Genomic DNA, 448,006 nt, shown 5'->3' with positions numbered 1-448,006 from the left:
GACATCGGCTATGTCAGCGCGGTCGGGGCGGGGGCTATCTCGTTCCTGTCGCCATGCGTGCTGCCGCTGGTGCCGCCCTATCTCTGTTACATGGCCGGCGTGTCGGTCGATGATTTTCGCGGCAATGCGGGCGCAACCGCCAAGGAGGGCGCGCGCGGCGCGCTGCTTTATTCGTCGATCGCCTTCGTGCTCGGTTTTTCCACGGTGTTCGTGGCACTTGGCGCAGGTGCCTCGACCATAGGCCGGCTGCTGCGCGTCTGGCAGGAGCCGCTGGCGATGGGCGCCGGCGTGCTGATCATCCTGATGGGCCTGAATTTCCTCGGCATCCTGCGTATCCCGCTTCTGTCGCGGGAGGCGCGCTTCCAGTCGCAGGGAAAGCCCGCAAGCGCGGTCGCCGCCTATGTCATGGGGCTGGCCTTCGCCTTCGGCTGGACGCCCTGCATCGGCCCGGTGCTCGGCCCGATCCTGACGCTGGCCGGTGGTCGCGAGACGGTGGGCGAGGGCGCGCTGTTGCTCGCCGCCTATTCGCTCGGCCTTGGCATCCCGTTCCTGATCGCGGCGCTGTTCTCCGGCGCCTTCATGCGCTTCCTCGGCAGATTTCGTGTCCATCTCGGCCGCGTCGAGAAGGCGATCGGCGCCCTGCTGGTCGTTGCTGGGGTATTTTTCCTGACCGGTGGTGTGCAGACCGTGTCTTACTGGCTGCTGGAGAATTTTCCGGTGTTGGGACGACTGGGGTAGCTTGATTCTGGTCTTACCAGTGATAGTCGCGATATTACTCCCGCTGTCCCATAGGACCGAATACGAACAGGGACCCTAGTCCGCCGATCAAGGCACATATGGGGATAACAATAAAAGACTTTTCTAGAAACCCTGAAACGTCTGATTCTACTGTTAAAATACTGGTCAGAATAATACCTGGTACACCGCCAATGATTGCCCCTATGAAGAAGACAATCAAGGCGTTGAAAATCTGGTACAAGGTTATCATTCACTATTTTTTGCAAAACTGAGATTCTCAACAGCAGTACCGACAGAGTATTTATTTTGAATGAAGTGATATGCGACCGTCGCACTTCGCTCCAACCGGGACCGCGGCCTCACCGGAATTTAACCGCATTGGTGCAGCATGCCGCCGCTGCTATCGTGTCTTGATTCCCAACCCTTTGATATGGTTGTCCTTCCATGAGCCAGAGATCCTGCCTGTCCGTCATCCTCGCCGCCGGCGAAGGCACGCGCATGAAGAGCGCGCTGCCGAAGGTGCTGCATCAGATCGCCGGTTTGCCGATGGTTGCCCATGTGGTGAAGGCGGCCGAAGCCGCCGGTGCCAGCGGGCAGGCGCTGGTGATCGGGCATGGCGCCGACGAAATGCGCAAGGCGGCGGCGAAGTTCGCGCCGAAGGCCGAGACCTTCGTGCAGGAGAAGCGCTTGGGCACCGCGCATGCCGTTCTCGCTGCTCGCGGAGCGATATCAAGGGGTTACGACGATGTGCTTGTGATGTTCGGCGATACGCCGCTGATCGATGTGGACGCGCTGACCGTGGCGCGGCTGAAACTGGCCGAAGGTGCCGCTGTCGTGGTCATCGGCTTCCGTCCGCCCAGCCCCGTTGGTTATGGCCGGTTGATCGAAAAGGGCGGCAAGCTGATTGCCATCCGCGAAGAGAAGGATTGTTCCGAGGCGGAGAAAAAGATCGGCTTCTGCAATGCGGGTATGATGGCGGTGGCAGGCGTGCACGCGCTGAAGCTGCTCGACGCGGTCGGAAACAAGAATGCCAAGGGCGAGTATTATCTGACCGATATCGTCGAGATCGCCGGCGCGCAGGGCCTCGATGTCGTTGCCACCGAAGCCAGCTTTGAAAGCGCGCTCGGCATCAACAACCGGGCCGAACTGGCACAAGCCGAGGGCATCTGGCAGGCACGTCGCCGCCAAGAGGCAATGCTGTCGGGCGTGACCCTGATTGCTCCGGAAACTGTCTACTTCTCGCACGATACCGAGATCGGCGCGGATACGGTCGTCGAACCCAATGTCTGGTTCGGGCCTGGCGTCAAGATTGCGTCGGGCGCTAAAATCCATGCTTTCAGCCACATTGAGGGCGCCACCGTCGCCTCCAATTGCGATGTCGGTCCCTTTGCGCGGCTGCGACCAGGTGCCGATCTCAGGACCAAGGCCAAGGTCGGCAATTTCTGCGAGGTCAAGCAGGCCGTCATCGAGGAGGGCGCCAAGGTCAACCATCTGACCTATATCGGCGACGCGCGTGTCGGGGCGGGTGCCAACATCGGCGCTGGCACCATCACCTGCAATTATGACGGCTATTCGAAATTCTTCACCGACATCGGCGAGGGCGCCTTCGTCGGCTCGAACTCATCGCTGGTGGCCCCGGTCACCATCGGCAAGGGCGGCTATATCGCCTCGGGAAGCGTGATCACCGAAAGCGTGCCCGACGACGCGCTGGCCTTCGGCCGCGCCCGCCAGAAGACGATCCCCGGCAAGGCCAAGGAATTGCGCGAGCGCTTTGCCTCGGCGGCAGCGGCGAAGAAAAGCAAAACCTAGCCTCGAAAAACCGAACGGCCGCGGTAACCGGATTGCAAGAGCGGCCTGTCATGGTGCATGCGTGCGCAAGCGTCCGTTACAGCGGGCGAAATGCAATGTGACTTTCACGGCGGGCCGGCCATCCCTAAATAGCGCTGGTTTTCCATGGGGAATCGGGGGCTGTCCGGATGTGCGGTATCGTTGGAATCGTCGGCCACTCGCAGGTTGCGCCGCTCATCGTCGATGCGCTGAAGCGGTTGGAATATCGCGGTTATGACTCGGCCGGCGTTGCCACCATCGAAAAGGGTGAGCTTGGCCGCCGCCGTGCCGAGGGCAAGCTGGTCAATCTCGAACGCCGGCTCAAGGACGAGCCGCTCGAGGGCACGATCGGCATCGGCCATACGCGCTGGGCGACCCATGGCGTTCCCAACGAGACCAATGCGCACCCGCATTTTTCCGACGGCGTCGCCATCGTCCACAACGGCATCATCGAGAACTTCGCCGAACTGCGCGATGAGCTGATCCGCGACGGCTATTCATTCTCCTCGCAGACCGACACCGAGGTCGTGGCGCATCTGGTGGCGCGGGAACTCGCCAGGGGGCTGAAGCCGGTCGAGGCCGCGCACAAGGCGCTGAAGCGGCTGGAAGGCGCCTTCGCGCTGGCCATCATGTTCAAGGGCGACGAAGACCTGATCGTCGGCGCCCGCAACGGCCCGCCGTTGGCCGTCGGCCATGGCGATGGCGAGATGTTTTTGGGCTCGGACGCCATCGCGCTCGCCCCGTTCACCAATTCGATCACCTATCTCGAGGACGGCGACTGGGCGGTGGTGCGCCGCGACAGCGTCGCCATCTTCGACATCGACGGTAAAAAGGTCGACCGCAGGCGCCAGCAATCGCTGTCGACCAGCTTCATGGTCGACAAGGGCAACCGCCGCCATTTCATGGAGAAGGAAATCCACGAGCAGCCGGAGGTCATCTCGCACACGCTGGCGCATTACGTCGATTTCGTCTCCGGCGTCTCCAAGCCGCTCGACCTGCCGTTCAATTTCGCTGACATCAACCGATTGGCAATTTCCGCCTGCGGCACCGCCTATCTCGCCGGGCTGATCGGCAAATACTGGTTCGAGCGCTATGCGCGGCTGCCGGTCGATATCGATGTCGCCTCGGAATTCCGCTACCGCGAGATGCCGCTGTCGGCCAATGATGCCGCCTTCTTCATCTCGCAGTCGGGCGAGACCGCCGACACGCTGGCCTCGCTGCGCTATTGCCGCAAGGCAGGCATGAAGATCGGCGCCGTCGTCAATGTGCGGGAATCGACCATGGCGCGCGAATCCGACGTCGTTCTGCCGACGCTGGCCGGCCCGGAAATCGGCGTCGCCTCGACCAAGGCGTTTACTTGCCAGCTTTCGGTGCTGGCATCGCTTGCCGTGCGTGCCGGCGTGGCACGCGGCACGATTTCGCCTGAGGAAGAGAGGGCGCTGGTGCGCGCCTTGTCGGAAGCACCGCGCTACGCCAACCAGGTGCTCAAGCTCGAAGAGCAGATCGAACGCATCGCGCGCGAAATCTCGCGCTACAAGGATGTGCTCTATCTCGGCCGCGACACCAATTTCCCGCTGGCCATGGAAGGGGCGCTGAAGCTCAAGGAAATCTCCTACATCCACGCCGAAGGCTATGCGGCGGGCGAATTGAAGCACGGTCCGATCGCGCTGATCGACGAGAACATGCCGGTCATCGTCATTGCGCCGCATGACCGCATCTTCGAAAAGACCGTGTCGAACATGCAGGAAGTGGCGGCGCGCGGCGGCAAGATCATCCTGATTACCGACGCCAAGGGCGCGGCACAGGTGAGCGTGAAGACGATGGAGACGATCATCCTGCCCGACGTGCCGGAAATCATCTCGCCGATCATCTACGCCCTGCCGATCCAGATGCTGGCCTACTTCGCCGCCGTGTTCATGGGCACCGATGTCGACCAGCCGCGCAATCTGGCGAAATCGGTGACGGTGGAATAGCGCCCCTTTAAACGACCACCTTTAAAAACTTCGCAGTTCCAAACCGGCTTGGGCTTCACTAATGTTGCGGCGCAACCCGCGCCCCGGTGAACCATGTCAGACGCTCCCAAGACCTCCGGCATGACCCGGCTGAGGAACTATTTCCTCACGGGCTTCATCGTCTGTGCGCCGCTGGCGATCACCGCCTATATCGCCTGGTCGTTCATCGGCTGGGTCGATTCCTGGGTCAAACCCTATATTCCGGCACGCTACAACCCCGACACCTATCTGCCGTTCCCGGTTCCCGGTTTCGGGCTGATCGTCGCGCTTATTCTGATTACCTTGATCGGTTTTCTCACCGCCAACATTGTCGGCCGCGCCATCGTCGGCTTTGGCGAGCGTCTGCTTGGCCGCATGCCGCTGGTGCGCGGCATCTATGGCTCGCTGAAGCAGATTTTCGAGACCGTGCTGTCGAACAAGGGTGACATGTTCCGCCAGGTCGGGCTGGTCGAATATCCACGCAAGGGTGTGTGGTCGCTGGTGTTTGTCGCCAGCGAAAAGGAAACCGAGATCAATCAGAAGCTCGACCAGGAAGGCGATCCGCTGATCGCGGTGTTCATGCCGTGCACACCCAACCCGACGACCGGATTCCTGATGTATGTTCTGAAGTCGGATATCGTGCCGCTCGACATGACGATCGAGGACGGCGCCAAGCTGATCGTCTCGGCCGGGTTGGTGGCCCCCGAGGTGAAGACGAAATTGGTGACGCTGAACGGCGAGCCGATCAACGGAACCCTGGCCAATCCGCCGCTAGGGTCTCATCCGGCGCGCAAGAGCCGCACGGCCTCGTCGCGGCCGAACAAGTAGAGCAGGAGGCGCAGCGCTTCGCCGCGATCCGACTGCAGTTCGGGGTCACGCGACAGGATCAGCCTGGCGTCATCTCGGGCAGCCTCGAGCAGATCGGCATGCGCCTCGATGCGCGCCACCTGGAAGCCCGGCGTGCCGGACTGGCGCGTACCCAGCAATTCGCCTTCGCCGCGCAGCTTCAGATCTTCCTCGGCGATCAGGAAGCCGTCTTCGGTCTCGCGCATTACCGATAGCCGGCGCTTTGCCGTTTCGCCAAGCGGGTCCTTGTAGAGCAGCACGCAGGACGAGGGTTTGTCGCCGCGCCCGACCCGGCCGCGCAACTGGTGCAACTGCGCAAGCCCAAATCGCTCGGCATGCTCGATGACCATGATCGTGGCGTCGGGCACGTCGACGCCGACCTCGATGACGGTGGTGGCGATCAGGATGCGGGTTTCGCCAGCCTTGAAGGCGCGCATCGCTTCGTCCTTCTCGGCGCCTTTCATGCGGCCGTGGACGAGACCGATACGCTCGCCGAACAACGGCTTCAGCGAGGCGAAGCGATCCTCGGCCGACATCAGTTTTATCTCCTCGGATTCCTCGACCAGCGGGCAAATCCAGTAGATTTTTTGGCCATCGGCGACGGCATCGAGCATGCGGCCGACCAGTTCGTCGAGCCGTTCCAGCGGCAGGGTGACGGTGCGGATCGGCTGCCGGCCGGCTGGTTTTTCCGTCAGCTTCGACACATCCATGTCGCCGAAAGCGGTCAGCACCAGCGTGCGCGGGATGGGGGTAGCGGTCATCACCAGCATGTCGGGCGCATCGCCCTTGGCGGTGATGGCAAGCCGCTGATGGACGCCGAAGCGATGCTGCTCGTCGATGACGGCCAGGACCAGATCGTGGAAGCTGACCGTGTCCTGAAACAGCGCATGGGTGCCGACGACGATGTCGATCTCGCCGCTGGCCAGGCCCGCCAGCGTCTCCGCTCGCTCGCGGCCCTTTTCGCGGCCGGTCAGGATGGCGATGCGCAAGCCGACCTTGGCGGCAAGCGGGATGATCGTCGCCAGATGCTGGCGCGCCAGGATTTCGGTCGGCGCCATCAGCGCCGCCTGGCCGCCGGCCTCGACGGCGCGTGCCATGGCCAAGAGAGCCACGACCGTCTTGCCCGAACCGACATCGCCTTGCAGCAGCCGCAGCATGCGTTCTGGATCGGCAAGATCGGCGTTGATTTCGGCCAGCGCGAATTCCTGCGAGGGGGTAAGCGAATAGGGAAGGGCAGAACGCAGTTTCTCGACGATGCGGCCGTCGCCGACGAGAGGGCGGCCTGACAGGCGTCGCACCTTTGCGCGCACCAGGGCCAGAGAGACCTGGCCGGCGAGCAGTTCATCATAGGCGAGGCGACGCCAGGCAGCCCCTTCGACCGCGACATCGATCGGGTCGGCGGGGTAATGGATGCGGGTCAGCGCATCGCCGAAGGACGCAAAGCTCTGGCGGCGCATGAAGGCACCGTCCTGCCATTCCGGCAATTCCGGCAGGCGGCCGAGCGCCTGGCCGATCGCTCGGCGCAAAACCTTGGCCGAAAGCCCCGCGGTCAGGGGATAGACCGGCTCGACCAGCGGCAGGCTCTCGGCTTCACCAGCCAGTGCGATATGATCGGGGTGGACCATGGTCGGGCGGCCGTTGAACCATTCCATGCGGCCGGACACCACGACATGCTCGCCCACCGGCATTGCCTTTTCGAGATAGGCGGCGTGGGCATGGAAGAAGGTCAGGCCGATTTCGCCGGTATCGTCATGGGCGTAGACCCGGTAAGGCACCGATTTGTTGCCGCGCGGCGGTGGCTGGTGGCGGTCTATGCGCAGCTCGAGCGTGACGATGGCGCCTTCGGCGGAACCCGCGATGCCGGGCCGGTTGCGGCGATCGATGACGGTGTGCGGCAGCACGAACAGGAGGTCGCCCGCGCGCGCGGCACGGTCGCCGAGGTCGGCCGCCACGACCTTCTCGATCAGCGCGCCGACCTTCGGCCCGACGCCGGCAAGCGAGGTGATCGGGACGAACAGGGGGTCGAGGATGGAAGGACGCATGATGTCAGCTTATGTCGCGACGGCGGCAGCGCAAGGCTGACACCGCCCACTATCCACGCTATATGCGCCGCTTGAAGCGAGGATGCGGCACAATGACCGGAACGAAACGATCAAGCGAGGGGCTGGACGCTCACCGCCGCAAGCTGTTGTTCCGCTCCTGGCATCGCGGCATGCGCGAGATGGACTTGATCCTCGGCACGTTCGCGGACGCCGAGATCGGCACCTTGACCGCCGAGGAAATCGACCAATATGAGAAGCTTCTCGATATTAACGATACGGAATTCCTGCCGCTGATCACGGGCGAGCGCCCGGTGCCGGCAGAAATCGACTGTGCCGTCCTGCAAAAAATCCTGGCGTCCCGCCGGACCATGACTTTCTGAACACATGACTTTCTGAACACAGGCAATCCAGGAAAAGTGCGAAGCGGTTTTCCCACCGGAATTGCGACAACCAAGACCGTGATTTGATGGCTCTCATCCCCACCATTGGCTTGCCGAAGGGCCGTCCCGGCCAGTTCATCGTCGACGGCGTCGCCGACGGCTACGAAGCTTTCGCGCTGGTACAGACGGCGCTCGAGATCGCACCCGACAAGCCGGTGCTGTTCGTGGCCCGCGACGGCCAGCGCCTGCCTGCCATCATCGAGGCGCTGTCCTTCGTGGCGCCGGGCCTGCCGGTGCTGGAACTGCCGGCCTGGGACTGCCTGCCATACGACCGTGTGTCGCCCGGTTCCGATGCCGCCGCCAAGCGCCTCGATGCGCTGACCGCCATGATCGCGCTGGCGAAGAAACCGCATCGTGCCGTCGTTCTCACAACCGCCAATGCGCTGCTGCAGCGTATTCCGCCGGCGGAGCTTGTCGAGGCACAGACCTTCCACGCCCGGCCCGGCAACCAGATCGACATGAATGCGCTGATCGCGCGGCTGGAGACGTCGGGGTTCGAGCGCGTGCCGACCGTGCGCGGTATCGGCGAATTCGCGGTGCGCGGCGGCATTCTCGACCTGTTCGCTCCGGGCTGGACGGAAGCGCTGCGGCTTGATTTCTTCGGCGACACGCTGGAATCGATCCGCGTCTTCGATGCCGCCACGCAACGCACCACCGGCCAGCGCAAGTCGATGGCGCTGCAGGCGATGAGCGAGGTGGCGCTGACGCCCGAAACCATCAGCCGCTTCCGCCGCGCCTATATCGAGGCCTTTGGCGCACCATCGCGTGACGACGGGCTCTACGCGGCGGTCAGCGAAGGCCGGCGCTTCGCCGGCATGGAGCATTGGCTGCCGTTCTTCTACGAGCGGCTGGAAACCGTGTTTGATTACCTGCCGGACGCACCCGTGGTTTTCGACCATCTGGCGCATGAGGCACTGGCCGAACGCCATACGCTGATCCTCGACCATTACGAGGCACGCAAGAAGCAGGCTGACGGGGCGCTCAAGGATGCGGTGCCCTACAAGCCGGTTGCGCCGGACCTGCTCTATCTCTCGCCGGACAATCTCAAGGCTTCGCTTGGCGAGCGCGAGGACATCGACTTCACCGTGTTCGATGCGCCCGACGTAGGGGGCAAGAAAGTCTTCCACGCCGGCTCGCGCCATGGTCGCAGCTTCGTCGAGGAGCGCGCCGACCCGAACGTCAACGTCTTCGATGTCGTCGTCCGGCACATAGCCGACGAGCGCGCGGCGCGCCGCCGCGTCGTCATCGCCGGCTGGACCGAAGGCTCACTCGACCGGCTTGGCCAGATCCTGGCGGAGCATCATCTCGGCAATCTCAAGCAGGTCGAGACGCTTGCCGAGGCCGAACAGCTCGAGCCGGGGCAGGCGGCATTGGCGGTCTTGCCGCTCGAATCCGGCTTCGAGACCGACAAGCTGGTCGTTGTCGCCGAACAGGACATTCTGGGCGACCGGCTGATCCGGCGCTCGAAGCGCAAGAAGCGCGCATCCGATTTCATCGCCGAGGCCTCGGCTCTGTCGGCCGGCGATATCGTCGTCCACGCCGACCACGGCATTGGCCGCTTCATCGGCCTGCGCACCATCGAAGCGGTCGGCGCGCCGCATGACTGCCTGGAAATCCACTATGCCGGCGACGACCGGCTGTTCCTGCCGGTGGAAAACATCGAGCTTTTGTCGCGCTACGGCTCCGATACGGCCGAGGCGACGCTGGACAAGCTCGGCGGCGGCGCCTGGCAGTCGCGCAAGGCCAAGCTGAAGCGGCGCCTGCTCGACATGGCCGGACAGCTGATCCGCATCGCCGCCGAGCGGCAGATGCGCGCCGCCCCGGCGCTGGTGCCGGCCGAAGGCCTCTATGACGAGTTTGCCGCCCGTTTCCCCTACGAGGAAACCGACGACCAGCAGACGGCCATCGATTCGGTGCGCGACGACCTCGGCGCCGGCAAGCCGATGGACCGGCTGATCTGCGGCGACGTCGGCTTCGGCAAGACCGAAGTGGCGCTGCGCGCCGCCTTCATCGCGGCGATGGAAGGGTTTCAGGTCGCAGTGGTGGTGCCCACGACGCTGTTGTCGCGCCAGCACTTCAAGACGTTCTCGCAGCGTTTCTCAGGGCTTCCCATCCGTGTCGCCCAGGCCTCGCGGCTGGTCGGCGCCAAGGACCTGGCCGAGACCAAGAAGGGCATTGCCGAAGGACAGGTCGATATCGTCATCGGTACCCATGCGCTGCTGGGCTCCGCGATCTCGTTCAAGAATCTCGGCCTGCTGATCATCGACGAGGAGCAGCATTTCGGCGTCAAGCACAAGGAACGGCTGAAGGACCTGAAGACCGATGTCCATGTGCTGACGCTGTCGGCGACGCCGATCCCGCGCACGCTGCAACTGGCGCTGACCGGGGTGCGCGAACTGTCGCTGATCGCCACGCCGCCGGTCGACCGCATGGCGGTGCGCACCTTCATCTCGCCCTTCGACCCGCTGGTCATCCGCGAGACGCTGCTGCGCGAGCGCTATCGCGGCGGCCATTCCTTCTATGTGGTTCCGCGCATCAGCGATCTCGCCGAAATCCATGATTTCCTGAAGGAATCTGTTCCGGAACTGAAGGTCGCCGTGGCCCATGGCCAGATGCCGCCGGGCGAACTCGACGACATTATGAACGCCTTCTATGACGGTCAGTACGATGTGCTTTTGTCGACCACCATCGTCGAATCCGGTCTCGACATCCCGACCGCCAACACGTTGATCATCCACCGCGCCGACATGTTCGGCCTGTCGCAGCTCTATCAGCTGCGCGGCCGCGTCGGCCGCTCCAAGGTGCGCGCCTATGCGCTGTTCACGCTGCCAGCCAACCGCAAGCTGACCGATACCGCCGAACGCCGGCTCAAGGTGCTGCAATCGCTCGACACGCTGGGCGCCGGCTTCCAGCTCGCCAGCCATGACCTCGATATCAGGGGCGCCGGCAATCTGCTCGGCGAAGAACAGTCCGGCCACATCAAGGAGGTCGGCTTCGAGCTCTACCAGCAGATGCTGGAGGAGGCCGTGGCCGAGGTGAAGGATTCCGGCGAGGTTCAGGATGGCGGCTGGTCGCCACAGATCGCTGTCGGCACGGCGGTGATGATCCCTGAAGGCTACGTGCCGGACCTGCAGCTCAGGCTGACGCTCTACCGCCGTCTCGGCGATCTCGAAAACACCGAGGAGATCGACGCTTTCGGCGCCGAGCTGATCGACCGCTTCGGTCCGCTGCCGGAGGAGGTGAAGCATCTCCTGAAGATCGTCTTCATCAAGGCGCTCTGCCGCAAGGCCAATGTCGAAAAGCTCGATGCCGGGCCGAAGGGTATCGTCATCCACTTCCGCAGGCGCGAATTTCCCAACCCGGTCGGGCTGGTCAAGTACATCGGCGAACAGGGCTCGCTGGCCAAGATCCGGCCGGACCATAGCGTGGTCTTCATCCGCGACTGGCCCACGGCCGAGAAGCGGCTGGCGGGTTCGGCGGTGGTGATGACGCAATTGGCTCGGCTGGTCGCCTAGTCGCCGGGAGCATTCGCCAGGGCTGAAATTCCGGTCTAGAATAGGAAATCGGCTTCGTGTATGGAGCCGCAACCCCATAGAGGGACAGGAAATGGCGGGCGAGAGTGTTCGCCGGAAAGAGCGTTGGGTGCAGCGATGACGAAATGGTCGCCGAATTCGTGGAGAGCAAAGCCGATCAAGCAGGTTCCCGCCTATCCGGACCTTGCCGCGCTGAAGAACACGGAAGCCCAGCTTGCCACCTTTCCGCCGCTGGTCTTTGCCGGCGAGGCGCGCAAGCTGAAGAAGCAGTTGGCGAGCGTCGCGGCCGGTGAGGCCTTCCTGCTCCAGGGCGGCGATTGCGCCGAGAGTTTCGCCGAACACGGTGCCGACAACATCCGCGACTTCTTCCGCGTCTTCCTGCAGATGTCGGTCGTGCTGACCTTCGCTGGCGCGCAGCCGGTGGTGAAGGTCGGCCGCGTCGCCGGCCAGTTCGCCAAGCCGCGCTCGTCCGACAACGAGACCAAGGGCGAGGTGACGCTGCCGAGCTACCGCGGCGATATCATCAACGGCATCGACTTCGATCAGAAGTCGCGCATACCCGATCCCGCCCGCCAGGAAATGGCCTACCGCCAGTCGGCGGCGACGCTCAACCTTCTGCGCGCCTTTGCCCAGGGCGGCTATGCCAGCCTGGAGAACGTGCATCGCTGGATGCTCGGCTTCGTATCCGACAGTCCGCAGGGCGAGAAATACGAATCTCTCGCCAACCGCATCACCGAGACGATGGACTTCATGAAGGCCGTCGGCATCACCTCGGAAACCAACTATGCACTGCGCGAGACCGACTTCTACACCAGCCACGAAGCGCTGCTGCTCGGCTACGAGGAGGCGCTGACTCGCGTCGATTCGACCTCCGGCGATTGGTACGCCACGTCGGGCCACATGATCTGGATCGGCGATCGCACGCGCCAGCCCGACCATGCGCATGTCGAATATTGCCGCGGCATCAAGAACCCGCTCGGCTTGAAATGCGGTCCGTCGCTGACGCCGGATGGCCTTTTGGAACTGATCGATCTGCTGAACCCCGAAAACGAGCCCGGACGGCTGACGCTGATCGCCCGCTTCGGTTCGGACAAGGTTGCCGACCATCTGCCGAAGCTGGTGCGCGCGGTGCAGAAGGAAGGCCGCAGCGTGGTCTGGTCGTCGGATCCGATGCATGGCAACACGATCGAGGCGGCCGGCTACAAGACGCGGCCCTTCGATCGCATCCTGAAGGAGGTGCAGACCTTCTTCGAGGTGCACCGTGCCGAGGGCACGCATCCGGGTGGCATCCATGTCGAGATGACCGGCAAGAACGTCACCGAATGCACCGGTGGCGCGCGCGCCATCACGGCCGAGGAGTTGCAGGACCGCTACCACACCCATTGCGATCCGCGCCTCAACGCCGACCAGGCGATCGAGCTGGCCTTCCTTGTCTCGGATCTGTTGAAGAAGAGCCACCCGGTGCAGCACAGGCAGGCCGCGAACGGCTGATCCTGGCAATTGGACCGATAAAGCAAAGGCGCCTGGGAAACCCGGCGCCTTTTCCATTTTCGGCTTTTTGTGTGTGCCTCCGACCGTGCTGGCGCGACCGGCAAAAAGCGCAGGCTTCAGTCTTTCTTGTAGAGAAGCCAGCTCTTGCCGGCGCGTCCCATTGTCGAATGCCTGGTGACGCGGTTGCGACCGCTGACCTTGGAGCGGTAGAGCGCCCGATCCGCCTTGGTGTAGAGGTCTTCAGGCCCTTCGGCTTCTGATGCCATGCAGATACCCATCGATACCGTCACGGTGCCGTAGTTCATGCCGGTCTGGCTGCTGGTGAACGGCGTCTGCTCGATCAGGGCACGAATGCGTTCGGCGATGTCGTAGGTGGCGTCCTCGCTGGCGCCCTCGATGATCAGCGCGAACTCCTCGCCGCCGGTGCGGGCGACGAACATGTCGCCGCGAATGCTGGTCTGGAAAATCTCGGCGATGATCTGGATGATCTTGTCGCCGACAGGATGGCCATAGCGGTCGTTAATGTCCTTGAATCGATCGATGTCGACAAGGATCAGGGCATTGAACAGGATACCCTTGTTGCTGTTGTAGATTCGGGTGATTTCCTTGTCGAAGGCGCGGCGGTTCCAGATCTGGGTCAACGGATCCGTATCCGCCAGCCGCTTGTATTCCTCGAGCTTCGACTTGACGCTCTCCAGTTCGGCCGTCTTGTCGTTGAGCATCGAAGCGACCTGCCGGCCGTGATCGATCGTCGAATTGGTGGCAACGGCCATAGCGCTGGCTATCTTCTGCAGAAGATCCTGGGAGAGAAGGCTACGGTTGCTCAGGCCGCTGGACGTCTCATCGAGAATCCGGCCGTATTTCTCGATGTGGCTGCGCTCGCTGCGCAGCAGCGACGCCACTTCCTCGAGTTCCCTGGCGATGACGTCCCTGGCATGCTCGACGATGCCGGGACCATGATTGTGGGCAAAGAAGGCGCGGCCGATCTGATCCAGCTCATCCTGCGTCGGCCGGTTGCTCAGCGATACGACGGCAAGACTGAGCTCGCGGTTGGTGCCGCTCAAGGCTTCGTAGAATATCTCGTAGTTGCGCGGCAGGCCCAGCACGCCGAGCTGGCGCATGGTCGCGACGACGGTGCTAGCAATGTCAGTGCTTCGTTCGGTCTGGGCTGCTGCCGGCTGCATGGTCTGTTCGCTTCCCCTCGGATGCCGCAACGGAATTTGTGAATTCCGCGTGCCACCGCTGGGGAATGCTATTCGGTAGTCCAGAACACTCTGCGAAGAGGCGCGTCCCCACACGCGACCTTCGTTTGGCACAGCATAAATTCAGTAGCGCTAAAGTTTCCTTAATTCGCAGAACTGCCGCCGGCTTTGTCTACGCCTGGCTGTAAAGGCGCCCAACCCAGGCATCATCACCGCGCATCAAGGCCCGCTTTGTCCGGCCCCCGACCGGGTTCATGCATCACGCCGCTGAAAGTGAAACTGAATTCCGTATTTGCTACGCCAGTACATGTCGCTTTTGTTTGCGTGTGGCGGCCGCAAATCGGGAATCCTGACGAGGTGGCAGGTGGGTTCTTCAAGGGGCGCCGAATGAGTGACGATCACCAGGGATCATGTCTGTGCGGAGCGGTCCGCTTCCGGACAAGGGGGGCGCTGCGTGGCGTTGTCTACTGCCATTGTTTGCAATGCCGTAAACAGAGCGGGCATTTCTATGCCGCGACCAATGTCGCCGATACCGACATCGCGATCGAGGGTGCGGAAAGCATCACCTGGTACGAAGCGTCCGGCTTCGCCAGGCGCGGCTTCTGCAAGGCATGCGGATCAGTGCTGTTCTGGAAGGCAATGGATCAGGACTATATTTCGGTCTTGGCGGGATCGTTCGACAAGCCAACGGCGCTCAAGGGTGAATGTCATATCTTCGTCGGCGACAAGGGCGACTATTATTCGATAGACGATGGGCTGCCGCAGTTTGAAAAGTCTACGCCATCCATACCGGTGGCCGAATGAAATTTGGACGATCCGCCTTATTCCATTGATCGGGGCATTGCTTTATCCCGGGCCGGTGATTCCGAGAGGGGCCTGGGCATGCAGCGGCTGATCGACGCTTTTTTCAATTCGGTGCGGGCGTTTCGCAAGCTGACCGCGAGCGAGAAGGCCTTTCAGCAGGAGCTTATGCTGCTGGTGCTGGCCCTGCCGGCCGGATGGTTCATCTCGATCTCCTGGCGTGGCTACGCCTTGCTGATCGGCGCGGTGCTGCTGATGATCATGGTCGAGGTGCTGAATACCGGCATCGAGGCGGCCTGCGACGCGTTCAGCCGGGAGTTCAATGTCGACATCCAGCTGGCCAAGGACTGCGGCTCGCTCGCGGTGCTGATTTCGGTAGTCATTGTCGCCGGCGTCTGGGGCATCGCCATCATCGAGCGGATCACCGGCTTCCCCATCTGATCTCCTCGCGAGACGGCGTCATTGCTCCCGGCCGCGCTCCCGCTTGGCGAGGTGGCGACCGACAAGCCAGGCCAGTACAGCCACGGCAAGGGCGATGCCAAGCCCGACGAACAGCCGCTCGTGGCGCATCAGCGCCTGGCCAATCAATTGTTCGGCTCCCAATCCGAAGACATAGCCGATCGTGCTGAACAGCATCGCCCAGATCACCGATGAGATGGCGTTGAGGATGACGAAACGCGGCGCGGCTATGGTCGAAAGGCCGGCCGCGACGCCGCCGACCAGACGCATGCCGTAGACATAGCGGTTCGACAGCACGAAGATGTTGGGATGGGTGTTGAGCAGACGGTAGGCGCGGCGAAAGCCGGGCCGCCGGCGCAACCTGACGACATGGCGGTTGTCGGCGAAACTCCTGCCGAGGATGAAGAAGAAGGTGTCGCCGACAAAGGCCCCGAGCGCTGCCGCGACAAAGGCATGCCACAGCACGAAAACATGCTGGTGAGCGAAGAAGCCTCCCAGGATGGCGGCACTTTCGCCTTCAGCCACGCAGCCGAGAAAAACCGCCAACAGCCCGTATTGTTCGATGAAGTGATGAATCGCCTCGGTCATGACGCCAACTGCTGTGACAGTCTTTCATCGATCCGCCTGACCACTTCCGCCAGCCGCGCGATCTCGTCGCGCATGCCGATGATCTGGCTGTGGCGCAGTTCGTCCAGTTTCTCATGCAGCGCCATGATCTCGATCTCGGCCTTCAGATTGACCTCGTAGTCGTGAGCGGCATCGATGCGGTCGCGCTCGGTCTGGCGGTTCTGCGCCATCATGATCACCGGCGCCTGCAAGGCGGCGACCATCGACAGGACGAGGTTGAGGAAGATGAAGGGGTAGGGGTCGAACGCATCGCGCGACAACAGCCAGACATTGCCTGTTGTCCACAGGAACAGGAAAACGAGAAAGCCGACGATGAACGACCAGGAGCCGCCGATGCGGGCAATCGTATCGGCGAGGCGGTCACCAAAGGTCTGGTGGAAGGCGACGGCCTTGTTGGTGTCCCGGGTGATGGTGGTGCGCTCGATGGTGCTTTGCAGCACCCGGTTCTCCAGGGCACTGAGACCATCCGGCTTTCGCTTCAGCCAGCGGTTCGCCAGATCGTCGATCGTCTTGTTCATGGCCATCTCCAAGGGCTTTGCTGCGCTAGAGGTAGAGGCTGCCGGCCCGGGCGGGAAGTGCTAGATTGAGGCGAACCGAGAGGGACCGATGGCCGACTTCAAGAAAATTCGCGCTCGCGCGGCAAACCGCAAGGGCAGCGAGGCGGAACTGGCCTCCCTGTTGGGGCCGCTGCCCGACAATGCGGCGGTGGCCGACATCACCGACGACCGTATCCTCTCGACGATGGCCGAGCGCGTCTTTGCCGCCGGTTTCGTCTGGCGCGTCATCGAGCAGAAATGGCCTGGCTTCGAGGAGGCGTTCCTGCGCTTCGAGCCCAAGCGGCTGTTGTTCCAGCCCGACGATTTCTGGCACGATCTGGCTTCCGACCAGCGCATCGTGCGCAACCCGCAAAAGATCAAATCCGTTCGCGACAATGCCGCCTTCGTCGAGCAAGTCTCGAAAGAACATCACGGTTTCGGCCAGTTCCTCGCCGACTGGCCCGCCGACGACCAGGTTGGGCTGATGGCCTATCTCGGCAAGCATGGCAGCCGGCTCGGCGGCAACACCGGCCAGTATTTCCTGCGCTGGCTGGGCTGGGACGCTTTCGTCATCTCGGCCGACATGGCCGCCGCCTTGCGCGACGCCGGCCTCGACATCGCTGAAAATCCGACCTCGAAGAGGGATCTGGACAAGATCCAGCTCCAGATCAACCGCTGGGTGGCGGATACTGGCCTGCCGCGCCGGCATATTTCGCGCATCCTGGCGATGTCCATCGGTGAAAACCATTCGCCGCAATCGCTGCGCGAGTATATGGGCGACGATTAACGGTCTGAATTGGTCCAAGCGAACGCCATTGCGGGTCGGATTTCGCCGCGCTAAGTCAGCAGGCATGACCAAGAAGCTCGACATTCTGCGTATCGCCATCGCCCAGCTCAACCCGACTGTTGGCGATGTCGCCGGCAACCTCGCCAAGGCGCGCGAGGCGAGGGCGGATGCCGCCCGCCAGGGCGCCGATCTCGTGCTCTACACAGAGCTTTTTCTCGCCGGTTATCCGCCGGAGGATCTGGTGCTCAAGCCGGCCTTCCTCAAGGCATGCGAGCGGGCGGCACAGGATTTTGCCGTCGATACCGCCGATGGCGGTCCGGGCGTCATCATCGGCACGCCGCTGAAGCGCAAGAGCGGCACGCATAATTCCATCGTCTTCTGCGATGGCGGCAAGATCATCGCCGAGCGCTACAAGCTCGATCTGCCGAATTATGGCGAGTTCGATGAAAAGCGCGTCTTCCAGGCCGGGCCCGAGATCCAGGGACCGGTCAATTTTCGCGGGGTGCGCATCGGCATACCGATCTGCGAGGACATCTGGGGCGAGGTCGGCATCTGCGAGACGCTGGCCGAAAGTGGGGCGGAAATCCTGCTGGTGCCGAACGGCTCACCCTATTACCGCGCCAAGATCGACGTTCGCCACCAGGTCGTCATCAGGCAAGTGATCGAATCCGGCCTGCCGATCATCTATGCCAACCAGCTCGGCGGCCAGGACGAGCTGATCTTCGACGGCGCTTCCTTCGCCATTGGCGCCGACAAGACGCTCGCCTTCCAGATGAGCCAGTTCGAGGACTCGGTCGACGTCACCACCTGGAAGCGGACCGACAATGGCTGGGTCTGCTCCGAAGGCCCGATGTCGAAAATTCCGGAACGGGAGGAGGCGGACTACCGCGCCTGCATGCTGGGCCTGCGTGACTACGTCAACAAGAACGGCTTCAAGAATGTCGTGCTCGGCCTCTCCGGCGGCATCGATTCGGCGATCTGCGCGGCGCTTGCGGTGGACGCGCTGGGCGAGGAACGGCTGCGCGCCGTCATGATGCCCTACCGCTACACCTCGAAGGATTCGCTCAAGGACGCCGAGGACTGCGCCCGCGCGCTCGGCTGCCGCTACGACATCGTGCCGATCTTCGAGCCCGTCGAAGGGTTTTTGCATGCGCTGACGCAACTCTTCGAGGGCACGAAGGAAGGGATCACCGAGGAGAACCTGCAGAGCCGCGCACGCGGCACTATCCTGATGGCGATCTCCAACAAGTTCGGCTCGATGGTCGTCACGACAGGCAACAAGAGCGAGATGTCGGTTGGCTACGCCACACTCTACGGCGACATGAATGGCGGCTTCAATCCGATAAAAGACCTCTACAAGATGCAGGTCTACGCGCTGTCGCGCTGGCGCAACAGCCATGTGCCGCCGGGCGCGCTCGGGCCTTCGGGCGAGGTGATCCCGAAGAGCATCATCGACAAGGCGCCGTCGGCGGAATTGCGTGAGAACCAGACCGACCAGGATTCTTTGCCGCCCTATCCGGTGCTGGACGATATTCTGGAATGCCTGGTCGAAAACGAGATGGGCGTCGACGACATCGTGGCGCGCGGCCATGACCGGGCGACGGTGACGCGCATCGAACATCTGCTTTACATCGCAGAATACAAGCGCCGTCAGGCGGCTCCCGGCGTGAAGATCACCAGGAAGAATTTTGGCCGCGACCGCCGCTATCCCATCACCAACCGTTTCAGGGACCGCGGCTAGCGAGCCTTTGCTTTTGAGAGCCTTGGGGGGCTTGCATGTTTATCAGCTATTTCAAGGGAACGCCTGAATACCACATCGTCTGCTTCAAGAACGGGCAGATCCGGCAGCAGGGACGCGGCATCAGCTTCTGGTACGGCACGTTTGGCACCACCATCGCCACGGTGCCGGTGACCTCGCTCGACAATCCGTTCATCTTCACCGAAACCACGGCTGATTTTCAGGATCTGGCGATCCAGGGCTCCGTCAGCTACCGCATCGTCGATCCGGTCAAGGCGGCGGAAGGCTTCGACTTCAGCGCCAAGCTCGGCCGATCCGACGTTGCCGGCGACGGCCGCGAGAAGATCGCCGAGCGCCTGGTGCTGGCTATCCAGAGCCGCGCACGGGCCGTTGTTTCGAGCATGACGCTCGAACAGGCGCTGGCCGAGGTGACCAAGCTCGGCGGCAATCTTGCCGATCTGCTGCGCAACGATCCGATCGCCTCGACCGCGGGCCTGTCGATCGAGGAGGTCCATATTACGTCGGTCCAGCCGACGCCGGAAATCCGCAAGGCCCTGCAGACCGAATATCGCGAGGCGCTGCAGCGCCAGGCCGACGAAGCGATCTATGCGCGCCGGGCGCATGCGGTGGAAAAAGAACGCGAGATCAAGCAGAGCGAACTGGCAACCGAGATCGAACTGGCCGAACGCAACAAGCTGCTGGTCGACACGGAAGCCCGTAACAAGCTGACATTGGCCGAGGCCGCCGCCAAGGCGCAGCAGCTCGAACTGACCGTCTATTCGTCGGCACCCGCCAATGTGCTGACGGCCATGGCGTTCAAGGCGTGGGCGGAAAAGGGCGGCTCGGTCGGCAATCTGTCGATCACGCCTGATATGTTGACCAGCGCGCTGAGCCAACTCGCCGCGCCGGCGAAGACCGACAAGTGACCTAGAAAGTGGCCGGCGACCAGGGCGATAGACCGATCGACCGGGTGATCGTCGTCACCCGCAAGACCGAGCTCGAGGAACTGACCGCGCGTTTCAACACGCAAGGCCAGGCCCGCTTCTATCTCAGGCAAGCGGGTATGAATTTCGACCCGGTCAAATCAGCGCACGATATCTATCATCGCGCGCTCGACCGGGTGATGGGTTCGCTTCCGCCAGGTCTGAAACAATTGCGGCTCGACCGCGAACTGGTGCCGCAATTCGAATTCGGCTCGGACGTGGTGATCGCGCTCGGCCAGGATGGGCTGGTCTCCAACACCGCGAAATACCTGCCGCACCAGCCGCTGATCGGCATCAATCCAAATCCCGCGCTTTTCGACGGCGTTCTCTTGCCGTGGAACGCCGACGATACCGAAAAGATCCTCGACCTCACGATGTCCGGCAAGGCGCGGCGCCAGGCGGTGGTGATGGCCGAGGCGCGCTCCAATGACGGAAGGCGGCTGATTGCCTTCAACGATCTCTTCGTCGGCGCCAGCACCCATGTCTCGGCACGCTACGAACTGACCTATGGTGGCCGGACCGAGCGGCAATCATCAAGCGGCATCATCATTTCGACCGGCGCTGGTTCCACCGGCTGGCTGCGCTCGGTCATGGCGGGGGCGGCCGGTCTGGCCGCGGCCTATGGCGACACATCGGTGCCGACATTGCCGCCGCGGGGCTACGACCGAGAAGGCGAGCAGTTGTTCTTCTCGGTGCGCGAGCCGTTTCCGAGCAACACGACAGGCGTGTCCCTCGTCCATGGCGTGATCACCCGCGACCGGCCGCTGGTCGTGTCTTCGCGGCAGAGCAAGGGTGGCGTCATTTTCAGCGACGGGATGGAGGTCGATTTCGTCGAGTTCAATTCCGGCACCGACGTGACCATCGCGATCGCCGATCAGAAGGCCTATCTGGTGGTGCCGTGAGAACCGCTCAAGCAACGGCCTCCGAAACCAATGCCATTCGAAGGTGAAGCATGCCCGACTGTGAAATCGACTTCGACCTGTCACGCATCGATTTCCGCACCACCTCCGACCTGTTGATGGCGAGCTACTGGGGGGTAGGACGCAGCGATGACTTTCACCGCCGAGCCTTTGCCAACTCGTTCTGCGCCGCCGCTTACATTGCTGGCAAACAGGTCGGTTTCGGCAGGGCAATCACCGACCGCACGGTATTCGGCTATCTCGCCGACATCATCATCTGGCCCGAACATCGCGGGCAAGGCATCGGTTCGCGGCTGGTGCGGGCACTCATCGAGCATCCTGAACTCAGCACCGTCTCGCATTGGAGCCTGTCGACCAGCGACGCGCATGGGGTCTATGAAAAGCTCGGCTTCAAGGCATCGACGGATGGTCGATACATGCGTCTCGATCGTGCGCCGCCTGCCGGGTAACACCATGGGACGACGATAGGCATCGGTTGCACTGTTGCAAAATCGCCTCATCGGCTGGGCCAGAAGCGCTTTTGGCCATGGCTTGGCTTGGCTGGCGATCGAAGCATCCCTATAACGGCCTCTCCGCGATTCCCTTCAGGGAGGACCGAATGCCAGGATTTGACATCGTTATGCGAGGCCGCGAAGCCTAGGTCTGTGCCGGTGTTCCGAAGTATCGGAACCACACCGGACGCAGAAAAGGCATTTGCCGCTGCCGGTCACCGCCCACGGGCGGGCCACCGACCATAGCCGAACCTCCGCATTCACGGGCACTTTGCCCAGGCGCGGTTTTCAATTTTCGACTTTACTGGGATCGGGCTCGTTCGCGCCCGAATGACATCATGGCTCGTTTCAAGATCGATTTGCGCGCGAGCGCCTTTCGCAGCGTTCTTGGTTTCACGCTAACCCATTGGCGGCGCCAGCCCTGGCGGCTTTCGCTGATCATGGGTGGTTTCCTGCTGTCTACGCTGGCCGACGTCCTGACACCGCTCTATTCCGGCCGGCTGGTCGATGCAGTCGCCAGCAGCGCCGGCGCGGACGCCATTGCCTGGAATGCCGCGATGACGGCATTCTCGATTCTGATGGCGCTGGCGCTTACCGGCGTGGTGCTGCGCAACCTTGCCTTCATGGGAATCGTCGAGCTGACGCTGAAGATGATGGCCGACATCGCCGCGGACGCCTTCCACCGCGTCCAGCGCTTCTCAACCGACTGGCACGCCAACTCGTTTGCCGGCTCGACCGTGCGCAAGGTGACGCGCGGCATGTGGGCGCTCGACCTGCTCAACGACACCATCCTGATCGCGCTGCTGCCGTCGCTGGTCATGCTCGTCGGCTCGACGCTGCTGCTCGGCTGGTTCTGGCCGCTGATGGGCGCGGTCGTCGCGGCCGGTTCGGTGCTGTTCATCACCGTGACGGCGATGCTGTCGCTCGGCTACGTCGCACCCGCGGCAAGGCTCGCCAACACCTGGGACACGCGCCTCGGCGGCTCGCTGGCCGACGCGGTGAGCTGCAACGCCGTGGTCAAGGGCTTCGGCGCCGAGGAGCGCGAGGAACGCCGCCTCGCCAGGGTGGTCGCCAAATGGCGTGCGCGCACACGGCGCACCTGGGTGCGCGGCACCATCAACGGTACCACGCAAGGGGCGCTGCTGCTGGTCATGCGGGCCGCGGTGATCGGCCTGGCACTGATGCTGTGGTCGTGGGGGCAGGCGAGCGCCGGCGATGTCGCCTTCGTGCTGACCTCGTTCTTCGTGCTGCAAGGCTATTTGCGCGATATCGGCACGCATATCCGCAATTTGCAGCGTTCGATCAACGACATGGAGGAACTGGTCGATTTCCAGTCGGAATCGCTCGGCATCGAAGATCGGCCCGGTGCTGGTCCGATCGCCATCACGCAGGGCCACATCGCCTTCGACAACGTCACCTTCCACTACGGCAATCACCGGTCGCCGCTCTACCGCGACTTTTCGGTCGACATCGCGCCGGGGGAACGTGTCGGGCTTGTCGGTCACTCGGGTTCGGGCAAGACGACCTTCGTCAAGCTCATCCAACGGCTCTATGACGTGAACGCCGGAAAGATCATGATCGACGGTCAGGATATCTCGCGGGTGGCGCAGGCGTCGCTGCGCGGCCAGATCGCCATCGTCCAGCAGGAACCGATCCTGTTCCACCGCTCGCTGGCCGAAAACATCGCCTATGCCAGGCCAAGCGCGACACAGGAGGAGATCGAGCATGCCGCCAGGTTGGCGAGCGCGCACGACTTCATCACCAACCTGCCGAAGGGCTATAGCACGCTGGTCGGCGAACGTGGCGTGAAACTGTCGGGTGGCGAGCGCCAGCGCGTGGCGATCGCCCGCGCTTTCCTGGCCGATGCGCGCATCCTGATCCTGGACGAGGCGACCTCGAGCCTCGATTCGGAATCGGAGGTGCTGATCCAGCAGGCGATGGAACGGCTGATGGTCGGCCGAACGACGCTTGTCATCGCTCACCGGCTCTCCACGGTGCGGGCGCTCGACAGGCTGCTGGTCTTCGATCGCGGCAGAATCGTCGAGGAGGGCTCGCATGACGAGTTGATCCGGCTGAAGGGCGGCATCTACCGCCGCCTGTTCGAGCGCCAGGCGCTCGAGCTGACCAAGGGCCTCGTCAACTGACCTGGATGGCCTCCGGCTTGGCCCGGAGGCCATCCATCGCGCTCCCAGCGGCCAGGATGGCGCAAGGCACGTGATCGCAGGCCCGGCTCTATACTGGCCCAGCAAATCCGCCAGTGAACTCTTCTCCAGATCGCGTCTGTTTACGTTACCGACCGAGATTCGTTGTTTCTACTTTTGGTTGCTGTATACCTCTGAAGGGCAACCTAAGCGGTCTCACGATGCATCTTCTTTCCGAAAACACCGGTGTGGGAAGGGTGGCTGCGCCATCGGTGCTGGACTCCCAGCACGGCTCGGTCCGGCCGCTCGTCGCCGAAGATCTCGAGCGCGTTGCCACGCTCTTCCTGACGAAGTTTCGCCGGCGTCGGCATCAATTGCGCGATCTGGCGATCGCGGAGACGGCCGAATATATGAGAAGGATCTATCTTGACCCCGCCAGCCAGCCCGGTGCGAGCAGCGCTCTTGTCCAGATCAACCCGCAGGGCGATCTGGGGGGATTCCTCGGCGTCCTGAAAGCCGGTTACGAACTCAACGGAACGGCATTGAAAGCGGCGATCATCGGCCCGTTCATGGCCGACCCAGGCGCCGATCATGGCTCGGCGGGACCTCAATTGCTGCGTGCCCTGCATCAAGGCGAGTTCGATCTGCAACTGACGGATTCGGCCAACCGGGTATCCCTGGCCTTCGCGCGTCCAATGAAATACCAGCTCCTGCCGGTCCATTGTCTGGGGTGGACCTATATTTTCCAGCCGGCCGCGATGGCCGCCGCCGCGCTGCACCGTAAATGGCCCCGCCTGCCTCGTTTAGCCCTCGATCCCTGCGCGAGAGCATTCGACGCTTTCACGAAACGAAGGTTCGGGCCGCCCGTCCAGCCCTCATCGTCGCATCGGGTCCATGCGAAGCCGATCACCGCGGCCCAGTTTGCCGAGCGGCTGCCGGCCCTCCTGTCCGACTACGCTCTTCGGCCGACCTGGACGGACGGCGAGCTGCCGCGACTGCTCGCGCTGGCGGCCGAGAAGCGGGCCGACGGTCCACTTCATTTCGGCGGGACTTATGACGAGACGGGCAGAATGCTCGGCTGCTATGCCTTCTACGGCCAGGCCGGCGACATGGCGAACCTGTTGCAGATCCAGGCTGCCGGACCACACTGGGGCGCGACGCTGGATAGCCTTGTCGCGGCGGCGCGGGACATGGGCTGCGCGGGCCTCACCGGACAGACCCAGAGCAGGTTCATGCCTCATCTCTTCGGCTACAGGAATGTCTTCTTCCGCTATGCCGGCGGGACGATGGTCCGCTCGCGAATCGCCGAGGTCACGCAAGCGGTCCGCTCCGGCGACATAGCCATCGGTGGATTGATGGGCGACCGCTGGACCCGCCTCAGCTCCGACGATTTCGGCCGCTGATCGCCTTCAGCGGTTTTTCGTCGGCTCCCCGGCAGGCTTGCCTCAGTCTTTTCATTCCAGCCGCCATGTTCTATGTCTGCGGCACGGTGCGGGGGCGCATCTTGTCAATCACAAAGGCATCCGGTACGCCCCGCTCATGACAGTTACCGTTCGTTTCGCCCCGTCACCGACCGGCCGCATCCATATCGGCAATGCGCGCACCGCTCTGTTCAACTGGTTGTTTGCCCTGAACAACAAGGGCCGTTTCATCCAGCGCTTCGACGACACCGATATTGCCCGTTCGAAGCAGGAGTTCGCCGACGCCATCCTTTACGACCTGCACTGGCTGGGCATTTTCCCCGATGCCACGGAATATCAGTCGCGGCGCTTCGAAATCTATGACGCTGCGGTCGAGCGGCTGAAGGCGGCGGGGGTTCTCTATGCCTGCTACGAAACGCCGGAAGAACTCGATCTCAGGCGAAAAGTGCGCCGCACGCGGGGCCTGCCGCCGGTCTATGGCCGCGAGGCATTGGCGCTGACGGCAGATCAGGTGGCCGAATATCAGGCCGACGGGCGCCGGCCCCACTGGCGCTTCCTGTTGCCCAATTTCTCCGGCGATCCGCTGCAGCCGGAGCGCACCGAGATCCACTGGAACGATCTGGTGCGGGGCGAGGAGACGGTGGATCTGGCTTCGCTGTCCGATCCGGTGCTGGTGCGCGAGGACGGCACCTATCTCTATACGCTGCCCTCCGTCGTCGACGACATCGAGATGGGCGTCAGCCATGTCATCCGCGGCGACGACCACGTCACCAACACCGGTGTGCAGATCGCCTTGTTCAAGGCGCTTGGCGCCGAGCCGCCCGTCTTCGGCCACCACAATCTCCTGACCACGGTCTCGGGCGAGGGGCTGTCGAAGCGCACCGGCGCGCTCTCCATCGAGAGCCTGCGCGAAGACGGCATCGAGCCGATGGCCGTCGCTTCGCTGGCCGTGCTGGTGGGCACATCGGAGAATGTCGCGGCCGCGCATGATTTGACCGAACTCGCCGGCCATTTCGACCCAGCCGCGACCTCGAAATCGTCGTCCAAGTTCGATCCGGCCGAACTGTTCGTGCTGAACCGGGTACTGCTGCATCACATGCCGTTTGATGAGGCTCGGGACCGGCTGATGGTGCTGGGCATTTCCGGTGAACAGGCCGAACCGTTCTGGCTGGCGGTGCGCGGCAATCTCGACCGGCTGGCCGATGCGGTTGCCTGGTGGCGTGTCCTGCGCGAGGGACCGCGGGAGAAGCCCGAATTTTCCGACGACGACCGCGATTTTCTGCACCAGGCGCTGGATCTCCTGCCCGAGGAGCCGTGGAACGGGACGGTCTGGAAGGATTGGACCGGCAAGGTCAGGGAAGCGACCGGCCGCAAGGGCAAGTCGCTGTTCATGCCGCTCAGGCTTGCCCTTACCGGACTGCCTTCGGGGCCGGAGCTTGCAGATCTATTGCCGCTGATGGGTCGGGAAGGAACGTTGGCCCGACGACCCTGATCTTGCGCTGTTCGGGAGGCACGGCCGAAACGGGCGATGTCACCGGCTTGGCCGAAAGGCGCTTGATGGCTTCACGGTCGAGCCCGCCTTCCATATTGGCCAGGGTCTCGGGATCGGCGCCCGGATCGGGCTTCGTGGCCGGCACCGGAACAAACGGCGGCGCATCCGGTTCGGGCTGTGCCTGTTGCTGGCTTGGCGGGTTGCCGCCAATGATCTGGAAATTCTGCGCGGCATTGCAGCCGCAAGCGGGCGGTCGCGACATGTTGGGCTGTTTGTAGAGATAGGCGGTCGGCAATTCGCCGTAGGGCCTGCCGGTGACCGAGGACGTCATCGAAGCCGAATCGTCGTCCATGCCGCGCGAGTAGAAGACCTGCATCTCCGTGCCGGGGCATGCCGATTCGCAATTCTTCTGGTCGCGCTCGAAATCGCCGGCCGAGGCGGCGTTCGACATGGGGAAGAAATAGCCGTCGCAAGTGCGCACGCAACTGGTGTGGAATTCGCCGCCGCCGCCGGCAACGTCCGGAATGCCGGGCTGATTCAGGATGCGGCTGACATCGCCTTCCTCGCCCGAATCGTCACGCTGATCCAACGCATCGATCCGCCGGTTGTCGCCGCCGAAAAGCTGGTCGAACAGGTTCGCATTGCCCCCATCTTCCCGATCGGCGTCTTCACGGCTGGCTTCCCCCATGGGCGCACGGCGGGGAGCCACGGCATCGTCACGGCAGTCATTGGCGTCGAGCGCCGCCAGGATGCGGCCCCGGTCGCGGCGTGAACCGCCGTCGGCGAGCTGGGCACGCTTGGCCTGCAGGCTGTCGAGATTGGCGTTCATGCGATCGATGGTGGCGTTCAGCCCGGCGCACTGGTTGATGTTGCGCGAAAACAGCGAGAACCCGCAGCCGGCGCTGTTCGCCTGGCCGCGAGCCTTGGAGATCTGTTGGCGCTGCCTTTCGATCGCGGCGTCGTATTTGCGGACCAGTGCCGGGCCACCCCCGCCGCCGCGCGAGGCCGCGGCGAGATCGGCCTCCAGTTGATGGCAGACCCGCGAAGCGGCTTGCGGCTCATTGACCGCCGCGCCGGACAGCAGCAGGCCAAGCAGAACGGCGGCATGCGCCTGCTTCAAACCTCCGCTTGCCATCCGCCTCGATCCCGCTTGCCTGTGGTCGCCAAGGCTACCCCGTTCGCGGTTAATCGTCCATTTCGGAAAGTCGCCTTGTTGCCGGCTGAAAAGCGGCAACCATTCGATGCCCATCAGGCGATGGGCCCGGCCAGCCGTCAGAACTTGTAGTTCATGCCGATCCTGACGGTACTGAACGCGTTGTCGAAAACGGTGTTGGAGTTAGGCGCGTAGTTTATCGTCTGGTCCCGCAGGTCGACATATCGATATTCGGCATTCGCCGACCAATGATCGGTGATTGCCTGCTCCAGCCCCGCGCCAATGGTCCAGCCAACCTTGGTGCTCTTTTCGGAAAAGCTGTTGGCTGGCCCATCGAGATACTGGTTCTCAACGCTTCCGAAAGCGAGGCCGCCGGTCCCGTAGATGAGGGTGCGGTCGAACGCATAGCCCGCCCTGGCGCGGATCGTTCCGAACCAATCCACCTTGGTGTCGTAGACATCGGCCCCGCCGACATTGACCTCGTCGGAATGGCCCTTGATATCGGCACCCGAAATATCGGCCTCGATTCCCACAACGGCGGCGTTGACCTGGTAATTGTAGCCGATCTGGACACCGCCCAGGAAACCGTCGGTGTCGTAATCCTGCGAACCCCGGATCGTCGGCGTGTTTGGCAGATTGTAGGTGGCATCGGTGCTGCCAAAACCATAGCCGAGATGCCCGCCGACATAGACGCCCGACCAGTCGTGCACGGCCGGCTCCGACCCGATGGCGTCGGCGGCGAACGCCTTTGCGCCAATCACAGTCAGCATTGCCGCAGCGAGCAACAGGGCTCTCATGACATTCTCACGGCCTGGTAAGACGGCGGTGACCATATCAAATTAACCGGTTCCGAGAAATCCGCATTCGTTCAATGTCGGATTTCTCGGTTAAGCGTTGTTGGTCCGCAACACTCGATCCGGCCAACCTGGCCCGCCGCGCGTCGGCAAGACGGCCGAATCTATCCGTGTCGTGGGAGCCGGTTCAGTCCAGATTGGCGATCGCCTGTGCCTTGTGCGCGGCCTCGACCACGGCCAGCGCGGTCATGTTGACGACGCCCCGCGAGGTCACCGAGGGCGTCAATATGTGCGCCGGCTTGTCGGTGCCGAGAAGGATGGGTCCGACATGCAGCGCATCCATCATGGCCCGCAGCGCCGTCAGCGTGATGTTGGCCGAATCGAGGTTCGGGAACACAAGAAGGTTGGCTTCACCCTTCAGGCGCGAATGCGGATAGACGCGTTGGCGCAGATGCTCCGACAAGGCCGAATCGGCGTGCATTTCGCCATCGCACTGCAGCTCTGGCGCGATACGCGCCAGGATGGCAGCGGCCTGCCGCATCTTCAGCGCGCTCGGCGAATCGCGCGAGCCGAAATCCGAATGCGACAACAGTGCCGCCTTCGGCTCGATGCCGAAGCGCTGGATTTCCTCGGCCGCCAGCACGGTCATCTCGGCGATTTCCTCGGCTGTCGGGTCGACGGAGACGTGGGTGTCGGTGAGGAAGATGATGCCGCGCTGCGAGATCAGCATGGACAGGGTCGACAGGTCGCGATCCTTGATGCCGGTGCGCGGCCCAATGATCAGCGTCACATTGCGCAGATGCCGCTCGAAACGGCCTTCGAGGCCGCAGACCATGGCGTCGGCATCGCCGCGCTTCAGGGCAAGTGCGGCGATCACCGTATTGTCGGTGCGCACCATGGTGCGTGCCGCCTCCGTCGTCACGCCGCGCCGTCCGGCAAGTTCGATCAGGAGGTCGACATAGTGGCGGTAGCGCGGATCGTCCTCCGGGTTGATCAGGCCGAAATCGACGCCTGGCTTGATGCGCAGGCCGTAGCGCTTGAGCCTGACCTCGATGACATGCGGGCGGCCGATCAGGATCGGCTCGGCGATGCCTTCCTCCAGCACCACCTGGGCTGCTCGCAACACGCGTTCGTCCTCGCCGTCGGCGTAGATGACGCGCTTGGCGCTGGAAGCCTTGGCGGACGAGAACACCGGCTTCATCACCAGGCCGGAGCGGAAGACGAAGCGGTTGAGCTTGTCGATATAGGCGGCGAAATCGGTGATTGGCCGTGTAGCGACACCAGTGTCGCAGGCTGCCTTGGCGACGGCCGGCGCGATGCGCAGGATGAGCCTGGGATCGAAGGGCGAGGGGATCAGGAATTCGGGTCCGAAGACCGGCGTCTCGGCCGAATAGGCGCGTGCGGCGACGTCCGAAGGCTCTTCGCGGGCAAGGGCGGCGATCGCCCGCACCGCCGCCATCTTCATCTCCTCGTTGATGGCGCTGGCGCCGCAGTCGAGCGCACCCCTGAAAATGTAGGGGAAGCAAAGCACGTTGTTGACCTGATTGGGAAAATCGGAGCGGCCGGTGCAAATCATCGCATCGGGACGCGCCGCGCGCGCCACTTCCGGCATGATCTCCGGATTGGGATTGGCCAGCGCCAGGATCAGCGGCTTCGGCGCCATGTGCTGCAGCAGTTCCGGCTTCAGCACGCCGGCGGCGGAGAGGCCCAGGAAAACATCGGCGCCCGGGATGACGTCGGCCAGCGTGCGCGCCTCGGTGTCCTTCACATAAGGGTCTTTCCAGCGGTCCATCTCGTCGACACGGCCCTTGTAGGCAACGCCGAAACGGTCGGTGACCCAGATGTTCTCGACGCGCACACCGAGCGAAACGAGCAGATTGAGGCAGGCAAGGGCCGCGGCACCCGCGCCGGAGGTGACCACCTTGATCTCCGAAATGGTCTTGCCGGCGAATTCCAGTCCGTTGAGCACGGCGGCGGCGACGATGATGGCGGTGCCGTGCTGGTCGTCATGGAACACCGGTATGCTCATGCGAGCCTTGAGGCGCTCCTCGACTTCAAAACATTCCGGCGCCTTGATGTCCTCGAGGTTGATGCCCCCGAAGGTCGGTTCCAGTGCGGCAACGGTCTCGACCATGCGCTCGATTTCCGGCGCGTCGATCTCGATGTCGAAGACGTCGATGCCGGCGAATTTCTTAAACAGGACCGCCTTGCCCTCCATCACCGGCTTGGACGCCAGCGGCCCGATATTGCCGAGGCCGAGCACGGCCGATCCGTTGGAGACGACACCGACCAGGTTGGCGCGCGCCGTGTAGTCGGCGGCTGTCGCCGGATTGTCGCGGATCTCGAGGCAAGGAGCGGCGACGCCGGGCGAATAGGCGAGCGCCAAGTCGCGCTGGTTGCCGAGGGGCTTGGTCGCCTGGATCTCGAGCTTTCCCGGTGTCGGGTGCTTGTGGAAATAGAGGGCGGCTTCGTCGAGGTCCGAACGTGACGTTTTCTTGTTCTCGCCTTCCATGCGGCCGCTCCTCGAAACCTGCTTCGGCAGTCCTTTTAGCATGAGGCCAAGGTTTTTCACGACGCTAATTGACGCGCCGGCAGCTTTAAATGCCGGCGCGTCAAAATCCGTATTTGTCAGATGGTTACGGCCGTTTCATGCCAGGCCGGGTTGCGTGCCGGGCGAGCGCGCCGATCAAAATGCGCTGACGTAGAGACCGCCATCGACGGGTATGTTCTGCCCGGTCAGATAGCCGGCATGAACAGAGCACAGGAAGGCGCAGATCTGGCCGAATTCCTCCGGCGTGCCGAGCCGTTTGGCCGGCACATCGGCACTGATGCGGGTCTTGCGCGCCGCGGCGGCGGCGGGATCCTCCGATGTTCCGGCCTCATGCGGGCCGCGCAGCCGGTCGGTGTCGAGCTTGCCGGGCAGCAGGCTGTTGATGGTGACGTTGCGCTCGATCACCGTGCGCGCCACGCCGGCAAGGAACGACGTCAGGCCGGCGCGCGCGCCTGATGACAGGTCAAGGCCGGGAATGGGGACATAGACCGACAGCGAGGTGATGTTGACGATGCGCCCGAAGCCGCGCGCCGCCATGCCGTCGATGACCGCCTGCACCAGCTCGATCGGCGTCACCATGTTCTGGGTGACGCCTTCGAGGATTTTTCCGCGGTCGAGCTCGCGGAAATCGCGCAAGGGCGGACCGCCATTGTTGTTGACCAGGATGTCCGGCTCGGGGCAGGCGGCGAGCAACGCCTTCTGCACCTCGGGTTTGGAGACATCGCCAACCACCTCTTTGACCGTCACGCCATGGCGTTGGCGAATTTCAGCCGCGGTCTTGGCAACGAGTTCGGCGTTGCGGCCATTGACGACGATGTCGCAGCCGGCCTCGGCCAGCGCCATGGCGCAGCCTTTTCCAAGGCCCTTGCTCGAAGCGCAGACAATGGCCTGCTTTCCCCTGATGCCGAGATCCATGACGATTTCTCCTTTGATTTGCCCGGCAGGCTAGCGCCACCGCTGGACCAATCGCAACCGTCATACGGTTGTTGCATGAATCGGGGCATAGCCTGCTCGAAAGCAAGGGTGAAATCGCGATGTCAGGCCAAGAGCCCCGCACTTTCCGCAGCATGTTCATTTCCGACGTCCATTTGGGCTCGAAGGCGGCCAAGGCCGATTTCCTGATCGATTTCCTGCGCTACCACGATGCCGACATCATCTATCTGGTCGGCGATATCGTCGACGGCTGGCGCCTGAGGCGCAGTTGGCACTGGCCGCAAAGCCACAATGACGTCGTGCAGAAATTGCTGCGCAAGGCCCGCAAGGGCGCCTCGATCACCTATATCGCCGGCAATCACGACGAATTCGCCCGCCAGTTCCAGGGCGTGCATTTCGGCGGCATCGTCGTTGCCGACCGCGCAATCCACGAAACCGCGGATGGAAGGCGGCTGCTGGTCATCCATGGCGACCAGTTCGACACCGTCGTCCACAACCAGCGTTGGCTCGCTTATCTCGGCGACCATGCCTATGACGCGGCCATGCAGGTCAACCGGGTGATCACACGGCTGCGCCAGCTGCTCGGCCTGCCTTACTGGTCGTTTTCGTCCTGGGCCAAGGTCAAGGTCAAGAAGGCGGTGAACTTCATCGGCTCGTTCCAGACCGTGCTCAGCGAGGAAGCGCGCCGTTCGCATGTCGACGGCGTGATCTGCGGGCACATCCACCATGCCGCCATCGAAAGCTATGGCGACGTGCAATACATCAACACCGGCGACTGGGTGGAGAGCTGCACGGCCGTGGTCGAACATTTCGACGGCCGCATGGAAATCCTGACCTGGGCGCATGTCCTGCCCGAGGCGACTGACGAGCCCTTCATTCCGATGCTCATCGAGGACAGGCCAATGCTGATCGAGAACAGGGTGCAAGCCGCCTGAGGCGCAAGCCGGCCCGCGCTTTCTGGTGTTGATCGACTGGTCCAGCCGGTTTCGCCCGGTTTTTCCTCATGTTAAGGATCGGCTCGCGCTGCTCGCCGGTCGTTGAGCGCAGGGTCATTGGATCGATTCATGCCGCTGCCGCCGCTTTCGCCCGAACAACTCGTGAAGCCGAGCCGTTTTGAGCTGCGCATGAGCCTGATCTTCGGCACGTTGTTCATATCGCTTGGCACCCATTTGCCCTATTTCCCGCTCTGGCTGCAGGCCAAGGGGTTTCACGCCGAGCAGATCGCCGTCATCCTGGCGGCGCCGATGTTCCTGCGTGTGATGACGACGCCGCTGCTGACGACACTCGCCGATCGGGCCAGGGACCGCGCCGATGTCTATGTCGTGCTCGTGGCGGCCTCGCTGCTGATCTCCGCGGGGTATTTTCTGACACCGACCTACTCGACGGTGCTGGCGGTGTCCTTGCTGCTCACCATCGTCTGGACGCCGCATTCGCCGATCGCCGATTCGCTGGCGCTCTCGGGCGTGCGCCGCTTCGGGTCCAATTATGCCAGCATGCGCAAATGGGGGTCGATCTGCTATCTCCTGGCCAATGTCGCGGGCGGCTTCATCCTGGCGGCCACTGGTCCCGGCGCCGTTCCGGTGATCATATTCCTTGCCCTTGGCGTGGCACTCGTCGCAGGGCTGATGGCGCCGCGCCTGGGGCGGCCGCGCAAGGCCTCGCCGCTGTCGGCGGCGGAAATCCAGCATGCGGCGCCGGGCCTGTTCAACACCTATTTCCTCTACTTCACGCTTGGCGTCGGCATCATCACCGCCAGCCACGCCTTCCTTTACGGTTTCGTCTCGATCTATTGGAAATCGATCGGCATCAGCGATTCCGTCGTCGGCCTGCTATGGGCATGGGGCGTGGTGTCCGAGGTCTGCATGTTCCTGTTTTTCAACCGTATATTCGCCTCCGTCTCCGTCGTCCGGGTGATGCTGATCGCCGGCATCGGCTCGATCGTGCGGTGGATCGCCTTTCCGCTGGTGTGGCCGCTCGGCCTTGGCGTCGGCGGTTTCTTCGCGGTGCAATCGCTGCATTCGGTGTCTGTCGCGATGGTGCTGATCGGCCTGCAGAAGATGATCGCCGAGACCGTTTCCGAAGAGCGCACGGGTGCAGCGCAAGGCATCGCCTATTTCTTCAACGGCTTCTTCATGGCCGCCGTCACGCTTGCCTCCGGTCCGCTCTATGACCGTCTCGGCGTCGACGGATTCCTGGCGATGATCCCGATCGCGATCATTGGCCTTGTGCTGATCGGGTTTGCCGCGCGCTCAGCCCCACAACGCCCGGTCCGGGGGTGAGACGAGCGATCCCTGGTAAACGAGACCCGGCACACGATCCCGGGCAAGCAGCAGCGGGCCGTCGAGGTCGACGAAATCGGCGTCCTGGGCCAGCAGGATCGCTGGCGCCATTGCTAGCGAGGTGCCGACCATGCAGCCGACCATGACGCCAAAACCCAGTTCACGAGCGCGGTCGCGCAGGATGAGCGCCGCCGTCAACCCGCCGGACTTGTCGAGCTTGATGTTGACGGCGTCGTAGAGGCCGACAAGGGTTTCGAGATTTTTTGCCTCGTGCACGCTTTCGTCGGCACAGATCGGCACCGGGTGCGCGATCCTGCGCAGGATTTCGTCGCGGCCGGCGGGCAGGGGCTGTTCGATGAGCGCAATGCCAAGCTCCGCGGCAAAAGCGAGATTGGCCTCGATGTTTTCGTCGGTCCAACCCTCATTGGCATCGAGAATGATACGGCTTCGAGGCGCAGCTTCCGTCACCGCCCGAATCCTCGCAATGTCGTTGTCGCCGCCGATCTTGACCTTTAGCAGCGGCCGGCCGGCGTTGGCGCGGGCCTGCGCCGCCATCGCCTCGGGTTCGCCGAGCGACAGCGTGTAGGCCGTTTCGAGCTGATGCAACGGGGCCGGCCAGATTGCCTCAGCCACCGGATTGCCGCTGATCTTGGCTTCGAGGTCCCAAAGGGCACAGTCGATGGCGTTACGAGCGGCCCCGGCAGGCATGGCATCGAGCAGGGTGGTCCGGTCCATCCCGCCTGCGATCCGGTCGCTCATCGCCTCTATCGCGTCGCGCACCCCGTCCATGGTCTCGCCATAACGCTTGTAGGGCACGCATTCGCCGCGCCCGACATGGCCGTTTTCGCTGATCGTGCATGTAATCACTTCGGCTTCGGTTTTGGAGCCGCGCGAAATGGTAAAGATGCCGGCAATCGGAAAACGCTCGGCCTCGACCGAAATGACACGCGCCATATTTTTCTGCTCCGGCTGTGCGAGAAGGGTTGTCGGCAAATCGACAAGGTCGGACCCATCAGGCTAAACAGGACGCCATGTTGACCATCGGTAAACGCGACGCAAGCGGCACGACCGGCTCGGGAACTGACCACGACCCGCGCGTGGCGGTCGGCGAGGAGGGCGACGTGCTGGGCTGCGCGTTCTCCGGAGTCTGGACGACGCGGACCGTGGCGCTGATTGACGCCGACATGCGCAAAATCGAGAAACGAAGCGGTTTCAAAACCTTGGCGCTCGATCTTTCGAAAATCGAGAAGATCGACACCGCCGGCGCCTGGCTGATCGATCGGCTGGTCAGCGTTTTCGAGAAGAAGGATGTCGAGGTACGGCTGCAAGGCCAAAGCGAGATCGCTTCGATCCTGCTCGACGCGGTCAGCGAGGCCGTCCGGCGCGAGCCCGAATCCGGGCCCAAGCGGCCGCCCAACATCGTTATCCGCACGCTGGAGGCGGTCGGCAGGCGCGTCTACGAGATGCGTGACGATTTCCTGGCTTCCATGAACATATTGGGCGCCACGATCCGTGGCGCGCAGATGAAGCTCGGCCGCGGCCATGCCGTCAATCCCGCGGCGATCTTCAACCAGATCGATCGCATGGGCGTGGGAGCCATCCCCGTGGTGGTGCTGATGTCGGCCATTGTCGGCGCCATCGTTGCCCAGCAAGGCGCCTACCAGCTCAGCTATTTCGGCGCCGATATCTTCGTGGTCGACCTGGTCGGCGTGCTGATCCTGCGCGAGCTCGGCGTGCTGATGACGGCAATCATGATCGCCGGCCGCTCCGGCAGCGCGATCACCGCCGAGATCGGCTCGATGAAGATGCGCGAGGAGGTTGACGCGCTCAAGGTCATCGGTCTCAATCCGATCGGCGTCCTGGTCTTTCCGCGCCTGGTGGCGCTGGTGATCGCCTTGCCGTGCCTGACGATCATCGCCAATTTCGCGGCGCTCGGCGGCGGCATCGTCGCGGCCTGGCTCTACTCCGACATCCCGCCGGCAGCGTTCCTCGACAGGTTGCGCGTCGCCATCGATCTCAGCACCATTTTCGCCGGGCTGATCAAGGCGCCGTTCATGGCGATGATCATCGGCACGATTGCGTCCGTCGAGGGCATGAAGGTCGGCGGCAGCGCCGAATCGCTCGGCCAGCACGTGACCGCCTCGGTGGTGAAGTCGATCTTCGTCGTCATCATCCTGGATGGGCTTTTCGCCATGTTCTACGCAGCGATCGAGTTCTGATGGGATGACCAAGGACAACGGGGTCAAGGCGGAGCATGAGGACGAAGGCGAAATCGTGCTTTCGGTGCGCGACGTCACCGTCGCGATCGAGGACAAGCTGATCCTCGACAAGCTGTCGCTCGACATCAAACGTGGCGAGATACTGGGTTTCGTCGGTGCCTCGGGCGCCGGCAAGTCGGTGCTGTTGCGCACCATTCTGGGGTTGATGCCCAAGCAGTCGGGAACGATCAAGCTGTTCGACGTCGACGTCGACAAGGCCAGCGATCTCGATCGGTTGCGGATCGACATGCGTCTTGGCGTGTTGTTCCAGCACGGCGCGCTGTTTTCGGCGCTGACCGTCATGGAGAACGTGCAGGTGCCGATGCGCGAATATCTCGACTTGCCGAGGAAGCTGATGGACGAACTGGCGCTGCTCAAGATCGAGCTGGTGGGACTGCCGCCGGACGCGGCGCAGAAATTCCCCTCCGAGCTCTCCGGCGGCATGATCAAGCGCGCCGCGCTTGCCAGGGCGCTGGCGCTTGATCCCGACATCGTCTTTCTCGACGAGCCGACGTCCGGCCTCGATCCGATCAGCGCGGCCGAGTTTGACGAGCTCGTCGTCAAGCTGCGCGACACCATGGATCTGACCGTTTACATGGTGACCCACGACCTCGATACGCTGTTTACCGCCTGCGACCACGTGGCGGTGCTGGGCAAGAAGAAGGTATTGGTCGAAGGCACCATCGACGACATGCTGAAGAGCGAGGAGCCGTGGGTGAAATCCTATTTCCGCGGAAAACGCGCCCGCCAACTTGATCTTGCGGCGCGTGCATAGCCATAAGTGAAGCAATGGAAACCAGAGCCAACTACGTCATTGTCGGCATTTTCACGTTGGCTGCGATCCTCGCGGCCTTCGGCTTCGTCTATTGGACGGCCGCGATAGGCGACAAGGGCGAGACGACGCTGCTGCGGGTGCGTATTCCAGGCTCGGCTTCGGGTCTCGGCCGCGGCAGCTTCGTGCTGTTCAACGGCGTCAAGGTCGGCGACGTCAAGCGTGTCTATATCGACGTCGACAATCCGACCGTCGCCATCGCCGACACCGAGATCGACCGTTTGACGCCGATCACCAAGTCGACCCAGGCCGATATCGGCCTGGCCGGCCTGACCGGGCAGGCCAATATCGAGCTCAAGGGCGCCGATCCCAAGGAAGTGAAGCTGCTCGACCAGGCCGAGAAGGAAGGCAAGGTCGCAGAGATCGTCGCCAACCCTTCGGCCGTGACCAATCTCCTGCAGACGGCGCAGAACATCTTCACACGCGCCGACAAGGTGCTTACGGAGCTGGAAGGCTTCACCAAGGATGTTCGCGGGCCGCTGACGCAGACCGTGCAGAACGTGCAGACGTTTTCCGATGCGCTGGCCAAGAATTCCGAGGGCATCGACAAATTCCTGTCCGCCGTCAGTGCGCTGTCGGATGAGCTGAAAGGCGTCTCAGGCAAGCTCGACGGCACGTTGAAGGCAGCGGAGGGCCTGCTCAATGCCGTCGACAAGGACAAGATCAAGAGCATCGTTGCCAATGTCGATGCGGTGACGGGGAACCTCAAGGAAACCTCGCAGCAACTGGATGGCGTGATCAAGAACGTCGATACGGCGGTGGGCTCGGTCAACGATTTCGCCAAGCAGACGCAAGGCACACTCGCCAAGGTCGACGGCGTGCTCGACGGCATCGACCCGGCGCAGGTGCGCGAAGCGCTCGCCAACATCAAGAAGGCCAGCGACAGCGCCGACAAGGCGGCCGCCGACATAGCGGAGGTGACCGGCAAGATCGCCAATCGCGCCGACGACATCGACCAGACAATCAAGGACGCCAGGCAGTTGGCGCAGCGGCTCAACGACGCCTCGGTGCGGGTCGACGGCATCCTCGCCAAGGTCGACAAGCTGCTCGGCTCCGGCCAGGCCGACGGCGTGATGGCCGATGCCCGGGCTACGCTGAAATCCTTCAAGCAGGTCGCCGATACGCTGAATGCCCGCCTTGGCGTCATCACCGACAATCTGGCGCGCTTCTCCGGCCAGGGGCTGCAGAATGTCGAGGCGCTGGTGCAGGACAGCCGCCGCTCGATCAACCGCATAGAGGAGGCGGTGACGGATCTCAGCCGCAATCCGCAGCGTATTCTTTCGGGTGGCGACGGCGAGGTTCGGCAATTCGACGGCAGGGCGCGGCGTTGACTTCCGCGCCGGCCCGCCGCAAGAACAGTGCTCGCGAATGTGGGTTGATCTTTAAGATCACGACGGGGATCACGCGTGACGTTGAGTAGGCTTGGAACGAGCGGGTTGAAAACGGCTGCGGCGCTGCTTGTCCTGGCGGTTGCCGGCTGCGCGGCACTCGGTGGCAAGCCGGCTCCCCTCGACACGTTCGAACTGTCGGCGCCATCGATCGACGCACATGGCCATAGCCGCAAGCAAATCTTGATCGCCCAGCCTTCGGCGCTGAAGGCATTGGACAGCCAGAACATCGTCATCAAACCATCCGACCGCTCGATCCAGTATCTGAAGGGCGCGCAGTGGGCCGACCGGCTGCCGCTGATCGTGCAGGCGCGGCTGGCCGAGACGTTCCAGCGCTCGGGCAGCTTCGCCGGCGTCGGCAAGCCGGGCGAGGGGCTGGCGATCGATTATCAGGTGATCGTCGAGGTCCGGTCCTTCGAGGTGCGCGTCAATGGCGGCGAACACGCCGAGGTCGACCTGTTCGTGCGCTTGCTGAACGATCGCAACGGCGAAGTGAAGGCTTCGAAGAGCTTCACCGCATCCGCGCCGGTCTCGGGCAGCGGCAACCCGGCCTATGTCGGCGCCCTCGACGCGGCCTTCGGCGATGCGGCCAAACAGATCGTCCGCTGGACCGATTCACAGATCTGAAGCGGTCAGGCGCCGGATTCCCTGAGATCTTCAACCTACTTGCGGTCGAAGACATCCGGCCGCAGCATTCCAGCCCTCATCAGATGCTGCAGCGTATAGGTTAGGGAGAGCGCATCATCCAGTGCGTCATGCCCCTGCAATGGCGGGTGTTCGACGCCGTAGTAATCCGCAAGCTTGTTGCTCGGCGTCCTTGCCAGATCCTCGATCGGCATGCCTGCCGCGATCAGCAGCTTGACGGCGTTGTCGAACCGCGTTGCCGGGATGGAAGGCTCGATGCTCGCGACATAGCAACTGATGGCGACCATGTTCAGTTCGTCCTTGCCCCAGGACCACAGCCGCGCCCCTTCGGAAAACCGATCGACGTCGGCAAGGGCCTCTTCCAGTGCGACGCCCTCGGCTTCGATGATTTCTTCGGTGATGCCGGTCAGTCCGGTGAAGAACGGATCGAGCGCGTACCGCTCGCCAAACCGGTCGATCGGCACGACATAGGCCTTGTGCGTGCCCAGGATGGGGAAGTCGCCTTCGAGGCCGAGCCTTGTCGCGCCGATCTGCGCGATGACCGGATCGGGATCATGGGCCGCGCACCAGAACCTGCGTTGCGAGCCCTCGAGGCAGAGAAACTCGCAGTCGAAAATGATTGCCGTTTTCACAACTCAGGATCCGGTTTCCAGAAAACGAGATAAACGCGGAAGCGTCTTCCGGCTGGTGACGCCGGTCCTTGCAAGGCAAAGGCGGGAGACAAATCCCCCGCCTTTTTCATTCTGGCTTGTCGACCGCTTAGTGCAAGCGGCCGCTGGCGTGGGCCAACATGGTGTAAACCTTGCCGGTGTCCGACGTGAGATAGGTCTGCGCCATGATGTTGTCGCGATCGTTGCGCGAGACATCCTTGAGCAGCTTCTCGAAATCGTCGCAGTAGCGGTCGACGGCGGCGCGGAATTCGGCCTCCGCCTGGTACTTGCGGCGGATTTCGTCGAACGTCTGCTGGCCCTTCAGCGTATAGAGCCGGCGCGTGAACACGTCACGCTCGCCACGCCGGTAGCGGTTCCACAGCTCGATCGAGGCATCGTGGTCGATGGCCCGCGCGATATCGACGGAGAGCGAGTTCAGCGATTCCACGACATGCAGCGGCGAACGCTGGGCAGGGGCCGCCCGCGGTGCTTCGGCCGGTGCCGAGGGGGCTGCCGGCCTGAGGTCGGCATCGTTCGACGCGGCGGTCAGCAGGTCACGCACCCAGCCGCCCTGCGGCGTACGGGCACTGGCGTCAGGACGCGGGCGCGGCGCCTGCTCGGCCGGACGCTCAAGGTCGAGCGTGCCACGCAACGCGGTGCCACCCAGAGGCGTCTGAGGCGTGCGAAGCTCCGGCTGCGGTGCTGACGGCGCGCGACGCTGCGGCTCGGCGGGACGTGCCGCCGGGGCCTGCGGCGCCGGGCGCAAGGCGCGCGGTTCCGAAGAGTCGCCGCGCCCGGACTTGGCAACGATATCCGAAAGCTCCTTCAAGGCGTTGATCTGCTCGGAAACGGCGCGCCGGATGGCCGAGGTCGATTCCTTGGCCTCTTCCGGCATCTCGATGACGCCCTTCTTGAGTTCGGCGCGGGTGAGGTCGAGTTCGCTCTTGATCGAGCCGGCGGTGCGCCGCATCTCCTCGGTCGCGTCGGCGAAGCGCTTGGTCGCGGAATCGACGACATCGGTGATGGCGTTGCGGATCTTGTCGGCCGACTCCATCGTCTTGCCCTCGGCGTTCTGCAGCGTCTGGCCGACGAGATTTTCGAACGAGCGCATGACCCTTTCGAGATCTTCCGACTTCTTGACCAGTCCGACGGCGAGATCCTCGAGCGACGACTGCCTTTCCAGCGTGTGTTCGAGGTTGCTCTGGGCCGAACTCAAGAGATCCGAGGCGCTGGCCAGCAAGCGGCTGTGCTCGTCGAACTTGGTGGCGATGGAGGCCACTTCGCGCAAGGTCGACGACGACAGTTCCGTCAGCCTCGTGGTGTTCGAATCGACCAGGCGCGCCGAGCTGGCAAAGGTCTGCGCCGCCTTTTCGGTGGTCGCCGCGAAGCTTTGCGTGCTGCCGGTCAGGCGTTCGTCGACCTGGCCTAGATTGACCGCGGCCTGCTCGATCAACTGACCGAGCTGCGAGCTGGAGTTGGTCATGCGACCGATGAGATCGGCGACGCTATCGGACAGCGACGAACGTGCGCCTTCGACAGCCGACAAGGTTTCGGCGGTGCGGCTGGCGAGCGCGTTGACCAGGGCCGCGTTCTCGCTGCGCAGCTTCTCGGTCGCGCGCTCGGTGACCTCTTCCATGCTCTTTTGCAGTTCCGAGCCGCCCTGGGCGAAACGCTCGACCAAGGGCCGCGCGGTTTCATCGAGGATTTTCGACATTTCGGCCGACCGCGCCGCGAGCATGGTGTTGAGCTCGCGGGTGTTGGCGCCGATCGTCTTGGCGGCGTCGTTGGTGCTCTGGCCGATATGCTGGCCGACCGCGGTGAAGGTCTCCGCGATCACATTGGCGCGCGATACGAGTTGCGCCTCGGCGGTCGACACCTGCTCGTTGAGCTTCTGTCCCATCGTCTCGGCCGTGTAGGCGAGCCGGTTTTCGACGCCGGCGATCTGCTCTTCGACCCGGGCGGCCGCGGCCGCCGCGCTCGACGCGAGACGCTCGTCGGCGCCGGCAAGCGCCTGCTCGATTTCGCGGGCGTGCACGGCCAGTTCCTGACCGGTCTGGCGGGCGCGATCGGCGACCCTCTGCTCGGTGTTGGCGAAGGCGCCGACAATGGTCTGCGCGTGCTCGCCGATCGTCGTGGTGCTGTCGGCGATGCGCGAAACCAGGCGCTGGTCGGCGTCGTCGAAGATGCGGGCGATTTCGGAGGCCCGGCTGGACAGCGCGTCCGAACCTTCGGCGATGCGCGACACCAAATGCTGGTCGGCGGCGTCGAAAATGCGGCCAAGGTCCGACGCGCGGGCGGCGAGCGCCTCGGCGGATTCGCCGATGCGCATGCCGAGCCGCTGGTCGGCGCTTTCGAAGTTGCGCAGGATGTCGCCGGCGCGGGCGGCCAACGACTGCGCCGTCTCCACGGCGCGGGCGACCAGCTTCTGGTCGGCCGCGTCGAAGGTGCCGGCGATCTCGCTTGCACGGGCGGCCAGCTGATCCGCGGTCTCCTGAGCGCGGGCGGCCAGTTGATCGGTGGTCGCTTGCGCGCGGGCGGCGAGCTTCTGGTCGGCCATGTCGAATGTGCCGGCGATCTCGCCGGCGCGGGCAGCCAGTTGATCGGCGGTTTCATGGGCACGGGCCAGCAGCGAGCTGGAGGTGTCGTCGGCGCGGGCGAGCAGGGCATTCGAGGTATCTTCCGCACGGGCGTGGAGCCGACGATCGGCTTCCTCGAATGTGCGGGCGATGTCTTCGGCCCGAGCCAGCAGGGCGGCGGACGTCTGTTCTGCGCGCTCGGCGATCTTGCGATCGGCGTCGCTGAAGGCCGCACCGGCCTGCTCGTGGAGCGTGCTGGTGACTTCCAGGACCTTTTCGCGCAAGGCGCCGGCGACGAAGACCGCGCTCTTCTCGAGCACCGAGCGGACATTGTCGACACCGGTCGACAGCGCGCGCTCCATGGTGCCGGCGCGTTCCTCGATGATGCCGGTCTGGCGGCTGAACGCCTGCTCGATCTTGTCGACATCGGCAGCGATCGCTGCGGAAATGTCCGTGCTCCTGGCCGCGATCTGGTCGATGTGGCCAGACAGCGAGCGATCGACCTCCTTGCGGCTCTCGGCGAGCTTGCCGAGGTCATCTTCCAGCGCCCGGCTGAGCATATTGCGGCCTTCGGACAACTTGCCGACATGTCCGGCGATGATGTCGTCGATATCGCCACGGCTTTCAGTCAACCTCTGCAGGTCGGCTTCGAGAGCGCGCTTGAGGATGTCGCGGCCCTCGGCGAGCTTCTCGACCTGGCCGGCGACCAGCCCGTCGATGCTGGAGCGGCTTTCGGCCAGCTTGGCGAGATCGGCCTCCAGCGCACGCTTGAGGACATCGCGGCCTTCGGCGAGCTTCTCGACCTGGCCGGCGACCAGACCGTCGATGCTGGAGCGGCTTTCCGCCAGCTTGGCAAGATCGTCTTCGAGAGCCTTCGACAAGGTCGAACGCTCCTGCACGAGCCGTTCCGCGTGATTGTTGACGTGGCCGCTAACGGTCAGCAGGTCGGCCTCGAGGGCTCTCGACAAGGTCGAACGATCCTGGGCAAGCCGCTCGGTGTGGCTGTTGACATGGCTGCCGACAGTTTCGAGGTCGGCCTCAAGCGCCTTCGACAGTGTCGAACGCTCCTGGGCGAGCCGGTCCGAGTGGCTGTTGACAAGGCTGTTGACGGTTTCGAGATCGGCCTCCAGCGCGCGGGCGAACTGGGCCCGGTCGTCGACCAGTTTCTGCGACTGATCGGCAACGGTGTTTCTGACCGTGTTGAGGTCGGATTCCAAGGCGCGGCGTAGAATGTCGCGCCCTTCGGCAAGCTTCTCGACCTGACCGGCGACCAGTCCGTCGATGCCCGAGCGGCTTTCCGCCAACTTGGCGAGATCGTCCTCCAGCGCCTTCGACAATGTCGAGCGATCCTGAACCAGCCTGTTCATGTGATCGGCGATGACGCTGTTCACATTCTGCAGGTCGGCTTCCAGAACGCGCGAGAGCTGCCCGCGATCCTCGGCCAGCTTCTCCGACTGGCTCGATATGACGCTCTTGATCGTTTTGAGGTCGGATTCCAGCGCACGCTTGAGAATGTCGCGGCCTTCAGCGAGCTTCTCGACCTGGCCGGCGACCAGCCCGTCAATGCTGGAGCGGCTTTCAGCCAGTTTGGCGAGGTCGGCCTCCAGCGTCTGCGATAGCAGGCCGCGATCCTCCGCCAGGCGCCCCGAATGGCTGTCGATCAGGCCGCGTATGCCCGACAGGTCGCTTTCGAGCGAACGGCCGAGCTCGGTACGGTCTTCGGCCAGTTTCGCCGAATGCGCCTCGATCATGCTCTTTATACCGGCAATGTCGTTTTCCAGCGCCTTGGCGAGCACCGCGCGGCCCTCGGCGATTTTCTCGACCTGGCCCGCGACAAGGCCGTCTATGTCGGCGCGGCTGTCGGACAATTTGCCGAGATCGGCCTCCAAAGCGCGCGACAGGATGTTGCGGCCTTCAGCCAGTTTTCCGACGTGTCCGGCGACCATTTCATCAATGATCGTACGAGCTTGCACCAATTTACCAGAGTCTTCGTTGAGGGCCAGTGAGAGCCGGTTGCGGCCTTCTTCCAGCCTTTCGAGGTGGCTGCCGAGCGACGCATCGATGGCGGCGCGCGATTCGTTGACCTTGCGAAGGTCTTCTTCGAGCGCACGCGCTATGAGGCTGCGGCCTTCGGCCAGCTTCTGCACCTGGTTGGTCACCGCGGCATCGATGCCGGCGCGCCCTTCAGCGAATTTCGCAAGGTCCGCCTGCATGGCGGCCGCCATGCGCTCGCGGCTCTCGGAGAGCTTGCGGCTGTGGTTCTCGACGGCTTCCTCGATGCCGACGCGGGCATCGGCGAGCCGCTGGATGTCGCTGTCGAAGGACCGCGACACGACATGGCGGGCCGCCTCCATGCGGCCGGCGAAATCGCTGGCGCGTGCTTCGAGCATGGAAGAGGTCGAGGTGACGATGTCGGCCATGTCGGCGCCGATCTGGGTCTTGCCCTGATCGATCATCGCGGCCAGCGTGTCCTTGCTCTCGGCGAAGGTGTGGGCGATTTCGCGCGCACGCTCGACCAGCGTTTCGTTGATCTGGCGGGCGCGGGCTTCGAGCGCGGCATTGAGTTTCTGCGTGCCCGTATCCAGCGCTTCGGCGCGGGTCTGGAACTCGCTGATCAGCGCCTGGCCGCGTTCGGCCAAAGTGCGCTCGATGCCATTGAGGCTGGCCTCGAACTCGGAATTGAGGGTGCGCGCGGCGCCGCCGAGCAGTGACACCATGCCGGTGGTGCGGTCGTCGAGCAGGTCGGTCAACGAGCGGGTCAGGCCGTCCGTGGTGTCGGTCAGCTTGGCGATACGGGTGTCGAGCAGGCTGGCGAAAGCCTCGCCGGAGGTCGAAAGCCGGTCGGTGATGGTGTCGAGCCGGCCTTCCACCGAATCGAAGATCGACATCGAGCTTTCGTTGATGCGGTCGATCAGCGTATCGCCGGAATTGGTGATCGTCATCGACAGTTTGGTCGACGCATTGAGGATGCTGTCGCGGATGATGTCGCTCGCCGCGCCGATTTCATCGCGCAACGTCTCGTGGGCGCCGGAGATCGAGGCGCGGACGCGCTCGGCATGGGTGACCACGGCTTCGCGTTCGCTGCCCAGTCCGTCGACCAGCGACCGAATCCGGGTTTCGTTTTCCGAATAGGAGCGCTCGATCTGGTTGACCTCGCTGTGGACCAGCGTTTCCAGCTCCACGGCACGGGCAAGCGTGCGTTCGATGCCTTCGCCCATGGCGGCCACCTCGCGGCGGACGGCCTGGCCGATCATCATGACGCGATCCTGGGCCATGTTTTCCGGCTCGGTCAGGCGGAAGGCCACTTCCGTCATCGACTGCGCGGCGATGCGCATGTCCTGGGCGCGGCGAATCATCGCCGCGAAGGCCCAGAACAGGATGACCGGCACGATTGCCGCGACGGCGAGGCCGATCAGTTCGGGGCGGGCAAAGAACTGGTCCAGCGTGCGGATGCGCCAGATGCTCGGGCCAAAAAGCAGGTTGGCCAATCCGCCAGCGCCCGCGATCCAGGCGAGCGAGACAAAGGCGATGACCCAGTAGATGGTGTTGGAGGCGCGCCTGTTCAGGCTGTGCAGGAGGGTCTTGTAATCTTTCTGGCGATCGTCGTTGGCTGGCGCGAAGCTCGTCGGCTGGCCACCACCATTGCGCGTCTCCACGGGGCGAAGTTCGGCCGGCTTGGCCTTTGGCGCAGGCTTCGCGGCCTGGGTCTGATTGACAACGGGCGCCGGCGCGACGGGCGTCGACTGCTGATTGCGTCCCTCGCGTGCCAGTTCGTCTGCCGCCTGCGATATCTGCGCTTCCAGATCTTCCATCGAAGCCGCGATATCGAGGTCGCCGCTGTCGGTATCGCTGCTCAGGTCGAGATCGAGCGCTTTTTCGAGCTCCCTGGCTACGTCGCTGTCGAGAGTTCTGGTCGTCGTTGGTTTCTTCGCCATGCCTTCGCTACCCTGTACTAGCTGCCGCGGGGGCTTATAATTCTGTTTGTCTTACCCCCGCGCAGGAGGCTGAAAATGGACCCTCGTATCGTAATGACACAGGGGGGTAAAGAAAACATGCATTCCGCGGGATACGTAAAACTTTAAATATAAGGTTAACGGAACTGTGATTTGGGGGCCGTTTTCGCAACATTTTTCCGGGCCATTCATTAACCCGTTGTCCACTGGATTCGCCTAGCTTTTGGCGGCCGAGAGAAAATGGAGTTCGAGTTCATGCGTGGCGAAAGCGGCATTGCCTTCTCAATGCCCGGGGGCGACGTATCGGGAACCAGGCAGTCCCGGCCGGTCGATTTGGCACACCTTGCCCGCCAGACGATGGGCGATCGCGCCCTCGAGCAAGAGGTGCTGGCGCTGTTTGTACAGCAGGCATTGTCGGTGCGCGACAAAATTGTCGACGCCGACATCAAGGACCGGCTTCTGCTGGCTCACGGTTTGAAGGGATCGGCCCGCGGTGTTGGCGCCTTTGCCATCGCCGATTGCGCCACAGACATCGAGCGCCGGCCGGAGGACGTCCAGACCCTCAAGCGGCTTGGCCGGCTGATCGACGAAGTGCGCGACTTCATCGCCGCCATCAATCGCTGAACCGGGTTTGCGACAAAAACGTCACCGAGCGCCGCTTTCGCGCGGCAGTTGACATGTTTGCCGGAGTGATTATCTCCGGCGAAACTCCCCTTCGTCGGGGCGAAATTCTTTTCGTCCCGGGTGAAACTCCCTTCAGGTGACAAATGACCAAGCTGACCTTCATCGCCCATGACGGCACACAGTTCGACGTGGACGCCGACAACGGCTCGACGGTCATGGAAAACGCCATCCGCAACGCCGTACCGGGTATCGAGGCTGAATGCGGCGGCGCCTGCGCCTGCGCGACCTGCCATGTCTATGTCGACGAGGCATGGACGGCCGAAGTCGGCGAACCCGAGGCGATGGAAGAAGACATGCTGGACTTCGCCTACGACGTCCAGCCGAACTCGCGCCTGTCCTGCCAGATCAAGGTGCGCGACGCGCTCGACGGCCTGGTCGTGCGGGTGCCCGAACGTCAGGGCTGAATCAGCTCGGTGATTTTTCCCGCTGACGCTTGGCAGCGGGGCAATGCTCATGCAGTCTCGCCTGGTCTTTCGCAGCGAGGCGCATCATGACCGGCATCATCACCACAGACGTCCTCATTATCGGGGCAGGGCCGGTCGGCCTGTTCGCCGTATTCGAGCTTGGCCTGCTGGACCTGAAGTGCCACCTGATCGACATTCTCGACAAGCCCGGCGGCCAATGCGCGGAGCTCTATCCGGAAAAGCCGATCTACGACATTCCCGGCTGGCCCTCGATCTCGGCGCAAGGGCTCGTCGACAAGCTGCTCGAACAGGTTGCGCCGTTCAATCCCGACTTCACCTACAACCGCATGGTCTCCAGCCTCGAAAAGCTGGAGGACGGCGGCTTTCGCGTGACCACGGACGAGAACGAGGTGTTCGAGGCCAAGGTGGTGGTGATCGCCGCCGGCGGCGGCTCTTTCCAGCCGAAGCGCCCGCCAATTCCCGGCATCGAGGCCTATGAAGGCACGAGCGTGTTCTATTCCGTTCGGCGGATGGAGGATTTTCGCGACCATGACCTGGTTATCGTCGGCGGCGGCGACTCGGCGCTGGACTGGACGCTGAACCTGCAGCCGGTGGCGAAGAGCGTGACGCTCGTTCACCGGCGGCCCGAGTTTCGCGCGGCGCCCGACAGCGTCAACAAGATGTACGCCATGCAGGAGATGAAGCAGCTGGAATTTCGGGTCGGTCAGGTGACCGGGCTCACCGGGGCCGATGGCCAGCTGGCATCGGCCACCATCAAGGGTGGCCCCGATGGCGACGTCGAGGTGCCTTGTACCCGCATGCTGCCGTTTTTCGGCTTGACCATGAAGCTCGGCCCGATCGCGGAATGGGGGCTCAATCTGCATGAGAACCTGATCCCGGTCGACACCGAGAAGTTCCAGACCTCGGTGCCAGGCATCTTCGCGGTGGGCGACATCAACTGGTACCCGGGCAAGCTGAAGCTGATCCTGTCGGGTTTCCACGAGGTGGCGCTGATGGCGCAGGCCGCCAAGCGCGTCATCAGCCCCGGCGAACGCATCGTGTTCCAGTATACGACTTCGTCCACCAGCCTGCAGAAGAAGCTCGGCGTCTCCGGCTAATCACTCCGCTAGGATAGGGGCCGTATCGTCGACATGGCCGCGAAGTTCTTTCTCGGGCATTAGTGTCAGCGTGACGAGGCCCAGTCCCAGAGTGCCGGCCGCGACCAGGAAGATCATCACGAAGGGTTGGGCCGATACGGCATGTCCAGCCGCCTGAATACCTTCGCCCGCCAGCGGCAGCCCAAAGCCCAGAGCGACGGCACCGAGCATCGCGACCCCCAACGCACTGCCCAGCGAACGCAGAAAGGTTAGCACCCCCGTCGCCACGCCAAGATGCATGCGGTCGACGGCGTTCTGCACGGACACGGTGGTCACCGGAAATGTCGTCCCGGTTCCGAGGCCAATGCAGATGGTCAGGACTTCGACGACAAGCAGCGATGCATGGCCGGCGACAAAGGCCAGCAGGCCCATGCACAGGATGGCGAAGATGACGCCAACCATGGCGATGCGCTTGTAATGGGTGAAGCGCGGTATCAGCCGGCCGCTGGAAGCGGCGCCGCCCACGGTTCCAAGCAGAAGCCCAAGCATTGCTATGCCCGACTGGCTGGCCGTCAGGCCAAGTATCGATTGCAGATAGACCGGCAGATAGACGGCAAGGCCGACGCTGGAGGCCTGGAGCAGGAACATCGACAGGGTGCCGGCCAGGACGATCGGGTTGCCCAGTACCTCGAGCGAAATGAGCGGTTCAGCCGCCCGCATCAGCCGCAGGGCAAAAGCGCCCCAGAAAAGCGCGGAGCAGGCCAGGACGCCAATGACTTCCGGCGACATCCAGAGGTAGGCGCTGCCACCCCAGTTCAACGCCAGCAGCAACAGCGCCGTGGCCACGATGAGCAGCAACGCGCCAAGACCATCTATGCTGTGGTTCTTGGCCGCGATCGGCAGCTTCTTGAGCGGCTTGTTGATGATCGCCATTGCAACAAAGCCCAGCGGAATATTGATCCAGAAGATGAGTGACCAGTGCAGATGTTCGGCGAAGGTGCCGCCCAGCAGCGGCCCGGCGACGCTGGCGACGGCCCACGTGCCGGAAAACCACGCCGCGTAGCGCGCCCGCTCGCGCGGCGGAACAAGGTCTCCGACCACCGTCTGCGTCAGCGCGAAAAGGCCGCCGCCACCGGCCCCCTGGATCGCGCGCCCCAGGATAAGGACGAACATGTTGGGGGCCATTGCGCTGACCAGCGACCCGGCAAGAAAGATGAGAATTGCCGCATAGACGGTCGGCCGGCGCCCATAGACGTCGGAAATCTTGCCGTAGAGCGGCGCCACGGCGGTCGCGGTCAAGAGGTAGCCGGTGACGATCCAGGGCAGGTAGTCGGCATGGCCGAGCGAGCGCCCGATTGTCGGCATCGCGGGCGCGACGATGGTCTGGTCGAGGGCTGCCAGCAGCATCGACAGGAGGACGCCGCCAATGATGGCGTTCTTTTCGCTTTCGCTCAGCGGCGTGGCTGCAACCGCCATGGTCTGCTTGTCGACAGCCTGGTCCATAATCGTTTGTCCGTGTGCTTGCGCGCCGTGCGGTTAGTCACCGGTTGGGCTTGTCTGGTGCTACCGCCGCGCGATCGGCCTTGGTGCTCGTGTCGAAGGTTGTGCCCTGCCAACCCGTGATATGTCGTCCGATATAGGCCGATTTGGACCGTCGTCCGAAATTTTTCGAATCTGGTCCTATGCTTCGGTCCGTTTGGCCTGCGCCGGTCCCGTTGCTCACACCCGAGGTTCACGCCGGCGGCGGTAACTGGCCGCTTTCGATGCGCTGCATACGGTAGCGCAGCAGCCGCAGGATGCGGCTTTCGAAATTGACGCCTTCGACGCGGTCGAACCGCACCTGGTCCTGATCATGCCTGGCAAGCTCTGCCGCCGTGATCTCGGCGGCCTTGGCCTTGGCGGCGTCGCAATCCTTGCGCGGATAGGTTGCCTTCAGTGCGTCTTCCAGCGCGCGGGCGTGGTTCTTGGCGATTTCGACGTGACGGTCCTCGTGGCGCTTGATGTCGGCGGACAATGTATCCCAGAACAGCCGCACGTCGGCGTCGGCTCTGCGCGGGCGGCGCCATTCGGGAAGGATCACCTTGACCTTGACCGTCACGACCGCGTCGGCGATCCGGCAGGAGCCGGGCTGGCTGGCGTAGCTGATGCGTGTCGTGAAGGCCATCTGGGTGGCGCCAGGGTGGCGCGACCCCGTGCTTTTGACCTGCGGCCCATGTTTGGCGAGTTGTTTTTCGATGTCCTCCAGCGTTCTGCCGCCAATTGGGAAATAGCTGTAGGTCTTCACCAGATTGGCCGCATCCGCCGGAACGGCGGCGACGGTAAGCAGCAATGCGCAGAGCAGGGATCGTTTCATCGTGTTGCCTCTTCGGTCACCTTGCTTTACGGCCTTTGCCGGCGCAACGGAACTGATCCGATGTGCATCACACATCGTTGATGACCCCATGGTAGATGAGCAATGACGGCGAGGCGATGGCGGCTGGCGCACGGGCGTCATCTCGAGCTTGGCGGCAAGGCCGTGGTCGTCGGCATCCTCAATGTCACGCCCGACAGTTTTTCCGACGGCGGCCTGTTTGATGCACCCCAGACGGCGCTGGCCCAGGCGCGCCGCATGATCGGCGAAGGCGCCGCGGTCGTCGATGTCGGGGGAGAATCGACCCGGCCGGGCGCCGCCGCGATCTCGGCCAGCGAGGAGCAGGCCCGTATTCTGCCGGTGATCGAAGCGCTGGCGCGGGCCGGCGACGTGCTGATTTCGGTCGACACCTATCGTGCGGACACCGCGCGGCTCGCCGTCAAGGCCGGTGCGCATATCGTCAACGATGTCTGGGGCGTGCAGCGCGAGCCGGACATCGCGCGGGTGGCGGCCGAGACCGGTGCCGGATTGATCATCATGCATACGGGCAGGGGGCGCCAAAAATTGTCCGACGTGATTTCGGACCAGGTCGTGTTCCTGGAAAAATCGCTCGAAATCGCCCGACGTCATGGCGTCGCCGACGACCAAATCGTGCTCGACCCCGGATTCGGATTCGCCAAGGAGACAGCGGAGGAAAATCTCGATCTGATGGCGCGGTTTCGCGAACTTTCGGCGCTCGGCTTCCCGCTGATGGCGGGTACTTCGCGAAAACGCTTCATCGGCACGGTCACCGGCCGCGACCCGGCCGACAGAGGGGCGGGCACGGCGGCGACAAGCGTCATCCTGCGGCTTGAGGGCGCCGACCTGTTTCGCGTCCACGATGTCGCAATCAACGTGGACGCGCTGGCGGTGGCGGATGCTATGCTGGCGCGACAAACCGTCGGATCGGAACGCTGAGCCATGTATGTCATCCGCATGAAGAATTGCGCCTTCTTTGCCCGGCACGGCGTGCTGGATGAGGAAGAAGCGCTGGGGCAGCGCTTCTATGTCGATGCCTCGCTCACCGTCGAGCCCGGGCGCGCGCTCGTTGACGACGCCATCGGGGAAACCGTCAATTACGGCGTTGCCTTCACCGTCATCGAGGAGATCATCACCGGACACAGGCGCTTCCTGATCGAGGCCTTGGCCCTTGAAGTCGCAAAGGCTCTCACCGGGCGCTTTCCCCAGATCAGGAAAGCCGAGATTACCGTTCGCAAGCCGAATGCGCCGGTGCCCGGCGTGCTCGATTACGTCGAGGTGACCGTTGTCTGGCCCGAGTAACACCGTCTATCTGAGCCTCGGCGGCAATCTCGGCGATCCGGCGACGTCGATGGGGGCCGCGTTGCGCCTGCTCGACGCCGATCCCGATACCGACGTGGCCACCGTTTCCTCGCTCTACCGGACGCCGCCCTGGGGCAAGCTCGACCAGCCGGATTTCCTCAACGCGGCCGCCGGACTGTCGACGCGGCTGGCGCCGCGGGCATTGCTCGACCTTTGCCTCGATGCCGAGCGGAAGCTCAAACGCGTGCGCGAGGAGCGGTGGGGGCCGCGCCTGATCGACATCGACATCCTGGTGTTCGGCGACCGCATCATCCATGAAACGGGCTTGGAAGTGCCGCACCCGCGCATGCTGGAGCGCGCCTTCGTGCTGGCGCCGCTGGCCGAGATCGCGCCGGATCTTGCCATCGCCGGCAGAAGCGTGGTCGATCGGCTGGGCTCGGTCGACGCGGCCGGCATCGAGCGACTGCCATCCGGCCGCGACTGGTGGCTGCGGTAGGGCCGAGCCGGTTACAGCATCCGCCCCAGCACATCATCCCTGCGGAAAAGATGATGCCAAAGGGCAGCCAGCACATGGAGGCCAAGGATCGCATACAGGCAATAGGCGCCAAACTCATGGATTTGGGCGGCGACCCTCTCCAGCGGCTTGTCGAGCGGCAGGACGTCAGGCCATTGGAACAGTCCGAACCATGGCAGATCGTGACCGCCTGCCGCGGAGGTGATGTAGCCGGCGAGCGGCACCAGGATCATCAGCGCGTAAAGCAGGACATGCGTGCGGCGAGCGCCATAGTGAATCAAGGTGCCAAGCGGTTGCCGGTTTGCGGGTTCACCGAAAGAAAGCCTGAGCGGCAGGCGGATCGCGATCAAGACAAGCGCTGTCATGCCGAGCGACTTGTGCACGTCGAGCAATGCGCGGCGCAGCGCCGTGCCCTGCTCAAGATACGAGCAGTAAAGGCCGATGACGAGCGCTGAAATGATGATGGCGGCCATCAGCCAGTGCAGGATGCGCTGAGACAGCCGGTAGCGCGGGGTTGGCGTATCCGAGGTGACCCCGGCAACAGTGGACATGGGATTCTCCGGTCGCCCTGGCGGCGATGAGCTTGGCGATCGACCGGAATATGGTTGATTTGAGGGCTCGTCCGTTCACCTCTTCGCGAGGTGACTGGCCCTCGATTGCAGTCCGCTGCAATGGCGACGCACGCTGCAGCGGAAAGCGTCAGCCCGCGAAACCACCTTCGTCCAGGAATGCCTTTTCCTCCGCCGTCGTTTCGCGTCCGAGCATCCTGTTGCGGTGCGGAAAGCGGCCGAAGCGCTGGATGATGTCGCGGTGCTCCAGCGCGTATTTCAGATTGAACTCGGCCCTGGCGGTGTGAAGTTCGACCGACCGCTCCTGGTCGGCAAGGTTTTCCGAATGTTCGAACGGCAAATAGAGGAACACGCGGACCGCCGGTTCCAGCAGCATATCGTGGCCGGCGTCGACCGCTTTTTCAGCGAAATGCTTTGCCAGCGGGTCGGTCGCACACATGTGTCCGGTACCGCGAAAGCAGTTGCGCGGAAACTGGTCGAGCAGGATCATCAGCGCCAGTGAGCCCTCTGCATGATCCGACCAGTCGTCGCACTCACGCCGCGCGGCGGCGTAGTGCAGGTCGAGGAAGCGGTTGCGGAAATCGGCATCGAAAGCGTCGTTCTTCTCGAACCATGCGTCCTCGCCGGCATCGCGCCAGAATTTGGTGACCGACAGGGCCCTGCCGTCCAGTTCCATGCATGGTCTCCTGTTCAATCGGTGGTTTCGGATTTATGAAGGACGCTGGCCGTTTCCTCGTTGAGCGCCTGGCCGGGACGGCGCGGCGTCGACAGCGGGGTCGGGATCGGCGTACCGATATTACCCCTCAGGAAGCGTTGGCCGGCGCGGATGCCCTCGGCGAGCTGGGTTTCGAACCGGTCGGTGTCGCGGCGCCTGACATCCTCGATCGTCTCGGCGACGTCTTCAGGATCGACGCCGAGCGATTCCAGGGCCGAGCCGCCGAAAACCAAAGCCGATTCGAAAGTTTCGCGCAGTTGATAGTCGACGCCGGCGCGAATGAGCTGCAGGGCCGTGCCGCGGTCGAAGGCACGCGCCAGGACCGTAAGCAAGGGAAACTCGGCCTTGACGAGCTCAGCGATGCGAACGGCGACATCGGCCTTGTCGACGCAGATCAGCACGGCCCGCGCCCGGCCGGCGCCGGCGGCATGAAGGATGTCCAGCCTTGTGCCGTCGCCATAATAGACCTTGAAGCCGAAATCGGCCGCCGCCTGGATCATCTCGACATCGTTGTCGATGATCGAGACGTCGATGCCGCGCAAGAGCAGCGGCTGGCTGGCGATCTGGCCGAAACGGCCGAAGCCGATGATCAGCACGCTGCCGGTCAGGCCGTCGGCGACATCGACGCCGTCCAGCGATTGCTCGTCGCGCGGCGTGACATAGCGCAAGGCAATGATTGCCAGTGGGGTGAGCACCATGGAGATGATGACGATCGCCGTCAGCGTCGCGTTCGCCTGGCCGTCGATGATGCCGACGGCCGCTGCCGCCGAATAAAGCACGAAGGCGAACTCACCGCCTTGCGCCATGAAGACCGCGCGTTCCAGCGCCTCGCGGTGGCCTGATTTCAGGACGCGGGCGACGATGTAGATGCCGATGGCCTTCATCACCATATAGGCGACGACATAGACGGCGATCAGCTTCCAGTTCGCGGCCACGACATGCAGGTCGAGCGACATGCCGACGGCGAGGAAGAACAGACCGAGCAGGATGCCGCGAAACGGCTCGATGTCGGCTTCGAGCTGATGGCGGAAGGTCGATTCCGAGAGCAGCACGCCGGCCAGGAACGCACCCATCGCCATCGAGAGACCGCTGAGCTGCATGGCGAGCGCCGAGCCGAGCACGACGAGCAGAGCCGCGGCCGTCATCACCTCGCGCGCACGGGCATCCGCCAGGATGCGGAAGAAGGGGTTGAGCAGGTAGCGTCCCGCCACCACCAGTCCGACGATCGCGGCGAGGCCGATGCCGACCTCGGTCAAGCGCTCCGACAGACTGGTGTCGGCGCCGCCGGGCGCCAGGAAGGCGATCAGGGCCAGCAGCGGCACGATGGCCAGGTCTTCCAGCAGCAGGATGGAAACGATGCGCTGGCCTTTGGGCGAGGCCATTTCGCCGCGCTCCTCCAGAAGCTGCATGACGATGGCCGTCGAGGTCAGCACGAAACCGGCGCCGGCGACGAAGGATTGCGCGATCGGAAAGCCTCCGGCCATGCCGACAACGGTCAAGAGCACCGCGCAGACCCCGACTTGAAGCGCGCCCAGCCCAAAGATCTCGCGGCGCAGGCCCCAGAGCCGCGACGGCTGCATTTCCAGGCCGATGATGAACAGGAACATGACGACGCCAAGCTCGGCGACATGCAGGATGGCTCCCGATTCGGAAAAGACGCCGATGCCGAACGGGCCGATCACAACGCCGGCGGCGAGATAGCCGAGAATCGAGCCGAGGCCCATGCGCTTGAAGATCGGCACGGCCACCACGCCCGCCGCCAGCAGCGCCACCACCTGAATGAGATCGCTCCCCGATGCCTCTGCCGCCATGCGCTGTCCCTTCTCGTTCAGCACTCCTTGCATGCAGTGGGAGCGGGAGGCAAGGGCGGGAGGCCTGCCAGGAAGGGTAGGGTGCCGTTGGCGCGACTCCCTGGATGGAACAACGGTCCGCGCTTGTCTGCCGGACGTTCGGCATCTATATCAGCTATATGCTTGACCGTTCGTCCCAGCCGTCTTCGCCGTCCCATATCCCGATGGATGCGCTCAGTGAAGTCCTGCAAGACTTTCGCTTGAGTGGTGTCAACTATGGCCGCTGCGAGCTCCGACACCCGTGGAGCATAGAATTTCCGCAACAACCGCTGCTTCGGTTTCACTTTGTCGGCCAGGGTCCATGCTGGATTCATACCGAAGCGCAGGGATGGCAGGAGTTGCGCGACGGCGATCTGGTGCTGCTGCCGCAAGGCATCGGCCATCGGCTGGCGAGTGCGCCCGATGTCGTCGGCTCCTCCCTCGAGGGTTGCCAGGTGACCAAGTTGGGGGGCAACGTCTGCGAAGTGATAAGGCAGGGAACGGGCGCGACAAGCACGCTCTTCTGCGGCTCGATGAGCCTGGGTTCCTGTGCGCTTAATCCATTGATCACGTTGATGCCGCCTATCATCAAGGGTTGCGATGTGGCCGGCAACGACCCGGTCGTCGGTCCTTTGCTGACGGCTATGACGGTGGAGGCCGCGCAACCGCAGATGGGCAGCGCCACGATTCTGTCGCGTATGGCGGACCTGCTGACAGCCCGGCTCATCCGCTGTTGGGTCAATTGCAACGGCGCCTCGACCACCGGTTGGCTCGCGGCCATCCGCGACCCCCATATCGGCCGCGCTCTGGCAGCCATGCATCGAGACCCCGGCCACGCCTGGACGCCTCGCCGGTGTGGCAGGCCAATCGCGATCGATTTTCGCCGAGCGTTTCAGCGCTGTATTGGGCGAGGGTGCCGCACGCTATCTCGCCCGCCTGCGCATGCAGCTTGCCCGCGAGTTGTTGGGGCAAAACGGCTTGTCGGTCGCCGAAGTCGCTACCCGTTTGGGCTATGATTCCGAGGCATCCTTCGCTCGCGCGTTCAAACGCATCACCAATGTCTCGCCGGGCATTGTGCGCCGCACAATTCCCGGACGAATAGATATGAATTTCGGATTTTGAGACACATATCATCCGACGGGACTCGTCTATGAAGATCTCCAACCTTTGGAGATCCTTCCCGTGACTGACACAACATTACAGCTTGAAGACGCCGCGATCGGCCTTGATGCCGATGCTCCAGCCGCATGGAGCGCAGCCACCTGGTTCGCGGTCCTTTCACTGGCGGCCACCAGCTTTGCCCTGGTGTCCGCCGAATTCCTGCCGGCAGGTCTATTGACGCCAATGGCCCGCGATCTCGGCATCAGCGAGGGAACGGCCGGTCAGGTCGTCACCGCCACCGCTTCCGTCGGCGCCGTGACGGCCATGTTGAGCAATGTTCTCATCGGCCGATTGAACCGCAAGACGGTGCTGGTCGGTCTCATGGCCTTGGCGATCGGCTCCAATATTCTTGCGGCGCTGGCGCCCAACTTCTGGCTGTTGTTGTTGGGCCGGGCCGGACTGGGGATCGCGCTCAGCGCTTTCTGGGCACTTTCGGTTGCCGTGGTTGCGAGACTGGTTGGCGCCAATGCGACAGGCCGGGGCATGGCTATCGTCACCCTCGGCGTCTCGCTCGCCACCATTGCCGCGCCGTCGATGGGGGCGTTGATCAGCGACTGGCTGGGATGGCGCAGCGCCATGGCCATGACTGCGGGGCTGGCCGTGTTGGCCATGCTGGCGCAATTGCTCAGCCTGCCGACCTTGCCCGCGACAGCTAGCAACAGTCTCGCGGACGTATTTCGGCTGACACAGCGGCGCGGCATTCAAATCGGCATGCTGGCTATTGTCCTGCTGATGACGGGGCATTTTGCTGGCTCTGTCTATGTGCGCCCCTTCCTCGAACACGTGACGCTGCTTGCGACAGGTCCTATTGCCTTGGCCCTGCTCGGGTTTGGCATCGCCGCCGTGATCGGCAACGTTGCCGGCGGCCGCATGGCCGACGCCAATATTCACATGGCTCTCGTGGTCACCGCCGCCTTGATGGCGGTTGCGGCGCTGGCATTGGTGCTTTGGGGCGTGCACATCGGCGTTGCCTTCGGGTTCGTCACGCTTTGGGGCTTCGCCTTCGGCATGGGGCCGGTGGTGCTGCCAACCAATCTGTCGCGTGCGGCACCTGACGCGCTGGAAGCAGCGGGCAGCCTGATGGTCGTCTCTTTCCAGGTGGCGATCACGATCGGCGCGGTTGTCGGTGGCTATGTCGTGGACACCTATGGCGCCACGGCGCCCTTGACCCTTACAGCCGTCCTTGCCGCATCGACAGCCGTGCTTGCGTTGCTGCAGCCTCGCGGCTGAACTTTGCCCCCAGTCGACATAGGCGGCCCGAAATCCGGGCCGCCGCATTGTTGCAGGCGCATTACACAAGTTTACGCCATGCAACGCGTTGCGTCCTGCCACAATCGAAGGCTAAGGACGCTCGGCTTCGGCCATTGGAGGGTGGGCGACGATCAAGTCGCGCCCTTTTGAGGAGATGACTGACATGAAGAAGTTTTTGCTCGTTGCCGTCGGGCTGGCGGTGCTTGCCGGTTCGGCCTGTTCAAAGGCGCCGGAATGCACGACCGAGATTGCGACCAAGAAGGCGCAGGACATGGCCGCAGCGCTGCAGGAAGCGATCACCAAGGACCCGTCCAAGGCGGCTGACCTGACGGCCAAGGTCCAGGCGGTGACGACCAAGTATCAGGGTTCCACGACCTTGGCCGACGCCTGCAAGGCGTATGACGAGGTGACCGCGGCGATCAAGGGCTGACGCCCGGTTCGTCCGTTTCGAAAAGGAGGCGGTGGCGATGGGCCGTCGCCTCTTTCGTTTTAGGGGGTCGGGTAGGGCGCGATACGCGCTCAGTTCGGCGCGATGGAGCCGACTTCGACGGCGTCGACCCGCTTCAGGCTCATGCCGATGACCGGCACCAGCTGGTCCTGCACGCGCACGGCGACCGTCACCGTCATCGAATTGTCGTCGGGAATGCGGGCCTGCATGACGCCGCGCAACTGGTTGCGGTTGATGGTGAAGACCACCTTGCGGGCGTCGACGACATTGCCGCCGATGATATCCAGGCCCGCCCCGGCCGAGCCGCCCATGAAAGAGCCCTTGTAGTCGCGGCCCTTGCGCTCGATCCTGGCCGACATCGGCTGGGTGAACACGCCGACCCGGCAGCCGCCGTCAAGCGTCATGCCCATCTTGCCGTCGGGCGTGGAGCCGGTGAAGCTGCAGTTGAATTTCGTGCCCTTGTACTTGCCGGCGACGATTTCTCCGGGGCCGACCCACTTGCCTTCGGCTGACTGGAAAAACTGCTTGTCGGGCTCTCCGGCGCTGGCCCCCGAGGTAAGACCGGCGACTGCAGTGATCGCCGCGGCCAAGGGCAGGATGCTGGACAGAATTACGCTTTTCATCGACGACACCGGCAACAACGAGGCTGTTTGAGACCGGTTTGACCATGAAGAAGATTGGTTAATGCTTCGTCACCTCGGGCCTCGAAAGCGCAATCCGGCAATGCCGCGAAAGAGATGCGCGTCATTTGCCTGGCTCGTCCGTTTCGGCGCCTTTCCTTGTCGCGAACGATGTCAGCGCGGCGAGGAAATCGCCCAGTCCCGGGCGCCTGGCGGCGCTGAAGGGCAGAGGGCGCGCCGTCTCCATGGCCGCGATGCCGATGCGCGCCGTCATCATGCCGTTGACGACGCCCTCGCCGAGCTTGGCCGAGAGGCGAGCCGCCAAGCCGTGACCGACGATCTGCTGGACAAAACTGTCGCCGACGGCGATCGAGCCGGTGACCGCCAGATGCGCCAGCACGCTGCGTGCCAGGCGGAAGAAACCCAGCGTTCCGGGCCGTCCGCCATAGAGTTCCGACAGGCGGCGGATGAGGCGCCCCGCCTCGAAGACGACATAGGCGACATCGACGAGCGCGCGCGGGCTGACCGCCGTCACCAGCGAGACGCGCTTGGCGGCCTCGAGAATCATCACCTTGGCCCTGGCATCGAGGGGGCCGAGAATCTCGGCTTCCGCCAGGCGCACCAGATTGGCGCCGTCGATGATCTCGCCACGCAGTTCAGCCAGCGCGCGCCGGCCGGCCGCTGTCTCCGGTTTGGCCGCGACAAAGGCCGACAGCTCATCGACCACCGCGCGTGCCGCCTTCGGATCGTCGCGAGCGATGGCGTCGAGGGCGCGCTTCTGCAGCTTTTCGACCTCCGCAAGGCGGGCAATGGCCAGGAATTCGCGAATCAGGATCACCAGAAGCGCCAGCAGAGCAATCGCCGTCATGCCGGCGGCGAGCCAGCCCAGCCATTGCGCGCGGGCAAAGAGATCGCGTATCAACTGGTCGGTCCACAGGCCGACAGCCAGCGAAACCAGCACGCCGAACGCGCCGAAGAAGATGCTGCCGAGAACAGAGCGTTTTCTGGGGGCGACCGACGGCGGCGGCTCGGCGGCAACAATGTCGGTTTCGTCGAAGACGTCGACCTCCGCCGGGATGACCAGCGCCACATCGGCCTTCATCGGGCGGGGCTTGCGCGCCGGTTCGGCCTGGCGTGGTTGGGGCGCGTTTTGTTTCAGCGCGGCTTCCGGCTCGATACGGAATGCCGCCGGTTTGCGGGGCGCGGTCATGCCAGATGATCTCCGATCAGGAACTGCAAGGCGCGGTCGAGCCTGATATGAGGCAGCGACAGCGTGACGCCTTCGGCCGTGCGTTCGAGTTTCGGCGGACGAAACCGGACGAAGCGGATTGCCGGGTCGGTGGAGTCCCGCCTGTGATCCGGTCCCGAAAGGTCGAACACAGCATCAATGTTTTCCGGTAAGTCTCCAGGAAATATGGCTGTTTCCGTCGTTCCGTCGAAGGTCTCGCCATTGATTTTCTCGCCGGCGATCGGCGTGCCGATGATGACAGGCAATGTCTCCCGGCCTTGTTTGACCGTGCCTTCGCGGGTGGCGCGCACCGCCGCCATGGCGACCACGTCGACATCGGCGCCAGTGAAATTCGCCCGCGCCACCGCCCGGTCGGCCAGGCGTCGCACGATCGCCTGCAACCGGTCATGGCTTTCGTGATGCAGATGATCGGCCTTCGTCGCGGCGACCAGGATGCGGTCGATACGCCGGGAGAAAAGGTCGGTGAGGAAGCTGCCCCGGCCGGGACGGAAACAACCGAGGATCTCGGTGACGGCGCGTTCCAGGTCGGCCATGGCGCCGGGTCCGGCGTTCAGCGCCTGCATGGCGTCGATGAGCACGATCTGGCGGTCCAGCCGCGTGATATGCTCGCGGAAGAACGGTTTGACGACATGCGTCTTGTAGGCCTCGTAGCGCCGTTCCATCATGGCGTGCAACGAACCGTTGCGCGCCCGCCCGTCGCCGAGGCCGGCCAGCGGCGCGAAGGTCAGCGCGGGTGAGCCTTCGAGGTCGCCGGGCATCAGGAAGCGGCCGGGCGGCAGGGTCGAAAGCGCCCGCTCGTCGAGCTTGCAGGCCTTGAGATAGGCGGCGAAGCTTTCAGCCAGCCGGCGTGCCGTCATTTCGTCGGCGTCGGCATTCGGATCGATTTCCGCCGAGATCGCCCGCCAGGCCCGCGACAGGTCCTCGCGCACCGGCAGCGTGGCCATTTCCAGGGCCTCGCGCGAAAAATCGGCGAAGGATTTGCCGAGCAGCGGCAGGTCGAGCAGCCATTCGCCGGGATAATCGACGATGTCGACCGACAGTTTGCCCGACGAGAACATGCGGTTCCAGCCGGAGGCCGATTCATATTCGATCGTCAGCCGCAGTTCTGAAATGGCGCGGGTCGAGTCCGGCCAGACGCGATCGTTGACCAAAGCGGCGATGTGGTCCTCGTACTGAAAACGCGGCACGGCGTCGTCAGGCTGCTGTTCGAGGAAGGCACGCGCGATACGCCCGGATTTCTGCGCCTCGAACAGCGGCAGGCGTCCGCCGTGGATCAGATTGTGGACGAAAGCCGAGATGAAGACGGTCTTGCCGGCACGGGAAAGACCCGTGACCCCCAAACGCAGCGATGGAGAAAAAAGCCCGGTGGCGCGTCCCGACAACGTGTCGAGGGCAATTCTTGCCTCGTCGGTGAGGGTGGTCAGCGATGATGCCAAAATATGATCTCTCGGACTTGCATCCGCCCGATATAGGCGCTGAAACCCGGCTTTGAAATGGCGCTGGGGACCGGCATCACAGATCGGCCGGTGTCAGGAACGCTTCGAGATAGCCCGCGCCCTGGGTCGCTTTCGCCAGATCGCCGGGAAAACGGACAACCGCCAGGCCCGAGGTCGGAAAGCCATGATTGAGCATTGTGCGTTCCGTCTCGCCACCATCGCCCGAAACCGCCATGGCGAGATCCTCCGTCATCGGGTTGTGGCCTATGACCAGCAAGGAACCGGGTCCGCCATGCTCCTGGATGAGGCGGAGATAGCCGGCCGCGTCCTCGCTGTAGAGCGAGTCGAAAAACAGCACCTTGCCTGTATCGGTCTGGCCGGCCAGTCCCTCAAGCGTTTCCCGGGCGCGTCTGGCATTGGAGCACAGCGTCAGGTCCGGCACATAGGAGCGGGATCGCATCGCACTCCCCAGCTTTTCGGCGTCGGCGTGGCCGGATGCATCGAGTGGACGATCGAAATCACGCATGCCCGGCAAGGCCCACCCGGCCTTGGCGTGTCGCAACAGATACAGCCTGCTCACCCAACCTCCAATGATGCTCGAAAGCTGAAGTCCTGCCGCGATTAGCCACGAGAAAGCCGCAGGCACAATGGCGCGCGTGTGTCAGCGCGGCGAATCACCTGCAGGGGGAACGGCGTGGATCGTCGTACTTTCGCCATCAAAACAGATTTATCCGGCTCCGGAGAAGGCCGGAGACACACTTTAACAATTGCGTGAGTCGGTGGCTGATTGCGCTTGTGCAGGCGTCTGGTGGCGAATATATAGGCGCCAAATTTGGGGCTGTTTGGGTGAGTCGAATGAACGACATCGTTACCGCCGATTACGTACCCTCCGAAGACGAGCCGTTCATGAACGAACGGCAGAAATCCTACTTCCGCCTGAAGCTCGTCACCTGGAAAAATGACATCTTGCGCGAAGCGCGCGAAACCCTCGAAATCCTGCAGCAGGAAAACGCCAACCATCCCGATCTCGCCGACCGCGCCTCTTCGGAAACCGACCGCGCCATCGAGCTCAGGGCCCGCGACCGTCAGCGGAAACTCATCTCGAAGATCGATTCGGCGCTGCAGCGCATCGATGAAGGCACTTACGGCTATTGCGAAGAGACGGGTGAGCCGATCGCGTTGAAGCGGCTCGACGCGCGCCCGATCGCCACCTTGTCGATCGAAGCGCAGGAGCGGCATGAGCGTCGTGAAAAAGTCTATCGCGACGACTGACGGGGCGCCTTCGCATTGATTCCCAAATGGCCGGTTCTCCGGCCATTTTTGTTTGCTGCTCGCCGCGCACTGCAACAGGCCAAGGCACGCTTGAACGTCGACCGGCTCAATTCACTGGCAGCCGCCGGCCCAAATCATCTCTTCTGGCTTGAAAGTTCGCCCAACAGCCTGGTCATTTCGTCATCGAGCGACGGCGGCGCCTTGGCTGCCGGTTTGCCGACCGGGCCGCCTGAGCGGGGCTGGTCGAGCGAAACCTCGAGTTCCTTCATCAGCGTGTCGTCGATGCTGTCTTGCCTCGGCGGCGGCGGAGGCGTGTGCTTGACCACGTTGGCGTTGGCGGAGCCATAGGCAGGCAGCGGCGTGACATTGGTCGACTGATAGGTTTGCACGGGCGGTTTCGGTGCGGGCGCCGGGGCCGGTGGCGGCGCTGCCGGACGCGGGCGGGCAGGCGCTGCCATGGGCGCCGCCTGCGGAGGCGGTGCTTGTCTGGGGGGCACGGGAGCGGGCTGCGGCGGCCGCGGTTTCGCGGCCGGCGCCGCTGTGGCGGCGACAGGCTGCGGGCCGCCATCTCCGGTCAACGCCGGACGGCGCGGCGCGGCGAGGCGGATGTCGCGTTCGACAACGACGTCGGTCGGGCCGCCGATCAGAAGCAGATGTTCGATGTCGTCGCGTCGCACCAGCACCAGCCGGCGATGGCTGTCGACGGCGGTGGCGTCCATGACGGCGAGCCGCGTCTTGCGGTTGCGGCCACCGGCGACAAACGTGCCGAAGGTCAGGTTGCGCACGAGCCTGATGATGACGAGAACGATGACCAGCAGGATCAGCGCCGCGAAGGTCCACAGGAGTGCCGCCGCATAACCGGGGCCCGCCACGCTATCCAGCCACTGCATTGGTTTCCCCTGATCGTTTTGGAAAGTGACGCGACACTAGACCGTTGCGACTGGCTACCGCAAGTTGCCTTTCACGCATCGTGAACAGCTTGAAACACTGGGAAGGCCGGCCAACATGATTTTTATCCGACATTTGCGGCCCGGGCCTTTTCCGGACTAGGAGAATGTGATTCAACCGGCTAAAGCGCGTCGCGCTGAAACGGATTCATGCGACGCGCTTCAGGTTCTTGTTTTTCATGCATGTCGTTTTCCCAAAACCGCAGTCACTTTTGGGCGATATGCATTAGGGGCGGGTGTCGGAACCTCGGATTTCACGAGCAGGGGGCATATGGCCAAGGAAGCGCGCGGCGATTTCTATCCGGTACCGATCGTCGACCAGAATACGCGACCGGGCGCGGTCACCCGCCTCATCATCTTCATCGTCGTCCTGACGGGCGCGGCAATCGCCTTCGGCCTTTTCCGCGAGCGCCTCGGCGATCCCTTCCTGCTCGGCATGCTCGGCGTGCTGGCGATGATCGGTGTCGGCTTCCTGTTCGCGACCGCGATCGGCTTCGTGCAGATAACGCCGCGCTCGACGGGCGACGAACTGTCCAAGGCTTTCGTCGATTCGATGGGCCAAGGCCTGCTGGTGACCGACACCAAGGGCCGCGTCGTCTACGCCAACCGCGCCTATGCCGATATGACGGGGGCCTCTTCGGCCGCCGACCTGAAGACGGTCGAAGGGTTGCTCTCGGATGTCCCCGAAGCCTCTGTGACCATTTACCGGCTGGCATCCGGCTTGCGTGACGGGCAGCCGGGCGACGGCGAGTTCCGGCTCGCGCAATCGATCCGGCCCGGCGCCGAACCGGGTGCCCGCTGGTACCGGGCGCGCGCCCGCGCGTTCAGCGTTCCGGGCCAGCGCTTGCCGATGCTGGCCTGGCAGCTGGCCGACATTTCGCAGGAACGGGCCGAGCAGGAACGTTTCTTCCTCGATCTGCAGAAAGCCATCGATCACCTCGACCACGCACCGGCCGGTTTCTTCTCGGCCGACCAGGATGGCCGCGTCACCTACATCAACGCCACGCTGGCCGGATGGCTGGGCATCGATCTTGCCAGCTTCACGCCGGGCGCCGTCACCTTGCCCGATATCGTTGCCGGCGACGGCATGGCGCTGGTGCGCTCGGTCAAGGCGGACCCCGGCACGACGCGCAATGCGGTCGTCGATCTCGACCTGACGACGATGACCGGCGAGGCACTGCCGGTGCGCTTCATGCATCGCGTTTCGGCGAGCCGGGAGGGCGTCAGCGGGCCAACCCGCACTATCGTGCTCAACCGCACGCAAGGCGAGGATGCCTCGGCCGATCTGCGCGCTTCGGAAGTGCGCTTCACCCGTTTCTTCAATTCGACACCGATGGCGATCGCCGGTGTCGATGCCAGCGGGCGCATCCTGCGCACCAACGCGCCTTTCCTGTCGCTGTTTTCCTCGGTCGTCGACCGCGATGCCGTCGATCGCCGCGTGCGGCTCGACACGGTGATCCACGACCGCGACCGGCCGGCCTTTGCCGCCGCGTTCGAGAAAGCCCGGCAGCGGCAGGCTGACATCGATCCGATCGACACCGTGCTGCCCGGCAATGAAGAGCGGCACATCCGCTTCTACGTCAACGCCGTCGCCGACGGCACCGGCGGCGAAGGGGCCGAGGAATCGGCCATCGTCTACGCCGTCGAGACGACCGAACAAAAGGCGCTCGAAGGGCAGATGGCGCAAAGCCAGAAGATGCAGGCCGTCGGCCAGCTCGCCGGTGGCATCGCGCACGACTTCAACAATGTGCTCACCGCCATCATCATGGCGTCCGATCTGCTGTTGACCAACCACCGGCCGTCGGATCCGTCCTTCCCCGACATCATGAACATCAAGCAGAACGCCAATCGCGCGGCCTCGCTGGTCAGGCAGTTGCTGGCCTTCTCGCGCAAGCAGACGCTGCGGCCGGAGGTGCTCAACCTCACCGACGTGCTCGCCGATCTCAGGATGCTGCTTGCCCGGCTGGTCGGCAACGACATCAAGCTCAAGATCGACCATGGCCGCGACCTGTGGCCGGTCAAGGTCGATATCGGCCAGTTCGAGCAAGTGGTGGTCAACCTGGCGGTCAACGCGCGCGACGCGATGCCGGCCGGTGGCGATCTTACCGTGCGCACCCGCAACGTGACCACCGAGGAGTGCAAGACCTTCCCCTACCGCGAACTCACGGCGGCCGATTATGTCGTGGTCGAGGTTGAGGATACCGGCTCGGGCATAGCGCCCGACGTGCTGAAGAAGATCTTCGAGCCGTTCTTCACCACCAAGGAGGTCGGCAAGGGCACGGGCCTTGGCCTGTCCATGGTCTACGGCATCATCAAGCAGACCGGCGGCTTCATTTTCTGTGATTCCGAAGTCGGCAAGGGATCGACCTTCCGCATCTTCCTGCCGCGCCACATCGCGGAAGCGAAAAAGGCGGCCGAGCCCGGCGAGGCGCCGGCCGCGGCGCCGGCCAAGCCGGCCGACAACACCAAGGACCTCTCCGGATCGGCGACGGTGCTGCTGGTCGAGGACGAGGATGCCGTGCGCATGGGCGGCATGCGGGCACTAACCTCGCGCGGCTACACCGTGCATGAGGCGTCCTCCGGCGTCGAGGCGCTGGAAGTGTTCGAGGCGTTGGGCGGCAAGGTCGACATCGTCGTTTCCGACGTGGTGATGCCGGAAATGGATGGGCCGACGCTGCTTGGCGAGTTGCGCAAACGCCAGCCGGACATCAAGTTCGTCTTCGTCTCCGGCTATGCCGAGGATGCATTCGCCAGGAACCTGCCGGCGGACGCGCAATTCGGCTTCCTGCCAAAGCCGTTCTCGCTCAAGCAACTCGCCACGATCGTCAAGGATGTGCTTGAATCCTAGGTATTTCCAGCACCGCGCCCCTTGCACAACGCCGTAACAACGCCATGATTATTGACAATACGGCAGGCCGGCTTGGGGGAGCAGCTGTTGACGCCACACATAGAGGCAGCCAAGGGCGACTACGCCGACACGATTTTGTTGCCGGGCGATCCGCAGCGCGCGGAATGGATGGCGCGGACATTCCTGGACGGGCCACGCTGCGTCAATCGTCGACGCGGCACTCTCGGCTTTACCGGCGCGTTTCGCGGCAGGCCTGTCAGCATCCAGGCGACGGGTATCGGCGTTTCATCGTTCCTGATCTACGCGCATGAATTGCTTGATTATTATGGCGCCCGAACACTGATCCGAACTGGGACCTGCGGTGGCCTGAGCGCTGAAACAAGGCTGCGCAGCCTTGTGATCTCGCAATCGGCACGGCCTGAAAATACCGAGAACGGCCGGGTCTTTGGCCTTTACGAAGCTGACGCCGGCCCGGATCCGGCGCTGCTCGCTTGCGCATTGGCCAAGGCAGCCGAGCTCGGCATCGACCACCACGCCGGCCTGACAGCCTGCACCGACATATTTTACCACCCTGACGCGCGTGCCCGCTATGCCGACGCGAGGGCGCTCGGAGCGCTGGCCGTAGACATGGAAACCAGCGCGCTCTATCGCATCTCGGCGCATTTTGGCGCGAGGGCATTGTCGCTGCTGACCGTCGTCGACAATCTGGTGACCGGCGAGCAGACCGACTATTCCGAACGCCAGGAGCTTTTCACCGATATGAGCCGTCTGGCATTCGAAATCGCCGCGCAAGGGCGCTAGGCCGCCTCCCGCTTCAGCACCTCCTCCATGGATGGCCTGTGGCCACGCAGATAGAGTGCGCAGGTGGTGCGCAGCATCGACGCGAAGTTCGGAATCTCGCCGTTGATCTCGATCGCTTCGTCGTAGAGTTTCGAGATGAATTTCGGCGTCGTCAGGTTCTGGCTTTCGGCGATTTCGTCAAGCAAGGCCCAGAACGTCGCCTCGAGCTGGATGCTGGTCGAATGTCCGTCGATGCGGATCGACCGGTTGATTTGGCGATAGCCTTCCGGATCCTGTGCGGCAAAGACTCTGCACATCGTTACCTCCCATTTTTGTTGGTCTTGGGCGCCGACGGGGCGGTCGGTGCCTTTTGAACACTGCCTGCGATTTCATCTTCGACCGGACGGTCGAGAACGGCAATCAGACTTTCGTCCTTACGAGCCGACATAGCCGTTTTTGCTATCTCATGCGTGGTAATTGGCTGCCACCACCTTTCTTCACCAGCGCGCATAATCACCTTCGAAGCACGAAGCTGCGGAGTTCGATTTGGCGAAGGCAATCCACACCATGATCCGGGTTCTCGACGAAGCCCGGTCCATCGATTTCTACACCAGGGCATTCGGCCTGGAGGTCGCCCAACGGCTGGATTTCGAAACGTTCACGCTGGTCTACCTCGGCAATGCCGATGCACCTTTCGAGGTGGAATTGACCGTCAACAAGGGGCGTGCGGAGCCCTATGCGCTGGGCGATGGCTACGGCCATCTGGCGGTCTCGGTCGCCGATCTCGACAGCGAGCACGACCGGCTCGGTGCGCTCGGCCTCGACCCGAAGAAGATCGTCGAGTTCAACCGCGACGGTTCGCTGATCGCCCGCTTCTTCTTCATCGAGGATCCCGACGGCTACAAGATCGAGGTCCTGCAGCGCGGAGGGCGCTTCCAATAGGGAACAACCGGCCGCGCGGACCGGCGCGGCGCCAGCAACGGCACTCTTTCGAGTGCGAACAGCAAGCAGGGAGGAAAATATGGTCACGATCTACGAGAGGAAGCCAGGGCTTTCACGGCGCGAGCTTCTCAAACGCGGCGGCGCGGGTGCGTTGCTTGTCATTTCGGGCAGCGCGATCATCAGCCCGCAGCACGCCTGGGGGCTGGAAACCTCGTCTCTGAAGCCCGAGACGATGGCGACGCTGATCCAGGTGGCGCGCGACATCTATCCGCATGACCAGGTGCCGGACAAATATTATGCCATCGCTGTCAAGGGTCATGACGAGACAGCCGCCAAGGATCCCGCCCACAAGGAACTGATCGAGAAGGGCATTGCCGATCTCGACAAGAAGGCCGGCGAGGGCGGCTATCGCGGGCTCGGCTGGGAAGAGCAGCGTGTGGCGCTGCTCACCGAGATAGAGAAGACGCCCTTCTTCCAGGCGGTGCGCGGCGGCCTGGTCGTCAGCCTCTACAACCAGAAAGAGGTGTGGCCGATCTTCGGTTACGAGGGCGAGTCCTACTCCAAGGGCGGCTACATCGCGCGCGGCTTCAGCGACATCGAGTGGCTCTGAGCTGCTTGGTCGAACCGCATCCAATTGATTTCATGGGAGGAAACCATGGCAGCAGCATTTGATCTGAAAAACGACGGCGTGGTCGTCATCATCGGCTCCGGCGCCGGCGGCGGTACGCTCGGCAACGAACTGGCGCAGAAGGGCATCGACGTCGTCATCCTCGAGGCCGGCGCCCGCCACGAATATGAGGACTTCATCAACGACGAGTGGGATTCCTTCGCCCAACTCGCCTGGACGGACAAGCGCACCACATCCGGCGACTGGCGCGTGGCCAAGGATTTTCCCAATCTGCCGGCCTGGATCGTCAAGTCGGTTGGCGGCTCGACCACGCACTGGGCGGGCGCATCGCTGCGCTTCCAGGAGCATGAGTTCAAGACGTTGTCGACCTACGGCAAACTGGAAGGCGCCAATCTTCTGGATTGGCCGATCACGCTTGCCGAAATGGAGCCCTATTACGCCAAGGCGGAAGCCAAGATGGGCGTCACCGGCACCAATGACTGGCCGAGGCTGCCGGGCAACAACAATTTCAAGGTGCTGAAGGCCGGCGCCGACAAGCTCGGCTACAAGGAATGCCATACCGGCAACATGGCCATCAACTCGGTGGAACGCGACGACCGCAATTCCTGCCAGCAGACGGGCTTCTGCTTCCAGGGGTGCAAATGGGGCGCCAAATGGTCGACGCTCTATACCGAAATCCCGAAGGGCGAGGCGACAGGCCATCTCGAAGTGCGGCCGAACGCCATGGCGATCAAGATCAACCACGACGCCAGCGGAAAGGTCACCGGCGTCGTTTATGCCGACAAGGACGGCAAGCTGCAGGAGCAGAAGGCCCGGATCGTGGCGGTCGCCGGCAATTCGATCGAGAGCCCGCGGCTGCTGCTCAATTCGCAATCGGCAAAATTTCCGCACGGGCTTGCCAATTCGTCGGGGCAGGTGGGCAAGAACTACATGCGCCACACGACGGGATCGGTCTATGCGATCTTCGACAAGCCGGTGCACATGTATCGCGGCACCACCATGGCCGGCATCATTCGCGACGAGGCGCGCCATGATCCATCGCGCGGCTTCGTCGGCGGCTACGAGTTCGAGACGCTGTCGCTTGGCCTGCCGTTCATGGCTGCCTTCCTGGACCCCGGCGGCTGGGGGCGTTCCTTCACCACGGCACTCGACCATTACGACCACATGGCCGGCCTGTGGATCGTCGGCGAGGACATGCCGCGCGAGGAGAATCGCATCACGTTGCATGCCGACGAGAAGGACGAGCACGGCATGCCGATCGCCGACGTGCATTTCGACGATCATCCCAACGACACGGCGATGCGCAATCACGCCTACAAGCAGGCCTCGGCGCTCTACGACGCGGTCGGCGCCACGCGCACCTTCCCGACCCCGCCCTATCCCTCGACCCACAATCTCGGCACCAACCGGATGAGCGAGAAGGCGGCCGACGGCGTCGTCAACAAGCATGGCCAGGCGCATGACATCAAGAACCTGTTCGTGTCGGACGGCAGCCAGTTCACGACCGGTGCGGCTGAAAACCCGACATTGACCATCGTGTCGCTGGCGATCCGCCAGGCCGAATACATCGCCGCGCAGATGTCGGCCAAGACCATTTGACCTCCCGACTGCCTGCTGGCGCGGGACCCGAGAGGGTTCCGCGCCTTTTTTGTGAGTCTACGGCTTCATGCGCCGACCGGCTGGCCATCCTTGCGGCGGATGGCGACGACCGACGGTCGAGGCGGTTGGCCATCCCTGAAATCGGGCCATAGCGACTGCGCCTTGTCGAGCGTTTCGGCATCCTCGGACGGATGCTGAACCGAAAGGAACAGCGTCGTGCCATCCGGCGTGAAGCACGGTCCGGTTGCTTCGGCGCCGTGCGGGCAGGTGAAGAGCAGTTTCGGCAGGCCACGCGCGGCACCTTCCGTATCGACGCCATAGACGCCGTCCGGCAGGCCAAAGTCATTGGCGCCGTCGGTCGCTACCCAGAGGCGGCCGGCCGGGTCGAAAGTGATGTTGTCGGGGCAGACGAACCAGCCATTGTCCGAGGTGTCGGGATGGAAGGTGGCGCCGACCTTGGCATCGCTGGGGTTGCCGCACAGCACGAACAGGTCCCAGGCGTATTTGTCCGCGGTGTGGTCGGCATCGGCGCCGCGGCCGCCCGGAGGGATCAGTTCGACGATGTGGCCCCAGAGGTTTTCCGGCCGCGTGTTGGCCGGATTGACCTTGGATTCGTCGCGCTTCTTGTTCTTGGTCATGACGGCGTAGACGCGGCCGGTGACCGGATTGGTCTCGATGTCCTCCGGCCGGTCCATCGGGGTCGCGCCGAGCGCGTCGGCCGCAAGGCGTGTCTTCAGCAGCACCTCGGCCTGGTCGGCAAAGCCGTTTTCGGCGGTGAGCTTGCCCTGGCCATGAACCAGCGGCAGCCAGGTCATCGAACCATCGGCGTCATAGCGGGCGACCGAGAGCACGCCGTCGTCCAGCAGATCCTTGGCCGAAGCCGGGTTCGCCTTATCGTAGGCCCCGGCCGAGACGAAGCGGTACATGTATTCGAAATAGTCGTCGTCGCCCATATAGACGACGATCCGGCCGTCCTTGTTGAGGACGACCGTAGACGCCTCATGCGACATGCGGCCGAGCGCCGTGCGCTTCACCGGCTTGGACTGGGGATCATAGGGGTCGATCTCGACCACCCAGTCGAAGCGGTTGGGCTCGTTCGGCTCCTTGTCGATGTTGAAGCGGTCATGGAAGCGGCCACGGCCGTAAATGTCGGAACCGTCAAAGCCATAGCGGTCGAGAATGTCCGAGGTCGGCGCTTTTTTCGGGTCACCGCCAAACAGGTCGGAAACGCCTTCCTCGCAGGTCAGCACGGTGCCCCAAGGCGTAAAGCCGCCGCTGCAATTGTAACTCGTGCCGAGCACCTTTGTGCCAGTCGCATCAGCGGCGGTCTTGAGCAGCGCATGGCCGGCCACCGGCCCGGAGACGGTCATTTCCGTGTTGGCGGTGATACGGCGGTTGAGCGGGCTGTCCTCGACGGTTTGCCACTTGCCATCCTTGAGAATGACTTCGACGATCGAGTGGCCCATCGCCGCGAGGCCGAGATCGACCTGTTCCTTGCTCATCATTTTGCCGGCGCCGTCCTCGGTCATGCCGGGAAACATCACGTTCGGCGAAATGTACTCGTTGTTGACGCAAAGCAGGCCGTGGTCGGAATTCACCGAGCCTTTGGGCAGCGGCATGAAAGCGATGTAGTCGCAATTATAGCCGAAACGCTTCTCCTGCTCGTCGGCCGCGATCGCATTGCCGTCGAAATCCGGCAGGCCGGCGGCGAGCGGATCGCCCCAGCGCGCAACGATGGTTGTTTCATAGCCATCGGCGGCGGCGTGGGTCTTGTCGTAGACGCGCTTGAGTTCGGGGAAGCCGAGTGTGGAAAGAGCAGCGGCCGCATGTGTTTCGTCGGCAAATAGCGAGCCGACAAAGCTACCGCCGGCGATCAATGCGCCGGATGCAAGGCTGCCTTTCAGGAGCGCGCGGCGCGAAACGCGCTCGGCGATGACGTCGCGAATGACGGGGGAGGATGAAGACGGGGAATTGGCCATGGTGTCTGCCTCTCGAGGTGGATGTGACGGCGCACCGCTGCCTATCCAGCTTCGGCAACATCCAGATGACATGAGAGGAGGCGGGCAGGGGTTGCCGACCGCATGGAGGCGGCTGCCTTGCCGGGCAAGGGCTTACTGATTGTCTCCCCTGGTGCAGGTCGAGGCGGTGAAGGCGCCATCGGGCTGCTTCATGATAATGTCGAAGGAGGGCGGGCTTTGGCCGTCCAGCGTTGCCTGGGTCATGGAGAGCGAGTTGCCGCCGGCGGTGTAGCCACCGAGCGGGCCCAGCCACGAAATCACGCCATTTGCGTCCATCTGATAATTGTAGCCCTGCCGGGCCGTGCCGAAGGTGACCGGGCCGGTATAGACATTTCCCTTGATGGTGATGTCGCCGAGGTTGAGGAAAATGCCGAGCAGGTAGACTTCGCAGTGATAGGTGCCATCGGGCATCTTGCCGTCGCTGAAGTCGGCCCGTGCGGATCCGGTTGCGGCCGCCAGAAACAATATGCCGATGACTATGCGTGAAATGCCTGATGTCATGACTTCGCTCGGTTAAGCAGCGAGCTTGCCCCATTTTTGCGCGGTGCCGCAACATGCGTCGACTGCGAAGGGTGTGTTGAGATCAAAATCTAGGCATTTGGAAAAATTGGGCAAAAATTAGGCGTTTGCCTTTTGCGCTGCGTAAATTTCCCTCAATCAATTGTTAACCAGCTCTCTTTGTCAGATTCAATCTGATATTATAAATACCTGATAATGTTTGATTATTTCCCTGTATACGGCATGCCCGAAGCGGTTGGCATGGGGGTTGCATTGCATTGTTGCGGCGCAATCAACCAGCTTGGGAGTCTTCCGATGAGGGGTAATTTCTCGACAATACCAAAAATGGTCTCGGCGAGCGTGGTCGCCGCCGGTCTGATGATGGCCGCTCCGGCCAAGGCCGCCGACGACACGATCAAGGTCGGCATTCTGCATTCGCTGTCGGGCACGATGGCGATTTCGGAGACGACGCTGAAGGATGCCATGCTGATGCTCATCGACGAGCAGAACGCCAAGGGCGGCCTGCTCGGCAAGAAGCTCGAAGCTGTCGTCGTCGATCCGGCTTCCAACTGGCCGCTGTTCGCCGAAAAGGCGCGCGAACTGATCTCCAAGGACAAGGTCGCCGCGGTGTTCGGCTGCTGGACCTCGGTGTCGCGCAAATCGGTACTGCCGGTGTTCTCGGAACTCGACAACATCCTGTTCTATCCCGTCCAGTACGAGGGCGAGGAGAGCGAGCGCAACGTGTTCTACACGGGTGCGGCTCCGAATCAGCAGGCCATTCCGGCCGTTGATTATCTGATGAGCGAGGATGGCGGCTCGGTGAAACGCTGGGTGCTCGAAGGCACCGACTACGTCTATCCGCGCACCACCAACAAGATTCTCGAGGCCTATCTGAAGTCGAAGGGGGTCGCGGCCGAGGACATTATGGTCAACTACACGCCGTTCGGCTTCTCCGACTGGCAGACTGAAGTCTCGGCGATCAAGAAATTCGGCTCGGCCGGCAAGAAGACCGCCGTCGTCTCGACCGTCAATGGCGATGCCAATGTGCCCTTCTACAAGGAACTCGGCAACCAGGGCATCAAGGCCGAGGACATTCCGGTCATGGCCTTCTCGGTCGGCGAGGAAGAACTGGCCGGTCTCGACACCGCGCCGCTGGTCGGCCATCTCGCCGCCTGGAACTATTTCGAGAGCGTCGATACGCCCGAAAACAAGAAGTTCATCGCCGACTGGCACAAGTTCATCAAGAACGACAAGCGCACCACCAACGACCCGATGGAAGCCCACTATATCGGCTTCAACATGTGGGTGAAGGCGGTCGAGAAGGCCGGCACCACCGATCCGGACAAGGTCATCGACGCCATGATCGGCGTCTCGGTGCCGAATCTGACCGGCGGCTATTCGACGATGATGCCGAACCATCACATCACCAAGCCGGTGCTGATCGGTGAAATCCAGGCCGACGGGCAGTTCGAGACGGTGTCGCGCACGCCCGGCCTGGTGATGGGCGACGAGTGGTCCGACTATCTGCCGGACTCCAAGGATTTGATCTCCGATTGGCGCGCGCCTCTGTCCTGCGGCAACTTCAACGTTGCCACCGGCAAGTGCGGCGGCAAGGGGACGAACTGATCCTCCCAGGTCTGTCGGTCTGGACCGTCAGGTCCATGACCAAGACCGCGCGCGTCCGGACGGTTTCCTCCACTGTCCGGACGCCCACTTCACTCCTCAGGGGTCACTGAAAGCAGATGAACGTGTTGCATGCGATTGGGCTGACGCTGCTGTTCCTGCTGACGACGTTGTCGCCATCGGGCGCCGCGGAGTCCGATCTGCGCGCCATCATCGCCAAATTCGCGACGGCCAAGGGTTTTTCGGAGACAGGAGCTGTCGTCCACGAACTGACGGCCGCCGGCGATCCGACCGTCGAACGCCCGCTTTCAGCACTTGCCGACGGCAACCTCTATGTCCGCAAGGCCGATTCCCTGGTGTTCATCGGCAAGGAAACCGGCGAAAGCGTCCAGCTTTTCGACCCGCTGAGCGGCGACGCCTCTGGTGAGGCGGCCAAGGACGACATTACCAAGATCAAGGTCAACAACACGCTGCGCCGCGTCATCCGCGATGCGCTGGGCACGTTGACGCTTGGCGCCAAGGATCCGGCCGTGCGCATCGCCGCCGCCGATACCATGTTCAAGACGCCCGATGCCGCGAATATTGGACCGCTCGAAACCGCGATTGCCGGTGAAACGGTGGCCAGCGTCAAGGCTCTGCTCGAACAGGCTCGTGCGGCCTCGGTGCTTGTTTCCGACAGGCCGGAGGCCGACAAACTCGCCGCGGTCGCACTGATCGGGGCGCGCGGCGATCGCGATGCGGTTTCGCTGCTCACCTCGGTCGAAGCCAGCGCGTCAGGCGCGGTCAAGGACGCGGCGACGGCCGCGATCGCCGATATCAGTTCGACGCTGGCCTTGTGGGATGCCGGCCAGAACATCTGGTACGGAATTTCGCTGGGCTCGGTGCTGCTGTTGGCGGCGATCGGGCTTGCCATCACCTTCGGCGTCATGGGCGTCATCAACATGGCGCATGGCGAGATGGTGATGCTCGGCGCCTATACGACCTTCGTCGTCCAGCAGGTGATCAGGACATCCTTTCCCGGCCTGTTCGACTGGTCGCTGGTCATAGCCTTGCCGCTTGCCTTCCTGGTCGCGGCATTCGTCGGCCTCGCCATCGAGCGCGGCGTCATCCGCTTCCTCTATGGGCGGCCGCTGGAAACGCTGCTGGCGACCTGGGGCGTCTCGCTGATCCTGCAGCAGGCCGTGCGCTCGATCTTCGGACCGACCAACCAGGAGGTCGGCAATCCCTCCTGGATGTCCGGCTCCTTCGACGTCGGGCAACTGGCGATCACCTGGAACCGGCTCTGGATCCTGGTCTTCGCACTCACGGTGTTCGGCGTGCTGCTCTACGTGATGAAGCGCACGTCCTGGGGTCTGCAGATGCGCGCCGTCACCGCCAACCGGCGCATGGCGGCCTCGATGGGCATCAGGACGCCATGGGTCGACGCGCTGACCTTCGCGCTGGGATCGGGCATTGCCGGCATTGCCGGCGTCGCGCTCAGCCAGATCGACAATGTCTCGCCCAATCTCGGCCGCGGCTACATCATCGACAGCTTCATGGTCGTCGTCTTCGGCGGTGTCGGCAACCTCTGGGGTACGCTGGTCGGCGCCTTTTCGCTCGGCATCGTCAACAAGGTTCTCGAACCGTACGCCGGCGCCGTGCTCGGCAAGATCGTCGTGCTGGTGCTGATCATCCTGTTCATCCAGAAGCGCCCGCGCGGCCTGTTCGCGCTCAAGGGCAGGGCGGTGGAAGCATGATCACAGGACATTTCTTTGCCGCCGGTGCCGACCGCCGCATCGCCATCACCATCTTCATCCTGCTGGCGGTGGCCCTCATCGTGCCGCTGCTCAACCTGGCTGTTTCGCCGACCAGCGCCTTCTATATCCCGTCCTACATCGTGGCGCTGACCGGCAAATATCTCTGCTACGCGCTGCTGGCGCTCTCGCTCGACCTGGTCTGGGGCTATTGCGGCATTCTTTCGCTCGGCCACGGCGCCTTCTTCGCGCTCGGCGGTTACGCGATGGGCATGTATCTGATGCGCCAGATTGGCTCGCGCGGCGTCTACGGCAATCCGGTCCTGCCCGATTTCATGGTGTTCCTGAACTACAAGGAATTGCCGTGGTTCTGGACCGGGTTCGACCATTTCTGGTTCGCGGCAATCATGGTGCTGGCGGTGCCCGGCCTGCTTGCCTTCGTCTTCGGCTGGTTCGCCTTCCGCAGCCGCGTCACCGGTGTCTATCTGTCGATCATCACCCAGGCGATGACCTATGCGCTGCTGCTTGCCTTCTTCCGCAACGACATGGGTTTCGGCGGCAACAATGGCCTCACCGATTTCAAGGATATTCTGGGCTTCAACGTGCAGGCCGACGCGACCCGTTCCGCGCTGTTCGCCGCTAGCGCGGTGATGCTGGCGCTCGCGGTTTTCGTCACCTGGGCAATCGTCGGCTCCAAATACGGCAAGCTCTTGATGGCCGTGCGCGACGCCGAGAGCCGCACACGCTTCCTCGGCTGGCGGGCGGAGAATGTAAAACTGTTCGCCTTCACGGTTTCGGCGATCATGGCCGGCATTGCCGGCGCGCTCTACGTGCCGCAGGTCGGCATCATCAATCCCGGCGAGTTCGAACCGTCCAATTCGATCGAGGTCGTGATCTGGGCTGCTGTCGGCGGGCGCGGCACCATTGTCGGGCCGATCGTTGGGGCGCTGCTCGTCAATGCCGGCAAATCCTGGTTCACAGGCGTGCTGCCTGAATTCTGGCTGTTTGCGCTCGGCGGCCTTTTCGTCGCCGTCACCTTGCTCCTGCCGAAGGGCATCATCGGCATGTGGGACGGCTGGCGCGGCAATGCGAGGGCGTTGCGCGCGGCGTCCCTGGCCGAAGAGGCCGGCACCGAGGTTCGGGTCGCGTCCGCGACCTCGAAGCCCGCTCGCTCGCCGGCGAGAAATCCGGGCGAATGGTCATGGTCCGACCCTGAACCGCAGGCGGCGGAGTAAGCGGCCATGAGCAAATCCAACACCATCCTCTATCTCGATGGCGTCTCGGTGTCCTTCGACGGCTTTCGCGCCATCAACAATCTGTCGCTGGTGCTCGACAAGGGCGAGATGCGCGCCATCATCGGCCCCAACGGCGCCGGCAAAACGACGATGATGGACATCGTCACCGGAAAGACCCGGCCCGACGAGGGCGAAGTGTTCTTCGACGGCCAGGTCGACCTCACCAGGCATGACGAAGCCGAGATCGCCATGATGGGCATCGGCCGCAAATTCCAGAAGCCGACCGTCTTCGAAAGCCACACGATCGAAGAAAATTTGCTGCTGGCGCTGAAGGGACCGCGTTCGATCTTCCCGGCGCTGGTTCATCGCCGCTCGGCCGCCGAGGCGCGGCAGATCGATGATATCCTTGGCATCATCCGCTTGGGCGACAAGCGCAGTCAACTCGCCGCCAATCTCAGCCACGGCCAGAAGCAATGGCTCGAGATCGGCATGCTCTTGGCGCAGGATCCGAAGCTGCTCCTGGTGGACGAGCCGGTCGCCGGCATGACCGACGCCGAGACCGAGGAAACCGCACGTCTGCTCAAGGATATCGCGCGCGACCATTCGGTCATCGTCGTCGAGCACGACATGCATTTCGTGCGCGAACTCGGCGTCAAGGTCACCTGCCTGCATGAGGGTTCGGTTCTGTCCGAAGGCACGCTCGATTTTGTTTCGGCCGACGAGCGCGTCGTCGAAGTCTATCTGGGGAGATGAGCATGCACTGGCGGGTTCAATTCCATCGCTTCGATCTGTCTTTCCTGAAGGTCTGGAGAAGGCGCTGAGAATGCTCGAAGTTTCCGATGCCACGCTGCATTACGGCGCCGCCCAGGCGCTGCGCGGCGTGTCGCTGAAGGCGGGCGCCGGCAAGATCACCTGCGTGCTCGGCCGCAACGGCGTCGGCAAGACAAGTTTGATGAGATCGATCGTCGGCCACCATCGGCTGACGAGCGGAAGCGTTGCCTTCGAGGGGAAGGCGCTCGACCGGAGCGCGGCGTATGACCGCGCCCGGTCGGGCATCGCATTCGTGCCGCAGGGCAGGGAGATCTTTCCGCTGCTCAGCGTGCAGGAAAATCTCGAATCCGGCTTCGCCCCCTTGAAACGCGCCGACCGCAACGTGCCGGCGCACGTCTTCGAACTGTTTCCGGTGCTGAAGCAGATGCTTGGCCGCCGTGGCGGCGATCTTTCCGGCGGCCAGCAACAGCAGCTCGCCATTGGCAGGGCGCTGGTGATGCGGCCGAAGCTGCTGGTGCTCGACGAGCCGACGGAAGGCATCCAGCCCTCCGTCATCAAGGATATCGGCCGCGCCATCCGCTATCTGCGCGATCAGGCCGGTATCGCGGTGCTGTTGGTCGAACAGTATCTCGATTTCTGCCGCGAGCTTGCCGACGAGGTCAACATCATGGACCGCGGCCAGATCGTGCATACCGGTCCGGCGGAAGATTTAGACCGGGCTGATGTTCGCAAATTCCTCACGGTCTAGAATCGGCACCGGATTTCGGTTGAAGATCCGAAGTCCTTGGCAAGTCCAATATTTCTCCGATCTGGTCATCCGTATCCCTGGCACACGCAATATCTGATGCTAGTCTTGTCTTGGCTTTGTGAGTCGGCCGCTTCCGTATCAGTCTGGTTATCACGGATCGAGGCGCGGCGAAGGCTCTGCAAGTTCCACGCAAGCAAGGCTTCCTAGCTTCCCGGTGTGATTGTCGTTCAAACGCGTTTGAGCACACAGGCTAAGGGACAGCCATGGAACGTTTCGTCGAGGACTACCAGAAGCGGCGGCTTACCGAGCGTGTCGACATCATCGCCGCCATCAACATCCTGAGGTCACAGGGCTGCGACTATGACGATCTGATCGAGGAGATCACCAAGGTCTTCTACGTCGACCTCGATGCCTTCAATGAGATCGTGATGGCGGCCTAAGGGCTGCTTCGCCTAACTCGACAATCACCGACCGGCACTGATACGCGCCGTCAGCTCGCGCGCCGGAAGGGAGAGGCGGTGACGCGGTTGCGGCCGCCGCGCTTGGCATCGTAGAGCGCCTTGTCGGCGGCGCTGAGCACCTTGTCGAAGCTGAGCCCTTCCTTGCTGCCAAACGCAAAACCGGCACTGACCGTGCAACTCAGCGAGCCGGCTTCGGTTTCTATCAGCCGCGTTGCGAAAGCGGCGCGGATGCGCTCCGCCGATTCCTCGACCGTTTCCGGCAGGGTGCGCTTCAACACCAGTGCGAATTCCTCGCCGCCCATGCGCGCGGCGACGTCGGTCTGGCGAAGATTGCCGGCGAGTTCACTGGCGAACACCTTCAGCACCGCGTCACCCGCGGCGTGTCCGAATTCGTCGTTGATGGCTTTGAAGTTGTCGAGGTCGAAGACCACCACCGCGGTAAAGGCGCCGACCGGGACATGGCCATGCATGTCGAACAGAGCGCGCCGGTTGAGCAGGCCGGTCAGGGGATCCGTCAGGGCGTTCCGATGGTGGTGCCGCGCCAGGCGCCCCTGGTTGAGGGCAAGCGAGAGCGCGCCAATACCGGTCATGCTGGCGATCACCACGATGAGGCTGAGCTCCTCGGCCCAGTTGCTTGGTGCGTGTCCCAGGATCAGTTTGCCGTCCCAGGCGAGAACCATGGCGCAGAGCGCGAAGGATGTGGCCGTGGCCGAATAGAGCGCGGTGATGCCGGTCGTCAAAGCGGGCGCTTCATCGCGGCCCCTCCAGTATTCGAACGCCGTGGCGAACAGGAGCAAGGCGGCGAACATGTTCTCGAACATGAAGCCGATGCCATCATAGCCCAAAGCCATGGGAGGCAGCGCTACCACCAGGGAAACGCAACCCCACAGCGCCCGCGGCAGCGGAGAGCCCCCGGTGCGGAACTGATAGGCAGCCCCCAGCATGGCCGAAAAGCCGATCAGCAGGAACGCCGAGGTGGCGACGCCGAGCAGGCGTCCGGGCATGTCGATATAGGCGTCGTAGATAAAAATGTCGCCGACCACGAACACCAAGCTGATTGCCCAGGTCAGGAGGAATTTTTCCGAGCGGGCGGTCAGCCACATGCCGAACAATGTCAGACCGAGGCACGCGGCGGAGAACCCGACAGCCAGCAGAAGTGAAGTGTAGTCGAGCGACATGCCCCTCTTTCCCTGCCGGCGGCGGCTCAAGCCCTGCGGTTTGGCGTCCCCGTATTCATGCGGCAAGGAAGTGTCGATAAGGTTACGATCATGGCGAAGATGCCCTGGAATGGGCACTCCGCTACGCGCAAAACGCATAGGCGAGGGACTTATAGTGTGTAGCTTGAAGCCGGCTGATGCTTTTTCAGTCGGCCACGCGCTTCATCAGCGCCATCGCCCCGAAAGGCGCGCGCACCTTGCCCTCGGTGATGAAGTAGACGAACACGTCGCGCGGCTTGACCGGCGCATCCGTCGCCGGATCGGCGCGCCGCAGATCGGCCGGCTGCTTACCTTCCGCCCAGGTTTTTGCGCGGGCCGCCCATTCGTCGAGGCCCTTCGGCGTGTAGCAATCGGGATTGTCGTCGCTGCCGGTCTGCAGCCGCGCATAGACGAAATCGCCGGTGATGTCGGCGATATCTGGATATTTGGCGTGGTCGGCATAGACGATCGCCGCCTTGTATTTGCGCGCGAGCGCTGCGAATTCCGGCACGATGAAGCTGTCGTTGCGCACTTCGAGCGCGTGGCGCAGCGCGACGCCGTCCTGCTTTTCCGGCAGCAGTTTCAAAAACGCCTCGAAATCGTCAGGGTCGAATTTCTTGGTCGGCGCGAACTGCCACAGGATTGGTCCCAGCTTTTCACCGAGCGCGGCCACGCCGGAACCGAGGAAACGCATCATCGATTCACCGGCCTCGCCCAGCACGCGCCGATTGGTGACGAAGCGGTTGCCCTTCAGCGAATAGACGAAACCGTCCGGCGCCTCGTTTGCCCATTTGACGAAGGTCGGCTCCTTGAAGCTCGAATAATAGGTGCCGTTGACCTCGATGCTCGGCACTTGCCGGCTGGCGTAGTTCAGTTGCTTCGCCTTCGACAACTTGTCCGGATAGAAGGACGTGTCCCAGGGCTCGAAGGTCCAGCCGCCCATGCCGGCGCGGATTGTTCCCGATTTGCTCATCGTCGTCCTCCCAGATTTCTAAAGCGATCAGGCCGCTGTGGGCCTGTCGACGGGTTTGGCCATGTCGACCAGTATCCACCCTGGCCGATAGGGATTGGGTCGGCGACCCGTTTCGTGAAAACCATAGGCGAGATAGAGCGCGATGTTCCGTTCCATCTTGGCGTTGGTGTAGAGCCGCACCTCCGGCAGATCCCACAGGCGCGCCTGTTCATCCGCGTGATCGAGCAGCGCGATGCCGAGTTTTTTGCCCTGAAAAGCAGGGGAGACGGCGACGCTGAAGATCATGGCGTGGTCAGGATGGCGTTCCAGTGTGATCAGCCCGGCAAGTACGCCGCCGCTCTCCAGCAGCCAGACCTCGCCCTGGGCAATGCGCGGCGCGTAGTCCTCGGTAACCGGGATCGGTGGTGCGTCGAGTATGGCACTATAAGGCGCATAGGCCGCTTGCGTCAGCGCGACGATCGCGGCGAGATCCTCGAGGTGGGCCAGCCTCACGCCAAAGCGGCTCTGGACCGTGATGAGACCATCCTTGCCCATCACTCCGCCGCTTCGCGCTTGCCTCCGGGGCGCCGCTCCAGAAGTTCCTTGAGGAACTGGCCAGTGTAACTGCGCTTTTCCCGCACGATGGCTTCCGGCGTGCCGGAGGCCACAAGTTCGCCACCGCCGTCACCGCCCTCGGGGCCGAGGTCAAGCACCCAGTCGGCGGTTTTGATCACCTCGAGATTGTGCTCGATGACGACCACCGTGTTGCCCTGGTCTACCAGTTCATGCAGCACTTCCAACAGTTTGGCGACGTCGTGGAAATGCAGGCCGGTGGTCGGCTCGTCGAGGATGTAGAGCGTCTTGCCGGTGGCCTTGCGCGACAGTTCCTTGGCCAGCTTGATGCGCTGCGCCTCGCCGCCCGACAGCGTCGTCGCCTGCTGGCCGATATGGATGTAGCCGAGGCCGACCTGCTTCAGCGTCTCGAGCTTGTCGCGCACGCCGGGCACGGCGGCGAAGAAATCGACGCCTTCCTCGACCGTCATGTCCAAAACGTCGGCGATCGACTTGCCTTTGAAGAGGACGTCGAGCGTCTCGCGGTTGTAGCGCTTGCCGTGGCAGACGTCGCAGGTGACGTAGACGTCGGGCAAAAAGTGCATCTCGATCTTGATGACGCCGTCGCCCTGGCAGGCCTCGCAGCGGCCGCCCTTGACGTTGAAGGAGAAGCGCCCGGGCTGATAGCCGCGCGCCTTGGCTTCCGGCAGGCCCGCGAACCAGTCGCGGATCGGCGTGAAGGCGCCGGTGTAGGTGGCGGGGTTCGACCGCGGGGTCCGTCCAATGGGCGACTGGTCGATGTCGATGACCTTGTCGAGGAATTCGAGCCCTTCGATGCGGTCATGCTCGGCCGGATGCTCGCGCGAACCCATGATGCGGCGCGACGCCGCCTTGAACAGCGTCTCGATCAGGAAGGTCGACTTGCCGCCGCCCGACACGCCGGTGACGGCGGTGAAGGTGCCGAGCGGGATTTCGGCGGTGACGTTCTTGAGATTATTGCCGCGCGCGCCGACGATCTTCAGCCGCCGGTTCTTCTTGGCCTCACGTCGAATGGCTGGCGTCGCCACCTCCAACGCACCCGACAGGTATTTGCCGGTGATCGAATTGGGATTGGCCATCACCTGCTGCGGCGTGCCCTGGGCGATGATTTCGCCGCCATGAATGCCGGCGGCCGGACCCATGTCGACGACATAGTCGGCATGCAGGATGGCGTCCTCGTCATGCTCGACGACGATCACCGTGTTGCCGATGTCGCGCAGGTGCTTCAGCGTATCCAGCAGCCGCGTGTTGTCGCGCTGGTGCAGGCCGATCGACGGCTCGTCCAGCACGTAGAGCACACCGGTCAGGCCCGAGCCGATCTGCGAGGCCAGCCGGATGCGCTGGCTCTCGCCGCCCGACAACGTGCCGGAATTGCGCGACAGCGTGAGATAATCGAGCCCGACATCGTTGAGGAAACGCAGCCGCTCGCGGATTTCCTTCAAGACGCGGACAGCGATCTCGTTCTGCTTGTCGTTGAGCTGCGCCGGCAGGTCGGTGAACCACTTGTCGGCGTTGCGGATCGACTGTTCGGTGACTTCGCCGATGTGCTTGCCGGCGATCTTCACCGCCAGCGCTTCTGGCTTCAGCCGGTAGCCCTTGCAGACCGGGCAGGGCGTTGCCGACATGAAGCGCTCGATTTCCTCGCGCATCCAGGCGGATTCGGTCTCCTTCCAGCGCCGTTCGAGATTGGGGATGACGCCCTCGAAGGTCTTCGTCGTCTTGTAGGAGCGCAGGCCATCATCATACTGGAAGGTGATTTCACGTTCGCCGGTACCGCGCAGGATCGCTTCCTGGGCCTGCGCGGAAAGATCCTTGAACTTGTCGCCGAGCTTGAAGTTGTAGGCTTTTCCTAATGCTTCGAGCGTCTGCGAGTAATAGGGCGAGGTCGATTTCGCCCACGGGCTGACGGCACCGTCGCGTAGCGACACGTTCTCGTCGGGCACGACGAGATTGGGGTCGATGGCGCGCTGGCTGCCGAGACCGTCGCAGGTCGGACAGGCGCCGAACGGGTTGTTGAAGGAGAACAGCCTGGGCTCGATCTCGGGAATTGTAAAGCCGGACACCGGGCAAGCAAATTTTTCCGAGAACAGGATGCGCTCATGCGTCTCGTTCTTGGATTTGTTGACCGAATCCTCGCCGGTCTGGCTGGCATCGAGCGGCTTGTCGGCGAACTCGGCCACCGCCAGCCCCTCTGCGAGCTTCAGCGCCGTCTCGATGGAATCGGCAAGCCTCGCGGCAAGATCGCCGCGCACGACGATGCGGTCGACGACGACATCGATGTCGTGCTTGTATTTTTTGTCCAGCGCCGGAACGTCGCCGATTTCATAGAAAACGCCGTCGACCTTGACGCGCTGGAACCCCTTTTTCTGCAGCTCCAGCAGTTCCTTGCGGTACTCGCCCTTGCGGCCGCGCACGATCGGCGCCAGCAGGAACAGGCGTGTGCCTTCCTCGACCGCCAGCACGCGGTCGACCATCTGGCTGACCGTCTGGCTCTCGATCGGCAGGCCGGTGGCCGGCGAATAGGGCACGCCGACGCGCGCGAACAGAAGCCGCATATAGTCGTAGATCTCGGTGACGGTGCCGACCGTCGAGCGCGGGTTCTTCGACGTCGTCTTCTGTTCGATGGAGATGGCCGGCGACAGACCGTCGATCTGGTCGACGTCCGGCTTCTGCATCATTTCGAGGAATTGCCGGGCATAGGCCGAGAGGCTCTCGACGTAGCGGCGCTGGCCTTCGGCATAGATGGTGTCGAAGGCGAGCGACGATTTGCCGGACCCCGACAGCCCGGTCATGACGATCAGGCTGTCACGCGGCAAATCGAGATCGACATTCTTCAGATTGTGTTCGCGCGCCCCGCGAATGGAAAGGTATTTATGGTCGGCCATGTCAGGTCGCCGCCTCAGATCTGGAATTTGTGGGATCGGCGGGTTTCCCCGGCCATCCCCTATGTAGGTATTTTTGCCGCCACGTCGAGAGACGCCACAATTCTCGACAGAAGTCGTTTAACCGCCTTTCACGCGAAGGGGCAAGCGGAAAGAACAAAGGCCGAACACGCTCCTGACAAAGCTGTGCGGAAACTGACCCTGACGTAACCTCCCGGCGATCACATTTTTCCGTAACCGGCTATTGATGGTTGACGCGGCCGGCTCACGGGAGCAGTCTCCTCAGGTCAGTGAAGCCGGCCGTCTATCGATGGCCTCGCCGCCCCAAGGCGGCCTGCGAGACGCCGCAGGCATTTGCGATTTGCGCTTCGCGACGGCAATGTCGCAACGGACAAAAGGAGCGGAGCATGACGCCACCGGACAGTCCCCCAGGGCTCCACGTCTCGTTGGAGCCGCGGCAGGCATAAGTGCCAGGGTATAGCGTTTGCGCCACCCGACAAACCGTGACCTGCCATATCCCCCAAAATCAGAGACGTTAGTCGGATCGTCGGCTGAATGCCGCGAAGCATCCGAATTCCAACGCCGGCAGTACACTCCCGGCAAAAATGGATTTGAGATCCAGAAAAGCCCCGTCCGTTTGCCCCAGGCACGGCGGGGCTGTTCTTTTGTGCGGGCTCGATTTGGCAGGCCTGTGCTTTTGCCTATCTGGGCGGCTTGATCCCGCCAACGCCGACATCGACGGTGATGCTGCCGGAAATCCTGACATCGGTATTGCCGATCTTGAACTGGCCGTTGCCGCTGCTGGGGAACGCGTCGTCGGGTTCGGGCACCGGGGCCGGCTTGGCGATGCGATAGTCGCCGGTCACGCCGGGCAGGGCACCCTTTTGCACAGACGACGAGGCGTCGTCGGCAAGCGCCGGGCTGGAGGCAAGGCCGACGATGGCAAGCGCCATGGCGGCGGTGACACGGCGGGATGTCCTTGATCGATGAGTATCGGTCATCTCCCTGTTATAGGGACCTGCCGCCACCGGAACCAGACCGGTATCGTCAAATCTTCGACAGCGACAGGAATTCGACTTGGCCTTCACGCCACCTGGGCTTCACGCCGCCTTTTTGCGGGTATCGAAGACATGGTCGACAATGCCCCATGCCTGAGCCTCGCGCGCTGTCATGAAATGGTCGCGGTCAAGCGTGCGTTCGACCTCCTCGTAGGTGCGGCCACAATGCTGGGCGTAGAGTTCGGTCATGTGGCGTTTGGTCTGGCTGATCCGCTCGGCATGGCGCTGGATGTCGGAAGCCTGGCCCTGGAAGCCGCCCAGCGGCTGATGCAGCAGGATGGTGGCGTTGGGCAGCGCGATGCGGCGCCCCGGCGTGCCCGCCATAAGCAGGAACGATCCCATCGAGGCCGCGAATCCCATGCACACGGTCGACACCGGGCAACTTATATACTGCATCGTGTCGTAGATGGCGAAGCCGCTGGTCACCACGCCGCCAGGCGAGTTGATGTAGAGCGAGATTTCCTTGTCGGGATTGTCCGATTCCAGCGACAAGAGTTGCGCGCAGACCAGCGCCGAGACGTCGTCGTTGATCTCGCCATTGATGAAGACGATGCGCTCGCGCAGCAGCCGCGAGAAAATGTCGAAGGCGCGTTCGCCGCGGCTCGATTGCTCGATCACCATCGGCACCAGACTGGCAACACCGCTCATTTTTCTTCTCCGATTTCCCGTGTTCAGGCCGCGCGCAGCAGAAGATGCTGCGTGTTGTTGGCGACGATGGGCTTTCCGGCTCCGCGCAGCGAAAGCCGGCAGCCGGCGCTCGCCATGGCAACCGCCGGCATCGCCTTGCGGGCAAAGCCGTCATGGACGATGCGCAGATGCGTGCCACCGGAAACGGTGCGGGCAAGCGTGAAGGTGACGATGCTGTCGAGCGGATCACGCCGCGCGGCGTCCCTCGACTGCTCCCGCCAGGAATAGCGCAGCAGGCGCTCGGGCTCGGCGTCGAGGATCTCGCATTCGATCGCCGCGTCGGATCCGGCGAAGGCAAAGCGGCTGCCGGCTTCAGGCCTGATATCATTGGGCATCATCCAGGCGGCGAGCAGTTCCGGCACGGTCAACGCCCGCCACACCTTTTCAGGCGGCTCGGCAAGGTCATATTCGAATTCGAGCGCATCTGCCGCGACTTCGCTTTGGTCGTTCATTGATCCATGTCCTTCAAGACCGTCTTCAGCTTTTCGATGCGTTCCGGCCAGAACGTCCGGTAGCGTTCAATCCAGGAGAGCAGTGGGGCAAGCCCCCGCGGATCGGCGCGGTAATAGGCGTTGCGCCCGGCCCGGCGCTCGACCACGAGGCCGGCAGCGCGCAGCACCGCCAGATGCTGCGACACGGCCGGCTGCGACACCGTCAGGCCGTTGCGCAGTTCCGACACGCTCATCTCGCTGGTCGCGAGGCGCTCGAAGACGGCGCGGCGCGTCGGGTCGGCCAGGGCGCGGAAAATTTCTGCTTCGATCATGACAAAAGCATAAGTCGATACTTATCGATTTGGCAAGCGCTGTTTTGAAACCCATATCAAGGCCTTGGCCATTGCTGCCATTCCTTGACAATCAGCAGCGGTCCATATAGGAACGAAAAGGGAACAAAAACCTTGTGGGAAAAGCCAGCCTTGGCAGGCGGCTGACTTCGGTAACCTGTAAGGTGCTGCGACGAAAATTTGTTTCGGATGAGCGCGGAGAAATATCATGGCGGGTAGCGTCAACAAGGTCATTCTGGTCGGCAATCTCGGCGCCGACCCTGAAATCCGCCGCCTGAATTCGGGCGAGCCGGTCGTCAATATCCGCATCGCCACGTCGGAAAGCTGGCGCGACAAAAATTCCGGCGAGCGCAAGGAAAAGACCGAGTGGCACAACGTGGTCATCTTCAATGAGGGCATCGCCAAGGTGGCGGAGCAGTATCTGAAGAAGGGCATGAAGGTCTATGTCGAGGGCCAGTTGCAGACCCGCAAATGGCAGGACCAGACCGGCGCCGACAAATACACGACGGAAGTCGTGCTGCAGAAATTCCGTGGCGAGCTGCAGATGCTCGACGCGCGCGGCCAGGGTGAGGGCGGCCAGGTCGGGAGCTATTCCGGCGGTGGCAACAGCCGTGGGTCGGATTTCGGCCAGTCGAGCCCGAACGAAGGGTTCAACCGTGGTGGTGGCGGTGGCGGTGCTCCCCGGGGCGGCGGTGGCGGCGGTTCGTCGCGCGAACTGGACGACGAAATTCCGTTCTGATCGGAAGCCGTACCAAACGGCTAACGCTTGTGCTTGATGTGCCCCGAAGGTCCGGCATGGACTTTCGGGGTTTTGCGTTGTTGATTTGGGATCGAAGGACTGAAAGGGCATGGCGATGAAGGCTCGGGTAAAATGGGTCGAGGAGCGCACCTTCGTCGGCGAGTCCGGTAGCGGCCACAAGCTCGTGCTGGGCACGGCGTCCAGCCCGGAAGGCAAGACGCCGGGACCGAGCCCGATGGAGCTGGTGCTGATCGGCACGGGCGGCTGCTCGGCTTATGATGTTGTTCATATCCTGGAAAAAGGCCGCGAGGCGGTCGAGGACTGCGTGGTCGAACTCGACGCCGACCGGGCCGAAATCGACCCGAAAGTGTTCACCCGGATCCACATGCATTTCATCGTCAAGGGCCGCGCGCTGTCGCACGACAAGGTCAAGCGCGCGATCGACCTCTCGATCGACAAATACTGCTCTGCCAGCGCCATGATGGCCAAGACGGCCGTGCTTACGCATGATTTCGAGATCGTCGATACGACGGCGAAGTAGGGCAATAGGCAATAGGGATACGGATCAACCAGCCATCAGCGCCTTGATGCCATCGGCCACGAACTGCACCGCCAGCGCCGCCAGGATGACGCCGAGCAGGCGGGTCAGGATCGAGCGGCCGGTCTGGCCGAGGATGCGGTCGATGCGTTCCGACAGCACGAACACCAGATAGGTGATCACGAGGCAGACGAAGATGATGCCGACCAGCGCCGCCTGGGCGGCAAAGCCTTCAAAATGTCCCGACAGCAGCACGGTCGCCGAAATCGCACCGGGGCCGGCGATCAGCGGGATCGCCAGCGGGAAGGCGGCGATGTTGTGGATCATGTCCTTGGTGATGGCGACGTCGCCGATCTTCTCCTTGCGGTCCTGGCGGCGCTCGAACACCATCTCGAAGGCGATGAAGAACAAGAGAAAGCCGCCGGCGACGCGGAAGGCGGGCAGGGTGATGCCGAACACCGACAGTATCGAAGCGCCGGCCACCGCGAACAGCGCCATCACCAGGAAGCCGATGACCGAGGCGCGCACCGACACCTGCTGGCGCTCCTCCCGGTTCATGCCGCGTGTCACGGCCAGGAACAGCGGCGCCAGCCCGGGCGGATCGATGGTCACGAGAATCGTGACGAAGGCGTTGAACAGGCTGTCGAAACTCGGCATCGCTGACCCCTCCCGCCGGGCTTTGCTCGTATTAGACCGGCTCAGCGTTTTCGTGGAAACGCGGACCCGCTCTATCTCCTTGTTTTGACGCAATTCCGGGCGGAAAACCGTTTCACACTTTTCCTGGAGTTGCTTGGGGACATTGGTAAAGCAAAGCCCGGCCGTTGGGAACTGTCAGCGGTGTGAATGCCTGCTTCCCTTTTAATGCTGGCGGGACAGCGCCCCTCTCGGTCCTGCCGGATAGAGGGGGGCGCGAAGGATCGCCATCGATTATTTCGAGCGACTTTTCGAAGACTCATCGAGCTTCATTTTCGCGCTGCGCCAGGAACTCGACTTCGAGGTGCCAGTCCGCGCCGTCCTGCGAGCGCTCGCCGAGCCATCGGAAGGAATTTTCAGTGATGCGCGAAAAGCTCCAGCGCACCGAGGCGCCGGTGCCGTCGGCGCCGACCTGCACGATGGTGTCGCCTTCGGCGCGGCCGAGCTGGCGGCTGAAATACTGGTTGCGCGGGTCGCTCCAGAAGATGTGCCAGGCGTCCGTGCCGGGGTCGTAGACCCTGAGCGTCGTGCCGTAAAAGGTCCATTTGCCCAGCGACGGCGAGGGGCCGGCGTCACGCGCGGGCAGGATCCAGACATCCTGGATGGCGCGGCCCTCCAATACCCAGCCGAAATGCACCTCGCCTCGGCCAGTCAGCACCGTGCCGTCTTCGAGATGACGCGCCGCGTCAAACGTCCAGGCGCCGACGAAGCGGCCGTAAAGGTCCAGTTTTTCAGCGAGCCCTTCGATCGGTCCGGGACTGTGCAAGGCTTCGGCAAATGAGGATTGGTCGAACATGGCTGCGGCCTCTTCTTGTCAGGAGACCGCGAGGAATAGGCCCTGGCAGGGTTCTGGGCTTGGGAAAAATTGCTATATTTCGGCCATGACGGCGACCGCGAATACGCTTGCATCGGGACCTGGCTGGCACGTGGCGGATGTGATCTGCACGGCCAGCGCCGGCGATCGACCGGTCGAGGAAGAGCATCGGGATTTCTGCGTCGCGGCCGTCACCAGCGGCACGTTCCGCTACCGCGCCCGGCAAGGCACGGCAATGCTGGCGCCTGGCAGTCTCCTGCTCGGCAATTCCGGGACATGCTATGAGTGCGGGCACGAGCATGGCAGCGGCGACCGTTGCCTCTCTTTCCATTTCGGGCCTGCCTATATGGACCAGATCGTGGCCGATGTACCGGGCGCCAGGACACTCACTTTCGCGGCGCCACGCCTGCCGCCGTCGCCGGCCTTGGCGCCGTTGCTGGCCGAGGCGGAAGCCGCGCGCGAGATTTGCGACGCGGATGCGTTCGAGGAACTCGGCCTGCGCATCGCGGGGGTCGCCGTGTCCATGGTGTCCGGCGTCACCGAGGTCAGGCGAGGCCCGAGCCGCCGCGATCAGCAACGGGTTGCTGATGCGGTACGGCGGATCGAACTGGGCGCCGAGGCTGCTATCTCGCTTTCAGCCCTGGCGGACGGTACCGCGACCAGCCCCTATCATTTCCTGCGCGCCTTCCGGCAGGTCGTCGGCATGACGCCCTATCAATACCTGCTCAGGACCCGGTTGCACCGCGCGGCGGTGCGCTTGCGCATGTCGAACGATGCCATCTCGGCAATTGCTTTCGAGGCCGGTTTCAACGATCTGTCGACCTTCAACCGCCGGTTTCGGCGGGTCATGGGCGAGACACCGGGCCGGTATCGTGCCAGGCGCGCGGGCTACAGCTGAAAAGTTGCCCCGCCGGCATCAGTCCATGGTCGGACCACACCAGCCGGGCAGATAGTCCGCGTCCTTGCCCTTGGCCAGCACGAGCGCATCCTTCATCGCCTTGTCGAAATTTTTCGCCACCGCAGCCTTGTCGATGCGCCGGCGCAAAAAATCCGCCCACAGGAATTCGCTGAACGGGGTGGTGTCCTTGGCGTAGCCGCCCAGCCGGCGCAGTTCGCCAGCCATGCTCCGGTAGGGGTCGTCGACGAGGCCGCCGATGGTCTTCGGCAGGGCCGCATAGTCGCGTCGTTGACCATTCTCATCGAATGGGTGCATCCAGCCGCGGTTGTCGAGCATGAAAAGGAACGCGTCCTTGTCCAGCGCCGACAGGTCCATGATCACCGTCACGAGCACATTCTCGATACCTTCCTCGAGCAAAGCGCGGGCAAGATGATGGTGATCGGTGACGTAGTTGCGATTTTTGGGACCCAACACGACCGGGATCATGTGCTTGCCCAGAAAGGCGCCTGTCTTGGCGGCGCTCTGCGAGCGGATCAACTGGCGTTTGATCTCCACCTCGCGCATGCCGACGGTAATCTGCGTCGGCCGCAGTTCCTTGACCGGAACCGGGGTCACCAGCGGCTCTCTCAGTACGATCATGACGCACTCTCCTGGTTTTCCGGCGGGCCGGAATGCAGAGCCCTGATGGCGGCATCGACACTGTGAAAGATCCGCTGCGGGCCGACGAGATCGATGATGCCGAACCGCGCAAGGGCTGCCTGGGCACGCACCGATTCCATCCGAGCAATGGCGAATATTGCGCCCGCATTGCGGCAATGGGTGATGGTTTCGATCAAAGCCTGGGCGGCGGTGTAGTCGATCTCGACAATGTTACTGGCCTCCAGCACGACGAGTTTCACATCGCCCTGGCCGGCGTCGACCAGATCACAAAAGCCGCGCTTGAAACGGTCGGCATTGACGAAGGACAGCGGCGCCTGGAACGCGGCGACCAGCACGCCGGGAAGTTGTTCGCCACCGCTCGGCTTGGCCGGCGGCCACCAGACCGAGGTTCCCGGCACTTGTTCCAGTTCGATCGGCAGCGTGCGGGTCGCGCTCCAGATCCCATGCAGCAGCGACAGGCCGATGCCTATAGCCACGCCGGTTTCAATCGGCAGCGCGACGATGGCCGCCATGGTGATCAGGATCAACGCGAATTCGACCGGCGCCTGCCGGTAGACGCTGGCGAAAACCTTCCAGCGCAGAATGTGCTGGGCGACGAACATCAGAACCCCGGCAAGGGCGGCCTGCGGAACATCGGCGAGCAGACCGCCGCCAAAGGCACCCAGCGCCAGAACGATGGCCGCGGCGATGAGGCCGGAGAGTTGCGAGCGGCCGCCCGACTGGGAGACGATCGCCGTGCGCGGCGGGCTGGCGTTGACCGCGAAGGCGCCGAACAGGCTGGACGCGATGCTGCCGGCGCCGACACCGACGAAATCCCTGTTAACGTCAGGCGCGTCGCCCCGCGGGGCGAAGGAACGGGAGGTGGCGGCCGTCTGCACCATGACGACGATGGCGATCAGCAAGGCCAATGGAACCAGCGCCTGCACGTCGTCGAGACCGGCCAGCGGCGAGCCTGCCCGCGGCAGGCCGTTGGGCAAGGCGCCAAGCACCTCGACGCCACGATCCTTGAGGCCGAAGACGGCGACCGCTGTCGTGGCAAGCACCATGCCGATCAGCGCGCCCGGGATGCGGGCGCTGATGCGCTCGGAAAACAACACGATCGCGAATACCCCAAGGCCGAGCGTCAGGCTCCAGGGGTTGGTCAGATGGAGGCTGCCGGCGATCTCGCCGATGCGCCGCACGGTTTCGCCGCTTTCGGCGGGCAGGCCGAGCAGCCCGGGCAGTTGCGAAACGATGATGTGGACGGCGATGCCGGCCAGAAAGCCCGTGGTGACCGGCACGGAGAGCAGGTCGGCAATCCAGCCAAGGCGAAAGACACCGCTCAGCATCACGATCAGCCCGACCATCAGCGCCAGGGTGGCAGCCAGCGCCAGATAATGCGGTGAGCCTGATGATGCGAGCAGGGCCAGGCTGCCGGCGAACAGAGGCGTGATGGTTGAATCCGCGCCGGCCGAAAGGTGGCGGTTGGCGCCGAACAGGGCAAACGCCACGGAACCGGCGACAAAGGCGAAGAAGCCGATCTCGGGCGCAAAGCCACCGAGCCTGGCCGTTGCCATCTGCTCGGGAATGGCGATGGCGGCCAATGTTATACCCGCGATCAGATCGCCATTGAGATCCCGCGGCGTCCAGCCAACCAGCGCCCGCAAAGGCAGCCACGAGCTCCAGTTGATCGCGCTCGCGGCTTTTGTTCGGGGAAGTTGGTCCATTGCCGGCTTTTGCCTTGGTGGCGGCGAAAAGCATCGTGGCCATATCGTCGCAATCAGTGGTATCCTTTTGAAATTACCACTAAAAAGGACACTGGAAAAGTGCCGCGGACATTGGAGTTTCGCCCTTGCTTCCTATATAAGCGGTCAGTGATTCCTGAATAGATTGTGATCCGATTTGACCGACCAAAAAACACCGCGCGGCGCCGACGGCGGACCCACCGGCATCGAGCCGATCTCCATCATCGAGGAGATGCAGCGTTCCTATCTCGATTACGCCATGAGCGTGATCGTCAGCCGTGCGCTGCCCGACGTGCGCGACGGCCTGAAGCCGGTGCACCGCCGCATTCTCTACGCCGCCCATGAGAGCGGCTACCATTGGAACCGCAAATATGTGAAGTCGGCACGTCCTGTCGCCGACGTGATGGGTAAATACCATCCGCATGGCGATGCCTCGATCTATGACGCCTTGGTGCGCATGGCGCAGGACTGGTCGCTGCGCGTGCCGCTGATCGACGGGCAAGGCAATTTCGGTTCCATCGATGGCGATCCGCCGGCGGCGATGCGCTACACCGAATCGCGCCTGACCAAGGTCGCGCACGAGCTGTTGGAGGATATCGACAAGGACACCGTCGATTTCCAGGACACCTATGATGCTTCGGACACCGAGCCGAAGGTTCTGCCGGCGCGCTTTCCCAATCTGCTGGTCAACGGCTCGGGCGGCATCGCGGTCGGCATGGCCACCAACATCCCGCCGCACAATCTCGGTGAAGTCTGCAACGCCGCCATCGCCGTCATCGACAATCCAGCGATCGACTTGCCGGCGCTGATGGAGATCATTCCGGGTCCCGATTTCCCGACCGGCGGCATCGTGCTTGGCCGTTCCGGCATCTACAGCGCCTATTCGACCGGGCGCGGCTCCGTCGTCATGCGCGGCAAGGTCAATATCGAACAGCGCGGCAACGACCGCGAATCGATCATCATCACCGAGGTTCCCTACCAGGTGAACAAGGCCTCGATGATCGAGAAGATGGCCGAACTGGTGCGCGACAAGCGTATCGAGGGCATTTCCGACATCCGCGACGAAAGCGATCGCCAGGGCTACCGGGTCGTGGTTGAGCTGAAGCGCGACGCCGTCGCCGACGTGGTCCTCAACCAGCTTTACCGTTTCACGCCGCTGCAGACATCCTTTGGCGCCAATATGGTGGCGCTCAATGGCGGCAAGCCGGAGTTGCTGACGCTCACAGACATGCTGAAGGCGTTCGTCACCTTCCGCGAAGAAGTGATCAGCCGGCGGACAAAGTTCCTGCTGCGCAAGGCGCGCGACCGCGCCCATGTTCTGGTTGGCCTCGCCATCGCCGTCGCCAATATCGACGAGGTGATCAAGCTCATCCGCACCGCGCCGGATCCGCAGACGGCGCGCGAGCAGTTGATGGAGCGGCGCTGGCCCTCCGGCGATGTCGAATCGCTGATCCTGCTGATCGACGATCCGCGCCATCGCATCAATGAGGACGGCACCTACAATCTGTCCGAGGAACAGGCGCGCGCCATCCTCGAACTGCGCCTGCAGCGCCTGACCGCGCTTGGCCGCGACGAAATCGCCGATGAGTTGAACACGATCGGCGACGAGATCAAGGACTACCTCGACATCCTGTCGTCCCGCGCCCGAATCCAGCAGATCGTCAAGGACGAGCTCGCCGCCGTGCGCGACGAGTTCGGCACGCCACGCCGCACCGAGCTCACCGACGGTGGCGCGGACATGGAAGACGAGGACCTGATCCAGCGCGAGGACATGGTCGTGACGGTGAGCCATTCCGGCTACATCAAGCGCGTGCCGCTGTCGCTCTACCGGGCGCAGCGACGTGGCGGCAAGGGCCGCTCCGGCATGTCGACCAAGGAAGAGGATTTCGTCACAAGGCTGTTCGTCGCCAACACGCATACGCCGGTGCTGTTCTTCTCCTCGCGCGGCATCGTCTACAAGGAAAAGGTCTGGCGCCTGCCGATCGGCAACCCGCAGTCGCGAGGTAAGGCGCTGATCAACATGCTGCCGCTGGAGCAGGGCGAGCGCATCACCACCATCATGCCGCTGCCCGAGGACGAGACCAGCTGGGGCGATCTCGACGTGATGTTCGCCACGACGCGCGGCACCGTGCGCCGCAACAAACTGTCCGACTTCGTCCAGGTCAATCGCAACGGCAAGATCGCCATGAAGCTGGAGGAGGAGGGCGACGAGATTCTCGGCGTCGAGACCTGTACCGACAATGACGACGTGCTTTTGACGGCGAATTCGGGTCAGTGCATTCGCTTCTCCGTCGGCGACGTGCGCGTCTTCCAGAGCCGCAATTCGGTTGGCGTTCGCGGCATCACCATGGCTGAAACCGACCGCATCATCTCCATGTCGGTGATCGAGCATGTCAATGCTTCACCGGCGGAACGCGCCGCTTACCTCAAGCGGGCGGCGTCGGAGCGGCGGCTTGCCGCCGAGACGGCCGGAGAGGAAGAAGAGATCGCGCTCACCAATGAAGAGGTCGGCGAGGAGACGGAGCTTTCCGACGAGCGCTACGAATTCCTCAAGGCGCATGAACAGTATGTGCTGACGGTGACCGAATATGGCTACGGCAAGCGCTCTTCGTCCTACGATTTCCGGCTGACCGGACGCGGCGGCAAGGGCATTCGTGCCACCGACGTCTCGAAGACGGCCGAGATCGGCCGTCTGGTGGCGACCTTCCCGGTCGGCAATGACGATCAGATCATGCTGGTGTCGGACGGCGGCACCGTCATCCGGGTGCCTGTCAACGGCATCCGTTTCGCCAGCCGCGCCACCAAGGGCGTGACCATCTTCAACACGGCTGAAGGTGAAAAGGTGGTTTCGGTCGAGCGGATTTCGGAGCCGCAATCGGACGAGGAAGTGGAAGAGGCCGTCGAGAGTGGCACTGAATCCGATCCGACGACTGATGCCGGCCCGGATAGCGCCGAATAATCTTGGCCCAGACATAGCAACGCCGGCCTGATGGCCGGCGCGGCAGCAATGCGAGATTGACTTAGTAGTGGCGATACGGCTTGCGCGGGCCGAAGCCTTCGAAGCGCTTGGTGGTTGCCTTGACGCGGATGCGCTGTGCCTCCTGATGCAGCCCGAATACTGTGGCGATCAGCATGGCGACGGTCATTGCGGTGGCGAGCATGTAGATCAGCATATGCGTGTTCTCCTGCGCCTTACAACGGATAGATGGGATTTTGGTTTCATCTTATTAAGGTGCAACCTAGTGAACGCTGCGTGAAGGCTTCGTGATCAGCGTGTTCATCTGTCGTTCATGTGCCGGAAAAGGTTCACGGCCCGTGCGCCAATCGGATTTGCCTTTGTGAGAGAGGCTCGCTAGAAGCTGCGCCATGACCGAACGCATCGCCCTCTATGCCGGCTCTTTCGACCCGCTGACCAATGGCCATCTCGATGTGCTGAAGGCGTCACTGGCGGTTGCCGATATCGTTTATGCCGCGATCGGCATTCATCCGGGCAAGAAGCCGCTGTTTTCCTTCGAGGAACGGGTGAGGCTGATTGAAACCGCGACCAAGGCGGAATTTGGCAGCGATGGCGCCCGCATCAAGGTTGTCGCCTTCGATGGATTGGTTATCGACGCCGCCAGGAGAGAGGGGGCCTCGATCATGATCCGCGGCCTGCGCGACGGGACCGACCTCGACTACGAGATGCAGATGGCTGGCATGAACGAGACCATGGCGCCGGAGTTGCAGACCGTTTTTCTGCCCGCCAGCCCGTCGGTGCGCACCATTACCGCCACACTTGTGCGCCAGATAGCCTCGATGGGTGGCGACATCCGCCCCTTCGTGCCGGCTGCCGTTGCCGGCGCGCTCACCGCCAAATTCGCGAAATAGAAATTCCGGAGACCTTCCATGCAGCTGAAGAAGCTTGCCTCGTTCCTCGTCGTGCTTGCCGGTCTCGTGACCGCATCGGTCTCGGCCTATGCCGCCGACCCGGAAAACACCATGATCATCACGCTGAAGGGCGGCGACGTCACCATTGCGTTGCGCCCTGATCTGGCACCCAAGCATGTCGCGCAGATCAAGAAGCTCGTGCGTGATCATGCCTATGACAATGTCGCTTTCCACCGCGTCATCGGCGGCTTCATGGCGCAGACCGGCGACGTCAAGTTCGGCAACATGGAGAAGGGATTTAACGCCCAGGCCGTCGGCACCGGCGGCTCGGACCTGCCTGATCTGCCGGCCGAATTCTCGCAGACCGAGCACTACAAGCGCGGCGTGGTCGGCATGGCCCGTTCGCAGGATCCGAACTCCGCCAATTCGCAGTTCTTCATCATGTTCGCACCGGCACCGCCGCTCGATGGCCAGTACACCATCGTCGGCAATGTCGTCAGCGGCATGGACCTGGTGGACAAGATCAAGAAGGGCGACGAGGCGGACAATGGCACGGTCACCGATCCCGACCGGATGATCAAGGTGCGCATCGCCGCCGACAAATAGTTCCATTTTACAAAAGGATATCTGACATGGCTGAGATCAAGGACCGCGAGAACGCGCTCATCATGGAAACGACCAAGGGCAAGGTCGTCATCGAACTGTTTCCCGATTTGGCCCCCGGCCATGTCGCCCGTATCAAGGAACTGGCGCGCGAAGGCGCCTATGACGGCGTGGTCTTCCACCGCGTCATCGAGGGCTTCATGGCGCAGACCGGCGACGTCAAGTTCGGCAATTCGAGCAAGCCCTCCTTCGCGCCGTCGCGCGCGGGCATGGGCGGCTCGGAAAAGCCCGACCTGAAGGCTGAATTCTCCAACGCCAATCACGGCCGCGGAACCTGCTCGATGGCCCGTTCGCAGAACCCGAACTCGGCCAACTCGCAGTTCTTCATCTGCTTCGACGATGCCGCGTTCCTCAACCGCCAGTACACGGTCTGGGGCCAGGTCATCGAAGGCATGGACAATGTCGACAAGATCAAGCGCGGCGAGCCGGTGCAGGATCCCGACAAGATCGTGTCGCTGAAGGTCGCGGCGGACGTCAAGTAAGGCGAAACGACAATGATGGGCGTCGTCTGGTCCCTTCTCGGCATCCTGTCCGGCGCCTTCATTGCCATTCAGGCGCCGATCAACTCGCAGCTGGCGCGCGGCCTGGGTCTCCCGGTCGCGGCGGCCGCGTTTTCGTTCCTGTCGGGTGCGATCGTGCTTGGCATCATCTCGGTCACCGTGGTGAAGCTGCAAGGCATCTCGCTCGACTGGAAGGCCCCGGCGCCATGGCTGTTCGTCGCCGGCGGCATGCTCGGCGGCTTTTATGTCACGCTCTCCACCATCCTGACGCCGCGCATCGGCGCCGCCGCGCTGATGGCATTCCTGGTGGCTGGTCAGTTGCTCGCCGGCGTGCTCATCGACCGCGTCGGCTTCCTTGGAGTCGCGGTGCGTGAAATCTCGCTCGGCCGCATCGCCGGGGCAGTGCTGCTCTTGGCCGGAGCGCTGCTCGTCCGGTTGTTTTGAGCCCCGATGCGCGTCGACCTCTTCGACTTCGACCTGCCGGAGGAGCGCATCGCGCTTCGCCCGGCGGAACCGCGCGACAGCGCCAGGATGCTGGTGGTCAAGCCGGGCGAAGGGCTGGAAGGCCGGACCGTCGGCGACCTGCCATCCTTGCTCCGTGCCGGCGACGTGCTGGTCTTCAACGACACCAAGGTCATCCCCGCACAGCTCAAGGGCATCAGGCGGCGTGGCGGGGCAGAGGCGCAGGTCGAGGCCACGCTGCACATGCGCGTGGCGCCGGATCGATGGCTGGCGTTCATGCGGCCGGGCAAGCGTATTGCCGCCGGCGACCTCATCCATTTCGGCCATGATGGCAATTCCTGTTTCCTCGGCCAGCTCGACGCGACTGTGATCGAGAAGGGCGAGGGCGGCGAAGCGTTGCTTGGCTTCGACCTAGCGGGGCCTTTCCTCGATGAGGCGCTGCACGCCGTCGGCCACATCCCGCTGCCGCCCTATATCGCCTCGAAGCGCGATGACGACGAGCGCGATCGCGCCGATTACCAGACCATCTATGCCCGGGAGGAAGGTGCGGTAGCAGCACCCACCGCCGGCCTGCATTTCACGCCGGAGCTTTTCGCGGCGCTCGACGCCAAGGGGATCGAGCGCCATTTCGTCACGCTGCATGTCGGCGCCGGTACGTTCCTGCCGGTGAAGGCGGACGATACATCAGACCACAAGATGCACGCCGAGATCGGCTCGGTCAGCGCAGCGACAGCCAGGGCGCTCAACGCGGCCAAGGCGAGGGGCGGGCGTATCATTGCCGTCGGTACGACGTCGTTGCGCCTGCTGGAGAGCGCGGCGCGTGAGGACGGCAAGCTCGCTGCCTGGTCCGGCCCCACCGATATCTTCATCACGCCCGGCTACCGTTTTCGCACCGCCGACATGCTGATGACCAATTTCCATCTGCCGCGCTCGACATTGTTCATGCTGGTCTCGGCCTTCAGCGGCCTCGACACGATGCGAGCGGCCTATGCGCACGCCATCGAGAGCGGCTACAGGTTCTATTCCTATGGAGACGCCAGTCTTCTGTTCAGGGAGGAGAACGATGGACGATGATCTGCAAACCCTCGATCGCGAAAGCCTTGTCGCGGAAGTGAAAAAGCTGCGCGCCGGCATCCGCGCCCACCGCGATACTTCGGGCCATGATCTTTGCTGGCATCACCCCGACCTGTGGGACCTGCTGCCTGAAAAGACCGAGCCGGCGATCGCCGTGCCGCCCTGGCCAAAATTTATGCGCGGCTGCATCCAATACCGCCAGTCGCTCGACAGGCAGGCGCCGGATGCCCCGGTCCACGACAAGGAATTCAATGGCTGAGACGTTCACCTTCAAGGTTCTGGCGACCGACGGAAGGGCGCGGCGTGGCCTGATTGACATGCCGCGCGGCGAAATCCGCACGCCGGCCTTCATGCCGGTCGGCACCGGCGGCACGGTCAAGGCCATGTATATGGACCAGGTGCGCGGCGTCGGCGCCGACATCATCCTGGGCAACACCTATCACCTGATGTTGCGCCCCGGCGCCGAGCGCGTGGCGCGGCTTGGCGGGCTGCACGAATTCGCCCGCTGGCCGCACCCGATCCTGACCGACAGCGGCGGTTTCCAGGTGATGTCGCTGTCGAAGCTGAGGAAGCTGACGGAAAAGGGCGTCACCTTCCGCTCGCATATCGACGGCGCCGCCTATGAGATGTCGCCGGAACGGTCGATCGAGATCCAGGGATTGCTCGATTCCGACATCCAGATGCAGCTCGACGAATGCACGGCGCTGCCGGCCGAATTGAAAGAGATCGAGCGCGCCATGGAACTGTCGCTGCGCTGGGCCGAGCGCTGCAAGACGGCGTTCGGCGACCAGCCGGGCAAGGCGATGTTCGGTATCGTGCAGGGCGGTGACAATGCAACACTCAGGGTGCGTTCGGCGCAGGCACTGGGCGCGATGAACCTCAAGGGCTATGCGGTTGGCGGCCTGGCTGTCGGCGAACCGCAAGCCGTGATGCTCGACATGCTCGACATCACCTGTCCCGAACTGCCCGCGGACAAGCCGCGCTATCTCATGGGCGTCGGCACGCCGGACGATATCTTGAAATCAGTGGCGCGCGGCATCGACATGTTCGACTGCGTGATGCCGACGCGGGCTGGCCGGCACGGCCTTGCCTATACCAGGCGCGGCAAGGTCAATCTGCGCAACGCCCGGCATGCCGACGATCCGCGCCCGCTCGACGAAGAAAGTGATTGCCCCGCCGCGCGCGCCTATTCGCGCGCCTATCTACACCATCTCGTGCGTTCGCAGGAGGCGCTGGGCGCGATGCTGCTGACCTGGAACAATCTGTCCTATTATCAGAAGTTGATGCAGGACATCCGGGCCGCGATCGAAGCCGGCGCCTTCGAGGCGCGTGGAGCCGAGATCACCGAGGGCTGGGCCAGGGGCGATATCCCGGCGCTGTAACGCCCCGGTGCCGTAGCCGTTCAGGTGCTGAGCGAGTTCGATGCCCGCAAGCTGCAGCCGGTGATCTGGAATGTGCCGTCAGGCTGCTGCTGCAGCGTATAGACCGCCTCATAATCCTTGCCGTCGGGACCGACGATCAGCACCTGCTGGACGATCGAACCGGGACCAGTCTGCTCGACCTTGCCGAAAGCGTAGGACTGCGGCTTGCGCACAGGCGGGTAGCCATTGGTCACCATGTTCATGAAGGCATCGACGGTCGGGAAGACCTGCTTCACGTTCGGAGCGGCGAAGCTGTAGGCCTTGGCGCCGTCATTGGCGATGAGCGCCTTCAATTGACCGTCGATGACGGCCTGGCCAGCCTGGACCTCGGCATCTCCGGCAAATGCCGGGGAAGCCAGCATGAGCGAAACGAACGCGAATGCGAAAATGCCGCGGCGCATGGCCTGTCTCCGCCGTCCCTCGAACCGCCTCCAGAAGTTTTCAGGAGACATCCTAACATACGCGCGAGGGCGCTTCACGGTTTCAGCGGCCGCCGATATTCGTACTCGTCCCGCCGGATTCCTTATGCTTAAGCCTCCTTTAAGATGGGGCGCTCATCGTACATTCGGGGAAGGAGCGTGCAATGGGACACATGATTTTCACGCATCCGGTTGGTAGACGCCTGTTGCTGAAAGGTGCCGCCAGTCTTGTCGCCCTGGCGCCGCTGCCGGCCTGGGCGAGGGCGGCACCGACTGTCACCGAGGTGGCCTTCGATCCGGCGATCCCGGCACTGGGCAATCCCGAGGGCGATGTGACCATCGCCGAATTCGTCGATTATCAATGCCCTATCTGCAAGCTGGTCTTTGTCGAGCTGAAGAAGCTGATGGCCGAGGATGGCGGCATCCGGCTGGTGATGAAGGACTGGCCGATCTTTGGCGATGTCTCGCGCGACGCCGCAAGGATGGCTTTGTCGGCCGGCGACCGCTATGCAGCCGCGGTGGATGCGCTGATGGCCAATGAGCGTGGGCTTTCCGAGCGTCGGACCGACGATATTCTCGGATCTGTCGGCGTCGAGGTTGCAAAGGCGCGCACCGGTCTCGCCGGCCACCAGCCGCGGATCGATGCCTTGCTGTCGCGCAACGACGCCCAGGCCGCGGCGTTCAGGCTGCAGGGTACGCCGGCATTGGTGATCGGTGGCAGGCTGTTCAAGCGCGGCATGCCGGTTGCGGAGCTGCGCGAGGCCGTGGCCAGGGCTCGCGCCGGCTAAGTGCGGATTCCAACGCTTGAAAGCCCGCCTCCAGTCTGCCAGAAGGGCCGCTTGGACCTGGAAGTTTAGCGGGACGAAGCCATGAAGGCGTTTTTCGTGCAGATCAAATGCGAGCTGGGCAAATCCTATGAGGTTGCCAGCGCGCTTGCCGACGCCGAGATCGCCTCGGAAATCTACTCCACCGCCGGCAATTACGATCTGCTCGCCAAATTCTATGTCGACGATGAGGAAGACGTCGGCCATTTCGTCAATGAGAAGGTGCAGATTCTCCCCGGCATCAAGGACACGTTCACCGTCGTCACCTTCCGCGCCTTCTAGCAGCTCGAGGCGCTTGCCCGGGCACGAGGCAAAGGCTGATCAAGCGCTTGTTGCGGCTGCCTTAATTTTAGGCAGCCGCAACATACTGATCGTCCGCTTACCCCAAATCATCGATTGCGCTTGATTTTCTCGGGCGACGCCAGTGAAATGGCGTCACAGGGGAGTATGCGATTGGCAGCGTTCGATGAAATGCTTCCGGAGGTATCCGGACTGAGAAGACCGTATTCGGCTTACGATCGCTGGCTGAAGGAGCAGGATCCAGCCAGGCTTACCGAGAAGATGCAGGACGCCGAACGCGTCTTCCGCAAGACCGGCATCACCTTCGCCGTCTATGGCGAGCAGGAAGCCTCCGAACGGCTGATCCCATTCGATATCGTCCCACGCATCATTTCAGGCAATGAGTGGCGCAGGCTGACGCAAGGCATCGAGCAGCGCGTGCAGGCTCTGAACGCCTTCCTCGACGACATCTACCATCGCCAGGAAATCCTGCGCGCCGGCCGCGTCCCCCGGGACCTGATCGCCAAAAACGAGGCTTTCCTGCCGGAGATGATCGGCGTGCGGCCGCCGGCCGGCGTCTACACGCACATCATCGGCGTCGATATCGTGCGCATCAGCGAGGACGAATTCTACGTTCTGGAAGACAATGCGCGCACCCCGTCCGGTGTCTCCTACATGCTGGAGAACCGCGAAACGATGATGCAGCTCTTTCCCGAGCTGTTCCAGAAGATCAAGGTGCGGCCGGTGGAGAACTACCCGCAGCTGCTGCGCCAGTCGCTGGCGGCGGTTCGCCCGCAGAGCACGAAGGGCGCGCCGACCATCGCCGTGCTGACACCCGGCAGCTTCAATTCCGCCTATTTCGAACACGCTTTCCTGGCCGACCAGATGGGTGTGCAACTGGTGGAGGGCCAGGATCTGCGGGTCGTCGACGGCCATGTCGCGATGCGCACCACCGAAGGCTACAAGCAGATCGACGTGCTTTACCGCCGCGTCGATGATTCCTTCCTCGACCCACTGACCTTTCGGCCGGATTCGGCGCTTGGCATACCCGGCATCATGGATATCTACCGCGCCGGCAACATCACCATCGCCAACGCGCCGGGAACCGGCATTGCCGACGACAAGGCGATCTATTCCTACATGCCCGAGATCGTCGAATTCTATACCGGCCGCAAGGCAATCCTCGGCAACATCCCGACCTGGCGCTGTTCGGAGCCGGACAGCCTGAAATACGTGCTCGAACACATCCACGAACTGGTGATCAAGGAAGTCCATGGCTCGGGCGGCTACGGCATGCTGGTCGGGCCGGCGGCGACCAAGAAGGAATGCCAGGATTTTGCCAAGAAGCTGCAGGCCAAACCGTCTAATTACATCGCCCAGCCGACGCTTGCCCTCTCAACCTGCCCGATCCTGACTGAAAAGGGCCTGGCGCCGCGTCACGTCGACTTGCGGCCTTATGTTCTGGTTTCCGACCGCATCCAGATCGTACCTGGTGGGCTGACGCGCGTCGCGCTCAAGGAAGGCTCGCTGGTCGTCAATTCCTCGCAAGGCGGCGGCACCAAGGATACCTGGGTGCTGGATGATTGAGATGAGTGCGTAGGGACTAGTCAGTCGTGAGGCAAAGAGGGACGAAATGCCATATTCTATTGAGATTCAAGCGCTTGCGATTTCCTACTCACTATTCCCTGCTCACTAGCCCGAAAGGCCTGACATGCTTCTAGGCCGCACCGCCAACGGGCTCTACTGGATGAACCGCTACATCGAGCGGGCGGAAAACATGGCGCGGCTGGTCGATGCCGGCCTGCGGATGGCGCTGACCCGCACCCAAAGCGCGTCGGAGGAATGGAATTCGGTCCTGCTGAGTGCCGGCTCCGATGCCGCCTTCACCCAGAAATACCAGGACTACACCGCCTCCAATGTCTCCGATTTCCTGTTGCGCGACACCTCGAACCCGTCGAGCACGATGTCGTCGATCGAGACGGCCCGCAACAATGCCCGCATGGTGCGCACCGCGCTGACACGCGAAACGTGGGAAAGCATCAATGAAGCATGGATGGCGTTGAAGCGGATGCTGGCGAGGCCGATCGACGAGCGCGACCTGCCAAGCGTGCTCGACGCCATCAAGCGCGAGACGGCGCTGATCCGTGGCTCGTTCTACGGCACCATGCTGCGCAACGAGATCTTCGATTTCTCGCAGCTCGGCACCTATGTCGAGCGCGCAGACAACACGGCGCGTATCCTCGACGTGAAATACTATGTGCTTTTGCCGTCGATCTCCTGGGTCGGCTCCAGCCTTGATAATTACCAGTGGGAATCGATCCTGCGCTCGGTGTCGGCGCATCGCTCCTATCGCTGGGTCTACGATGCCGACTACAAGCCGACCAACATTGCCGACTACCTGATCCTCAACGTCCGCATGCCACGATCGCTGACCTTCTGCTATCGCTTCCTGGCGGAACATCTGAAATTTCTCTCCGATGACTATGGCGAGCGCCATGCCTGCCACGCGACGGCGGAGAAAACGCAGGCGATGCTGAGGGCGGGGTCGATCAAGGACATATTCGACGCCGGCCTGCATGAGTTCCTGGCCGGGTTCATTCGCGATAACACAAGGCTCGGCGACGAGATCGCGCTGGACTACAGGTTTTATTGAGCATGATTGAACGTGGACACCGGTTTTCGCTAGAGATCATGCACGCGAACGGAAGATAGCCATGCGGCTGAAAATCACCCACCGGACCGAATACCGCTACGACGCGCCGGTGCAATATCTGCTCCAGCGGCTTCGTCTGCTGCCCGTGAGCGGGCCGACGCAGACCGTGCTGTCCTGGGCGCTAAAGGTCGAAGGCGCGCGCGAGGAGGTGCGATTTACCGACCACTACGGCAACGATACCAGGCTGTTGAGCGTCGAGGGTGACCACGACTTCATTACGGTCGAGGCGTCGGGCGAGGTGGTGACGCGCGATACGTCGGGTGTTTGCGGGCCGCATCAGGGCTTCGCACCACTCTGGTTGTTCGCGCAGGAGACCGCCTTGACCACCATAGGCGACGGCATCCGTGCCCTTGCCGAGGCGGTCGGCAAGGGCACCGACCTTGAAAGACTGCATCGGCTGATGGCCGCCATCGGCGAGCGCGTCGCCTACACGCCAGGAACCACCAATGCGACGACGTCGGCCGAGCAAGCCTTGGTGCTGAAAACCGGGGTTTGCCAGGACCATAGCCACGTCTTTGCCGCCGCGGCGCGTGCGATGGGGTTTCCGGCCCGCTATGTCAGCGGCTATTTGATGATGGATGCGGCTGTCGAGCAGGCGGCAAGTCACGCCTGGGCCGAAGCGCATGTTCCGGGCCTCGGCTGGGTTGCCTTCGATCCCGCCAACGGTATTTCTCCCGACGAACGCTATGTGAAGGTGGCCACCGGCCGCGACTATCGCGACGCTTCGCCGGTGTCGGGAATTCGACTGGGACAGGCGGAAGAACTGCTTGCGGTCACGGTCACGGTAGAGCAGTAATCCCCCAGGGATTACCGTTTCAAGAGATTCCATGACCTATTGCGTCGGCCTCAAGATCGATCGCGGGCTCGTGTTCATGTCGGACACGCGCACGAATGCCGGCATGGATTCGATCTCGACCTTCAAGAAGATGCATGTCTGGGAGCAGCCGGGCGAGCGCGTCATCGTGCTGATGTCGGCCGGCAATCTGGCGACGACGCAAGCGGTGGTCAGCCTGCTCGACGAGCGCACCAAGGCGGTGACAGACCGTCACGAGAAGCTGCTCGAAACGCCGTCCATGTACCAGACGGTGCGGCTGGTCGGCGACACGGTGAAAGAGGTGATCGAGCAATCGTCGCCGGCCGGCGAAAAGGCTGATTCCTATTTCAACGCCTCCTTCATCCTGGGCGGGCAGATCAAGGGCAGCCCGCCGCGCCTGTTCATGATCTACCCCGAAGGCAATTTCATCGAATCGACCGACGACACGCCGTTCTTCCAGATCGGTGAGACCAAATATGGCAAGCCGATCATCATCCGCGCCTATGAGCGCACGATGAGCCTGGCCGAGACGGTGAAGCTGCTTCTGGTGTCGTTCGATTCCACGTTGAAATCCAACCTGTCGGTTGGCCTGCCTCTCGACCTGCTCTTCCTGGAGCAGGATGCCTTCAAGGTTGGGCTGAAGAAGCGGATCGGGCAGGACGATCCTTATTACCGCACGATCTCCGACGGATGGTCGAATGCGCTGAAGACGGCCTTCGCCAGCCTGCCAGATTTCCCTGGCTAGGAGGCCGCGGAGTCCGCGGCTCTTTTTAAAAGCCGGGCGATGGGTGCTGGCGTGGCGATCATGCGGGGAGGGCAGGATGAACAACGACGATTTCCGGCAATGGTCGCATCGCGCCGCCGAGTGGGGCGCCGACTACCGCAACAATCTGCGTGAGCGGCCGGTGCGGCCACGGGTCGAGCCGGGCGACATTTTCAGGAGCATTGAAGCGTCGCCACCCGAAGACCCGGAACCGATGGACAGGATCTTCGCCGACTTCGAAGCCAAGATCGTACCGGGCATGACCCATTGGCAGCATCCGCGCTTCTTCGCCTACTTTCCAGCCAACGCGGCGCCGGTCTCGGTGGTGGCGGAGTATCTGGTGTCGGCGATGGCCGCGCAATGCATGCTCTGGCAGACATCGCCGGCCGCAACCGAGCTCGAAACCCGCACCGTGGACTGGATGCGCCAGGCGCTGGGCCTGCCGGAAGGCTTTTCCGGCGTCATCCAGGATTCGGCCTCTTCGGCGACGCTCAATGCGGTGCTGACCATGCGCGAGCGGGGGCTGGACTGGCAGGGCAACAAAAAGGGACTGGCCGGGCAGGAGCGGTTGCGCGTCTATTGCTCGGATCAGGTGCACACTTCGATCGATCGGGCGATCTGGGTGTCAGGCATAGGCGAGGACAATCTCGTGCGCATTCCGGTCGCCGGCCGTTTTCGCGCCATGGATACGGCGGCTCTCGAAGCGGCCATCATCGCCGACCGGAAAGCCGGCATGCTGCCCGCGGGCATCGTCGCCAGCGTCGGCGGCACCAGCACCGGCGGCACGGACGATATCGCAGCGGTCGCGACGGTCGCGGGGCGGCACGGGCTCTACCTGCATGTGGATGCCGCCTGGGCCGGGTCGGCGATGATCTGCCCGGAGTTTCGCCATTTCTGGGCCGGCGCCGAGCTGGCGGATTCCATCGTCTTCAACCCCCACAAATGGCTGGGCGCGCAATTCGACTGCTCGATACAGTTCATTCGCCAGCCCGAGGACCTCGTTCGCACGCTGGCCATAAAGCCCGAATTCCTCAAGACACATGGCCGCGACGGCATCATCAATTACTCCGAATGGTCGGTGCCGCTCGGCCGACGCTTCCGCGCCCTGAAACTTTGGTTCCTGCTGCGTGCCCACGGGCTGGAGAATCTGCGCGCCATGATCCGCAACCATGTCGCCTGGAGCGAAGGCCTCTCCGCGCGCCTCGCCCGCGAGCCGGATTTCGAGATCGTCACCGAGCCGATGCTGTCGCTGTTTTCATTCCGCCATGCCGCTCCCACCGGCACCGAGCCCGACAGTCACAATCTTCGCCTGGTCAATGCCATCAACGATGACGGCCGCATCTACCTGACGCAGACCAGTGTGAATGGCCGCGTCGCCATCCGCTTCCAGGTCGGCCAGTTCGAGGCAACCGCCGCCGATGTCGATTCGGCTTTTGCCGTCATCACCGAAATCGCGCGTAGCCTGACCTGAACCGGGCTTGTGGAGTTGTGCCGGAGTTTGCCTTTGCAATCATGTGATTTCCATTAGCCGGCTTATACCCTTTCATCGTTTTCGTTTTCAGTTATAATCAAGAAAAACGAAAAGGGGAGGTTGTGAAATGTATCTGTCGCCGCGCCATGCCGAAATCATCCAGATGGCCAAGGACAATGGCCGTGTGCTGGTCGACGATCTGGCGACCCATTTCAACGTGACGCCGCAGACCATTCGCAAGGATCTCAACGATCTCTGCGACCAGCGCCTGCTTTCGCGCATCCACGGCGGCGCTTTGTTCCCGTCCGGCATCGAGAACATGGAGTATGAGGCAAGGCGCAAGATCGCGGCCGACGAGAAGGAAGCGATCGGCCGCGCGGCGGCCAGGCTTATCCCCGACAACGCCTCGCTGTTCATCAACATCGGCACCACGACGGAAGCCGTCAGCAAGGCATTGCTCGACCACAACGGTCTGATGGTCATCACCAATAACATCAATGTTGCCAATAGGATGCGCATATATCCGTCGATCGAGGTGGTGATCGCGGGCGGGGTTGTGCGTGGTTCCGACGGCGGCGTCGTCGGCGAGGCGGCGGTCGATTTCATCAGGCAGTTCAAGGTCGATTATGCTGTCATCGGCGCCTCGGCTATCGATCATGATGGCGCGTTGCTCGATTTCGATTTTCGCGAGGTGAAGGTGGCGCAAGCGATCATCGCCAATGCAAGGCATGTCATCCTGGTGTCCGACCAGACCAAATTCGAGCGTACGGCGCCGGTGCGGATCGGCCATCTGTCCCAGGTAAACACCTTCATCACCGACCGCTGCGACATTGCCTCGGTGCGCAGGATCTGCCAGGAGGCCGAGGTTCAACTGATCGAGACGTCGCTCGGCTAAGCGCTTTCACGGCTGTTTCACGGGCTTGTGATATTTCGTTTGACATTCGTTATGAGTTCGAAATAATTCCGCCACGGTTTCGCAAAAGACAAAAATGGTGCAATGCGAAATCGTGGAGGAACTGGTGGACGCATCTTCAATCCGTGACATCTTCGTCATAGGCGGTGGCATCAACGGCTGTGGCATTGCCCGGGATGCCGTTGGGCGCGGGTTTTCGGTCTTTCTGGCCGAGATGAACGATCTCGCCAGCGGAACTTCATCCGGCTCGACCAAGCTCATTCATGGCGGCCTGCGCTATCTCGAATTCTACGAATTCCGTCTGGTGCGCGAAGCGCTGATGGAGCGCGAGGTGCTTTGGAAGAACGCGCCGCACATCATCTGGCCGATGCGTTTCGTGCTGCCCTACGCCAAGGGCCTGCGCCCGGCCTGGCTGATCCGGCTTGGCCTGTTTCTCTACGATCACATTGGCGGGCGCAAATTGCTGCCGGCGACCAGGACGCTCGACATGACGAGCGATCCGGCCGGCAAGCCTTTGAAACCTTTGTTCAAAAAGGCTTTCGAATATTCCGACGGCTGGGTCAACGACGCGCGTCTGGTGGCGCTCAACGCACGTGATGCCGCCGATCGCGGCGCAACGATCCGCACCCGTACCAAGGTGGTCGGCGCGCGCCGCGAAAACGGCCTTTGGACAATCAGGGTCGAAGACCTGCGGACCGGCGAGACCGAAGAGGTCAAGGCGCGGCTGCTGGTCAACGCGGCGGGGCCCTGGGTCGATCACGTGCTGTCCGGCGTCGTCGGGCTGAACGACGTGCACAATGTACGCCTGGTGCAGGGCAGCCACATCGTCATCGCCAAGAAGTTCGACGATCCGCGCGCCTATTTCTTCCAGAACAGGGATGGCCGCATCATCTTCGCCATTCCCTACGAGGACGAGTTCACGCTGATTGGCACCACAGATCAGGATTATCCCGGCGATCCGCATGATGTGAAGATCAGCGACACCGAGATCGACTATCTCTGCGCCGCGGCCAGCGAGTATTTCGCGGTTCCCGTCAAGCGCTCGGACATCGTCTGGACCTATTCGGCCGTGCGCCCGCTCTACGATGACGGCGCCTCCAAGGCGCAGGAGGCGACCCGCGACTATGTGCTGAAGGCCGATGGCGGCGAAGGCGCCGCGCCGATGGTGAACGCTTTCGGCGGCAAGATCACCACCTATCGCCGGCTTTCGGAATCGATGCTTGAGAAGATCGAGGGTTTTCTTGGCAAGCGCGGCAAGCCGTGGACATCGAACGCACCGCTGCCTGGCGGCGATTTTCCGGCCACCGGTTTCGACGCGCAGGTGGCGAAGCTCAAGGGTTTCTATCCCTTCCTCGACCAGCGCCTCGCCCGTCGCCTGACCCGGCTTTACGGGACGCGCGCCCAGGTGCTGCTCGGCCTTGCCAAGTCGATTGCCGACCTCGGCCGCAATTTCGGTGGCGATCTTTACGAGGCCGAGGTGCGCTATCTCGTTGAAAACGAGTGGGCTGTCACGGCGGAAGATGTGCTGTGGCGCCGGACCAAGCGCGGCCTGCATCTTGCGCGTGAGCAGGTTGCCGCCCTGGATGAATTCATGCGCGGCATCAGCCGGCGGCACGTCGCGGCCGCCGAATGAAGAGGGTCTCGAGCTGATGCGGAAGGCCTGGGAGGAGGCGTCATGCTGGAACTGAGAAACGTCACCAAGGCGGTCGGCGCGGCCGAGCACATCCGCGACGTGTCGCTGACGCTCCAGCATGGATCGCTCAACGTCCTGCTGGGGCCGACCCTGTCGGGCAAGACCAGCCTGATGCGGCTGATGGCCGGCCTCGACGTGCCCACCTCCGGTTCGGTCTGGTTCGACGGCCAGAACGTTACCGGGACGCCGGTGCAGAAGCGCAAGATCGCCATGGTCTACCAGCAGTTCATCAATTATCCGGCGATGACAGTCTATGAGAACATCGCCTCGCCATTGCGCGTGGCCGGCGTCGAACAGGCCAAGATCGACAGCCAGGTGCGCGAAGCGGCGGCACTTCTCAAGCTGACGCCCTATCTCGACCGCACGCCGCTCAGCCTGTCGGGCGGCCAGCAGCAGCGCACGGCGCTGGCGCGCGCCATCGTCAAGAATGCCAGCCTGGTGCTGCTCGACGAGCCGCTGGCCAATCTCGACTACAAATTGCGCGAGGAATTGCGGGCCGAACTGCCGAGGATCTTCGCCGCCGCGGGCACCATCTTCGTCTACGCCACCACCGAACCGCACGAAGCGTTGCTGCTCGGCGGCAACACGGCGACGCTGTCGGAAGGCCGGATCACCCAGTTCGGCCCGACCATCGATGTCTTCCGCAGGCCGGTCGATCTGGTTACGGCCAGGACCTTCGCCGATCCGCCGCTCAACACCATCGTGCTGGCCAAGAAGGGCCCGGACTTCCTGCTCGAGGGGGGCGTCAAGCTGCCGGTGCCCGTGGAACTCGCCGGCATAGCCGATACGAACTACACGATCGGCTTCCAACCGCATCACCTCTCGCTCGAGCGGCCCAATGCCTTGGCCGTGCCGGTGCGAGCCAAGGTCACCATCACCGAAATCACCGGGTCGGAAAGTTTCATCCATCTCGATTTCGCCGATGCGCGCTGGGTCATGCTGACCCATGGCATCCGCGATTTCGAAACCGACGCGGTGGTCGAGGTGTTCATCGATCCGCGTCACATCATGGTCTTCGACGAGCACGGCCGGGCCATGACCGCGCCGAAGCTGGCGGCTTGAGGAGGGCGATATGGCACGCATCGACGTCAACCATGTCAGGCATTCCTACCTGCCGAACCCGCAAAAGGATGCCGATTTCGCGCTGCGCGAAGTGCACCACATTTTCGAGGATGGCGGCGCCTATGCGCTGCTGGGGCCGTCCGGCTGCGGCAAGACAACGCTGCTCAACATCATTTCAGGCCTGCTCCATCCCTCGCATGGCCAGCTGCTGTTCAACGGCAGGGACGTGACCAATTTGTCGACGCAGGAGCGCAACATCGCGCAGGTGTTCCAGTTCCCGGTCATCTACGACACCATGACCGTTTACGACAATCTGGCCTTCCCGCTGCGCAATCGCGGCGTGCCGGAAGCCGACGTCGACCGCAAGGTGCGCGAGACGCTGGAGATGATCGATCTGGCATCGTGGGCCAAGAAGAAGGCGAGGGGCCTGACCGCCGACCAGAAACAGAAGATTTCGCTTGGTCGCGGGCTGGTGCGTTCCGACGTCAACGCCATCCTGTTCGACGAACCGCTGACGGTCATCGACCCGCATATGAAATGGGTGCTGCGTTCGCAATTGAAACAGCTTCATCGCCGCTTCGGCTACACCATGGTCTATGTCACGCACGACCAGACCGAGGCACTGACCTTCGCCGACCAGGTGGTGGTCATGTATGATGGCGGCATCGTCCAGATCGGCACGCCGGCGGAACTGTTCGAGCGGCCGCGCCACACCTTCGTCGGCTATTTCATCGGCTCGCCCGGCATGAATGTCATGCCGGTGGCGATCGACGGCAAAACCGCGACGCTCGGCTCACAGCGGATCGAGCTGCCGGGCGCGCCCAAGGCGGGCAGTGGCGCGATCGAGCTTGGCATCCGGCCGGAATATGTGCGGCTCGGCCGCGACGGCATGGCCGTTTCGATCAGCAAGGTCGAGGATGTCGGCCGACACAAGGTGGTGCGTGCCAAGTTGGAGGGCCGCGACATCGCGGCGGTCATCGGCGAGGACGAGACAGTGCCTGCCGAACCGAAGGTGCGGTTCGATCCGGCCGGCATCAACATCTATGCCGATTCCTGGCTAGTTGACATGGGGCGTGTCGAGATGGGGGTGGCATAGATGGACAAGACCTGGAACAACAAGGCTTGGTTCCTGGTGCTGCCGGTGCTGGTGCTGGTGGCCTTCACCGCCGTCATCCCGCTGATGACGGTCGTCAACTATTCGGTTCAGGACACGTTCGGCAACAACGTCTTCTTCTGGGCGGGCACCGAGTGGTTCGAGGAACTGCTTTCATCCAGCCGCTTCTGGGAAGCGATGGTTCGCAACCTGGTCTTTTCCTTCATCATCCTGGCGATAGAGGTGCCGCTCGGCATCTTCATCGCGCTCAACATGCCGAAAAAGGGCTGGGGCGTACCGGTCTGCCTGGTGTTGATGTCGCTGCCGCTGCTGATCCCGTGGAACGTCGTCGGCACCATCTGGCAGGTGTTCGGGCGCAACGACATCGGCCTGCTCGGCTACTACGTCAACGCGCTCGGCATCGACTACAATTACGTGCAGGATCCGTTCGACGCCTGGGTCACGATCATCGTCATGGATGTCTGGCACTGGACCAGCCTGGTCGTGCTGCTCTGCTATGCCGGCCTGGTCTCGATCCCAGACGCCTTCTACCAGGCGGCCAAGATCGACGGCGCCTCGCGCTGGGCTGTCTTTCGCTACATCCAGCTGCCGAAGATGCAGCGTGTGCTTTTGATCGCCGTGCTGCTGCGCTTCATGGATAGCTTCATGATCTACACCGAACCTTTCGTCGTTACGGGTGGCGGTCCGGGCAATTCGACGACGTTCCTGTCGATCGACCTCGTCAAGACGGCGCTCGGCCAGTTCGACCTTGGTCCGGCGGCGGCAATGTCGCTGGTCTACTTCCTCATCATCCTGTTGTTGTCGTGGGTGTTCTACACCGTGATGACCAACTACGACGCGGAGCGTTGAGATGGCAGGCGCCAATGAACGCACCGAACGCAACGCGATGAACGGCACGGCCGCTTCCGAAGGGCTCGCCAGTTCGCTGTCGCAGAGCGAACTCGACAGGCGCATGCGCCGCCGCGGCGAGGAATCGCGCTGGTGGTGGATCGTGCCGACGCTCTACATCATCGTGCTTTTGCTGCCGATCTACTGGCTCATCAACATGAGCTTCAAGACCAATGCCGAGATCGTCAACTCGCTGACGCTCTACCCGCATGCGCCGACAATCGCCAACTACGTCACTATCTTCACGCAGAAGGCCTGGTATTCCGGCTACGTCAACTCGATCACCTATGTCGTGATGAACATGGTGATTTCGGTCACCGTGGCGCTGCCGGCGGCTTATGCCTTCTCGCGCTACCGCTTCCTTGGCGACAAGCATCTGTTCTTCTGGCTGCTGACCAACCGCATGGCGCCGCCGGCGGTGTTCGCCCTGCCGTTCTTCCAGCTCTATTCGGCCTTCGGCCTGATCGACACGCACATCGCGGTGGCGCTGGCGCACTGCCTGTTCAACGTGCCGCTGGCGGTGTGGATTCTCGAAGGTTTCATGTCGGGCGTGCCGAAGGAAATCGACGAAACCGCCTATATCGACGGTTATTCGTTCCCGCGCTTCTTCATCAAGATATTCATGCCGCTGATCGCCAGCGGCATCGGTGTCGCCTGCTTCTTCTGTTTCATGTTCTCGTGGGTCGAGCTCTTGATCGCGCGCACGTTGACCACGACCGACGCCAAGCCGATCGCGGCAACGATGACCCGCACCGTGTCGGCCTCGGGCATGGATTGGGGGCTGCTCGCCGCCGCCGGCGTGCTGACGCTGATCCCGGGTGCGCTCGTGATCTGGTTCGTCAGAAACTACATCGCCAAGGGCTTCGCCCTGGGGAGGGTATGATCCATGGACCTCGATTTCTCCTGGATGGCGTGGACCTGGCCGACGGCGGCGTTCTTCAGCGTCATCGCGCTGCTTTTGCTCGGCATGGGTGTCTGGGAATACGCTTCGCCCGGCGGTCATCCGCGTATCGGCGTGCTGCGCTTCGAGACGACGCGCGGCGACCGCCTCTTCGTTTCGCTGCTTGGCAGCGCCTTTATCCATCTCGCTTGGCTGGGTCTGGTTGGGCCCAGCCTGTGGTGGGCTCTCGCTCTCTCCGTGGTCTACGCCATTGGCGTGTTCCGCTACGTATAGAGGGGGAAACTGATGGGGCGGCCGCGTATCGGCGGACGCTCCAGATCGCACTTGAAACCTTTTTAGAAACTTGGAGGAGACACAATGCGACGGCAATTTTTAACGTCAACGACTGCCCTTGTCCTTTTGCTCGGCGCGGGCCACGCCTATGCCGGAATGGATGAAGCAAAGACCTTTCTCGACAAGGAGATAGGCGATCTGTCGACGCTCTCGCGCGCCGACCAGGAAAAGGAAATGCAGTGGTTCATCGACGCCGCCAAGCCGTTCGCCGGCATGGAGATCAAGGTTGTCTCGGAAACGCTGACGACACACCAGTATGAATCGCAGGTGCTGGCGCCGGCGTTTGCCGCCATCACCGGCATCAAGGTCACGCATGACGTCATCCAGGAAGGCGACGTCGTCGAGAAGATCCAGACCCAAATGCAGACCGGTCAGAACCTCTATGACGGCTGGGTCAACGACAGCGATCTGATCGGCACCCACTGGCGCTACCAGCAGGTGCGCAACCTGACCGACTGGATGGCTGGTGAAGGCAAGGACGTCACCAATCCGGGCCTCGACCTGGCAGACTTCGTCGGCTCCTCCTTCACCACGGCGCCGGACAAGAAGCTCTATCAGCTCCCCGACCAGCAGTTCGCCAACCTCTACTGGTTCCGTTACGACTGGTTCAACGACGAGAAGAACAAGGCCGACTTCAAGGCAAAGTACGGTTACGACCTCGGCGTGCCGGTCAACTGGTCGGCCTATGAGGATATCGCCGAGTTCTTCACCGGCCGCGACGTCGACGGCAAGAAAGTCTATGGCCACATGGACTACGGCAAGAAGGACCCGTCGCTGGGCTGGCGGTTCACCGACGCGTGGCTGTCGATGGCCGGCAATGGCGACAAGGGCCTGCCCAACGGGCTGCCGGTCGACGAATGGGGCATCAAGGTCAACGAGAAATCGCAGCCGGTCGGCTCCTGCACGGCGCGCGGCGGCGACACCAACGGCCCGGCCGCGGTCTATTCGATCCAGAAATACCTGGACTGGCTGAAGGCCTACGCGCCGCAGGAAGCGCAGGGCATGACCTTCTCCGAATCGGGCCCGGTTCCGGCGCAGGGCAACATCGCCCAGCAGATCTTCTGGTACACCGCCTTCACCGCCGACATGGTGAAGCCTGGCCTGCCGGTCATGAACGACGATGGCACGCCGAAGTGGCGCATGGCCCCATCGCCGCATGGCGTCTACTGGAAGGACGGCATGAAGCTCGGCTACCAGGACGTCGGGTCGTGGACGCTGATGAAGTCGACGCCCGAAGACCGGGCGAAGGCGGCCTGGCTCTATGCCCAGTTCGTGACATCGAAGACCGTGGACGTGAAGAAGAGCCATGTCGGCCTGACCTTCATCCGCGACTCCACGATCCACGACAAGAGCTTCACCGAACGCGCACCGAAGCTCGGCGGCCTGATCGAGTTCTATCGTTCGCCAGCCCGTGTGCAGTGGTCGCCGACCGGCACCAACGTGCCTGACTATCCGAAGCTGGCACAACTCTGGTGGCAGGCGATCGGCGATGCGTCGTCGGGCGCCAAGAGCGCGCAGGAAGCGATGGACTCGCTCTGCGCCGAGCAGGAAAAGGTCATGGGCCGCATCGAGAAGTCCGGCGTCCAGGGTGACATCGGGCCGAAGCTCGCCGAGGAACATGATCTCGCTTACTGGAATGCCGACGCGGTCAAGGCCGGCAATCTCGCGCCTCAGCTGAAGATCGAGAACGAGAAGGAAAAGCCGCAGACCATCAACTATGACGAGCTGGTCAAGAGCTGGCAGAAGTAAGACGGTCTATGCGGGCGTTCGCGCCCGTGTGAAACAGGGGAGACGGCGCGTTGCCGTCTCCCTTCTTTGTATCAAGGCGGAGGACGTTGGGATGAGCGGTTTTGTGCTGGCCATCGACCAGGGAACGACATCGACCCGGGCGATCCTGTTCGACAAGGACATGACAGTCGCCGGCAGCGGGCAGAAGGAATTCACCCAGCACTATCCGGCCTCCGGCTGGGTCGAGCACGACCCGGAAGAGATCTGGGCAAGCGTCGTGACGACGGTGAAGGCCGCACTGAAAAAGGCCGGCTGTACGGCTGCCGATGTCGTGGCCATCGGCATCACCAACCAGCGCGAGACCGTCGTCATCTGGGATAGGGCGACGGGCAAACCGATTCACAACGCGATTGTCTGGCAGGATCGGCGCACCGCGCCGCTTTGCCAGAAGCTCAAGAAACAAGGGCTGGAAAAGAAATTCACGCGCAAGACCGGCCTGCTGCTCGATCCCTATTTTTCGGGCACCAAGATCGCCTGGATGCTGGACAAGGTGAAAGGCGCAAGGAAGCGGGCCGAGAAGGGCGAATTGCTGGCCGGCACCATCGACAGTTTTCTGATCTGGCGGCTGACCGGCGGCAAGGTGCACGCCACCGATGCCACCAACGCGTCCCGCACGCTCGTCTACAACATCGCCGAGAATGCTTGGGACGACGAACTGCTTTCCATCCTGCGCATTCCAGCCGCGATGTTGCCCGAGGTCAAGGATTGCGCCGATGAATATGGAATCACAGAGAAAAGCCTCTTTGGCGCCGAGATCAGAATCCTCGGCGTCGCCGGCGACCAGCATGCCGCAACCATCGGGCAGGCCTGCTTCGAGCCGGGTATGATGAAATCCACCTACGGCACAGGCTGTTTTGCGCTGCTCAACACCGGCAGCGATCTGGTGCGCTCGAAGAACCGGCTGCTGACGACCATCGCCTATCGGTTGAACGGCAAGACCACCTACGCGCTGGAAGGCTCGATCTTCATTGCCGGGGCCGCCGTGCAATGGCTGCGCGATGGCATCAAGGTGATCGGCAAGGCCGAACAGAGCGGCAGGCTGGCGGCGGAGGCCGATCCGACCCAGAATGTCTATCTGGTGCCGGCTTTTGTCGGGCTCGGCGCGCCGCATTGGGACGCCGGGGCGAGGGGCGCGATCTTCGGGTTGACCCGCAATTCCGGCCCGGCGGAGTTCGCCCGCGCCGCTCTGGAATCTGTCGCATATCAGACCCGCGACCTGCTGGATGCGATGCGCAAGGACTGGAAGGGCGCCTCCGCCAAGACCGTGCTCAGGGTCGATGGCGGCATGGTGGCGTCGGACTGGACCATGCAGAGACTGGCCGACATTCTCGACGCGCCGGTCGATCGGCCGACCATACTGGAGACGACCGCTCTGGGAGCGGCCTGGCTCGCCGGTTCGAGAGCCGGCGTGTGGCCGAAGGCGCGAGAATTCGCAAAAAGCTGGGCGCTGGAGCGGCGCTTTCAGCCGGAGATGGACGCTTCCAGCCGTGCGGCGAAACTGTCGGGCTGGCGCGATGCCGTGCGCAGGACACTGAGCACCTAAAAAAGCCCGCGCCATTTTGGCGCGGGCCTTCTACTCACAAGCATACGCTACTCATACGCCACTCACACTATCCGCGGATCAGTACGGCGAGCGGCACTCCTGGCGCGGCCCATTGTACGGCTGGAAGGTGTTGTCCGATGCCCGGTAGCTCTTGTAGCGGTCGTAGCACCACTGGACGTGCGAGTTGCCTTCATAGACACGATTGCTCTCGCTGTTGACGATCGCACCGGTGATCAATGCGCCAGTCGCGAAAGCGGCAAGCGGGAACCAGTAATCGCCATGGCGGCGGTAACCGCGACGGTATTCACGATAGCCGCGATGGCCGTTCCAATAACTTCCACCATCATAGTTTCGCGCAAAGTTACGATTGCGGTTGAAGTTGCGGTTGCTGAAGTTTCGATTGCCGTGGCGGTTGTTCATCCAGGGCTTGTAGTCGACGTTCTGTGCATCGCTAGAAGCTGATGACGTCCGCGGCACAAACATCTGGGCTGCTTCCGCCGGCATGGCGGCCGCCGCGGCAAAAGATATTGATAGCGTGGTCGCCAGTATACCCGTTGCGAGCTTGTTCATGGTCTTCTCCTTCGAAAGGGTGATTGACGTCCCTTGTGGCGAGGTAACGAGCGATCTTACCGATGGTTCCTCATGAACCGCCAAGTTGCTGATTTGTAATGTTTCTCGGTTGGGTCGGCAGCCCATCGAAAAGTTCTGCCGGCTGCTCGGGGGATTTGGAGCCTTCGGGGCGTCTTATCAGGCGAAGTGACCATGCTTGAAACAGCTGGCCTTTTGACGCTCTTTTCCGGTTGACCGGTCGCGGCACTCTCCCTATGTTCCGCGCAATTTCGAGGGCGGCCTTTTCGAGCCCGCGGGAGCGCGTAGCTCAGCCGGTAGAGCAACTGACTTTTAATCAGTAGGTCATGGGTTCGAATCCCATCGCGCTCACCATCGTCAAATGTCTTGCCAGCGGTTTTGATTTGTCCGTGTATCTTGTCGCACTCAACGACTGTTCAGATGCTTCATGACAGGTGCACGTCCAAAACGGCGGCTTTCTTGGCGATCAGCCCTTCCAGATCCGCGTCGGATCGCTTCGTGCCCGTCCGTTCGCGCAGCAACGAGATCACGGCGCTCATCGAAAGCCGCGCCGTGCGATCGCTCAGGATGGCGTCCACCGCGCCGGCAACATCGGGGGTCTCGGTCGGTGCTCGCATAATCGGTTCCTTTCTGTTCAGGTCGGCCTCGGCGCCGTTGGCCGGTCCCCTTACGCCGCGGTCGAAGATGACGGCCAAGCCGTTCTTCACAGCGAGGGAGGCGACCATGTCGTCGAGGTCGTGATCGGAAAGCGCTGGCTCAGAAGGATCAGGTTTCAGGGTTCTGCGGATCACTCGGGCAGCCTGGTCCGTGGACACAAAGCCGAAATGCCGTTTTCTGGCCTCGACATATTGCTCGATGATCATACTCAGACGCCGGGCTGCGATATCCCTGGGTTCCTGCATCTGGGCCTCCTTCGACCGCCGTAAGCGCAAGGTCGGCGGCAACAACAGGAAATAGGGCGGCTGCATCGAGCCAAACAGGGGACGGATCGATCATTCGCCGCACCTTCCAATGATTCCGGAACGATCCCGGCCCTGATGCATTTTGGCTCTATGACCAGCTTATTGAGGGACGCCGGGACATGAAGATCGCCCATGTCGCGCCGCTGTACGAATCGGTGCCGCCAAGACTGTACGGGGGTACCGAGCGCATCATCTCATACCTTACCGAAGCGCTCGTCGACCTCGGCCACGAGGTGACCTTGTTCGCCAGCGGCGATACGAAGACCTCGGCCAAGCTCGTGCCGTGCCGCGAAAGGGCGCTTCGTCTCGATCCCCGCCCGCTGAAGTCGGAGATCGCGGCGCATCTGTCCATGCTCGACGAGGTGAGGAAACGCGCCGACGACTTCGACGTCGTTCATTTCCATCTCAGCCATTTCCTGCATTTCCCGTTTTTCCGCGATATGCCGCAACGCACGGTGACGACCCCGCATGGCAGGTTGGATTACGTGGATCTCGCGCAGGCCTATGACCGGTTTCCGCGGTTCCCCATGATTTCCATATCCCGCAGCCAGCGGGCGCGGTTCGCGTCCGCCAATTGGCTGGCGACAATCCATCACGGGTTGCCGCTTGGGCTTTATGAGCCCGATTTCGAAGCGGGCTCGGACGGCACCTACCTTGCGTTTCTCGGCCGAATGTCGCGCGACAAGCGGCCGGATCGGGCGATCGAGATCGCCCGCCGCACCGGCCTGAAACTGAAGCTCGCCGCCAAGGTCGGCGATGGCGACCGCGCGTATTTCGAGGAAGTCGTGCAGCCGCTGATCGATGGCGACCGGGTCGAATATGTTGGCGAGATCGGCGAGGACCAGAAGGCCAGGTTCTTGGGCAATGCGGCCGCCTTGCTGTTCCCCATCGATTGGCCCGAACCCTTCGGGCTTGCGGTGATCGAGGCCATGGCCTGCGGAACCCCGGTCATGGCCTGGAGTTGCGGCGCCATGCCCGAGATCATCGATCACGGGGCCACCGGCTTTGTCGTCGAGACCATCGAGGATGCCGTCGCCTCGATGCCTGCTCTCCTGCAACTCGACAGGCGACGAATAAGAACGGCCTTCGAAAGGCGGTTTTCGGCCGACAGAATGGCCAGGGATTATGTCGCGGCTTATTCGCGGCTGAACGATGGTCTCGAAGAAAGCAGAGCTTCGTAGACCTTCACCCGTTCGGAAACCAACACGGGACAATCTTCTTGACCATAACCCAACTCGACGAGCGCAAGCTCGATCCTGCAATCGCACTGGCTTCACTCGACGAAACCGCGCCCCGGGAGCCGCATCGGCTTTACGCCCTCAAGCACGGTGACTGCTTTGCCGTCGCCGATGCCTATGGCGACATACGCGGTGCCGGCGACGGCTTCTTCCGTGACGACACGCGGATGCTCTCCGAATTTCGCCTGACCGTCGGCGGACGGTCGCTGTCATTGCTTGGCGCATCGCTTAGCCAGGACAACGTCCTGTTCACGAGCAATCTGACCAACCTGCCGATCGAGAGCGCCGCTGGCCGACAGATTCCGCAAGGTGCCCTTCATATCGAGCGGGTCAGACTGCTGTGGCAGGAAAGACTGTATGAACGCATAACGCTCTCCAACTACAGCCGAGAGCATTCGACCATTCTTTTGTCACTGCGCTTCGGTGTCGATTTCCGCGACATGTTCGAGGTTCGGGGTTCGACTCGTCCCAAGCGGGGAACTGCCCACACGGCCGAGATCGATCGGAACTCGGTCGTGCTGCGCTATGAAGGCCTGGACAAGGTGGTGCGCACGTCCGCGATATCGTTTTCGCAGACCCCCGATCAATTGACCTCCGAGCGGGCGGATTTCTTCATCGCGATCACCAAGCGTAGCAGCCAGACGCTTTACGTGGAAGTGGGCGGCGAGACGACAGACCGGCCCGAAAGCGGCCGGTTCCGGGCCGCCGCCGCCCGCGCCCGTTTCGGCATGCGCGCCAAGCGCCGGCATGGCGCGACGCTGCACAGCTCGGGCCGCGTTTTCAATGATTGGATGGAACGCGCCCGCGCGGACGTGGCGTTGCTCACGACGGAATTGGCGACCGGCCCTTACCCCTATGCCGGCATTCCATGGTTTTCCACCGCCTTCGGCCGGGACGGGGTGATTTCCGCCTTGCAGATGCTTTGGCTCAATCCAGGCCTGGCCCGCGGCGTGCTTGCGTTTCTGGCGCAGCACCAGGCGACCGAGACCTCTCTCTTCAGCGATTCCGAACCCGGCAAGATCATGCACGAGACGCGCAAGGGCGAGATGGCGGCGCTCAGCGAACTGCCGTTCGGCCGCTACTATGGCGGTGTCGACACGACGCCGCTCTACATCCATCTCGCCTGCGCCTATGCCGAACGCACGGGAGACACGGCTTTCATCGACAGCCTTTGGCCATCGCTGTGCGCGGCGGCCGAGTGGATCGAAACAGCGAGCCGTTCCACAGGGTTCCTCACCTACCAGCGCGCCGCGGAATCAGGGCTTGCCAACCAGGGGTGGAAGGACAGTTTCGATTCCGTCTTCCATGCCGACGGCCGCATTCCAAAAGGACCGATCGCGCTGGTCGAGGTCCAGGGCTACGTCTTCGCGGCGTTCCAGGGATTGGCAAAGCTTGCGCGGTTGCGCGGCGAAGAGGAGCGGGCGCAGGATTGGGAAATGCGCGCGGATGCCATTCGCCAACACGTCGAACGCCACTTCTGGATCGAAGACCTCGGCTATTATGCATTGGCGATCGATGGCGATGGCCAGCCCTGCAAGGTGCGCACGTCCAATGCCGGTCACCTGCTCTATGTCGGCCTTCCCAGTTCGGATCGCGCACGCATGGTCGCCGACCAGTTGCTGTCGGCTTCGTTCCATTCCGGCTGGGGACTGAGAACGCTGGCCGACGACGCGATCTTCTTCAATCCGATGTCCTATCATAACGGGTCGATCTGGCCGCACGACACCGCGATCTGCGCGGCCGGACTGGCACGATACGGGATCCGCGACAGCGTGGTGCGGTTGATGAGCGGAACCTTCGAATCCGCGGTTCACTTCAACATGCGGCTGCCCGAACTGTTCTGTGGTTTCACGCGCGCGGCCGGCGAAGCGCCGATCGCCTATCCGGTGGCCTGCCTGCCGCAGGCCTGGTCCGCGGGCTCCGCCTTCATGCTCATGCAGGCCTGCCTGGGCCTCCAGATCGACGGCCGGACCAACGAAATTCACGTGACCCAGCCGCGCTTGCCGATCGGTATCGACAACCTCGTCCTTCGCCATCTCTCGGTAGGAGATGTGGCGGTGGATCTGACGTTTCAACGCGTGGGAGATCGTGTCGGCGCCTTCCTCGCCGATGCGCATGAGGGTCTGGTCCCTCTGGTGGTCAGGAGCTGAAAAATCGGAACCATCAGGGGTCCGGAACGTTGGATTGCCATGCCAAGGATGCTGGAGTTCCTGTCGGTGGATTTGCCGCATCGCATTGAAAGGTAATCAATTCGAAATGCCCGACAACAGTTCGTATCTGGTCGTCCCTTCGGCTGCAACGTGGCTCTTCATCATCGCAATTGTCGGTACCTTGTGCATCGCCCTGACGCTGGCGGTTTCGCGGGCGAATCGGGCCAGAAACGCGAAGCGCACTCGCCTCGAAGCAGGGCTCGCCCGCAGTCCGCTGCCGGAATTCGAAAAGAATGGGCAATCCGCTACCGCCGCGCTCGTCCAATGGTCGCCGGAAACCTTGCGTCACATTCTGGCGAAGGAACTTCCGGACGCGCAGGTGATCGTGGTCTCGAACCGTGAACCCTATATCCACAACCGCAACGGCGACGAAATCCAGCTGGTCGTGCCCGCCAGCGGCTTGGTCTCGGCCCTGGAGCCGATTACGCGCGCCTGTGCCGGCACATGGATCGCCTATGGGGGCGGCTCGGCCGATGCACTTGTCGTCGATGAAAATGACCGCGTCGAGGTGCCGCCGGAAAATCCTTCCTATACGTTGCGCCGCGTCTGGCTGAGCGAGGAAGAACTGCAGGGCTATTATCTGGGCTTTGCCAATGAAGGGCTCTGGCCGCTGTGCCACATTGCCTTCACCCGCCCGACCTTCCGCGCTTCGGACTGGGAGGCCTATGAGGCGGTCAATCGCAAATTCGCCGAGACGGTTGTCGCCGAGGCCCGCAACGAACGGCCGATCGTTCTGGTCCAGGACTATCATTTCGCGTTGTTGCCGCGGATGATCCGGGAGCGCCTGCCGGAAGCGATCATCATCACCTTCTGGCACATTCCATGGCCGAACTCCGAGGTCTTCAGCATCTGCCCATGGCGCGAGAAGATTCTCGAAGGGCTGCTTGGCAGTTCAATCGTCGGCTTCCACACCCAGTTTCATTGCAACAACTTCATCGACAGCGTCGACCGCTTCCTGGAGAGCAGGATCGAGCGCGAGGATTCCGCCATCTCCTATGGCGGCCAGATCAGCCTGGTTCATGCCTATCCGATTTCGATCGAATGGGACCCGGCGCGACAGGCCAAGCTGCCCGATGTGGCGCAATGCCGCCGGCTTGTTCGTGAGAAATTCGGGCTGGCGGATGATGTCAGGCTGTGCGTCGGCGTCGAACGTCTCGACTACACCAAGGGCATCCTCGATCGCTTTACCGCACTCGATGAGCTGCTGACGCTCCATCCGGAATGGATTGGCAAGGTCGCCTTCCTGCAGATCGCGGCCCCCAGCCGCGGAAGCTTGCCCGCATATCAACAGCTGCACGAGGAATGTCTGCGCCAAGCCGAGGACCTCAACCGGCGCTATGGCCGTGACGGCTACACTCCCGTCCTCATGGTGACGGAGCATCATTCGCAGGATCAGGTCTACGAAATCTACCGGGCGGCCGACGTGTGCATGGTCACAAGCCTGCATGACGGCATGAACCTGGTGGCCAAGGAGTTTGTCGCGGCGCGCGATGACGAACAAGGTGTCCTCCTGCTGAGCATGTTCGCCGGCGCCTCGAAGGAATTGCTGGAGGCGCTGATCGTCAACCCCTACGACGCCACGATGATGGGAGACGCCTTGTTGCAGGCTTTGACGATGTCGGCGGATGAGCAGCGGCAGCGCATGCAACGGATGCGTGAGATCGTTCGCGAGAACAATGTCTATCGGTGGGCAGGCAGCATGCTTCTCGATGCCGCGCGCTTGCGCAAACGCGTTGCGGTCGATCGCGCCGTCGGCGCGGCCCCGACGTCATCAGGCAATGTGATATCGCTGCTTGATCGCAGACGCGTGGCGGCGCTGTGATGTCGTCCTTGCCAAAACTGTCCGCGCCTGAAGTCCCCAGAGGGCCGTGGTGCCTTTTCCTGGATATTGACGGCACGCTTCTGGAACATGCCGCGCATCCCGACGCGGTGGTTGTCAGCGATGAGCTGCGTACGCTGTTGGCGGGGCTCGAATTGCAATTGGACGGAGCCCTGGCGTTCATCACGGGACGGTCGATCGCCGCGGTCGACCATCTCTTCCAGCCCCTAAGATTGCGCGCCGCCGGGCTCTATGGGCTTGAGCACAGGCTCACGCGTGACGGTCCGGTGGAGGCGGCTGGCGAGCCGGCCGACATTGCCGCGCTTGCCGAGGAAGTCGAAGCGGAACTGGCCAGCGCGGACGTCTATATCGAGCGCAAGGGTCCGATCCTGGCAATCCACACACGCGCGGCGCCGCACTTGTTGCAGCGCGCGACGCAACTGGTCGAACAGGCGCTGGAGAGGTTGCCCGTGGGATATCGGGTGCTGGCGGGTAATGCCGGCGTTGAATTGATGCCGCTGGAGGCAGCGAAGGGCGCGGCAATCAGGCGCTTTTTGGATCTGCCGGCTTTCGAGGGGAAGCGGCCAGTGTTTCTGGGCGACGACACGTCCGACGAGAACGGGTTCGAGGCCGTCAATGAGATGGACGGCATTTCGATTCGCATCAAACCGCGCGGGCCGACAGCAGCGCGATACACGCTTGCCGGCGTGGACGAGGCCTTGGCCTGGCTGGGTGCGGTAAGCCTCGCTCAGGTCCGCTGAGGCGGCTCAGCCTTCCCCGAAAACAAGAGAAACATTGCCGCCGGCGTGACGCTCGAGGCGGCCGGCGAGATCAAGTTCCAGGAGCACCATGAAGACTTGGGCGGGGTGCAGACCGGTGTGGCGAATGATTTCATCGACTGGCACGGGTGTCGGCCCCAGTGTCTCGATCACCTTGGCGCGGTCGCTCTCGCCCGGTGGCGGGGTGGCTGAAAAGTCAGGCGGATCTTCAAACGGCGGCACCTCGGGCGCGCGCATTCCGGTCAGCGGCGCGATCGCCCGGGAAATGTCTGAAGCTTCCGTCACCAGCGTGGCGCCGTCCTTGAGCAGGCCATTGGTTCCGGCGGCGCGCGGATCGAGCGGGGAACCGGGTACCGCGAAGACCAGCCGGCCCATCTCGCCGGCAAGCCTGGCGCTGATCAGCGAACCTGAGCGCTGCGCTGCTTCAATCACGACCAATCCAAGCGCAGCACCGGCGACAAGGCGGTTGCGGCGCGGAAAATCCTGGGCGCGCGGCTGCCAGCCGAACGGCATTTCCGACAGGATGGCGCCGCGCTCGGCAATGTCATCGCACAGGCCGGCATTTTCGGGCGGGTAGGGCAGGTCGAGCCCGCCGGCGAGCACTCCGACCGTACCGGTCGAGAGGCTGCCCTGATGCGCCGCCGTATCGATGCCACGTGCCAGGCCGGAGATGATGCCGTAGCCGTCCCTTCCGAGATCGGCGGCCAGCATGCGCGCCATCTTGATGCCGGCAAGCGACGCGTTGCGCGCGCCGACGATCGCGACCCCAGGCAACCGGAACACCGCGGCATTGCCCTTGATCGCCAGCAGCGGCGGCGGATTGTCCATGCTGCGCAGCAACGGCGGATAGTCTGCCTCGCCAATGCCGACAAAGCGTGCACCGATCCGTCGTGCGGCTTCCATCTCGGCCTCGGCTTCGGCAATGGAAGGGATGCGCACGATCCGGTTGGCGCCGCCGGAGATCATCAGTTCCGGCAGCATTTCCAATGCGACTTCCGCCGAACCGAAGCGGTTGATCAAGTCGCGAAAGGAGGCCGGGCCGACATTCGGAGTACGGATCAGCCGTAGCCAGCTCAGCCGCTGGCGATCGCTGAGACGCGGCCCTGCGGCCGGTTCGCTCACCCCTTGGCTCCGATTTTGCCCTCGGTGCCGGCAAGCAGCCGCGAGATGTTGGCTCTATGCTTGATGAAAACAATGATGCTCATGACCACGAACAGGGCGGCAATCTGGGGTGTGCTCATGAAATAGAGGACGATCGGGACGACGACGGCCGCGGCCAGCGCCGCCAGCGAGGAGAAGCGGAACAAGAAAGCCATCACCAGCCAGACGACGGCGAAGATCAGTGCCACCTGCCAGGCGAGGCCGATCAGCACACCGAGATAGGTGGCGACGCCCTTGCCGCCTTTGAAGCCCAGCCAGACAGGGAAGAGGTGACCGAGAAAGGCGCCAAGGCCGGCCCAGACCGCCGTCTCGGGCGCGAAATGGCCGGCGATCAAAACGGCAGCGGTGCCTTTCAGCGCGTCGAGCAGCAAGGTCGCGGCGGCAAGCCCCTTGTTGCCGGTGCGCAGCACGTTGGTGGCGCCGATATTGCCGGAACCGATCTTGCGCACGTCGCCGAGGCCGGCGGCGCGGGTGAGCAGCAGGCCGAACGGAATTGAGCCCAGCAGATAGCCGAAAACCAGTGCCAGGATCAGGCCGTAAGTCATTGGTTCCCCCGCATTTCCCCCAACCATACCCCACGTGACATGGCCCTGCCGGTTCAGGCTGCAAACACTGTGCGGCCCGCCACCAGCGTTTGCAAGACCTTGCCTTGCAGCCGCGCCCCTTCGAAACAGGTGTTCTTCGAGCGCGAACGAATGCCGCTTTCACTGACGATCCAGGGTTCGTCCAGATCGACAAGCGCAAGGTCCGCAATGGCACCCGGCTTCAGCGTGCCGCCTGGCAATCCAAAAAGCCTCGCCGGCGCGGTGGACAAGGTTTCGATCAGCCTGAGCAACGGCACATCGCCATTGTGGTAGAGGCGCAAGGCCGCGCCCAGCAGGGTTTCGAGGCCGATGGCTCCTGCTGCCGCGTCGGCGAAGGGCAGGCGTTTGGTGTCGACATCCTGCGGATCATGCGAGGAGACGATGATGTCGACCGTTCCGTCCTTCACCGCCTCGATGACAGCCAGCCGGTCTTCCTCGGCCCGCAGCGGCGGCGTCAGGCGAAAGAAGGTGCGATACTCGCCGACGTCGTTTTCGTTGAGCGACAGATTGTGGATCGAGACGCCCGACGTCACCGCCGCGCCATCGGCCTTCGCCCGCGCCATGGCGCTTGCGGCCATCGCCGTCGAGATCTTCGCCGCATGGTATGAACCGCGCGTCAGCCGCGCCAGCGCAAGGTCCCGCTCGAGCGGGATGGATTCGGCTTCACGCGGAATGCCGGAAAGGCCGAGCCAGCTGGCGTACAGGCCTTCATTCATGACGCCGGACGAGCCGAGGTCGGCATCCTGCGTTTCGTGGACGATGGTGGCGCCGAAGTCGCGGGCATAGGTCAGCGCGCGGCGCATCACCAGTGCGCTCGATATGGTGTGCCGGCCATCGGTGAAGGCGACGGCGCCTGCCTCGCGCAGCAGGCCGAACTCCGTCATCTCGCGGCCGTGGAGGCCCTTGGTGATGGCGGCGGCCGGAAAGATGTTGACGACGGCCGTATCCTTGGCGGTGCGCAGCACGAATTCGACCAGCGCCACATTGTCGATCACCGGGTCGGTGTCGGGCATCATGACGATCGACGTCACCCCGCCGGCGGCCGCGGCGATGCTTGCCGAAGCGATGGTTTCGCGATGCTCGCCGCCCGGTTCGCCGATGAAGACGCGGCCGTCGATCAAACCCGGGATAATCGCCTTGCCGGCACAGTCGATTGCCGTGGCGCCGTCGGGGACGCCCTGGTTCAGCGCCGCCTTGCCCGCGGCAACGATTTTCTTGCCATCGACGATGACGGAGCCCACTTCGTCGATCCCGCGCGAAGGGTCGACGATGCGGGCACGTTCAAAGACCGTGATGCTCATGCGCCGCGGCCCTCTTGATTACGGCCCTCTTGATTACGACGCGGATCGAGCAGCGCTTCCATCACCGCCATGCGCACGGCGACGCCCATCTCCACCTGTTCCTGGATGACGCTTTGCGGGCCGTCGGCGATTTCGGAGGCGATCTCGACCCCCCGGTTCATCGGGCCAGGATGCATGACCAGAGCATCGTCCTTGGCCGCCTTGAGCTTTTCGGCATCGAGGCCGAAATAGCGGAAATATTCGCGCACCGACGGCACGAACGCGCCTTCCATGCGCTCGCGCTGCAAGCGCAACATCATCACCACATCCGCGTCCTTGAGGCCTTCCGCCATCGATCGGCAAACGATCACGCCCATCCTGTCGATGCCCGACGGCAGCAGCGTCGAGGGCGCCACCACCCGCACCTGTGCGCCAAGCGCGTTGAGCAGCATGATGTTGGAGCGCGCCACGCGCGAATGCAGGATATCGCCGCAGATCGCCACGATCAGCTTCGACAGCGGACCCTTGGCGCGGCGAATGGTGAGCGCGTCGAGCAGCGCCTGTGTCGGGTGTTCATGGGCGCCGTCGCCGGCATTGACCACAGAGCAACCGACCTTCTGCGCCAGAAGGGCCGCGGCGCCCGCCGACTGGTGGCGGATGATCAATATGTCGGGCCGCATGGCGTTCAGTGTCATCGCGGTGTCGATGAGCGTTTCGCCCTTCTTCACCGAAGAACTCGCCACCGACATGTTCATGACATCGGCGCCAAGCCGCTTTCCGGCCAGCTCGAACGAGGACTGCGTGCGGGTCGAGGCTTCGTAGAAGAGGTTGATCTGGGTTCGGCCGCGCAGGGTCGAGGTCTTTTTCTCGGATTGCCGCGAGATCGCGACGGCCCGATCCGCCCTGTCGAGCAGCAGCTCGATGTCGGCGGGCGAAAGATCGCTGATGCCCAGAAGATGGCGGTGAGGATAGAGTGGCAGGGACGAAGCGTCGGTCATCTCAAGGGGCTGCTATAGGGTGCGGATTTCGCGCCCGCAAGCGCCTGCCTTGGATTGGGGCCGTTCTCCTCAATTTTTTCGTGTAGATAGCCGATTAAACCGGCCGGTATTTTCATCGCGCGCGCGGCAACGCTTGGCTATATCTAGCCGATGGCCTTGGATTCGTGGCTTTCGGACGATAAGGGCCTTTCTACCGATAGAGGATTGGGCGTGACCGACGACGTAACGAACCAGCCGCCGCCGCTGACGGGCGGCAACGCCTGGCGAGGCGATCCGTTGCTGATCCAGCTTGCCGAGCGCTTTTCGGATCCGGTGCGCAAGGATCTCGACGGGCTCGGCCGTTTCGTGCTCACGCAGGAAGCGCAGGAACTGGCGCGCCTGGCCAATGTCGAGACGCCGAAACTCAGGACGCATGATCGCCAGGGACGGCGCATCGACCTGGTCGAATTCCATCCTGCCTACCACGCCTTGATGCGCCGCTCGGTGGCCAACGGGCTGCACTCCTCGGTCTGGGAAAATGGCGACGCCGAGATCGGCCGCCGCCATCAGGTGCGGGCCGCCCGTTTCTACCTGACGGCGGAACTCGAGACCGGGCACCTGTGCCCCATCACCATGACCAGCGCCTCGCTGGCAGCGCTGATGGCCAGCCCAAAGCTGTTTCGTGAATGGGCGCCGCGGGTGACGACGCGCAAATACGACCAGAGCCAGAAGCCGCCGGTCGAGAAGACCGGGCTGACGCTCGGCATGGGCATGACCGAGAAACAGGGCGGCACCGATGTGCGCGCCAATGTGACCAGGGCGGAACGTGTCGGCAACGGCTTCTACCGCCTGACGGGACACAAATGGTTCATGTCGGCGCCGATGTCGGATGCCTTCCTGGTGCTGGCGCAGGCGCCGGAGGGGCTGTCCTGCTTCCTGGTGCCACGTGTGCTCGGCGACGGGTCGGGCAATGGCTTTCGCTTCCAGCGGCTGAAGGACAAGCTCGGCAACCGCTCCAACGCGTCTTCCGAGGTGGAATTCGTCAACGCCATCGGCGAGATGGTCGGCGAGCCCGGCGCCGGCGTGAAGACGATCATGGACATGGTGACGCTGACGCGCCTCGACTGCGCGGTGGCGTCCTCGGCGATCATGCGGGCGGGGCTGGCCGAGGCGATCCATCATGCCCGCCATCGCCAGGTGTTCGGCTCGACCCTGATCGAACAGCCTTTGATGCAGCGCGTGCTGGCCGACATGGCGCTCGATGTCGCCGCTGCGACCGCCCTGTCATTCCGACTGGCCCGTTCCTTCGACGAGGCGGCGAGCGATCGCGGCGAGGCGGCATTCGCCCGCGCCATGACGCCGGTCGTCAAATACTGGGTCTGCAAGATCGCGCCGCCGCTGCTCTACGAGGCGATGGAGTGCCTCGGCGGCAATGGCTATGTCGAGGAAGCGCCGCTCGCCCGCTACTACCGCGAGGCGCCCGTCAACGCGATCTGGGAAGGATCGGGCAATGTGATGGCGCTCGATGTGCTGCGCGTGCTTGGCCGCGCGCCGGGCCTCTTCGAAGAAGTGCTGGCCGGCATCGACCGTGACCTTGGCGCCGGCGGGCGCGGCACGATTGGCGTTTTGAAGGCGGCCATGCAGGTGGCTTCGACGGACGAGGGCTCGGCTCGGCTGCTGACGGAACAACTGGCGCTGTCGGCCGCGGCCGCCGAGTTGCGCCGGCTGGGGGCAGGGCGAATTGCCGATGCCTTCGTGGAGACGCGGCTCGCCGGCCAATGGCGCAACACCTACGGCATGATTGATGCCCGTCACGACGCCCGCATGATCATCGATACGCTCTACCCACCGGTGAACTGACCGCGACGCCATTCATTTTCGAGGCACGTCGATGGAGTCTTCACCGGCCGGGTCGTCGCCGTTAACCTTAACAAATGGTTTCGATTGCGACGGCGAAGCGCAAAGCCCACTGTCATTCCTGGCGAAACAGGAATCACGATGCGACACGTATTGACCTCCTTTCTGTCGGCGCACTGGGCGATCGTTTTCGCCTTGCTGGCGCTCATCTGCATCGACGGAAACCGAGGTGTGGCGGCGGCGCTTGGCTTACTCGGAGTGACCGCCGAGGGCGCGCGGGCCGTCAATCTGGAGAACATTGTCGTGGTCGCTCCGCTGGCGACCGCATTGCTGGTCGTGGCGGTGCTGTTCTTCTGGGCCTTTGTCGATTCGCTGATCAGCGACGCGTCCAGCCCGGGCGCCGACAGCGTCGTTCGCATCGCCTTTATCTCTGCTTCGGGCTTAATGTCGGTGATCCTGATCGGCGGCGCGGCACAGGGTATCAACGGCCTGTTCATGGTGGTGGCCGTGCAATTGGCCGCACTTCTGGCCTCCTATGTCGCGATGCTCGCCGAACGGCGTTCGGTAGCCGCGTTGGATGAGGACGATTTCCACGCAACGGCGCACAACATGGCAAAAGCCGCGGCGCATAACTCACTGCTATCCCTGATATCGGGCCGTGCCGGGCCGGCCAGGAAGGGAGGCCGCTGATGCGCTACATCTTCGCATTGTGGGCGGCGCCGATGGCGCTGTTCTGGGGCTGGTTCTACCTGTCGCTCAACGACATGAATTTCGGCTATGTGATGCTGACGCGCCAACTGCACGACTTCGTGTTCCAGCTCTACGGGCAGATGCTCGGCATCGATCCCGCCATCATCCCGGGCATGGTGGCGAAGGCCTGCGTCTTCGACGGCCTGCTGCTGATGGCGATATGGGCGTTTCGCAGGCGCCGCGAGATCTTCGGCTGGGTCAGGCGGCGCTGGACGGGTCCGATTCCGTTCGAGCGGCTGCATCGAGCGACTGAAGCCGGTCCAAAACTCCCTGCAGAATAAAGGCGGCCGCCGCCGAATCGATCTTGCCGGCGCGTTTGGCGCGCGAGAAATCCATCTCGATCAGCGTCCGTTCGGCCGCGACGGTCGATAGCCGCTCATCCCAGAACACGAAGGGCAGGTCGCTTAGCTGCGCCATGTTGCGCACGAAGGCGCGCGATTTCTGTGCGCGCGGACCTTCCGACCCATCCATGTTGATCGGCAATCCGATCGCCACCGCACCGACATTCTCCTTCTTCAGCAACGCCAAAAGGACGGCGGCGTCGAGCGAGAATTTCCTCCGCATGATGACCGGACGCGGATGAGCGAAGGAGAAACCCCGGTCGGAAACCGCGACGCCGATCGTCTTGTCGCCGAGATCGAGCCCCGCCAGGGTCGTGCCGTTGGCGAGCCGTGCCGGTAGTTGCTCAATCGTGATGACAGCCAACGGATTTCCTTCATCTTTTCGGCGGCACGCATCTTTCCGCATGCGTGGCCGACACTATACCCTTTGATCTCGATACCCTTTGATCTCAGGGCTATCGGCGTTCTATCCTGCGGCAAGGCAAAAATCGAGGAAATGCATTCATGAAACTGACCTGGTACGGCCACTCGGCCTTCCGCATCGAAACCGGTGACGCGAAGGTCCTCATTGACCCCTATCTGATTGGCAACCCGTCCTGGACAGGCGGATGGGAAGGACCGGCCGAAGGGATCACGCATGTCCTGCTGACCCATGGACACAGCGATCATATCAGCGGAGCCGTCGAAGTGCTTGGCAAGAGCGGCGCGCAACTGGTCGCCAATTTCGAGATCTGCATGTACCTGGTCGGCAAGGGCATCAGCGGCGATAAGATCAATCCCGGCAACATCGGCGGCACCGTCGATTGCGGCGGCTTCACCACCACCTTCGTCCAGGCGCTGCACTCCTCCTCGTTTGGCGAAGACGGCGGCAAGAACGTCTATCTCGGCAATCCCGGTGGGCTGGTTCTGCATTTCCCGGAAGACAGGACGCTCTACCACATGGGCGATACCGACATCTTTTCCGACATGGCGCTGATCAACGAATTGCACGAGCCGAAGATCGGCATCGTGCCGATCGGCGACCGCTTCACCATGGGCGGCGCCGTGGCGGCCCTTGCCTGCCGCCGCTTCTTCAAGTTCGACACGGTCATCCCTTGCCATTTCGGCACGTTTCCGATGATCGATCCGACGCCGGAGAAGTTCGAAGCCGGCATGGAAGGGTCCGGCGTCAAGGTGGCCTTGCCGCGGATCGGTCAGACGATTACCATCTAGAAACGGTCAAAGCGGAACAAATCCATGGCGTTGGGGCGATCTCTTTGCGTATCGATGTTTGTCGCGGCGTCGCCCGCGCTTGCCGCCGATGACTTCATCGAAGGCGTCTATCTCCAGTCGGAGGAACTTTGCGCGCAAGCCAAGAAGGATACGCTGCAGACGCTGATCGATGCCGGCAACATCGTTCTTTCGAAGAATGGCCTGCAGGGCGTGGAATACAATTGCGAGTTCCTGCAGATCAGCAAGGCGACACGCTCGCCAAGCTGGGCGGTGACGGCTATCTGCCAGGAGCCAGGCTATGTCTTTCCCGATGTCCTGTCGGTGACGCAGATGAACCCGACGCAGGTCGATCTCGTGTCGGTCCGGCCCATCGACGATGAAAGCGAGGCGAGCGGCAACAGCGGCAGCTATTATCTGTGCGAGGGCATTGCCCCGCCGTGAAGCTGTTTGCCCGATTGTCGGCCGGCGCATGTTGCGCGCCGCGCGCCGCGCCGCTATAGCCCGGACTGGTTTTCCCGAGGCAAGTCCATGTCCGTTGATGTCAAGACAGTGAAGCGCGTCGCGCATCTCGCCCGCATCGCCGTGAGCGAGGAGGATGCCGAACGCATGACCGGCGAGTTGAACGCCATACTGGGCTTCGTCGAGCAGCTGAACGAGGTCGATGTTTCCGGCGTCGAGCCGATGACGTCGGTGACGCCGATGGAGATGAAGAAGCGCGGCGATGTCGTCACCGACGGCAACAAGGCGGCCGACATCGTCGCCAACGCGCCGGCGACCGACGAGAATTTCTTCCTCGTGCCGAAGGTCGTGGAGTAAGGCGCCGATGGCAATCGAGATCGCCGTCGAAACACCGCTGCAGGACGACGTGCGCGGCCTGGTCAAGGAACTCAACGAGACCTTGCTGGAATTGACGCCGGCGGAGCACTGCTATCATCTTACGGTCGAGCAGATGGCGGGCCAGGACACCACCGTTTTCATCGCCCGCGATGAGGGCATCGCCATCGGCTGCGGGGCGCTGAAGCGCCATGGCGACGCCGTTGGCGAGGTCAAGCGCATGTACACGCGGCCTTCGCATCGTGGCCGCAAGATCGGCGCCAGGATCGTCGAGCTGGTCGAGGCGCTGGCGAGGCGGGAAGGGCTGAAGCGGCTGGTGCTGGAGACCGGCGATCGCCATCCTGCCGCCTGGGCCGTCTATGAACGTGCCGGGTTCTCGCGCTGCGGGCCGGTGCTGGATTATCCCGATTCCGAGTGGTCGGTGTTTTACGAAAAGAGCCTTTGATGAGCGACCTGACCCGACTGACGATTTCGCAGGCCCGCGCCAAGCTGCGCGCCAAGGAAATCACCGCGACCGAGCTGACGGAAAGCTACCTCTCGGCTATCGACCGCGCCAATCCGGCGCTCAATGCCTATGTCGCGGTAACCGGCGATAAGGCGCGCGACATGGCCAAGGCATCAGACACCAGGCTGGCCAAGGGCGAGGGCGGCGCGCTGGAAGGCATTCCGCTCGGGATCAAGGACCTGTTCGGCACCGAGGGCGTCCATACTCAGGCCTGCAGCCACGTGCTCGACGGCTTCAAGCCGCGCTATGAATCGACCGTCACATCAAATCTGTGGGCTGACGGCGCTGTCATGTTGGGCAAGCTCAACATGGACGAATTCGCCATGGGCTCGTCCAACGAGACATCCTATTACGGTCCGGTCATCAACCCTTGGCGGCGTTCGCGCCTCGATACGGTGGTGATGCCGACGACGCATCAGGGTGACGGCGGCTTCGTATCGGCTGGCGGCACGAAAACCCAGCGCAGCCTGGACAATGCGCAGCTGGTGCCGGGCGGCTCGTCCGGCGGTTCGGCGACCGCCGTCTCGGCTTTCCTGTGCGCCGGCGCGACGGCGACCGACACAGGCGGCTCGATCCGCCAGCCGGCCGCCTTCACCGGTACCGTCGGCATCAAGCCGACCTATGGCCGCTGCTCGCGCTGGGGCATCGTCGCCTTCGCTTCGTCGCTCGACCAGGCCGGCCCGATTGCGCGTGACGTGCGCGACGCAGCCATCCTGCTCAAGTCGATGGCTTCGGTCGACCCGAAGGACACCACGTCCGTCGACCGGCCGGTGCCGGACTACGAGGCCGCGATCGGCAAGCCGATCAAGGGCATGAAGGTCGGCATTCCCAAGGAGTATCGGGTCGACGGCATGCCTGAAGAGATCGAGGCCCTGTGGCAGAAGGGCATTGCCTGGCTCAGGGATGCGGGCGCCGAGATCGTCGACATCTCCCTGCCGCACACCAAATACGCGCTGCCGGCCTATTACATCGTCGCGCCCGCGGAAGCGTCTTCCAACCTCGCACGCTATGACGGCGTCCGCTATGGTCTGCGCGTGCCGGGCAAGGACATCGTCGAGATGTACGAGAAGACCCGCGCCGCCGGCTTCGGCCGCGAGGTCAAGCGCCGCATCATGATCGGCACCTATGTGCTGTCGGCCGGCTACTATGACGCCTACTATCTGCAGGCGCAGAAGGTGCGCAACCTGATCAAGCGCGACTTCGAAAACGTCTTTGCCGCCGGCGTCGACGTCATCCTGACCCCGGCGACACCGTCGGCCGCCTTCGGCATCGCCGACGAGGACATGGCCGCCGATCCGGTCAAGATGTACCTCAACGACATTTTCACGGTGACCGTGAACATGGCTGGCCTGCCGGGCATCGCGGTGCCCGCCGGCCTCGATCCCAAAGGATTGCCGCTCGGCCTGCAGCTGATCGGCAGGCCGTTCGAGGAAGAGACATTGTTCCAGACCGCCGCCGTCATCGAGCAGGCGGCCGGCACATTCCAGCCGGAGAAATGGTGGTAAGGATTTCGCCCGTCTCGAGGGAGGAGCGATGTTCTACTATCTTTCCAAGGTCTTCTGGTTCTTCATCCAGCCGCTTAACCTGACGATCTTCCTGCTTTTGGCGGGGCTGATCGCCGGGGTGACCGGCCGGCGGCGGCTTGCCGTCACCGGAAGTGCGCTGGCGTTTCTGATCCTTGCGTTGTCGGCCTGGACGTCGCTCGGCGCCATGATGCTCAATCCGCTGGAGGAACGCTTCCCCAAGCCGCCTCTGCCGGCGAAAGTCGACGGCATCGTCGTGCTCGGCGGCGGCTTCGAGGGCGCCATCAACCTCGCGCGTGGCGGCTATGAATTGAGCAGCGGCGGCGATCGCATGGTCGAGACGGCGATCCTTGCCCGGCGCTTCCCGCAGGCCAAAGTGGTCGTGTCGGGCGGAAACGGTTCGCTTTTCCTCGATGGCGAGGGCGACGCCGACACCGCGCCGCGCCTGCTTGGCGCGCTGGGTGTTTCGGCCGATCGCCTCGTTCTCGAGGATAAATCCCGCAACACCTACGAGAATGCGGTCTTCAGCCGCGGACTTGTCGAACCCAAGCCGGGCGAGACCTGGCTGCTGGTGACGTCGGCCTTCCACATGCCTCGCGCCAAGGCGCTGTTCGACAAGGCCGGCTTTCCAACCGTTCCGTGGCCGGTCGACTATCGCACTTCTGGCAAGGAGGGCGTCGGCCTGTTCCGGGACAATGCGGCCGACTCGCTCGAAAATACGACCATGGCGGTCCGCGAGTGGATCGGGCTGTTCGCCTATTGGCTTTCCGGGCGCATAGACCGGCCGTTTCCGGCGCCGGGCGGCTGACCGATGACGGCGCGCCGCGCCGCCGAGAAGAACTGGCGCCGCACCAGCACGGCCAGCAGCAGAAGCGTCGACAGCACGAACACCACCGGATCGACGAACCAGCCGAGATAGCCGATCGAGAAGAAGACGCCGCGCAGGCCCGAGTTGAAATGCTTGCCGGCCAGCATGTTCATCTGCGTCGCGCGCCACACGGCTGTCTCGGTGACCGGGTTGCGCGAGGCTTCGCCATGCGGGATCGGCACGGCGCCGATCAGGATCGAGCAATAGTTGAACAGCCGGTAGGCCCAGCCGAACTTGAAGAAGGAAAAGGCCAGGATCAGCACCAGCCCCAGCACCTTGATCTGAAAAGCCGCCCGATCCGGCACGCCGCCCAGCGGCAGGTCGCTCAGCACCTCGATGACGCGGTCGGACGCACCAAGCAGCGCGAAACAGCCGCCCAGCGCGATCAGCGAACTGGACGCGAAGAACGCGGTTCCCTGCTGCAGGCCGCTCATGATGGCGGTATCGACGATGCGGATCTCGCGCTCGGCCATGGTGCGCATCCAGGCCTCGCGTTGCGCATTCATGGCGGTCGTCAGGGACATGCGGCTGACCAGCTTGCCGTCGGATGCGAGCGTGTGCAGCAGCCATGCGAGGAGGAAAAAGCCCAGCGCCGCGAGATCGGTCGTCGACAGATAGGAGGAATCGCCCATGGTTGAGCTTACCATATCCCGCGATTGCTTCGGTCACCGGCTATGGAGACAGACAACCAATGTCGCTGCCGGAGCAAACAAGGTCGGCAGGCGTTGCGCCGCGATTGTCAAAAGAGCGGAAACATCGGGGGGAATTCCTATATGTAGTCCTCGAAGCGCGCCCCAGGAGACAAAGTGTTCCTTTCGGTTTTCGACCTGTTCAAGATCGGCATCGGCCCTTCGAGCTCGCACACGATGGGGCCGATGACGGCCGCGCGCCGCTTCCTCGACGAGATAGCGGGTGATGATTGGCCGCGCCCCGTAGGCGCCAAGGTCGCCCGCATCGGCGCCAGCCTGCATGGCTCGCTGGCCTATACCGGCATCGGCCATGGCAGCGACCGTGCGGTCATTCTCGGCCTCGCCGGCCAGACGCCGCAAACGGTCGATCCCGACCAGGCCGACGGCATTGTCGCCCGTATCACCGCCGACAGGCGGATTTCACCGCCCGGTCACCCGACCTATCATTTCGACCCGGCCACCGATCTGGTGCTCGACCGCAAGACACCGCTCACCGGTCACGCCAACGGCATGGCATTCCATGCCTACGACGCCGGCGGCCGGCTGCTGCTCAAGCGCATCTATTATTCGATCGGCGGCGGCTTCGTGGTTTCGGGAGAAGAGCTGCAGCGGCTGAAGACCAAGGGCTCGGTCACGACCGAGGGCAGACGAGTGCCGTATCCCTTCAAGAATGCGGCCGAGATGCTGAAGATGGGCGCCAAGAGCGGCCTTTCCATCGCCGAGATGAAGCGCGTCAACGAGGAGACGCAGATGTCGCGCGAGGAACTCGACACCGGCCTCGATGCCATCTGGGACGCCATGAAGGGCTGCATCGACCGCGGCCTGTCGCAGGACGGCATCATGCCGGGCGGCCTTAAGGTGCGGCGCCGCGCCAGGCAACTGCATGACAAGCTGCAGGAACAGTGGCAGCAGAACCGGCCGAACCCGCTGCTCGCAAATGACTGGCTGTCGATCTACGCGATGGCGGTCAACGAGGAGAATGCGGCCGGCGGGCGCGTCGTCACCGCGCCGACCAATGGTGCCGCGGGTACGCTGCCGGCGGTGCTGCGCTACTGGCTGCATTTCCATCCCGAGGCCGACCAGCCGAGCATTCGCGACTTCCTGCTGACGGCTGCCGCCGTCGGCGGCATCATCAAGTCCAACGCGTCGATCTCGGGCGCCGAGGTCGGCTGCCAGGGCGAGGTGGGTTCCGCCTCGGCGATGGCGGCCGCCGGCCTGTGCGCCGTCATGGGCGGCACGCCCGAACAGGTGGAGAATGCCGCCGAAATCGCGCTCGAACATCATCTCGGCATGACCTGCGACCCGGTCGGCGGGCTGGTGCAGGTGCCGTGCATCGAACGCAACGCGCTGGGTGCCGTCAAGGCGGTCACCGCCGCGTCCCTGGCGATTAAGGGTGACGGCACCCATTTCGTGCCGCTCGACGCCGCGATCGAGACCATGCGCCAGACCGGGCTCGACATGAACGAGAAGTACAAGGAAACCAGCCTTGGCGGCCTGGCGGTCAATGTCGTGGAATGCTGAGGACGAACGTCTGGCACTGTGGAGAACTCGCACAGGCCGTTGACGCGTTCGCGCCCCGGACTAAACCTTAGCGCATGGCTCTCAATCTCCTAAAGCTTTGCGTCGGCTGCGACAGCGTCGAGGATCTCGAAGAGTGGATCGCCTTCCGTCTTGACGAGCGCCGCCGTGCCGGCGAACCAGCCGAACACTGGCACACCACCCGCATGATGCCCACGCGTGGCGACGAGGTCACCGACGGCGGCTCGCTCTACTGGGTCATCAAGGGCAGCGTGCAATGCCGCCAATTGATCACGGAAATCCGGCCGTTTACCGATGACGACGGCATCGGCCGCTGCCATTTGATGCTCGACCCCCAGGTGGTGCGCACCGACTGGCAGCCGCGCCGCGCCTTCCAGGGCTGGCGCTACCTGAAGCCGGCGGACGCGCCGGCCGATCTCGGCAAGGGCAAGGCCGGCTTGGTCGAGATGCCGCCGAAACTCAGGCGCGAACTGGCCGATCTCGGCTTGCTCTAGACATTGGGCGGTAAGGATTGCCTGTTCCCGCGCAGGTCTTTTCTGGCCCTCAATCTTGCCTCGCGCTGGACTTGCAAGCAGTGCGACAACGCCACATCTTGAATCGATGCGCGATGATGAACTGTCGAGGTCGGTATGGCCAGCGGCGTGCGGGAACCAGTTCGCATGACGGTCCTCTTCCGCTGGGGTAAAGGCCATGATTCTGGCGCAGAAAAAGTGTTGAAGGACATCACGCGGCTGTCCAGGCGGACAGGATATCGGTGGGGCGACGGGAAATGTTAGGCGCAATTATCGGTGTGGTCGCGTTGTTGCTGGTGCTCCTGGGAGCAGCCACGGCCTTTCTCCGCGCGGATCCGGCGCAACTGGCAAGCGGGATGAGAAAACTGGGGCCGATCCTGCTGGCGCTGGTCGGCGCCGCCGTGCTCCTTGTCGGTCGCCAAGGCATAGGCGGCGTCATCCTGTTCGTGGCAATCGCCTGGTATGGCGCCATGCACACGGGCCGGCCAAAGGCCAGGCCGGTTGCTGGAAAACGCGCAACCGTGCGGACGGCGGCACTCGAGATGGAACTCGATCACGATACGGGCGGCCTTGAAGGACTGGTCCTGGCTGGCCGCCACGATGGCAAGATGCTTGGCTCGATGACCCTTGCGGAGTTGCAGCATCTCTACCGCGAACTCTCCGGCGATGCGGAGAGCCGGCAACTGCTAGAGACGTATCTTGACGGCAGATTTCCCGTCTGGCGCAAACACGCTGAGACGAACGGTGGCGAAAGGCTGGGTGTTGCGCCAGGTCCGGGCGCCATGACTAAGGAGGAGGCCTACAAGGTCCTTGGTCTTGAAGCGGGGGCCGCCGCGGCGGATGTCCGCAAGGCGCACCGCCGCCTGATGCAGCGCCTGCACCCCGATATCGGCGGCACGTCTTTCCTGGCGGCGCGGATTAACGAAGCCAAGGACGTCTTGCTCTCCAACCACAATTAGTCTCCTTCGACGCAGTATTTTTCCGGGAGATTGTTGCCGCGCCGTCCTATTGCTGGACGGCGTAGCACTCGATTTTCTTCTTCTTCAAAGCGGTGCAGGCCTTCCAGGCGGCGTCCTTCGACCCGAAACCGCCGAAACGGGCCCGGTAATAGGTGACGCCGTCCTTGTCGAAAGCGACGGTGAAGCCGGAAGCATCGGCCAGCACCTTGGGAGCCTGCTTGGTGGTCTTGTCGAGGAAAGCCTGGGCCTCGGATTGCTTGGGCGACGACGCGACCTGGATGGCCCAGCCCGACGGAACCGAAGCGGTGTTGACGGGGTCAACGGCCGGCGTGGGCTCGGCATAGGCGGCCACGACCTGCGCGGTGGCGACCTTGGGGGCGGCGACGATGACCGTCTTTACCTTCTTTGCCGGAACAACCAGCTTGGGCGCCTCGGCCTCGGCCGAATCCTCGTCCTCGCTGTCGCCCTGGGCAACGGTCGCGTCGTCCGCGACAGCGGTATCGTCTTCGGCCACGGTCACCGGCTTTTCGTCGGGGGTCGGCGCGTCGTGCTTGGGCAGGAGAACCTTCGCAAGGGCCTTGATGGGGTTGCTATCAGCGTTGGCGACCAGATCGCCGCCACCACGAGTCGAGGCTCTCGGCAAATAGGTGTTGATCAAGCCAGCCATCTGGTTGTCGCGGCTGCCGCCCGACGTGCCACCCATGACAACGGCGACAAGACGCCGGTTGCCGTCATTGACGGACGAGACGAGATTGAAGCCGGAGGCGCGGGTATAACCGGTCTTGATGCCGTCGACGCCCTTGATGCGCCCGAGCAGACGGTTGTGGCCGTTGATGCGCTGGCGACCGTAGAGAAACGACCGCTGCGCGAAATAGCCATAGTACTGGGGAAAATGCTCCCTGAGCGCGATGCCGAGCGTGGCCATGTCGCGCGCGGTGGTGAACTGCCCCGGATCCGGCAGGCCGTTGGCGTTGCGGAAGACCGTGCCGTCCATGCCGAGCTGCCGCGCCTTGGCTGTCATCATGCGGGCGAAGTTGGTTTCGTTGCCGCCGATCATTTCGCCGAGCGCGGTCGCCGAGTCGTTGGCCGACTTGGTGACGATCGACAGGATCGCGGTCTCGACGGTGACCGATCCGCCCGGCTTCACGCCGAGTTTGGTCGGCGCCTCGGCGGATGCATGGGCCGAAAATACGACCGGCGAGTTTCTGTTGATCTTGCCCTTCGCCATCGCTTCAAAGGTCAGGTAGAGCGTCATCATCTTGGTCAGCGAGGCAGGGTAGCGCCGGCCATCAGCGTTAGCCGAGTAGAGCACCTTGCCGGTCTTGGCATCGACCACGATGGCAGCCGACTTCGCCGCCAGCGACGAGGCTGCGCCCGCGACGACGAATGTCATCGCCATGGCGAGGATCATGATCGTTTTGAAAGGAAACGCGGATTTGGAAACGATGCCCGACAACGCCTGACGCACTGGTAGTTCCTTTGAATTTCTCGTTGCGCTGGAGGCGGCAAAGGGATCCTGCCTCACTTCCGGCCAAGCTAGCGGGGCAGCGTTACCAATCCGTTTATGGTAACCGCCGCGTTCACCATTTTCTGGCGGTTTGAGCCTCTCTTTATTCGAATTTTAGCCAATGCCTGTGCCGGCGAGGTCGCGAGGCCTTGAATTCTTGACTTTTGTGCGGCGCACAATATATTATCATGCATTGCACAACGGCGCTCGGGGCAGGGCGCTTCAACCGTCCAGGGAGAGTATGAAATGACCCAGACCTATGAGGACTTCTCGAAATACGGCAAGGAGTTCGCCGATACCGGATTGAAGAGCTTCGCCTCGCTGTCCAAGGGCGCGCAGGCGATCGCCACCGAGGCTGGCGAATACACCAAGAAGAGCTTCGAAGCCGGCAGCGCCGCCGTCGAGAAGCTGTTCTCGGCCAAGTCGCTGGACAAGGCGATCGAGATTCAGTCCGATTATGCCAAGCAGTCCTACGAGGCGTTCGTCGCCGAGGCCACCAAGATCGGCGACCTCTATGCCGAACTCGCTAAGGAAGCCTACAAGCCGTTCGAATCGGTCGTTGCCAAGGCGAAGTAATTTTCGTCCGGGCGAGTGATTTCGCCCTGGAATTTCAAATCCGGCCCTTTGGGCGCGGAAAAGCCCGGTCGTGGAAACGCGGCCGGGCTTTTTCATGCCAATTTCCGATCCGCGACGGCGTACCGCTTCACGATTGCGAAAATCCGCCAAGAAAATCAGCGAAGTTGGTCACCTAGCCATATTGTCAGCTAACCAGAAGGGCTTAAAATCGTCCATCGAACACCTACATGTCGAACTCGCATGAGGATTCGAAAGAGGCAGGATTACGTGACTTCAGGTTTGACTGCCACGAGACGCGTGGCGCGTATGCAAAACGGCGGCGGCGACGGCAACGAAGCCGGCCGCGGGACGGCGGTGATCACGCGCACCAAGACCAAGACCAAGAAGCCCAGCCTTTACCGGGTTCTCATCCTCAACGACGACTACACTCCGATGGAGTTCGTGGTTCACGTGCTGGAGCGTTTTTTCCAGAAGGACCGCGAAGCCGCCACACGCATCATGCTTCATGTTCACAATCATGGGGTGGGCGAGTGCGGGGTCTATACATTCGAGGTGGCCGAGACCAAAGTGTCTCAGGTCATGGATTTCGCCCGACAGAATCAGCATCCGCTGCAATGCGTGATGGAGAAGAAGTGAGGTAACATGCCGGCTTTCTCCCAAGGCCTGGAAAAGGCGCTTCATCAAGCGCTGACGCTCGCCAACGAGCGGCACCATGAATACGCAACCCTTGAACATTTGCTGCTCGCGCTCATCGACGACACCGAGGCGGCCGCCGTCATGCGCGCCTGCAATGTCGATCTCGACGAGCTGAAGCACACGGTTCTCACCTATATCGATACCGAGCTCGACAATCTGGTCACCGGCTACGACGAGGACTCCAAGCCGACGGCTGGTTTCCAGCGCGTCATCCAGCGCGCGGTGATCCATGTGCAGTCGTCGGGGCGCGAGGAAGTGTCCGGCGCCAATGTGCTCGTAGCCATCTTCGCCGAGCGTGAAAGCCACGCCGCCTATTTCCTGCAGGAACAGCAGATGACCCGCTACGACGCGGTCAACTACATCTCGCATGGCATCGCCAAGCGCCCCGGCGCATCGGAGAGCCGCACCCCGCGCGGCGCCGATGACGAGCAGGGCGGCCAGAACGGCGCCGAGCCGCAGGAGGAAGGCGGCAAGAAGAAGCAGCAGCAGGACGCGCTGACCGCCTATTGCGTCAATCTCAACAACAAGGCCAAGGCCGGGAAGATCGATCCGCTGATCGGCCGCGAGAGCGAGATCAACCGCACCATCCAGGTGCTGTGCCGCCGCTCCAAGAACAACCCGCTCTATGTCGGCGATCCCGGCGTCGGCAAGACGGCGATCGCCGAGGGGCTGGCCAAGCGCATCGTCGAGGGCGACGTGCCGGAAGTGCTGCACAATGCCACCATCTTCGCGCTCGACATGGGCACGCTGTTGGCCGGCACGCGCTACCGCGGCGATTTCGAGGAACGGCTGAAGCAGGTCGTCAAGGAGCTCGAGGATTATCCGGGCGCCGTGCTGTTCATCGACGAGATCCATACGGTGATCGGCGCCGGGGCGACTTCAGGTGGCGCGATGGATGCGTCGAACCTGTTGAAGCCGGCACTGTCTTCGGGTGCGATCCGCTGCATCGGTTCGACCACCTACAAGGAGTTCCGTCAGTTCTTCGAGAAGGACCGCGCGCTGGTGCGGCGCTTCCAGAAGATCGACGTCAACGAGCCGACCATCGAGGACGCCATCGAGATCATGAAGGGCCTGAAGCCCTATTATGAAGAATTCCACAAGGTGAAGTTCACCAACGAGGCGATCAAGGCCTCGGTGGAACTGTCGGCGCGCTACATCAACGACCGCAAGCTGCCAGACAAGGCGATCGACGTGATCGACGAGACCGGCGCCTCGCAGATGCTGGTGCCGGAGGCCAAGCGCAAGAAGACCATCGGCATCAAGGAGATCGAAGCCACGATCGCCACCATGGCGCGCATCCCGCCGAAGACGGTTTCGGCCGATGACGAGAAGGTGCTGCAGGGCCTCGATATCGAGCTCAAGCGCGTCGTCTACGGCCAGGACACCGCCATCACGGCGCTGACCTCGGCGATCAAGCTGGCGCGTGCCGGCCTGCGCGAACCGGAAAAGCCGATCGGCTCGTACCTGTTCTCAGGCCCGACCGGCGTCGGCAAGACAGAAGTCGCCAAGCAGTTGGCCGCCTCGCTCGGCGTCGAACTGATCCGCTTCGACATGTCGGAATACATGGAACGCCACACGGTCTCCAGGCTGATCGGCGCGCCTCCCGGCTATGTCGGCTTCGACCAGGGCGGTCTTTTGACCGACGGTGTCGACCAGCATCCGCACTGCGTGCTGCTGCTGGACGAGGTCGAGAAGGCGCATCCGGATCTGTTCAACATTCTGTTGCAGGTGATGGACCACGGCAAGCTCACCGACCACAATGGCAAGCAGATCGACTTCCGCAATGTCATCCTGATCATGACCACCAATGCGGGCGCATCCGATGCCCAGCGCGCGGCGATCGGTTTCGGCTCGACCAAGCGCGAAGGCGACGATGTCGAGGCGATCAACCGGCTGTTCACGCCGGAGTTCCGCAACCGTCTCGACGCGATCATCCCGTTCGGCTCGCTGCCGGTGCCGGTGATCCACCAGGTGGTGCAGAAGTTCGTCATGCAGCTGGAAGCTCAGCTTTCCGAGCGTGGCGTCACCTTCGACCTGTCGCCGGACGCGATCGCCTGGCTGGCCGACAAGGGCTACGACGAACGCATGGGCGCTCGGCCGCTCGGCCGTGTCATCCAGGAGCACATCAAGAAGCCGCTGGCCGACGAGGTGCTGTTCGGCAAGCTGAAGAAGGGCGGCACGGTGCGCGTCACCGTCGAGAAGAAGGAAACCGGCGAGACCGGCCTGAAGCTCGAATCGCTCGCCGACGAGGCGCCGGTGAAGCCGAAGAAGGAAGAGCCGGAAGACGCGCCGCAGCCGCCCAAGGCCGTGGCCAAGAAGCCCGCGGCAAAGAAGGCCGTGGCGCAGAAGCCGGAGCCCAAGGGCAAGGACGGCGGCAAGCGCAGCCTGGTGCCGCAACTGCCCAGAAAGGGCTGAGCCTGACAAGAAGTCGAAGAGAGCCCCGGAAACGGGGCTTTTTTCATTGGCACAACGAGGTGCGCATGGCCGGGCAAATCATCATCCTCAACGGCGCGCCGCGTTCGGGAAAGTCGAGCATCGCCCGGGCCATCGGGGAGAGCTTTGACGGCCCATGGATGAACCTGGGCGTCGACAGCTATGAGCGGATCACGCCGCCGCCATATCGTCCCGGAATAGGCTTGCGCCCTGGCGGCGAGCGGCCCGATCTCGAAGTTTTCGTGCAGCGCTTCTATGCGGCCCTTTATGAATCGATCGCCGCCCATAGCCGGTTGGGCGAGAATGTCGTGGCGGATGTCGGTCACCACGAAGCCTATTCCAAACCGCTCCACATTCTGGCCGATTGCGCGCGACGGCTTGCCGGCCTGCCGGTCCTGTTTGTTGGCGTTCGCTGTCCGATCGAGGTCATCATGGAACGGCGCGCTGCCAGCGAGCCGAGCAGGGGCTACGTCACCGCCTCGGCTGGTGATCCCGTGCCTTCGCCCGTCCGCCTGTGGCAGGAAGAAGTGCACAAACCCGGCATCTACGACCTGGAAGTCGATACCTCGCTGTTGAGCCCGCACGACTGTGCCGGGGCAATCCTGCAGCGTCTGGCCGGCGCACCGGAGCCATCGGCGTTCCAGACTGTGGCGCAATTGCCGATTGACGGACAGTAAAGGTCAGTTCCCGAGCGCCGCGCCAACTTGTTTGTCGCACCTTCGATCAAACCGGAAGCCGACTCCCACCAGTCTCTTGGATCAATGGAAAGACGATACGCGGCTTTCGGTGCGGTCGCATCCGGTGGCCGCGCATGCTATGGCCGGCACATGTCGACCCCAGACGTTACAGCGCCTCGTTCCACCTGGTTCCTGCGTGGTGTTGGCGCGGCGTTTTCCCTGCCTGGCCTTATCCTCATCAGCTCGTTTATCGGCTTCGCCGCCCTGGCGAAAGACGCCGGGGTCACAGTGACACAGGCCGCTTTCATGACCGCGACGGTGTGGGCGTTGCCATCGATGGTCGTGCTGGTGGGCGCGGTCACATCGGGTGCAGCGCTGCCTGCGGCGATGTTGGCCGTCACATTGTCCGCCATACGTCTGATGCCGATGGTAATGGTGCTGGTACCCGAGATGCGCACCAGAACGACCCGGCAGTACGTGCTCTATCTCCTCGCGCATTTCGTCGCTGTGACGTCCTGGGTGCTCGCCATGGAGCGCCTGAAGCGCGTTCCGCCCAGCATGCGTACGACATATTATGCCGGCCTTGGCGCGATGCTGGTGATGACGAACGTCATTGTCGTGACAGTCGTGTATGCCGTGGCGGATGCGCTGCCGTCCGCGGTTTCAGCGGCGTTGCTTATGCTGACGCCGATGTATTTCCTGACCTCGTTGTGGGGTTCCGCGCGCGAACGGGTAGGGCATGTGGCAATGGTCCTGGGCCTCGTCCTCGGGCCGTTCTTCCACATCCTGCTGCCGCGGATCGACTTGCTGGCCGCCGGACTTATCGGTGGTACGGCCGCCTATGGCTGGCACCTGTGGCGGCGCAAGGCGCGCGCGGCGTGAGTTATTTTTCCAACGGCGCCTGGTGGTGGCCATACCTGTTCATTCTCGTTGCCGGCTTCGCCGCGACCGATGTCTGGCGCATCCTCGGTGTCTATCTCGGCGGCAAGCTTTCCGAAGATTCAGACCTGCTGGTGCTGGTTCGCACGATGGCGACCGCGCTTGTCGCCGCCGTCATCGGCAATTTGATTGTCTTTCCGGGCGGCGCGCTTGCGCATACGTCGGTTGCCTTGAGGATAGCGGCGGTCGCCCTGGGCTTCGTCGCTTATCTGGCGTCGGGAAAGCGCATGGTCGTCGGCATTGCCACAGCCGAGCTTCTGCTGCTGGCCGGACTTTACCTGAACTTTTGATTGCTCGCCGCGTCAGCCCGCCAGAGCCGCTCGGATCTTGCCGGCGTTTTCGGCCAGAACTTCCGGTTCCTCCATCTGCCCGGTATGCGGCTTGAGCGGCACGCCGTCGAAGCGCGGAAGGACATGGACGTGGAGGTGATAGACGGTCTGGCCCGAGGCCGGTTCGTTGAACTGCATCAGCGTGAGACCGTCGGCATCGAAAGCCTTTTTCACCGCCACCGCCACCTTCTGCACGACCGTGAACAAGGCGCCGAGCGTTGCCGGATCGGCATCGAGCAGGTTGCGCGACGGCGCCTTCGGCACCACCAGCGTATGGCCCGGTCCTTGCGGCATCACATCCATGAAGGCCACGACAGCCTCATCCTCGTACACGCGGTGCGAGGGGATTTCTCCACGCAGGATCTTCGCGAAGATGTTGTCGGTGTCATAGGCGGCCTCAGCCATGGCGAACGCTCCGGAGTGTGCCTTGAAATCCGGTGTAGCGAAGCCGCTTCCGAGCGGCAAGACGAAGCCGCGGCGCGATCAGTCGAGATCGCCAATATCTTTGCGGAACGGGGTATGTTCTTCCAGATATTCGCCCATCCGCTCGACCTCGCGCCGCTCGCGCTTGAGATAGTCGGCGACCGCATTGCGCAGGCCCGGGTGTGAAATGTAGTGTGCCGAATGCATGGTCACCGGCCGATAGCCGCGCGCCAGCTTGTGCTCGCCTTGCGCGCCCGCCTCGACCACCTTCAGCTTGCGTTCGATGGCGAAGTCGATGGCCTGGTGGTAGCAGACCTCGAAATGCAGGTAGGGGTGATCCTCGATGCAGCCCCAGTTGCGGCCGTAGAGCGCATCGGAGCCGATGAAGTTGATGGCGCCGGCAATGTAGCGTCCGTTGCGCTTGGCCATCACCAGCAGAATGTCGTCCGCCATGCGTTCACCGATCAGCGAGAAGAACTGGCGGTTCAGGTAGGGGCGGCCCCATTTGCGGCTGCCGGTGTCCATATAGAAGGCGAAAAAATCGTCCCAGGCCTTTTCGGTCAGGTCCTTGCCGGTGAGCCAATCGATCGTGATGCCATCGGCGAGCGCTTCGCGCCGTTCCTTCTTCATCGCCTTGCGCTTGCGCGAGGCAAGCGTGGCGAGGAAGTCGTCATAGGTGGAGAAGCCTTCGTTGAAGAAATGGAATTGCTGGTCGGTGCGATGCAGGAAGCCCGCGGCCTCCAGCGTCGCGACGTCGCTCTCCTGCGCGAAGGTGACATGCGCCGAGGATACGCCGAGCTTGTCCGTCACCATTTTCAGACCGGCGGCAAGCCCGGCCTTCACCGCATCCTGATCCTCGCCTTTCCCGACCAGCAGGCGAGGGCCGGTAACGGGCGTGAATGGCACGGCACTTTGCAGTTTGGGGTAGTAACGGCCGCCGGCGCGCTCGAAGGCATCCGACCAGCCGTGATCGAACACATATTCGCCCTGGCTGTGCGACTTGAGATAACAGGGAACGGCGCCGAGCAGCCTGCCTTGCGCTGTTTCCAGCCGCAGGTGATGGCCTTGCCAGCCGGTGCGCCGCACGGCGCAGCCGGAATCTTCCAACGCGCTCAAAAAAGCAAAGGAAACCAGCGGATTGTAGTCCGTCTCTCCGTCACCGCGCGTGGTTCCGGCAAAGCCGTTCCATTCGTCGCGGGTAAAGGCACCGATGCCGGCGGCGATGCGGATCGAATAGTCCGCATTAGCCGTTTGTTCGTCGCCATCGTCGCCCTGATCCATGAGGCTTATTTAAGCTCCATCCAAGCCGCTACAAGTCACGTTTCAGACACTCTGCTCAGGCGACCTCGACCAGGTCGGGTTCGAACCCTTCGAACGTCATCTGGTCGGCATATTTGAACGTCAGGTCGATCGCCGGCTGATCATGGACCGTCCAGGTGATGACAGGCATTTTGAGCCTTTCACGCACAAAGCTGACGAACGGGTTGGGCAGGTCGCCGGCGGCATAGGAGGTGAAGGAGAGCTCGTGCGCCAGCATGGAAAAATGGGCTTCGATCAGCTTGGCGTCCTTGCCGTAGGCGGTCAATCCAGCCGGAATGCCGGGCGCGTGCCTAGGGAAATCGCGGATCAGCCAGTGATCGAACGACATGATCGCCGCCTTGCCCTTATAACGCTTGAGCATCTTGCCGACGCGCGCCACCAGCCCTTCGTCGCGACCAGGGGTTCCTTTCAGCTCGATAACCATGGGCACGCGGCCATCGACGAGATCGAGCGTTTCTTGCAGCGTCGGCACGTGATCGGCCGTGCCGCCAACCGTGAGCGCGGTCAGTTCAGCCGCGCTGCGTTGCCAGACGAAACCGTCCTGCCCGGTCAGCCTTTGCAAATCGTCGTCATGGATGACGATGGGAACGCTGTCGGACGACAGATGCACGTCGCATTCGATCGCGTAACCGCGTTCGGCCGCGGCAGCGAAGGCGGCAAGCGTATTTTCCCAGCGCGTCTTGTTCATGTCATGGAAGCCGCGATGGGCAACCGGCCGGGCAGTCAGCCAGGAGAGGTCGGTCATGTCTTCACCTTCACTCATTCGACTTCGAAGATCGCTTCGATTTCGACCGCCGCATTAAGCGGCAGGGAGGCGGTGCCGACGGCGGAGCGAGCGTGCTTGCCGCCCTCGCCAAGCACGGCAACCAGGAAATCGGAGGCGCCGTTGGCGACAAGATGCTGCTCGACGAAGTCGGGGGCAGAGGCCACGAAGACGGTGATCTTCACCAGGCGGCGGATCTTCTCGAGGTCGCCAAGTGCGGCCTTGGCCTGCGCCAGGATGTTGATGGCGCAGTATTTCGCCGCGTCCTTGCCGGTTGCCGTGTCGACGTCGCGGCCGAGCAGGCCGCTCGCCTGCAGCTTGCCGTCCCTGAGCGGCAATTGCCCCGCCGTGAACAGCAGGTTGCCTGATCTGCAATAGGGCACGTAGTTGGCGGCGGGCGCGGCGGCAACAGGAAGCGTCACGCCGAGATCGCTTAGCCGCTTTTCGATTGTTTCACTCATTGCTTTTCCCTATTGCTGGAAGATGCCGCGCTGGCCGGGCCGAAATTGCTATTTTTGCCTCGCTTCCGCCACGACTTTTTTTAAGCTGGACCATCTTTCCCTGCGGCCTGCCATCAGCCGCGACGATTGGAGTACCTCATGCGCGCAGTGCGCCTTGCAGTCCACGCCGCTCTGTTGTCGGCGCTCTTCCCCGTAGGCTCCGCTTTCGCCGTCCCGGCGCTGCAGGCGCATCGCGCCGTCTATGATCTCACTCTCAAGAAGGCGGATGACCGATCCGGCATCACCGGCATCACCGGCCGCATGGTCTACGAGTTCAATGGCTCGGCCTGCGAAGGCTATACGGTGAAATTCCGTTTCGTCACCCAGATCGCCACCAACGACAACACGAAGCTGACCGACCAGCAGACCACCACCTTCGAGGACGCGGAAGGCAAGATGTTTTCCTTCGTGACGAAGTCCTTCGTCGACCAGAACCTCGACAAGGAGGTGAAGGGCGTCGCGACGAAGAATCCCAAGGGCCTGAAGGTCGATATCGACAAGCCGGAGAAGAACAGCCTGGAACTCGCGGCCACCCAGTTTCCGACCCAGCATCTGGTCGAGCTGATCGGCAAGGCGGAAAAGGGCGAGAACTTCTACCAGACCAATTTGTTCGACGGCTCGGAGGACGCCAACAAGGTGATGACGACCACGGTTGTCGTCGGCAAGAAGACCGAAGCCGACGAGGCCGACCCGGAAGCGCCGGCGCTGGCGAAGCTTGCCACCGACAAATATTGGCCGGTCGACATCGCCTATTTCGACGACAGCGCCCAGAACGGCGAGGAAGTGCCGGAATACCGGATCAGCTTCAAACTGCACGAGAACGGCATCACCCGCGACCTCACCATGGACTATGGCGACTTCTCCATGACCGGCAAGCTGGTCAACCTGTCGCTGTTCGACCAGACAAAGCCTTGCCCGGTATCGAAATAGCAGCGAGGCGCAAGTGAGCTGGCCGCGGCGGGCTTGATGGCGGTCTATGTCGATGCGGCGATCTGGAAATGGGCCGGTCATCTATGGTGCCATCTCCTGGCCGACGACACCGACGAGTTGCATCGCTTTGCGGCTGAACTCGGCATCAAGCGCTCGTCTTACCAGGGCCCGCCCAAGACATCCGCTCCACACTATGACATAACCGGCTTCGAGCGCGACCGTGCGGTGCGGCTCGGCGCCATCGAGTGCAGCCGCGAGCAGATCGTCGCCATCTTCCGGCGCGTGCGGGTGCCCAACGGAAAGGCCAAGCGATGACACCCACGGCATTCCTGGCTTACTGCGCCGCCGTCACGCTCGCCGCCGCCACGCCGGGACCGGCAATGTTCGCGGTCATCACCAATGGCGTATCGCGTGGGTTCCTGCGGGCCTTCATGGCCGGCGTTGGGGTCGCCGCCGGCGATGCCGTGCTCGTCACTCTGGCGCTGCTCGGGCTGGTGGCCCTGGCCCAGACCTTCGAATGGATTTTTCTCCTACTGAAATACGCCGGCGCCGCCTATCTGATCTTTCTCGGCGTCAGGATGTGGCGGGCCTCGGCCACGCAATCGAACGAGCAGGGGACGGGGCAGGCGAAATTGTCCCGATCATTCTTGCTGGGCGCATCCATCGCATTGGGGAACCCGAAGGCGATCCTGTTCCATGCCTCGATCATGCCGCTGATTCTCGACCTCGATACGATGACGTTTTTCGACGGCCTGCTGGTGGTGGCGACCGTCATCAGCGTCAATATCGTGACCATGGGGGTCTATGCCGCGCTCGCCGGCCGGGCTTCGGGCTGGTTCAGGACGCCGCGGCGGATGCGGCTGATGAACAGGTTTGCCGGCAGCGCGATGATCGGCACCGGAGCGCTGATTGCCGCACGCTAGGCGTTAAAGCACCGTCCCGCTTGCGTTTGTCGGACTTCCCCTCTATATGCCCGCTCATTCCACACACGGACTTTGGTGTCTGCCCGGGAGAAATCCGGCTGAAACCTCCGGTGGCGTTCAAGGACCTCGGTCCGAAAATGCCTGTGTCCGTGGAGGCTAACCGGAAAGGAAATGAGAATGGCACTGCCTGATTTCAGCATGCGCCAGCTTTTGGAAGCTGGCATTCACTTCGGCCACCAGACCCACCGCTGGAACCCGAAGATGGCGCCCTACATCTACGGCGCCCGCAACAACATCCACATCATCGACCTCTCGCAGACGGTGCCTTTGCTGCACCAGGCGCTGAAGCAGGTTTCCGACACCGTCGCCAAGGGCGGCCGCGTGCTGTTCGTCGGCACCAAGCGCCAGGCGTCGGACATCGTTGCCGATGCCGCGCAGCGTTCTGCTCAGTACTACGTCAACTCGCGTTGGCTCGGCGGCATGCTGACCAACTGGAAGACGATCTCGAACTCGATCCAGCGCCTGCGCAAGCTCGACGAGATGCTGGCCGGCGAAGCGCAAGGCCTGACCAAGAAGGAACGCCTGAACCTCGACCGCGAGCGCGAGAAGCTCGACAAGGCGCTCGGCGGCATCAAGGACATGGGCTCGACGCCCGACCTGATGTTCGTGATCGACACCAACAAGGAAGCGATCGCCATCCTCGAGGCCAAGCGTCTCGGCATCCCGGTCGTCGCCATCATCGATTCGAACTGCGATCCGGACAAGATCGACTTCCCTATCCCCGGCAATGACGACGCGGCCCGCGCCATCCAGCTCTATTGCGATCTGATCGCCAAGGCCGCCATCGACGGCATCGCCCGCCAGCAGGGCGCGCTCGGCATGGATATCGGCGCTTCGGTCGAAGCTCCGGTCGAGCCGGCGCTCGATCCGGCCCCGGCGTCGGAAGCCCCAGAAGCTTGATAAACATCCGGGCTTGATAATCGAAGGCCGGCAGCGGCCTTCATCTTTCTCATATTTTGGCACGCTAAACAGACGCACCATCGAGTACCGATGGTGCGTCGGTGCATTTAAAACAAAGAGGCGACAATGAGCATTTCGGCTGCACAGGTCAAAGAACTCCGCGACTTGACCGGCGCGGGCATGATGGACTGCAAGACGGCGTTGAACGAGACCAACGGCAACATGGAAGAAGCCGTGGACTGGCTGCGCAAGAAGGGCATCTCCAAGGCCGACAAGAAGGCCGGCCGCACCGCCGCCGAAGGCCTCATCGGCGTCGACAACGGCGTGCGCGAAGCCGCCATCGTCGAGGTGAATTCCGAGACCGACTTCGTCGCTCGCAATGCGGCGTTCCAGGAAATCGTCGCCAACGTCGCCAAGGTGGCGCTTGCCTATGGCACGACGGAAGCCGTGGCCGCCGCGAAGTATCCGGGCTCCGACAAGTCGGTCACCGACACCATCAAGGACGCTGTCGGCACTATTGGCGAGAACCTGGGCTTCCGCCGCTCGGCCAAGCTCACCGTGCCGCATGGCGCGGTCGCGACCTACGTCCACAATTCGGTTGCCGATGGCCTCGGCAAGCTCGGCGTGCTGGTGGCGATCGAGACCACGGGCAACGAGCATGCCGCCAACGCCTTCGGCCGCCAGGTCGCCATGCATGTCGCCGCCACCAACCCCTTGGCGCTGACCGCCGAGCAGATCGATCCGGCCGCCGTCGAGCGTGAGAAGGCGATCTTCTCCGACCAGGCGCGCCAGTCCGGCAAGCCGGAAGCCATCATCGAGAAGATGGTCGAGGGCCGCCTGCGCAAGTTCTACGAGGAAGTCGTGCTCCTGAAGCAGGCCTTCGTGCTCAATCCCGACATCACCGTCGAGAAGGCGCTGAAGGATGCCGAAAAGGAAATCGGCGCGCCGGCCACGATCACCGCCTATCTGCGCTTCGCGCTGGGCGAGGGCATCGAGAAGGAAGAGACCGACTTCGCCGCGGAAGTGGCGGCGGCGGTCAAGAAGTAAGCGTCCTATCGCGTTATTGGGACTGCGTTTTTCGGCCTGATGTCCGCAGGGATGTCAGGCCGATTTCGTTTGCGGTGTCGATAAAGGCCCTGAGCTTCGGCGCCATCGCCGCGCGGCGCGGGAAATAGAGGAAAAGCCCGGGTTCCTCGATCGCCGACTGCGGCAGAACCTGCACCAGGCGCCCGGCCGCAAGATCGGCGCGCGCCAACGGCTCGAACATATAGGCAAGGCCCACTCCGGCGAGAGCCAGATCGATTGCCGCGAGCGAGTCGGTCACGATGGCCGTACCGCTGGTCTCCATGACCACATCCTTGCCGTCCCAGGTCAAATCCCAGCGATAGAGCGCACCCGAGCGGACAAGCCGGTATCCGATGCAATTGTGGTTCGCGAGATCGGCGATTCCGCGCGGGCGGCCACGTCGCCCGATATAGGCGGGTGAGGCGACGATGACGGTTTTGAAGGGCGGCGTCAGCCGGATGGCCACCATGTCCTGCGCGATCATCTCGCCCAGCCGGATGCCGGCGTCAAAACCTTCGCCGACGATGTCGACCAACCCCTGATCGGCAAAAATCTCCACCGTAATGTCGGGATAACGCTCGGCCATTGCCGCGACGACCGGCGTCACGGCCAATGGGATCGCGATGTTGGAGGCGTTGATCCTGAGCAGGCCGGACGGCCTGCCCTTGACGCTGCGGATACGGTCCATGCGCTCGGCAATATCCTGGAGGGCAGGGGCCGCCGTCTCCACCAGCGCCTTGCCGGCCTCGGTGAGCGAGACGCTTCGCGTCGTGCGCGCGAACAGCGGCTGGCCGATCCGCTCCTCGACGAGGCGCACCGCATGGCTGACCGCCGAAGGGCTCATGCCCAGTTCGGCCGCGGCAAGCGCGAAGCCGCCGCGTCGGGCAACGGCGACTATGACAGGCAGGTGGCTGAGGAGATCGCGATCCATTCATGAATGATATCGCATGGTCCTTGCAAACAATGCAACCTTATCGATGTCGACGCATTGCCCCACATTGTCCCCAACAGCACGGCCATGGGCCAGATCAGGGAGCAAGGACATGAATGCGTTGAAGCACGTCACTTTCGCGGCCGGTATCGCACTGGCGCCAGCCGATGCCGGTGGCGCCGAACCGACCGGCTGGCAGGCGCTGGCCGATGAGCGCGCCGTCATCCGCATCGCCGATGCCATCGACCGCGCGGTCGACGCGCGGGACTGGAAGCTTGCCCGCTTCTATTTCGCCGATCGCGTCACCGCCGACTTCAGCAGCCTGTCCGGGCAGCCAGCGGCCAACATTGCCTCCGACGATCTGATCGGCGCCTGGGCCGGCAATCTCAAGGCCGGCAAGACCAGCCTGCACCTGCGCACCAATCACCAGGTCGTCCTCGAAGCGGACACGGCGACTGTTCTGTCGAACGGCTATGCCTGGAACCGGATGGAGGGCAATGGCGATCCGCTGTGGGAAGTCTGGGGCACGTATGAGCACCACCTGACGCGTTCTGGCACCGCCTGGAAGGTCGATGGCTTCACCTTCCGCATGACGCATGAACGCGGCAATCCCTGGGTCAAGGCGACGCCTGGCCAATGACGCCCGCATCAACCGGATCAGGATCGGAAAAGGCAATGACGATGAGCTATTACACACTCGGCAACAGCGGCCTGCGCGTCAGCCGGCTGGCGCTGGGCACGATGACCTTCGGCACGGAATGGGGCTGGGGCGCGGACCGGGACACGGCGCGCGCGATGTTCGACGCCTATGTCGAGGCTGGCGGCAATTTCTTCGACACCGCCGATCTTTACACCGGCGGCACGGCCGAGACCTGGCTCGGTGAATTCGTGGCCGAGCGCGGCTTGCGCGACAAGGCGGTGATCGCCACCAAATTCACCATGAACTCGAACCCCGGCAATCCGAACGCCGGCGGCAATGGCCGCAAGAACATCATGCGCGCCGTCGACGCCTCGCTGAAGCGGCTGGGCACCGACTACATCGATCTCTATCTCATGCATATCTGGGACAGGCTGACGCCGGCCGAGGAGGTGCTGCGGACGCTCGACGATCTGGTGCGGGCAGGCAAGATACGGCACATCGGCCTGTCCGACGTGCCGGCCTGGTATGCCGGGCGGGCACAGGCGATCGCCGAGCTGCGCAGCTATGAGCCGATCTCGGCGTTGCAGCTCGAATACTCCCTGGCGGAGCGTGCCATCGAGCACGAATTCGTGCCGTTCGGGACACGCCATGGCGCCGGCATCATGGTCTGGAGTCCGCTGGCCAGCGGACTGTTGAGCGGCAAGTACCGCCCGGCGCAAGCCGGCAATGCCGGCCGGCTCGATGGCTTCCGCGACACCACCCATCCAGGTTTCCAGAAATTCAACGAGCACAACTGGGCTGTTGTGGCGGAATTGGAGAAAGTCGCCGCCGAACTCGGTCGCGGTATGGCTCAGGTGGCGCTCAACTGGGTGGCGACACAGCCAGGAATCGCCACCGTCATCCTTGGCGCAACGAGGCTTTCGCAGTTGCAGGACAATCTTGCGGCGCTCGATTTCTCCATACCGCCCGCGCTTCGCCAGCGGCTGGACAAGGTGAGCGGCACACCGGCGCCGTTCCCGCATTCTTTTTTCGGTCCCGAGATCCAGGTCCGTGTCGCCGGCGGTGTCGTGACCGGCGACAAGCCGTCCGGTTACGCATCGCCGGTCGTGGTCGAAGGCGAAGCCGTTGCCATCAGCAGCAACTGATCCAAAAAGCCTGGAATTTTGCACAAGGGCGCGGCGTGACATCGCCGCGCCCTTCGTGTATCCGGTCAACCCGTCATGACAGCACCGCCGGACGAAGCAGGAGGCCCTTTTCGCCTTCAAAGTTTGCCGCGCCGGGATTTTCGAGGAACCAGATGACGGTGAAGCCCCTCTACCGACGTGTTCTGCTGAAAGCTTCAGGCGAAGCGTTGATGGGCGAACAGCATTTCGGCATCGACGTCTCGGTCGTCGACCGCATCGCCGGCGACATCGCCGAAGCGCGCGCGCTGGGCATCGAGGTGGGTGTCGTCATTGGCGGCGGCAATATCTTTCGCGGCGTGGCCGTCGCTTCCAAGGGTGGAGACCGCGTTACCGGCGACCATATGGGCATGCTTGCCACGGTCATCAATTCGCTGGCGCTGCGCACCTCGCTGAACAAGATCGGCGTCGACGCCGTGGTGCTGTCCGCGATTGCCATGCCCGAGCTTTGCGAGAGCTTTTCGCAGCGCCAGGCGACCGCCTACATGAACCAGGGCAAGGTGGTGATCTTCGCCGGCGGTACCGGCAATCCGTTCTTCACCACCGATTCGGCCGCCGCGCTCCGTGCGGCCGAAATCGGCGCCGACGCGCTGTTCAAGGGCACGCAGGTCGACGGCGTCTATTCGGCCGACCCGAAAAAGGACCCGAACGCGACCCGTTTCGAGCGCATCAGCCACGCCGAAGTCATAAATCGCGGCCTTTCGATCATGGATACGGCTGCGATTGCACTTGCGCGTGAAAACAACATTCCGATAATCGTCTATTCGATCCACGAAAAGGGTGGTTTCGGCGATATTCTGAGGGGCGGCGGCCGTTGCACGGTCGTCGCGGACGAGTGATCCGGGCCTGATCCCTGGAGAGAAGGGAAACCGGTCTTCGAAATCAGGCTCGAAAACGGGGCCGTGCCCCGAAGCAGTGAACCCGCGGCAGACGGGTCGAGGAGACTAGAATGAGTGGTGAGTACGACGACCTCAAGCGGCGCATGGATGGGGCAATCGCCGCGTTCAAGCACGATCTGGCCTCGCTGCGGACCGGACGCGCTTCCAGCAATCTGCTCGACGCGATCCAGGTGCAGGCCTATGGCACCACCATGCCGATCAATCAGGTGGCCAACGTCACCGTTCCGGAGCCGCGCATGATCGCGGTCTCGGTCTGGGACAAGTCGATGGTTGGCGCCGTCGACCGCGCGATCCGCGAATCCAATCTGGGCTTCAACCCGATCGTCGACGGTACCAATCTGAGGATTCCGCTGCCGGAACTCAACGAACAGCGCCGCAAGGAACTGGTCAAGATCTCGCACGGCTACGCGGAGAACGCCCGTGTCGCCGCGCGGCATGTGCGCCGCGACGGCATGGATTTCCTGAAGAAGGCGGAGAAGGACGGCACGATCAGCGAGGACGATCAGCGCAAGCGTTCCGACCAGGTCCAGAAACTTACCGACGAAACCATCAGCACCATCGATCATCTGCTTTCCGACAAGGAAGCTGAAATCATGCAGGTTTAGGGTTGGCCCTTGGCTGACCCGAAAGCGAGATCATGACAACGCCCGCGCATGTCGCGATCATCATGGATGGAAATGGACGCTGGGCCAAGGCGCGCGGCATGCCGAGGCTCGCGGGTCATCGCGCCGGCGTCGAGGCTCTGCGCAAGGCGGTGCGCGCCGCCCCCGGTCTCGGCATCTCCTTCCTGACCGTCTACGCTTTCTCGTCGGAGAACTGGTCGCGGCCGAAGTCCGAGGTCAGCGACCTCATGGGTCTGTTGAAGCTGTTCATCCGCCGTGACCTCGCCGAGCTGCACCAGAGCGGCGTGCGGGTGAGGATCATCGGCGACCGGGCAGGGCTGCAGGCGGACATCAGAGGGCTGCTCGACGAAGCCGAATCGCTGACGATCCACAACACCTCGCTGACGCTGGTGATCGCCTTCAACTACGGCGGGCGCGACGAGATCGTCCGCGCCGCGCGCAAGCTCGCCCTGGCCGTGGCGCGCGGTGAAATCGACAGCGAGGCGATATCGGCCGAAAGCTTTGCCGGCGCTCTCGACACGCAAGGCATTCCCGATCCGGAGCTGGTCATCCGCACCAGCGGCGAGCTTCGCCTGTCCAACTTCCTCTTGTGGCAGGCTGCCTACAGCGAACTCGTCTTCCTGCCGTGCTACTGGCCGGACTTCAACCGTGAGCACTTCGCCGAGGCCTTGCGCGAATTTGCCGGCCGCGAGCGCCGCTTCGGCGGACTGGGCCCGCAAGACGTCGCTTCGCGGCCGGCCGCGGGATGAGCAACCTTCAGCTGCGTGTCATCTCAGCGGTCGTGCTCGCGATTGTCGCGCTTGGCCTGACCTGGCTCGGTGGCCTGCCTTTCCGGCTGCTGTGCGCCCTCATGTCGGCAATGATCTTTTATGAGTGGACCCGCATGTCGCGGCCCGTTGCGGCCGACGGGCTTGGTTTTCTGCCGGAAGCGCTGATGGTCATTTTCGTCGGCGCCCTGATCGCCGGCCTGCCCGCATTCTGGCTGCTGCCGCTCGTCGTGGTCCTGGTTGCGATAACGGCGACCACCGCCGGCATTCGCAAGATCGGCCAGTGGGACGCCGGCGGCCTTGCCTATGCCTGCGTATCGGGCCTCTCGCTTGCCCTTTTGCGCGACGGCGACCATTCGGGGCTCGTCGCCATCCTGTTCCTGTTCGCGGTCGTCTGGGCGACCGACATCTTCGCCTATTTCGTCGGACGCGCCGTCGGCGGTCCCAAACTGGCGCCGTCGATTTCGCCGGGCAAGACGCGTAGCGGCGCGCTCGGCGGGGCGGTCGGTGGCGTCGTCGCGGGACTTCTGCTGGCCGCCGTCGCCGGCGCCGGCAATCTGGCTTTGCTCGGCCTTGTGGCGCTGGTGCTGTCTGTTGTCGCCCAAGCCGGCGACCTGTTCGAATCCTGGGTCAAACGGCGGCATGGCCGCAAGGATTCGGGCGTGCTCATTCCTGGCCATGGCGGCATCATGGATCGTGTCGACGGGCTTGTCGCGGCCGCTATCGCCCTATACGTCATCGGCTGGATTTCGGCGGGCGCCGAGCATCCGGCACAGGGGTTGTTTCCCATTTGAATGGTGTCGTTGCACGATCGCGGGCGGATCTGCCTTGGATTCGCCTGGATTGATGTCACAGTCACGGCGCGACCGCGGAAGAATTTGAGGGCTTGAATTGAACGAGATTCTTCACGCGATTTTCGGCACGGAAGGCTTCTTTCTCGGCACGCTCGTGCCGTTTCTCTTCGTGCTGACCGTGGTCGTGTTCGTTCACGAGATGGGCCACTACCTCGTCGGTCGCTGGTGCGGCATCGGCGTCAGGGCCTTCTCGATCGGCTTTGGTCCCGAACTTATCGGCTTCAACGACAGCCATGGCACGCGCTGGAAGCTTTGCGCCATACCGCTTGGCGGCTATGTCAAGTTTGTCGGCGACATGAACGCCACCTCCAGCCAGCCGACATCGGAAGAGCTCGAGACGCTGACCGACGCGGAACGCAAGATTGCCTTCCACACCCAGCCGATCTGGAAGCGCGCGGCAACGGTGGCGGCCGGGCCACTGTTCAACTTCCTGCTGACGATCGTCGTCTTTTCCGTGCTGTTTGCCTCCTACGGGCGTTATGTCGCGGAGCCGATGGTGGCGGAGGTCACCACCGACAGTCCCGCGGCCAAGGCCGGCATCTTGCCTGGCGACCGATTCGTCAGCGTTGACGGCAGCAAGGTCGAAACCTTCGGCGACGTGCAGCGGCTGGTTTCGGGCCGGGCCGGCGATACCATCACCTTCGTCATGCTGCGCAACGGCAAGGAGGTCACGGTGACCGCGTCGCCGCAACTGATGGAGCAGGAGGACGCGCTCGGCAACAAGGTCAAGATCGCGGTGATCGGCGTCGTCAACAACAAGGAACTTGGCCAGCCTCGTCTCATCACCTACACCCCGGTCGGAGCCGTTGCGGCGGCGATTGAGGAAACCGGCCACGTCATCGAGCGCACCGGCCAGTTCATGCAACGCTTCGCCGTCGGGCGCGAGGACAAGTGCCAGTTGGGTGGCCCGGTCAAGATCGCCGACATGGCCGGCAGGGCCGCCAAATTGGGTTTCGAATGGCTGGTGCAGCTCGTCGCGCTGCTGTCCGTGGGGATAGGCATTCTAAACCTTTTGCCGATTCCCCCCCTCGACGGCGGCCATCTGTTGTTCTACGGGGTGGAGGCCGTCATCCGCCGGCCGGTGTCGGAACGGATGATGGAAATGGCCTATCGGGCCGGTCTGCTTCTGGTGTTGTGCTTCATGGGGTTCGTCTTCTGGAACGATCTCTTTGGGTGCTGAAATCATGAAGGAATTTGGCCTGGGCATGGTCGATGTTGAGACGCCGTTTACCATGCACGGGGATATGAGTGACGCGAAAGCCACGCAACAGGGTTAAGTAAATACAAATTAACCAGAAGCCTTGCGTGTAGGGAAAATCCGGTTAATACGGTAGGGGAAATGACCGCACGTCCGGTTTTCTCGCCGTGGGGACTACGAGAAAAGGTTATTAAGCCCGATGAAGGCAGCATCCAAGTTTCTAAACGCCGCGTCAGCGGCGGCACTGTCCGCCGCTCTGGTCGTACCAGGTGCGCTCGCAGTGCAGTTCGTTGCCACATCGGCGGCCGAAGCCGCTGTCGTAAGCAGGGTGGAAGTGAGCGGCAACCAGCGTGTCGACGCCGACACCATTCGCAACTACATCACCATCAAGCCCGGCAAGGCCTTCTCCAGCTCCGATGTCGATAGCGCGGTCAAGGCGCTGTTCGGCACCGGCCTGTTCTCGGACGTCCAGATCAACCAGGTCGGCTCGACCCTGGTGGTCAAGGTTTCCGAATACAAAGTCGTCAATCAGGTGCTGTTCCAGGGCAACAAGAAGCTCAAGGACAACGCGCTTCAGGCCGCGGTTCAGCTGAAGTCGCGCGGTACCTTCTCTCAGGCTACGCTCGATTCGGATGTCGAGGCGGTGAAGGCCGCCTACAGGCGCATCGGCCGCGACGATGCAGGCGTGACCGCGCAGGTCATGGATCTCGGCGACAACCGCGTGAATGTGGTGTTCCACATCACCGAAGGCGACCGCACGCAGATCGCGGCCATCAATTTTGTCGGCAACAGCGCCTATTCGAGCCGCCGCCTGTCTGACGTGATCAACACCAAGCGTTCGTCCTGGGTCTCGTTCATCCTGCGCGACGACGTCTATGACGAAGACAAGCTGCGTGCCGACCAGGAACTGCTGCGCCGCTTCTACTACAATCACGGCTACGCCGATTTCCAGGTCGTCTCCGCTGTCGGCGAGCTCGACAATGCGACCAACAAATACACGGTCACCATCACCGTCCAGGAAGGCGAGCGCTACAATTTCGGCGACATCAGCGTCGAAAGCACCATTCCGGAAGTCGATTCGAAGTCGCTGGAATCGGTGGTCGAAACCCGCAAGGGCGACGTCTACAACGCCAAGGACGTGGAAGACTCCATCATCGCGCTGACCGAGAAGGTGGCCGGTTCCGGCTATGCCTTCGCCCAGGTGACGCCGCGCGGCGACCGCAACTTCGAGAATCACACGATCTCGGTGGTCTACACCGTCGACCAGGGCACCAAGGCCTATGTCGAGCGCATCGAAATCCGCGGCAACGATCGTACGCGTGACTATGTCATCCGCCGCGAGTTCGATGTCAGCGAAGGCGATGCGTTCAACCAGGTGCTGATCCAGCGCGCCAAGAAACGCCTGGAAGACCTCAATTACTTTGACAAAGTCGACATTTCCACGGTGCCGGGCTCGGCCCCCGATCAGGTCGTGCTTGTGGTCGACGTTGTCGAGAAATCGACTGGCGAGTTCTCGGTCGGCGCAGGCTATTCGACCGGCGGCGATTCGGCTGGACCGTCCGTCGAAGGATCGGTTACCGAGCGGAACTTCCTCGGCCGCGGCCAGTTCATCAAGCTGTCGGCCGGCGGCGGCAAGAACTCGCGCGACTACAGCCTGTCCTTCACCGAGCCGTATTTCCTCGGGCGGCGTATCGCTGCCGGCTTCGACATCTACAAGTCGACGCGGGAATACAACAACAATTACGACAGCGACACCACCGGCGCGACGATCCGTTTCGGACTGCCGATCACCAACAGCATCACGACCCAGCTGGCGTATAATATCTCGCAGGAGAAATATAAGGTCGACGATAGCTGCGGTCCTACCACTGTTGGAGATCCGGACGGCACCTGCACGATTTCGCCGGCCATTCTGGATGGCATCGCCGAAAGCCCTTGGATCAAGTCGTCGGTCAGCCTGGGGCTGGTCTACAACACCATCGACGACATGAAGAACCCGCATGAGGGTATCTATGCCAACACGACGGTGGAAGTTGCCGGTCTCGGCGGCGATGCCAAGTTCGTGAAGATCACGGGGCGCGGCAGCATCTATCAGACGCTGTCCGAACAGCTTGACCTCGTCGGCCTCATTTCGGGCGGCGCCGGCCATGTCGAGGGGTATGGTGGCGATGGCGGTCTGCGTATCTTCGATCAGTTCCAGAGCACCGACCGCATGATCCGCGGCTTTGCCTACGGCGGCATCGGTCCCGTTGACTCCGCCGGTGTAGGCGATCACCTGGGCGGTACAACCTATTTCAACGCGTCGGCCGAAGCTCAGTTCCCACTGCCGGTCGTTCCCGAGAGCTTCGGCTTGCGTGGCGCGGTGTTCGCCGACGCGGCAACGCTCTACGGCAGCCAGATCGGCAACCAGAGCCTGGTTGATCAGTCGTCGGTTGGCATGAAGTTGCGCGCTTCCGTGGGTCTCGGCCTGATGTGGGCCTCGCCGTTCGGCCCGATCCGCATCGACTATGCGATTCCGGTCAAGAAGGAAGCGAGCGACGACGTGCAGGAATTCAACTTCGGCATATCGACCCGCTTCTGATCGGCGGCCAACGATGCTCCCGGGTTTTTTCGATCCGGGAGAAATGTTCCGACCTAGCTGGATATAGCTTCTGGAATGACCGATCCGGTGTTCTTCGCGCCATCACGCCGGTATACGGCGGCCGAAGTCGCGAATCTGACCGGCTCGGTGCTAGTCGATTCCGGCCAATCCGACGTTGTGATCGATGCACTGGCGCCAGCCAATGAAGGCGGCGCCAACGCGCTGGTCTTCGTCGACGGCAGGCGTAATTCCGCGCTGATGCCGTCGCTGCGGGCCGCAGCGGTGCTGTGTCCGGCGGAGTTTGCAAACAAGGCGCCTTCCGGCATCGCTGTCCTGACCCATCCACGGCCGCAACAGGCTTTCGCGCTGGTTGGGCGCCTCTTGTTCCCGACGGCCGCCACGCCAGGGCCAATGACCGGCGAAACCGGTGTTTCGCCGCATGCCCATGTCGACCCGACCGCGCATGTCGAAGCCGGCGTCATCATCGAGGCCGGCGCGGTCGTCGGGCCAGGGGTCTCGATCGGCAGCGGCACCGTCATTGCACCCAATGCCGTCATCGGGCAGTCCTGCCAGATCGGCCGTGACGGCTATGTGGGCCCGGGCGCCAGCATCCAGTACGCGCTGATCGGCAACCGGGTCATCATCCATGGCGGCGCCAGGATCGGCCAGGACGGCTTTGGCTTTGTCGGCGGCGCCAAGGGGCCGGAGCGTGTTCCACAGATCGGACGGGTCGTCATCCAGGACGATGTCGAGATCGGCTCCAATTCCACGGTCGATCGCGGCGCCATGTCCGACACGATCATCGGGCAAGGCACCAAGATCGACAATCTCGTGCAGATCGCCCATAACGTCCGCATCGGCCGCAATTGCATAGTAGCCGGGCTTTCAGGTATTTCAGGTTCCGTGGTGGTGGGGGACAATGTCACCATGGGCGGCGGTGTCGGGCTCGCGGATCATCTGACGATTGGTTCAGGTGCCAAGCTTGCCGCCAGAAGTGGATTTATGAGCAATGTTCCCGCCGGCGAGATATGGGGTGGCTACCCGGCACAGCCGATGGCGGAAGCCATGCGAGAGATAGCCATGTTGCGCACGATGGCCAGGGCACGCAAGCAGGGCAAGGACAATGGCTGACATGGTGGCGGCGACAACGCTGGAAGCGGTCGACATATTGGGGCTGATGAAGCTCCTGCCGCACCGTTATCCCTTCCTGATGATCGACCGCATCGTCGACATCGATGGCGACGACTCCGCCATCGGCATCAAGAACGTCACCATCAACGAGCCGCATTTTCAGGGCCATTTCCCGGAGCAGCCGGTAATGCCGGGCGTGCTGATCGTCGAGGCCATGGCGCAGACGGCCGGCGCCATCTGCATCCGCAGCCTTGGGGCGTCGAAACCCTCGCTGGTCTATTTCCTGACCATCGACAACGCCAAATTCCGTAAACCGGTCGTTCCCGGCGACCAGTTGAAGATCCATGTCAAGAAAATCAAGAAGCGCGGCAACCTGCTCAAATTCGCCTGCGAGGCCCTGGTCGAAGGTACCAAGGCAGCCGAGGCCGAGATTTCAGCCATGATGGTCACCGGCGACTGACGATCGAGTGCCTATGAAAATCAAGACGTCAATCCATCCTTCCTCCGTCGTGGAAGAAGGCGCTCAAATCGGCGAGGGTGTGCGCATCGGGCCGTTCTGCCATGTCAGCGCCGAGGCGGTGATCGGCAACGGTGTCGAACTGGTCAGCCATGTCTCGGTGATGGGCGCCACCACCATCGGAGCCTCGACCAAGGTCTATCCGATGGCGACATTGGGCGCCCCGCCGCAGAACACCAAGCACAAGGGCGGGCGCACCACGCTCGTCATCGGCGCCAATTGCACCATACGCGAAGGCGTCACGATGCATGTCGGCACCGACACCAGCCGTGGCGAAACGACGGTCGGCGACAATGGCAATTTCCTTGCCTATGCCCACATCGCCCATGATTGCGCCGTCGGCAACAACGCTACCTTCGCCAATGGGGCGACGCTGGGCGGCCACTGCGAGATCGGCAACAATGTCTATATTGGCGGCCTCAGCGCCGTTCATCAATTCGTGCGCGTCGGCGACAATGCCTTTCTTGGCGGGTGCTCGGCATTTGTTGGTGACGTCATTCCCTATGCCATCGCCGCGGGCAACCGCGCCAGCTTGCGCGGCTTGAACATCATCGGCCTCAAGCGGGCCGGCCTGCCGCGTTCCGAAATCTATTTGTTGCGCAAGGCTTACAAGACGATTTTCGACCGCGCCCGCACCGTCGGCGAAAACGTCGAGTTCGCCAAGGCGGAATTCGCCTCTTCCCCAGCCGCGATGAAGATCATCGATTTCATCACCAGTCGCGGCAAGCGGCACTTTGCCGTGCCATCGCTCAAGCGCGGCGATGACGACGATACCGATGACGAAGGCTGAGACAGCCGCGGCTGGTCTCGATCTCCCGCCTGATGCCAAGGTCGGCATCATCGCCGGCGGCGGCAGCCTTCCGGTCGAAGTCGCTGCCGGTCTGGCCGAACAGGGTCATGCGCCCTTCATCGTGCTCATGGCCGGCGAGGCCGACCGTCTGGCGGAGTTGTCCCGGTACGAGCATGATACACTTGCCCTGGAGGCGATAGGGTCGCTCGTTCCACTGCTCAAGCGCAACCGGATTACCCATCTGGTGCTTGCCGGCGAGATAAAGCGCAGGCCCAGACTGACACATCTGCGCCCAAGCCTCAGCCTGCTCGCCGTAATACCGGTCGTTGTCATGGCGTTGGCGCGCGGCGACGACGGGCTGCTCAAGGTGGTGGCGCGCGGGCTCGAGGCCCGGGGGATAAAGGTCGTGGGCGCTCACGAAATCGTGCCGAGCCTCGTCGCCGCCGAAGGCGTGTTGACCAAGGCCGGGCCTCGGAAAACGGACTGGCGCGATATCGAGGCAGGGTTCGCCGCGGCAAAGGCCATCGGGGCACTGGATATCGGTCAGGCGGCGATCGCGGTCGGCGGCCGGACCATTGCGCTCGAAGGCATCGAGGGCACGGCCGGATTGCTGGACCGCGCCAGGCTGCTGCGCGGCCATGGCCGTATCGCCGGCAAGACGCGCGGCGTTCTGGTCAAATGCGCCAAGCCAGGCCAGGAGCTACGCGCTGACCTTCCTTCCATGGGACCGCAAACGGTCGAAGCAGCGCATGCGGCAGGGCTTGCCGGCATTGCCGTCGAGGCGGGACGCTCGCTGATCCTCGAAGGCCCCGCGACCCTCTCGCGCGCCAACGAACTTGGGCTGTTCATCGTCGGCCTGGCCGCAGCGGAGTCCTGATATGGCTGATAGGGCGTTGAAGATCGCGATCGTCGCGGGCGAGGAATCAGGCGACCTGCTTGGCGCCGACATCATCCGGTCGCTCCGCCAGATGACGGGCCGCGAGGTGCAACTGGTCGGTCTCGGCGGCCGCCATTTGCAGGCGCTTGGGCTGGTTCCTCCGTTCGACGCCGGCGAGGTCGCCCTGATGGGTTTCAGTGCCGTCCTGCGGGATCTGCCGCGCCTGATGCGGCGGATCGGCCAGATGGCAAGCATGGTTGCCGAAGCCAGGCCTGACTGCCTCGTCACCATCGACAGCCCCGATTTTTCACTGCGCGTCGCCAGGAAGGTGCGCGCGGCCAACCCGTCGATCCCGATCATCCACTATGTCTGCCCGAGCGTCTGGGCGTGGCGTCCGGGCAGGGCGGTGGCGATGAAGCCCTATGTCGACCACATCCTGTGTATCCTGCCCTTCGAGGTGAAGGAACTCGCGCGACTGGGCGGCCCGCCTGGCACCTATGTCGGACATCGTCTCACCCATGACGCGGGCGTGCTGTCGGCCGCCAAGGCTCAAGGTCAGCCGCGCGACCTCTCGGCCGATCGCGTGAAGACACTGCTTGTCCTGCCCGGCTCGCGGCGCGGCGAGGTGCGGCGGCTGCTCGAGCCGTTTGGCGAGACCGTGTCGATGTTGCGGGCTCGCGGGCACCGGCTCCGGCTGATGCTGCCGACAGTGCCGCATGTCGCCGATACCGTGCGGTCCGCTGTCACGCGCTGGGACGAGAAACCCGAGATCATCCTTGAGCCCGATCGCAAATGGCAGGCGTTCGGCAAGGCCGACGCGGCGTTGATCGCGTCCGGCACCGTATCCCTGGAACTGGCCTTGTCCGGCGTGCCGATGGTCTCCAGCTATAGGCTCGACCCTGTCGCGCGCGTCGTCGCGCCCTATCTCGTCTCCGTCTGGTCGGCCCTGCTGCCCAACCTGATCTCGGATCGCGCGCTGATCCCGGAGTTCTACAACGAGTATGTCAAACCGAACAATCTGGCACGCCAGCTGGAAGCGCTGCTGGCCGACACAGGAATGCGCGCCTGGCAGAAAGACGGGTTTGCCGAGATCTCACGGCGCATGGCAACGGACAGGCCGTCCGGTGAGATCGCGGCGCAGGTCGTGATGGGGTACGTGAAGAGAGTGAGTAGGCAGTAGTGAGTAGTGAGTAGTGAGTAGCAAAATCTCCAATCTGACTACTAACTACTCCCTATTCACTACCGCCTGATTCTACCGCTTGGCGATCGGAACGTAATCGCGCTCCGGCGCTCCGGTGTAGAGCTGGCGCGGACGACCGATCTTCTGGCGCGGATCCTCGATCATTTCCTTCCACTGCGCGATCCAGCCGACCGTGCGGGCAACGGCGAACAGCACGGTGAACATGGTCGTGGGGAAGCCCAGCGCCTTCAGCGTGATGCCGGAGTAGAAGTCGACGTTCGGGTAGAGCTTCTTCTCGATGAAATAGGGATCGGTCAGCGCGATCTTTTCCAGTTCCATGGCGATGTCGAGCAGCGGATCGTCCTTGATGCCGAGTTCACCCAGCACCTCATGCGCGGTCTTCTGCATGATCTTGGCACGCGGATCGTAGTTCTTGTAGACGCGGTGGCCAAAGCCCATCAGCCGGAAGGGATCGTTCTTGTCCTTGGCGCGGGCGATGAATTCCGGGATGTGATCGACATGGCCGATCTCGCCCAGCATGTTGAGCGCCGCTTCATTGGCGCCGCCATGCGCCGGACCCCACAGGCAAGCGATGCCGGCGGCAATGCAGGCGAACGGGTTGGCGCCCGACGAGCCGGCGAGACGAACGGTCGAGGTCGAAGCGTTCTGCTCGTGATCGGCATGCAGGATGAAGATGCGCTCCATGGCGCGCGCCAGCACCGGGTTGATCTTGTACTCCTCGCACGGCACGGCAAAGCACATATGCAGGAAGTTTGCCGCGAAACCGAGATCGTTCTTCGGGTAAATAAACGGCTGGCCGATGTGGTATTTGTAAGCCATGGCCGCGATCGTCGGCATTTTGGCGATCAGGCGCATGGAGGCAACCATGCGCTGGTACGGGTCGGAAATGTCGGTCGAGTCGTGATAAAAGGCCGACAGGGCGCCGACCACGCCGCACATAACCGCCATCGGGTGCGCGTCGCGGCGGAAGCCGGTGAAGAAGCGCGACATCTGCTCGTGCACCATGGTGTGGCGCGTCACGCGGTAATCGAAATCGTCCTTCTGCGCCTTGGTGGGCAGTTCGCCATAGAGCAGGAGATAGCAGACTTCGAGGAAGTCGCCGTGCTCGGCCAGCTGGTCGATCGGATAGCCGCGGTGCAGGAGGATGCCGGCATCGCCGTCGATGAAGGTGATCTCGGATTCGCAGCTCGCGGTCGAGGTGAAGCCGGGATCATAGGTGAAGGCGCCGGTGGTGCTGTAGAGCGAGGCGATGTCGATGACGTCGGGCCCGACCGAGCCGCTTCGCACCTTGAACTCGTGGGTCTTGCCGGCGAATTCCAGCGTTGCCGTGGCCTCCTGGCCGCCCACATCCAGTTTTTTCGCAGCTTCGGTCATTGCAAACTCCTTCTTGTTTCCTCATGCCGGCAAAGGCAAATTCCGCAGAGCGACACGTCGAAATCACCGCAATGCGCTTATTCGCCACCGCATTCTAGGAGGTGCGTGCCAGATTGGGCCAAGGCCTAATGTTGCACTGCGAAACCCGCCTTTCAATGCCAATCTTCTTGGGCCAGTTTGCTCCTAATCGATTTGATCCGCTATGCGCGCCAGGCTTTCCTCGCGCCCCAGCACGGCCAGCACGTCGAACACACCGGGCGAGGTGCTTTTGCCGGTCAAGGCGGCGCGCAGCGGCTGGGCCACGGCGCCAAGCTTGTAGCCGCCAGCCAGCGCATAGTCGCGGATCGCGGCCTCGGCCGTGGCCGCCGTCCAGTCGCCCGCCAGCGACTTCAAAGCTTCGTGAGCGCCACGCAATATCTTGCGGGCATCGTCGTTGAGCAGCAGTGCCGCCTTGTCGTCGATCGGCAGCGGCCGCGCGGCAAACAGGAAGGCGGCGCCATCGACGAGCTCGACCAGCGTCTTAGCGCGCTCCTTCAGCCCCGGAAGTGCCGCCAGCAACTGCGCCTTGTTCTTCTCGTCGAGGCGCGCCGCCATCGCCGGGCCGCCCTCCAGATAGGGCAAGGTGGCGATGAAAATGTCGAACAGTTCGGAATCGGCCATGCGGCGCATATGGACGCCGTTCAGCGCCTCGAGCTTGGCGAAATCGAATCGCGCCGCGCCCTTGTTGACGTCGCCGATGTCGAACCAGGAGATCATGTCCTTGATCGACATGATCTCGTCGTCGCCATGGCTCCAGCCCAGGCGCGCCAGGTAGTTGAGCAGCGCCTCCGGCAGGTAGCCCATGGCGCGATAGGCCTCGACACCGAGCGCGCCGTGCCGTTTAGACAGCTTGGCGCCATCGGCACCATGGATCAGCGGGATGTGCGACATCGACGGCACGTCCCAGCCCATGGCGTTGTAGATCACGCTCTGGCGGGCGGCGTTGGTCAGGTGGTCGTCGCCACGGATGATGTGGGTGACGCCCATGTCGTGATCGTCGACGACAACGGCATGCATGTAGGTCGGGTTGCCGTCCGACCGAAGGATGATGAAATCGTCGAGATCCTTGTTGGGAAAGCGCACCTCGCCCTGGACCCGGTCCTGCACCACCGTCTCGCCCTCGGTCGGCGCCTTGATGCGAATGGCGCCCTTGACGCCGACGGGTGCCTCCGACGGATCGCGGTCACGCCAGTGGCCGTTGTAGCGCGGCGGCAGGCCCTTGGCCCGCGCGGCCTCACGCATCGCCTCGAGTTCGGCTGGTGTCTCGTAGCTGTAATAGGCCTTGCCCAGGCGCACCAGTTCCTCGGCCACCTCGCGGTGGCGTGGCGCGCGCTCGAACTGGGAGACCGCATCCCCGTCCCACGACAGGCCGAGCCAAGTCAGCCCGTCGAGAATGGCCGCGGTGGCTGCATCCGTGGAGCGTTCGCGATCGGTGTCCTCGATGCGTAGCAGCATCGTGCCGCCGGTGTGCTTGGCATAGAGCCAGTTGAACAGCGCCGTGCGCGCGCCGCCAATGTGCAGATAGCCGGTCGGCGAGGGGGCAAAACGGGTGATGACCTTGTCGGACATGGAACTCTCGGAAAACGTCTGAAGCGGGGTGCGGCGTGCGCGGACTTTCGCGCGTCGCGCGTTCATGTAGCATAGGGCGTCGAGGGTGCAAGGGGCAGACCCGATGGCTGGACGGAGCCGGGGCTCGGAACAGGGCGAGGACGCCATTGTCGGCGTCAGCGAACGATCCCTGTTTGCCAATCCCGCGCTCGCACCATCGGCGCCGGCGGCACCGCCTGTATCGCGCCCTGGCGAGCAGTCCTTGCCCGAGGGCATCAACGCGCCGGTCACCGTGTCCAGAACCGGTGCGATCGCTCGCTTGCGACGTCATCTCGGCCGCCTTTCATGGCCGCAAATACAGGCGGGCGTGGCTTCGGCGGCCACGCTGGAGCTCGATCGCGGCATCGCATTCCTGTTGGTGCCGGTGTTCCTGGCCACGGGCGTCATCGTCTATTTCTCGATGGCGGCCGAACCTGGGTTCGTCCAGCCCATCGCCGCCGTCGTGCTGATGGCTCTCTGTGCGGTCGCCTCGCGATCCTGGCCCAGGACCCATCTATGTCTGATGGCCGCGCTGCTCTGCGCCCTTGGCGTGCTCGCCGCCAAGGTCGAGACGTGGCGGGCGGGGACGCCGATGCTTGGCTCTGAAATCGCCACGCAGGTGACCGGCCGAGTGGTGTCGCTCGACTATATGGAGACCGGACGTATCCGGTTGACCATCGACGTGACGTCGACCGCCCGGCCGAAATTGCGCTATGCACCGGAACGGGTTCGCATTTCCGCCGCCAAGATACCGGCCGGCGTGAAGGCCGGTTCGCTGGTGAGCGGCTACGCCAGGCTGTTGCCGCCGACCGGTCCGGTGCGCCCGGACAGTTATGATTACTCCTTCGACAGCTATTTCGCTGGGATCGGCGGCAGCGGCTTCTTCATGGGAACGCCAAGGATCGTTCCCGACGACGACGAGGCGCCGCTGTGGTCCCGCCTTGCCTCGTCGGTCGAAAATACCAGGCAGGACATCGCTGACCACATCAGAGCCAGTGTCGGTGGCGCCGAGGGTGAGATCGCGGCGGCGCTGATGGTCGGGGTGCGCGCGGGCATTCCTGATGAAATCAACGAAGCCATGCGGCGGACAGGCATCTATCACATCATTTCCATTTCCGGACTGCACATGGCGCTGGTCGCGGGCACCATGATGATGCTGATGCGCGGCGTATTCGCGCTGTTTCCGGATTTTTCCTCACGCCGCCCGGTCAAGAAGTACGCCGCCGCCGCCGCGCTTTTCTCGATCGCGGCCTATCTCGTCATCTCGGGTGTCGTCGTCGCCGCCGAGCGCAGCTTCATCATGCTGGCCGTGATGTTGATCGCCGTTCTGTTCGACCGGGCGGCGCTGACAATGCGCAACCTGGCAATCTCGGCCATTGCCGTCATCGCGGTGTCCCCGCACGAGGTCGTGGGTCCGAGTTTCCAGATGTCTTTCGCGGCGACCGCGGCGCTGGTCGGCGCTTATGCGGGCTGGGCGGATCACCATGCGGGAAAGACGAGGCCACCGGCGCCAAAGCGATCCCTGGCTGGGTTCCTGACGCGAAAACTCCTTTTGGGGGCAGGCGGACTGGCCATGACGTCCATCATCGCCGGCAGCGCCACGGCGCTGTTTGCGATCTGGCATTTCCAGCGGGTGTCGCCGCTCAGCCTGTTCGCCAATCTGGCCGTCATGCCGATCGTGTCGGTCGTGATGTTCCTGGCCGTCGCCAGTGCGTTGCTGATGCCGTTCGGACTGGATTGGCCGGCTCTTTACCTCATGGGCAAAGGCCTGACGGCGATGATTGCCGTATCGGCGTGGATATCGGAGCGCTCGCCAATCGATGGTGTCGGGTTGATTTCGCGGCAATCCGTGCTGCTGGTGACCGTCGCATTGGTCATCGCGACGATGGCGACGACCCGGCTGCGGCTCGCGGCACTGCCATTCGCGCTTGCCAGCTTGTTGACTGTGTCGGATACGCGCACCCCCGATGTGCTGATCTCGGAAGATGCGCGGCTGGTCGCGCTGCCGATCGGCGGCGGCGAACTCGCGGTCAACCGGGCTCGCCCGAACGAATTCACCGTCGACAACTGGAAACGCGCGCTCACATCCGAAGCCATCGTCGTACCGGAGATGTTCGACAAGGCAGGTGGGCAATTCGCCATCGCCGATGCGGTAAACCTGCCGGCGGGAGCGCCGTTCTATTGCACCGAAGGCGTCTGTATCGCTCGACACCCGTCCGGTGCGATCATAGCGCATGTCGAAGACCGCAAGGACACCTGGAAGGCCTGCGCGTTCGCCGACCTCATCGTCGTCAATGACGCGACCGCCTACGATGCCTGCCACAATCCGCTGGTTCTCGTCGTCACCAAACGGCAGCTCGCCCGCAAGGGAAGTGCCGCGGTCTTCTTCGATCCTCGGTCGGCCACGACCCCGGCCAAGATCGAATTCGCCGTCGACCAACCATACCGGCCCTGGCATGAGCAACGAAAATTCTCACGCGAGGCGAGGGGACTGCCGCCCTATAAAAAGCCCGACAAGCCCGACAAGCCCGATGGCAAACAGGCTCAGTAGCGCCTGATCAAGCCGACCAGCCTGCCTTGCACCTTGACCCTGTCCGGCCCGAAAATGCGGGTTTCATAGGCCGGATTGGCGGCTTCGAGGGCGATCGAGGCGCCTTTGCGGCGGAACCGCTTCAGCGTCGCTTCCTCCTCGTCGACCAGCGCCACGATGATTTCGCCTGGGCTTGCCGTATCGGCATTGCGGATGATGACCGTGTCGCCGTCGAAGATGCCGGCCTCGATCATCGAGTCGCCCTTGACTTCCAGCGCATAGTGCTCGCCGCCCATGATCATATCCGGCGGCACCGAGATCGTATGCGTCTGATGCTGGATGGCGTCGATCGGCACACCGGCGGCGATACGGCCCATGACCGGGATGGACACGGCTGAAACCGCATCGTCGTCATTGCCGGCCGCGGGCAGTCGCGAAGGTGCGGCCGCCGGCTTGATCTGGCGACCGAGATTGTTTTGACCCAGGCTGCCCTGGATGACGCTTGGCGAGAATTTCTTTGCCGCGTTGAGGCCGGGCGCGATCGAATCCGGCAGCCGCAGCACTTCCAGCGCACGCGCCCGATTGGGTAGCCGCCGGATAAAGCCGCGTTCCTCCAGCGCCGTGATCAGGCGATGGATCCCCGATTTGGAGGCAAGATCGAGCGCTTCTTTCATCTCGTCGAAGGACGGCGGTATGCCGCTTTCCTTGAGGCGTTCGTGGATGAACATCAGCAGTTCATGTTGCTTGCGTGTCAGCATGGCGCGGCCCCCAAGGCATTGAACAACGGTCTGATTCAGAATCGAAAAACAAACCCAGAACAAACACTATCTGTTCCAGTTGTGTTCTGCAACCGTTTAAAGTTTAGTGAATTTGTTAAGGCGTCAGAAGCTTTTGGCTCGCGACTGCGGCCGGCAGACGACCTTTCGTTTCCGCATGGGCCTTGAAATCGTTATGGTTAATGGCTTGCGGCCTAACCCTGAAGGAGGCTTGGCGCCAGCCCTTTCGAAGGATCCAGGTAAGAGGCTCCAGCAAGTGTTCGTGCCATCTCCGGCGGAACGAAACGAAATCAAAACGCCAACGGCCGGCAAGCCGCTCACGGGCGGCCTTTATTCCTGAAGCGTCGGCCGGTGCACGGGCCCGACATCATCCGGCGACAGCCTTCAAGCTGCCGGCGCGGGCGGCGTATTTGGTCGCGCTACTGTCTTCGCTGTGGACATAGACATGCAGCGTGTAGCCGATATGGGCCGTCATCAGCGCCTTGGCCCGTTCGACGTCACGATCGAGTGCCGCTTCCATGATCGCGGTGTGATGCTCGATGGCAATCGCTTCGCGCAATGCCTCCATCGCCTCCTCATAGCCATCCTTGAGGCCAGCCGCGGCCCGTAATGTCGGCGCCAGGCCAAGAAAGCGATGATGCCGGCGTAGCTGATCCGAGATTGTCGAGCGGAAACGCATCAGCCAGTTGCATGTGGCGGCGCTCAGCAGCGCCGCATGGAAAGCCTCGTGGTTCTCGTCCCATTTGTCGACGGCCGCATCCGAGGGATCGTCGACCGCGGTCTTGCAACGGGAGAGCCGGTAGTGGGCGGTGACAACGGCATCCTCCCATTCCTTGCCGCCTTTCTCCATCGATTCGAGGAACAAGGGGATCTCGACCACCATCCTGGCGCGCGCCAGATCCTCCAGTTCGGCCCGCGATACGGGAGCGACTGTAAAACCACGGTTGCTGATGGCGGTGACAAGGCGTTCGGCCTCGAGCCGCGACAAGGCTTCGCGCAACGGCGTCCAGCCGACGCCATAGGTGCCGCGCAACGCGCTCAGCTTGAGGGGCGCGCCGGGCATGAGGCGCGTGGTCAGGATATCCCGACGCAACAGCTGATAGGCTGCCTCCGTTTTCGTGGAGTTCGTCTCATCCTGCATCGCGGTCCATCCGTCGTCCGGCAAAGAGAAATTATATATGATGTCCGACCGTGGCAAGAATTATATATAATGTTTGACAGGGGACGGCCGACTGACCATGATCGTTGCAGTAGCCGCGCTGCAAGCGGCGCTGATCAAATCTGGGAGGACATGATGTTGAAGTCGAAATCCGCTTGGGTGTCGGGTTTGTTCCTGGCTGGCGCGTTGATGGTGAGCGCCGGCAGTGCCGCCGCCGATCAGATCCGCATCGGCATTGCCAATTTCGGAGAACATCCGCAGCTCAACGCCGCCATAGCCGGCTTCAAGAAGGCGCTGACGGACAACGGCTTCGTCGAAGGCAAGGACGTCGTTTATACGGAGAGCCATACCAATTTCGATGCATCGCTGGTGCCGCAGATGATCGCCAAGCTGCAGGCCGAGCAGCCCAAGCTGATCTACACCATCACCACGCCGGTTTCGCAGATCGCCAAGAAGGCGCTCGCCGGTTCCGGCATTCCGATCGTCTTTTCCGCGGTCACCGATCCGGTGGCGGCCAAGCTGGTGCCCTCATGGGACGCCGGAGACGAAGGCATGACCGGCGCCAGCGATCTGCAGGACGTCGCCGCGGTGATGGCCTTCACCAAGAAGTTGCTGCCCAACGCCAAGCGCTTCGGCGTGCCTTACAATCCCGGCGAGGCCAACGACGTTGCCTTGGTCGAAAAGATCAAGGCGGCGGCGCCTGCGGCCGGCTTCGAGGTGGTGGAGGTCGGCATCGACAACGTCAATGACATTCAGCAACGCATCGCTTCGCTCGCCGGCAAGGCCGACGTGATCTACGGCCCGGCCTCGAACCTTATCCAGCCGGCGATCGCCGCTGTCTCCGCGGCCGCCCGCCAGGCCGGTATCCCGGTCGTCAACTCCGATGACAGCGCGGTCCGCAACGGCACCGTGCCGGCGAGCTTCGCGGTCAATTACACGCAGGTCGGCGTCAACGCCGGCACCATCGCCGCCGAGATCCTGAAGGGGAAGGACCCCAAGACGATCGCGCCGTCGCGCCCGGCCTACAAGGACCACATGGCAACGATCTCGCGCAAGGCGATGGCCGCGTTCGGTATCGAGATACCCGCTTCGATGGCCGATTGCGGCTGCATCGTCGACTGACATCGGAACCGCAAGGGGTGACGGCCTCGGCGCCGTCATCCTTGAGGTGAGGGAGGAACGATGCTCGAAATCCGATCGGCGCGCAAAGTATTCTACAAGGGCCAGGCCGACGAGAAGGTCGCGCTGGACGGTCTCAGCCTGTCGTTGGCCACGGGCGAGTTCGGCATCGTCATCGGCTCCAACGGTGCTGGCAAAAGCAGCATGCTCAATGCCATTTCCGGCGCCCTGATCCTCGATTCCGGCCAGATCCTGATCAACGGCGCCGATGTGACTGGAATGCCCGTACACAAGCGCGCCGCGCAACTGGCGCGCGTCTTCCAGGATCCGATGCGCGGCACCGCCGCCAGCATGACGGTCGCGGAAAACATGCTGCTGGCCGACTTGCGCAGCAGCAAGCGCACCTTGCGCCAGGGGCTGAACGCCACCCGGCTCGCGTCCTACAAGGAACGCCTGTCGATACTTGGCCTCGGCCTTGAAAACCGCCTCGATACCCGCGTCGACCTGCTTTCGGGCGGGCAGCGGCAGTCGCTGTCGCTGATCATGGCGGTCGGCGGGTCACCGGACTTGCTGCTGCTCGACGAACATACCGCGGCGCTCGACCCGCGCACGGCCGAGATTGTCATGCGGGCGACGGTGCGGGCTGTCAACGCGCTGAAGCTGACGACCCTGATGGTGACCCACAACATGCAGCACGCCGTCGATTACGGCAGTCGCGTGATCATGCTCGACGCGGGCCGGGTCTTACTGGAGGTCACCGGCGAGGAGAAGGCGAGGGTCACGGTTCTCGATCTGATCGGCCATTTTTCCGTCAAGACCGACCGCATGTTGCTGGCGAGCTGACCGACATGGGTTTTGTTCAGGAAATTCTCACCAGCTTCGTCGCGATCATTCCGGTCACGCTGGCGCAAAGCCTGATCCTGGCCTTTGTCGTGCTCGGGATCATGATCCCGTTTCGGATGCTGAATTTTCCCGATCTCACCAGTGAGGGCGCCTTTCCACTGGGCGGCTGCGTCTGTGGTGTGCTGCTGGCTGCCGGCGTATCGCCACTGGCAGCCATCGTGGTCGCATTCGCGGCGGGCTTCGCGGCAGGCTGCTGCACCGCCTTCATCCATCTGCGCTTCCGTATCCACACGCTTCTCGCGGGCATCCTGATGATGACGATGCTCTACAGCATCAATCTCCGCATCATGGGCAAGTCCAACCTCTCCGTCTTCGGCTCGCCAGCCGTCTTCGACTGGGTGCCGTTCGCGCGGCCAGGTTTTCCCGCCAGCAAGATCGTGGTCGCCGGCCTCCTCGCGCTGATCGCCTTCGCGTTGCTCTACATGTTCTTCCGGACCGAGAAGGGGACAGCGGTGCGTGCCGTGGGCGCCAATCCCGACATGGCCGAGGCGCAAGGCATCAATGTCTGGGCAGCCACCATAGGCGGCGTCGGGCTGGCGAGCGCGTTCTCGGCCTCAAGCGGCGCACTGATGGTGCAGTCGCAGGGGTTTGCCGACGTCAATATGGGGCTGGGGATCCTCATCAACGGTCTTGCCGCGCTGATGATCGGCGAGGCCGTCGTCGGCAAGCAGACGGTCTGGCGCCAGTTGCTGGCGCCCTTTGCCGGCGCGATCATCTATTACCAGCTTGTGTCGTTCTGCCTTGCCGCCGGCATGCCGCCGCCCGACCTGAAGCTTGCCACCGGCCTGTTCGTGCTGGCCATGCTTGCCTTGCCCAGCCTCAAGCGCGGCCGTGGGCCGGCGCCTGCCCGCGAAGCGATCCGTGAATAATCAGGGCGTGAATAAATCAGGGAATGTCACAATGATGCGTGCACCGCTCGATCTCGCAGCCGTCGAGGCCATGGATGCGGCGGATCCGCTGCGTGCCATGCGCGACCGGTTCATCTTGCCGGAAGGCGTCATCTATCTCGACGGCAATTCGCTCGGCGCCGCGGCGCCCGCCGTCTTCAGCGAGCTGCAGAAGGCAGCGACGCAGGAGTGGGCGCAGGATTTGATCCGCGCCTGGAATACCGCCGGCTGGTTCGACATGCCGGTGGCACTTGGCGACCAGCTCAGCCGATTGATCGGCGCCGCGCCCGGCCAGACGGTGGTCTGCGATACGACCTCGATCAACATCTACAAGGTGCTGCATGCGGCCTTGGCCATGCGGCCGGACCGCTCGGTCATCGTGGCCGAAGGAGACAGCTTTCCGACCGATCTCTACATGGCCGAAGGCGTGGCCTCGACGCGGCCGGGCACGGTGCTGCGGCTCGAGGGCGTTGATGCGCCTGACATTGAGGACCTGATCGACGAGCGTGTCGCCGTCGTCCTGGTCAACCATGTCAACTACAAATCCGGACAGTTGCGCGACATGGCGGCACTGACATGCAAGGCCCATCAGGTCGGCGCGCTGATCGTCTGGGATCTCTGCCATACGGCCGGCGCCCTGCCGGTCGAGCTCGACAGCGCCAATGCCGATTTCGCCATCGGCTGCACCTACAAATATCTCAATGGCGGTCCGGGCGCGCCGGCCTTCATCTACGCCGCCACGCGTCATCACGACAAGGTCCAGCAGCCGCTCAGCGGTTGGTGGGGCCACGCACGGCCCTTCGCCTTCGAACAGGGCTATGCGGCCGGCAACGGCATCCGCCGCTTCCTGTGCGGCACGCAGCCCGTGCTGTCGATGCGGGCGCTGAAAGGTGCGCTGGATATCTGGGACGATGTCGACATGGCAGCGGTGCGCAAGAAGAGCATTGCGCTCACCGACCTGTTCATCCATCTCGTCGAGACCAGGTGCGGCGCCTACGGCCTGGAACTCGAAAGCCCGCGCGATGCCAAGCAGCGCGGCAGCCAGGTTTCGTTCCTCCACCCGCACGGCTACCAGGTGATGCGGGCCTTGATCGACCGCGGCGTGATCGGCGATTTCCGTGCGCCCTCGACGATCCGCTTCGGCTTCACGCCGCTCTATGTCGGTTACGCCGATGTGTGGCAGGCGGTCGAGGTGCTGGAAGACATCCTGCGCACCGACGCCTGGCAGGACGTGCGCTTCGCGGTCAAGACGGCGGTGACCTGAAAGTCGGCACATTTTTCCGTAGGGAATTGCGTCGAACAGAGCGTTCAGAGCCGGGTGCGGACGGTCCACAGTTCCGGAAACAGGACGACCTCCAGCATCTTCTTGAGGTAAGAGGCGCCCGATGTGCCGCCGGTGCCGCGCTTCAGGCCGATGATGCGCTCGACCGTGGTGACATGGTTGAAGCGCCAGCGGCGGAAATAGTCCTCGAAGTCGACCAGCTTCTCGGCCAGCTCGTAGAGCATCCAGTAGCGCTGTGGGTCGCGGTACACGGTCTGCCAGGCGACGAGGACCTCTTCGTTCTCGGTCCGCGTCTCGCGCCAGTCCGTGCGCCTCGCATCCGCCCCGATGTCGAAGCCGTTGCGCGCCAGAAGCAGCAGCGCTTCGTCGTAGAGCGACGGCGCCGCCAGGATCGCCTCCAATCGGTCCGTCAGGTCCGGCCGGTGCTTGTGCGGCCCGAGCATTGCGAGGTTGCGATTGCCGGCCATGAATTCGATGGCGCGATATTGCCAGGACTGAAAACCCGAGGACTGGCCGAGCGCGTCGCGGAACTCGGTGTATTCGCTTGGGGTCATCGTGCGCAGCACATCCCAGGCATTGTTCAACTGCTCGAAAATGCGGGCGACGCGCGACAGCATCTTGAAGCTCGGCTCCAGCCGATCGGCACGGATCGAGCGGATCGCGGCGCCAATCTCGTGCAAGGCGAGCTTCATCCAGAGTTCCGATGTCTGGTGCTGGATGATGAACAGCATCTCGTCATGCGCCGACGACAGCGGCTCCTGCGCGTCGAGTACTTTCTCCAGGTGCAGGTAGTCGCTGTAGGACATGCGTTCCTTGAACGACATCTGTGCGCCTTCTGACGCCGGATCGTAGGGCTCGCTCAATTGATTTTCTCCGTGCGCAGCCGGAACCGCTGGATTTTTCCGGTCTGGGTCTTGGGCAGAGCGGCAATGAATTTCACCGAGCGCGGATATTTGTAGGGCGCAATCGTTGCCTTGACATGGTCCTGCAGGCGCTTGACGGTCATCGCGTCCGGCGAAACGCCTTGCACCAGCACGACATGCGCTTCGACGATCTGGCCGCGCTCGCCATCCTCGGCGCCGATGACCGCGCATTCGGCGACATCGGGATGCGAAAGCAACGCCGCCTCGACCTCCGGGCCGGCGATGTTGTAGCCGGCGCTGACGATCATGTCGTCGGAACGCGCGGCGAAGTGGAAGAAGCCGTCTTCGTCTTGCCAAAAAGTGTCACCGGTGAGGTTCCAGCCGTCGCGCACATAGTCCTTCTGCCGGTCGTCGGCCATATAGCGGCAGCCGGTTGGCCCGCGCACCGCCAGCCGTCCTGGCTCGCCACGCGGCACCTCGCGCATTTCGTCGTCGACGATGCGCGCTTCGTAGCCGCCAACAGGCTTGCCGGTCGAAGCCGGCTTCCTGTCGTCAAAGCGGTTGGAGATGAAGATGTGCAGCATTTCGGTGGCGCCGATACCGTCGAGGATGGGCTTGCCGGTCTTCTTCGTCCATTCTTCGAAGACTGGAGCCGGCAAAGTCTCGCCGGCCGAGACGGCAACGCGCAGCGACGACAGGTCGGCGCCTTCGTCCATGGCCTTCAGCATGGCGCGGTAGGCGGTCGGCGCGGTGAAGGAAATGGTCGCTTTGTAGGTCTCGATGATGTGGATCATGTTGGGCGGCGTCGCCTGCTCCAGCAGGGTCGCCGCCGCGCCGAAGCGCAGGGGAAAGATGGCGAGGCCGCCAAGGCCGAAGGTGAAGGCGAGCGGTGGCGAGCCGACGAAGACATCGTCCGGTGTCACTTGCAGAACCTCGCGCGCATAGGCGTCGGCGATGATCAGCAGATCGCGGTGAAAATGCATCGTCGCCTTCGGCACGCCCGTGGTGCCCGAGGTGAAGCCGAGCAGGGCGACATCGTCGCGGCCGGTGCTGACCGCGGTGAAGGTGACCGGCTTGTCGAGGGCGGCGCGGTCGAGTTCGGCATCGTGGTTGGCGGTGCCGTCGAAACCGATGACCTGTTTGAGAAACCCGCTGTCCTTGGCGCAGGCGGTCATTTCGTCCATCAGCCTGGTGTCGCAGAGCGCTGTGGTGATCTCGGCCTTGTCGACGATCTTGGTGAGTTCGCCGGCGCGCAGCATCGGCATGGTGTTGACGACGACGGCGCCGACCTTGGTGGCGGCCAGCCAGCAGGCAACCATGGCAGGGTTGTTGGCCGAGCGGATCAGCACCCGGTTGCCCGGCCTGACGCCATAATTCTCGACCAGCGCATGGGCCAGCCGGTTCGTCCAGTCGGACAGTTCCTTGTACGTGCGGCGGCGGCCATTGCCGATCAGGGCGGTGTGGTCGCCGAGCCCCTTCTCGACCAACCTGTCGGTCAATTCGACACCGGCATTGAGGTGTTCTGGATAGTCGAAGCCGTCGAGCAGGAAGTCGGGCCATTGTTCGAGCGGCGGCAGATGATCGCGCGTGAATGTGTCGGTATGCGCTGAAGGCCCAAGCATCTCGCCGCTACCCCATCTGCTGCCCGGCCTACGTGCGGGGCACCTGGCCGGTGGATTGAATTCCTGTCCGTCGCGGAAGGCTTCGTGCGGCCGGCAAACGTGTTGTCGACATGCCACAGGAAAGGTGACCGTCGACACGTCCGAACAGCACAGCGGACCTCCCATCTTGTCAGCTGTTCCGCAGGCAGGATCGCACCAGTCGAAATTTGTTTCAAGCCTAAAATGTATTGCCACTGGAGCATTGACGCATGACGTGTCGGCGGCCATTGCTAGCGCGGAAACGATGCCGCTTCGGGGGAGGGTGCCGATGCCAGACCATCGCATTGCCGACTGGGACAATGCCTACGCCAATGGCGACAATATCGCGCGCAGCGACCGTTGGCCCGCCGCATGGTCGGAACCGGCGCAAGCCTTTCGCGATGCATTGTCGGCGCAGGGCCGGGCACGCCTCGACATCGCCTATGGCGATCGGCCGCGCAACCGGTTCGACCTTTTCCTTCCCAAAGCCACGCCGAGGGGCCTCGTGGTGTTCATCCATGGCGGCTATTGGATGGAGACCGACAAGAGCTTGTGGTCGCATCTTGGCAATGGCGCGGTCGGCAGCGGCTTCGCCGTGGCGATGCCGTCCTACACACAATGTCCCGATATACGCATCGCCGGGATCGTCACTGAAATCGCGGCGGCCATCGGCACGGCCGCCGCCATGATCGACGGACCGCTGATGCTGACCGGACATTCGGCCGGCGGGCACCTCGCCAGCCGCATGGTGACGACATCAACGCCTTTGGCGACCGACGTCGCGCGGCGCGTACGCCATGTCGTCTCGATCTCGGGCCTGCATGATTTGCGCCCGCTGATGCGCACCGACATGAACGCGGCGCTGAAAATCGATGAGCATGAGGCGCTGACGGAAAGCCCGGCGCTGCTGCGCCCCTTGGATGGTGTCCGCATCACCTGCTGGGCCGGCGGCGGCGAGCGTTCCGAGTTCCTGCGCCAGAATGCTCTGCTGGCCAACATCTGGACCGGACTTGGCGCAATCACCAATACCGTGGTCGAGCCCGACAGGCATCATTACGACGTTGTCGATGGCCTCGCCGATCCCGCGCATCCGCTGACGCGGACCTTGATCTCGGATTAGTCATTAATTTCGTCCCGATATCAGCTATTTATGGAGCAATTCTTCAGCGCAACATCAGAACGCTACAAGTATCGCCGGCGACAGACGCAGGCGCAAAAGGCGCGCGTACGATCAATCCGTTGGCGTCGGCAAGCATCCTCAGCATGGAAGAATCCTGAATGCCGAACGGCGTCGCCACCAGTTCGCCGTCGTCTTGCCGAACCACCGCCCGTACATAATCCTGGCGCAGGTCATTGGCCGGCATCGCGCTCCCCAGCCTCGCCGGGCGGATGTCCTGACGATGCTCGCGGCCACCAAGCCTCGCCAGAAGCGGCTTCAGGAACAATTGCGAGCAGACCAGGCTTGCCACGGGGTTGCCGGGCAGGCCGATGCACCTGATGTCGCCGAGGCGGCCGAACATCAGGGGCTTGCCGGGACGCATGGCGATCTTCCAGAAGCCGAGCGTCATGCCTTCGCCGGTCAGCACATCATGGATCAGATCGTGGTCGCCAACCGAGGCGCCGCCAAGGGTGACGATGACATCCGCACCGGCGGCCACCGCTTGCCTGACCAAGGCGGAGATGGCGTCCTTGCGGTCGGCGGCGATGCCGAGATCGAGCGCGCGGGCGCCGACTGATTGCGCCGCCGCGGCAACGCCATAGGCGTTGGACGAGATGATCTGGTCCGGGCCGAGTTCGCTGCCGGGCGGCAACAGCTCGTCGCCGGTGGCGATGATGGCGACCAGCGGCCGTCTCACCACGCTCACTCGCGGGTGGTTTGCCGACGCCGCCAGCGACAACGCAGCCGGGTCGAGCACGCGTCCTTTTTCCAGCAGCACGTCGCCTTTGGAAAAGTCGAGGCCGACGCGGCGGATGTTGCGCCATTCGGCGGTGGGCTCGATCACTTCGATTTCCCCGCCGCCGAGATCCCTGACATTCTCCTGGATGACGACGGTGTCGGCGCCGTCAGGCAGCGGCGCGCCGGTGAAGATGCGTACTGCCTGTCGCTCGCCGACGGCGCCGTCAAAGCCGCGCCCGGCCGGCGCCATGCCGATCACCGAGAGTTTCGATGGCACCGAGGCAACATCAACCGCGCGGACCGCATAGCCGTCCATGGCCGATGCGTTGAAGGGGGGCTGGGTGCGAAGCGCCACGACCGGTTCGGCCAGCACACGATCGACCGCCTCGATGAGAGGGACGCTTTCGCCGGCCAGCGGTGCGGCGCCATCCAGCAGGCGTTCGAGCGCCTCGGCGACCGGAACCAGCGCCATCAGGCGTCTGCCTTGTAGTCGCCTGATTTGCCGCCGGTCTTTTCCACCAGCCGGATGCCGGAAATGACCATGGCGCGGTCGACCGCCTTGGCCATGTCGTAGATGGTCAGGCAGGCCACGGACGCGGCGGTCAAAGCTTCCATCTCGACGCCGGTCTTGCCGGTGACACGCGCCAGTGCCGTGACCTTCAGGCCCGGCAGTGCATGGTCTGGCTCGATGTCGACGGAAACCTTGGTCAGCAGCAGGGGATGGCAGAGCGGGATCAGCTCATGCGTCTTTTTCGCGGCCATGATGCCGGCGATGCGCGCCGTGCCGAGCACATCGCCTTTCTTGGCATTGCCGGCGAGGATGGTCTTCAATGTTTCTGGTTGCATGGAGACAAAGCCCTCCGCGATCGCGGTGCGCGTCGTCTCATCCTTGTCGCCGACATCGACCATGTTGGCTTCGCCCTGTGCGCCAAGGTGCGTGAGGGTGGCCGCCACGATCAGATCGCCTCGGCTGCTGCCTTGCCCGTCAGGAGCAAGCGCGTCGCGGCGGCGACGTCCTGTTGCCGCATCAGGCTTTCGCCGACGAGGAAGGTGCCGATGCCGCTCCTTTGCATCCTGAGACAATCGTCATGGGTGAAGATGCCGCTCTCGCTGACCAGCAGGCGATCGGAGGGTACCATCGCCGCCAGCCGTTCGGAGGTCTGGATGCTGGTCTCGAACGTTCTCAGATTGCGGTTGTTGATGCCGATCAGCCGCGACGACAGTTTCAGCGCGCGCTCCGTCTCGGCCTCGTCATGCACCTCGATCAGCGCATCCATGCCGAGTTCGAACGCCGTCGCTTCAAGCTCGCTCGCCAGGGCGTCGTCGACGCTGGCCATGATGATCAGGATGGCGTCGGCGCCCCATGCGCGGGCTTCATGGACCTGGTAGGGATCGAACAGGAAATCCTTGCGCAATGCGGGCAGGGTGACGGCTGCCCGGGCCTTGGTGAGGAATTCGGGCGCACCCTGGAAGGATGGCGCGTCCGTCAGCACGGAAAGGCAAGCGGCGCCGCCTTTTTCATACGCTTTCGCCAGTGCCGGCGGATCGAAATCGGCACGGATCAAACCTTTGGAGGGGCTTGCCTTCTTGATCTCGGCGATCAGGGCGAAATCGCCTGAATTGCGCTTCGCTTCAAGCGCCGCGAGAAAGCCGCGCGGAGCGTCGGCTTCTTTCGCGAGCGCCTTGATCTCGGCCAGCGGCAGGCGTGCCTTGGCGGCGGCGATCTCGTCGCGCTTGTAGGCTTCGATCTTGCGCAGAATGTCAGACACGGTTCACCCGTTCGAAATTTCGACCAGCCGGTCGAGCACCCGCAGCGCCCGGCCGCTGTCGATCGCCTGCGCGGCAATGGCGATGCCGTCGCCCAGCGTCGTCGCCTTGCCGGCAATCACCAGGCCGGCGCCGGCATTCATCAGCACGGTGTCGCGATAGGCGCCGGCGGCACCGCCCAGCATGTCGCGCAAAGCCTTGGCGTTGTAGGCGGCGTCGCCGCCGCGCAGCTCGTCCTTGGTATGGCGCTTCAGCCCAACCTCTTCCGGGGTCAGCGTGAAGCTGCGGATTTCGCCGCCGACCAACTCGGCGACCTGCGTCTCGCCGGTGGTGGTGATCTCGTCATAGCCATCGCCATGGGCGACCCAGGCGTGCTCGGTGCCCAGCGCCAGCAGCGTCTCGGCAACCGGCATGATCCATTCCGGCATGAACACGCCGACCATCTGCCGTTTCACGCCGGCCGGATTGGAGAGGGGGCCGAGCAGGTTGAAAATGGTCCGGGTGCCGAGTTCGACGCGGGTCGGGCCGACATGCTTCATGGCCGGATGATGCGCCGGCGCGAACATGAAGCCGACGCCGGCTTCATGGATGCACTTGCCAATCGTCTCCGGCGCGATGTCGATCTTGACGCCCAGCGCAATCAGCACGTCGGCCGCGCCGGTCAACGAGGACAGGCCGCGATTGCCGTGCTTGGCGACCGGCACGCCGCTACCGGCGATGACGAAGGCGGAAGCCGTCGAAATGTTGACCGAGTGCGAATTGTCACCACCGGTGCCGACAATATCGATCGCGCCATCTGGCGCGTCGACGCGCAGCATCTTGGCGCGCATCGTGGCGACAGCGCCCGAAATCTCGCCCACCGTCTCGCCGCGCACGCGCAACGCCATCAGGAAGCCGCCGATCTGCCCCGGGGTCGCGTCGCCCGACATGATGATGTCGAAAGCCTCGCGCGCTTCCTCGAAGGAAAGAGCGGTGCCGGTCGCGACCTTGGCGATATGGGTTTTCAGCGCGCTCATCTTGTCGAGGCTTGGGCCACGGCGGCCTGGTCGATGCGGACGTCGTACTGCGTCTGCAACTGCGCCACCAATTGGTCGAGCAGGTCGTCGGACATGCCGGCGGTGAAGGATTTCTGTGCGTCGTCCGGCACTGAGCTGGCATCGGCGCCGGCCGGTTCGAACACTTCGGCGACCTTGAACAGGATCTGGCCGTCGCCGGTGGGCGAGGGGATCAAGCCGGTGCCGCCTTCGCCGACGCCGAACATCACGGCGGCGCCCTCCTTGCCGAAATCGGCATCATCGGCTTCGCGCTTCAAGCCGCGCTTGGTCTGCTTTTCCAGCTTGAGTTCACCGGCGATGACGTCGAGCGTGGCGCCGGCCTTGAGCCGCTTCTCGAATTCGTCCGCCTTGGCGGCAAGCCGCTTGGTGGTCTCGGCCGCTGTCCAGTCGGCGACGACCTTCTGGCGCACCTCGTCGAGAGTGCGGTCGCGCGCCGGCGTGATCGAACCGACCTCGTAGAAGACGAAGCCGTTGTCCGCCGTCGTCAGCGCTTCGTTTTCAGTGTTGGGTTCGGCATCGAAGACGGCCTTGATCAGCGCCGGCGATTCCGGCAGGTCCTTGACGATGGAGCCATCGGGCCTGAGGCCACTGCGGTCGATGGCGTCGATGGTGACGTCCTTGAGCTTCAATTTGGCGGCCGTGTCGGCCAGCGAACTGCCCGATGCACGGGTGTCCTCATAATTGTCGTGCACATCCAGCAGGATGCGGCTTGCCTCACCCAAAGCCAGGTCCTTGCGGATCTGATCGGACACTTCCGCCAGCGGCTTCACCACCTCGGGCTTGATCTCGGTCACACGCAGCAGCACTGGACCGAAGGCGCCTTGGACGACCGGGCTGACTTCATTGGCGGCGAGCGCGAAGGCGGCATCGGCAACCGCCTTGTCGGCGATCTTGTCCTTGGCAAGCGTGCCAAGCAGCGTGTCGGCCGGGGTCTTGCCTTCGGCGGTCACCAGCTTTTCGAAAGTGGCGCCCGCCTTGAGCGAATCGAACGCTGCCTTGGCGGCATCCGGCGTCTTGAACACAAGCTGCTCGATGGTACGCATTTCGGGCGTGGTGTAGCGCGCCTTGTTCTTGTTGTAGTCGTCGCTGACTTGGCTGTCGGTGACGGCGGTCGTATCCATGATGTCCGCGGGCTCGAGGCGGACATAGGAGAATTTGCGGTATTCGGGTGCGGCGTAGGTTTTCTTGTTGGCTTCGAAATAGGCCTGAAGCACGCTGTCGCTCGGCGCCTCGATCGGCTCGACCAGCGTCTTGGGCAAGGTTACATAGTCGACCGTCCGGTCTTCGCCGCGGTAGAGAGCGACCGCCTTGAAGAACGTATCCGGCGCCTTGAGGCCGTCAGAGACCGCCTCGACGATCTGCTGGCGTACCGCGACCTGAGCCTTGTTCTTCAAATAGTCCTCCGGCCGCATGCCCAGGTCACGAAGCCGCCCCTCGAAGACCCTGCGGTCGAATTGGCCGTCTGGACCCCGAAAAGCGGGTTCCTCGCGCGTCAGTTCGGCCAGTTTGTCCTTGGAGAAGCCGAGCCCGAGCTTGCGTGCCTGTTCGTCGAGAACCGCGCCCGAGACGAGTTGCGCCAGAACCGTGTTGTCGATGCCGAGCGCCTTGGCCTGTTCATGGGTAAGGCGCTGACCGAATTGCTGCGACATGACGGCGAGCTGCCGGTCGTAGGCGAGGCGGTATTCGTTGATCGACACCTTGGTGCCGCCGGCCGTTATCACTGAATCATGGCCGGCAAATCCGCCCATCAGGCGTCCGGAGATACCCCAGGCAGCGAAACTGACCACCAGCAGCGAAAGCAATGTCTTCGCGACCCAAGTGCCCGCCGCGTTTCTCAATATACCAAGCATGGACAATTCCGATTTATGCGCATTTTCGCATGCGCCGAGTCTGAAACAAGCGCAATAGCGCCCTTCCGGCCCACTGTCGATTGCTTTGTGGCCTGATTTTGGTAGTGAGGGCGCTGCTTAATGTCGCCTGGAGAGACCGCCCAATGACCCCTGGAATTCGTCCGCTTGTCGCCGGCAACTGGAAAATGAACGGCACCAGCGCCTCGCTCAACGAACTCAGGATGATCGGCAACGGCTTCATGAGCGGGCTCGACGCCGAAACAGAGGCGCTGGTCTGCGTTCCCGCGACCTTGCTTTCCCATGCGGCGGAGATTCTGTCGCGCACCCCCGTCCATGCCGGCGGTGAGGACTGCCACACCAAGGAGAGCGGCGCCTATACCGGCTGCATCTCCGCGGAGATGCTGAAGGACGCGGGCGCGAGCCATGTCATCGTCGGTCACTCCGAATGCCGCGAACAACGCGGCGAGGACGATGCGACGGTCCAGGCCAAGGCCACCGCTGCCTGGCGCGCCGGGCTCGTGGCGATTGTCTGCATCGGCGAGACGCAGCAACAACGTGAGGCCGGCGCCACGCTCGACGTGCTGTCGCGCCAGGTTGCCGGTGCGGTGCCGCCAAGCGCCACGCCATCCAACACCGTCATTGCCTATGAGCCGGTGTGGGCGATCGGAACCGGGCTGACGCCAACCGCTGCCGATGTGGCCGAGGCGCACGCGCATATCCGCGAAAAGCTGTCGGAAAGGCTCGGTGGCGGCGCGGCGAGGATGCGCATCCTGTATGGCGGTTCGGTCAAGCCGTCCAACGCCGTGGAACTGCTGGGTGTCAGGAATGTCGATGGCGCGCTTGTCGGCGGCGCCAGCCTGAAAGCGGCCGATTTCCTCGGTATCGCGGAAGCCTATCGCAGCATTGCGGGGTGAGATTCACTGGGACGGGCGGGGCTTGTCCCATCCAAATTCGTTGCAAAGGGTGCGTTGCTTCCCATATTCCGGCCACGGGCTTGGAAATGCCGTGAAAGCATTGTATTGAGCCGCCTCCAATTCACCGGTCGTGTCCGCGGCCGGGCAAGGCCTTGCCAGGATAAACTATGCAAACCGTATTGATCGTCATCCATCTCATGGTCGTGCTCGCCCTTGTCGGCGTGGTGCTGCTGCAGCGCTCCGAAGGCGGCGGCCTTGGCATTGGTGGCGGATCTGGCTTCATGACGGCGCGCGGTGCCGCCAACGCATTGACCCGGGCGACGGCGATCCTGGCGGCGGCGTTCTTTGTCACGTCGCTTACCCTGTCGATCATCGCCCGCTATGGCGAAAAGCCGATCGACATTCTCGACCGGGTTCCGGCGACTTCGGACAATGCCGGCAAGGGCGTGCTCAACCAATTGCCGGGCACGACCACCCCGGCGCCCGCCGGCAACGCCACGCCGACGCCGCCGTCCGGCAACGATGCCGGCGCGACGCCCCCGGCAAACGCTCCGGCCACGGCACCCGCCGCCGGTTCGACGGCACCTGCCACCAACGGCGCTACCAACGCCGCGCCGGCGACCACAGCGCCAGCGACGCCGCAGGTCCCGAACCAGTAACCTCCACTTCTCCAGGCCGCGATCTGTGATCGTTTGAACACAGTCGCGGCAAATGCGGCACGATCACGAAGATTCGACGGGGGCTGTTGCGGGCCCGCGCTTGAGGGATCCGCGCTTATTCGACTATAGATTGCACGCGGCATTTTCGGTGTCCTTGGGGGACGCCGGGCGACGCCGTGGGCAACAAGCATTGAACGATCGGATCTTCGCCATGCAGCTTCGCAGCTTCATTTTCCTGGGACTTTGCGCCGCAATCGGCCTGAGTTCCCCGGCCTTCGCCGCCATGCCGGCAAACATGGCCGCACAACATTCGGTGTCGCTTGAAAAAACCGACGCCATCCCCGTCGCAGCCAAAAGCGATGCGGCGCAGTTGAAGCTTCTCAAGAAGAAGAAAAGCCCAACGCCGGACGATCTCGCTCAGATCAAGAAGATCGAGGCCAAGATCACCGCCGACAAGGAAGATGCAAAGGCCAAGGCACTTGAAGCCAGGAAGATGGCGATGCGTGAGGCCGCGAAGGCCAGGGCTGACGCGGATCGTCAGGCCTTCCTGGCCCAGAAAGGCAAGAGCGCTCCGGCAACCGAAGTGGCCGAGGCCAAGCCAGCCAAGAAGACCACCAAGATCATCGAGCCCGTGACGCCGGTGGCGCCGATCCAATCGGCCGAGCCTATCCCCGCCGAGGCGATGAACGTCGCCTTGACCGGCAACAATGGCGAGTTGCGCAGCGAGGTCGTCGGCGGCCAGACGCAGCCCAGCGGTGGCATTTTCGCCGGCCTGTTCGGCGGCGCCTCGTCAGGATCGTCGATCAGCTATCTGCCGGAGACACGCGCGCTCGACTCCGCGCTTGCCCAGAGGAACGCCAAGAAGCCGTTCAAGGTGAAGCCGGAATTCGTGCCGCAGGACGTGGAATTCACTGGCTATGACGCCGGCACGATCGTCATCGACACCAGCGCTCGCCGCCTCTATCTCGTCGAATCGTCGACCACCGCGCGCCGCTACGCCATCGCCGTCGGCCGCGAAGGCCTGCAGTTCAAGGGCACCGTCGCGGTCGGCGACAAGCAGGAGTGGCCGCGCTGGATCCCGACGCTCGACATGCAGAAGCGCGAGCCCAAGCACTACGGCCAGTACAAGGACGGCATGGCCGGCGGCGGACAGAACCCGCTCGGCGCCCGCGCCATCTACCTCTATGACGGCAAGAAGGACACGCATCTGCGCATCCACGGCACCATCGCGCCGCAGTCGATCGGCACCAGTGCCTCCAATGGCTGCTTCCGGATGATGAACGAGCACGTCATGGATCTCTACAGCCGCGTCCGGGTCGGTACCAAAGTCGTCATCATCTGACGTTTTCATCATCATGCCGAAAGGGCCGGCTCAGCCGGCCCTTTTGTTTTGCCTTGTTCCTGCCCTAGACGCCTTCTTGGGAAAAAGCCTTCGCGGCGGTTTTTTCTCTGGCGGAATCAATCCGGCCGCGTTAAGCGATGACTCCCATGGCGCGATATGTATTCATCACAGGCGGCGTGGTTTCCTCACTCGGAAAAGGCATAGCCGCAGCGGCCCTTGGGGCTCTCCTGCAGGCGCGAGGCTATCGCGCACGCATCAAAAAACTCGATCCCTACCTCAATGTCGACCCCGGCACGATGTCGCCGTACCAGCATGGCGAGGTGTTCGTCACCGATGACGGCGCCGAGACCGATCTCGATCTTGGCCATTACGAGCGCTTCACCGGCCGCTCTGCCAACCAGCAGGACAACATCACCACCGGGCGTATCTACAAGAACATCATCGAGCGCGAGCGGCGGGGCGACTATCTCGGCGCCACCGTCCAGGTCATTCCGCACGTTACCGACGAGATCAAGAACTTCGTTCTCGACGGCAATGACGACTATGATTTCGTGCTGTGCGAGATCGGCGGCACGGTCGGCGACATCGAGGCGATGCCGTTCCTCGAGGCGATCCGCCAGCTCGGCAACGATCTGCCGCGCAACAATGCCGTCTATGTCCACCTGACGCTGATGCCGTATATCCCGACGGCGGGTGAGCTGAAGACCAAACCGACCCAGCATTCGGTCAAGGAACTGCGCGGCATTGGCATTGCGCCCGACATTCTTCTGGTGCGCGCCGATCGCGCCATCCCGAAGGAAGAACGCAGAAAGCTGTCGCTGTTTTGCAATGTCAGGGAAAGCGCCGTCATCCAGGCGCTCGACGTGCCGCATATCTATGACGTGCCCATGGCCTACCACAAGGAAGGCCTGGATTCGGAAGTGCTGGCCGCCTTCGGCATCGATCCGGCGCCCAAGCCGCGCATGGAGCCGTGGCAGGCTGTCTCCAACCGCATCCACAATCCGGAGGGCGAGGTCACAATCGCCATCGTCGGCAAGTATACCGGCCTCAAGGATGCCTACAAATCGCTGATAGAGGCGCTCTCGCATGGCGGGCTGGCCAATCACGTGAAGGTCAAGCTCGACTGGATCGAATCGGAGATCTTCGAAAAGGAGGATCCGACGCCATGGCTGGAGAAGGTGCATGGCATCCTGGTGCCCGGCGGCTTCGGCGAGCGGGGCTCGGAGGGCAAGATCCTGGCGGCGAAATTCGCACGCGAGCGCAAGGTGCCGTATTTCGGCATCTGCTTCGGCATGCAGATGGCCTGCATCGAGGCGGCGCGGTCGCTTGCCGGTGTCGACCATGCCTCGTCGACCGAATTCGGCCCGACAAAGGAACCGGTCGTCGGCCTGATGACCGAATGGCTGAAGGGCAACATGCTGGAGAAACGCCGGGCGACCGGTGATCTCGGCGGCACGATGCGGCTCGGCGCCTATCAGGCCGAGCTCGCCAAGGGCTCTAAGATCGCCGACATCTATGGCGACACCCAGATTTCCGAACGTCACCGGCATCGCTATGAGGTCAATATCGACTACAAGCAGCGCCTCGAGGAGTGCGGTCTGGTGTTTGCCGGCATGTCGCCCGACGGCGTGCTGCCGGAGACGGTCGAATACCCCGACCATCCCTGGTTCATCGGCGTGCAGTATCATCCCGAGCTGAAGAGCCGGCCGCTCGATCCGCATCCGCTGTTCGCCAGCTTCATCGAGGCGGCGGTGGAACAGAGCCGCCTGGTCTGACGGCTTCCATGCAAACCTATGTCGCGCTTCTCTACAGCATTATCCTGGGAGAGGGGCGGCGGGTTGTCATGTCGGACCTCAAGGCGATGGCGGAAGGCCTCGGACTGAAGAATGTCCGCACCTTGGTGGCGACCGGCAATCTGGTCTTCGAGAGCGGAAAGACTTCGATCGCCACGCTTGAGAAGCGGCTGGAATCCGCCTTCGAACAGGCCTTCGGCCGCCACGTCGACATCATTGTCCGTAGCGCCGGGGATTGGCTGAAACTCGCAGCCAGCAATCCGTTCCCGGCCGAATCGGCCGATGCCGGCGACCAAGTGGCGGTGCGCGTCATGCGCAAGGCTGTGGCCGAAGATGCGATATCTGAGCTTCGGACCCGTGCCGCCGAGGATGAAAAGGTGCACTTGGTTGGCGGCGACATCTGGGTCGCCTTTTCACGAGAGCGGCCAAGTTCGCGCCTGCTCGCGGCAGCCAACCATAAACGGCTGGGCGTCGGTACCTCGCGCAACTGGAACACGATACGCAAACTGGCCGAAATGGTCGCGACGTAAGGGGGCGGCTCAAGGCCGCCCCGCTATTTGGTCCGTCAGGCCTTCGCCGTTTTGGCGCCAGCACTAACGGCCGCGGTGCGCAGCACGTAGTAGATGACACCGGCGATCGCCACGCCGAAGAACCAGCCATAGACGCCCCACCAGGACGGCAGCCAGTTGGTGAAGTTCGGCAGGATCGAGGAGAAGATGGCGCCGATGCCGGCGGCGATGAAGGCGTTGACATGCCAGCCGCCCTGGAAGCGGAATTCACCGTCTTCGCGGTACAGCGCCTCGACATCGACCTCACCTTTGCGGATCAGATAATAATCCACCATCATCACGCCGAAGATTGGCCCCATCGTCGCGCCGATGACGTTGACGAAAGAGGCGGCGCTGCCATCCCACGGCGCGAACGGATAGAGCACGAGCGCGATGACAGCGGCGATATAGCCGCCCTTCTTGAAGTCGATCTGGCGCGGGAAGACGTTGGAGAAGTCGAAGGCCGGCGAGACGAAATTGGCCACGACGTTGATGCCGAGCGTTGCCACCGCGAAGGTAAGTGCGGCCAGCGCGGCCAGGAACCAGCTGTCGAATTTCGCCGAGATCTGGTCGGGGTGCAAAAGCACCTCGTGGTAGACGTCATAGGCGGCGATGGTGGTGACGCCGGCGACCAGCGAGAACAGGATCAGGTTGACCGGCAGGCCCCAGATATTGCCCTTGCGCAGCGCCGCCTGGTCCGGGGCATAGCGGGCGAAGTCGCAGAAGTTGAGATAGAGCGCCGAGAAATAAGTTACCCAAATCGCGGCCACAGCGAACAGCGACGTCCACGAACCCGGCGTTCCCGGCACGCCGGCGTCCTTGGTCTTTTCCAGAAGCACGTCCATCGGAATATCGCTGGTGAAGGCGAAGGTTCCGGATTTGACGCAGAGATAAATGGCCAGGAGCAGCATCATCACCCAGACGGCAGGCCCGGCCCAATCCTGGAAGCGGCGCACCGTTTCCATGCCTTTCTGGATGATCAGCAACTGCAGCGCCCAGATGACCACGAAGCAGATCACCTCCAAGCCGGAATGGCCGAGGAAATGCGTGTTGGCGTTGAAATCGGCGAACCATTGCGAACGGATGAGCAATGCGACGATGGCGCCGGAGGCGGCGGCCGTCTGCGCGCCGTACCAAAAGCAGGCGACGATGGCGCGCACCAGGGCCGGGATGTTGGCGCCCCAGATGCCGAAGGAGGCACGGGCAAGCACGGGGTAGGGCACACCGGTCTTCACACCGGCGTAGCCGACCATGTTCATCAGCGCGTAGATGATCAGCGAACCGATGCCGATGGCGATGATGAAGTTGACGAAGCCGCCGCAGAACAGAAACAGGCTGGCGGCGAGGTAGTAGCCCCACAGGCTATGGACGTCCGACGTCCAGACATTGAAGATCGAGAACGGTCCCCAGTTTCGAACCTTGGCCGGAGCGAGGTCTTCATTATACAGGTCAGGCGATGCGCCTTGTATCGTCATTGCAATATCCCCTTCTTGCAGCACGCGCCCTCACGCGTTGACCGCACAGGTTACGCCTGACGCAGGGGAACCGACAAGCAACCGATTTGCCGGCTTTGGGCTTAAAGATATTCAATGCGAACCGCGATTATCAATGAGCCGTGGTGGTGAGCCGCTTTTGAAAAGCGCCTGTCTGTTGATTCGAGTTTCGATCCACGGCTTCAATTCGAGGGAAGGCGCGTTCCCGACTTCCGTCGGCAAGCGCGGCTGCCTAGGCGATGGCCATCACCCGCTTGTGGTCCTCGACTTCGGAAAGCAGCCAATCCTGAAACAGGCCGGTACCCGGCTTGTTGCCGATGCTGCGGCGCTGATGCAGGTAGATGCCGGCCGGATAGGTATGGCGGGCGCTGAACGGGGCGACAAGCTTGCCTTGCTGCAGCAGATCCTGGGCCATCATCGTGTCGGCAAGCGCTATTCCGGCACCATTGATCGCCTCGCGCATGATCAGCGTGCAATCGTCCAGCGTCGTCGAGGATTTCGGCGTCGTGTCCAACACGCCTTCCTGCTCCAGCCAGCGCTTCCATCGCATGCTCTCGCATTCGTGGATCAGGTGGTGGTTGACCAGGTCGGCGGGCGAGCGCAGCGGCATCGGCCCATCGAGCAGCGAGGGCGCGCAGACCGGCGTCAGCACCAGCGGGATCAGCAGCGTCAGGGCCGGGCCGGCCTTGTAGACGAACTCGTCGACGATGGCCAAATCGAAATTGGCTCGCTTGCCCGATGTCGAGATCTCCAGATCCACCGCTGGATGCAACCGGCGAAAATTCGGCAACCGGTCCGCCAGCCAAAGGTTCAGGACAGCGGGCACGCACAGGACCCGGACACGCTGGGTCCTGCCGTGGCTCGGGCCGTCGATGAGGCTGACATCGTCGGTGGCGCGCCAGATGGCCTCGAACGCCTCGGAGAGGCTGCGCGCATAATACGAGCCTCGAATGGTCGGCGTGATCTGGCGAAAGCCGCGCTCGAACAGATCCTGGCCGAGATTGCGTTCGAGCGCGCGGATGTGGCGGCTGATGGCCGAGGGCGTCAAATGCAGCTCCTCGGCCGCATCCTTGATGCTTCCGAGACGTGCCGCGGCCTCGAAAGCGCGCATGCCATTAAGTGAGGGTAGAGCCATTGGCCGATCATGAATTGTCAGTTGAGTTTTTGTCAATCGACATGGACAAAATTGGCGTTTGATCGCTTGGGTCGTTCAGGGATACCCAAGAGGCAAGAGCAACTAAGTCGTCTCAAGAAAACGACTATTCGGGAACTTCGGCACCATTCCACCAACGGCGGCGACCGGTTTGACCGGCCTGCACCGGTGGCGGGCGAAGCATTGCGCCAATTGCAAGCGATGCCTCGGCCAAGGCCCCGCCAATGAGGAGAATGCCCGCTTATGCCTCAATCGCCAGTGCCGGTCTTTGAAACGGCGGACGAGATTTCCGCGGAAACCTCCGTCGTTGTGATCTTGCAGACTGCCCAGACGGGTTTTGGCCCACGGGCAACGGCACTGGACACGGAAACGGGCGGGATCCTCTCCCGAGCCTGTTCCGATGCGGCGGTCCTGGCTGAATCTGGCACCTGTATCGATGTCATCGCGCCCCAGGCGGTATCGGCCCGGCGCGTGATTGTCTTGGCCTTGGGCAAGGCCGAGGCCGTCACCGCACTGTCATTGTCGCGCGCCGGCGGTCTGCTGGCCGCGCATCTGGAAGGCAAAGGGGAATGCGCGGCTACCCTGGTCCTGGACCCCATCGCGGGCGTCGATCTGCCCGGCGCCGAAATCATGGCGCGCGTCGCACTCGGCATGCGGCTGCGGCGCTATCGTTTCGACATGCGCAACCGGCGCCAGGGAGCAGGGGCCGATCGGACCCTGCGGGTGCAACTGGTCGGAGCCGGCGGTGCCGAGCTGAATGCGGCGCTGGCGCGGATCAATGCCATCGCCGATGGCGTCGAATACGCGCGCACGCTTGTCAACCTGCCGCCGAACCATCTTCATCCCGACAATTTTCACGATCATCTGGAGCCGTTGCGCGAGGCTGGCATCGACGTCGAGATCCTCGATGCGGCGAGGCTCGGGGAACTCGGCATGAACGCCATCCTGGCCGTGGGGTCGGGCTCGGTGCGGCCGCCGCGCGTCGCGGTCCTGCGTTATCGCGGCAAGGGCGCCCCGGCACAGCCACTGGCCTTCGTCGGCAAGGGCGTCTGTTTCGATTCCGGCGGCCTCTGCATCAAGCGCGGCGAGCAGATGTTCGACATGAAAGCCGACATGGGCGGCGCGGCCGCGGTGGTCGGCCTGCTGATCGCACTCGCCCGGCAAGGCAGCCCCGTGCACGTGGTTGGCGTGCTCGGCATTGCCGAGAACATGCCGTCAGGCACCGCGCTCAAGCCGCGCGACATCATCACGACGGCGTCCGGACAGACCGTGGAAGTGTTCGACACGGATGCTGAAGGACGCCTGATCCTCGCCGACTGCCTCTACTACGCCGCCTCGCGCTTTAACCCGTCGGTGATCGTCGACCTCGCCACTCTGACCTATTCCGTCATGCGGGGTCTCGGGTCGGTGTTCGCCGGCCTCTTCAGCACTGACGACGCCGTCGCCTCGCGGATGATCGCGGCCGGCGAGAAGGTCGGCGAGCGGTTCTGGCAGCTACCGCTCGACCGGGCGTATGACGAGGGGCTGCAATCACCGTTCGCGGACCTGCGGCATCATGCCAAGGACATGGAAGACGGCGACGCCCCCTACGCCGCGGCGTTCCTGCGCCATTTCACCGAGGATCGGCCCTGGGTGCATCTCGACATCGCCGGCAAGGAACTGACCGGCAAGGATCAGCCGCTGGGCCGAGAAGGCGCCACGGCATTCGGCGTGCAGATGCTGGAAGAATGGGTTCGAGTGAGCCGGGTTGCAAACTAGGTGGCCAACGACATGCCTTCAAACATTCAGGAGATAGGAATGTCATCGGAGATCGTCACCAGCGAAGGACGGGCCGGCTTCGGCGACTACGAAACCTGGTATCGGATCAGCGGCGCGCTCGATGCCGGCAAGGCTCCGGTCGTTATCCTGCATGGCGGGCCAGGTGCCGCCCACAATTACGTCGATGCCTACAAGCTTCTTGCCCGAACAGGCCGTGCCGTCATCCATTACGACCAGTTGGGGTGCGGCAATTCCACCTTGCTGCCTGACAAGGGCGCCGATTTCTGGACGCCCAGGCTGTTCATCGACGAACTTGAAAACCTCGTCGATCATCTCGGCATCCGTGGCGGCTTCCATGTCCTTGGACAAAGCTGGGGCGGCATGCTGGGCGCCGAATATGGGGTGACGCGGCCGAAGGGCTTGAAGTCGCTGACCATCGCCAATTCACCGGCTTCCATGAAGCTGTGGGTGGAAGAGGCCAACCGGTTGCGCGCCGACCTGCCTGTGGACATACAGGAGACGTTGATCCGGCACGAGCAGGCCGGCACGACGGATCATCCGGACTACCAGGCCGCGACGATGGCGTTTTACGAGCGGCATGTCTGCCGGATCGTTCCGTTCCCGCCCGAGGTCACGGAGACCTTCGCCCAGGTCGTGCGCAATCCGACCGTGTACAACGTCATGAACGGTCCGAACGAATTTCATGTCATCGGAACGCTGAAGAGCTGGAGCATCATCGACCGCTTGCCCGCCATCGATGTTCCCACGCTGATCATTTCCGGCCGCTATGACGAGGCCACGCCCGCGACCGTGCAGCCTTTCGAGGACGGCATCAAGGGATCGCGCTGGCGGATTTTCGAGCATTCCAGCCATATGCCGCATGTCGAAGAGCAGGATCTTTGCATGCGGGTGGTGGGAGACTTCCTGGACGACAACGACAACTGAGAAAAGGGGAACTACAACATGAAGAAACTGCTTCTGGCGGCCTCGGCCGCGGCATTGCTGGCCGGTATGTGGCTGGCGCCGGCGCAGGCCGAATATCTCAAGGAACATCGCGGCGGCACCATTCGGCTGCTGGCCCGCTCGGCGGCGGGAACGCTCGATCCGCACATCAACTACACGGACCAGGGCTGGCAGATGTACCAGCCGATCTATGACGGGCTGGTCGCCTTCCGCAAGGCCGAAGGCATGGACGGCTTCACCATCGTCCCAGACCTGGCCGAGGCGCTGCCCGAGGTGACCAATGACGGCAAGACCTTCACCTTCAAACTGCGCAAGGGAATCAAGTTCTCCGACGGCAAGGATCTCGGCGTGAAAGACGTCGTTGCTTCCTTCCAGCGCATCTTCAAGGTCTCGGGACCGACCTCGGGCACGTTCTATGCCGGCATCGTCGGCGCCGACAAATGCCTTGCCGACACCAAGAGCTGCGCGCTGGAAGGCGGCGTCGTCGGCGACGAAGCGGCCGGCACTATCACGTTGAATCTCACCAAGCCGGACGCCGAGATTCTCTACAAGCTTGCCTTGCCGCATGCCGTCGTCCTGCCGGCCGATACGCCAGCGGAAGACATGGGTTCCAAGCCCATTCCCAGCACCGGCGCCTACATGATCTCCGCCTTCGATCCCAACAAGGGCATGACGGTGACCCGCAACCCGAACTTCAAACAATGGAGCGAGGAAGCGCAGCCGGACGGTTATCCCGACGTCGTCCAGTATGATTTCGGCCTTTCCGAGGAAGCCGCGGTGACGGCCATCCAGAACGGAGAAGCCGACTGGATGTTCGATGCGCTGCCCAGCGACCGCCTTGGCGAACTCGGTACAAAGGCCATGGACCAGCTCCACATCTCGCCGCTTTCGGCGTGGTGGTATGCGCCGCTCAACAATCGCCTGGCGCCGTTCGACAATGAAAAGGCGCGCCAGGCCGTCGCCTACGCAATCGACCGCAACACGCTGGTCAAGCTGTTCGGCGGCAAGGTGCTCGCCTCGCCGGTCTGCCAGGTCCTGCCTCCGGATTTCCCCGGCCACGAAGACTACTGCCCTTTCACCAAGAACCCCGGCGCCAAATGGGCGGCGCCTGACCTCGACAAGGCAAAGCAGTTGGTCGAAGAATCCGGCACCAAGGGCCAGAAGGTGACCATCATCGTCGAGGACACGGCCATTTCCCGGTCGATCGGCGTCTATCTGCAGAGCGTGCTGACCACCATCGGCTATGTCGCCGACGTCAAGCCGATCTCGTCCAACATCCAGTTCACCTACATCCAGAATACCAACAACAAAGTGCAGATGTCCGTCACCCAGTGGTACAAGGACTATCCTGCGGCCTCGGACTTCCTGAACATCCTGTTCAGCTGCGCCTCGTTCCGTGAGGGGTCGGACGCTTCGATCAACATCGCCGGTTTCTGCGACAAGGATATCGACGCCAAGATGCAGAAAGCATTGGATCTCGGCGTGACCGACCAAAAGGCCGCCGACAAGATGTGGGCTGAAATCGACAAGCAGGTCACGGACAAGGCGCCAGCCGTCGGCCTCTTTACCCCGAAGCGGCTTGACTTCGTCAGCAAGCGCGTGGGCAATTTCAAGTTCAACCGGCAGTTCAACTGGATGATCACCCAGTCCTGGGTGCAGTAAGGGCCTGGGTGCAGTAACGAACCGCGGAGGGGCACGTCCCGTGTCGAACCAAGTCGCTGCCATGCCGCGCAGGACGCGAGGGCCTTGGGCCGTCGCGTTCGCGAAGCTGGCAAGAAACAGGGCCGCCATGGCGTCCCTGGCCGTGTTCCTCCTCATTGTCCTTGCCTGTTTCAGTGCGCCCCTCTACGCGAACTGGGCAGGTACCGACCCCTTCGCCTCGACGCTCGACGCCGTCATCCAGATCGACGGCGCCGACGTTGCGGTGATGGAACAATCAACGGAGGGACTCGGGCTTGGCTACACGCCGATCGGCCCGACCTGGCGGCTCGGCAATTATTTCCTCGGCGCCGACAGCCAGGGGCGCGATGTCATGGCCCGGATGCTCTATGGCGGGCTGAGTTCGCTGCTGATCTCCGGAGCCGCCACCATCTTCACCTTGATCCTCGGCACGGCGGCGGGATTGGTCGCCGGTTATTTCGGTGGCATCACCGACACGGTGCTGTCGCGCTTCCTGGATGTGCTGTGGGCGTTTCCGATCTATCTCCTGGCGATATCGCTTTCCATCGTCACAATTTCGCAAGGCATTTCGATCGGACCGATCGAAATCGAGTCCGGCAGCCTGTGGCTGCCGGTCATCATCATCGGCATCGTCTACGTGCCTTATGTAGCGCGGCCGATACGCGGGCAGGTTCTGTCGCTGCGCCACAGCGAGTTCGTACTGGCCGCGATCAATCTGGGCGTACCGGGGTGGCGGATTTTGTGGCGCGACATCCTGCCCAACATCACCACCACGCTCATCGTGTTCATACCGCTGATGATGGCGCTGAACATGCTTACCGAATCGGCGCTCTCCTTCCTGTCGATCGGTGTCCAGCCGCCCGCGGCGAGCTGGGGAACCATCATCCAGGACGGGCAGGCGCTGCTTTACACACGGCCGCTGGTGGCGCTGGCGCCTGGCCTGGCGATCGCGATTTCCGTCATGACCCTCAATGTCTTCGGCGACGGGCTGCGTGACGCGCTCGACCCGCGCTCCAAGGTTCGGCTGGGGCGCGACTGATGATCTATGCCATCCTGCGCCGTTTCGGTCAGATGCTGTTCGTGATGTTCGGCATCTCGGTCATCGTCTTCCTGATTTTCTTCGCCACGCCGGGTGCCGACCCCGCCGCACGCATCGCCGGCCGCAATGCCTCGCCCGAAGTGCTGGAAGCGGTTCGTCACAGCTTCGGCTTCGACCGGCCACTCTACGTGCAATATGTGACGATGATGGAGAAGATCTTCGTCACGGGAGATCTGACCTCCTTCGTCAATCGCGGCTGGAAGGTGGTGCCGGCGGTCATGGATTCGATTCCCGTCACGCTGTCGCTGGTCTTCGGGGCGGCGATCCTGTGGGTGGTTGTCTCCATCATCATTGGCATCGTTGCCGCCGCCACACGCGACAGTTGGCTGGACAGGCTGCTGATGGCGTTGGGTTTGCTCGGTATTTCCATGCCGGTCTACTGGCTGGGCGAGGTGATGAACCTGATCACCCAGAGCCGCTATCATGATAGCTGGGCGTTCTCCTGGGTGCCGCCGCTCGGCTACAAGAATTTTTCCGACGATCCCAGGGGCTGGTTTCTGACACTGGTCATACCCTGGATCACGCTCGCCATCCTCTATATCGGCATCTATGGGCGGGTCCTGCGCGCGGCGATCATCGAATCGCTGCAGGAGGACTATATCCGCACGGCGCGCGCCAAGGGCCTGTCGGAAACCCGCATCCTGCTGCGCCATGCCTTGCGCACGTCGCTCATCGCCTTCGTCACCCTGTTCGGCCTCGACTTCGGCGCCCTGGTGGGCGGCTCGGCGCTGCTGACCGAGGTGGTGTTCGGGCTGCACGGCATCGGCAAGCTCACCTATGACGCGCTGCAGAACCTCGACCTGCCGATGATCATGGCGACGGTGATGTACGCGTCGATGTTCGTGGTGGTTGCCAACGCGGTGGTCGATTTCGTCTACATCCTTCTCGATCCGCGCCTGAGGACATCATGATACTGTCGGTGCGCGATCTCAAAGTATCGTTTCGGACCGATGATGGTCTGGTGCGGGCCATCGACGGCGTTTCCTTCGACCTCGCGGAAAGCGAGATCCTCGGGGTCGTCGGCGAGTCCGGCTCGGGCAAGACAGTGTCGCTGCTGGCGGTGATGGGGCTCATCACCGACCCCAACGCCGTCATCGAAGGCTCGATCCGCTACAAGGGCCGCGAATTGGTTGGGCTGCCCCCGCGCGAACTCAGGCGCCTGCGCGGCAACGAGATCGCGATGATCTTCCAGGACCCGATGACGGCGCTGACCCCGGTCTACACGATCGGCTGGCAGATCGCCGAACAGATCCGCGCGCATCGAAACATCAGCAAATCCAAGGCCATGGAGCGGGTTGAGGAACTGCTGGCGGAGGTGAATTTTCCCAACCCGCACGAAGCGATGTCGCGCTATCCGCACCAGCTCTCCGGCGGCATGCGCCAACGGGCGGTGATCGCGATGGCGCTGTCGTGCAACCCGGCGCTGCTGGTGGCGGATGAGCCGACCACCGCGCTCGACGTCACGGTGCAGGCCGGCATTCTCGATCTCGTGCGCAAGCTGCGCGCGACGCACAAATCGGCCGTGGTCTTCATCACGCACGACATGGGCGTGGTCTCCGAACTCGCCGATCGGGTCATGGTCATGTATGCGGGCCGCATCGTCGAACGCGGCAGCCGTACGGCGCTGTTTTCCGACCCGCGGCACCCCTATACCCGTGCATTGCTTGGTTCGATCCCGCCGTTGACCGGTGCGAAACCCCGCCGCCTGCCGGCCATTCCCGGGTCACCGCCATCGCTGCTGCGATTGCCGCAAGGCTGCGCCTTCGGTCCGCGTTGTCCGGTCCGGTACGAGCCCTGCCTGACCGGCAAGCCCGATCTTGGCGCCGCCACGCACGCGGCGGCCTGCTACCGGGTGGCACAAGCATGAGCGGGCCGATGACCGACAAAAACCGTCCGATCCTCGAAACACGTTCGCTCGGCAAACGCTTCTCGATCGGCACCCGTTTTTCCGCCGAAGGCAGACGAACCGTCCATGCGGTCGACAATGTCTCGCTGACGGTGCGGCGCGGCGAAACCGTCGGGTTGGTGGGCGAGTCCGGATGTGGCAAGTCCACGCTGGCGCGCTGCCTGGTCAGGCTCTACGAGATTTCGGATGGTGAGCTTCTGTTCGAAGGCGATGACATCACCTCGAAGTCGCTGTCTGAACTGCGGCCGTTGCGGCGGCGCCTGCAAATGGTGTTCCAAGACCCTTCGGCTTCGCTCAATCCCCGCAGGCGCGTCGGCGACCTCGTGGCCGAACCGCTGCGCATCCATGGCAAGCTTTCGTCGCGCGAGATCGCCAGCCGCGTCGCGGAACTGTTCGACCTCGTCGGGCTGCTGCCGGACCATGTCATGCGCTACCCCCACGAATTCTCGGGCGGGCAACGGCAACGTGTCGGCATAGCGCGCGCCATCGCCCTCAATCCCGATCTCGTGGTTCTGGACGAACCGGTCTCGGCGCTCGACGTGTCGGTACAGGCGCAGATCGTCAACCTGCTTGCCGACCTCCAGGAGAAGCTGGACCTGACCTATGTCTTCATCGCCCACGACCTTTCGGTCGTGCGGCAGGTCTCGACCCGCATCGCGGTCATGTATCTCGGCTCGATCGTCGAAGAAGGACCGGCGGAGGAGGTGTTTTCGACCCCGGCCCATCCCTACAGCCAGGCATTGATCTCGGCGGTTCCCGTCGTGGAGACGACACCCAGCGGCACGCGCAGGCGCATCATCCTCACGGGCGATGTGCCAAGCCCGCTCGATCCGCCATCCGGTTGCCGGTTCCATCCCCGCTGCCCGATAGCGGCGGAGCGGTGCCGCACGGAGCGGCCAGAGGTGAGGGAATTCAGGCCCGGCCGCAAGGTGGCGTGCCACTTTCCGACGGTGTAGGGCTCATTTCGACCGGCATCGACTGCAGCATCCGGCCGGAAAAATTTCTTCAAAATTCAGTTTTCCGCGTGGAACCAACCGCCGGACAGCACGTTTGATAGGGTTCGATCGAGCGCATCGCGATCGACCGGGAGGAAGCTATGGACTACCTGCATTTCTTTTCGCCCGTGCGGATATCGCGCGGGCAGGGGCATCCTGTGGAAGAGGTGGATAGTGTCGCCGAGGCGATGGTTTTCTTGCGTAAATGGCCGACGGGACGGCGTGGGCCGGTGTATCAGTGTGCGCTGAATTGCTGTTCGGCCGCCCTGTCTGGACAGATGTCGGCGGAGGAAGCCAGAAAGGCGTTCACCGGATTTGCCCGGATCACGCGGCTTCTTGACGACGACATGGCATTGCCGATGGGCGGCAACAGCATGGCGAGCATACACGCGCTGCGGCGGTAAGCGCCGCGCTGCCTTGCAGGGTTGGATCACGTCCGTTGCGGGCGCGATGGCGGTTGTGTCCGCGCATTCCGGGCAGGCCCTTTGCCGGTAGCCAAGGCCGGGCGGCAGTTTGAATGGGCCAATAAATACGCTACATGTCGCGGCAAGATCCGATCCAGGTGGATGGATCATCGGGATAGCCAATCCGAATAACATGTTGAATGCAAAAATCGCCATTGCGCCGATGATGGATTGGACGGACCGGCATTGCCGGTTCTTCCATCGTCGGCTGACGAGCCATGCGCTGCTCTACACCGAAATGGTGGTGGCCGACGCGGTCATCCACGGCGCGCGCGGGCGGCTGCTTGGCTTCGATGAGGCGGAGCATCCGGTCGCCCTGCAGCTTGGCGGTTCGGATCCGGGAAAACTTGCCGAGGCCGCACGCATCGGCGAATCCTTCGGTTACGATGAGATCAACCTCAACGTCGGCTGCCCGTCCGATCGCGTCCAGTCCGGCACGTTCGGAGCCTGCCTGATGAAGGTGCCCGACCTCGTCGCAACTTGCGTCGCCGCCATGAAGGCGGCGGTGGCGGTGCCGGTCACGGTCAAATGCCGCATCGGCGTCGACGAACAGGATCCGGAGCCGGCGCTCGATGCGCTGGCGAATGGCGTTTTCGATGCCGGCGCCGATGCCTTGTGGGTGCACGCACGCAAGGCGTGGCTGGAAGGGCTGAGCCCCAAGGAAAACCGCGACATCCCGCCGCTCGATTATGACAGGGTCTATCGATTGAAGGCGGGAAATCCGAACGAATTCATCGGTATCAATGGCGGTATTCAGTCGCTTGAAGAGGCGCGCGAGCATCTCGATCATGTCGATGGCGCCATGCTTGGCCGCGCCGCCTACCACACGCCAGGCATTTTGACAGGTGTTGATGCCGCCTTCTACGGAGTGCGGCCGGAAGCGTTCGATTTCGCGGCACTGATCGATGCCATGGCGGACTACGCGGCTCGCCATATCGAACAGGGCGGCAGGCTCGGCCATGTCACCCGCCATATGGTCGGGTTGTTTCACGGACTGCCCGGCGCGCGCCGCTACCGCCAGATCCTGTCCACCGACGCGACCCGGCCCGGCGCCGGGCCGGAGATACTGAAGAGCGCTTTCGTAGCCGTCGAATTCGGTAGGGCGGCAGCCGACGAAGCGGCCTGACCTCAGTCGCGCAGAATCATACGATCGCCGCGCACATCGAAGCCCGAGAGCGAGCCGATGAAGTTCATGCCGAGCAGACTTTGGCTGAGCATGCCGGGCGCGGCGACCATCACCGACATATCCTTGCGCACGATGCCGCCGATTGCCAGCTCGTTGGTCTTGACCGCCGCGGCGCGCGCCATGCCGTTGGCGGTCGAAACCGGTATGGTGTAGTTCAGCGCCGCCGGATTGAAGCCCGCGGCCTGAGCGTCCTCCGAAGTCAATACGGTGCTGGTCGCGCCGGTGTCGACGACGGCCCGCACCGGATTGCCATTGACCAGAATGCGCGCCTCGAAGTGACCGTTGTCGGCCTTGTCCAGGGTCACCGTCGCGTGGCCGTCCTCGACGCCGAGCGCCAGGGGACTGCCGGGAACTAGGCCCGCGGTCACCCGGCTGGCGACGTCCTGCAGCTCGTAGCGATATTGATAGCCGGCGATCAGAACGAGCACGATAGCCGCCCAGGTGCCGAGGTTGCGGGCCATCACGCCCAGCGGAGCCGACCGCAGCAAGCCGGCGCCGATGAGGGCGCCGAAGGCACCGAGCCAGATCAGCCGGCCGAAATCGTCATTGTCGACGCCGAGCGTGCTGCCGGCGGAATCGTTGAGCATGAGCAGCACCGCTCCCACACCGATCATCGCCATCACAATCCAGAACAGCCGGCTGCTCATCCGTCCTCGCTAGAATGCGTCGCGTTCGCGCGCCATGCGGGTGCGGCGCGTTTCGCGGCGCGGCCGGCGCTCGACGGTTTCCAGCCGGGCCGGCAGTTCGGCCATCACATTGCGGCGCGTCTCGGGCGTCATTCCCATCCAGGCGCCGATTTCCTCGCGCGTGCGGCCGCAACCGAAGCAGAAGCCGGTCTTCATATCGATCGAACAGACCAGGATGCAGGGAGACTCGATGACCGTCATGACTTTCTCTGGAGGACCCCGTTCGGAGTCCGCTCTTCCATCTCCACATGGTGCAACGGCAAAGCCAATGCAAGCCCTCGCGATAGCGCCGTCCATGGCCGCCTTTGCGGCAAACCGGGAAGGACGATCGAGGAGGTTGTGCCGATCACGCAACGCGGCTATGCCGCTCGCCAACATCCAGGAATGATTGTTCGCGACATGACCAGTGCACTGCCTTTCGACGATTTCCGCAACCTGCTCGACAATTTGCCGCCCGCGGACCTCAAAGCCGAGGCGCGCGTGCGCGCGCTGTTTGCCAAGGCCGACAAGCCGGTGAATTCGCTTGGCCGCGTCGAGGACATCGGCGCATGGCTTGCCGCATGGAGCGGTCGCGCTCCGCCTCTCGTGACGAGGCCCTTGATGGCTGTCTTTGCCGGCAATCATGGCGTTGTCAGGCATGGCATTTCGCCACGGCCGGTGGCGGCGACCGCCAACGCCGTCGAACTTTGCGCGGCCGGTGGTGCGGCGATCAACCAGATCTGCATCGCCAACGACCTCGGCCTGAAGGTGTTCGATCTTGCCCTGCACATCCCGACCGGCGATATCACCGAAGACGCCGCGCTCGATGAGCGCGGTTGCGCGGCCACCATGGCCTTCGGCATGGAAGCAATCGCCGGCGGCACCGATCTGCTTTGCCTCGGCGATCTTGGCGTCGGCAATTCCACCGTCGCCGCCGCCCTGTTGGCCGCGCTGTTCGGGGGCAGGGGTGCCGACTGGGTTGGCCCGGGGTCGGGCGCCGATGCGACGATGCAGGCCCGCAAGGCAGAGGTGGTCGATGCGGCGCTGGCCTTTCACGGCGCCCGTCTGGAAGATCCGCTCGAAGCGCTGCGCCGGGTCGGAGGCCGCGAGTTCGCGGCGATATCCGGCGCCATCCTGGCGGCACGGATGCAGCAGATACCGGTGCTGCTCGACGGCTTCGCGGCAACGGCATCCGCAGCGGTATTGTACGCGGCTAACCCCGTCGCGCTCGATCATTGTCTCCTTGCCAACCTGTCGCCGGAGCCCGCGCATGCAAGGGCCGCCGAACACATTGGGTTGCGTCCGCTGCTTGATCTCGGCATCAGCCATGGCGAAGGGGCGGGAGCGGCCCTTGCGGCCGGGCTGGTCAAGGCCGCGGCACTGACCAGTTCAGGCATGGCCGCGGCTGTTCGGGGCTGAAGTATATCGTCTCGGCGGATCAACGCCGGAGATTGGGGATACGATAGACGACCGAGGTATATTTCGAGTTGGAGCGAGTGGAGACTATCGAGCCGCCAAGGCTTTCCGCGATCCTTCTGCTTGCGACGTTCTCTTCCGCGACAGGATATTCGAAGCAATCCGGATTGAGCGCGTCGGACGCCCATGCCGCCACGGCGACGACAGCTTCCCGGCCGATGCCATTTCCATGTACATCCTCCCTGAGCCAAATTCCGATCTCGGGGCAGGTGGTCTTGGCCGCGTGAAGGCCGACAAGCCCCAGACAGCAACGGTCCGTCAAGGAACGCACAACGAAATGCAAATCCGATCCTTCAAGGATCGGCGTCAGCCAGGATCGCCATACCTCGGCAAAGGCCGTTGCTGATCGAGGTGGTTCCCACTGCATGAAACGGGTTACCGCGGGAGTGATGGCGGCAAAGACCTCCGCGGCATCGTCTGCCGTAAACAGTTTCAGGCGAAGCCGCTCCGACTTGATTTCGACGCCGCTGGCATCCCAATTCGTCATCTTTTGCCGTCCGCGTACTTCTTCCAGAAGGTGTCGACGCAGGTCCGCAGGGCGCTACCGGCGTCGTGCGGCCACCGCGGCTGTCGGCAGCGCCGGCAGTTCTTCCATCACCCGGCTCAGCGGGAAGATGGCGATGGCCTCGGTGCCTTCACGCAGCTTGGAGTGAAGTTCGAACTCGCCGCCATGCATGGCGAGCAGCCCCTGCACGATCGGCAGGCCAAGCCCGGTGCCTTGCTCGGCGCTCTTGATGGCGATCGAACCCTGGCCGAAGGCTGAAAGCACGACCGGGATCTCGTCTTCTGGGATGCCCGGGCCGTTATCCCGAATCGAAATGTATTGCCCGCCGCCCGCCGTCCAGCCGACCCGGACGCGGATTTCGCCGCCGGTGGCGGTGAACTTGATGGCATTGGACAGAAGGTTGAGCGTGATCTGGCGCACGGCGCGCTCGTCGGCGAACAGCCGCGGCAATGTCTGTTCGAAGTCCTGGACGACGCGGATATCCTTGTTGCGTGCCTTGAGTTCCATCATATGGCAGCAATCCTCGACGATGTTGAGCAGCATGACCGGCTCCTCGTTGAGCTGGTAGCGGCCAGCCTCGATACGCGACAGGTCGAGGATCTCGTTGATCAGGTCGAGCAGGTGCTGGCCGGAATCATGCACGTCATGGGCGTAGTCGCGATAGGTGGGATTGCTCATCGGCCCCAGCACCTCGTTCGCCATCACCTCGGAAAAACCCAGAATGGCGTTGAGCGGCGTGCGCAATTCATGGCTCATCGAGGCGAGGAAGCGCGACTTTGCCAGATTGGCGTCCTCGGCCCGCCGCCGCGCCTCGTCCGACATCGACTTCGCCGTCTCCACTTCGGCGATCAACGCATCCTTTTCGGAGCGAAACGACAGCAGCATCAAGGAGGACAGGTTGAGATGGCGGGCGATATAGGCGAAGAAAGGCAGCGACACGACGAGCAGCCCGGCCATGATCGCTTCGACCGGCATCCACAGCTTCACCCCGGCATAGGCATAGAGCGCCACCGGAACGGCAAAGGTCGCCAAAAGAGCTCCACCCAGAGACGAGGCCATCACCGCGGTCGATGCCATGGCGAGCAGCAGCACCACCGCCTTGGCCACCTGGAACTGATCCACCGCGCACGCGCCACAGCCCAGCAAAACGAACCAGGCCCAGCCGAGGCCGCAAAGAAAATGCGCGACCAGGAATTCTCGTCGCGTTTGCAATGGGTTGAGCGCGGAAGCTTCCGTCCGCTCGATCCGCCTCGCCATGAAGGCGACAATGGTATGGGCGGTGAGCGTGAACAGCGCCCAGAGCCCGATCTCGTTTCCGACGCCGGCGAACCGGCCCGCCGCGGCGATTGCCAGGACGAGCAGCGGGATAACCACCGCGCCGCTTGTCATGGCCCGTGCGTGAAGCTTCAGCAGTTCCCGATCGAAATCGGGATTGCCGGCCTGCTGCGAAAGACGGTCGCGCGTCTTGCGCACCGCGCGCGCGACATCGGTGTTGCGATGCCGTTTCCTGCGGTCCACAATGAACTTGTCCGCTGTGTTCGAGCGTTGCAAGGGCATCAAAAGCTTCAATTTATGCGCGCAGCGATTTCAAGGTGTTAAGCTACGTTCGAATGATTAACCAACCGTTTGCCATATGAGCCGTTCGTGGTCGCCGAGGTCGCGCAGGCGGTACGCGGCGCCGCGCCCGAGAAGCCCGTGGCGCAACCTGCTCGACTATGCGTTGGCCACCATCATTCTGGGACTGCTGATCCTGCTCGCGGCGCGTCTCGACCGGGTGGAGACGCGCAAGACGCAAGGTAGCGCCGTCATCAATGACGGCGATTCGATCACGCTCGGCACCGAGCGCATCCGGATGCGCGGCATCGACGCCCCGGAATACACGCAGACCTGCCGCAGGAACGGGGCCGATTATGCCTGTGGCACGCTGGCGCGCGAGTCCCTGGTGCGGCTGATCGCCGGCAGGCCGGTCATCTGCAGCGGCTGGCAGAGCGATCGCTATGGCCGGTTGCTTGGCGACTGCAAGGCCGGCGGCACCGACCTCAACCGCGCCCAGGTCGAAGCGGGCTGGGCCGTCGCCTATGGTGATTTCGAAAGTGAGGAAGCGATTGCCCGCGCGGCAAGGGCCGGTATCTGGGCGGGCACGTTCGATCGGCCACAGGACTGGCGCGACAGCCATCATGGCGCGGTCGTGGAGCGGAAACACGGCAGGCTGGCGTCGATTGGTGATGCCGTGCGGGAGATCTTCCGCTTCTGGTGAAATCTCGTATGGCGTGAGGAAAAGGAGGATGGACATGAAGCTCTTTGACGGCGGCCGGGCGCCCAACCCGCGGCGGGTTCGCATTTTCCTCGCCGAGAAGGGGATCACGGTTCCGCTGGTGCCGGTCGACATGGGCGCGCTGGAGCACAAGCAGCAATCGGTCAGCTCGCGCAATCCGTTGCGGCGTCTGCCGGTTCTGGAGCTTGACGACGGCACCATCCTCACCGAATCCGTCGCCATCTGCCGCTATTTCGAGGAACTTCATCCCGAGCCGGCATTGTTCGGACGCGGCGCGCTTGGCAAGGCGCAGGTCGAGATGTGGCAGAGGCGGATGGAGTTCAACCTGCTCAGCAGTGTCACGCAGGCTTTCCGCCACATCCATCCGGCCATGAAGGAATGGGAAATCCCGCAGATTCCCGAATGGGGCGAGGCCAACAAGCCGAAGGCGGTGGAGTTTCTCGAGTTGCTCGATGCGGAACTCAGCAGCCGTGAATTCGCCGCCGGCGACAGCTATTCGATTGCCGACATAACCGGCCTGATCGCGATCGATTTCATGAAGCCGGCACGCATCAAGGTGCCGGAGGAATGCACCAATGTGTTGCGTTGGCATCAGGCTGTCTCCAGCCGGCCGAGTGCCGCCGCTTGAGCATGGACCTGGATAGCTTCGCCGCGACGATCCGCGCGTGCCGCATCTGCGTCGACAATCCCGTCGGCAAGCCGCTGCCGCACGGGCCGCGACCGGTGCTGCGCCCCTCGTCCAACGCCCGCATCCTGATCGCCAGCCAGGCGCCTGGAACCAAGGTGCATCTGTCGGGCATGCCCTTCACGGATGCCTCGGGCGACCGCCTGCGCAACTGGCTCGGTGTGACCAGCGAGGAATTCTACGACCTCGAGAAATTCGCCATCGTGCCGATGGGCTTCTGCTTTCCCGGACAAGACGCCAAGGGCGGCGACCTGCCGCCGAGGCGCGAATGCGCCCCGGCCTGGCGCGCGCCCTTGATGGCGCTGATGCCGCGCATCGACCTGGTGCTGACGATCGGCATCTATGCGCAGACCTGGCACATGGGCGCGGCGCGGCGCGCCTCGCTGACGGAAACGGTGATGGACTGGCGCGCCATCTGGGAGAATTCCGTCGGCCCCAAAGTACTGCCGCTGCCGCATCCGTCCTGGCGCAACACGGGCTGGTTGAAGCAGAATCCGTGGTTTGAAATGGATTTGCTGCCTTTCCTGCGGTCGGAAATCCGCTATCGCCTCGGCTAGGCATTCAGCAAGAAATCACTCGCTTTAGACGCTGGCGGCAGAATTTCTTTCTTGTAGATGGGCCAAATAAAAGGGAATATAGCGAAACTATTCCACCAGGAGCCTCCGATGGATCGCCTTGACCGAAAAATTCTCCGCCTCTTGCAGGAGGACGCGACGCTCGCGGTCGCCGACGTTGCCAAGAAAGTCGGCCTGTCGACCACGCCGTGCTGGCGGCGCATCCAGAAGCTCGAGGAAGAGGGCGTTATCAAGCGGCGCGTCGCCATTCTCGACCACGAAAAAGTCAATGTGCGGGTCACGGTCTTCGTGTCGATCCGCACCAATTCGCACAGCCATGAATGGCTGCGCCGGTTTTCCGAGGTCATCCAGGAATTTCCGGAGGTGGTAGAATTCTACCGCATGAGCGGCGACGTCGACTACTTGCTGCGCGTCGTCGTGCCCGACATCGCGGCCTATGACGCCTTCTACAAGCGGCTGATCGCCAAGATCGAGATCCGCGACGTGTCGTCGTCCTTCGCCATGGAGCAGATCAAGTACACGACCGAAATCCCGCTCGATTATATGGTGCTGGACAAGGAGTCGGGCGCGAACGCGGCCTGAGGCCGACGCTTAGTTCTTCTTCTTGTTGAGGAAGCTCCAGGGCGAGTTCACCGGCAACACGACCGAATCCGGAACTGTGTCGACGCTCACGACATCGGCTTTGCGCACGCTATAGCCGGACTGGATAACGCTGACGCCGTCGAGAATGAACAGCTGGCTTTTCTCCATGTCCGGCTTCATGGCGCCGGTGACGGAGACCGCTTCGTAGGCCTCCGCCATCTTGTACGGACGGGCTGGCGTGACCAGCACGATCTGGTTGGGCGGCGGCGTCGGCATGTGACTGCACGCGCCGGTCCACGGCACCAGCAGGAACTGATAGACGAGGTCGCCGTCGCGATCGACCGGCAATGCATAGCCGGCTAATTGAATGGTTTTGTCCTGCAGGGCGATCGACAGCGTCTCACCATGATCTGGCAGTTTCGCCGCGATCATCGGCAGGCCGGCGTCTTCGGCGACCGCCTGCGTCGCCGGGCGCAAATCCTTCCAGAAGATGTGCGCGGTCTCGGCCGAAGCGCCGGCCGTGGAGAGGGCAAGCGCGGCGGCGAGCGCAATGATCGATTTGAGATGGTTCATGGCCACATCCTTTGCGGGCGAGTAAAGACGCGACGGCCGGTGGCGTCAATGCACGAGCCCGATCACATGTCGGCGATATCCGGCCGCGGCAAACCTCAACTCGTCAGGCTTTTCTGGCGGCGAGGCGTTCGTGCGTTTTGGCATGCGAAAGTTCTCTCACCGCATCCTTGCCGATCCAGCGTGCCGTCTTGTCCGTGGAGGTGGCAAGCCTGTGCGCCAGCGCAAGGGCAGGGGCGTGCAAAGCCAGCGACCGTCTGCCGATCTGCCGCAGCGCCCAATTGACCGCCTTCCTGACGAAATTGCGCTCATCGCTGCAATGGGCTTCGACCAATGGCAGGTAGGACTGGAAGGTCGCGTCGGGTTCCTTTTTCAAGTGCACCGCCGCCCATGCCAGCATGGCGAAGGCGGTGCGGCGGACGAATTCACGCTCGTCGGCGGCAAACTCCGCGACCAGTTGGCGCCAGAACGGCGTATCCACGAACAGATCGGAGACGGTGTCGACGATCTCCCAGGAATCGAAATCGCCGGCCCAGCGGCGGCACTCCTGGATGGTGATCCTCTTCGGCTCGCCGGTGAAAGCCGCCATCAGCCGCGCCTCGCGTATGCCGCTGTCCCACAGCGCCAGGGCTCGCTCGTGGTTGCGCTTCAGCTTGCGCGCCAACGGCCGCAAGTCCGCATTGCCGATACCGAGCGCGGTCGTGGTGTTGATGCCGAACCGCGCCATGCCGGCGCGGTTTTCCTCGGTTCCGATCGAACGCAGATGCGCGATTACGTCCTTCGCGGTCCAGCCTGGAGCAGGCAGGGACATTGTCGCCTACTTCTCCAGTCGCGCCAGCAGGGAGGATGTGTCCCAACGCTTGCCGCCCATGGCCTGCACGTCCTTGTAGAACTGGTCGACAAGGGCGGTCACCGGCAGCCTGGCGCCATTGCGGTCGGCCTCTTCAAGGCAAATGCCGAGATCCTTGCGCATCCAGTCGACGGCGAAACCGAAATCATACTTGCCGGCGTTCATCGTCTTGTGCCGGTTCTCCATCTGCCAGGAGCCGGCGGCGCCCTTGGAAATCACCTCGATCACCTTCTCGATGTCGAGCCCGGCCTTCTTGCCGAAATGGATGCCTTCCGACAGTCCCTGCACCAGCCCGGCGATGCAGATCTGGTTGATCATCTTGGTCAACTGGCCGGCGCCCGCCGGCCCCATCAGCCCGACCATGCGGGCAAAGGCGTCGATGACCGGCCTGGCCTTGTCGAAGGCTGCCTGATCGCCGCCGACCATGACCGTCAACACGCCATTTTCGGCGCCGGCCTGGCCACCGGAGACCGGCGCATCGAGAAAGGAAAAGCCGCCCGCTTGTGCGGCTTGTGCCAGCTCGCGCGCGACTTCCGCCGAGGCGGTCGTGTTGTCGATGAAGACCGAGCCTTTCTTCATCGCCTTGAAGGCGCCTTCCGGTCCCGTGGTCACCGAGCGCAAATCGTCGTCATTGCCGACGCAGGAAAAGACGAAATCCTTGCCCTCGGCTGCCTGCGCCGGTGTCGCGGCATGGCTGCCGCCATGTTGGGCGACCCATTGCTCGGCCTTTGCGGCTGTGCGGTTGTAGACGGTGACGTCGTGGCCGCCCTTGTTCTTCAGGTGTCCAGCCATGGGATAGCCCATGACGCCAAGACCGAGAAATGCCACCGATGCCATGCCTTGTCCTTCCGGCGAAACAGAGTTTTCAGTTGCGGAAGCTCTAGGCCATGCGGCGATTCGTCAAGGCGCGTGCCGCCGCATCGACTGGCACAGGCCGGTCAGGAGCGGTTTCGGCGATGCCTCAGCGGTGCAGGTGAATGGTGATCCGGCGCTCGATCCATTCGACGCCATGACGCAGGATCTCGACCATCACCAGGTAGACGATGGCGACCCAGACATAGGCCTGGAAGTCGAAGGATTTGGCGTAGGCGAGCTTTGCATTGCCCATCAGGTCATAGACCGTGATGATGGCGACGATCGCCGAAGCCTTGATCATCAGAACCAGTTCATTGCCGTAGGGCCGCAAGGCCACGATGAACGCCTGCGGCAGGATGACCTTGCGCAGCGTCTGCAGCTTGTGCAGGCCGAGTGAGGCGGCGCCCTCCCACTGGCCCCTGGGCACACTCTCTATGGCGCCGCGCAGGATCTCGGCCTGGTAGGCAGCGGTGTTGAGCGCGAAGGCGAAGACGCCGCAGTTGAAGGCTTCGCGGAAGAACCACCACAGCCCGATGGACTCGAGCTGCAGCCGGAAAGAGCCCAAGCCATAGTAGACGAGGTAGACCTGGACCAGCAGTGGCGTGCCGCGGAAGAAGTAGACGTAGCAGTAGGCGAGGCCGGACAGAAAACGGCTCTTCGACATGCGGCCATAGGTGACGGGCAACGAAAAGATCGCGCCGACCACCATCGAAATCGCAACGAGCGACAGCGTCGTCCACAGGCCCTGCAGATAGGCTGGCGCATATCTGGCAAAGAACTCGCCATTCCAGGCATAGATGAGATAGGCGAGGATACCGAGGCCGAAGAGAATCCAGAGGCCAACGAGCGCGTACCCGACGATACGGGTGCGCGGCCAGCCGCGTGCCCGCGGCGGCGGCCGGTCGACGGAGATGGCTTGGCTGACGCTCATCGCGCTTCCCTCCGCCCGAGCGAGCGCAAGATGAACCCGGTCGCGATCGACGACAGGATTGCCAGCACAAGGAAAACCAGCGCGGCCACGCTGTAGAACAGGAAGGCGTGTTTCGTGACACGCGCCGCCACGCCGGCGTTACGCAAGGTTTCGGCGAGGTTGACGACCGAGACCAGGGCGGTGTCCTTGAGCAGGCTGAGCCAGCAATTCTCGAGGCCGGGAAAGGCGATGCGCAGTAGCTGAGGCAGGATCACCTTGCGCATGGTCAGCCATGTCGACAGGCCGATCGCGTAGCCGCCCTCATACTGGCCCTTGGGAATGGCGCGAAAGGCGGAAAGAAACACTTCGCTGGCATAGGAGGAAAAGATCAGCGACAGCACGATCATGCCGGCGATGAAGCTGTCGACGTCGATCATCGCCTCGGGCTTGAAGAGGCGGATGACGTATTGCAGCAGGATGGGCATGCCGAAGAAGAACAGGAACAGCGTCACCAGTTCCGGCAGGCCGCGAAACACGGTGGTGTAGATGTTGGCGGCCGCCCGCAGCGACGGCTCTTCGGATTGCTTGGCCCAGGCTACGAAAAAGCCGATCGTCAGACCGATCGGCAGCGTTGCAAGGGCAAGCGCGATGGTAACCAACGCGCCATAGGCAATATCGTCACTCCAGCCTTCCGGTCCCCAACTGAGCAGTGTCCATATGCTTTGGGCTGGCATTGACTGGTCTTACCCCGCGGCGCTCCCGAGATGAACAAGGCGGCAGGGAACCCCCGCCGCCTTGGCAATAAACTATCAGGACTCGGCGCCGTAGACGTCGAACTTGAAGTACTTATCGTTGATTTCCTTATACTTTCCGTTGGCGCGGATGGCGTCGATGGCGGAATTCAGCTTGTTGACCAGGTCGGTGTCACCCTTGCGAACGGCGATGCCGGCGCCAGGTCCGAAGATTTCGACCGGTTGCGGCGAGGGCTGGCCGAGGATCTTACAGCAGGCGCCATCAGGCGTATCCAGCCACTGCTGCAGCACCACGATATCGTCCTCGATGGCATCGAGACGGCCATTGGCCAGGTCAGCCTGTTCCTCGGGGCTGCTCGGATAGCCCTTGACGGTGCTGTCCGTATAGGTCTTCGAGGCATAGTTGAAATGCGTCGTCGTGGTGGCGACACCGATGTTCTTGCCGGCAAGGTCTTCCTTGGTCACGCCCTTGAGCGGCGAATCCTTCGGAACCGCGAGCGCCGAGGGCGTGTTGTAGTATTTGTGTGAGAAGTCGACCTTCTCCTGCCGCTCCGGCGTGATCGACATCGAAGCGACGATGGCGTCGAATTTGCCGGCCTGAAGGGCTGGAATGATGCCGTCCCAATCCTGGGCGACGAAGGTGCACTTGACCTTCATTTCATCGCAGAGCGCCTTGGCGATGTCGATGTCGAAGCCGACAAGCTGGCCATCCGCGGTGAGGTTGTTGAAGGGGGGATAGGCGCCTTCGGTGCCGATCCGCAGGGTCTTTTCCTGGGCCTGGGCTACGCCGAGCGTCAGCAGCGCAGCCGATGCGGCGAGCGCGATACGCAGTGCAATACGCATGATAGTCCTCTCTTTATGGTCCCGGCCGTCGTTCCGAAACGGCTCTATGGGGCGGTGCTTTTTGACCGCCCGCTGGGGCGATACTCCCACTCTTTCCAAGAAAAAAGCAACTGCAAAACCGCCAAAATCGGCAATAGGCTTCTGCCGTTACGTTACTCTCAAGCAACGAGGCCGGTCGTGCGCTCGATGAAGTCGGCTATGGATTTTACGTCGTCGAGGTCGAATACCGGCAGGATCTTGTCGGTGGGGGCGAAATCGGCGGCGACGGCGATAATATTGGGATCAGCGGCCGCAAGCGGCGTCCGGTCCTTCGCCTCCAGCCGTCGCGTTTCGATCTTGCGGTGGGCTTCGCGCTTGTAGCCTTCGACCAGCACGATGTCGCATGGGGCAAGCCGCGACAGGATGGCGTCCAGCGGCGGCTCCTGTTCGCCACGCAACTCGTGCATCAGCGCCCAGCGGTTGCCCGATACGATCGCAACCTCGGTGGCGCCGGCCTGACGGTGGCGGAAGCTGTCTGCGCCCGGCTTGTCGATGTCGAAATCATGATGGGCATGTTTGACCGTCGAGACTTTCCAGCCGCGCCGCACAAGCTCGGCGACCAGCTTTTCCGTCAGGGTGGTCTTGCCGGAATTTTTCCAGCCGGTGATGCCGAAGACACGTCTGTTCATGACGTCATGCTCTGCAACAGGAGTTCGGCCTGGGCAAGATCGTCAGGCATATTGATGTTGAAGAATGGATCGACGGAATGGACGGCGGATTGCAGGACCAGGAATTCGACCTCGACATGGCCGTGCCGTTCGATGAAGGCTGAAACCCGCCTGTTGTCCTCATCGACCAGGAAATGCCGCAAGGCGTCTCGGCATTCGGTTGGCCATAGTGCGAAGGTCGGATGCTGCCTGCCAGCGGAGAATGCGACGGCGATCGAACCGGGACTTTCATCGGCCGCCGCTACCAGACGGTCGACGAGATCAAGCGGCAGGAAAGGCGTGTCGCCGGCAGCGGTGACGATTGCCTTGCAAGGCGTGCCGGCGGCCGCCCATTCGAGGCCGGCCAGGATCCCGGCAAGCGGTCCGGCAAACCCTTCGACGGTATCGACAAGCACCGGCAGTCCGAAACGGGCGAACCGTGCCGGGTCGCCATTGGCATTCAGCGCCAGGATGTCGAGCTGCGGGCCAAAGCGCGACAGGACCTCGTCAAGCACGCAGCCGCCACCGAGCGGCAACAGGCTCTTGTCGCCGCCGCCCATCCGCCTCGACTGGCCACCAGCCAGAATGATCCCCGCTATCTCCCGATTCATACGGCCCAGCCTGTACCCCGGCCGCCGGAAATCGCAAGCAACTTCAAGGGGCGCGGTTAGATTCCGTCCGGAGCCATCGCCGGACCGGTGGTTTCGGCGACGATCCTGCGCCGGCCGACCATCCGCTCGCGATAAAGCGCGTAGAGACCCGAGCCGACGATGATGGTGGCGCCGACGACCATCGGCATGTCCGGCACGTCACCGAAGATGATCAGGCCAAGCAGTATCGACCAGAGGAGTGCCGTGTAGCGGAAGGGGGCGATGAAGGAGATCTCGCCCGAGCGCATCGCCATGATGATGAACTGATAGCCGATCAGCACCAGCACCGCGGCCAGTGCCAGCAGCATCGTGCTTTTGCGGGCCATCGGTGTCCAGCCGCCCATCGGAGACAGCAGCGCCGCGCCGACGATAGTCATGGCAAGCGCGGTGGCGGTCGAGACCAGCATCGTGGGGATGACCTGTGGGATGCGCTTGGTCGAGAGGTCGCGCACCGTGCAGCACGCGACGGAGGCCAGCGCCCAAAGGGAATAGGCGCTGAATCCGTCGAAGCCCGGCCGCACGATGACCAGCACGCCGATAAAGCCGACGGCGATCGCTAGCCAGCGCCGCCAGCCGACCGCTTCGCCGAAAAACAGGGCGGCTCCCATCGTCACGGCCAGCGGCAGCGCCTGCAGAACGGCCGAAACGCTGCCGATCGGCAAATGCGCGAGAGCGACCAGGAAGGAGACCGTACCGCCCGCTTCACCCAGCACACGCATCGCAACCATGGGATGCAGCATCAGGCGCGGCTGGAGAAGCGCGCCACGTTGCCAGGCCAGCAGGCCGACGAAGAGCGAGGCGAACGCCCCTCTGATCAGCATGACCTGCGCCATGTTCATCGACTGCGAAGAGTATTTGGTAATGGCGTCGTTGAGCGTGAAGCCAACCATCGCCACAACCATGAACAACGCGCCGCGAAGATTTGGGGAGAGGGGCAAGACACCTACCGATTGCCTGAGCAGGCAAGCCTGTAACAGCCCGCCACGGAACAGCAACGGCAAAGGGCTGGGCCAGGGCCCGATATCCATCTTCACCAACGTGAAATCATCCTGGATCCGGCACGAATTCCATCGGAAGGCGGCATCGCCTCCCAAAAGCTGTCCAGCCGTAGGCGACGACTATTTCTTCGGCGTCAGCACCTCGGTGCCGTTGCCGTCCTTGCCGGCGATGGTCCACAGGCCATGCAGCGACCCGTCATCCTCGACCTTGTAGACGACGAGGCCGATATCCTTGCCCATGACGTAGCCGGCGGAGAAGGCGTTGTCGTTGCGCATGCAGATGCCATCCGAGGACGAGCCCCCCGTCTCCCAGTGGATCGTGCAGGTGGTGCCGCTGGTCAGCGTGATGGTGGCTTCGCCGTCATAGGCCGAACCGTCGAAATTGGTGCCGGCGACGGTGTAAGTGCCGCCGATCGATTGGGCAGCCGCGGGCAGGGCCGTGAAGCCAAGCAACGCAAGAGAAAGAATGAGTTTGCGCATGACGTATTCCCCCTGTGAGCGAAGAGCCGCTTACGGGCGGAGGCTAGGCTGGAACAAGCTGGCCGTAAATCCGGCACCGGTTTGCGAACAAGACTTTTTCTGGGGTGTGATCCGAAATACTCACTGTCCCTTGAGGCTGCCTGCGATGGCACCGACCAGCGGATCGTATTTCGACTTGAGGGCCGGCGGATAATCGATCCAGACCGTGCGGATTACGCCATCGCGGCCGAACAGGCGCCGCTCGTAAAAGATCTTTCCGTCCTTCATTCCCGACAGCACTGCCCAGTTCTTACCGGTCTTGCTGTAGGTGACCGCATGGCCGGGTTCCTTGCTCGCCTTTTCGTCGGCGACAAAGCCTTTCGGCGTGTCTTCGTCGACGTTGAGGATGCCGGAGCAGGTCAGGCTGGCGCCGTCCTTGCTCAGCCAGACCTGACCGTCACCGTTTTCAGGCTCGGGCTGACGATCGGTGAAGATTTCGTCGGGAAAGGTGCAGACGGTGCCGAAGCGCTCGTTCACGTAGGTGGAAGGCGCGGCGATTGCGGTGCTCGCCGAGAGAGCAGCCAGAGATATGACGATCAAAAAAACCCGTCGCATGCCTTGCCCCGAAGCCGATGATGCACGGCATTCTCGCACAGGCAGGCGAGAAGGTCAGCCGCCCGTGACGCTCATATGCCGTGACACCGATGGGCGGCTGGTGCGGCGATCGATGATGAAGTCATGGCCTTTCGGCTTGCGGCCGATGGCTTCGTCTATAGCGTCGGCAACAAGTTCGTTGCCTTCGGATGCGCGCAACGGCGTACGCAGGTCGGCGGCATCTTCCTGTCCGAGGCACATATAGAGCGTGCCGGTGCAGGTCAGTCTGACCCGGTTGCAGCTTTCGCAGAAATTATGCGTCATCGGCGTGATGAAGCCGAGCTTGCCGCCGGTCTCGGCGACGTTGACATAGCGGGCCGGTCCGCCGGTCTTGAAGGGGATGTCGGTCAGCGTGAACTGGCGCGCGAGCGATGCGCGCAGCAGGGATAGCGGCAGATACTGGTCGGTGCGGTCGGCGTCGATCTCGCCCATCGGCATGGTTTCGATGACCGTCAGGTCCATGCCGCGGCCATGCGCCCAGCGCATCATCTCCGGCAGTTCGGCGTCGTTGAAATCCTTCAGCGCCACCGCATTGAGCTTGACTTTCAGTCCGGCCGCCTGGGCGGCATCAATACCCGCCATGACCTTGCCGAGGTGACCCCAGCGGGTGATGGCGTGGAATTTGTCGGCATCGAGCGTGTCGAGCGAGACGTTGATGCGCTTAACGCCGCAATCGGCGAGCTCGCCGGCGAAACGCGACAGCTGCGAACCGTTGGTGGTCAGCGTCAGTTCTTCCAGCGCGCCGCTGTCGAGGTGGCGCGACAGTTGGCGCACCAGATGCATGATGTTCTTGCGCACCAGTGGCTCACCGCCGGTGAGACGCAATCGTCTGACACCCTTCTCGATGAACACGGTGCAGAGCCGGTCGAGTTCTTCCAGCGACAGCAGGTCCTTCTTGGGCAGGAAGGCCATATCCTCGGCCATGCAATAGGTGCAGCGGAAATCGCAGCGGTCGGTGACCGACACTCTGAGATAGCTGATCGTGCGACCGAAGGGGTCGATCATGTTCATGTCCGAGTGTTTCCGTGGCCGTTACCGGCGTCGTTATATACAGCTATGTGATACGATCCAGCCCGCCATTCAAGATAGCTTGCCTCGATCTTTGGTAACATTCCCCGACCGACATTGCATGTCGGAGGCCTCGCACGCCTTTGCGCAGCGGGCGAAGCAGCGTAGGGAAGGGACGTTCAAGCAGGATAGATCATGACAGCGCCAAAGGAACTGAGGGTCTCCAGGGACCGCAAGCTGCTCACCGTGACGTTTCCGGGCCACCAACCGTTCGAGCTGCCGGCGGAGTTGCTGCGCGTGGCATCGCCTTCCGCGGAAGTGCAGGGTCATTCGCCGGAACAGCGGGTGACGGTGCCCGGCAAACGCGATGTGACCATCCTCAAGATCGAGCCGATCGGCAATTACGCCGTGCGCATCACCTTCGACGACTTCCACGACACCGGCATCTTCACCTGGAACTATCTGCATACGCTCGGCCACGAGAAGGACGCTCGCTGGAGCGCCTATCTCGCGGAACTCACCGAGAAGGGCCTGAGCCGCGATCGTTAGCCGCCGTTGCGTCGTCAAAACGTCATGGATCGGGAGTACGGGCGATCGGGAGTAGGGCGGCGGATCGGGAGACGAAAAAGATGTCAGTCATCACCACGGTCGAGCAACTCGAAGCGCTTTACGGATTGCCCGGCGAAGCCTCCGTGGTCAAGGAACTCGATCATGTCATTCCCGAATATGCCGCCTTTATCGAGGCCTCGCCCTTCGTCGCGCTCGCGACCAGCGGTCCCGAGGGGCTGGATTGCTCGCCGCGCGGCGATCTCGCGGGCTTCGTGAGGATCGTCGATCCAAAGACCGTGATGATGCCGGACCGGCGCGGCAACAACCGTGCCGATTCGCTGAAGAACATCATCGGCGACCCGCGCGTCGGCCTGCTGTTCCTCGTGCCGGGCTCCGGCACGACGTTGCGCATCAATGGCCGTGCGCATATCAACACGGACGCAGCGCTGTGCGCGTCGTTCACCATCGAAGGCAAGCCGGCCCGTTCGGTGATCGTGATCGAGGTCGATTCGGTCTATTTCCAATGCGCCCGGGCGATCGTGCGGTCGGAACTGTGGAATCCGGAGAGACACGTCGACCCGAAATCGCTGCCGACCCCCGGCCAGATCCTGGAAATCACCAGCCGCAAGAACATCGACGGCGAAACTTACGACAGGGAATGGCCGGAGCGGGCGAAGAAGTCGATGTGGTAGTCAGTTGAGGGCGGAAGAGGCGATCACGCCTCGTTCAGCACCTCATAGATTTTACGCATCTGCTCGCCGATCATGTCGCATTGCTCCGGTGTCGACTGGCTCATCGCCTTCTCGATCAGCGCCATATGCACTTTCAGCGCCTGCATCAGCAGCGCCTCGCCAGCTTCGGTCAAAGTAAGCCGCAAGATGCGCTTGTCCTTCTCGTCGCCTTCGCGCCGCAGCAGACCACGCACTTCCAGCTGCGGCAACAGCATGGTGATGTTGGAACGGCCGACGAGCAGCTTGCGGGCAAGGTCGTGCTGCGACATGCCGGGATGGCGGTAGAGATTCATCAACACGTCGAGCTGCGCCGGCTTGAGGTCGAGCGGCGCGAGTTTCACCGCCAGCGTGCGCTCCAGCACATGGCAGGCGCGCGCCACCGCGACCCAGTTGCGAAAACGCGGGTTGTCCCAGGGTAGCTCTTGTTTATTGTTCATCTTTGAACTATTATGTTCATGCTTGAACGTATGGATGGATTCCCACTATGGCATCATTCGGGCTGAAGGTCATCCGAGGTGTGTTTGGTGCGGCCGAACATGTCGCGCCACGCATCACCGGGCGCGCGGCTTTCGAATTGTTTTGCCGCACGCCAAGCACGCGGACGCTGACCGACGGCGAACGCCGCGCCATCGATCGCGCCGCGGCATTCATGGCCGAGGCGCGGCATCACAGGCTGAAGACCGCGACCGGCTGCGTCATGGTGCATGAATTCCGCCCGGAGCCGGGCCACGAGCCCGCCGGCACCATTCTTGTCATTCATGGCTGGCGTTCGCGCACCGAATATATGCGCGTGCTGATCGAAGGTTTTCGCGCCGCCGGCTACAAGGTCGTCTCGCTCGATCTTCCCGGCCATGGCCATTCGCAGGGCAGGCACCTGAACATGGTCAATGCCGTTGAAGCCGCGAGGGTGGCCGGCCAGTGGTTCGGACCGTTCGTGGCCGCCGTCGGCCATTCCTTCGGAGGCGCCGTTGCCGCCAATGCCATCGCCGGTTCCGTCAAGGACATCCCGCCGCTGGCGGCCGGACGTCTCGTGCTGATCGCGGCGCCAAGTTCGCTGCCGGCGATTTTCGCCGATTTCAGTCGCATGCTCAATGTCGGTCCCCGCTCGCAGGTCGCGATGGCCGATCGTGTCGAATATCTCTCCGGCCGGCCGCTGCATGAATTCACCGGCGACCGCCAGCTAGCCCAGGCGCCGGTGCCGACGCTGGTCATCCATGCTTCCGACGACCGCGAGGTACCGGCTGAACATGCGCGACGTTACGCCGGCGCCGGCGACCATGTGCGGCTGCATTGGGCCGACGGGCTCGGCCATCGCCGCATTCTGGCCGACAAGGGCGTGGTTGAGCGCGCCGTCGGCTTCGTGACCACGCAGCGCGAGCCGTCGCGGATCCACTGATCCGCGTTCAGCTATTTCTTCTTTTCCCCGGGCTCCACGGGCAGTCCGGCGGCCTTCCAGGCGGTGTAGCCGCCGAGGATGTGCTTGACCGGGGAGAGACCCATGTCCTGCGCAGTCTTGGTAGCCAGCGCCGAACGCCAGCCACCGGCGCAAAAGAAGACGAAGCTTTTTCCGGAAGCGAAAAAGGGCTTGTGGTAGGGGCTTTCGGGATCGATCCAGAACTCCAGCATGCCACGCGTGACATGCCTGGCGCCGGGAATTCTGCCGTCGCGCTCTATCTCGCGAGGATCGCGCAGATCGACGAAGATGGTGTCCTCGTCGTCGAGCAGCCCGGCTGCTTCCTCGGGTGACACCACCTCGATCTCGGCATTGGCCTCGTCGAGCAGCTCGCGATACCCTTTTTTCACGGACGATCCCCTCCCGGCGCTCTTTCGCCGCAGAGCGGATTTCCAGCACAACGCCAGCGCTTTGTCACGCCGTTCCGGCAAGTCCCTGCCATGCCGCCATCGCTCCGGCGACAGTCGCCATCAGCGCATCACATGAAGCGCCGTCGCGAGCCTGGATCGACATGCCGTGCTGGACCGTCGCATAGAAGGTCGCCGCTGCATCGCTGTCGAACCCCGCCGGCAATTCGCCTTCCGCAATGCCGCGTTCCAGCCGCCTGAGCAAGAGGGTGTGGTTTTCGGCGCGGCGGCGGCGCAGATCATCGCAAATGGCGCCGCTGCTTGAATCCTGGTGCAGCGCGCCAAGCGCGATCAGACAACCCTGCGGGCGGTCGTTCCGCGAATAGGCCTTGGCCGTCTGGCGCAGGAAATTCTCGATCGCCTGGCATGCCGTCGGCGCCTCGTCCAGCGCGGTCCAGATCTCCGTGCCTTCGGTGCCCGTGTAGTAGTCGGTCGCTTCGAGGAACAGTGCCTCCTTGCTGCCGAAGGCGGCATAGAGGCTGGGTGAACCGATGCCCATCGCCGCCGTCAGGTCGGCGATCGAGGTGCCTTCATAACCTTTGGCCCAGAACAGCTCCATTGCCCGCCGCAAGGCGGCGGTTCGATCGAAGGTGCGGGGACGGCCTCTTTCCGGCATGGCGCTCTTTTGTGTGTTGATCGATACATAATTCAGTTGACGCCGCCGGACAAGGCTGCCAGAAATTTATGTATCGATCGTTACATAAAGGAGAATGACATGTCAGCGAACGGATTGAACGGCAAGGCAGCTTTGGTCACCGGCGGCAGCCGCGGCATAGGTGCCGCGATTGCAAAGCGGCTTGCGGCCGACGGCGCCGACGTCGCCATCACCTACGTGAACAGCGCGGCGCCGGCCCAGGCTGTCGTTGCCGAGATTGTCGCGGCGGGTGGGCGCGCCATTGCCATCCAAGCCGACAATCGCGACGCCGCCGCCATCGAAGGCTCGGTCACCGAGGCGATGAACGCCTTCGGCCGCCTCGACATCCTGGTCAACAGTGCCGGCATCTGGCGCGCCGCACCCATCGATACGCTGTCGCTTGCCGATTTCGACGAAACCATGTCGGTCAATCTGAGGGCGCCGTTCATTGCCTCGAAGGCGGCGGCAAGACATATGGGCGAGGGCGGCAGGATCATCTCGATCGGTAGCAATCTGGCCGAGAGGGTTACCGACACCAGCCTGGCTGCATACTCGGCCAGCAAGGCGGCGCTGGTCGGCCTGACCAAGGCATTGGCCCGCGACCTCGGGCCACGCGGCATCACCGCCAATATAGTGCATCCCGGCTCTACGGATACCGACATGAACCCTGCCGGCGGCCCGCATGCCGAACATCAACTCCAGAAGATGGCGACCCCGCGATTCGGCAAGACGCACGATATTGCCGGCATGGTTGCTTGGCTCGCCGGCCCCGAGGGCCGTTTCGTCACCGGGGCCGCGCTGACCATCGACGGCGGCGCAAACGCCTGAAGACGCTGCGCCCCCGCGAACGGCGCGGCGATCTGGCCGCGCCGACCGTCACGATGTTGTGAAACCGTTCTGCAACAGGCCCGCCGAAATTTATGAAAGCTTAACGAAATCGGTATGAATCGGTATAGTCGCGCCTTACATCCGCCATGCGGTGAGCGGGACGGTCTAGCGTTGCGGAACGGGAACCGGTTGCGGCCGGAGCGGGTGATCCATGAAATTCCTCGGTAAAAAAGCAACCGTGGCGCCGCTGGTGGCGATTACGGCGACGCTGGCTTTCGGCATGCCTCAGGCAGGAGCTCAAGGGCTTTTCGACATGCTGTTCGGCGGCGGCATCAGGCATGAGCCGAAAGGCGAGTTTCCGCCTCCTCCGCCAAAGCACAAGCCGAAGGCGCCGGCCGGTGGCGGCGGCGGTGGCGGCGTGAAGATCAGCAGTCCGTCCTACTATACCTACAAGGCCGACAGACTGGTGCGGATCGACTTTTCCACGCTGGCGACCGCGCCGCAGCCGGCGACACCGCAAGACGCCGCTTTCGTTCCCTCGGCCACGGGGGCTGCCTTCCACGAAGCCATGGCCGGGCTCTCCGACTACGAACTCTATGCCGAGCCGGAGATCGCCAAGGCGCTGATCGCCTACTATTCGGCCAACCCCGATTTCATCTGGGTCAGCGGAACCAGCCCCAACAGCCGCGCGCAGGATGCCGTGCGGGTGCTTGGCGAGGCTGCGAGCTACGGGCTCGCGCCTGCCGACTATACCGTCAATGTACCAGCCGGCAGTTCGGCCTCGACAGACGACGCAGCCAAGTTGAAGGAACTCGTCCGTTTCGAGATGGCGCTGTCGGCACGCGTGTTGCGTTACGCCCATGACGCCCAGAGCGGCCGTGTCGAGCCGAACCGCATGACCGGCTACTATGATTTCCCGACCAAGCCGCTCGACTTGGCCGGCGTGCTCAAAACGCTGGCGCATACGCAGGAAGTGCGCACCTATCTCGAATCGCGCCATCCGCAGAATGCGGAGTATCAGGCACTGCGCGTCGAACTGGAATCGCTGCAGGCGAGCGCCGAGAACGAGATCGTCGTCGATCCCAAGCTGCTTTTGAAGCCTGGCGAAACCAGCCCAGAACTGCCGAAACTCCTGTCGCTGATCGCGCGCAATCTCGATGACGAGATGGGCGGCACCTATGGCGAGGTCCTGTCGCGGCTGGCAACCAGCGAAGTCTACGTTCCCGAACTGGTTCCGCTCATCAAGGCGGTGCAGGTGAAAGAAGGCATGAAGGGAGACGGCGTCATCGGACCGCGCACCGTCGCCTCGCTGGCCGGGACATCGAAGGCCGACAGGCTGCTCAAGGTCGAGGTGGCGCTGGAGGAACTGCGCTGGCTGCCTTCCGATCTCGGCAGCCCGCGTGTTTTCATCAACCAGCCGGCCTTCACCGCAAGCTACATCGACGACGGCCAGGAGAAGCTGAAGACGCGCGCCGTCGTCGGTCGGGTCACCAACCAGACCGCTTTCTTCTACGACCAGATCAAGCAGGTCGATTTCCACCCTTACTGGGGCGTGCCGCAGTCGATCATCGTCAACGAAATGCTGCCCCGGTTGCGCAACGATCCCGGCTATCTCGATCGCGCCGGTTACGAGGTGACGGACTCGCGCGGCAAGCGTATCCCTTCGTCGGCGGTGAACTGGGGCGCCTATGGTGCTAACATTCCCTACAATGTGCGCCAGCAGCCGAGCGAGGCCAACGCGCTGGGTGAGCTGAAGATCCTGTTCCCCAACAAGCACGCGATCTACATGCACGACACGCCGCAGAAATCGTTTTTCAAACAGGATATGCGTGCGCTCAGCCATGGTTGCGTGCGCCTGCAGGATCCGCGCGGGATGGCGGCGGCGGTGCTCGGCACCTCTGTCGATTATATCGCCGAGAAGCTGAAGCACGGGCACTCGACCGAGAATGTGACGCGCACGATTCCGGTCTATGTCGCCTACTTCACCGCCTGGCCCGACATGTCCGGCAAGGTCGAGTATTTCAGCGACGTCTACGATCGCGACTCACGGCTGAAGCAGGCCTTGGACGCGACCGAAGCGGTGCGCTCGCCGTCGAGCTGAGCGCTTAACGCTCCGATAGCGGGCGCCGGAAACCGGCGTCGCGCCCGGCGATCAGCCAATAGACAAGCCCGGCAACCAGACCGGCGGCGGCGATGATGCCGATGTCGGCCCAGCGCTCCAGATCCACGTCCTCCGCCGCGCTCGGCCAGATCAGGAAGAAGCCGCCGGCGGCGGCCGCGGCGCCGAAAAGCATGTGGAGCAAGGCGCTGCGCAAGGAGAAGAACTCGGCGATCAGTGCGAAAATCAGCGTCTGCGGCGCGGTCACTACAATCGTCAGGAAATAGATGAACATGCCGAGCGGCGGCACCACAAAGGCCGCGATCGGCGAGACGCCCATCAGGTCGAAATAGGCTGGCGCGTTGGGCAGCGCGCTCAACGCAGCATAGATCGCCACCACGGCGATCAGGCCAGCCAGTATGGCGACGAGATAGCCGGCGAGCATCATCAGGACGCGCTTCAGTATGTGCTTCGCTGTCGACATGCCCACCCCCGTGAAGCCCAGTCATTCCACAATCAGCCATCAATGGCGAAGTGACGCAAGGGGAGACGGAAGATGTCATGGCCTGGCTGGTGAAAGCCGTCGTCAGGCGCCGCCGCACAGATGCTGCGGATCCGGCAAGCTGGATCAAGGCCGGCCCAAAGAGCCAGATTCGAACACACACCCGCACTTGCCCAAAGGCGCGATGCTTCTTCGCGGCAAGGAGCGCGGGGAAACGAGGCGTTGTGCCGGCGGTCGGCTTACGTCTTATTTAGGTTCGGCCGTGACGGGGTCGTAGGTGATTTCGACCTTCGCCTTGTCCGCCGTGTAATAGGTGATGGTGTAGGCGCCATCTTCCCAATCGACTTCCTTGACATAGCGGAAGCCGTTGCGCTGCTCGACCTTGGCGAGGATTTCAGACAACTTCTTGGCGTTGGGGGGCGGCAGCGGTTTGTCATCGGCGGCAAAGGCCGAACCGACACCGCAAAGAAGCGCCATGCCGGCCACGAGAACCAATCTGGACATGATTTCCCTCATATTTGAACGAGAAGAAACGCCCGATGGCTGCGGTTTGTTCCGACGGAAGCAGATTACCTGACAGCTTGTCGTGGATGAAGTACAAGCCTTCTCCGCCATGCGGCTCCCGATATCCACGGCGGTGAGGCGGTGACGCATTCCACGAAGCCTCCATCGCATGGACACCGGGCGCCCGCTTGCAAATCCAGCCGCCTCGCCAGCGGGCGGCAAAGAGAGGAAGCAGCCTATTTTTGAGGAGGTCGAACCTCCGCCTCCTCGGCCCGGACTTCGCCCGCCGGTGACGAGCGCCCTTTGGGGTCGTCATAGAGGTTGTTTACCGCTTCGTCCTGGTGAGCCTTGGCACGCCGCGAAAGCCTTCGCTGGTTTGCCAGAGCATAGATGATTATCGCAGCCAGAATGACAGGTCCGATGATTGTCAGGGCCCAAATGGCGTCAGGTCTAATCACAACAGTTCTCCTTCGCAGGCCAACACCACAGGGCTGAAAATGTTCCCGCATCAATTGACGGGCGAAGCCGCCCAGGGACCGGGCTCGACCGGCGCCGATGCCACGCTCCTGCTTCAAGCGGAGAGGATGGCCAGTTACGCGCTTCTAGCCGAAACGGCAAAAGCTCTCGAAACCGGACAAGTCGTAAAATCAGAAGAAAAATGGTGGGCGATGCAGGGATTGAACCTGCGACCCCACCCGTGTGAAGGGTGTGCTCTCCCGCTGAGCTAATCGCCCGCTCGTTGCCCGAAGGCCAAGCGAGCCGCGATATAAGGGAGGCATACCGATTAAGTCAAGGCGATCCCTGGCGATCTTTGAGCGATTGGATCCGCTGATTTGAAGACTGTTCGGGCGCGGTCGTTATTAGGCTGAGGCAGCGATCAGTCTGTCCGCGAGTTCCACCGTCAGCGAATCGAAATGCGAGATCACGACCGAGGGTTCGAACTCGCGCACGTGCCGGTCGGTGTAGCCGAAATCGACAGCCACGACAGGAATGCCGGCGGCCTTCGCCGTGTCGATGTCGGTCTGCGAATCACCGACCATCACGGCGCGATGCGGATCGCCGCCAGCGAGTTTGATGGTTTCGATCAGATGGCGCGGATCGGGTTTGCGGAACGCGAACGTGTCCTGTCCGGCAATTGCCGCGAAATGCCTGGTCAGGCCGAGCGCCTCGATCAGCGCCAGCGAATTGGCTTCGTATTTGTTGGTGCAGACAGCCAGGAGATAGCCGGCCTTCTCGAAGCGGGCGATCGCCTCGATCACGCCGGGGTAGGGGCGCGACTTGCCAGGAATGTTGAGGGTGTAGTGATCGAGGAACAGTTTCAGCAGCCGGTCGTGCTCCGCGACGTCGAGGGATCGTTGCTGGGCGTTGTGCGCCCGTTCGATCATGACGCGGCCGCCATGGCCGACGAAGCGCTTGAAACCGGCCTCGTCGACGGCCGCGAGTTCGCTGGCGGCAAGGCTGTGGTTGAGACTGTCGAGCAGGTCCGGCGCCGTGTCGATCAGCGTTCCATCGAGGTCGAACACGATGATCGGTCGGGTCATTGTCTGTTCCTGTGCGGATTTTGCTGTTCGGACGCGATAGCGGCTGTGGGCCGTCTAGGCAAGCATTGGTGGACGGATGGTCAAGGCCCCGTGCTCAAGGGCTTTGACCCGCCCGGCAAAAATGCTAGGAGCCCAAACACCAGTTTCCCGGGGCAGCAAGCGGCATGGATGCAAGGCAATTGAAGGTCGAGGCCGCGCGCGCGGCCCTTGCCCATGTCACCGACGGCATGCGCCTCGGCATCGGCACCGGCACAACGGCGGAAGAGTTCGTGCGGCTGCTCGCCGACAAGGTCGCCAGCGGCATGAGGGTCATCGGCGTGCCGACCTCGGAACGCACCGCGGCGCTGTGCCGCGAACTCGGCGTGCCGTTGTCGACGCTGGAGGAAACGCCCGAACTCGATCTGACCGTCGACGGCGCTGACGAGGTCGACCCGGAGCTGACATTGATCAAGGGCGGCGGCGGTGCGCTGCTGCGCGAAAAGATCGTGGCCGCGGCTTCGCAGCGTATGATCGTCATCGCGGATCGATCGAAGATGGTCGAGACACTCGGCCGGTTTCCCCTCCCCATAGAAGTCAACCAGTTCGGCCTGCGCGCGACCGAGATCGCCGTGGCCGTGGCGGCTGAAAATCTCGGCCTTTCCGGCCCGGTGACATTGAGGATGACGGGAGGCCAGCCTTTTGTTACAGACGGCGGCCATTTTATCCTCGATGCATCTTTTGGCCGCATTCCGGATACAAGAGCGCTTTCGAATGCTCTCCATGCCATTCCTGGCGTGGTCGAGCATGGTCTTTTCATCGGGCTGGCGTCAGTGGCCATCATCGCCGGCGGCGACGGTATCCAGGCCGTCCATGCCGCCCGAAAACCAGGGAGTTCTACCGATCATGATGTTGCATAACCGGGTTCGCAGCCTTTGCGCCGTTCTGGCGGCTTCAGCCGTCCTTGCTTTCTCTTCGCCGGCGTTTTCGCAGGACGTCACGGAATCGCACCTGAAGGCGGCCCGGGCGGCGGTCACGGCGATCCATGCGACCGACCCGTTCGACAACATTTTGCCGCAAGCGGCGGCCGCACTGGAATCGCAGCTCATCCAGAAGAACCCTGATATGCAGGAGCTGATCGGCAAGACGATCAACGAAAAGGCGTTGGCCATGGCTTCGCGCCGCGCGGATCTCGAGAAGGAAGCGGCTCTTGCCTATGCGAAAGTGTTTTCCGAAAAGGAACTCACCGACATCGCGACCTTCTACAGCTCCGAGTCCGGCAAGAAGCTGCTCGACAGCGGCCCGGCCGTGACGCGCGACCTCGTCAAGGCGGCCGACATCTGGCAAAACGGCGTGGCGCGCGATCTCGCCCAGCAAGTTGGCGAGACGCTGGCGGCGGCGGCGAAAGCGAAGGCGCCAGCCGCACCCGCGGATGGTGCGGCTCCGGCGGATGGCGCAGCACCCGCTGACGGGTCTGCTCCGGCGGATGGTTCGGCCCCCGCGGACGGCACGCAGAACTGATCCTGATCTGCCAATGGTCTTGCGGCCATCCATGAAGCCCGGCTTGTCCGGGCTTTTCTTTTGATGGTTTGCGGCCTACCTGTCACTCACATTTTCAGACGTTCAAGGAGCCGTTCATGGCCGGTTACGACTACGATCTCTTCGTCATCGGCGGCGGCTCCGGCGGGGTGAGGGCGGCGCGGGTCGCGGCAGCGCTTGGCAAGCGCGTCGGCATCGCCGAAGAATCCCGTTTCGGTGGCACCTGCGTCATCAGGGGCTGCGTGCCGAAGAAACTCTACGTCTACGCCTCGCAGTTTCCCGAACATTTCGCTGACGCCGCCGGCTATGGCTGGACAGTGCCGGAAGCCAGTTTCGACTGGCAGACACTGGTCGCCAACAAGGACCGCGAGATCAGCCGGCTGGAAGCAATCTACAAGAAGAATGTCGAGGGCTCGGGCGGCGAGACCTTTCATTCGCGAGCGATGATCGTCGACCCGCACGTGGTGCATCTCCTGGGCGAGGACCGCACCGTCACCGCCGATCAGATCCTGATCGCCACGGGCGGCCGCCCGGCGGCGCATCCGGCACTGCCCGGCCACGAACACTGCATCTTTTCCAATGAGGCCTTCGACCTCAAGGAACTGCCAAAGGCGATCATGATCGAAGGCGGTGGCTATATCGCGGTCGAGTTCGCAAACATCTTCCATGGCCTCGGCGTCGACACCACGCTGGTCTATCGCGGCAAGGAGATTCTCAGCCGCTTCGACATGGACCTGCGGCGCACGCTGCATGAGACGATGGAGAAGAAGGGGATCAAGATCCTTTGCCATGCCGTCTCCGAATCGGTCAGCAAGCGGCCGGACGGACGGCTCGACGTGCGGATCACCGGGGATCAGGTGCTGACGGTAGACCAGGCGATGCTCGCCATCGGCCGCATTCCCAACACCGAGAATATGGGCCTGGAAGGCATAGGCATCGAAATGGTCACCGCGACCGGCGCGATCAAGGTCGACCGGTATTCCCGCACCAACATCGACAACATCTGGGCGATCGGCGATGTCACCAACCGGGTGCAGCTGACGCCGGTGGCGATTCACGAAGCCATGTGCTTCGTTGAAACGGTATTCAAGAACAATCCGACCGCGCCCGACCATGATACGATCGCGACCGCCGTTTTCTCGCAACCGGAAATCGGCACGGTGGGCCTGTCGGAGGACGACGCCGTCAAACGCTTCGCCGATATCGAAATCTACCGCGCCAGCTTCCGGCCGATGCGGCACACGCTGTCGGGCCGTGACGAAAAGATGCTGATAAAGCTGGTCGTCGACGGCGCTTCGCGCAAGGTTCTCGGCGCACACATATTGGGGCCGGATGCCGGCGAAATGGCGCAGTTGCTCGGTATCCCGCTGAAGGCGGGGCTGACCAAGGATGATTTCGATCGCACGATGGCCGTGCACCCGACCGCGGCCGAGGAACTGGTTACCATGTACAAGCCGACCTATCGGGTGAAGGACGGCGAGCGCATCTGACGTCGCCTGCCGCCGCCGCCGATGACCGGCGGCGGCAGTCGAACCGTCGTTACAGTAGCGTTCCGCGCAGGATGACCAGCGCCACCGAGAAATAGATCACCAGCCCGGTGACATCGACAAGCGTGGCCACGAACGGCGCCGACGCGCTGGCCGGATCGAAACCGATCCGTTTCAGGGCGAAAGGCAGCATCGACCCCGATAGCGAGCCGAAGGTGACGATGCCGACCAGCGCGGCACCAACCGTCGCGGCAATCAGCGGCCAGTGCGGGCCATAGTCATAAAAGCCCATATACTGCCAGAGCGCGATGCGGCAGACGCCGACCACGCCGAGCATGGCGCCGAGCACGAGACCGGTCGGCAGTTCACGCAAGGCCACCCGCCACCAGTCGCGAAGCCCGATCTCGCGCAACGCCAGCGCGCGGATGACCAGCGACGTCGCCTGTGAGCCTGAATTGCCGCCGGAGCTCATGATCAGCGGGATGAACAGCGTCAGCACGATCGCTTTCTCCAGCTCGCCCTCATAGCTTTGCATCGCATTGGCCGTCAGCATTTCGCTGATGAACAGCGCGCAGAGCCAGCCGCCACGCTTCTTGATCATGGCGAGGAAGCTCATCTTCATATATGGCTCGTCAAGGGCCTCCATGCCGCCGAAGCGATGCACGTCTTCCGTCGTCTCCTCGATCATCGTGTCGATGATGTCGTCGATGGTGACGATGCCGAGGATCTTGCCGTGGTCGACGACCGGGACGGCGAGCAGATCGTATTTGGAGATCGTCTGCGCCAGGGTCTCGCGATCGGTCAGCGGGGTGACCGTCACCGGCACGTGGTCGGGCGCCACGGACAGGATCGGGTCGTCCGGCTCACCGGTGATGAGCCGGCGCAAGCCGGTCGAGCGCACCAGGAGGTGTGTTTGCGGATCGACGATGTAGATCGCATAGACGGTCTCACGCGTCCGCTCGACCTTGCGGATGTAGTCGAGCGTACGTCCGACGGTCCAGTCCGAGGGAACGCTGACGAACTCCGTCGTCATGATCGAGGCGGCGCTGCCTTCGGGATAGCCCAGAATGGAAAGCAGCGTCGCGCGCAGCGGCGGGGCCAATGCGCCGAGCAGCTCGGAGCGTGCCGGCTCGTCGAGCTCGCGCAGGATATCGGCCGCGCGGTCGACGGACATGGCGGTGATGAGCTTGCTCGCCTTGGCGCGGGGCAGGGCCTCCGCCAGTTCGGATGCGCCTTCCAGTTCCGGCTGGTCGAAAATCTCGACCAGCCGCTCGAAAGGTACGGCGCAAAGCAGCTCCGTCGCGGTTTCACGCGATTCATGATTGAGCGCCTCGACAACGTCGGCGACGTGGTCGTTGGCAAGGATGCGGGCGATGGCGACGGCCTCGTCGTCCGCTACGGGGAAAAATTCGTTCATGGTTCACTCCTTGCCGTCCGGCAGGACATGAACCAGTCAGGTCACGTCTAGGCGGACGGCGGTTGCGTTCGACTGTGACTGTCGCCAGGCATGGCGCGGTGACCTTTCTGCTTGCGGGTTCGCTTTTTGAATGGCTGCAAGCCGGCGCAACATAGGAGCGCGCCTTGCCGAGTCAATCGCTATGAGGAAGGAAAACAGTGCCGAACGAACTGATCGCGAGACTGTGATCAGCGTCCGCCGCTTGACGCGGCATGTCCCGGTGCCATCAGCGTTATTTCTGCTTCAGCCGGCGTGAGAAACGCGTCCATTTGTCCTCGATCAGCCTGGGCTGAGCCAGAATCGTGGTGAGTTCGAGGGGCAGGGTCGGGGCAAGCGGCTTCTTGGTGGCGACGCCGTCGGCGATCAGGACCATCGAGTGGTAGAACTCGGTCCCGGCAGCCGATCTCGGCGCCACGGCTTCGTGCATGACGCTGATAACGGTGACATCGGGGCAATTGTCCTTGATGGCCTGATGGAAGGCAATCTTGCCGTCAGGGTCGAGAGCGCCGGTCGCTTCGTCGAGGAACAGCAACCCCGGTTGCTGCAGGATGATACGAGCCACCACCAGCTTCTGCTTCTGGCCACCCGACAGAACCTGATCCCAGCTCTTACCTTCGCGGCTTTCATTGGCCATGTGTTCGATGAGATCGCCGAGGCCGGCCTTGTGCAGCGCGGCCGCGACCTGGGCATCGCCATGTTCGCCTTCGGAGCCGGGCAGGCAGACCAGCTGTTTCAGCGACACCTGCGGCAGCTTGACCTCCTGGGCGGCATAAAAACTGTTCACGCCTTCGGGGAAGACGATGGTGCCGCGGCCATAGGGCCACAGGCCGTTGATCGCCTTGATCAGCGAGGTCTTGCCGCAACCGGATTCGCCTTTCAGGAAGGTCCATTCACCGCGCCGGAAGCGCAGATTGGCCGAACTGAGGAACGGCGTCGCATCCTCGCCCTGATGTGCCAACTCCAGCTTCTGGATGGTCAGGCCGAACACCGGATTCTGACTGGCGTATTGGAAATCGGAGCGGCCGCTCTGGCTGTAGAACTCCTGCGGGTGCTGGACGTTCTCGATCGCGTTGGCGAGCTCCGTCACACGCTGGCTGTTGGCGCGCAGCGTGGCGATGGCGGGCATCACATGGATGAACCAAGAACACTGGCTGATGAGCTGGGCGACCATTTCGGAGCCGGTGATGTAGCCTTTATAGTCCAGGCGGCTGTGGATGAACGGCACCAGGCCTGGAGCATAGGCGACAATACGGGCGCCGACGAAATTGTAGATCAGCTCGAACGACATGTAGCTGGTGTTGACGACATTCAGCCGCCCCCAGGTGTGATCGATGTCGACATAGAGCCGGTCGTGCATCCTCTTCTGCACGCCCTCGCCATGCGAGGCGGCGACATGGAAGCTGCGGCGCAGGAACGTCGTCAGTTCGCTGCGATAGCTTCCCTCGGCCTTCTGCATGCGAATATTGAGACGTTCCAGCAGGCTGCCGAGCTTGACGGCGATCCAGGTGTTGAGGGGAACGTAGATGGCAACCGCGAGAAGGGCGAGAACAGCGCTGCCATAGCTGCCAAGGAACTCCAGACCTTTGACCTCGACCGACGACTGCAGCAGGTTCTGGCCGATAAAGTAGAGCGATGTCGCGAGACCCAGCACGCCCATGGCGAGCCCGATCGCGCCGCCGGTCATGTCCTTGATCGATTCCTGGATGCGTTGGTCAACATTGTCGGGCGCAACGATGCCGCCGTCCACGGATCCATGCTGGGCGTGAAAATGTGTATGGTTGCCGTCGAGCAAAGCCTGGTTGAATTGGTCGTTCAGCCAACCACGCCATTTGCGGTGCAAGGTTGCCGAGACAAGATTGCGTATACCGGTAAAGCCGGCGTCCTTGAGCAGGACCAGCAGCACCAATATGCCGGCGTTGGTCAGGATTGTCTCAAGCGGGCGAGTGTTGGCGGCGTCGTGCAGGAAGGCGATGGAATTTACCAATTCGCCCGAAGCCATGGCGAACCACACGCTTGCCTTGCTGGACAGCGCGGTGAGCAGCGCGATCACCAGCGTCAGCGTCCAGGCTTCCTTCCAGCGGTCCGAAACCCAGTAGGCTCGCACGAGCCCCCAGAAATTGCGCATCGAGGATACCGGTGTCAGGTGCGACTGCCCCGCGGCGTCGCGGTGTAGTCCATCCGGTACTGACTCTTGCGATCGTCTGCCGATCCGAATCACGATCCCGCCCAAACCTTTTTTGTTTTGTTACGGATGGTAACACCAATTGATCATTTTCCATTAATTTTTAAAGCGGGCAGACGGGATTGCGTCCGCAGCCGTTGCCCTGAGGCAACATATCGAGGATTGAATTGCCAATCGAACGACTAGCAACAGTTAGAAACTATATAATTATTTCAATTACTTACGCATGGATAGCGTGACTGCGAAACATCTTCCCCAAGGGAAGCTCCGCACACGGTTTTGTGAATCAAAAATCCTGTTGGCGGGACAATTTTCTCGTCGGGAACCGACCAGAATTCCCGAACAACGCCTTCCTTGATGTCCGATTCATGGCGGCCGGGAGCCCGGTTTCTCAGGCAACGCCAGGCCATGCTATCGCTGCGAGATGGCTGGCCTCAGCCGGCCGTTTCCAACTCGCCACGCGCCTTGGCTGCCGCGACCTGACGGATCGCGTCGGCCAGCGTGTCGACGTCCTGTGCACCCATCACGGCATATTTGCCTTCAAGCAAAAAGCACGGCACGCCCGTGATGCCCATGCGCGAAGCGGTGGCGATTTCCGTGCCAACCGCCTCGACGTCGGCGTCGCTCGGCAGGAGCGTGGCGACAACCGAGGCGTCCATGCCGGCCTCGCGGGCGGCTTCGACCAGCACGGTGTGGTCGCCGATATTGGCGCCTTCCTCGAAATTCAACTGGAACAGGCGGCGCACCAGCCGGTTCTGAACATCCTCGCCGGCGGCACCGGCCCAGCGGATCAGACGATGCGCGTCGAGCGTGTTCGGCGCCACCTTTATGGCATCGAAGGCGAAGGAGATGCCCTCGGCCTCGCCAAGCGGTTCGATGCGGGCATGAATTTCGCGAATGCGCTCGTCGCTGCCGAACTTGGCCAGCATGTATTCGCGGCGGTCCTTGCCTTGCCGCGGAATGGTCGGATCAAGCTGGAACGGCCGCCAGCGTATATGCACCTCGACATCCGCGGCCGCGGCGACCGCCTTGTCCAGCCGCTTCTGACCGATGAAGCACCAAGGGCAGACGACGTCGGACACCACATCGACGGTAATGGCGTTCGATTCGCTCATATCGATCTCTGACCCTTCAATTGGTCTTGCGCCACCAGGTAGGCAGTTGGTAGCCGAATATGGGCGTCTTCTTCGGATGTTCCAAGTAGCTCCAGTAGGCGATCCATTGCTGTGTGTTGTACTGGGTCGGCACCATGTAGTTGCCGGAGATCAGCAGGCGGTCGAGGACCCTGACGGCAGCGACGTAGTCTTCCTTCGAACGAGCGCGCAACATCGCCTCGATAGCCGCATCAACCGCCGGATCCGCGACCCCGGCGAGATTGAAGGAACCTTCGGCCTTGGCCGCCTCGGATCCCCAGCGTCCGAGCTGTTCGAAGCCCGGCGACAGCGAGTTGTTGAAGCCGCTCGATCCGATCAGAGCCTCGAAATCGAAGCGCTGCTTGCGGGACTGGATCTGGTCGCCGTCAAGGCTGCGAATGGTAACATCGATGCCGATCTTCTCCAGTGTTCGCTGATAGATGCCGGCGAGGCGCTCCTCATCCTGAGAGGCGACCAGAATCTCGAAACCGAAGGGTTGCCCGTTCGGATCGAGCATCGTCCCGTCCTTGACGTGATAGCCGATGCTTTTCAGCAGATCGAAGGCAGCTTTCAACACCTTGCGATCCTGCCCCGAACCATCGGTGACAGGCGGGCGGTATGTACCGTCCATGACATCGGCCGGTACGCGGCCGGGGTAAGGGGCCAGAAGTGCCTTTTCCCTGTCGTCGGCCGGGTGGCCAAGCGCGGAGAGCTCGGAATTCTGCCAATAACTCATCGCGCGCGCGTATTTGCCGCCGAACAGATTCTTGTTGGCCCATTCGAAGTCGTAGAGCATGCCGAGTGCACGCCGCACCGTCGGGTTGGAGAACTTCTGCAACCTCGTATTGAACAGGAACCCGGTCACGACGGGCGGAATGCCGGTGTCGAAGGTTTCGGCAATCACCTCACCCCTGTGGAAGGCCGGGAAATCGAGGTCGCGCTCGCGCTTGACCGGATCGCTGTCGTCGTCGATGGCGCAGAGGCCTTTCTTGAAGGCCTCGAGCTTGGCGTTGGCGTTGAGAAAATACTCGATGGTGATCTGGTCATAGTTGTCGAAGCCGCGCTTGGCTGGAACATCCTTGCCCCAATAATCGGGATTGCGCTTGAACACGATGCGCTGACCGGGTGCCACCTGGGCAATTGTATAAGGTCCGCTGCCGATCAGCGGCTTCAGCGTTGTCTTGTCGAAAGTCTCCTTGTTGAAGGCATGTTCCGGCAGGATCGGCGTCAGCGCGATGATCAGGGGCGTTTCACGATTGGCCTTGTCGTTGAAGGTGAAGCGCACGCTGTGATCGCCGGTCTTTTCAAGCTTGGAGATCAGGCTCATGCGTGCGCTGTAGGGCGGGCGCCCCTTGTCGGTATAGACATCGTAGGTGAACAGCACGTCCTCCGGCGTCACCGGCTCGCCGTCGGACCATTTCGCATTGGGATTGAGGTGGAATTCGATCGACTTGCGCTCAGGATCCATATCGGCGCTGTCGGCGAGCAGGCCATAGAGACTGAAGGCCTCGTCGTAATTGCGCTGCATCAGCGGCTCGAAAACGAGGTTGCCGTAGGTCAGATCCATCATGCCGCGCGCGGTGGTGCGCAGGCTCTTCAGGATGAACGGATTGAGATTGTCGAAGCTGCCGACCACGCAATAGGTGATGTTGCCACCTTTCGGCGCATCGGGATTGACATAGTCGAAGTGGGTATAGTCGGGTGGCAGTGCCGGTTCGCCCTGCATGGCAATAGCGTGCTTCGGTTCCGACATAGCTGGCGGCGGCGAAAGGGTGAAAAGCGATAATGCGGCGATCAGCCAAACAAGAACGCGGCCCATGACCGTCTCCTTCACAGGTCGGCTTGATGATTCGGTGCGCACCGTAGCATGAGCCAACCGCGCGCCCGCCAATGTCGTTGCCAAGAATCGCAGATACCGGGCTGGATTCGATCCAGCTTGCAGTGTAACACGCCGTCCGAAGTCATTCTGTTGCCTCATTTCGGCAACAGGTAGCTGGACCACAGGGCACGAAGAAGCCGGTCCCGGGATCATTGAGAGGAAGTGCACGACATGACGAGCCTGAACAGCAATGCGTACCGCCTGTCGGTCATGGCCGCGGGCGTGGTCGGCTTCCTCGGCGCGGGCCTGCCTTCGGCTTCCGCCCAGCAGCAGCCGCAGATTCCACAGGGCTGGTTCAAGGCCTGCACCAAGCAGGAAGACGTCGACATCTGCAACGTCCAGAACATCGTCACCGCTGGCAACGGCCAGCTCGTCACTGGCGTCAGCCTGATCGAGCTCAAGGGCAAGGTGAACCGCAAAGTGTTCCAGGTGACCGTCCCGACCGGCCGCCTCGTGCCTCCCGGCATCGGACTGCAGATCGACACCGGCAAAGCCCAGAAGCTCGACTATGTCATCTGCTTCCCGGATCGTTGCGTGGCGGAAGTGCCGCTGACCGACCAGCTCGTCGCCTCGTTCAAGAAGGGTCAGGGCATCACGCTGACCTCAATCAACTTCCAGAACCAGGCCAACCCGATCAAGATCGCGCTGCAGGGCTTTAGCGGCGCCTATGACGGCCCGCCGCTGCAGCAGTCGGATATCGAGGACCGGCAGAAGAAGCTGCAAGACTTCGTCGCCAAGAACAACCAGGACTTCGCCAAGAAGCTCAAGGACGAGCAGGACAAGGCGAAGACCGCCAACTGATCGTCCGTCACCGGGTCATTTCAAGCCAAGAAAAAGCGGGGTCCTTTGCCCCGCTTTTTTCGTTCCCGGAATGCCGCATGTCTCGGGCGGTCAGTGCCTGGATTGCCGTTTCGGCGCGTAGCGCCCATCCGGCTTCTTGTCGAACATCTCCTTGATCTGCGGGTGGCGGACCGGCTCCCCCGACTGGTCCTCGAGCAGATTCTGCTCGGACACGTAGGCGATGTATTCGGTCTCCGAATTCTCGGCGAGCAGATGATAGAACGGCTGGTCCTTGCGCGGCCGCACGTCGGCTGGAATGGCCTCGTACCATTCGTCGGTGTTGGCGAATTGCGGATCGACGTCGAAAATAATGCCTCGGAATGGAAACAACCGGTGGCGAACCACCTGTCCGATCGCGAATTTGGCCGTTTTCATCGTACTCACCACTGAATTCCTTGGCTTTATCTGGCGCAGACTCCGAGTCAATTCAATCCCGGCACGCTTGACGCGCCTTTAAGCTACGGGCTAGCCCCGTATGAAGGTTTCTAGCCAAGCGTTCAAATGTCTGACGTCGTCGGTCTTGTTCTTCCGTTCTTCGGCCTGATTTTCGTGGGTTTCCTGGTTGCGCGCATCACCAGGCAGCCGCTGGAAGCGCTCGGCTGGATGAACACCTTCATCGTTTATGTCGCGCTGCCGGCGCTGTTCTTCCAACTGCTTGCCAAGACGCCGTTCGAAAATTTGACGGAGTGGCGTTTCATTTTCGGCTCGGTCGTTTCGACCTATCTGATATTCTCGTTGATGTTCGTGGGATCCGTCCTGCTGTCGCGCGGCGAGATCGCGCAGTCGACCATCAAGGCGCTGGCGGCGGCCTATGGCAACATCGGCTATATGGGTCCCGGGTTGGCGCTGCTGGCTTTCGGCGAAGAGGCGGCCGTGCCGGTCGCCCTGATATTCTGCTTCGAAAACATCATGCATTTTGCCGTCGCACCGATGATGATGGCGCTGTCGGGCGCCGAAGAGACGGCTCCGTCCAGGCTTGTGCTGGGCGTCTTGCGCAAGATTGTGCTGCATCCGTTCATCATCGCGACCGCGCTCGGCGTCGGCGCCGCCTATATCGGCTTCAGGCCGCCCGTGGCGGCGGATCGGTTCCTGGAATATCTTTCCCGGGCCGCCGCACCTTGCGCGCTGTTCGCCATGGGCGTTACGCTTGCGCTAAGGCCCCTCAACCGGGTGCCGCATGAGGTGGGTGCGATCGCGGTGCTGAAACTGATCCTGCATCCGCTGCTGTGCTATGTAATGTTGAGTTGGATCGGCAATTTCTCCGGGACCTGGGTGTTTTCGGCGGTGCTTCTGGCGGCGTTGCCGACCGCAACCAATGTCTTCGTCATTGCCCAGCAATATGGCGTCTGGGTGCAGCGCGCCTCCGCGAGCATATTGATCACGACCTGCCTCTCGGTGGCGACGGTGACAGGACTGCTTTATCTGATCCGCCACGGCGTGCTAGCGCCGGACCTGTTTCCCTAGACCGCCGCCAAGTGCGGCAAAGCCGCTGCCGGGACGAAGTCCTTCCCGCATGAAGAATGCGCGTAGCGGCGCAAAGCCGCCAAGCACGCCGAGGCCAGCGCCGCGTGCCATCTGCGCCGGCAGCATGTCGGAAAGAAGCGACATGTTGAGCAGATTGACGGCGGTGCTGCGCGCCAGAATATCTGGCCGGCGTTTGAAATCGTAGGCTGCAAGCGCTTTCGTGGCGCCGGGATCTTCGCGATTCTCGGCTGCGATTCCAACCAGATCGTCGATGTCCCTGATGCCAAGGTTGAGACCTTGCGCCCCGATCGGCGGGAAGACATGGGCCGCCTCGCCAACAAGCGCCACCCGTTCGCGCGCGAACCGAAGGGGGGTGGCGGTCGAAAGCGGATAGATTTGGCGGCCTGGCTCGACCGAGACCCGACCGAGCATCGATTGCATTTGATTCTCGACCCGAAGCGAAAGCGTTGCATCGTCCAATGCGGCGAGTTCATTGGCGGTCTCGGGCTTCACCACCCAGACGAGGCTCGAGCGATTTCCGGGCAGCGGAACCTGCGTGAACGGGCCGGTCTCGGTGTGGAACTCCGTCGAGATGAAGGCATGGTCGCGGCTATGATGGAAATTGAGCACCAGCGCTGCCTGTGGGTAGCAGCGCGAGGCGGTCGAAATGCCCGCCGCCTCGCGGGCCGGCGACTGGCGTCCATCGGCGGCGACCGCGAGCGATGCGCTGACCTCGCTGCCGTCGGCGAGGTCGGCATGGGCGCTGTCGGCGCCGAGATGCCAGGCCTTCACTATCGATCTGCGCCATTCGATCCCGGAATGCGCGGCCACCTTGCCGGCAAGCGCCGGGCCAAGGACGCTGTTGGGCAGGTTCAGGCCAAACTGGTCCTCGTCGATCTCACTGGCGCGGAAGGTGACGACGGGGCTGCGGATCAGCCGGCTGGTCGCATCGACGATGCGCATCATTTTCAAGGGGGCGGCCCTGGGCTTGATGTCTTCGAGAACATCAAGCCGCTCGAGCACTTTGAGGGCAGGGTTCATGAGCGCCGTCGTGCGGCCATCGGGGGCCAAAGCATCGGGGCCGACAAGCGTCACCGGGAACCCGGCGCCGGCGAACGCGAGCGCGGCGATCAATCCCGCCGGCCCAGTGCCGGCGATCAGTATCCGCGCTGTTTTCTGATGCTCCAAGATCGGCTTCCGGCTTGCGATGCGAGGCGGCCCACCAGACCTGCCAGTCGTTGAGCATATAGGTCAGATCATGCGGCTTGATCAACGCGGCGATTCGGCCCATTCGGGTGTCATGACCGGCCAACAGGACGACTTCAGCCATCTCGACCGCGCCGGCCGCGCCACGGCTGATATTGCCCGCAACCCGCGCTTGACGGTCAATGTCGTCGTTGGTGCGGGCATAGCACTGGCCTGGCTGCTGCTTGCCGCGATGGCGATTCGGGGCGCCGAAGCCTGGGGCGGGGCGCCCGGCGATACTCTGCTGCGCGGCCTGCCGCAGCTGCCGTTACCGGCCGTTCTCGAAGGGTTCTTCGCACTCTGCCTTTCACCAGCGCCGCTGGGTGGAAGCATCGGTCCGCGCGCCCTGGCGCTCACCCTGATGTGGTTTTTGATGGCAATCGCCGCGATGCTGCCGTCCGCCGCGCCAATGATCCGCACTTATTGCGAGATCGCCGATACGGCGCGGATCAAGGGGGAGCCAGTCGTTCATCCGCTTGTGCTGGTTGCCGGCTACCTCAGCGTCTGGTTCGCCGCCTCGATGCTGTTTGCGGCACTGACACTTGCCGTGCACGCATTGGCCGGTTCCGGAGGGATGTTCGATCCGGTGCTTGGCGTAGCCGGTGCGCTCGCCTTGCTGCTTGCCGGCCTCTACCAGTTCAGCGGCCTCAAGGACGCCTGCCTGAAGAAGTGCCGGAACCCGTTCTCGATCCTGTTTTCGAACTGGAGCGCACGACCCACCCGTGTCTTCCGGCTCGGCGTCGCGCAAGGTATCTGGTGTCTGGGATGCTGTTGGGCATTGATGCTGGTGATGTTCGCCGTGGGCGTGATGAACATCTTCTGGATGGCGCTGATCGGCGTGTTCACCCTGATTGAAAAACAGACGACGGGCAGTCTTCCAACCCGACTGGCTGGTGCGATACTGCTTGTCTGGGCAGCCGCGCTGCTAGTAGTCTCGCTGCGACTGGGGGGAATTCGATGACTGATCCGGGCTGGGCAATGAAAGGGGAGCTCGTACTCTCCTGCAATTGCACGGTTTTCTGCCCTTGCGTGCTGTCGCTCGGCAGTCACCCTCCGACCGAGGGCTATTGCCAGACCTGGGCGGGTTTTCGTATCGACGCCGGTCATTTCGGTGAGGTCGACCTGTCCGGTCTCAATCTTGGGCTGATCATGGAAATCCCCGGTTACATGAGCCGCGGCAACTGGACCGCGGGCCTGTTCATTGATAGCAGAGCCTCGATCTACGCGGTCAAGGCATTGACCAAGATCTTCACCGGCAAGGCCGGCGGGACCACATCGCTGCTGTCGATCCTGGTCGGCAAATTCCTGGGTGTAGAACAGGTGCCGATCACCTACGAGACGCGGGACAAGACGCGTATTTTCCAGATACCGAAGATCATCGACGGCGCGGTCACGCCAATCGCGGGCAAGGACCGCGAGAAGGATACGGTAATCACCAATTCCGAATATTGGATCGCGCCGGAGATCATCGTGGCCCGGTCCGACAAGAGCAAGATGCGCGCCTTTGGCCGCAACTGGAATTTCGCCGGCCGCTCGGCCGAGATATGCAAGCTGGATTGGCGGGGCCCGTGAGCAAGAACACAAAGGCCCGCAAGATCGCCGGGAAGATCACCGAGCGGATTCCACGGCCGAAGAAGAAGGTCACCTGGCCGCAGGCGCGCGCCTTTTCGGTGCATCTGCTGACCGCCTCCGGTTCGTTCCTGGCTTTCCTGTCGCTGGTGGCGGCGAGCGAGGAGCGCTGGACGGCCATGTTCTGGTGGCTCGGGCTGGCGCTGTTCGTCGATGGCATCGACGGGCCGATCGCCCGAAAGCTGGAGGTCAAGGAGATCCTGCCGACCTGGTCGGGCGAACTCCTCGACAACATTATCGACTATGTGACCTACGTGCTGATCCCGGCCTTCGCGCTCTATCAACGCGGCTTCATGGGCGAGGGCCTGTCGTTCCTGTCGGCGGCGATCATCGTCGTCTCCAGCGCGATCTACTATGCCGACACCGGCATGAAGACGAAGGAGAATTTCTTCAAGGGATTCCCCGTGGTCTGGAACATGGTAGTGTTCACGCTGTTCGTCATCGAACCGGGACAATGGGTTTCGTTCGCGGTGGTGGTGGTGGCCGGCGTTCTGACGTTCGTCCCGATAAACTTCATCCATCCGGTGCGGGTGGTGCGGCTGCGGCCGCTCAATCTCGGCATGACGCTATTGTGGTGCGCCTTCGGCGCGCTCGCGCTCGCGCAGGCGGCGCTCGCCGCCTTCTACGACCAGATCGGCGTGCTGGGCGAGCAGGTCGGCACTTTCACCAAGATCGGCATCACCATCACCGGGCTCTATTTGGCCTGCATTGGCGGCATCATGCAGTTCTTTCCAAACCTCGGTGCCAAAAAGGCCTGATCAGCCTCTCTTCAAGGAATCCTCTCCATGTCCAAAGCCATCCGCATCCACGCCAATGGCGGCCCCGAAGTCCTGACCTACGAGGACGCCGATCCCGGCCAACCGGGTTCCGGGCAGATCCTGATCAGGCATACCGCGATCGGTCTCAACTTCATCGATGTCTATCATCGCTCGGGCCTCTATCCGCCGCCCGGCGGATTTCCGCTCATTCCCGGCAGTGAAGCCGCCGGCGTGGTGCTGGAAGTCGGTCAGGGCGTCGACTGGCTGAAGCCGGACGACCGGATTGCCTATGCGGTGACGACGGGCGCCTATGCGCAAGAGCGCGTCATCGATGCCAGCAAGGTCGTCAAGGTGCCGGACGGCATCAGCGACGAACAGGCCGCCGCCATGATGCTGAAGGGCATGACGGCGGAATATCTGCTGCGCCGGACCTTCAAGGTGAAGGCAGGCGACACCATCCTGTTTCATGCCGCGGCCGGTGGCGTCGGGCTCATCCTGGGCCAATGGGCGAAGCATCTGGGAGCAACCGTCATCGGCACCGCCAGTTCGACTGACAAGATCGAGCTCGCCAAAGCCCACGGCTTCGACCACGTCATCAACTACAAGGAGCAGGATTTCGTCGCCGGCGTCGCCGCCATCACCGGTGGCAGGAAATGCGATGTGGTCTACGATTCGGTGGGTAACGACACATTTCCAGCCTCGCTCGACTGCCTGAAGCCGCTCGGCATGTTCGTCAGCTTCGGCCAATCCTCCGGCCCGATTCCGCCATTCTCGATGTCGCTGCTGGCGCAGAAGGGCTCGCTGTTCGCCACCAGGCCGACGCTGTTCGTCTACAATGCGAAACGCGAGGATCTCGATGCGTCCGCCGCGGCGCTGTTCGAGGTCGTGCTCAGCGGTGCCGTCGAGATCAAGATCAATCAGCGCTATGCTCTGAAGGACGCCGGCAAAGCGCACGCGGATCTCGAGGGACGTAGAACGACAGGCACGACCATCCTGGTTCCCTGACGGAAGTCTGCCTTGGTTTTCAGCGCACTGCCGCAACCGCGGGCATGGTTGCACAGGAAAAGTGGCGTGCCACGCCCTTGTGCGAAGAGGACTAATCTTTGCCCTTGAGTTTCCGCTGAAATTCTTGAAGCTCTTTCAAGTTGGGTGCTGCTTTCGCATGAGAGCCGGCCGCGCATACGATGCTTGCGGGAACACAGAACATGTCCGGCAATCCGGATGGGAGGCACTGTGAGTGCAAATCATGATGGGGCGAACCTGCTCGAGGTTCGTGGCCTGACCAAGATATTCGGCACGCTGACAGCGTGCGATCATGTCGACCTCAACATAGCCAAAGGCGAAATCCACGCTTTGCTAGGCGAGAATGGCGCCGGCAAATCGACGCTGGTCAAGATGCTGTTCGGCTCGCTGGAACCCAATTCCGGCGAGATTTTCTGGAACGGCCAGGCGGTGCGGATCACCAGCCCCGGCGTCGCCAAGAAGCTCGGCATCGGCATGGTGTTCCAGCATTTTTCGCTGTTCGAGGCGCTGACGGCCGCCGAGAACATCGCGCTTTCCTTGGACGACGGTTCCCCGATCAGCAGCATCGCGGCCAAGGCGAGGGCGCTTTCCTACAGCTATGGCCTGCCGCTCGATCCGGAATCGCTGGTCGGCGATCTGTCGGTCGGCGAGCGCCAGCGTATCGAGATCATTCGCTGCCTGCTGCAGACGCCGCAACTCATCATCCTGGACGAGCCGACATCGGTGCTGACGCCGCAGGAAGCCGACAAGCTGTTCGAGACGCTGGAGCGGCTGCGCGCGGAAGGCAAATCGATCCTCTACATTTCGCACCGGCTCGAAGAGGTCAAACGCATCTGCGACCGCGCCACGGTGCTGCGGCACGGCAAGGTGGTCGGTCACTGCAACCCGCGCGAGGAGACCGCCGCTTCGCTTGCCCGCATGATGGTCGGCAGCGAGGTGCAGGCCGTGGTGCGGGCGCCGGTCGAGGGCATCGAGACCGCGCAGCCGCTGCTCGAAATCCGAGGCCTCGATCGCAAGCCGGCAACGCCGTTTTCCATTCCGCTCAAGAACATCAGCCTCAATGTCCGCGCTGGCGAGGTGATCGGCATTGCCGGTGTCGCCGGCAATGGCCAGGGCGAGTTCTTCGAATCCGTCTCGGGCGAGGTTTTGCAGCAGGATGCCGCCTCGGTGCGCATTCGCGGCAAGGACGCCGGCGGCCTCACCATCACCGGGCGGCGCCTGCTGGGAGCCGCTTTCGTCCCGGAAGAGCGTCTCGGCCATGGTGCCGCGCCACGCATGAAACTCTCCGAAAACCTCCTGCTGTCGCGCCATGCCACGGACGGCAAGGCTTTTGTCGGCACCGGCGGCATGGTCAAGGGCGGCGCCGTCTACGCCGCCTCGCAACGCATCATCGAGGCGATGGATGTGCGCAAGAGCGCACCGGATCCCGAAGCGGCAGCACTTTCAGGCGGCAATCTGCAGAAGTTCATCGTCGGCCGTGAGCTCGACCGCCGGCCAAGCGTCATGGTGGTGAACCAGCCGACATGGGGCGTCGATGCTGGCGCCGCCGCCCACATCCGCCAGGCGCTGATCGAACTGTCGCGCAGCGGATCGGCGGTGCTGGTGATCAGCCAGGATCTAGACGAGTTGTTCGAGATATCCGACGCGATCGCGGTCATGCACAATGGCGAATTGTCCAGGCCGATGCCGATCGCCGAAGCGACTTTCGAGAAGGTCGGCTTGCTGATGGGCGGCGCCGAGCCTGGCCACGCCGAACATACGTTGGAGACGGCATGATGCGCCTCGAACTCGTCAAACGCCCGCAGCGCTCGGCGCTGTTTTCGATGCTGTCGCCCTTCATCGCCTTCGCGCTGACCATCATCGCCGGCGCGATTCTGTTCGCGCTGCTCGGCGTCAATCCGCTCAACGCCTTCAAGATCTATTTCATCGAGCCGATCAGCCAGGTCTGGCAGTTGCATGAGCTGGCCATCAAGGCAGCACCGCTGATCCTGATCGCTGTCGGCCTGTCGGTCTGCTACAAGGCCAACATCTGGAACATCGGCGCCGAGGGCCAGTTCATTTTCGGCGCCATATTCGGCTCGGCCATTCCGGTGCTGTTCCCACAGTTCGAAGGCCCGCTGGTGCTGCCGCTGATGCTTCTGCTCGGCATGGTCGGCGGCGCGGCCTATGCGGCGATCCCGGCCTTGCTCAAGACGCGGTTCAATACCAACGAGATCCTGACCAGCCTGATGCTGGTCTATGTCGCACAGCTCTTCCTCGACTGGTTGGTACGCGGCCCCTGGCGCGATCCGCAGGGACACGGCTTTCCGCAGACGATCCAGTTCGGCGATTCGGCCGTGCTGCCGGAACTGATGCCCGATGCCGGGCGCGCCAATTGGGGTTTTGTGTTCGCCCTGGTTGCCGCGGTGCTGATCTGGATCCTGATGGGCCGCATGCTCAAGGGTTTTGAGGTCCGCGTGCTGGGCTCCAGCCCAAGGGCAGGGCGCTTCGCCGGGTTCGGCCTCAACCGCATGGTGTTCTTCGCCTTCCTGCTGTCGGGAGCGCTGGCCGGTCTTGCCGGCATCTCGGAAGTCTCCGGCGCCATCGGCCAGCTTCAGCCGGTGATCTCGCCCGGCTACGGCTTCACCGCCATCATCGTGGCCTTCCTCGGCCGCCTCAATCCGCTCGGCATCATCGGCGCCGGTCTGGTGCTGGCGCTGACCTATCTCGGCGGCGAGGCCGTGCAGAGCGCGCTCGGCATTTCCGACAAGGTGGCAAGGGTGTTCCAGGGGATGCTGCTGTTCTTCGTGCTCGGCTGCGACACGCTCATTCATTACCGCATCCGGTTGATCGGCCTGGCGCTGACGAAACAGGAACCCGCCGCGAAGCTCGAGGCCGCGCCCAAGCTGAAGGAAGCCCGCTGATGGACATCACCGTCAACATCCTCCTGACCATCGCCACGGCGGCGACACCGCTGTTGATCGCGGCGATCGGCGAACTGGTGGTCGAGCGGTCCGGCGTGCTCAATCTGGGCGTCGAAGGCATGATGATCATGGGTGCCGTCGGCGGCTTCGGAGCCGGCTATCTGACCGGCTCGCCCTGGATCGGCCTTGTGGCGGCAATCGCCATGGGAGCGCTGTTCTCGCTGTTGTTTGCCGTCATGACCCTGTCCCTAGCCACCAACCAGGTGGCGACCGGCCTGTCGCTGACGCTGCTCGGCCTCGGCCTCTCCGGCATGATCGGGACGAGCTTCGTCGGCCAGCCTGGTGTCAGATTGCCCAACCTCGACATTCCTGTGCTGACCGACATTCCGGTGATCGGCAAGCTGCTGTTCGGCCAGGATCCTATCTTCTACATCTCGATCGCGCTGACATCAGCCGTGATGTGGTTCCTGTTCAAGACGCGTACCGGGCTGACCCTGCGCTCGATCGGCGACAGCCACACATCGGCGCACGCGCTCGGCATCAAGGTCATCCGCTACCGCTACCTCGCGGTGATCTTCGGCGGCGCCTGCGCTGGTCTGGCCGGCGGCCACCTTTCGCTGGTCTACACGCCGCAGTGGGTCGAGAACATGTCCGCCGGACGCGGCTGGATCGCGCTGGCGCTGGTGGTGTTCGCGTCGTGGCGGCCATGGCGGGTGCTGGCTGGCGCCTACATCTTCGGCGCGGTGTGGATCGGCCAGCTCCATGCACAGGCTTTTGGCATTCCGGTGCCCTCGCAGATGCTTTCTTCTCTGCCCTATCTGGCAACGGTCGTGGTTCTCGTTCTAATCTCGCGCAACAAGCGTCTGACGATGATGAACACGCCGGCATCCCTGGGGCAGCCATTCGTTCCGGATCGTTGACAACAAGAACAAGACGGGAAGCTCCAAGGCTTAACTCAGAGAGGTAACACAATGAAAAAACTGCTTATTGCCCTGATGACCACGACCGCTGCAATGTCGCTGGCGGTGTCCGCGGAGGCTGCCGACAAGTTGAAGGCCTGCTGGGTCTATACCGGTCCGATCGGCGATTTCGGCTACTCCTATCAGCATGACCAGGGCCGGCTCGAAGTCGAGAAGGCGCTCGGCGACAAGGTCGAGACCGCCTATCTGGAGAACGTCTCCGAAGGCCCCGACGCCGACCGTGCCTTCGAGCGCCTGGCGCGCGAAGGCTGCAAGATTATCTTCGGCACCTCGTTCGGTTTCATGGACGCCGAAGTGAAGGTCGCCAAGAAGTTTCCCAAGGTGATGTTCGAGCATGCCACCGGCTACAAGACGGGGGACAATCTCGGCATCTACAATGCGCGCTTCTATGAGGGCCGCTACGTGCTTGGCCAGATCGCCGCCAAGGAATCGAAGTCCGGCGTCGCCGGTTACATCGTCTCCTTCCCGATCCCGGAAGTGGTGATGGGCATCAATTCCTTCATGCTCGGCGCGCAGTCGATCAATCCGAACTTCAAGGCCAAGATCGTCTGGGTGAACTCGTGGTTCGATCCGGGCAAGGAAGCCGATGCCGCCAAGGCGCTGTTCGACCAGGGCGCCGACATCATCGTCCAGCACACCGACTCGACCGCTGCCCTGCAGGTGGCCGAAGAGCGCAAGCTGCACGGCTTCGGCCAGTCGTCCGACATGATCAAGTTCGCGCCGAACGCGCAGCTGACATCGCTGACCGACGAATGGGGTCCGTATTACATCAGCCGCGTACAGGCCGCCATCGACGGCAGCTGGAAGCCGGACAATGTCTGGCTTGGCATCAAGGACGGCGCGGTCAAGCTCGCGCCCTACACCAACATGCCCGACGACGTGAAGGCGATGGCCGAAGCCACCGAAAAGAAGATCGCCGGCGGCTGGAACCCCTTCACCGGACCGATCGCCAAGCAGGACGGCTCGGCGTGGCTGAAGGATGGCGAGGTCGCCGATGACGGCACGCTGCTCGGCATGAATTTTTACGTCAAGGGCGTCGACGACAAGCTGCCGCAGTAAGGCGGCACTTCACATTCCGAATAGGAAAGGGCGCCGCGAGGCGCCCTTTTTCATTGCCTGGAGAATCGACGGACAGCTCAGACAGCCGAGCCGTAGAGGTCGTAGGCGTCGGCGCGCTCGATCTTGACGGTGACGATGTCGCCGGCGCGCATCGGACGGCGCGATTGGATGTGAACCGAGCCGTCGATCTCCGGCGCGTCATATTTGGTGCGGCCCTTCGCCGACGTGCCATGCGCCTCGTCGATCAGCACCGGCAGGCGCTTGCCAACCTTCCTGGCCAGTTGCGTCGCCGAAATCTTCTGCTGGCGCTGCATGAAGCGATGCCAGCGCGCTTCCTTGACCTCCTGCGGCACCTGCTCGAGCCCGAGATCGTTGGAGCGGGCGCCCCTGACCGGCTCGTATTTGAAGCAGCCGGCACGGTCGATTTTCGCCTCGTCCAGCCAGTCGAGCAGCATCTCGAAATCCTCGTCCGTTTCGCCGGGGAAGCCGACGATGAAGGTCGAGCGGATGGCGAGATCGGGGCACACGTCGCGCCAGCCGCGGATGCGTTCAAGCGTTTTTTCGCCATGCGCCGGACGCCGCATGTTCTTCAGCACCTGCGGCGAGGCATGCTGGAACGGGATGTCGAGATAGGGGAGGATCTTGCCGTCGGCCATCAGCGGGATGACGTCGGCGACATGCGGGTAGGGGTAGACATAGTGCATGCGCACCCAGATCCCGAGCTTGCCCAGTTCCTCCGATAGATCGAGGAACTTCGCCCGCACTTCACGGTCGCCGAACATCGACGTCTGGTACTTGATATCGATGCCGTATGCGCTGGTGTCCTGCGAGATGACGAGCAGTTCCTTGACGCCGGCCTTGGCCAGTTTCTCGGCTTCGCGCAGCACATCGGCCGCCGGCCGTGAAACGAGGTCGCCGCGAAGGGCTGGAATGATGCAGAAGGTGCAACGGTTGTTGCAGCCTTCCGAAATCTTCAAATAGGCATAGTGGCGCGGCGTCAGCTTGACGCCCTGCGGTGGCAGGAGGTCGATATAGGGATCGTGCGAGGGAGGCGCCGCCTCATGCACGGCTGCCATTACGCTTTCGTAGGCCTGTGGCCCGGTGATCGCCAGCACATTGGGATGCTTCTCGCGGATCACGTCAGGCTCGGCGCCCAGGCAGCCGGTGACGATGACCCTGCCATTTTCCGAAAGCGCGGAACCAATGGCATTGAGCGACTCGTCGCGGGCGGAATCGAGGAAACCACAGGTGTTGACGACGACGAGGTCGGCGCCATCATGCTTGCGGGCGATCTCGTAGCCCTCGGCCCGCAAACGCGTGATGATGCGCTCGGAATCGACAAGGGCTTTGGGGCATCCGAGACTGACGAAGCTGACGCGCGGGGCGGACATGGGCGATTTTCCAATGGACGCGTACCGGAACACAGATCCGGCTCGCAGTCTCAACATATAACGGTTTGCATGGCTCCTGGCAGGAGCTCAATTCGGGCGGCGCAATAGCACGGCTTGCCCAATCAGGCAAACGGAGCCCGCGCGCCAGCCAGTATCTCAGTGTCCGCTGGACCCGAACCACGGTGACAGGAAGGCGAAATGCTCGGGAAATTGCTGTACGGCCCCGTCCAGCAGCATCTTGACCGCGACATAGAGGATGATCACCAGGCCGATATAGGCAATCCAGCGGTATTTGTGCAGCAGGCGCGCGACGAACGACGCGGCAAAGCCCATCAACGCGATCGACAGCGCCAGGCCGACAATCAGCACGGTCGGATGGTTCATCGCCGCGCCCGCCACGGCGAGCACATTGTCGAGCGACATCGAGACGTCGGCGATGACGATCTGCCAGGCGGCCTGTGAGAAGGTCTTGCTTGGCCCCTTGCCGCCAACGACTCCATCCTTGTTGAAGTCGCCGTTCGACAGCGCCTCGGTGGCATCGCGCTCGTCGTCGTGGCTGACACGCAATTCGCGCCACATCTTCCAGCAAACCCACAGCAGAAGCAGGCCGCCGCCGATAAGCAGCATCGGCCCGATGGTCAGCAGCCATTGCGTGATCAGGGCGAAGAAAATGCGGAGAACCGTGGCGGCCGCGATGCCGACAAGAATGGCGCGTTGGCGTTGGCTGGCCGGCAGACCAGCCGCGGCGAGGCCGATGACGATGGCATTGTCGCCCGCCAGCGCAAGGTCGATGGCGATGACCTGAAGGAGAGCCGAAAAGCCAGCGGCGGTAAATATTTCCATCGACCTGGAAGCCCTTCGTGGAGTGTTCGTCGTCGATCGTCCGAACGGGCCTAAAGGCAGGGTCCGCTGGCGTCAAGTCGCAGCTACGGACAACGCCGGAAAACCATTTTGGTGGCAGTGGAATTACGGGAGATTTTCAACAACCCTGGCGGCAAGCCAAATGTCGGCGCAGGCCTGCGAAAAACTAATCGTAGAGATTGTACTTCGCCCAGTCGGCTTCCGGAATCTCATCGCCGATGCGGTAGCGCAGTTGCAGGACTTCCATATGGTCCGGCCCCGTCTGGCATTTGAATTTCAGCCGGTACCACTGTCCCTTGCTGCGGAACGCCGCACCGGGGCTTCGGATCGCGTCGGCGCTCATCTCAGGCGTCGCGAAGGCGTAGGCGACGACGCGGTCAGCCTTGAACTTGCGATCATCATGGGTGATCCGGTCCAGGATTTCGGCATCGCAACGCTGCTCGAGGCGGGTCTGCGGATCAAGTTTCATCAGTCCGGCGCGCAAGGCATTGTCCATCGCACTGGCCGGAAAAGCCAGCGTCAGGGACGCGATGGCCATCATGCAGAGTGTCTTCATGGGCGCGACAAGCAGCATGTTTTGTCTGAAAAATCAACCAACGGGGGCGATTCATGCTCACCAAACCCCGGCATTCAGAGGTCCGGCGCAATCAAAATCTCGTGTCGGGCCTCATCGTGCGGGATCTGCGGCCAACGAAGCAGCGAGGCGCGGCCGGCATCCGTGAGATCATAGAGACCGCGCTCGACCCTTGCGAACCAACCATAGACATTGTGCTGCAGAATCTTCGGTGCGATCGGCGTCACGACTTTCAGATCGCGCGGCCGTTTGGGGCCGTCGGCAAGCGCGGCGGCACAGGCGAGGGCACTTTGCCGGTAGGCGGTCATGATCGGATTGCGCGATCCGCCGCCAGCCACCGGATCGCCGCGACGACGCTGGTGCTCGTCAACGAGGCGAGAACGCCGTCGCGCATTCTTACGAGGCGCCAAGGCGATCGGACTGAGAAGCACTTCGACCCGATCATTGGCGGTTACGCCAATCAAGCCGAAGCCGAGCCGGCGGCAAAGGTTGCGGAACCTGGCATCGCTTTCGCGCCCTTTACCGCGCGCCGACATGCGCGCCGCCAGCCACACTTCATCGCACGCAGCCGCACGGTCGACGCCCTGCAGAACCAGTTCGAGGTTGAACTGCAGCTTCAGCTCGCAGATGACGACGATCGGCGGCTCCCCCTCGCGTAGCGCGACGATATCGCAGCCGCCGATTTCCCCTTTCACGACGAAGTCGAGATTTTCGAGGAACCGCTTCACCGGCGCATAGAGTGAGGTCTCGTTCATATCGCAAGATCTAGCCGATTCGGCGTGAAAAGCCCCCCGGAGATGGTGGCGCGCGCCCGCCAGAGCGGGAATCCGGAACGCTGTGTGGCAGGGCTCAAGGATGAATTTTTTCGACGAAAGCCAACAGCACGCGGTTAAACTGTTCGGGACGCTGCAAGGGCGCGAAATGACTGACGTCGGGCAGCATGATCAATTCCGATGCCGGTATGCTGCGAGCCAGATAGGTGGCGTGCTCGTCCTTGATAAACTCGTCGTGCTCGCTTTGGACGACCGCAACGGGCACGCGGATCTTTCCCAGTTCGGCCGCGTAATAGTTGGGTTCGCTCTTCATCATCAGGCCGACAGCTTCGACAAACGCATCGAATTGACCTGGGGTGGCCGACAGCTCGGCATAGTCCTTTTTGTGCCGGCCGAAACACCGCTCGATGACCGGACTGGCCTCGAAGTCCTTGGTCCCGCTGGGATCCATATTGCAACCGAAGAAGAACACACCCGCGATGCGATCGGCGGCCTTCATGCCAAGGATCAGGGCAACGCAGGCGCCATCACTCCACCCCGCCGCGATAGCCTTGTTCAATTGCAGGCGATCCATCACCGCCAGGACGTCCGAAGCCATCAGTTCGTATTTGTACGGCCGCTCGTCGCGGGTGCTGCGTCCATGGCCTCGGCTGTCGATGGTGATGACCTGATAGCCGTGCCTGACCAATGCGGGGACCTGAAATCCCCAATTGCCGCTATGGCCGAGGCCGCCATGCAACAGGATCACGGGATAACCCGTCCCAAACGTCGCATACCGGATTTTCGCACCATCGTGCTCCACCTGGCCTTGCTCCGTAGCGACCGGCAAAGGGGCAGCGCCATGCGCTTCGAATTTCTTGAGGTCGTCGTCGCGATAATCCATGCCGTACAGCCTCGTGGCAAATACACCGGGCCTACATTCATTGCTGGCACCCGCCGAGACCACCCGCGAGGGAATCTCTCCTGCCATTGGTCGACACGAGGGCGAGATTGTTGCCTAACCGCCGATATTGACCGCGCTTGTCGCCGCCTGATCCTGGCTGTTTCGCGGAGGCTGGCTTTCATGGAGGGCTTCGCTGTCCGGCACTGCCGGATTCGATCGTTTCCTGCGGGGTCGCAGCGGATAGCCGATCTGTCCGAAGTAGCTGGAGGGCACTGGATCATCGACGCCATACTTTGCGGGCACCTTGTTGCCGGTGGCATTGTACGTGCCGAAAACCACGTCGAGGAAGGGCAACTGTCCGGCGAAGTTCTTGTCATAGGCTTCGCGCTGGTTGGCGTGGTGCCAGCGATGGAACTGCGGGCTGGCGATCAGCCATTTCAAGGGGCCGAACGGAATGCGCAGGTTCGAATGAACAAGCAGCGTGTGCCAGAAGTAGATGGCGGAAAACACGGCGATCGAGGTTTCGGAGAAGCCGAGAAAAAAGATCGGTGTCAGCGAAATAGCCTTCGTGAGCAGGGCGTCGACGGGATGAGAGTGGAATGCACCGAGCCAATCCAGTTCCTCGATGCCGTGATGAACCGCATGGAACTTCCAAAGCGCGGGAATCTGGTGAAACGCACGGTGTGCCCAGTAGACGCCGATATCGGTGATCAGGATGATTTCGGCGACCTGCAGCCAGATGGGCTGACCGCCGACCGCTTGCGTTATCGATTGCGGGACCAGCATCGCGGCGGCTTCGAGCGTGTTGGCCGCTATCAGGATTATTGCCGCTTTTATGACGAGGCCGTTAAACAGCACATAGATCAAGTCCACGCCCAGGCCCTTGCGCAGGATCTTCTGCGGCCGCTCGGCAAACAGATGCTCGAACGGAATGAAGATCAGCGCACAGATCAACAGCCCCTTGATGCCAAAGATGTCCATTCGACCGCTTCTATCGCCTTGCCTTTGGCCAGCGCCACTCGCGCTTCAGCTTTCCGACAGAACCACATGTCTCCTTTCCAAAGGCTTGACGCAGGCCTCCAGGGTCGCGCCCGCGAGGCTGGTCATGAGACAAAGGCGCTCGCCGGTGTCACATCCTTGTCGCAACCCGACGCTATCTGGTCGGCGCGCGCTTGATGAACGCAGCGAAACGCGCGTCCTCCCAGGACTAACCCCTCCGGTCCCTGCCGGTGGGGTTTTTCATTTCGAGAACCATATTGTCGGTCGCGAGTTGTCCTTGCTATTGTGGCACTACGGTCAGCACAGGAACGCCCATCATGGACGCAACTGAATTGAGTGCGATCGGCGACACCCTCATGAGGATCGTCACGCCCGACATGTCTCCCAAGCAGCTTGTCAAAGCTGCCCGGAAGGCCCACCCCAAGGCCTCGAAGAAGGATATTGCGAGAGCAGCCTTCTTCTCGATCATCGCAAACGCCGATCAGGATATCGGCAAGGCCAGGAACCTGCAGGCATTTGCCATCGCGGAACGCACACAGCAGTCCGATTGAGCAGGTCGGGGCCTTGGCATTGCGATAGCTTGCAATCGCCGCCTAATACGCCTTCATTGCCGCGGACGGCGCGTTGAAGGCCAAGCTTCTGCACGGCGCGAAGTAAGCAGGGAAATCCGGCCAGGTGGCCTTCGCGCAGTCTTTCGCGGTGGCGACAGGTTCATCGGGCGGAACGTTCGATGCCTGCGTGGACGCCGATGAAAAAAGCAGCGTTTGGGTGGTCAATGCCGAGACGGCGGCGACTTGTATGAGGAGCGCGGCGAAGGCGATATTTTTGAGCATGCGCGACAACGCGCCTACCTGTACAACGTTCCAGCCAGTGGGCTTGGGCTTTCTTACCGATTTTCCGGGCAGGTAACGGCTACGTCACAAGCGCAAATAGCCGTCTTGGGGCAATTGAAGTACATGGTTCTGGCGGAGGGAGTGGGATTCGAACCCACGGTGAACTTGCGCCCACGCCGGTTTTCAAGACCGGTGCCTTAAACCGCTCGGCCATCCCTCCGGTGACTGCCGGCACTGCTCTAGTGTGCCCGGCAAAGGCCTGTCAACCGGCTTGCGTGAAGCGGCCCTTCTCCAAGCCCCGGACAGGACAAGCAGCGTCACAATCTTGCCCGGTTCCGGCCACAATCGCTTAATACCGTGATAAACAATTCCTGCGCACAAAGGATCGAGGTCCAAGACGTCGTTGACATTGTCGAGTGAGCGCTTGGCGCCTCCGGTGGTCGGATACGACGTCGTTTGGTAGAGACTTTAGGGGGCAATCAAGAATGCAGGCTGTGACGCATCCGCGTCTTCGTCGCGTTGCCACGGTTGCGTTGCTTGCGGCGTCGGCTGCATTGCTTGCCGCTTGCGCGTCGCAGCCCGAGCCGAAAGGCATGGTCTACAAAAAGACCCGCTCCAAGGAATATTTCGCCGAGACGGAATATGGCGTGAAGGCCAGCCCGCGCGTTGCCTTCATGCGGCGCGGCGGCGGCCGCGACCAGCTTGGCAAGCCCTATCAGGTGCGCGGCAAGTGGTATTATCCCAAGGAAGACAAGAAGTACGCCAAGGTGGGCCTGGCCTCGTGGTATGGCGATGCCTTTCATGGCCGGCTGACCGCCAATGGCGAAGTCTATGACACGGCACAACTGACGGCCGCGCATCCGACCATGCCGCTGCCCAGCTATGCCCGCGTCACCAACCTCGAAACCGGCAGTTCGGTCATCGTGCGCGTCAACGACCGCGGCCCCTATCACGAGGGCCGCATCATCGACGTCTCGGAGCGGGCGGCGCAGATGCTCGACTATGACAAGGTCGGCACCGCGAAAGTGAAGGTCGAATATGTCGGCCGCGCACCGCTCGACGGCAATGACGACCAGTATTTGATGGCCTCCTACCATCCAGGCAACCGGATACCGGATCCATCGGATGGCTTGCCGACCGGCGTCATGGTGGCCATGAACGGACCGTCGCCAAGCCTTCCTGTCGGTGCTGCCGCCGTGCCGTTTCCAGGCCAGCTGACCGATGCCGGAGCCTCGGTGCAGGGACAGATGTCCGTGCAGTCGCCGGCCTTCGGCGATCTGCCGCTGCCCGATTTTGGACCGGTTGTGCCCGAGCGGCCGGAGATCGGCTTGCCGGCGCAATCGCCCTTTGCCATGGCATCGCTATCCTATGCCGATGAACGCGTCCATCGCGCGGATGTCTTTGCCGCGCTGGACGACAGCGGCATGTCGCCCGCCGACATACTGCGGTCGTGGAAAAAGACCAGCCGCCAAGCGGCGCCGTCCAGCTCCGACTATGTCGCCGCCGGCACGTTCGACGATGCCGCCGAAGCCAAGCGTGTGGCCTCGGCACTGAAGCCCTTCGGCAGAATAGAGATCCAGCGGTCCGATCTCGACGGCAATGACTGGTACGCGGTCAACCTCTATCCGGACGGTCATGGCGGCCTGGACGAGTTGCTGAAGGCGGCATGGTCGCATGGCGCGCCCGACGCGCTGGCCGTGCGCGACTGATCCAGATCCGGCCGCCGTCGGCAGTTGATCCGTCGCCGAAAAAGCCCGATAGTTTCGGCACGCCGGAGGGGCCGGCCAACGGGTCGAATTTCATGCAGTTTCGCTTGCTTCCGCCTTTTGCCGTTTTTTTTCTCCTCAGCCTCCTGCTTACGCTTTCGCCGGCCCGCGCGCAGCTTTTCGAGACCAAGGCCGCACAGGCCTTCATGATCGATGCCGACACCGGCACGGTGCTGTTTGCGAAAGATGCCGACAAACCCATTCCGCCGGCCTCGATGGCCAAGCTGATGACGATGGAAGTGGTTTTCAACGCCCTCAAGTCCGGGCGCCTCAAACTCGACGACACGTTCGTGGTCAGCGAGAACGCCTGGCGCAAAGGTGGCGCGCCATCGGGGACCTCGACGATGTTCGCCAAGCTCAAATCGGCGATCCGGATCGAGGACCTGATCCAGGGGGTGACCGTGCAGGCCGCCAATGACGGCTGCATCGTCATCGCCGAAGGCATGGCCGGATCCGAGGACAATTTTGCCGGAGAGATGACCGAACGCGCGCGCCAGATTGGCCTCAAGACGTCGACTTTCGTCAATTCGACCGGCTTGCCGGCCGATGGCCAGCAGACAAGCGTACGCGAACTGGCGCAACTCGCCCTGCATCTGTGGCGCGAATACCCGGATTTCTATCGGTATTACGGCTTGAAGGATTTCACCTGGAACAAGATCTCGCAGAGGAACCGCAACCCTCTGCTGACCATGGATATCGGCGCCGACGGCCTTGCTGTCGGCGCCAGCGAGACATCCGGCTTCGGCATCGTCGCTTCGGTCAGCCACGACGGCAAGCGGGTGGTCGCTGCAATGAGCGGGCTGGCCAATGACAAGGAGCGTGCCGAAGAGGCGCGCAAACTGCTCGATTGGGGCGTTCGTTCGTTCGAGAAGACCGAGATCTTCGCCAAGGATGAGGTGGTCGGGGAGGCGCAGGTCTTTGGCGGTGCGAAATCCGGCGTGACGTTGAAAGCAAAAGGTCCGATCGACATCTTCCTGCCGATCACCAACCGCGACAAGCTGACCGCCAGGATCGTCTACACCGGCCCGGTCGCAGCTCCCGTGGAGGAGGGGCAGCCGGTGGGGGCACTGCGCGTCTGGATTGGCGATACGCTCAGCCAGGAGACGCCGCTGTTCGCCGCCGAGTCGATCGGCGTCGGCACGTTGCCGCAACGAGCCCTCGATGCCGTCAAGGAGCTGGCGATCGGCTGGCTGCGATAGCACCTACGGCATGGATTTTTTCCCGAACGCGGACTATCTAGAGCGCAACAATCCACTCAAACACTGACAAAGGCCTCCCGGTTGGCGCGCGGATTTTTCATCACCTTCGAAGGCGGCGAAGGCGCAGGCAAGTCGACACAGATCGAGCGACTGGCCAGAAAGATGCGCGCCAAGAAGTATGATGTGCTGCGCACGCGCGAACCGGGCGGCTCGCCGGGCGCCGAAGCGGTTCGGCATGTGCTGCTTTCGGGTGCCGCCGAACCGTTCGGGCCGAAAATGGAAGCACTGCTCTTCGCCGCCGCGCGTTCCGATCATGTCGAGCAGGTCATCCGGCCGGCGGTCGAACGCGGCTCGATCGTGCTTTGCGACCGCTTCCTCGATTCCTCGCGTGTCTATCAGGGCGTCACCGGGGGGATCGATCCGGCCTTCATGGCCATGCTGGAACAGGTCGCCATCAACGGCATGATGCCCGACATGACGCTGATCTTCGATATCGACCCGGCCGAAGGTTTGAGGCGCGCGACATTGCGGCGCGGCAGCGATGCCGATGCCGACCGCTTCGAAAAGGAGACGCTGGCCATTCACCAGGCCCGCCGCGAAGCGTTCCTGGCGATCGCGGCGGCCGAGCCGGAACGCTGCGTCGTCATCGATGCGTCCGCCGATCCGGACACGGTGGAGGACGTCGTCACCGCGGCCGTGTTCGCGGCGCTGGAGGCAAGGGCACCCGCGCGCAACAGGCAGGCCGCACCCGTATGATCTTCGAACGCATCGCGCCTGAACAACACGACACGCTGGACGGTGTGCCGGAACCTTCCGAAACGCCGCGTCTGGTCGGGCACGGCCAGGCCGGCTCCATGCTCGCCGCCGCCTATCGCGCGGGAAAGCTTCCGCACGCGCTGATCTTCGCCGGACCGGTCGGGATCGGCAAGGCGACGCTTGCCTTCCATCTCGCCCACCACCTTTTAAAGCATCCGGCCTTCGACCAGGCGCCAGGCAATCTTGCGGTACCCGATCCGGCCTCGCCGCTGTTTCGCCAGATCGCCACCGGGGCGCATCCAGGCGTGCTGCATCTGACCCGCCCGTTGAACGACAAGACCAAGAGCTTCAAGACCGTCGTCACCGTCGACGAAATCCGCAAGGTCAGCCGCTTCCTGTCGCTGACTTCGCACGACGGCAGCTACCGGGTGGTCATCGTCGATCCGGCCGACGACATGAATGCCAATGCGGCCAATGCCTTGCTGAAGAATCTCGAGGAGCCGCCGGCACGAACCCTGTTCATTCTCATCGTCCATGCGCCTGGCAGCCTGCTGCCGACGATCCGCTCGCGCTGCCAGGTGGTGCGGCTGACGCCGCTCGACGCCAACGAACTGATGGCGGTGCTGGAGACCGCGGAGCCGCCGCCGCCGGACGATCCGGCGGCGCGAGCCGCATTGGTGGAGCGGGCAGGGGGAAGCGCCCGCAACGCGATTCTGTTGACGCAGTATGGCGGGCTGGAGATCGCGCAGACACTCGATGGCCTGGTGGCGACGGGTAAGGGCGATATTGGCCGCGCCTATCGCCTGGCCGAAGCCGTCGCGGGCAGAGACCAGGCGATCCAGTTCGACATCTTCAACCGTCGCGCGCTGGACCTTCTGTCGGACGCGGCAAGCCAGGCGGCGCTGGCCGGCAATCTCCAGCGGGCCAAAACGCTGTCCGATACATGGCATGAGGCGCTGGACGCGATATCTGAGACCGACACCTACAATCTCGACAAGAAGCAGCACGCCCTGACCATGATCGACCGCCTGAATTCTGCAATGCGAATGTGACGGCCTTTTTGGTGCATGCCGTTGCCTCAAAACCGGGGCCACTTTTGGTGGCATGCATCGGTCTCGGGATGGCAATCGCCATTCCGATGCGATATCCACCGCCACGGCTTCCATTCAGACATTCATGACGGTTCATTCATGTCACGCGACACATTCTACATCACGACCGCGATTTCCTATCCGAACGGCAAGCCGCATATCGGCCATGCCTATGAGCTGATCGCCACCGACGCGCTTGCCCGCTTCCAGCGGCTCGACGGCAGAAAAGTCTTCTTCCTCACCGGCACCGACGAGCACGGCATCAAGATGCTGCAGACGGCCAAGCGCGAAGGCATTTCGGCGCGCGAATTGGCCGACCGTAATTCCGCCGAGTTCAAGCGCATGGCGACCGCGCTCAACGCCTCCAACGACGATTTCATCCGCACCACCGAGGAGCGGCATTACGCGGCGTCGCAGGCGATCTGGAAGGCGATGGCCGCCAATGGCGACATCTACAAGGGCGGCTATGCCGGCTGGTACTCGGTGCGCGACGAAGCCTATTACGGTGAGGAGGAAACCGAGGTCCGCTCCGACGATGTCCGCTACGGGCCACAGGGAACGCCGGTCGAATGGGTCGAGGAAGAGAGCTATTTCTTCCGCTTGTCGGCCTATCAGGACAAGCTCATCGCGCTTTATGAAAACCAGCCCGACTTCATCGGCCCGGCCGAGCGCCGCAACGAGGTGATGAGCTTCGTCAAGTCGGGGCTGAAGGATCTATCGATCTCGCGCACCACCTTCGACTGGGGGGTGCCGGTGCCTGGCGACGAAAAACACGTGATGTATGTGTGGGTCGACGCCTTGACAAATTACCTCACCGGTGTCGGCTATCCCGATGAAAAGGCTGATGATTGGCGTTTATGGCCAGCCGATGCGCACATCATCGGCAAGGACATCGTGCGCTTCCACGCGGTGTACTGGCCGGCCTTCCTGATGTCGGCCGGCATTCCGCTGCCGAAGCGGGTTTTCGGCCATGGCTTCCTGTTCAACCGCGGCGAGAAGATGTCGAAGTCGGTCGGCAACGTCATCGACCCGTCCACCATGGTGGAACATTACGGGCTCGACCAGGTGCGGTATTTCTTCCTGCGCGAAGTTCCATTCGGCCAGGACGGAAGCTACAGCCATGAAGCGATCGTCAACCGCACAAATGCGGATCTTGCCAACGGTCTCGGCAATCTGGCGCAGCGCTCGCTGTCGATGATCGCCAAGAACTGCGGCGGCGTGGTGCCGAAGCGCGGCGATCTGACGGAAGCCGACAAGGCGATCCTGGATCAGGCGGTCGACGCCCTCGCCACCGCGCGCAAGGCAATGGCCGAGCAAGGCATCCATCTGGCATTGGCGGCGATCTTCGGCGTGGTGGCGGAGGCCGACCGGTATTTCGCCGGACAGGAACCCTGGGCGTTGAAGAAAACCAACCCGGAGCGCATGGAAACGGTGCTTTGGACGACGGCCGAAGTGGTGCGGCGCGTGGCGGTCCTGTGCCAGCCCTACATTCCGGGATCGGCCGGCAAGCTGCTCGATCTGCTGGCGGTGCCCGCCGACGCGCGTGACTTCGTGCATGTTCATGCCGACCATGCACTGGTGTCCGGTACGGCATTGCCGGCGCCAGTGGGGGTCTTTCCGCGTTACGACAAGCCGGACGCGGACGCCTGATGCTCGTCGACAGCCATTGCCATCTGGACTTTCCGGATTTCGCCGAGGAGCGGGCGGCGATTGTCGCCCGCGCCAAGGCCGCCGGTATCGGCCGTATGGTGACGATCTCCACGCGCGTGAAGCGGTTTCAGCAAATCATTGAGATCGCTGAGACTTTCGACGAAGTCTATTGCTCGGTGGGCACCCATCCGCACAATGCGGCAGAAGAGCTCGACGTCACCACCGCCGACCTTGTCCGCCTGTCCGCTCATCCCAAGGTAGTGGCGATCGGTGAAGCCGGGCTCGACTATTTCTACGACAAGGCACCACGCGATGCGCAGGCTCAAGGTTTTCGCGCCCACATCGCCGCCGCCCGCGAGACCGGGCTGCCTCTCGTCATCCACTCGCGCGATGCCGACGACGACATGGCCGCCATTCTCGAGGACGAGACCGGGAAGGGCGCCTTCCCGTTCATCCTGCACTGTTTTTCCTCGGGACGGCGGCTCGCCGAGGTCGGCGTCTCGTTAGGCGGCTACGTGTCGTTCTCGGGTATCCTCACCTTCAAGAACTCGGTCGAATTGCGCGCTATCGCCGTGGATGTGCCGCACGACCGTTTGCTGGTCGAGACCGACGCGCCATATCTGGCGCCGGTGCCGTTTCGCGGCAAGCGCAACGAGCCGGCCTATGTCGCGCAGACCGCCAAGGTGCTGGCCGAGACAATCGGCGTCAGCGAGGCTGCAATCGCGGCAGTGACGACCGACAATTTCTTTCGGCTGTTTGGAAAAATGCCCCTCCCCGACCAGCGAGCGCTCGAGGCATGAGCGACCGGCTGCGCCTGACCATTCTCGGTTGCGGATCGTCGCCAGGCACGCCACGCATCACCGGCGACTGGGGCAATTGCGATCCCGCCAACCCCAGGAACCGGCGCATGCGCACGGCGGCACTTGTCGAGCGCATTGGTGCCAGTGGCGGCCGTACCACGGTCGTCATCGACACCGGGCCGGATTTCCGCGAGCAGATGCTGATGGCTTCGGTCAGGCGCATCGATGGCGTGATCTACACGCACCCGCATGCCGACCACATCCACGGCATCGACGATCTGCGCGGCTATGTGCTGGAGCAGCGCCATCGCATCGACATCCATGCCGACGAGCCGACCATGCTGCGGCTGCGCGAGGCATTCGGCTATTGCTTCGAGACGCCGCCAGGCAGTTCCTATCCGCCGATCGTCGATGCCCACATCATCGATCATGCCAGGCCGGTCGTGATCGAAGGAGAGGGGGGTGCCCTCACCTTCGAGCCGCTGCCCCAGATCCATGGCGACATCATCTCGCTCGGCTTCCGCATCGGCGGCCTCGCTTACTGTCCCGATATCAGCGATTTTCCCAAGACCACCGCGGAACGGCTGCAAGGCCTCGACATGCTGGTCATCGACGCGCTGCAATACAACACGCATCCAAGCCATCTCTCGCTTGGCCAAGCGCTCGACTGGATCGCGGCGCTTTCGCCTGCGAAAGCGGTGCTGACCCACATGCACGTGCCGCTCGATTACACCGCCGTGATGACCGAGACGCCCGACAATGTCGAACCGGCCTATGATGGCATGGTGATAGAAATCCCATACGAGTCAGGACGATAGAGACAGCGGCTCGGGTAGTTTTCAATTTGCCGTTCGAACGTTCGAGAACTCGAAGTCGTGAAGTGTGACTTGAAGTTCGAGACGCTTGCCGCCAATGGCCAAAACGCCGCCAATCCCCGATCTGTGCCCACGTGTTAGTTCCATAATCTATCTTATGCGACTTATGGATGCAGGCGCAAAGTTGAAGGCGCGCGGCAGCAACAGCCCTCATCAGAAAAAATTTGGGCACGTGTCGGGCCGCTTCGGTTTCGTTCGTCTTGTAGAAGGATCGCGTGGATTGGTCCCGCATAGCTGACACGAGCGGAGATTTTGCACATGGCGAAGATCGTCTTCGGAATGAACGTGTCGCTGGACGGATACGTCGACCACGACAAATTCGCGCCTGATGCGGCGCTGTTTCGTCATTGGATCGAACACGTGCACGGGCTAACCGGCAGTTTGTACGGTCGCCATATGTACGAGATCATGCGCTACTGGGACGAAGACCGGCCTGAATGGACTCCGGATCTACGCGACTTTGCAGCGGCATGGCGGCGGCAGCCGAAATGGGTCGTGTCGCGCTCGCTGAAGTCTGTCGGCCCTAACGCCACACTTGTCGGGGATGACACGGAGGCTGCGGTGCGCAGGCTTAAAGATGAACTGCCGGGCGAGATTTCGGTTTCCGGACCGGGCCTGGCGCGAAGTTTGACCGAGCTTGTCGATGAATATCGACTTTACGTCCACCCAGTCGTACTCGGTCGCGGCAAGCCGTTTTTCGCCGCCCCCCGACCGCGGCTGCGCCTCGTGGCCAGCGACCGGATCGGCGGAGACGTCATCAGGTTGACTTACGTTCCTGCCTGATTTCACAAAATCGCCTTACGGGATCAGGCCCTCTGTCACCAAAATTATCCCGTGTGGTTGCGTTCAGTTCATAAGAGACGAACTCGCCTGCCCGAGCCCATGCGGCGGGCGGTTTCGGCTGTGGAATCCGGCTGACGAACCAACTACCCTGCCCCAATCTGCTCACCGCGCTTCGGCTGGACGCAAAAGGCACAAGAAATGACCGCTCGACCTTCCTTTCTCGGCTTGCCCGATCGCCTCGCCGATGGTGTGACGCCTCGTTCGGTAATCTTCGGCGCCGGTCACGGCAGCACCTATCCCGGCAAGGACAGCAGCGCCTATGCCCTTGCCGCCGACGCCGTCCGTGCCGCGAGCCTTGACGATGCCGGGCTCGTCGAACACTGGGATTTCGATCTCGGCGGGCCGCTGTTTGACGGCAAGTCGGTCTGTTGCATTGATGCCGGCGACATTTCGACGACCATGCATGACAATGCCGGCAATCGCGCCCGGATCGAGGCCAAGACGCGCGAGATCCTGGCCTTGCCGGCTGTGCCCATCCTGCTCGGCGGCGACTGCTCGGTGACCATCCCCTTCCTCGCCGGTTTTGCGGACCAAGGTCCGGTATGGGTCCTGCAGATCGATGCCCATATCGACTGGCGCGACGAGGTGCATGGCGAGCGCTACGGCTATTCGAGCCCGATGCGGCGCGCCAGCGAGATGCCGCATGTCGCCGGCATGGTGCAGGTTGGTCTCCGCAGCGTCGGCAGCGCCCGCCTTGCGGAAATCGAAGCGGCACAACGCTACGGCAGCCGTTTCGTGACCGCCCGCGAGATCCACACCCAAGGTGTCGAAGCCGCCCTGCGGCATATTCCGGAAGCAGCGCGGGTTGTCGTCACCCTGGATTTCGACAGCCTCGACCCTTCCATCATGCCGGGCGTGGCGGCGCGTACGCCAGGCGGCCTCACCTACACGCAATTGATCGACCTGATCGCCGGCCTTGGCAGGCGGGCCAAAATCGCCGGTTTCGACCTCGTCGAGTTCTATCCTCCCGCCGACATCGACAATCTGTCGGCGCTTACCGCCGCCCGGGCTCTCGTAAATGTGATCGGAACCATTGTGCGACGGGTTTGAAATCCGGCCTTTCAGTATGAGCGATTGATGAATATTCAGGCAGTGCGACTGAAACATCACACATGATTTCAGAGTATGCGCATATACTGACGTCATCGAATTCTGGCGGGATGGAGAAGACGAAAGTGAAAATTCTGGCAATACTGGCGCTGGCAGGGCTCAGCGCAACAGCGGCATCGGCCGCGGATTTGGCCGCGCCGGTCGCCGGTTCGGCTTACGACTGGAGCGGTTTTTATGCCGGCGCGCATATTGGTGTTGCCAACGGCCACATCAAGGCGACGGACATACAGACGCCGGGTGGCGGATTCTTCACCGACATCATCACTCCCGGCGGGGCGGGTTCGGACTTCAGTTTCAGCGAAACGAACATCGCGGGAGGCGCTCACATAGGCTACCAGACCCAGTGGGACCAGTTCGTCTTCGGCGGCGAAGCAAGCTGGACCGCCACCGGCATCGACAAGACAATCACCAGCCCCTACTTTCCCGACAGCGATACCGAGACAGGCAAGCTGAAGCATTACGCGACGGTGGTTGCCCGGGTTGGCTATGCGTTCGATCGGTTCATGGTCTATGCCAAGGGCGGCTACGCTGGCGGCGAAGTCAGCTTCAGGGCATATGATTGTTGTTCCCAGGCTCAAGGCGTCAGCTATGAGCAGAGCGGGTGGCAGAACGGCTATGCGGTTGGCGCGGGTATCGACTACGCCCTCACCGACAAGCTGATCCTTGGCGTCGACTACACGCACATCGATCTCGGTTCCAAGAGCGGGACGGGACCCAATGTGTTCGACGACGGCTCGCTCGGAAGCAATCCGGAGACATTCAAGATCAAGGCCCGGGCCGATGTGGTCATGGCACGGTTGAGTTACAAGTTCGGCAATTGATTGATCGACAACACCGATTGGGTTGGCCCGGCCTTGCGCCGGGCTTTCTTTTTGGGGGCAAACAACCGGACTTAGTCTAGAAGAATGCGTCGAGAAAAGCCGCCGGCGCATCCGAGACGCCGACGATCTTGTTCGTTGCCTGGCGATAGAATTTGAAGTTGAGCTCGGTTTCGGGCCGGCCATCCTTCCAGTCCTTAAAGCGCTTGAGTTCATCGCGGCCCAACCGTCCGCTCGCCAGGGCGGTACGGCGAATGGAAACGCTGACGCGTGGCGTCTGCCGCTCGAGTTCGAGACGTTTGGGGACGGTGCCGGCGGATGTCACGACGCCGCGCGCGACAAGCCCCTGCCCGCCTTCGTTCTCGCTGGCGAACAGGAAGACGATGTCACCCTCGGCGATGTGCTTGCCGCCATACATGGTTTTCTGGGCGGCGAAGACGAAGGCCTCCGACCGCGGGTCCCTGATCTCGGCCTTGATGGCATACGCCATGGCTTACGGTTCCCGGCTGAAGCCTATCCGGTAGTTCAGCACGCGCCGGGCGCCCGGCTCGATCAGCATGACACCCGGCTTCTCGGCGAACTCGCCGTCGAAATCGACAGGGCTGGTGATCCCGTGCCAGGGCTCGATGCACAGGAACGGTGCGCCGCCGGGTTTGGACCAGATGCCCAGTTCCTGAAATCCCCGCCATGAGACCTCGATCGCCGGGCCGCGATCGGCGCCGTAGCGAACACTGTGGCTGGCTGGGCTGTCCAGGATCACGGCATCCTCATCGAAGAGCCGCTCGGAGAGCTCGAGGATATTGCCTTTGACAGGCGTCGGCTGCGCCGCCGGAAGCAGAAGGCCTTCCTTCAGGCGGCGGATTGGTGCCCGCTCTGGTTCGGCGAAGGTCAGCCGGTAGGCCTGCTTGGGCAATTCCGGCAGCAGCGGCCAGTTGAACGCCGGATGCGCCCCGATCGACGCCGGCATCGGCTCGTCGCCGGTGTTGGTGATCTCGAATCGTATCTCGAGTTGCCGCTCACCCAGCGCATAGGTCACGGCAAGGCGAAATGCGAACGGGTAATGCGTTCGGGTCTCCGCGTCGTCGGTGAGCAGCAGGCTACAGGATCGCGAGCTCCTCTGCGCCCAGGCAAACGGCTTGTCGCGGGCGAAGCCGTGCTGCGTCATCGAATAGGTCTGGCCGCGATGGCGCAGCTGATCGCCCTTCAGCCGGCCGACGATCGGAAACAGCACCGGTGAATGGCGCCGCCAGGCCGGTCCAGCCTGCCACAGGAACTCAAATCCTCGTGCATCCCGCAGGGAAACCAACTCGGCGCCGTGTGCGAGGATGGTTGCCGATATGCCGTCGCCATGAAGCGTCAGGCCGTCCTGTTCCATTTGTCCTCGCGGTTTGTCTGGCTTGGCCGGCAGGCTAGCAAATGGTCGGGCGTGAACTCAAGGCGGCGGTGCGAGCCAGACGTCTTTCGAACGAAAATGGCCGGAGGTTCCCTCCGGCCACGCCAAGACTCAAAGCTGTTGCCTGCTACGGTCCGGACTATTCGCGCTCACCGGTGAAATTCAACAGCAACTGGAAGATGTTGATGAAGTTCAGATAGAGCGAGAAGGCGCCGAAAACGGCGAGCTTCTGGCGCGATTCGCCGTCGAAATTCTCGGCATACTGTTCCTTGATCGTCTGCGTGTCCCAGGCGGTCAGGCCGATGAACACGGCGATGCCGATCACCGAGATGGCGAACTGCAGCGCGGTCGAGCCGAGGAAGATGTTGACGATGCTGGCGATCACCACGCCGATCAGGCCCATGATCAGGAATGACGAGAACTGGGTCAGGTCACGCCTGGTCGTGTAGCCGTAGAGGCTGGTGGCGCCGAACATGGTGGCGGCGATGAAGAAGGTGCGCGCGATGCTGGTTCCGGTGAAGACCAGGAACACCGAGGCCAGCGACAGGCCCATGACAGCACAGAAGGCCCAGAACATCGCCTGCGCGCTCGATGCCGACATGGTTTGCATCTTGAACGAGAACAAAAGCACGAAGGCGAGCGGCGCCAGCATCACCACATATTTCAGCGGGCTGGAAAAGATCGGCACGTAAAGCGCCGGCGTCGACGACACCATGAAGGCGACAAGGCCGGTGACGACAAGGCCGAGGCCCATATAGTTGTAGACGCGCAGCATGTGCTGGCGCAGGCCTTCGTCGTAGACGGCTCCGGACCGGGCGCCCGCGCCGACGCGGTATCCCATATTTGGGGTATTCATCTCAATTCTCCTTTGCGGGTCGATCAGTAAAGCGTTCTGGCGAGCGTCTCCGCGGCGCGGTCGAGGTCATGGACCCCGCTTTTCGCGACAACCGCATAGGCGACCTCTCCGATCTGGAAATAGGCCGACGAAATATCGCCCGAAGGCGCCACGGTCGGCTTGACCACGTCGAAGCTGCCCGGCCGGATCGCGAACAACGACACCAGGCCCATATCCTTCGTATCGACGGCCATCTCGACGCTCGGTCCGAAGCGCGACGGATAGATCTGCACGTCGCGGACCTTCCAGTCCTTCGGCAGGGATGGCATGACGATGGCGGTGGCGGCGCGGATCTCGCCGGCATTGTAATTGGGCGCCTCGGTTTGCGAGGGCATGCTCTCACGCACCAGTGTCGTCCTGTGTGCCCGCACGGCCTCATCGACATAGGCAGGCGGCTGCGGCGAGGCGATAACCTTGGTCACCGACATCGGTCCGATGATGCCATTGGCCAGCCAGCCGGCGCCGACCAGGGCGGCAACCGTCGCCGCACGCTGCAGCACGCCGAAGATGCGGCCCCGGCCAAGCCCCCTCTCCAGCCGCCGCGCGGCATCGGCCGTCGCCGGCCGCGCCATGCCCTGGGAGCCGGCGAGCGCCACGCGCAGCTCGTCGCGGGTCCTGAGATCCAACATCACACGCGCGGCCGTCTCCGGACGCGCGGACAGGAAAGCTTCGACCTCGATGCGGCGGGTGACATCGAGTTGATCGTCGACATAGGCGTCGAGATCGGCGTCTGTGACCGGGTAGACCAAAGTGGTCATGAGTCGCCTCCCACGATCCTGAGATGATTTTTGCCGCGCGCCGGTGCGTCTTCCATCTGGCGCAAGGCGGCCCGCGCCCTGCCGATGCGCGACATCAGCGTGCCCAGCGGTAAACCGCTGGCATTGGCGGCCTGCTGGTAGGAAAGGCCCTCGATGGCGACCAGATGCAGGGCCGAGCGCTGCTCTTCCGGCAGGCTGAAGAAGGCTTCGCGCACCTGCGCAAGGCGCACCGAATGCTCCTGCGGCGCCGGCGTGCTGCTGTCGGCCAGATATCCGGCCTGTTCGAGGCGCGCGGCTTCCGACCGGCGCGAGCGCACCCTGTCGATGAAGGTGTTGTGGACGATCGACAACAGCCAGGCTCGCAGGTTTCCGCCCGAGCGGAACGTGCCGCGCCGCTCATAGGCACGCACCAGCGCGTCATGTACGAGATCCTCGGCCTCGACGCCGTCGCGCGTCAGCGAGCGCGCGTAGCGCCGCAGCGACCCGAGCTGTCCTATGATGTCAAAGCGTGGCATCGACCGTTTCATGCCCTGTTTACGGAGCACGTGGGGATTTTAATCCCGGCTACCGCCAAATTTTTCGCCGGGCATCCGACGCCGCACTCAAGCCTGGCGCGGATTTGCCGTTTTGGGAACCGTCACGCCACAAGCGCGCAGCACCCACCGGCGGCCGTCGCTGCGAATATCGGTGATGCTCAAGGGTTCGATGTCGATCTTCGCGCTGGCGGCAAGCGGCGCGCCGAGAACGTGCAGGATAGCGGTGCGGATGACGCTGGCATGCGTCACGGCGATGGTGTGGCCGGCTTCGGCAATCAATCCATCCATCAGCTTTGACGCCCTGCCCGCTACATCGGCCAGCGACTCGCCACCATGCGGGGCGGTATTGGGATTGGTAAGCCAGGCAACGATCTCATCCGGCTGTTGCGCCCGCACCTCTTCGAAGCTCCTGCCTGACCACCGTCCGTAATTCTGGTCCGCCAGCAGCGGTTCGACCGATGCTTCCAGCCCCAACGTCTCGGCGGTCTGGCGAGCCCGCAGCGCCGGCGCGGTCCAGACGCGATCGGCGCGGCGCAGCGTCCCGCGCATCGCCGTGGCCGAGGTCAGCGATCTCGGCTCCAGCGACTCATCGGCCGGAAACGATCCTTTCCGGGTCGCCGCCGTGGCGCCGGCACAGATCATGGTCAAACGGACGAGCATGGAGCATGCTTTCTCTGAAGTGGTTGAAAGCCGCACCAACAGGTGCCGGCGCAATCAAAACCGCTGGTGAAACGTAGCCAATTTGCGTATCACTCCGCCGCGCCAACGGAACCATAATGATGTTCGAAGACCTGCAGCCAGCTCCCGCCGACAAGATTCTCGCGCTGATCGGGCTCTATCGCGCCGATCCACGTCCTGGCAAGGTCGACCTCGGCGTCGGCGTCTACAAGGATCGCGACGGCAAGACGCCGGTCATGCGCGCCGTGCGCGAGGCCGAGAAGCGGCTGTTGAATAGTCAGGACACCAAGACCTATCTCGGCCTTGCCGGCGATACCGGCTTCAACACAGTCATGGCCAAGCTCGCCTTTGGTCCGGGCGCCGACATGGCGCGCATCCGCGCGGCACAGGCGCCTGGCGGTTCCGGTGCGCTGCGGCTGGTGGCGGAACTGCTCAAGCGCACACGGTCGGACGCGACGGTGTGGGTCTCCGACCCGACCTGGCCGAACCATATGCCGGTGATGCGGGCCGCCGGCCTGCAAATCCGCGAATACCCCTATTTCGACGCGACTTCGGGCGCGGTTCGTTTCGACGACATGCTGGCGGCGCTGCGGACGGCGCAGAGCGGCGACGTGGTGTTGCTGCACGGCTGCTGCCACAACCCGACCGGCGCCAATCTGGACGCCGCTCAGTGGGAGGCCGTGACCGATTTTGTCGTCGAGCGCGGTCTGCTGCCGTTTGTCGACATCGCCTATCAGGGCTTCGGCGATGGCCTGGAGGCCGATGCCCTCGGCTTGCGGCTGCTGGCGGCGAAAGTTCCGGAAATGGTTGTCGCGTCGAGCTGTTCGAAGAATTTCGCCGTCTACCGCGACCGTGTCGGTGCTGCGATGGTCCTGGCCCGGGACGGCGCGCAGGCGGACATCGCGATGAGCCAGATGCTGTCGGCGGCGCGCGCCATGTATTCGATGCCGCCGGACCATGGCGCGGCCGCGGTACGCATCGTGCTGGAAGACGCCGCGCTGCGTGCCGACTGGGAAGCCGAACTCGAGGAGATGCGCCTGCGCATGCTGCGGCTTCGCGTGGCTTTCGCCGAGGCACTGCGCCGGCAATCCAACTCCGACCGTTTCGACTTCGTTGCCAGCCATCGCGGCATGTTCTCCAGGCTCGGCCTCACGGAAGCGCAGGTCGAACGGCTGCGCGCCGAGCACGCCGTCTACATGGTCGGCGACAGCCGCATCAACGTGGCAGGCCTGCCGGAGGACGGCATGGATGACCTCGCCAAGGCGATCGTTTCCGTGCTGGACTGACGAAGCTGATACGGTGCAACTGTGGACAAGGTCCCCTTCCCGGCTGACAGCGTTGGCCGCGCGGCGTCGGCGCGATAGCATTCCCGCATGACACCATCGAAAGACATTTCACGCCTGATCGAGATCATGGCGGCGTTGCGCGCGCCGAAGACCGGTTGCCCGTGGGATATCGAGCAGAATTTCTCCACCATCGCGCCTTATACGATCGAGGAAGCCTATGAGGTGGCCGATGCCATCGCACGCGGCGATCTCGACGATTTGCGCGACGAGCTTGGCGATCTCCTGTTGCAGGTCGTCTACCATGCCCAGATGGCGCAGGAGGCCGGCGAATTCGCCTTTGGCGACGTGGTCCAGGCCATCACCACCAAGATGATCCGCCGCCATCCGCATGTCTTTGGCGACGAAAAGGCCCGCAGCGCCGGCCTGGCCAAGGGCATGTGGGAAAAGATCAAGGCGCAGGAGAAGGCCGAGAAGCGACAAGCCCGCCTCGCGCGAGGCCTCGACCCCGAGGACAATGGCAAGGGCTTCCTGGACAGCGTTCCGGTCGCCCTGCCCGCCTTGACGCGAGCCCTGAAACTTCAGGAAAAAGCCGCCCGCGTCGGCTTCGACTGGAGCGAGGCTGCCCCCATCCTGGACAAGATCGAGGAAGAAATCGGGGAGTTGCGCGAGGCACTGGCCAAAGGTGAAACGGCCGAGATCAAGGACGAGTTCGGCGACATGCTGTTTGCCGTCGTCAATCTCGGCCGCCATCTGAAGCTCGATTCGGAGGCAGCACTCAGCGGCACGAACGAGAAATTCCGCTCACGTTTCCACTATGTCGAGCAGGCCCTGGACAAATCAGGCGGCTCGCTGGAGGAAGCTACGCTGGAAGAAATGGAAGCGCTCTGGCAGGAAGCAAAGACCGCGAAGTAGGCCCGGCAATTCCTTACGAGAAACGCGATACAATTTTCCCGGAATTTACGCGCGTTACCCGTTGTTTTTGCGACGCAGTCGGCTTTCGATCTCTTCGCGGGCGCTTTGTGTGGCCTTCAGCGAAAGGGTAGCGCTGCCGTCGTCATTGTCAGTCCGCGAAACGACGTCACCATTGCGATAAAGCCAGTCGACCAAGCCGAACTGTGCCGGCTCGATCGTCACCGTCAGATCTTCGAGCTCGCCGGCCATCCGGGTTTCGATGATGGCCTTCAGCGCATCGATGCCTTCGCCCGATACCGCGGATACGGCAATTGGCGGTTCCTTGCTGCCGTCGGCACCGTCGGCTAGCAGCCGCTGCCTGTTGCCGTCGTCCAGAAGGTCGATCTTGTTCCAGACTTCGATGACCCGCTTGGTGTCGCTGGCATCGACGCCGAGGTCGGCGAGGATGCGCTCGACGTCCTCGGCCTGCGCAGCCGTATCGGGATCGGAAATGTCGCGCAGATGGATGACCAGATCGGCCTCGACCACCTCCTCCAACGTCGCGCGGAAAGCCGCGATCAGATGCGTCGGCAGGTCCGAAATGAAGCCGACCGTGTCGGAAAGAATAATCGGTGTGCCATGTGGCAGGCGCACGCGGCGCAGGGTCGGATCAAGCGTGGCAAACAGCATGTCCTGCGCCAGCACCCCTGCTCCGGTCAGCTTGTTGAACAGCGTCGACTTGCCGGCGTTGGTGTAGCCGACGATCGCCACCACCGGAAACGGCACCTTCTTGCGCTTGGCGCGGTGTAGGTCACGGGTGCGGCGCACGGTTTCCAGCTCGTGCTTCAGTTTTATGATCTTTTCCTGCAACTGCCGCCGATCGGATTCGATCTGCGTTTCACCGGGACCGCCGAGGAAGCCGGCGCCGCCGCGCTGGCGCTCCAGGTGGGTCCAGCTGCGTACCAGGCGGCCCTTCTGGTAGTTGAGATGGGCAAGCTCGACCTGCAGCGTGCCTTCCTTGGTACGCGCCCGCTCCCCGAATATCTCCAGGATCAGCCCGGTACGATCCAACACCTTGGCGTTGAATTCCTTCTCGAGATTGCGCTGCTGCACCGGCGTCAGCGGGTGGTCGACGATGACCACTTCCGCGTGACCTTCCTTGACGATTTCGGCCAACTCCTCGACCTTGCCGCTGCCCAGCAGCGTCGCCGGGCGAGGGTCGTTGACGGTCACGACCGCCGTATGGATCAGATCTAGGTTGATGGCGCGGGCAAGGCCGACTGCTTCGTCGTGGCGCGCCTCGGCCGAGCGGGTCAGCCGGGGACGGTTCGTGTCGTCATCGCCGCGCTGCTGGCGGGTAAGCACCGGCACGATGACAACAGCCCGGGTCGGGGCTTCGGCTACCGTCCCGGGATGATGTGCTGGTTTTCCGCGAACCGTGCCGTCCGCGTCCTTCTCACGTGCCAATCAGGCGCCCTGGCTTTCCTCGCCATCGAACATCTGAACCGGCTGGCTCGGCATGATCGTGGAAATGGCGTGCTTGTAGACGAGCTGGGAGTGGCCGTCGCGGCGCAACAGGACGCAAAAATTGTCGAAAGAAGTGACCACGCCGGTCAGCTTCACGCCGTTGATAAGAAAGATGGTGAGCGGGTTCTTGCTCTTGCGAACTGAATTCAGGAACAGGTCCTGAAGGTTTTGCGATCGTTCCGCCATTGTTTTTGTCTTTCGCCGATCCCCTTCGGTTTGCAGCCAATGCGCCAAATTAGCGGGCACATGTCAAGCGCGCAAACACCCTCTTGCCGTCAGTAACGACAAGCAGAACGAGATATATTGATGTTCATTCCACCTGAGCGGTTATCAGGCTGGACTTTTTTCCGCAATGTCAAAAAAGGCCTGCCGCAACGAAAGTGTTATTGAGCCGGGGTGTCCGTTGGCTACGGGATCACCGTCAATGGCCACGATCGGCATGGCAATAGTCGTCGCCGAACTGATGAATGCTTCGCGGGCCGCCTTGGCCTCGGCGACGGAAAATCCACGCTCCTCGATCTTCAGGCCGAGCTTTGCCGCGACTTCGAACATGGTGGTGCGCGTGATGCCGCGCAAAATGCCATGTTCGGCCGGCCGGGTGACCAGAACGCCGTCCCTGGTAACGATCCAGGCATTCGACGAGCCACCTTCCTTGACGTTGCCATCGGTATCCACGAACCACGCCTCCTGCGCGCCCGCCTCCTTGGCCTTCTGCTTGGCCAACACATTGGGCAGCAGTCCGACGGTCTTGATGTCGACACGGTCCCAGCGGTTCTCCGGCACGGTGATGACCGCGATGCCGGTCTCGGCGCGTTTCGTGCCGGCGGCAGGATCCGCCTTCCTGGCTGTCACCACCAAAGCCGGCTTGGTGTCCGCCGACGGAAAAACGAAATCGCGGCTGGCGACACCACGCGTCACCTGAACATAGACCAGACCGTCGACGACATGGTTGCGGTTGACCACCTCGCGCAGGATCAGCGGCAACACGTTGCGCGTCACCGGCCAGGCGATCGACAGTTCGGTCAGCGAGCGGTTAAGCCGGGCAAGGTGGCGCGGCATGTCGACGATGAAGCCGCGCGCCACCTCGCAGACCTCGTAGACGCCGTCGGCGAACTGATATCCGCGATCCTCGATATGCACGGCGGCATCGGCATGAGCGATGTAGCGCCCGTTCACATAGGCAATGCGCGGCATTTGTCACCTCGGGGAATTTGGTCCGGCCTGTTTAAGCGATTCCGCCCTTGAGGTAACGGACAATCGCGTGGGCCACCGGGTATCCGTCAGACGCCCAGCGACTTCAGCTTGCGATGCAAGGCGGAGCGTTCCATGCCGATGAACTCGGCGGTCTTCGAAATGTTGCCGCCGAACCGGTTGATCTGGGCGATCAGATAGTCCTTTTCGAACTGTTCGCGCGCCTCGCGCAGCGGCAGCGCCATGATGTGCTGGTCCGACTGGTTGGGTGTGCGCGGCATGACATCGCCGATTTCGGACGGCAAGAGATCGGCGGTGATCGGCGCGTCGACGTCCTCGCCGCGCGCCAGGATCATCAGCCGCTCGACATTATTGCGCAGCTGGCGGACGTTGCCCGGCCAATTGTGCGCCTGCAGCACGGCCAGTGCGTCGTCGCCGATGCGGCGCGGCTTGATGCCGGCCTGGCGGGCGATCTGCTTCATGAAATTGTCGACGAGATAGGGAATGTCCTCGCGCCGCTCGGCAAGTCCGGGCACCATGACCGGGACGACCGCGAGACGGTGGTAAAGATCCTCGCGGAAACGCCCGTCGGCGATCATCGCCTCCAGGTTCTGCGAGGTCGAGGAAATGATGCGCACATCGACCTTGACCCGCTTCGTGCCGCCCACCCGCTCGAACTGCTGTTCGACCAGCACGCGCAAAATCTTGTTCTGCGTCTCGCGCGGCATGTCGGCCACTTCGTCGATGTAGAGAATGCCGCGATGGGCTTCCTCCAGCGCTCCCACCTTGCGTTCGACCCCGTTCGATTCGGTGCCGAACAATTCGATCTCCATGCGTTCGGGCGTGATGTTGGCGGCGCTCAGCGTCACGAAAGGCCCACCCTTGCGTGTCGACAGCGTATGGATGGCGCGCGCCGCCAGTTCCTTGCCCGAACCGGAGGGGCCAACGATCATCACGCGGCTGTTGGTCGGCGCGACGCGCTCGATGGTCTGGCGCAACTGGCTCATCGCCGACGACATGCCGATCAGGTCGAAGGTTTCGCCGCTGCGCAGTTTGAGGTCGGAAACCTCGCGGCGCAATTTCGAGGTCTCGAGCGCGCGCTCGGCGATGAGGATCAGCCTGTCGGCCTTGAACGGCTTCTCGATGAAGTCATAGGCGCCGCGGCGAATGGCGGAGACCGCCGTTTCGATGTTGCCATGACCTGAAATCATCACCACGGGCAGGTTCGGATGCATGGTCTTGATCTCGTCGAGCAACGCCAACCCGTCCAGACGCGAACCCTGCAGCCAGATGTCTAGGAAGATCAGCCTCGGCGCCCGATCGGCGATGGCCGCCAGTGCACTGTCGGCGTCGAATGCCGTACGGGTTTCGTGACCCTCGTCACTGAGGATGCCTGCGACGAGCTCGCGGATGTCTTCCTCGTCATCGACGATGAGAATATCAGACGCCATTACCGACCTTTTCAGTTTCTCGTTCGTGGTCCGCCCTGCCTTCGCCGCGCGTTGGGGTGCCGGCGGAGGGCGGCAGGATGATGCTGATCATCGCGCCGCGCCCGCCATGGAAATCCGCAGGCGCGTCATGGAGTTCCAACCTGCCGCCATGGTCCTCCACGATCTTCTTGACGATAGCGAGACCAAGTCCGGTGCCCTTCTCGCGTGTGGTCATATAGGGCTCCAGCAGCCGTTGGCGATTCTCGCGCGGCAGACCTTTGCCATTGTCGATGACGTCGATGCGAATCGCGCCATTGTGGCGGCCGGCTTGAATCCGGATTATGCCGTGCGAGCCGTCCTTCTGTTCCAAACCGTCGATCGCCTCGGCGGCGTTCTTGATCACATTGCCGAAGGCCTGGGCCATCAGCCGGCTGTCGAACGTGCCCTTGAGTGGTTCATTGCCGAATATCCGCTCGAAGGTGATGTCGGCGCGGCTGACTTCGACCAGGAAAGAAGCCTCGCGCAGTGATTCGCGAAGGTCGATGGCCTTCATCTCGGGTTTTGGCATGCGCGCGAAAGCCGAGAACTCGTCGACCATGCGGCCAATGTCCTCCACCTGCCGGATGATTGTGTCAGTACACTGGTCGAAAACTTCGCGATCCTCGGTGATCACCTTGCCATAGCGGCGCTTGATGCGCTCGGCGGAAAGCTGGATCGGCGTCAGTGGGTTCTTGATCTCGTGGGCAATGCGCCGCGCGACATCGGCCCATGCGGACGAACGCTGGGCCTGAACCAGGTCGGTGATGTCATCGACCGTCACCACATAGGATTTTTCCTCGGAGCCATCGTCGCCTGCCTCGATCGTGACCTGCACATTGAAGGTCCGCTCGGCGCCGGCGCGATAGAAGGTCACCTGCTCGCGGTAAACCGGTTTGCCGGACTTGCGGCCAATCTCGAAAACGCGGCCGACATGCGGCAGGACAGCGGAAAGATTCTGCCCAAGGGCCGCGCTGGCGGAGATGGCCAGCATGGTCTCGGCCGAGCGGTTGACGATGGTGACGATGCCATATGGATCGACGCCGATGACGCCGGCCGTGACGCCGGCAAGCACCGCTTCGGAAAAACGGCGGCGCTCGTCGATCAGGTCCTTAGCGGACAGGATTTCGTTTCGCTGCGATTTCAGCTCGAGCAGCATCTTGTTGAACGTGTCGCCAAGCGAGGCGACATCGCCGTCGGACGGCCGCACCGGCACCGCAACGTCCAGGTTTCCGGTAGCAACCTCGTCGGCGGCACCAATGAGCTGCCGGATTGGCCGCACCAGACGGTCGGCGACGGCAATGCCGGTCCAGATCGCCGACAGGATGACAATCAGCGTCAGCGACAGGTAGGGCAGCGCGAAGGCCACCTGCGAGGTGCGGCGATTGTCTTCCAGACCACGATATTCGTCAGTGTTGGACCGCACGATCTGGCGCGCCTTGATCACATCGGGATCGACAAGGCGGATGGTGTAGAGATAGAGCCCTTCGATCTCGCGCAGCTTGACGATAGCGCCCATGATGTTGCGCGTGCGCGGTTCGATCAGCACGGGCTTGCCGTCTTCGGCACTGGCCACGGCGCCTTCGGGTGGCTCCGGCATGGCGAAATCGACATCGGTCTTCGCGCTCATGACGAAGGAGCCGTCGGCCTTGATCAGCGCGGCGTGGGCAAGCGAGCGGCCCACGGCCTCCTTGTTCATCAGATCGAGAAAGCCGGTGCGATCGAGGCCGTAGAGCGTCCGCGACGCATCGAGGTCATAGGCCATCGACAATGTCGTGCCCTGCAGGTTGCGCGCGTTCTCCTGAACATAGGCGTCGGCGATCGACAGGGATGAGTTGACGATCGTCTTGGTGCGAATCTCGAACCAGCGATCAAGGCCGATGTCGAGCGTGATCGATGCGATGATCGCCACCATGATGGCCGGAATGGCGGCGACGAGCGCGAACATGGCAACGATGCGCACATGCAGCCTCGACGCAGCCTTGCCATGCCGGCGTGCCATGATGATGCGGTGCACCTCACGGCCGATCAAGGCTATGAGGAAGAGCACGAAGGCGGCGTTGAGTGCGATCAGCGACCAGGTCGCCTTGGCGTCGGGCGCGATCGGAGTGGCGCCCACCAGGATGGCAAACGAGATGGCCGCCATGATCAGCGCGCCGACAACCGCCACCACGCCGGGCAGCGCCAGCAGCCGGCGCCCGTCGCGCGCGCCGGGTTTGCTAAAAAGCGGTTCGTTCAGTGTTGGTGCCTGCGAAGCCATATCGCCGTCTAGAACCAGTGATTGCGTCCGATCTATGCAACGCATTGTGGCGATTATGCAACAAGTGTGACACGGACGGGAATCTTTCCCCGTTCGGTCCCCTGAAAAGATGGTGTGCCTGGCGCGGGCTCAGGTCTGGCGCGATGACTTGTAGACGTTGACGCCCAATTCGCGAATCTTCTTGCGCAGCGTGTTGCGGTTGAGCCCCAAAAGCTCCGCGGCCTTGATCTGGTTGCCGCGGGTTGCCGTCATCGAAGCCAGTACCAACGGATATTCGACTTCGGACAGAATGCGCTCGTAGAGGCCGGCGGGCGGCAATTCGCCAGCAAAGGAGGCGAAATAACGCTGCAGGAAGTGCTCCACCGCCTGACCGATGGAAAGATCGTCGGGAATGAGGTTGCCGGCACCGGGTACCACCGGGCGCTCGCCTGTCTTGAGCTCAGCCTCGATGATTTCGGCTGAAATCTCGTCCTGCGAATAGAGCGCGGCGAGCCTGCGAACGAGGTTTTCAAGCTCGCGCACATTGCCCGGCCAGGGATAGCGCTTCATCAGTTCGATGCCGCCCGAAGAGATGCGCTTGGTCTGCAGCCCCTCCATCTCGCCAAGCTTGAAGAAATGCCGGACCAGGTCGGGCACGTCCTCGGAGCGTTCGCGCAGCGCCGGCAACCTGAGCGGCACGACGTTGAGACGGTAGAAAAGGTCCTCGCGAAAGAGGCCCTGGTTGATCAGCGTCCGCAGATCCTTGTTGGTGGCGGCAACGATGCGCACATCGGTCTTGATCGGCGTGCGGCCGCCGACGGTCGTGTACTCGCCCTGCTGAAGGACCCGCAGCAGGCGCGTCTGCGCCTCCATCGGCATGTCGCCGATCTCGTCGAGGAACAGCGTGCCGCCCTCGGCCTGCTCGAAGCGACCGGTCGAGCGGTTCTGCGCGCCGGTGAAGGCGCCCTTCTCGTGGCCGAACAATTCCGATTCGATGAGATCTCGCGGGATCGCCGCCATGTTGATGGCGACGAACGGACCGCCTCGGCGGCGTCCATATTCATGCAGCGCCCGCGCCACCAGTTCCTTGCCGGTGCCCGATTCGCCCGAGATCATCACCGTCAGGTCGGTCTGCATCATGCGCGCCAGCATGCGGTAGATGTCCTGCATGGCGGCCGAACGGCCGACCAGCGGCATCGATTCGGGCTGCTCATCCGGCCGCGTGTCGATCTTTGGCCGGCGGGGCTCTGACAGCGCGCGGTTGACGATGTTGAGGAGCTCCGTCAGGTCGAACGGCTTCGGCAGATATTCGTAGGCGCCGGTTTCGGAAGCACGGATCGCCGTCATGAACGTGTTCTGGGCGCTCATGACGATGACAGGCAGTTCCGGCCGCGCCTTCTTGATGCGCGGCAACATGTCGAAGGCGTTCTCGTCCGGCATCACGACGTCGGTGATGACGAGATCACCTTCCCCGGCCGCCACCCAACGCCACAGGGTCGAGGCGTTGGAGGTGACGCGCACCTCGTGACCGACACGCGACAGGGCCTGATTGAGCACGGTGCGAATCGCCGCGTCGTCGTCGGCGACGAGAATATTGCCGCGAACGGTCATTTGCGATCTCCTTCGCCATCTTGATCGGCGCCCAGCGCCGTTTCCTTCCAGGCCGGCATCAGGACCCGGAACGTCGTTGCGCGCGGCGTCGAATCACATTCGATGATGCCGCCATGTTCACCGACGATCTTGGCGACCAGCGCCAGTCCCAGCCCCGAACCGTTCGGCTTGGTGGTGATGAAGGGATCGAACAGGATCGGCAGGATATCTTCCGAGACGCCGGAACCATTGTCGCGCACGCAGAACTCCAGCGGCAAAGATACACGGTCCTGCGTGCCCGGGACCGAAACGCGAATGCCGGGCCGGAAGGCGGTGGACAGCACGATCTCGCCCTGGGGATCGCTGCCGATCGCCTCGGCGGCGTTCTTGACCAGATTGAGGAACACCTGGATCAGCTGGTCGCGATTGGCGAATACCGGAGGCAATGATGGATCATAATCTTCCAATATCTTGATTTTCTTTGCGAAACCGTTCTTTGCAATCGCCTTCACATGATCGAGCACGACATGGATATTCACGGGATAGCGGTCGATCGGCCGTTCGTCCGAAAACACCTCCATACGGTCGACCAGCGACACGATGCGGTCCGTCTCGTCGGTGATCAGCCGCGTCAGCGCGCGATCCTCATCGGACGCCGACAGTTCGAGCAGTTGCGCCGCTCCCCTGATGCCGGAGAGCGGGTTCTTGATCTCATGCGCCAGCATCGCCGCCAGGCCGGTCACCGAGCGTGCCGCACCGCGATGCGTCATCTGGCGGTCGATCTTGTCGGCCATCGATCGCTCCTGGAACATGACCACGACGGAACCCGGAAATTCCGGCACCGGCGCGACATAGAGATCGACGACCTTCTCGATGCCGAGGCGCGGTGACGAGACGTCGACCCGATACTCGTTGACGGGCGCGCGGCGCTCGCGCACCTGGTCGACCAGCGTCAGCAACGGGCTGCCGAACGGTATGAGTTTGGACAAGGTGTTGCGCGCCAGCATGGTTGCGCTCGAGCGAAAGAAATCCTCGGCATCGGCGTTGGCGAAGGTGATGAACCCTTCCTCGCTGATCATGATCACCGGGCGGCGAATCGTGTTCAGCACGATCTGGGCGGCATCCGCCATTTCGGTGCCCTGGACGGCGGTGGCGGTCATGCGGCGCTCCGCAGGTTCAAGGTTTGCGGATCGCGCGAGAACACATCGCGCAGCAAGGCAATGACGCGGGCCGGTTCGAACCCGGTCATGATCGCTTTTCTAGTGTCGCCGGCGGCACCTTCGGCATGTCGGTCTAGATACCAGCCGAGATGCTTGCGCGCCTGCCGCAGGCCGCTCTCGATGCCGTAAAGCGCCAGCATGTCCTCGTAATGGGCAACGACATAATCGGCGAGCGCCTGGCGGGTCTCGGGAATGCCGGGCGAAAATGTCCCGGCCGCGGCCGACGCGATGCTGCCGGCGATCCATGGCGCGCCATAGTGGGCACGGCCGACCATCACCGCGTCGGCGCCGGACTGTTCGAGAATGAGCGAGGCTTCGGCAGGCGAGCATACATCGCCATTGGCGACGACCGGGATGGATACGGCCTCTTTGACGCGAGCGATGGCGCGCCAGTCCGCCTTGCCCTGGTAGAACTGGCAGCGTGTGCGGCCATGGACAGTGACCATCCTGACGCCCGCCTGCTCGGCCCGGCGTGCAAGGACGGGAGCGTTGAGTGCACCTTCGTCCCAACCCAGCCGCATTTTGACCGTCACCGGCACCTTGACGGCGCCGACCACGGCCTCGATCAGCGAAAGCGCGTGGTCGAGGTCGAGCATCAACGCCGAGCCGGCATAGCCACCGGTGACCTTCTTGGCCGGGCAGCCCATGTTGATGTCGATGATGTTGGCGCCCTCACCGGCGGCGATCCGAGCGCCTTCGGCCATGTGGATAGCCTCACGGCCGGCAAGCTGCACCATATGGACGGGCAGGCCGGAATGGCGTATGCGCAGATCGCAGCCGGCCCTGCCCTTGGCGAGTTCGCCGCTTGCCACCATTTCGGACACGACCAAGCCGGCGCCATGCGCATACGCGCGCTGCCTGAACGCCTCGTCGGTGATCCCCGACATCGGCGCGAGGAAAACGCGGTTGCGGATTATCACGCCGCCGACATTGAACGGCGCTGCCAATCTGATCAAGTTAACCATGCACAAAAACCAAGCATGTCCATTCGTTGCACATTCTCTAGCCAGATCGAGAGAAATGTGCAACGCGCAATGACGCCACATTAAGGCGCAATTGGGAAAAAGCTGGCCTTCGTCCTTGGCCGCGACTAGGACCAGACGGCATGACGGGCGCTACTGAAAATCAGGCTTCGGATCCGGGTGGCAAAGTCGCGGTGGTTATCGTCGCGGCAGGCCGCGGCGCGCGCGCCGGACAGGCCGATGGTCCCAAGCAATATCAACGAATTGGCGGTCGCGCCGTCATCGCTCGCGTCATCGACATTTTTCTGGCGCACCCGCTCATCGGCCGGATCGTCGTGGCCATTCATGCCGAGGACCGCGAGCTTTTCCGGCAAGCGGTCGGCACCGACGCCGATCGGGTGACGGCAATCGCCGGGGGCGCAACCCGGCAGGATTCGGTTCGGCTCGGGCTGCAGGCGCTGAGAAGCTACGCGCCGGACAAGGTTCTCATCCACGATGCCGCACGCCCCTTTGTCGACGTGGATCTGATCGACCGCACCATCGCGGCTATCGGCGAGCGAGAGGGCGCGCTTCCCGCACTGCCGGTCGCCGACACGCTGAAACGCGAATCGGCCACCGGCATGGTCGGCGAAACAGTCCCCAGGAGCGGGCTGCACGCGGCGCAAACGCCGCAAGGCTTTCCATTCCTTGCCATCATGACGATGCATGAGGAAGCCTACAGCAGCGGCAAGACCGACTTTACCGACGACGCGTCGATCGCAGAATGGATGCAGATGCCGGTGAAGCTCGTTCCCGGCTCGCCGGACAATGTCAAACTCACCTGGGCACGGGACATCTCCATGGCACACCAGCGGCTTTCCAGCGAACGGGCGCACTTCCCCGATATCCGCACCGGCAATGGCTATGACGTCCATGCCTTCGAGCCCGGCGACCACGTCACGCTCTGCGGCGTCGCCATCCCGCATGACAGGAAACTGTCGGGCCATTCCGACGCCGATGTCGGCCTGCACGCCCTGACCGACGCACTGTTGGCGACCTGCGGGGCCGGCGACATCGGCACGCACTTTCCGCCGTCCGATCCGCGGTGGAAAGGCGCTGCCTCGCGCATATTCGTCGAACATGCGGCAAGACTGGTGCGCGAGCGCGGCGGGCGCATCGCCAATGCCGACATCACGCTGATCTGCGAGGCGCCGCGCGTCGGCCCGCACCGCGAGGCGATGACATCGGTCCTTTCCCAGATGCTGGGCGTTTCGGCCGACCGCATCTCGGTCAAGGCGACAACCAACGAGAAGCTCGGCTTCGTCGGTCGCGAGGAAGGTATCGCGGCGATCGCCACCGCCAGTGTCGTGTTTCCCGGCGAGGTTCCGGAATGACCAACGGCGAACTGGCAATCGCCCTGTTCGAGGCCTGCCGCGAGCGCGGCATCATGCTGGCGACGGCGGAAAGCTGCACGGGAGGCATGATCATCGCCGCGCTGACCGACATCGCCGGCTCTTCCGCCGTGGTCGATCGCGGCTTCATCACCTATTCCAATGAAGCCAAGATGGACATGCTCGGCGTTCGCGCCACCACGCTCGACGCGCATGGCGCGGTATCCCGCGAGACGGCAACCGAGATGGCAGCCGGTGCGCTTGCCCGTTCGCGCGCCGCGCTGACGATGGCGGTCACAGGCATTGCCGGTCCGGGCGGCGGTTCCGCGGAAAAGCCGGTCGGGCTGGTCTGGTTTGGCGTTGCCGTCAACGGCCGACCCGTGACGGCCGAACGAAAGCTGTTTGCCGACAATGGCCGCGACTTCATCCGCCGGGAAACGGTCAAACATGCGCTGGAGCTCGGCTTGCAGGCACTTGGCGAGAGTCAGGCCGCCGGTGTCTTGCCGTAGATGACATCAGCGCGCTTCTCGAAAGCCTCGGCGAACATACGGAAGGCACGATCGAACATCGTGCCCATCAGCGCGCCCAGGATGCGGCTCTTGAATTCATAGTCGATGAAGAAGCGCACGGCGCAGCCGGCGCCGTCTGGCTCGAAACGCCAGACATTGCTCAGATATTTGAACGGGCCGTCGATGTATTTCACATCGATGGCGTTCTCGTCGGGCTTCAGCAGCACCTGCGTGGTGAAGGTCTCACGGATCGCCTTGTAGCCGATGCTCATGTCGGCGACGAGGATGGTGCGTCCGTCACGCTCCTTGCGCGAGCGGACCGTCAGCGCCTCGCAAAGCGGCAGGAATTGCGGATAGGTCTCGATATCGGCGACCAGCGCGAACATCTGCCGAGGCGTGTGGGCAACGCGGCGGGTGGCTTCGAATTTCGGCATGAACCCGGCTCTAAAGCGCGTCGCGTCGAAGATGCATCAGAGCGATTTCGCGAGCTGCGCTTCGCGCGCCGCGCGCAGCCTGGCGAAATCATCGCCGGCGTGATGCGAGGAGCGCGTCAGCGGGCTCGACGCCACCAGCAGAAAACCCTTGGTCTTGCCGATCGTCTCGAAGGACTTGAATTCTTCCGGGGTGACGAAGCGGATCACCGGATGGTGCTTCTTCGACGGCTGCAGGTACTGGCCGATGGTCATGAAGTCGACATTGGCCGAGCGCAGATCGTCCATCAGCTGCAGGATTTCATTCCGCTCCTCGCCCAGCCCCACCATGATGCCGGACTTGGTGAAGATCGACGGATCGAGTTCCTTGACCCGCTGCAGCAGGCGGATCGAGTGGAAATAGCGGGCGCCGGGCCGGACCTTCAGATAATTCGACGGCACGGTTTCGAGATTGTGGTTGAAGACGTCGGGCCTGGCCGCCACGACGATTTCCAGCGCCCCGTCCTTGCGCAGGAAATCCGGCGTCAGGATTTCGATCGTCGTCAGAGGCGTTGCCGCCCGGATCGCACGGATGACATCGGCAAAGTGCTGCGCGCCGCCATCGGCGAGATCGTCGCGGTCGACCGAGGTGATGACGACGTGGGTGAGCCCCATCTGCTTGACGGCGTGCGCGACGCGCGCTGGCTCATCGGGGTCGAGCGCGGTCGGAATGCCGGTGGCGACGTTGCAGAAGGCGCAGGCGCGCGTGCAGATCTCGCCCATGATCATGAAGGTGGCATGCTTCTTTTCCCAGCACTCGCCTATATTCGGGCAGCCGGCTTCTTCGCACACCGTCACCAGCTTGTGCGACTTCACGATCTCGCGTGTCTCGGCATAGCCTTTCGATACCGGCGCCTTGACGCGGATCCAGTCCGGCTTGCGCAACACCTCCTGGTCGGGCTTGTGGGCCTTCTCGGGATGCCGCAGCCGCGGCGCGTTGGCGATCGTGTCGAGGACAGTGACCATCTGAACCCTGGCTTTTCTCGCGACCGCCCACCGGCGATCGTCATTTCAACGTCATTTAGGGCTTTTCAGCATAAAGAAAAAGGCTGCGGCGGCACATGCCGCCACAACCATTTGCGCATAGCCGAAGAGATATCGGCTAGCGGCGCACCAGGCGCCCGACCCAGATCAGCAGGCAGGCGCCGATGAAGCCGGTGATCAGATAGGCTGTCCAGCCGACGCCGAATGGGCCGAAATTGAGTGCCTGCAAAATGGCGTTCAACACGACAGCGCCAACGATGCCCATGATAATGTTCATGAAGATGCCGGTGTTGCTCTTCATGACCATTTCGGCAAACCAGCCTGCCAGGCCGCCGATGATGATGGCTGCGATCCAGCCCACGCCGTTCAAGTGCATATGCCTTCTCCTTGTGCGCGTAAAAATGCGTCCGGAAACGAGCTGCCTTGCCGTCGAGATCCCACAGCTTGCGCGGCTGAGTCTCCTGCGGCAAATCTATCATGCGTTCAAGGCGCGGCCATAGGCGTCGAGCACGCTTTCCTTCATCATCTCAGACAGCGTCGGATGCGGGAAGATGGTGTGCATCAACTCTTCCTCGGTCGTTTCGAGGTTCATCGCCACCACAAAGCCCTGGATCAATTCGGTCACTTCGGCGCCGACCATGTGCGCACCCAGCAGCTGACCGGTCTTCTTGTCGAAGATGGTCTTGATGAAACCCTGGTCCTCGCCAAGCGCGATCGCCTTGCCGTTGGCGGCGAACTGGAAGCGGCCAACGCGGATGTCCTTGCCCTCCGCCTTGGCCTTCGCTTCCGTCAGGCCGACCGAGGCGACCTGCGGGTTGCAGTAGGTGCATCCGGGGATCTTGAGCTTGTCGATGGCATGTACGCCGGGAAAGTCAGCGATCTTCTCGACGCACACCACGCCCTCGTGCTCGGCCTTGTGGGCAAGCATCGGCGGGCCGGCGACGTCGCCGATGGCGTAGATCCCTGGCACGTTGGTCTTGCCGTAGCCATCGACGACCACGCAGCCGCGATCGGTCTTCACGCCCAGCGCTTCAAGGCCGAGGTTCTCGATATTGCCCTGAACGCCGACGGCGGAGATCATGCGGTCGGCGGTGATCTTCTCGACCTTGCCGTCCTTCATCTCGACATGGGCGGTGACCGAATTGGCGCCCTTTTCGACCTTGGTCACCTTGGCTTCGAGGATGATCTTCATGCCTTGCTTCTCGAACTGCTTTTGCGCGAATTTCGAAACTTCGGCGTCCTCTACCGGCATCACCGCCGGCAGCAGTTCGACGACCGTCACGTCGGCGCCCATCGTGCGGTAGAAGGAGGCGAATTCGATACCGATGGCGCCGGAGCCCATCACCAGAAGCGACTTCGGCATCTCCTTGGGCACCATGGCCTCGAAATAGGTCCAGATCAGCTTGCCGTCCGGCTCGATGCCGGGCAGCGCGCGCGGCCGCGCACCCGTCGCCAGGATGATGTGCTTGGCGGTGTACGTGCCCTCGCCCTTGACGCCTTTCGGCACTGGTGGCTGCGGTACCATCGGCTTCTTGGCCGTGTTGGTCACGACGATTTCGCCGGGCTTGGAGAGCTTGGCCTCGCCCCAGATCACGTCGACCTTGTTCTTCTTCATCAGGAAGGCGACGCCGCCATTGAGCCTGAGCGACACTTTGCGCGAGCGGTCGACGACAGCGGCGGTATCGGCACTGATCTTGCCGCCATCGAGCTTCAGCCCGTAATCCTTCAAGTGATCCGAATAATGCATGATTTCGGCCGAGCGCAGCAGCGCCTTGGTCGGGATGCAGCCCCAGTTCAGGCAGATGCCGCCCAGATGCTCGCGCTCGACGATCGCCGTCTTGAAGCCAAGCTGGGCGGACCGCACCGCCGTAACGTAGCCGCCGGGGCCGGAGCCGATGATGATGACGTCGTAGTTCTCAGCCACGGTTTTCTCCTTCAATCACAATTCCAACATGACGCGTATGGCCGGTGCCAGCGCCTTGCCGATATTTCGCGTGTTTTCGGCGTCGAGGTGGACACCGTCGAGCGGCGTGGTTTGCGCCACGGTGCCGGCGTCGAAGAAGCCGCAGCCGGCTTCGTCGGCGAGTGCCTCGTATTGCGGTGCAAGCTGTTTCGAAGCGTCGTCGCCGCCGGCGAACATCGCCTTGAAATCGGCATTCTCGGTCCGGGTTACAACGGGCGGCGAGACAATCAGGATCTGGGGTGCCGGCCAGTCGAACGGATAGTCGTGGCCACGCACGATATCGATCAGCCGCTGGATGCCTTGCTTGGCCGCGACCGGATTGCCATGGATCCACGGCTTCATGTCATTGGCGCCGAGCATGATGACGATCAGGTCGATCGGCGCATGCGTCGTCAGCACCGTCGGCAGCAACCGCGCACCGTTGCGGTCGGCTCCGGCCAGATGATCGTCGAAGGCGGTGGTGCGGCCATTGAGGCCGTCGGCGATCACCTGAACGCCTTCACCGAGCCCGGCCTGCAGCACACTTGGCCAGCGATCCTCGAGCGCATGACGTCCACCTTCGGCATTGTAGCCCCAGGTCAGCGAGTCGCCGTAACAAAGAACCGTCTTCATCCGTCAACCCGCCTTATGTCGGCCACACCGCGCTTCACGCGCCAGCGCACGAACAACCAATGGATGATGATCGTCACCAAACCCGGCAGACCGAGACCGGCAACCATCGGCATGTCTTTCCTGACCACCGCGGCGCTGCTGTCGCTGTATAGGATCACCCCGACCAAGAGGACGATCAGCGCCACAAACACAATCAGCGTCCACTTCCCGGCCCTCGACACCGCCGCGACCGGATCGTTCATCAATTGCGCCACGAAGAAGATGAAGGTGACGACAAAAGTCACCAGCACCGAGACCATGAAGACGATGATGTATTCTTCCTCGGCGCCGGTCGCGACAGCCAACCATTGCGCGATCAGACCGCCGGCCAATCCGGAAATGAAAAAAGCGAAAAGGCTGGTGAAGAATATTCGCACAGCCTTTCCCTTTCCTAGACCAGCATGCCCATCGGATTTTCGATCAGCCGCTTGAAGGCGACCAGCAGTTCCGCACCAAGCGCGCCGTCGACGGCACGATGGTCGGTCGACAGCGTCACCGACATCACGGTGGCAATCTTGATCTCGCCGTTCTTGACCACCGCCCGCTCCTCGCCGGCCCCCACCGCCAGGATCGTCGCATGCGGCGGGTTGATGACGGCGGCGAAATCCTTGATGCCGAACATGCCGAGATTGGACACCGCCGTCGTGCCGCCCTGATACTCTTCCGGCTTCAGCTTGCGGCTGCGCGCCCGGCTCGCCAGATCCTTCATCTCGTTGGAGATGACAGACAGCGTCTTTTCGTCAGCATGGCGGATGATCGGCGTGATCAGCCCGCCGGGGATCGAGACGGCGACACCGACATCGGCATGCTTGTGCTTGACCATGGCGCTCTCGGTCCAGGAGGCGTTGGCATCCGGCACTGCCTTCAGCGCCATCGCCATCGCCTTGATCACCATGTCGTTGACCGACAGCTTGTAGGCCGGCGCCTCGCCCTTGTCGGTCTTCTTCACTGGAGCCGCCGCATTGAGCTGCGAGCGCAGGGCCAGCAGCGCGTCGAGTTCACAGTCGAGGGTCAAGTAGAAATGCGGGATTGTGGTCTTGGCTTCGACCAGGCGCCGCGCGATGGTCTTGCGCATATTGTCATGCGGGACGAGCTCGTAGGAGCCTTGCTCGAACAGCTTCAGCACCTGATCGTCCGACATCGCCTTTACGGCCGGTGCGGCGGCCGGCGCACCAGCCGGAGCCTTGGCCGCAGGCGCTGCCTTGGCGCCGCCGCCGGCGATCGCGGCATCGACATCGGCCTTGACCACGCGGCCATGCGGACCGGTGCCGGTCACAGCGGACACGTCGACGCCCGCGTCCTTGGCAATGCGGCGCGCGAGCGGCGACGCAAAGGTGCGCTCGCCACCGGCATGGCCGTTGGCGGCCGGAGCAGGCTCAGCCTTCGTCGGCGCCGGCGCAGCGGAAGTCGCCGGCTTCGGCGATTCCTTGGGTGACTCAACCTTCGGAGTATCCGCTTTTGGAGCTTCAGTCCTTGAAGCTTCAGCCTTTGATGCGGCATCGCCACCGCTTTTGGCGGCAGCACCCGCATCTTCGCCCTCGGCCGCAAGCACGGCGATCAGCGCGTTGACCTTGACGCCCTCCGTTCCGGCCGGCACGACGAGCTTGGCCACGGTACCTTCATCGACGGCTTCGACCTCCATCGTCGCCTTGTCGGTCTCGATCTCGGCGATGACGTCGCCCGGCGAAACCTTGTCGCCTTCCTTGACCAGCCACTTGGAAAGATTGCCCTCTTCCATCGTGGGCGAGAGCGCCGGCATGGTGATGTTGATTGGCATTTTTGTCCTCCCGCCCGGTTCAGCGATACGTGACGGCTTTGACCGCCTCGATGACCTCGCCGACATTCGGCAATGCCAGTTTTTCGAGGTTCGCCGCATAAGGCATCGGCACGTCCTTGCCGGCGATGGTGATCACAGGCGCATCGAGGAAATCGAAGGCGCGCTGCGACACCTGGTTGGCGATATGGTCGCCGACCGAGTTCTGCGGGAAGCCCTCCTCCACCACGACCAGCCGGTTGGTCTTCTTGACCGAGGCAATGATGGTGTCGAGGTCGAGCGGACGAACGGTTCTGAGATCGATGATCTCGGCATCGATGCCCAGGCCACGCAATTCGGCTTCAGCCTTCACCGCATAGGTCATGCCGATGCCGAACGAGACGATGGTGACGTCCTTGCCCTGCTTGTGGATGCGCGCCTTGCCGATCGGCAGCACGAAATCGTCCAGCTTCGGCACGTCGAAGGACTGGCCGTAGAGGATCTCGTTCTCGAGGAAGATGACCGGGTTCGGATCTCGGATCGCCGCCTTGAGCAAGCCCTTGGCGTCGGCGGCCGTATAAGGCATCACGACTTTCAGGCCTGGAATGTGGCTGTACCAGGCGGCATAGCATTGGGAGTGCTGGGCGGCGACGCGGGCTGCCGCGCCGTTCGGCCCACGGAACACGATCGGCGCGCCCATCTGGCCGCCCGACATATAGAGGGTCTTGGCGGCCGAATTGATGATCTGGTCGATCGCCTGCATGGCGAAGTTGAAGGTCATGAACTCGACGATCGGCTTCAGGCCCGCCATCGCCGCGCCGACGCCGACGCCGGCAAAGCCATGTTCGGTGATCGGCGTATCGACGACGCGCCGCGGACCGAATTCCTGCAGCAGGCCTTGGGTGATCTTGTAGGCGCCCTGATATTCGGCGACTTCCTCACCCATGACGAAGACGTCGCCGTCACGGCGCATTTCCTCGGCCATGGCATCGCGCAGCGCTTCACGCACGGTGGTCGAGACCATCTCGGTGCCGGCCGGAATGTCCGGATCGGCGGCGATTTCGGTCTTCGGTGCCGCCGCGACAGGTGCGGCGGCCTCGCTCTTGGCCGCAACTGGCGCAGGCGCCTTTGCCTGAGCCTTGGCAGGCTCTTCGCCGATGCCTTCGCCGGCCTTGTCGGTGTCTTCGCCTTCAACGGCAAGGACGGCGATCACGGCATTGACCTTGACGCCTTCGGTGCCGGCGGGAACCACGATCTTGGCCAGCGTGCCTTCGTCGACGGCTTCGACTTCCATCGTCGCCTTGTCGGTTTCGATCTCGGCGATCACGTCGCCGGCGACGACCTTGTCGCCTTCGTTCTTCAACCACTTGGACAGATTGCCCTCTTCCATGGTCGGCGAGAGAGCGGGCATGAGAATTTCGATCGGCATGTCCTGGCCCTCCCTTACAATACGATATCGGTCCAGAGCTCGGACGGATCCGGCTCGGCATCGTTCTGGGCAAATTCGGCGGCGTCGGCGACGATGTCGCGAACCTCCTTGTCGATGGCCTTGAGTTCTTCCTCATCAGCCCACTTCTTTTCGATGAGCCGCGCCTTGACCTGCTCGATCGGGTCGTGCTCGGAGCGCATCTTCTGCACTTCTTCCTTCGACCGGTATTTTGCAGGATCGGACATGGAGTGGCCGCGATAGCGATAGGTCTGCATCTCGAGAATCAGCGGACCATTGCCGGCGCGGCACCATTCGGTTGCGAGATCGGCGGCGGCCTTGACCGCGCGCACATCCATGCCATCGACCTGGATGCCGGGAATCTTGAAGGAAGCGCCACGGTGCGAGAAGTCGGTCTCGGCTGAGGAGCGCGACACCGACGTGCCCATGGCGTAGCGGTTGTTCTCGATGATGTAGATCACCGGCAGCTTCCACAGCGAGGCCATGTTGAAGCTTTCATAGACCTGGCCCTGGTTGGCGGCGCCGTCGCCGAAATAGGTCAGCGACACGTTCTTGTTCTCGCGATAGCGGTTGGCGAAGGCCAGGCCCGTGCCGAGCGACACCTGCGCACCGACAATGCCGTGACCGCCATAGAAATGCTTCTCCTTGGAGAACATGTGCATGGAGCCGCCCTTGCCTTTCGACAGGCCGCCTCGGCGTCCGGTCAGTTCGGCCATGACGCCGCGCGGCGAAAGCTCCATCGCCAGCATGTGGCCGTGATCGCGATAGGCCGTGATCATCTGATCGCCGTCGATCAGCGCCATCTTCATGCCGGTGACGACCGCTTCCTGGCCGATGTAGAGGTGGCAGAAGCCGCCGATGAAGCCCATGCCATAGAGCTGGCCGGCCTTTTCCTCGAACCGGCGGATGAGCAGCATGTGCCGGTAGGCGGCAAGCTCTTCGTCCTTGGTGAAGTCAGCAGGCTTGGGTGCTGACAGGCCGGATTTACCGTCGGATTTCGATTTGGCAGGCGCTTTTCTGGCTGCGGTGGCCATGCATCACTCCCTGTTGGCGTCTCTTTGCGGACACTGGAGCAAGACTTGCTCCGGGGAGATCGCCCTCCCCTTCGATTTATGGGAGGCTAACACGTCGAAAGGCGTTCCGCCATGTCGAAATTGCATAGCTGGCATGCACCTAAGCAATTAAAATCATTGCAAATATCGGTGATTAACCGGATATTGGTTATTTCGTCGAGACCGGCAGCATGATGGTGATCTCGTCGGCTTGGGACAGATTGAGCGCCCGGCGCGCCTGCTCGTCAAGCATGTCCTTCTCGAGCGTGCCATCATGCATGAGCCTGACGCGCCGCTCCAGCTCCATCCTGCGCGCCTTGATCGCATCGAGCTGACCCTGCAGCACGACCGTCTCGGCTTCCAGCTTGTATTTGGAATTGATGCCGAATTCGCCGTGATAGGCGTGGAAGCCGAAATAGGCCAGGAACACCACGCACAAAGAGGGAATGATCAGCCGCCCGGTGTTTCTCTGCTTGTGCTGACGCGTCCACATGACCGATTCCCCGTGGCCGCGAACTCAGACGGCACTAAGCCTTTTTCGCCTGATTGTGCTTAACGGACGGTTACGGGAGGCCGCGCGGGCCGGCTTGAAATGCAAAAGGGCGGGATGTCCCGCCCTTTCCCTATCAACAAGATGCCGCCGGATCAGCCCTTGATCACTGACTTGCCAGCATAACGCGCCTGCTTGCCGAGTTCTTCCTCGATGCGGATCAGCTGGTTGTACTTGGCCATGCGGTCGGAGCGGGACAGCGAGCCGGTCTTGATCTGCCCGCAATTGGTGGCGACGGCGAGATCGGCGATGGTCGAATCCTCGGTCTCGCCGGAACGGTGCGACATGACGGCGGTGTAGGCTGCCTTGTGCGCGGTCTCGACCGCGTCGAGCGTCTCGGTCAGCGAGCCGATCTGATTGACCTTGACCAGGATCGAATTGGCGACGCCCATGCGGATGCCGTCGCGCAGGCGCGCCGTGTTGGTGACGAAAAGATCGTCGCCGACAAGCTGCGTCTTCTTGCCGATCAGGTCGGTCAGGTACTTCCAGCCTTCCCAGTCGTCCTCGGCAAGGCCGTCCTCGATCGAGATGATCGGATAATCGGCGGCGAGCTTGGCGAGGTATTTGGCCTGCGCCTTGGGATCGCGTGTCTTCTTCTCGCCTTCATAGACGTAGTTGCCGTCCTTGAAAAATTCGGTCGCGGCGCAATCGAGGCCAAGCGCGATCTCCTCGCCCGGCTTGAAGCCGGCCTTCTCGATCGATTCCATGATGAAATCGAGCGCCACCGGCGCGCTCTTCAGGTTCGGCGCGAAGCCGCCCTCGTCGCCGACATTGGTGTTGTGGCCGGCATCCTTCAGCTTCTTGCGCAGCGTGTGGAAGATTTCCGACCCCCAGCGCACGCCTTCGCGCAGCGTCGGCGCGCCGACCGGGAGGATCATGAATTCCTGGAAGTCGATCGGGTTGTCGGCATGCGCGCCGCCATTGATGATGTTCATCATCGGCACCGGCAGGACGTGCGCCTTGGCGCCGCCGACATAGCGATAGAGCGGCAGGCCTGAGGCATCGGCCGCGGCCTTCGCAACCGCCAGCGAAACGCCCAGAATGGCGTTGGCGCCAAGCCGGCTCTTATTGGGCGTGCCGTCGAGCTCGATCATGGTCTGGTCGATGTGGATCTGGTTTTCGGCTTCCATGCCGCCGATCGCCTCGAACAGTTCGCCATTGACCGCTTCGACGGCCTTGAGCACGCCCTTGCCGAGATAGCGGGCGCCGCCGTCGCGCAATTCCACGGCTTCATGGGCGCCGGTCGAGGCGCCCGAAGGCACCGCCGCGCGGCCCATCGAACCATCTTCGAGAACGACATCGACCTCGACGGTCGGGTTTCCACGGCTGTCCAGGATTTCACGCCCGACAATATCGATGATGGCGGTCATTGCGATGTCCTCGATTGATCTGGAGAAAACGTCGCGCCCGTCTTAGCCAAAGCAACGCAAAAGGCAATCGGGCCGTGGCCGAATATTGCCGGGTCCCCGATTCACGAAGCGCAAATTTCTGTCATCATAAGTCATGCCGTCGAACACGCATTTTCGGCTATGGCTATGCATGCGCGGGGCGAAACAGGAGGAGTTTCGCCATGTCCGAGTTAAGCGGTATTGTCAGTCTGTTCCTGATCGCGGCCGCGTTCCTGACATCATGCGATGGTCAGCCGCCGCCAAAAGCCGGGATGTCGCTGCCGGCGCTGCACCTCAGCGAATAATCCTTGCGTTGAATCAAAAAGGGCCCCGTCGAAACGAGACCCTTTTTTGTTCGCGTTCAATGCCAGTAGGGCGTGACCTTGTAATACTCATAGGAGGCGTCGCGCGCGCTCTCGCCATCCGCGCCGGCCAGTTCGTTGATCGAATAGGCGGGCGCGGCCTTCAGCTGTTCCTTCGAGAAGGGCACGACATAACCGCCCTTGTCCTCGTCATAGTCGAGACTTGCCCAGGGAACGGCGTGGTATTTCTCGCCGATGCCGAGAAAGCCGCCAAAACCGATCACCGCGAACATGATGCCGTTCGACGTCTTGTCGAGCATGATGTCCTCGATGCTGCCGATGCTGGTGCCCTCGGTGTTGTAGACCGACGTGCCGATGACCCGCGAAGCGGCAATGGCTTCGGTGTGACCTGTCTGGGTTGTCATTGTCATACTCCTCGTTGTCGTTGATCTCTGCTTCGACAATGAGGGGCGCGGGCGAAAGTTCCCGACTTTTTGGCGGCTGCCCGATCACTCCGCCAGGATGAAAGTCACCTTCATATTGACGCGGTAGGCCGCGATCTTGCCGTCCTCGACGACGATCTTCTGATCCTGGATCCAGGCGCCTTCGACGTTCTTCAGGGTTTTCGAGGCGCGGGCGATTCCCTTCTCGATAGCGTCCTGAAAGCTCTTCTTCGACGATGAGGTGATTTCGGTGACGCGGGCAACGGACATGGCTTCCTCCTGCCAAAACGCTCATTTGCCGGCCAAGCGTACAACCGGCCCCCAGCAACCACAAGCGCCGGCTGAAAGCCCTGGATCAGTGCCCTTTGGCCACCCGGTCCAACGCCATCAGCGTTTCCAGCAGTGCCGGCATATCTTTCAGCGGCAGCATGTTGGGACCGTCGGAAGAGGTCGAATTGTCGGGATCCTGGTGCGTCTCGATAAAGACGCCGGCAACGCCGACGGCAACGGCCGCGCGGGCCAGCGTCGCGACAAAGCGGCGCTCGCCACCGGACGAGCCGCCCTGCCCGCCCGGCTGCTGGACCGAGTGCGTGGCGTCGAAAACCACCGGCGCACCGATCTCGGCCATGACAGGCAGCGCCCGCATGTCGGACACCAGCGTGTTGTAGCCGAAGGAGGCACCGCGCTCGGTGGTCAAGACATTGGCATTGCCGGAGCCGGTGATCTTGGCGACCACGTTCTTCATGTCCCACGGCGCCAGGAACTGGCCCTTCTTGACGTTGATCACCTTCCCCGTCCTTGCGGCGGCGACCAGCATGTCGGTCTGGCGCGACAGGAAGGCCGGAATCTGCAGCACATCGACATGCGGCGCGACGATCGCGCACTGTTCCTCGGTGTGGACATCGGTCAGCACGGGAAGCGAGAATTCCTTGCGCAACTCGTCGAACACCGGAAGTGCGGCGTCCATGCCGGCGCCACGCGTTGCCGACAGCGAGGTCCGGTTGGCCTTGTCGTAACTCGTCTTATAGACGAGGCCGATGCCGAGCCTGCCGGTCAGTTCCTTCAGCGCGCCGGCCATGTCGAAGGCGTGCTGGCGCGATTCGAACTGGCACGGGCCTGCGATCAGCGCCAGGGGTGCCGCATTGTCGAAGACGACATTGCCGACGGTTACCGCCGAATTGGGCGCTAGGGGGTTGCTCATTGGATCTCCCGAAAGATGAAAGCGGCGCCTTGGCCGGCTGCGGGCCGCACGATGATGTCATTGCCCGACATATCGTGTTCGATGGCATTGGCCGCAAGCAGGCTTGCGGCGGCGCCAGTGTCGCGGATCGAAAAAACCACGGCGGCGAAGTGCAATTCCGACGGCGCCCCGGCCGGTGTTCCAAAGCGCGCGGCGAAAGACGCAGGATCGAGCACACGCAAATTTGCGTTCGGCAAGGGAAACGCGCCGCCTTGTCCGCCAGACGGGTCGTTGACCGCCACGGCAATCAGCCTGCGCTGCTCGGCGGGAGCGCTGCTGACCGCAATCACCTCGGCGATCCCGTGGACCCCATTGGGATGAGCCTGCAAGGCGGCACGGTCCACTTTTGGCGCGTTGATGCGCTGGCAGGCAAAAAGAAATGCGTCCGTTTGGCCCTGGGCCGCGGCAAAGGCGAGCTTGAACGACGCCGTATCGCTTTTGCCCGTCGTGTCGGTGAAGCCTCGCGAGAAGCTCAGCGAGTCTCCCGCCGACAGGCCGGCTTCCACATAGCGTTCATGGTCGCCATCGGCACTGTCCGTACCAAGCACCACCGCGGAGAATCCCTCGTCGCCACGGCTTTCGCGATAGAGCCGATCGCGTGCGACGAAGACGTTGCCCTGCGCAACCGCCTCTGTCGCAGCCGGTTCACTGCCGATCGCTAGTGGCTCCAGATAGGTGCCATCGGCGAAGAAAACGCAGCAGTTTTCCGTGCCAAAGGGATGGATGCCTGTCGGGGCGACGACGAAGCCCAGCGCTGTGAGCCGAGTCCGCGCCGCATCGAGGCTCCGCGTCGGCAGAACCAGATGATCGAGCGGATGAATGCCTGATGTGGTTGGGGTCATGCAGGCGCGATGTGCATCATTCCGAGGATCGGTTCAAGACTTGATAGCCATGCCGCCGGGCGGCGGTACATGGACCGGGCAACACGATCCGCCGGGACAACGCGCCCGCGCGAGTGCACCTCTGGAGCAGGCGCCGGTCAGCTCCCAGCCACGACGTCAGCCGAATAGCGCAGCTCGCGCAATGGTTTGACCTTACTGGTGGTCTGCGCATAGAGCGGGTGCGCCTTGTAGGCGGCGAGCGCCGCGTCATCGGCGAATTCCGCGTAGACGACGACATCGATTTCATCCGACAGCGGGTCGACCTTGGTGTTCAACGTGACCTCGAAGAGGCTGGAATGAGGAATGTCGCCAAGCGCCAGCAGCCCGGTACGCACTGCTTCCACGTCTTGCCTGCGCCGGGCGCTGAAGAAAACGATATGCCGGATCAATCCCGCCTCCTCGATCTGAATGTCGGGGTCTTTTGTGGCGGCGGTCTCTTTGCGTCAACCGGTCATGGCGTCACGCGTCCTTGCGACGCGCCTCGATCGGTGCGGCACCTCATTCCGCGCGCATCAGGCATGAAGCGCCGGGCCACTCAATTGGAGGGATATCTAGACCTTGCCGGTGACGTAGCGCACCACATGAGAAATCTCCCTGACCGTGACGTCCAGATACCGGCCCTGATTGTAGAGACCGTCCCAGATCAGGAAGAAGGCGATGGCGGCAATGACAATTACATAACGCATGACTAAAACTATCGCACAAGCGATGCGGCTGCCATAGGCGTTTTCGATTCGGGCTCAAAGCTGCGGCGAAGGCATCTGGCGTGGCACAGTTCAGCTCTCGGCATGCCTCTTGAAGTTCCCCCTCATGCCGTGGAAGATTGTAGCCGGCATCCACCGGGAAGCGCTTAAGCCATGGCAAAGAGGTGCGCGCTTTCGTTCGAGCCCACCTGTCGCCGAACCCGCAAGCTACCGGGACCAGGCGACGGCGTTCGAATCCGGCGGATGATCCAAGAGAACCGTGGTCCGGCAATTGCGCCGACATCACGGAGATCCAGGGGCATGGAATGGCACACGGGGAACATCAAGGCGACGCGGTCAGGCTCGACGAATTCAATTTCGCCGAAATCGTCAAGGGCCTCCCGGCCAAGGCGCGGATGGTGCTGTCGGCGGCCATGAACCTGCCGCGGGGTTCGCTGAAGGTCAGGATGCCGGACGGCCGCGCCGTTCTCATCGGCGGCAAAGCGCCGGGCCCCGACGCCGAACTGGTGCTCAAGAACTGGCGCCTGCCGGGCCGCGCCTTTGCCGGCGGCACGATCGGCGTTGCCGAATCCTACATGGACGGCGATTGGGAGAGCCCCGATGTGACCAGTTTTCTCGAACTGTTCGTGGTCAACTCCGCCTTCGGCGAAAAGGTCGCCGGCGGAGCAAGCTGGGTCATCAACACTGTCCAGCGCATCCGCCACTGGTTCAACGAAAACACGCGCTCCGGTTCGAAGCGCAATATTTCGGCGCATTACGATCTCGGCAATGCCTTCTACAAGGAATGGCTCGACCCGAGCATGACCTATTCCTCCGCGCTTTACGCCAACGGTGCCAATGATCTCGAGAGCGCGCAGGCCGCCAAATACCGGGCGCTGGCCAGGGATACGGGCATCGGCGGAAAGGATCATGTGCTGGAGATCGGCTGCGGCTGGGGCGGCTTTGCCGAATTCGCGGCGCGCGAAATCGGCTGCCGCGTTACCGGATTGACCATCAGCCGCGAGCAACACGACTTTGCCAAGGCCCGCATCCAAAAGGCGGGGTTGGCGGACAAGGTCGACATCAAGTTGCAGGATTACCGCGACGAAACGGGCACTTACGATCGCATCGCCTCGATCGAGATGTTCGAGGCGGTCGGCGAGAAATACTGGCCGGTGTTCTTCTCCAAGATGAAAGCCTGCCTGAGGCCAGGCGGCACCGCGGGCCTGCAGATCATCACCATCAACGAGGCCGCTTACGATACCTATCGCGCCAGGCCGGATTTCATCCAGCGCTACGTCTTTCCGGGCGGCATGCTGCCGACGCCGTCGATCCTGAAATCGCTTGGCGCGGCACACGGCCTTGCGCATTTGCGCGAACGCGTTTTCCCCGAGGACTATGCCCGCACGCTTGCCGAATGGCGCCAGCGTTTCTGGGGATCGTGGGAGAAGATCGTGCCACTCGGCTTCGACGATCGTTTCAAGAAGCTCTGGGAGTTCTACCTGCACTATTGCGAGGCCGGTTTCCGCGCCAGCTACATCGATGTGCGCCAGGTGGTCTACAAGGCTTGAGGAGCCGGGGGAAACGAACGGGGCAGCCCGCTCGTCTCCTTGCTCGATGCTTCAAAGCAGGATGCGGTACTTCGCGAAACCCGCTTCGCCGTCGCCGGCCGGCTCGATCTTCAGCGACTTCACCTCGGCAATGAAATCCTTCGCTTTCGGGCCTGTCTCAAAGACGACGCTGGTTCCAGGCAACGGCGCGAACGACCAGTTGCCGTCCGCCGACGGATTGATGGTGCCTTGGCTGACGACGTAGCGGACGATGACGTCGCGGTTGGTGTCGGGCGCGTCGTAGATGATCTTCGAGGCATTGATGTCAGGAAAGTTGCCGCCGCCGCCGGCACGGTAATTGTTGGTTGCGACGACGAATTTCGCCAAGGGATTAATGGGCTTATCATCGAATTTGAGATCGACGATGCGGTTCGATCCGGCGTTGGCGATGCCGCCCTTGGCATCGTATTTCGGGGGCTGCGACAAATCTATCTTGTAGGTGACGCCGTCGATGACGTCGAAATTGTAGGACGGAAATTCGGTGTCGATCAGTGGCTGGTCGGCCTTCCCCGCCTCGACCTTCTTGAAGATGCCGGCCGACATTTCCAGCCATTCCTTGACTTGCGCCCCGGTGATTTCGACGGCACGCACGGTGTTGGGGTAAAGGTAGAGGTCGGCGACGTTCTTGATGGCGATGTCGCCCGCGGGCACGTCGGTATAGTAGTCGGCGCCGTTGCGCCCACCGGCCTTGAATGGGGCGGCGGCCGACAGCAGCGGCACGTCCTTCCACTGTGTGCTTTTCAATATGTCCTCGAGGTACCAGGTCTGCGCCTGGTTGACGACCTGCACCGAGGGATCGTCCGCGACGAGGGCGAAGTAGGAATAGAGCGGCGCGGAGGTCTTGCCGACAGGGCGGCGAACATAGGCGAGCGTCGCCTCGTGGTCCTGCTCGAGAGCGGCAATGATGCGCTTGTCGTCGGCGACGGTCGGCTTGTTCTTGTTGTCGACACGCTCGAAGATCGGCCGCGCCTCCGATGTCGCGGAGACCACTTTCCACCTGGAGCCGTCGCGCTCCAGCATCAGGTCGATCAGGCCCATATGCGAGCCCCAGAAACCGCCCATGACGGCTGGCTTGCCTTGCAGCGTGCCCTTCTGTGTATCGACGCCCTCGAGCGCCTGGAAATCCTTCTTGCCGGGGAAAACGAGGTGCTGGTGGCCGGTGAACACGGCGTCGATGCCTTCGACGCCGGCGACGAAAAACGAGGCGTTCTCCATCATCTCACCCTGCTTGACGTCGATGCCGGAATGCGAGAGCGCGATGACGATATCGGCGCCCTCCTCCTTCATCTGCGGCACCCAGGCCTTGGCCGCGTCGACGATGTCGCGGGTCTTGACGTTGCCTTCGAGGTTCTTGAGATCCCAGACCATGATCTGGGGCGGCACGAAGCCGATGATGCCGATCTTGATCGGCTGCTCGGCGCCTGCTCCGTCCTTGATCTTCTTGTCCAGGATTATGTAGGGCTTGAGGTAGAGCTTGTCGTCGCGCGGGTTGGCGGCAAGCTCGGTCCCCCGGATCAGATTGGCGCAGACGAACGGGAAATTGGCGCCGGCCAGCACCTTATCCAGGAAGGACAGGCCGTAGTTGAATTCGTGGTTGCCAAGCGTCGAACACTCGTAACCGAGCAGATTCATGCCTTTCATGATCGGATGGAGGTCGCCTTCCTTCAGGCCCTTCTCATAGGCGATGTAGTCGCCCATCGGATTGCCCTGCAACAGGTCGCCATTGTCGATCAGCATCGAATTGACGGCCTCCTTGCGCACGGCGTCGATCAGCGACGCAGTGCGCGACAGGCCCGTCGTGTCGTTCGCTTTGTCGGCGTAGTAATCATAAGGCAGCACGTTCACATGGATGTCGGTGGTTTCCATGATCCTCAGATGCGCCTGGTTGGCCTGCGCCCGGGCGGAGAAAGGATGAAGCATGATCAGCGCCCCTGTGGCGGCGGCCCCCGCAAGAAGACCACGGCGAGAGACGGGATGGAGCAGTTGCGACATGTGTTCTCCTTCTTCGACCTGACACGCCCTGCCCCGAAGCGAACTTCGCGCCGAAATTAGCTCAAGTCCACTCAAGAAGTCGCGCGTATCCGGCATCAATCCATCAGCAGCAGATGACGCGCGGATGAATGGGACGGTGAAGAAAGTCAGGTCCTGTCGTCGTCGCCTTGCGTAATCAGCCGGGCGCTGCGCTGGCCCGTGACATAGATCCATAGCCAGCTCAACGAAACGGCAAGCCGGTTGCGAAAGCCGATCAGGAAATAAATATGCGCGATGCCCCACAGCCACCAGGCGAGCCAGCCGGTCAGCTTGATCCAGCCGAAATCGATCGCGGCGGCGCGCTTGCCGATCGTCGCCAGATCACCGGCATGCTTGTAGTGGAAAGGCCGAGGGCTCGTGTCGCCGGCAAGCCTGGCCCTGACGGTCGCGGCAACATGCCGGCCTTCCTGCTTGGCGGAAGGCGCCACGCCGGGCACAGGCCGTCCGTCGGGCCGCAGCACGAGTGCTGCGTCTCCGATGACAAAAATCTCCGCGCTGCCAGGCACGCTGAGGTCAGGCTCGACCAAGACCCTGCCTGCCCGGTCCGCCTTCGCTCCCAGCCATTCGGCGGCGGGCGAAGCGGCAACGCCTGCCGCCCACAGGATGGTGCGGGCCGGCAGAACCGTGTCGCCAAAAACCACGCCTTCGGGGTCGCAGCGCGTAACGGCGCGGCCAAGCTCGACTGTAACGCCAAGCCGTTCCAGCGCCTTGCCCGCGTAGTCGGAGAGCTTTGGCGCGAAATTGGCAAGGATGCGGTCGCCGGCCTCTATCAGCACCACGCGCGTCTGGCGCGTATCGATGTTGCGGAATTCGCCGCGCAGGGTGTCATGCGCCAGCTCGGCGATGGTTCCGGCGAGTTCGACCCCGGTCGGCCCGCCGCCGACAATGGCAATGGTCAGCAGCGCCTGGCGCCTGGCGGGATCTGGTTCCCGCTCGGCCTGCTCGAAGGCCAGCAGGATGCGGCGCCGGATGGTGGTGGCGTCCTCCAATGTCTTCAGGCCCGGCGCGAAGGGCTCCCATTCGTCATGGCCGAAATAAGCGTGGCGCGCGCCGGTGGCGAGCACCAGCGTATCGTAAGCGACGGCGCTGCCATCGTCGAGCAGAACGCGTTTGCCGATCCGGTCGATCCCTGTGACATTGGCCAGCAGCGTGGTCACATCCTTGCGCTTGCGCAGGAGATGGCGGATCGGCCAGGCGACCTCCGAGGTCGCCAGCGCCGTGGTTGCCACCTGATAGAGCAGCGGCTGGAACAGATGATGGTTGCGCTTGTCGATCATGGTGATGCGCACCGGCGCGCCAGCCAGCGCGCGGGTGAATTCGAGGCCACCGAACCCCGCGCCAACGACGACGACATGATGTCTGGCTTCGTTCATCTCGTTCACCCCCTGATGGGCAAGATTGCCTGCCCTGAATGTAGGTATTTTTGTGCAATGCAACAACGGCAGGACTGCCTGAGACTCGTCGTTCCATGTCGTCAACGCACAAGATGTATCGTGTCGCGAGGTATAGCGTCATGGACACGCAATGAGGTGAAAGCATGCCCAACGATCATGACGACCAGGGTCCGGCGCGGTATGCCTCGCCACCCTGCTTCATGCATGAACTCGAGCCCGCCTTCCAGGCATCATCGAGCGACTGGACCGATGTCCGGCGCTGGCGCAAGGCCGAGCGCGAAAGGCTGATCGCCGCGCGGCTCGCGGTTTCAGCCGACGTGCGAACCGCGATGTCCCGGCGTATCGCCGAAGGGCTTGATGCCGAAATCGGCGAGATCGCGGGCCGCATGGTCAGCCTTTACTGGCCATTTCGCGGTGAGCCGGATTTGCGGCCATGGATGGCTTCGATCAGCGGCCGTGGCGGTCGCACGGCGCTGCCGATTGTGGTCGATAAAGGCCAACCGCTGATCTTTCGCGCCTACAAACCCGGCGACCGGTTGGAAAAAGGTGTGTGGAACATCCCAATTCCGGCCGAGGGCGATCCAGTGTTGCCCGATATCGTCATCTCGCCCATTGTCGGCATTGATCCGGCAAACTACCGCCTGGGCTATGGTGGCGGCTTCTTCGACCGGACGCTGGCGGCCATGCCCTTCAAGCCATTGGTCATCGGCGTCGGCTACGAATTGCAGCGTATAGCCACCATCTATCCGCAACCGCACGACATCCCCATGGATCGGATCGTCACCGAGGCCTAAGATCGGCTGCTTGACAACGGGTGATGAGATGATCGGACGAACTGTAACGGCTGGGCTTGCAATTGCGTTGTCCTTCTCGCCCGCGCATGCGCAATCACGGCATCGCTTGCCGAGCGGCTATAAATGGGGCCGTTGCCTGCTCGTTGTTGACGGCCAGACGCGCATATCGGGAAAATGCTCCTATCTGATCGAGAAGGGCGGCGATTTCAATATCCAGGGACCCCGGCAGGTTTTTGCAGGTATCGACTATCCCGATACGCACAGTGGGGCTGGTGAAATGTCCGAGGATTACTGGGCAGCCGTATACAGGGACGGTGATGTTTGGGACGGCTATGGCAACTCGGACATCCGCGCGACTCACGGCGATGAACGCTGGGAAGACCTTCGCCGCGACGGCGCATGCTATCTCGGGAAAGACGTCCGGGTGTGCCTTTGGCGTTAAGCCATTTCCGGCTTCAGGCCCATTGCCGTCCGGTCGACGATTTCGCGCAAGGCGAATGACGAATTGATCTTCGTTACATGCGGCATCGCCGACAGCCATTCCTTGTGGATACGCTCGTAGTCGACGAGATCCTTGGCCGCGATCCTAAGGATATAGTCGTACTCGCCCGACATCAGGTGGCACGACAGCACATTGGGGCAACGCTTGATCGCCGCCTCGAAATCCGACAGCGTCTTCTCGAACTGGCCGGAGAGCGATATGTGGACGATCGCGGTCATCTGGTGGCCAAGGGCCGCGTTGGAAAGCCGGGCGTGATAACCGCGGATGGTTCCGGATTTCTCCAGATTGTCGAGCCGGCGCGAGCAGGCCGACTGCGACAGGCCGACCTTTTCGGCGAGAGCCGCGTTCGGCATCCGGCCATCCTTCTGCAATGTCTCCAGAATGGCGATATCAATCCTGTCGAGCGGCATTCTTCGTGATTCCTGCGAATATCAGTGCATTTCGCGCAACGATTATCGAAGGAGCCGCTCTCCCGCAAGTGCATTCGCAAACACCTGCGCGCCGATTCATGGTTCACTGCGCCAATACAGGGAGTGAGCCCAAAAGGGCCCGGATCAGGAGAAGACAATGCGCGTCGGCTGCCCCAAGGAAATCAAGAACCACGAATACCGTGTCGGCCTCACGCCAGGCTCGGTCCGCGAATATGTCGCCCACGGCCATGAGGTTCTGGTCGAGGCCGGCGCGGGCGCCGGCATCGGTGCCGATGACAACGCCTATCGCGCCGCCGGCGCGATCATCGCCAAGACGGCCGCCGACGTGTTCGCCAAATCGGACATGATCGTCAAGGTCAAGGAGCCGCAGCCCAATGAGTGGGTGCAGTTGCGCGAAGGCCAGATCCTCTACACCTATCTTCACCTGGCTCCGGATCCGGAGCAGACCAAGGGGCTGCTCGCTTCGGGAGTCACGGCGATCGCCTATGAAACCGTGACCGACGATCGTGGCGGCCTGCCGCTCTTGGCGCCGATGTCGGAAGTCGCCGGTCGCCTGTCGATCCAGGCCGGCGCCACGGCGCTGCAGAAGGCCAATGGCGGCCGCGGCGTGCTGCTCGGCGGCGTGCCGGGCGTGCTGCCGGGCAAGGTCACCGTGCTCGGCGGCGGGGTCGTCGGCCTGCACGCGGCCCGCATGGCGGCCGGCCTCGGCGCCGACGTCACCATCATCGACCGTTCCATCCCACGCCTGCGCCAGCTCGACGATCTTTTCGCCGGTCGGGTCCACACCCGTTACTCCACCGTCGAGGCGCTCGAGGAAGAATGCTTCTCGGCCGACATCGTCGTCGGCGCCGTGCTGATCCCGGGCGCAGCCGCGCCGAAGCTGGTCAGCCGCGAAATGCTGTCGGGCATGAAGAAGGGCTCGGTGCTGGTCGACGTCGCCATCGACCAGGGCGGCTGCTTCGAAACCTCTCATGCCACCACCCACGCCGAGCCGACCTACGAGGTTGACGGCGTCATCCACTATTGCGTCGCCAACATGCCGGGTGCCGTGCCGGTCACCTCGGCGCATGCGCTGAACAACGCGACGCTGCATTATGGCCTGCAACTCGCCGACAAGGGTCTGAAGGCTCTGGTCGACGACCACCACTTGCGCAACGGCCTCAATGTCCACAAGGGCAAGATCACCAACCGCGCGGTCGCCGAGGCGCTCGGCTACGAACTGGTCGAGCCGAAAGCAGTGCTCGCGGCCTGATACACCCAGAAAAAGTCAACCTACACTCTTGCCCGCCGGTTCGCTCCGGCGGGCTTTTTTGCTTTGGTAATGACGCGCCGATCCGCTTTCTTGAGGCCGCCTCGAAGCGTGTGCCGTAAGGGCACTTTGCCTCCCATTGTTGCATTTTTGTCATACCTGTCTTGGCCGACTCCCTGCTAGGAACACCTTGGGCTTATTGATTAGGGGTACGGCTATGTTTATTCGCGTTTCAGCGAAATCTATTCTTCTTGGTGCAGTGTCGGCGGTGGCAATTATGTCGGCCGCGCACGCGGCTGATGTCGTGCAGCCGGTCGAGACCTCCGGTTTCAACTGGAGCGGCGTTTATGTTGGCATCGGCGGCGGATTCGGCGCCAGCGTGCACAAGTTCAGCGTGGCTCCAATTGTCGATTTCAACGGCATCGGTGGTAACGGCGTCTTCGGCGAACTGACCGCCGGCTATGACTATATGGTCAACGAACGCTTCCTGCTCGGCGGCTTCATCGACGCAAATATCGGCAATATCGGTCCGTCAATCAGCGCTCCGGGCGCCGACATCGATCTCACGAATTCATATGGTTTTGACGTTGGCCTGCGCGCTGGCTATCTTTTAAATCCCAGCACGCTCGGCTACGTGCTCGGCGGGTATAGCTGGCAGCATTTCAAGCTTGATGGATCGGGCTTTGCCGACATTGATTTCACGCAAAACCGTAGCGGTTATGTACTCGGCGTCGGCATGGAAACCGTGCTGCGTGGCAACTGGACCTTGAAAACCGAATATCGCTACGCTGATTACGGCGACAAGTCGGTTCTCGATTTCGGAGGCGCGTCCTTGAACGTGCAGCCTTCGACGCACACCTTCCACATCGCCGCCAACTATCGTTTCGGTGCCCAGAACGGTGGCGGCGCCTCGTTTGAAGGCCCAACCTACAACTGGACAGGCTTCTATGTCGGCGGCGCACTCGGAGCGGGCACGATGGTGCATGATCTGACGCTCCTTGGTGCCCTCGAGTTGAACGGCATCGGCGGCGAAGGTGTGTTTGGCGAGGCTAGCGTTGGTTATGATCACGATTTCGGTAGCTGGGTGGCAGGTGTCCAGTTTGACGGCCGTTACTCGGGCATCAGATCCAAGCTCGACATTTTTGGCACAACGGTCAAAGGTGACGCCGACTACGGCTTCGATGCGCTCGCTCGGGTTGGAGCCAAGGTCAACGACGCAACTCTCGCCTATGTGATCGGCGGCTACAGTTGGCAGCACTTCAATCTGCATGCCTCTGTACCCGGAGGCCCGAGCGGCGATATCTACGACTGGGGTTCCAGCGGCTTCTCGATAGGCGGCGGTCTGGAAACAGCCGTTTCCAACAACATGACCGTCGGCCTCGAATACCGATATTCGCAATATGAGAAGGAAGATTTCGGCTCGGGCGGCTTCCTCGAGGACACCCCGTCGTTCCAGACGGTGCGTATCGGCGCGAAGTACAAGTTCAACTAAGCCCTCCAGGCAAACAATCGAAACCCGTCGGCCATGCTGGCGGGTTTTTTTTCTTGCGCGAAGAAGACTTGGGGCTGAACGCTGGCAACAAAAAAGCGGAGCCAAAGCCCCGCTTCCTCGATATCGAGATTTGCCGCCGGTTCATCCGCGGTCGACCAATCAATCGATACTGGCTTTCTACAGAAACAATGCGACGGGAGTACGACAGCTTCGTCAGACGCGCTCGATCCGGCATTGGTAGCAATTGTTGCGCGCCGAGCGGACATGCACATAGGCAATGTCTTCGCGCTTGAACAAGGTCTCGGCTCGCGCGGCGATTGCCTCGGTCGGGATGACGCCACCGCTGCCATAGACGATGCGGTCATCGCTGCCATAGCCGCGCACGATATATTCCGGACTCTCGAGGATCTCCGGTGGCTCCCTTGTGCCGACGGCACGCTGGCATTCCTTGGCGTGCAGGAAGATCGGTCCTGTTTCGGCATAGGGCTGAAGGTTCGGAAATGGCCGATAGGCGAGGATGAGATAGACATCGCCGGCAGCGATATTGCTCAGACAATGACGGCATGGCACGCCGTCACCGTCGGAGATTTTCCGCTCGGGCGTGTGGCCATAGGCATCGGGGCCGCCGCGCTGCAGGGCTCTTACATCGTCGGTCGGCAGAGCTGTGAACTGAATGGTCATGGCAAGATCTCCGGTGCTGTCGACCGGAAATTATGCGCTCGCGGCAGCGCTTCCCACCCGATTCCCGCCAACCGTCCGGTGACCGATCCGGTGTCGCGTATCGGTCCCCGTCCAGCACCGGCACGGACCGCCGGGATCATCGAGCAGATGAACGAAGTCGGCTAATAACTTCGAAAATCATCTGATGAAATCGTCGAAGCGGCGCAGCGTCACCCTGCGATTCTGCCAGTTTTCGTTCTGCGTCGGCACGAGCAGGAACTCCTCGCCATAGCCGACGGTTTCCAATGCATGGCCGGGCACGCCGAATTCGCGCACCAGCGTACGCTTCAGCGAGGCAGCGCGCTGTTCCGACAGGACCTGGTTCGACTGGAAGGAACCGACCGCATCGGTATGCCCCTCGATGAGCACACGCGCACCTGGATCGCGGCGCAGGATGCGCCGCAGCGCATCGGCGATGTTCTCGATCTTGTCATACTGCGAGGTGGAAATGGCAGCTGAGCCAAAGGCGAAATTGATCGACTGGATATCGATCGAGCGCGCCATGCGGCGCAGATCCGGCCGGCGCTTGAATTCGCGGATGGTGACGCGCTCGTTCGGCCGCAGCTTGACCCGAGGGGCCGCCTCGAGCTTCCGCTCGATCGTCGCGGCCGAGGGCGTCGTCGCCTGGGCGGCGGCAAGGCTCGGCATGGCAATGGCCGCGATCAGCGCGGCGGCGAGAGTGCGTCGGGTCAGCATGTCTTTTCTCCTTCGGCCTCGGCCGCATTTGACAATGCGGGCAAGATGCCAAAGCCAGGCTGAAGCGCCGATGAACGGAAGGTTCAGGTTTGCGGCTGGAGTTACGGCCGCATGACGCTGGCCGAACGCTCGGCGAATGGCAGCGGGTGCACGACTTCCTTCTTCTGCGCCACCGGCTTGAAACCGAGCTTCTGATAGAGCGGCAGGGCTGCGGGGTGGTCGAGCGTACAGGTCTGCACCGTCACCCGTTTCGGCCCATGCGACCATGCCGCGGCGATCGCCGAGCCAAGGAACCAGCGGCCGATGCCTTGCCCGGTGGCGTGTTCCATCATGCCGAAATAGGCGAGTTCGACTTCCTCGGGCAGATGCGGCTTGAGATCAAAGAAGCCCGCCGGCGAACCGTCGAGATAGAGCACCCTGATGTCGCGATCCTCGCGGTGGATTCCGGCGGACAGTTCATCGTCGTTCAGCCTCAGAACATTCACCCAGTGCCATTTGCGCCCCACCCGGTCCATCAGGTAGCGGTAGAAATGCAGGGGAATGTCCCTGGTCTTCAGCAGTGCGACCTGGCGATTGTAGGGCACCGGCGGCGAGACGGCCGGCGGGGCATGCATCTCCAGAAAAGTCACTGTGACTTCAATGTCCTGCAGCACGCCATTTTCCATCGTCGTCATTCCTTGCCGGCCGCCGCTGGGCCGGTCGTCGCTGGGCCGGTCACGACAGGGGTATCGGAGAGCCCGCCCCATTCGGTCCATGAACCGTCATAAAGCCTGTTTTCAGTGTGGCCAAGCGTCTCCAGCGCCAGCGTGACCACCGCGGCTGTGACACCGGAGCCGCAGGATGTGACCACGGGTCTGGACAGATCTATACCGGCGTCCTCTATCACCTTGCGCAAACGGTCCTTCGGCAGCAGCCTGCCGTTTTCGGAAAGCGCCGAATAGGGAATGTTGCGGGCGCCTGGCATGTGGCCGGAGCGGATGCCTGCGCGGGGCTCGGGCTCGGCACCGGTAAAGCGCCCTGCCCCACGCGCGTCGGCAATCTGACTTTCACCGGTATCGACGATCCGGCGCATGTCGGCCAGGCCGACGACGCGCGCGGCATCGAAATCGGCATGGAACACGCTCGGCGCGATCTTGGTCGGCTCGGCCGTGACCGGGCGGCCGGCCGCCTTCCAGCCGTCGAAACCGCCGTCCAGAACATAGGTCTGGAAGACGCCCATGACGCGGAACATCCACCATGCCCGGGGCGCCGAGAAAAAGCCCGGCCCATCATAGACGACGATGGTGTCATCGGCCGAAACGCCCATCGCGCCGACATATTGGGCGAAATGCCGCGGCGATGCGAGCGTATGCGGCAGAGCGGCGTCGGAATCCGAAACGGCATCCTGATCCAGGAACCGGGCGCCCGGGATATGGGCCGCATCATATTCGGCGCGCGCATCGCGCTTTTGCGCAGGCAGGTACCAGGAGGCGTCAATGATCGTCAGCCCCGGCTGGCTTAGGCGCTGCTGCAACCAGTCCGCATCGACCGTGAAAGGACTGTCTTCGGCCATTTTTCCTCCTGCCGCCTTCTGACGGTGTGTGTCTGTTCAGTTCGCCGGCATCGGACCGAAGCGAATGCGAAAGCGCCTGTTCTCCCGGCCCTTCTTCTCGATCTTGCCGATGTGAATTTCGCCGATTTCGCCAGTGCTCTTCACATGCGTGCCGCCGCAGGGCTGGCTGTCTACCGCGCCATTCTCGCCGATGCAGACCAGGCGGATCTTGCCCGTGCCGACCGGCGGTCGAACATTCTTGGATTTGACCAGGCCAGGATTGGCGGCCAATTCCTCGTCGCTGATCAGCCTGGTGAAGATGGGATGATCCGCCCGCACCAGGTCCATCATGCCGGCAGTCGCCTCTTCCCTGGTGAAGCTGGCGTCCGGAATGTCGAAATCGACGCGGCTGTCGTCCTCGGAGACCGACGCACCGGTGATCGGGAACGGACAGACGACGGTAAGCAGGTGGCAAGCCGCGTGCATGCGCATCAGCAGGTGCCGGCGCTCCCAGTCGATGGTGAGCTTCACCGTTTCGCCGACCACCGGCATCGCCTGCTCCGCCGCCGGCACATGGATGATCTCGTCCTTGGTCTCGCCGGTGATCGTGGCGGCAATTGCGATGCGGCTGCCGTCAGTGCGTTCGAGATGGCCGGTGTCGCCCGGCTGGCCACCAGAAGTGGCATAAAAGATTGTCCGGTCGAGGATGATGCCGCCGCGCTCGTTGATGGCGACGACCGTTGCGTCAGCCGTCTTGAGATAGGCGTCGTCGCGAAACAGCGCTTCGGTCCTGTGCGCCATCACGCGACCTTTTCGAACGGCACCGAGATCTTGCTTTTGAGCTCCATCCAGCTTGGCACAGGCAGGTTTTTCTCCCGCAGGAATTCCGGATTGAACAATTTAGACTGGTAGCGCGTGCCGTAGTCGCAAAGGATGGTCACGATGGTGTGGCCCGGGCCCAATTCCCTGGCCAGCCGCATCGCGCCGGCAATGTTGATGCCAGTCGAGCCGCCGACGCAGAGCCCCTCTTCCTGGATGAGATCGAAGATGATCGGCAGCGCTTCCTCGTCCGGGATCTGGTAGGAGAACTCCGGCGTGAACCCGTCGAGATTGGCGGTGATGCGGCCCTGGCCGATACCTTCGGTGATCGAGTTGCCATCGGATTTCAGTTCACCGCTGGTGTAGAAGCTGTAGAGCGCGGCTCCCAGCGGATCAGCCAGCGCGATTTTCACGTCCTTGCTCTTGGCTTTCAACCCGAACGCGACACCGGCCAGCGTTCCGCCCGAACCCACCGCCGAAACAAAGCCGTCGACCTTGCCGCCGGTCTGGGTCCAGATTTCCTGCGCCGTGGTGCGGATATGGCCATCGCGGTTGGCGACATTGTCGAACTGATTGGCCCAGATGGCGCCATTCGCCTCGGATCCGGCCATCTGCTCGGCCAGCCGCCCCGATAGCTTCACGTAATTGTTGGGGTTCTTGTAGGGCACGGCCGGCACTTCGATCAGCTCGGCGCCGAGCAGCCGGATCACGTCCTTCTTTTCCTGGCTTTGCGTATCCGGGATGACGATGACGGTGCGGTATCCGAGCGCCTTGGCGACGAGCGTCAGCCCGATGCCGGTGTTGCCGGCCGTGCCCTCGACGATGACACCGCCCGGCTTCAGCAGGCCGCGTTGTTCGGCGTCGCGGATGATGAACAGTCCGGCGCGATCCTTGACCGACTGTCCCGGATTCATGAACTCGGCCTTGCCCAGGATCTCGCAGCCGGTTGCTTCGGAAGCTTTGTTGAGGCGGATCAGAGGCGTGTTGCCGATCGCGTCGATCACAGAACGGGGCATTCAGGATTCCTTGTGTACGTGCGCCGAAACCCTAGAAACCCAACGCTGCGGTTTCAAGGCAAGAATTCGTCTGGTCCAGTCGCATTTCCGGCCTTGCGAGTGCCGACCTTGTCGCGACCTGGCTCGATATCACACAGTTCATTTGCACCTGTGGTGGAAAAGCACTCTTTTCATTCGATTTCTTCGCCGTTAGAGCAAAGCACCAACAAGTCGACAGGGCGCAGCATGACACTCTATCGGGCCGATCCGAAACACGGCGTCGCCTGGGTCACGGGCGGCAGCAGCGGCATTGGCCGTTCGCTGGCCAGGGATCTGGCGTCACAGGGCTATGCGGTGGCGGTGACCGCGCTGGACGACGATCCGATCGACACGCTCATCGTCGAGACAGCGCAGATGCCGGGCAAGGTCGTGGCTTTTCCCTGCGACGTCACCGACGAGCCGCGCATGGCAAGAACCGTGGCGGCGATCGAGAAGGACCTCGGGCCGATCGTGCTCGCCATCTTCAATGCCGGAAATTACATCTCGACACCCGGAGAGTCACTCGTCGTCAGCGACTTCCGCCGCACCTTCGAGGTCAACTATTTCGGCATCATCAATGGGCTGGTGCCTCTCGTCGAGCACATGCGGGTGCGTGCACGCGGCCATGTCGTTCTGGTCGGCTCGGTGACCGCCTATTTCGGCTGGCCAACAACGGCCGCCTATGGCGGCACCAAGGCGGCCATCAACATCCTGGCCGAGTCGCTGAAATATGATTTCGACAAGATGAACATCCGCGTTCAGGTGATTAACCCCGGGTTTGTCGACACGCCATTGACCGAAAAGAACATGCTGCCGATGCCGGGTCTGATGCCGGTCGGCCGCGCGACCCGCCGCATGGTGCGAGGCATCAAATCCGGCGGCTTCGAAGTGACCTTCCCGTACCGGACGAGCTGGCCGCTGAAATTTCTTGGCCTGCTGCCAAGGCCTGTATCCCGATGGGTAATCAGCCTGACGACCAGCTGGAAGGCACGGCCACTGCATTACGATCGCAAAACGCCCAACGAGTAGATCCCCACAGGATTGGTGGCTTGGCCGCCCGAGCGGCCGTTGCCTGTTCACGGCGACCACCATAGTTTGAATGTTGTTGTGTGGAGTCTGCGATGGGGCGACGGATCGTGCTTGCTGTGCTGGGCCTTGCCGCCATCCTTGCACTGGCCTTCGTATTGGGCCCACGCGTTCCCGTCGACACCACGATCCGTTTCGATCCTTCCGCCATCGGCGACGACCCGCAGGCCTATGTGGCCAAGGCGGAAGCCGCCATACCGGGCATCCGCGACGGGCTGGAGAAGGAAATCGTCTGGGCCAACCCGATGGTGCACGCCAAGACACCGCTGTCGATCGTCTACATCCACGGCTTTTCAGCATCGAAGGGCGAACTCCGCCCCTTGCCCGACGATGTGGCCGACCAGCTCGACGCCAACCTGTTCTACACCCGCCTCACCGGTCACGGACAGGACGGCGAAGCCATGAGGCAAGGCAGCGTCAATGCCTGGATCAACGACTATGAGGAGGCGCTCGCCATCGGCCGGGCAATCGGTGACAAGGTGATCGTCATCTCGACGTCGACCGGCGGCTCACTGGCGGCCTGGGCGGCAACGCAGTCCGGAGCATCCGAGGGTGTGGCGGCCATTGCATTCATCTCGCCCAATTTCGGCGTAAAAGCATCCGGCGCCGAGATTCTGACCATGCCCTGGGGCAAGCAGATCGCCGAATTCGTCGCCGGCAAGGAACGCAGCTTCGCGCCGCGCAATGCGCTGCATGAGAAATTCTGGACCACCAGATATCCGATCGCCGCGACGATGCCGATGCAGGCCCTGACCGAGCTTGCCTATGGCGCGCCGGTGGAGAAGGCGACCATCCCGGCTTTATTCATTTTCTCGGATTTGGACAGAGTGGTGCGACCCGACCGCACCCGCGAAATCGCCGCGCGCTGGGGTGGTGCGCATGAGCTGGTACCCATCGAAAGCACTGGCGATCCCGACAATCATGTCCTTGCCGGCGACGCGCTGTCGCCATCGACCACGGCCTTCCTGGCGCAACGGATTGCCGTCTGGGCCGAAGCCGTGGCGAAGTGAGGTTCTGAAATAAAACGGGCGGCTGAAGCAATGCCTCAGCCGCCCTTTCTCTATTGCTCAGGCAACCAGCCAACCGCCAGGGATTGGCCGACTGCCATAATGGTCAGGCAGCCCGCGCCGCCGGACGCTTGCCGCCGAAGCGGCGCTTGTTGTTGCCCTTGAAAGGCTTCGCACCTTCGGGCTTGCGCTCACCGGCAAAGGCTGGCTTGTCGCCGAAGCGCTTCTTGCCGAAGCCGTTGTTCTGCTTCTTCTCGCCGCCCGGCCGCCTGCCGTCGCGACGGCCATTGCGGTCGTTGCGGTCGTTGGCGGGTTCGAAGCGCTCATTCTTTTCAGCCGGATTGCGCGCCGGATCGGGACTGCCGAGATGGTCGGCAACGATTGGCAGCTTGGTGCGGATGATGCGCTCGACCTGACGAAGCTTGCTGTTTTCCGAAGGATCGCAAAGCGTTATCGCGATGCCATCCTTGCCGTTGCGGCCGGTGCGGCCGATGCGGTGAACATAGCTTTCGGCTTCGTCCGGCAGGTCGAAGTTCACGACATGGCTGATGCCGGGGACGTCGATACCGCGTGCGGCGATGTCGGTCGCGACCAGAATGCGCACCGATCCATCACGGAAATCGTTCAGCGCCTTCTGACGGGCATTCTGCGACTTGTTGCCATGAATGACGGCGGCCTTGAAACCGTCGCGCTCAAGGTCCTTGGTCACCCGGTCGGCACCATGCTTGGTGCGCGAAAAGATGATGACGGACTTCATCGCCGCGTCGGCGAGCATCGTCGACAGCACCTGGCGCTTCTGCTTGGTGCGGGCAAAGACGACGCCCTGAACGATTTCGACGGCCGCGGTGCTTTGCGGCGAGACCTCGACGCGGACCGGGTTCTTCAACAGGCCCTTGGCGAGCTCGGCGATCTCGTCAGGCATGGTGGCCGAGAACAGCGCCGTCTGGCGGTCGGGCGCGGTCGCCTTGGCGATGCGCTTGACGTCGTTGATGAAGCCCATGTCGAGCATGCGGTCGCCCTCGTCCAGCACCAGCCATTTGGTGTCGGACAGGATGAGGTCGCCCTCGCGCACCAGGTCGGTCAAGCGGCCGGGCGTGGCGATGAGGATATCGACGCCTGGGGCAACCTTCTTCACCTGGCTGAAGCGCGAGACGCCGCCCAGCACGAGTGCCGTCGAGACGTGCGCGCCCTTGGCCAGGATCTTGATGGTGTCCTCGATCTGCACCGCGAGTTCGCGGGTCGGCGCCAGGATGAGCGCGCGGGTCGTCTTGGCGCGGCGCTTGGTGCCGAGCGCGATGATCTTCGACAGAATCGGCAGCGCAAAGGCAGCGGTCTTGCCGGAGCCGGTCTGCGCGATGCCGAAAATGTCACGGCCTTCCAGCTGCGGCGGGATCGCCTGCATCTGGATCGGCTTCGGTTCCGCGAAGCCTGCATTGTGGGTGGCCTTGAGCAGCGCACCCGTAATTCCCAGCGCCGCGAAACCGGAGAGTTCCGCGGTATCGTTGCCGGGCAATGTGTTTTCGTTGGTCAAAGTAATCTTCTTTCACGCGGCCTCTGGCCGCAAACGTCGATGGCGGCAGGGCGCAACCTGCCGTCGAAAAATTTGATATGAAACGACAAGGCGGGCGGACGGTAACGTCCACTCGGCTGCGCTGTCGTGCCCGCAGGCGTCATGCCACGGGGCTTTTTCGCCACCTTTGCCGACTTGCCGGAAAGAGGGAAAACAGACGCAACCAGTCTCATTTCGTCGAGAAGGCCGGAATCTCCCGGCCCAAGCGCCTATGGGCTGCATATGGCTGAGTTCGCCCCAGAATGCAAGGGGCGTCATGTTGCGCTGCAGCAAAAACCAGCCAAAAGCCGACGCTTGCGCTCCATGGCTGGCATCATTACCACAAACAAAGCTTCCGACTTTGGGGACCGAGCGATGAAGGACGTGCTGAAGGAACTCGAGCGGCGGCGCGACATTGCCCGCATGGGCGGCGGCCAGGCCCGCATCGATGCGCAGCACAAAAAGGGCAAGCTCACCGCGCGCGAACGCATCGAGGTGTTTCTCGACGAGGCCTCGTTCGAGGAGTTCGACATGTATGTCGAGCACCGCTCGACCGATTTCGGCATGGAGAAGACCAAGATCGCCGGCGATGGCGTCGTCACCGGCTGGGGCACGGTCAATGGCCGTCCGGTCTATCTCTTCGCCAAGGATTTTACCGTCTTCGGCGGCTCATTGTCGGAAGCCCATGCCGAAAAGGTCATCAAGGTGCAGGAGATGGCGCTGCGCAACCGTGCGCCGATCATCGGCCTCTACGATGCCGGCGGGGCGCGCATCCAGGAAGGCGTGGCGGCACTCGGCGGCTATGCCGAGATCTTCCAGCGCAACGTGCTCGCCTCCGGCGTCATCCCGCAGATCTCCGTCATCATGGGCCCTTGTGCCGGCGGTGACGTCTATTCGCCCGCCATGACCGATTTCATCTTCATGGTGCGCGACACCTCCTACATGTTCGTCACCGGGCCGGACGTGGTAAAGACCGTCACCAACGAGACGGTGACCGCAGAGAGCCTCGGCGGCGCTTCCGTCCACACGACGAAATCCTCGATCGCCGACGGCGCCTATGACAATGACGTCGAGGCACTCCTGCAGATGCGCCGGCTGGTCGACCTGCTGCCGGCTTCCAACACATCGGAGATTCCCGAGATCGAATGCTACCAGTCGGTGACCGACCATGACATGTCGCTCGACCGGCTGATCCCCGACAACGCCAACAAACCCTACGACATCAGGGAATTGATCCTGAAGGTCGCCGACGAGGGCGACTTTTTCGAGATCCAGCAGAGCTTTGCCAAAAACATCGTCACCGGCTTCGGGAGGGTCGAAGGTCGCACGGTCGGCTTTGTCGCCAACCAGCCAATGGTGCTTGCGGGCGTGCTCGATTCCGACGCCAGCCGCAAGGCGGCGCGCTTCGTGCGTTTCTGCGACTGTTTTTCGATCCCGCTCGTTACCTTCGTCGATGTTCCCGGCTTCCTGCCCGGCACGGCGCAGGAATATGGTGGATTGATCAAACACGGCGCCAAGCTGCTCTTCGCTTATGCCGAGGCTACGGTGCCGAAGATCACCGTCATCACCCGAAAAGCCTACGGCGGCGCCTATGACGTGATGGCGTCAAAACATCTGCGCGGCGACATGAACTATGCCTGGCCGACGGCGCAGATCGCGGTGATGGGCGCCAGAGGCGCGGTCGAGATCATCTACCGCAAGGATATCGGCGACGCCGAAAAGATCGCAGCCCATACAAAGACCTACGAGGATCGCTTCCTGTCGCCTTTCGTGGCCGCCGAGCGCGGCTATGTCGACGAGGTGATCATGCCGCATTCGACCCGCCGCCGTATCGCCCGGGCGCTTCGCATGCTGCGCAACAAGGACATGCAGAACCCCTGGAAGAAGCACGACAACATTCCGCTGTAATCACCGGCAATCAACAGACTGCGTTTATCAACGGCTGCCGCGAGCAGTAACCAGTTCGAGCAGCACCGGCACCAGCGCCAGCGGCAAATCTTCGGCGATCAGTCCCGGCCCGAATCGACTTCCGGCCTCGGCATGGATCCAGACCGCCGCGCAGGCCGCGTCGAAAGCCGGCATGCCCTGGGCAATCAGTCCGGCCGTGATACCGGACAACACGTCACCTGATCCGGCCGTGGCGAGCCAAGCCGCGCCGTTTGAATTGATCGCCGCCCTGCCATCCGGAGCGGCAATCACCGTATCGGCGCCCTTGTAGACGATGACGGCATTGGCCGCCGCGGCGGCCGCGCGTGCCTTGTCCAGCTTCGAGGAGGCATTGTCGTCGGCGAGGCCGGGAAACAGCCTGGCGAACTCGCCTTCATGCGGTGTCATCACCAGCACGGGCGCGTGCGGCCCGCGGGCGGCTTCGAACAAGACATCTGGCGCCTCCCGAAACGACGTGATCGCGTCGGCGTCGAAGACCAGACCGTCAATTCCGGTGGAGGCGCCCGCCGGCTTGCCCGACGCGAGCAGAGCAAGCGCGAACGCCTGGGTTTTTTCACCGACGCCAAAGCCGGGCCCGAGAACAAAGGCCGACGGCCGGCGCTCCCCGACAAATGCCTCGATGTCGGCCATCTCGTCGGTCCTGCGCAGCATGATCGAGGTCAGGTGCGCTGCGTTGACCTGCATGGCGTTCCCCGGCGACAGAACCGTCACCGCCCCTGCCCCGCTTCGGGCGGCGGCAAGCGCCGACAGCCGTGCCGCGCCCGTGGCGCTCGGCCCGCCGGAAAAGACACCGACATGGCCGCGCTTGTATTTGTGCGCGTCGACGGCCGGCACCGGCAAACCGCGCAACCAGAGTGCCGGTCCGTTCTCGAATGTCCGAGGCTCAAGCTTTGCAATGATGTCATCGCCGATGCCGATATCGGCAAGCACGATCTCGCCGCATCGTTTCCGGCCCGGCAGGAGCAGATGGCCGGGCTTCTTGCGCGCGAAGGTCACGGTGAGGTCGGCTGAAAACGATGTGCCTAGCACCTTGCCGCTGTCACCGGAGATGCCGGAAGGCAGGTCGACCGCGACAACCGGCAAATGCAGTCCGGCGGCCAGATCGGCCGCCCCGGCGGCTTCGCCGGACAGCGGCTTGGACAGCCCTGCCCCGTAAAGCGCATCGACCACGATCGAGCCCGGCTCGGCTTCAAAGCCGACCAGCGGCCGAGGCTTGATCGAACATTCCGCCGCGGCGCGCGCCGCATCGCTTTGCGCCCTCGGCGCACCTGATGCCCAGATCGTCGTCGCAACGCCGCCGCCTGCCAGGATGCGGGCGACGACATAGCCGTCGCCGCCATTGTTGCCAGGCCCGCAAAGCACATGGACATGGGCCGCTTGGGGATAGCGGACGAAAACCTCGGCCGCGACCGCTTCGCCTGCTCTGCGCATCAACCCAATGCCGTCGGTTGGACCGGCGGCAATCGTCAGCCGGTCCGCCTCGCCCATCTCGGCGGAAGTGAGAAGTTCGTCGCTCATGGATTGCCGATCCGCATTCGATCAAGCATTGTCCAGTTTTCGAGCCGAAGCAAACAAAGAGGGAGGTCTTGCCAGCTGCGCTACATTGCCGGGCGAGCATTCGAGGCGCGAAACCGCACAAAAAATGGGCTGACTGCCTAATTTTCGTGCGGATCCAAGTGAGGAACTGCGCGGGCTTCTGCAGTCCATGGCGCTTCCGGTGCAGCGAATGACGCGAAATCGCATGCCGGCGCGGCTTGGCTTCGAAATCATATGAGACCGCTTCAAATCCCCCTATCTGGCACAGTTCGTGCTTGATGGAGGCGCAAGCGGGGGCTCACAACCCGTTTTTTTGGCAGTGGAGGCCACTTTTTACATGAAAAAGATCGAAGCGATCATCAAGCCATTCAAGCTGGACGAAGTGAAGGAAGCGCTTCAGGAGGCCGGACTGCAAGGCATTACCGTGACCGAGGCCAAAGGCTTCGGCCGCCAGAAGGGCCACACCGAGCTCTACCGCGGCGCCGAATATGTCGTCGACTTCCTGCCCAAGGTGAAGATCGAGGTCGTGCTCGGCGACGATGCCGTGGAAGGCGCGATCGAGGCCATCCGCAAGGCGGCCCAGACCGGCCGCATCGGCGACGGCAAGATCTTCGTCTCCAACATCGAGGAAGTCGTGCGCATCCGGACCGGTGAAACCGGAATGGACGCGGTTTGACGGCCATCCTCTAAGAAACGTCATCATCAAAAAACGTCAGCACACAGGGATAAATGACATGACGACAGCCAAAGACATCATGAAGCAGATTAAGGACAACGACGTGAAATTCGTCGACCTGCGCTTCACCGACCCGAAGGGCAAACTGCAGCACGTCACGATGGATGTCGTCGAGGTCGAGGAAGACATGTTCGCCGATGGCGTCATGTTCGACGGCTCCTCGATCGCCGGCTGGAAGGCAATCAACGAGTCCGACATGGTGTTGATGCCCGATCCCGACACGGTCCACATGGACCCGTTCTTCGCGCAGTCGACGATGGTCATCCTGTGCGACATCCTCGATCCGGTCTCGGGTGAATCCTACAACCGCGATCCGCGCGGCACGGCCAAGAAGGCGGAGGCCTATATGAAGGCGGAAGGCATCGGCGACACCATCTATGTCGGGCCGGAAGCCGAGTTTTTCGTGTTCGACGACGTCAAGTACAAGGCCGATCCCTACAACACCGGCTTCAAGCTCGATTCGACCGAACTGCCGTCGAATGACGACACCGACTACGAGACGGGCAACCTTGGCCATCGCCCCCGCGTCAAAGGCGGCTATTTCCCGGTGCCGCCAATCGATTCGGCGCAGGACATGCGTTCCGAAATGTTGACCGTGCTGGCTGAAATGGGCGTGCGCGTCGAAAAGCACCATCACGAGGTGGCCGCCGCCCAGCACGAGCTCGGCATCAAGTTCGACGCGCTGGTCCGCAACGCCGACAAGATGCTGATCTACAAATATGTCGTGCACCAGGTCGCCAACGCCTATGGCAAGACGGCCACCTTCATGCCGAAGCCGATCTTCGGCGACAACGGTTCGGGCATGCATGTCCACATGTCGATCTGGAAGGGTGGCAAGCCGACCTTCGCCGGCAATGAATATGCCGGCCTGTCGGAGAACTGCCTGTTCTTCATCGGCGGCGTCATCAAGCACGCCAAGGCTATCAACGCCTTCACCAACCCGCTGACCAACTCCTACAAGCGCCTGGTGCCCGGCTATGAAGCGCCGGTGCTGCTCGCCTATTCGGCACGTAACCGCTCGGCCTCCTGCCGCATCCCCTTCGGCAGTTCGCCGAAGGCCAAGCGCGTCGAGGTCCGCTTCCCCGATCCGGGCGCGAACCCCTACCTGGCCTTTTCCGCGTTGCTGATGGCCGGCCTCGACGGCATCAAGAACAAGATCCATCCGGGACAGCCGATGGACAAGGATCTCTACGACCTGCCGCCGAAGGAACTGAAGAAGATCCCGACCGTCTGTGGCTCGCTGCGTGAAGCTCTGCAAAGCCTCGACAAGGATCGCGGCTTCCTGAAGGCCGGCGGCGTCTTCGACGACGACCAGATCGACAGCTATATCGAACTGAAAATGGCGGAAGTGATGCGCTTCGAAATGACCCCGCATCCGGTCGAATACGACATGTACTATTCGGTGTAAGAGCCACTGGGATAGCGTCACAGAGCCCTTGAGGGATTACCCCCTTCAAGGGCTTTTTGCTGTCCTCGACGCTCCCGAGGAGCGTGGCGACATCGTTGCTTTTCAAGGATTGTTTGGCCGTGCCGGCACGCGGCCATTGGCGGAAGCCGAAATTCAGGGTCGCGACAGGTTGTTGCGGGCCATTGGCGGATCGCTCCAAAGCGCAATCGGTCGCCAGGAGCGAGCGGCACACTGCCTCAGGCTGCAATGCCCGCTCGTCCGGCGCCCCCGCCAATGCCGTCGTTCACGAAACCCCCGCCCCGTTCGAACAGCATTGCTTGGCGTAACCCCATGGCCACGAATACGCATGCCGCGACATGATATGTCAACGCACCGGAGGAACCGCAGAAATCGGCGATTTCCTTGTATGAACAGTGGCTTATAAAAGGGTTTGTTGGTGTACGGATGAGCCGGAAACAGGCAGTTTTCCGGGCTTTTTCACCATATCCAGAAACGCAATCCATTGATACGGCCGCGGTATGCCGGCCAAAAGTCCCTTCATTTGCTGAAGCTGGCTCGACCTTTTCAGCCTGACTTTTTTTGGGTGTATTCAAGTCGCTGCCGTTCGATCGGCTTTGACAGACCTTCGGTGCCTTTTCCGCCCACTCGCTGTCAAAGTGGCATCTCCGAAGCGAGTCTGTCCGCATGAGTGAGCGCGAGGGTATCGGTCAGCCCGGCAGCGAGCGGCGCCTATCGGCGACGAGGGCCGGCTCTTGCATCGGCATCGTCGCCACCGACGCACCACTTTTGCTTCGCCGGACGAGAGAGATGCCACCACTCGCAATATAACGAAAAAAGCCCCGACGCGGAGCGCCAAGGCTTTTTTCTGTACGGCAAGGACCTTGCGGTCCACCCGAGATATAGGTCAGGCAGCAGCCGAAACAGCCGCTGTCGAAACTTCCGATATCGTCTTCAGGATCTGCGAAGCGATCTGGTAGGGGTCGCCTTGCGAGTTCGGACGACGGTCTTCCAGATAGCCCTTGTAGTCGTTCTTGACGAAGGAGTGCGGCACGCGGATCGAAGCGCCGCGGTCCGCGATGCCGTAGCTGAACTTGTTCCACGGCGCGGTCTCGTGCTTGCCGGTCAGACGCTTGTCGTTATCGGGACCGTAGACGGCGATGTGGTCCATCAGGTTCTTGTCGAACTGCGCCATCAGCGATTCGAAATACGCCTTGCCGCCGACTTCGCGCATATAGGCGGTCGAGAAATTGGCATGCATGCCCGAACCGTTCCAATCGGTATCGCCGAGCGGCTTGCAATGGAACTCGATATCGATGCGGTATTTTTCGGTGAGACGCAGAAGCAGGTAGCGAGCAATCCACATCTGGTCGGCGGCTTTCTTGGAGCCTTTGCCAAAGATCTGGAATTCCCACTGGCCCTTGGCCACTTCGGCGTTGATGCCTTCATGGTTGATCCCGGCGGCGAGGCAGAGGTCGAGATGATCCTCGACGATCTGGCGCGCGACATCGCCAACGTTCTTGTAGCCGACGCCGGTGTAGTACGGACCCTGCGGGGCGGGATAACCGCTCTCCGGGAAGCCGAGCGGGCGGCCGTCCTTGTAGAAGAAATACTCCTGCTCGAAGCCGAACCAGGCACCCTCGTCGTCAAGAATAGTGGCGCGCTTGTTCGATGCGTGCGGCGTCACGCCGTCAGGCATCATGACTTCGCACATGACCAGCACGCCGTTGGTGCGGGTCGGATCCGGATAAACCGCGACCGGCTTCAGCACGCAGTCGGAGCTGTGGCCCTCGGCCTGCATCGTGGAGGAGCCATCGAAGCCCCAAAGCGGTAACTCCTCGAGCGTCGGGAATTCGGCGAACTCCTTGACCTGCGTCTTGCCGCGCAGATTGGGGACCGGGGTGTATCCATCGAGCCAGATATACTCGAGCTTGTATTTCGTCATTCTAGCCTCTCGTTGCTTGTTCACCGAACACCAGACGGCGTCGACACGGGTCCGCCGTCGGCAGCCGGCGCTGCCAATCGATAAAATGCAATTCGTATGCCATTCCGGTGTCGGCCGGTGCGGCAAAATGGCAGGAAGATGGGGGCGGATTTGTTGAGCCGCCTCATCAATGGGTCAAGATCAGTCAAACATCAATTGTGCATATATATTAGGCAGATAATGATCTTTCCGTAGGCATATTGCCTAAAGGAATCGCAAGACCTATGTTGTGAAGAGACTGAATCGACAAGCTCCCGAAGAAGAAAGGAGAGCGCCCATGGAAGTCGCCCCTTCCCGTCCGTCGGCAACAATCCTGATGTTCCCGCTGGCAGCGCGCAGGCCTGCCTTAAATTTAGGCGCCAAGGCCAAATTCGCGGCAGAGCTTGCCGCGCTTCGCGGCGAGCACGCCGATTCCGATGGCTGGTACCACGAAGCCGCCGTCGAGGAAGAGAATTCGCAGCGGAAGAGCTGAAGCCCTTCAGCATCGAGTTTGCATGAAAAAGCCCGGCGCGATCGCTCGCGCCGGGCTTTTTATTCATATCGGCGATCGACTACTCCTTGGTCCGCAGATCGGTCCCAAGCGTATCCTTGACGAAGATCATGCCGATGATCAGCGTCATCGCGGCGATGACCACCGGGTACCAGAGGCCATAGTAGATATCGCCCTTGTAGGCGCTGAACGCGAACACGATCGCGGGCAGCAGTCCGCCGAACCAGCCATTGCCGATGTGATAGGGCAGCGACATGCCGCTGTAGCGGATGCGGGTCGGAAACATCTCGACCAGGATCGCCGCGATCGGTCCGTAGACCATGGTCACGTAGAGGACCAGGATGAACAGGATGCCGATGACCTTTGCCCAGTTGACTTGTGCGGGATCGGCAAACATCGCGAACGTACCCGCTGCCGGAATGGAGTAGACGGTCACCTCAGGGGCGCCGGCCGCCTCATCCTTGGTCAGCACCTTGTCCTTGATCGCCTGCTCGACCGGAACCGTTGCCTTCTCGCCGCCACGGATGGCCGCGGTATCGAGCTTCAGTTCCGGATTGGCGGCGACGAAGGCGTCGAGCTTCTGGTCGGCGACCTTGGCGGCAGCGCGCTTCAGCGGATAACCGCCGTCCTGAAGAGCCATGTTGACCGACTTCTTGAAGGCGGTGTCGCTTGCAGCCTTCTTGTCGCCAGCGGCCGCCGCGTCATAGGACGTCACGGTCTCGTTGCCGATCTTGACGGTTGCCGCCGTGCCGGCCGCCGCTGTCGAAACGATATCGTAAGGCACCGAGTTCTTGGAGAGGAAGTCGGTTGCGATATCGCAGGACGTCACGGGTACGCGTGTTCCGGTCGGATTGAACTGGAAGTTGCAGTCTCCAGGGGCCGCGGTCACCGTGGCGCGCGTGTTCTGTTGCGCGGTGGCGAGAGCCGGGTTGGCGGCCCAGGTCAGTGCCTTGAACAGCGGGAAGGTGGTGACGACCGCCAGCGCAAGGCCGGCCATGATGATCGGCTTGCGGCCGATCTTGTCGGACAGCCAGCCGAAAAAGACGAAGAAGCCCGTGCCGAGCGCGAGCGCAATGGCGATCATGATGTTGACCGACTGCGCATCGACCTTGAGCACATTGGCCAGGAAGAACAGCGCGTAGAACTGGCCGTTGTACCAGACGACGGCCTGGCCGGCGGTCAGGCCGAACAGCGCGAGGATCGCGATCTTGGCATTTTTCCACTGGCCGAAGGCTTCAGACAGCGGCGCCTTGGAACTCTTGCCCTCCTCCTTCATGCGCAGGAAGGTCGGCGATTCCGAGAGCGACAGACGGATCCAGACCGAAATCGCGAGCAATACGGCTGAAACGATGAAGGGAATGCGCCAGCCCCAGGCCGCGAAAGCCTCCTTGCTCAAGGAGTTCTGCACGATCAGGATGACGATCAGCGACAGGAAAAGGCCGAGCGTCGCGGTCGTCTGGATCCATGACGTGTAGAAACCGCGCCGATCGTCGGGCGCATGTTCGGCGACATAGGTCGCGGCACCGCCATATTCACCACCAAGCGCCAGGCCCTGCAGCATGCGCAGCGCGATCAGCAGGATGGGCGCCGCGATACCCCACGTCTCGGAACCGGGAAGCAGGCCGACCAGAAAGGTCGAAAGGCCCATGATCATGATGGTCATTAGAAACGTGTATTTGCGGCCGACTAGATCGCCGATGCGGCCGAACACCAGCGCGCCGAAGGGACGCACGATGAAGCCGGCGGCGAAAACCAGCAGCGTGAAGATGTAGCGGGTACTTTCGGGAAACGAGTTGAAGAATGTCGTGCCGATCGCGGCCGCCAGCGCGCCGTAGAGATAGAAATCGTACCATTCGAAAACCGCGCCCAGCGAGGAAGCGAAGATGACTTTCTTCTCTTCCCGCGTCATGCCGCGGCTCGTTCCGCCGGCGGTCGATGCCATTGCCATTGAGTTATCCTCCCGTGAGACCCAGTCCTCGATGCTGTGCGCCAGCGTCCGCGTTCTCCTCCGAACGCGGACTCACAAAACGCAGCCAACACAGGAAAAATGGCAGAAAGCGCCGGGGAAAGGCACCGCGACGATGGGATTATGACTTTCGTATTAGGTGCAGTGCGAAGGCGGGCGTCGCGCTCAGGCCCGCAGCGCTTCAAGCAGACTGACGGCGGCCATCATGTCGCGTTTGCGGGTGGCGCGGCGCGCGACGGCTTCGGCGTCCTGTCCCCACTGCGCGATCTGCCAATCCTCGTCGACATGGCCGGCGGCCCAGGCCTCCTCGCCGTCGAGCGCGCCGAAATCGACGGCGAGCGCCAGCAGTGCGGAGCCGGTCAGCGATGTCATGACATGAATGGCGGCCAGGCGCAGCGGCTCGGCGCGCTGCGCCAGATGGCTGCCCAGCACGGCAATGGTTTCGCGCGGCTGCTCGACATGGATGATACCCTCGGCAAGGTTGAAGCGAGCCCCAAGCGAGGCGCGGGCCCAGTCGATGACGGGATCCCACTGCTCGTTCTGCCGCTCGACCAGCCCTTGGGGGGCGTCGGCGCGATAGCAGAGCATATCCGACGAGGCAAAGCGCAGTACGTCTTCCAGCACGGCCTGCGGGTCGGTTGCTACTCCGTCGATGGCGGTGTTGACCAGCCGCATCACCGGCATCGTCATCGGATTGATCGTCTCGCCCTGCTGCGCGAACTCATCGGCGACCAGCGCCGCGGCCGCCTCGGTCGGCAGTGCCAGCAGTGCCTTGCCCGGGGTGCGCACAGGCTTACCGTCGAGATGGACGGCAAAACCACCTTCCACCGGCGTGACCGACACCTCCTTGTAGAAGCGCTTGGGAAGCGGCGTCTTCATCTGGATCTGGGCGCGACGCACCGGATCCGGGTCGGAGAGATATTTGCCCGTTTCGAGGTCGTTGAGGATATCGCGCATAAAAATCTCTTTCAAACCGGCGTCAGCTTGCGCGCCGGCCGGTTGACGATGATCAGGCCCGCCGCAATCAACCCAAGTGCCAGGAAAATGCGAATGGTCAGCGGCTCGTTCAAGATGATCGCCCCGCACAAAACACCGAAAACCGGCGACAGGAAGGTGAAACTGGACAAGCCGGAGGCGGGATAGCGGCGCAGCAGCCAGAACCACAGTACGTAGGTGAAAGCGACGATGTAGATCGCCTGGAAAAGCAGCGCCAGTGTCGGCAGCAAGGAGGGATCGCGGACCGGCGGACCGGCGAGAGGCAGCACCAGCACGCCAACGATCGCCGCGCCGGCGAGTTGATAGAGCAGCAGCTTCTCCGCACTTGCCTCAACCAGTTTCGAGCGCTTGATGAGGATATTTGTCAGGGCCCAGAAAAATCCGGAGCCCAGGCTCAGCAGGTCGCCGAACAACATGTCACCACCCCCGCCGAGTTTATCGGAAAAGACGGCGGCAAGCCCCGCGAAGGCCAATAGCAGGCCAAGGAACTTGCGCATGGTGATCTGCTCGCCGAGCAGAAAGTGACCGCCAATCAGCATCCAGAACGGCATCGAGTTGACGAGCAGCGTGTTGCGGGCAACCGTCGTGTGCTCCAGGCCGACATAAAGACAGAGGAATTCGATGCCGAACAGCACGCCGACCGCGATGCCGGCAAGCAATGTGCCGTCGTGCGCGAACAGCGCTATGCCGCGCCAGCGGCACCAGAGAAAAACACAGAGCCCACCGATGATCGAGCGCGCGATCGACAGGAAAACGGGGTCGTAGCCGGCGTAGGAAATCTTGGCGGCAACGTAGTTCAGCCCCCAGGAAAAGGTCAGACCGACCATGATGGCGGCGGCGGCCATATCGATTGTGTCGCGCCGATCGAGCGCGTCGGCGGCGCCGCTCACGGTCAATCCTCCGCGCTGGCGTCGTCGAAGCCGATCAGGTTCCAGCTCTGGCGCATATGCGGCGGCATCGGCGCGGTGACGTCGATGATGCCCTTGTCGGGATGCGGGATGATGATGCGGCGCGCGTGCAGATGCAGGCGGTTTTGAATGCCGCCGGGAAAATCCCAGTTGGTGTCGGCCTCGAAGTATTTCGGGTCGCCGATGATCGGGCAGCCAATATAGGCGGCATGGACGCGAAGCTGGTGGGTGCGGCCCGTATAGGGCTCCATCTCCAGCCAGGTCATCGTCTGCGCCGCCTGCTCGATGATACGGTAGTAAGAGACCGCGTGGTCGGCACCCTTTTCGCCATGCGCGGCAATGCGCACGCGGTCGCCGTCGGGCGTCGGCTCCTTAATCAGCCAGGTCGAGATCTTGTCCTCGCGCTTGGGCGGCACGCCCTTGACCAGCGCCCAGTACGTCTTCTTGGTTTCACGAGCGCGAAATGCTTCCGACAGCTTCATGGCGGCCAGCCGGGTGCGGGCGACGACCAGCACGCCCGACGTGTCACGGTCGAGGCGATGCACCAGCCGCGGCTTCTCGCCCTTCTGGTTGCGCCAGGCTTCCAGCATGTCATCGACATTGCGCGTGACGCCGGAACCGCCCTGAACGGCGAGGCCGGCCGGCTTGTTGAAGACGAAGACCTTCGGGTCCTCGTGAATCAGCATCTTGGCGAGTACATCGGCGTCGCCCTGGTTGCGGATCGAGTGGCCGGTGAGCGCGCTCTCGCCCTTCTTGTCCACCTCGAGCGGCGGAACGCGCACCATCTGGCCAGGCTCGACACGGGTGTCGGCCTTGACCCGACCGCCATCGACACGGATCTGGCCGGAGCGCAGCAGTTTCTGCAGGTGGCCGAAGCCAAGTCCCGGAAAATGGGTCTTGAACCAGCGATCGAGCCGCATGCCCGCCTCGCCGGCCTCCACCGTGATCTGTTCAACGCCTGCCATGTCTTTTTCGCTTATCCGTTTCCCGAGCAGGGCTCTTGGCCTGCTGCGTTTGGCGCGGCAATAGCACTAATGCACGCCGCCCAAAACCATAAAGCATGCCATGGCGTGCTTTATGGCAGGCTTCTTGCGAGCCAAAGTCCCAGAAACAGGGCAATGATCGCGCCAATGACGCTTGCAAGCGCATAGCCAAACGCCGGCAGCGTGGCGCCCCGCTCCCACAGTGTCGCGAAGTCGAGCGAAAAGGCCGAGAAAGTGGTGAAGCCGCCGAAGATGCCGGTGGCGACGAAGAGTCTGAGCTCGTTCGATCCGCCGCGGCGCGCCAGGGTGGCGATGAACAGCCCCATGGCAAAGGAGCCGATGATGTTGATCGCCATCGTGCCCCAGGGATAGTTGGGCCCGACGAGGCGCAGCGCGCCCATATTGGTCAAATAGCGGATGCCGGCACCAAGCCCGCCACCAACAACGACAAGAAGCAGATTGAACATAGCCGTTACTGCCCCTGCGAAGGCGCCGGCGTCAATCCCTTGAAGCCGGTGACGCCGCCCCGGAGATGGGACGGACGGTCGACCGCGTCAGGAACCGCCTTTGCGGCCATTGTCCAGCGAGAACATGCCTCCCCTGCCTGGCACCACGTCAATGCCCGGCACCACCTCAATGATGAGATCGGTGTGCTTCCACGCCGCCATGGCGCTATAGGGTCGATGGTCCAAACGGCGACGCCGCGGCTCGCCAGGAACGGGCAGCCGCCCGGCCGTCACCAGTCAGGCGTCGCCCAGTCCGGATATTTTTTCCTGAACTCGCCGTAGAGAGCATCGACTTCAGCCGCGCTGATCGGGCGAACCTGCTCATAAAGGTAACCATTGAAGCCTCCGGACAACCGATATGCGCCAATGCGCCTGTATGCGGCGCCGATACCCGTGCCTGCGAGTATCTGCTGGTCGGGGATCGTTATGCAGAGTTGCGCTCCCGCCTGCAGATGCACCACAGGCGGATCGGTCACGACTGCATATCTGGATTTCAACGCTCTCGGTCCGAATCTGTCGCGGCTGTCAACTTGGCAAGTCCACTCGATGTGAGCGGACAGATGGCCATCCATGCCGACCAACATCCAGTCGTTCATGACCAAATCGGACGCAAATACGGAAAAGCGATCCTCAGGGCCCATCCTGCCGAGAAGGTCGCCGATAAGGCGACGATACTCCGGCTGATTGTCCAGGTGCAGAGGAAGTGTGGCTTCCCTGGCAAAGACGTAACTGATCGGAGCCAGCGCCTGACGCCCAACCGGAAAGAAAGTGCCCAAAAATGCACATCCAGCCAAGACGGCAATGGCGGCAACCGACCATCGCGACCTCAATGCCGGCATCGAAACGATTGCAACGATTGCTTGGGCATATGCGGGAAAAAGCCAAAGAAACATCGGTATTGAGTGATGGCGATCTGGATCCTGCGTTCGGGTAAAAAGGAAAAAAGTCAGTGCAGAGGCGGCGGCGCAAAACAAGGCAAAGTGGTTGCGGCGTACTATTGAAAAATAAAGGCCCAACGCTACGAGTGACCAGTTCGCAAAACTGATCCTGGCTCCTACTTGGCCAAGTTGCGAGAGCAAGTCGGTCTTGTATCCGGCGTAGAGGTCACCGTAGTTGGTCCCCAGGATCTTGAGTATGAGGGGCGCCTGGAAAATCCATGCGGCTCCGGCGATAACGGCAAGCGCACACATGCCCCCCAGGACCGCATTCCGGAGCGCGGCGAAGTCTCGGTCTTTTGCGATCCGCAACAAACAAAAGAAGACCGCGGAAATCGCGAGCGCGACGGCGGAATATGCGTACCAGCGGCGCAGCATGAATGCCAACCAGACATATGCCCCCACGCGTATGCCACTGACCACCGGCTCGCGGGTGAGGAATTTTGATTTCCAGAGAAAATAGGTCGCCGCGACAAGCGCCAAGGAACCACCGACATCGGGCATCCCACGAAGTGTCGCGGCCCAGAACGGCGTGTACAGAAGGGCCGCAATCAACACGGCGAGCCAGCTTTGCGACGAGCGCGTTTCGGCTATAGCCTCCAGATAGCTCAGTCTTCCCACAAAGAGCGCCGTGGGGACCAAATAGACCACGACTATCGCCGCGACGTATGAAAGCCTCGATCCGCCAAAGAATATGTGAAACGGCATCAGCGGCGCCAGAGCCGCCACACTGTAATCATCCGCCTTGATGGACGCCCTCAACTGACGCAGCCATTGAACCGGCTCCTGGACCAGAAATTCGCCTTGCTGGCTGAATGCCTTGAAATAGGCGTCGAAATCCCAATAATAAACGGGATCTTCCAGATTTATATACGCTGCGGTAATGGCTACGCACAGCAACGCGCTACAAACGTAAAGCGCGAACCAAAATCTAAAATTTTTGAAACTTTCCACCCAAGCCACCGAGGAAAAGAGACTCAACCGATCAAGCGCGAGCATTAGCGATACCGCGAATAACATTCGCCTCTCAGAATAGAACCGTCAAATTCGCATAATCATCATAGGGTGCATACTTTAATGCATTGTCACCACAAGCATTGACGGCGCGACCGGAAAGCCGTCGCAGGCATAGTGGCGACGTGCGAGGGAAATGACGCGCCAGGCAAAGCGCGCCAGAATGCTGCCGGCGGCGCCGGCAGCATGACAGCTTTTACCTCAGGTGGTTTCGACCTTCTTTGGCTTGGAGGAGCCAATCATCTTCCAGTTCTTGTAGAACATCGAGTTGATGCGCTCGACGCTCACCGAAACAACCGCAAGCATGCCTGCGATCAGGCCCGGGAATGGCGACGGCCTGATAATATCCATGAACACGCAGTAGCGGCGGCCATCATACTCGTTGACCGAGCGGTGCAGCAGCGTGTCGTCGAAAATGTAGAGCGGATTGTCATGCCAGTAGTTCCTAGCGTTGTTGCACTCGACGAAAACCTCCGCCTTTACGGGCAGCAGATTGTAGAGAATGCGCAGGCTAAGCCGTAGCGGCCCGAAATGCCAGGAGGTCGATTCCTTGCCCCTGAAAACCGAAACGGCAATGGTCTTGATGTATTTGAAATCCTTGTTGAATTCAGCGACGTTGTCGATCCGGTGCTTGCCGTACCATTGATAGACATACATGCCGCGGCGGCCGGTGCCGAAATTGGCGTCGATATCGGCGATGATCTCGTCCTTGCGCGCCTTGAAGACATCCAGGACCTCGTTGACCTCACGCTGATAATCGGCGGGAAACTGCTCCAGCTTCCACACGCCGGGGTTCCTGTAGCACAGGAGATCGACCAGCAGGTTGAAGGGTGAGAGCAACCAGGTGAAGAGCCCATTGCCAAGGAAATAGCCGCTGAACAGCGCCAGATCCTTCCTTTGGTTGCGCAGCACGTCGATCAGGCCACAGACGATGAAGATCGTCGTCAGGATCGGAATGAAATAGAAGCCAAGGGCGAGAAGCGGGATGGCAATGGCGAATTTGCGAAGGGATTTGCGAAGGGTTTTTGTCATTTTTCCACGCGCGAAGCGCGATCCTGTTGCGAATGAGGTGCCCAAATCATGGCAACGGCCACCGCCCGACCGTGCGCCTTGATAAGGTTTTTTGGGTCACCGCACAACGGCCATGGTGTCTGGCCGGGCTGGCTGCCTGGTGGAGCCCGCCGGGCAGTCAATGCACTGCCGGCAAGCCAAGCTCGTCCCATTTGTCCCTGGCCACGGGATCGCCGACCAGGAATTCAAAGCCAATGACGCTTTCGCCGTCCTGGGCGAGCTGGCATTTGAACTTCAGACTGTACCAGTTTTTACGGCTGCGAAAAGCCGCGCCAGCAGCGGCGATCGTCGTGCCTGTGATTTTTTCCTCGGCGGTTGCGTAGGGCACCACGCGCTCCGGCTGGAAATCCGCGCGCCATTGGCGGATCTGATCCATGGCTTCCAGATTGCAAAGCTGCACCATGCGCTCGTCGGACGCGAAGGTCTCGAGATCGGCGCGGGCTTGCCTGCTACGCGGATCGGCGAGCGTCTTGGCCGACAACATCCGCGTCGGACGAATCATGGCGGGCGCGGCGGGAGACTGGGGAGCGCTTGGCGTCGGAGCCGGCGCCTCGGGCATGGGCGCGCTGGGCGCCGCTTCGGCGGGCGGTGAAGGCTGTCTTGTCGAAGCCTCGAACTGCTGTTGCGTCAGGATATCGACCGAGACGCGCTCCTCCTCGGGCCGGATCGGAGGTTTCGGCACTGGTATCAACATGACCGTGGCGGCGAGCAGTGCGTGCAGGAGAACCGAAGTGGAAATGCCCCAGGGCGAGGCCTCGTTTCGCACCGCCAAGGCCACCGGGCTCCGCAAGCCGACTATTCCCGCTCTTTGCGCAGCTTTGCCCAGTAGTCGAGCCGCTTCCTGATATCGCGTTCGAAACCGCGCTCAGGCGGATCATAAAAGGTCTGGCGGCCCATCTTCTCCGGAAAATAGTCCTGCCCCGAAAAGGCGTCCGGCTCGTCATGATCGTAGCGATAGCCGGCGCCGTAATCCTCTTCCTTCATCAGCTTGGTCGGCGCATTGAGGATGTGCTTCGGAGGCAGCAGCGAGCCATGTTCCTTCGCGGCCCGCGTGGCTGCCTTGAAGGCGGTATAGACGGCGTTGGATTTGGGTGCCGTGGCGAGGTAGACGGTGGCCTCGGCGAAGGCGAGTTCGCCCTCCGGGGATCCCAGATAATCGTACGCGTCCTTGGCGGCGTTGGCGACGACCAGCGCCTGCGGATCGGCAAGGCCGATATCCTCCATCGCCATGCGCACCAGCCGGCGGCCGAGATAGAGCGGATCCTCGCCGGCGTCGAACATGCGCGCGAGATAGTAGAGCGCGGCATCGGGATCCGAGCCGCGCACCGACTTGTGCAGCGCCGAGATCAGATTGTAGTGGCCGTCCTGGCCCTTGTCGTAGATCGGCGCGCGGCGCTGGACGATGCGCTGCAGCCCTTCGGGATCGAATATCTCGCCAGGTTTGGCCGCGCGCCAGACTTCCTCGGCCAGCGTCAGGGAGGCGCGTCCGTCGCCATCGCTCATGCGAATGAGCATCGTGCGCGCTTCGTCGTCGAGCGGAAGCGCCCTGCCCTCGGTTTCCTCCGCGCGCGTCATCAGCTTGGCGATGCTGTCTTCGCCGAGCGAATGAAAAACCATGACCCGCGCGCGCGACAACAAGGCCGCGTTGAGTTCGAAGGATGGGTTTTCGGTCGTGGCGCCGACAAGGACGACCGTTCCATCCTCCATGACGGGGAGGAAAGAATCCTGCTGGGCACGGTTGAAACGATGGATCTCATCGACGAAGAGCAGCGTCTGGCGGCCGTTGGCGCGGCGCAGCTTTGCTGCTTCGAACACTTTCTTGAGGTCGGCGACGCCTGAGAACACCGCCGATATCTGCTCGAAAGCAAGGCTGGTTTCGCCGGCAAGCAACCTTGCCACCGTGGTCTTGCCGGTGCCTGGCGGCCCCCAGAAGATCATCGATCCCAGCGAACCGGAACCGATCAGCCGGGTCAGCGCGCCGTCGGGGCCCGTCAGATGCTCCTGGCCGACGACCTCGCCAAGATTTTTCGGCCGCAACCTGTCGGCCAGCGGCCGCCCGGGCGGCACCTTCTCCGGTTCGTCAACGCTGAACAGATCGGCCATCTATGTCTTCAGCTTGGGGATGTCATCCGGTTGGAGCACGGTCCCTCTGGATTGAACTCAGTAACGCAACACCTGGCGCAGTATCTGCCCGCCGCGTTCGACGGTAAAGCGCCACCAGCGCGTATCCTGCTGGGCAACCTGCGCCAGCGTCGCGGCGGTGTCGATGCTGGTGCCGTTGACCTCGCGCACGATGTCGCCCGGCTGGAAGCCGAAATCGGCGGCCGGCGAATCACGGTTGATGTCGATCACCGTCACGCCCTTGAGATCGGTGCGCAGGCCGAGCTTCTGGGCCAGCCGCGGCGACAGTTCCGACACCTTGGCGCCCGAGAACGGGCTGCGGCCATGCAGCGTCACTTCCGAGGCTTTCGCACCTTCCGGCGCACGTTCCAGGGCGATGTCCATCGCCGCCTGCTGTCCCTTTGTCAGGATCGCGAAATTCGCCTTGGTGCCGATCGACAGCGTCGCCATCCGATAGTCGAGCGCTTCGATGCTTTCGACCCCCTTGCCATTGACCTGCAGCACGACATCGCCGGGCTTCAGTCCGGCTTTACCGGCGGGACCTGTCGCTTCGACCGACGACACCAGCGCTCCGGTCGGCTTTTCCATGCCGAGCGATTCGGCGATCTGCGGCGTCACCGCTTCGAACTCGGCGCCGATATAGGGCCGCTCGAAGAAATCGAGGCCGGCCTTGGCCGCATCGGCGAACGCCCGCACCATGTTGGCGGGGATGGCGAAACCAATACCGATCGAACCGCCGCTGCGGCTGTAGATGGCGGTGTTGATGCCGACAAGCTGGCCGCCCATGTTGATCAGCGCGCCACCGGAATTGCCTGGATTGATGGCGGCGTCCGTCTGGATGAAATAGCCCGAATCCGAAACGCCGATATGGCTGCGCGCAAGGGCGGAAACGATGCCGCTGGTGGTGGTCTGGCCGACGCCGAACGGATTGCCGATGGCCAGCACCAGGTCGCCGACCTCCAGCGCGTCGGAATCGCCGATGGCGATGACCGGGAACGGCTTGTCGGATTCGATCTTGAGCACCGCAAGGTCGAGCGTCTCGTCCTTCAGCATCACCTTGCTGGTGAATTCGCGTCCGTCGGCGGTCGCCACCTTGACCTCGTCGGCATTCTTGATGACGTGGAAATTGGTGACGATGACACCGCTTGGGTCAACCAGCACGCCCGAGCCCAACGATGACTGCGCACGCGGCTGCGCGCGGCCGAAGAATTCCTCGAAGAACGGATCGCCATCGAAAGGCGATGTGACCTTGGCTGTCTGGGAGGCATAGACGTTGACCACGGCGGGCGCCGTCTGCTTGACCAGCGGCGCGAAGGAAAGCTGAACCTCCTCGCGGCCGAAGGGCACGCGCTTGTCTGGACCTGAAGTAGCGTTCTCGCCTTCGACGCCATGCAGCAGGTCGGTCAGCACGTCGGAGAGCCCTGGATCCGCGGGCTTGGCGGCGTCCTCGGCCAGCGCCTGCCGGGCTGCCGGTGCGGCTGCAAACACCATGAAGGCGCAGAGCAGAACAAGGGACAGTCTTTTGGCGCGCATTGCGAATCCTCCAAGCGAGTTCGGGCGCATTGTCCCGACGAATGTGCAAAATGAAAGGCTAAGCCGCTGAAGTCTGAATATTTTCGCCTGAAAGCAGCCAGCCGGGCCTGGAAATGCTGGCAATATCGCCATACGCGATGTCCGGACAAGAAAAAGGGGCCCGCGGGCCCCTTGAACTCTTCCGAAAAAATCGTGGCTTATGCGGCCGCGGCGTCTTCGTTGCTGCCTTCGGCTTCAAGCCGGGCGCGGTCGCCGGCGCCCTTGGCGTCGGTGTCGCGGTCAACGAATTCGATGACCGCCATCGCGGCATTGTCGCCGTGACGGAAGCCCGCCTTCATGATGCGCAGATAGCCGCCATTGCGGTTGGCGTAGCGCGGGGCGATGGTGTCGAACAGGCGCTTGACGACGCCTTCATTGCCGATCTGGGCGATCACCTGGCGGCGGGCGTGCAGGTCGCCGCGCTTGCCGAGCGTCACCAGCTTCTCGACGATCGGACGCAGGTCCTTCGCCTTCGGCAAGGTGGTGACGATCTGCTCGTGCTCGAGCAGCGACACGGCGAGGTTGGCGAACATCGACTTGCGATGGCTGATGCTGCGGGCGAAGCGGCGGCCTTTGAAACCGTGGCGCATGGCTCTTTTCCTTCTTCAGTTGTTCAAGAGGCCGCGGCCCCTGATGGTTTTCCGCATGACCGTCGGATCGGGCGGCCCACGCCGCCGATCCTTGGAATTCATGCTCAATATTGGTCTTCGTAACGCTTGGCGAGGTCTTCGATGTTTTCCGGCGGCCAGTCCGGCACTTCCATGCCGAGATGGAGGCCCATGGCCGCCAGCACTTCCTTGATCTCGTTCAGCGACTTGCGGCCGAAGTTCGGGGTGCGCAGCATCTCGGCTTCGGTCTTCTGGATCAGATCGCCGATATAGACGATGTTGTCGTTCTTCAGGCAGTTGGCCGAACGCACCGAAAGCTCGAGTTCGTCGACCTTCTTGAGCAGCGCCGGGTTGAAGGCGAGCTCGGTGACGGCTTCGGCGGCGACTTCCTTCTGCGGCTCGTCGAAGTTGACGAACAGGCCAAGCTGGTCCTGCAGGATGCGAGCGGCGAAAGCCACCGCGTCCTCGCCCGAGATCGAACCGTCGGTCTCGATGGTCATGGTCAGCTTGTCATAGTCGAGAACCTGGCCCTCGCGGGTGTTCTCGACCTTGTAGGAGACCTTCTTGACCGGCGAATAGAGGCTGTCGACCGGGATCAGGCCAATCGGCGCGTCCTCGGCGCGGTTGCGCTCGGCCGGCACGTAGCCCTTGCCGGTGTCGACGGTGAATTCCATGCGGATTTCAGCGCCTTCGTCCAGCGTGCAGATGACGTGGTCGGGGTTGAGGATCTCGACGTCGCCAACCGTCTGGATGTCGCCGGCCAGAACCGCACCCGGGCCCTGCTTGCGAACGACCATGCGCTTGGGGCCATCGCCTTCCATACGGATGGCGATTTCCTTGATGTTGAGGACGATATCGGTCACGTCCTCGCGCACACCGGCGATGGACGAGAATTCATGCAGAACGCCGTCGATCTGAACGGCGGTGACGGCCGCACCGCGCAACGAGGACAGAAGCACGCGGCGCAGCGCGTTGCCGAGCGTCAGGCCGAAACCACGCTCGAGCGGCTCGGCGACCAGCGTGGTCAGCGTCTTCTTCTTCGACGAGAACTCGATCTTGTTCGGCTTGATCAGTTCCTGCCAATTTTTCTGGATCATGATGCTTTCCTTCCGTTGACCCGCCACCATCCAATCGTGGCGGGCGACCTGGAATACCGTGGAGGAACGCCTTTGGGGCGTTCACGCGGCGTTCGATAGTATTAGACGCGGCGCTTCTTGCGCGGGCGGCAGCCATTGTGCGGGATCGGCGTCACATCACGGATCGAGGTGATGGTGAAGCCGGCCGCCTGCAGGGCGCGCAGCGCCGATTCACGACCGGAGCCGGGTCCGCAGACCTCGACTTCGAGCATGCGCATGCCGTGTTCCTGGGCCTTCTTGGCGACGTCCTCGGCGGCCATCTGGGCGGCGAACGGGGTCGACTTGCGCGAACCCTTGAAGCCCTGGGCACCGGCCGACGACCAGGCGATCGAATTGCCCTGCGCGTCGGTGATGGTGATCATCGTGTTGTTGAAGGTGGAATTGACGTGGGCAACGCCCGACGAAATGTTCTTGCGTTCGCGGCGGCGAACACGTGCGGCTTCCTTGGCCATGGTAGTCCTTTCAGTTGATCTCTACACCGCCGTAATGCCAGCGGCTCCACCTGGAAAAGTGAGCAGTGAATTAGTGAGTAGTGACAGTGCAGGCATCAACGCCGCAATTCACTACCCACTACCAGCTACTCACTCTCTTACTTCTTCTTGCCGGCGATCGACTTGGCCGGGCCCTTGCGGGTACGTGCATTGGTATGGGTGCGCTGACCGCGAACCGGCAGCGAGCGGCGGTGACGCAGGCCGCGGTAGCAGCCAAGGTCCATGAGACGCTTGATGTTCATCGACACTTCACGACGCAGGTCACCTTCGACCTGGTAATCGCGATCGATGGTCTCGCGGATCTGCAGCACTTCCGCGTCGGTCAGCTGGTTGACGCGGCGCTCGGCCGGGATGCCGACCTTGTCGACGATCTCCTGGGCGAACTTCTTGCCAATGCCGTGAATGTACTGAAGCGCGATGACGACGCGCTTGTTGGTCGGAATGTTGACGCCGGCTATACGAGCCATGTTCTTCTCTTCTCCATGTGGACCGGACAACCTTCAACAAGGCAGATCCTGGCGCTGTTCAAATTACCCCGCGTCCGGTGGAGGCCGGCCCTTGCGGGAGTTTCCAGTTCAAAGCGACTGCCTTGCCCTTGCGGACAAGCAAAGTGCGCATCTGATAGGAGACGGGCCGCCATACCGCAGCGAACCGCCTCCGTCAAGCTTAATCTTTAAATTCCCTTACCGCGCCTTTGTGGCCGCCGCGAGCACGGTCTCGATCTCGGCGGTTACCGCGTCGATGCTGGCCATGCCGTCGACAGTCTCGAGCCTGCCCTTGGCGTAGTAGTAGCCGGTCAGCGGCGCGGTCTTCTTGTAGTACTCCCGCAGGCGCTCTTCAAACACGGCGGGATTGTCATCCTTGCGCACCGGCTGGCCGGCCGCCTTGGCATCCTCGGCGCGCTTGACGATACGGCCGACGAGCGCCCTGTCGTCGACGACGAGTTCGATGACCGTGTCGAGACCGATGCCGCGCTCCGAAAGCATCGATTCAACCGCATCGGCCTGCACCAGCGTGCGTGGGTAGCCGTCGAGGATGAACCCCTTGGCGCAGTCCGTCTGATCGATCCGTTCGGCGACGATGGCGTTGACGATGGCATCGGACACCAGTTCACCGGCATCCATCACCGCCTTGGCACGTTTGCCGACCTCCGTGCCGGCCTGGACGGCGGCACGCAACATATCACCCGTCGAGAGCTGGGGTATGCCGTGTTTTTCTACCAGTCTTTGTGCTTGTGTCCCCTTGCCCGCCCCTGGCGGCCCAAGCAAAATCAACCTCATCTGGCTTTCTTCCCCCCGCGCAGCTTCGACTTCTTGATCAGGCCTTCATACTGGTGCGCGATCAGGTGACCCTGAATCTGCGCAACTGTATCGAGCGTGACACTGACCACGATCAGAAGCGATGTGCCACCAAGGTAGAATGGTACGCCAGTCGCCGAGATCAGGAACTCCGGCAGCAGGCACACCAGCACCAGATAGATGGCGCCGACGACGGTGATGCGGGTGAGAACGTAATCGATGTAATCGGCGGTGCGCTCGCCCGGACGATAGCCCGGGATGAAGCCCGAATGCTTCTTGAGCTGGTCGGCGGTGTCCTTCGGGTTGAAGACAATCGCTGTGTAGAAGAAGGCGAAGAACACGATCATCGCCGCGTAGAATGCCATGTAGAGCGGCTGGCCGTGGCCAAGCGAGGCCAGGATGGTGCTGGCCCAGGCCGGCATGTTGGTCGTCTGCGAGAAGCCAGCGATGGTGGCCGGCAGCAGGAGCAGCGACGACGCGAAGATCGGCGGGATGACGCCCGACGTGTTGAGCTTGAGCGGCAAATGCGAGGTGTCGCCCTGGAACATGCGGTTGCCGACCTGGCGCTTCGGATACTGGATCAGCAGGCGGCGCTGGGCACGCTCGAAGAAGACGATGAGCGCGATGACGACGATGGCCAGAACGATGATCGCCAGGATCAGGCCGGTCGACAGCGCGCCGGTGCGGCCGAGTTCCAGCGTGCCGGAGATGGCATGCGGCAGGCCGGCGACGATGCCGGAGAAGATGATCAGCGAAATGCCGTTGCCGATGCCGCGCGCGGTGATCTGCTCACCGAGCCACATCAGAAACATGGTGCCGCCGACCAGCGTGACGACGGTCGAGATGCGGAAGAACATGCCGGGATCGCTGACGATGCCGTTGCCGTTCTCCAGGCCCACCGAAATGCCATAGGCCTGCACCAGCGCCAGAAGCACGGTGCCGTAGCGCGTGTACTGGTTGATGACCTTGCGGCCCTGTTCGCCTTCTTTCTTCAGCGCTTCCAGCGAGGGGATGACCGAGGTCATCAGCTGCATGATGATGGAGGCGGAGATGTAGGGCATGATGCCGAGCGCGAAGATGGCCATGCGCTGCACGGCGCCGCCGGCGAACATGTTGAACATGCCGAGCACGCCCTTGCTCTGCGAGGAGAAGGCCTGGGCGAAAGCGTCGGGATTGATGCCGGGAAGGGGGATATAGGTGCCCAGACGATAGACGAGCAAGGCGCCGATGGTGAACCAGATGCGTTTCTTGAGGTCCTCCGCCTTGGCGAAGGCCGAGAAATTCAGATTCGAGGCTAGTTGTTCAGCAGCCGAAGCCATGCCTGATTCTCCGCTTGGTAACGCTTGATGGCCCGTGAGGTCAGGCGGCGCGTTTCACCGAAGCTCACGAGATAAGCTCCGGGCTGTAAACATGCAAGCGGCCGCGTTGACGCGGCCGCCCAATTGATCAGATCGAAGCACGTTTCGAGGGCAAAAACGAAGTCATCCTTGCCCGAGCGCGCTTCAAATCGCCGTTACTCGGCGGCGGCCACTTCAGGCAGCTTCACCGAACCGCCGGCCTTCTCGATCTTCTCGATCGCCGCCTTGGAAGCGCCGGCGACGTCGAAGGCGAGCTTGGCCTTGAGTTTGCCATCCGACAGCACGCGCACGCCATCCTTGACGCGACGGATGACGCCGGCGGCGACAAGCGCCTCGGCCGTCACGGTTGCCTTGGCATCGAGCTTCTTGGCGTCGACCGCTTGCTGGATACGGGCCAGCGAGACGACGACGAAGCTCTTGGCGAAGATGTTGTTGAAGCCACGCTTCGGCAGGCGCCGATAGAGCGGCATCTGCCCGCCCTCGAAGCCGTTGACGGCAACGCCCGAGCGCGCCTTCTGGCCCTTGACGCCGCGACCGGCGGTCTTGCCCGAGCCGGAGCCGATGCCACGGCCGAGACGCTTCTTGGAATGCGTCGCGCCGTCCTTGTCACGCAGATCATTGAGTTTCATCTGGGTTCTCCTGCGCTTTGGCTCAGCCCTCGTCCACGACGCGGACGAGATGCTGGACGGCGGCGATCATGCCGCGCACGGAGGGCGTATCTTCCAGCGTGCGCTGCTTGTGCATCTTGTTGAGGCCGAGGCCGACCAGCGTCGCGCGCTGTTCCTTCGGGCGGCGGATCGGCGAACCGATCTGCTCAACGGTGATGGTCTTGGTAGCTTTCTTGGCCATGGTCAAAATCCCTGGTCAGATCGACTATTCTTCAGCCGCAACGGCGGTGCCGCGGCGGGCCTGAAGGGTCGAATACTTGATGCCGCGCGCGGCAGCCACATCCTTGGGATGCATCTGGCTCTTCAGCGCGTCGAAGGTGGCGCGAACCATGTTGTAGGGGTTGGACGACCCCATCGACTTGGCGACCACGTCATGCATGCCGAGCGTCTCGAAGACGGCGCGCATCGGGCCGCCGGCGATGATGCCGGTACCCTGCTTGGCGGCGCGCAACAGCACGCGGCCCGCACCCCAGCGTCCCTCGACGTCGTGATGCAGCGTGCGGCCCGAGCGCAGCGGCACGAAGATCATGTCGCGCTTGGCGGACTCGGTTGCCTTGCGGATGGCTTCCGGCACTTCGCGCGCCTTGCCGTGACCGAAGCCGACACGGCCCTTCTGGTCGCCGACGACGACGAGCGCGGCAAAGCCGAAGCGGCGGCCACCCTTGACGACCTTGGCGACGCGATTGATGTGGACGAGCTTGTCCACCATGCCGTCATCGCGCTCTTCACGCTCGCGGCCGCGGCCGCCTTCCCTACGTTCCTGTGCCATATCCTGTTCCTTGTTCTTTTCCGGAAGCACGGGTTGCTGATTGCCGATGCCGCTTTGGGTCATCAGCGGCGAAAAATCAGAAGCTCAGACCGCCTTCGCGGGCAGCCTCGGCCAGCGCCTTGACGCGGCCGTGATAGATGTACGGGCCACGGTCGAAAACGACTTCCTTGACGCCGGCCTTGGTCGCGCGCTCGGCGATCAGCTTGCCGATCGCGGCGGCGGCGGCGGTGTCGGCGCCGGTCTTGAGCGAACCCTTGAGGTCCTTCTCGAGCGTCGAGGCGGCTGCGATGGTGTGGCCCTTGGCGTCATCGATCACCTGGACGTAGATGTTCTTCGACGTGCGGTGCACCGAAAGACGCGGGCGCTCGCCGGCGACCTTCTTGAGCTGGCGGCGGACGCGCTGCGCGCGGCGCTGGATGGCTTCCTTGGTACCCATGGTGTCTTCCTTGCCTTCAGAGTCGGGGGCCCCATATGCGGTAGGCGAAGCGCCTCCCGCGACCGCTCCCCGCGGCGTTACATTTCCGTGGCTTGGTCCTGTCCGAAAAGTCCGTAACTTCCCAGGACCGAGCCGATTACTTCTTCTTGCCTTCCTTGCGGACGATCTTCTCGCCAGCGTAGCGGACGCCCTTGCCCTTGTAAGGCTCGGGACCGCGGTATTCGCGGATCTCCGCGGCAACCTGGCCGACCTGCTGCTTGTCGATGCCGGCAACGGTGATTTCCGTCGGCTTCGGGACAGTGATCGTGATGCCGGCCGGCGTCTCGTAGACGACATCATGGCTGAAGCCAAGGGCCAACTGCAGGTTCTTGCCCTGCAAGGCGGCGCGATAGCCGACGCCGGTGATCTCGAGCTTCTTCTCGAAGCCGTCCTTGACGCCCTGCAGGATGTTGACGATCTGCGTGCGCGACATGCCCCACTTGGAGCGGGCGGTCTTGGTCTGGTCGCGCGGTTGGACAGCGATCTCGCTGCCTTCCATCTTGACCAGCACTTCGTCGTTCACGACGAACTTCAGCTCGCCCTTGGGGCCCTTCGCCGTCACGGTCTGGCCGTTGACGGTCGCGGTCACGCCCTGCGGCAGCGAAACGGGTTTTTTTCCAATACGAGACATCAGGTTGTCCTCGTCACTTCTCTTGTTTCAGGTCTCTGTCTTCGGAACGATCCGAAGACCGGATTCCAATTTGCGGTGAGCTGCCAGATCAGAAGATCTGGCAGAGGATCTCGCCGCCGACGTTCTGTTCGCGTGCTTCATGGTCGGCCATCACGCCCTTCGGTGTCGAAAGGATGGCGATGCCGAGGCCGTTGGCGACGTGCGGGATCGACTTGGCCGAAACGTAAACGCGGCGGCCGGGCTTCGAAACGCGGGCGATTTCGCGCACGACCGGAGCACCATCGAAATACTTCAGCTCGATTTCGATCTCGGACTTGCCGTTGTCGAAGTCGGTCTGGCTGTAGTCGCGGATATAGCCTTCAGCCTTCAGCACGTCGAGGACGCGGGTGCGCAGACGCGAGGCCGGGGTCGAGACACTCGACTTCTTGCGGCCATAGGCATTGCGGATGCGGGTCAGCATATCGCCGAGAGGATCGCTCAATGACATGTTATGTCCTCCTTACCAGCTCGACTTGACCAGGCCCGGGATCTGGCCGTTGTTGCCGAGATCACGAAGCGCGATGCGCGATACTTTGAGCTTGCGATAGTAGGCACGCGGACGGCCGGTGACTTCGCAGCGGTTGCGGATGCGGATCTTGGCCGAGTTGCGCGGCAGGGCAGCCAGCTTGAGCTGAGCGCGGAAGCGCTCTTCCATCGGCTTGGACTGATCCATGATGATCGCCTTCAGGGCAGCGCGCTTGGGACCGTACTGGTCGGCAAGCTTGCGGCGCCTGTTGTTCTTCTCGACTGAGCTGGTCTTTGCCATTTCAGATTTTTCCTTTTCTCGCTGCCGTTACTGGCGGAAGGGGAAGTTGAAAGCCTTGAGCAATGCCCTGGCTTCGTCGTCCGTCTTCGCCGTCGTACAAACGATGACGTCCATGCCCCAGACCTGATCAACCTTGTCGTAGTTGATCTCCGGGAACACGATGTGTTCCTTGATGCCCATGGCGTAATTGCCACGGCCGTCAAAGCTCTTCGGGTTCAGTCCGCGGAAGTCGCGGACGCGCGGCAGTGCGATGTTCACGAGGCGGTCGAGGAACTCGTACATGCGTTCCTTGCGCAGCGTGACCTTGGCGCCGATCGGCATGTTCTCGCGGACCTTGAAGCCAGCGATCGAGTTGCGGGCGCGGGTGACGACGGCCTTCTGGCCGGCGATCATCGCCAGGTCCTCGGCTGCGACCGACGGCTTCTTGGAATCGGCGGTTGCTTCGCCGACGCCCATGTTCAGCACGATCTTGTCGAGGCGCGGAACCTGCATGTCGTTGTCGTAGCCGAACTGCTCCTGCAGCGCCTTGCGGATGGTCTCGTTGTAGACCTTCTTGAGACGCGGCACGTTGGTGGCAGCCGCCTGCTTGGTTTCAGCCTTAGCCATTGATGACTTCTCCCGAGCGCTTGGCGACGCGCACCTTCTTGCCGTCCTTCTGGAAGATGAAACCGACGCGGGTCGGCTTGCCATCCTTCGGATCGGCCAGCGCGATGTTCGACAGCTGGATCGGCGCTTCCTTGGTGATGATCCCGCCCTCTTGGGACTGGGACTGCTTCTGGTGACGACGGATCATGTTGACGCCGCGCACCAGCGCGGTGTCATCCTTCGGCTGAACAGAGAGGACTTCGCCCGAACGGCCCTTGTCCTTGCCGGCCAGCACGACGACCTTGTCGCCTTTTCTAATCTTTTGCATTGGTCCGGCTCCTTACAGCACTTCTGGCGCGAGCGAGATGATCTTCATGTGATTCTTGGCGCGGAGTTCGCGCGGAACCGGTCCGAAGATACGCGTGCCGATCGGCTCTTTCTTGTTGTCGACAAGAACGGCCGCGTTCTTGTCGAAACGGATCACGCTGCCGTCCGGGCGGCGGATGTCCTTGGCCGTGCGAACCACGACCGCCTTCATCACATCGCCCTTCTTAACGCGGCCGCGCGGAATGGCTTCCTTGATCGACACCACGATGATGTCGCCCACGGAAGCGTATTTCCGCTTCGAGCCGCCCAGCACCTTGATGCACATGACACGACGCGCGCCGGAATTATCCGCCACGTCGAGGTTTGTTTGCATCTGAATCATGACTGGCCGCCTTCTTCTTTTCTAACGGGACGGGCTCGAAGCCCCTCCCCGGTCTGTCCAAAATTCGTTTGTTTACGCCTGGTCCGAGGCCACGACGATCCAGCGCTTATCCTTGGAAATCGGCTTCGATTCCTGGATGAACACCTGATCGCCGACCTTGTGGGCGTTGTTCTCGTCGTGCGCCTTGTACTTCTTGGTCATGCGCACGGTCTTCTTCATCACGGGATGCGTGAAGCGCCGTTCGACCTTGACGACGACCGTCTTCTCGTTCTTGTCGCTGACGACGGTGCCCTGCAGAATGCGCTTTGGCATGGTCTTAACCCTTCTTGGCCGCGGCTTTTTCCGCGGCGATGGTCTTGATGCGCGCGATGTCCTTGCGGACCTGCTTCACGCGCGCGGTCTTTTCGAGCTGACCGGTGGCCTTCTGGAAGCGCAGGTTGAACTGCTCCTTCTTCAGGCTGGCCAGATCGTCGGTCAGCTGGTCCTGGGTCTTGGTCCGGATGTCTTCGGCTTTCATGATCAGCCCGTCCTTATTCTGCGATGCGCTGTACGAAGCGCGTCCTGACCGAGAGCTTGGCCGCGCCGAGACGCAGAGCCTCACGGGCGGTTTCTTCATTGACGCCGTCGATCTCGAACATGATGCGGCCCGGCTTGACGCGGGCCGCCCAGTAATCGACCGCGCCCTTGCCCTTACCCATGCGGACTTCGGTTGGCTTCGAGGTGACCGGCAGATCCGGGAAAATACGGATCCAGACGCGGCCGGCGCGCTTCATCTCGCGGGTGATCGCGCGGCGGGCCGCCTCGATCTCACGCGCGGTGACGCGGTTCGGCTCAAGCGCCTTCAGCCCGAAACCACCGAAATCCAGGTTGGTGCCGCCCTTTGCGACACCATGGATACGGCCCTTGAACTGCTTACGGAACTTTGTGCGCTTTGGCTGCAGCATCGTTCTAACTCCAAATTCCTAAATGTCTCAGGCGTTTTCGCGACGACGACCGCGTTCGCGATCACCACCACCGCCATGCGCGGCATCACCCTCGGTGGCGCGACGTTCCGAAGCCATCGGGTCGTGCTCGAGGATCTCGCCCTTGAATACCCAGACCTTGACGCCGCAGATACCGTACGCCGTGTTCGCCTCGGCCGTGCCGTAGTCGACATCGGCGCGCAGCGTGTGCAGCGGCACGCGGCCTTCGCGGTACCATTCCATGCGCGCGATTTCGGCGCCGCCAAGACGGCCCGAGCAGTTGATGCGGATGCCTTCGGCACCCAGGCGCATCGCCGACTGCACGGCGCGCTTCATGGCGCGGCGGAACGCGATACGGCGCTCGAGCTGCTGGGCGATCGACTGGGCGACCAGGGTCGCGTCGATTTCGGGCTTGCGCACTTCGACGATGTTGAGGTGCGTCTCGGACTTCGTCATCTCCATCAGCTTCTTGCGAAGCTTCTCGATGTCGGCGCCCTTCTTTCCGATGATCAGACCCGGGCGCGCGGCATGGATGGTGACGCGGCACTTCTTGTGCGGGCGCTCGATCACGACCTTCGAGATGGCGGCCTGCTTCAGCTCCTTCTCGAGATACTTGCGGATCTTGATGTCCTCATGCAGCAGCTTGCCGTACTCGCCGGTGTTCGCGAACCAGCGCGAATCCCAGGTGCGGTTGATGCCGAGGCGAAGACCGATCGGATTGACTTTCTGGCCCATTATGCGGCCTCCCCTTTTTCTTCGACTTCACGAACGACGATCGTGAGGTGCGAGAACGGCTTCTCGATGCGGCTGGCGCGACCACGGCCACGAGCGTGGAACCGCTTCATGACAATCGACTTGCCGACATAGGCTTCCGCCACCACCAGCGCATCGACATCGAGGTCGTGGTTGTTTTCCGCGTTGGCAATCGCCGATTCCAGCGTCTTCTTGACCGTGCCGGAAATCCGCTTGGCTGAGAATTCGAGATCGGAAAGCGCTGTCGCGACCTTCTTGCCGCGGATCAGCGCGGCAACCAGGTTCAGCTTCTGCGGGCTGATACGGATCGTGCGCAGAACGGCGCGCGCTTCGTTGTCAGCAAGCCTGCGCGGAGCTTTGGCCTTGCCCATGATTATTTCCTCTTCGCCTTCTTATCCGCGCCGTGACCGTAATAGGTCCGCGTCGGAGCGAATTCACCGAACTTATGACCGACCATGTCCTCGTTCACCGAGACGGGAACATGCTTCTGGCCGTTGTAGACACCGAAGGTGAGGCCGACGAACTGCGGCAGGATGGTGGAGCGACGGCTCCACATCTTGATCACCTCATTGCGACCGCCTTCACGAACCTTGTCCACCTTCTTGAGAAGGTAGCCGTCGATGAAGGGGCCTTTCCAAATAGAACGAGTCACTTGGCGTTACCTCTTCTTAGCTCTTGCGCTGATGGCGCGAGCGCAGGATGAACTTGTCGGTCGCCTTGTTGGACCGCGTCTTCTTGCCCTTGGTCGGCTTGCCCCACGGGCTGACCGGATGACGGCCACCGGAGGTGCGGCCTTCACCACCGCCATGCGGGTGGTCGACCGGGTTCATGGTCACGCCGCGATTGTGCGGGCGCTTGCCACGCCAAACCGTGCGGCCGGCCTTGCCGTCGTTGATGTTGCCGTGGTCGGGGTTCGACACGGCGCCGACGGTGGCCATGCAGGAGCCGTGGACGACACGCTGCTCGCCCGAATTGAGGCGCAGGATCGCCATGCCCTGGTCGCGGCCGACGAGCTGGGCGTAGCCGCCAGCCGAACGGGCGACCTGAGCGCCCTTGCCCGGCTTCAGCTCGATATTGTGGACGATCGTGCCGACCGGCATCGAGGCCAGCGGCATCGCATTGCCCGGCTTCACGTCGACCGCTTCGCCAGCCACGATCTTGTCGCCGGCCGCAAGACGCTGCGGGGCGATGATGTAGGACAGCTCGCCATCGTCATACTTGATGAGCGCGATGAAGGCGGTGCGGTTCGGATCGTATTCAATGCGCTCGACCGTGCCGACGACGTCGAACTTGCGGCGCTTGAAGTCGATGATGCGGTACGAACGCTTGTGACCGCCGCCGATGAAGCGGGCCGTGATGCGGCCGTGATTGTTGCGGCCGCCCGACTTGGTCAGGCCTTCGGTCAGGCCCTTGACGGGCTTGCCCTTGTAGAGGCCCGAGCGGTCGACGATGACCAGCTGACGGGTGCTCGGCGTTACCGGGTTGAATTTTTTAAGTGCCATTGTCCTGTCCTCGCGGCCTAGCTCAGAGACCCGTCGCGACGTCGATCGACTGGCCGTCGGCCAGCGTCACGATCGCCTTCTTGACGTCGCTCTGGCGGCCGATCGTGCCGCGGAAGCGCTTGATCTTGCCCTTGCGGACAAGCGTGTTCACGGCCATCACCTTGACGCCGAACAGCGCTTCGACGGCGGCCTTGATTTCCGGCTTCGACGCCTTCTTGGCGACGTTGAAGACGACCTGGTTCTGCTCGGAGGCCATGGTCGACTTTTCGGTGATCGCTGGCGAGACGATCACGTCGTAGTGACGAAGGTCGGTCATTTAAAGCGCTCCTCGAGAGCCTCGACGGCGGCCTTCGAAAGGACCAGCGTGCCGCGGCGCAGAATGTCGTAGACGTTGATGCCCTGTATGGGCAGCACGTCGATGTTGGGGATGTTGGTGGCTGCCAGCTTGAAATTCTTGTCAAGCTCGGCGCCGCCAATCACCAGGGCGTTGGTCAGGCCCAGCGTCGCGAAATTCGCGATCAGCGCCTTGGTCTTGGCCTCGGTCAGCTTCAGCTCGTCGATGATGATGATCGACGCGCTCTTGGCCTTGGCCGAGAGAGCATGCTTCAAGCCCAGGGCGCGCACCTTCTTCGGCAACTCGTGCTCGTGGCTGCGAACGACCGGGCCGTGGGCCTTGCCGCCGCCGCGGAACTGCGGAGCGCGTGCCGAATGGTGACGGGCGCGGCCCGTACCCTTCTGCTTGTACATCTTGGCGCCGGTGCGCGCGATTTCGGCGCGACCCTTGGCCTTGTGCGTGCCCTGCTGCTTCTTGGCAAGCTGCCAGCGCACGACGCGCTGCAGGATGTCCTCGCGCGGATCAAGGCCGAAAATTCCGTCGGAAAGTTCCACCTTGCCGGCGTCTTTACCGCCGAGCGTTGTGATCTTGAGATCCATTATTCCGCTCCCTCTGTGGCCGGAGCCTCGTTCTTCGCAGCTGCCGCGACAGCGCGGATCGCGGCGGGCTTCGGCGCGTTGGCCGGCAGCGCCACCTTGGCCGCGTCGCGGACCAGGATCCAGGCGCCCTTCGATCCGGGAACCGCACCGCGGATGAGGATCAGGCCGCGATCGGCGTCGGTCGAGACGATCTCGACATTCTGCGTGGTGACCCTGACATCGCCCATGTGACCAGCCATATGCTTGCCCTTGAACACCTTGCCCGGATCCTGACGCTGGCCGGTCGAACCGTGCGTACGGTGCGAGACCGAGTTACCGTGCGTCGCGCGGCCACCACCCATGTGGTGGCGCTTGATGACGCCCTGGAAACCCTTGCCGATCGTCGTGCCGGTCACATCGACCTTCTGGCCGGCGACAAAGTGGTCGACGGTGATCTCGGCGCCGACATCGATCAGATTGTCGGCGGAGACGCGGAACTCGGCGAGCTTCGCCTTCGGCTCGACGGAAGCGGTCGCGAAATGGCCGCGCATCGCCTTCGACGTGTTCTTCACCTTGGCCAGGCCAACGCCGAGCTGAACGGCGGTATAGCCATTCTTCTCCTGCGTGCGCTGTGCCACGACCTGGCAGTTCTCCATCTGGAGAACGGTGACGGGAACGTGTTCCCCGGCATCGTTGTAGATGCGGGTCATTCCCACCTTCTTTGCAATCACACCTGAACGCATCGGTTCAATTCCTTTAGAGTTCCGGGCCAGGGGCACCGCCCCTTACCGCGCTCTCATTCCCTTAGAGCTTGATCTCGACGTCGACACCGGCGGCCAGATCGAGCTTCATCAAAGCATCGACGGTCTGCGGGGTCGGATCGACGATGTCGAGCAGACGCTTGTGCGTGCGCATCTCGAACTGCTCGCGGCTCTTCTTGTCGACGTGAGGCGACCGGTTGACCGTGAACTTTTCGATCCGCGTCGGCAGCGGAATGGGGCCGCGGACGTTTGCCCCGGTGCGCTTGGCCGTCGACACGATTTCCTTCGTCGAGGCGTCAAGCACGCGGTGATCAAACGCCTTCAGGCGGATGCGGATATTCTGTCCGTTCATGCGTCACTTCCTTGTTCTGGCGCGGCGCGGGCAACTTCCGCGCCCGCGACAGATCGGTTTAAGTCCAAATTACTCTTTGATGGTGACGACGATGCCGGCACCGACGGTGCGGCCGCCTTCACGGATGGCGAAGCGCAGCTTCTCTTCCATGGCGATCGGCACGATCAGCTCGACATCGACCGTGATGTTGTCGCCAGGCATCACCATCTCGGTGCCTTCCGGCAGCGACACGATGCCGGTCACGTCGGTCGTGCGGAAGTAGAACTGCGGACGGTAGTTGGTGAAGAACGGCGTGTGACGGCCACCTTCGTCCTTGGTCAGGATGTAGGCTTCGGCCACGAACTTCTTGTGCGGCTTCACCGTGCCCGGCTTGGCCAGAACCTGGCCGCGCTCGACACCTTCACGATCAACGCCGCGCAGCAGCGCGCCGATGTTGTCGCCAGCCTGGCCCTGATCGAGCAGCTTGCGGAACATTTCCACGCCCGTGCAGGTCGTCTTGGTCGTCGGACGGATGCCGATGATCTCCAGCTCCTCGCCGACCTTGACCACGCCGCGCTCGACGCGACCGGTCACCACCGTGCCACGGCCCGAGATCGAGAACACGTCCTCGATCGGCATCAGGAACGGCTTGTCCAGCGGACGAACCGGCGTCGGGATGTAGGCGTCGACCTGAGCCATCAGCTCGCGGATCGCGTCCTCGCCGATCGTCTTGTCCGAATCCTCGAGTGCTGCCAGCGCCGAACCCTTGACGATCGGAATGTCGTCGCCGGGGAACTCGTTCTTCGACAGAAGCTCGCGAACCTCGAGCTCGACCAGTTCGAGGAGTTCCGCGTCATCGACCTGGTCGACCTTGTTGAGGAACACCACGATCGACGGCACGCCGACCTGACGGGCAAGCAGGATGTGCTCGCGGGTCTGCGGCATCGGGCCGTCGGCGGCCGACACGACCAGGATCGCGCCGTCCATCTGCGCGGCGCCGGTGATCATGTTCTTCACATAGTCGGCGTGGCCGGGGCAGTCGACGTGGGCGTAGTGGCGGTTGGCGGTCTCGTATTCGACGTGAGCCGTCGAGATCGTGATGCCGCGCGCCTTCTCTTCGGGCGCCGCGTCGATCTGGTCATAGCGCTTGTATTCGCCAAAATACTTGGTGATCGCAGCCGTCAGCGACGTCTTGCCGTGATCGACGTGGCCGATCGTGCCGATGTTCACATGAGGCTTAGTGCGCTCGAATTTACCTTTGGCCATGTGATGTCTCCATTTCCTGCTCGCCCGTGCGGGCTTTGAATTGCGTTACCGCGGCAGCTCTGTTCGAGTTACGCGTATTTCTTCTGGACTTCCTGGGCGACCGCGGTCGGGACCGGCTCGTAGTGATCGAACTGCATCGTGTAGGCCGCGCGGCCCTGGCTCATCGAGCGCAGGTTGTCGACGTACTTGAACATGTTGGCGAGCGGCACCATCGCGTTGATGACGACGGCCACGCCGCGCGCTTCCTGGCCCTGGATCTGGCCGCGACGGCCGTTCAGGTCGCCGATGACGCTGCCGACGTAGTCTTCCGGCGTCACCACCTCGACCTTCATGATCGGCTCGAGCAACTGCACGCCAAGCTTGGGAGCAGCTTCACGGAAGCAGGCACGGGATGCGATTTCGAAGGCGAGGACCGAGGAGTCGACGTCGTGGTAGGCGCCGTCGATGAGCGTCGCCCTGACGCCGATCATCGGGAAGCCCGCGAACGGACCGGCGCCCATGACGCTCTGGATGCCCTTTTCGACGCCCGGAATGTATTCCTTAGGCACCGCGCCGCCGACGATCTTGGACTCGAACACGAACTCTTCGCTCTCGGAATTCGGCTCGAACACGACCTTGACGCGGGCGAACTGGCCGGTACCGCCGGTCTGCTTCTTGTGCGTGTAGTCCTGCTCATGCTTGCGGGTGATCGTCTCGCGATAGGCCACCTGCGGCGCGCCGACATTGGCTTCGACCTTGAACTCGCGACGCATGCGGTCGACGATGATGTCGAGGTGCAGTTCGCCCATGCCCGAGATGATGGTCTGGCCGCTTTCCTCGTCGGTCTTGACGCGGAAGGACGGATCCTCGGCAGCCAGGCGGTGAAGGGCGAGGCCCATCTTTTCCTGGTCGTTCTTGGTCTTCGGCTCAATGGCGATCTGGATGACCGGATCGGGGAATTCCATGCGCTCGAGAATGACCGGGTGCAGCGGATCGCACAGCGTGTCACCGGTGGTCGTGTCCTTGAGGCCCGCCAGGGCGACGATGTCGCCGGCGAAAGCTTCTTCGACGTCGGCGCGCGAATTCGCATGCATCTGCAGCATGCGGCCGATGCGCTCCTTCTTGCCCTTCACGGTGTTGTCGACCGAGACGCCCTTGGTGAGCTTGCCCGAATAGATGCGGGCAAAGGTCAGCGAACCGACGAAGGGGTCGTTCATGATCTTGAAGGCAAGCATCGACAGCGGCTCGTTGTCGTCCGCATGACGCTCGATCTCGGCATCGGTCTTGGCGTCGACGCCCTTGATGGCCGGAACGTCGGCCGGCGACGGCAGATATTCGACGACCGCGTCGAGCAGCGGCTGAACGCCCTTGTTCTTGAAGGCCGAGCCGCAGAACATCGGGTAGAACTTGACCGCGATCGTACCCTTGCGGATCAGCGAACGGATCTCGTCATTCGAAGGCATCTTGCCTTCGAGGTAGTTCTCAAGCGCCGTCTCGTCCATTTCGACGGCGGCTTCGATCATCTTCTCGCGATATTCCTCGGCACGCGCCTTGAGGTCGGCCGGGATCTCGACGACGTCCCAGGCAGCGCCCAGGGTTTCGTCGCGCCAAACCAGCGCGTTCATCTCGACGAGGTCGACGACACCCTTGAACTCGGTCTCGGCGCCGATCGGCAGCTGCATGACGACAGCCTGCGCGCCAAGGCGCGAGCCGATCATCTCGACCGAGCGGTAGAAGTCGGCACCGATCTTGTCCATCTTGTTGCAGAAGATCATGCGCGGCACACGATACTTGTCGGCCTGGCGCCAGACGGTTTCCGTCTGCGGCTCGACACCGGCGTTGGCGTCGAGCAGCGCGATGGCGCCGTCGAGCACGCGCAGCGAACGCTCGACTTCGATCGTGAAGTCGACGTGTCCGGGAGTGTCGATGATGTTGAAGCGGTGCATTTTGCCGTCACGACCCTTCCAGAAGGTCGTGGTCGCGGCGGACGTGATGGTGATGCCGCGCTCCTGCTCCTGCTCCATCCAGTCCATGGTGGCAGCGCCGTCGTGCACTTCGCCGATCTTGTGCGACTTGCCCGTGTAATAGAGGACGCGCTCGGTGGTCGTCGTCTTGCCGGCGTCAATATGCGCCATGATACCGAAATTGCGGTAGTCTTCGATTTTGTATTCGCGGGCCATCGTAGCTGCCTCTCAGTCCTGTTCGCGCTTTACCAGCGGTAGTGTGCGAAAGCGCGGTTGGCTTCAGCCATCTTGTGGGTGTCTTCACGCTTCTTCACGGCGGTGCCGCGGTTGTTGGCCGCGTCCATCAGCTCGCCGGAGAGGCGGTCGACCATGGTGGTCTCGTTGCGGTTGCGGGCAGCCGCGATCAGCCAGCGGATCGCCAATGCCTGGCGGCGCTCGGGACGAACGTCGACCGGAACCTGGTAGGTGGCGCCGCCGACGCGACGCGAACGCACTTCCACATGCGGCGCGACATTGTCGAGCGCCTGATGGAAGACGGTGACCGGCTCCTGCTTGGTCTTCGACTGGACCTGGTCGAGCGCACCGTAGACGATGGTCTCGGCAACCGACTTCTTGCCGTCATACATGACGGCGTTCATGAACTTGGTGACGATCAGATCGCCGAACTTGGGATCCGGGTTGATCTCACGCTTTTCTGCACTGTGACGACGCGACATGGCTTTTGTCTCTCAATCTCGTAGCCCGGCGCGTTCAAGCAGCGCCAAGGCCGGAAAATCTTACTTCGGACGCCCCTTACTTCGGACGCTTGGCACCGTACTTCGAACGGCGCTGCTTGCGGTTCTTCACGCCCTGCGTGTCGAGCACGCCGCGGATGATGTGGTAGCGCACGCCCGGAAGATCCTTGACGCGGCCGCCGCGGATCATGACCACGGAGTGCTCCTGAAGGTTGTGACCTTCGCCGGGGATGTAACCGATCACTTCAAAACCATTGGTCAGGCGGATCTTGGCCACCTTGCGCAGCGCCGAGTTCGGCTTCTTCGGCGTCGTCGTGTAGACGCGCGTGCAGACGCCCCGCTTCTGCGGGTTCTGCTGCATGGCCGGGACCTTGTTGCGCTTCACCGGCGCAATGCGCGGCTTGCGGATCAGCTGGTTGACGGTAGGCATTAAACCCTCTTGTCTCTCAATTCCGTGTCTCGTGCCGGTCAAGGCTCGCTCAAAGCGTCATTTCCATACGCAAATTCGGGCCACAAACCGCGCCTCGCGGTCCTGCCCGAACAAATCGCAGAGGAAGCGGAAGCCGCTTCATGCACGCCGGAAATGTCTTTTCGCTCGTAAAACGAACCCTGTTTGAGGCAAACTCCAAAGCGTGTCGCTTCGGAAGGGAGAGCCTCACATCGGTTCTGACTGGGCGGCTTCTACTCGTAAGCCCGCGAACCGTCAACCCCGCAGCGGCAAATATTGCATTGAAGCCGGGTCTTGGCAGCCATGCGAAAACCGCATGTAATTTTCTTTCGCCGTTTTGCAAGGTCGGGGAAGAAAGTGCCAAGCCTCTAGCAAATTGATTGGCTTGCGGCTGTTGCGAGCCCTTGCTTCATGCGAAAAGGCCGCATGAACAGTGACAGTCCCTCGCCGCGAAGGAATCGGCCCGTGAACGACAATGAGGAACGCCCGGTCACCATCATCACCGGCCGGGTGTGGAAGAGGAAAGGCGGCAAGCCGGAAGGCGTCCATGTCATGCTGGTGGCGCCCGACGACGATTCGGCTGTGCGCCGCGCGCTCGAATCGCTCGCCGCGGAAGGCTACGCCGAGGCCGAGCTCGACCAGATCGGCGACATGGAGGGCGAGCCCGACGATGAGCCGCATCTTTCGGCCTTCCAGGGCGCACTCGAAGGCGAAGTCTCGATCGTGACCTTCGACGTGCCGATCTGACCGCAGTCGATGCGCCTCTCGCCTGCCTTTCGCCATGATGCCGATTCGTTGAGACTGGCTGGCATGGCCGACGCTTGCCCGGCATGGCCGATCTGCTAAGAGACCCGCAGTCGTCCAAACCCGGCGGAGCCTCATGTCCTCATCCATCTCGCCCATAAGAATCGGCATTGTCGGCGTCGGCAAAATTGTGCGCGACCAACATCTTCCCGCCCTGGCCAAGAACCAGGACTACCAGCTTATCGCGGCGGCCAGCCGGCACGGCAAGGTCGACGACATTGCGAATTTCCCCGACATAGAGACGATGCTTGGCGCCGTGCCCGAACTCGACGCGGTGTCGCTGTGCATGCCGCCGCAGTTCCGCTATGACGCCGCGCGCAAGGCGCTGGAGGCCGGGAAGCACGTCTTCCTGGAAAAGCCACCGGGCGCCACGGTCAGCGAGGTCGAGGACCTGAAGGCGCTGGCGACAAGACAAGGCGTCTCCCTGTTCGCAAGCTGGCATTCGCGTTACGCGCCGGCGGTGGAAGCTGCGCGGGCATTCCTGGCTTCGACCAGAATCAAATCGGCGGCGATCGTCTGGAAGGAAGACGTGCGCCGCTGGCATCCGAACCAGGACTGGATCTGGCAGCCCGGCGGCTTCGGCGTCTTCGATCCCGGCATCAACGCGCTGTCGATCGCGACCTATATCCTGCCGGCCATGTACATCACCTCGGCCGTGCTCGACTTTCCCGAGAATCGCGACGCGCCGATCGCGGCCCAGGTCGCCTTCCGCGCGGCGAGCGGATCCGATGTGACGATGGACCTCGACTGGCTGCAGACCGGACCGCAGAGCTGGGACATCCTCGCCGATACGGATGCCGGGAAAATGGTGCTCTCGGGCGGCGGCTCGAAGCTCGCCGTCGATGGCCGAGTCGTGCATGAAGAGCCGGAGGCGGAATACCCGATGCTCTACCGGCGCTTCGCCGAAATCGTGCGCGCCGGCGTGTCCGACGTCGACCTGGCGCCGCTGCAGCACGTCGCTGACGCCTTCATGCTCGGCAAGCGCAATGTGGTCGAGGCGTTTTTCGACTGAAGGTTGCCGGGTCAGCCTCCGGCAGTCACTTTGACGATCGCAATCGCAAAGCCATCATAGCCTTTGGCGCCTACGGTCTGGATGGCGGTGCCGTCCAGTCGCTTGTCGCCGCCGATGAAGGAAAAGGCCGCGCGTGCGCCTTCGACATTGGCGTCGCGGCCATCGTCTTCCAGAACGGCGCCGTCGCGGATGACGTTGTCGCACACGATCACTGTTCCTGGACGCGCCAGCCGCAAGGCCCAGGCGAGATAGTTTGGGTTGTTGGGCTTGTCGGCGTCGATGAAGATGAGATCGAACGGACCGGCATTCTCACTCGCCAACGCGTCGAGAGATTGAACCGCGGGACCGACCCTGAGCTCAACCTTGTCCGCTACCCCTGCCCGCTCGAAATTCGAGCGTGCGACCTTGGCGTGGTGCGGATCGAGTTCGAGGGTCACGACTTTGCCGTCGGCTGGCAAACCCCGCGCCATCCAGATGGTCGAATAGCCGCCCAGCGTACCGATCTCCAGCACCTTTTTCGCACCGCCGATGCGCACCAGCAGTGAGAGCAGTTTTCCCTGAGCCGCCGAGACGTCGATCGCCGGCAGGCCGTGGTCGCGGTTGGCCGCCAGGACCGCGTCGAGAACGGGGTCCGCCTCGAAGAGCGAGGACACGATGTAATCGTCGACAGCCGTCCAGGTCTTCGTGCTCATCTGCCTTCCTCCGATCGTTGAAACGAAAAAGCCGCCGGGTTGCCCCGACGGCTTCTGTTGCCTGAGATTTCCAAGCGGTTTGTCGTTTCAAGGAAACGATGAACCGCTCTATTTTCCATGAAGCAAATTCCGGGCGGAAAACCGTTGCACACTTTTCCTGGAATTGCTCCCCGCCGCGCTTACTGCGCGGCGGTTGTCATGTCGGCCAGCATCGGCTCGGCGACTTCCACACCGGAGGCCTTGCGGCGCTCATCGATGATCAGTTCGTCACGCGAGGTCGCGATGCGCCTGATCTGGCTCATCGTGCCGCCGGTACCGGCCGGGATCAACCGGCCGACGATGACGTTTTCCTTCAAGCCCTGCAGCATGTCGGTCTTGCCGGCGACCGCGGCTTCCGTCAGCACCCTGGTCGTCTCCTGGAAGGAGGCGGCCGAGATGAAGGACGGCGTCTGCAGCGAGGCCTTGGTGATGCCCAAGAGCACCGGCTGGCCTTCGGCCGGCTTCTTGCCGTCCTCGACCAGGCGCTCGTTGACCTCTTCCAGTTCGATCACGTCGACGTGGTCGCCCGGGATGTAGGTCGAGTCGCCCTGCGTGGTGATCTCGACCTTCTGCAGCATCTGGCGAACAATCACCTCGATGTGCTTGTCGTTGATCGACACGCCCTGCAGACGGTAGACTTCCTGGATCTCGTTGACGAGGTAGGACGCAAGCGCCTCCACGCCCTTGATGGCCAGGATGTCGTGCGGCGCTGGATTGCCGTCGAGGATGTAGTCGCCCTTCTCGATGACGTCGCCGTCCTGGAGATGGAACGGCTTGCCCTTCGGGATCAGGTATTCGACCGGCTCCAGCGTCGAGTCATGCGGCTCGATGATGATGCGACGCTTGTTCTTGTAGTCGCGGCCGAAGCGGATCGTGCCGTCGATCTCGGCGATGATGGCGTGATCCTTCGGACGACGTGCCTCGAACAGTTCGGCAACACGCGGCAGACCGCCGGTGATGTCCTTGGTCTTGGCGCTTTCCATCGGGATACGCGCCAGGACGTCGCCGGGGCGAACCTGCGAACCCGGCTCGACCGAGAGAATGGCCTCGACCGAGAGCAGGAAGCGGGCGTCGCCGCCCTTCGACAGCTTGCCGACCTTGCCCTTGGCGTCCTGGATGGCGATCGCCGGCTTGAGGTCGTTGCCGCGCGGCGTCGAACGCCAGTCGATGACCTCGCGCTTGGTGATGCCGGTCGACTCGTCGGCCGTTTCCTGGACGGAAATGCCATCGACCAGATCCTCGTACGACACCTTGCCCTCGATTTCGGTGAGGATCGGGCGGGTATAGGGATCCCACTCGGCGATACGCTGGCCGCGCTTCACCTTGTCGCCATCGTCCACGAAGATGCGCGAACCATAGGTGACACGGTGCGTGGCGCGCTCCTTGCCGGCCTCATCGAGGATCAGCACCGCCATGTTGCGGCCCATGACCATCTGCTGGCCGTCGGAGTTGCGCACCACGTTGCGGTTGCGGATCTCGACCTTGCCCTCATAGGAGGCTTCAAGGAACGAACTATCCACCACCTGCGCCGTACCGCCCATGTGGAAGGTACGCATGGTGAGCTGCGTGCCCGGCTCGCCGATCGACTGCGCCGCGATGACGCCGACGGCTTCGCCCTGGTTGACCGGGGTGCCGCGGGCCAGATCGCGTCCGTAGCAGACCGCGCAGACGCCGATCCTGACCTCGCAGGTCAGTGCCGAACGAATGCGGACCGACTGCACGCCGGCCTTTTCGATCTTTTCCACGTCACGCTCGTCCATCAGCGTCCCGGCCTTGACCAGCAGATCGCCGGTCACCGGATGGTTAATGTCGTCGAGCGACGTACGGCCCAGCACACGCTGGCCGACCGAAGCAACGACCTGACCGGCATCGACGATCGGCTGCATGGTGAGGCCCTTGTCGGTGCCGCAATCCACGGAGTTGACGATGCAGTCCTGCGCCACGTCGACCAGACGGCGGGTGAGGTAGCCCGAGTTCGCCGTCTTCAAGGCGGTATCGGCCAGACCCTTGCGGGCGCCGTGGGTCGAGTTGAAGTACTCGAGCACGGTCAGGCCTTCCTTGAAGTTCGAGATGATCGGCGTCTCGATGATTTCACCCGACGGCTTGGCCATCAGGCCGCGCATGCCGGCGAGCTGGCGCATCTGGGTGGGCGAGCCGCGCGCACCGGAGTGCGACATCATGTAGATCGAGTTCATCGGCTTCTGACGGCCATTGTCCTCGAACTCGACTGCCTTGATGCGGGCCATCATCTCGTCGGCGACCTTTTCCGAGCACTTGGCCCAGGCGTCGACGACCTTGTTGTACTTTTCGCCCTGCGTGATCAGGCCGTCATTGTACTGCTGCTCGTACTCCTTGGCCAAAGCCTCGGTGTCCGACACCAGCTTGATCTTGGTGTCCGGGATCAGCATGTCGTCCTTGCCGAACGAAATGCCGGCACGGCACGCATGAGCAAAGCCGAGCGCCATGATGCGATCGCAGAAAATGACCGTCTCCTTCTGACCGCAATGGCGGTAGACGGTGTCGATCATCTTGGAGATGTTCTTCTTGGTCATCTCCTGGTTGGCGGTCTCGTAAGGCACGTTGACGTTCTTCGGCAGAAGCTCGCCGATGATCATGCGGCCAGGCGTGGTGTCATGGATCTTCGACACGACCTTGCCTTCGGCGTCGACCGTGCGGAAGCGGCCCTTGATCTTGGCGTGCAAGGTCACGGCCTTGGTCTCGAGCGCGTGCTGGAGTTCGCCCATGTCGGCAAACACCATGCCCTCGCCCGGCTCGTTCTGGTTGACGATCGAGAGATAGTAGAGACCCAGGACCATGTCCTGCGACGGCACGATGATCGGCGCGCCGGAAGCCGGGTGCAGGATGTTGTTGGTCGACATCATCAGCACGCGGGCTTCAAGCTGCGCTTCCAGCGACAGCGGCACATGAACGGCCATCTGGTCGCCGTCGAAGTCGGCGTTGAAGGCCGTGCAGACCAGCGGGTGAAGCTGGATCGCCTTGCCTTCGATCAGGATCGGCTCGAACGCCTGGATGCCGAGACGGTGCAGCGTCGGCGCGCGGTTCAACAGCACCGGATGCTCGCGGATGACCTCGTCGAGGATATCCCAGACTTCCGGACGCTCCTTCTCGACCAGCTTCTTCGCCTGCTTGACGGTCGAGGAGTAACCCTTGGCGTCGAGGCGGGCGTAGATGAAGGGCTTGAACAGTTCGAGCGCCATCTTCTTCGGCAGGCCGCACTGGTGCAGCTTGAGCTCCGGACCGGTGACGATGACCGAGCGGCCGGAATAGTCGACGCGCTTGCCGAGCAGATTCTGACGGAACCGGCCCTGCTTGCCCTTGAGCATGTCGGACAGCGACTTCAGCGGACGCTTGTTGGCGCCGGTGATGACGCGGCCGCGACGGCCGTTGTCGAACAGCGCATCGACGGCTTCCTGCAGCATGCGCTTTTCATTGCGCACGATGATGCCGGGCGCGCGCAGCTCGATCAGCCGCTTCAGGCGGTTGTTGCGGTTGATGACGCGGCGATAGAGATCGTTCAGGTCGGACGTCGCGAAGCGACCGCCGTCCAGGGGGACCAGCGGGCGCAGGTCCGGCGGGATCACCGGAACCACCTTCATGATCATCCATTCCGGACGGTTGCCGGATTCCATGAAGTTCTCGACGACCTTGAGTCGCTTCAGATACTTCTTCTGCTTCAGCTCGGACGTAGTCGAAGCCAGTTCCGAACGCAGGTCGCCGGCGATCTTTTCCAGGTCCATGCCGGCCAGAAGGTCATGAATGGCCTCGGCGCCGATCATGGCGGTGAAGGAATCCTCGCCATACTCGTCAACGGCGATCATGTACTCTTCCTCGCTGAGCAGCTGGTGCTCCTTCAGCGCGGTGAGGCCAGGCTCGGTGACGATGTAGTTCTCGAAATAGAGGACGCGCTCGATGTCCTTCAGCGTCATGTCGAGCAGCGTGCCGATGCGCGAGGGCAGCGACTTCAGGAACCAGATATGGGCGACGGGGGCCGCGAGCTCGATATGGCCCATGCGCTCGCGCCGGACGCGCGACAGCGTCACTTCGACGCCGCACTTCTCGCAGATGACGCCCTTGTACTTCATGCGCTTGTACTTGCCGCACAGGCACTCATAGTCCTTGATCGGGCCAAAAATGCGCGCGCAGAACAGACCGTCACGCTCCGGCTTGAAGGTGCGGTAGTTGATGGTCTCCGGCTTCTTGATCTCGCCGAACGACCAGGACAGAATCTTCTCAGGGCTGGCAAGCGAAATCCGGATGGAATCGAACACCTGCGCAGGCGCCTGCGGATTGAAGAGATTCATGACCTCTTGGTTCATGCCGTTCTCCTTTTCGGGGTCCTCGAAAACCCCTTGCATCTAGCGCGGGCCGAATGCCCGCTGAGTGGTCGGCCCACCGGCCGTAGAATTTGGTAAGCGCGTCGCGGGTTGCCGCGACGCGCCTTTGCCTTATTCGGCCGCGTCGGGCAGCCGGACAGGGTTGTCGTCGAGCTTGGTGTTCTCCAGCTCGACATTGAGGCCGAGGGACCGCATTTCCTTGACGAGCACGTTGAAGCTCTCGGGAATGCCGGCCTCGAACGTGTCGTCGCCACGCACGATCGCCTCGTAGACCTTGGTGCGGCCGGCGACGTCGTCCGACTTCACCGTCAGCATTTCCTGCAGCGTGTAGGCGGCGCCGTAGGCTTCCAGCGCCCAGACCTCCATTTCGCCGAAGCGCTGGCCACCGAACTGCGCCTTGCCGCCCAGCGGCTGCTGGGTGACGAGCGAGTACGGACCGATCGAACGCGCGTGGATCTTGTCGTCCACCAGGTGGTGAAGCTTGAGCATGTAGATATAGCCCATCGTCACCTTGCGATCGAACGGCTCGCCGGTACGCCCGTCATAGAGCTGCGACTGACCTGATGTGTGCAGGCCCGCCTGCTCCAGCATGATGTTGATGTCAGCCTCATGCGCACCGTCGAACACCGGGGTCGCGATGGAGACGCCGCGGCGCATCTGCTCGCTGAGGCGAACGATGCTCTCGTCGTCATACTCGCGGACCGGCTCGTTGCGGTCGTTGGCCGGCATGAAGCTTTCCAACGTCTTGCGCAGCGGCTTGATGTCGCCGGCAGCCTTATACGTGTCGATCAGCTCGCCGATCTTCCTGCCCATGCCGGCGCACGCCCAGCCCAGATGCGTTTCCAGGATCTGGCCGACATTCATGCGGCTCGGCACACCCAGCGGGTTGAGCACGATATCGGCATGCGTGCCGTCCTCGAGGAAAGGCATGTCCTCGACCGGAACGATGCGCGACACGACACCCTTGTTGCCGTGACGGCCGGCCATCTTGTCGCCGGGCTGCATCTTGCGCTTCACCGCCACGAAGACCTTGACCATCTTCATGACGCCGGGAGGCATTTCGTCGCCGCGCTGCACCTTCTCGACCTTGTCCATGAAGCGCTGCTCCAGCGCCTTCTTGGAGTCGTCGTACTGGCCACGCAGGGCTTCCAGTTCGCTCTGGAGCTTTTCGTTCTCCACGGCAAACTGCCACCACTGCGAACGCGGATACTCGTCGAGCGTATCCTTGGACAGCGTCGAGCCCTTCTTGAAGCCCTTCGGTCCGGCGATCGCTTCCTTGCCGACGAGCACGTCGGAAAGGCGCGCATAGACGTTACGGTCCAGAATGGCCTGTTCGTCGTCACGGTCCTTGGCGAGGCGTTCGATCTCCTCGCGCTCGATCGCCATGGCGCGCTCGTCCTTCTCCACACCGTGGCGATTGAACACGCGCACCTCAACGACGGTGCCGAAGGTGCCCGGAGGCATGCGCATCGAAGTGTCGCGCACGTCGGAAGCCTTTTCACCGAAGATGGCGCGCAGAAGCTTCTCTTCCGGCGTCATCGGGCTTTCACCCTTCGGCGTGATCTTGCCGACCAGGATGTCGCCCGGCTGCACTTCCGCACCGATATAGACGATGCCGGCTTCGTCGAGGTTCTTCAGCGCTTCTTCCGAGACGTTGGGAATATCGCGCGTGATTTCCTCCGGACCAAGCTTGGTATCGCGCGCCATGACCTCGAACTCCTCGATGTGGATCGAGGTGAAGACGTCGTCGGCGACGATGCGCTCCGACAAGAGGATCGAGTCCTCGTAGTTGTAGCCGTTCCAAGGCATGAACGCGACCAGCACGTTGCGGCCCAGCGCCAGATCACCGAGCTCGGTCGACGGACCGTCGGCGATGATGTCGCCCTTGTTGACCCGGTCACCCATACGCACCAGCGGACGCTGGTTGATGCAGGTGTTCTGGTTCGAACGCTGGAACTTCATCAGCCGGTAGATATCGACGCCGGACTTGCCCGGATCGAGATCCTCGGTGGCGCGGATAACGATACGCGTCGCGTCCACCTGGTCGACGATGCCGCCACGACGCGCGCCGATGGCGGCGCCCGAGTCACGGGCGACGATCGGCTCCATGCCGGTGCCGACGAACGGCGCCTCGGCGCGCACCAGCGGCACGGCCTGACGCTGCATGTTCGAGCCCATCAGAGCGCGGTTGGCGTCGTCGTTCTCGAGGAACGGGATGAGCGCCGCGGCGACAGACACCATCTGCTTGGGCGACACGTCCATCAGGTCGACGTTTTCGCGCGGCGCCATCATCACTTCGCCGGCGCTGCGGCAAATGACGAACTCGTCGACGAAACCACCGTTCTTGTCGAGCTCGGCGTTGGCCTGCGCGACATGGTGCTTGGCCTCTTCCATCGCCGAGAGATAGACGACGTCATTGGTCAGCTTGCCGTCGACGATCTTGCGGTACGGGCTTTCGATGAAGCCGTACTTGTTGACGCGCGCGAAGGTCGCCAGCGAGTTGATCAGGCCGATATTCGGGCCTTCCGGCGTCTCGATCGGGCAGATGCGGCCGTAATGCGTCGGGTGCACGTCGCGCACTTCGAAGCCGGCGCGCTCGCGCGTCAGGCCGCCCGGTCCAAGCGCCGAGAGACGACGCTTGTGGGTGATCTCCGACAGCGGGTTGGTCTGATCCATGAACTGCGACAGCTGCGAGGAGCCGAAGAACTCGCGCACGGCGGCGGCCGCCGGCTTGGCGTTGATCAGGTCCTGCGGCATGACCGTGTCGATCTCGATCGAGGACATGCGTTCCTTGATCGCGCGCTCCATGCGCAGCAGGCCGACGCGGTACTGGTTTTCCATCAGCTCGCCGACGGAACGCACGCGGCGGTTGCCGAGATTGTCGATGTCGTCGATCTCGCCCTTGCCGTCGCGCAATTCGACCAGCGTCTTGACCACGGCCAGGATGTCGTCCTTGCGCAGCACGCGCACGGTGTCCTCGGCCTTGAGCTCGAGGCGCATGTTCATCTTGACGCGGCCGACAGCCGACAGATCGTAGCGCTCGCTGTCGAAGAACAGCGAGTTGAACATGGCTTCGGCGGTCTCGAGCGTCGGCGGCTCGCCGGGGCGCATGACACGATAGATGTCGAACAATGCGTCCTGGCGGCTCTCGTTCTTGTCGACGTTGAGCGTGTTGCGGATATAGGCGCCGACATTGACGTGGTCGATGTCGAGAACCTTGATCTCGCTCTCGCCAGTGCCGAGCAACACCTTCAGCGTCTTCTCGTCGATCTCGTCACCGGCTTCGAGGAAGATCTCACCGGTGGCGTAGTTGACGATGTCCTCGGCCAGATAGTTGCCAAGCAGATCCTCGTCGGTCGCCTTGATCGCCTTGAGACCCTTTTCGCCAAGCGCGCGCGCCTGACGGGCGGTGATCTTCTTGCCTTGCTCGACCACGACCTCGCCCGTATCGGCATCGACCAGATCGCCGACAGCCTTGAGGCCACGGAAACGCTCGACGTTGAACGGGATGCGCCAGTGGTCGCCCGCACGGACATAGGAGATCTTGTTGTAGAAGGTCGACAGGATCTCTTCGCCGTCCATGCCGAGCGCCATCAGCAGAGACGTCACCGGAATCTTGCGGCGGCGGTCGATGCGGGCGTGCACGACGTCCTTGGAATCGAACTCGATGTCGAGCCACGAGCCGCGATAGGGGATGACGCGCGCGGCAAACAGAAGCTTGCCCGACGAGTGCGACTTGCCCTTGTCATGGTCGAAGAAGACGCCCGGCGAACGGTGCATCTGCGAGACGATGACGCGCTCGGTGCCGTTGACGATGAAGGTGCCGTTGAGCGTCATGAGCGGCATGTCGCCCATGTAGACGTCCTGCTCCTTGATGTCCTTGATCGACTTGGCGCCGGTATCCTCGTCGATATCGAACACGATGAGGCGCAGCGTCACCTTGAGCGGCGCGGCATAGGTCAGGTCGCGCTGACGGCATTCGTCAACGTCGAATTTCGGTCCTTCGAACTCGTACTTCACGAACTCCAGCATGGAGGAGCCGGAAAAATCGGAGATCGGGAAGACCGACTTGAAAACAGCCTGCAGCCCTTCGTCCGGACGTCCGCCCTTGGGCTCGTCCACCATCAGGAACTGGTCATAGGATGCCTTCTGAACCTCGATCAGGTTCGGCATCTCCGCAACTTCCGGGATCTTTCCGAAGAACTTGCGTACGCGTCTGCGGCCATTGAAAGTCTGGGTCTGGGCCATCGTCGCTCCTTAGCTCTAAACTCGGGACGGGCCTCGCCGCGGCCCGCCTTGCATTCCGAGCCACCTGGCCGGCGGCTCTCTGTCTGTTCTCCGTCCACCTGCACCAACTGCTTGGCGGTGGCCGGCTAAAACGGGAGAAAACCCGTTTCCTGAAGGCCGGTTTTCGGCCCTCAGGAAAGAGGTTCTCCTACATCTCGCGCTACGCGTCCTCCCTTCCAGGCGAAGAGAGTGGCGGACGGCGCGAGGCCGCCCGCCGCTTTTACGCTTACTTCAGGTCGACCTTGGCGCCGGCTGCTTCCAGCTGGGCCTTGAACTTGTCAGCGTCGGCCTTGGAAACGCCTTCCTTGACCGGCTTCGGAGCCGCTTCGACCAGGTCCTTGGCTTCCTTGAGGCCAAGACCGGTGATGGCGCGGACTTCCTTGATGACGTTGATCTTCTGAGCGCCGGCCTCGGTGAGGACGACGTCGAATTCGGTCTTCTCTTCGACCGGAGCAGCGGCGGCGGCAGCGCCGCCAGCAGCGGCAACCGCCACCGGAGCGGCAGCCGAAACGCCCCACTTTTCTTCCAGAAGCTTCGACAGCTCAGCCGCCTCGAGGACGGTCAGCTTCGAAAGGTCGTCTACGATCTTTGCGAGATCAGCCATTGTTGTATTCCTTCGTTAGGTTCGAACGTGTGTTTTCGATAGCGAGGAACGGCCTCATGCCGCCTCGTCCTTCCGGGCGTAAGCGCCGATGACGCGCGCGACCGAGGCCGCTGGCGCATTGACGATCTGGGCGATCCGGGTTGCCGGCGTGGCGATCATGCCAACCAGCCTGGCGCGCAGCTCATCGAGCGACGGAAGTGTGGCGAGTGCCTTCACACCGTCGGCATTGAGCGAGGTGGTGCCCATTGCGCCGCCGAGAATGACCAACTTGTCATTTCCCTTGGCGAAATCGGACGCGACCTTCGGCGCCGCAATCGGATCCTCCGAATAAGCGATCAGCGTCTGTCCCTTGAACAGGTCGATGATCGATGCGGAGTCCGTGCCCTGAAGAGCGATTTTGGCGAGACGGTTCTTCGCGACTTTAACGGTGCCACCGGCGGCGCGCATTTTCGACCGAAGGTCGTTCATTTGCGCGACGGTGATACCGGCATAGTGGGCCACGACGACTGAACCTGCGCCCGAAAACGCATCATTCAGGCCCGTGACGAGTTCGCGTTTTTCCGCTCTGTCCACTGCCTATCTCCAGTTGACCCCTGCCCCGTCAATGGGAACATTCCCATTGGAGAGGACAGGCGTCGGGTTGCCTTTTGCCGGCCGGGCCATCCAGTAACGGATCTCCCGAACGACGCTCGAGGATCCTGCCCCCTTTCGCCACATCGACGGCTAGGCCGGCGATGCGCAGACAAAAGGCAAACACGGTTCGAACCTTTCATTGGAGCTTGTCGCTCCGTTGTCGGGTCTTCACCCGTCTCATGCAGGCCCACATGAATTAAGGCCGTCCTCTTGAATCAAGATTCGGGCCGCCCGCAATCTCGGACAGGATGTCCGGAAGCCTTCCGGCTTCCGGTACCGGGCCCAGGATAAATCCAGGGCCCGGAATTCAGTCACGGACCAACCTTCGAAAGGCCGATCCAAATGGTCTTAATCAGGACGCTGCGAGCGTCGAGACGTCGAGCTTGAGGCCCGGGCCCATCGTCGAGGTGACCGACACCTTCTTGACGTAGTTGCCCTTGGCGCCAGCCGGCTTTGCCTTGGTCACCGCATCGGCGAAGGCACGGATGTTCTCTTCCAGTGCCTTGACGTCGAACGAGACCTTGCCGACGCCGGCATGAACGATGCCGGCTTTTTCGACGCGGAACTCGACGGCGCCGCCCTTCGATGCCTTGACGGCGGCGGCAACGTCGGTGGTGACGGTACCGACCTTCGGGTTCGGCATCATGCCGCGCGGGCCGAGCACCTTACCGAGACGGCCGACCAGCGGCATCATGTCCGGCGTGGCGATGCAGCGATCGAAATCGATCGTGCCCTTCTGGACGATGTCGACCAGGTCCTCCGCACCGACGATGTCGGCGCCGGCGGCCTTGGCCTCATCGGCCTTGTCGCCACGGGCGAACACGGCGACGCGAACCGAGCGGCCGGTGCCGTTCGGCAGGTTGACCACGCCGCGGACCATCTGGTCGGCATGACGCGGGTCGACGCCCAGGTTCATGGCCACTTCGACGGTCTCGTCGAACTTGACCGAAGACCGGTCCTTGAGCAGCTTCAGCGCTTCACCGAGCGCGTAAGCCTTGTTGGGATCGATGCCTTCACGGGTCTTCGATACACGCTTTGCAATCTTTGCCATGATCTCAGCCCACCACTTCCAGACCCATCGAGCGGGCGGAGCCCTCGACCATACGCATGGCCGCTTCGACGTCGTTCGCGTTCAGATCCTTCATCTTGGCAGTCGCGATTTCGCGAACCTTGTCGCGCGAAACCGTGCCAGCCTTGACCTTGCCCGGCTCCTTCGAGCCCGACTTCAGGTTCGCGGCCTTTTTCAGGAAGTAGCTCACCGGCGGCGTCTTCATGACGAAGGTGAACGACTTGTCCTGGTAATAGGTGATGACGACCGGAACCGGCGATCCCTTTTCCATTTCCTGGGTCTGCGCGTTGAACGCCTTGCAGAACTCCATGATGTTGATGCCACGCTGACCAAGCGCCGGGCCGATCGGGGGCGACGGCGTAGCCGATCCCGCGGAGACCTGGAGCTTGAGCTGGCCTGCAATTTTCTTAGCCATCTCTTTTCCTGCCTTTGTCTATGCCGGCCCCATTAGCTGGGAAACACCGGCGGTTGCAGTCTGGTGGTGCGGTTCTTGCGGCCGGCTAAAGCCGCCTTCGCCTCCCACCGTCCTCAGGCAGCGCTTGCGCGCCGCCTCCCCGATCGCCGAACCGGCATCAGGGATTTCGGATCAGCCTTTTTCGACCTGTCCGAATTCCAGATCGACAGGCACGGCGCGCCCGAAGATCGAAACTTCCACCTTGAGCCGCGCCCGCTCCTCGTCCACTTCCTGGACGAAACCGTTGAACGACGCGAACGGACCATCCGAGACGCGGATCGCCTCGCCGATCTCGAAGGTGACCGAGGGCTTCGGCCGCTCGACGCCTTCCTGCACCTGGTTCAGGATGCGCTGGGCTTCGGCCTCGGTGATCGGCACAGGCTTGGAGTCGCCGAGAAAGCCGGTGACCTTTGGCGTGTTCTTGACCAGCGAGAAGACGGCGTCGGTCAGATTGGCCTTCAGGAGCACATAGCCCGGGAAGAACTTGCGCTCGGCGTCGACCTTGCGGCCGCGACGAACCTCGACGACCTTCTCGGTCGGCACCACGATCTGCTCGATGTCGGCGGACAGGCCCTTCTGCTTGGCCTTGTTTTCGATGTCCTCGGCGACCTTCTTCTCGAAGTTCGAATAGGCGTGGACGATGTACCAGCGCGTAGCCATTTTTACGACTTCTCCGTAATCGCCGGACTTAGCGTCCAATGCCCAGAATCTGCTCGACCGCGAGGCCCATGAGCTGATCAGCGGTGAAGAAGAAGATCATCGCGATCACGGCGAAGGCGAGAACCATCACCGTCGAGATCATCGTCTCGCGACGCGACGGCCAAGTCACCTTGGCAGTCTCCGCGCGCACCTGCTGGAGAAAGACGAAAGGATTTGTGGTTTTCGAAGCCATATGCCGCCTGTCTTCAAGACCCGTTGGCCGGGCCCCCTGGATGATCCCGCTGACCGGGACGTGCCGCCTGGACCCAAAGCGCGCCGAATCAGCGCACCATTTCGCCCATGCAAATCAGACGCGTAAAGCCGGCTTCCCAGCTCCACGCGCCGCGTGTCTGTCTCGTCTACATAAAACCGATTCTTGATCCACGCAAGTGGCAAGTGTCCGCTTTATGACCAAACGCCGCCTCGGAACCATCCAGTCGTTCCGTCCCGGCTATGACGCCCTTATGCCCCAATCGGCCTAATATGGCAAGCGGGTCGCCGATTTTCAAAGGCCGACCCCAAAATATCATTCTCGATGGCCATTTTGGAAATGGCACGGGCAGCAGGGCTCGAACCTACGACCTGGGGCTTTGAGCCAGATTAGCCTTTGCCGCATCTCGTTGCGCCATGGCGACGATGAGATACCGCCCTTGCGGTCAGAATTGCGTTCGGAGACCGAAATTGGACTTGAGGATGTAGCTGTTGCCAAAATTACGGAACGGTGTGTTGCCGGAGAGCTCGCCATAGAAGGTGAGATCCTTGCGCCAGCTTACGCTCGCACCGAGGCCGAGTTCGCCCCACAGCCGGTCGTCGGCATTGATGATGGGTGTCCCCGCGACCAGAGTGCGCGTGCCATCGAGCCATTCATAGCTGACATTGGCGATTCCGTAGATGTGGCTGCGGCCACCTTCCCAGGCGCCCTGATGATCGAGCGCGACGCCCCAGCGCGTTTTCAGGCTGTCGTTCCTGCCGGCGGCCACGTCGGCACCCGACGGATCAACGAAGTGATCGAACCGCACATTGGAATAGACGATCTGGAATTGCGGCGTGATGCCAACGTGCTCGCCGAACAAAATCCGCTTGCCCGCTTCGATGCTGAACGCCTCGCCGCTGCCGCCATTGTCGTGGGTGAGCGAGCCGAGAAGTTCGGAATTGAGGTCGCTGCCAGGCGGTTGAGCTGCGCCTGACCGTCGACATAGAAGCCCGTGACACCATACCAGGTCAAAGTCGCGCCAAGGCCGTAGCCGTCGGTCTTCAGTGTACCGTCGCCGAACGCCGAGTTGATCCGGCTGTTGGCCTCGCCATAGGAGACGTTGACGCCCGCCACCAGACGCCCGCTCGTGTCGCTATCGACAAGCACCCGATCGACACCCGCCTGTATCTTCCAGGTATCGATGTCCTGATCCAAACCAGTCGCCGACACCGCGGCACTGTTGAAGCGCCCGTGGATGCCTTCCGCTCGACCCCAAATTCCATTGCCGTCGCCATTGGCGCCGGGGCCCCAGACACGGTTGCCGACACGTTGCTGCAGCGTCGGGAGAGTGTTGAGCGACTGCAGATTGGAGCCATAGGCCTCGTAAACCGGCACGCCGGGCTGATAGAGCGGCGCGCCGGGACCGCCCAGGGAGGAACGCAGATACCAGTCGCCATCCAAGGGAGTAGAGACGCCGCCCTGATAGAGGCGATAGGCGTAAGCGCCGGCTATCACCGCCGGTGCGCCCTGGAAGACATAGTTGCTGTCGAGCACGAAAGCACCGTTGGACGCACCCGTCACGTCGACGATCTTGATGCCTTCCACCGTCGGCGCGCCAGGGCCGCCACGGTTGATGATGCTGACATGCGTAACGCCTGAAGTCGTGCCGTTGACCGCAAGGCGGCTGGTCTGCGAGCTGTCGTCGCCCAGAACGGTCGCGATTTCGAGGCGTCCGCCAGTGCTGACATAATCGCCCTGGACGGTGAGCGTGCCCATGGCATTGCCATAGCCCGGCGCGACGACGCCAGTATTGACGACATTGCCCAAGCCGCCCGTGCCGACGAGCCGTCCGCCGGTGTCGACCAGCATGTTGCCGCCCAGCACGCCGTTCACGGCCAGCGTGCCGGCCGACACGGTCGATGCGCCGGTAAAGCCGGAACTGTCCCCGGTCAGCGTCAGTTGACCGAGGCCGAGCTTGTTGAAGTTCGACGAACCGGAAAAATCCGTGCCGATGCCGATGTCGTGCCCGTTGGTATCGAACCAGGCTCCTCCGGCTGCCACACTCAGTGCAGTGAAGCCGTTCAGGAAATCGGCTTCATCCCGGTTCGCACGCAGAATGCCGCCGTTGAGGTCGAGTATAGCGGTGGCGCCGGCTCCCTTGATCACGGAGCCGGTTTCGACAACGCCGCGTCCGGTGGCGTCGCCGTCGAGATGGAGCGTTCCAGTGGCTGTGCTGCCGTTGGCTATATGAACATCGGTACCGACGCTTACGAAGCCACCTTTTCCAACGGTCATCGTGCCGTCGCCATCGTAGCCGACATCGATGCGGTCGGTCGCGGTCAAGCTTGAGACGCTGCCCGTGCTGCTCGATACATTGACAGTGCCCGTGCCGCCGTTCGTGTAGCCGATATAGACAGAGGCAGCGCCGCCTCCAGTTGCACTCGTGGCCACCGCGGCGCCGTCCGCGACGTTGAGTGTACCGCTGCCGGAGAAACCCACGTAAATATTGTTGGCGGCGTTCCAGGCCGAGGCATTGCCGTTGATGTCGCGACCCGAGACGGTGGCCGTGCCTTCGCTACCGCTCCCGTAGCCGATAGAAGCCTGTCCACTGTTCACCAGCCCGCCATCCAGGATGTCGAGCTTGTTGCCTATGCCGCCACTACCAACATAAATCTGGTTGGTAATGTTTAGGGTCGAGGCATGTTGGTCAATGTCCCGACCCGTGACCGCAACCATGCCAGTGCCGGTGCCATTGCCATCGCTATTGTTGCCGATGACGACCAATGCACTGTTCACGATCCCGCCATCCTGGATAGCGAGCGAGGCCTTGCCGTTGTCGCCGACATAAAGCGTGCCTGTATTGGTCCACGTCGAGGCGTGACCGCTACCGTCGTGGCCCGCGACAGTGACATCGCTTTGGCTGGCGGCCGCGACGCCGATATAACCGTCAGCATTGCTCACCTGGCCGCCATTTCCGATATTGAGCGTGCCGTTGCCATCCTGACCGACAACGAGGTCACCGTTATTGGTCCAAGTCGAGGCATTGCCGCCACCGTTGGCGCCCGAGACGGTGACCGTCCCTTGGGCACCATAGCCGATAAAGCCGGTGCCATTGGTGACCGCGCCGCCATTCTGGATGTCCAGCGTGCCTGTGGCGTTATTACCGACAACGAGATCGGCCCCGACCGTCCAATCCGGCGTTTGAATGGTGCTTGCGTCCGGCGATAGATCACCGATGCCTGACACCGACTGCGCGGACGCCGGCCGCATGCCGGCAATCGCGGTGACGAGTGTGATGATTGCCGTGGTCAAAAACAAGGACCGGCGGAAGCTGACCGTGTTGGCGCCGTCCTTTGCCGTGCATCTCATCCCCTGCGCCGCTCCCCGCCAAGCCCCGCTTCACCATAGAAGTGCGACGCACCCGGCAAAGCCCGAGTCAATGACCGCTCGAATCATTGCCATGCGCTGTATTCGACTAGATCAAGGTTACCTTTGGTTGTAAGTTGAGTGGTCCTCTCCCCAAACGCATTCTCTCGCCTCAACTGCAGCGCGTACGTGCGGCAATGCTGCTCGATAGCCATCAAATACGGTCGAGCGGATTGGCGATCGCCGTGGCCGGCCCTCGTCATTCAGGTCGAAATGCCAATCCTCGGCCCAATCCTTGGCCTAGCAAGACTTCTTCCTTGATGGTGGCCCGGCGGTTCTTGGCTTCGACATACCTCGAACAGTGCCAAATCGGGCTGTCGTTACGCCTATGGACGTGGACCTTGCCTTCGAGAATCGAATGTTCTTCCGCTATCGGCAGGCACTTCCTGCGCGCGTTCAAGTTTGTGCAAGAGATGTGTAAGGCGGCTTGAGGCGTCCTTGCCAAGCAAGACGATCTCTAAATGCGTGATTTTCCTTAGAAAATGGCACGGGCAGCAGGGCTCGAACCTACGACCTGCGGTTTTGGAGACCGCCGCTCTACCAACTGAGCTATGCCCGTACATGTGCGCCTCGGCGCAGCAGGGGCTTCCTAAAAGCTTCCGTGCTCTCTGTAAAGAGCGGTTTGCAGGCAAATGCGTTTAGCCCCTTCGCCAGAAATCAGGATAGTCGACGACCAGCCCATCGCGGTCGATCTCCAGTTCCCGCCTGAAGTCGCTGGCGCGCGATTCATAGAGGTATCGCCTGCCCTCTTCGAGGCATGTGTAGCGTTGCGGGTTGGGCACGACAGAGAGTGCCGGGAAATCGATGAAGCCGGTGGTGATCTCGGCGCTCTGCCCAGTCGAGAGCGCCAGGCGCCGGATCGGCAGCGTGTTCGTGAAAGGGGTGACGGTCAGGTCCGGGTCGAGCACGCCGGCGAGCTCGGGCATCGGCAGGCCGTTCCTGGTCCAGCGACCATCGCCATCCGACGCCAGGACAAGCGTCCGGCCATCGCCGATCATATCGACCATGACGCTCCGCGCATGCCAGCCGGCATCGCAGGCGATGCGATAGCGGACCGCAAATGGCGTTTCGCCCGAGGGCCATCCCACTCGCGCCAGCGCACGATCTTGGCATCTTGCGGCATCGGTCATCCATCTCCCTGGCAAACGGAAGCTATTTTTCGTCCGGCACCCGGTACGGTCCGCCAGGCACGCCCCAGCCCCAGGCCGGCATCGGCTCGCTTTCGGGATCGCAGGTTTCGCCGAGATTGGAATTCATCTTGGCCAGCCGCGATCCCCATTCGATGTAGCCAATGAAGGCGGAACGGAATTCGGGATCGTCGGGCAGGCCGACCTCGTCCGCCGCGTCGGCGAGAAGATTGATCCAGCGGCGGCGCTGCGCCTCGGTCAGATGCTTGCCCAGGTGATGCATGACCATTTCGCGGTGGCCGCCGAATTCGTCACTATAGGTTTTCGGTCCGCCAAAAACCTCTCCGATGAAGGCGGCGACATGGGCGGGGTGGTCCGGCGACATGTGCTTGAACACCGGGCCGACGACCGGATCCCTTGCCACCTTGTCATAGAAGGTTCGCGTCAGCCGGTTCAGCGCCTCGCCGCCACCGGCCCATTCGTAGAGTGTTGGAACATCCTGGCTCATTCTCGATCCTTCGCCGGCCCCGCAGCCGCGACGATAGCGGAAATCGAGTATGGCTCAACCTGCCTCGATGGCCAGTTTTCCGCCGCCGCCGCGCCCTACAGCTTGGCGTCGGCCTGTGCGTTGGCGGCTGGCAGGCCCGGCAATTGTCGGGCTTGGCAACGGCCTTGCAAATCGTGGAGCCAGTCAGCGCGTCGACCGATTGCGGTCCCGTTGTCAGTCCGGCCTTCAGCATCGTGTCCGGGTCAAGTTGCCCCTCAGCCGAGCGTCGCTCGATCGCGGCGAACAGAGCGGGACCGATCGCCATCTCCTCGAGGTAGGCCTTGACCACCGGCTTCTGTCCCATCGGGTAGAGGCTGAGCCGCGCCCGAGGGCCGACAAGCCGCCTGGCGCCGGCGGCAACCACGAGCGCGCAGGCGGAATCACACTCCACCCCGGTATCGATGCTCAAACCGGCATAGGCTCCTTCCCTGGCCAGGCAGTTCCACGCGCCGGGATCACAGTCGACGAATTCGGTCCGGGCAACGGCGATGTCGAGCTTCCTCTCATGGATAAGCCTTCCCATGGCGAGCGCGCTGGACAGGTCGCCTCCCCGAGAGCTGATGACGACAGGCAGGTGCCGATCGCCCAGAGTGGCAAATAGCTGCCGCAGCTTCAGCGGCGTCTGGGTGGTGATCGCACCTTCCGCCGATATCCATTCGGGGCAGTCGGGATTGCAGAGCGGATTGCTGCCGCGAACCACGACAAAGCGCATGTCCCCGCCGGCCTTTGCTTTGGCCGGTTCACCGGCAACGGCAGTGGCAGGCCGGGCAGCGGCCGATGGCGTCGCCTTGTTTGCTGGTCCAGCCATCTCCCGGCAATTCGTGGCCGGCTGGTCCGGCACGCACAGGCTTGCCGTGGTCAACAGATCCACGGTGTCCCGGCTGGTGACCAGCTTCATCGTCAACATGTCGTCGAGCGGAATCTGACGGATGTCGCTGGCCGGCGTGGCCTTCATGACATCCAGCACGCCGTCGCCTATCCCCATTTCCTTGAGATACGCCGAAAGCGTCTTCTCGACCGTCCTGCTCATCTCGTAGGTTTTGTAGCTGCCCGCGTTTTTCCGGCTGACCACCTTGGTGCTGATGACCTTTTTCTTGCCGTTCACGATCCGGTACGTGGTCCGGTAGAGCAGCTTCTCCCGGCGGTAGGTGGTGGTGATCTGGTGAACGCCGAGATAGCCGAAATCGCCCACCACGCGGCGGACGCCGCCGGAAAACATCAGCGGACAGGCCGAATTACACATGGCCCCATCATCATGGGCGATGCCGAAATAGTCGGCACCCTTGCCCCTGTTGTCGTTGCAATTCCTCACCTCCGGCTGGCAACCGGAAAAAATCGTGACGCCGACGGCGACGTCGAGCTTGTTCTTGCGGATCATCCGGCCAAGTGCCAGCGCCGCGTCGACATTGCCGCCGGGCGAATTGACGACAACAGGCAATTGCCTTCCCTTGAGCGCCTTGAGCGTGCGCTTGAGGAGCGACGGGGTGCCCGCCTCGATGGCGCCGTCGGCCGATATCCACTCAGGACAGTTGGGCTCGCATCCCGGCGCGTTGCTGCGCACGACGACGAAGCGCATGGGCGGGATATCGGGAGGGCCATCCTGCGCTCGCGCCGTCAGCACAGGCAGCGCCATGGCGATGACGAGGCATACCAGTGCCCACAACCGCCATGCCTGCCCATCGAAACGGCGCCCTGGAACCACTCTTGGCAAAGCTCCCTCGCTGCAAACCCATACTAGTTGCAGCCATGGCACTTGCAACAGCTTTGAAACAACCCTCGCGATACTTGCGCTGCCAAGCAGCCTGAAACGAAAAAGGCGGCCCGAAGACCGCCCTTTCCTTGTCGAACCCGCAGCGGCCGGATCGATTATTCCTTGATGGTGACGACGATGCCGGCACCGACGGTGCGGCCGCCTTCACGGATGGCGAAGCGCAGCTTCTCTTCCATGGCGATCGGCACGATCAGCTCGACATCGACCGTGATGTTGTCGCCGGGCATCACCATCTCGGTGCCTTCCGGCAGCGACACGATGCCGGTCACGTCGGTCGTGCGGAAGTAGAACTGCGGACGGTAGTTGGTGAAGAACGGCGTGTGACGGCCCCCTTCGTCCTTGGTCAGGATGTAGGCTTCGGCCACGAACTTCTTGTGCGGCTTCACCGTGCCCGGCTTGGCCAGAACCTGGCCGCGCTCGACACCTTCACGATCAACGCCGCGCAGCAGCGCGCCGATGTTGTCGCCAGCCTGGCCCTGATCGAGCAGCTTGCGGAACATTTCCACGCCCGTGCAGGTCGTCTTGGTCGTCGGACGGATGCCGATGATCTCCAGCTCCTCGCCGACCTTGACCACGCCGCGCTCGACGCGGCCGGTCACCACCGTGCCACGGCCCGAGATCGAGAACACGTCCTCGATCGGCATCAGGAACGGCTTGTCCAGCGGACGAACCGGCGTCGGGATGTAGGCGTCGACCTGAGCCATCAGCTCGCGGATCGCGTCCTCGCCGATCGTCTTGTCCGAATCCTCGAGTGCTGCCAGCGCCGAACCCTTGACGATCGGAATGTCGTCGCCGGGGAATTCGTTCTTCGACAGGAGCTCGCGAACCTCGAGCTCGACCAGTTCGAGCAGCTCAGCGTCATCGACCTGGTCGACCTTGTTGAGGAACACCACGATCGACGGCACGCCGACCTGACGGGCAAGCAGGATGTGCTCGCGGGTCTGCGGCATCGGGCCGTCGGCGGCCGACACGACCAGGATCGCGCCGTCCATCTGCGCGGCGCCGGTGATCATGTTCTTCACATAGTCGGCGTGGCCGGGGCAGTCGACGTGGGCGTAGTGGCGGTTGGCGGTCTCGTATTCGACGTGAGCCGTCGAGATCGTGATGCCGCGCGCCTTCTCTTCGGGCGCCGCGTCGATCTGGTCATAGCGCTTGTATTCGCCGAAATACTTGGTGATCGCAGCCGTCAGCGACGTCTTGCCGTGATCGACGTGGCCGATCGTGCCAATGTTCACATGAGGCTTCGTACGCTCGAATTTACCTTTTGCCATAGTCTCTTTCCTTGGACGGCCTGGACCTTCAGTTCAGTCGAATGCGGGGCGATTAGCGAGAAAGGCCAAAAAACACAAGCGTCTTTTGCCCGGGCGCCATCTCACTCGGCCAGAACCCATGATCCGATTGCGGGGGTATGGCGCTGATATAGGGAGCCGCCGTCGAAAATGGAATGGGCGGAAGCCGGCGGAACAATGTGGGGATTTAGCAGGCCCGCGCATCGGTCGCTGTCGGATTTGCCGGCGGTCCATGGCCCATTGCGGCGGCCACCCCGGTCTGATTTCCTGCGCCTATGCATTTCATTCCGACTGCCATTCGCGGCCCGCTGTTCATGATCGTCTCGACCGGGTCGTATCTGGTCAACGATACGATGATGAAGCTCGCGACAGTGGGCTTGCCGTCCTACGAGGTGCTTTTCCTGCGTGGTGCCGCGGCAACGCTGTGGGGCTTTCCGCTGCTGTTCGCGCTCGGCTACGGCAAGCAGATCCCGCTGATCTTCGACAAGCGGGTGCTGCGCAGGAACCTGCTCGAGCTGGCGGCGATCCTCTGTTACGTCGTCGCGCTCGCCAATATGCAGATCGCCGATTCCACCGCGCTCGGCCAGATCACGCCGCTCCTGATGCTGGTCGGGTCCTCGATCCTGTTTGGCGAGCGGATCGGCGGCCAACGCATGGCATTGATCGGATTGGGCTTCCTTGGCGCGCTGATGGTGGCGCAGCCGACCATGCAAGGCATTTCGGTCTACGCCTTGCTGGCGCTCGGCAACGCGACATTCGCCGCCGCGCGCGATCTGGCCGGCCGCCAGATCACCGCCGAAGTGCCGGGAATGATCGTGGCGATCTCGGCCGTCGTCGTCGTGCTCATCGGCGCCGGCGCCGCGCATTTGATGTCCGAACGCTGGGTCATGCCCGAGGCCCGTCACCTGCTGCTGATGGCAGGCGCCGGCTTCTTCCTGATCTTCGGCCACTTCTTCATCTTCATGGCCTATCGCGTCGGGCCGACCGGAGCGGTGGCGCCATTCTACTATTGCTTCACGGTCTGGGCGGTCATTTCAGGCCTGCTGGTGTTCGGGCAATTTCCCAACACGCTTGCCGTCTGCGGCATCCTGCTGGTGGTCGCCAGCGGGCTGACCATCGTTTCCCTGGATCAGCGCAAGCGCCGGCTGACGGTGATCGCTTAGTTGCCGGCGGGGCGCTCGCCAAGGCCGTTGCCGACGCCGTGGGGATCATCTACGCGGCTGGACGAACCAATCAGCCGAGGGAGCTTGCCGCCGCCGACGCGGTGCTGATGCCATAGGCAAGCCGGCGGTCGAGGCGGCCCGAAAGCCGCGCGGGGCCGCCGCCTATCTGACGCAGCCAGTCGCCTCGGGCTGCTAAAGCGTTCGGCGCCCGCTGAACTGGTGATAGGCCCAAAGGACGACCACGGCGCCCACCACGGCGACGATCAGACTATAGATGTTGAGGCCGGTCACGCCCGACGCGCCAAAGGCGCTGAAGATCAGGCCGCCGACAATTGCGCCGACGATGCCGAGCACGATATCCATGATCATGCCCTGGCCGGTCTTGTTGACGATCTTGCTGCCGATGAAACCGGCAATGACGCCCAGAATGATCCAGCTGATGATACCCATTTTTTCCTCTCCTTCCCTCCGCCAAGCGGAGATTTTCATATGAATGTCAAAACCACAAGCCAGCTTGAAATTCCGCCCGATTGCGCCATTGTTGAAGATGGGTTGGGCTTGGCTAGATGGAGGATCCACTATGGGACTTTTTGACAACGCCGTTCCTGGCGGCAACATCACCAAACCGCTGATGATCGCGCTTGGCGCGTTGCTGGTCGGAAAGATGCTGAGCGGCAGAAGCGCCGAACAGCCGGACCAACCCGACGCCGCTGCTCCCCCCGTCCCTGCTCCGACCGAAGCCAATCCAGGCGATGGCGGCCTGCTCGGCGGTTTGGGCGGCCTGCTCGACAAGCTCAAGAATGCCGGCCATGGCAATGTCGCCGACTCCTGGGTCGGCACCGGGCAGAACCAGTCGATCAACGCCAATGATCTCGGCAACGCGATCGGACCGCAGGTCATCCGCGAGATCGCGCAAAGGACAGGGCTCGACGAGCAGGAACTGCTCAAGCAGCTGTCGACGGCCCTGCCGGGCATCGTCGACAAGCTGACGCCGAACGGCCAGGTGCCGCAGCAGCACCAGGTCGCATCCGCGTTCAACAGCTAGGGTGGCATGCACGAATGCCAGAGGCGCTGCGCGCATTGCCGCGCAGCGTTTCGGTTGGCTGAATCCTTCGACCCGCTACGCTTTGAACCCTTCTATGTCCATGTCTTCAATAAGATTCTGCGGATCCGCAAGCAGAGCTTTGATAACTGCCAACCATATACGGTGGGCCACTTCGTACCATCCACGAGTAGCCTCGAAGTCCAACGACTCCAGCCTCGTGTGACCAAATCCGTCTGGCGATAAACCAAAGTGCCGACAACCGTCATAGATATCGATGAACTTGTCGAATTCGTCCGCACTGACGCCCGTCACGCCGTGATGCGCAATGAAGCGCTTCCAGATAACCCTTGGACTAGCAACCTTCCCAGCTAGCGGCGCGGGATCGTTCTGCCCGAGCAACTGAGAAACGCTCAGACCCAAAGTCGCGATGGTGAAAACGCATCGCTCGACTAGGTCTTTAGTAGTTTCCTTGTCTTGCAGATAATCTGCGGCGAGTTCATTCCAATGGCGCCGCGCCTGTCGCAGCGCATACAGCTGGAGGTTGGTACTGGAAGTGCCGTCCGTGTTTATCGAATAGTATGGCCTCATCGCTCGTCCCGCGCCTCGCTGCACGCAAGGTAACCCCAGCTGGAGGTCAAGCCAATGGGAATGTCTCCCGGACCGCGTCTGCCGGAGAATATTGGAGCGGTGACACGGCGCAAAGAGATTTGACAATGATTTCAGAAATTAGCTGGAGCGGGTAGCGGGAATCGAACCCGCATATTCAGCTTGGAAGGCTGCTGCTCTACCACTGAGCTATACCCGCGCCTTGCACTGAAGTACCGGATTCACTGGAAAAGCGCCATGCACTTTTCGTCTCCGATGCTTTCGCGTTTCAGGGCTTCCGGGCCGGCAGTGGTGGAGAGGGTTGGATTCGAACCAACGTAAGCTAAGCTAACGGATTTACAGTCCGTCCCCTTTAACCACTCGGGCACCTCTCCAGTCTGCCGCCGGAGCCATGCAACGAGGCATTCACGCCGATCCGGACCCGAGTTGTCTTCTCCGAAATCAGCGAAGCGCCTTATGGCGGCAAGGCCAGTGGGTGTCAACCGCGCAGGAAGGGTTTTTCGATGTTGTTCGCCGGCTGCGGCGACAGGGCATATCCTTGACGGGAGGAGACGGCTATAGAAGCCGGCCATGAGCAACAATTCCAACACCCCGAAAGACACCCACTACGCCAAGCTGCGCCGCGCGTATCGCGACGAGAAAAGCGGCGGCGCACCGGCCTTCAGGCCGCGCCAACCCGTGCCGCCAGGCGAAAACGCCGGGGATGGCCTGGTGCGTCTCTATGGCCTGCACACTGTGCGCGCCGCGCTCGACAATCCGCGCCGCCGGATCAAAAGAATGCTGGTGACGCGCAATGCGGCCGAACGGCTCGAGATCGCCGATCTCACCGCTTTGCCCTTCAACGCCGACCTGGTCGAACCGAGGGACATCGACAAGATCACCGGGTCGGACGCCGTGCATCAGGGCGTGCTGATCGAGGCCGAGCCGCTGAAGCCCAAGCGCCTCGACGCGCTTGGCGACACCAGGCTGGTGCTGGTGCTCGATCAGGTCACCGATCCGCACAATGTCGGCGCCATTTTGCGTTCTGCGGTGGCCTTCGGCGCCGGCGCACTGATCACCACGGCACGCCACAGCCCGCAGGAATCGGGCGTGCTGGCGAAATCGGCTTCCGGCGCACTGGAGCATATCGACCAGATCGAGGTGAAGAACCTCGCCGACGCGCTCGGACAACTGCACGAGGCCGGCTTCCAGACCATCGGGCTCGATTCGGACGGGCCGGCTGAACTCGAGACCAGCTTTGCCGGCGACCGGATCGCGCTGGTGCTCGGCGCCGAGGGCAAGGGCCTGCGCCAGAAGACGCGCGAGACGGTGACGACGCTGGCGCGCCTCGACATGCCCGGCGCCATCCGCTCGCTGAATGTGTCGAATGCCGCAGCGGTGAGCCTTTATGCGGCACGGGCATTTTTAAAGCGCGGCTGACTGAAAGCGGCAAGTTCCCGCCAGGAAGCAAAAACGGGTTCCGGCGACGTTGCCGGAACCCGTTCACGGGTTAAGACAAAAGTTGACGGCTTGGGAACGTTACGCCGCCCTCTCTCGACCTATGCCGCCTTGCCTTTGATTTCCGTTGCCTCCTTGCCGATCTCGAAATTGGCCATCCGCTCCAGCGCCCTGACCAGCGCTGAGTGATCCTCCTTCGCACCACCATTGGCGGCGCAAGAATTGAACAGTTGCTGCGTCGCCGATGTGTTGGGCAGCGACACGCCGAGCGCCTTCGCACCCTCCAAAGCGAGGTTCAGATCCTTCTGGTGCAGTTCGATGCGGAAGCCTGGCGCGAAGGTGCGCTTGACCATGCGCTCGCCATGCACTTCGAGAATGCGCGAGGCGGCCAGCCCGCCCATCAGCGCCTGCCTGACCTTGGCCGGATCGGCGCCGGCTTTCGCGGCGAAAACAAGGGCTTCGGCGACGGCTTCAATGGTCAGCGCGACGACGATCTGATTGGCGACCTTGGTGGTCTGGCCGACGCCGTTCGGCCCGACCAAATTTATGTTCTTGCCCATCTTCTCGAAGATTGGTTTTGCGCGCTCGAAGGCTTTCTCCTCGCCGCCGACCATGATGGTCAGCGACGCCGCCCTGGCGCCGACCTCGCCGCCCGAGACCGGGGCGTCGAGGTAGTCGCAGCCGAACTCGTTGATCTTCTTTGCGAATTCCTTGGTCTCGATCGGCGAGATCGAGCTCATGTCGATGACCAACTTGCCCTTCGACAGGCCGGAGGCGACGCCGTTGTCGCCGAACAGCACATCGGCCACCTGCGGTGTGTCGGGGACCATGGTGATGATGATGTCGGCGGCCTTGGCCACGGCGGCATGGCCGGTGACGGTCTTCAGGCCGTTGGCGACAAGGTCGGCCGGCGGTTTCGAGCGGTGGTCGCTGGCCACGACCGTGTAGCCGGCTCCAAGCAGATGCCCTGCCATGGGTGCGCCCATGATGCCGAGGCCGATGAAGCCTATGGTTTCCATTATGGTTCTCCTGAAATTCCTGGCTCGAATTTGTCGAAAGGCCGGCTCTGCCCCTCATCCGCCTGCCCATCCTTCGCTGCGGTGCAGCTACGGAGGGTGAACCGGGCACCTTCTCTCCGTATAGTGACGGGGAGAAGGGATGCTCTAAGCCGCCGCGCTGCCCTGCCCGGCCAGTTCCCGAAACCAGCCCAGCCCGGCTTCCGTGCCCGCCTTCGGCTTGTACTCCGCCCCAATCCAGCCGGAATAACCAATCCGGTCGATGTGGTCGTAGAGGAAGGGATAGTTGATCTCGCCCGTCCCCGGCTCGTGACGGCCGGGATTGTCCGCAAGCTGGATATGCGCGATGCGGGGAAGGTTCGCTTCGATGGTACGGGCGAGATCCCCCTCCATGATCTGCATGTGGTAGATGTCGTATTGCAGGTACAGGTTCTTCGAGCCGACGCGATCAATGACCTCAAGCGCCTGGTCTGAATAATTGAGGAAGAAGCCCGGAATATCGCGCGTGTTGATCGGCTCGATCAGCAGCCGGATGCCGGCCTGCTCCAGTTTTTCGGCGGCGAACGCCAGGTTCTCGGCGAAGGTATCCTCAAGCACCTTGGTCGCAACACCCTGCGGCGCGATGCCGGCCAGGCAGTTGACCTGTTGGCAATCCAGCGCCTGCGCGTAGGCGATCGCCTTGGCGATGCCCTGGCGAAATTCGGGCACGCGGTCGGGCAATACGGCGATGCCGCGCTCGCCCTTGGCCCAGTCGCCCGCCGGCAGGTTGAACAGCACCTGCGTCAGGCCGTTCTTCTTCAGGCGGGCGGCGACCACCTCGGGCGCATGATCATAAGGTCCGATATATTCGACACCCTTGAAGCCGGCGCGGGCGGCGGCATCGAAACGGTCGAGGAAATCATGCTCGCCAAAGAGCATCGACAGATTGGCTGAAAAACGCGGCATTCTTTTTTCTCCTATTTTCTGCCCAGAACCAAAGCCGTGTTGAGATTCAGGTCAGGCCGGCCTGACCTGAATATCAGCATGACTTAGTCCAGCATCACGATCGCGGTGGGCGCGTCTTCCTGATGTTCGGCAAGGTCCTCGAATTCGGTGATCTTGTCGATCTCGGTACCCATCGAGATGTTGGTGACGCGTTCGAGGATGAATTCGAGCACGACCGGAACCTGGTGTTCCTTCATCAACCGCTGCGCTTCCTTGAACGCGCCGGCGAACTCTTCCGGCTTGCGTACCCTGACCGCCTTGCAGCCCATGGCTTCGGCGACGGCGACATGGTCGACGCCATAACCCGCCTCGGGATCATTGGCACGGTTGATGTTCTCGAAGGCGAGGCTCACCTCGTAGTCCATCGAAAAACCGCGCTGCGCTTGGCGGATCAGGCCGAGATAGGCGTTGTTCACCACGACGTGGATGTAAGGCAACTTGTGCTGGGCGCCGACCGCCAGTTCCTCGATCATGAACTGGAAATCATAGTCGCCCGACAGCGCCACGATGGTGCGGTCGGAATCTGCGGCGCGCACGCCGAGTGCGGCCGGCAGCGTCCAGCCGAGCGGGCCGGCCTGGCCGCAATTGATCCAGTTGCGCGGCTTGTAGACATGCAGGAACTGCGCGCCTGCGATCTGCGACAGGCCGATGGTGGTGACATAGGTGACGTCGCGGCCAAACGCCTTGTTCATCTCCTCATAGACGCGCTGCGGCTTCAGCGGCACCTGGTCGAAATGGGTCTTGCGCTTCATCGTCTTCTTGCGGCCCTGGCATTCCTTGGCCCAGCCCGACCAGTCGCGCAGTTTTCCAGCCGTCTTCCATTCGGTGGCGACGTCGAGCAGCATCTTCAGCGCCGCACCCGCATCCGAAACGACGCCGAGGTCCGGCGCGAAGACACGGCCTATTTGAGTGGGCTCTATGTCGACATGAATGAATTTTTTCCCCCTGGTGTAAACGTCCACCGAGCCGGTGTGGCGGTTGGCCCAGCGGTTGCCGATGCCGAAGACGAAGTCGGCTTCCAGCATCGTCGCATTGCCGTAGCGGTGCGAGGTCTGCAGGCCGCACATGCCGGCCATCAGCCGGTGGTCGTCGGGGATCGCGCCCCAGCCCATCAGTGTCGGGATGACCGGCACGCCCGTGATTTCTGCGAATTCGATCAGCAGGTCCGACGCGTCGGCATTGATGATGCCGCCGCCGGCGACGATCAGTGGCTTTTCCGCCGTGTTGAGCATCGCCAGCGCCTTTTCGGCTTGGGCGCGCGTCATCGCCGGCTTGAATGGCGCCAGCGGCTCATAGGCGTCGATGTCGAACTCGATCTCGGCCAGCTGGACATCGACCGGCAGGTCGATCAGCACCGGACCTGGCCGCGACGAGCGCATGAGATGGAACGCCTTTTGCAGCGCCATCGGCACCAGATAGGGCTCCATCACCGTCACCGCCCATTTGGCGACGGGCGCGGCGATGGCGGCGATGTCGACGGCCTGGAAATCCTCCTTGTTGAGGCGCGCGCGTGGCGCCTGCCCGGTGATGCACAGGATCGGAATGGAATCGGCCGCGGCCGAATAGAGCCCGGTGATCATATCGGTGCCGGCCGGCCCCGAAGTGCCGATGCAGAGCCCGATATTGCCCGCCTTGGCGCGGGTATAGCCTTCCGCCATATGCGAGGCCCCCTCGACGTGGCGGGCAAGGACATGGCGGATGGTGCCTCTCGCCTGCAGCGCCGAGTACAGCGGATTGATCGCCGCGCCGGGCACCCCGAAGGCGCAGGAGACGCCTTCCTTTTCGAGAACGAGAACAGCAGCATCGACAGCGCGCATCCTGGCCATTTCCAGCCTCCACAAGATGATTGTTGGATGGCTAAGGATGTCACCGCCCCGGCGATTTTTCAATTTTTCCAGAATATTTTTTCATTTCCAGAAAACGGCGATTAATAGCTGATTTTGCTGGGCTTTCCCTTTTCCAGATTTGCACCTGGAAATTTCATGAAAAACTTTTTCATTGCATCTTTGGAAAAACGGTCGAGAATGCTGGCCATGGAAAGCAGCGAAAAACGTCAGCGCGGGCGCCCGCGCGCTTTCAACGGCCCTGCCGAGGCCTCGGTGCAGTCGCTTGACCGCGCCTTGCGCATCCTGGCCATCGTCGCGGAAGGCAGCGGCCTGTCGCTGAGCGAGATATCGGCGCAAAGCGGGCTCGCCGCCTCCACCGCCTACCGCATGCTGACGACGCTTCAAAACCACGGCATGGTCGAATTCGATACGTCGGACCAGCTTTGGTCGATCGGGGTCGAGACCTATCGGATGGGCGCGGCGTTCCTGCGCCGCCGCAAGCTGGTCGACCGCGCCCGCATCGTCATGCAGGAATTGATGGAGAAAACCGGCGAGACCGCCAATCTTGGCGTCGCCGAGGATGACTGCGTGGTCTTCGTCAGCCAGGTCGAGACACATCAGGCAATCCGCGCCTTCTTCCGGCCGGGCACGCGCAGCCCCTTCCATGCTTCCGGCATCGGCAAGGCGGTGCTGGCGCATCTCGAGCCGGAGCGCGTCGGGACGATCCTGCGCAAGGCCGGCCTGCAGCGCTATACGGACAAAACCCTGTCCGACATCTCCGCCCTCGCCCACGATCTGGCTGTCATCAAGCATCGCGGCTGGTCGGTCGACGACGAGGAGCGCCACCCCGGCATGCGATGCGTGGCCGCCGCCATCTTCAACGAATATGGCGAACCGATCGGCGGTGTTTCCGTGTCCGGGCCGACGGTACGGGTCACGCCAGAGCGGCTGGCCGAGATCGGCCCGCTGGTGCGCGACGCAGCGGTCGAGGTGACGAAAATGATCGGCGGGATGGCTGGCTGATCAGGCGGCGCCCGGCAGCGCGCTCCTGGCCGCCACATGAAGGACGTCCAGCAGGATTGCCAGGCCGACGCCGCTGGCGGTGCAGATGAGGCCGGCCATGAATATACGGTTGGCGCGCGCATAGACCGGCCGCCGCAGCGACGCCGTGTCGAGCAGCAACGCCAGCGCCCGCATCTGCAAGGCAATACCGGCCAGGATCGGCAGGACAGCGACCAGGTGATAGGTCTGCCAGGGAATCGGGTTGGCGGCCCAATGGGTGATGAAGCCCAGCGAGAACGCCAGCAGAATGCCGACCGTGGTGACCGTGCCGTTGCGAAACACCGGCTCGATCAGGTCTTCTTTCTCATCCTGCTCGTCCAAGCCAACCTCCCCAGCCAGCAATCGAAGCGATTAGACTAGACGCTCATAGAATCGCTGTACATCTCTGCTTGCTCGGACAAGCGCCGGCGACAGCCAGCGCGGCTGGACAGCACATGAAGGGGCAGGAATGAGAAAGACGGCTCTGCTTTCGCTTACCGCTTCACTTTGCGGGTGCGTGGCGACACCGCCCGCAGCCACATCCGATGCCGGTAACCAGCGCGTCGATCCCATGCCGATCTCGCTCGCTTTGGAAGAGATCATCACGACAGGCGTTCGCCAACATCTTCAGGACCCGGCCACCGCCAGGTTCGGGACGATGCTTGCCGGAGAACGGACCCTTAATGGCCGTGCGGAGATCGTGGTCTGCGGCCATGTCACCACCAAGCCTTACCGCGGCAACGGGAGGGACAAAGCGTTTGCCGCCAAGATTTATCCGGATGCGGGAAGCAGCTTCGAACTCGTCGCGATGGGTGAAGAGCCGCCAGATACGAGGCTCGTTGGCGACACCTGCCGTGCGGCCGGTTTGCCGCCCCTCGACACCGACGCGAAGACGCACCTCTAGAAAGACGGTGTTCAAACAACGAAGAGGGGCTGCCTCGCAACCCCTCTTTCCTGTCGTTGGTCCACTTTCCTGTCGTTGGTCCGCCTCCCCTCAGAGCCGGCAGTAGTGGCTGTAGCCGTCGTGGCCGATATAGGTATCCGAGTCCGGATCGTAGCTGGCGTAACGCTCGAAGCAGCGGCGGACGTGCCAGGAACCGCCATCTTCGTCGACATAGACGGTGCGGGGCGGCTGCTGGGCAAGCAGGCTGCCAAGGACGAAACCACCGACGCCGGCGGCGATGCCGATGCCAAGGTCATGGTGATGCGAATGAGCCGCCGAAGGCTGGACGGTGCCGACCAAAGCGGTGGCGGCGACGGTGGTGGCGATGAGGCCGGAAACGAGTGTGCGCTTGAACATGATGATCTCCTTGCTTCGTTGGAGAGGCGATCCATCCGCCTCTTGATCATGTGTCGCCCCGGCATTGAAAAAGGTTCGATCGGTTTTGATTTTTTTCGAAGAAGCAGGTATCCGCTGCCTGAAAAGGCACGGCGGCCCTCGCCGGCGTTGATTATCGAGACCGCCGCTTCAGCACCTTGCGCCGATCGCGTCATCTTCCGTGGCGGCGACAAGAAGCGCCGTATCAATGCAAAAGGGCGGCCGAAGCCGCCCTTTCCTGCACTGGTTCTTCATCACGCCGCCGGGCTGCGCTCAGTAGATGATGATGTGGTGGCGATGATGACGGTGATGGTGATGATGATGGCCATAGACCCACCAGTAATCCGGGTAGTCCGGGTAATCCTGGTAGTAGAGGTAGTCGTTGTAATGATGATGGCGATGCATGCCATGAGCCGACGAAGACTGAACGGTGCCGGCGAGCGCACCGGTCGCGACGACGATGGCGACGAGGCTGGAAACGAAAATGCGCTTGAACATAACGATCTCCTGTATCTCTGATCGAGGCGACCATTCGCCTCTGAGGATCAGTCGGCGTGGGGCAGCGAAAGGTTCGACAGGATCAGGAGATTTTTCGGAGTGAGTAGTGAGTAGGCACTAGGCGCATCCGAACAATGCACGGCCTATTCCCCTACTGGCTGCTTCCTACTGACTACTCGCTATTTCTCAGCCCATGCCCGTGACGTGCCGCAGCCAGAAGGCGAGCGCGATGAAGCCGATGATGGTGGTGACGCCCGTCCAGTCGACATTCGCGTTCTTGACGTCCCTGACGATCTTTACCAGCAGCATCCATGCGACGATGACGAGCGGCAGAATGATGACAAACCTGATCATGCGACACTCCAGTCCGAAGCGATTGCACCCTTGTCGTCATGTAGGAAGCACGTTTGCGGATTTCAGCATGCTGGCCATACGCCATCCACCACGACCGATGCCGAAATGGAGTTTTGTCTTTACTGGCGCACCAAATATGCTACCGGAGCGCCATGCCCTTGTAGCTCAGCTGGTAGAGCAGCGGTTTTGTAAACCGAAGGTCGGCGGTTCGATTCCGTCCGGGGGCACCAGTTCTCAAGACATACCCATTCTTTTATCTACATAATTTTGCGCACCCCAAAATGCGGCCATGTGTCTATGGCTTGCCTATCGGTCATTTGTGTAAGGATTTGTGAAAGCGGTAGACGGCGTCTTGATGGGTTTTCACACGAATCTGACCCCTCTATGAGGTTCCCATGGCGTGCCCGTTGGTCCGCCCGGTCGGCTGGAGCGCGCGGCACATATGAGTGAAGGCGCCCGTCGGATCGTCGAAGAACATCACCCCGAAACGCGAGAACAGGATGTCGAAAGCGCCCTCAGGCAACTCGGCGCTGCTGGCGTCGGCCACTCGGAACAGGGCCGGCGTATCCCATGGCGCAAGCGCGCGAGCCCGACCGATCAGCGGTTCGGAATATCCACGCCCAGCACTTGGCCACGCCGGCCAACGAGGGCGGCCAGTGCCAAACTCGATGCGCCCGCGCCGCAGCCGAGGTCCAGCACGCGCTCGCTTGTCGCAGGCGCGGCGGCTGGTTCCGAACACTCGAAAGCCCTCATTCCGCAAGGCTTTGGCGGTAGCGGGACCGATGCGGAGGATGTGCCCGTCACCAGGGCGACGCCAGGACTGATCGTATCCATGAGGGTCACTTCCTTCTTGCCTTAGATTTGCGCGCCGCCGCTGGGGATGGCCGATTGGGACCGGAGAAACTGTGCTCTCAAACCAGCATCGACTGCTGGGCGAAGATGCCCGCCATCGCGCCTTGCCAGGATGCCGTTGTGACTGAGGGGAGGAGGGGGTTGGTGAGGTCCCCCGCGGCGTAGATGCCGGGCATGCTGGTTTCGCGACGCTCGTCGACCTTGAGGACGATGCCGAGGGGAGTATCGAGCGTGGCGAGGCCCAGTGATTCATGCAAGTTTGCGGACGGCTTGTTGCGCGGATGCGCGAACAGGATGTCGACAGCGACATCGGGGCCGACATTGAGCTTGAGGGTGGCATCATGGCCCCCATGACGGGCGATTTCAGTGATCCGGCCATCGACGACAGGTATGTTGCGACGCGCCAGATCGGCCCGGATATCGGGAGGAATGTCGTGACCATCGGCGAATACCGTCAACCTGTCGGTCCAATCGTGGAACAGCCTGACCTGATTTTGCGACTGCGGGCCGGACCAGACGAGACCCCAATGCTGGCCGGCGACTTCAAAGCCGTCGCAATAGGGACAGGGTACGATGGACGTGCCCCAGCTTTCGGCAAATCCCGGCACATCGGGCATCTGGTCCGTAATGCCATAGCTCAGGATCAGCCGACGCGCCCCAAGGCTTTCGCCATCGCCCATTAGGACGGAGAAATCGTCGATGCCGCCGGAGACTTTGTCGGCCCGAGCGTTGACCAGACTGATCGCAGGATAACGCGCCAACTGCCGGCGCGCCTCGGCCAGGATGTCCAGCGGCGGCTTGTGATCGTGACCAAGCATACCATGCGAGTGGCCGGCAAAGCGGTTGCGCGGCAGGCCAGTGTCGAGAACGGTGACCTTGCGGCGGGCACGGCCGAGTTGCAGGGCGGCGGCGAGACCGGCAAAGCTACCGCCGATAATGATGACGTCATCCATGGTGACGGGCTCCGTGTTGTTGATGAAGGGGCTCGACTGGATCCTGTTGAAGCTTATCCATTGGCTTCACATTTTAGGAACTGCGTGGTATCGTAATTCAATAATTAGGATACTGTCAAGGACTTGAATTATGGCAACCGAGAAAAACACCCAGCCCCGGCGCGGCCGGCCCGTCAACGAGGCGCTTGGACAAACGATCGTCGATACGGCGGGCGAACTTTTTGCGGAACTGGGTTTTCAAGCGACGACATTGGACAAGGTCGCCAAGCGAGCGAAGATATCGAAGCTCAGCATTTACAGGCACTTCGAGAACAAAGAGGCGCTGTTTGGCGCGGCCTTTGCGGCCCGCTGTCAGCAGTTGATTCCACAGGTGCTTTTTCAAGGCGTCGATGGCTCGACCGAAGATCAGCTGATGGCGGTGGGATCATTGCTGCTTCGCACGCTGCTGCGGCTAGACGTCCGCAACGTCGAAGCCATGGTCATGGCCGACATGACGAGTCAAAAGTCGTTGAGCAAGCTCCATTACGAAGCCGGCCTCGCCCATATCATCGCCCAAATCGAGGCCCTGTTGCGTCAGTTGCACGCGAAGGCGGTTCTGAACGTGCCCGACCCTCTCCGGTCCGCCCGCTTGTTTGCCGCGCTTTTCAAAGGATCCGATCTTCTGATTATCGCGCGCTTCGATGAGGCGAGAGCAGAGAACGACAACGAAATCGAATCCTACTGCCGGTCGGCCGTCGCCATGTTTATCGCCGCGCACGGTGGCAGCGACCACGCGGGCGGATAGCAGGGACGAAGCCGCGAAGTACTTGCTTGATATTTTGGATGCTTGCACTGACATCAATGACTATCGGTGTCGGCTTTGGGGCGATGTTGTGAGCGGGGTGTGTGGCTTCAATTGGATCGCCCTGCGCTGCCCACCAGTCAATCTCCGCCAGCGGTCCCGTCTCCGAATTACGGTGACAGTGCACTTTTGCTGAGGGTTTGATCGGATTCACGTTTGAAGGCCACAACCGACCTGCAGTCTTTTTAAACCGAAGGTCGGCGGTTCGATTCCGTCCGGGGGCACCATCCTTCGTTCTTCGAGCTTCGGATGGCGGGCCACCCCAAGCTCGTGGATTATCTTCCTAAATGCCGGCGTTACGGACCAGCCCTTATTGAACGGCCGGCGCAACCTGCGCAGCGGCCGCGCCCCTGTCGAACGTATTTCTCACCCTGATCGACTTGAAGACATAAGCGACCCAGAGACCGGTCACCACGACCGAGATTATGGGGGCGACCAGCCCGTCGCCGCCTGCAAGCACTTGGCTCAGTGGGACATCCAGCGCTGATGAGATCAAAATCGTGTCCAGGATAAACACGGCCGGGATCGCAAGCCACTGCAACAGAAACAAGCGGGGAAAGTGTCGGCTTCGCCGCAGCATGAAAACGAGCACGGACAGTTGGATCGCCAGAAACGCCAGATTGAGGGCAACCTCGCCATACACCGCCAGAGGCCCATTTGGCAGCGGCATCAGTTGCTGGTAACCCTCGATCGAATTGGCCAAATCGGCAACCGTACGCAGCGGTGACAATGTCTGACCGATAGCCAGCAGCATCAGCCATCCGCCGAAGCCCACGAGAGCCTCGGGATTCTGTGGCGGCTTCGCGGCCGATCGAACCGCAAAGAAAACAGGCACGCCGATCAACAACAGCACGATCACCCAATGCCAGATCGAAAACGCTCCCATCTATCCCCCCTCTGTTATACCGCTTTAGGTTGTATCAGATTTCAAACTCAACTCAAGGGCTGAGCGTTGCGTAAGACGATGTGTGAGGCCAAAGCAACGACTTCTCCTGCCTGCTCCTGACTCCCTCACACCCCGATCGCCGCCACCAATATCCGGTTCTGCCTCCGTATCGCTGCCCTCAATTCCGGTATCCTCGCCTCATCGCGCTTCACGAATTCAACGAACATCATATTCATGTTGTTGAAGATCAGTTCGCCCAGCGCTGCCCCGTCAATGTCCTGCCGCACGAGACCGATCTCCTGCAGCCGGGCAACCAGTGCGCTGATCTGCTCGGTGAGTTCGCGGTCGAGGCCGGTATAAGCCTGGCCGAACGGGCTGTCGGGCAGTTGCGTTGAGATCGCCATCGCCTGCCGCCACATCTCCTTGCTGAGATAGTGCAGCGAGTGCTCGATGTAGATGCCGATCAGCGTGTCCAGCGCATCGCCGACATTGGCCGGCGGCCTGGCGACGACGCCGCGCCCGGCATTAAGCACTTCGTTGACTTCCAGCGAGACGATGGCACCGAGGATGTCGCCCTTGTTCTCATAGTAATTGTAGATCGTGCCGATCGAGACTTCGGCTTGCGCGGCGATCGCCTCGATCTTGGCGCCCTCATAGCCGGCCTCGCGGAAAAGTGCTGCCGCCGCCTCGATGATGCGCCTGTGCCGGTCCGCCTTTTGCCTTGCCCGCAATCCGCTCATAGCAGCCTCTTGCCATAAAAACAGAATTGACTCAATTTTAGAATTGGTTCAATTTTTTACAAGAAGCCACAAAGGCAAGGGAGAACACTCGATGTCCATCAAATCCGGGAATCCGCTTTCCGTCCTGAAGCGCAATCTGCACGCGGCGTGCGCCGCCACGGCCCTGATGCTTGGGGCAGGCAGCCTCGCCGAGGCCGCCGACCTCAACGCGCTGATCTGGTGCGACCATTCCGATCCGACCCTGCTGCAGCCTTTCGAGGCGGCCAACAACGTCAAGGTCAACGTCAAGGAATTCGAAGGCACGGGCGCCGGCCTCGCCATCGTCGAGCAGTCGCAACCCGGCGACTGGGACGTGATGGTGATCGACAGCATCGACGTGCCGCGCGGCGTCGAAAAGGGCCTGTTCGAGCCGCTGCCGGAAGACAAGCTGCCCCTGGCCGACCTCTTCCCGCAGGTGAAGATGGACGGATCGACCATTGTCGGTGGCAAGCGCTACGGCATCACCGAAAAATTCGGCTACAACACGATCGGCTTCAACAAGACCAAGGTCGATCCGGCCGACATGCAGTCCCTGGCGTCGCTGACTTCGGACAAATACAAGGGCAAGGTCGCCATCTACGACTACTATCTCCCCGTGATCGGCATGGCGGCGCTCGCCATCGGCAAGAAGACGGCAGACCTTAACGAAGCCGACCTGCCGGCGCTCAAGGAAGAGCTGCTCAAGATGAAGGCCAACGCCAAGCTGGTCGGCGAAGTCACCGCCAGCCAGACGGCGCTCGCCACGGGCGAGGTCGACATATTGGTCGGCGGCGGCGAATGGGTGACGGCAGGCCTTGCCAAGGAAAACCCGGCGCTGGATTTCTCAATCCCGAAGGAGGGCGCGGTGCTGTGGTCGCAGTCGCTCGCCATGTTCAAGGATTCCAAGAACAAGGACATGGCGCTGAAGTTCATCCAGTACATTATGAGCCCGGAAGGCCAGGCGCGGCTCGCCACCTCGTCCTGCTACTGGGGCATGCCGTCCAACACCAAGGCCGCGTTGAGCGACGACCAGAAGAAGGTGCTGCGCTTCGACGAGCAGCCCGGCTTCCTCGCCCGTGCGCAATCCTACCCGGCGCCGAATGCCGACCTCGACAAGAAGATGCAGGATATGTGGACCGAAATGCTGCAGGCCAAGTGAGCTGATACGCTCATGAGCACAGCAGGAAACCGGACGGGCCGCGCCCTGCCCCGGGCGAGCGATGCCCTGCCCTGGGCGCTGGTCACGCCGGCGCTCGGCTGGACGCTTCTTTTCTTCGTGCTGCCCTTTGTCGCCATGGGGCTTTCGAGCTTCACCGCGCATGAGGGCGGCGAGGCCACCCTGTCCAATTACAGCCAGTTCTTCGCAAACCCCGCTTATTGGCAAGCGATGGTGAATTCGCTGCAGGTCACCGCAATCGTCACCGTGGTTTCCGTGCTGCTCGCCTATCCCTTCGCCTGGGTCCTGGCCGAACAGGTTCCTGAACGCTGGCAACGGTTGGCGCTGATGCTGGCCGTGCTGCCGTTCTGGACGTCCTACGTCGTGCGCTCCTATTCGTGGCTGCTGGTGCTGGCGCAGAACGGCGTCATCAACCGGGCGCTGACCGGCTCAGGCCTGATCAGCGAGCCGCTGCAGCTCGCCAACACGCGCCTGGCCACCGTCACTGGCTTCGTGCATTTCTTCGTCATGCTGTTGACGCTGACCATCTTCGCCAATCTGAAGCAGTTGAGCCCAAGCTATCGCAAGGCGGCAGCCGATCTCGGCGCCGGACCGGTGCGCACCTTCCTGCATGTCATCCTGCCGCTCACCTTGCCCGGCATCATGGTCGGCGCGTTCCTGACCTTCGTGCTGTGCATCGGCGACTACATCACGCCGCAGATCCTCGGCGGCAACAACGAGCTGCTGATGCCGCAGCTGGTGATGATGCAGATCGGCCGGCGCGGCGATTTTCCGCTGGCCTCGGCGCTGTCGATCATCCTGATGGCGGTGGTGACTGTCGCCTACCTCGCCTGCGCCCGCTGGCTGAAGATCGAGCGGACCTGACCATGCGCAGGATTGTCTCCGTCGCTTCCTGGATTTACGCGCTTGCCGTCTATGGCTTCATCTTCCTTCCGGTCGTCGTGCTGGTGCTGTTCTCGCTGCAGTCGACCTCCTTCCCGATTCCGCCGTTCACCGGCCCGTCGCTGCGCTGGTACCAGGCGGTTCTTTCAGACACGCGGCTCACCTCGGCGCTGGTCAATTCGCTGCTGGTCGCGGTGCTTTCCTCGGCCACCGCCGTCACGCTCGGCTTCCTTTCGGCCTGGGGTTTCGCGCGTTTCGTGCTGCCGGGCTCGGGTCTGCTGCGCGGGCTGATCACACTGCCGTTGACGGTGAGCTACCTCATCATCGGCATGGGGCTTTTGGTGCTGTTCAACTGGGCCGGCGTGCCGAAGTCGCTGCTTGCCGCCGGGATCGGCCATGTCGTGATCAACCTGCCGCTGTGCTTTGCCATCATCTACAGCCAGATGGGCGACCACCAGATCAACATCGAGCGCGCCGCGCGCGATCTCGGCGCGCCGGAGTGGAAGGTGCTGCTGTTGATCACCGTTCCGGTCATGGCGCCGGCCATTTTCGCCGGCTTCTTCCTGTCGATGACCTTCTCCTGGGACGAGTTCGTGATCTCCTTCCTGCTGACCCGCTTCGACACCACGCTGCCGGTGGAAATCTGGAACCTGCTGCGCTCCGGTCTCAACCCCAAAACCAACGCCGTCGGTTCGCTGGTCTTTGCCGTCTCGATCGTGCTGGTCGTGCTGTTTGAACTGACATTGTTGCGGAGAAGGCCGGCATGAGCGCACCCCTGGTCGATATCCGCGACGTCTCGCACCGCTTCGGCCAGCATCCCGTGCTGAAGAACGTCTCGCTGACGATAGAGGCCGGCAGCTATACGATCCTGCTCGGACCATCCGGTTCCGGCAAGACGACGCTGCTCTCCATCCTGGGCGGCTTCGTCATCCCGAGCGAAGGCAAGGTGTTTATCCGTGGCGAGGACTGCACCTCGGTGCCGCCAGCCAAGCGTCCGACGACGACGGTGTTCCAGGACTACGCGCTGTTTCCGCATATGAGCGTCGGCGGCAATGTCGGCTTTGGGTTGCGCATGCAAAGTGTCGACGGCGCGACGCGCGCGGCCCGCGCCCGCGAGACGCTGGTGCTGGTTGGGCTCGACTCCGCCTTCGACAAGAAGCCGCACCAGCTCTCCGGCGGCCAGCGCCAGCGGGTCGCGCTGGCACGCGCGCTGGTGATCGAGCCGGCGGTGCTTCTGCTCGACGAGCCGCTCGGGGCGCTCGACCTGAAACTGCGACGGCAGATGCAGGACGAACTGAAGGCAATCCAGAAGCGGGTCGGCACCGCCTTCATCCATGTCACCCACGACCAGGAAGAAGCGATGGCGTTGGCCGACCATTGCGTGGTGATAAATGACGGCCGCATCGAGGACGAAGGGCCGCCCGAGCGCGTCTATGCGAGGCCGGCGACGCGCTTTTCCGCGACCTTCATGGGCGAGAGCACGATCCTTGCCGGGACTGTCATGGAAACCGGGGACAAGACGTGCACCGTCGCCACACCAGTCGGACCGGTTTCCTTGTCCAGTGCCTTGCCATTGGGGTCGGCTGCCGCACTGGCCATTCGGCCCGAGCACCTTATGCTTGGCGCGGCGCCGGGCGGAACGAAGCTCGGCAAGGCTGACGTGAGCGACGTCGTCTTCCAGGGCAGTTTCAAGCGCGTCCTTGCGACTTCCGTCGAAGAGCCGTCCCTGCGGTTCATCGCCAAGCTGCCGGCGACCGCCATCGTCCAGGCGGGCGACAGGGTCGCGATTTCGTGTGATACCGACCAGATCATCCTGCTGACGGATTGAATATGAGCACGCTTGCGGTCATCGACGCACCGGACTGGTACGAAACAATCCGCATGGCCGACGGCATCACGCTGATCCACGAGCCATGGATAAAACCGTTCTTCCGCTGCAACATGTGGCATGTGCGCGGACGCGACCGCGATCTGCTGTTCGACAGTGGTCTCGGTCATTTCAGCCTGCGCGGCCATGTGCCGCTGGTGAGCGAGCGCAAGCTGACCTGCGTCGCCAGCCACACGCATTTCGACCATATCGGCTGCCACCATGAATTCCCCGATCGCTGCGTGCATGCGGCCGAAGCGGCAATCCTGGCCGATCCACGCAACGAATGGACCGCTGCCGGCAGTTATGCGACCGAAGAGATGTTCGATCGCCAGCCGCGGGGCTGGGACACGGCGCACTACCGCATCCAGCCCGCGCCGGCCGACCGGCTGCTCGCGCATGGCGATGTCATCGATCTCGGCGACCGCGCCTTCGAAGTCGTCCACACACCAGGCCATTCGCCGGGCGGCATTGCGCTTTACGAGAAGAAGACCGGCATCCTGCTGTCCGGCGATATCATCTATGACGGTCCGCTGATCGACGATGTCTACCACTCGGATATTTCGGACTATATGGCGACGCTGCTCGCCATGCGCGATCTCGACGTCTCGGTCGTCCATGGCGGCCATTTTCCGAGCTTCGGCAAAGTGCGCTACGGCCAGCTGATCGACGAATATCTCGAACAGAAACGTCAGGCCGGCTGCCATTTGCGGCAGCGTCCCTGAGGGCCGGGTTACGGCATCAAATCGAAATGCCGTGGAAAGGCCTGGTGCAGCAGGAGCAGCATGGTCTTGCGCACCACATCGGTGCCACGGCCGGACGGATTGAGATGATCCCAGTACCATGCGCCGTGAACGAGGTAGTTCAGGCTCTCCGACAGCGTGTCAATGTCCACGTCGCCATAGCCGCCGCCGCGCGCGATCTCGACCAGCAATTCGCGCGCTTCGGCGGTGTAGGCGAGATCGCTTGGCAGGCCGATTTCATTGTAGATCTGCATGCTCTTGCGGTCGCTGGAGAAGGCGACGAAGACCGACACCCATTTCGGATGCTCCCTGGCGAAGCGCTGCGCACAGCCGACCGCGCCCAACAGCCTCTCCACCGCTGACTGCCCGGGCACCCGCACCAGCGTCACCCACAGCTCATCGTACTGATCGCTAAGATATTGCAGGACGGCCCGGAACAAATTCTCCTTGCTGCGAAAATGGAAAACCACCAGCGCATTCGACGAGCCGACATGCTCGGCGATGCGCTGCATGGTGACGCTCGCCAGTCCTTCCTCCGCGATGAGTTCGATGGTGGCGTCGATGATGCGTTGGACGCTGGCTTCGCCACGCTCGCGCCGGCGGTCCTTGGGCGCGGCGTCATTGGCCGAAGCCCTGCCCTTGGCCGTCCCAGCCCGGCCTTTTGCCGCTGCCTTGCGTTGCACCATCTTCATCGACTTTCCCTTGCATCACCTGTCAAAGCGATGGGCGCGTTCCGGCGCTTGTGTACCATTGCCCCTGCGCCGTTTCATAGGCCATCGCCGTGCGGAAGACGTCGGCGTCGCAATAGGTTCGGCCGACGATCTGGAAGCCCGTCGGGACGCCGCTTGCCGCCCGCCCTGAAGGCATGGACAGCACCGGGCAGCGGCTCATCATGTTGAACGGCGTCGTCATCACCCAGCCCAGCGAGGGGTTCACCTCTTTGCCATTGATCTCGACGGTTCCCGTGGTCTGATCGAATTCCGCCGGCACCGCGGGAAGCGCGTTGGTCGGGCAGATCAGCACATCGTAGGTTTCCAGCAGCGGACCCAGGGTCTGATACATCCGGGCCGCAACATCGAGCGTCGCGACGAAGTCGGTGGCCTTGGACTTTTGCCCGTCCTCGGCGAACCGCCTGGCATAGCTGGTCATCTCGCTGCCGTGCTCGGCAAGCAGTTGCGACAGCGACGCGCCGAAAAGATGCTCCAGATAGGCCATTCCAGCCTTGAGCACCTTGTCGTCCCAGCCGAGATCGACTTCCTCGACCGTCGCCCCAAGCGAGCGGAACACTTCGCAGGCAGCGAGCGTGTTCTTGCGCACATCAGGGTCGACTTCGAAGGAACCCAAATCCATCGAGAAGGCAATCTTCCAGCCCTTGATAGGCTTGTAATCGAGCGGCAGCCGCAGCTTCGGACGGAGCGTGGCGATGTCGAGCGGGCTCGGCCCCGCCATGACATTCTGCAGCAGAATCGCATCCCGGACGTTCCGCGCCAGCGGCCCGGTGTGGCAATAGAAATCGAGGTTGAAGGGCGGCTCGTCCGGATTGCGGCCGTAGGGCGGTTTGAAGCCGACAAGGCCGCAGGCAGAGGCCGGAATGCGGATCGATCCGGCAATGTCGGATCCGGTGGCGATCGACGACGTGCCCGAAGCCAGCGTTGCCGCCGAACCGCCCGAGGATCCCCCAGGCGTGAAATCCTGATTCCATGGGTTACGGGTGACGCCCCAACGTTTCGACCAGGTGTAACCGGCGCAGCTGAACTCGGGCGTCGCCGTGCGGGCATGGACGATGCCGCCGGACTTGATGATGCGCTCGTTCATCGTCGAGGTGTGGCCGCCCATGGCATCCCTGGACAGCAGCGAGCCATGCGACGTCGGCTTGCCCTTGATGTAGCTCTCGTCCTTGATGCCGATCGGCAGGCCCTCGAGCGTGCCGGTCCTGGCGCCCTTGGCGTATTTCGCCTCCGCCTTGGCGGCCAGCTTGAGCGCCTCTTCGAAATGCGTGAAGGTGAAGCAATTGATCGCCGATTTGGTGGCCTCGGCGCGGCGGATGGTGGCCTGCATCAGTTCGACGGGCGAGAGTTTCCTGGCCTTGAACAGCCGCAGCGCCTCGCTGGCGGGCATGTAGCAAAGGTCGAGATCGGACATCGAAAATCTCCCGCGATCAGGTGATCGCACTTGGGCATGAAGGTGTGACCGGACCGCGCATCGCGGCCCGGCGGCTCTTTGTTGGGTTCGGCTGCTGGCGCTATTTCTGGAGGTCGGTCCAGATCTTCGTGTAAAGCGCCTGAACATCGGCTGGACAGGCCGGCATGAACTGGCCCTTGGCGGCGAATTCCGCCGGGATATTCACCTCAGGTGCGTTCTTCATATCATCGGGCATGAAGGCTTCCGAGCCCTTGATCCCGTTCGAATAGCGGGCGAAAGCCGAAATCAGCGCGGCGTTCCGTGGGTCCATGATGAAATTCTGGAAGAGCTTGGCATTCTCGACATTCTTGGCGTCCTTGAGAACCGCGACATTGTCCATCCAGATCGGAAAGCCTTCCTTGGGATAGCCGTAGACGATCTTGTCGTTCTGCAGCCGCTCGCGCAGCGATATGCCATTCCAGTTGACGCCGGCGGCGATGTCGCCCCTGCCCAAGCCGTCGACGGCCGCATAGTCGAGCGAAAGCCATTTCGCCTTCGCCTCGACCAGCTTGTCGTGGACCTTCTTCAGCACCTGCATGTCGTTGGTACAGTACTGGCCACCTTCATAGGCGATGGCGAGGAACATGATGTCACCCATTTCGGGCACGACATTGATCTTGCCGACAAGTTCGGCCGGCGGGTCGAGGAACAGTGCTGACGTGTTCGGGTCGCCGGCATAGACTGACTTGTTCACCGAAATGCCCGTTGTGCCCCACTGCCAGGGAACGGTGTATTTGCGGCCCGGATCGAAGGGTACGTCGACCCATCTGGGATCGACATTCCTGAAATTCTCCATTTTGTTGGGGTCGGTTTCCAGCAGCAGGCCTTCGCTGATCCAGATCGGCACGACGCTGGCCGAGGGCACGACGATGTCATAGCCGGAAGCGCCCTGGCGGACTTTGGCCAAGGCGGTGTCGTTGGAGTCGTAGTCGGTGACGGTGACCTTGATCTTGTAGGTCTCCTCGAACTTCTTGATGAGGTCCGGGCTGGTGTAATTGCCCCAATTGTAGATGTTGAGTTCGCCATCGGCGCGGGCAACGCCCGTCGCGGTGAAGAGCGACAGCCCGACGGCAGCCGCGGTCAGTTTCCAGTTCATAAGAGTTGCTCCCATTGTTGGGACCGGCGGCATCGCCGCCTCCGGTCCATTTCCTGCCGATCAACAAGCCGGGTGACGCCGTTCGCCCCCACAACGGGCCGAATGGCTGTCGAGATATCCCCTCTTCGTAGCCATTCACTGGCGGATGCCAGCTGGCCAACTCGATTTTCAGTTATGAAGCTAGATTATAACTAACTATACAGTCAATATCTTTTCGCCGCCCTGCCACCGCCCGCAATTGCGTGGCTCGCCCGACAAGCCAAGGGCGCCAGGCTTCAGGCGCCATTTCTGTAGGCGGGATGGAAAACTCCGCCGCGCGATCTCTATTTCGCCAGCCGGCTCGCTTCCGTTTCCCGATCGCCATGATGGACCAGGCCGGGAGCCGCGTATCTCGCTTTCAGGCCTTCGGCGCCGCTTCGCTGCCGGCGTCAATTTGTTGCCGGAACCATTCGAAAGTACGCTGAAACCCCTCCTGATAGCTGGTCGCCGCTTCCCATCCGGGCAGAACCTGCCTTGCCAGGGTCAGGTCCGGGCACCGGTTCGTCGGATCCTGCGGGGCAGGCGCGTGGTGTTCGATTCGGCTGCCGGGAACCAGCGAGCAGACGAATTTCGCGATGTCGAGAACCGAGACCTCGCGATTGTTGCCGATGTTCAGGGGGCCGCGGTGCGAAATGCTGTCGCGCCAGAAGAAGCGCTCCAGCCCATCGACAATGTCGTCGACATAGCCCCAACTGCGCGACTGGGAACCGTCGCCGTAGACGGTCAGGATTCCGGTGGTCAGAGCCTGGCAGATAAAATTCGAAACGGCACGGCCGTCGTCGATGCGCGTTCGCGGCCCATAGGTGTTGAACAGCCTGACGACGCGGACATCGAGCCCGCTGACGCGCTGCTCTTCGAACAGCAGCGCCTCGGTGCAGCGCTTGCTTTCGTCGTATGAGGCCCTCGGCCCCGTACAGTCCACGGATCCTCGGTAGCTCTCCGGCTGCGGCGACACCAGGGGGTCGCCATAGACTTCCGAAGTCGAGGCGAAGCAGAAGCGGCCGCCGGGCCGCAGCAGCGACAGAAGATTGAGCGCACCGCCTATGTTGGCTTTGATCGTGCGGGCGGGCTCGCGCCTGTACCATGCGGGCGAAGCCGGGGACGCCAGATGGATGATCTCATCGAAATGCCCGCTGTCCGTAAAGCTCTCGACATCGCCAACCCTCAGGCTGAAGCGCGGGTCGTCGACATGGGCAATGTTGTCGCGCAATCCGGTCCACAAATTGTCGACCACGACAAGCGCCTCAAGGTCGTCGCGCCGCAGAAGACGATCGACCAGATGCGAGCCAATGAAGCCGCAGCCACCGGAAACCAACACGCTGCGCGACATACGTCCACCACTCCAGAACTCGGCCGGTCGACGCGGCGGGGCTCGTCTCCCTGCGATGAGGGAAACGGGATCCAGTTTCGGATCCGAGCCTTTCTACCAGTGGTTTTGTCGATGCCGCAATTGCCGCGATCAACTTGTCTTGCGCCACGCCTCGGCTTGCGCCACGCCTCGGGATCAACGGCAGAGCCCGCCAAGCGTCGGCGATCCTCGGTGGTGCGGTCGATGAGGGTATTTGGGCGGCCTACAGCGCCCTTTGCGGGCAAGGCATCCCGGCGGCATCGCCGCAGCGTGAGGCCGTGGGCAGCGGCCTGGCGCTCATTTCTTCCGACCGGCGCACCAGTCCGGCAAAGACAAGCGCGAAGCTTCCCAACATGACAAAGACGATGATCAGGCGTGTTACCGGCAATATGTCGGCCTCGTCTGGTTGGCGCATGCCCCGACAACAGAATGCGCGGGATCATGCACACAAATCTAACGTGCCGCGGCATGCCAAGTGTCGAGAAAAACAAGCGATGCCGCGGGCGCCCCACACCACCCATGCCGGCTAACATGACCGATCCGGCTTTACGAGAGCTTAAGCCCGGTTTTAACCATCACATTCGCTCGCGCCATGACATCAACCGCGACCCTCCTTGCGACAGCCCTGCCGCGCCATCGCTTGAGGCTCTCTTTGCAGACCCGCCGCCCCATGCTACCCCGGCGCAGGCGCGGCCAGAACCTGCCGGCGCCAATCGGTCGCGATCGGGAAGCCATGAACAAAGCTGCCAACAGCATTGCCTTCGTCTCGTCCGACACAACGGACGCCAAGGCGGCGCTGGAGAGCCTGTCGGCGCGCTACGGCCAATGTTCGGTCGCCGAGGCGGCTGTCGTGGTGGCGCTGGGCGGCGACGGCTTCCTGCTGCAGACCTTGCGCGACACGATGGGTACGGGAAAGAAAGTCTACGGCATGAACCGTGGCACCATCGGCTTCCTGATGAACGAGTACCGCTCCGGGGGGCTCACAGAACGCCTCGCGGCCGCGGTCGCCGAAACGATCCGGCCCCTGGAGATGCTGGCAACCACCTCGGACGGCGAACACGTCACGGCGCTGGCGATCAACGAAGTCGCGCTTTGGCGCCAATCCTATCAGACGGCCAAGATCCGCATCAGCATCGATGATCAGGTGCGGCTCGAGGAACTGAATTGCGATGGCGTGATGATCGCGACGCCGGCCGGATCGACAGCGTACAATCTTTCCGCGCACGGTCCGATCCTGCCGCTCGATGCGCCGCTTCTGGCGCTCACGCCCGTCAGCCCGTTTCGCCCGCGACGCTGGCGCGGCGCATTGCTTTCCAACAAGGCGACCGTGCGCTTCGACATAATGGAGCCGGAAAAGCGGCCGGTGAACGCCGCCGCCGACCACACGGAGGTCAAGGCTGTGACCTCGGTCACGGTGCGGGAATCGCCGACGGCCACCGCGACTTTGCTGTTCGATCCCAACCACTCCTGGAACGAGCGCATCCTGGCCGAGCAGTTCCGTTACTGAGCCGACACAGAGACAAGCGGCCGGATTAAGCATCGCGATTAAGGTTACAACTTCACAATCGCGCCAATCCTGCCCGTTTCTGTTGACAAATCGCGGGCTTGCGCCTAATCGCAATACCAATCTTGCAGGCGCGTGGCGCTTGCCGCGACGAATGACGTTGCGCTTCCCCGAACCAGCCAAAGACAGCAACACTTGTCCTCAGACACGACGATCGCTCAAGAAGCGTTGACCTTTTCAGACCTCGGCCTGTCGCCGAAGGTGCTTTCCGCAGTCACCGATGCCGGCTACACGCAGCCGACTCCGATCCAGGCTGGTGCGATCCCGCACGCCTTGCTCGGCAAGGACGTGCTGGGCATTGCCCAGACCGGCACCGGCAAGACCGCCTCCTTCGTGCTGCCGATGCTGACCCGGCTGGAAAAAGGCCGCGCCCGCGCCCGCATGCCGCGCACGCTGATCCTCGAGCCGACGCGTGAGCTTGCCGCGCAGGTCGAGGAAAACTTCGTCAAATACGGCAAGAACCACAAGCTCAACATCGCGCTGCTGATCGGCGGCGTTTCGTTCGACGAGCAGGACAAGAAGCTGGAGCGCGGCGCCGATGTGCTGATCGCGACGCCAGGCCGTCTGCTCGACCACCGCGAACGCGGCAAGCTGCTGCTCAATGGCGTCGAGATCCTCGTCATCGACGAGGCCGACCGCATGCTCGACATGGGGTTCATTCCCGACATCGAGCGCATCTGCGAGATGATTCCGTTCACCCGGCAGACGCTGTTCTTCTCGGCCACCATGCCGCCGGAGATCACCAAGCTGACGGAAAAATTCCTGCATGCGCCGGTGCGCGTCGAGGTCTCCAAGGCCGCGTCGGCTGCCACCAACATCATCCAGCGGCTGGTCAAATCGGGCGCCAAGCCTTGGGACAAGCGCGAAACGCTGCGCAACCTGATCAAGGCCGAGGACGCGGAACTGAAGAACGCGATCATCTTCTGCAACCGCAAGATCGAGGTTTCGGAGCTGTTCCGCTCGCTGCTGAAATACGATTTCGACGCCGGTGCGCTGCATGGCGACATGGACCAGCGCGCCCGCATGCAGATGCTGGCCAATTTCCGCGACGGCAAACTGCGCTACCTCGTCGCCTCGGATGTCGCCGCGCGCGGCCTCGACATTCCCGACGTCAGCCATGTCTTCAACTACGACGTGCCGATCCATGCCGAGGACTATGTCCACCGCATCGGCCGCACCGGCCGGGCCGGCCGCTCGGGCAAGTCCTTCACCATCGCGACCAAGTCCGACACCAAATATATCGATGCCATCGAGCGGCTGATCGGCACCAAGATCGAGTGGCATGACGGCGACCTGTCGACCGTGGTCGCCAGCGAAGGCGAGGACGATGCTCCGCGCCGCGGCAAGGGCGCGCCGCGCCGCGCCGGCCGCAAGGACGAAGACCGCAAGCCCCATGACCGCAAGGACAATGGCGAACGCAAGAGGGGCGGCGAACGCCGTTCCAGACACAGCGAGGAAGACGTCTCGGCCGTTCCTGCCCAGCCGCACGACCAGCCCGATGTAGCGGAAGCGGCCGACACTACCGATCGGCGCGCGCGCAAGGACGCGATCCGCTCGGAAAACAGTGAGCGCAAGACCTCTTCGGATCGCGCGCCTGAGCGTGGCGATACGCGGCCGCAACGCGAAGGCAACCGCCCTGCCCGGCACCGCCAGGAAGACAACGACGCCACCGTCGGCTTCGGCGACGACATGCCCGCCTTCATGCGCATCGTCGCCAAGGTCTGATTGCTGCTATCGCGGACAAGCCGGGTACCCGGCTTGCCCTTTTTGGCCCAGAGTAGTTCCAGGAAAAGCACAGCGGTTTCCGCTCACACTTGCGTGGAAACAGATCGCTGGATGGGTTCAGCGGTTATTTTGAACGCCGCCCAGAATCCCCGTTACATTGGCCCAGGCATCATCTTGGTCGGCTTCTCCAGCATCGGGAACTCGGCCTTGTTGCATTTCACCTTCGGATTCGTCGGGCTGAACATGCCGTTCGGATTGTCGGCGAACAGCCAGGCGTGAAGGTCATAGTGGACGAACTCCCTCGGAATGAGCGGATAATGTCCCTCCATCGGGCCCATGAAGGTTTGACCAAACAGCTTCGGCGGCGCCTTGACGTCCGGGGTCAACGGCAGCAGCCATTCCACGCCGACCAATTTCAGGCCTTTCCTGGTCGGCTCGTAGATGAGGACGTTGGGCTTCATCGGGTCGAGTTTCTGGCCGATGCTCGGGACGTTGACGAAATGGATGCCCATGGCGCCCTTCGGATAGTCCATGGAGCCGGGTATCTTTTCGCCGCTGTAATAGACGCAGCCGACCGTCGAGAGATAGAGGTCGCGGACGGCGGCGGTGTAGTCCTCATATTTGGCGAGCGACTTCTTCAAGGCGTCGATGTCGGCCTTGCTGGCGTCCTCGGCATGAGCCACAGCGAGGCCCAACCATGCACCGACGACGCTTGTCAAAGCGAGGACGCCACAGCGTCCAAGGCTGGCTGTTCTTGTCATTGCATTCCTCCCAGATTTCATGATCTGGCCGTGCAAGACCGAGGCGGAAAGTGTTGATTACGCGGCCAGTTGTACCGCCTCATCCCCTCTGGAACGATGCCGATCCTATTCCTTTCCGCGACCGCGGGAAAGCCGTTATTTAGAGATTGCTAATTTTAAAGCAGCGCCCCAAGGGGCGTCGAAATCCGCTCAAACAAAAACGGCCCCCGACGGGGCCGTTTCGCATTTCGTTGCCGAACAATCAGGTGAGTGGCGAAAGCTGGATCTCGACGCGCCGGTTCTGTTCGCGACCAGCGGCCGTCGCGTTGGAAGCGATCGGCCGCGTCTTGCCGAAGCCGGTGACGGCGAAGCGGCGTTGATCAACGCCCTGGCCGGAGAGGTAGTTGGCGACCGCCAGCGCACGGCGCTGCGACAGATCGAAATTGTGCTGATCGCCACCGGTCGAATCGGTATGGCCAAAGACGTCGACCGTGGTCTGCTTGAATTTCTTCAGCACCAGCGCGACGGAATTCAGCACCGGATAGAAACCGGGCTTCACAGCGTCCTGATCGATATTGAAGGTGATGTCGGACGGCATGTTGAGGATGATCTGGTCGCCGCTGCGGGTGACGCTGACGCCGGTGCCCTGAAGCTGCCGGCGCAGTTCGGCCTCGTTCTGGTCCATCGTGGCGCCGATGGCGCCGCCGGCCAGCGCGCCGATGCCGGCGCCGATCAACGCATTGCGGCGGTCATTGCCGCCGGCAAGCAGGCCGAGGCTGGCACCGGCCAGAGCGCCGAGACCGGCGCCCGCGGCCGTGTTGGAAATCTTCTGGTCGCCCGTATACGGATCGGTGGTGGTGCACGCGGTCACGAGCAAAGCCGTCGCCACAACGACGAGCACGGTCTTTTTCATAGAATGGTCCCTCTCCAAGTCACGCCTTACGATGGCGCCAAATCAGCCCTTGCCGCGACTTGTACCATGAATTGCGGCGAAAAGCGGAACGGGAAAAGTGGCCGGCGCGGCTTTTCCCGGAGCTGGCGGCGTGACGAAGCGCCGTGACCGGCTACCAGAGATTCTTGCCGTCAATGACCACCACTTCGACCTTGTCGAGATCGAAATCATCGAACAGCCGCGCGTTGACGCTGATCTTCGGATTGTCGAAATCCGGCTCGCCGGTCGACCAGTCCGGCGTTTCGGTGAAAGTGCCACAGCCGCAAGTGGCGCAAAAACCGTGCTTTATGGTTTTCGAGCCCCACTGATAGAAGACAACGTTCTTCAGCGGCGTGATGAGCCTGAACTGCGATGGGAGGTAATAGGCCCAGAGCGAGCCGCGTTTCGAGCAGAACGAACAGGTGCATTGCGTCACCGTGCCCGGTGCCTCCGAAACCTCGAATGTCGTCGCCTTGCAGTGGCAGCTTGCCTTGATGGTCATGTACATCACCTCTCCATTGTCCGCCGCCCAGGCGGCAGGGCACCATAAAGAGGCGATCCTGACAACCGTCCGTCAGCAGGCTTTAGGCCTGGACAGGCGGCAGCAGATCCAAACTAGTAGGAGGATGGCGGCACGAACAGGCAGATGGTCTTGCCGGCATCGAGCCCGGCCTCATGCGCGCACCAATGGAACTCGCCATCGGGCGAATCCTTGACTCGCCTGTCGCTGTAGGCCAGCACCTCCCCGGTGTCCTTGATGACATAGCCGTCCGGGCGCTCGCTGATCGAGGTTTGCGACACCTCGTGGCAGTCGAAATTGGCGCAACAGGCGAACGGATAACTCCAGCCTTGCGGCTTGGCCGCGGTCGGCTTGGCGTCATGCGCCACAGCCGGTGCCGACACGGATGCGATCACACAGGCCGCGTACAGAGGAAGGAGGAGTTGGCCAACCGACGGAACGGCGATGGCCGATCTGGAACTGGAAGCAAACATGGCAACGTTCCTTTCAAACGAGGTTCAAGCGTTTCGCCTGCCCGTTTCCCGGAACGTGTCTTCCCAGCGGCCGAACCGTCAGCAGATATGCCGCGACCGGCCATAAATGCTTTTGTCTCCTCCCGTCGGCGATGGTGAGCCGAAATGTGAGTCGGCGCAAGAATTGCCGGAGGCCGCATATTGCTCGGCCCTCGGGCACAATCTGTTTCTCACACGGCCGCACCCCGCGCCGAGACGATGATGAAACCGGCCGAACCGAAGACGCGCGGACTGTTTAATCCAGATCCGCCACGGCTTCGCCGGCACCGCCTTCGATGCGCTGCGACAACGAAGCTTCCATGAAGTCGTCGAGATCGCCATCGAGGACGCTGGAGGGGCTGGTGCTTTCGACGCCGGTGCGCAGATCCTTCACCAGCTGGTAGGGCTGCAGCACGTAGGAACGGATCTGGTGACCCCAGCCGATGTCGCTCTTCGAGGCTTCGGTCGCGTTGGCCACCGCTTCGCGCTTCTTCAGCTCTTCCTCATAGAGTCGTGAGCGCAGCATTTCCCAGGCCTTCGCCTTGTTCTTGTGCTGCGAGCGTTCCGCCTGGCAGGCGACCGCGATGCCCGTGGCGATATGGGTGATGCGCACGGCCGAATCGGTGGTGTTGACATGCTGGCCGCCGGAACCCGACGACCGATAGGTATCGATGCGGACGTCCGATTCGGAAACGTCGATCTCGATCGCATCGTCGACGACGGGATAGACCCACACGCTGGAGAAGGATGTGTGCCGGCGCGCATTGCTGTCATAGGGCGAGATGCGCACCAGGCGGTGGACGCCGGATTCGGTCTTCAGCCAACCATAGGCATTGTGGCCCTTGATCAGAAGCGTGGCGGACTTGATGCCGGCCTCCTCGCCGTCATGCACTTCAAGCACCTCGACCTTGAAGCGCCGGCGCTCGGCCCAGCGCGTGTACATGCGCAGCAGCATCGACGCCCAGTCCTGGCTTTCGGTGCCGCCGGCGCCTGCATGGATTTCGAGATAGGTGTCGTTGCCGTCGGCCTCGCCCGAGAGCAGCGTTTCGACCTGGCGGGCCTTGGCCTCGCCCTGCATCGAGCGGAGCGCGGCCTCGGCCTCGGCGATGACGCCTTCGTCACCCTCTTCCTCGCCCAGTTCGATCAGGCCGATATTGTCTTCCAGCGCCTGGGTCAGGCCTTTGACAGAGGCGATGCCTTCCTCGAGGCCCTGGCGTTCGCGCATCAGCTTCTGCGCTTCCAGCGGTTCGTTCCAGAGGCTGGCGTCCTCGGCCCGCACATTGAGGTATTCAAGCCGCTTTATGGCCTGATCCCAGTCAAAGATGCCTCCTCAGCAGGGTTATCGCCTGCCTGATCTCGTCGACAATATTCTGCGTTTCCGCGCGCATGGCCTGGTGTTTTGTCCTGTTGCTGAAATGACGCTTCGGTCGGCGCGATACATAGGGACGGTGCCGCCATGTGTAAAGCGAAATGGGCCAGCCCAGGGGCTGCCCATTTCGGCGTGTGAACCGTCAGTAAAGGCCGCCGCCGCCGTCCTGGATGGCCTGGTTGGCCTGCGGCGACAGTGCGCCACCCGACGCATTGGAGCCATCAGCGCCCATGCCGATCACCCAGTAGCTGTCGGCGGGGCCGGTGCCCGGCTTGAACGCCTCGATGATGGTTCCCGGATCGCCCGAGGAAGCCCGCATGCCGGTCTTGCGGTTGATGGCGACCAGGTTCATGCCGTCAGGCACCTTGAAGTCGACATTGGGCGTGCCGTCCAGCGCCACGCGCATGAAATCCTTGAAGATCGGCGCGGCAAGACCGCCGCCGGTGGCGCCATGGCCAAGGCCGCGCGGCGTGTCGTAACCCATGTAGAGCCCGACCACGAGGTTCGGCGTGTAGCCAATGAACCAGGCGTCCTTTTCGTCGTTGGTGGTGCCGGTCTTGCCGGCGATGTGGCGACCAAGCTCCCCAATGGTGGCGCCGGTGCCGCGCTGGACGACGCCTTCCATCATCGAGGTGATCTGGTAGGCGGTCATCGGATCGAGCACCTGCTCGGAATTGTCGACCAGTTCCGGCTCCGGCTGATTCTTCCATTCAGGCGCGTTGCAGCCCTCGCAGCCGCGCTCATCCTGCTTGAAGACCGTCTTGCCGTAGCGATCCTGGATGCGGTCAATCAGCGACGGTTTGATCGACTTGCCGCCATTGGCCATGATCGAATAGGCCGAAACCATGCGCATCACGGTCGTCTCGCCGGAGCCCAGCGCCATCGGCAGATACGGCGCCAGATGATCATAGACGCCGAAGCGTTCGGCATATTCGACGACCAGCTTCATGCCCATGTCGTTGGCAAGCCGCACCGTCATCAGGTTGCGCGATTTCTCGATGCCGGAACGCAGCGTTGCCGGGCCGGCGACGGTGCCGTCATAGTTCTTCGGCGTCCAGGTGGTGTTGCCGCTCTGGATGGTGATCGGTCCATCCATGATCACCGAGGCCGGGGTATAGCCATTGTCGAGCGCGGCCGAATAGACGATCGGCTTGAACGAGGAGCCCGGCTGGCGCATCGCCTGGGTGGCGCGGTTGAACTCGGACTGGGCGTAGGAGAAGCCCCCGACCATGGCCAGCACGCGGCCGGTATGCGGATCCATGGCGATCAGACCGCCTTCCACCTCGGGAACCTGACGCAGGCTGTAGGCATTGTCGGAGCCATCGTTCTTCTGCACGAAGATGACGTCGCCCGGCTTCAGCACGTCGGCCGGCGACTTGGCCTTGACCGTCTTGCCGTCGACCACATGGCGCATGGCAAAGCCCATGTCTTCCTTGCTGACAGTGCCTTCGACGCGTTCCTTCACGATATCGCCGGAGGCCTGGCGCGCGGGTTGCAGGCCGATCGACAGACCTGACGCCGAACTGTCGAGCACGACGGCCAGCGACCACTCCGGAACGTCCTCCAGTCCCTTGACGGCGCCCAGCGGCACGCCCCAGTCGCCTGACGCGTCGATGGTCGTCACCGGCCCGCGATAGCCGCGCAGCGTGTCGTATTTGATGAGGCCGTTCTGCATCGCCTTGCGAGCGATCAGCTGGATCTTCGGGTCAAGCGTGGTGCGGACGGACAGGCCGCCTTCGTAGAGCGCGTTCTCGCCGTAGCGGGCGATGATCTGGCGACGCACTTCCTCGGTGAAATATTCACCGGCGAACAGATAGGTGCCGGTGCGGCGCGGCGTCACGCCGAGCGGCTCGGCCTTGGCCTTGTTGCCTTCCTCACGCGTGACGTAGCCATTCTCGACCATCTGGTCGATGACCCAGTTGCGGCGCTCGATCGCGCGATCGGCATGCTTGAAGGGGTGATAGTTGTTCGGCCCCTTCGGCAGGGAGGCCAGGTAAGCGGCCTCGGCCACGGTCAGTTCGTTCACCGACTTGTCGAAATAGGTCAATGCCGCTCCGGCGACACCATAGGCACCGAAGCCGAAGAAGATTTCGTTGAGGTAGAGCTCGAGAATGCGGTCCTTGGGATAGGCCTGCTCGATACGGAAGGCCAGGATCATTTCCTTGATCTTGCGCTCGTAGGTCTGGTCCGCGGTCAACAGGAAGTTCTTGGCCACCTGCTGGGTGATCGTCGAGGCGCCGACCTGACGCCTGCCCGAGCCGAGATTCTGAAAATTGACGATGATGGCGCGGCCGAGGCCGGTCACGTCGATGCCGGGGTGGTTGTAGAAATTCTTGTCCTCGGCGGACAGGAAAGCGGCCTTGACCCGATCCGGAATGGCCTGGATCGGCAGATAAAGGCGACGTTCGCGCGCGTATTCCGCCATCAGCGACCCGTCCGAGGCGTGGATGCGGGTGGTCACCGGCGGCTCGTACTTGGCCAGAACCTCGTAGTCGGGCAGGTCCTTCGACAGGTGGCCGATGTAAATCGCAACGCCCGCCGCGACCAGAAGGGCCAGCGTCGTGCCGATGCCGAAGAAATAGCCAATGAGACGAATCATACCCGCTCCAGTCCTTGGTTCGGGAATTTCCTAAACGAAGCCGCCTTCCACGCAAGCTTTCGAGCCGGTCCCAAACCGTAATCGAAAACCCATGTCGCGACCATGTGGACAAAATACGGCAAGGCCGCGTTTGGCGGCCGCAAGCCGGAAATAAAAGCACCTTGTGTTGTCATCCCGCAACGCCGCTTCTGGTTGCAGGCGCCGCGACGCATGTCAACCTCCGGTTCCGACCCCGGCGCGCGCGGAAGCGAACAATGCGACGGCATTGGTGATGCTTTGCGCCGCCTTGCCGCGCCATTCGGCGTCGAGCAGCTGCGCCTCGTCCTTGGCGTTGGAGAGATAGCCGAGCTCGACCAGCACCGACGGCACGTCCGGCGCCTTCAGCACCTTGAATCCCGCCGAACGCTGCGGATTGTTGATGAGGCCGACGCTGGTCGAGAGCTGGCCGACCAATGTGTGGGCAAAACTCATCGAGAAAGTGTGCGTCTCGCGGCGGATCAGGTCGATGAGGATGTCGGTGACTTCCTTGTTGTCGTCCTTGATGACCATGCCGGCGAATTGGTCGGACAGGTTTTCGCGGTCGGCAAGCGCCTGCGCTTCCGGGTCGGAGGCCTTGTCGGAGACCGTATAGACCGTGGCGCCGCGGATGCCCTTGACGCTGATCGTGTCGGCATGGATCGAAATCAGCAGATCGGCCTCATGCTGGCGGGCAATGCGCACGCGGTCGTCCAGGCGCAGATATTCATCGGTATCGCGGGTCATGAAGACATCGTATCTGCCGATGGCCGCGAGCTTGTCGCGCAACTCCGTGGCAAAGGCCAGGGTGACGTTCTTCTCGATGGTGCCGTTCAGGCCTTCGGCGCCGCCGTCTATGCCACCATGGCCGGGATCGATGACCACGGTGAAGCGATGGCCCGGATTGGAGACGGGACCGGTGCCGACCCGGCCGCCCTTGTCGGTCGAAACGGTGGAACCCGTGGTCAACGCCTGATTGGCAAGGGCGGCGTCGAACTCACGTTCGGAGGCCGCCGACATGTCGATGGCAATGCGGTAGCCGGTTCCGTCCTCGTTCTTGAGCACATCGAGCTTGTCGACGGCGAACGGCCCCTTGCCGGTCAGAATCAGTCGCGCGACGCCCTCGCCGAATTCGCCGAGCCGCACGCCCTTGACCAGGCCGCGCGGCTTCAAATCCTTGGCATCGATGGCAAATCGCGTGTTCGCAAGATCGATGACAACCCGATTGGGTCCGCGCAGCAGGAACCATTTGATGTCGGGTTCGCGATCGAAATCCATGACGATGCGCATCTTGGTGGCATCGCCGGCCATCTTGTAGCCCCTCGCCACGAGCGGTGCGTCGGCGGCGTTGGCACCAGCGGAAAAGGCGGACGAAACCACCAGCAGCAACAAGAGACAGAAGGCGCACAGAAACCGGCCGCCAACACGGCATCCCTTGTCTGTGAAGTCCGCCAGTCCCATCTCTCTTCCAGTCGCTCCCGGTTTGGCGCCCGGCGCCGGCTCGTTTCATCGAAGTGCCGGTCAGGCCACGAGTTCGATTAACGATTGGTATCCAGAGAAGGTTAACCAAGCCTTTTCATGCAAGGATCGGAACCAGGCTTACGCTACGGAACTGCTTTTTGCCGGCATCGGAAATCGGGGTTGCCTTCCAACCCGCCAAATCATAAAAGCGATGGTGGATCACTGCAATCCTGGAACCGCCCTCCTCCGCAGCTTCCTGCTAAAGGGTCAGATGAAAGGCGGCTCCTTTCGCTTCACGCGAAAAGGCTTCAGGTGATTGCGACGAATTTCGCAGGTGTGCTCCCGTGGCGGGGGAATCGCCTGCGTGAGGAAAACGGCCGGGTTGTTCCCGTGCCGGCTCTGTAAGAGCAAACAAGCTGGTCCGGTTTCCGGGCTTTGGTTCAAAGGTTCTGCTGGTGACGATGGCTTCAAGCGCAATCATGGAAAGGTCCGCATCAAACCGCGCCAATTTGGCTGCGGGCGGCACCGCCATGACACGCGGGCAGCGTCCGGCGGACGTTCAATTATCCGGCACCCACTCTCATCCAGACACACAGCAGCGGGCTTTGCCCCGCCAGCTGCGGCTGACGGCTGCCGGGGGGAAACGAAATAATGCCCAACAAAATGCTGATAGACGCCTCCCACCCGGAGGAAACACGCGTAGTCGTCATACGCGGTAACCGTATCGAAGAATTCGACTTTGAATCCCAGGACAAGAAGCAGCTCAAAGGAAATATCTACCTCGCCCGCGTAACGCGCGTCGAACCTTCCCTTCAGGCAGCCTTTGTCGAATATGGCGGCAACCGTCACGGTTTTCTCGCCTTCAGTGAAATACACCCCGATTACTACCAGATTCCGGTCGCCGACCGTCAGGCACTGCTGCGCGCGGAAGCGCAGGAGGCCGAGGACGAGGAGAACGAGGACGGCGAAGGCGAGGATCGCCAGAGCCGGGATCGCGGACGGCGCGGCCGCCGGCGCGGCGGCAAGACTCGCGACCGCGGTGAAAGCAGGCGCGATGCGGGTTCGGCCGATTCCGGGGACGCAAACGAAGGCATCGGCGAGACGGACGAAAACAACGACAATGGCGCTGACGCGGTCGCCGAGGACATGTCCGACGTTTCCGGAACCACGGAACATGCGTCGGATGCCTCGGAGCACGCCGTTGCATCCGAAGATAACGACGGTTCTTCCGAACAGGATGAAAGCGAGGCCAGCGACGGCGGCCCCAAGTCGATCGCCGCTTCCGTCGAAGCCGATGTGATTTCCGAGACTGTCGCCCAGGCGGAGCAAGGCAGCGAAGCCACCTCCACCGACAATGATCGCGGCATGCTGGAGGAAGTGTCCTCTTCCCATCCCGACGATCATGAGATCGAATCGGTCGGCGCCGAGGATGCGCTGGAAGAAGTGCGCAACCGCCGCAAGCCGGTGCGTCGCCAGTACAAGATCCAGGAAGTGATCAAGCGCCGGCAGATTCTGCTCGTGCAGGTGGTCAAGGAAGAGCGCGGCAACAAGGGCGCGGCGCTCACCACCTATCTGTCGCTCGCCGGCCGCTATTCGGTGCTGATGCCGAACACGGCGCGCGGCGGCGGCATTTCGCGCAAGATCACCAGCGCGGTCGACCGCAAGCGCCTCAAGGAAGTTGTTGCCGATCTCGAAGTGCCGCAAGGCATGGGGGTCATCCTGCGTACCGCCGGCGAGAGCCGCACCAAGGCCGAGATCAAGCGCGACTACGAATATCTGATGCGGCTGTGGGAGAACGTGCGCAATCTCACGCTCCAGTCCACCGCCCCTGCCCTCGTCTACGAGGAAGGCAGCCTGATCAAGCGCTCGGTGCGCGACCTCTACAACAAGGACATCGACGAGATCCTGGTTTCCGGCGAAGAGGGCTACCGCGAGGCCAAGGACTTCATGCGCATGCTGATGCCGAGCCACGCCAAGGTGGTTCAGCCGTTCCGCGACACGACGCCGATCTTCGTGCGCAACGGCATCGAGGCGCAGCTCGACCGCATGCTGCAGCCGCAGGTGACGCTGAAGAGCGGCGGCTACATCATCATCAACCAGACCGAGGCACTGGTCGCCATCGACGTCAATTCGGGACGCTCCACCAAGGAGCACTCGATCGAGGACACCGCGCTCCACACCAATCTGGAGGCGGCGGAAGAAGTTGCCCGCCAGCTCCGGTTGCGCGACCTTGCCGGCCTGATCGTCATCGACTTCATCGACATGGAGGAGAACCGTAACAACCGCTCCGTCGAGAAGCGGCTGAAGGATCACCTCAAGAACGACCGCGCCCGCATTCAGGTCGGCCGTATCTCGCATTTCGGCCTGATGGAGATGTCGCGCCAGCGCATCCGCGCCAGCGTGCTGGAATCGACCATGAAGCCGTGCCCGCATTGCGGCGGCACCGGCCATGTGCGCTCCGATTCGTCGGTCGCGCTGATGGTGGTGCGGGCGATCGAGGAATTCCTGCTCAAGGACTCGCGCAGCCACATCACGGTGCGCACGCCGGCCGCGACCGCGCTCTACGTGCTCAACCACAAGCGCGGCACGCTGGTGGAGCTCGAAAGCCGCTTCGGCCTGACCGTCACCATCGAGGCCGACGATACGGTCGGCGCCCAGCACTACGCGATCTTCCGAGGCGCGCTGGCCGAAAAGCCGGAAGGCTTCGTCGAGGCGCGCAGCCTGCCCGCCTACATCGAGCCGGAAGAGCCCGAGGACGAGATCGTTGTCGTCGAGGAAGAGGACGAAGCGCCGGCTCAGGCCGAACAGCCGCGTCAGCCCCAGCAGGGCCAGCAGCAGCGGACCGGCGAGGATGGCGAAGGCCGCGACCGCAAGCGCCGCAAGCGCCGCAGGCGGCGCGGCGGCAAGGATCGCGACCGCGAGCATGGTGCTCCGACCGAGGGCGCTTCCACGTCGGATGACGGCTTCTCCGCGTCGGAAGGTGCGGCGGACCATGACGATGCCGAGGCAGACGACGAGGCTGCGGTCGCCGCGACCGAGACCGTCGAAACGGCCGAAGCATCCGACGATAGCCAGGGCAAGAAGCGCCGACGCGGCAAGCGCGGCGGCAAACGCAACCGTCGTGAGGACGGCGAAGGCGAGACGGAGGCGGCAGCCGGTGAAACGACCGAACCTGCCGAGGCTGACGCTTCGCTAAGCGAGCCTGTGTCGATCGAGCCGGTGGCTGCCACGGCCGCCGAAGAGCCGGCAACTACCGTGAGCGACGAGGTGCCTAGCACCGAAAAGCCCAAGAAGCCGCGGCGCGCAGCCAAGCCGAAGAAGGCAGCCGCCGAGGCTGTGGCCGAGGAGCCGACCGTGGAAGTGGCCGTTCAGGCAGCCGCTGAGACGCCAGCCACGACCTCGGACGAGGCAGCGGTCGCCGGGGAGACACCGAAGACCCGGCCATCACGCCGCAAGGCGGCAGCCGCCGATACACCTGTCGTACCGGTGGTTTCCTCGACCGTCGCCGTTGAACCGGAAGCCAAAGCCGAATCCGAAGAAAAGCCCAAGCGTGCCGGCTGGTGGCAGCGGAAAGGCTTTTTCTAAGCTTTTCAAATTCTTGAATTGATTTCCGACAAAAAGACCCCCGCGCCGATCGAAATGAACGGCGCGGGGTTTTCATATCCGGCAGGTCTTGACCCTAGAGCGGTTCAGCGTTTGATAGAATCCCCGAACCACTCTAACTCTTTGTTTTTACGCAATTCCCAAGGGGAAGCGCTACGCGCTTCTCCCGGAAAACCGTTACACACTTTTCCTGGAATTGCTCTATGGCGCGAAGATCGACCAGTTCATCATCCTGGCGAGCTTTTCCAGCGCGATCGAACCCAGCTTGGAATTGCCGTTGGCGTTGAGGCCGGGCGACCAGACGGCGAGCGAGGCGACACCCGGCACGATGCCCAGTATGCCGCCGCCGACGCCGCTCTTGCCGGGAATGCCGACGCGGAAGGCGAAATCGCCGGAGCCGTCATAGTGGCCGCAGGTCAGCATCATGGCGCCGATGCGCCGCGCCCGCTCCGCCGACACCACGGAATGCCCGGTTGCCGGGTTCTTGCCGCCATTGGCGAGGAAGCGACCGGCCATCGCCAGTTGCCGGCAGCTCATGGCGATGGCGCAATGGTGGAAATAGACGCCCAGCGCCAGCTCCGGCGCGTGGTGGAGATTGCCGAAGGACTTCATGTAATTGGCGAGCGCGAAGTTGCGGTAGCCGGTGGCACGTTCGGAGGCCGCGACGTCGCGGTCGATAATGATTGTTTCGTCGTCGGCGAGGAACTGGATGAAGCGCAGGATCTCGCCGATCGCCTCGCGCGGCTGGTGGCCGGCAAGCAGGATGTCGGAAATGACGATGGCGCCGGCATTGATGAACGGATTGCGTGGAATGCCATTCTCGTGCTCGAGCTGGACGATCGAGTTGAACGGGTTGCCGGAGGGTTCGCGCCCTACCCGCTTCCACAGCGCGTCGCCGACATTGCCGAGCGTCAGCGTCAGGGTGAACACTTTCGAGATGCTCTGGATCGAAAATGCTTCCTCGGCATCGCCAGCCAGCAGCGTGCGGCCGTCATTGGTGACGGCGCAGATGCCGAACTTCTTTGGGTCGACCTTGCCCAGTTGGGGAATATAGGTCGCGACATCGCCGCGATCGGTGCGTTCCGCCATTTCCGCCGCGACTTCCGCCAGCGCCTGTTCGAGTTCCGGCATGGCGCTACCTCAACCATCGTTCGATACGGGCCATCGCCTCGACCATGTCGTCGTGGCTGCCGGCATAGGAAAACCGCATCGTGCGGTGGCCCGCACAGGTGTCGAAATCGCGGCCTGGCGTCGCCGCCACATGCGCCTCGGCCAGCATTTTGCGGGCAAACGCCATGCTGTCATTGCTGTGCCGGGTGACATCGCAGAAAGCGTAGAAGGCGCCATCCATGGGCGCCGCCAGGGGAAACCCAAGCTCCGGCAGGCGCGTCATCAGAAGCTCGCGGTTCCAGGCATAGCGCCGCTTCACCGCTTCCAGTTCCTCGGTCGCGGCGAAAGCCTCGACCGCCGCGATCTGCGACAGCTCCGGCGGCGAAATGTAGAGGCTCTGGGCGATGCGCTCCACGGGCCGCACGAGCTCTTCCGGCAAAACCATCCAGCCGATGCGCCAGCCGGTCATGCAATAATATTTCGAGAAGGAATTGATCACAGTCACGCTGTCGCTAAAGGCGAGCGCCGTGGTGTCCGGGGCGCCATAGGCCAGCCGATGATAGATCTCATCGGAAATGACGGCGATGCCGAGGGATTGCGCCGTGGCGACCAGGGTCGCCAGTTCGTCGGCCGGTATGACGGCGCCGGTCGGATTGGCCGGACTTGCGAACAGCACGCCCTTCAACGGCTTCTCGCGATGCGCGGCCTCCAGATGGCCGGCATGCAGATAAGCCGCGTCGCTGAGTTCGATCTCGACCACCTCGATGCCAAGGGCGGCCATGATGTTGCGATAGGCGGGGTAGCCGGGCGCGGCGATGGCGACCCGGTCGCCGGGATCGAACATCGCCAGAAAGGCAAGATTGAAGGCCGCCGACGATCCGGTGGTCACCGCGATCCGCCCAGGGTCGACATCGAGGCCATAGTGATCCGCGTAATGCCCGGCGATCGCCTTGCGCAACGAGGTCAGACCCAGCGTGTCGGTGTAGCCAATGCGTCCATCCTCCAGCGCCTTGGCCGCGGCGGCGCGAACCCCGAGAGGCGCCGGATCGGAAGGCTGGCCGACCGCCATGGAAATCACCGGCACGCCCTGGGCCTTCAGCCGGTTCGCTTCTGCCAGCACATCCATGGCGTGGAACGGCTCGACATTGCCGCGACGGGAGAGCGAAACGACCATTTTTACCCCTGTTGCGAGGATTGAGCGCGCCAGGTCCTGACGCATGCGCCGCACAAATGCCCGATTGATGTGAGGATCACAAGTTGAGGAAGTTTTTCCGGCGCCGACTTTTCATCTTTCGCCCGCTCGTCTACCAGTGGACACATTATGTTGAGCCGACCCAGATCGACGATTGCCCAGGCAGCGCGCGCCTTCGCGACGATCTCGCTTGCCGCCGCGGTTGCGATGGCCGGTTCGGTGACCGCCTTCGCTCAAGGCGTGCCCGTGGTGCGCGACGCCGAGATCGAGGCTCTGGTGCGCGATTACGCACGGCCGATCTTCAGGGCGGCCGGGCTGGCGAATGACGGCATCGACATCGTGCTGGTCAATGATTCCAGCTTCAACGCCTTCGTCACCGGGCGCCGGCTGTTCATCAATACCGGCGCCCTGATGACGGCCGAGACGCCGAACGAAATCATCGGCGTCATCGCGCACGAAGCCGGGCATATCGCCGGAGGCCACCAGCAGAAACTGCGCGACCAGCTCGAACGCGCCAAGACCATGGCCATCATCGCCACCTTGCTGGGTGCCGGCGCCATGGTTGCCGGCGCGACCACGAACAGCCGCGGCCTTGCCGGCGCCGGCATGGGCGTGGCGGCTGGCGGCGGCGAGATGGCGCAGCGCAGCATCCTCGCCTATCAGCGTACCGAGGAAATCACCGCCGACCGCTCCGCCATCACCTATCTCAATGCGACGGGCCAGTCCGGCTTGGGCATGCTGAAGACCTTCCACCGCTTCCAGACGGCGCTGTCGTTGTCGGGAGCGCAGGTGGATCCCTACCGGATCAGCCATCCGATGCCGCAGGACCGCATCGCCAACCTCGAAGTGCTGGTCAAGCAGAGCCCCAATGTCGACAAGGCCGACGCGCCGGCGCTGCAGCAGCGCCATGACATGATGCGGGTGAAGATTGCCGTCTACATGGAAGGCCAGGCCGCCGCGGCGCGGCTGATGCAAAAGATGCGCGGCGGCATGGCGGCGCTATATGGCGATGCCCAGTCGACCTATCTCTACGGCAACCTCGACGCGGCGCTCACGAAGACCAACGCCCTGATCAAGGCGCAGCCCAGGAATGCCTACTTCCAGGAGCTGCGCGGCGACATATTGATGAAAGCGAACAAGCCTGGGGATGCGGCCGACGCCTACGCCAAGGCGGTCAGCCTCGATCCGGCACGGTCCGGCCTGCTGCCTGTTTCGCTTGGCCAGGCGCTGATGGCGGTCGGCACGCCCGATTCGCTCAAGAAAGCTGTCTTGCAGATCAACAATGGCCTGAGCCGCGACAAGGAAAATTCCACCGGGTATCGTTATCTGGCGCAGGCTTATGGCGAGTTGGGAGACATACCGGGTGCCGAGCTTGCCACCGCCGAAGGCCATTTCTATTCCGGTAGCTACAAGGATGCGAAGATCTTCGCCATGCGGGCACAGCAGCAGATGAAGCGCGGCGAGCCGCGTTGGATACGCGCGCAGGACATCATAAACTACAAATCATCAGGCAAGAGCCAGTGATCTCATGAACCCTCCGGCCGCGTGCTGCGACACAGCCAGACCGGAACACAGGCAGAAGGAACGAGAACGATGAAAAAGGCACTGCTGCTGGGCACCACGGGGGTTGCGGTCGCCCTTGCCATGCTGGCTTTCGGTTTCGTGGCCGGCAATCCGCAGGTCGCGAAGGCCGGAACGACGCAGCCTGCCCAGGCGACGCAGCCGGCCCAGACCACCGTGGCGGATACCAAAATCGACCGCGCCGAGGTCGAGGGAATCATCCGCGACTACCTGCTGAAGAACCCGGAAGTGCTGCTCGAAGTGCAGGACGCGCTCGAGGCCAAGCAGAAGGAAGAACAGCGGCTCGCCGCACTCGGCGTCATCAAGAACGCCAAGGACCAGATCTTCAACTCCACCTTCGACGGCGTCGTCGGCAACCCGAACGGCAAGGTGACCATCGTCGAGTTCTACGACTACAATTGCGGCTTCTGCAAACGCGCCATCGAGGACATGCGGGCCCTGACCAAGTCCGATCCGGATCTGCGTTTCGTGCTCAAGGAGTTCCCGATCCTCGGCCCGGATTCGCAGAAGGCGAGCGTCGTTTCGATGGCCTTCCATCTGATGAAGCCGGAGAAGTACGGCGAGTTCCACAACGCGCTGCTCGGCGGCCAGGGGCGCGCCACCGAGGCAACCGCGATGAAGATCGCGCTTTCGCTCGGCGCCGACGAGGCGACACTGCGCGAGAAAATGAAGGATCCGTCAATCACCGAGGCCTTCTCCAAGACCTACGATCTCGCCAACAAGCTGCAGATCACCGGAACACCGTCCTACGTCGTCGGCAACGAGGTCGTGTTCGGAGCGCTCGGGCAGGAAGTGCTCGCCGAAAAGATCGAGGCGGCGAAAGCCGCGCTTTGATCGGCGAGCGGTTTTCTTCACTGGCGCATTTCGGCCTGTTGTGGACAGTGAAAGAACGCACTTGCGCTCTTTCCGCGGGCGACTATGCCCGGTATAGAGGCCCAGCGCGCCGGCTTGACGCCGGCGCCGGAAAAGGTCGGCTTTTTTGAAAACGGTTTTCGTCCTGAACGGTCCCAATCTCAACGCGCTCGGCAAGCGCGAGCCGGGCATCTATGGCGGCAAGACGCTTGCCGCCATCGCGGATGACTGCAAACAGACGGGACAATCGCTTGGGATCGAGGTCGATTTCCGCCAGTCGAACCATGAAGGCGATCTTGTCGACTGGATCCAGGAAGCCGGCGAAAAAGCCGCCGGCATCGTCATCAACCCAGGCGCCTACAGCCATACCTCGATCGCGATCCACGACGCTATCCGTTCGGTCGCGCCGTTGCCGGTCGCCGAAGTTCACCTTTCCAACATCCATGCGCGGGAACCGTTCCGCCACGTCTCCATGGTCGCGCCGGTCGCTGTCGGCATGATCTGTGGCTTTGGGCCGCTCGGCTACCAGCTTGCGCTACAGGCGCTGGCCGCACGCCTATGACCGGCCCACAAACAGAAGGCTCGAAAATGTCGATAAAGAAGACCGGTGTTGACCAGCAACTGATCCGCGATCTGGCGGGCATACTGAACGACACCAACCTGACCGAGATCGAGGTTGAACTCGGCGATCTGAAGGTGCGGGTGTCGCGGCAGGCGCCCACCGTCCATGCGATCGCCGCGCCGCAACCGGCCTATGCGCCGGCGGCCGCATCCCAATCCGCCGTCGTGGCTGCCCCGGCGGCGGTCGACGTGTCCAAGAACGCCGTCCCTTCGCCCATGGTCGGAACCGCCTATCTGGCGCCGTCGCCGGACGCCAAGCCGTTCATCGAGGTCGGCCAGAAGGTCAAGGAAGGACAGACGCTCCTGATCATCGAGGCGATGAAGACGATGAATCAGATCCCCTCGCCGCGCGCCGGCACGGTGACGGCGATCCTGTTCGAGGACGCGACGCCGGTCGAATACGGCATGCCGCTCGTCGTGATCGAGTAGAGCGGGCCGGATGTTCCAGAAGATCCTCATCGCCAATCGCGGCGAAATCGCGCTTCGGGTGCTGCGCGCCTGCAAGGAACTCGGCATCCAGACGGTGGTGGTGCATTCGACCGCCGACGCCGACGCCATGCATGTGCGGCTTGCCGACGAAAGTGTCTGCATCGGTCCGCCGCCGTCGCGCGACAGCTATCTCAACATCCATCAGATCGTGGCGGCCTGCGAGATCACCGGCGCCGACGCCGTGCATCCGGGCTACGGCTTCCTGTCGGAGAACGCCAAGTTCGCCGACATTCTGGCCGCGCACAACATCACCTTCATTGGCCCCACCGGCGACCACATCCGCGTCATGGGCGACAAGATCGAAGCCAAGCGCACGGCAAAACGCCTTGGCATTCCGGTGGTGCCCGGCTCCGATGGAGCCGTGACCGAGGAAAAAGAAGCCAAGCGGATCGCCGCCGAGATCGGCTACCCCGTGATCATCAAGGCATCGGCCGGCGGCGGCGGGCGCGGCATGAAGGTGGCGCTTACCGAAGCCGACCTCGAGGTCGCCTTGCAGACGGCCCGCTCGGAAGCTGGGGCCGCCTTCGGTGACGACGCGGTCTACATCGAGAAATACCTGGAAAAGCCGCGCCACATCGAGGTGCAGGTGTTCGGCGACGGCTTCGGCCGCGGCGTGCATTTCGGCGAGCGCGACTGCTCGCTGCAACGGCGCCACCAGAAAGTCTGGGAAGAGGCCAATTCACCGGCGCTCAACGCCGAGGAACGGGCCCGCATCGGCGGCATCTGCGCCAAGGCGATTGCCGATCTTGGCTATTCGGGCGCCGGAACGATCGAGTTCCTGTACGAGAATGGCGAGTTCTATTTCATCGAGATGAACACGCGCCTGCAGGTCGAGCATCCGGTGACGGAAGCGATCACCGGCATCGATCTGGTCCACGAGCAGATCCGGGTCGCTTCCGGCGGCGGTCTTTCGGTCAAGCAGGAAGACATCAAGTTCAACGGCCACGCCATCGAATGCCGCATCAATGCCGAGGATCCGCGTACCTTCACCCCATCGCCCGGCACGATTACCCATTTCCACACGCCAGGCGGTCTCGGCATCCGCGTCGATTCCGGGGTCTATTCCGGCTACAAGATCCCGCCCTACTATGACAGCCTGATCGGCAAGCTGATCGTGCATGGACGCAACCGCGTCGAATGCATGATGCGGCTGCGCCGGGCGCTCGACGAATTCGTCGTCGACGGCATCAAGACGACGTTGCCGCTGTTTCGCGACCTCGTCGGCAATGCCGACATCGCCAATGGCGACTACGATATCCACTGGCTGGAAAAATACCTGGCCAAGGGCGAATAGGCCCAACTTGGCGCCATGATGATGCGATGACCCGTCCCTACGCGCCAGGCTATCGCATCCCCACCGACCTTCTGCTCAAGGCATACGCCTCGGGCGTCTTCCCGATGGCCGAAAGTGCCAGCGACCCGGAAGTTTTCTGGGTGCGGCCGGAGACGCGGGGCATCATTCCGCTCGACGGGTTCCACACCCCAAAAAGCCTGAAGAAGACGATCCGCAGGCACCAGTTCGACATCCGTTTCGACTTCGATTTCGAGGCGACGATCGACGGCTGCGCCGAAAAGCGCGAAGAGCGCCGCTCGACCTGGATCAACGCACCGATCCGCGAGGCCTATGTGCAATTGCATCGCATGGGGCATTGCCACTCGGTCGAGGCCTGGCGCGAGGAGCGGCTGGTCGGCGGTCTCTATGGCGTCTCACTCGGACGGGTGTTCTTCGGCGAGAGCATGTTCTCCAGGGAGACGGACGCCTCGAAGACCTGCCTGGTGCATCTCGTCGAGCGCCTCAAGGCGCGCGGCTTTGCGCTCCTCGATACGCAATTCACCACCGAGCACCTCAAGCGCTTCGGCGCGGTCGATGTGCCGCGCGGCAAGTATGAAAAGATGCTGGCCGACGCGCTGAAGGGTGAAGCGGTCTTTTTTCCGTAGGGATCAAGGCCTACTTGGCGGTGGCCTCGATCGGCGTCTGCGCATGGAACATCATCTTCCAGCCGTTGACGCGGTGGACGTAACCGGTGCTGACCAGCGCCGCGTAGGGCTCGCCATTCTCGCGCGTCGCATGCGCTTCGTAAGTCAGCATGACGATATCGCTGCCCGGCTCGATTATTCCCTTGAGCTCGATGTCGAGATCGCGCCAGCGATTGGGCTTGGTCGCGGTCTTGGCCAGATCGGCATTGTCCATCGCTTTGGCCATCTGCGGAAACGCCACCAGGCACTCGGTATCCGCATTGGCGGCGAAGTAGGCAGCGTCACCGGTCCAGAACCCCTTTTCGAGCTCCAGCAACTCGGCCTTGTTGGCGGTGATCCGCTTGCTGTCCGACATCGGCATATCCTCCGGGCGCGTGGTGATGGTCCAACGCGCGCCAGCCATGGCGGTTCCAACGGATCAGTTGGTGGTCGTGGTATCCGATTCCACTGCGTCGTCGGGCTCTGCTGCGTCGGGAGTGGCCGCGGGCTTCGGCCTGGCCGAGGCGGGCTTGGGCGCGGCTGGCTTCGAGGCGTCGACTTTCGCCCCTTCGGCCTTGGTCGCGTCGCTGTTGCCAGCATCGGGCGCCGGCACATCCGACTTCTGCTTGCATTCCTTCAGCCAGACGTCATAGACGGCGTGCTCGACGGCGTTGAGACCAGGGCTTTCGGCGAACATCCAGCCGGTGAAGATGCGGCGGATCTTGCGGTCGAGCGTGATCTCGTCGACCTCGACGAAGGAATCGGTCTTCGGCTCTTCATTCTGCGGCCGGGAATAGCAGACGCGCGGCGTCACCTGCAGCGCGCCGAACTGCACAGTCTCGTCGATATAGACATCGAAGGTGATGATGCGGCCGGTGATCTTGTCGATGCCGGCGAACTCGGCGACCGGGTTGGTGATGCGGTCCGATCCCGCGGGCGGCGCCGGCGCCGGCGCGGCGGGCGCGGGCGACGCCGCAAAGGCGGCGGTGCCGACGCCGAGGCTGGCGGCTAGCGTCAGACCGCCCGTCAATATCAGGTTGAAAAAGCTCATGCAGGGGTACCGGTGGTTCGCGCCCAGGTGATTCCGTCGATCGCCAAGGCTAGTCGCCGTTTTCTGATCAGCAAGCAGCTAAACACCAATTGTGGCGATAAAGGACCGGCCTGCACCTTACCGTTATAAGCCGCGTCGTTACGAGCCCGGCGTCCAGGCGTCGTAGTCGCCGGTGACCTGCGGGCGATGTTGATTGGTCAGCACCGAGCCCTTCGGGCGATAGGCCGAGGGCGTGCCGGTCAGATTGGGCAGATGCGGCTTTTGCCAGTCGCGCGGCTGGTAGTCATCGCTGGGGGGAGCGACATCGACACGATGATGAATCCAGCCGTGCCAGCCCGGCGGGATGGCCGACGCCTCCGAATAGTTGCGGTAGATGACCCAGCGGCGCGTACGGCCTTCCGAATCGATGCCGCCTTCGTAGTAGACATTGCCGGTCTCGTCCTGGCCGACCCTCTTGCCATAGCGCCAGGTGTGCAGGCGCGTTCCCAGCGTCTGGCTGTTCCACCAGGTGAAAAACTGCGTCAGGAAAGTCTTCATCTCAGAACCCTCGCGCTGGCGGCGCCCGTTTCCTGCTTATGGCGTCAGGCCTTCGTGAAGGCAAGGGTTTTGCCACGGGAGCGCGCAAATGGCGCGCCAGGGATCCGACACAAGCCTGTGATCCCTGGGCCTGTGATCCCCCGGGGTGGCTGGATGCGCGCTTGCCAAGCCTCGCCGCTCTTTCTAAAGCTCTGCGCGCCCATGCGGAAGTCCACTCCAGCGGCGGGCTGAAGGAGGCGACGATTGGCCACGCAATTGCCGACCACCGACATTCGCATCGGCTCCGACATGATTCGCCGCCGCAAGGGCGGCACGCCGATCGTCTGCCTTACCGCCTACACCTACCCCATCGCCCGCCTGCTCGATCCTCATGTCGACCTGCTCCTGGTCGGCGACAGCGTTGCCATGGTCCTGCATGGCCACGGGACCACGCTGGGCGCCTCGCTGGAGATGATGATCGCGCACGGCCAAGCCGTGATGCGGGGCTCGGCCAGGGCCTGCGTCGTCGTCGACATGCCGGCCGGCAGCTATGAGGATTCGGCCGCGCAAGCCGTGGCCTCGGCGCGGCGCATCGTTGGCGAGACCGGCTGCCAGGCGGTGAAACTCGAGGGCGGTGTCGATGTGGCCGTGCAGATCGCGGCGATCGTCGCCGCCGGCATCCCGGTCATGGGTCATATCGGCCTGCAGCCGCAATCGGTGGAAAAGGACGGTGGCTACAAGATCAAGGGCCGCACGGACGAGAATGTCGCCGCCCTGCTGGCCGACGCGCTCGCGGTCGAGCAGGCCGGTGCGTTTTCCCTGGTCATCGAAGGCACGATCGAGACGGTCGCCGCCGACATCACCCACCGCATCGCCATTCCAACCATCGGCATCGGCGCCAGCAGCGAGTGCGACGGCCAGATCCTGGTCATCGACGACATGGTCGGGCTGACCGTCGACCGCGTGCCGAAATTCGTCAAGCAATACGCCGATCTGCGCAGCGTGATCGCGCATGCCGCCGAGCGCTACGCATTGGAGGTGCGGGACCGCGAATTCCCCGGCCGTGTCCATGTCTTTTCGAAAACAAGTGGCGGGGATGAAGCATGAGCCGGCCCGACGTCGTCGACAGCGTTGCAGCACTTCGCGAGCGAACCCGTGACTGGCGGCGCGCCGGGCTGCGCGTCGCCATGGTACCGACCATGGGCGCCTTGCATGACGGGCATCTTTCGCTGGTCAAGATCGCCCTCGAAAGAGCCGATCGATGCGTGGTGTCGATCTTCGTCAACCCGACGCAGTTCGCGCCGAGCGAGGATCTCGACAAGTATCCGCGCCAGTTGGCGCGCGACCTCGACATGCTCGCGACAGCCAAGGCCGATCTTGCCTTCACGCCTGATGTCGGCGAGATGTATGCGGCTGGTTTTGCCACGAAAATCTCGGTCGGCGGCCCGTCAGCCGGGCTCGAAACGGACTTTCGCCCGACTTTTTTCGACGGCGTCGCCACCGTGGTCGCCAAGCTTCTCCTGCAGGCGGCCCCCGACGTCGCCATCTTTGGCGAAAAGGATTACCAGCAGCTTTGCGTCGTCAGGCAGCTTTGCCGCGACCTCGACCTGCCCGTCGAGATCATCGGCGCACCGACCATACGCGACGCGCATGGCCTGGCCATGTCGTCCCGCAACGCCTATCTCGATGAAGCCGAACTCCAGATCGCCCGCCAGTTCAACCTCATCCTGCGCAAGGCGGCGGCGGCGCTGGCGGCGGGCGCGGGTAAAGAGGAAACGATCGCCGAAGCAAGCCGCGCCCTGATCGCCGCCGGCTTCCAGAAGGTCGATTATGTCGAGGCCCGCGAAAGCCTGACACTGGCACCATGGCGGCACGACCGCGCGGGCCGCGTTCTCGCCGCCGCCCGGCTGGGAAAAACCAGGCTGATCGACAATGTGGGTGTTCCGGCCGCCTGATCGGCGCTCGTGCGTTCGATCACGGTTTGCAGGTTCGACACTGCCAAGGCGCAGGGGAAACCGAACCGGAGATAAGTCCCGCCGCGTTCGCGCTGGCACAGGCTTTCATCCGTCCGGTTCCGCCTCCGAGCCTACTCCTCGGTCGGCATATGCAGGTACATCGACTGGATGCCGACCCTGCCCGGCCCGGTGAAGCGGTTGACGATGAAGTTCATATTGGCACCGAAGAAGCCGCTCGACAGCCGGTCGATCTTGGTTTCCATCCTGACCGAGGCATCCTTGAACAGCCAGCCGCCGGGCTCGATGTCGATGGTTTCGCCAGCGGCGAGCGTCTTTTCAAAAACATTGCCATAACCATGCAGCCAGACGATCCCGTCGCCAGTGTCGCCGCGAAACCGGTCGATGAAGAAGCCGCTCTGCCCGAACAGCATCGTCGCCAGGCCGCGCACGCGCTCGAACGTGTAGTCGACATTGCCGGTGGCAGCCAGAAACTGGTGCTCGCGCACCTGAATCTCCTCGCCCCGCCTCAGGTGGATCGGCACGATGTGACCCGGTCCGTCGCGGCTGAAGGCGATGATGCCCGCCCCCGACGCTTCGGTGACGAAGATCTGCATCCCGGCCATCATGCGCTTCAGCGCACCCTTCAGCGATTTCAGGCCGATGGTGATCGTGGAATTCTTCCACAGCAGGATGTGGTGCTCGAAATAGACAGGCATCCGCGTCACGTCGACGGAGAGCACAGGCACCAGTTCGCCCGCTATGTGATAGGTGACGCCACCAAAGGTTTCGTCCGACACCTGCGTCGGCATCAGTTCCGGCAAGCTTGGCATGGTTCCCCCAAAGCCATCCCGTGCGTGTCGGTTTATTCCGGCTTCGCACGGATTGGCCCAGGCAGCTTTGGTGCCGGAGATCAGGGCCGTCAAACGAAAACAGAGCCCGGGACGCACACTCGCGCGAAGGTGATCACGTCCCGACGGGGCTCAGGCGGCAAGGATCCGTTCATAGATCAGCGCCGGGATGGCCGAGCCGGCGGAGCCGCAATTCTCGGTGCGGCCTGCCTGGACGAAGCCATTGGCCTGATAGAAGGCGACCGCGCGCGAGTTCTTCTCTTCCACTTCGAGCCTAATCCTGTGGGCTTCCGGAAAACTCTCGATGATTTCGTCGAGCAGCATGCCGCCGATACCTCGGCCCTGCAGCGCGGGAAGCACATAGAGCTGCCTGAGCATAACCACGCCGCCGTCACCGACGGCCTCGGCAAACGCCATGCCGCCGATGCGCTTGCCGTCATCGGCAACGAGGAACTCGCTGCTCGGCTTGACCAGCCTGGCCTTCAACGAAGCGATGGAGTGCCATTCATTTGTGATCTCGGTGACCCGTTCGGCACCGTAGATCGCGTCATAGGTGGCATGCCAGGTCTCGACCAGCAGCGCCCGGACGGCTGCGAGGTCGCGATCCCCGGCGGTGCGCACGAACATGCCCCTACTCGATACCCAGCTTGGCCTTGACGAGGTCGTTGACGGCCTGCGGATTGGCCTTGCCGCCGGTCGCCTTCATCACCTGGCCGACGAACCAGCCGGCCATGGTCGGCTTGACGCGCGCCTGTTCGACCTTGTCGGGGTTGGCCGCGATGACCTCGTCGACCGCTTTTTCGATGGCGCCGGTGTCGGTGACCTGCTTCATGCCGCGGCTCTCGACGAGCTGGCGCGGATCGCCGCCCTCGTTCCAGACGATCTCGAACAGGTCCTTGGCGATCTTGCCGGAGATGGTGCCGTCCTTGATCAGGTCGATAACCGCTCCCAGCTGTTCGGGCGAAACCGGAGCATCTTCAATGTCCTTGCCGGCTTTGTTCAATTGACCGAGCAGATCGTTGATGACCCAGTTGGCGGCCAGCTTGCCGTCACGGCCGGCAGCCACCTTCTCGAAATAGTCGGCGATCGACTTTTCCGACACCAGGATAGCGGCGTCATAGGTCGAGAGGCCGAGCGAGGTGATCAGCCGCGCCTTCTTGTCGTCCGGCAGTTCCGGCAATTCCTTGGCCAGGGCATCGATATAGGCCTGATCGAATTCCAGCGGCAGAAGATCGGGATCGGGGAAATAGCGATAGTCGTGCGCCTCTTCCTTGGAGCGCATCGAGCGCGTCTCGCCTTTGACGGCGTCGAACAGGCGCGTTTCCTGGTCGATCTTGCCACCATCCTCAAGGATGGCGATCTGCCGGCGCGCCTCGTAGTCGATGGCTTGGCCGATGAAGCGGATCGAGTTCATGTTCTTGATCTCGCAGCGGGTGCCGAACTCGCCACCTGGCCGGCGCACCGAGACGTTGACGTCGGCGCGCAACGAGCCTTCGTCCATGTTGCCGTCGCAGGTGCCGAGATAGCGCATGATGGTGCGCAGCTTGGTCACATAGGCCTTGGCCTCGTCGCCGGAACGCATGTCGGGCTTGGAAACGATCTCCATCAGCGCCACGCCCGAACGGTTGAGGTCGACATAGGACATGGTCGGATGCTGATCGTGGATCGACTTGCCGGCATCCTGCTCCAGGTGCAGGCGCTCGATGCCGACCTCGATGTCCTCGAACTCGCCCTGGCGGTCGGGGCCGACGGAGACGATCACCGTGCCCTCGCCGACGATCGGCTGCTTGAACTGCGAAATCTGATAGCCCTGCGGCAGGTCCGGATAGAAGTAGTTCTTCCGATCAAAGACCGACTTGTGGTTGATCGCCGCCTTCAGCCCCAGGCCGGTGCGGATTGCCTGCTTGACGCATTCCTCGTTGATGACGGGCAGCATGCCGGGCATCGCCGCGTCGACCAGGCTGACATTGGCATTGGGAGCCGCGCCGAAAGCGGTCGCCGCACCGGAGAAGAGTTTTGCTTGCGAGATGACCTGCGCGTGCACTTCAAGCCCGATGATGATTTCCCAGTCGCCGGTGGCGCCGGATATCAGGCGTTTTGCGTCGGGCGTGCGGGTATCGATGAGAGACATGGCGGCCTACAGATTGGAACTGCTGAATATGCGCGCACGCATATTTGGTGTCCAACCTCGCTAGTGCAAACCGTTCCGCTAGACAAGCGCAAAGCCGCTGGCTAGCCTTTTGCGCCGCTTTCCCCTATAGGGCATCCATCCCAATGGAGAGTGGATGTCCACTTACGCTCAGTCCCGGTAAGGCCCTGACCTCTCGATGAGGCAGGGCAGAAAACCTGAAACCCCGTGCCGCGAAGCTTCGCGGCGGCGGCATTTTTCGTTTTCCCGGAAACTCTTCACATGGATATTTCGCGCATTGAACAGCGGGTCCTGCACTTGCTCGCGCAAGGCGGACGCATTGAAATCGAAAAGAACGACAACAAACGGATCGCTTCCGTCAAATGCCTAACCCGCGACGGCTGGCATTATCACGGCGTCGATCTCGACTTGTTCCGAAAGCTGAAACGCAAGAAGGCGGTTTCGTCGTCGGATGGCGGGCCTTACCGCATAACCCGGCGCGGGCTGGAACTCGTCCGCTCCGAACTCGACAACAGGTAGTCTCCTGCGCCGCCGGCCGGCATTCGGCCGGCGGTTGCTTTCACCGCTCAGGCGGTGGCGATGTAGGCCCGGATTTCCTCGGCCTCGCGCTCTACATCCTCGATCCGGCGCTTGACCACGTCGCCGATGGATACGATACCATCCAACAGGCCGTCCTTTTCCACTGGCAGATGGCGGAAACGACCCCTGGTCATGATCTCCATCACCTCGTTGACGGTGTGGTTCTCATTGCAGATCTTCACCTTCGGCGTCATGGCCGAACGCACCGGGATATCGAGGGCGGCGCCGCCTTCCCTGGCGACCACGCGCACGATGTCGCGCTCCGACAAGATACCAACGATCTTGCGATCGCCGTTGGTGATGACCAGCGCGCCGATCCTGTGCTCGGCAAGGATGCGGATGGCTTCGCTCAGTTTTTCGTTCGGCCCGAGCGTCAACACGTCGTGGCCTTTTTGCTCGAGAATGGCCTTAACCGTCATGGCGTCCTCCTCTACTTTGCCAACCGGTTCCTGCCCTGACCGGCTTTCACATAAGAGTGAACATGGTGCGCCGTGATCGGTTGCATTTCAAGTACGCTCGGAGGTCTCCCATTCGGGCGCTTGCCACCCCCTGTCGAACCAGCGCAGGCCGAAGAAGCCCGCGACAAAGCCGCCAATATGGGCCTCCCAGGCGACCTGGCCGTCCACGCCCGGCGCGAAACCGAGGAGACCGGTGGCGAGATTGATGATCATCCACACGGCCAGGAAGATGACGACGCCGCGCAGGCGCAACACGATTGAGATCGGCAGCACCGGACCGGCGAAGCCCGCCTTGCCGGCCGAACGATCGGTGCGGAAGCCGAAACGCGCCGCGGCGCCCATCATGCCCGATATGGCCCCCGATGCGCCAACCAGCGGCGCTTCTCCGTAAGGATGCATCGCCCAGAAGAGCGCCACCGAAGCCAATCCGGTCGCGGCAAAGAACAATGCGAACCGGAGCGCGCCGAGCCGATTGGCCAGCGGCGAGCCAAAGGCGGCGAGCCAGACCATGTTGATGGCGATATGGGCAAAGCCGCCATGCATGAAGGCATAGGTGAAAGGCCGCGTGAAAAGAAACCAGTCGAACCCGTATTGGCCGGTGTAGAGGACCGGGATGAAAGCCCCGTCATAAAGCAGCGTCATCTGCTGCGACTGGCTCAGCACATATTGCTGCAGCAGATAGATGACCGCGCAGATGCCGATCACCGCCAGCACGATCGGCGGCAGGTTGAACACCGGCTCACGCGCCGGCGGCGGCATGGCTTCGGCCGGTTCGGGCTGGGACGGATTTTGCGGTTCGCTCATCTGAAATCGCGCTCGGTGCTCGGTCTGGGGCTGACTAGGCTTGGGGCTGACTAGGTCTGGGGCTGACTAGGTCTGGGGCTGGTTCGGTCTGGCCAGCATCTAGATCACCGCCGATGGAACCGCAAACGGCGAATCGTCCCGCTCCGAATCGCCCGGCGCGAATCAAAAAAGAAGCCGTCCAAGGTTTCCCTTGAACGGCCGGTCGAGCCCCCTGCTCCCCTAAAACTCTTGACTGAAGTGCTGCCGATCGTCGCGAAACGACCGCTTCTGGAGTGGTTTTGGTGTGCCACAGCGCTCGTCACGGCGCAACGTAAACCACTTGTTAACCTTAACGGCCCCGATCCGTGAACAAGTGTTAACGACGCTGGCACGCTTCCTGCTCCGCAACGCATGTAGGTCATCGGAGGGCGCCCTTCTGTTCACCGATGGGACATCAGACGACAGAATGCGCGGAGCTTTTTAGTATGAACCAAAACGGATCGATCACGCTGTTCCACTATTGGAACCGCCTGCGTGACGGACGCCCCGCTCCGAAGCGATCGGAAGTCGAGCCTGCCGATATCAAGTCGCTGCTGGCCGATACGTTCATCCTGGAAAAGGACACGCGTGGGCAGCCTGTATTTCGTCTGGCCGGCACCAGGCTCTGCGCCTGTTACGGGCGCGAACTCAAGGGGTTCTCCTTCCCCTCGCTGTGGCGCGAGAAGGATCAGCGGCTGGTTTCGCGCCTGATTCACGGGGTTTTTGACCAGAAATCGGTCGTGCTGATCATTTTCGAGGGCTTCAGCCGCAACGGCCGCTCCAACAAATTCGAACTTTTGGCCCTGCCGCTCGACGGCGGCATCGAAAATCCGCGTTGCCTCGGCGTGATCAGCGCCGTGGAAAAGCCGTTCTGGCTGGGCGCGGATCCGATCACGGACGCCTTGATCGATTCCATCCGCGTCATCGACCCGGAAAAAGAGCTGCTGGGCAACCGTCCGGCGATCGACGTTCCCTCGCTCGTTCCCGACGAGATCGAGGCTCCCGACACGATCTCGGCGCTTGGCCGGGCGCGCCGAATCCGCCATCTCGTCGTCTTCGACGGCGGCCGCGAGGATAGTTGATGATCCCACGGTCTTGCAGGCTGTTTTTTCCCCTTTGTTAACCCGCTTTGTTGTACTTCTCTGATGAAGTTCCTCGCATCCACGCGCGGGAATGCCAAACGGGGTGTAGTCAGTCATGAGGTCAGCGGCGGTCGACTACGCGCCGTCCCAAGCTGAAAGGCGTAACTTTCAGCGCGTCCGGGTCAAGATATACGGACGATTCATGCTGGAGGACCGCACCGAGCACCCGTGCCAGGTGGTGGACATGTCGCCCGGCAATGTCGCGCTTCGCACCGACCGCATCGGCATGCCCGGCGAAAAAGTCATCGCATATATCGACCATATCGGCCGCATCGAGGGTGTCGTGACACGCACGCTCCAGGACGGCTTCGCCATGACGGTGATCGCATCCGACCGCAAGAAGGACAAGCTCGCGGCGCAGCTGACCTGGCTGGCCAACAAGCACGAGCTCGACCTGCCGGAAGACCGCCGCCACGAGCGCGTCGCGCCTCGCAACCCGACCAGCGTGCTGCAACTCACTGACGGCCGCCAGTATCAGTGCCGGATCATCGATCTGTCGCTGTCGGGCGCCGCGATCGAGATCGACGTCAAACCGGCGATCGGCGTCCAGGTCATGCTCGGCACGATGCGCGGCCAGATCGTGCGGCATTTCGAAGATGGCGTCGCCATCGAATTCGCCGTCATCCAGCGCCCCGAAACGCTCGATTCGGAATTCAACACGCCACGCGCCTGACGGGACCGCGAAGCACGCCCATCAAACCGGCCCGCGCGGCCGGTTTTTGATTCCGGCAGCGGCGATCCGTATGCCCTCGGACAAGCAGGCCGTCATAGGCGGAGACGGGTTCGCACGAGGCCGAGATCGTCGAAATCCAGGCCGCAGCCCAAACAATTCAATACTCAAATGATTCAAATTTTATGTTTATTCTACGGGCGTTTTACTTAATATCTACTTCGCGCTTTTGCGTCAAATAAATCCAGCCGTGGCAATGTCTCCTTCGAACGGGGAGACTGAATAATGAAAAAAACGAGGGGCAAGCTGTTGCTGATGGCAATGGCGCTGCAGCTTTCCGCCTGGGGATCAGCATATGCCGCGGGACCGGCCTATATGCATACCGGCGGCCGCACCACGCAACCTGTTGGCCACTATGAGTTCTGCCAGCGCATTCCTGGCGAATGCAACGAGAAGACCCCCAAGGGCGCGCCAGTCGATCTGACCCGCAAGCTTTGGGCGACGATCGTCAACATCAACAATTCGGTCAACACCCGCGTCAAGCCGCGCACCGACATGGAAAACTACGGTGTCGAGGAATATTGGTCCTACCCGGACAATGGTTACGGCGATTGCGAGGACTACGCGCTGGAAAAGCGCCGCGAGCTGATGGATGCGGGCGTGCCGGCCGGCGACCTGCTGATGACGGTTGCGCGCCAGCCCAATGGCGACGGCCACGCTGTGCTGACCGTGCGCACCAGCCTCGGCGAGTTCATCCTCGATAACTTGCAAACCAAGGTGCTGGCCTGGACGGACACCGACTACACCTATCTCAAGCGCCAATCGACGGAGAATTCCGGCGTTTGGGTGACGATCAACGACGGCCGTTCCGACGCGGTCGCCAGCGTCCGCTGAGGATGCCAATGAGGTCTGGCGCGTTGTCCTGAAGCGACGCGCCCAACGAGAAACCCGGTCGAGTCCCCACCCTCCCCGTCCCCAACGACCGGGTCAAAGGAGCCGGCCCCGTCCCCGGGCCGGCTCCGCCATTTCCGGGGGGGTACTCCTGAGATCACTATAAAGCCGCGAAAATTGCTATTGGTCCGATGGTGGCCTCACCACAAGCTTCTCGACCAGCCGTCTAAGTTCGGAAGGCGTCGTATGACCGCCGACGATCTCGTGATAGCTGATGCCTGCCCGACGCAGGGCTTCTTTTTTAACCGCGTCACGCGCAGCTGCTGAGCCCTGATGGTGGGCATGGCCCTGGTATTCGAGCGCATGCCGAGGCATGCAGTTGTCATCCACGAGCAGCAGATCGACGCGTTTCGAGTTGATGCAACTGTAGGCGTCTGCATCTGTACTGCGCAGAATTTCGCCCAACGAAACTTGCGCCATCACCTGCCATCCCGGATTACAGCCGACCACCATGCGATCGAGTTCCTTGAAGACCCGCACTTCACTCCTGTTGAGGAGCGGCTGAACCGTAAAGTGCGCACCCATAACGATCCGCAACTGGTCTGCGGGATCAGTGGGTTTCGGTGGCGGGGGAACGGGCTTCGGCGTGACCCACAGGCCGCTAAGGATGTCATCCCCACTGCGCTCTCGGGCCCAGCGGTTCTTTCTCATCCATGCTCGCCGTCGCTTCTTCGATAGGAAACGCTCCAAGGCCATACCAGCAAGGACGCCGGCGAGGAGAGCAACGATCAGCAGAACAGCTATCCCAATTAGCTCGACAAACTCGGATGGCATGGAACCAACCTACCTCAGGGACTTAGCGTTCTTTCAGTCCCATGTTCACGTCACGAAAATCATCAGCGATTTGCAACACGACTATCTGCTGATCGCTCCGGAGATTGGCCCAAGAAAATATTAGTCCGCCGTGATATACATTTCCATAGGTCGAAGATCGAGACATTATCAGTCGGCAACTCCGCCTTCTGGACCACTGCCATGTTGGAAATCCCGGAAGATCGATGCGAACGCCATCGTCTGTTCAAGGCGATCGATGATGCCTTCAAGGCTGGTGACTTCGAGGCCCTCGGCACCGCCCTGGGCGGTTCGCCCCGCTGGTTCGACGAGCGCATGCCGTTCGAACTCGGTCTTGGCCATCCGCTGGAATACGCGATCTACTGGAGCCCACCCGCCTTCATCGCAATGCTGCTCGAGGCCGGATCGAGCCAGAACTATGACGATCATGCCGGATTTCCATCGATCATCGCGGCGCTGTCCACCGAGCGGGCGGACAAGCTCGACATCATCCGCATCCTCATCGATCACGGCGCCGATGCTGACATGCGCGGCGTCAACGATTGGACGCCGCTTCACTACGGCGTGGCGATGCGCGACGCCGAGGCGATCCGCCTGCTCCTCGCCGCCGGCGCGGATCCCACCTTGAGGACCCGTATCGACCACTACACGACTGCGCTTGAAGAAGCAGACATCGCAGGGTTCGAGGTTGCCGCGTCGCTGCTGCGGGCAGCCATTGCCGAGCGCGCAACCGGCAGCCGGGATCGATAGACGGTGCCCGAAGCCATGCGCCGGCCGGGAGCTCAGACCTTCGTCAGCCCCGCTTTGAAGCGCTTGCCGTTGGCGACGTAATGCGCGGCCGAGCCACGCAGCCGCTCGACCGCCGCGTCGTCCAGCACCCTGATCGCCTTGGCCGGCGAGCCGACGATCAGCGAATTGTCCGGGAATTTCTTGCCTTCGGTGACCAGTGCGCCGGCGCCGACGAGTGAATTCCTGCCGATCCTGGCGCCGTTCAACACGATGGCGCCCATGCCGATCAGGCTGTTGTCGCCGATCGTGCAGCCATGCAGCATGGCGCGGTGGCCGATCGTGCAGCCCTGCCCGATGGTCAAGGGAAAACCGGGATCGGTGTGCATGACCGTGTGTTCCTGGACGTTGGTGTCGGCGCCGATGACGATCGGCTCATTGTCGCCCCTGATAACGACGCCGAACCAGAAGCCGGCATTGCGGCCGATCCTGATGTCGCCGATCAGCGTGGCATCGGGCGCGATCCAGTTCGTGTCGGCATCGGCGAAGCTGGGCTCCGTTCCATCGATCGCATAGAGCGGCATTGTCGGTCTCCGAATCGTCTCAGGCTGGAAACCCTAGGAGACGGACCGCCCATGAAGCAATGGCGAGCACGACGACGCCCAGCGCAAGGGACCAAGCAATGGCGGTGCAGCCGCACGACAGGAGCGCCGCTGTCGAGATGCGGTGCTGGCGCCGGGCGTCAAGGGCTTCGTTGACCAGCATGAACGGCCCGGCGCCGGCCGTGACGGCCAGCGAGCGCAACAGATGCGAGGGCGACACATAGGGCTCGGCGAAGGCGACCTTGCGGCCCGATACCAACTCCATTGTCGAGCCCGCCAGGCCGCAAACCGTCAGGCCGACGACAAAGGCGAACAACAAGAGTTCCATCTG

At 62.7% G+C, this 448,006-nt stretch carries 445 protein-coding genes, 7 tRNA genes and 5 pseudogenes (2 of these 457 running past the window's edge); 214 read left to right on the top strand and 243 right to left on the bottom strand.

Annotated elements, in window-relative coordinates; translation table 11 throughout:
- The 4 genes from LB564_RS03460 to LB564_RS03445 form a co-directional block, all read left to right on the top strand.
- Positions 1 to 738: the 3' portion of a cytochrome c biogenesis CcdA family protein gene (locus LB564_RS03460; protein WP_224534962.1), read on the top strand. Its footprint begins 9 nt before the window's first position; the window shows 738 of its 747 coding nt (coding positions 10–747); the start codon falls outside the window, past its left edge; the stop codon is at positions 736 to 738.
- Between the two features lie 444 nt (positions 739 to 1,182).
- Positions 1,183 to 2,547: a bifunctional UDP-N-acetylglucosamine diphosphorylase/glucosamine-1-phosphate N-acetyltransferase GlmU gene (gene glmU, locus LB564_RS03455; RefSeq protein WP_224534960.1), complete on the top strand. Its 1,365-nt coding sequence runs from the start codon at positions 1,183 to 1,185 to the stop codon at positions 2,545 to 2,547.
- Positions 2,548 to 2,714: 167 nt separating this feature from the next.
- Positions 2,715 to 4,538, top strand: coding sequence for a glutamine--fructose-6-phosphate transaminase (isomerizing) (gene glmS, locus LB564_RS03450; protein WP_224534958.1), 1,824 nt, complete (start codon positions 2,715 to 2,717; stop codon positions 4,536 to 4,538).
- Positions 4,539 to 4,631: 93 nt separating this feature from the next.
- A complete protein-coding gene (locus LB564_RS03445) occupies positions 4,632 to 5,384 on the top strand; it encodes a DUF502 domain-containing protein (protein ID WP_140701505.1) in 753 nt (250 codons plus the stop codon).
- Here the strand turns inward: LB564_RS03445 and recG are convergent.
- Positions 5,336 to 7,444, bottom strand: a complete 2,109-nt coding sequence (gene recG, locus LB564_RS03440; RefSeq protein WP_224534956.1) for an ATP-dependent DNA helicase RecG — start codon at positions 7,442 to 7,444, stop codon at positions 5,336 to 5,338. The two genes, LB564_RS03445 and recG, sit on opposite strands and share 49 nt — an antisense overlap.
- Positions 7,445 to 7,536: 92 nt before the next feature.
- Between recG and LB564_RS03435 the strand changes: the two genes are divergently transcribed.
- From LB564_RS03435 to LB564_RS03425, 3 genes are all read left to right on the top strand, one after another.
- Positions 7,537 to 7,824 (top strand): succinate dehydrogenase assembly factor 2, encoded by a 288-nt coding sequence (locus LB564_RS03435; protein WP_224534954.1) that lies wholly within the window; start codon positions 7,537 to 7,539, stop codon positions 7,822 to 7,824.
- 86 nt (positions 7,825 to 7,910) lie between these two features.
- Entirely contained in the window at positions 7,911 to 11,399 is a 3,489-nt protein-coding gene (gene mfd, locus LB564_RS03430; RefSeq protein ID WP_224534953.1) for a transcription-repair coupling factor, read from the top strand.
- Between the two features lie 135 nt (positions 11,400 to 11,534).
- On the top strand, positions 11,535 to 12,908 hold the full coding sequence (locus LB564_RS03425) for a class II 3-deoxy-7-phosphoheptulonate synthase (protein ID WP_224534951.1): 1,374 nt from the start codon (positions 11,535 to 11,537) through the stop codon (positions 12,906 to 12,908).
- Between the two features lie 116 nt (positions 12,909 to 13,024).
- On the opposite strand, the gene LB564_RS03420 is transcribed toward LB564_RS03425, so the two are convergent.
- On the bottom strand, positions 13,025 to 14,092 hold the full coding sequence (locus tag LB564_RS03420) for a GGDEF domain-containing protein (protein WP_224534949.1): 1,068 nt from the start codon (positions 14,090 to 14,092) through the stop codon (positions 13,025 to 13,027).
- 405 nt (positions 14,093 to 14,497) lie between these two features.
- On the opposite strand from LB564_RS03420, the gene LB564_RS03415 reads away from it, so the two are divergent.
- Entirely contained in the window at positions 14,498 to 14,914 is a 417-nt protein-coding gene (locus LB564_RS03415) for a GFA family protein (RefSeq protein WP_224535416.1), read from the top strand.
- 78 nt (positions 14,915 to 14,992) lie between these two features.
- A complete protein-coding gene (locus tag LB564_RS03410) occupies positions 14,993 to 15,352 on the top strand; it encodes a diacylglycerol kinase (protein WP_140701499.1) in 360 nt (119 codons plus the stop codon).
- 18 nt (positions 15,353 to 15,370) lie between these two features.
- Here the strand turns inward: LB564_RS03410 and LB564_RS03405 are convergent, their stop codons facing one another.
- Both LB564_RS03405 and LB564_RS03400 read right to left on the bottom strand, forming a co-directional pair.
- Positions 15,371 to 15,958 (bottom strand): DedA family protein, encoded by a 588-nt coding sequence (locus tag LB564_RS03405; protein WP_224534947.1) that lies wholly within the window; start codon positions 15,956 to 15,958, stop codon positions 15,371 to 15,373.
- Complete coding sequence (locus tag LB564_RS03400; protein WP_224534945.1) at positions 15,955 to 16,515, bottom strand: DUF1003 domain-containing protein; 561 nt, start codon at positions 16,513 to 16,515, stop codon at positions 15,955 to 15,957. The genes LB564_RS03405 and LB564_RS03400 overlap by 4 nt, the downstream gene beginning before the upstream one ends.
- Positions 16,516 to 16,603: 88 nt before the next feature.
- On the opposite strand from LB564_RS03400, the gene LB564_RS03395 reads away from it, so the two are divergent.
- The 8 genes from LB564_RS03395 to gltX (LB564_RS03360) all read left to right on the top strand — a co-directional run bounded on the left by LB564_RS03395 (position 16,604) and on the right by gltX (LB564_RS03360) (position 26,506).
- Positions 16,604 to 17,320: a DNA-3-methyladenine glycosylase I gene (locus LB564_RS03395; protein WP_224534943.1), complete on the top strand. Its 717-nt coding sequence runs from the start codon at positions 16,604 to 16,606 to the stop codon at positions 17,318 to 17,320.
- Between the two features lie 64 nt (positions 17,321 to 17,384).
- Complete coding sequence (locus LB564_RS03390; RefSeq protein ID WP_224534941.1) at positions 17,385 to 19,061, top strand: NAD+ synthase; 1,677 nt, start codon at positions 17,385 to 17,387, stop codon at positions 19,059 to 19,061.
- A gap of 35 nt (positions 19,062 to 19,096) precedes the next feature.
- On the top strand, positions 19,097 to 19,984 hold the full coding sequence (locus LB564_RS03385; protein WP_140701494.1) for an SPFH domain-containing protein: 888 nt from the start codon (positions 19,097 to 19,099) through the stop codon (positions 19,982 to 19,984).
- An 8-nt stretch (positions 19,985 to 19,992) separates the two neighbouring features.
- A complete protein-coding gene (locus LB564_RS03380) occupies positions 19,993 to 20,943 on the top strand; it encodes a sugar kinase (RefSeq protein ID WP_224534939.1) in 951 nt (316 codons plus the stop codon).
- A gap of 50 nt (positions 20,944 to 20,993) precedes the next feature.
- Positions 20,994 to 21,410: a GNAT family N-acetyltransferase gene (locus tag LB564_RS03375; protein WP_224534937.1), complete on the top strand. Its 417-nt coding sequence runs from the start codon at positions 20,994 to 20,996 to the stop codon at positions 21,408 to 21,410.
- A 380-nt stretch (positions 21,411 to 21,790) separates the two neighbouring features.
- On the top strand, positions 21,791 to 23,596 hold the full coding sequence (locus tag LB564_RS03370) for an ABC transporter ATP-binding protein (RefSeq protein WP_224534935.1): 1,806 nt from the start codon (positions 21,791 to 21,793) through the stop codon (positions 23,594 to 23,596).
- 218 nt (positions 23,597 to 23,814) lie between these two features.
- The gene (locus LB564_RS03365) at positions 23,815 to 24,996 is read left to right on the top strand and encodes a hypothetical protein (RefSeq protein ID WP_224534933.1); all 1,182 of its coding nucleotides are present in this window, start codon (positions 23,815 to 23,817) and stop codon (positions 24,994 to 24,996) included.
- 136 nt (positions 24,997 to 25,132) lie between these two features.
- Entirely contained in the window at positions 25,133 to 26,506 is a 1,374-nt protein-coding gene (gene gltX, locus LB564_RS03360) for a glutamate--tRNA ligase (RefSeq protein ID WP_224534931.1), read from the top strand.
- Here the strand turns inward: gltX (LB564_RS03360) and LB564_RS03355 are convergent.
- The 4 genes from LB564_RS03355 to LB564_RS03340 form a co-directional block, all read right to left on the bottom strand.
- Positions 26,424 to 27,641 (bottom strand): DUF2865 domain-containing protein, encoded by a 1,218-nt coding sequence (locus LB564_RS03355; protein WP_224534929.1) that lies wholly within the window; start codon positions 27,639 to 27,641, stop codon positions 26,424 to 26,426. The two genes, gltX (LB564_RS03360) and LB564_RS03355, sit on opposite strands and share 83 nt — an antisense overlap.
- Positions 27,642 to 27,778: 137 nt before the next feature.
- The gene (locus LB564_RS03350) at positions 27,779 to 28,456 is read right to left on the bottom strand and encodes an outer membrane protein (protein WP_224534927.1); all 678 of its coding nucleotides are present in this window, start codon (positions 28,454 to 28,456) and stop codon (positions 27,779 to 27,781) included.
- A gap of 184 nt (positions 28,457 to 28,640) precedes the next feature.
- Positions 28,641 to 30,965 (bottom strand): NADP-dependent malic enzyme, encoded by a 2,325-nt coding sequence (locus LB564_RS03345; RefSeq protein ID WP_224534925.1) that lies wholly within the window; start codon positions 30,963 to 30,965, stop codon positions 28,641 to 28,643.
- Positions 30,966 to 31,139: 174 nt separating this feature from the next.
- Complete coding sequence (locus LB564_RS03340; protein WP_224534924.1) at positions 31,140 to 31,919, bottom strand: SDR family oxidoreductase; 780 nt, start codon at positions 31,917 to 31,919, stop codon at positions 31,140 to 31,142.
- A 119-nt stretch (positions 31,920 to 32,038) separates the two neighbouring features.
- On the opposite strand from LB564_RS03340, the gene LB564_RS03335 reads away from it, so the two are divergent.
- Positions 32,039 to 32,872, top strand: coding sequence for a UDP-2,3-diacylglucosamine diphosphatase (locus LB564_RS03335; RefSeq protein ID WP_224534921.1), 834 nt, complete (start codon positions 32,039 to 32,041; stop codon positions 32,870 to 32,872).
- Between the two features lie 129 nt (positions 32,873 to 33,001).
- Complete coding sequence (locus LB564_RS03330; protein WP_224534919.1) at positions 33,002 to 34,216, top strand: MFS transporter; 1,215 nt, start codon at positions 33,002 to 33,004, stop codon at positions 34,214 to 34,216.
- Here the strand turns inward: LB564_RS03330 and dgcA are convergent.
- Positions 34,187 to 35,170 (bottom strand): N-acetyl-D-Glu racemase DgcA, encoded by a 984-nt coding sequence (dgcA, locus tag LB564_RS03325; protein ID WP_224534917.1) that lies wholly within the window; start codon positions 35,168 to 35,170, stop codon positions 34,187 to 34,189. The genes LB564_RS03330 and dgcA overlap by 30 nt on opposite strands.
- 77 nt (positions 35,171 to 35,247) lie before the next feature.
- Between dgcA and LB564_RS03320 the strand changes: the two genes are divergently transcribed.
- The 4 genes from LB564_RS03320 (at position 35,248) to LB564_RS03305 (ending at position 39,321) form a co-directional block, all read left to right on the top strand.
- Positions 35,248 to 36,435, top strand: a complete 1,188-nt coding sequence (locus tag LB564_RS03320; RefSeq protein WP_224534915.1) for an ABC transporter permease — start codon at positions 35,248 to 35,250, stop codon at positions 36,433 to 36,435.
- Between the two features lie 4 nt (positions 36,436 to 36,439).
- Positions 36,440 to 37,249, top strand: coding sequence for an ABC transporter ATP-binding protein (locus tag LB564_RS03315; RefSeq protein ID WP_224534914.1), 810 nt, complete (start codon positions 36,440 to 36,442; stop codon positions 37,247 to 37,249).
- Positions 37,250 to 37,263: 14 nt separating this feature from the next.
- Positions 37,264 to 38,637 (top strand): MCE family protein, encoded by a 1,374-nt coding sequence (locus tag LB564_RS03310; protein WP_224534912.1) that lies wholly within the window; start codon positions 37,264 to 37,266, stop codon positions 38,635 to 38,637.
- Positions 38,638 to 38,742: 105 nt separating this feature from the next.
- Positions 38,743 to 39,321 (top strand): ABC-type transport auxiliary lipoprotein family protein, encoded by a 579-nt coding sequence (locus tag LB564_RS03305; RefSeq protein WP_224534910.1) that lies wholly within the window; start codon positions 38,743 to 38,745, stop codon positions 39,319 to 39,321.
- A gap of 35 nt (positions 39,322 to 39,356) precedes the next feature.
- On the opposite strand, the gene LB564_RS03300 is transcribed toward LB564_RS03305, so the two are convergent.
- Both LB564_RS03300 and LB564_RS03295 read right to left on the bottom strand, forming a co-directional pair.
- Positions 39,357 to 39,971 carry an exonuclease domain-containing protein gene (locus tag LB564_RS03300; protein ID WP_224534909.1) on the bottom strand — a complete coding sequence of 205 codons (615 nt, stop codon included), beginning with the start codon at positions 39,969 to 39,971 and terminating at the stop codon, positions 39,357 to 39,359.
- Positions 39,972 to 40,098: 127 nt separating this feature from the next.
- Positions 40,099 to 46,500 (bottom strand): kinesin, encoded by a 6,402-nt coding sequence (locus tag LB564_RS03295; protein ID WP_224534907.1) that lies wholly within the window; start codon positions 46,498 to 46,500, stop codon positions 40,099 to 40,101.
- Positions 46,501 to 46,773: 273 nt separating this feature from the next.
- Between LB564_RS03295 and LB564_RS03290 the strand changes: the two genes are divergently transcribed.
- The 3 genes from LB564_RS03290 (at position 46,774) to LB564_RS03280 (ending at position 48,724) form a co-directional block, all read left to right on the top strand.
- The gene (locus tag LB564_RS03290; RefSeq protein WP_140701476.1) at positions 46,774 to 47,142 is read left to right on the top strand and encodes an Hpt domain-containing protein; all 369 of its coding nucleotides are present in this window, start codon (positions 46,774 to 46,776) and stop codon (positions 47,140 to 47,142) included.
- 143 nt (positions 47,143 to 47,285) lie between these two features.
- Positions 47,286 to 47,606: a 2Fe-2S iron-sulfur cluster-binding protein gene (locus LB564_RS03285; RefSeq protein WP_224534906.1), complete on the top strand. Its 321-nt coding sequence runs from the start codon at positions 47,286 to 47,288 to the stop codon at positions 47,604 to 47,606.
- An 86-nt stretch (positions 47,607 to 47,692) separates the two neighbouring features.
- Positions 47,693 to 48,724: an NAD(P)/FAD-dependent oxidoreductase gene (locus LB564_RS03280; RefSeq protein WP_224534904.1), complete on the top strand. Its 1,032-nt coding sequence runs from the start codon at positions 47,693 to 47,695 to the stop codon at positions 48,722 to 48,724.
- Here LB564_RS03280 and LB564_RS03275 read toward each other — a convergent pair whose 3' ends face one another.
- Positions 48,725 to 50,206: an MDR family MFS transporter gene (locus tag LB564_RS03275; protein WP_224534901.1), complete on the bottom strand. Its 1,482-nt coding sequence runs from the start codon at positions 50,204 to 50,206 to the stop codon at positions 48,725 to 48,727.
- Positions 50,207 to 50,435: 229 nt separating this feature from the next.
- Entirely contained in the window at positions 50,436 to 51,056 is a 621-nt protein-coding gene (locus tag LB564_RS03270; RefSeq protein WP_224534899.1) for a DUF922 domain-containing Zn-dependent protease, read from the bottom strand.
- 102 nt (positions 51,057 to 51,158) lie between these two features.
- Between LB564_RS03270 and folP the strand changes: the two genes are divergently transcribed.
- From folP to folK, 3 genes are read left to right on the top strand one after another with little or no spacing between them, the layout of a single operon-like run.
- On the top strand, positions 51,159 to 52,010 hold the full coding sequence (folP, locus tag LB564_RS03265) for a dihydropteroate synthase (protein ID WP_224534897.1): 852 nt from the start codon (positions 51,159 to 51,161) through the stop codon (positions 52,008 to 52,010).
- Between the two features lie 3 nt (positions 52,011 to 52,013).
- Positions 52,014 to 52,373 carry a dihydroneopterin aldolase gene (folB, locus tag LB564_RS03260; protein WP_140701472.1) on the top strand — a complete coding sequence of 120 codons (360 nt, stop codon included), beginning with the start codon at positions 52,014 to 52,016 and terminating at the stop codon, positions 52,371 to 52,373.
- Positions 52,357 to 52,869: a 2-amino-4-hydroxy-6-hydroxymethyldihydropteridine diphosphokinase gene (gene folK / locus LB564_RS03255; protein WP_224534895.1), complete on the top strand. Its 513-nt coding sequence runs from the start codon at positions 52,357 to 52,359 to the stop codon at positions 52,867 to 52,869. The genes folB and folK overlap by 17 nt, the downstream gene beginning before the upstream one ends.
- Before the next feature lie 11 nt (positions 52,870 to 52,880).
- Here folK and LB564_RS03250 read toward each other — a convergent pair whose 3' ends face one another.
- The 3 genes from LB564_RS03250 to LB564_RS03240 form a co-directional block, all read right to left on the bottom strand.
- Entirely contained in the window at positions 52,881 to 53,438 is a 558-nt protein-coding gene (locus tag LB564_RS03250; RefSeq protein WP_224534893.1) for a cytochrome b, read from the bottom strand.
- Between the two features lie 148 nt (positions 53,439 to 53,586).
- On the bottom strand, positions 53,587 to 54,132 hold the full coding sequence (locus LB564_RS03245; protein ID WP_224534890.1) for a DUF924 family protein: 546 nt from the start codon (positions 54,130 to 54,132) through the stop codon (positions 53,587 to 53,589).
- Between the two features lie 14 nt (positions 54,133 to 54,146).
- Entirely contained in the window at positions 54,147 to 55,982 is a 1,836-nt protein-coding gene (locus LB564_RS03240; protein ID WP_224534888.1) for a monovalent cation:proton antiporter-2 (CPA2) family protein, read from the bottom strand.
- 158 nt (positions 55,983 to 56,140) lie between these two features.
- Here LB564_RS03240 and LB564_RS03235 point away from each other — a divergent pair.
- From LB564_RS03235 to LB564_RS03225, 3 genes and pseudogenes are all read left to right on the top strand, one after another.
- Positions 56,141 to 57,122, top strand: a pseudogene (locus tag LB564_RS03235) (AraC family transcriptional regulator).
- 60 nt (positions 57,123 to 57,182) lie between these two features.
- The gene (locus tag LB564_RS03230; protein ID WP_224534886.1) at positions 57,183 to 58,391 is read left to right on the top strand and encodes an MFS transporter; all 1,209 of its coding nucleotides are present in this window, start codon (positions 57,183 to 57,185) and stop codon (positions 58,389 to 58,391) included.
- Positions 58,392 to 58,575: 184 nt separating this feature from the next.
- Positions 58,576 to 58,842, top strand: coding sequence for a hypothetical protein (locus LB564_RS03225; RefSeq protein WP_027029131.1), 267 nt, complete (start codon positions 58,576 to 58,578; stop codon positions 58,840 to 58,842).
- A gap of 89 nt (positions 58,843 to 58,931) precedes the next feature.
- Here LB564_RS03225 and LB564_RS03220 read toward each other — a convergent pair whose 3' ends face one another.
- The 4 genes from LB564_RS03220 to LB564_RS03205 all read right to left on the bottom strand — a co-directional run bounded on the left by LB564_RS03220 (position 58,932) and on the right by LB564_RS03205 (position 62,745).
- Positions 58,932 to 59,483: a hypothetical protein gene (locus LB564_RS03220; protein ID WP_224534884.1), complete on the bottom strand. Its 552-nt coding sequence runs from the start codon at positions 59,481 to 59,483 to the stop codon at positions 58,932 to 58,934.
- Positions 59,484 to 59,604: 121 nt separating this feature from the next.
- The gene (locus LB564_RS03215; protein ID WP_224534882.1) at positions 59,605 to 60,690 is read right to left on the bottom strand and encodes a YcjF family protein; all 1,086 of its coding nucleotides are present in this window, start codon (positions 60,688 to 60,690) and stop codon (positions 59,605 to 59,607) included.
- Positions 60,687 to 62,165: a YcjX family protein gene (locus LB564_RS03210; RefSeq protein ID WP_224534880.1), complete on the bottom strand. Its 1,479-nt coding sequence runs from the start codon at positions 62,163 to 62,165 to the stop codon at positions 60,687 to 60,689. The genes LB564_RS03215 and LB564_RS03210 overlap by 4 nt, the downstream gene beginning before the upstream one ends.
- A gap of 76 nt (positions 62,166 to 62,241) precedes the next feature.
- Positions 62,242 to 62,745: a SixA phosphatase family protein gene (locus LB564_RS03205; RefSeq protein ID WP_224534878.1), complete on the bottom strand. Its 504-nt coding sequence runs from the start codon at positions 62,743 to 62,745 to the stop codon at positions 62,242 to 62,244.
- 275 nt (positions 62,746 to 63,020) lie between these two features.
- On the opposite strand from LB564_RS03205, the gene dksA reads away from it, so the two are divergent.
- Positions 63,021 to 63,437, top strand: a complete 417-nt coding sequence (gene dksA / locus LB564_RS03200; protein ID WP_006202025.1) for an RNA polymerase-binding protein DksA — start codon at positions 63,021 to 63,023, stop codon at positions 63,435 to 63,437.
- A gap of 134 nt (positions 63,438 to 63,571) precedes the next feature.
- Here the strand turns inward: dksA and LB564_RS03195 are convergent, their stop codons facing one another.
- Positions 63,572 to 64,327, bottom strand: a complete 756-nt coding sequence (locus tag LB564_RS03195) for a flagellar biosynthetic protein FliO (protein ID WP_224534876.1) — start codon at positions 64,325 to 64,327, stop codon at positions 63,572 to 63,574.
- Between the two features lie 328 nt (positions 64,328 to 64,655).
- Here LB564_RS03195 and cckA point away from each other — a divergent pair, with 328 nt between their 5' ends.
- Both cckA and LB564_RS03185 read left to right on the top strand, forming a co-directional pair.
- Complete coding sequence (cckA, locus tag LB564_RS03190) at positions 64,656 to 67,232, top strand: cell cycle histidine kinase CckA (RefSeq protein WP_224534875.1); 2,577 nt, start codon at positions 64,656 to 64,658, stop codon at positions 67,230 to 67,232.
- Between the two features lie 87 nt (positions 67,233 to 67,319).
- Positions 67,320 to 68,033, top strand: a complete 714-nt coding sequence (locus tag LB564_RS03185) for a DeoD-type purine-nucleoside phosphorylase (protein ID WP_224534872.1) — start codon at positions 67,320 to 67,322, stop codon at positions 68,031 to 68,033.
- On the opposite strand, the gene LB564_RS03180 is transcribed toward LB564_RS03185, so the two are convergent.
- Positions 68,030 to 68,329: a ribbon-helix-helix domain-containing protein gene (locus LB564_RS03180; RefSeq protein ID WP_140701458.1), complete on the bottom strand. Its 300-nt coding sequence runs from the start codon at positions 68,327 to 68,329 to the stop codon at positions 68,030 to 68,032. The genes LB564_RS03185 and LB564_RS03180 overlap by 4 nt on opposite strands.
- Positions 68,330 to 68,558: 229 nt before the next feature.
- On the opposite strand from LB564_RS03180, the gene LB564_RS03175 reads away from it, so the two are divergent.
- The 3 genes from LB564_RS03175 (at position 68,559) to LB564_RS03165 (ending at position 71,181) form a co-directional block, all read left to right on the top strand.
- Positions 68,559 to 68,954 (top strand): VOC family protein, encoded by a 396-nt coding sequence (locus LB564_RS03175; RefSeq protein WP_140701457.1) that lies wholly within the window; start codon positions 68,559 to 68,561, stop codon positions 68,952 to 68,954.
- Positions 68,955 to 69,033: 79 nt separating this feature from the next.
- The gene (locus LB564_RS03170; RefSeq protein ID WP_224534870.1) at positions 69,034 to 69,564 is read left to right on the top strand and encodes a gluconate 2-dehydrogenase subunit 3 family protein; all 531 of its coding nucleotides are present in this window, start codon (positions 69,034 to 69,036) and stop codon (positions 69,562 to 69,564) included.
- A 45-nt stretch (positions 69,565 to 69,609) separates the two neighbouring features.
- Positions 69,610 to 71,181: a GMC family oxidoreductase gene (locus LB564_RS03165; RefSeq protein WP_224534868.1), complete on the top strand. Its 1,572-nt coding sequence runs from the start codon at positions 69,610 to 69,612 to the stop codon at positions 71,179 to 71,181.
- A 65-nt stretch (positions 71,182 to 71,246) separates the two neighbouring features.
- On the opposite strand, the gene LB564_RS03160 is transcribed toward LB564_RS03165, so the two are convergent.
- Positions 71,247 to 73,160 (bottom strand): PhoX family protein, encoded by a 1,914-nt coding sequence (locus tag LB564_RS03160; RefSeq protein WP_224534866.1) that lies wholly within the window; start codon positions 73,158 to 73,160, stop codon positions 71,247 to 71,249.
- Between the two features lie 132 nt (positions 73,161 to 73,292).
- Positions 73,293 to 73,700 carry a hypothetical protein gene (locus LB564_RS03155; RefSeq protein WP_224534864.1) on the bottom strand — a complete coding sequence of 136 codons (408 nt, stop codon included), beginning with the start codon at positions 73,698 to 73,700 and terminating at the stop codon, positions 73,293 to 73,295.
- Between the two features lie 312 nt (positions 73,701 to 74,012).
- On the opposite strand from LB564_RS03155, the gene urtA reads away from it, so the two are divergent.
- From urtA to LB564_RS03125, 6 genes are all read left to right on the top strand, one after another.
- Positions 74,013 to 75,323 (top strand): urea ABC transporter substrate-binding protein, encoded by a 1,311-nt coding sequence (gene urtA, locus LB564_RS03150; RefSeq protein ID WP_411910154.1) that lies wholly within the window; start codon positions 74,013 to 74,015, stop codon positions 75,321 to 75,323.
- Positions 75,324 to 75,439: 116 nt separating this feature from the next.
- On the top strand, positions 75,440 to 77,056 hold the full coding sequence (gene urtB / locus LB564_RS03145; protein ID WP_224534862.1) for an urea ABC transporter permease subunit UrtB: 1,617 nt from the start codon (positions 75,440 to 75,442) through the stop codon (positions 77,054 to 77,056).
- Positions 77,053 to 78,288 carry an urea ABC transporter permease subunit UrtC gene (gene urtC / locus LB564_RS03140; RefSeq protein WP_224534860.1) on the top strand — a complete coding sequence of 412 codons (1,236 nt, stop codon included), beginning with the start codon at positions 77,053 to 77,055 and terminating at the stop codon, positions 78,286 to 78,288. The genes urtB and urtC overlap by 4 nt, the downstream gene beginning before the upstream one ends.
- A gap of 6 nt (positions 78,289 to 78,294) precedes the next feature.
- Positions 78,295 to 79,041: an urea ABC transporter ATP-binding protein UrtD gene (gene urtD, locus LB564_RS03135; RefSeq protein ID WP_224534858.1), complete on the top strand. Its 747-nt coding sequence runs from the start codon at positions 78,295 to 78,297 to the stop codon at positions 79,039 to 79,041.
- A 70-nt stretch (positions 79,042 to 79,111) separates the two neighbouring features.
- On the top strand, positions 79,112 to 79,807 hold the full coding sequence (gene urtE / locus LB564_RS03130) for an urea ABC transporter ATP-binding subunit UrtE (protein WP_140701448.1): 696 nt from the start codon (positions 79,112 to 79,114) through the stop codon (positions 79,805 to 79,807).
- Between the two features lie 263 nt (positions 79,808 to 80,070).
- A complete protein-coding gene (locus LB564_RS03125; protein ID WP_140701447.1) occupies positions 80,071 to 80,247 on the top strand; it encodes a hypothetical protein in 177 nt (58 codons plus the stop codon).
- Positions 80,248 to 80,297: 50 nt separating this feature from the next.
- On the opposite strand, the gene LB564_RS03120 is transcribed toward LB564_RS03125, so the two are convergent.
- From LB564_RS03120 to LB564_RS03085, 8 genes are all read right to left on the bottom strand, one after another.
- Entirely contained in the window at positions 80,298 to 81,446 is a 1,149-nt protein-coding gene (locus LB564_RS03120) for a GGDEF domain-containing protein (protein ID WP_224534857.1), read from the bottom strand.
- 184 nt (positions 81,447 to 81,630) lie between these two features.
- On the bottom strand, positions 81,631 to 82,437 hold the full coding sequence (locus tag LB564_RS03115; RefSeq protein ID WP_224534855.1) for a DUF72 domain-containing protein: 807 nt from the start codon (positions 82,435 to 82,437) through the stop codon (positions 81,631 to 81,633).
- Between the two features lie 27 nt (positions 82,438 to 82,464).
- A complete protein-coding gene (locus LB564_RS03110) occupies positions 82,465 to 82,971 on the bottom strand; it encodes a GNAT family N-acetyltransferase (RefSeq protein ID WP_224534854.1) in 507 nt (168 codons plus the stop codon).
- Positions 82,971 to 85,892 carry an excinuclease ABC subunit UvrA gene (gene uvrA / locus LB564_RS03105; protein ID WP_224534851.1) on the bottom strand — a complete coding sequence of 974 codons (2,922 nt, stop codon included), beginning with the start codon at positions 85,890 to 85,892 and terminating at the stop codon, positions 82,971 to 82,973. Before uvrA ends, LB564_RS03110 begins: the two co-directional genes overlap by 1 nt.
- Positions 85,893 to 86,590: 698 nt before the next feature.
- Positions 86,591 to 86,890 (bottom strand): hypothetical protein, encoded by a 300-nt coding sequence (locus LB564_RS03100; RefSeq protein WP_224534849.1) that lies wholly within the window; start codon positions 86,888 to 86,890, stop codon positions 86,591 to 86,593.
- Positions 86,891 to 86,989: 99 nt separating this feature from the next.
- A complete protein-coding gene (locus tag LB564_RS03095; protein ID WP_140701441.1) occupies positions 86,990 to 87,595 on the bottom strand; it encodes an ATP-dependent Clp protease proteolytic subunit in 606 nt (201 codons plus the stop codon).
- A 23-nt stretch (positions 87,596 to 87,618) separates the two neighbouring features.
- A complete protein-coding gene (locus LB564_RS03090) occupies positions 87,619 to 88,086 on the bottom strand; it encodes an SRPBCC family protein (protein WP_224534848.1) in 468 nt (155 codons plus the stop codon).
- Positions 88,083 to 88,397 (bottom strand): ArsR/SmtB family transcription factor, encoded by a 315-nt coding sequence (locus LB564_RS03085; protein ID WP_224534845.1) that lies wholly within the window; start codon positions 88,395 to 88,397, stop codon positions 88,083 to 88,085. The genes LB564_RS03090 and LB564_RS03085 overlap by 4 nt, the downstream gene beginning before the upstream one ends.
- 226 nt (positions 88,398 to 88,623) lie before the next feature.
- Here LB564_RS03085 and LB564_RS03080 point away from each other — a divergent pair, with 226 nt between their 5' ends.
- Both LB564_RS03080 and LB564_RS03075 read left to right on the top strand, forming a co-directional pair.
- Positions 88,624 to 89,154: a single-stranded DNA-binding protein gene (locus LB564_RS03080; protein ID WP_140701438.1), complete on the top strand. Its 531-nt coding sequence runs from the start codon at positions 88,624 to 88,626 to the stop codon at positions 89,152 to 89,154.
- Between the two features lie 115 nt (positions 89,155 to 89,269).
- Entirely contained in the window at positions 89,270 to 89,695 is a 426-nt protein-coding gene (locus tag LB564_RS03075) for an OsmC family protein (RefSeq protein WP_224535412.1), read from the top strand.
- Positions 89,696 to 89,719: 24 nt separating this feature from the next.
- On the opposite strand, the gene LB564_RS03070 is transcribed toward LB564_RS03075, so the two are convergent.
- Positions 89,720 to 90,349, bottom strand: a complete 630-nt coding sequence (locus LB564_RS03070; RefSeq protein WP_224534843.1) for a MarC family protein — start codon at positions 90,347 to 90,349, stop codon at positions 89,720 to 89,722.
- 295 nt (positions 90,350 to 90,644) lie between these two features.
- Positions 90,645 to 91,181 carry a hypothetical protein gene (locus LB564_RS03065; protein WP_224534841.1) on the bottom strand — a complete coding sequence of 179 codons (537 nt, stop codon included), beginning with the start codon at positions 91,179 to 91,181 and terminating at the stop codon, positions 90,645 to 90,647.
- A gap of 85 nt (positions 91,182 to 91,266) precedes the next feature.
- On the opposite strand from LB564_RS03065, the gene LB564_RS03060 reads away from it, so the two are divergent.
- Positions 91,267 to 92,097: a helix-turn-helix transcriptional regulator gene (locus LB564_RS03060; RefSeq protein ID WP_224534839.1), complete on the top strand. Its 831-nt coding sequence runs from the start codon at positions 91,267 to 91,269 to the stop codon at positions 92,095 to 92,097.
- Positions 92,098 to 92,115: 18 nt separating this feature from the next.
- On the opposite strand, the gene LB564_RS03055 is transcribed toward LB564_RS03060, so the two are convergent.
- Positions 92,116 to 92,736, bottom strand: coding sequence for a ParB-like protein (locus LB564_RS03055; protein ID WP_224534837.1), 621 nt, complete (start codon positions 92,734 to 92,736; stop codon positions 92,116 to 92,118).
- Entirely contained in the window at positions 92,733 to 94,463 is a 1,731-nt protein-coding gene (locus LB564_RS03050) for a SulP family inorganic anion transporter (protein ID WP_224534835.1), read from the bottom strand. The genes LB564_RS03055 and LB564_RS03050 overlap by 4 nt, the downstream gene beginning before the upstream one ends.
- 175 nt (positions 94,464 to 94,638) lie before the next feature.
- On the opposite strand from LB564_RS03050, the gene gyrA reads away from it, so the two are divergent.
- Complete coding sequence (gene gyrA / locus LB564_RS03045) at positions 94,639 to 97,440, top strand: DNA gyrase subunit A (protein WP_224534833.1); 2,802 nt, start codon at positions 94,639 to 94,641, stop codon at positions 97,438 to 97,440.
- A gap of 61 nt (positions 97,441 to 97,501) precedes the next feature.
- Here gyrA and LB564_RS03040 read toward each other — a convergent pair whose 3' ends face one another.
- Complete coding sequence (locus LB564_RS03040) at positions 97,502 to 97,654, bottom strand: hypothetical protein (protein ID WP_019858284.1); 153 nt, start codon at positions 97,652 to 97,654, stop codon at positions 97,502 to 97,504.
- A 193-nt stretch (positions 97,655 to 97,847) separates the two neighbouring features.
- On the opposite strand from LB564_RS03040, the gene coaD reads away from it, so the two are divergent.
- The 7 genes from coaD to tgt all read left to right on the top strand — a co-directional run bounded on the left by coaD (position 97,848) and on the right by tgt (position 102,429).
- Positions 97,848 to 98,348 carry a pantetheine-phosphate adenylyltransferase gene (coaD, locus tag LB564_RS03035; protein ID WP_224534832.1) on the top strand — a complete coding sequence of 167 codons (501 nt, stop codon included), beginning with the start codon at positions 97,848 to 97,850 and terminating at the stop codon, positions 98,346 to 98,348.
- A gap of 111 nt (positions 98,349 to 98,459) precedes the next feature.
- On the top strand, positions 98,460 to 98,954 hold the full coding sequence (locus LB564_RS03030) for a peptidylprolyl isomerase (protein ID WP_224535410.1): 495 nt from the start codon (positions 98,460 to 98,462) through the stop codon (positions 98,952 to 98,954).
- A 26-nt stretch (positions 98,955 to 98,980) separates the two neighbouring features.
- Positions 98,981 to 99,493 carry a peptidylprolyl isomerase gene (locus LB564_RS03025; RefSeq protein ID WP_015317720.1) on the top strand — a complete coding sequence of 171 codons (513 nt, stop codon included), beginning with the start codon at positions 98,981 to 98,983 and terminating at the stop codon, positions 99,491 to 99,493.
- Between the two features lie 12 nt (positions 99,494 to 99,505).
- Entirely contained in the window at positions 99,506 to 99,955 is a 450-nt protein-coding gene (locus LB564_RS03020; RefSeq protein WP_224534830.1) for a DMT family transporter, read from the top strand.
- A gap of 6 nt (positions 99,956 to 99,961) precedes the next feature.
- Positions 99,962 to 101,047: a tRNA preQ1(34) S-adenosylmethionine ribosyltransferase-isomerase QueA gene (queA, locus tag LB564_RS03015; RefSeq protein WP_224534828.1), complete on the top strand. Its 1,086-nt coding sequence runs from the start codon at positions 99,962 to 99,964 to the stop codon at positions 101,045 to 101,047.
- On the top strand, positions 101,037 to 101,306 hold the full coding sequence (locus tag LB564_RS03010; RefSeq protein ID WP_135880445.1) for a hypothetical protein: 270 nt from the start codon (positions 101,037 to 101,039) through the stop codon (positions 101,304 to 101,306). The genes queA and LB564_RS03010 overlap by 11 nt, the downstream gene beginning before the upstream one ends.
- On the top strand, positions 101,299 to 102,429 hold the full coding sequence (gene tgt / locus LB564_RS03005; RefSeq protein ID WP_224534827.1) for a tRNA guanosine(34) transglycosylase Tgt: 1,131 nt from the start codon (positions 101,299 to 101,301) through the stop codon (positions 102,427 to 102,429). The genes LB564_RS03010 and tgt overlap by 8 nt, the downstream gene beginning before the upstream one ends.
- Before the next feature lie 20 nt (positions 102,430 to 102,449).
- Here tgt and LB564_RS03000 read toward each other — a convergent pair whose 3' ends face one another.
- Positions 102,450 to 102,869, bottom strand: a complete 420-nt coding sequence (locus tag LB564_RS03000; protein WP_224534824.1) for a DUF4864 domain-containing protein — start codon at positions 102,867 to 102,869, stop codon at positions 102,450 to 102,452.
- 182 nt (positions 102,870 to 103,051) lie between these two features.
- On the opposite strand from LB564_RS03000, the gene LB564_RS02995 reads away from it, so the two are divergent.
- The 16 genes from LB564_RS02995 to glpK all read left to right on the top strand — a co-directional run bounded on the left by LB564_RS02995 (position 103,052) and on the right by glpK (position 119,986).
- On the top strand, positions 103,052 to 103,675 hold the full coding sequence (locus LB564_RS02995) for a DsbA family protein (RefSeq protein WP_224534822.1): 624 nt from the start codon (positions 103,052 to 103,054) through the stop codon (positions 103,673 to 103,675).
- Between the two features lie 81 nt (positions 103,676 to 103,756).
- Positions 103,757 to 103,993: an Lrp/AsnC family transcriptional regulator gene (locus tag LB564_RS02990; RefSeq protein WP_010909609.1), complete on the top strand. Its 237-nt coding sequence runs from the start codon at positions 103,757 to 103,759 to the stop codon at positions 103,991 to 103,993.
- 171 nt (positions 103,994 to 104,164) lie between these two features.
- Positions 104,165 to 105,577, top strand: coding sequence for a circularly permuted type 2 ATP-grasp protein (locus LB564_RS02985; RefSeq protein WP_224534820.1), 1,413 nt, complete (start codon positions 104,165 to 104,167; stop codon positions 105,575 to 105,577).
- Between the two features lie 124 nt (positions 105,578 to 105,701).
- Positions 105,702 to 106,643 carry an alpha-E domain-containing protein gene (locus tag LB564_RS02980; RefSeq protein ID WP_224534819.1) on the top strand — a complete coding sequence of 314 codons (942 nt, stop codon included), beginning with the start codon at positions 105,702 to 105,704 and terminating at the stop codon, positions 106,641 to 106,643.
- A gap of 61 nt (positions 106,644 to 106,704) precedes the next feature.
- A complete protein-coding gene (locus tag LB564_RS02975; RefSeq protein WP_224534817.1) occupies positions 106,705 to 107,499 on the top strand; it encodes a transglutaminase domain-containing protein in 795 nt (264 codons plus the stop codon).
- Positions 107,500 to 107,530: 31 nt separating this feature from the next.
- Positions 107,531 to 108,262, top strand: coding sequence for a peptidase (locus LB564_RS02970; protein ID WP_140701422.1), 732 nt, complete (start codon positions 107,531 to 107,533; stop codon positions 108,260 to 108,262).
- A 76-nt stretch (positions 108,263 to 108,338) separates the two neighbouring features.
- Complete coding sequence (locus tag LB564_RS02965) at positions 108,339 to 109,751, top strand: pyridoxal phosphate-dependent decarboxylase family protein (protein ID WP_224534816.1); 1,413 nt, start codon at positions 108,339 to 108,341, stop codon at positions 109,749 to 109,751.
- Positions 109,752 to 109,878: 127 nt separating this feature from the next.
- Positions 109,879 to 110,646, top strand: coding sequence for a DeoR/GlpR family DNA-binding transcription regulator (locus tag LB564_RS02960; RefSeq protein ID WP_140701420.1), 768 nt, complete (start codon positions 109,879 to 109,881; stop codon positions 110,644 to 110,646).
- A 124-nt stretch (positions 110,647 to 110,770) separates the two neighbouring features.
- Positions 110,771 to 112,297, top strand: a complete 1,527-nt coding sequence (gene glpD / locus LB564_RS02955) for a glycerol-3-phosphate dehydrogenase (RefSeq protein ID WP_224534814.1) — start codon at positions 110,771 to 110,773, stop codon at positions 112,295 to 112,297.
- A 42-nt stretch (positions 112,298 to 112,339) separates the two neighbouring features.
- On the top strand, positions 112,340 to 113,419 hold the full coding sequence (locus LB564_RS02950) for an ABC transporter ATP-binding protein (RefSeq protein ID WP_224534811.1): 1,080 nt from the start codon (positions 112,340 to 112,342) through the stop codon (positions 113,417 to 113,419).
- Positions 113,420 to 113,429: 10 nt separating this feature from the next.
- Positions 113,430 to 114,515 carry an ABC transporter ATP-binding protein gene (locus LB564_RS02945; protein ID WP_224534809.1) on the top strand — a complete coding sequence of 362 codons (1,086 nt, stop codon included), beginning with the start codon at positions 113,430 to 113,432 and terminating at the stop codon, positions 114,513 to 114,515.
- A complete protein-coding gene (locus LB564_RS02940) occupies positions 114,516 to 115,382 on the top strand; it encodes a carbohydrate ABC transporter permease (RefSeq protein WP_140701416.1) in 867 nt (288 codons plus the stop codon).
- Between the two features lies 1 nt (position 115,383).
- Complete coding sequence (locus LB564_RS02935; RefSeq protein ID WP_140701415.1) at positions 115,384 to 116,304, top strand: carbohydrate ABC transporter permease; 921 nt, start codon at positions 115,384 to 115,386, stop codon at positions 116,302 to 116,304.
- Between the two features lie 3 nt (positions 116,305 to 116,307).
- A complete protein-coding gene (locus tag LB564_RS02930; protein ID WP_224534806.1) occupies positions 116,308 to 116,595 on the top strand; it encodes a DUF2160 domain-containing protein in 288 nt (95 codons plus the stop codon).
- A gap of 84 nt (positions 116,596 to 116,679) precedes the next feature.
- On the top strand, positions 116,680 to 118,404 hold the full coding sequence (locus tag LB564_RS02925) for an ABC transporter substrate-binding protein (protein WP_140701413.1): 1,725 nt from the start codon (positions 116,680 to 116,682) through the stop codon (positions 118,402 to 118,404).
- Positions 118,405 to 118,495: 91 nt separating this feature from the next.
- On the top strand, positions 118,496 to 119,986 hold the full coding sequence (gene glpK, locus LB564_RS02920) for a glycerol kinase GlpK (RefSeq protein WP_224534804.1): 1,491 nt from the start codon (positions 118,496 to 118,498) through the stop codon (positions 119,984 to 119,986).
- A 78-nt stretch (positions 119,987 to 120,064) separates the two neighbouring features.
- Here glpK and LB564_RS02915 read toward each other — a convergent pair whose 3' ends face one another.
- Entirely contained in the window at positions 120,065 to 120,556 is a 492-nt protein-coding gene (locus LB564_RS02915) for a BA14K family protein (RefSeq protein ID WP_224534802.1), read from the bottom strand.
- A gap of 296 nt (positions 120,557 to 120,852) precedes the next feature.
- Here LB564_RS02915 and LB564_RS02910 point away from each other — a divergent pair.
- Positions 120,853 to 120,928, top strand: a tRNA-Lys gene (locus LB564_RS02910).
- A gap of 71 nt (positions 120,929 to 120,999) precedes the next feature.
- On the opposite strand, the gene LB564_RS02905 is transcribed toward LB564_RS02910, so the two are convergent.
- Entirely contained in the window at positions 121,000 to 121,476 is a 477-nt protein-coding gene (locus LB564_RS02905; RefSeq protein WP_224534800.1) for a hypothetical protein, read from the bottom strand.
- Between the two features lie 179 nt (positions 121,477 to 121,655).
- Between LB564_RS02905 and LB564_RS02900 the strand changes: the two genes are divergently transcribed.
- The 4 genes from LB564_RS02900 to otsB all read left to right on the top strand — a co-directional run bounded on the left by LB564_RS02900 (position 121,656) and on the right by otsB (position 127,564).
- Positions 121,656 to 122,717 (top strand): glycosyltransferase family 4 protein, encoded by a 1,062-nt coding sequence (locus LB564_RS02900; RefSeq protein WP_224534798.1) that lies wholly within the window; start codon positions 121,656 to 121,658, stop codon positions 122,715 to 122,717.
- Positions 122,718 to 122,761: 44 nt separating this feature from the next.
- Complete coding sequence (locus LB564_RS02895; protein ID WP_224535407.1) at positions 122,762 to 124,924, top strand: glycogen debranching N-terminal domain-containing protein; 2,163 nt, start codon at positions 122,762 to 122,764, stop codon at positions 124,922 to 124,924.
- A gap of 106 nt (positions 124,925 to 125,030) precedes the next feature.
- The gene (locus tag LB564_RS02890) at positions 125,031 to 126,806 is read left to right on the top strand and encodes a trehalose-6-phosphate synthase (RefSeq protein WP_224534796.1); all 1,776 of its coding nucleotides are present in this window, start codon (positions 125,031 to 125,033) and stop codon (positions 126,804 to 126,806) included.
- Positions 126,806 to 127,564: a trehalose-phosphatase gene (gene otsB / locus LB564_RS02885; RefSeq protein WP_224534793.1), complete on the top strand. Its 759-nt coding sequence runs from the start codon at positions 126,806 to 126,808 to the stop codon at positions 127,562 to 127,564. Before LB564_RS02890 ends, otsB begins: the two co-directional genes overlap by 1 nt.
- 6 nt (positions 127,565 to 127,570) lie before the next feature.
- Here otsB and dprA read toward each other — a convergent pair whose 3' ends face one another.
- Genes dprA through LB564_RS02865 form a run of 4 tightly spaced genes read right to left on the bottom strand, consistent with a single transcriptional unit; the run spans position 127,571 to position 131,605 of the window.
- Positions 127,571 to 128,704 (bottom strand): DNA-processing protein DprA, encoded by a 1,134-nt coding sequence (dprA, locus tag LB564_RS02880; protein WP_224534792.1) that lies wholly within the window; start codon positions 128,702 to 128,704, stop codon positions 127,571 to 127,573.
- A complete protein-coding gene (gene plsY, locus LB564_RS02875) occupies positions 128,701 to 129,288 on the bottom strand; it encodes a glycerol-3-phosphate 1-O-acyltransferase PlsY (protein ID WP_224534790.1) in 588 nt (195 codons plus the stop codon). Before plsY ends, dprA begins: the two co-directional genes overlap by 4 nt.
- Positions 129,289 to 129,341: 53 nt before the next feature.
- Positions 129,342 to 130,628 (bottom strand): dihydroorotase, encoded by a 1,287-nt coding sequence (locus tag LB564_RS02870; protein ID WP_224534787.1) that lies wholly within the window; start codon positions 130,626 to 130,628, stop codon positions 129,342 to 129,344.
- The gene (locus LB564_RS02865; protein WP_140701405.1) at positions 130,625 to 131,605 is read right to left on the bottom strand and encodes an aspartate carbamoyltransferase catalytic subunit; all 981 of its coding nucleotides are present in this window, start codon (positions 131,603 to 131,605) and stop codon (positions 130,625 to 130,627) included. The genes LB564_RS02870 and LB564_RS02865 overlap by 4 nt, the downstream gene beginning before the upstream one ends.
- Before the next feature lie 210 nt (positions 131,606 to 131,815).
- Between LB564_RS02865 and LB564_RS02860 the strand changes: the two genes are divergently transcribed.
- The 3 genes from LB564_RS02860 to LB564_RS02850 all read left to right on the top strand — a co-directional run bounded on the left by LB564_RS02860 (position 131,816) and on the right by LB564_RS02850 (position 134,472).
- Complete coding sequence (locus LB564_RS02860; protein ID WP_224534785.1) at positions 131,816 to 133,444, top strand: DNA alkylation response protein; 1,629 nt, start codon at positions 131,816 to 131,818, stop codon at positions 133,442 to 133,444.
- A gap of 138 nt (positions 133,445 to 133,582) precedes the next feature.
- Positions 133,583 to 134,131, top strand: a complete 549-nt coding sequence (locus LB564_RS02855; protein WP_224534783.1) for a hypothetical protein — start codon at positions 133,583 to 133,585, stop codon at positions 134,129 to 134,131.
- Positions 134,131 to 134,472 carry a DUF6105 family protein gene (locus LB564_RS02850; RefSeq protein ID WP_224534781.1) on the top strand — a complete coding sequence of 114 codons (342 nt, stop codon included), beginning with the start codon at positions 134,131 to 134,133 and terminating at the stop codon, positions 134,470 to 134,472. The genes LB564_RS02855 and LB564_RS02850 overlap by 1 nt, the downstream gene beginning before the upstream one ends.
- Here the strand turns inward: LB564_RS02850 and ruvX are convergent.
- Positions 134,390 to 134,896: a Holliday junction resolvase RuvX gene (gene ruvX, locus LB564_RS02845; RefSeq protein WP_140701401.1), complete on the bottom strand. Its 507-nt coding sequence runs from the start codon at positions 134,894 to 134,896 to the stop codon at positions 134,390 to 134,392. The genes LB564_RS02850 and ruvX overlap by 83 nt on opposite strands.
- A gap of 140 nt (positions 134,897 to 135,036) precedes the next feature.
- On the opposite strand from ruvX, the gene LB564_RS02840 reads away from it, so the two are divergent.
- From LB564_RS02840 to LB564_RS02815, 6 genes are all read left to right on the top strand, one after another.
- Entirely contained in the window at positions 135,037 to 135,744 is a 708-nt protein-coding gene (locus tag LB564_RS02840; RefSeq protein ID WP_224534779.1) for a metal-dependent hydrolase, read from the top strand.
- A 24-nt stretch (positions 135,745 to 135,768) separates the two neighbouring features.
- Positions 135,769 to 136,185: a hypothetical protein gene (locus LB564_RS02835; protein ID WP_140701399.1), complete on the top strand. Its 417-nt coding sequence runs from the start codon at positions 135,769 to 135,771 to the stop codon at positions 136,183 to 136,185.
- A gap of 87 nt (positions 136,186 to 136,272) precedes the next feature.
- Complete coding sequence (gatC, locus tag LB564_RS02830; RefSeq protein WP_015317757.1) at positions 136,273 to 136,560, top strand: Asp-tRNA(Asn)/Glu-tRNA(Gln) amidotransferase subunit GatC; 288 nt, start codon at positions 136,273 to 136,275, stop codon at positions 136,558 to 136,560.
- Positions 136,561 to 136,567: 7 nt separating this feature from the next.
- On the top strand, positions 136,568 to 137,023 hold the full coding sequence (locus LB564_RS02825) for a GNAT family N-acetyltransferase (protein WP_140701398.1): 456 nt from the start codon (positions 136,568 to 136,570) through the stop codon (positions 137,021 to 137,023).
- Positions 137,023 to 138,588 (top strand): amidase, encoded by a 1,566-nt coding sequence (locus LB564_RS02820; RefSeq protein ID WP_224534777.1) that lies wholly within the window; start codon positions 137,023 to 137,025, stop codon positions 138,586 to 138,588. Before LB564_RS02825 ends, LB564_RS02820 begins: the two co-directional genes overlap by 1 nt.
- 28 nt (positions 138,589 to 138,616) lie before the next feature.
- On the top strand, positions 138,617 to 139,414 hold the full coding sequence (locus LB564_RS02815; protein ID WP_224534775.1) for a YdcF family protein: 798 nt from the start codon (positions 138,617 to 138,619) through the stop codon (positions 139,412 to 139,414).
- Here LB564_RS02815 and LB564_RS02810 read toward each other — a convergent pair.
- Entirely contained in the window at positions 139,363 to 140,106 is a 744-nt protein-coding gene (locus tag LB564_RS02810) for a DUF599 domain-containing protein (protein ID WP_140701395.1), read from the bottom strand. The genes LB564_RS02815 and LB564_RS02810 overlap by 52 nt on opposite strands.
- A 174-nt stretch (positions 140,107 to 140,280) precedes the next feature.
- On the opposite strand from LB564_RS02810, the gene LB564_RS02805 reads away from it, so the two are divergent.
- The 3 genes from LB564_RS02805 (at position 140,281) to LB564_RS02795 (ending at position 143,173) form a co-directional block, all read left to right on the top strand.
- Complete coding sequence (locus tag LB564_RS02805) at positions 140,281 to 141,684, top strand: L-serine ammonia-lyase (RefSeq protein WP_224534773.1); 1,404 nt, start codon at positions 140,281 to 140,283, stop codon at positions 141,682 to 141,684.
- A 74-nt stretch (positions 141,685 to 141,758) separates the two neighbouring features.
- Positions 141,759 to 142,196 carry a DUF1489 family protein gene (locus tag LB564_RS02800; RefSeq protein ID WP_224534771.1) on the top strand — a complete coding sequence of 146 codons (438 nt, stop codon included), beginning with the start codon at positions 141,759 to 141,761 and terminating at the stop codon, positions 142,194 to 142,196.
- Positions 142,197 to 142,471: 275 nt separating this feature from the next.
- Positions 142,472 to 143,173 carry a DnaJ domain-containing protein gene (locus LB564_RS02795; protein ID WP_224534768.1) on the top strand — a complete coding sequence of 234 codons (702 nt, stop codon included), beginning with the start codon at positions 142,472 to 142,474 and terminating at the stop codon, positions 143,171 to 143,173.
- Positions 143,174 to 143,219: 46 nt separating this feature from the next.
- Here LB564_RS02795 and LB564_RS02790 read toward each other — a convergent pair whose 3' ends face one another.
- The gene (locus LB564_RS02790; protein ID WP_224534766.1) at positions 143,220 to 144,641 is read right to left on the bottom strand and encodes an SPOR domain-containing protein; all 1,422 of its coding nucleotides are present in this window, start codon (positions 144,639 to 144,641) and stop codon (positions 143,220 to 143,222) included.
- Between the two features lie 285 nt (positions 144,642 to 144,926).
- Between LB564_RS02790 and LB564_RS02785 the strand changes: the two genes are divergently transcribed.
- The 6 genes from LB564_RS02785 to LB564_RS02760 all read left to right on the top strand — a co-directional run bounded on the left by LB564_RS02785 (position 144,927) and on the right by LB564_RS02760 (position 150,291).
- Positions 144,927 to 145,256 (top strand): phasin family protein, encoded by a 330-nt coding sequence (locus LB564_RS02785; RefSeq protein ID WP_140701390.1) that lies wholly within the window; start codon positions 144,927 to 144,929, stop codon positions 145,254 to 145,256.
- Between the two features lie 306 nt (positions 145,257 to 145,562).
- On the top strand, positions 145,563 to 145,892 hold the full coding sequence (clpS, locus tag LB564_RS02780) for an ATP-dependent Clp protease adapter ClpS (protein ID WP_010909565.1): 330 nt from the start codon (positions 145,563 to 145,565) through the stop codon (positions 145,890 to 145,892).
- Positions 145,893 to 145,898: 6 nt separating this feature from the next.
- Positions 145,899 to 148,367, top strand: coding sequence for an ATP-dependent Clp protease ATP-binding subunit ClpA (gene clpA / locus LB564_RS02775; RefSeq protein ID WP_140701388.1), 2,469 nt, complete (start codon positions 145,899 to 145,901; stop codon positions 148,365 to 148,367).
- A gap of 65 nt (positions 148,368 to 148,432) precedes the next feature.
- On the top strand, positions 148,433 to 149,062 hold the full coding sequence (locus LB564_RS02770; RefSeq protein ID WP_224534764.1) for a chloramphenicol phosphotransferase CPT family protein: 630 nt from the start codon (positions 148,433 to 148,435) through the stop codon (positions 149,060 to 149,062).
- A 150-nt stretch (positions 149,063 to 149,212) separates the two neighbouring features.
- Positions 149,213 to 149,944 carry an AzlC family ABC transporter permease gene (locus LB564_RS02765; RefSeq protein WP_224534762.1) on the top strand — a complete coding sequence of 244 codons (732 nt, stop codon included), beginning with the start codon at positions 149,213 to 149,215 and terminating at the stop codon, positions 149,942 to 149,944.
- The gene (locus LB564_RS02760) at positions 149,941 to 150,291 is read left to right on the top strand and encodes an AzlD domain-containing protein (RefSeq protein WP_224534760.1); all 351 of its coding nucleotides are present in this window, start codon (positions 149,941 to 149,943) and stop codon (positions 150,289 to 150,291) included. The genes LB564_RS02765 and LB564_RS02760 overlap by 4 nt, the downstream gene beginning before the upstream one ends.
- 12 nt (positions 150,292 to 150,303) lie before the next feature.
- Here LB564_RS02760 and LB564_RS02755 read toward each other — a convergent pair whose 3' ends face one another.
- The 4 genes from LB564_RS02755 to LB564_RS02740 form a co-directional block, all read right to left on the bottom strand.
- Positions 150,304 to 150,735: an HIT family protein gene (locus tag LB564_RS02755; RefSeq protein ID WP_224534758.1), complete on the bottom strand. Its 432-nt coding sequence runs from the start codon at positions 150,733 to 150,735 to the stop codon at positions 150,304 to 150,306.
- Positions 150,736 to 150,813: 78 nt separating this feature from the next.
- Positions 150,814 to 152,034, bottom strand: coding sequence for a GNAT family N-acetyltransferase (locus LB564_RS02750; RefSeq protein ID WP_224534756.1), 1,221 nt, complete (start codon positions 152,032 to 152,034; stop codon positions 150,814 to 150,816).
- Between the two features lie 55 nt (positions 152,035 to 152,089).
- A complete protein-coding gene (locus LB564_RS02745; RefSeq protein ID WP_224535405.1) occupies positions 152,090 to 152,818 on the bottom strand; it encodes a glycerophosphodiester phosphodiesterase in 729 nt (242 codons plus the stop codon).
- 14 nt (positions 152,819 to 152,832) lie between these two features.
- The gene (locus tag LB564_RS02740) at positions 152,833 to 153,297 is read right to left on the bottom strand and encodes a RidA family protein (protein ID WP_224534754.1); all 465 of its coding nucleotides are present in this window, start codon (positions 153,295 to 153,297) and stop codon (positions 152,833 to 152,835) included.
- A gap of 138 nt (positions 153,298 to 153,435) precedes the next feature.
- On the opposite strand from LB564_RS02740, the gene LB564_RS02735 reads away from it, so the two are divergent.
- From LB564_RS02735 to tsf, 5 genes are all read left to right on the top strand, one after another.
- A complete protein-coding gene (locus tag LB564_RS02735) occupies positions 153,436 to 154,266 on the top strand; it encodes a cell envelope integrity EipB family protein (protein WP_224534752.1) in 831 nt (276 codons plus the stop codon).
- A gap of 36 nt (positions 154,267 to 154,302) precedes the next feature.
- Positions 154,303 to 154,581, top strand: coding sequence for a DUF4031 domain-containing protein (locus LB564_RS02730; RefSeq protein WP_023773822.1), 279 nt, complete (start codon positions 154,303 to 154,305; stop codon positions 154,579 to 154,581).
- A complete protein-coding gene (locus LB564_RS02725) occupies positions 154,578 to 155,189 on the top strand; it encodes a LysE family translocator (protein WP_140701380.1) in 612 nt (203 codons plus the stop codon). The genes LB564_RS02730 and LB564_RS02725 overlap by 4 nt, the downstream gene beginning before the upstream one ends.
- 177 nt (positions 155,190 to 155,366) lie before the next feature.
- Positions 155,367 to 156,149 (top strand): 30S ribosomal protein S2, encoded by a 783-nt coding sequence (gene rpsB, locus LB564_RS02720; RefSeq protein WP_140505484.1) that lies wholly within the window; start codon positions 155,367 to 155,369, stop codon positions 156,147 to 156,149.
- Between the two features lie 126 nt (positions 156,150 to 156,275).
- A complete protein-coding gene (gene tsf, locus LB564_RS02715; protein ID WP_140701379.1) occupies positions 156,276 to 157,196 on the top strand; it encodes a translation elongation factor Ts in 921 nt (306 codons plus the stop codon).
- A 13-nt stretch (positions 157,197 to 157,209) separates the two neighbouring features.
- On the opposite strand, the gene LB564_RS02710 is transcribed toward tsf, so the two are convergent.
- Entirely contained in the window at positions 157,210 to 158,145 is a 936-nt protein-coding gene (locus LB564_RS02710) for a LysR family transcriptional regulator (protein ID WP_224534750.1), read from the bottom strand.
- A gap of 112 nt (positions 158,146 to 158,257) precedes the next feature.
- Between LB564_RS02710 and LB564_RS02705 the strand changes: the two genes are divergently transcribed.
- The 13 genes from LB564_RS02705 (at position 158,258) to lpxB (ending at position 171,383) form a co-directional block, all read left to right on the top strand.
- A complete protein-coding gene (locus LB564_RS02705; protein WP_224534748.1) occupies positions 158,258 to 158,785 on the top strand; it encodes a nuclear transport factor 2 family protein in 528 nt (175 codons plus the stop codon).
- Positions 158,786 to 158,820: 35 nt separating this feature from the next.
- Positions 158,821 to 159,930: an aldo/keto reductase gene (locus LB564_RS02700; protein WP_224534746.1), complete on the top strand. Its 1,110-nt coding sequence runs from the start codon at positions 158,821 to 158,823 to the stop codon at positions 159,928 to 159,930.
- Between the two features lie 152 nt (positions 159,931 to 160,082).
- Positions 160,083 to 160,805, top strand: a complete 723-nt coding sequence (gene pyrH / locus LB564_RS02695; protein WP_140701371.1) for a UMP kinase — start codon at positions 160,083 to 160,085, stop codon at positions 160,803 to 160,805.
- A gap of 110 nt (positions 160,806 to 160,915) precedes the next feature.
- On the top strand, positions 160,916 to 161,470 hold the full coding sequence (gene frr, locus LB564_RS02690) for a ribosome recycling factor (protein ID WP_224534744.1): 555 nt from the start codon (positions 160,916 to 160,918) through the stop codon (positions 161,468 to 161,470).
- Positions 161,471 to 161,502: 32 nt separating this feature from the next.
- Complete coding sequence (locus LB564_RS02685) at positions 161,503 to 162,237, top strand: isoprenyl transferase (protein ID WP_140701368.1); 735 nt, start codon at positions 161,503 to 161,505, stop codon at positions 162,235 to 162,237.
- On the top strand, positions 162,234 to 163,049 hold the full coding sequence (locus LB564_RS02680) for a phosphatidate cytidylyltransferase (RefSeq protein ID WP_224534741.1): 816 nt from the start codon (positions 162,234 to 162,236) through the stop codon (positions 163,047 to 163,049). Before LB564_RS02685 ends, LB564_RS02680 begins: the two co-directional genes overlap by 4 nt.
- A gap of 97 nt (positions 163,050 to 163,146) precedes the next feature.
- A complete protein-coding gene (gene rseP / locus LB564_RS02675) occupies positions 163,147 to 164,289 on the top strand; it encodes an RIP metalloprotease RseP (protein ID WP_224534739.1) in 1,143 nt (380 codons plus the stop codon).
- A 217-nt stretch (positions 164,290 to 164,506) separates the two neighbouring features.
- Complete coding sequence (gene bamA / locus LB564_RS02670) at positions 164,507 to 166,888, top strand: outer membrane protein assembly factor BamA (RefSeq protein WP_224534737.1); 2,382 nt, start codon at positions 164,507 to 164,509, stop codon at positions 166,886 to 166,888.
- A gap of 75 nt (positions 166,889 to 166,963) precedes the next feature.
- The gene (lpxD, locus tag LB564_RS02665) at positions 166,964 to 168,019 is read left to right on the top strand and encodes a UDP-3-O-(3-hydroxymyristoyl)glucosamine N-acyltransferase (RefSeq protein WP_224534735.1); all 1,056 of its coding nucleotides are present in this window, start codon (positions 166,964 to 166,966) and stop codon (positions 168,017 to 168,019) included.
- Complete coding sequence (gene fabZ / locus LB564_RS02660; protein WP_015317790.1) at positions 168,012 to 168,479, top strand: 3-hydroxyacyl-ACP dehydratase FabZ; 468 nt, start codon at positions 168,012 to 168,014, stop codon at positions 168,477 to 168,479. Before lpxD ends, fabZ begins: the two co-directional genes overlap by 8 nt.
- Positions 168,480 to 168,492: 13 nt before the next feature.
- Entirely contained in the window at positions 168,493 to 169,326 is an 834-nt protein-coding gene (gene lpxA, locus LB564_RS02655; RefSeq protein ID WP_224534733.1) for an acyl-ACP--UDP-N-acetylglucosamine O-acyltransferase, read from the top strand.
- On the top strand, positions 169,298 to 170,203 hold the full coding sequence (locus LB564_RS02650; RefSeq protein WP_224534730.1) for an LpxI family protein: 906 nt from the start codon (positions 169,298 to 169,300) through the stop codon (positions 170,201 to 170,203). Before lpxA ends, LB564_RS02650 begins: the two co-directional genes overlap by 29 nt.
- Before the next feature lies 1 nt (position 170,204).
- A complete protein-coding gene (gene lpxB, locus LB564_RS02645; protein ID WP_224534728.1) occupies positions 170,205 to 171,383 on the top strand; it encodes a lipid-A-disaccharide synthase in 1,179 nt (392 codons plus the stop codon).
- A gap of 72 nt (positions 171,384 to 171,455) precedes the next feature.
- Here lpxB and gltA read toward each other — a convergent pair whose 3' ends face one another.
- Both gltA and gltX (LB564_RS02635) read right to left on the bottom strand, forming a co-directional pair.
- Entirely contained in the window at positions 171,456 to 172,778 is a 1,323-nt protein-coding gene (gene gltA / locus LB564_RS02640) for a citrate synthase (protein ID WP_015317794.1), read from the bottom strand.
- A 183-nt stretch (positions 172,779 to 172,961) separates the two neighbouring features.
- Complete coding sequence (gltX, locus tag LB564_RS02635) at positions 172,962 to 174,386, bottom strand: glutamate--tRNA ligase (RefSeq protein ID WP_224534726.1); 1,425 nt, start codon at positions 174,384 to 174,386, stop codon at positions 172,962 to 172,964.
- Between the two features lie 103 nt (positions 174,387 to 174,489).
- On the opposite strand from gltX (LB564_RS02635), the gene LB564_RS02630 reads away from it, so the two are divergent.
- Positions 174,490 to 176,955 (top strand): ComEC/Rec2 family competence protein, encoded by a 2,466-nt coding sequence (locus tag LB564_RS02630; RefSeq protein ID WP_224534724.1) that lies wholly within the window; start codon positions 174,490 to 174,492, stop codon positions 176,953 to 176,955.
- On the opposite strand, the gene lexA is transcribed toward LB564_RS02630, so the two are convergent.
- Positions 176,949 to 177,692 (bottom strand): transcriptional repressor LexA, encoded by a 744-nt coding sequence (gene lexA / locus LB564_RS02625; RefSeq protein WP_140701348.1) that lies wholly within the window; start codon positions 177,690 to 177,692, stop codon positions 176,949 to 176,951. The genes LB564_RS02630 and lexA overlap by 7 nt on opposite strands.
- A gap of 385 nt (positions 177,693 to 178,077) precedes the next feature.
- Entirely contained in the window at positions 178,078 to 178,851 is a 774-nt protein-coding gene (locus LB564_RS02620; RefSeq protein WP_224534722.1) for a GntR family transcriptional regulator, read from the bottom strand.
- A gap of 153 nt (positions 178,852 to 179,004) precedes the next feature.
- Between LB564_RS02620 and LB564_RS02615 the strand changes: the two genes are divergently transcribed.
- The 4 genes from LB564_RS02615 to kynU are packed head-to-tail and all read left to right on the top strand — an operon-like array spanning position 179,005 to position 183,042.
- Positions 179,005 to 179,991, top strand: a complete 987-nt coding sequence (locus LB564_RS02615) for an ABC transporter substrate-binding protein (protein ID WP_224535403.1) — start codon at positions 179,005 to 179,007, stop codon at positions 179,989 to 179,991.
- Between the two features lie 60 nt (positions 179,992 to 180,051).
- Positions 180,052 to 180,831, top strand: coding sequence for an ABC transporter ATP-binding protein (locus tag LB564_RS02610; RefSeq protein ID WP_224534720.1), 780 nt, complete (start codon positions 180,052 to 180,054; stop codon positions 180,829 to 180,831).
- A 5-nt stretch (positions 180,832 to 180,836) separates the two neighbouring features.
- The gene (locus LB564_RS02605) at positions 180,837 to 181,760 is read left to right on the top strand and encodes an ABC transporter permease (protein WP_140701342.1); all 924 of its coding nucleotides are present in this window, start codon (positions 180,837 to 180,839) and stop codon (positions 181,758 to 181,760) included.
- A 34-nt stretch (positions 181,761 to 181,794) separates the two neighbouring features.
- Entirely contained in the window at positions 181,795 to 183,042 is a 1,248-nt protein-coding gene (gene kynU / locus LB564_RS02600) for a kynureninase (protein ID WP_224535401.1), read from the top strand.
- A 44-nt stretch (positions 183,043 to 183,086) separates the two neighbouring features.
- Here kynU and kynA read toward each other — a convergent pair whose 3' ends face one another.
- Complete coding sequence (gene kynA / locus LB564_RS02595; protein ID WP_263491161.1) at positions 183,087 to 183,923, bottom strand: tryptophan 2,3-dioxygenase; 837 nt, start codon at positions 183,921 to 183,923, stop codon at positions 183,087 to 183,089.
- Positions 183,920 to 185,545, bottom strand: a complete 1,626-nt coding sequence (locus LB564_RS02590) for an AMP-binding protein (RefSeq protein ID WP_140701338.1) — start codon at positions 185,543 to 185,545, stop codon at positions 183,920 to 183,922. Before LB564_RS02590 ends, kynA begins: the two co-directional genes overlap by 4 nt.
- Before the next feature lie 307 nt (positions 185,546 to 185,852).
- Here LB564_RS02590 and LB564_RS02585 point away from each other — a divergent pair, with 307 nt between their 5' ends.
- Positions 185,853 to 186,683 (top strand): alpha/beta hydrolase, encoded by an 831-nt coding sequence (locus LB564_RS02585; RefSeq protein WP_224534717.1) that lies wholly within the window; start codon positions 185,853 to 185,855, stop codon positions 186,681 to 186,683.
- A gap of 43 nt (positions 186,684 to 186,726) precedes the next feature.
- Here the strand turns inward: LB564_RS02585 and glp are convergent, their stop codons facing one another.
- The 5 genes from glp to LB564_RS02560 are packed head-to-tail and all read right to left on the bottom strand — an operon-like array spanning position 186,727 to position 192,132.
- Positions 186,727 to 187,932, bottom strand: coding sequence for a gephyrin-like molybdotransferase Glp (glp, locus tag LB564_RS02580; protein ID WP_224534715.1), 1,206 nt, complete (start codon positions 187,930 to 187,932; stop codon positions 186,727 to 186,729).
- Positions 187,932 to 188,414 carry a cyclic pyranopterin monophosphate synthase MoaC gene (moaC, locus tag LB564_RS02575; RefSeq protein WP_224534713.1) on the bottom strand — a complete coding sequence of 161 codons (483 nt, stop codon included), beginning with the start codon at positions 188,412 to 188,414 and terminating at the stop codon, positions 187,932 to 187,934. The genes glp and moaC overlap by 1 nt, the downstream gene beginning before the upstream one ends.
- Positions 188,415 to 188,416: 2 nt before the next feature.
- Positions 188,417 to 189,229, bottom strand: coding sequence for an indole-3-glycerol phosphate synthase TrpC (gene trpC, locus LB564_RS02570; protein ID WP_224534711.1), 813 nt, complete (start codon positions 189,227 to 189,229; stop codon positions 188,417 to 188,419).
- A 3-nt stretch (positions 189,230 to 189,232) separates the two neighbouring features.
- The gene (gene trpD / locus LB564_RS02565; protein WP_224534709.1) at positions 189,233 to 190,243 is read right to left on the bottom strand and encodes an anthranilate phosphoribosyltransferase; all 1,011 of its coding nucleotides are present in this window, start codon (positions 190,241 to 190,243) and stop codon (positions 189,233 to 189,235) included.
- Positions 190,240 to 192,132, bottom strand: coding sequence for a peptidyl-prolyl cis-trans isomerase (locus tag LB564_RS02560; protein WP_224534707.1), 1,893 nt, complete (start codon positions 192,130 to 192,132; stop codon positions 190,240 to 190,242). Before LB564_RS02560 ends, trpD begins: the two co-directional genes overlap by 4 nt.
- A gap of 143 nt (positions 192,133 to 192,275) precedes the next feature.
- Here LB564_RS02560 and tpiA point away from each other — a divergent pair, with 143 nt between their 5' ends.
- From tpiA to LB564_RS02535, 5 genes are all read left to right on the top strand, one after another.
- Entirely contained in the window at positions 192,276 to 193,046 is a 771-nt protein-coding gene (gene tpiA, locus LB564_RS02555; protein WP_224534706.1) for a triose-phosphate isomerase, read from the top strand.
- 167 nt (positions 193,047 to 193,213) lie between these two features.
- Positions 193,214 to 193,705 (top strand): preprotein translocase subunit SecG, encoded by a 492-nt coding sequence (gene secG / locus LB564_RS02550; RefSeq protein ID WP_140701322.1) that lies wholly within the window; start codon positions 193,214 to 193,216, stop codon positions 193,703 to 193,705.
- Positions 193,706 to 193,916: 211 nt separating this feature from the next.
- On the top strand, positions 193,917 to 195,047 hold the full coding sequence (locus tag LB564_RS02545) for a L,D-transpeptidase (protein ID WP_224535397.1): 1,131 nt from the start codon (positions 193,917 to 193,919) through the stop codon (positions 195,045 to 195,047).
- Between the two features lie 137 nt (positions 195,048 to 195,184).
- Entirely contained in the window at positions 195,185 to 196,822 is a 1,638-nt protein-coding gene (locus tag LB564_RS02540) for a CTP synthase (protein WP_318012754.1), read from the top strand.
- An 8-nt stretch (positions 196,823 to 196,830) separates the two neighbouring features.
- Positions 196,831 to 197,370, top strand: coding sequence for a DUF1697 domain-containing protein (locus LB564_RS02535; RefSeq protein ID WP_224534700.1), 540 nt, complete (start codon positions 196,831 to 196,833; stop codon positions 197,368 to 197,370).
- Positions 197,371 to 197,405: 35 nt separating this feature from the next.
- Here the strand turns inward: LB564_RS02535 and LB564_RS02530 are convergent, their stop codons facing one another.
- Positions 197,406 to 198,863, bottom strand: coding sequence for an NCS1 family nucleobase:cation symporter-1 (locus tag LB564_RS02530; protein ID WP_140701316.1), 1,458 nt, complete (start codon positions 198,861 to 198,863; stop codon positions 197,406 to 197,408).
- Positions 198,864 to 199,113: 250 nt separating this feature from the next.
- Positions 199,114 to 200,016 carry a LysR substrate-binding domain-containing protein gene (locus LB564_RS02525; protein WP_140701314.1) on the bottom strand — a complete coding sequence of 301 codons (903 nt, stop codon included), beginning with the start codon at positions 200,014 to 200,016 and terminating at the stop codon, positions 199,114 to 199,116.
- A gap of 261 nt (positions 200,017 to 200,277) precedes the next feature.
- On the opposite strand from LB564_RS02525, the gene LB564_RS02520 reads away from it, so the two are divergent.
- The 9 genes from LB564_RS02520 to dusA all read left to right on the top strand — a co-directional run bounded on the left by LB564_RS02520 (position 200,278) and on the right by dusA (position 210,025).
- Entirely contained in the window at positions 200,278 to 201,792 is a 1,515-nt protein-coding gene (locus LB564_RS02520; protein WP_224534698.1) for a leucyl aminopeptidase, read from the top strand.
- Positions 201,793 to 201,831: 39 nt separating this feature from the next.
- Positions 201,832 to 202,737: a proline iminopeptidase-family hydrolase gene (locus LB564_RS02515; protein WP_224534697.1), complete on the top strand. Its 906-nt coding sequence runs from the start codon at positions 201,832 to 201,834 to the stop codon at positions 202,735 to 202,737.
- Positions 202,738 to 202,755: 18 nt separating this feature from the next.
- Positions 202,756 to 204,417, top strand: a complete 1,662-nt coding sequence (locus LB564_RS02510) for an ABC transporter substrate-binding protein (RefSeq protein WP_224534695.1) — start codon at positions 202,756 to 202,758, stop codon at positions 204,415 to 204,417.
- A gap of 40 nt (positions 204,418 to 204,457) precedes the next feature.
- Complete coding sequence (locus LB564_RS02505; protein WP_318012753.1) at positions 204,458 to 205,474, top strand: ABC transporter permease; 1,017 nt, start codon at positions 204,458 to 204,460, stop codon at positions 205,472 to 205,474.
- Entirely contained in the window at positions 205,474 to 206,445 is a 972-nt protein-coding gene (locus tag LB564_RS02500; protein ID WP_224534693.1) for an ABC transporter permease, read from the top strand. Before LB564_RS02505 ends, LB564_RS02500 begins: the two co-directional genes overlap by 1 nt.
- Positions 206,442 to 207,401 (top strand): ABC transporter ATP-binding protein, encoded by a 960-nt coding sequence (locus LB564_RS02495; RefSeq protein WP_140701304.1) that lies wholly within the window; start codon positions 206,442 to 206,444, stop codon positions 207,399 to 207,401. The genes LB564_RS02500 and LB564_RS02495 overlap by 4 nt, the downstream gene beginning before the upstream one ends.
- A gap of 8 nt (positions 207,402 to 207,409) precedes the next feature.
- On the top strand, positions 207,410 to 208,396 hold the full coding sequence (locus LB564_RS02490) for an ABC transporter ATP-binding protein (RefSeq protein WP_224534692.1): 987 nt from the start codon (positions 207,410 to 207,412) through the stop codon (positions 208,394 to 208,396).
- Positions 208,397 to 208,536: 140 nt separating this feature from the next.
- Complete coding sequence (locus LB564_RS02485) at positions 208,537 to 208,839, top strand: DUF982 domain-containing protein (protein ID WP_140701300.1); 303 nt, start codon at positions 208,537 to 208,539, stop codon at positions 208,837 to 208,839.
- Between the two features lie 193 nt (positions 208,840 to 209,032).
- Positions 209,033 to 210,025, top strand: coding sequence for a tRNA dihydrouridine(20/20a) synthase DusA (gene dusA, locus LB564_RS02480; RefSeq protein WP_140701298.1), 993 nt, complete (start codon positions 209,033 to 209,035; stop codon positions 210,023 to 210,025).
- 2 nt (positions 210,026 to 210,027) lie between these two features.
- On the opposite strand, the gene LB564_RS02475 is transcribed toward dusA, so the two are convergent.
- Both LB564_RS02475 and LB564_RS02470 read right to left on the bottom strand, forming a co-directional pair.
- Positions 210,028 to 210,732 (bottom strand): TIGR02281 family clan AA aspartic protease, encoded by a 705-nt coding sequence (locus tag LB564_RS02475; RefSeq protein WP_224534690.1) that lies wholly within the window; start codon positions 210,730 to 210,732, stop codon positions 210,028 to 210,030.
- 9 nt (positions 210,733 to 210,741) lie between these two features.
- Complete coding sequence (locus tag LB564_RS02470) at positions 210,742 to 210,972, bottom strand: DUF1289 domain-containing protein (RefSeq protein ID WP_140701294.1); 231 nt, start codon at positions 210,970 to 210,972, stop codon at positions 210,742 to 210,744.
- 198 nt (positions 210,973 to 211,170) lie between these two features.
- Between LB564_RS02470 and LB564_RS02465 the strand changes: the two genes are divergently transcribed.
- The gene (locus LB564_RS02465; protein ID WP_224534689.1) at positions 211,171 to 212,169 is read left to right on the top strand and encodes a nicotinate-nucleotide--dimethylbenzimidazole phosphoribosyltransferase; all 999 of its coding nucleotides are present in this window, start codon (positions 211,171 to 211,173) and stop codon (positions 212,167 to 212,169) included.
- A 19-nt stretch (positions 212,170 to 212,188) separates the two neighbouring features.
- On the opposite strand, the gene LB564_RS02460 is transcribed toward LB564_RS02465, so the two are convergent.
- Both LB564_RS02460 and LB564_RS02455 read right to left on the bottom strand, forming a co-directional pair.
- Complete coding sequence (locus LB564_RS02460; protein WP_224534687.1) at positions 212,189 to 212,713, bottom strand: GNAT family N-acetyltransferase; 525 nt, start codon at positions 212,711 to 212,713, stop codon at positions 212,189 to 212,191.
- A gap of 54 nt (positions 212,714 to 212,767) precedes the next feature.
- A complete protein-coding gene (locus LB564_RS02455) occupies positions 212,768 to 214,288 on the bottom strand; it encodes a sensor histidine kinase (protein ID WP_140701290.1) in 1,521 nt (506 codons plus the stop codon).
- Between the two features lie 76 nt (positions 214,289 to 214,364).
- Between LB564_RS02455 and LB564_RS02450 the strand changes: the two genes are divergently transcribed.
- The 4 genes from LB564_RS02450 to LB564_RS02435 all read left to right on the top strand — a co-directional run bounded on the left by LB564_RS02450 (position 214,365) and on the right by LB564_RS02435 (position 216,848).
- Positions 214,365 to 214,988 (top strand): thermonuclease family protein, encoded by a 624-nt coding sequence (locus LB564_RS02450; RefSeq protein WP_224534684.1) that lies wholly within the window; start codon positions 214,365 to 214,367, stop codon positions 214,986 to 214,988.
- Positions 214,989 to 215,022: 34 nt separating this feature from the next.
- Complete coding sequence (locus tag LB564_RS02445; protein WP_140701286.1) at positions 215,023 to 215,634, top strand: glutathione S-transferase; 612 nt, start codon at positions 215,023 to 215,025, stop codon at positions 215,632 to 215,634.
- The gene (locus LB564_RS02440) at positions 215,574 to 216,248 is read left to right on the top strand and encodes a uracil-DNA glycosylase family protein (RefSeq protein WP_140701284.1); all 675 of its coding nucleotides are present in this window, start codon (positions 215,574 to 215,576) and stop codon (positions 216,246 to 216,248) included. The genes LB564_RS02445 and LB564_RS02440 overlap by 61 nt, the downstream gene beginning before the upstream one ends.
- 108 nt (positions 216,249 to 216,356) lie before the next feature.
- On the top strand, positions 216,357 to 216,848 hold the full coding sequence (locus LB564_RS02435) for an Lrp/AsnC family transcriptional regulator (protein ID WP_006205209.1): 492 nt from the start codon (positions 216,357 to 216,359) through the stop codon (positions 216,846 to 216,848).
- Between the two features lie 9 nt (positions 216,849 to 216,857).
- Here the strand turns inward: LB564_RS02435 and LB564_RS02430 are convergent, their stop codons facing one another.
- From LB564_RS02430 to moaA, 12 genes are all read right to left on the bottom strand, one after another.
- Positions 216,858 to 217,421, bottom strand: coding sequence for a DUF3299 domain-containing protein (locus tag LB564_RS02430; RefSeq protein ID WP_224534683.1), 564 nt, complete (start codon positions 217,419 to 217,421; stop codon positions 216,858 to 216,860).
- A gap of 103 nt (positions 217,422 to 217,524) precedes the next feature.
- Positions 217,525 to 218,229 (bottom strand): DNA alkylation repair protein, encoded by a 705-nt coding sequence (locus LB564_RS02425; RefSeq protein ID WP_224534681.1) that lies wholly within the window; start codon positions 218,227 to 218,229, stop codon positions 217,525 to 217,527.
- A 6-nt stretch (positions 218,230 to 218,235) separates the two neighbouring features.
- Positions 218,236 to 219,105 carry an NAD(P)-dependent oxidoreductase gene (locus tag LB564_RS02420; RefSeq protein ID WP_224534679.1) on the bottom strand — a complete coding sequence of 290 codons (870 nt, stop codon included), beginning with the start codon at positions 219,103 to 219,105 and terminating at the stop codon, positions 218,236 to 218,238.
- A gap of 124 nt (positions 219,106 to 219,229) precedes the next feature.
- On the bottom strand, positions 219,230 to 220,054 hold the full coding sequence (locus LB564_RS02415) for an ABC transporter permease (protein ID WP_224534677.1): 825 nt from the start codon (positions 220,052 to 220,054) through the stop codon (positions 219,230 to 219,232).
- The gene (locus LB564_RS02410) at positions 220,051 to 220,767 is read right to left on the bottom strand and encodes an ABC transporter permease (RefSeq protein WP_224534675.1); all 717 of its coding nucleotides are present in this window, start codon (positions 220,765 to 220,767) and stop codon (positions 220,051 to 220,053) included. The genes LB564_RS02415 and LB564_RS02410 overlap by 4 nt, the downstream gene beginning before the upstream one ends.
- A 75-nt stretch (positions 220,768 to 220,842) precedes the next feature.
- Positions 220,843 to 221,628, bottom strand: coding sequence for an ABC transporter substrate-binding protein (locus LB564_RS02405; protein WP_140701272.1), 786 nt, complete (start codon positions 221,626 to 221,628; stop codon positions 220,843 to 220,845).
- Between the two features lie 158 nt (positions 221,629 to 221,786).
- The gene (mobB, locus tag LB564_RS02400; protein ID WP_224534673.1) at positions 221,787 to 222,296 is read right to left on the bottom strand and encodes a molybdopterin-guanine dinucleotide biosynthesis protein B; all 510 of its coding nucleotides are present in this window, start codon (positions 222,294 to 222,296) and stop codon (positions 221,787 to 221,789) included.
- Entirely contained in the window at positions 222,293 to 222,925 is a 633-nt protein-coding gene (mobA, locus tag LB564_RS02395; RefSeq protein ID WP_224534671.1) for a molybdenum cofactor guanylyltransferase MobA, read from the bottom strand. The genes mobB and mobA overlap by 4 nt, the downstream gene beginning before the upstream one ends.
- Positions 222,926 to 222,981: 56 nt before the next feature.
- Complete coding sequence (locus LB564_RS02390; protein ID WP_224534669.1) at positions 222,982 to 223,902, bottom strand: DMT family transporter; 921 nt, start codon at positions 223,900 to 223,902, stop codon at positions 222,982 to 222,984.
- A 180-nt stretch (positions 223,903 to 224,082) separates the two neighbouring features.
- Positions 224,083 to 224,442 (bottom strand): hypothetical protein, encoded by a 360-nt coding sequence (locus tag LB564_RS02385; protein ID WP_224534667.1) that lies wholly within the window; start codon positions 224,440 to 224,442, stop codon positions 224,083 to 224,085.
- 120 nt (positions 224,443 to 224,562) lie between these two features.
- On the bottom strand, positions 224,563 to 225,036 hold the full coding sequence (locus LB564_RS02380) for a hypothetical protein (RefSeq protein WP_224534665.1): 474 nt from the start codon (positions 225,034 to 225,036) through the stop codon (positions 224,563 to 224,565).
- Positions 225,037 to 225,090: 54 nt separating this feature from the next.
- Positions 225,091 to 226,086: a GTP 3',8-cyclase MoaA gene (gene moaA / locus LB564_RS02375; RefSeq protein WP_224534663.1), complete on the bottom strand. Its 996-nt coding sequence runs from the start codon at positions 226,084 to 226,086 to the stop codon at positions 225,091 to 225,093.
- Positions 226,087 to 226,278: 192 nt separating this feature from the next.
- On the opposite strand from moaA, the gene LB564_RS02370 reads away from it, so the two are divergent.
- Both LB564_RS02370 and LB564_RS02365 read left to right on the top strand, forming a co-directional pair.
- Positions 226,279 to 226,632: a gamma-butyrobetaine hydroxylase-like domain-containing protein gene (locus tag LB564_RS02370; RefSeq protein ID WP_224534660.1), complete on the top strand. Its 354-nt coding sequence runs from the start codon at positions 226,279 to 226,281 to the stop codon at positions 226,630 to 226,632.
- A gap of 80 nt (positions 226,633 to 226,712) precedes the next feature.
- Entirely contained in the window at positions 226,713 to 227,324 is a 612-nt protein-coding gene (locus tag LB564_RS02365) for a pyridoxamine 5'-phosphate oxidase family protein (RefSeq protein ID WP_224534658.1), read from the top strand.
- 23 nt (positions 227,325 to 227,347) lie between these two features.
- Here LB564_RS02365 and LB564_RS02360 read toward each other — a convergent pair whose 3' ends face one another.
- Positions 227,348 to 227,800 carry a MarR family winged helix-turn-helix transcriptional regulator gene (locus LB564_RS02360; protein WP_140701255.1) on the bottom strand — a complete coding sequence of 151 codons (453 nt, stop codon included), beginning with the start codon at positions 227,798 to 227,800 and terminating at the stop codon, positions 227,348 to 227,350.
- 47 nt (positions 227,801 to 227,847) lie between these two features.
- On the opposite strand from LB564_RS02360, the gene LB564_RS02355 reads away from it, so the two are divergent.
- Entirely contained in the window at positions 227,848 to 228,759 is a 912-nt protein-coding gene (locus LB564_RS02355; protein ID WP_224534656.1) for an alpha/beta hydrolase, read from the top strand.
- An 11-nt stretch (positions 228,760 to 228,770) separates the two neighbouring features.
- Here the strand turns inward: LB564_RS02355 and LB564_RS02350 are convergent, their stop codons facing one another.
- Entirely contained in the window at positions 228,771 to 229,166 is a 396-nt protein-coding gene (locus LB564_RS02350) for a rhodanese-like domain-containing protein (RefSeq protein WP_140701252.1), read from the bottom strand.
- Between the two features lie 64 nt (positions 229,167 to 229,230).
- Positions 229,231 to 229,839: a TetR/AcrR family transcriptional regulator gene (locus LB564_RS02345; protein ID WP_224534654.1), complete on the bottom strand. Its 609-nt coding sequence runs from the start codon at positions 229,837 to 229,839 to the stop codon at positions 229,231 to 229,233.
- 99 nt (positions 229,840 to 229,938) lie between these two features.
- On the opposite strand from LB564_RS02345, the gene LB564_RS02340 reads away from it, so the two are divergent.
- Together LB564_RS02340 and LB564_RS02335 are read left to right on the top strand one after the other, a co-directional pair.
- Entirely contained in the window at positions 229,939 to 230,685 is a 747-nt protein-coding gene (locus tag LB564_RS02340; protein ID WP_224534652.1) for a 3-oxoacyl-ACP reductase family protein, read from the top strand.
- Between the two features lie 211 nt (positions 230,686 to 230,896).
- On the top strand, positions 230,897 to 232,786 hold the full coding sequence (locus LB564_RS02335; protein WP_224534651.1) for a murein L,D-transpeptidase: 1,890 nt from the start codon (positions 230,897 to 230,899) through the stop codon (positions 232,784 to 232,786).
- Positions 232,787 to 232,790: 4 nt separating this feature from the next.
- Here LB564_RS02335 and LB564_RS02330 read toward each other — a convergent pair whose 3' ends face one another.
- From LB564_RS02330 to LB564_RS02315, 4 genes are all read right to left on the bottom strand, one after another.
- The gene (locus tag LB564_RS02330; RefSeq protein WP_224534649.1) at positions 232,791 to 233,267 is read right to left on the bottom strand and encodes a hypothetical protein; all 477 of its coding nucleotides are present in this window, start codon (positions 233,265 to 233,267) and stop codon (positions 232,791 to 232,793) included.
- Between the two features lie 264 nt (positions 233,268 to 233,531).
- On the bottom strand, positions 233,532 to 233,789 hold the full coding sequence (locus tag LB564_RS02325) for a PepSY domain-containing protein (RefSeq protein WP_140701242.1): 258 nt from the start codon (positions 233,787 to 233,789) through the stop codon (positions 233,532 to 233,534).
- A gap of 659 nt (positions 233,790 to 234,448) precedes the next feature.
- Positions 234,449 to 234,523: transfer RNA gene (locus tag LB564_RS02320), tRNA-Val, on the bottom strand.
- A gap of 126 nt (positions 234,524 to 234,649) precedes the next feature.
- Positions 234,650 to 235,330, bottom strand: coding sequence for a phosphoglycolate phosphatase (locus LB564_RS02315; RefSeq protein ID WP_224534647.1), 681 nt, complete (start codon positions 235,328 to 235,330; stop codon positions 234,650 to 234,652).
- Positions 235,331 to 235,494: 164 nt separating this feature from the next.
- On the opposite strand from LB564_RS02315, the gene rpiA reads away from it, so the two are divergent.
- The 3 genes from rpiA to gor all read left to right on the top strand — a co-directional run bounded on the left by rpiA (position 235,495) and on the right by gor (position 238,335).
- Positions 235,495 to 236,226, top strand: a complete 732-nt coding sequence (gene rpiA / locus LB564_RS02310) for a ribose-5-phosphate isomerase RpiA (RefSeq protein WP_140701236.1) — start codon at positions 235,495 to 235,497, stop codon at positions 236,224 to 236,226.
- Positions 236,213 to 236,827 carry a DUF2059 domain-containing protein gene (locus LB564_RS02305; RefSeq protein WP_140701234.1) on the top strand — a complete coding sequence of 205 codons (615 nt, stop codon included), beginning with the start codon at positions 236,213 to 236,215 and terminating at the stop codon, positions 236,825 to 236,827. The genes rpiA and LB564_RS02305 overlap by 14 nt, the downstream gene beginning before the upstream one ends.
- 116 nt (positions 236,828 to 236,943) lie before the next feature.
- A complete protein-coding gene (gene gor, locus LB564_RS02300; protein WP_224534645.1) occupies positions 236,944 to 238,335 on the top strand; it encodes a glutathione-disulfide reductase in 1,392 nt (463 codons plus the stop codon).
- A 49-nt stretch (positions 238,336 to 238,384) separates the two neighbouring features.
- Here the strand turns inward: gor and mgtE are convergent, their stop codons facing one another.
- The 4 genes from mgtE to LB564_RS02280 all read right to left on the bottom strand — a co-directional run bounded on the left by mgtE (position 238,385) and on the right by LB564_RS02280 (position 244,922).
- Entirely contained in the window at positions 238,385 to 239,749 is a 1,365-nt protein-coding gene (mgtE, locus tag LB564_RS02295) for a magnesium transporter (protein ID WP_224534643.1), read from the bottom strand.
- 271 nt (positions 239,750 to 240,020) lie between these two features.
- The gene (locus tag LB564_RS02290; protein ID WP_224534640.1) at positions 240,021 to 241,913 is read right to left on the bottom strand and encodes an ABC transporter ATP-binding protein/permease; all 1,893 of its coding nucleotides are present in this window, start codon (positions 241,911 to 241,913) and stop codon (positions 240,021 to 240,023) included.
- A gap of 491 nt (positions 241,914 to 242,404) precedes the next feature.
- Positions 242,405 to 243,085, bottom strand: a complete 681-nt coding sequence (locus LB564_RS02285) for a DsbA family oxidoreductase (RefSeq protein ID WP_224534639.1) — start codon at positions 243,083 to 243,085, stop codon at positions 242,405 to 242,407.
- Between the two features lie 16 nt (positions 243,086 to 243,101).
- On the bottom strand, positions 243,102 to 244,922 hold the full coding sequence (locus LB564_RS02280; RefSeq protein ID WP_224534638.1) for an extracellular solute-binding protein: 1,821 nt from the start codon (positions 244,920 to 244,922) through the stop codon (positions 243,102 to 243,104).
- Positions 244,923 to 245,153: 231 nt separating this feature from the next.
- On the opposite strand from LB564_RS02280, the gene LB564_RS02275 reads away from it, so the two are divergent.
- Positions 245,154 to 245,783 (top strand): invasion associated locus B family protein, encoded by a 630-nt coding sequence (locus tag LB564_RS02275; RefSeq protein ID WP_015317881.1) that lies wholly within the window; start codon positions 245,154 to 245,156, stop codon positions 245,781 to 245,783.
- A gap of 90 nt (positions 245,784 to 245,873) precedes the next feature.
- On the opposite strand, the gene hspQ is transcribed toward LB564_RS02275, so the two are convergent.
- Positions 245,874 to 246,197: a heat shock protein HspQ gene (gene hspQ, locus LB564_RS02270; RefSeq protein ID WP_027142695.1), complete on the bottom strand. Its 324-nt coding sequence runs from the start codon at positions 246,195 to 246,197 to the stop codon at positions 245,874 to 245,876.
- Between the two features lie 126 nt (positions 246,198 to 246,323).
- Between hspQ and LB564_RS02265 the strand changes: the two genes are divergently transcribed.
- Positions 246,324 to 247,286: an AEC family transporter gene (locus LB564_RS02265; protein ID WP_224534637.1), complete on the top strand. Its 963-nt coding sequence runs from the start codon at positions 246,324 to 246,326 to the stop codon at positions 247,284 to 247,286.
- On the opposite strand, the gene LB564_RS02260 is transcribed toward LB564_RS02265, so the two are convergent.
- Positions 247,263 to 248,474 (bottom strand): UbiH/UbiF family hydroxylase, encoded by a 1,212-nt coding sequence (locus tag LB564_RS02260; protein WP_224534636.1) that lies wholly within the window; start codon positions 248,472 to 248,474, stop codon positions 247,263 to 247,265. The genes LB564_RS02265 and LB564_RS02260 overlap by 24 nt on opposite strands.
- A 70-nt stretch (positions 248,475 to 248,544) precedes the next feature.
- On the opposite strand from LB564_RS02260, the gene LB564_RS02255 reads away from it, so the two are divergent.
- The 8 genes from LB564_RS02255 to LB564_RS02220 all read left to right on the top strand — a co-directional run bounded on the left by LB564_RS02255 (position 248,545) and on the right by LB564_RS02220 (position 256,883).
- Positions 248,545 to 249,492, top strand: coding sequence for a DUF2182 domain-containing protein (locus LB564_RS02255; protein WP_224534635.1), 948 nt, complete (start codon positions 248,545 to 248,547; stop codon positions 249,490 to 249,492).
- Entirely contained in the window at positions 249,489 to 250,103 is a 615-nt protein-coding gene (locus LB564_RS02250) for a DUF1326 domain-containing protein (RefSeq protein ID WP_140701216.1), read from the top strand. The genes LB564_RS02255 and LB564_RS02250 overlap by 4 nt, the downstream gene beginning before the upstream one ends.
- A complete protein-coding gene (gene pcsA / locus LB564_RS02245; protein ID WP_224534634.1) occupies positions 250,100 to 250,918 on the top strand; it encodes a phosphatidylcholine synthase in 819 nt (272 codons plus the stop codon). Before LB564_RS02250 ends, pcsA begins: the two co-directional genes overlap by 4 nt.
- 27 nt (positions 250,919 to 250,945) lie before the next feature.
- The gene (locus tag LB564_RS02240) at positions 250,946 to 251,923 is read left to right on the top strand and encodes a quinone oxidoreductase family protein (protein WP_224534633.1); all 978 of its coding nucleotides are present in this window, start codon (positions 250,946 to 250,948) and stop codon (positions 251,921 to 251,923) included.
- Positions 251,924 to 252,139: 216 nt separating this feature from the next.
- The gene (locus LB564_RS02235) at positions 252,140 to 253,717 is read left to right on the top strand and encodes an ABC transporter ATP-binding protein (RefSeq protein ID WP_224534632.1); all 1,578 of its coding nucleotides are present in this window, start codon (positions 252,140 to 252,142) and stop codon (positions 253,715 to 253,717) included.
- Positions 253,714 to 254,844, top strand: coding sequence for an ABC transporter permease (locus tag LB564_RS02230; RefSeq protein ID WP_140701208.1), 1,131 nt, complete (start codon positions 253,714 to 253,716; stop codon positions 254,842 to 254,844). Before LB564_RS02235 ends, LB564_RS02230 begins: the two co-directional genes overlap by 4 nt.
- Complete coding sequence (locus LB564_RS02225) at positions 254,844 to 255,764, top strand: ABC transporter permease (RefSeq protein WP_224534631.1); 921 nt, start codon at positions 254,844 to 254,846, stop codon at positions 255,762 to 255,764. The genes LB564_RS02230 and LB564_RS02225 overlap by 1 nt, the downstream gene beginning before the upstream one ends.
- Before the next feature lie 51 nt (positions 255,765 to 255,815).
- Positions 255,816 to 256,883 (top strand): BMP family ABC transporter substrate-binding protein, encoded by a 1,068-nt coding sequence (locus tag LB564_RS02220; RefSeq protein ID WP_140701204.1) that lies wholly within the window; start codon positions 255,816 to 255,818, stop codon positions 256,881 to 256,883.
- Positions 256,884 to 256,960: 77 nt separating this feature from the next.
- Here the strand turns inward: LB564_RS02220 and rimO are convergent, their stop codons facing one another.
- From rimO to LB564_RS02190, 6 genes are all read right to left on the bottom strand, one after another.
- Positions 256,961 to 258,274 carry a 30S ribosomal protein S12 methylthiotransferase RimO gene (gene rimO / locus LB564_RS02215; protein ID WP_224534630.1) on the bottom strand — a complete coding sequence of 438 codons (1,314 nt, stop codon included), beginning with the start codon at positions 258,272 to 258,274 and terminating at the stop codon, positions 256,961 to 256,963.
- Positions 258,275 to 258,430: 156 nt separating this feature from the next.
- Entirely contained in the window at positions 258,431 to 259,117 is a 687-nt protein-coding gene (locus LB564_RS02210) for a TerC family protein (protein ID WP_140701202.1), read from the bottom strand.
- Positions 259,118 to 259,301: 184 nt separating this feature from the next.
- The gene (locus LB564_RS02205; protein ID WP_181173525.1) at positions 259,302 to 259,709 is read right to left on the bottom strand and encodes a DUF930 domain-containing protein; all 408 of its coding nucleotides are present in this window, start codon (positions 259,707 to 259,709) and stop codon (positions 259,302 to 259,304) included.
- Between the two features lie 56 nt (positions 259,710 to 259,765).
- Positions 259,766 to 260,464: a DUF2161 domain-containing phosphodiesterase gene (locus LB564_RS02200; protein ID WP_224534629.1), complete on the bottom strand. Its 699-nt coding sequence runs from the start codon at positions 260,462 to 260,464 to the stop codon at positions 259,766 to 259,768.
- A gap of 94 nt (positions 260,465 to 260,558) precedes the next feature.
- A complete protein-coding gene (locus LB564_RS02195) occupies positions 260,559 to 261,365 on the bottom strand; it encodes an alpha/beta fold hydrolase (protein WP_224534628.1) in 807 nt (268 codons plus the stop codon).
- A 114-nt stretch (positions 261,366 to 261,479) separates the two neighbouring features.
- Positions 261,480 to 262,346, bottom strand: coding sequence for a sterol desaturase family protein (locus LB564_RS02190; protein WP_224534627.1), 867 nt, complete (start codon positions 262,344 to 262,346; stop codon positions 261,480 to 261,482).
- 335 nt (positions 262,347 to 262,681) lie between these two features.
- Here LB564_RS02190 and LB564_RS02185 point away from each other — a divergent pair, with 335 nt between their 5' ends.
- A complete protein-coding gene (locus LB564_RS02185) occupies positions 262,682 to 262,915 on the top strand; it encodes a hypothetical protein (RefSeq protein ID WP_224534626.1) in 234 nt (77 codons plus the stop codon).
- A 42-nt stretch (positions 262,916 to 262,957) separates the two neighbouring features.
- Here LB564_RS02185 and LB564_RS02180 read toward each other — a convergent pair whose 3' ends face one another.
- A complete protein-coding gene (locus LB564_RS02180; RefSeq protein WP_224534625.1) occupies positions 262,958 to 263,197 on the bottom strand; it encodes a hypothetical protein in 240 nt (79 codons plus the stop codon).
- 130 nt (positions 263,198 to 263,327) lie between these two features.
- Positions 263,328 to 263,417: transfer RNA gene (locus tag LB564_RS02175), tRNA-Ser, on the bottom strand.
- A 265-nt stretch (positions 263,418 to 263,682) separates the two neighbouring features.
- On the opposite strand from LB564_RS02175, the gene LB564_RS02170 reads away from it, so the two are divergent.
- The 10 genes from LB564_RS02170 (at position 263,683) to LB564_RS02125 (ending at position 274,108) form a co-directional block, all read left to right on the top strand.
- Entirely contained in the window at positions 263,683 to 264,906 is a 1,224-nt protein-coding gene (locus tag LB564_RS02170; protein ID WP_224534624.1) for a septal ring lytic transglycosylase RlpA family protein, read from the top strand.
- Positions 264,907 to 264,998: 92 nt separating this feature from the next.
- Positions 264,999 to 266,162, top strand: a complete 1,164-nt coding sequence (locus LB564_RS02165) for a D-alanyl-D-alanine carboxypeptidase family protein (RefSeq protein ID WP_224534623.1) — start codon at positions 264,999 to 265,001, stop codon at positions 266,160 to 266,162.
- Between the two features lie 81 nt (positions 266,163 to 266,243).
- Complete coding sequence (tmk, locus tag LB564_RS02160) at positions 266,244 to 266,918, top strand: dTMP kinase (protein WP_224534622.1); 675 nt, start codon at positions 266,244 to 266,246, stop codon at positions 266,916 to 266,918.
- Complete coding sequence (locus LB564_RS02155) at positions 266,915 to 267,970, top strand: DNA polymerase III subunit delta' (protein WP_224534621.1); 1,056 nt, start codon at positions 266,915 to 266,917, stop codon at positions 267,968 to 267,970. Before tmk ends, LB564_RS02155 begins: the two co-directional genes overlap by 4 nt.
- A gap of 138 nt (positions 267,971 to 268,108) precedes the next feature.
- The gene (metG, locus tag LB564_RS02150; protein ID WP_224534620.1) at positions 268,109 to 269,659 is read left to right on the top strand and encodes a methionine--tRNA ligase; all 1,551 of its coding nucleotides are present in this window, start codon (positions 268,109 to 268,111) and stop codon (positions 269,657 to 269,659) included.
- Entirely contained in the window at positions 269,659 to 270,459 is an 801-nt protein-coding gene (locus tag LB564_RS02145) for a TatD family hydrolase (protein ID WP_224534619.1), read from the top strand. Before metG ends, LB564_RS02145 begins: the two co-directional genes overlap by 1 nt.
- A complete protein-coding gene (locus LB564_RS02140; RefSeq protein ID WP_224534618.1) occupies positions 270,456 to 271,277 on the top strand; it encodes an MBL fold metallo-hydrolase in 822 nt (273 codons plus the stop codon). The genes LB564_RS02145 and LB564_RS02140 overlap by 4 nt, the downstream gene beginning before the upstream one ends.
- A 315-nt stretch (positions 271,278 to 271,592) precedes the next feature.
- Positions 271,593 to 272,117, top strand: coding sequence for a dihydrofolate reductase family protein (locus LB564_RS02135; protein ID WP_224534617.1), 525 nt, complete (start codon positions 271,593 to 271,595; stop codon positions 272,115 to 272,117).
- Between the two features lie 198 nt (positions 272,118 to 272,315).
- Positions 272,316 to 273,227, top strand: coding sequence for an agmatinase (locus LB564_RS02130; RefSeq protein ID WP_224534616.1), 912 nt, complete (start codon positions 272,316 to 272,318; stop codon positions 273,225 to 273,227).
- A gap of 110 nt (positions 273,228 to 273,337) precedes the next feature.
- Complete coding sequence (locus tag LB564_RS02125; protein WP_224534615.1) at positions 273,338 to 274,108, top strand: outer membrane protein; 771 nt, start codon at positions 273,338 to 273,340, stop codon at positions 274,106 to 274,108.
- 76 nt (positions 274,109 to 274,184) lie between these two features.
- Here the strand turns inward: LB564_RS02125 and LB564_RS02120 are convergent, their stop codons facing one another.
- The 6 genes from LB564_RS02120 to LB564_RS02095 all read right to left on the bottom strand — a co-directional run bounded on the left by LB564_RS02120 (position 274,185) and on the right by LB564_RS02095 (position 278,347).
- Positions 274,185 to 274,595, bottom strand: coding sequence for a hypothetical protein (locus tag LB564_RS02120; protein WP_224534614.1), 411 nt, complete (start codon positions 274,593 to 274,595; stop codon positions 274,185 to 274,187).
- Positions 274,596 to 274,598: 3 nt separating this feature from the next.
- Positions 274,599 to 275,480, bottom strand: coding sequence for an aldose 1-epimerase family protein (locus LB564_RS02115; RefSeq protein WP_224534613.1), 882 nt, complete (start codon positions 275,478 to 275,480; stop codon positions 274,599 to 274,601).
- Between the two features lie 157 nt (positions 275,481 to 275,637).
- Positions 275,638 to 276,354 (bottom strand): Bax inhibitor-1/YccA family protein, encoded by a 717-nt coding sequence (locus tag LB564_RS02110; RefSeq protein ID WP_140701172.1) that lies wholly within the window; start codon positions 276,352 to 276,354, stop codon positions 275,638 to 275,640.
- A gap of 23 nt (positions 276,355 to 276,377) precedes the next feature.
- Entirely contained in the window at positions 276,378 to 277,151 is a 774-nt protein-coding gene (locus LB564_RS02105) for an anti-sigma factor family protein (protein WP_224534612.1), read from the bottom strand.
- Complete coding sequence (locus LB564_RS02100) at positions 277,148 to 277,678, bottom strand: sigma-70 family RNA polymerase sigma factor (protein WP_411910182.1); 531 nt, start codon at positions 277,676 to 277,678, stop codon at positions 277,148 to 277,150. Before LB564_RS02100 ends, LB564_RS02105 begins: the two co-directional genes overlap by 4 nt.
- A gap of 75 nt (positions 277,679 to 277,753) precedes the next feature.
- The gene (locus LB564_RS02095; RefSeq protein WP_224534610.1) at positions 277,754 to 278,347 is read right to left on the bottom strand and encodes a histidine phosphatase family protein; all 594 of its coding nucleotides are present in this window, start codon (positions 278,345 to 278,347) and stop codon (positions 277,754 to 277,756) included.
- Between the two features lie 119 nt (positions 278,348 to 278,466).
- Between LB564_RS02095 and LB564_RS02090 the strand changes: the two genes are divergently transcribed.
- Both LB564_RS02090 and mazG read left to right on the top strand, forming a co-directional pair.
- A complete protein-coding gene (locus tag LB564_RS02090) occupies positions 278,467 to 279,651 on the top strand; it encodes an aromatic amino acid transaminase (RefSeq protein WP_224535392.1) in 1,185 nt (394 codons plus the stop codon).
- An 87-nt stretch (positions 279,652 to 279,738) separates the two neighbouring features.
- Positions 279,739 to 280,563 (top strand): nucleoside triphosphate pyrophosphohydrolase, encoded by an 825-nt coding sequence (gene mazG, locus LB564_RS02085; protein ID WP_140701163.1) that lies wholly within the window; start codon positions 279,739 to 279,741, stop codon positions 280,561 to 280,563.
- Positions 280,564 to 280,617: 54 nt separating this feature from the next.
- Here mazG and hflX read toward each other — a convergent pair whose 3' ends face one another.
- The 8 genes from hflX to dusB all read right to left on the bottom strand — a co-directional run bounded on the left by hflX (position 280,618) and on the right by dusB (position 290,740).
- Positions 280,618 to 282,009, bottom strand: coding sequence for a GTPase HflX (gene hflX, locus LB564_RS02080; RefSeq protein ID WP_224534609.1), 1,392 nt, complete (start codon positions 282,007 to 282,009; stop codon positions 280,618 to 280,620).
- Positions 282,010 to 282,255: an RNA chaperone Hfq gene (gene hfq, locus LB564_RS02075; protein ID WP_006202172.1), complete on the bottom strand. Its 246-nt coding sequence runs from the start codon at positions 282,253 to 282,255 to the stop codon at positions 282,010 to 282,012.
- Between the two features lie 144 nt (positions 282,256 to 282,399).
- Complete coding sequence (locus LB564_RS02070) at positions 282,400 to 283,263, bottom strand: D-amino-acid transaminase (RefSeq protein WP_140701159.1); 864 nt, start codon at positions 283,261 to 283,263, stop codon at positions 282,400 to 282,402.
- Positions 283,264 to 283,349: 86 nt separating this feature from the next.
- Positions 283,350 to 284,711: a sigma-54-dependent transcriptional regulator gene (locus LB564_RS02065; RefSeq protein ID WP_015317919.1), complete on the bottom strand. Its 1,362-nt coding sequence runs from the start codon at positions 284,709 to 284,711 to the stop codon at positions 283,350 to 283,352.
- Positions 284,701 to 286,986 carry a sensor histidine kinase NtrY-like gene (locus LB564_RS02060; protein WP_224534607.1) on the bottom strand — a complete coding sequence of 762 codons (2,286 nt, stop codon included), beginning with the start codon at positions 286,984 to 286,986 and terminating at the stop codon, positions 284,701 to 284,703. The genes LB564_RS02065 and LB564_RS02060 overlap by 11 nt, the downstream gene beginning before the upstream one ends.
- A 129-nt stretch (positions 286,987 to 287,115) precedes the next feature.
- Positions 287,116 to 288,576 carry a nitrogen regulation protein NR(I) gene (gene ntrC, locus LB564_RS02055; RefSeq protein ID WP_140701157.1) on the bottom strand — a complete coding sequence of 487 codons (1,461 nt, stop codon included), beginning with the start codon at positions 288,574 to 288,576 and terminating at the stop codon, positions 287,116 to 287,118.
- Complete coding sequence (locus LB564_RS02050; protein ID WP_140701155.1) at positions 288,573 to 289,715, bottom strand: two-component system sensor histidine kinase NtrB; 1,143 nt, start codon at positions 289,713 to 289,715, stop codon at positions 288,573 to 288,575. The genes ntrC and LB564_RS02050 overlap by 4 nt, the downstream gene beginning before the upstream one ends.
- Positions 289,712 to 290,740, bottom strand: a complete 1,029-nt coding sequence (gene dusB / locus LB564_RS02045) for a tRNA dihydrouridine synthase DusB (protein WP_224534605.1) — start codon at positions 290,738 to 290,740, stop codon at positions 289,712 to 289,714. The genes LB564_RS02050 and dusB overlap by 4 nt, the downstream gene beginning before the upstream one ends.
- A 140-nt stretch (positions 290,741 to 290,880) precedes the next feature.
- Between dusB and LB564_RS02040 the strand changes: the two genes are divergently transcribed.
- Both LB564_RS02040 and LB564_RS02035 read left to right on the top strand, forming a co-directional pair.
- Entirely contained in the window at positions 290,881 to 292,110 is a 1,230-nt protein-coding gene (locus tag LB564_RS02040; RefSeq protein WP_224534604.1) for a bifunctional 2-C-methyl-D-erythritol 4-phosphate cytidylyltransferase/2-C-methyl-D-erythritol 2,4-cyclodiphosphate synthase, read from the top strand.
- A complete protein-coding gene (locus LB564_RS02035) occupies positions 292,107 to 292,616 on the top strand; it encodes a CinA family protein (protein WP_224534602.1) in 510 nt (169 codons plus the stop codon). Before LB564_RS02040 ends, LB564_RS02035 begins: the two co-directional genes overlap by 4 nt.
- Here LB564_RS02035 and LB564_RS02030 read toward each other — a convergent pair.
- The 11 genes from LB564_RS02030 to eno all read right to left on the bottom strand — a co-directional run bounded on the left by LB564_RS02030 (position 292,592) and on the right by eno (position 302,856).
- The gene (locus LB564_RS02030) at positions 292,592 to 293,050 is read right to left on the bottom strand and encodes a type II toxin-antitoxin system RatA family toxin (protein ID WP_140701147.1); all 459 of its coding nucleotides are present in this window, start codon (positions 293,048 to 293,050) and stop codon (positions 292,592 to 292,594) included. The two genes, LB564_RS02035 and LB564_RS02030, sit on opposite strands and share 25 nt — an antisense overlap.
- Before the next feature lie 36 nt (positions 293,051 to 293,086).
- Positions 293,087 to 294,052, bottom strand: coding sequence for a lipoyl synthase (gene lipA, locus LB564_RS02025; protein ID WP_127872368.1), 966 nt, complete (start codon positions 294,050 to 294,052; stop codon positions 293,087 to 293,089).
- A gap of 136 nt (positions 294,053 to 294,188) precedes the next feature.
- Complete coding sequence (locus LB564_RS02020; RefSeq protein ID WP_019858028.1) at positions 294,189 to 294,446, bottom strand: GlsB/YeaQ/YmgE family stress response membrane protein; 258 nt, start codon at positions 294,444 to 294,446, stop codon at positions 294,189 to 294,191.
- 99 nt (positions 294,447 to 294,545) lie between these two features.
- On the bottom strand, positions 294,546 to 295,994 hold the full coding sequence (gene lpdA / locus LB564_RS02015) for a dihydrolipoyl dehydrogenase (protein ID WP_224534600.1): 1,449 nt from the start codon (positions 295,992 to 295,994) through the stop codon (positions 294,546 to 294,548).
- A gap of 15 nt (positions 295,995 to 296,009) precedes the next feature.
- Entirely contained in the window at positions 296,010 to 296,645 is a 636-nt protein-coding gene (locus tag LB564_RS02010; protein WP_224534598.1) for an SGNH/GDSL hydrolase family protein, read from the bottom strand.
- Entirely contained in the window at positions 296,642 to 297,061 is a 420-nt protein-coding gene (locus LB564_RS02005) for a hypothetical protein (protein ID WP_224534595.1), read from the bottom strand. Before LB564_RS02005 ends, LB564_RS02010 begins: the two co-directional genes overlap by 4 nt.
- Positions 297,062 to 297,075: 14 nt before the next feature.
- A complete protein-coding gene (locus tag LB564_RS02000) occupies positions 297,076 to 298,461 on the bottom strand; it encodes a pyruvate dehydrogenase complex dihydrolipoamide acetyltransferase (RefSeq protein WP_224534593.1) in 1,386 nt (461 codons plus the stop codon).
- 19 nt (positions 298,462 to 298,480) lie between these two features.
- Positions 298,481 to 299,866 (bottom strand): pyruvate dehydrogenase complex E1 component subunit beta, encoded by a 1,386-nt coding sequence (locus LB564_RS01995; RefSeq protein WP_224534591.1) that lies wholly within the window; start codon positions 299,864 to 299,866, stop codon positions 298,481 to 298,483.
- 14 nt (positions 299,867 to 299,880) lie between these two features.
- The gene (gene pdhA / locus LB564_RS01990) at positions 299,881 to 300,918 is read right to left on the bottom strand and encodes a pyruvate dehydrogenase (acetyl-transferring) E1 component subunit alpha (protein ID WP_140701135.1); all 1,038 of its coding nucleotides are present in this window, start codon (positions 300,916 to 300,918) and stop codon (positions 299,881 to 299,883) included.
- 187 nt (positions 300,919 to 301,105) lie between these two features.
- A complete protein-coding gene (locus LB564_RS01985) occupies positions 301,106 to 301,429 on the bottom strand; it encodes an FtsB family cell division protein (RefSeq protein WP_140701133.1) in 324 nt (107 codons plus the stop codon).
- Positions 301,430 to 301,581: 152 nt separating this feature from the next.
- Positions 301,582 to 302,856: a phosphopyruvate hydratase gene (gene eno, locus LB564_RS01980; protein WP_140701131.1), complete on the bottom strand. Its 1,275-nt coding sequence runs from the start codon at positions 302,854 to 302,856 to the stop codon at positions 301,582 to 301,584.
- A gap of 200 nt (positions 302,857 to 303,056) precedes the next feature.
- On the opposite strand from eno, the gene LB564_RS31460 reads away from it, so the two are divergent.
- Positions 303,057 to 303,179, top strand: a complete 123-nt coding sequence (locus LB564_RS31460) for a hypothetical protein (protein WP_140701129.1) — start codon at positions 303,057 to 303,059, stop codon at positions 303,177 to 303,179.
- Between the two features lie 56 nt (positions 303,180 to 303,235).
- Here the strand turns inward: LB564_RS31460 and LB564_RS01975 are convergent, their stop codons facing one another.
- From LB564_RS01975 to LB564_RS31455, 6 genes are all read right to left on the bottom strand, one after another.
- A complete protein-coding gene (locus LB564_RS01975; protein ID WP_140701127.1) occupies positions 303,236 to 303,601 on the bottom strand; it encodes a PRC-barrel domain-containing protein in 366 nt (121 codons plus the stop codon).
- 84 nt (positions 303,602 to 303,685) lie between these two features.
- On the bottom strand, positions 303,686 to 303,889 hold the full coding sequence (locus LB564_RS01970; RefSeq protein ID WP_027045027.1) for a dodecin family protein: 204 nt from the start codon (positions 303,887 to 303,889) through the stop codon (positions 303,686 to 303,688).
- A gap of 85 nt (positions 303,890 to 303,974) precedes the next feature.
- Positions 303,975 to 304,820: a 3-deoxy-8-phosphooctulonate synthase gene (gene kdsA / locus LB564_RS01965; protein WP_224534589.1), complete on the bottom strand. Its 846-nt coding sequence runs from the start codon at positions 304,818 to 304,820 to the stop codon at positions 303,975 to 303,977.
- Positions 304,817 to 305,701 (bottom strand): VOC family protein, encoded by an 885-nt coding sequence (locus LB564_RS01960; RefSeq protein WP_224534587.1) that lies wholly within the window; start codon positions 305,699 to 305,701, stop codon positions 304,817 to 304,819. The genes kdsA and LB564_RS01960 overlap by 4 nt, the downstream gene beginning before the upstream one ends.
- Positions 305,702 to 305,838: 137 nt before the next feature.
- Positions 305,839 to 306,129, bottom strand: a complete 291-nt coding sequence (locus tag LB564_RS01955; protein WP_224534586.1) for a Dabb family protein — start codon at positions 306,127 to 306,129, stop codon at positions 305,839 to 305,841.
- 162 nt (positions 306,130 to 306,291) lie between these two features.
- The gene (locus LB564_RS31455; RefSeq protein ID WP_263491405.1) at positions 306,292 to 306,426 is read right to left on the bottom strand and encodes a hypothetical protein; all 135 of its coding nucleotides are present in this window, start codon (positions 306,424 to 306,426) and stop codon (positions 306,292 to 306,294) included.
- A gap of 124 nt (positions 306,427 to 306,550) precedes the next feature.
- On the opposite strand from LB564_RS31455, the gene LB564_RS31705 reads away from it, so the two are divergent.
- Positions 306,551 to 306,691, top strand: a complete 141-nt coding sequence (locus LB564_RS31705) for a hypothetical protein (RefSeq protein WP_411910181.1) — start codon at positions 306,551 to 306,553, stop codon at positions 306,689 to 306,691.
- A 58-nt stretch (positions 306,692 to 306,749) separates the two neighbouring features.
- The gene (locus LB564_RS01950) at positions 306,750 to 307,994 is read left to right on the top strand and encodes an SAM-dependent methyltransferase (protein WP_224534585.1); all 1,245 of its coding nucleotides are present in this window, start codon (positions 306,750 to 306,752) and stop codon (positions 307,992 to 307,994) included.
- A gap of 51 nt (positions 307,995 to 308,045) precedes the next feature.
- Here LB564_RS01950 and LB564_RS01945 read toward each other — a convergent pair whose 3' ends face one another.
- Complete coding sequence (locus LB564_RS01945; protein WP_224534584.1) at positions 308,046 to 310,025, bottom strand: bifunctional 2',3'-cyclic-nucleotide 2'-phosphodiesterase/3'-nucleotidase; 1,980 nt, start codon at positions 310,023 to 310,025, stop codon at positions 308,046 to 308,048.
- 146 nt (positions 310,026 to 310,171) lie between these two features.
- Complete coding sequence (locus LB564_RS01940) at positions 310,172 to 311,437, bottom strand: NAD(P)/FAD-dependent oxidoreductase (RefSeq protein ID WP_224534583.1); 1,266 nt, start codon at positions 311,435 to 311,437, stop codon at positions 310,172 to 310,174.
- A gap of 164 nt (positions 311,438 to 311,601) precedes the next feature.
- Here LB564_RS01940 and LB564_RS01935 point away from each other — a divergent pair, with 164 nt between their 5' ends.
- Positions 311,602 to 312,252 carry a 5-formyltetrahydrofolate cyclo-ligase gene (locus LB564_RS01935; RefSeq protein WP_224534582.1) on the top strand — a complete coding sequence of 217 codons (651 nt, stop codon included), beginning with the start codon at positions 311,602 to 311,604 and terminating at the stop codon, positions 312,250 to 312,252.
- 10 nt (positions 312,253 to 312,262) lie between these two features.
- Positions 312,263 to 312,694: a hypothetical protein gene (locus LB564_RS01930; protein ID WP_224534581.1), complete on the top strand. Its 432-nt coding sequence runs from the start codon at positions 312,263 to 312,265 to the stop codon at positions 312,692 to 312,694.
- Here the strand turns inward: LB564_RS01930 and LB564_RS01925 are convergent.
- A complete protein-coding gene (locus tag LB564_RS01925) occupies positions 312,691 to 313,164 on the bottom strand; it encodes an Lrp/AsnC family transcriptional regulator (RefSeq protein WP_015317948.1) in 474 nt (157 codons plus the stop codon). The two genes, LB564_RS01930 and LB564_RS01925, sit on opposite strands and share 4 nt — an antisense overlap.
- Positions 313,165 to 313,321: 157 nt before the next feature.
- Between LB564_RS01925 and ald the strand changes: the two genes are divergently transcribed.
- Together ald and LB564_RS01915 are read left to right on the top strand one after the other, a co-directional pair.
- The gene (ald, locus tag LB564_RS01920; protein ID WP_140701109.1) at positions 313,322 to 314,437 is read left to right on the top strand and encodes an alanine dehydrogenase; all 1,116 of its coding nucleotides are present in this window, start codon (positions 313,322 to 313,324) and stop codon (positions 314,435 to 314,437) included.
- 214 nt (positions 314,438 to 314,651) lie between these two features.
- Entirely contained in the window at positions 314,652 to 315,926 is a 1,275-nt protein-coding gene (locus LB564_RS01915) for an outer membrane protein (protein WP_224534580.1), read from the top strand.
- Between the two features lie 213 nt (positions 315,927 to 316,139).
- On the opposite strand, the gene LB564_RS01910 is transcribed toward LB564_RS01915, so the two are convergent.
- From LB564_RS01910 to LB564_RS01885, 6 genes are all read right to left on the bottom strand, one after another.
- A complete protein-coding gene (locus tag LB564_RS01910; RefSeq protein ID WP_224534579.1) occupies positions 316,140 to 316,607 on the bottom strand; it encodes a DUF1203 domain-containing protein in 468 nt (155 codons plus the stop codon).
- A gap of 177 nt (positions 316,608 to 316,784) precedes the next feature.
- The gene (locus LB564_RS01905) at positions 316,785 to 317,342 is read right to left on the bottom strand and encodes an OmpA family protein (RefSeq protein ID WP_140701103.1); all 558 of its coding nucleotides are present in this window, start codon (positions 317,340 to 317,342) and stop codon (positions 316,785 to 316,787) included.
- A gap of 101 nt (positions 317,343 to 317,443) precedes the next feature.
- Positions 317,444 to 318,007, bottom strand: a complete 564-nt coding sequence (locus LB564_RS01900; RefSeq protein WP_140702158.1) for a GNAT family N-acetyltransferase — start codon at positions 318,005 to 318,007, stop codon at positions 317,444 to 317,446.
- 5 nt (positions 318,008 to 318,012) lie between these two features.
- On the bottom strand, positions 318,013 to 318,894 hold the full coding sequence (gene sseA, locus LB564_RS01895; protein WP_224534577.1) for a 3-mercaptopyruvate sulfurtransferase: 882 nt from the start codon (positions 318,892 to 318,894) through the stop codon (positions 318,013 to 318,015).
- A gap of 36 nt (positions 318,895 to 318,930) precedes the next feature.
- Positions 318,931 to 319,674, bottom strand: coding sequence for an alanyl-tRNA editing protein (locus LB564_RS01890; protein ID WP_224534575.1), 744 nt, complete (start codon positions 319,672 to 319,674; stop codon positions 318,931 to 318,933).
- Positions 319,674 to 320,708 (bottom strand): cysteine synthase A, encoded by a 1,035-nt coding sequence (locus tag LB564_RS01885; RefSeq protein ID WP_140701097.1) that lies wholly within the window; start codon positions 320,706 to 320,708, stop codon positions 319,674 to 319,676. The genes LB564_RS01890 and LB564_RS01885 overlap by 1 nt, the downstream gene beginning before the upstream one ends.
- A 225-nt stretch (positions 320,709 to 320,933) precedes the next feature.
- On the opposite strand from LB564_RS01885, the gene LB564_RS01880 reads away from it, so the two are divergent.
- Both LB564_RS01880 and LB564_RS01875 read left to right on the top strand, forming a co-directional pair.
- Entirely contained in the window at positions 320,934 to 321,755 is an 822-nt protein-coding gene (locus LB564_RS01880; protein WP_224534573.1) for an SDR family oxidoreductase, read from the top strand.
- A gap of 92 nt (positions 321,756 to 321,847) precedes the next feature.
- Positions 321,848 to 322,822 (top strand): alpha/beta hydrolase, encoded by a 975-nt coding sequence (locus LB564_RS01875; protein WP_224534571.1) that lies wholly within the window; start codon positions 321,848 to 321,850, stop codon positions 322,820 to 322,822.
- Between the two features lie 103 nt (positions 322,823 to 322,925).
- Here LB564_RS01875 and LB564_RS01870 read toward each other — a convergent pair whose 3' ends face one another.
- Positions 322,926 to 324,350, bottom strand: coding sequence for a DEAD/DEAH box helicase (locus LB564_RS01870; protein ID WP_224534569.1), 1,425 nt, complete (start codon positions 324,348 to 324,350; stop codon positions 322,926 to 322,928).
- Positions 324,351 to 324,743: 393 nt separating this feature from the next.
- Between LB564_RS01870 and LB564_RS01865 the strand changes: the two genes are divergently transcribed.
- Positions 324,744 to 326,276 (top strand): acyl-CoA carboxylase subunit beta, encoded by a 1,533-nt coding sequence (locus LB564_RS01865; RefSeq protein ID WP_224534568.1) that lies wholly within the window; start codon positions 324,744 to 324,746, stop codon positions 326,274 to 326,276.
- Between the two features lie 27 nt (positions 326,277 to 326,303).
- Here LB564_RS01865 and LB564_RS01860 read toward each other — a convergent pair whose 3' ends face one another.
- The gene (locus LB564_RS01860; protein ID WP_224534567.1) at positions 326,304 to 327,833 is read right to left on the bottom strand and encodes an NAD(P)H-hydrate dehydratase; all 1,530 of its coding nucleotides are present in this window, start codon (positions 327,831 to 327,833) and stop codon (positions 326,304 to 326,306) included.
- Between the two features lie 355 nt (positions 327,834 to 328,188).
- Here LB564_RS01860 and LB564_RS01855 point away from each other — a divergent pair, with 355 nt between their 5' ends.
- Together LB564_RS01855 and glnA are read left to right on the top strand one after the other, a co-directional pair.
- The gene (locus LB564_RS01855) at positions 328,189 to 328,527 is read left to right on the top strand and encodes a P-II family nitrogen regulator (protein ID WP_006205430.1); all 339 of its coding nucleotides are present in this window, start codon (positions 328,189 to 328,191) and stop codon (positions 328,525 to 328,527) included.
- A gap of 58 nt (positions 328,528 to 328,585) precedes the next feature.
- Entirely contained in the window at positions 328,586 to 329,995 is a 1,410-nt protein-coding gene (gene glnA, locus LB564_RS01850) for a type I glutamate--ammonia ligase (protein ID WP_140701085.1), read from the top strand.
- 236 nt (positions 329,996 to 330,231) lie between these two features.
- On the opposite strand, the gene LB564_RS01845 is transcribed toward glnA, so the two are convergent.
- Together LB564_RS01845 and LB564_RS01840 are read right to left on the bottom strand one after the other, a co-directional pair.
- Positions 330,232 to 330,588, bottom strand: a complete 357-nt coding sequence (locus LB564_RS01845) for a hypothetical protein (protein WP_224534566.1) — start codon at positions 330,586 to 330,588, stop codon at positions 330,232 to 330,234.
- 311 nt (positions 330,589 to 330,899) lie between these two features.
- Positions 330,900 to 331,937: a glutamine synthetase beta-grasp domain-containing protein gene (locus tag LB564_RS01840; RefSeq protein WP_224534565.1), complete on the bottom strand. Its 1,038-nt coding sequence runs from the start codon at positions 331,935 to 331,937 to the stop codon at positions 330,900 to 330,902.
- 316 nt (positions 331,938 to 332,253) lie between these two features.
- Between LB564_RS01840 and LB564_RS01835 the strand changes: the two genes are divergently transcribed.
- Entirely contained in the window at positions 332,254 to 332,448 is a 195-nt protein-coding gene (locus tag LB564_RS01835; protein WP_224534564.1) for a DUF2735 domain-containing protein, read from the top strand.
- 79 nt (positions 332,449 to 332,527) lie between these two features.
- Here the strand turns inward: LB564_RS01835 and LB564_RS01830 are convergent, their stop codons facing one another.
- The 42 genes and pseudogenes from LB564_RS01830 to rpsL all read right to left on the bottom strand — a co-directional run bounded on the left by LB564_RS01830 (position 332,528) and on the right by rpsL (position 363,665).
- Positions 332,528 to 334,414: an MFS transporter gene (locus tag LB564_RS01830; protein WP_224534563.1), complete on the bottom strand. Its 1,887-nt coding sequence runs from the start codon at positions 334,412 to 334,414 to the stop codon at positions 332,528 to 332,530.
- Between the two features lie 183 nt (positions 334,415 to 334,597).
- Positions 334,598 to 335,389 (bottom strand): ATP12 family chaperone protein, encoded by a 792-nt coding sequence (locus LB564_RS01825; protein ID WP_224534562.1) that lies wholly within the window; start codon positions 335,387 to 335,389, stop codon positions 334,598 to 334,600.
- Positions 335,390 to 335,400: 11 nt separating this feature from the next.
- Positions 335,401 to 336,273 (bottom strand): DMT family transporter, encoded by an 873-nt coding sequence (locus LB564_RS01820; RefSeq protein WP_181173561.1) that lies wholly within the window; start codon positions 336,271 to 336,273, stop codon positions 335,401 to 335,403.
- Between the two features lie 47 nt (positions 336,274 to 336,320).
- Positions 336,321 to 337,301 carry an RluA family pseudouridine synthase gene (locus tag LB564_RS01815; protein ID WP_224534561.1) on the bottom strand — a complete coding sequence of 327 codons (981 nt, stop codon included), beginning with the start codon at positions 337,299 to 337,301 and terminating at the stop codon, positions 336,321 to 336,323.
- Positions 337,302 to 337,411: 110 nt separating this feature from the next.
- Complete coding sequence (gene crcB / locus LB564_RS01810) at positions 337,412 to 337,786, bottom strand: fluoride efflux transporter CrcB (protein ID WP_224534559.1); 375 nt, start codon at positions 337,784 to 337,786, stop codon at positions 337,412 to 337,414.
- Between the two features lie 31 nt (positions 337,787 to 337,817).
- Positions 337,818 to 337,984, bottom strand: a pseudogene (locus tag LB564_RS01805) (DUF779 domain-containing protein); the annotation flags it as partial.
- A gap of 71 nt (positions 337,985 to 338,055) precedes the next feature.
- Positions 338,056 to 339,780, bottom strand: coding sequence for a hypothetical protein (locus tag LB564_RS01800; RefSeq protein WP_224534557.1), 1,725 nt, complete (start codon positions 339,778 to 339,780; stop codon positions 338,056 to 338,058).
- Between the two features lie 195 nt (positions 339,781 to 339,975).
- Positions 339,976 to 340,806, bottom strand: a complete 831-nt coding sequence (locus LB564_RS01795; protein WP_224534555.1) for an aspartyl/asparaginyl beta-hydroxylase domain-containing protein — start codon at positions 340,804 to 340,806, stop codon at positions 339,976 to 339,978.
- Positions 340,807 to 340,963: 157 nt separating this feature from the next.
- The gene (locus LB564_RS01790) at positions 340,964 to 341,611 is read right to left on the bottom strand and encodes a DUF930 domain-containing protein (protein ID WP_224535390.1); all 648 of its coding nucleotides are present in this window, start codon (positions 341,609 to 341,611) and stop codon (positions 340,964 to 340,966) included.
- A gap of 29 nt (positions 341,612 to 341,640) precedes the next feature.
- Positions 341,641 to 342,948, bottom strand: a complete 1,308-nt coding sequence (locus tag LB564_RS01785; RefSeq protein ID WP_140701068.1) for a replication-associated recombination protein A — start codon at positions 342,946 to 342,948, stop codon at positions 341,641 to 341,643.
- A gap of 57 nt (positions 342,949 to 343,005) precedes the next feature.
- Positions 343,006 to 344,499, bottom strand: coding sequence for a DegQ family serine endoprotease (locus tag LB564_RS01780; protein WP_140701066.1), 1,494 nt, complete (start codon positions 344,497 to 344,499; stop codon positions 343,006 to 343,008).
- A 197-nt stretch (positions 344,500 to 344,696) separates the two neighbouring features.
- Entirely contained in the window at positions 344,697 to 345,128 is a 432-nt protein-coding gene (gene rplQ, locus LB564_RS01775; RefSeq protein WP_224534553.1) for a 50S ribosomal protein L17, read from the bottom strand.
- Between the two features lie 104 nt (positions 345,129 to 345,232).
- On the bottom strand, positions 345,233 to 346,243 hold the full coding sequence (locus tag LB564_RS01770) for a DNA-directed RNA polymerase subunit alpha (RefSeq protein WP_006205443.1): 1,011 nt from the start codon (positions 346,241 to 346,243) through the stop codon (positions 345,233 to 345,235).
- Between the two features lie 101 nt (positions 346,244 to 346,344).
- The gene (gene rpsK / locus LB564_RS01765; RefSeq protein WP_006205444.1) at positions 346,345 to 346,734 is read right to left on the bottom strand and encodes a 30S ribosomal protein S11; all 390 of its coding nucleotides are present in this window, start codon (positions 346,732 to 346,734) and stop codon (positions 346,345 to 346,347) included.
- Between the two features lie 137 nt (positions 346,735 to 346,871).
- Positions 346,872 to 347,240 (bottom strand): 30S ribosomal protein S13, encoded by a 369-nt coding sequence (gene rpsM / locus LB564_RS01760; protein ID WP_006205445.1) that lies wholly within the window; start codon positions 347,238 to 347,240, stop codon positions 346,872 to 346,874.
- A 216-nt stretch (positions 347,241 to 347,456) separates the two neighbouring features.
- Positions 347,457 to 348,053 carry an adenylate kinase gene (locus LB564_RS01755; protein ID WP_224534551.1) on the bottom strand — a complete coding sequence of 199 codons (597 nt, stop codon included), beginning with the start codon at positions 348,051 to 348,053 and terminating at the stop codon, positions 347,457 to 347,459.
- Positions 348,050 to 349,390 (bottom strand): preprotein translocase subunit SecY, encoded by a 1,341-nt coding sequence (gene secY, locus LB564_RS01750; RefSeq protein ID WP_013895692.1) that lies wholly within the window; start codon positions 349,388 to 349,390, stop codon positions 348,050 to 348,052. Before secY ends, LB564_RS01755 begins: the two co-directional genes overlap by 4 nt.
- Positions 349,391 to 349,584: 194 nt before the next feature.
- A complete protein-coding gene (rplO, locus tag LB564_RS01745; RefSeq protein WP_224534550.1) occupies positions 349,585 to 350,058 on the bottom strand; it encodes a 50S ribosomal protein L15 in 474 nt (157 codons plus the stop codon).
- A gap of 22 nt (positions 350,059 to 350,080) precedes the next feature.
- Positions 350,081 to 350,278: a 50S ribosomal protein L30 gene (gene rpmD / locus LB564_RS01740; RefSeq protein ID WP_006205449.1), complete on the bottom strand. Its 198-nt coding sequence runs from the start codon at positions 350,276 to 350,278 to the stop codon at positions 350,081 to 350,083.
- Positions 350,279 to 350,302: 24 nt separating this feature from the next.
- Positions 350,303 to 350,866, bottom strand: coding sequence for a 30S ribosomal protein S5 (rpsE, locus tag LB564_RS01735; RefSeq protein ID WP_032933400.1), 564 nt, complete (start codon positions 350,864 to 350,866; stop codon positions 350,303 to 350,305).
- 76 nt (positions 350,867 to 350,942) lie between these two features.
- Complete coding sequence (rplR, locus tag LB564_RS01730) at positions 350,943 to 351,302, bottom strand: 50S ribosomal protein L18 (protein WP_140701056.1); 360 nt, start codon at positions 351,300 to 351,302, stop codon at positions 350,943 to 350,945.
- Between the two features lie 136 nt (positions 351,303 to 351,438).
- Positions 351,439 to 351,972, bottom strand: a complete 534-nt coding sequence (rplF, locus tag LB564_RS01725) for a 50S ribosomal protein L6 (RefSeq protein WP_013895694.1) — start codon at positions 351,970 to 351,972, stop codon at positions 351,439 to 351,441.
- Between the two features lie 88 nt (positions 351,973 to 352,060).
- Positions 352,061 to 352,459, bottom strand: coding sequence for a 30S ribosomal protein S8 (rpsH, locus tag LB564_RS01720; RefSeq protein ID WP_006205453.1), 399 nt, complete (start codon positions 352,457 to 352,459; stop codon positions 352,061 to 352,063).
- A gap of 12 nt (positions 352,460 to 352,471) precedes the next feature.
- A complete protein-coding gene (gene rpsN / locus LB564_RS01715; RefSeq protein ID WP_010909282.1) occupies positions 352,472 to 352,777 on the bottom strand; it encodes a 30S ribosomal protein S14 in 306 nt (101 codons plus the stop codon).
- 27 nt (positions 352,778 to 352,804) lie between these two features.
- On the bottom strand, positions 352,805 to 353,383 hold the full coding sequence (gene rplE / locus LB564_RS01710; protein WP_140701054.1) for a 50S ribosomal protein L5: 579 nt from the start codon (positions 353,381 to 353,383) through the stop codon (positions 352,805 to 352,807).
- The gene (rplX, locus tag LB564_RS01705) at positions 353,376 to 353,690 is read right to left on the bottom strand and encodes a 50S ribosomal protein L24 (RefSeq protein ID WP_006205456.1); all 315 of its coding nucleotides are present in this window, start codon (positions 353,688 to 353,690) and stop codon (positions 353,376 to 353,378) included. The genes rplE and rplX overlap by 8 nt, the downstream gene beginning before the upstream one ends.
- 12 nt (positions 353,691 to 353,702) lie before the next feature.
- Positions 353,703 to 354,071 (bottom strand): 50S ribosomal protein L14, encoded by a 369-nt coding sequence (gene rplN / locus LB564_RS01700; RefSeq protein ID WP_006205457.1) that lies wholly within the window; start codon positions 354,069 to 354,071, stop codon positions 353,703 to 353,705.
- A gap of 72 nt (positions 354,072 to 354,143) precedes the next feature.
- Positions 354,144 to 354,383 (bottom strand): 30S ribosomal protein S17, encoded by a 240-nt coding sequence (gene rpsQ, locus LB564_RS01695; protein ID WP_006205458.1) that lies wholly within the window; start codon positions 354,381 to 354,383, stop codon positions 354,144 to 354,146.
- Between the two features lie 4 nt (positions 354,384 to 354,387).
- Positions 354,388 to 354,588 (bottom strand): 50S ribosomal protein L29, encoded by a 201-nt coding sequence (gene rpmC / locus LB564_RS01690; RefSeq protein ID WP_140701052.1) that lies wholly within the window; start codon positions 354,586 to 354,588, stop codon positions 354,388 to 354,390.
- A gap of 13 nt (positions 354,589 to 354,601) precedes the next feature.
- The gene (gene rplP / locus LB564_RS01685) at positions 354,602 to 355,015 is read right to left on the bottom strand and encodes a 50S ribosomal protein L16 (protein ID WP_140701049.1); all 414 of its coding nucleotides are present in this window, start codon (positions 355,013 to 355,015) and stop codon (positions 354,602 to 354,604) included.
- Between the two features lie 27 nt (positions 355,016 to 355,042).
- Positions 355,043 to 355,768, bottom strand: coding sequence for a 30S ribosomal protein S3 (gene rpsC / locus LB564_RS01680; RefSeq protein WP_010909278.1), 726 nt, complete (start codon positions 355,766 to 355,768; stop codon positions 355,043 to 355,045).
- Positions 355,768 to 356,157, bottom strand: a complete 390-nt coding sequence (gene rplV, locus LB564_RS01675) for a 50S ribosomal protein L22 (protein WP_010909277.1) — start codon at positions 356,155 to 356,157, stop codon at positions 355,768 to 355,770. Before rplV ends, rpsC begins: the two co-directional genes overlap by 1 nt.
- A gap of 2 nt (positions 356,158 to 356,159) precedes the next feature.
- Entirely contained in the window at positions 356,160 to 356,438 is a 279-nt protein-coding gene (gene rpsS / locus LB564_RS01670; RefSeq protein WP_015317982.1) for a 30S ribosomal protein S19, read from the bottom strand.
- Between the two features lie 16 nt (positions 356,439 to 356,454).
- Positions 356,455 to 357,288 carry a 50S ribosomal protein L2 gene (gene rplB / locus LB564_RS01665; RefSeq protein ID WP_013895698.1) on the bottom strand — a complete coding sequence of 278 codons (834 nt, stop codon included), beginning with the start codon at positions 357,286 to 357,288 and terminating at the stop codon, positions 356,455 to 356,457.
- 22 nt (positions 357,289 to 357,310) lie between these two features.
- Positions 357,311 to 357,604, bottom strand: coding sequence for a 50S ribosomal protein L23 (locus tag LB564_RS01660; protein WP_010909275.1), 294 nt, complete (start codon positions 357,602 to 357,604; stop codon positions 357,311 to 357,313).
- The gene (gene rplD, locus LB564_RS01655; RefSeq protein WP_015317984.1) at positions 357,601 to 358,221 is read right to left on the bottom strand and encodes a 50S ribosomal protein L4; all 621 of its coding nucleotides are present in this window, start codon (positions 358,219 to 358,221) and stop codon (positions 357,601 to 357,603) included. Before rplD ends, LB564_RS01660 begins: the two co-directional genes overlap by 4 nt.
- Positions 358,221 to 358,943, bottom strand: coding sequence for a 50S ribosomal protein L3 (gene rplC, locus LB564_RS01650; protein WP_140701045.1), 723 nt, complete (start codon positions 358,941 to 358,943; stop codon positions 358,221 to 358,223). Before rplC ends, rplD begins: the two co-directional genes overlap by 1 nt.
- A gap of 61 nt (positions 358,944 to 359,004) precedes the next feature.
- The gene (rpsJ, locus tag LB564_RS01645) at positions 359,005 to 359,313 is read right to left on the bottom strand and encodes a 30S ribosomal protein S10 (RefSeq protein WP_010909272.1); all 309 of its coding nucleotides are present in this window, start codon (positions 359,311 to 359,313) and stop codon (positions 359,005 to 359,007) included.
- A gap of 69 nt (positions 359,314 to 359,382) precedes the next feature.
- On the bottom strand, positions 359,383 to 360,558 hold the full coding sequence (gene tuf / locus LB564_RS01640; RefSeq protein ID WP_224534536.1) for an elongation factor Tu: 1,176 nt from the start codon (positions 360,556 to 360,558) through the stop codon (positions 359,383 to 359,385).
- Positions 360,559 to 360,626: 68 nt separating this feature from the next.
- Complete coding sequence (fusA, locus tag LB564_RS01635; protein ID WP_140710745.1) at positions 360,627 to 362,717, bottom strand: elongation factor G; 2,091 nt, start codon at positions 362,715 to 362,717, stop codon at positions 360,627 to 360,629.
- A gap of 29 nt (positions 362,718 to 362,746) precedes the next feature.
- Entirely contained in the window at positions 362,747 to 363,217 is a 471-nt protein-coding gene (gene rpsG / locus LB564_RS01630; protein WP_008875664.1) for a 30S ribosomal protein S7, read from the bottom strand.
- A 76-nt stretch (positions 363,218 to 363,293) separates the two neighbouring features.
- The gene (rpsL, locus tag LB564_RS01625; RefSeq protein WP_006333356.1) at positions 363,294 to 363,665 is read right to left on the bottom strand and encodes a 30S ribosomal protein S12; all 372 of its coding nucleotides are present in this window, start codon (positions 363,663 to 363,665) and stop codon (positions 363,294 to 363,296) included.
- Positions 363,666 to 364,148: 483 nt separating this feature from the next.
- Between rpsL and LB564_RS01620 the strand changes: the two genes are divergently transcribed.
- Positions 364,149 to 364,430 carry a transcriptional regulator gene (locus LB564_RS01620; RefSeq protein ID WP_140710747.1) on the top strand — a complete coding sequence of 94 codons (282 nt, stop codon included), beginning with the start codon at positions 364,149 to 364,151 and terminating at the stop codon, positions 364,428 to 364,430.
- A 145-nt stretch (positions 364,431 to 364,575) separates the two neighbouring features.
- Positions 364,576 to 365,499, top strand: a complete 924-nt coding sequence (locus LB564_RS01615) for a Gfo/Idh/MocA family protein (RefSeq protein ID WP_181173878.1) — start codon at positions 364,576 to 364,578, stop codon at positions 365,497 to 365,499.
- Positions 365,500 to 365,510: 11 nt separating this feature from the next.
- Here LB564_RS01615 and LB564_RS01610 read toward each other — a convergent pair whose 3' ends face one another.
- The 16 genes and pseudogenes from LB564_RS01610 to tuf (LB564_RS01540) form a co-directional block, all read right to left on the bottom strand.
- A complete protein-coding gene (locus LB564_RS01610) occupies positions 365,511 to 366,191 on the bottom strand; it encodes an O-methyltransferase (RefSeq protein ID WP_224534548.1) in 681 nt (226 codons plus the stop codon).
- Positions 366,192 to 366,370: 179 nt separating this feature from the next.
- Positions 366,371 to 370,567, bottom strand: a complete 4,197-nt coding sequence (gene rpoC / locus LB564_RS01605; RefSeq protein WP_224534545.1) for a DNA-directed RNA polymerase subunit beta' — start codon at positions 370,565 to 370,567, stop codon at positions 366,371 to 366,373.
- Positions 370,568 to 370,696: 129 nt separating this feature from the next.
- Entirely contained in the window at positions 370,697 to 374,833 is a 4,137-nt protein-coding gene (rpoB, locus tag LB564_RS01600; protein WP_224534543.1) for a DNA-directed RNA polymerase subunit beta, read from the bottom strand.
- Positions 374,834 to 375,098: 265 nt separating this feature from the next.
- Complete coding sequence (gene rplL / locus LB564_RS01595; RefSeq protein WP_015317993.1) at positions 375,099 to 375,476, bottom strand: 50S ribosomal protein L7/L12; 378 nt, start codon at positions 375,474 to 375,476, stop codon at positions 375,099 to 375,101.
- A 54-nt stretch (positions 375,477 to 375,530) separates the two neighbouring features.
- Positions 375,531 to 376,049 carry a 50S ribosomal protein L10 gene (gene rplJ, locus LB564_RS01590; RefSeq protein WP_027146631.1) on the bottom strand — a complete coding sequence of 173 codons (519 nt, stop codon included), beginning with the start codon at positions 376,047 to 376,049 and terminating at the stop codon, positions 375,531 to 375,533.
- 412 nt (positions 376,050 to 376,461) lie between these two features.
- Positions 376,462 to 377,160, bottom strand: coding sequence for a 50S ribosomal protein L1 (gene rplA / locus LB564_RS01585; RefSeq protein WP_140710757.1), 699 nt, complete (start codon positions 377,158 to 377,160; stop codon positions 376,462 to 376,464).
- 4 nt (positions 377,161 to 377,164) lie between these two features.
- Positions 377,165 to 377,593, bottom strand: coding sequence for a 50S ribosomal protein L11 (gene rplK / locus LB564_RS01580; RefSeq protein WP_010909262.1), 429 nt, complete (start codon positions 377,591 to 377,593; stop codon positions 377,165 to 377,167).
- Positions 377,594 to 377,764: 171 nt separating this feature from the next.
- The gene (gene nusG, locus LB564_RS01575) at positions 377,765 to 378,292 is read right to left on the bottom strand and encodes a transcription termination/antitermination protein NusG (RefSeq protein ID WP_015317996.1); all 528 of its coding nucleotides are present in this window, start codon (positions 378,290 to 378,292) and stop codon (positions 377,765 to 377,767) included.
- A gap of 28 nt (positions 378,293 to 378,320) precedes the next feature.
- A complete protein-coding gene (gene secE, locus LB564_RS01570) occupies positions 378,321 to 378,524 on the bottom strand; it encodes a preprotein translocase subunit SecE (protein ID WP_013531408.1) in 204 nt (67 codons plus the stop codon).
- Between the two features lie 463 nt (positions 378,525 to 378,987).
- A complete protein-coding gene (locus tag LB564_RS31450; protein WP_263491416.1) occupies positions 378,988 to 379,551 on the bottom strand; it encodes an autotransporter outer membrane beta-barrel domain-containing protein in 564 nt (187 codons plus the stop codon).
- Positions 379,506 to 381,794: pseudogene (locus tag LB564_RS01565) on the bottom strand (autotransporter outer membrane beta-barrel domain-containing protein); the annotation flags it as partial. The pseudogene LB564_RS01565 and the gene LB564_RS31450, both read right to left, overlap by 46 nt.
- A 639-nt stretch (positions 381,795 to 382,433) precedes the next feature.
- A tRNA-Trp gene (locus LB564_RS01560) sits at positions 382,434 to 382,509 on the bottom strand.
- Between the two features lie 79 nt (positions 382,510 to 382,588).
- A complete protein-coding gene (locus LB564_RS01555) occupies positions 382,589 to 383,080 on the bottom strand; it encodes a putative glycolipid-binding domain-containing protein (protein WP_224534541.1) in 492 nt (163 codons plus the stop codon).
- A 22-nt stretch (positions 383,081 to 383,102) separates the two neighbouring features.
- Positions 383,103 to 383,585, bottom strand: a complete 483-nt coding sequence (locus LB564_RS01550; protein WP_224534539.1) for a group II truncated hemoglobin — start codon at positions 383,583 to 383,585, stop codon at positions 383,103 to 383,105.
- 95 nt (positions 383,586 to 383,680) lie between these two features.
- Positions 383,681 to 385,326: pseudogene (locus LB564_RS01545) on the bottom strand (hypothetical protein).
- A gap of 164 nt (positions 385,327 to 385,490) precedes the next feature.
- On the bottom strand, positions 385,491 to 386,666 hold the full coding sequence (gene tuf, locus LB564_RS01540) for an elongation factor Tu (protein WP_224534536.1): 1,176 nt from the start codon (positions 386,664 to 386,666) through the stop codon (positions 385,491 to 385,493).
- Positions 386,667 to 386,959: 293 nt separating this feature from the next.
- On the opposite strand from tuf (LB564_RS01540), the gene LB564_RS01535 reads away from it, so the two are divergent.
- On the top strand, positions 386,960 to 387,847 hold the full coding sequence (locus LB564_RS01535) for a DMT family transporter (protein WP_224534535.1): 888 nt from the start codon (positions 386,960 to 386,962) through the stop codon (positions 387,845 to 387,847).
- Between the two features lie 192 nt (positions 387,848 to 388,039).
- Here the strand turns inward: LB564_RS01535 and LB564_RS01530 are convergent, their stop codons facing one another.
- The gene (locus LB564_RS01530; protein WP_140710278.1) at positions 388,040 to 388,297 is read right to left on the bottom strand and encodes a GlsB/YeaQ/YmgE family stress response membrane protein; all 258 of its coding nucleotides are present in this window, start codon (positions 388,295 to 388,297) and stop codon (positions 388,040 to 388,042) included.
- A gap of 130 nt (positions 388,298 to 388,427) precedes the next feature.
- On the opposite strand from LB564_RS01530, the gene LB564_RS01525 reads away from it, so the two are divergent.
- Positions 388,428 to 388,892, top strand: a complete 465-nt coding sequence (locus LB564_RS01525) for a YidB family protein (RefSeq protein ID WP_224534533.1) — start codon at positions 388,428 to 388,430, stop codon at positions 388,890 to 388,892.
- A 75-nt stretch (positions 388,893 to 388,967) separates the two neighbouring features.
- Here LB564_RS01525 and LB564_RS01520 read toward each other — a convergent pair whose 3' ends face one another.
- The 3 genes from LB564_RS01520 to LB564_RS01510 all read right to left on the bottom strand — a co-directional run bounded on the left by LB564_RS01520 (position 388,968) and on the right by LB564_RS01510 (position 389,872).
- The gene (locus tag LB564_RS01520) at positions 388,968 to 389,480 is read right to left on the bottom strand and encodes a hypothetical protein (protein WP_224534532.1); all 513 of its coding nucleotides are present in this window, start codon (positions 389,478 to 389,480) and stop codon (positions 388,968 to 388,970) included.
- Positions 389,481 to 389,623: 143 nt separating this feature from the next.
- Positions 389,624 to 389,697, bottom strand: a tRNA-Gly gene (locus LB564_RS01515).
- 90 nt (positions 389,698 to 389,787) lie between these two features.
- Positions 389,788 to 389,872 (bottom strand) — tRNA-Tyr (locus LB564_RS01510).
- Between the two features lie 196 nt (positions 389,873 to 390,068).
- Between LB564_RS01510 and LB564_RS01505 the strand changes: the two genes are divergently transcribed.
- Complete coding sequence (locus tag LB564_RS01505; protein WP_224534531.1) at positions 390,069 to 390,917, top strand: TrmH family RNA methyltransferase; 849 nt, start codon at positions 390,069 to 390,071, stop codon at positions 390,915 to 390,917.
- 119 nt (positions 390,918 to 391,036) lie between these two features.
- Here LB564_RS01505 and LB564_RS01500 read toward each other — a convergent pair whose 3' ends face one another.
- From LB564_RS01500 to gcl, 3 genes are all read right to left on the bottom strand, one after another.
- Complete coding sequence (locus tag LB564_RS01500) at positions 391,037 to 391,954, bottom strand: 2-hydroxy-3-oxopropionate reductase (protein WP_224534530.1); 918 nt, start codon at positions 391,952 to 391,954, stop codon at positions 391,037 to 391,039.
- A gap of 144 nt (positions 391,955 to 392,098) precedes the next feature.
- The gene (gene otnI, locus LB564_RS01495) at positions 392,099 to 392,896 is read right to left on the bottom strand and encodes a 2-oxo-tetronate isomerase (RefSeq protein ID WP_224534529.1); all 798 of its coding nucleotides are present in this window, start codon (positions 392,894 to 392,896) and stop codon (positions 392,099 to 392,101) included.
- Between the two features lie 83 nt (positions 392,897 to 392,979).
- On the bottom strand, positions 392,980 to 394,761 hold the full coding sequence (gene gcl / locus LB564_RS01490; RefSeq protein ID WP_224534528.1) for a glyoxylate carboligase: 1,782 nt from the start codon (positions 394,759 to 394,761) through the stop codon (positions 392,980 to 392,982).
- Between the two features lie 207 nt (positions 394,762 to 394,968).
- On the opposite strand from gcl, the gene bhcR reads away from it, so the two are divergent.
- On the top strand, positions 394,969 to 395,784 hold the full coding sequence (gene bhcR, locus LB564_RS01485; protein WP_224534527.1) for an HTH-type transcriptional regulator BhcR: 816 nt from the start codon (positions 394,969 to 394,971) through the stop codon (positions 395,782 to 395,784).
- Here bhcR and LB564_RS01480 read toward each other — a convergent pair whose 3' ends face one another.
- Entirely contained in the window at positions 395,785 to 396,144 is a 360-nt protein-coding gene (locus LB564_RS01480; protein WP_224534526.1) for a hypothetical protein, read from the bottom strand. It lies immediately after the preceding gene.
- Between the two features lie 127 nt (positions 396,145 to 396,271).
- Here LB564_RS01480 and LB564_RS01475 point away from each other — a divergent pair, with 127 nt between their 5' ends.
- Positions 396,272 to 396,706 carry a hypothetical protein gene (locus tag LB564_RS01475; protein WP_224534525.1) on the top strand — a complete coding sequence of 145 codons (435 nt, stop codon included), beginning with the start codon at positions 396,272 to 396,274 and terminating at the stop codon, positions 396,704 to 396,706.
- Between the two features lie 90 nt (positions 396,707 to 396,796).
- On the opposite strand, the gene LB564_RS01470 is transcribed toward LB564_RS01475, so the two are convergent.
- Positions 396,797 to 397,102, bottom strand: a complete 306-nt coding sequence (locus LB564_RS01470) for a BA14K family protein (protein ID WP_224534523.1) — start codon at positions 397,100 to 397,102, stop codon at positions 396,797 to 396,799.
- 42 nt (positions 397,103 to 397,144) lie between these two features.
- Here LB564_RS01470 and LB564_RS01465 point away from each other — a divergent pair, with 42 nt between their 5' ends.
- Positions 397,145 to 397,639, top strand: a complete 495-nt coding sequence (locus LB564_RS01465) for a hypothetical protein (RefSeq protein WP_224534520.1) — start codon at positions 397,145 to 397,147, stop codon at positions 397,637 to 397,639.
- Between the two features lie 165 nt (positions 397,640 to 397,804).
- Here the strand turns inward: LB564_RS01465 and LB564_RS01460 are convergent, their stop codons facing one another.
- Complete coding sequence (locus LB564_RS01460) at positions 397,805 to 397,972, bottom strand: hypothetical protein (RefSeq protein ID WP_224534519.1); 168 nt, start codon at positions 397,970 to 397,972, stop codon at positions 397,805 to 397,807.
- 154 nt (positions 397,973 to 398,126) lie between these two features.
- Between LB564_RS01460 and LB564_RS01455 the strand changes: the two genes are divergently transcribed.
- A tRNA-Thr gene (locus LB564_RS01455) sits at positions 398,127 to 398,202 on the top strand.
- 182 nt (positions 398,203 to 398,384) lie between these two features.
- Here the strand turns inward: LB564_RS01455 and LB564_RS01450 are convergent.
- Together LB564_RS01450 and LB564_RS01445 are read right to left on the bottom strand one after the other, a co-directional pair.
- Positions 398,385 to 398,698: pseudogene (locus LB564_RS01450) on the bottom strand (class I SAM-dependent methyltransferase); the annotation flags it as partial.
- Between the two features lie 185 nt (positions 398,699 to 398,883).
- Positions 398,884 to 399,777 (bottom strand): NAD(P)/FAD-dependent oxidoreductase, encoded by an 894-nt coding sequence (locus tag LB564_RS01445; RefSeq protein WP_224534517.1) that lies wholly within the window; start codon positions 399,775 to 399,777, stop codon positions 398,884 to 398,886.
- A 130-nt stretch (positions 399,778 to 399,907) separates the two neighbouring features.
- On the opposite strand from LB564_RS01445, the gene LB564_RS01440 reads away from it, so the two are divergent.
- The gene (locus tag LB564_RS01440) at positions 399,908 to 400,561 is read left to right on the top strand and encodes a TetR/AcrR family transcriptional regulator (protein ID WP_140710303.1); all 654 of its coding nucleotides are present in this window, start codon (positions 399,908 to 399,910) and stop codon (positions 400,559 to 400,561) included.
- A gap of 367 nt (positions 400,562 to 400,928) precedes the next feature.
- Here the strand turns inward: LB564_RS01440 and LB564_RS01435 are convergent, their stop codons facing one another.
- Positions 400,929 to 401,504 (bottom strand): DUF2569 family protein, encoded by a 576-nt coding sequence (locus LB564_RS01435; RefSeq protein WP_224534515.1) that lies wholly within the window; start codon positions 401,502 to 401,504, stop codon positions 400,929 to 400,931.
- A gap of 125 nt (positions 401,505 to 401,629) precedes the next feature.
- The gene (locus LB564_RS01430; RefSeq protein WP_224534513.1) at positions 401,630 to 402,244 is read right to left on the bottom strand and encodes a TetR/AcrR family transcriptional regulator; all 615 of its coding nucleotides are present in this window, start codon (positions 402,242 to 402,244) and stop codon (positions 401,630 to 401,632) included.
- Between the two features lie 91 nt (positions 402,245 to 402,335).
- Here LB564_RS01430 and LB564_RS01425 point away from each other — a divergent pair, with 91 nt between their 5' ends.
- Genes LB564_RS01425 through LB564_RS01405 form a run of 5 tightly spaced genes read left to right on the top strand, consistent with a single transcriptional unit; the run spans position 402,336 to position 406,913 of the window.
- Positions 402,336 to 403,421: a spermidine/putrescine ABC transporter substrate-binding protein gene (locus LB564_RS01425; RefSeq protein ID WP_224534512.1), complete on the top strand. Its 1,086-nt coding sequence runs from the start codon at positions 402,336 to 402,338 to the stop codon at positions 403,419 to 403,421.
- 12 nt (positions 403,422 to 403,433) lie between these two features.
- Positions 403,434 to 404,303, top strand: coding sequence for an ABC transporter permease (locus tag LB564_RS01420; RefSeq protein WP_224534511.1), 870 nt, complete (start codon positions 403,434 to 403,436; stop codon positions 404,301 to 404,303).
- 2 nt (positions 404,304 to 404,305) lie between these two features.
- Positions 404,306 to 405,088, top strand: coding sequence for an ABC transporter permease (locus LB564_RS01415; protein WP_224534510.1), 783 nt, complete (start codon positions 404,306 to 404,308; stop codon positions 405,086 to 405,088).
- Positions 405,085 to 406,149, top strand: coding sequence for an ABC transporter ATP-binding protein (locus tag LB564_RS01410; RefSeq protein WP_224534509.1), 1,065 nt, complete (start codon positions 405,085 to 405,087; stop codon positions 406,147 to 406,149). Before LB564_RS01415 ends, LB564_RS01410 begins: the two co-directional genes overlap by 4 nt.
- A 2-nt stretch (positions 406,150 to 406,151) precedes the next feature.
- Complete coding sequence (locus LB564_RS01405; protein ID WP_224534508.1) at positions 406,152 to 406,913, top strand: MBL fold metallo-hydrolase; 762 nt, start codon at positions 406,152 to 406,154, stop codon at positions 406,911 to 406,913.
- Between the two features lie 8 nt (positions 406,914 to 406,921).
- Here the strand turns inward: LB564_RS01405 and LB564_RS01400 are convergent, their stop codons facing one another.
- The 5 genes from LB564_RS01400 to LB564_RS01380 form a co-directional block, all read right to left on the bottom strand.
- Positions 406,922 to 407,623: a TetR/AcrR family transcriptional regulator gene (locus tag LB564_RS01400; RefSeq protein ID WP_224534507.1), complete on the bottom strand. Its 702-nt coding sequence runs from the start codon at positions 407,621 to 407,623 to the stop codon at positions 406,922 to 406,924.
- A gap of 22 nt (positions 407,624 to 407,645) precedes the next feature.
- Positions 407,646 to 409,073 carry an amidase gene (locus tag LB564_RS01395; protein WP_224534506.1) on the bottom strand — a complete coding sequence of 476 codons (1,428 nt, stop codon included), beginning with the start codon at positions 409,071 to 409,073 and terminating at the stop codon, positions 407,646 to 407,648.
- Positions 409,074 to 409,173: 100 nt separating this feature from the next.
- The gene (locus LB564_RS01390; RefSeq protein ID WP_224534505.1) at positions 409,174 to 410,208 is read right to left on the bottom strand and encodes an extracellular solute-binding protein; all 1,035 of its coding nucleotides are present in this window, start codon (positions 410,206 to 410,208) and stop codon (positions 409,174 to 409,176) included.
- Between the two features lie 397 nt (positions 410,209 to 410,605).
- Positions 410,606 to 411,577 carry an NAD-dependent epimerase/dehydratase family protein gene (locus LB564_RS01385; RefSeq protein ID WP_224534504.1) on the bottom strand — a complete coding sequence of 324 codons (972 nt, stop codon included), beginning with the start codon at positions 411,575 to 411,577 and terminating at the stop codon, positions 410,606 to 410,608.
- A 241-nt stretch (positions 411,578 to 411,818) separates the two neighbouring features.
- Positions 411,819 to 412,010, bottom strand: a complete 192-nt coding sequence (locus LB564_RS01380; protein ID WP_224534503.1) for a hypothetical protein — start codon at positions 412,008 to 412,010, stop codon at positions 411,819 to 411,821.
- Positions 412,011 to 412,328: 318 nt separating this feature from the next.
- On the opposite strand from LB564_RS01380, the gene LB564_RS01375 reads away from it, so the two are divergent.
- Complete coding sequence (locus LB564_RS01375) at positions 412,329 to 413,102, top strand: NAD kinase (protein ID WP_224534502.1); 774 nt, start codon at positions 412,329 to 412,331, stop codon at positions 413,100 to 413,102.
- Between the two features lie 192 nt (positions 413,103 to 413,294).
- Positions 413,295 to 414,884, top strand: a complete 1,590-nt coding sequence (locus tag LB564_RS01370; RefSeq protein WP_224534500.1) for a DEAD/DEAH box helicase — start codon at positions 413,295 to 413,297, stop codon at positions 414,882 to 414,884.
- 152 nt (positions 414,885 to 415,036) lie between these two features.
- On the opposite strand, the gene LB564_RS01365 is transcribed toward LB564_RS01370, so the two are convergent.
- From LB564_RS01365 to LB564_RS01335, 7 genes are all read right to left on the bottom strand, one after another.
- Complete coding sequence (locus LB564_RS01365) at positions 415,037 to 415,645, bottom strand: hypothetical protein (protein ID WP_224534498.1); 609 nt, start codon at positions 415,643 to 415,645, stop codon at positions 415,037 to 415,039.
- A 241-nt stretch (positions 415,646 to 415,886) separates the two neighbouring features.
- Complete coding sequence (locus tag LB564_RS01360; protein ID WP_224534496.1) at positions 415,887 to 416,537, bottom strand: OmpA family protein; 651 nt, start codon at positions 416,535 to 416,537, stop codon at positions 415,887 to 415,889.
- Positions 416,538 to 416,688: 151 nt separating this feature from the next.
- Positions 416,689 to 417,057: a GFA family protein gene (locus LB564_RS01355; protein WP_224535387.1), complete on the bottom strand. Its 369-nt coding sequence runs from the start codon at positions 417,055 to 417,057 to the stop codon at positions 416,689 to 416,691.
- Between the two features lie 113 nt (positions 417,058 to 417,170).
- On the bottom strand, positions 417,171 to 417,548 hold the full coding sequence (locus tag LB564_RS01350; protein WP_224534494.1) for a hypothetical protein: 378 nt from the start codon (positions 417,546 to 417,548) through the stop codon (positions 417,171 to 417,173).
- A 274-nt stretch (positions 417,549 to 417,822) separates the two neighbouring features.
- Positions 417,823 to 418,954 (bottom strand): peptide chain release factor 2 gene (gene prfB / locus LB564_RS01345; protein ID WP_224534493.1). Its coding sequence is split into 2 segments (ribosomal slippage): positions 417,823 to 418,887 and positions 418,889 to 418,954, totalling 1,131 coding nucleotides; the frame shifts between segments, so codons are not numbered across the junction.
- Between the two features lie 123 nt (positions 418,955 to 419,077).
- On the bottom strand, positions 419,078 to 421,534 hold the full coding sequence (locus LB564_RS01340; RefSeq protein ID WP_140710341.1) for a penicillin-binding protein 1A: 2,457 nt from the start codon (positions 421,532 to 421,534) through the stop codon (positions 419,078 to 419,080).
- A gap of 213 nt (positions 421,535 to 421,747) precedes the next feature.
- The gene (locus LB564_RS01335; RefSeq protein ID WP_224534492.1) at positions 421,748 to 423,010 is read right to left on the bottom strand and encodes an N-acetylmuramoyl-L-alanine amidase; all 1,263 of its coding nucleotides are present in this window, start codon (positions 423,008 to 423,010) and stop codon (positions 421,748 to 421,750) included.
- A gap of 651 nt (positions 423,011 to 423,661) precedes the next feature.
- Here LB564_RS01335 and LB564_RS01330 point away from each other — a divergent pair.
- Positions 423,662 to 426,595, top strand: a complete 2,934-nt coding sequence (locus tag LB564_RS01330) for a ribonuclease E/G (protein WP_224534491.1) — start codon at positions 423,662 to 423,664, stop codon at positions 426,593 to 426,595.
- Positions 426,596 to 426,814: 219 nt separating this feature from the next.
- Here the strand turns inward: LB564_RS01330 and LB564_RS01325 are convergent, their stop codons facing one another.
- Both LB564_RS01325 and LB564_RS01320 read right to left on the bottom strand, forming a co-directional pair.
- Positions 426,815 to 427,744, bottom strand: a complete 930-nt coding sequence (locus tag LB564_RS01325; RefSeq protein ID WP_224534490.1) for a glutaminase — start codon at positions 427,742 to 427,744, stop codon at positions 426,815 to 426,817.
- 4 nt (positions 427,745 to 427,748) lie between these two features.
- The gene (locus LB564_RS01320) at positions 427,749 to 428,897 is read right to left on the bottom strand and encodes a pyridoxal phosphate-dependent aminotransferase (protein WP_224534489.1); all 1,149 of its coding nucleotides are present in this window, start codon (positions 428,895 to 428,897) and stop codon (positions 427,749 to 427,751) included.
- A 147-nt stretch (positions 428,898 to 429,044) separates the two neighbouring features.
- Between LB564_RS01320 and LB564_RS01315 the strand changes: the two genes are divergently transcribed.
- From LB564_RS01315 to aat, 6 genes are all read left to right on the top strand, one after another.
- Positions 429,045 to 430,439, top strand: coding sequence for a M48 family metalloprotease (locus LB564_RS01315; protein WP_224534488.1), 1,395 nt, complete (start codon positions 429,045 to 429,047; stop codon positions 430,437 to 430,439).
- 69 nt (positions 430,440 to 430,508) lie between these two features.
- A complete protein-coding gene (locus LB564_RS01310) occupies positions 430,509 to 431,330 on the top strand; it encodes a DsbA family protein (RefSeq protein ID WP_140710353.1) in 822 nt (273 codons plus the stop codon).
- 145 nt (positions 431,331 to 431,475) lie between these two features.
- A complete protein-coding gene (gene aroQ / locus LB564_RS01305; protein ID WP_224534487.1) occupies positions 431,476 to 431,910 on the top strand; it encodes a type II 3-dehydroquinate dehydratase in 435 nt (144 codons plus the stop codon).
- Between the two features lie 26 nt (positions 431,911 to 431,936).
- Positions 431,937 to 432,398: an acetyl-CoA carboxylase biotin carboxyl carrier protein gene (gene accB / locus LB564_RS01300; RefSeq protein ID WP_224534486.1), complete on the top strand. Its 462-nt coding sequence runs from the start codon at positions 431,937 to 431,939 to the stop codon at positions 432,396 to 432,398.
- A gap of 10 nt (positions 432,399 to 432,408) precedes the next feature.
- The gene (accC, locus tag LB564_RS01295; RefSeq protein ID WP_224534485.1) at positions 432,409 to 433,752 is read left to right on the top strand and encodes an acetyl-CoA carboxylase biotin carboxylase subunit; all 1,344 of its coding nucleotides are present in this window, start codon (positions 432,409 to 432,411) and stop codon (positions 433,750 to 433,752) included.
- 26 nt (positions 433,753 to 433,778) lie between these two features.
- Positions 433,779 to 434,396: a leucyl/phenylalanyl-tRNA--protein transferase gene (gene aat, locus LB564_RS01290; protein WP_140710361.1), complete on the top strand. Its 618-nt coding sequence runs from the start codon at positions 433,779 to 433,781 to the stop codon at positions 434,394 to 434,396.
- A gap of 10 nt (positions 434,397 to 434,406) precedes the next feature.
- Here the strand turns inward: aat and LB564_RS01285 are convergent, their stop codons facing one another.
- The 3 genes from LB564_RS01285 to LB564_RS01275 form a co-directional block, all read right to left on the bottom strand.
- The gene (locus LB564_RS01285; RefSeq protein WP_224535385.1) at positions 434,407 to 434,790 is read right to left on the bottom strand and encodes a hypothetical protein; all 384 of its coding nucleotides are present in this window, start codon (positions 434,788 to 434,790) and stop codon (positions 434,407 to 434,409) included.
- A gap of 63 nt (positions 434,791 to 434,853) precedes the next feature.
- A complete protein-coding gene (locus LB564_RS01280) occupies positions 434,854 to 435,465 on the bottom strand; it encodes a DUF2155 domain-containing protein (protein WP_224534483.1) in 612 nt (203 codons plus the stop codon).
- A 138-nt stretch (positions 435,466 to 435,603) separates the two neighbouring features.
- Positions 435,604 to 436,002 (bottom strand): NADH:ubiquinone oxidoreductase subunit NDUFA12, encoded by a 399-nt coding sequence (locus LB564_RS01275; protein WP_140710365.1) that lies wholly within the window; start codon positions 436,000 to 436,002, stop codon positions 435,604 to 435,606.
- A 288-nt stretch (positions 436,003 to 436,290) separates the two neighbouring features.
- Here LB564_RS01275 and panB point away from each other — a divergent pair, with 288 nt between their 5' ends.
- On the top strand, positions 436,291 to 437,088 hold the full coding sequence (gene panB, locus LB564_RS01270) for a 3-methyl-2-oxobutanoate hydroxymethyltransferase (protein ID WP_224535382.1): 798 nt from the start codon (positions 436,291 to 436,293) through the stop codon (positions 437,086 to 437,088).
- Positions 437,085 to 437,936 carry a pantoate--beta-alanine ligase gene (gene panC, locus LB564_RS01265; protein WP_224534481.1) on the top strand — a complete coding sequence of 284 codons (852 nt, stop codon included), beginning with the start codon at positions 437,085 to 437,087 and terminating at the stop codon, positions 437,934 to 437,936. The genes panB and panC overlap by 4 nt, the downstream gene beginning before the upstream one ends.
- 131 nt (positions 437,937 to 438,067) lie before the next feature.
- Here the strand turns inward: panC and LB564_RS01260 are convergent, their stop codons facing one another.
- From LB564_RS01260 to gatB, 3 genes are all read right to left on the bottom strand, one after another.
- Entirely contained in the window at positions 438,068 to 438,766 is a 699-nt protein-coding gene (locus LB564_RS01260) for an AIM24 family protein (protein ID WP_172373944.1), read from the bottom strand.
- A 150-nt stretch (positions 438,767 to 438,916) separates the two neighbouring features.
- Positions 438,917 to 439,411 carry a GNAT family N-acetyltransferase gene (locus tag LB564_RS01255; protein ID WP_140710381.1) on the bottom strand — a complete coding sequence of 165 codons (495 nt, stop codon included), beginning with the start codon at positions 439,409 to 439,411 and terminating at the stop codon, positions 438,917 to 438,919.
- Positions 439,412 to 439,415: 4 nt separating this feature from the next.
- On the bottom strand, positions 439,416 to 440,915 hold the full coding sequence (gene gatB / locus LB564_RS01250; protein WP_224534479.1) for an Asp-tRNA(Asn)/Glu-tRNA(Gln) amidotransferase subunit GatB: 1,500 nt from the start codon (positions 440,913 to 440,915) through the stop codon (positions 439,416 to 439,418).
- Between the two features lie 279 nt (positions 440,916 to 441,194).
- Between gatB and LB564_RS01245 the strand changes: the two genes are divergently transcribed.
- The gene (locus LB564_RS01245; RefSeq protein WP_224534478.1) at positions 441,195 to 441,452 is read left to right on the top strand and encodes a YjhX family toxin; all 258 of its coding nucleotides are present in this window, start codon (positions 441,195 to 441,197) and stop codon (positions 441,450 to 441,452) included.
- A 47-nt stretch (positions 441,453 to 441,499) separates the two neighbouring features.
- Here LB564_RS01245 and LB564_RS01240 read toward each other — a convergent pair whose 3' ends face one another.
- Both LB564_RS01240 and LB564_RS01235 read right to left on the bottom strand, forming a co-directional pair.
- Positions 441,500 to 441,931: a CBS domain-containing protein gene (locus LB564_RS01240; RefSeq protein WP_149904984.1), complete on the bottom strand. Its 432-nt coding sequence runs from the start codon at positions 441,929 to 441,931 to the stop codon at positions 441,500 to 441,502.
- 87 nt (positions 441,932 to 442,018) lie between these two features.
- Positions 442,019 to 442,774: a rhomboid family intramembrane serine protease gene (locus LB564_RS01235; protein ID WP_224534476.1), complete on the bottom strand. Its 756-nt coding sequence runs from the start codon at positions 442,772 to 442,774 to the stop codon at positions 442,019 to 442,021.
- 464 nt (positions 442,775 to 443,238) lie between these two features.
- On the opposite strand from LB564_RS01235, the gene LB564_RS01230 reads away from it, so the two are divergent.
- From LB564_RS01230 to LB564_RS01220, 3 genes are all read left to right on the top strand, one after another.
- Positions 443,239 to 443,874, top strand: a complete 636-nt coding sequence (locus tag LB564_RS01230) for a PAS domain-containing protein (RefSeq protein ID WP_140710391.1) — start codon at positions 443,239 to 443,241, stop codon at positions 443,872 to 443,874.
- 115 nt (positions 443,875 to 443,989) lie between these two features.
- A complete protein-coding gene (locus LB564_RS01225) occupies positions 443,990 to 444,607 on the top strand; it encodes a PilZ domain-containing protein (RefSeq protein WP_095204357.1) in 618 nt (205 codons plus the stop codon).
- Between the two features lie 282 nt (positions 444,608 to 444,889).
- Entirely contained in the window at positions 444,890 to 445,498 is a 609-nt protein-coding gene (locus LB564_RS01220) for a transglutaminase-like cysteine peptidase (protein WP_224534474.1), read from the top strand.
- A gap of 177 nt (positions 445,499 to 445,675) precedes the next feature.
- Here the strand turns inward: LB564_RS01220 and LB564_RS01215 are convergent, their stop codons facing one another.
- The gene (locus tag LB564_RS01215) at positions 445,676 to 446,329 is read right to left on the bottom strand and encodes a DUF2726 domain-containing protein (protein ID WP_224534472.1); all 654 of its coding nucleotides are present in this window, start codon (positions 446,327 to 446,329) and stop codon (positions 445,676 to 445,678) included.
- Positions 446,330 to 446,530: 201 nt separating this feature from the next.
- Here LB564_RS01215 and LB564_RS01210 point away from each other — a divergent pair, with 201 nt between their 5' ends.
- Complete coding sequence (locus LB564_RS01210) at positions 446,531 to 447,097, top strand: ankyrin repeat domain-containing protein (protein WP_224534469.1); 567 nt, start codon at positions 446,531 to 446,533, stop codon at positions 447,095 to 447,097.
- A 32-nt stretch (positions 447,098 to 447,129) separates the two neighbouring features.
- Here the strand turns inward: LB564_RS01210 and LB564_RS01205 are convergent, their stop codons facing one another.
- A complete protein-coding gene (locus tag LB564_RS01205; protein WP_224534468.1) occupies positions 447,130 to 447,657 on the bottom strand; it encodes a gamma carbonic anhydrase family protein in 528 nt (175 codons plus the stop codon).
- A 19-nt stretch (positions 447,658 to 447,676) separates the two neighbouring features.
- Positions 447,677 to 448,006 carry the 3' portion of a DUF6949 family protein gene (locus LB564_RS01200; protein ID WP_224534467.1) on the bottom strand. Its footprint extends 6 nt past the window's final position, so the window shows 330 of its 336 coding nt (coding positions 7–336); its start codon lies off the right edge, out of view — the gene reads right to left on this strand; the stop codon is at positions 447,677 to 447,679.

Origin of the sequence: Mesorhizobium sp. ES1-6 (genome assembly GCF_020164775.1) — a bacterium.
GTDB lineage: Bacteria > Pseudomonadota > Alphaproteobacteria > Rhizobiales > Rhizobiaceae > Mesorhizobium.
Note: the sequence above shows the minus strand (reverse complement) of the source record. Positions and strands in the feature narration are given on the sequence as shown.

Bases quoted from the DNA above. Each gene is read 5' to 3' on its own strand.
- rpsK (WP_006205444.1), bottom strand. From the start codon at position 346,734: ATGGCCAAGGAAGCCGCACGTGTTCGCCGCCGCGAACGCAAGAACATT.
- LB564_RS02455 (WP_140701290.1), bottom strand. From the start codon at position 214,288: ATGCCCTTGCAACGCTCGAACACAGCGGACAAGTTCATTGTGGACCGC.
- LB564_RS02840 (WP_224534779.1), top strand. From the start codon at position 135,037: ATGAAACTGACCTGGTACGGCCACTCGGCCTTCCGCATCGAAACCGGT.
- LB564_RS01835 (WP_224534564.1), top strand. From the start codon at position 332,254: ATGGAAGTCGCCCCTTCCCGTCCGTCGGCAACAATCCTGATGTTCCCG.
- LB564_RS02620 (WP_224534722.1), bottom strand. From the start codon at position 178,851: ATGCAGGATGAGACGAACTCCACGAAAACGGAGGCAGCCTATCAGCTG.
- rpsM (WP_006205445.1), bottom strand. From the start codon at position 347,240: ATGGCTCGTATAGCCGGCGTCAACATTCCGACCAACAAGCGCGTCGTC.
- LB564_RS03270 (WP_224534899.1), bottom strand. From the start codon at position 51,056: ATGAAACGATCCCTGCTCTGCGCATTGCTGCTTACCGTCGCCGCCGTT.
- LB564_RS03160 (WP_224534866.1), bottom strand. From the start codon at position 73,160: ATGGCCAATTCCCCGTCTTCATCCTCCCCCGTCATTCGCGACGTCATC.
- LB564_RS01610 (WP_224534548.1), bottom strand. From the start codon at position 366,191: ATGAGCACGAAGACCTGGACGGCTGTCGACGATTACATCGTGTCCTCG.
- otnI (WP_224534529.1), bottom strand. From the start codon at position 392,896: ATGCCGCGTTTTTCAGCCAATCTGTCGATGCTCTTTGGCGAGCATGAT.
- LB564_RS01215 (WP_224534472.1), bottom strand. From the start codon at position 446,329: ATGCCATCCGAGTTTGTCGAGCTAATTGGGATAGCTGTTCTGCTGATC.
- LB564_RS03100 (WP_224534849.1), bottom strand. From the start codon at position 86,890: ATGACCGATACTCATCGATCAAGGACATCCCGCCGTGTCACCGCCGCC.
- LB564_RS02445 (WP_140701286.1), top strand. From the start codon at position 215,023: ATGAAGCTCTTTGACGGCGGCCGGGCGCCCAACCCGCGGCGGGTTCGC.
- rpoB (WP_224534543.1), bottom strand. From the start codon at position 374,833: ATGGCCCAGACCCAGACTTTCAATGGCCGCAGACGCGTACGCAAGTTC.
- LB564_RS01525 (WP_224534533.1), top strand. From the start codon at position 388,428: ATGGGACTTTTTGACAACGCCGTTCCTGGCGGCAACATCACCAAACCG.
- LB564_RS02930 (WP_224534806.1), top strand. From the start codon at position 116,308: ATGGACCTCGATTTCTCCTGGATGGCGTGGACCTGGCCGACGGCGGCG.
- LB564_RS02335 (WP_224534651.1), top strand. From the start codon at position 230,897: ATGAAATTCCTCGGTAAAAAAGCAACCGTGGCGCCGCTGGTGGCGATT.
- LB564_RS01335 (WP_224534492.1), bottom strand. From the start codon at position 423,010: ATGGGACTGGCGGACTTCACAGACAAGGGATGCCGTGTTGGCGGCCGG.
- LB564_RS03340 (WP_224534924.1), bottom strand. From the start codon at position 31,919: ATGGATCTCGGCATCAGGGGAAAGCAGGCCATTGTCTGCGCTTCGAGC.
- LB564_RS02705 (WP_224534748.1), top strand. From the start codon at position 158,258: ATGAATGCGTTGAAGCACGTCACTTTCGCGGCCGGTATCGCACTGGCG.
- rpoC (WP_224534545.1), bottom strand. From the start codon at position 370,567: ATGAACCAAGAGGTCATGAATCTCTTCAATCCGCAGGCGCCTGCGCAG.
- LB564_RS02915 (WP_224534802.1), bottom strand. From the start codon at position 120,556: ATGAACAAGCTCGCAACGGGTATACTGGCGACCACGCTATCAATATCT.
- LB564_RS02170 (WP_224534624.1), top strand. From the start codon at position 263,683: ATGCAGGCTGTGACGCATCCGCGTCTTCGTCGCGTTGCCACGGTTGCG.
- LB564_RS01985 (WP_140701133.1), bottom strand. From the start codon at position 301,429: ATGTGGACGCGTCAGCACAAGCAGAGAAACACCGGGCGGCTGATCATT.
- rplV (WP_010909277.1), bottom strand. From the start codon at position 356,157: ATGGGCAAGGCCAAAGCTCCGCGCAGGCTTGCTGACAACGAAGCGCGC.
- lipA (WP_127872368.1), bottom strand. From the start codon at position 294,052: ATGGTCACTGTCCTCGACACGATCGCCAACGCGCCGCGGCTGCGGCAT.
- LB564_RS02010 (WP_224534598.1), bottom strand. From the start codon at position 296,645: ATGAAGACGGTTCTTTGTTACGGCGACTCGCTGACCTGGGGCTACAAT.
- LB564_RS02975 (WP_224534817.1), top strand. From the start codon at position 106,705: ATGCGGCTGAAAATCACCCACCGGACCGAATACCGCTACGACGCGCCG.
- LB564_RS02225 (WP_224534631.1), top strand. From the start codon at position 254,844: ATGGACATCACCGTCAACATCCTCCTGACCATCGCCACGGCGGCGACA.
- LB564_RS03370 (WP_224534935.1), top strand. From the start codon at position 21,791: ATGGCTCGTTTCAAGATCGATTTGCGCGCGAGCGCCTTTCGCAGCGTT.
- LB564_RS02405 (WP_140701272.1), bottom strand. From the start codon at position 221,628: ATGCGTATTGCACTGCGTATCGCGCTCGCCGCATCGGCTGCGCTGCTG.
- LB564_RS01350 (WP_224534494.1), bottom strand. From the start codon at position 417,548: ATGTTTGCTTCCAGTTCCAGATCGGCCATCGCCGTTCCGTCGGTTGGC.
- secE (WP_013531408.1), bottom strand. From the start codon at position 378,524: ATGGCTTCGAAAACCACAAATCCTTTCGTCTTTCTCCAGCAGGTGCGC.
- LB564_RS02730 (WP_023773822.1), top strand. From the start codon at position 154,303: ATGGCGGTCTATGTCGATGCGGCGATCTGGAAATGGGCCGGTCATCTA.
- LB564_RS01460 (WP_224534519.1), bottom strand. From the start codon at position 397,972: ATGATCAGGTTTGTCATCATTCTGCCGCTCGTCATCGTCGCATGGATG.
- dusB (WP_224534605.1), bottom strand. From the start codon at position 290,740: ATGGTTAACTTGATCAGATTGGCAGCGCCGTTCAATGTCGGCGGCGTG.
- mobB (WP_224534673.1), bottom strand. From the start codon at position 222,296: ATGAACAGACGTGTCTTCGGCATCACCGGCTGGAAAAATTCCGGCAAG.
- LB564_RS02380 (WP_224534665.1), bottom strand. From the start codon at position 225,036: ATGCGACGGGTTTTTTTGATCGTCATATCTCTGGCTGCTCTCTCGGCG.
- tpiA (WP_224534706.1), top strand. From the start codon at position 192,276: ATGACCCCTGGAATTCGTCCGCTTGTCGCCGGCAACTGGAAAATGAAC.
- LB564_RS02165 (WP_224534623.1), top strand. From the start codon at position 264,999: ATGCAGTTTCGCTTGCTTCCGCCTTTTGCCGTTTTTTTTCTCCTCAGC.
- lpxD (WP_224534735.1), top strand. From the start codon at position 166,964: ATGACCGATCCGGTGTTCTTCGCGCCATCACGCCGGTATACGGCGGCC.
- LB564_RS03000 (WP_224534824.1), bottom strand. From the start codon at position 102,869: ATGCGCCGCGGCATTTTCGCATTCGCGTTCGTTTCGCTCATGCTGGCT.
- LB564_RS03285 (WP_224534906.1), top strand. From the start codon at position 47,286: ATGACCAAGCTGACCTTCATCGCCCATGACGGCACACAGTTCGACGTG.
- LB564_RS01915 (WP_224534580.1), top strand. From the start codon at position 314,652: ATGTTTATTCGCGTTTCAGCGAAATCTATTCTTCTTGGTGCAGTGTCG.
- rplL (WP_015317993.1), bottom strand. From the start codon at position 375,476: ATGGCTGATCTCGCAAAGATCGTAGACGACCTTTCGAAGCTGACCGTC.
- LB564_RS01395 (WP_224534506.1), bottom strand. From the start codon at position 409,073: ATGTCCGATCTCGACCTTTGCTACATGCCCGCCAGCGAGGCGCTGCGG.
- LB564_RS02725 (WP_140701380.1), top strand. From the start codon at position 154,578: ATGACACCCACGGCATTCCTGGCTTACTGCGCCGCCGTCACGCTCGCC.
- LB564_RS02510 (WP_224534695.1), top strand. From the start codon at position 202,756: ATGAAGAAACTGCTTCTGGCGGCCTCGGCCGCGGCATTGCTGGCCGGT.
- LB564_RS01425 (WP_224534512.1), top strand. From the start codon at position 402,336: ATGTCCATCAAATCCGGGAATCCGCTTTCCGTCCTGAAGCGCAATCTG.
- panC (WP_224534481.1), top strand. From the start codon at position 437,085: ATGAGCCGGCCCGACGTCGTCGACAGCGTTGCAGCACTTCGCGAGCGA.
- LB564_RS02900 (WP_224534798.1), top strand. From the start codon at position 121,656: ATGAAGATCGCCCATGTCGCGCCGCTGTACGAATCGGTGCCGCCAAGA.
- queA (WP_224534828.1), top strand. From the start codon at position 99,962: ATGCGCGTCGACCTCTTCGACTTCGACCTGCCGGAGGAGCGCATCGCG.
- LB564_RS02180 (WP_224534625.1), bottom strand. From the start codon at position 263,197: ATGCTCAAAAATATCGCCTTCGCCGCGCTCCTCATACAAGTCGCCGCC.
- LB564_RS01660 (WP_010909275.1), bottom strand. From the start codon at position 357,604: ATGACCGACCTTCGTCACTACGACGTGATCGTCTCGCCAGCGATCACC.
- trpD (WP_224534709.1), bottom strand. From the start codon at position 190,243: ATGAGCGCGCTGAAAACCCATATCGCCAAGGTCGCGACCGGCACCGCT.
- rplA (WP_140710757.1), bottom strand. From the start codon at position 377,160: ATGGCAAAGATTGCAAAGCGTGTATCGAAGACCCGTGAAGGCATCGAT.
- LB564_RS02825 (WP_140701398.1), top strand. From the start codon at position 136,568: ATGGCAATCGAGATCGCCGTCGAAACACCGCTGCAGGACGACGTGCGC.
- LB564_RS03335 (WP_224534921.1), top strand. From the start codon at position 32,039: ATGTCAGGCCAAGAGCCCCGCACTTTCCGCAGCATGTTCATTTCCGAC.
- hspQ (WP_027142695.1), bottom strand. From the start codon at position 246,197: ATGAAAACGGCCAAATTCGCGATCGGACAGGTGGTTCGCCACCGGTTG.
- LB564_RS02520 (WP_224534698.1), top strand. From the start codon at position 200,278: ATGCCTCAATCGCCAGTGCCGGTCTTTGAAACGGCGGACGAGATTTCC.
- LB564_RS02110 (WP_140701172.1), bottom strand. From the start codon at position 276,354: ATGAATACCCCAAATATGGGATACCGCGTCGGCGCGGGCGCCCGGTCC.
- gltX (WP_224534726.1), bottom strand. From the start codon at position 174,386: ATGTCCGACAAGGTCATCACCCGTTTTGCCCCCTCGCCGACCGGCTAT.
- glmU (WP_224534960.1), top strand. From the start codon at position 1,183: ATGAGCCAGAGATCCTGCCTGTCCGTCATCCTCGCCGCCGGCGAAGGC.
- LB564_RS03085 (WP_224534845.1), bottom strand. From the start codon at position 88,397: ATGATCGAAGCAGAAATTTTCCGCGCCCTGGCCGACCCGACGCGCCGC.
- LB564_RS02285 (WP_224534639.1), bottom strand. From the start codon at position 243,085: ATGAGCGAATCGAACGCCATTACCGTCGATGTGGTGTCCGACGTCGTC.
- LB564_RS03405 (WP_224534947.1), bottom strand. From the start codon at position 15,958: ATGACCGAGGCGATTCATCACTTCATCGAACAATACGGGCTGTTGGCG.
- LB564_RS03125 (WP_140701447.1), top strand. From the start codon at position 80,071: ATGGAACGTTTCGTCGAGGACTACCAGAAGCGGCGGCTTACCGAGCGT.
- LB564_RS01780 (WP_140701066.1), bottom strand. From the start codon at position 344,499: ATGCGCGCCAAAAGACTGTCCCTTGTTCTGCTCTGCGCCTTCATGGTG.
- urtA (WP_411910154.1), top strand. From the start codon at position 74,013: ATGAGGGGTAATTTCTCGACAATACCAAAAATGGTCTCGGCGAGCGTG.
- rplQ (WP_224534553.1), bottom strand. From the start codon at position 345,128: ATGCGCCACGGTTTCAAAGGCCGCCGCTTCGCCCGCAGCATCAGCCAT.
- rimO (WP_224534630.1), bottom strand. From the start codon at position 258,274: ATGTCCGCCCCGCGCGTCAGCTTCGTCAGTCTCGGATGCCCCAAAGCC.
- LB564_RS01475 (WP_224534525.1), top strand. From the start codon at position 396,272: ATGAGAAAGACGGCTCTGCTTTCGCTTACCGCTTCACTTTGCGGGTGC.
- urtE (WP_140701448.1), top strand. From the start codon at position 79,112: ATGCTCGAAGTTTCCGATGCCACGCTGCATTACGGCGCCGCCCAGGCG.
- gltX (WP_224534931.1), top strand. From the start codon at position 25,133: ATGACAGTTACCGTTCGTTTCGCCCCGTCACCGACCGGCCGCATCCAT.
- LB564_RS02990 (WP_010909609.1), top strand. From the start codon at position 103,757: ATGAAGGCGTTTTTCGTGCAGATCAAATGCGAGCTGGGCAAATCCTAT.
- glmS (WP_224534958.1), top strand. From the start codon at position 2,715: ATGTGCGGTATCGTTGGAATCGTCGGCCACTCGCAGGTTGCGCCGCTC.
- LB564_RS02700 (WP_224534746.1), top strand. From the start codon at position 158,821: ATGACGATGAGCTATTACACACTCGGCAACAGCGGCCTGCGCGTCAGC.
- nusG (WP_015317996.1), bottom strand. From the start codon at position 378,292: ATGGCTACGCGCTGGTACATCGTCCACGCCTATTCGAACTTCGAGAAG.
- LB564_RS02415 (WP_224534677.1), bottom strand. From the start codon at position 220,054: ATGAGCGTCAGCCAAGCCATCTCCGTCGACCGGCCGCCGCCGCGGGCA.
- LB564_RS03155 (WP_224534864.1), bottom strand. From the start codon at position 73,700: ATGACATCAGGCATTTCACGCATAGTCATCGGCATATTGTTTCTGGCG.
- rplN (WP_006205457.1), bottom strand. From the start codon at position 354,071: ATGATTCAGATGCAAACAAACCTCGACGTGGCGGATAATTCCGGCGCG.
- LB564_RS01865 (WP_224534568.1), top strand. From the start codon at position 324,744: ATGAAGGACGTGCTGAAGGAACTCGAGCGGCGGCGCGACATTGCCCGC.
- LB564_RS02050 (WP_140701155.1), bottom strand. From the start codon at position 289,715: ATGACCGCCACCGCCGTCCAGGGCACCGAAATGGCGGATGCCGCCCAG.
- LB564_RS02785 (WP_140701390.1), top strand. From the start codon at position 144,927: ATGACCCAGACCTATGAGGACTTCTCGAAATACGGCAAGGAGTTCGCC.
- LB564_RS02325 (WP_140701242.1), bottom strand. From the start codon at position 233,789: ATGTCCAGATTGGTTCTCGTGGCCGGCATGGCGCTTCTTTGCGGTGTC.
- LB564_RS01925 (WP_015317948.1), bottom strand. From the start codon at position 313,164: ATGCCGCTCGACAGGATTGATATCGCCATTCTGGAGACATTGCAGAAG.
- LB564_RS03115 (WP_224534855.1), bottom strand. From the start codon at position 82,437: ATGAGCAAATCGGGAACAATCCGCGCCGGCATGGGCGGCTGGACCTTC.
- LB564_RS02145 (WP_224534619.1), top strand. From the start codon at position 269,659: ATGCTCGTCGACAGCCATTGCCATCTGGACTTTCCGGATTTCGCCGAG.
- rplX (WP_006205456.1), bottom strand. From the start codon at position 353,690: ATGCAAAAGATTAGAAAAGGCGACAAGGTCGTCGTGCTGGCCGGCAAG.
- rplB (WP_013895698.1), bottom strand. From the start codon at position 357,288: ATGGCACTTAAAAAATTCAACCCGGTAACGCCGAGCACCCGTCAGCTG.
- ald (WP_140701109.1), top strand. From the start codon at position 313,322: ATGCGCGTCGGCTGCCCCAAGGAAATCAAGAACCACGAATACCGTGTC.
- otsB (WP_224534793.1), top strand. From the start codon at position 126,806: ATGTCGTCCTTGCCAAAACTGTCCGCGCCTGAAGTCCCCAGAGGGCCG.
- LB564_RS01900 (WP_140702158.1), bottom strand. From the start codon at position 318,007: ATGGAAAATGGCGTGCTGCAGGACATTGAAGTCACAGTGACTTTTCTG.
- LB564_RS01555 (WP_224534541.1), bottom strand. From the start codon at position 383,080: ATGACCGATGCCGCAAGATGCCAAGATCGTGCGCTGGCGCGAGTGGGA.
- LB564_RS03390 (WP_224534941.1), top strand. From the start codon at position 17,385: ATGACCAAGAAGCTCGACATTCTGCGTATCGCCATCGCCCAGCTCAAC.
- tgt (WP_224534827.1), top strand. From the start codon at position 101,299: ATGGCTGAGACGTTCACCTTCAAGGTTCTGGCGACCGACGGAAGGGCG.
- LB564_RS03410 (WP_140701499.1), top strand. From the start codon at position 14,993: ATGCAGCGGCTGATCGACGCTTTTTTCAATTCGGTGCGGGCGTTTCGC.
- LB564_RS01205 (WP_224534468.1), bottom strand. From the start codon at position 447,657: ATGCCGCTCTATGCGATCGATGGAACGGAGCCCAGCTTCGCCGATGCC.
- LB564_RS01235 (WP_224534476.1), bottom strand. From the start codon at position 442,774: ATGAGCGAACCGCAAAATCCGTCCCAGCCCGAACCGGCCGAAGCCATG.
- LB564_RS01360 (WP_224534496.1), bottom strand. From the start codon at position 416,537: ATGAAAAAGACCGTGCTCGTCGTTGTGGCGACGGCTTTGCTCGTGACC.
- folP (WP_224534897.1), top strand. From the start codon at position 51,159: ATGACGGCGAGGCGATGGCGGCTGGCGCACGGGCGTCATCTCGAGCTT.
- LB564_RS02115 (WP_224534613.1), bottom strand. From the start codon at position 275,480: ATGGAACAGGACGGCCTGACGCTTCATGGCGACGGCATATCGGCAACC.
- LB564_RS02155 (WP_224534621.1), top strand. From the start codon at position 266,915: ATGATCTTCGAACGCATCGCGCCTGAACAACACGACACGCTGGACGGT.
- LB564_RS02585 (WP_224534717.1), top strand. From the start codon at position 185,853: ATGCCAGACCATCGCATTGCCGACTGGGACAATGCCTACGCCAATGGC.
- LB564_RS02220 (WP_140701204.1), top strand. From the start codon at position 255,816: ATGAAAAAACTGCTTATTGCCCTGATGACCACGACCGCTGCAATGTCG.
- LB564_RS03280 (WP_224534904.1), top strand. From the start codon at position 47,693: ATGACCGGCATCATCACCACAGACGTCCTCATTATCGGGGCAGGGCCG.
- folB (WP_140701472.1), top strand. From the start codon at position 52,014: ATGTATGTCATCCGCATGAAGAATTGCGCCTTCTTTGCCCGGCACGGC.
- accC (WP_224534485.1), top strand. From the start codon at position 432,409: ATGTTCCAGAAGATCCTCATCGCCAATCGCGGCGAAATCGCGCTTCGG.
- LB564_RS01840 (WP_224534565.1), bottom strand. From the start codon at position 331,937: ATGACGAAATACAAGCTCGAGTATATCTGGCTCGATGGATACACCCCG.
- LB564_RS02140 (WP_224534618.1), top strand. From the start codon at position 270,456: ATGAGCGACCGGCTGCGCCTGACCATTCTCGGTTGCGGATCGTCGCCA.
- LB564_RS01210 (WP_224534469.1), top strand. From the start codon at position 446,531: ATGTTGGAAATCCCGGAAGATCGATGCGAACGCCATCGTCTGTTCAAG.
- gltA (WP_015317794.1), bottom strand. From the start codon at position 172,778: ATGACCGAAGCTGCGAAAAAACTGGATGTGGGCGGCCAGGAGGCCACG.
- LB564_RS02305 (WP_140701234.1), top strand. From the start codon at position 236,213: ATGATGTTGCATAACCGGGTTCGCAGCCTTTGCGCCGTTCTGGCGGCT.
- LB564_RS02060 (WP_224534607.1), bottom strand. From the start codon at position 286,986: ATGGCTTCGCAGGCACCAACACTGAACGAACCGCTTTTTAGCAAACCC.
- LB564_RS01240 (WP_149904984.1), bottom strand. From the start codon at position 441,931: ATGACGGTTAAGGCCATTCTCGAGCAAAAAGGCCACGACGTGTTGACG.
- LB564_RS02530 (WP_140701316.1), bottom strand. From the start codon at position 198,863: ATGACGATACAAGGCGCATCGCCTGACCTGTATAATGAAGACCTCGCT.
- secY (WP_013895692.1), bottom strand. From the start codon at position 349,390: ATGGCTTCGGCTGCTGAACAACTAGCCTCGAATCTGAATTTCTCGGCC.
- LB564_RS02940 (WP_140701416.1), top strand. From the start codon at position 114,516: ATGGACAAGACCTGGAACAACAAGGCTTGGTTCCTGGTGCTGCCGGTG.
- hfq (WP_006202172.1), bottom strand. From the start codon at position 282,255: ATGGCGGAACGATCGCAAAACCTTCAGGACCTGTTCCTGAATTCAGTT.
- LB564_RS02835 (WP_140701399.1), top strand. From the start codon at position 135,769: ATGGCGTTGGGGCGATCTCTTTGCGTATCGATGTTTGTCGCGGCGTCG.
- fusA (WP_140710745.1), bottom strand. From the start codon at position 362,717: ATGGCCCGCGAATACAAAATCGAAGACTACCGCAATTTCGGTATCATG.
- LB564_RS01255 (WP_140710381.1), bottom strand. From the start codon at position 439,411: ATGTTCGTGCGCACCGCCGGGGATCGCGACCTCGCAGCCGTCCGGGCG.
- LB564_RS02230 (WP_140701208.1), top strand. From the start codon at position 253,714: ATGATGCGCCTCGAACTCGTCAAACGCCCGCAGCGCTCGGCGCTGTTT.
- LB564_RS01825 (WP_224534562.1), bottom strand. From the start codon at position 335,389: ATGCGCGATATCCTCAACGACCTCGAAACGGGCAAATATCTCTCCGAC.
- LB564_RS01380 (WP_224534503.1), bottom strand. From the start codon at position 412,010: ATGCGCCAACCAGACGAGGCCGACATATTGCCGGTAACACGCCTGATC.
- LB564_RS03420 (WP_224534949.1), bottom strand. From the start codon at position 14,092: ATGCAGCCGGCAGCAGCCCAGACCGAACGAAGCACTGACATTGCTAGC.
- LB564_RS02365 (WP_224534658.1), top strand. From the start codon at position 226,713: ATGTCAGTCATCACCACGGTCGAGCAACTCGAAGCGCTTTACGGATTG.
- LB564_RS01230 (WP_140710391.1), top strand. From the start codon at position 443,239: ATGAACCAAAACGGATCGATCACGCTGTTCCACTATTGGAACCGCCTG.
- LB564_RS01520 (WP_224534532.1), bottom strand. From the start codon at position 389,480: ATGAGGCCATACTATTCGATAAACACGGACGGCACTTCCAGTACCAAC.
- LB564_RS01935 (WP_224534582.1), top strand. From the start codon at position 311,602: ATGCCCAACGATCATGACGACCAGGGTCCGGCGCGGTATGCCTCGCCA.
- LB564_RS01260 (WP_172373944.1), bottom strand. From the start codon at position 438,766: ATGCCAAGCTTGCCGGAACTGATGCCGACGCAGGTGTCGGACGAAACC.
- mazG (WP_140701163.1), top strand. From the start codon at position 279,739: ATGACACCATCGAAAGACATTTCACGCCTGATCGAGATCATGGCGGCG.
- LB564_RS03195 (WP_224534876.1), bottom strand. From the start codon at position 64,327: ATGCAGTGGCTGGATAGCGTGGCGGGCCCCGGTTATGCGGCGGCACTC.
- rpsN (WP_010909282.1), bottom strand. From the start codon at position 352,777: ATGGCAAAGACCAGCTCAGTCGAGAAGAACAACAGGCGCCGCAAGCTT.
- crcB (WP_224534559.1), bottom strand. From the start codon at position 337,786: ATGTTCAATCTGCTTCTTGTCGTTGTTGGTGGCGGGCTTGGTGCCGGC.
- LB564_RS01755 (WP_224534551.1), bottom strand. From the start codon at position 348,053: ATGAGGTTGATTTTGCTTGGGCCGCCAGGGGCGGGCAAGGGGACACAA.
- LB564_RS02240 (WP_224534633.1), top strand. From the start codon at position 250,946: ATGTCCAAAGCCATCCGCATCCACGCCAATGGCGGCCCCGAAGTCCTG.
- LB564_RS02970 (WP_140701422.1), top strand. From the start codon at position 107,531: ATGACCTATTGCGTCGGCCTCAAGATCGATCGCGGGCTCGTGTTCATG.
- LB564_RS02000 (WP_224534593.1), bottom strand. From the start codon at position 298,461: ATGCCAATCAACATCACCATGCCGGCGCTCTCGCCCACGATGGAAGAG.
- LB564_RS02630 (WP_224534724.1), top strand. From the start codon at position 174,490: ATGGCTGGACGGAGCCGGGGCTCGGAACAGGGCGAGGACGCCATTGTC.
- LB564_RS02795 (WP_224534768.1), top strand. From the start codon at position 142,472: ATGTTAGGCGCAATTATCGGTGTGGTCGCGTTGTTGCTGGTGCTCCTG.
- LB564_RS03330 (WP_224534919.1), top strand. From the start codon at position 33,002: ATGCCGCTGCCGCCGCTTTCGCCCGAACAACTCGTGAAGCCGAGCCGT.
- LB564_RS02100 (WP_411910182.1), bottom strand. From the start codon at position 277,678: ATGAAACGGTCGATGCCACGCTTTGACATCATAGGACAGCTCGGGTCG.
- ntrC (WP_140701157.1), bottom strand. From the start codon at position 288,576: ATGACCGTTCGCGGCAATATTCTCGTCGCCGACGACGACGCGGCGATT.
- rpsC (WP_010909278.1), bottom strand. From the start codon at position 355,768: ATGGGCCAGAAAGTCAATCCGATCGGTCTTCGCCTCGGCATCAACCGC.
- LB564_RS02290 (WP_224534640.1), bottom strand. From the start codon at position 241,913: ATGCGCAATTTCTGGGGGCTCGTGCGAGCCTACTGGGTTTCGGACCGC.
- LB564_RS03220 (WP_224534884.1), bottom strand. From the start codon at position 59,483: ATGAAAAGCGTAATTCTGTCCAGCATCCTGCCCTTGGCCGCGGCGATC.
- LB564_RS02740 (WP_224534754.1), bottom strand. From the start codon at position 153,297: ATGAGTGAAACAATCGAAAAGCGGCTAAGCGATCTCGGCGTGACGCTT.
- LB564_RS02685 (WP_140701368.1), top strand. From the start codon at position 161,503: ATGACAACGCCCGCGCATGTCGCGATCATCATGGATGGAAATGGACGC.
- LB564_RS02130 (WP_224534616.1), top strand. From the start codon at position 272,316: ATGACCGCTCGACCTTCCTTTCTCGGCTTGCCCGATCGCCTCGCCGAT.
- LB564_RS02500 (WP_224534693.1), top strand. From the start codon at position 205,474: ATGATCTATGCCATCCTGCGCCGTTTCGGTCAGATGCTGTTCGTGATG.
- LB564_RS31705 (WP_411910181.1), top strand. From the start codon at position 306,551: ATGCCGTGGAAGATTGTAGCCGGCATCCACCGGGAAGCGCTTAAGCCA.
- LB564_RS01390 (WP_224534505.1), bottom strand. From the start codon at position 410,208: ATGAACTGGAAACTGACCGCGGCTGCCGTCGGGCTGTCGCTCTTCACC.
- LB564_RS03080 (WP_140701438.1), top strand. From the start codon at position 88,624: ATGGCGGGTAGCGTCAACAAGGTCATTCTGGTCGGCAATCTCGGCGCC.
- LB564_RS02475 (WP_224534690.1), bottom strand. From the start codon at position 210,732: ATGAGCAGCCGGCTGTTCTGGATTGTGATGGCGATGATCGGTGTGGGA.
- LB564_RS01785 (WP_140701068.1), bottom strand. From the start codon at position 342,948: ATGGCCGATCTGTTCAGCGTTGACGAACCGGAGAAGGTGCCGCCCGGG.
- LB564_RS02710 (WP_224534750.1), bottom strand. From the start codon at position 158,145: ATGGATCGCGATCTCCTCAGCCACCTGCCTGTCATAGTCGCCGTTGCC.
- LB564_RS03445 (WP_140701505.1), top strand. From the start codon at position 4,632: ATGTCAGACGCTCCCAAGACCTCCGGCATGACCCGGCTGAGGAACTAT.
- LB564_RS01330 (WP_224534491.1), top strand. From the start codon at position 423,662: ATGCCCAACAAAATGCTGATAGACGCCTCCCACCCGGAGGAAACACGC.
- cckA (WP_224534875.1), top strand. From the start codon at position 64,656: ATGGCCAAGGAAGCGCGCGGCGATTTCTATCCGGTACCGATCGTCGAC.
- LB564_RS02560 (WP_224534707.1), bottom strand. From the start codon at position 192,132: ATGCTTGGTATATTGAGAAACGCGGCGGGCACTTGGGTCGCGAAGACA.
- LB564_RS03040 (WP_019858284.1), bottom strand. From the start codon at position 97,654: ATGCTGATCTACATGCTCGCCACCGCAATGACCGTCGCCATGCTGATC.
- rpsJ (WP_010909272.1), bottom strand. From the start codon at position 359,313: ATGAACGGACAGAATATCCGCATCCGCCTGAAGGCGTTTGATCACCGC.
- LB564_RS02425 (WP_224534681.1), bottom strand. From the start codon at position 218,229: ATGTCCCTGCCTGCTCCAGGCTGGACCGCGAAGGACGTAATCGCGCAT.
- LB564_RS03120 (WP_224534857.1), bottom strand. From the start codon at position 81,446: ATGTCGCTCGACTACACTTCACTTCTGCTGGCTGTCGGGTTCTCCGCC.
- LB564_RS02615 (WP_224535403.1), top strand. From the start codon at position 179,005: ATGTTGAAGTCGAAATCCGCTTGGGTGTCGGGTTTGTTCCTGGCTGGC.
- LB564_RS02495 (WP_140701304.1), top strand. From the start codon at position 206,442: ATGATACTGTCGGTGCGCGATCTCAAAGTATCGTTTCGGACCGATGAT.
- LB564_RS03060 (WP_224534839.1), top strand. From the start codon at position 91,267: ATGACGGCGACCGCGAATACGCTTGCATCGGGACCTGGCTGGCACGTG.
- pdhA (WP_140701135.1), bottom strand. From the start codon at position 300,918: ATGGCCACCGCAGCCAGAAAAGCGCCTGCCAAATCGAAATCCGACGGT.
- LB564_RS03215 (WP_224534882.1), bottom strand. From the start codon at position 60,690: ATGACCGCGCCCCGCAAACCGGCGGCATTCCGTATCGAGCCGGAAGCC.
- LB564_RS01995 (WP_224534591.1), bottom strand. From the start codon at position 299,866: ATGCCGATCGAAATTCTCATGCCCGCTCTCTCGCCGACCATGGAAGAG.
- LB564_RS02735 (WP_224534752.1), top strand. From the start codon at position 153,436: ATGCGCGCAGTGCGCCTTGCAGTCCACGCCGCTCTGTTGTCGGCGCTC.
- LB564_RS02105 (WP_224534612.1), bottom strand. From the start codon at position 277,151: ATGACCACTTTGGTCTACCCGGTCACAGACGCCGATCTCGACGCCTAT.
- mobA (WP_224534671.1), bottom strand. From the start codon at position 222,925: ATGAATCGGGAGATAGCGGGGATCATTCTGGCTGGTGGCCAGTCGAGG.
- LB564_RS01310 (WP_140710353.1), top strand. From the start codon at position 430,509: ATGAAAAAGGCACTGCTGCTGGGCACCACGGGGGTTGCGGTCGCCCTT.
- LB564_RS01945 (WP_224534584.1), bottom strand. From the start codon at position 310,025: ATGTCGCAACTGCTCCATCCCGTCTCTCGCCGTGGTCTTCTTGCGGGG.
- LB564_RS02185 (WP_224534626.1), top strand. From the start codon at position 262,682: ATGGACGCAACTGAATTGAGTGCGATCGGCGACACCCTCATGAGGATC.
- uvrA (WP_224534851.1), bottom strand. From the start codon at position 85,892: ATGGCCGACCATAAATACCTTTCCATTCGCGGGGCGCGCGAACACAAT.
- LB564_RS02135 (WP_224534617.1), top strand. From the start codon at position 271,593: ATGGCGAAGATCGTCTTCGGAATGAACGTGTCGCTGGACGGATACGTC.
- bamA (WP_224534737.1), top strand. From the start codon at position 164,507: ATGAAGGCAGCATCCAAGTTTCTAAACGCCGCGTCAGCGGCGGCACTG.
- LB564_RS02470 (WP_140701294.1), bottom strand. From the start codon at position 210,972: ATGACGGTCATCGAGTCTCCCTGCATCCTGGTCTGTTCGATCGATATG.
- LB564_RS02345 (WP_224534654.1), bottom strand. From the start codon at position 229,839: ATGCCGGAAAGAGGCCGTCCCCGCACCTTCGATCGAACCGCCGCCTTG.
- LB564_RS02950 (WP_224534811.1), top strand. From the start codon at position 112,340: ATGCTGGAACTGAGAAACGTCACCAAGGCGGTCGGCGCGGCCGAGCAC.
- rpmD (WP_006205449.1), bottom strand. From the start codon at position 350,278: ATGGCCAAGAAAGCTACCAAGACCATCACCGTTGAGCAGATCGGTTCG.
- LB564_RS02250 (WP_140701216.1), top strand. From the start codon at position 249,489: ATGACTGATCCGGGCTGGGCAATGAAAGGGGAGCTCGTACTCTCCTGC.
- panB (WP_224535382.1), top strand. From the start codon at position 436,291: ATGATTCGCCGCCGCAAGGGCGGCACGCCGATCGTCTGCCTTACCGCC.
- glp (WP_224534715.1), bottom strand. From the start codon at position 187,932: ATGGCGCTGGTTCCGGTCGCCGAGGCGCTCGAACGCCTGCTGGATGGC.
- LB564_RS02800 (WP_224534771.1), top strand. From the start codon at position 141,759: ATGGCTCTCAATCTCCTAAAGCTTTGCGTCGGCTGCGACAGCGTCGAG.
- LB564_RS02590 (WP_140701338.1), bottom strand. From the start codon at position 185,545: ATGCTTGGGCCTTCAGCGCATACCGACACATTCACGCGCGATCATCTG.
- LB564_RS03350 (WP_224534927.1), bottom strand. From the start codon at position 28,456: ATGAGAGCCCTGTTGCTCGCTGCGGCAATGCTGACTGTGATTGGCGCA.
- LB564_RS02420 (WP_224534679.1), bottom strand. From the start codon at position 219,105: ATGGCATCGGTGGCATTTCTCGGTCTTGGCGTCATGGGCTATCCCATG.
- LB564_RS01410 (WP_224534509.1), top strand. From the start codon at position 405,085: ATGAGCGCACCCCTGGTCGATATCCGCGACGTCTCGCACCGCTTCGGC.
- LB564_RS02535 (WP_224534700.1), top strand. From the start codon at position 196,831: ATGCAAACCTATGTCGCGCTTCTCTACAGCATTATCCTGGGAGAGGGG.
- LB564_RS03055 (WP_224534837.1), bottom strand. From the start codon at position 92,736: ATGATCGTACTGAGAGAGCCGCTGGTGACCCCGGTTCCGGTCAAGGAA.
- rpmC (WP_140701052.1), bottom strand. From the start codon at position 354,588: ATGAAAGCCGAAGACATCCGGACCAAGACCCAGGACCAGCTGACCGAC.
- LB564_RS03435 (WP_224534954.1), top strand. From the start codon at position 7,537: ATGACCGGAACGAAACGATCAAGCGAGGGGCTGGACGCTCACCGCCGC.
- rpiA (WP_140701236.1), top strand. From the start codon at position 235,495: ATGGATGCAAGGCAATTGAAGGTCGAGGCCGCGCGCGCGGCCCTTGCC.
- LB564_RS03070 (WP_224534843.1), bottom strand. From the start codon at position 90,349: ATGCCGAGTTTCGACAGCCTGTTCAACGCCTTCGTCACGATTCTCGTG.
- LB564_RS02935 (WP_140701415.1), top strand. From the start codon at position 115,384: ATGGCAGGCGCCAATGAACGCACCGAACGCAACGCGATGAACGGCACG.
- LB564_RS02960 (WP_140701420.1), top strand. From the start codon at position 109,879: ATGTATCTGTCGCCGCGCCATGCCGAAATCATCCAGATGGCCAAGGAC.
- urtB (WP_224534862.1), top strand. From the start codon at position 75,440: ATGAACGTGTTGCATGCGATTGGGCTGACGCTGCTGTTCCTGCTGACG.
- LB564_RS02490 (WP_224534692.1), top strand. From the start codon at position 207,410: ATGACCGACAAAAACCGTCCGATCCTCGAAACACGTTCGCTCGGCAAA.
- LB564_RS02810 (WP_140701395.1), bottom strand. From the start codon at position 140,106: ATGGGCGATTCCTCCTATCTGTCGACGACCGATCTCGCGGCGCTGGGC.
- LB564_RS02095 (WP_224534610.1), bottom strand. From the start codon at position 278,347: ATGCTCGTCCGTTTGACCATGATCTGTGCCGGCGCCACGGCGGCGACC.
- urtD (WP_224534858.1), top strand. From the start codon at position 78,295: ATGAGCAAATCCAACACCATCCTCTATCTCGATGGCGTCTCGGTGTCC.
- LB564_RS03025 (WP_015317720.1), top strand. From the start codon at position 98,981: ATGGCTGAGATCAAGGACCGCGAGAACGCGCTCATCATGGAAACGACC.
- LB564_RS01890 (WP_224534575.1), bottom strand. From the start codon at position 319,674: ATGGCGCACAGGACCGAAGCGCTGTTTCGCGACGACGCCTATCTCAAG.
- LB564_RS02820 (WP_224534777.1), top strand. From the start codon at position 137,023: ATGAGCGACCTGACCCGACTGACGATTTCGCAGGCCCGCGCCAAGCTG.
- LB564_RS01385 (WP_224534504.1), bottom strand. From the start codon at position 411,577: ATGTCGCGCAGCGTGTTGGTTTCCGGTGGCTGCGGCTTCATTGGCTCG.
- LB564_RS03415 (WP_224535416.1), top strand. From the start codon at position 14,498: ATGAGTGACGATCACCAGGGATCATGTCTGTGCGGAGCGGTCCGCTTC.
- LB564_RS03020 (WP_224534830.1), top strand. From the start codon at position 99,506: ATGATGGGCGTCGTCTGGTCCCTTCTCGGCATCCTGTCCGGCGCCTTC.
- rpsL (WP_006333356.1), bottom strand. From the start codon at position 363,665: ATGCCTACCGTCAACCAGCTGATCCGCAAGCCGCGCATTGCGCCGGTG.
- LB564_RS02855 (WP_224534783.1), top strand. From the start codon at position 133,583: ATGCGACACGTATTGACCTCCTTTCTGTCGGCGCACTGGGCGATCGTT.
- LB564_RS03095 (WP_140701441.1), bottom strand. From the start codon at position 87,595: ATGAGCGGTGTTGCCAGTCTGGTGCCGATGGTGATCGAGCAATCGAGC.
- secG (WP_140701322.1), top strand. From the start codon at position 193,214: ATGCAAACCGTATTGATCGTCATCCATCTCATGGTCGTGCTCGCCCTT.
- LB564_RS01400 (WP_224534507.1), bottom strand. From the start codon at position 407,623: ATGAAGATGGTGCAACGCAAGGCAGCGGCAAAAGGCCGGGCTGGGACG.
- LB564_RS03245 (WP_224534890.1), bottom strand. From the start codon at position 54,132: ATGGAACTGGACGGCAGGGCCCTGTCGGTCACCAAATTCTGGCGCGAT.
- LB564_RS01280 (WP_224534483.1), bottom strand. From the start codon at position 435,465: ATGAGCTTTTTCAACCTGATATTGACGGGCGGTCTGACGCTAGCCGCC.
- tsf (WP_140701379.1), top strand. From the start codon at position 156,276: ATGAGCATTTCGGCTGCACAGGTCAAAGAACTCCGCGACTTGACCGGC.
- LB564_RS02865 (WP_140701405.1), bottom strand. From the start codon at position 131,605: ATGACCGACGCTTCGTCCCTGCCACTCTATCCTCACCGCCATCTTCTG.
- mgtE (WP_224534643.1), bottom strand. From the start codon at position 239,749: ATGAACGAATTTTTCCCCGTAGCGGACGACGAGGCCGTCGCCATCGCC.
- pyrH (WP_140701371.1), top strand. From the start codon at position 160,083: ATGACGGTGAAGCCCCTCTACCGACGTGTTCTGCTGAAAGCTTCAGGC.
- LB564_RS02815 (WP_224534775.1), top strand. From the start codon at position 138,617: ATGTTCTACTATCTTTCCAAGGTCTTCTGGTTCTTCATCCAGCCGCTT.
- LB564_RS03375 (WP_224534937.1), top strand. From the start codon at position 20,994: ATGCCCGACTGTGAAATCGACTTCGACCTGTCACGCATCGATTTCCGC.
- LB564_RS02745 (WP_224535405.1), bottom strand. From the start codon at position 152,818: ATGACCGACCTCTCCTGGCTGACTGCCCGGCCGGTTGCCCATCGCGGC.
- lpxB (WP_224534728.1), top strand. From the start codon at position 170,205: ATGGCTGATAGGGCGTTGAAGATCGCGATCGTCGCGGGCGAGGAATCA.
- clpS (WP_010909565.1), top strand. From the start codon at position 145,563: ATGCAAAACGGCGGCGGCGACGGCAACGAAGCCGGCCGCGGGACGGCG.
- LB564_RS03030 (WP_224535410.1), top strand. From the start codon at position 98,460: ATGATCATCACGCTGAAGGGCGGCGACGTCACCATTGCGTTGCGCCCT.
- LB564_RS01795 (WP_224534555.1), bottom strand. From the start codon at position 340,806: ATGACAAAAACCCTTCGCAAATCCCTTCGCAAATTCGCCATTGCCATC.
- LB564_RS03365 (WP_224534933.1), top strand. From the start codon at position 23,815: ATGCATCTTCTTTCCGAAAACACCGGTGTGGGAAGGGTGGCTGCGCCA.
- LB564_RS02275 (WP_015317881.1), top strand. From the start codon at position 245,154: ATGACGAGCCTGAACAGCAATGCGTACCGCCTGTCGGTCATGGCCGCG.
- LB564_RS01445 (WP_224534517.1), bottom strand. From the start codon at position 399,777: ATGGATGACGTCATCATTATCGGCGGTAGCTTTGCCGGTCTCGCCGCC.
- LB564_RS02545 (WP_224535397.1), top strand. From the start codon at position 193,917: ATGCAGCTTCGCAGCTTCATTTTCCTGGGACTTTGCGCCGCAATCGGC.
- LB564_RS03385 (WP_140701494.1), top strand. From the start codon at position 19,097: ATGTTTATCAGCTATTTCAAGGGAACGCCTGAATACCACATCGTCTGC.
- LB564_RS02870 (WP_224534787.1), bottom strand. From the start codon at position 130,628: ATGAGCATCACGGTCTTTGAACGTGCCCGCATCGTCGACCCTTCGCGC.
- LB564_RS03400 (WP_224534945.1), bottom strand. From the start codon at position 16,515: ATGAACAAGACGATCGACGATCTGGCGAACCGCTGGCTGAAGCGAAAG.
- LB564_RS01355 (WP_224535387.1), bottom strand. From the start codon at position 417,057: ATGACCATCAAGGCAAGCTGCCACTGCAAGGCGACGACATTCGAGGTT.
- LB564_RS02410 (WP_224534675.1), bottom strand. From the start codon at position 220,767: ATGCCAGCCCAAAGCATATGGACACTGCTCAGTTGGGGACCGGAAGGC.
- LB564_RS02750 (WP_224534756.1), bottom strand. From the start codon at position 152,034: ATGGATCAGGGCGACGATGGCGACGAACAAACGGCTAATGCGGACTAT.
- lpxA (WP_224534733.1), top strand. From the start codon at position 168,493: ATGAAAATCAAGACGTCAATCCATCCTTCCTCCGTCGTGGAAGAAGGC.
- LB564_RS01535 (WP_224534535.1), top strand. From the start codon at position 386,960: ATGCATTTCATTCCGACTGCCATTCGCGGCCCGCTGTTCATGATCGTC.
- LB564_RS03225 (WP_027029131.1), top strand. From the start codon at position 58,576: ATGAAGAAGTTTTTGCTCGTTGCCGTCGGGCTGGCGGTGCTTGCCGGT.
- LB564_RS02315 (WP_224534647.1), bottom strand. From the start codon at position 235,330: ATGACCCGACCGATCATCGTGTTCGACCTCGATGGAACGCTGATCGAC.
- gatB (WP_224534479.1), bottom strand. From the start codon at position 440,915: ATGTCTCTCATCGATACCCGCACGCCCGACGCAAAACGCCTGATATCC.
- LB564_RS02605 (WP_140701342.1), top strand. From the start codon at position 180,837: ATGGGTTTTGTTCAGGAAATTCTCACCAGCTTCGTCGCGATCATTCCG.
- coaD (WP_224534832.1), top strand. From the start codon at position 97,848: ATGACCGAACGCATCGCCCTCTATGCCGGCTCTTTCGACCCGCTGACC.
- LB564_RS02370 (WP_224534660.1), top strand. From the start codon at position 226,279: ATGACAGCGCCAAAGGAACTGAGGGTCTCCAGGGACCGCAAGCTGCTC.
- LB564_RS02195 (WP_224534628.1), bottom strand. From the start codon at position 261,365: ATGGATTATCGCGACGACGACCTCAAGAAATTCGAAGCGCATGGCGCT.
- clpA (WP_140701388.1), top strand. From the start codon at position 145,899: ATGCCGGCTTTCTCCCAAGGCCTGGAAAAGGCGCTTCATCAAGCGCTG.
- LB564_RS02070 (WP_140701159.1), bottom strand. From the start codon at position 283,263: ATGCCGCGCATTGCCTATGTGAACGGGCGCTACATCGCTCATGCCGAT.
- LB564_RS02430 (WP_224534683.1), bottom strand. From the start codon at position 217,421: ATGAACCATCTCAAATCGATCATTGCGCTCGCCGCCGCGCTTGCCCTC.
- glpK (WP_224534804.1), top strand. From the start codon at position 118,496: ATGAGCGGTTTTGTGCTGGCCATCGACCAGGGAACGACATCGACCCGG.
- accB (WP_224534486.1), top strand. From the start codon at position 431,937: ATGTCGATAAAGAAGACCGGTGTTGACCAGCAACTGATCCGCGATCTG.
- LB564_RS01885 (WP_140701097.1), bottom strand. From the start codon at position 320,708: ATGCCCCGTTCTGTGATCGACGCGATCGGCAACACGCCTCTGATCCGC.
- LB564_RS02280 (WP_224534638.1), bottom strand. From the start codon at position 244,922: ATGGGCCGCGTTCTTGTTTGGCTGATCGCCGCATTATCGCTTTTCACC.
- gcl (WP_224534528.1), bottom strand. From the start codon at position 394,761: ATGGCCAGGATGCGCGCTGTCGATGCTGCTGTTCTCGTTCTCGAAAAG.
- LB564_RS01800 (WP_224534557.1), bottom strand. From the start codon at position 339,780: ATGTTATTCGCGGTATCGCTAATGCTCGCGCTTGATCGGTTGAGTCTC.
- LB564_RS02040 (WP_224534604.1), top strand. From the start codon at position 290,881: ATGACGGGCGCTACTGAAAATCAGGCTTCGGATCCGGGTGGCAAAGTC.
- aat (WP_140710361.1), top strand. From the start codon at position 433,779: ATGACCCGTCCCTACGCGCCAGGCTATCGCATCCCCACCGACCTTCTG.
- LB564_RS01405 (WP_224534508.1), top strand. From the start codon at position 406,152: ATGAGCACGCTTGCGGTCATCGACGCACCGGACTGGTACGAAACAATC.
- LB564_RS03165 (WP_224534868.1), top strand. From the start codon at position 69,610: ATGGCAGCAGCATTTGATCTGAAAAACGACGGCGTGGTCGTCATCATC.
- gor (WP_224534645.1), top strand. From the start codon at position 236,944: ATGGCCGGTTACGACTACGATCTCTTCGTCATCGGCGGCGGCTCCGGC.
- LB564_RS01315 (WP_224534488.1), top strand. From the start codon at position 429,045: ATGTTGAGCCGACCCAGATCGACGATTGCCCAGGCAGCGCGCGCCTTC.
- LB564_RS03295 (WP_224534907.1), bottom strand. From the start codon at position 46,500: ATGGCGAAGAAACCAACGACGACCAGAACTCTCGACAGCGACGTAGCC.
- rplC (WP_140701045.1), bottom strand. From the start codon at position 358,943: ATGCGTTCAGGTGTGATTGCAAAGAAGGTGGGAATGACCCGCATCTAC.
- LB564_RS03355 (WP_224534929.1), bottom strand. From the start codon at position 27,641: ATGGCAAGCGGAGGTTTGAAGCAGGCGCATGCCGCCGTTCTGCTTGGC.
- rpsB (WP_140505484.1), top strand. From the start codon at position 155,367: ATGGCACTGCCTGATTTCAGCATGCGCCAGCTTTTGGAAGCTGGCATT.
- LB564_RS01225 (WP_095204357.1), top strand. From the start codon at position 443,990: ATGAGGTCAGCGGCGGTCGACTACGCGCCGTCCCAAGCTGAAAGGCGT.
- rplE (WP_140701054.1), bottom strand. From the start codon at position 353,383: ATGGCTAAGGCTGAAACCAAGCAGGCGGCTGCCACCAACGTGCCGCGT.
- gatC (WP_015317757.1), top strand. From the start codon at position 136,273: ATGTCCGTTGATGTCAAGACAGTGAAGCGCGTCGCGCATCTCGCCCGC.
- tuf (WP_224534536.1), bottom strand. From the start codon at position 386,666: ATGGCAAAAGGTAAATTCGAGCGTACGAAGCCTCATGTGAACATTGGC.
- frr (WP_224534744.1), top strand. From the start codon at position 160,916: ATGAGTGGTGAGTACGACGACCTCAAGCGGCGCATGGATGGGGCAATC.
- LB564_RS03425 (WP_224534951.1), top strand. From the start codon at position 11,535: ATGACGAAATGGTCGCCGAATTCGTGGAGAGCAAAGCCGATCAAGCAG.
- LB564_RS02120 (WP_224534614.1), bottom strand. From the start codon at position 274,595: ATGGCGTATGCCATCAAGGCCGAGATCAGGGACCCGCGGTCGGAGGCC.
- LB564_RS02485 (WP_140701300.1), top strand. From the start codon at position 208,537: ATGGACTACCTGCATTTCTTTTCGCCCGTGCGGATATCGCGCGGGCAG.
- LB564_RS02435 (WP_006205209.1), top strand. From the start codon at position 216,357: ATGGATCGCCTTGACCGAAAAATTCTCCGCCTCTTGCAGGAGGACGCG.
- LB564_RS02945 (WP_224534809.1), top strand. From the start codon at position 113,430: ATGGCACGCATCGACGTCAACCATGTCAGGCATTCCTACCTGCCGAAC.
- metG (WP_224534620.1), top strand. From the start codon at position 268,109: ATGTCACGCGACACATTCTACATCACGACCGCGATTTCCTATCCGAAC.
- LB564_RS03345 (WP_224534925.1), bottom strand. From the start codon at position 30,965: ATGGAAGGCGAGAACAAGAAAACGTCACGTTCGGACCTCGACGAAGCC.
- LB564_RS01910 (WP_224534579.1), bottom strand. From the start codon at position 316,607: ATGACCATTCAGTTCACAGCTCTGCCGACCGACGATGTAAGAGCCCTG.
- LB564_RS01470 (WP_224534523.1), bottom strand. From the start codon at position 397,102: ATGTTCAAGCGCACACTCGTTTCCGGCCTCATCGCCACCACCGTCGCC.
- LB564_RS02925 (WP_140701413.1), top strand. From the start codon at position 116,680: ATGCGACGGCAATTTTTAACGTCAACGACTGCCCTTGTCCTTTTGCTC.
- glnA (WP_140701085.1), top strand. From the start codon at position 328,586: ATGACGACAGCCAAAGACATCATGAAGCAGATTAAGGACAACGACGTG.
- LB564_RS03315 (WP_224534914.1), top strand. From the start codon at position 36,440: ATGACCAAGGACAACGGGGTCAAGGCGGAGCATGAGGACGAAGGCGAA.
- LB564_RS03320 (WP_224534915.1), top strand. From the start codon at position 35,248: ATGTTGACCATCGGTAAACGCGACGCAAGCGGCACGACCGGCTCGGGA.
- LB564_RS01550 (WP_224534539.1), bottom strand. From the start codon at position 383,585: ATGAGCCAGGATGTTCCAACACTCTACGAATGGGCCGGTGGCGGCGAG.
- LB564_RS31455 (WP_263491405.1), bottom strand. From the start codon at position 306,426: ATGCGTTATGTAATTGTCATTGCCGCCATCGCCTTCTTCCTGATCTGG.
- rplK (WP_010909262.1), bottom strand. From the start codon at position 377,593: ATGGCTAAGAAAATTGCAGGCCAGCTCAAGCTCCAGGTCTCCGCGGGA.
- LB564_RS01220 (WP_224534474.1), top strand. From the start codon at position 444,890: ATGAAAAAAACGAGGGGCAAGCTGTTGCTGATGGCAATGGCGCTGCAG.
- rplR (WP_140701056.1), bottom strand. From the start codon at position 351,302: ATGGGTACCAAGGAAGCCATCCAGCGCCGCGCGCAGCGCGTCCGCCGC.
- LB564_RS01500 (WP_224534530.1), bottom strand. From the start codon at position 391,954: ATGGAAACCATAGGCTTCATCGGCCTCGGCATCATGGGCGCACCCATG.
- LB564_RS03090 (WP_224534848.1), bottom strand. From the start codon at position 88,086: ATGAACGACCAAAGCGAAGTCGCGGCAGATGCGCTCGAATTCGAATAT.
- LB564_RS02340 (WP_224534652.1), top strand. From the start codon at position 229,939: ATGTCAGCGAACGGATTGAACGGCAAGGCAGCTTTGGTCACCGGCGGC.
- LB564_RS01770 (WP_006205443.1), bottom strand. From the start codon at position 346,243: ATGATCCAGAAAAATTGGCAGGAACTGATCAAGCCGAACAAGATCGAG.
- LB564_RS02360 (WP_140701255.1), bottom strand. From the start codon at position 227,800: ATGAACAATAAACAAGAGCTACCCTGGGACAACCCGCGTTTTCGCAAC.
- LB564_RS02995 (WP_224534822.1), top strand. From the start codon at position 103,052: ATGGGACACATGATTTTCACGCATCCGGTTGGTAGACGCCTGTTGCTG.
- LB564_RS02090 (WP_224535392.1), top strand. From the start codon at position 278,467: ATGTTCGAAGACCTGCAGCCAGCTCCCGCCGACAAGATTCTCGCGCTG.
- LB564_RS02980 (WP_224534819.1), top strand. From the start codon at position 105,702: ATGCTTCTAGGCCGCACCGCCAACGGGCTCTACTGGATGAACCGCTAC.
- LB564_RS02035 (WP_224534602.1), top strand. From the start codon at position 292,107: ATGACCAACGGCGAACTGGCAATCGCCCTGTTCGAGGCCTGCCGCGAG.
- sseA (WP_224534577.1), bottom strand. From the start codon at position 318,894: ATGGCCGAAGACAGTCCTTTCACGGTCGATGCGGACTGGTTGCAGCAG.
- LB564_RS02235 (WP_224534632.1), top strand. From the start codon at position 252,140: ATGGGAGGCACTGTGAGTGCAAATCATGATGGGGCGAACCTGCTCGAG.
- LB564_RS03395 (WP_224534943.1), top strand. From the start codon at position 16,604: ATGGCCGACTTCAAGAAAATTCGCGCTCGCGCGGCAAACCGCAAGGGC.
- rplO (WP_224534550.1), bottom strand. From the start codon at position 350,058: ATGAAACTCAATGATCTGCGTGACAAGGACGGCGCGACGCATTCCAAG.
- LB564_RS02890 (WP_224534796.1), top strand. From the start codon at position 125,031: ATGCCCGACAACAGTTCGTATCTGGTCGTCCCTTCGGCTGCAACGTGG.
- rpsG (WP_008875664.1), bottom strand. From the start codon at position 363,217: ATGTCGCGTCGTCACAGTGCAGAAAAGCGTGAGATCAACCCGGATCCC.
- rplF (WP_013895694.1), bottom strand. From the start codon at position 351,972: ATGTCTCGTATTGGAAAAAAACCCGTTTCGCTGCCGCAGGGCGTGACC.
- LB564_RS03310 (WP_224534912.1), top strand. From the start codon at position 37,264: ATGGAAACCAGAGCCAACTACGTCATTGTCGGCATTTTCACGTTGGCT.
- LB564_RS03110 (WP_224534854.1), bottom strand. From the start codon at position 82,971: ATGGGCAAGGATGGTCTCATCACGGTCCAGAGCCGCTTTGGCGTGAGG.
- LB564_RS31460 (WP_140701129.1), top strand. From the start codon at position 303,057: ATGTCCGAGTTAAGCGGTATTGTCAGTCTGTTCCTGATCGCGGCCGCG.
- LB564_RS01245 (WP_224534478.1), top strand. From the start codon at position 441,195: ATGGATATTTCGCGCATTGAACAGCGGGTCCTGCACTTGCTCGCGCAA.
- LB564_RS02020 (WP_019858028.1), bottom strand. From the start codon at position 294,446: ATGCACTTGAACGGCGTGGGCTGGATCGCAGCCATCATCATCGGCGGC.
- LB564_RS01815 (WP_224534561.1), bottom strand. From the start codon at position 337,301: ATGGCAGGCGTTGAACAGATCACGGTGGAGGCCGGCGAGGCGGGCATG.
- LB564_RS03180 (WP_140701458.1), bottom strand. From the start codon at position 68,329: ATGTGCAGAGTCTTTGCCGCACAGGATCCGGAAGGCTATCGCCAAATC.
- LB564_RS02265 (WP_224534637.1), top strand. From the start codon at position 246,324: ATGTCTGACGTCGTCGGTCTTGTTCTTCCGTTCTTCGGCCTGATTTTC.
- LB564_RS01375 (WP_224534502.1), top strand. From the start codon at position 412,329: ATGAACAAAGCTGCCAACAGCATTGCCTTCGTCTCGTCCGACACAACG.
- LB564_RS01435 (WP_224534515.1), bottom strand. From the start codon at position 401,504: ATGGGAGCGTTTTCGATCTGGCATTGGGTGATCGTGCTGTTGTTGATC.
- LB564_RS01975 (WP_140701127.1), bottom strand. From the start codon at position 303,601: ATGACAACCCAGACAGGTCACACCGAAGCCATTGCCGCTTCGCGGGTC.
- LB564_RS01440 (WP_140710303.1), top strand. From the start codon at position 399,908: ATGGCAACCGAGAAAAACACCCAGCCCCGGCGCGGCCGGCCCGTCAAC.
- LB564_RS02440 (WP_140701284.1), top strand. From the start codon at position 215,574: ATGCACCAATGTGTTGCGTTGGCATCAGGCTGTCTCCAGCCGGCCGAG.
- moaA (WP_224534663.1), bottom strand. From the start codon at position 226,086: ATGAACATGATCGACCCCTTCGGTCGCACGATCAGCTATCTCAGAGTG.
- LB564_RS01855 (WP_006205430.1), top strand. From the start codon at position 328,189: ATGAAAAAGATCGAAGCGATCATCAAGCCATTCAAGCTGGACGAAGTG.
- LB564_RS03170 (WP_224534870.1), top strand. From the start codon at position 69,034: ATGGTCACGATCTACGAGAGGAAGCCAGGGCTTTCACGGCGCGAGCTT.
- LB564_RS02610 (WP_224534720.1), top strand. From the start codon at position 180,052: ATGCTCGAAATCCGATCGGCGCGCAAAGTATTCTACAAGGGCCAGGCC.
- LB564_RS01275 (WP_140710365.1), bottom strand. From the start codon at position 436,002: ATGAAGACTTTCCTGACGCAGTTTTTCACCTGGTGGAACAGCCAGACG.
- LB564_RS02065 (WP_015317919.1), bottom strand. From the start codon at position 284,711: ATGGCGTCTGATATTCTCATCGTCGATGACGAGGAAGACATCCGCGAG.
- LB564_RS03240 (WP_224534888.1), bottom strand. From the start codon at position 55,982: ATGGCGGCAGAGGCATCGGGGAGCGATCTCATTCAGGTGGTGGCGCTG.
- LB564_RS01325 (WP_224534490.1), bottom strand. From the start codon at position 427,744: ATGCCGGAACTCGAACAGGCGCTGGCGGAAGTCGCGGCGGAAATGGCG.
- fabZ (WP_015317790.1), top strand. From the start codon at position 168,012: ATGGCTGACATGGTGGCGGCGACAACGCTGGAAGCGGTCGACATATTG.
- LB564_RS02965 (WP_224534816.1), top strand. From the start codon at position 108,339: ATGAACAACGACGATTTCCGGCAATGGTCGCATCGCGCCGCCGAGTGG.
- rpsE (WP_032933400.1), bottom strand. From the start codon at position 350,866: ATGGCACAGGAACGTAGGGAAGGCGGCCGCGGCCGCGAGCGTGAAGAG.
- rplP (WP_140701049.1), bottom strand. From the start codon at position 355,015: ATGCTGCAGCCAAAGCGCACAAAGTTCCGTAAGCAGTTCAAGGGCCGT.
- LB564_RS02755 (WP_224534758.1), bottom strand. From the start codon at position 150,735: ATGGCTGAGGCCGCCTATGACACCGACAACATCTTCGCGAAGATCCTG.
- dgcA (WP_224534917.1), bottom strand. From the start codon at position 35,170: ATGGCGCGTGTCATTTCGGTCGAGGCCGAGCGTTTTCCGATTGCCGGC.
- LB564_RS01875 (WP_224534571.1), top strand. From the start codon at position 321,848: ATGGGGCGACGGATCGTGCTTGCTGTGCTGGGCCTTGCCGCCATCCTT.
- rpsH (WP_006205453.1), bottom strand. From the start codon at position 352,459: ATGTCATTGAGCGATCCTCTCGGCGATATGCTGACCCGCATCCGCAAT.
- rpsQ (WP_006205458.1), bottom strand. From the start codon at position 354,383: ATGCCAAAGCGCATTCTGCAGGGCACCGTCGTCAGCGACAAGAACGAG.
- LB564_RS02255 (WP_224534635.1), top strand. From the start codon at position 248,545: ATGCGGCTTGATCAACGCGGCGATTCGGCCCATTCGGGTGTCATGACC.
- LB564_RS02030 (WP_140701147.1), bottom strand. From the start codon at position 293,050: ATGCCGAAATTCGAAGCCACCCGCCGCGTTGCCCACACGCCTCGGCAG.
- LB564_RS02515 (WP_224534697.1), top strand. From the start codon at position 201,832: ATGTCATCGGAGATCGTCACCAGCGAAGGACGGGCCGGCTTCGGCGAC.
- LB564_RS01365 (WP_224534498.1), bottom strand. From the start codon at position 415,645: ATGACAAGAACAGCCAGCCTTGGACGCTGTGGCGTCCTCGCTTTGACA.
- LB564_RS01285 (WP_224535385.1), bottom strand. From the start codon at position 434,790: ATGTCGGACAGCAAGCGGATCACCGCCAACAAGGCCGAGTTGCTGGAG.
- LB564_RS01320 (WP_224534489.1), bottom strand. From the start codon at position 428,897: ATGGTCGTTTCGCTCTCCCGTCGCGGCAATGTCGAGCCGTTCCACGCC.
- LB564_RS02450 (WP_224534684.1), top strand. From the start codon at position 214,365: ATGAGCCGTTCGTGGTCGCCGAGGTCGCGCAGGCGGTACGCGGCGCCG.
- LB564_RS02465 (WP_224534689.1), top strand. From the start codon at position 211,171: ATGACCAGTGCACTGCCTTTCGACGATTTCCGCAACCTGCTCGACAAT.
- bhcR (WP_224534527.1), top strand. From the start codon at position 394,969: ATGGAAAGCAGCGAAAAACGTCAGCGCGGGCGCCCGCGCGCTTTCAAC.
- mfd (WP_224534953.1), top strand. From the start codon at position 7,911: ATGGCTCTCATCCCCACCATTGGCTTGCCGAAGGGCCGTCCCGGCCAG.
- LB564_RS03010 (WP_135880445.1), top strand. From the start codon at position 101,037: ATGGACGATGATCTGCAAACCCTCGATCGCGAAAGCCTTGTCGCGGAA.
- LB564_RS01830 (WP_224534563.1), bottom strand. From the start codon at position 334,414: ATGGCAATGGCATCGACCGCCGGCGGAACGAGCCGCGGCATGACGCGG.
- LB564_RS02905 (WP_224534800.1), bottom strand. From the start codon at position 121,476: ATGCAGGAACCCAGGGATATCGCAGCCCGGCGTCTGAGTATGATCATC.
- LB564_RS02650 (WP_224534730.1), top strand. From the start codon at position 169,298: ATGACGACGATACCGATGACGAAGGCTGAGACAGCCGCGGCTGGTCTC.
- LB564_RS02765 (WP_224534762.1), top strand. From the start codon at position 149,213: ATGTCGACCCCAGACGTTACAGCGCCTCGTTCCACCTGGTTCCTGCGT.
- LB564_RS02680 (WP_224534741.1), top strand. From the start codon at position 162,234: ATGAGCAACCTTCAGCTGCGTGTCATCTCAGCGGTCGTGCTCGCGATT.
- LB564_RS02355 (WP_224534656.1), top strand. From the start codon at position 227,848: ATGGCATCATTCGGGCTGAAGGTCATCCGAGGTGTGTTTGGTGCGGCC.
- dusA (WP_140701298.1), top strand. From the start codon at position 209,033: ATGTTGAATGCAAAAATCGCCATTGCGCCGATGATGGATTGGACGGAC.
- LB564_RS02330 (WP_224534649.1), bottom strand. From the start codon at position 233,267: ATGTCGACAGCGAAGCACATACTGAAGCGCGTCCTGATGATGCTCGCC.
- LB564_RS01970 (WP_027045027.1), bottom strand. From the start codon at position 303,889: ATGTCCGTTGCCCGCGTCACCGAAATCACCTCATCGTCGAAGAAGAGC.
- urtC (WP_224534860.1), top strand. From the start codon at position 77,053: ATGATCACAGGACATTTCTTTGCCGCCGGTGCCGACCGCCGCATCGCC.
- rplD (WP_015317984.1), bottom strand. From the start codon at position 358,221: ATGGATCTCAAGATCACAACGCTCGGCGGTAAAGACGCCGGCAAGGTG.
- LB564_RS02460 (WP_224534687.1), bottom strand. From the start codon at position 212,713: ATGACGAATTGGGATGCCAGCGGCGTCGAAATCAAGTCGGAGCGGCTT.
- LB564_RS01905 (WP_140701103.1), bottom strand. From the start codon at position 317,342: ATGCTGACCCGACGCACTCTCGCCGCCGCGCTGATCGCGGCCATTGCC.
- LB564_RS01505 (WP_224534531.1), top strand. From the start codon at position 390,069: ATGAGCAACAATTCCAACACCCCGAAAGACACCCACTACGCCAAGCTG.
- LB564_RS03075 (WP_224535412.1), top strand. From the start codon at position 89,270: ATGAAGGCTCGGGTAAAATGGGTCGAGGAGCGCACCTTCGTCGGCGAG.
- LB564_RS01960 (WP_224534587.1), bottom strand. From the start codon at position 305,701: ATGACCCCAACCACATCAGGCATTCATCCGCTCGATCATCTGGTTCTG.
- LB564_RS02525 (WP_140701314.1), bottom strand. From the start codon at position 200,016: ATGGCTCTACCCTCACTTAATGGCATGCGCGCTTTCGAGGCCGCGGCA.
- kynU (WP_224535401.1), top strand. From the start codon at position 181,795: ATGCGTGCACCGCTCGATCTCGCAGCCGTCGAGGCCATGGATGCGGCG.
- LB564_RS03065 (WP_224534841.1), bottom strand. From the start codon at position 91,181: ATGTTCGACCAATCCTCATTTGCCGAAGCCTTGCACAGTCCCGGACCG.
- dksA (WP_006202025.1), top strand. From the start codon at position 63,021: ATGAACGACATCGTTACCGCCGATTACGTACCCTCCGAAGACGAGCCG.
- LB564_RS01530 (WP_140710278.1), bottom strand. From the start codon at position 388,297: ATGGGTATCATCAGCTGGATCATTCTGGGCGTCATTGCCGGTTTCATC.
- LB564_RS01950 (WP_224534585.1), top strand. From the start codon at position 306,750: ATGGCACACGGGGAACATCAAGGCGACGCGGTCAGGCTCGACGAATTC.
- LB564_RS01880 (WP_224534573.1), top strand. From the start codon at position 320,934: ATGACACTCTATCGGGCCGATCCGAAACACGGCGTCGCCTGGGTCACG.
- LB564_RS02540 (WP_318012754.1), top strand. From the start codon at position 195,185: ATGACTCCCATGGCGCGATATGTATTCATCACAGGCGGCGTGGTTTCC.
- LB564_RS02850 (WP_224534781.1), top strand. From the start codon at position 134,131: ATGCGCTACATCTTCGCATTGTGGGCGGCGCCGATGGCGCTGTTCTGG.
- LB564_RS02200 (WP_224534629.1), bottom strand. From the start codon at position 260,464: ATGAACGAGACCTCACTCTATGCGCCGGTGAAGCGGTTCCTCGAAAAT.
- eno (WP_140701131.1), bottom strand. From the start codon at position 302,856: ATGACCGCCATCATCGATATTGTCGGGCGTGAAATCCTGGACAGCCGT.
- LB564_RS01420 (WP_224534511.1), top strand. From the start codon at position 403,434: ATGAGCACAGCAGGAAACCGGACGGGCCGCGCCCTGCCCCGGGCGAGC.
- tuf (WP_224534536.1), bottom strand. From the start codon at position 360,558: ATGGCCAAAGGTAAATTCGAGCGCACTAAGCCTCATGTGAACATCGGC.
- LB564_RS02770 (WP_224534764.1), top strand. From the start codon at position 148,433: ATGGCCGGGCAAATCATCATCCTCAACGGCGCGCCGCGTTCGGGAAAG.
- lexA (WP_140701348.1), bottom strand. From the start codon at position 177,692: ATGCTGACACGCAAGCAACATGAACTGCTGATGTTCATCCACGAACGC.
- LB564_RS02385 (WP_224534667.1), bottom strand. From the start codon at position 224,442: ATGCGCAAACTCATTCTTTCTCTTGCGTTGCTTGGCTTCACGGCCCTG.
- LB564_RS01415 (WP_224534510.1), top strand. From the start codon at position 404,306: ATGCGCAGGATTGTCTCCGTCGCTTCCTGGATTTACGCGCTTGCCGTC.
- kdsA (WP_224534589.1), bottom strand. From the start codon at position 304,820: ATGAGCAACCCCCTAGCGCCCAATTCGGCGGTAACCGTCGGCAATGTC.
- LB564_RS02210 (WP_140701202.1), bottom strand. From the start codon at position 259,117: ATGGAAATATTTACCGCCGCTGGCTTTTCGGCTCTCCTTCAGGTCATC.
- LB564_RS02190 (WP_224534627.1), bottom strand. From the start codon at position 262,346: ATGGACATCTTTGGCATCAAGGGGCTGTTGATCTGTGCGCTGATCTTC.
- LB564_RS03250 (WP_224534893.1), bottom strand. From the start codon at position 53,438: ATGTCCACTGTTGCCGGGGTCACCTCGGATACGCCAACCCCGCGCTAC.
- plsY (WP_224534790.1), bottom strand. From the start codon at position 129,288: ATGACTTACGGCCTGATCCTGGCACTGGTTTTCGGCTATCTGCTGGGC.
- LB564_RS02205 (WP_181173525.1), bottom strand. From the start codon at position 259,709: ATGCTGCTTGTCGCGCCCATGAAGACACTCTGCATGATGGCCATCGCG.
- LB564_RS02125 (WP_224534615.1), top strand. From the start codon at position 273,338: ATGGAGAAGACGAAAGTGAAAATTCTGGCAATACTGGCGCTGGCAGGG.
- LB564_RS03050 (WP_224534835.1), bottom strand. From the start codon at position 94,463: ATGGACCAACTTCCCCGAACAAAAGCCGCGAGCGCGATCAACTGGAGC.
- LB564_RS03290 (WP_140701476.1), top strand. From the start codon at position 46,774: ATGCGTGGCGAAAGCGGCATTGCCTTCTCAATGCCCGGGGGCGACGTA.
- LB564_RS03275 (WP_224534901.1), bottom strand. From the start codon at position 50,206: ATGGACCAGGCTGTCGACAAGCAGACCATGGCGGTTGCAGCCACGCCG.
- recG (WP_224534956.1), bottom strand. From the start codon at position 7,444: ATGCGTCCTTCCATCCTCGACCCCCTGTTCGTCCCGATCACCTCGCTT.
- LB564_RS01430 (WP_224534513.1), bottom strand. From the start codon at position 402,244: ATGAGCGGATTGCGGGCAAGGCAAAAGGCGGACCGGCACAGGCGCATC.
- LB564_RS01340 (WP_140710341.1), bottom strand. From the start codon at position 421,534: ATGATTCGTCTCATTGGCTATTTCTTCGGCATCGGCACGACGCTGGCC.
- LB564_RS01940 (WP_224534583.1), bottom strand. From the start codon at position 311,437: ATGAACGAAGCCAGACATCATGTCGTCGTCGTTGGCGCGGGGTTCGGT.
- LB564_RS01860 (WP_224534567.1), bottom strand. From the start codon at position 327,833: ATGAGCGACGAACTTCTCACTTCCGCCGAGATGGGCGAGGCGGACCGG.
- LB564_RS01820 (WP_181173561.1), bottom strand. From the start codon at position 336,273: ATGGCCGCCGCCGCCATCATGGTCGGTCTGACCTTTTCCTGGGGGCTG.